This window comes from Georgenia ruanii (genome assembly GCF_009193175.1).
GTDB lineage: Bacteria > Actinomycetota > Actinomycetes > Actinomycetales > Actinomycetaceae > Georgenia > Georgenia ruanii.
Map to the genome: position 1 here is coordinate 170,999 of NZ_VUKE01000001.1, position 452,450 is coordinate 623,448.

Annotated in this window: 427 protein-coding genes, 11 tRNA genes, 1 other RNA gene, 1 pseudogene and 4 riboswitches (2 of these 444 running past the window's edge); of the genes and pseudogenes, 150 read left to right on the forward strand and 290 right to left on the reverse strand. The window is 74.1% G+C overall.

All coding sequences use genetic code 11. From position 1 onward, the window contains the following. The 11 genes from GD880_RS00770 to GD880_RS00820 all read left to right on the forward strand — a co-directional run. Positions 1 to 113 carry the 3' portion of a hypothetical protein gene (locus GD880_RS00770; protein WP_152229726.1) on the forward strand. The gene continues 91 nt to the left of window position 1, outside the view, so only the last 113 of its 204 coding nucleotides appear in the window; its start codon lies beyond the left edge, outside the window; its stop codon occupies positions 111 to 113. A gap of 48 nt (positions 114 to 161) precedes the next feature. Next, the gene (locus GD880_RS00775; protein WP_152229727.1) at positions 162 to 359 is read left to right on the forward strand and encodes a hypothetical protein; all 198 of its coding nucleotides are present in this window, start codon (positions 162 to 164) and stop codon (positions 357 to 359) included. Between the two features lie 60 nt (positions 360 to 419). Continuing rightward, positions 420 to 677: a HypC/HybG/HupF family hydrogenase formation chaperone gene (locus tag GD880_RS00780; RefSeq protein ID WP_152229728.1), complete on the forward strand. Its 258-nt coding sequence runs from the start codon at positions 420 to 422 to the stop codon at positions 675 to 677. Next, positions 674 to 1,459: a DUF6390 family protein gene (locus GD880_RS00785; protein ID WP_152229729.1), complete on the forward strand. Its 786-nt coding sequence runs from the start codon at positions 674 to 676 to the stop codon at positions 1,457 to 1,459. The genes GD880_RS00780 and GD880_RS00785 overlap by 4 nt, the downstream gene beginning before the upstream one ends. Continuing rightward, positions 1,456 to 2,607 carry an ABC transporter substrate-binding protein gene (locus tag GD880_RS00790; protein ID WP_152229730.1) on the forward strand — a complete coding sequence of 384 codons (1,152 nt, stop codon included), beginning with the start codon at positions 1,456 to 1,458 and terminating at the stop codon, positions 2,605 to 2,607. The genes GD880_RS00785 and GD880_RS00790 overlap by 4 nt, the downstream gene beginning before the upstream one ends. Beyond that, positions 2,600 to 3,667, forward strand: coding sequence for a FecCD family ABC transporter permease (locus GD880_RS00795; RefSeq protein WP_152229731.1), 1,068 nt, complete (start codon positions 2,600 to 2,602; stop codon positions 3,665 to 3,667). The genes GD880_RS00790 and GD880_RS00795 overlap by 8 nt, the downstream gene beginning before the upstream one ends. Then, positions 3,660 to 4,469 carry an ABC transporter ATP-binding protein gene (locus GD880_RS00800; protein WP_152229732.1) on the forward strand — a complete coding sequence of 270 codons (810 nt, stop codon included), beginning with the start codon at positions 3,660 to 3,662 and terminating at the stop codon, positions 4,467 to 4,469. Before GD880_RS00795 ends, GD880_RS00800 begins: the two co-directional genes overlap by 8 nt. Before the next feature lie 94 nt (positions 4,470 to 4,563). Next, positions 4,564 to 5,691: a putative F420-0 ABC transporter substrate-binding protein gene (locus GD880_RS00805; protein ID WP_226909278.1), complete on the forward strand. Its 1,128-nt coding sequence runs from the start codon at positions 4,564 to 4,566 to the stop codon at positions 5,689 to 5,691. Continuing rightward, positions 5,688 to 6,776 (forward strand): iron chelate uptake ABC transporter family permease subunit, encoded by a 1,089-nt coding sequence (locus tag GD880_RS00810; protein ID WP_152229733.1) that lies wholly within the window; start codon positions 5,688 to 5,690, stop codon positions 6,774 to 6,776. The genes GD880_RS00805 and GD880_RS00810 overlap by 4 nt, the downstream gene beginning before the upstream one ends. Continuing rightward, on the forward strand, positions 6,773 to 7,585 hold the full coding sequence (locus GD880_RS00815) for an ABC transporter ATP-binding protein (protein ID WP_152229734.1): 813 nt from the start codon (positions 6,773 to 6,775) through the stop codon (positions 7,583 to 7,585). The genes GD880_RS00810 and GD880_RS00815 overlap by 4 nt, the downstream gene beginning before the upstream one ends. Before the next feature lie 124 nt (positions 7,586 to 7,709). Continuing rightward, complete coding sequence (locus GD880_RS00820) at positions 7,710 to 7,976, forward strand: hypothetical protein (RefSeq protein WP_226909279.1); 267 nt, start codon at positions 7,710 to 7,712, stop codon at positions 7,974 to 7,976. A gap of 2 nt (positions 7,977 to 7,978) precedes the next feature. Here GD880_RS00820 and cofE read toward each other — a convergent pair whose 3' ends face one another. The 4 genes from cofE to GD880_RS00840 form a co-directional block, all read right to left on the reverse strand. After that, complete coding sequence (gene cofE / locus GD880_RS00825) at positions 7,979 to 8,833, reverse strand: coenzyme F420-0:L-glutamate ligase (protein ID WP_152229735.1); 855 nt, start codon at positions 8,831 to 8,833, stop codon at positions 7,979 to 7,981. Further along, positions 8,830 to 9,834 (reverse strand): TIGR03557 family F420-dependent LLM class oxidoreductase, encoded by a 1,005-nt coding sequence (locus tag GD880_RS00830; RefSeq protein WP_152229736.1) that lies wholly within the window; start codon positions 9,832 to 9,834, stop codon positions 8,830 to 8,832. The genes cofE and GD880_RS00830 overlap by 4 nt, the downstream gene beginning before the upstream one ends. Positions 9,835 to 9,912: 78 nt before the next feature. Next, entirely contained in the window at positions 9,913 to 10,311 is a 399-nt protein-coding gene (locus GD880_RS00835) for a cupin domain-containing protein (RefSeq protein ID WP_152229737.1), read from the reverse strand. A gap of 114 nt (positions 10,312 to 10,425) precedes the next feature. Beyond that, complete coding sequence (locus GD880_RS00840) at positions 10,426 to 11,772, reverse strand: family 4 glycosyl hydrolase (protein WP_152229738.1); 1,347 nt, start codon at positions 11,770 to 11,772, stop codon at positions 10,426 to 10,428. 33 nt (positions 11,773 to 11,805) lie between these two features. Between GD880_RS00840 and GD880_RS00845 the strand changes: the two genes are divergently transcribed. The 4 genes from GD880_RS00845 (at position 11,806) to GD880_RS00860 (ending at position 18,979) form a co-directional block, all read left to right on the forward strand. Next, positions 11,806 to 12,909, forward strand: coding sequence for a carbohydrate kinase family protein (locus GD880_RS00845; RefSeq protein ID WP_152229739.1), 1,104 nt, complete (start codon positions 11,806 to 11,808; stop codon positions 12,907 to 12,909). 89 nt (positions 12,910 to 12,998) lie between these two features. Beyond that, the gene (locus tag GD880_RS00850) at positions 12,999 to 14,291 is read left to right on the forward strand and encodes an alpha/beta fold hydrolase (RefSeq protein WP_152229740.1); all 1,293 of its coding nucleotides are present in this window, start codon (positions 12,999 to 13,001) and stop codon (positions 14,289 to 14,291) included. Between the two features lie 83 nt (positions 14,292 to 14,374). Continuing rightward, positions 14,375 to 17,059, forward strand: coding sequence for a valine--tRNA ligase (gene valS, locus GD880_RS00855; RefSeq protein WP_152229741.1), 2,685 nt, complete (start codon positions 14,375 to 14,377; stop codon positions 17,057 to 17,059). An 81-nt stretch (positions 17,060 to 17,140) separates the two neighbouring features. After that, positions 17,141 to 18,979, forward strand: coding sequence for an AMP-dependent synthetase/ligase (locus GD880_RS00860; protein ID WP_152229742.1), 1,839 nt, complete (start codon positions 17,141 to 17,143; stop codon positions 18,977 to 18,979). A 108-nt stretch (positions 18,980 to 19,087) separates the two neighbouring features. Here the strand turns inward: GD880_RS00860 and GD880_RS00865 are convergent, their stop codons facing one another. The 8 genes from GD880_RS00865 to GD880_RS00895 all read right to left on the reverse strand — a co-directional run bounded on the left by GD880_RS00865 (position 19,088) and on the right by GD880_RS00895 (position 27,634). After that, entirely contained in the window at positions 19,088 to 19,441 is a 354-nt protein-coding gene (locus tag GD880_RS00865; RefSeq protein WP_152229743.1) for a chorismate mutase, read from the reverse strand. A 9-nt stretch (positions 19,442 to 19,450) separates the two neighbouring features. Further along, entirely contained in the window at positions 19,451 to 20,905 is a 1,455-nt protein-coding gene (locus tag GD880_RS00870; RefSeq protein ID WP_226909280.1) for an MFS transporter, read from the reverse strand. Positions 20,906 to 20,984: 79 nt separating this feature from the next. Further along, entirely contained in the window at positions 20,985 to 22,211 is a 1,227-nt protein-coding gene (locus tag GD880_RS20550) for a baeRF2 domain-containing protein (protein WP_226909281.1), read from the reverse strand. Between the two features lie 258 nt (positions 22,212 to 22,469). Further along, positions 22,470 to 23,744, reverse strand: a complete 1,275-nt coding sequence (clpX, locus tag GD880_RS00875) for an ATP-dependent Clp protease ATP-binding subunit ClpX (RefSeq protein WP_152229745.1) — start codon at positions 23,742 to 23,744, stop codon at positions 22,470 to 22,472. Positions 23,745 to 23,867: 123 nt separating this feature from the next. Continuing rightward, positions 23,868 to 24,491: an ATP-dependent Clp protease proteolytic subunit gene (locus GD880_RS00880; protein ID WP_152230127.1), complete on the reverse strand. Its 624-nt coding sequence runs from the start codon at positions 24,489 to 24,491 to the stop codon at positions 23,868 to 23,870. A gap of 95 nt (positions 24,492 to 24,586) precedes the next feature. Next, complete coding sequence (locus GD880_RS00885) at positions 24,587 to 25,228, reverse strand: ATP-dependent Clp protease proteolytic subunit (RefSeq protein ID WP_152229746.1); 642 nt, start codon at positions 25,226 to 25,228, stop codon at positions 24,587 to 24,589. 183 nt (positions 25,229 to 25,411) lie between these two features. Continuing rightward, positions 25,412 to 27,049 (reverse strand): trigger factor, encoded by a 1,638-nt coding sequence (gene tig, locus GD880_RS00890; protein ID WP_152230128.1) that lies wholly within the window; start codon positions 27,047 to 27,049, stop codon positions 25,412 to 25,414. A gap of 237 nt (positions 27,050 to 27,286) precedes the next feature. Beyond that, positions 27,287 to 27,634, reverse strand: coding sequence for a hypothetical protein (locus GD880_RS00895; protein WP_152229747.1), 348 nt, complete (start codon positions 27,632 to 27,634; stop codon positions 27,287 to 27,289). A 119-nt stretch (positions 27,635 to 27,753) separates the two neighbouring features. Between GD880_RS00895 and GD880_RS00900 the strand changes: the two genes are divergently transcribed. The 5 genes from GD880_RS00900 (at position 27,754) to GD880_RS00920 (ending at position 30,494) form a co-directional block, all read left to right on the forward strand. After that, the gene (locus GD880_RS00900) at positions 27,754 to 28,221 is read left to right on the forward strand and encodes a hypothetical protein (protein WP_152229748.1); all 468 of its coding nucleotides are present in this window, start codon (positions 27,754 to 27,756) and stop codon (positions 28,219 to 28,221) included. A gap of 308 nt (positions 28,222 to 28,529) precedes the next feature. After that, the gene (locus tag GD880_RS00905) at positions 28,530 to 28,856 is read left to right on the forward strand and encodes a WhiB family transcriptional regulator (RefSeq protein ID WP_152229749.1); all 327 of its coding nucleotides are present in this window, start codon (positions 28,530 to 28,532) and stop codon (positions 28,854 to 28,856) included. A gap of 89 nt (positions 28,857 to 28,945) precedes the next feature. Then, on the forward strand, positions 28,946 to 29,518 hold the full coding sequence (locus GD880_RS00910; RefSeq protein WP_152229750.1) for a hypothetical protein: 573 nt from the start codon (positions 28,946 to 28,948) through the stop codon (positions 29,516 to 29,518). Positions 29,519 to 29,596: 78 nt separating this feature from the next. Continuing rightward, positions 29,597 to 29,788: a hypothetical protein gene (locus tag GD880_RS00915; RefSeq protein WP_152229751.1), complete on the forward strand. Its 192-nt coding sequence runs from the start codon at positions 29,597 to 29,599 to the stop codon at positions 29,786 to 29,788. Positions 29,789 to 30,116: 328 nt separating this feature from the next. Next, the gene (locus tag GD880_RS00920; RefSeq protein WP_152229752.1) at positions 30,117 to 30,494 is read left to right on the forward strand and encodes a DUF4190 domain-containing protein; all 378 of its coding nucleotides are present in this window, start codon (positions 30,117 to 30,119) and stop codon (positions 30,492 to 30,494) included. Positions 30,495 to 30,587: 93 nt separating this feature from the next. On the opposite strand, the gene GD880_RS00925 is transcribed toward GD880_RS00920, so the two are convergent. Continuing rightward, positions 30,588 to 30,664: transfer RNA gene (locus GD880_RS00925), tRNA-Pro, on the reverse strand. Positions 30,665 to 30,793: 129 nt separating this feature from the next. Between GD880_RS00925 and GD880_RS00930 the strand changes: the two genes are divergently transcribed. Continuing rightward, positions 30,794 to 30,867: transfer RNA gene (locus GD880_RS00930), tRNA-Gly, on the forward strand. Between the two features lie 133 nt (positions 30,868 to 31,000). Here the strand turns inward: GD880_RS00930 and rpmF are convergent. The 3 genes from rpmF to rpmG (GD880_RS00945) all read right to left on the reverse strand — a co-directional run bounded on the left by rpmF (position 31,001) and on the right by rpmG (GD880_RS00945) (position 31,767). Beyond that, positions 31,001 to 31,168: a 50S ribosomal protein L32 gene (rpmF, locus tag GD880_RS00935; RefSeq protein ID WP_152202439.1), complete on the reverse strand. Its 168-nt coding sequence runs from the start codon at positions 31,166 to 31,168 to the stop codon at positions 31,001 to 31,003. A gap of 135 nt (positions 31,169 to 31,303) precedes the next feature. After that, positions 31,304 to 31,558 carry a type B 50S ribosomal protein L31 gene (locus GD880_RS00940; protein WP_152229753.1) on the reverse strand — a complete coding sequence of 85 codons (255 nt, stop codon included), beginning with the start codon at positions 31,556 to 31,558 and terminating at the stop codon, positions 31,304 to 31,306. Between the two features lie 41 nt (positions 31,559 to 31,599). After that, positions 31,600 to 31,767, reverse strand: a complete 168-nt coding sequence (gene rpmG / locus GD880_RS00945; RefSeq protein ID WP_226909282.1) for a 50S ribosomal protein L33 — start codon at positions 31,765 to 31,767, stop codon at positions 31,600 to 31,602. Between the two features lie 125 nt (positions 31,768 to 31,892). Here rpmG (GD880_RS00945) and GD880_RS00950 point away from each other — a divergent pair, with 125 nt between their 5' ends. The 3 genes from GD880_RS00950 to epsC all read left to right on the forward strand — a co-directional run bounded on the left by GD880_RS00950 (position 31,893) and on the right by epsC (position 34,359). Next, complete coding sequence (locus tag GD880_RS00950) at positions 31,893 to 32,528, forward strand: IMPACT family protein (RefSeq protein ID WP_152229755.1); 636 nt, start codon at positions 31,893 to 31,895, stop codon at positions 32,526 to 32,528. Between the two features lie 303 nt (positions 32,529 to 32,831). After that, positions 32,832 to 33,767, forward strand: a complete 936-nt coding sequence (cysK, locus tag GD880_RS00955) for a cysteine synthase A (protein WP_152229756.1) — start codon at positions 32,832 to 32,834, stop codon at positions 33,765 to 33,767. A 1-nt stretch (position 33,768) separates the two neighbouring features. Further along, complete coding sequence (epsC, locus tag GD880_RS00960) at positions 33,769 to 34,359, forward strand: serine O-acetyltransferase EpsC (RefSeq protein WP_152229757.1); 591 nt, start codon at positions 33,769 to 33,771, stop codon at positions 34,357 to 34,359. A gap of 30 nt (positions 34,360 to 34,389) precedes the next feature. On the opposite strand, the gene GD880_RS00965 is transcribed toward epsC, so the two are convergent. Next, entirely contained in the window at positions 34,390 to 35,430 is a 1,041-nt protein-coding gene (locus GD880_RS00965) for an Fpg/Nei family DNA glycosylase (RefSeq protein ID WP_152229758.1), read from the reverse strand. After that, positions 35,423 to 35,791 (reverse strand): MGMT family protein, encoded by a 369-nt coding sequence (locus GD880_RS00970; protein ID WP_226909283.1) that lies wholly within the window; start codon positions 35,789 to 35,791, stop codon positions 35,423 to 35,425. Before GD880_RS00970 ends, GD880_RS00965 begins: the two co-directional genes overlap by 8 nt. Positions 35,792 to 35,812: 21 nt before the next feature. On the opposite strand from GD880_RS00970, the gene GD880_RS00975 reads away from it, so the two are divergent. Then, complete coding sequence (locus GD880_RS00975; RefSeq protein WP_152229760.1) at positions 35,813 to 36,517, forward strand: hypothetical protein; 705 nt, start codon at positions 35,813 to 35,815, stop codon at positions 36,515 to 36,517. A 117-nt stretch (positions 36,518 to 36,634) separates the two neighbouring features. Then, complete coding sequence (locus tag GD880_RS00980; RefSeq protein WP_226909284.1) at positions 36,635 to 37,930, forward strand: GNAT family N-acetyltransferase; 1,296 nt, start codon at positions 36,635 to 36,637, stop codon at positions 37,928 to 37,930. Positions 37,931 to 37,963: 33 nt separating this feature from the next. Here GD880_RS00980 and GD880_RS00985 read toward each other — a convergent pair whose 3' ends face one another. After that, positions 37,964 to 38,419 (reverse strand): ribose-5-phosphate isomerase, encoded by a 456-nt coding sequence (locus GD880_RS00985; RefSeq protein WP_152229762.1) that lies wholly within the window; start codon positions 38,417 to 38,419, stop codon positions 37,964 to 37,966. A 153-nt stretch (positions 38,420 to 38,572) separates the two neighbouring features. Here GD880_RS00985 and GD880_RS00990 point away from each other — a divergent pair, with 153 nt between their 5' ends. Then, on the forward strand, positions 38,573 to 40,651 hold the full coding sequence (locus GD880_RS00990; protein WP_152229763.1) for a M13 family metallopeptidase: 2,079 nt from the start codon (positions 38,573 to 38,575) through the stop codon (positions 40,649 to 40,651). A gap of 113 nt (positions 40,652 to 40,764) precedes the next feature. On the opposite strand, the gene GD880_RS00995 is transcribed toward GD880_RS00990, so the two are convergent. The 3 genes from GD880_RS00995 to GD880_RS01005 all read right to left on the reverse strand — a co-directional run bounded on the left by GD880_RS00995 (position 40,765) and on the right by GD880_RS01005 (position 43,361). Next, entirely contained in the window at positions 40,765 to 41,991 is a 1,227-nt protein-coding gene (locus GD880_RS00995; RefSeq protein WP_152229764.1) for an MFS transporter, read from the reverse strand. After that, on the reverse strand, positions 41,991 to 42,554 hold the full coding sequence (locus GD880_RS01000; RefSeq protein ID WP_152229765.1) for a coiled-coil domain-containing protein: 564 nt from the start codon (positions 42,552 to 42,554) through the stop codon (positions 41,991 to 41,993). Before GD880_RS01000 ends, GD880_RS00995 begins: the two co-directional genes overlap by 1 nt. Before the next feature lie 183 nt (positions 42,555 to 42,737). Then, a complete protein-coding gene (locus GD880_RS01005) occupies positions 42,738 to 43,361 on the reverse strand; it encodes a mycothiol-dependent nitroreductase Rv2466c family protein (RefSeq protein WP_152229766.1) in 624 nt (207 codons plus the stop codon). A gap of 179 nt (positions 43,362 to 43,540) precedes the next feature. Here GD880_RS01005 and pepN point away from each other — a divergent pair, with 179 nt between their 5' ends. After that, positions 43,541 to 46,117, forward strand: a complete 2,577-nt coding sequence (gene pepN / locus GD880_RS01010; RefSeq protein ID WP_152229767.1) for an aminopeptidase N — start codon at positions 43,541 to 43,543, stop codon at positions 46,115 to 46,117. Positions 46,118 to 46,213: 96 nt separating this feature from the next. On the opposite strand, the gene GD880_RS01015 is transcribed toward pepN, so the two are convergent. The 4 genes from GD880_RS01015 to thiM form a co-directional block, all read right to left on the reverse strand. After that, entirely contained in the window at positions 46,214 to 46,927 is a 714-nt protein-coding gene (locus tag GD880_RS01015; protein WP_152229768.1) for a TenA family protein, read from the reverse strand. After that, positions 46,924 to 47,733 carry a bifunctional hydroxymethylpyrimidine kinase/phosphomethylpyrimidine kinase gene (gene thiD / locus GD880_RS01020; RefSeq protein ID WP_152229769.1) on the reverse strand — a complete coding sequence of 270 codons (810 nt, stop codon included), beginning with the start codon at positions 47,731 to 47,733 and terminating at the stop codon, positions 46,924 to 46,926. Before thiD ends, GD880_RS01015 begins: the two co-directional genes overlap by 4 nt. Beyond that, positions 47,730 to 48,410: a thiamine phosphate synthase gene (thiE, locus tag GD880_RS01025; RefSeq protein WP_152229770.1), complete on the reverse strand. Its 681-nt coding sequence runs from the start codon at positions 48,408 to 48,410 to the stop codon at positions 47,730 to 47,732. The genes thiD and thiE overlap by 4 nt, the downstream gene beginning before the upstream one ends. Before the next feature lie 16 nt (positions 48,411 to 48,426). Then, positions 48,427 to 49,251 (reverse strand): hydroxyethylthiazole kinase, encoded by an 825-nt coding sequence (gene thiM / locus GD880_RS01030; RefSeq protein ID WP_226909285.1) that lies wholly within the window; start codon positions 49,249 to 49,251, stop codon positions 48,427 to 48,429. Next, a riboswitch (TPP riboswitch) is annotated at positions 49,241 to 49,337 on the reverse strand. Its footprint overlaps the gene before it by 11 nt. 79 nt (positions 49,338 to 49,416) lie before the next feature. Further along, positions 49,417 to 49,530: riboswitch (TPP riboswitch) on the forward strand. 49 nt (positions 49,531 to 49,579) lie between these two features. Here thiM and GD880_RS01035 point away from each other — a divergent pair. From GD880_RS01035 to GD880_RS01045, 3 genes are read left to right on the forward strand one after another with little or no spacing between them, the layout of a single operon-like run. Further along, the gene (locus tag GD880_RS01035) at positions 49,580 to 50,188 is read left to right on the forward strand and encodes an ECF transporter S component (RefSeq protein WP_152229771.1); all 609 of its coding nucleotides are present in this window, start codon (positions 49,580 to 49,582) and stop codon (positions 50,186 to 50,188) included. After that, on the forward strand, positions 50,189 to 51,766 hold the full coding sequence (locus GD880_RS01040; RefSeq protein WP_152229772.1) for an ABC transporter ATP-binding protein: 1,578 nt from the start codon (positions 50,189 to 50,191) through the stop codon (positions 51,764 to 51,766). Next, positions 51,763 to 52,593, forward strand: a complete 831-nt coding sequence (locus GD880_RS01045; RefSeq protein ID WP_152229773.1) for an energy-coupling factor transporter transmembrane component T family protein — start codon at positions 51,763 to 51,765, stop codon at positions 52,591 to 52,593. Before GD880_RS01040 ends, GD880_RS01045 begins: the two co-directional genes overlap by 4 nt. Before the next feature lie 59 nt (positions 52,594 to 52,652). Here GD880_RS01045 and GD880_RS01050 read toward each other — a convergent pair whose 3' ends face one another. Further along, a complete protein-coding gene (locus GD880_RS01050) occupies positions 52,653 to 53,381 on the reverse strand; it encodes a helix-turn-helix transcriptional regulator (RefSeq protein ID WP_152229774.1) in 729 nt (242 codons plus the stop codon). Positions 53,382 to 53,493: 112 nt separating this feature from the next. Between GD880_RS01050 and folE the strand changes: the two genes are divergently transcribed. From folE to GD880_RS01070, 4 genes are all read left to right on the forward strand, one after another. Beyond that, positions 53,494 to 54,186, forward strand: a complete 693-nt coding sequence (gene folE, locus GD880_RS01055) for a GTP cyclohydrolase I FolE (protein ID WP_152229775.1) — start codon at positions 53,494 to 53,496, stop codon at positions 54,184 to 54,186. An 88-nt stretch (positions 54,187 to 54,274) separates the two neighbouring features. After that, complete coding sequence (locus GD880_RS01060; RefSeq protein ID WP_152229776.1) at positions 54,275 to 55,522, forward strand: NAD(P)/FAD-dependent oxidoreductase; 1,248 nt, start codon at positions 54,275 to 54,277, stop codon at positions 55,520 to 55,522. 123 nt (positions 55,523 to 55,645) lie between these two features. Then, a complete protein-coding gene (gene folP, locus GD880_RS01065) occupies positions 55,646 to 56,452 on the forward strand; it encodes a dihydropteroate synthase (RefSeq protein WP_152230130.1) in 807 nt (268 codons plus the stop codon). Between the two features lie 11 nt (positions 56,453 to 56,463). Continuing rightward, positions 56,464 to 57,180 (forward strand): pyrimidine reductase family protein, encoded by a 717-nt coding sequence (locus GD880_RS01070; RefSeq protein WP_226909286.1) that lies wholly within the window; start codon positions 56,464 to 56,466, stop codon positions 57,178 to 57,180. Positions 57,181 to 57,217: 37 nt separating this feature from the next. Here the strand turns inward: GD880_RS01070 and GD880_RS01075 are convergent, their stop codons facing one another. Genes GD880_RS01075 through GD880_RS01085 form a run of 3 tightly spaced genes read right to left on the reverse strand, consistent with a single transcriptional unit; the run spans position 57,218 to position 58,441 of the window. Then, positions 57,218 to 57,739, reverse strand: a complete 522-nt coding sequence (locus GD880_RS01075; RefSeq protein ID WP_152229778.1) for an HAD family hydrolase — start codon at positions 57,737 to 57,739, stop codon at positions 57,218 to 57,220. 1 nt (position 57,740) lies between these two features. Beyond that, positions 57,741 to 58,199 (reverse strand): PTS sugar transporter subunit IIA, encoded by a 459-nt coding sequence (locus GD880_RS01080; RefSeq protein WP_152229779.1) that lies wholly within the window; start codon positions 58,197 to 58,199, stop codon positions 57,741 to 57,743. Further along, positions 58,196 to 58,441 (reverse strand): glucose PTS transporter subunit EIIB, encoded by a 246-nt coding sequence (locus GD880_RS01085; protein ID WP_226909287.1) that lies wholly within the window; start codon positions 58,439 to 58,441, stop codon positions 58,196 to 58,198. The genes GD880_RS01080 and GD880_RS01085 overlap by 4 nt, the downstream gene beginning before the upstream one ends. 326 nt (positions 58,442 to 58,767) lie before the next feature. Here GD880_RS01085 and GD880_RS01090 point away from each other — a divergent pair, with 326 nt between their 5' ends. Further along, positions 58,768 to 60,189, forward strand: a complete 1,422-nt coding sequence (locus GD880_RS01090; protein ID WP_152229780.1) for a PTS transporter subunit EIIC — start codon at positions 58,768 to 58,770, stop codon at positions 60,187 to 60,189. A gap of 45 nt (positions 60,190 to 60,234) precedes the next feature. Here the strand turns inward: GD880_RS01090 and malQ are convergent, their stop codons facing one another. Both malQ and GD880_RS01100 read right to left on the reverse strand, forming a co-directional pair. Further along, positions 60,235 to 62,391 carry a 4-alpha-glucanotransferase gene (malQ, locus tag GD880_RS01095; RefSeq protein WP_152229781.1) on the reverse strand — a complete coding sequence of 719 codons (2,157 nt, stop codon included), beginning with the start codon at positions 62,389 to 62,391 and terminating at the stop codon, positions 60,235 to 60,237. 337 nt (positions 62,392 to 62,728) lie between these two features. After that, the gene (locus GD880_RS01100) at positions 62,729 to 62,959 is read right to left on the reverse strand and encodes a glucose PTS transporter subunit EIIB (protein ID WP_152229782.1); all 231 of its coding nucleotides are present in this window, start codon (positions 62,957 to 62,959) and stop codon (positions 62,729 to 62,731) included. A 201-nt stretch (positions 62,960 to 63,160) separates the two neighbouring features. On the opposite strand from GD880_RS01100, the gene ptsP reads away from it, so the two are divergent. The 4 genes from ptsP to GD880_RS01120 are packed head-to-tail and all read left to right on the forward strand — an operon-like array spanning position 63,161 to position 67,474. After that, a complete protein-coding gene (gene ptsP / locus GD880_RS01105) occupies positions 63,161 to 64,897 on the forward strand; it encodes a phosphoenolpyruvate--protein phosphotransferase (RefSeq protein ID WP_152229783.1) in 1,737 nt (578 codons plus the stop codon). Positions 64,898 to 64,916: 19 nt separating this feature from the next. Next, positions 64,917 to 65,333: a globin gene (locus GD880_RS01110; protein WP_152229784.1), complete on the forward strand. Its 417-nt coding sequence runs from the start codon at positions 64,917 to 64,919 to the stop codon at positions 65,331 to 65,333. A 38-nt stretch (positions 65,334 to 65,371) separates the two neighbouring features. Next, on the forward strand, positions 65,372 to 66,385 hold the full coding sequence (locus GD880_RS01115; protein WP_226909288.1) for an acyl-CoA thioesterase: 1,014 nt from the start codon (positions 65,372 to 65,374) through the stop codon (positions 66,383 to 66,385). A 54-nt stretch (positions 66,386 to 66,439) separates the two neighbouring features. After that, positions 66,440 to 67,474, forward strand: coding sequence for a DNA topoisomerase IB (locus GD880_RS01120; protein ID WP_193314303.1), 1,035 nt, complete (start codon positions 66,440 to 66,442; stop codon positions 67,472 to 67,474). Positions 67,475 to 67,481: 7 nt separating this feature from the next. Here the strand turns inward: GD880_RS01120 and GD880_RS01125 are convergent, their stop codons facing one another. The 6 genes from GD880_RS01125 to GD880_RS01150 all read right to left on the reverse strand — a co-directional run bounded on the left by GD880_RS01125 (position 67,482) and on the right by GD880_RS01150 (position 74,331). After that, complete coding sequence (locus tag GD880_RS01125; RefSeq protein WP_152229785.1) at positions 67,482 to 68,159, reverse strand: maleylpyruvate isomerase N-terminal domain-containing protein; 678 nt, start codon at positions 68,157 to 68,159, stop codon at positions 67,482 to 67,484. Between the two features lie 35 nt (positions 68,160 to 68,194). After that, entirely contained in the window at positions 68,195 to 68,653 is a 459-nt protein-coding gene (locus GD880_RS01130) for an acyl-CoA thioesterase (RefSeq protein WP_152229786.1), read from the reverse strand. 129 nt (positions 68,654 to 68,782) lie between these two features. Beyond that, positions 68,783 to 70,465, reverse strand: a complete 1,683-nt coding sequence (gene ettA, locus GD880_RS01135) for an energy-dependent translational throttle protein EttA (protein WP_152229787.1) — start codon at positions 70,463 to 70,465, stop codon at positions 68,783 to 68,785. A 211-nt stretch (positions 70,466 to 70,676) separates the two neighbouring features. Beyond that, positions 70,677 to 71,183, reverse strand: a complete 507-nt coding sequence (locus tag GD880_RS01140) for a single-stranded DNA-binding protein (protein ID WP_152229788.1) — start codon at positions 71,181 to 71,183, stop codon at positions 70,677 to 70,679. Between the two features lie 110 nt (positions 71,184 to 71,293). Continuing rightward, positions 71,294 to 72,748: a GTPase gene (locus GD880_RS01145; protein ID WP_226909289.1), complete on the reverse strand. Its 1,455-nt coding sequence runs from the start codon at positions 72,746 to 72,748 to the stop codon at positions 71,294 to 71,296. Beyond that, positions 72,745 to 74,331, reverse strand: coding sequence for a GTPase family protein (locus tag GD880_RS01150; protein WP_193314304.1), 1,587 nt, complete (start codon positions 74,329 to 74,331; stop codon positions 72,745 to 72,747). The genes GD880_RS01145 and GD880_RS01150 overlap by 4 nt, the downstream gene beginning before the upstream one ends. Before the next feature lie 137 nt (positions 74,332 to 74,468). On the opposite strand from GD880_RS01150, the gene GD880_RS01155 reads away from it, so the two are divergent. Next, positions 74,469 to 74,541: transfer RNA gene (locus tag GD880_RS01155), tRNA-Arg, on the forward strand. On the opposite strand, the gene GD880_RS01160 is transcribed toward GD880_RS01155, so the two are convergent. Next, positions 74,503 to 75,285, reverse strand: coding sequence for an ERCC4 domain-containing protein (locus GD880_RS01160; protein ID WP_226909329.1), 783 nt, complete (start codon positions 75,283 to 75,285; stop codon positions 74,503 to 74,505). The two genes, GD880_RS01155 and GD880_RS01160, sit on opposite strands and share 39 nt — an antisense overlap. Positions 75,286 to 75,653: 368 nt before the next feature. Further along, positions 75,654 to 75,992, reverse strand: a complete 339-nt coding sequence (locus tag GD880_RS01165; RefSeq protein ID WP_152229790.1) for a DUF6221 family protein — start codon at positions 75,990 to 75,992, stop codon at positions 75,654 to 75,656. 112 nt (positions 75,993 to 76,104) lie between these two features. Here GD880_RS01165 and orn point away from each other — a divergent pair, with 112 nt between their 5' ends. Together orn and GD880_RS01175 are read left to right on the forward strand one after the other, a co-directional pair. Then, the gene (orn, locus tag GD880_RS01170; protein ID WP_226909290.1) at positions 76,105 to 76,776 is read left to right on the forward strand and encodes an oligoribonuclease; all 672 of its coding nucleotides are present in this window, start codon (positions 76,105 to 76,107) and stop codon (positions 76,774 to 76,776) included. A gap of 99 nt (positions 76,777 to 76,875) precedes the next feature. Then, positions 76,876 to 76,951: transfer RNA gene (locus GD880_RS01175), tRNA-His, on the forward strand. A gap of 118 nt (positions 76,952 to 77,069) precedes the next feature. On the opposite strand, the gene GD880_RS01180 is transcribed toward GD880_RS01175, so the two are convergent. After that, on the reverse strand, positions 77,070 to 77,981 hold the full coding sequence (locus GD880_RS01180; protein WP_152229792.1) for an ATP-grasp domain-containing protein: 912 nt from the start codon (positions 77,979 to 77,981) through the stop codon (positions 77,070 to 77,072). Positions 77,982 to 78,298: 317 nt separating this feature from the next. Between GD880_RS01180 and GD880_RS01185 the strand changes: the two genes are divergently transcribed. From GD880_RS01185 to GD880_RS01195, 3 genes are all read left to right on the forward strand, one after another. Next, on the forward strand, positions 78,299 to 79,189 hold the full coding sequence (locus tag GD880_RS01185; RefSeq protein ID WP_152229793.1) for a MetQ/NlpA family ABC transporter substrate-binding protein: 891 nt from the start codon (positions 78,299 to 78,301) through the stop codon (positions 79,187 to 79,189). Positions 79,190 to 79,309: 120 nt separating this feature from the next. Further along, positions 79,310 to 80,353 (forward strand): methionine ABC transporter ATP-binding protein, encoded by a 1,044-nt coding sequence (locus GD880_RS01190; protein WP_152229794.1) that lies wholly within the window; start codon positions 79,310 to 79,312, stop codon positions 80,351 to 80,353. Further along, positions 80,350 to 81,012 (forward strand): methionine ABC transporter permease, encoded by a 663-nt coding sequence (locus tag GD880_RS01195; protein ID WP_152229795.1) that lies wholly within the window; start codon positions 80,350 to 80,352, stop codon positions 81,010 to 81,012. Before GD880_RS01190 ends, GD880_RS01195 begins: the two co-directional genes overlap by 4 nt. A 60-nt stretch (positions 81,013 to 81,072) precedes the next feature. Here GD880_RS01195 and GD880_RS01200 read toward each other — a convergent pair whose 3' ends face one another. Continuing rightward, a complete protein-coding gene (locus GD880_RS01200) occupies positions 81,073 to 81,261 on the reverse strand; it encodes a hypothetical protein (RefSeq protein WP_152229796.1) in 189 nt (62 codons plus the stop codon). A gap of 250 nt (positions 81,262 to 81,511) precedes the next feature. Here GD880_RS01200 and exaC point away from each other — a divergent pair, with 250 nt between their 5' ends. From exaC to GD880_RS01215, 3 genes are all read left to right on the forward strand, one after another. After that, entirely contained in the window at positions 81,512 to 83,074 is a 1,563-nt protein-coding gene (gene exaC, locus GD880_RS01205; protein WP_152229797.1) for an acetaldehyde dehydrogenase ExaC, read from the forward strand. A gap of 93 nt (positions 83,075 to 83,167) precedes the next feature. Then, complete coding sequence (locus tag GD880_RS01210) at positions 83,168 to 83,734, forward strand: DUF779 domain-containing protein (protein WP_193314305.1); 567 nt, start codon at positions 83,168 to 83,170, stop codon at positions 83,732 to 83,734. A 180-nt stretch (positions 83,735 to 83,914) separates the two neighbouring features. Next, positions 83,915 to 83,987 (forward strand) — tRNA-Lys (locus GD880_RS01215). 102 nt (positions 83,988 to 84,089) lie between these two features. Here GD880_RS01215 and GD880_RS01220 read toward each other — a convergent pair. Then, positions 84,090 to 84,590 (reverse strand): hypothetical protein, encoded by a 501-nt coding sequence (locus tag GD880_RS01220; RefSeq protein WP_152229798.1) that lies wholly within the window; start codon positions 84,588 to 84,590, stop codon positions 84,090 to 84,092. A 229-nt stretch (positions 84,591 to 84,819) separates the two neighbouring features. Between GD880_RS01220 and GD880_RS01225 the strand changes: the two genes are divergently transcribed. The 3 genes from GD880_RS01225 to GD880_RS01235 all read left to right on the forward strand — a co-directional run bounded on the left by GD880_RS01225 (position 84,820) and on the right by GD880_RS01235 (position 86,727). Further along, complete coding sequence (locus tag GD880_RS01225; protein WP_226909291.1) at positions 84,820 to 85,647, forward strand: ABC transporter permease; 828 nt, start codon at positions 84,820 to 84,822, stop codon at positions 85,645 to 85,647. A gap of 93 nt (positions 85,648 to 85,740) precedes the next feature. Then, a complete protein-coding gene (locus tag GD880_RS01230; protein ID WP_152229800.1) occupies positions 85,741 to 86,238 on the forward strand; it encodes a peroxiredoxin in 498 nt (165 codons plus the stop codon). 12 nt (positions 86,239 to 86,250) lie between these two features. Next, positions 86,251 to 86,727 carry a peroxiredoxin gene (locus GD880_RS01235; RefSeq protein WP_152229801.1) on the forward strand — a complete coding sequence of 159 codons (477 nt, stop codon included), beginning with the start codon at positions 86,251 to 86,253 and terminating at the stop codon, positions 86,725 to 86,727. 6 nt (positions 86,728 to 86,733) lie between these two features. On the opposite strand, the gene GD880_RS01240 is transcribed toward GD880_RS01235, so the two are convergent. The 4 genes from GD880_RS01240 to GD880_RS01255 form a co-directional block, all read right to left on the reverse strand. Beyond that, a complete protein-coding gene (locus GD880_RS01240) occupies positions 86,734 to 88,239 on the reverse strand; it encodes a hypothetical protein (protein WP_152229802.1) in 1,506 nt (501 codons plus the stop codon). Positions 88,240 to 88,285: 46 nt separating this feature from the next. After that, complete coding sequence (locus GD880_RS01245; protein WP_152229803.1) at positions 88,286 to 88,612, reverse strand: SHOCT domain-containing protein; 327 nt, start codon at positions 88,610 to 88,612, stop codon at positions 88,286 to 88,288. 38 nt (positions 88,613 to 88,650) lie between these two features. Beyond that, on the reverse strand, positions 88,651 to 89,115 hold the full coding sequence (locus tag GD880_RS01250; protein ID WP_152229804.1) for a DUF6325 family protein: 465 nt from the start codon (positions 89,113 to 89,115) through the stop codon (positions 88,651 to 88,653). Positions 89,116 to 89,233: 118 nt separating this feature from the next. Then, entirely contained in the window at positions 89,234 to 89,476 is a 243-nt protein-coding gene (locus tag GD880_RS01255) for a hypothetical protein (RefSeq protein WP_152229805.1), read from the reverse strand. 334 nt (positions 89,477 to 89,810) lie between these two features. Between GD880_RS01255 and GD880_RS01260 the strand changes: the two genes are divergently transcribed. Beyond that, on the forward strand, positions 89,811 to 92,486 hold the full coding sequence (locus GD880_RS01260; RefSeq protein ID WP_152229806.1) for a LuxR C-terminal-related transcriptional regulator: 2,676 nt from the start codon (positions 89,811 to 89,813) through the stop codon (positions 92,484 to 92,486). Here GD880_RS01260 and GD880_RS01265 read toward each other — a convergent pair. Beyond that, positions 92,473 to 93,108 (reverse strand): hypothetical protein, encoded by a 636-nt coding sequence (locus tag GD880_RS01265; protein WP_152229807.1) that lies wholly within the window; start codon positions 93,106 to 93,108, stop codon positions 92,473 to 92,475. The two genes, GD880_RS01260 and GD880_RS01265, sit on opposite strands and share 14 nt — an antisense overlap. Positions 93,109 to 93,420: 312 nt before the next feature. On the opposite strand from GD880_RS01265, the gene GD880_RS01270 reads away from it, so the two are divergent. Next, the gene (locus tag GD880_RS01270; protein ID WP_152229808.1) at positions 93,421 to 93,858 is read left to right on the forward strand and encodes a DUF7144 family membrane protein; all 438 of its coding nucleotides are present in this window, start codon (positions 93,421 to 93,423) and stop codon (positions 93,856 to 93,858) included. Between the two features lie 112 nt (positions 93,859 to 93,970). Continuing rightward, a tRNA-Leu gene (locus tag GD880_RS01275) sits at positions 93,971 to 94,055 on the forward strand. A 40-nt stretch (positions 94,056 to 94,095) separates the two neighbouring features. On the opposite strand, the gene GD880_RS01280 is transcribed toward GD880_RS01275, so the two are convergent. Further along, positions 94,096 to 94,740, reverse strand: coding sequence for a TetR/AcrR family transcriptional regulator (locus GD880_RS01280; RefSeq protein ID WP_193314306.1), 645 nt, complete (start codon positions 94,738 to 94,740; stop codon positions 94,096 to 94,098). A gap of 283 nt (positions 94,741 to 95,023) precedes the next feature. Here GD880_RS01280 and GD880_RS01285 point away from each other — a divergent pair, with 283 nt between their 5' ends. The 4 genes from GD880_RS01285 (at position 95,024) to GD880_RS01300 (ending at position 99,374) form a co-directional block, all read left to right on the forward strand. After that, positions 95,024 to 95,788, forward strand: coding sequence for an ABC transporter ATP-binding protein (locus tag GD880_RS01285; RefSeq protein WP_152229810.1), 765 nt, complete (start codon positions 95,024 to 95,026; stop codon positions 95,786 to 95,788). Positions 95,789 to 95,790: 2 nt separating this feature from the next. Continuing rightward, positions 95,791 to 98,304 carry an ABC transporter permease gene (locus GD880_RS01290; RefSeq protein ID WP_152229811.1) on the forward strand — a complete coding sequence of 838 codons (2,514 nt, stop codon included), beginning with the start codon at positions 95,791 to 95,793 and terminating at the stop codon, positions 98,302 to 98,304. A 129-nt stretch (positions 98,305 to 98,433) separates the two neighbouring features. Next, positions 98,434 to 98,970 carry an NUDIX hydrolase family protein gene (locus GD880_RS01295; protein ID WP_152229812.1) on the forward strand — a complete coding sequence of 179 codons (537 nt, stop codon included), beginning with the start codon at positions 98,434 to 98,436 and terminating at the stop codon, positions 98,968 to 98,970. After that, the gene (locus GD880_RS01300; protein ID WP_152229813.1) at positions 98,970 to 99,374 is read left to right on the forward strand and encodes a DUF3054 domain-containing protein; all 405 of its coding nucleotides are present in this window, start codon (positions 98,970 to 98,972) and stop codon (positions 99,372 to 99,374) included. Before GD880_RS01295 ends, GD880_RS01300 begins: the two co-directional genes overlap by 1 nt. 53 nt (positions 99,375 to 99,427) lie before the next feature. Here the strand turns inward: GD880_RS01300 and rdgB are convergent, their stop codons facing one another. Continuing rightward, on the reverse strand, positions 99,428 to 100,054 hold the full coding sequence (gene rdgB, locus GD880_RS01305) for an RdgB/HAM1 family non-canonical purine NTP pyrophosphatase (RefSeq protein ID WP_152229814.1): 627 nt from the start codon (positions 100,052 to 100,054) through the stop codon (positions 99,428 to 99,430). Then, positions 100,051 to 100,830 (reverse strand): ribonuclease PH, encoded by a 780-nt coding sequence (rph, locus tag GD880_RS01310; RefSeq protein WP_152229815.1) that lies wholly within the window; start codon positions 100,828 to 100,830, stop codon positions 100,051 to 100,053. The genes rdgB and rph overlap by 4 nt, the downstream gene beginning before the upstream one ends. A gap of 81 nt (positions 100,831 to 100,911) precedes the next feature. Between rph and GD880_RS01315 the strand changes: the two genes are divergently transcribed. Together GD880_RS01315 and GD880_RS01320 are read left to right on the forward strand one after the other, a co-directional pair. Then, positions 100,912 to 101,412 (forward strand): MarR family winged helix-turn-helix transcriptional regulator, encoded by a 501-nt coding sequence (locus tag GD880_RS01315; protein ID WP_152229816.1) that lies wholly within the window; start codon positions 100,912 to 100,914, stop codon positions 101,410 to 101,412. Between the two features lie 119 nt (positions 101,413 to 101,531). Further along, positions 101,532 to 102,719, forward strand: coding sequence for an MFS transporter (locus tag GD880_RS01320; RefSeq protein WP_405002719.1), 1,188 nt, complete (start codon positions 101,532 to 101,534; stop codon positions 102,717 to 102,719). 107 nt (positions 102,720 to 102,826) lie between these two features. On the opposite strand, the gene GD880_RS01325 is transcribed toward GD880_RS01320, so the two are convergent. From GD880_RS01325 to clpS, 5 genes are all read right to left on the reverse strand, one after another. Further along, the gene (locus GD880_RS01325) at positions 102,827 to 105,535 is read right to left on the reverse strand and encodes a phosphoenolpyruvate carboxylase (RefSeq protein ID WP_152229818.1); all 2,709 of its coding nucleotides are present in this window, start codon (positions 105,533 to 105,535) and stop codon (positions 102,827 to 102,829) included. 350 nt (positions 105,536 to 105,885) lie between these two features. Continuing rightward, a complete protein-coding gene (locus GD880_RS01330; RefSeq protein WP_152229819.1) occupies positions 105,886 to 106,680 on the reverse strand; it encodes an MBL fold metallo-hydrolase in 795 nt (264 codons plus the stop codon). Beyond that, positions 106,677 to 107,501 carry a glutamate racemase gene (murI, locus tag GD880_RS01335; RefSeq protein ID WP_152229820.1) on the reverse strand — a complete coding sequence of 275 codons (825 nt, stop codon included), beginning with the start codon at positions 107,499 to 107,501 and terminating at the stop codon, positions 106,677 to 106,679. Before murI ends, GD880_RS01330 begins: the two co-directional genes overlap by 4 nt. Before the next feature lie 11 nt (positions 107,502 to 107,512). Further along, positions 107,513 to 108,202, reverse strand: coding sequence for a DUF2017 family protein (locus GD880_RS01340; RefSeq protein WP_152229821.1), 690 nt, complete (start codon positions 108,200 to 108,202; stop codon positions 107,513 to 107,515). Then, positions 108,203 to 108,532 (reverse strand): ATP-dependent Clp protease adapter ClpS, encoded by a 330-nt coding sequence (gene clpS, locus GD880_RS01345; protein ID WP_152229822.1) that lies wholly within the window; start codon positions 108,530 to 108,532, stop codon positions 108,203 to 108,205. Between the two features lie 135 nt (positions 108,533 to 108,667). On the opposite strand from clpS, the gene GD880_RS01350 reads away from it, so the two are divergent. Next, entirely contained in the window at positions 108,668 to 110,035 is a 1,368-nt protein-coding gene (locus GD880_RS01350; RefSeq protein ID WP_152229823.1) for a nicotinate phosphoribosyltransferase, read from the forward strand. Between the two features lie 189 nt (positions 110,036 to 110,224). On the opposite strand, the gene GD880_RS20175 is transcribed toward GD880_RS01350, so the two are convergent. The 5 genes from GD880_RS20175 to GD880_RS01370 all read right to left on the reverse strand — a co-directional run bounded on the left by GD880_RS20175 (position 110,225) and on the right by GD880_RS01370 (position 114,161). Beyond that, entirely contained in the window at positions 110,225 to 110,380 is a 156-nt protein-coding gene (locus tag GD880_RS20175; protein WP_193314307.1) for a hypothetical protein, read from the reverse strand. 222 nt (positions 110,381 to 110,602) lie between these two features. Next, entirely contained in the window at positions 110,603 to 112,435 is a 1,833-nt protein-coding gene (locus GD880_RS01355; RefSeq protein WP_152229824.1) for a DEAD/DEAH box helicase, read from the reverse strand. Further along, a complete protein-coding gene (locus GD880_RS01360) occupies positions 112,432 to 112,806 on the reverse strand; it encodes a DUF3039 domain-containing protein (RefSeq protein WP_152229825.1) in 375 nt (124 codons plus the stop codon). The genes GD880_RS01355 and GD880_RS01360 overlap by 4 nt, the downstream gene beginning before the upstream one ends. A gap of 104 nt (positions 112,807 to 112,910) precedes the next feature. Next, positions 112,911 to 113,693, reverse strand: a complete 783-nt coding sequence (gene nagB, locus GD880_RS01365) for a glucosamine-6-phosphate deaminase (protein WP_152229826.1) — start codon at positions 113,691 to 113,693, stop codon at positions 112,911 to 112,913. Positions 113,694 to 113,879: 186 nt separating this feature from the next. Beyond that, positions 113,880 to 114,161, reverse strand: coding sequence for an HU family DNA-binding protein (locus GD880_RS01370; protein ID WP_152202168.1), 282 nt, complete (start codon positions 114,159 to 114,161; stop codon positions 113,880 to 113,882). Positions 114,162 to 114,445: 284 nt separating this feature from the next. Here GD880_RS01370 and GD880_RS01375 point away from each other — a divergent pair, with 284 nt between their 5' ends. Then, on the forward strand, positions 114,446 to 115,441 hold the full coding sequence (locus tag GD880_RS01375) for an aldo/keto reductase (RefSeq protein WP_152229827.1): 996 nt from the start codon (positions 114,446 to 114,448) through the stop codon (positions 115,439 to 115,441). Between the two features lies 1 nt (position 115,442). Here the strand turns inward: GD880_RS01375 and GD880_RS01380 are convergent, their stop codons facing one another. Together GD880_RS01380 and GD880_RS01385 are read right to left on the reverse strand one after the other, a co-directional pair. Continuing rightward, positions 115,443 to 116,918 (reverse strand): CoA transferase, encoded by a 1,476-nt coding sequence (locus GD880_RS01380; RefSeq protein WP_152229828.1) that lies wholly within the window; start codon positions 116,916 to 116,918, stop codon positions 115,443 to 115,445. A gap of 10 nt (positions 116,919 to 116,928) precedes the next feature. Beyond that, positions 116,929 to 117,192: a hypothetical protein gene (locus tag GD880_RS01385; protein WP_152229829.1), complete on the reverse strand. Its 264-nt coding sequence runs from the start codon at positions 117,190 to 117,192 to the stop codon at positions 116,929 to 116,931. Between the two features lie 8 nt (positions 117,193 to 117,200). Here GD880_RS01385 and GD880_RS01390 point away from each other — a divergent pair, with 8 nt between their 5' ends. Continuing rightward, positions 117,201 to 117,698 carry a VOC family protein gene (locus GD880_RS01390; RefSeq protein ID WP_226909293.1) on the forward strand — a complete coding sequence of 166 codons (498 nt, stop codon included), beginning with the start codon at positions 117,201 to 117,203 and terminating at the stop codon, positions 117,696 to 117,698. A 105-nt stretch (positions 117,699 to 117,803) separates the two neighbouring features. Here the strand turns inward: GD880_RS01390 and GD880_RS01395 are convergent, their stop codons facing one another. Beyond that, positions 117,804 to 118,721 (reverse strand): GNAT family N-acetyltransferase, encoded by a 918-nt coding sequence (locus GD880_RS01395; protein ID WP_405002709.1) that lies wholly within the window; start codon positions 118,719 to 118,721, stop codon positions 117,804 to 117,806. Positions 118,722 to 118,894: 173 nt separating this feature from the next. Between GD880_RS01395 and GD880_RS01400 the strand changes: the two genes are divergently transcribed. Then, entirely contained in the window at positions 118,895 to 119,305 is a 411-nt protein-coding gene (locus GD880_RS01400; protein WP_152229830.1) for a VOC family protein, read from the forward strand. A gap of 85 nt (positions 119,306 to 119,390) precedes the next feature. On the opposite strand, the gene GD880_RS01405 is transcribed toward GD880_RS01400, so the two are convergent. Further along, positions 119,391 to 120,416, reverse strand: a complete 1,026-nt coding sequence (locus GD880_RS01405) for a threonine aldolase family protein (protein WP_152229831.1) — start codon at positions 120,414 to 120,416, stop codon at positions 119,391 to 119,393. A 253-nt stretch (positions 120,417 to 120,669) separates the two neighbouring features. On the opposite strand from GD880_RS01405, the gene GD880_RS01410 reads away from it, so the two are divergent. The 3 genes from GD880_RS01410 to GD880_RS01420 all read left to right on the forward strand — a co-directional run bounded on the left by GD880_RS01410 (position 120,670) and on the right by GD880_RS01420 (position 125,464). Continuing rightward, on the forward strand, positions 120,670 to 122,901 hold the full coding sequence (locus GD880_RS01410) for a glycoside hydrolase domain-containing protein (RefSeq protein WP_152229832.1): 2,232 nt from the start codon (positions 120,670 to 120,672) through the stop codon (positions 122,899 to 122,901). Continuing rightward, positions 122,898 to 124,184, forward strand: coding sequence for a glycosyltransferase (locus GD880_RS01415; protein ID WP_152229833.1), 1,287 nt, complete (start codon positions 122,898 to 122,900; stop codon positions 124,182 to 124,184). Before GD880_RS01410 ends, GD880_RS01415 begins: the two co-directional genes overlap by 4 nt. A gap of 245 nt (positions 124,185 to 124,429) precedes the next feature. Next, positions 124,430 to 125,464: a TerC family protein gene (locus GD880_RS01420; protein ID WP_152229834.1), complete on the forward strand. Its 1,035-nt coding sequence runs from the start codon at positions 124,430 to 124,432 to the stop codon at positions 125,462 to 125,464. Between the two features lie 90 nt (positions 125,465 to 125,554). On the opposite strand, the gene GD880_RS01425 is transcribed toward GD880_RS01420, so the two are convergent. Continuing rightward, complete coding sequence (locus GD880_RS01425) at positions 125,555 to 127,054, reverse strand: purine-cytosine permease family protein (RefSeq protein WP_152229835.1); 1,500 nt, start codon at positions 127,052 to 127,054, stop codon at positions 125,555 to 125,557. 136 nt (positions 127,055 to 127,190) lie between these two features. On the opposite strand from GD880_RS01425, the gene GD880_RS01430 reads away from it, so the two are divergent. Together GD880_RS01430 and GD880_RS20180 are read left to right on the forward strand one after the other, a co-directional pair. Then, on the forward strand, positions 127,191 to 128,708 hold the full coding sequence (locus tag GD880_RS01430; RefSeq protein WP_152229836.1) for a PucR family transcriptional regulator: 1,518 nt from the start codon (positions 127,191 to 127,193) through the stop codon (positions 128,706 to 128,708). Positions 128,709 to 128,771: 63 nt separating this feature from the next. Beyond that, positions 128,772 to 128,939: a hypothetical protein gene (locus GD880_RS20180; RefSeq protein ID WP_193314308.1), complete on the forward strand. Its 168-nt coding sequence runs from the start codon at positions 128,772 to 128,774 to the stop codon at positions 128,937 to 128,939. Positions 128,940 to 129,267: 328 nt separating this feature from the next. Here the strand turns inward: GD880_RS20180 and GD880_RS01435 are convergent, their stop codons facing one another. Next, positions 129,268 to 131,214 carry an AAA family ATPase gene (locus tag GD880_RS01435; RefSeq protein WP_152229837.1) on the reverse strand — a complete coding sequence of 649 codons (1,947 nt, stop codon included), beginning with the start codon at positions 131,212 to 131,214 and terminating at the stop codon, positions 129,268 to 129,270. Between the two features lie 258 nt (positions 131,215 to 131,472). On the opposite strand from GD880_RS01435, the gene GD880_RS01440 reads away from it, so the two are divergent. Continuing rightward, entirely contained in the window at positions 131,473 to 131,877 is a 405-nt protein-coding gene (locus GD880_RS01440) for a hypothetical protein (RefSeq protein ID WP_152229838.1), read from the forward strand. A 65-nt stretch (positions 131,878 to 131,942) separates the two neighbouring features. Further along, complete coding sequence (locus GD880_RS01445) at positions 131,943 to 132,479, forward strand: hypothetical protein (protein WP_152229839.1); 537 nt, start codon at positions 131,943 to 131,945, stop codon at positions 132,477 to 132,479. 493 nt (positions 132,480 to 132,972) lie between these two features. On the opposite strand, the gene GD880_RS01450 is transcribed toward GD880_RS01445, so the two are convergent. After that, entirely contained in the window at positions 132,973 to 133,176 is a 204-nt protein-coding gene (locus GD880_RS01450; protein WP_152229840.1) for a hypothetical protein, read from the reverse strand. Positions 133,177 to 133,702: 526 nt separating this feature from the next. On the opposite strand from GD880_RS01450, the gene GD880_RS01455 reads away from it, so the two are divergent. Next, positions 133,703 to 133,894 carry a hypothetical protein gene (locus GD880_RS01455; protein WP_152229841.1) on the forward strand — a complete coding sequence of 64 codons (192 nt, stop codon included), beginning with the start codon at positions 133,703 to 133,705 and terminating at the stop codon, positions 133,892 to 133,894. Positions 133,895 to 134,627: 733 nt separating this feature from the next. Continuing rightward, entirely contained in the window at positions 134,628 to 136,409 is a 1,782-nt protein-coding gene (locus GD880_RS01460) for an SIR2 family protein (protein WP_152229842.1), read from the forward strand. A 240-nt stretch (positions 136,410 to 136,649) separates the two neighbouring features. Here the strand turns inward: GD880_RS01460 and GD880_RS01465 are convergent, their stop codons facing one another. Further along, positions 136,650 to 137,264, reverse strand: a complete 615-nt coding sequence (locus GD880_RS01465) for a hypothetical protein (protein WP_152229843.1) — start codon at positions 137,262 to 137,264, stop codon at positions 136,650 to 136,652. A 642-nt stretch (positions 137,265 to 137,906) separates the two neighbouring features. On the opposite strand from GD880_RS01465, the gene GD880_RS01470 reads away from it, so the two are divergent. Next, positions 137,907 to 138,224, forward strand: a complete 318-nt coding sequence (locus tag GD880_RS01470) for a hypothetical protein (RefSeq protein WP_152229844.1) — start codon at positions 137,907 to 137,909, stop codon at positions 138,222 to 138,224. Between the two features lie 336 nt (positions 138,225 to 138,560). On the opposite strand, the gene GD880_RS01475 is transcribed toward GD880_RS01470, so the two are convergent. Next, entirely contained in the window at positions 138,561 to 138,953 is a 393-nt protein-coding gene (locus GD880_RS01475; protein WP_152229845.1) for a hypothetical protein, read from the reverse strand. 565 nt (positions 138,954 to 139,518) lie between these two features. After that, positions 139,519 to 140,499, reverse strand: a complete 981-nt coding sequence (locus GD880_RS01480; RefSeq protein WP_152229846.1) for a S41 family peptidase — start codon at positions 140,497 to 140,499, stop codon at positions 139,519 to 139,521. Positions 140,500 to 140,767: 268 nt separating this feature from the next. On the opposite strand from GD880_RS01480, the gene GD880_RS01485 reads away from it, so the two are divergent. Genes GD880_RS01485 through GD880_RS01490 form a run of 3 tightly spaced genes read left to right on the forward strand, consistent with a single transcriptional unit; the run spans position 140,768 to position 142,093 of the window. Then, positions 140,768 to 141,202 carry a hypothetical protein gene (locus GD880_RS01485; protein WP_152229847.1) on the forward strand — a complete coding sequence of 145 codons (435 nt, stop codon included), beginning with the start codon at positions 140,768 to 140,770 and terminating at the stop codon, positions 141,200 to 141,202. A gap of 6 nt (positions 141,203 to 141,208) precedes the next feature. After that, complete coding sequence (locus GD880_RS20555) at positions 141,209 to 141,589, forward strand: DUF6226 family protein (RefSeq protein WP_226909294.1); 381 nt, start codon at positions 141,209 to 141,211, stop codon at positions 141,587 to 141,589. A gap of 18 nt (positions 141,590 to 141,607) precedes the next feature. Continuing rightward, on the forward strand, positions 141,608 to 142,093 hold the full coding sequence (locus tag GD880_RS01490) for a hypothetical protein (RefSeq protein WP_152229848.1): 486 nt from the start codon (positions 141,608 to 141,610) through the stop codon (positions 142,091 to 142,093). Between the two features lie 1,055 nt (positions 142,094 to 143,148). On the opposite strand, the gene GD880_RS01495 is transcribed toward GD880_RS01490, so the two are convergent. The 10 genes from GD880_RS01495 to GD880_RS01540 all read right to left on the reverse strand — a co-directional run bounded on the left by GD880_RS01495 (position 143,149) and on the right by GD880_RS01540 (position 157,884). Further along, on the reverse strand, positions 143,149 to 143,781 hold the full coding sequence (locus GD880_RS01495; protein ID WP_193314309.1) for a hypothetical protein: 633 nt from the start codon (positions 143,779 to 143,781) through the stop codon (positions 143,149 to 143,151). Positions 143,782 to 144,368: 587 nt separating this feature from the next. Beyond that, positions 144,369 to 144,806: a hypothetical protein gene (locus GD880_RS01500; RefSeq protein WP_152229850.1), complete on the reverse strand. Its 438-nt coding sequence runs from the start codon at positions 144,804 to 144,806 to the stop codon at positions 144,369 to 144,371. A gap of 2 nt (positions 144,807 to 144,808) precedes the next feature. Continuing rightward, a complete protein-coding gene (locus tag GD880_RS01505; RefSeq protein WP_152229851.1) occupies positions 144,809 to 146,860 on the reverse strand; it encodes a hypothetical protein in 2,052 nt (683 codons plus the stop codon). Then, the gene (locus tag GD880_RS01510; RefSeq protein WP_152229852.1) at positions 146,857 to 148,344 is read right to left on the reverse strand and encodes a hypothetical protein; all 1,488 of its coding nucleotides are present in this window, start codon (positions 148,342 to 148,344) and stop codon (positions 146,857 to 146,859) included. Before GD880_RS01510 ends, GD880_RS01505 begins: the two co-directional genes overlap by 4 nt. Positions 148,345 to 148,553: 209 nt before the next feature. Next, positions 148,554 to 150,020 (reverse strand): tyrosine-type recombinase/integrase, encoded by a 1,467-nt coding sequence (locus GD880_RS01515; RefSeq protein ID WP_152229853.1) that lies wholly within the window; start codon positions 150,018 to 150,020, stop codon positions 148,554 to 148,556. A gap of 117 nt (positions 150,021 to 150,137) precedes the next feature. Continuing rightward, positions 150,138 to 150,505, reverse strand: a transfer-messenger RNA (tmRNA) gene (gene ssrA, locus GD880_RS01520). A gap of 196 nt (positions 150,506 to 150,701) precedes the next feature. Continuing rightward, positions 150,702 to 151,757 carry an LLM class flavin-dependent oxidoreductase gene (locus GD880_RS01525; RefSeq protein WP_152229854.1) on the reverse strand — a complete coding sequence of 352 codons (1,056 nt, stop codon included), beginning with the start codon at positions 151,755 to 151,757 and terminating at the stop codon, positions 150,702 to 150,704. 115 nt (positions 151,758 to 151,872) lie between these two features. Beyond that, positions 151,873 to 152,382: a type III secretion system chaperone family protein gene (locus GD880_RS01530; RefSeq protein ID WP_152229855.1), complete on the reverse strand. Its 510-nt coding sequence runs from the start codon at positions 152,380 to 152,382 to the stop codon at positions 151,873 to 151,875. Continuing rightward, positions 152,369 to 155,734: an eCIS core domain-containing protein gene (locus GD880_RS01535; RefSeq protein WP_152229856.1), complete on the reverse strand. Its 3,366-nt coding sequence runs from the start codon at positions 155,732 to 155,734 to the stop codon at positions 152,369 to 152,371. The genes GD880_RS01530 and GD880_RS01535 overlap by 14 nt, the downstream gene beginning before the upstream one ends. 101 nt (positions 155,735 to 155,835) lie before the next feature. After that, entirely contained in the window at positions 155,836 to 157,884 is a 2,049-nt protein-coding gene (locus tag GD880_RS01540) for an ATP-binding protein (RefSeq protein WP_152229857.1), read from the reverse strand. Between the two features lie 250 nt (positions 157,885 to 158,134). Between GD880_RS01540 and GD880_RS01545 the strand changes: the two genes are divergently transcribed. The 6 genes from GD880_RS01545 to GD880_RS01570 all read left to right on the forward strand — a co-directional run bounded on the left by GD880_RS01545 (position 158,135) and on the right by GD880_RS01570 (position 171,054). Beyond that, positions 158,135 to 158,644, forward strand: coding sequence for a septum formation family protein (locus GD880_RS01545; RefSeq protein ID WP_193314310.1), 510 nt, complete (start codon positions 158,135 to 158,137; stop codon positions 158,642 to 158,644). A gap of 61 nt (positions 158,645 to 158,705) precedes the next feature. Then, positions 158,706 to 159,098 (forward strand): DUF4280 domain-containing protein, encoded by a 393-nt coding sequence (locus GD880_RS01550; protein ID WP_152229859.1) that lies wholly within the window; start codon positions 158,706 to 158,708, stop codon positions 159,096 to 159,098. 104 nt (positions 159,099 to 159,202) lie between these two features. Then, positions 159,203 to 159,898 carry a DUF4255 domain-containing protein gene (locus GD880_RS01555; RefSeq protein WP_152229860.1) on the forward strand — a complete coding sequence of 232 codons (696 nt, stop codon included), beginning with the start codon at positions 159,203 to 159,205 and terminating at the stop codon, positions 159,896 to 159,898. Between the two features lie 5 nt (positions 159,899 to 159,903). Next, positions 159,904 to 162,114: a carboxypeptidase-like regulatory domain-containing protein gene (locus GD880_RS01560; RefSeq protein WP_193314311.1), complete on the forward strand. Its 2,211-nt coding sequence runs from the start codon at positions 159,904 to 159,906 to the stop codon at positions 162,112 to 162,114. Position 162,115: 1 nt separating this feature from the next. Further along, positions 162,116 to 164,809: a carboxypeptidase-like regulatory domain-containing protein gene (locus GD880_RS01565; RefSeq protein ID WP_152229862.1), complete on the forward strand. Its 2,694-nt coding sequence runs from the start codon at positions 162,116 to 162,118 to the stop codon at positions 164,807 to 164,809. 11 nt (positions 164,810 to 164,820) lie between these two features. Beyond that, complete coding sequence (locus GD880_RS01570) at positions 164,821 to 171,054, forward strand: carboxypeptidase regulatory-like domain-containing protein (RefSeq protein WP_152229863.1); 6,234 nt, start codon at positions 164,821 to 164,823, stop codon at positions 171,052 to 171,054. A gap of 534 nt (positions 171,055 to 171,588) precedes the next feature. Here GD880_RS01570 and GD880_RS01575 read toward each other — a convergent pair. From GD880_RS01575 to GD880_RS01605, 7 genes are read right to left on the reverse strand one after another with little or no spacing between them, the layout of a single operon-like run. Continuing rightward, positions 171,589 to 172,263, reverse strand: coding sequence for a hypothetical protein (locus GD880_RS01575; RefSeq protein WP_152229864.1), 675 nt, complete (start codon positions 172,261 to 172,263; stop codon positions 171,589 to 171,591). Further along, on the reverse strand, positions 172,260 to 172,853 hold the full coding sequence (locus GD880_RS01580) for a phage tail protein (protein ID WP_226909295.1): 594 nt from the start codon (positions 172,851 to 172,853) through the stop codon (positions 172,260 to 172,262). Before GD880_RS01580 ends, GD880_RS01575 begins: the two co-directional genes overlap by 4 nt. Continuing rightward, the gene (locus tag GD880_RS01585; RefSeq protein WP_152229865.1) at positions 172,850 to 174,790 is read right to left on the reverse strand and encodes a putative baseplate assembly protein; all 1,941 of its coding nucleotides are present in this window, start codon (positions 174,788 to 174,790) and stop codon (positions 172,850 to 172,852) included. The genes GD880_RS01580 and GD880_RS01585 overlap by 4 nt, the downstream gene beginning before the upstream one ends. Next, positions 174,790 to 175,221, reverse strand: a complete 432-nt coding sequence (locus tag GD880_RS01590) for a GPW/gp25 family protein (protein WP_152229866.1) — start codon at positions 175,219 to 175,221, stop codon at positions 174,790 to 174,792. Before GD880_RS01590 ends, GD880_RS01585 begins: the two co-directional genes overlap by 1 nt. Next, a complete protein-coding gene (locus GD880_RS01595) occupies positions 175,221 to 177,011 on the reverse strand; it encodes a phage baseplate assembly protein V (RefSeq protein WP_193314312.1) in 1,791 nt (596 codons plus the stop codon). The genes GD880_RS01590 and GD880_RS01595 overlap by 1 nt, the downstream gene beginning before the upstream one ends. Further along, positions 177,008 to 177,664: a CIS tube protein gene (locus GD880_RS01600; protein ID WP_152229868.1), complete on the reverse strand. Its 657-nt coding sequence runs from the start codon at positions 177,662 to 177,664 to the stop codon at positions 177,008 to 177,010. Before GD880_RS01600 ends, GD880_RS01595 begins: the two co-directional genes overlap by 4 nt. Continuing rightward, positions 177,664 to 178,317 carry a hypothetical protein gene (locus GD880_RS01605; RefSeq protein WP_152229869.1) on the reverse strand — a complete coding sequence of 218 codons (654 nt, stop codon included), beginning with the start codon at positions 178,315 to 178,317 and terminating at the stop codon, positions 177,664 to 177,666. The genes GD880_RS01600 and GD880_RS01605 overlap by 1 nt, the downstream gene beginning before the upstream one ends. A 2,341-nt stretch (positions 178,318 to 180,658) precedes the next feature. Here GD880_RS01605 and GD880_RS01610 point away from each other — a divergent pair. Further along, positions 180,659 to 180,838, forward strand: coding sequence for a hypothetical protein (locus GD880_RS01610; RefSeq protein WP_152229870.1), 180 nt, complete (start codon positions 180,659 to 180,661; stop codon positions 180,836 to 180,838). 337 nt (positions 180,839 to 181,175) lie between these two features. Here GD880_RS01610 and GD880_RS01615 read toward each other — a convergent pair whose 3' ends face one another. From GD880_RS01615 to GD880_RS01635, 5 genes are read right to left on the reverse strand one after another with little or no spacing between them, the layout of a single operon-like run. Continuing rightward, entirely contained in the window at positions 181,176 to 181,652 is a 477-nt protein-coding gene (locus tag GD880_RS01615; protein WP_152229871.1) for a phage tail protein, read from the reverse strand. Beyond that, positions 181,633 to 181,818, reverse strand: a complete 186-nt coding sequence (locus GD880_RS01620; protein WP_152229872.1) for a DUF6760 family protein — start codon at positions 181,816 to 181,818, stop codon at positions 181,633 to 181,635. The genes GD880_RS01615 and GD880_RS01620 overlap by 20 nt, the downstream gene beginning before the upstream one ends. 3 nt (positions 181,819 to 181,821) lie before the next feature. Continuing rightward, a complete protein-coding gene (locus GD880_RS01625; RefSeq protein WP_152229873.1) occupies positions 181,822 to 182,358 on the reverse strand; it encodes a hypothetical protein in 537 nt (178 codons plus the stop codon). Then, positions 182,355 to 182,834: a phage tail protein gene (locus tag GD880_RS01630; protein ID WP_152229874.1), complete on the reverse strand. Its 480-nt coding sequence runs from the start codon at positions 182,832 to 182,834 to the stop codon at positions 182,355 to 182,357. Before GD880_RS01630 ends, GD880_RS01625 begins: the two co-directional genes overlap by 4 nt. Positions 182,835 to 182,892: 58 nt before the next feature. Beyond that, on the reverse strand, positions 182,893 to 184,461 hold the full coding sequence (locus tag GD880_RS01635; RefSeq protein WP_152229875.1) for a phage tail sheath family protein: 1,569 nt from the start codon (positions 184,459 to 184,461) through the stop codon (positions 182,893 to 182,895). Positions 184,462 to 184,707: 246 nt separating this feature from the next. On the opposite strand from GD880_RS01635, the gene GD880_RS01640 reads away from it, so the two are divergent. Further along, the gene (locus tag GD880_RS01640; protein WP_152229876.1) at positions 184,708 to 187,320 is read left to right on the forward strand and encodes a helix-turn-helix transcriptional regulator; all 2,613 of its coding nucleotides are present in this window, start codon (positions 184,708 to 184,710) and stop codon (positions 187,318 to 187,320) included. A 10-nt stretch (positions 187,321 to 187,330) separates the two neighbouring features. Here GD880_RS01640 and GD880_RS01645 read toward each other — a convergent pair whose 3' ends face one another. After that, positions 187,331 to 187,759 (reverse strand): hypothetical protein, encoded by a 429-nt coding sequence (locus GD880_RS01645; RefSeq protein WP_152229877.1) that lies wholly within the window; start codon positions 187,757 to 187,759, stop codon positions 187,331 to 187,333. Between the two features lie 197 nt (positions 187,760 to 187,956). On the opposite strand from GD880_RS01645, the gene GD880_RS01650 reads away from it, so the two are divergent. Beyond that, entirely contained in the window at positions 187,957 to 188,646 is a 690-nt protein-coding gene (locus GD880_RS01650) for a DUF981 family protein (RefSeq protein ID WP_152229878.1), read from the forward strand. 129 nt (positions 188,647 to 188,775) lie between these two features. Here the strand turns inward: GD880_RS01650 and smpB are convergent, their stop codons facing one another. After that, positions 188,776 to 189,297 carry an SsrA-binding protein SmpB gene (gene smpB / locus GD880_RS01655; protein WP_452176724.1) on the reverse strand — a complete coding sequence of 174 codons (522 nt, stop codon included), beginning with the start codon at positions 189,295 to 189,297 and terminating at the stop codon, positions 188,776 to 188,778. Between the two features lie 276 nt (positions 189,298 to 189,573). Here smpB and GD880_RS01660 point away from each other — a divergent pair, with 276 nt between their 5' ends. Continuing rightward, the gene (locus GD880_RS01660) at positions 189,574 to 190,890 is read left to right on the forward strand and encodes a lactate racemase domain-containing protein (RefSeq protein ID WP_152229879.1); all 1,317 of its coding nucleotides are present in this window, start codon (positions 189,574 to 189,576) and stop codon (positions 190,888 to 190,890) included. A 214-nt stretch (positions 190,891 to 191,104) separates the two neighbouring features. On the opposite strand, the gene GD880_RS01665 is transcribed toward GD880_RS01660, so the two are convergent. The 6 genes from GD880_RS01665 to GD880_RS01690 form a co-directional block, all read right to left on the reverse strand. Further along, positions 191,105 to 192,484, reverse strand: a complete 1,380-nt coding sequence (locus tag GD880_RS01665; RefSeq protein WP_226909296.1) for a M23 family metallopeptidase — start codon at positions 192,482 to 192,484, stop codon at positions 191,105 to 191,107. Positions 192,485 to 192,492: 8 nt separating this feature from the next. Continuing rightward, positions 192,493 to 193,407: a permease-like cell division protein FtsX gene (gene ftsX, locus GD880_RS01670; RefSeq protein WP_152229880.1), complete on the reverse strand. Its 915-nt coding sequence runs from the start codon at positions 193,405 to 193,407 to the stop codon at positions 192,493 to 192,495. An 8-nt stretch (positions 193,408 to 193,415) separates the two neighbouring features. Continuing rightward, a complete protein-coding gene (ftsE, locus tag GD880_RS01675; protein WP_152229881.1) occupies positions 193,416 to 194,105 on the reverse strand; it encodes a cell division ATP-binding protein FtsE in 690 nt (229 codons plus the stop codon). Positions 194,106 to 194,331: 226 nt separating this feature from the next. Next, the gene (gene prfB / locus GD880_RS01680) at positions 194,332 to 195,459 is read right to left on the reverse strand and encodes a peptide chain release factor 2 (protein ID WP_152229882.1); all 1,128 of its coding nucleotides are present in this window, start codon (positions 195,457 to 195,459) and stop codon (positions 194,332 to 194,334) included. Positions 195,460 to 195,601: 142 nt separating this feature from the next. Further along, the gene (locus GD880_RS01685; RefSeq protein ID WP_152229883.1) at positions 195,602 to 196,987 is read right to left on the reverse strand and encodes a phosphoribosyltransferase family protein; all 1,386 of its coding nucleotides are present in this window, start codon (positions 196,985 to 196,987) and stop codon (positions 195,602 to 195,604) included. A gap of 75 nt (positions 196,988 to 197,062) precedes the next feature. Further along, positions 197,063 to 197,968: a LysR family transcriptional regulator gene (locus GD880_RS01690; protein ID WP_152229884.1), complete on the reverse strand. Its 906-nt coding sequence runs from the start codon at positions 197,966 to 197,968 to the stop codon at positions 197,063 to 197,065. A gap of 72 nt (positions 197,969 to 198,040) precedes the next feature. Between GD880_RS01690 and GD880_RS01695 the strand changes: the two genes are divergently transcribed. Beyond that, on the forward strand, positions 198,041 to 198,529 hold the full coding sequence (locus GD880_RS01695) for a CBU_0592 family membrane protein (protein WP_152229885.1): 489 nt from the start codon (positions 198,041 to 198,043) through the stop codon (positions 198,527 to 198,529). 137 nt (positions 198,530 to 198,666) lie between these two features. Then, positions 198,667 to 199,269 carry a DUF1684 domain-containing protein gene (locus GD880_RS01700; protein WP_152229886.1) on the forward strand — a complete coding sequence of 201 codons (603 nt, stop codon included), beginning with the start codon at positions 198,667 to 198,669 and terminating at the stop codon, positions 199,267 to 199,269. A 285-nt stretch (positions 199,270 to 199,554) separates the two neighbouring features. Here the strand turns inward: GD880_RS01700 and GD880_RS01705 are convergent, their stop codons facing one another. From GD880_RS01705 to GD880_RS01740, 8 genes are all read right to left on the reverse strand, one after another. Further along, complete coding sequence (locus GD880_RS01705) at positions 199,555 to 200,115, reverse strand: dihydrofolate reductase family protein (protein WP_152229887.1); 561 nt, start codon at positions 200,113 to 200,115, stop codon at positions 199,555 to 199,557. A gap of 135 nt (positions 200,116 to 200,250) precedes the next feature. After that, positions 200,251 to 201,216, reverse strand: coding sequence for an EamA family transporter RarD (gene rarD / locus GD880_RS01710; protein WP_152229888.1), 966 nt, complete (start codon positions 201,214 to 201,216; stop codon positions 200,251 to 200,253). Positions 201,217 to 201,239: 23 nt separating this feature from the next. Beyond that, a complete protein-coding gene (locus GD880_RS01715) occupies positions 201,240 to 202,778 on the reverse strand; it encodes an FAD-dependent oxidoreductase (protein WP_152229889.1) in 1,539 nt (512 codons plus the stop codon). A 31-nt stretch (positions 202,779 to 202,809) separates the two neighbouring features. Next, positions 202,810 to 204,240: an FAD-dependent oxidoreductase gene (locus GD880_RS01720; protein WP_152229890.1), complete on the reverse strand. Its 1,431-nt coding sequence runs from the start codon at positions 204,238 to 204,240 to the stop codon at positions 202,810 to 202,812. A 73-nt stretch (positions 204,241 to 204,313) separates the two neighbouring features. Then, positions 204,314 to 205,705, reverse strand: a complete 1,392-nt coding sequence (locus GD880_RS01725; protein WP_226909297.1) for an FAD-dependent oxidoreductase — start codon at positions 205,703 to 205,705, stop codon at positions 204,314 to 204,316. A gap of 57 nt (positions 205,706 to 205,762) precedes the next feature. Beyond that, positions 205,763 to 206,596 (reverse strand): SDR family NAD(P)-dependent oxidoreductase, encoded by an 834-nt coding sequence (locus GD880_RS01730; protein WP_152229891.1) that lies wholly within the window; start codon positions 206,594 to 206,596, stop codon positions 205,763 to 205,765. Next, positions 206,593 to 206,973, reverse strand: a complete 381-nt coding sequence (locus tag GD880_RS01735; RefSeq protein ID WP_152229892.1) for an NIPSNAP family protein — start codon at positions 206,971 to 206,973, stop codon at positions 206,593 to 206,595. The genes GD880_RS01730 and GD880_RS01735 overlap by 4 nt, the downstream gene beginning before the upstream one ends. After that, a complete protein-coding gene (locus GD880_RS01740) occupies positions 206,970 to 208,394 on the reverse strand; it encodes an MFS transporter (RefSeq protein WP_193314313.1) in 1,425 nt (474 codons plus the stop codon). The genes GD880_RS01735 and GD880_RS01740 overlap by 4 nt, the downstream gene beginning before the upstream one ends. 202 nt (positions 208,395 to 208,596) lie before the next feature. Here GD880_RS01740 and GD880_RS01745 point away from each other — a divergent pair, with 202 nt between their 5' ends. After that, positions 208,597 to 209,361 carry an IclR family transcriptional regulator gene (locus GD880_RS01745; protein ID WP_152229894.1) on the forward strand — a complete coding sequence of 255 codons (765 nt, stop codon included), beginning with the start codon at positions 208,597 to 208,599 and terminating at the stop codon, positions 209,359 to 209,361. Between the two features lie 113 nt (positions 209,362 to 209,474). Here GD880_RS01745 and GD880_RS01750 read toward each other — a convergent pair whose 3' ends face one another. The 9 genes and pseudogenes from GD880_RS01750 to GD880_RS01790 all read right to left on the reverse strand — a co-directional run. After that, complete coding sequence (locus tag GD880_RS01750; RefSeq protein ID WP_152229895.1) at positions 209,475 to 210,812, reverse strand: MFS transporter; 1,338 nt, start codon at positions 210,810 to 210,812, stop codon at positions 209,475 to 209,477. Positions 210,813 to 210,867: 55 nt separating this feature from the next. Further along, positions 210,868 to 211,665, reverse strand: a complete 798-nt coding sequence (locus tag GD880_RS01755) for an SDR family NAD(P)-dependent oxidoreductase (protein WP_226909298.1) — start codon at positions 211,663 to 211,665, stop codon at positions 210,868 to 210,870. 252 nt (positions 211,666 to 211,917) lie between these two features. Further along, positions 211,918 to 212,409, reverse strand: coding sequence for a hypothetical protein (locus tag GD880_RS01760; RefSeq protein ID WP_152229896.1), 492 nt, complete (start codon positions 212,407 to 212,409; stop codon positions 211,918 to 211,920). Further along, the gene (locus GD880_RS01765) at positions 212,406 to 212,795 is read right to left on the reverse strand and encodes a pilus assembly protein (RefSeq protein WP_226909299.1); all 390 of its coding nucleotides are present in this window, start codon (positions 212,793 to 212,795) and stop codon (positions 212,406 to 212,408) included. The genes GD880_RS01760 and GD880_RS01765 overlap by 4 nt, the downstream gene beginning before the upstream one ends. A 206-nt stretch (positions 212,796 to 213,001) precedes the next feature. Continuing rightward, on the reverse strand, positions 213,002 to 213,367 hold the full coding sequence (locus tag GD880_RS01770) for a TadE/TadG family type IV pilus assembly protein (RefSeq protein ID WP_152229898.1): 366 nt from the start codon (positions 213,365 to 213,367) through the stop codon (positions 213,002 to 213,004). A 74-nt stretch (positions 213,368 to 213,441) separates the two neighbouring features. Then, entirely contained in the window at positions 213,442 to 213,639 is a 198-nt protein-coding gene (locus GD880_RS01775) for a hypothetical protein (RefSeq protein ID WP_152229899.1), read from the reverse strand. A 60-nt stretch (positions 213,640 to 213,699) separates the two neighbouring features. Further along, complete coding sequence (locus tag GD880_RS01780; RefSeq protein ID WP_152229900.1) at positions 213,700 to 214,632, reverse strand: type II secretion system F family protein; 933 nt, start codon at positions 214,630 to 214,632, stop codon at positions 213,700 to 213,702. After that, positions 214,629 to 215,489 (reverse strand): type II secretion system F family protein, encoded by an 861-nt coding sequence (locus GD880_RS01785; protein ID WP_152229901.1) that lies wholly within the window; start codon positions 215,487 to 215,489, stop codon positions 214,629 to 214,631. Before GD880_RS01785 ends, GD880_RS01780 begins: the two co-directional genes overlap by 4 nt. A 221-nt stretch (positions 215,490 to 215,710) precedes the next feature. Beyond that, positions 215,711 to 216,661: pseudogene (locus tag GD880_RS01790) on the reverse strand (CpaF family protein); the annotation flags it as partial. 356 nt (positions 216,662 to 217,017) lie between these two features. On the opposite strand from GD880_RS01790, the gene GD880_RS20185 reads away from it, so the two are divergent. After that, entirely contained in the window at positions 217,018 to 217,389 is a 372-nt protein-coding gene (locus GD880_RS20185; protein WP_193314314.1) for a hypothetical protein, read from the forward strand. A gap of 99 nt (positions 217,390 to 217,488) precedes the next feature. Here GD880_RS20185 and GD880_RS01800 read toward each other — a convergent pair whose 3' ends face one another. Continuing rightward, on the reverse strand, positions 217,489 to 218,931 hold the full coding sequence (locus GD880_RS01800) for an amino acid permease (RefSeq protein ID WP_152229902.1): 1,443 nt from the start codon (positions 218,929 to 218,931) through the stop codon (positions 217,489 to 217,491). A gap of 276 nt (positions 218,932 to 219,207) precedes the next feature. Here GD880_RS01800 and GD880_RS01805 point away from each other — a divergent pair, with 276 nt between their 5' ends. After that, the gene (locus GD880_RS01805) at positions 219,208 to 220,539 is read left to right on the forward strand and encodes a phosphotransferase (RefSeq protein WP_264372260.1); all 1,332 of its coding nucleotides are present in this window, start codon (positions 219,208 to 219,210) and stop codon (positions 220,537 to 220,539) included. A 100-nt stretch (positions 220,540 to 220,639) separates the two neighbouring features. On the opposite strand, the gene GD880_RS01810 is transcribed toward GD880_RS01805, so the two are convergent. Genes GD880_RS01810 through GD880_RS01820 form a run of 3 tightly spaced genes read right to left on the reverse strand, consistent with a single transcriptional unit; the run spans position 220,640 to position 228,187 of the window. After that, a complete protein-coding gene (locus GD880_RS01810) occupies positions 220,640 to 224,062 on the reverse strand; it encodes an ATP-dependent helicase (protein ID WP_152229903.1) in 3,423 nt (1,140 codons plus the stop codon). Between the two features lie 50 nt (positions 224,063 to 224,112). Further along, positions 224,113 to 227,379: a UrvD/REP family ATP-dependent DNA helicase gene (locus tag GD880_RS20995; protein WP_152229904.1), complete on the reverse strand. Its 3,267-nt coding sequence runs from the start codon at positions 227,377 to 227,379 to the stop codon at positions 224,113 to 224,115. A 28-nt stretch (positions 227,380 to 227,407) separates the two neighbouring features. Continuing rightward, entirely contained in the window at positions 227,408 to 228,187 is a 780-nt protein-coding gene (locus GD880_RS01820; protein WP_152229905.1) for a DUF3152 domain-containing protein, read from the reverse strand. Between the two features lie 132 nt (positions 228,188 to 228,319). Here GD880_RS01820 and GD880_RS01825 point away from each other — a divergent pair, with 132 nt between their 5' ends. Further along, positions 228,320 to 228,544, forward strand: coding sequence for a DUF3107 domain-containing protein (locus GD880_RS01825; protein ID WP_152229906.1), 225 nt, complete (start codon positions 228,320 to 228,322; stop codon positions 228,542 to 228,544). A gap of 47 nt (positions 228,545 to 228,591) precedes the next feature. Here GD880_RS01825 and GD880_RS01830 read toward each other — a convergent pair whose 3' ends face one another. Continuing rightward, complete coding sequence (locus tag GD880_RS01830) at positions 228,592 to 229,245, reverse strand: ferritin-like fold-containing protein (protein ID WP_152229907.1); 654 nt, start codon at positions 229,243 to 229,245, stop codon at positions 228,592 to 228,594. 29 nt (positions 229,246 to 229,274) lie between these two features. Further along, positions 229,275 to 229,820, reverse strand: a complete 546-nt coding sequence (locus GD880_RS01835; RefSeq protein WP_152229908.1) for a DUF1697 domain-containing protein — start codon at positions 229,818 to 229,820, stop codon at positions 229,275 to 229,277. Between the two features lie 306 nt (positions 229,821 to 230,126). On the opposite strand from GD880_RS01835, the gene GD880_RS01840 reads away from it, so the two are divergent. Further along, positions 230,127 to 231,701 (forward strand): DEAD/DEAH box helicase, encoded by a 1,575-nt coding sequence (locus GD880_RS01840; RefSeq protein ID WP_152229909.1) that lies wholly within the window; start codon positions 230,127 to 230,129, stop codon positions 231,699 to 231,701. Positions 231,702 to 231,762: 61 nt separating this feature from the next. Here the strand turns inward: GD880_RS01840 and GD880_RS01845 are convergent, their stop codons facing one another. From GD880_RS01845 to GD880_RS01855, 3 genes are all read right to left on the reverse strand, one after another. After that, on the reverse strand, positions 231,763 to 232,209 hold the full coding sequence (locus GD880_RS01845) for an ester cyclase (protein ID WP_226909301.1): 447 nt from the start codon (positions 232,207 to 232,209) through the stop codon (positions 231,763 to 231,765). A gap of 180 nt (positions 232,210 to 232,389) precedes the next feature. Continuing rightward, on the reverse strand, positions 232,390 to 233,013 hold the full coding sequence (locus GD880_RS01850) for a MarC family protein (RefSeq protein WP_152229910.1): 624 nt from the start codon (positions 233,011 to 233,013) through the stop codon (positions 232,390 to 232,392). Further along, on the reverse strand, positions 233,010 to 233,852 hold the full coding sequence (locus GD880_RS01855) for a PHP domain-containing protein (RefSeq protein WP_152230145.1): 843 nt from the start codon (positions 233,850 to 233,852) through the stop codon (positions 233,010 to 233,012). The genes GD880_RS01850 and GD880_RS01855 overlap by 4 nt, the downstream gene beginning before the upstream one ends. Before the next feature lie 111 nt (positions 233,853 to 233,963). Between GD880_RS01855 and GD880_RS01860 the strand changes: the two genes are divergently transcribed. Next, positions 233,964 to 235,487: an aminopeptidase P family protein gene (locus tag GD880_RS01860; RefSeq protein ID WP_152229911.1), complete on the forward strand. Its 1,524-nt coding sequence runs from the start codon at positions 233,964 to 233,966 to the stop codon at positions 235,485 to 235,487. A 60-nt stretch (positions 235,488 to 235,547) separates the two neighbouring features. On the opposite strand, the gene GD880_RS01865 is transcribed toward GD880_RS01860, so the two are convergent. Beyond that, the gene (locus GD880_RS01865; protein WP_152229912.1) at positions 235,548 to 236,393 is read right to left on the reverse strand and encodes a sugar phosphate isomerase/epimerase family protein; all 846 of its coding nucleotides are present in this window, start codon (positions 236,391 to 236,393) and stop codon (positions 235,548 to 235,550) included. Continuing rightward, on the reverse strand, positions 236,390 to 237,352 hold the full coding sequence (locus tag GD880_RS01870; protein ID WP_193314315.1) for a general stress protein: 963 nt from the start codon (positions 237,350 to 237,352) through the stop codon (positions 236,390 to 236,392). The genes GD880_RS01865 and GD880_RS01870 overlap by 4 nt, the downstream gene beginning before the upstream one ends. Positions 237,353 to 237,454: 102 nt before the next feature. Between GD880_RS01870 and GD880_RS01875 the strand changes: the two genes are divergently transcribed. Genes GD880_RS01875 through GD880_RS01885 form a run of 3 tightly spaced genes read left to right on the forward strand, consistent with a single transcriptional unit; the run spans position 237,455 to position 240,448 of the window. After that, positions 237,455 to 238,732 carry a magnesium transporter MgtE N-terminal domain-containing protein gene (locus tag GD880_RS01875; RefSeq protein WP_152230146.1) on the forward strand — a complete coding sequence of 426 codons (1,278 nt, stop codon included), beginning with the start codon at positions 237,455 to 237,457 and terminating at the stop codon, positions 238,730 to 238,732. Beyond that, positions 238,725 to 239,318: a DUF1003 domain-containing protein gene (locus tag GD880_RS01880; RefSeq protein WP_152229913.1), complete on the forward strand. Its 594-nt coding sequence runs from the start codon at positions 238,725 to 238,727 to the stop codon at positions 239,316 to 239,318. Before GD880_RS01875 ends, GD880_RS01880 begins: the two co-directional genes overlap by 8 nt. Further along, positions 239,315 to 240,448 carry an Mrp/NBP35 family ATP-binding protein gene (locus GD880_RS01885; RefSeq protein WP_152229914.1) on the forward strand — a complete coding sequence of 378 codons (1,134 nt, stop codon included), beginning with the start codon at positions 239,315 to 239,317 and terminating at the stop codon, positions 240,446 to 240,448. Before GD880_RS01880 ends, GD880_RS01885 begins: the two co-directional genes overlap by 4 nt. Before the next feature lie 122 nt (positions 240,449 to 240,570). Here the strand turns inward: GD880_RS01885 and GD880_RS01890 are convergent, their stop codons facing one another. The 5 genes from GD880_RS01890 to sigE form a co-directional block, all read right to left on the reverse strand. After that, entirely contained in the window at positions 240,571 to 240,783 is a 213-nt protein-coding gene (locus tag GD880_RS01890; RefSeq protein ID WP_152229915.1) for a DUF3072 domain-containing protein, read from the reverse strand. Between the two features lie 40 nt (positions 240,784 to 240,823). Then, the gene (locus tag GD880_RS01895; protein ID WP_152229916.1) at positions 240,824 to 241,441 is read right to left on the reverse strand and encodes a twin-arginine translocase TatA/TatE family subunit; all 618 of its coding nucleotides are present in this window, start codon (positions 241,439 to 241,441) and stop codon (positions 240,824 to 240,826) included. Between the two features lie 57 nt (positions 241,442 to 241,498). Further along, positions 241,499 to 242,749: a S1C family serine protease gene (locus tag GD880_RS20570; RefSeq protein WP_226909302.1), complete on the reverse strand. Its 1,251-nt coding sequence runs from the start codon at positions 242,747 to 242,749 to the stop codon at positions 241,499 to 241,501. A gap of 731 nt (positions 242,750 to 243,480) precedes the next feature. Continuing rightward, positions 243,481 to 244,413, reverse strand: coding sequence for an anti-sigma factor family protein (locus GD880_RS01905; RefSeq protein ID WP_152229918.1), 933 nt, complete (start codon positions 244,411 to 244,413; stop codon positions 243,481 to 243,483). Continuing rightward, positions 244,410 to 245,051: an RNA polymerase sigma factor SigE gene (sigE, locus tag GD880_RS01910; protein WP_152229919.1), complete on the reverse strand. Its 642-nt coding sequence runs from the start codon at positions 245,049 to 245,051 to the stop codon at positions 244,410 to 244,412. Before sigE ends, GD880_RS01905 begins: the two co-directional genes overlap by 4 nt. A gap of 160 nt (positions 245,052 to 245,211) precedes the next feature. Between sigE and GD880_RS01915 the strand changes: the two genes are divergently transcribed. Further along, the gene (locus GD880_RS01915; RefSeq protein ID WP_152229920.1) at positions 245,212 to 245,844 is read left to right on the forward strand and encodes a class I SAM-dependent methyltransferase; all 633 of its coding nucleotides are present in this window, start codon (positions 245,212 to 245,214) and stop codon (positions 245,842 to 245,844) included. A 67-nt stretch (positions 245,845 to 245,911) separates the two neighbouring features. Here GD880_RS01915 and GD880_RS01920 read toward each other — a convergent pair whose 3' ends face one another. From GD880_RS01920 to dapE, 3 genes are all read right to left on the reverse strand, one after another. Then, a complete protein-coding gene (locus tag GD880_RS01920; protein WP_193314316.1) occupies positions 245,912 to 246,079 on the reverse strand; it encodes a DUF3117 domain-containing protein in 168 nt (55 codons plus the stop codon). A 90-nt stretch (positions 246,080 to 246,169) separates the two neighbouring features. Then, the gene (locus tag GD880_RS01925) at positions 246,170 to 247,003 is read right to left on the reverse strand and encodes an LOG family protein (RefSeq protein ID WP_152229921.1); all 834 of its coding nucleotides are present in this window, start codon (positions 247,001 to 247,003) and stop codon (positions 246,170 to 246,172) included. A 28-nt stretch (positions 247,004 to 247,031) separates the two neighbouring features. Continuing rightward, the gene (dapE, locus tag GD880_RS01930; RefSeq protein ID WP_152229922.1) at positions 247,032 to 248,147 is read right to left on the reverse strand and encodes a succinyl-diaminopimelate desuccinylase; all 1,116 of its coding nucleotides are present in this window, start codon (positions 248,145 to 248,147) and stop codon (positions 247,032 to 247,034) included. A gap of 243 nt (positions 248,148 to 248,390) precedes the next feature. Between dapE and GD880_RS01935 the strand changes: the two genes are divergently transcribed. From GD880_RS01935 to GD880_RS21000, 3 genes are read left to right on the forward strand one after another with little or no spacing between them, the layout of a single operon-like run. Beyond that, positions 248,391 to 248,681 (forward strand): FeoA family protein, encoded by a 291-nt coding sequence (locus tag GD880_RS01935; RefSeq protein ID WP_152229923.1) that lies wholly within the window; start codon positions 248,391 to 248,393, stop codon positions 248,679 to 248,681. Beyond that, on the forward strand, positions 248,678 to 250,615 hold the full coding sequence (feoB, locus tag GD880_RS01940; RefSeq protein WP_152229924.1) for a ferrous iron transporter B: 1,938 nt from the start codon (positions 248,678 to 248,680) through the stop codon (positions 250,613 to 250,615). Before GD880_RS01935 ends, feoB begins: the two co-directional genes overlap by 4 nt. Continuing rightward, a complete protein-coding gene (locus tag GD880_RS21000) occupies positions 250,612 to 251,295 on the forward strand; it encodes a NifU family protein (RefSeq protein ID WP_264372263.1) in 684 nt (227 codons plus the stop codon). The genes feoB and GD880_RS21000 overlap by 4 nt, the downstream gene beginning before the upstream one ends. Before the next feature lie 86 nt (positions 251,296 to 251,381). Here GD880_RS21000 and GD880_RS01950 read toward each other — a convergent pair whose 3' ends face one another. Then, the gene (locus GD880_RS01950) at positions 251,382 to 252,800 is read right to left on the reverse strand and encodes an NAD(P)H-quinone dehydrogenase (RefSeq protein WP_226909334.1); all 1,419 of its coding nucleotides are present in this window, start codon (positions 252,798 to 252,800) and stop codon (positions 251,382 to 251,384) included. A 223-nt stretch (positions 252,801 to 253,023) separates the two neighbouring features. Between GD880_RS01950 and GD880_RS01955 the strand changes: the two genes are divergently transcribed. Together GD880_RS01955 and GD880_RS01960 are read left to right on the forward strand one after the other, a co-directional pair. Beyond that, positions 253,024 to 253,869: a purine-nucleoside phosphorylase gene (locus GD880_RS01955; RefSeq protein WP_152229926.1), complete on the forward strand. Its 846-nt coding sequence runs from the start codon at positions 253,024 to 253,026 to the stop codon at positions 253,867 to 253,869. Between the two features lie 97 nt (positions 253,870 to 253,966). Then, positions 253,967 to 255,667, forward strand: a complete 1,701-nt coding sequence (locus GD880_RS01960) for a phospho-sugar mutase (RefSeq protein WP_152229927.1) — start codon at positions 253,967 to 253,969, stop codon at positions 255,665 to 255,667. A gap of 30 nt (positions 255,668 to 255,697) precedes the next feature. On the opposite strand, the gene deoC is transcribed toward GD880_RS01960, so the two are convergent. The 12 genes from deoC to GD880_RS02020 all read right to left on the reverse strand — a co-directional run bounded on the left by deoC (position 255,698) and on the right by GD880_RS02020 (position 268,457). Continuing rightward, positions 255,698 to 256,381 carry a deoxyribose-phosphate aldolase gene (deoC, locus tag GD880_RS01965; protein ID WP_152229928.1) on the reverse strand — a complete coding sequence of 228 codons (684 nt, stop codon included), beginning with the start codon at positions 256,379 to 256,381 and terminating at the stop codon, positions 255,698 to 255,700. Positions 256,382 to 256,522: 141 nt separating this feature from the next. After that, positions 256,523 to 256,759 (reverse strand): hypothetical protein, encoded by a 237-nt coding sequence (locus GD880_RS01970; protein ID WP_152229929.1) that lies wholly within the window; start codon positions 256,757 to 256,759, stop codon positions 256,523 to 256,525. A 65-nt stretch (positions 256,760 to 256,824) separates the two neighbouring features. Further along, complete coding sequence (locus GD880_RS01975) at positions 256,825 to 257,751, reverse strand: hypothetical protein (RefSeq protein ID WP_152229930.1); 927 nt, start codon at positions 257,749 to 257,751, stop codon at positions 256,825 to 256,827. 89 nt (positions 257,752 to 257,840) lie between these two features. Then, positions 257,841 to 259,145 (reverse strand): thymidine phosphorylase, encoded by a 1,305-nt coding sequence (locus GD880_RS01980; RefSeq protein ID WP_152229931.1) that lies wholly within the window; start codon positions 259,143 to 259,145, stop codon positions 257,841 to 257,843. After that, positions 259,142 to 259,555 carry a cytidine deaminase gene (locus tag GD880_RS01985; protein WP_152229932.1) on the reverse strand — a complete coding sequence of 138 codons (414 nt, stop codon included), beginning with the start codon at positions 259,553 to 259,555 and terminating at the stop codon, positions 259,142 to 259,144. Before GD880_RS01985 ends, GD880_RS01980 begins: the two co-directional genes overlap by 4 nt. Positions 259,556 to 259,569: 14 nt before the next feature. After that, positions 259,570 to 260,862: an ABC transporter permease gene (locus GD880_RS01990; RefSeq protein WP_152229933.1), complete on the reverse strand. Its 1,293-nt coding sequence runs from the start codon at positions 260,860 to 260,862 to the stop codon at positions 259,570 to 259,572. Beyond that, a complete protein-coding gene (locus GD880_RS01995; protein WP_152229934.1) occupies positions 260,859 to 262,175 on the reverse strand; it encodes an ABC transporter permease in 1,317 nt (438 codons plus the stop codon). Before GD880_RS01995 ends, GD880_RS01990 begins: the two co-directional genes overlap by 4 nt. Beyond that, positions 262,172 to 263,755, reverse strand: coding sequence for an ABC transporter ATP-binding protein (locus GD880_RS02000; protein WP_152229935.1), 1,584 nt, complete (start codon positions 263,753 to 263,755; stop codon positions 262,172 to 262,174). Before GD880_RS02000 ends, GD880_RS01995 begins: the two co-directional genes overlap by 4 nt. A gap of 139 nt (positions 263,756 to 263,894) precedes the next feature. Then, a complete protein-coding gene (locus GD880_RS02005; protein WP_226909304.1) occupies positions 263,895 to 265,010 on the reverse strand; it encodes a BMP family lipoprotein in 1,116 nt (371 codons plus the stop codon). 303 nt (positions 265,011 to 265,313) lie between these two features. Beyond that, the gene (locus GD880_RS02010) at positions 265,314 to 266,606 is read right to left on the reverse strand and encodes an amidohydrolase (protein ID WP_152229936.1); all 1,293 of its coding nucleotides are present in this window, start codon (positions 266,604 to 266,606) and stop codon (positions 265,314 to 265,316) included. A gap of 116 nt (positions 266,607 to 266,722) precedes the next feature. Then, positions 266,723 to 267,826 carry a mannose-1-phosphate guanylyltransferase gene (locus GD880_RS02015; protein WP_152229937.1) on the reverse strand — a complete coding sequence of 368 codons (1,104 nt, stop codon included), beginning with the start codon at positions 267,824 to 267,826 and terminating at the stop codon, positions 266,723 to 266,725. Positions 267,827 to 267,893: 67 nt separating this feature from the next. Then, positions 267,894 to 268,457, reverse strand: a complete 564-nt coding sequence (locus GD880_RS02020; RefSeq protein WP_152229938.1) for a 2'-5' RNA ligase family protein — start codon at positions 268,455 to 268,457, stop codon at positions 267,894 to 267,896. A gap of 201 nt (positions 268,458 to 268,658) precedes the next feature. Here GD880_RS02020 and GD880_RS02025 point away from each other — a divergent pair, with 201 nt between their 5' ends. From GD880_RS02025 to GD880_RS02055, 7 genes are all read left to right on the forward strand, one after another. After that, the gene (locus tag GD880_RS02025) at positions 268,659 to 269,531 is read left to right on the forward strand and encodes a DeoR/GlpR family DNA-binding transcription regulator (RefSeq protein WP_152229939.1); all 873 of its coding nucleotides are present in this window, start codon (positions 268,659 to 268,661) and stop codon (positions 269,529 to 269,531) included. Continuing rightward, on the forward strand, positions 269,528 to 270,781 hold the full coding sequence (gene galT, locus GD880_RS02030; protein ID WP_152229940.1) for a galactose-1-phosphate uridylyltransferase: 1,254 nt from the start codon (positions 269,528 to 269,530) through the stop codon (positions 270,779 to 270,781). The genes GD880_RS02025 and galT overlap by 4 nt, the downstream gene beginning before the upstream one ends. A gap of 35 nt (positions 270,782 to 270,816) precedes the next feature. After that, on the forward strand, positions 270,817 to 272,115 hold the full coding sequence (gene galK, locus GD880_RS02035; protein ID WP_152230149.1) for a galactokinase: 1,299 nt from the start codon (positions 270,817 to 270,819) through the stop codon (positions 272,113 to 272,115). Further along, positions 272,112 to 272,513 (forward strand): TraR/DksA family transcriptional regulator, encoded by a 402-nt coding sequence (locus tag GD880_RS02040; RefSeq protein ID WP_152229941.1) that lies wholly within the window; start codon positions 272,112 to 272,114, stop codon positions 272,511 to 272,513. The genes galK and GD880_RS02040 overlap by 4 nt, the downstream gene beginning before the upstream one ends. Before the next feature lie 110 nt (positions 272,514 to 272,623). Beyond that, positions 272,624 to 273,658: an efflux RND transporter periplasmic adaptor subunit gene (locus GD880_RS02045; RefSeq protein WP_152229942.1), complete on the forward strand. Its 1,035-nt coding sequence runs from the start codon at positions 272,624 to 272,626 to the stop codon at positions 273,656 to 273,658. After that, on the forward strand, positions 273,658 to 274,446 hold the full coding sequence (locus GD880_RS02050) for an ABC transporter ATP-binding protein (protein WP_193314317.1): 789 nt from the start codon (positions 273,658 to 273,660) through the stop codon (positions 274,444 to 274,446). Before GD880_RS02045 ends, GD880_RS02050 begins: the two co-directional genes overlap by 1 nt. Beyond that, positions 274,443 to 275,645, forward strand: a complete 1,203-nt coding sequence (locus tag GD880_RS02055) for an ABC transporter permease (RefSeq protein ID WP_152229944.1) — start codon at positions 274,443 to 274,445, stop codon at positions 275,643 to 275,645. The genes GD880_RS02050 and GD880_RS02055 overlap by 4 nt, the downstream gene beginning before the upstream one ends. Before the next feature lie 51 nt (positions 275,646 to 275,696). Here GD880_RS02055 and GD880_RS02060 read toward each other — a convergent pair whose 3' ends face one another. The 5 genes from GD880_RS02060 to GD880_RS02080 form a co-directional block, all read right to left on the reverse strand. Continuing rightward, positions 275,697 to 276,509, reverse strand: a complete 813-nt coding sequence (locus GD880_RS02060) for an exodeoxyribonuclease III (protein ID WP_152229945.1) — start codon at positions 276,507 to 276,509, stop codon at positions 275,697 to 275,699. Positions 276,510 to 276,640: 131 nt separating this feature from the next. After that, entirely contained in the window at positions 276,641 to 278,020 is a 1,380-nt protein-coding gene (locus tag GD880_RS02065; protein ID WP_226909306.1) for an HNH endonuclease, read from the reverse strand. Between the two features lie 327 nt (positions 278,021 to 278,347). Continuing rightward, on the reverse strand, positions 278,348 to 279,229 hold the full coding sequence (locus GD880_RS02070; protein ID WP_152229947.1) for a bifunctional methylenetetrahydrofolate dehydrogenase/methenyltetrahydrofolate cyclohydrolase: 882 nt from the start codon (positions 279,227 to 279,229) through the stop codon (positions 278,348 to 278,350). Continuing rightward, the gene (gene glyA, locus GD880_RS02075; RefSeq protein ID WP_152229948.1) at positions 279,226 to 280,530 is read right to left on the reverse strand and encodes a serine hydroxymethyltransferase; all 1,305 of its coding nucleotides are present in this window, start codon (positions 280,528 to 280,530) and stop codon (positions 279,226 to 279,228) included. The genes GD880_RS02070 and glyA overlap by 4 nt, the downstream gene beginning before the upstream one ends. Positions 280,531 to 280,585: 55 nt before the next feature. Then, positions 280,586 to 280,674, reverse strand: a riboswitch (ZMP/ZTP riboswitch). Positions 280,675 to 280,723: 49 nt separating this feature from the next. Next, positions 280,724 to 281,233 carry a GNAT family N-acetyltransferase gene (locus GD880_RS02080; protein ID WP_152229949.1) on the reverse strand — a complete coding sequence of 170 codons (510 nt, stop codon included), beginning with the start codon at positions 281,231 to 281,233 and terminating at the stop codon, positions 280,724 to 280,726. 97 nt (positions 281,234 to 281,330) lie between these two features. Between GD880_RS02080 and purU the strand changes: the two genes are divergently transcribed. Next, entirely contained in the window at positions 281,331 to 282,188 is an 858-nt protein-coding gene (purU, locus tag GD880_RS02085) for a formyltetrahydrofolate deformylase (RefSeq protein ID WP_226909307.1), read from the forward strand. A gap of 37 nt (positions 282,189 to 282,225) precedes the next feature. Here purU and GD880_RS02090 read toward each other — a convergent pair whose 3' ends face one another. Continuing rightward, positions 282,226 to 282,522 (reverse strand): UBP-type zinc finger domain-containing protein, encoded by a 297-nt coding sequence (locus tag GD880_RS02090; protein WP_152229951.1) that lies wholly within the window; start codon positions 282,520 to 282,522, stop codon positions 282,226 to 282,228. A gap of 391 nt (positions 282,523 to 282,913) precedes the next feature. On the opposite strand from GD880_RS02090, the gene GD880_RS02095 reads away from it, so the two are divergent. The 6 genes from GD880_RS02095 to GD880_RS02120 all read left to right on the forward strand — a co-directional run bounded on the left by GD880_RS02095 (position 282,914) and on the right by GD880_RS02120 (position 289,322). Continuing rightward, positions 282,914 to 284,128, forward strand: coding sequence for an ROK family transcriptional regulator (locus GD880_RS02095; RefSeq protein WP_193314318.1), 1,215 nt, complete (start codon positions 282,914 to 282,916; stop codon positions 284,126 to 284,128). 211 nt (positions 284,129 to 284,339) lie between these two features. After that, positions 284,340 to 285,623, forward strand: a complete 1,284-nt coding sequence (locus tag GD880_RS02100) for an ABC transporter substrate-binding protein (protein WP_152229953.1) — start codon at positions 284,340 to 284,342, stop codon at positions 285,621 to 285,623. Between the two features lie 141 nt (positions 285,624 to 285,764). Beyond that, positions 285,765 to 286,667 (forward strand): carbohydrate ABC transporter permease, encoded by a 903-nt coding sequence (locus GD880_RS02105; protein WP_152229954.1) that lies wholly within the window; start codon positions 285,765 to 285,767, stop codon positions 286,665 to 286,667. Then, positions 286,664 to 287,566, forward strand: coding sequence for a carbohydrate ABC transporter permease (locus tag GD880_RS02110; RefSeq protein ID WP_152229955.1), 903 nt, complete (start codon positions 286,664 to 286,666; stop codon positions 287,564 to 287,566). The genes GD880_RS02105 and GD880_RS02110 overlap by 4 nt, the downstream gene beginning before the upstream one ends. A 53-nt stretch (positions 287,567 to 287,619) precedes the next feature. Next, the gene (locus GD880_RS02115; RefSeq protein ID WP_152229956.1) at positions 287,620 to 288,480 is read left to right on the forward strand and encodes an alpha/beta fold hydrolase; all 861 of its coding nucleotides are present in this window, start codon (positions 287,620 to 287,622) and stop codon (positions 288,478 to 288,480) included. 155 nt (positions 288,481 to 288,635) lie between these two features. Continuing rightward, positions 288,636 to 289,322, forward strand: coding sequence for a DUF4190 domain-containing protein (locus tag GD880_RS02120; RefSeq protein ID WP_152229957.1), 687 nt, complete (start codon positions 288,636 to 288,638; stop codon positions 289,320 to 289,322). Between the two features lie 79 nt (positions 289,323 to 289,401). On the opposite strand, the gene GD880_RS02125 is transcribed toward GD880_RS02120, so the two are convergent. From GD880_RS02125 to GD880_RS02140, 4 genes are all read right to left on the reverse strand, one after another. Continuing rightward, entirely contained in the window at positions 289,402 to 290,385 is a 984-nt protein-coding gene (locus tag GD880_RS02125) for a malate dehydrogenase (protein ID WP_152229958.1), read from the reverse strand. A gap of 26 nt (positions 290,386 to 290,411) precedes the next feature. After that, positions 290,412 to 291,629 (reverse strand): NADP-dependent isocitrate dehydrogenase, encoded by a 1,218-nt coding sequence (locus tag GD880_RS02130; protein WP_152229959.1) that lies wholly within the window; start codon positions 291,627 to 291,629, stop codon positions 290,412 to 290,414. 174 nt (positions 291,630 to 291,803) lie between these two features. After that, positions 291,804 to 293,087, reverse strand: coding sequence for a hemolysin family protein (locus tag GD880_RS02135; protein WP_152229960.1), 1,284 nt, complete (start codon positions 293,085 to 293,087; stop codon positions 291,804 to 291,806). A 78-nt stretch (positions 293,088 to 293,165) separates the two neighbouring features. Next, positions 293,166 to 293,444, reverse strand: coding sequence for a hypothetical protein (locus tag GD880_RS02140; RefSeq protein WP_152229961.1), 279 nt, complete (start codon positions 293,442 to 293,444; stop codon positions 293,166 to 293,168). 25 nt (positions 293,445 to 293,469) lie between these two features. On the opposite strand from GD880_RS02140, the gene GD880_RS02145 reads away from it, so the two are divergent. Then, the gene (locus tag GD880_RS02145; protein ID WP_226909308.1) at positions 293,470 to 294,789 is read left to right on the forward strand and encodes an NAD(P)/FAD-dependent oxidoreductase; all 1,320 of its coding nucleotides are present in this window, start codon (positions 293,470 to 293,472) and stop codon (positions 294,787 to 294,789) included. Positions 294,790 to 294,839: 50 nt separating this feature from the next. Continuing rightward, entirely contained in the window at positions 294,840 to 295,409 is a 570-nt protein-coding gene (locus GD880_RS02150) for a dienelactone hydrolase family protein (protein ID WP_152229962.1), read from the forward strand. 87 nt (positions 295,410 to 295,496) lie between these two features. On the opposite strand, the gene purH is transcribed toward GD880_RS02150, so the two are convergent. Continuing rightward, complete coding sequence (gene purH / locus GD880_RS02155) at positions 295,497 to 297,173, reverse strand: bifunctional phosphoribosylaminoimidazolecarboxamide formyltransferase/IMP cyclohydrolase (RefSeq protein WP_152229963.1); 1,677 nt, start codon at positions 297,171 to 297,173, stop codon at positions 295,497 to 295,499. Between the two features lie 52 nt (positions 297,174 to 297,225). After that, positions 297,226 to 297,318, reverse strand: a riboswitch (ZMP/ZTP riboswitch). Between the two features lie 4 nt (positions 297,319 to 297,322). After that, complete coding sequence (gene purN / locus GD880_RS02160; protein WP_152229964.1) at positions 297,323 to 297,955, reverse strand: phosphoribosylglycinamide formyltransferase; 633 nt, start codon at positions 297,953 to 297,955, stop codon at positions 297,323 to 297,325. A 39-nt stretch (positions 297,956 to 297,994) separates the two neighbouring features. Here purN and GD880_RS02165 point away from each other — a divergent pair, with 39 nt between their 5' ends. Continuing rightward, on the forward strand, positions 297,995 to 298,462 hold the full coding sequence (locus GD880_RS02165) for a hypothetical protein (protein WP_152229965.1): 468 nt from the start codon (positions 297,995 to 297,997) through the stop codon (positions 298,460 to 298,462). On the opposite strand, the gene GD880_RS02170 is transcribed toward GD880_RS02165, so the two are convergent. The 7 genes from GD880_RS02170 to GD880_RS02200 all read right to left on the reverse strand — a co-directional run bounded on the left by GD880_RS02170 (position 298,450) and on the right by GD880_RS02200 (position 307,337). Then, positions 298,450 to 299,958, reverse strand: a complete 1,509-nt coding sequence (locus GD880_RS02170; protein WP_152229966.1) for a cell division protein PerM — start codon at positions 299,956 to 299,958, stop codon at positions 298,450 to 298,452. The two genes, GD880_RS02165 and GD880_RS02170, sit on opposite strands and share 13 nt — an antisense overlap. A 96-nt stretch (positions 299,959 to 300,054) precedes the next feature. Further along, entirely contained in the window at positions 300,055 to 300,462 is a 408-nt protein-coding gene (locus GD880_RS02175) for a DUF1801 domain-containing protein (RefSeq protein ID WP_152229967.1), read from the reverse strand. A gap of 145 nt (positions 300,463 to 300,607) precedes the next feature. Next, complete coding sequence (sucD, locus tag GD880_RS02180; protein WP_152229968.1) at positions 300,608 to 301,540, reverse strand: succinate--CoA ligase subunit alpha; 933 nt, start codon at positions 301,538 to 301,540, stop codon at positions 300,608 to 300,610. 11 nt (positions 301,541 to 301,551) lie between these two features. After that, the gene (sucC, locus tag GD880_RS02185; RefSeq protein ID WP_152229969.1) at positions 301,552 to 302,718 is read right to left on the reverse strand and encodes an ADP-forming succinate--CoA ligase subunit beta; all 1,167 of its coding nucleotides are present in this window, start codon (positions 302,716 to 302,718) and stop codon (positions 301,552 to 301,554) included. A gap of 191 nt (positions 302,719 to 302,909) precedes the next feature. After that, complete coding sequence (locus GD880_RS02190; protein ID WP_152229970.1) at positions 302,910 to 304,925, reverse strand: acyltransferase family protein; 2,016 nt, start codon at positions 304,923 to 304,925, stop codon at positions 302,910 to 302,912. 37 nt (positions 304,926 to 304,962) lie between these two features. Continuing rightward, positions 304,963 to 305,664, reverse strand: coding sequence for a response regulator (locus tag GD880_RS02195; RefSeq protein WP_152229971.1), 702 nt, complete (start codon positions 305,662 to 305,664; stop codon positions 304,963 to 304,965). Further along, complete coding sequence (locus GD880_RS02200) at positions 305,661 to 307,337, reverse strand: sensor histidine kinase (protein ID WP_152229972.1); 1,677 nt, start codon at positions 307,335 to 307,337, stop codon at positions 305,661 to 305,663. The genes GD880_RS02195 and GD880_RS02200 overlap by 4 nt, the downstream gene beginning before the upstream one ends. Before the next feature lie 205 nt (positions 307,338 to 307,542). Here GD880_RS02200 and GD880_RS02205 point away from each other — a divergent pair, with 205 nt between their 5' ends. Beyond that, positions 307,543 to 308,157, forward strand: coding sequence for a hypothetical protein (locus GD880_RS02205; protein ID WP_152229973.1), 615 nt, complete (start codon positions 307,543 to 307,545; stop codon positions 308,155 to 308,157). On the opposite strand, the gene pcrA is transcribed toward GD880_RS02205, so the two are convergent. The 5 genes from pcrA to GD880_RS02230 form a co-directional block, all read right to left on the reverse strand. Beyond that, entirely contained in the window at positions 308,133 to 310,769 is a 2,637-nt protein-coding gene (gene pcrA / locus GD880_RS02210; RefSeq protein ID WP_152229974.1) for a DNA helicase PcrA, read from the reverse strand. The two genes, GD880_RS02205 and pcrA, sit on opposite strands and share 25 nt — an antisense overlap. Positions 310,770 to 310,863: 94 nt before the next feature. After that, a complete protein-coding gene (locus GD880_RS02215) occupies positions 310,864 to 311,349 on the reverse strand; it encodes a DUF456 domain-containing protein (protein WP_152229975.1) in 486 nt (161 codons plus the stop codon). Between the two features lie 48 nt (positions 311,350 to 311,397). Continuing rightward, on the reverse strand, positions 311,398 to 311,739 hold the full coding sequence (locus tag GD880_RS02220; protein WP_152229976.1) for a hypothetical protein: 342 nt from the start codon (positions 311,737 to 311,739) through the stop codon (positions 311,398 to 311,400). A 107-nt stretch (positions 311,740 to 311,846) separates the two neighbouring features. Then, a complete protein-coding gene (locus GD880_RS02225; RefSeq protein ID WP_152229977.1) occupies positions 311,847 to 312,530 on the reverse strand; it encodes a LuxR C-terminal-related transcriptional regulator in 684 nt (227 codons plus the stop codon). Continuing rightward, the gene (locus GD880_RS02230; RefSeq protein WP_152229978.1) at positions 312,527 to 313,747 is read right to left on the reverse strand and encodes an ATP-binding protein; all 1,221 of its coding nucleotides are present in this window, start codon (positions 313,745 to 313,747) and stop codon (positions 312,527 to 312,529) included. Before GD880_RS02230 ends, GD880_RS02225 begins: the two co-directional genes overlap by 4 nt. Positions 313,748 to 313,884: 137 nt before the next feature. Here GD880_RS02230 and GD880_RS20580 point away from each other — a divergent pair, with 137 nt between their 5' ends. Next, on the forward strand, positions 313,885 to 315,840 hold the full coding sequence (locus tag GD880_RS20580; protein WP_226909309.1) for a PspC domain-containing protein: 1,956 nt from the start codon (positions 313,885 to 313,887) through the stop codon (positions 315,838 to 315,840). Continuing rightward, entirely contained in the window at positions 315,837 to 316,490 is a 654-nt protein-coding gene (locus GD880_RS02240; RefSeq protein ID WP_152229979.1) for a hypothetical protein, read from the forward strand. Before GD880_RS20580 ends, GD880_RS02240 begins: the two co-directional genes overlap by 4 nt. 82 nt (positions 316,491 to 316,572) lie before the next feature. On the opposite strand, the gene GD880_RS02245 is transcribed toward GD880_RS02240, so the two are convergent. The 20 genes from GD880_RS02245 to GD880_RS02340 all read right to left on the reverse strand — a co-directional run bounded on the left by GD880_RS02245 (position 316,573) and on the right by GD880_RS02340 (position 335,196). Then, the gene (locus GD880_RS02245) at positions 316,573 to 317,067 is read right to left on the reverse strand and encodes an aromatic ring-opening dioxygenase LigA (protein ID WP_152229980.1); all 495 of its coding nucleotides are present in this window, start codon (positions 317,065 to 317,067) and stop codon (positions 316,573 to 316,575) included. Between the two features lie 207 nt (positions 317,068 to 317,274). Further along, positions 317,275 to 317,772 (reverse strand): aromatic ring-opening dioxygenase LigA, encoded by a 498-nt coding sequence (locus GD880_RS02250; protein ID WP_152229981.1) that lies wholly within the window; start codon positions 317,770 to 317,772, stop codon positions 317,275 to 317,277. Between the two features lie 266 nt (positions 317,773 to 318,038). Beyond that, positions 318,039 to 318,557, reverse strand: coding sequence for a hypothetical protein (locus GD880_RS02255; RefSeq protein WP_152229982.1), 519 nt, complete (start codon positions 318,555 to 318,557; stop codon positions 318,039 to 318,041). 17 nt (positions 318,558 to 318,574) lie between these two features. Further along, positions 318,575 to 319,006 (reverse strand): hypothetical protein, encoded by a 432-nt coding sequence (locus tag GD880_RS02260; protein WP_152229983.1) that lies wholly within the window; start codon positions 319,004 to 319,006, stop codon positions 318,575 to 318,577. A gap of 11 nt (positions 319,007 to 319,017) precedes the next feature. Continuing rightward, positions 319,018 to 320,454 (reverse strand): hypothetical protein, encoded by a 1,437-nt coding sequence (locus GD880_RS02265; RefSeq protein ID WP_152229984.1) that lies wholly within the window; start codon positions 320,452 to 320,454, stop codon positions 319,018 to 319,020. 211 nt (positions 320,455 to 320,665) lie between these two features. Next, positions 320,666 to 321,937: a glycosyltransferase family 4 protein gene (locus GD880_RS02270; protein ID WP_152229985.1), complete on the reverse strand. Its 1,272-nt coding sequence runs from the start codon at positions 321,935 to 321,937 to the stop codon at positions 320,666 to 320,668. Next, a complete protein-coding gene (guaA, locus tag GD880_RS02275; protein ID WP_405002711.1) occupies positions 321,934 to 323,550 on the reverse strand; it encodes a glutamine-hydrolyzing GMP synthase in 1,617 nt (538 codons plus the stop codon). Before guaA ends, GD880_RS02270 begins: the two co-directional genes overlap by 4 nt. Positions 323,551 to 323,606: 56 nt before the next feature. Next, positions 323,607 to 324,233: a hypothetical protein gene (locus tag GD880_RS02280; protein ID WP_193314319.1), complete on the reverse strand. Its 627-nt coding sequence runs from the start codon at positions 324,231 to 324,233 to the stop codon at positions 323,607 to 323,609. After that, the gene (locus GD880_RS02285) at positions 324,230 to 325,309 is read right to left on the reverse strand and encodes an OmpA family protein (protein ID WP_152229987.1); all 1,080 of its coding nucleotides are present in this window, start codon (positions 325,307 to 325,309) and stop codon (positions 324,230 to 324,232) included. Before GD880_RS02285 ends, GD880_RS02280 begins: the two co-directional genes overlap by 4 nt. Positions 325,310 to 325,383: 74 nt before the next feature. Next, the gene (locus GD880_RS02290; protein ID WP_152229988.1) at positions 325,384 to 326,052 is read right to left on the reverse strand and encodes a hypothetical protein; all 669 of its coding nucleotides are present in this window, start codon (positions 326,050 to 326,052) and stop codon (positions 325,384 to 325,386) included. 121 nt (positions 326,053 to 326,173) lie between these two features. Further along, positions 326,174 to 326,377, reverse strand: coding sequence for a hypothetical protein (locus GD880_RS02295; protein WP_152229989.1), 204 nt, complete (start codon positions 326,375 to 326,377; stop codon positions 326,174 to 326,176). A 192-nt stretch (positions 326,378 to 326,569) separates the two neighbouring features. Then, positions 326,570 to 327,259 carry a response regulator gene (locus GD880_RS02300; RefSeq protein ID WP_152229990.1) on the reverse strand — a complete coding sequence of 230 codons (690 nt, stop codon included), beginning with the start codon at positions 327,257 to 327,259 and terminating at the stop codon, positions 326,570 to 326,572. Beyond that, positions 327,252 to 328,415, reverse strand: coding sequence for a sensor histidine kinase (locus GD880_RS02305; RefSeq protein WP_152229991.1), 1,164 nt, complete (start codon positions 328,413 to 328,415; stop codon positions 327,252 to 327,254). The genes GD880_RS02300 and GD880_RS02305 overlap by 8 nt, the downstream gene beginning before the upstream one ends. A 5-nt stretch (positions 328,416 to 328,420) precedes the next feature. Beyond that, positions 328,421 to 329,326 (reverse strand): type II secretion system F family protein, encoded by a 906-nt coding sequence (locus GD880_RS02310; RefSeq protein ID WP_152229992.1) that lies wholly within the window; start codon positions 329,324 to 329,326, stop codon positions 328,421 to 328,423. Then, a complete protein-coding gene (locus tag GD880_RS02315; RefSeq protein WP_152229993.1) occupies positions 329,323 to 330,252 on the reverse strand; it encodes a type II secretion system F family protein in 930 nt (309 codons plus the stop codon). Before GD880_RS02315 ends, GD880_RS02310 begins: the two co-directional genes overlap by 4 nt. Further along, positions 330,249 to 331,676 carry a CpaF family protein gene (locus GD880_RS02320; RefSeq protein ID WP_152229994.1) on the reverse strand — a complete coding sequence of 476 codons (1,428 nt, stop codon included), beginning with the start codon at positions 331,674 to 331,676 and terminating at the stop codon, positions 330,249 to 330,251. The genes GD880_RS02315 and GD880_RS02320 overlap by 4 nt, the downstream gene beginning before the upstream one ends. After that, positions 331,673 to 332,062 carry a TadE/TadG family type IV pilus assembly protein gene (locus GD880_RS02325; protein WP_152229995.1) on the reverse strand — a complete coding sequence of 130 codons (390 nt, stop codon included), beginning with the start codon at positions 332,060 to 332,062 and terminating at the stop codon, positions 331,673 to 331,675. The genes GD880_RS02320 and GD880_RS02325 overlap by 4 nt, the downstream gene beginning before the upstream one ends. After that, positions 332,059 to 333,675, reverse strand: a complete 1,617-nt coding sequence (locus GD880_RS02330; RefSeq protein WP_152229996.1) for an AAA family ATPase — start codon at positions 333,673 to 333,675, stop codon at positions 332,059 to 332,061. The genes GD880_RS02325 and GD880_RS02330 overlap by 4 nt, the downstream gene beginning before the upstream one ends. A 1-nt stretch (position 333,676) precedes the next feature. Further along, positions 333,677 to 334,405, reverse strand: coding sequence for a Flp pilus assembly protein CpaB (cpaB, locus tag GD880_RS02335; protein ID WP_152229997.1), 729 nt, complete (start codon positions 334,403 to 334,405; stop codon positions 333,677 to 333,679). Beyond that, complete coding sequence (locus tag GD880_RS02340) at positions 334,402 to 335,196, reverse strand: zinc ribbon domain-containing protein (protein ID WP_152229998.1); 795 nt, start codon at positions 335,194 to 335,196, stop codon at positions 334,402 to 334,404. The genes cpaB and GD880_RS02340 overlap by 4 nt, the downstream gene beginning before the upstream one ends. Before the next feature lie 189 nt (positions 335,197 to 335,385). Here GD880_RS02340 and GD880_RS02345 point away from each other — a divergent pair, with 189 nt between their 5' ends. Continuing rightward, a complete protein-coding gene (locus GD880_RS02345; protein WP_226909310.1) occupies positions 335,386 to 335,736 on the forward strand; it encodes a DUF192 domain-containing protein in 351 nt (116 codons plus the stop codon). A gap of 55 nt (positions 335,737 to 335,791) precedes the next feature. On the opposite strand, the gene GD880_RS02350 is transcribed toward GD880_RS02345, so the two are convergent. Together GD880_RS02350 and GD880_RS02355 are read right to left on the reverse strand one after the other, a co-directional pair. Further along, positions 335,792 to 336,217 carry a DUF3817 domain-containing protein gene (locus GD880_RS02350; protein ID WP_226909311.1) on the reverse strand — a complete coding sequence of 142 codons (426 nt, stop codon included), beginning with the start codon at positions 336,215 to 336,217 and terminating at the stop codon, positions 335,792 to 335,794. Positions 336,218 to 336,305: 88 nt separating this feature from the next. Then, a complete protein-coding gene (locus GD880_RS02355; protein ID WP_152229999.1) occupies positions 336,306 to 337,325 on the reverse strand; it encodes an SURF1 family protein in 1,020 nt (339 codons plus the stop codon). A 214-nt stretch (positions 337,326 to 337,539) separates the two neighbouring features. Here GD880_RS02355 and GD880_RS02360 point away from each other — a divergent pair, with 214 nt between their 5' ends. The 3 genes from GD880_RS02360 to GD880_RS02370 all read left to right on the forward strand — a co-directional run bounded on the left by GD880_RS02360 (position 337,540) and on the right by GD880_RS02370 (position 343,469). Beyond that, positions 337,540 to 340,047, forward strand: a complete 2,508-nt coding sequence (locus tag GD880_RS02360; protein WP_152230000.1) for a phosphoketolase family protein — start codon at positions 337,540 to 337,542, stop codon at positions 340,045 to 340,047. 141 nt (positions 340,048 to 340,188) lie between these two features. Continuing rightward, a complete protein-coding gene (pta, locus tag GD880_RS02365) occupies positions 340,189 to 342,285 on the forward strand; it encodes a phosphate acetyltransferase (protein WP_152230001.1) in 2,097 nt (698 codons plus the stop codon). Further along, complete coding sequence (locus tag GD880_RS02370) at positions 342,282 to 343,469, forward strand: acetate/propionate family kinase (protein WP_152230002.1); 1,188 nt, start codon at positions 342,282 to 342,284, stop codon at positions 343,467 to 343,469. The genes pta and GD880_RS02370 overlap by 4 nt, the downstream gene beginning before the upstream one ends. 119 nt (positions 343,470 to 343,588) lie before the next feature. On the opposite strand, the gene GD880_RS02375 is transcribed toward GD880_RS02370, so the two are convergent. Then, positions 343,589 to 345,010 (reverse strand): class II fumarate hydratase, encoded by a 1,422-nt coding sequence (locus GD880_RS02375; RefSeq protein ID WP_226909312.1) that lies wholly within the window; start codon positions 345,008 to 345,010, stop codon positions 343,589 to 343,591. Positions 345,011 to 345,225: 215 nt separating this feature from the next. Beyond that, positions 345,226 to 345,492 (reverse strand): HPr family phosphocarrier protein, encoded by a 267-nt coding sequence (locus tag GD880_RS02380; protein ID WP_152230004.1) that lies wholly within the window; start codon positions 345,490 to 345,492, stop codon positions 345,226 to 345,228. Positions 345,493 to 345,837: 345 nt separating this feature from the next. Here GD880_RS02380 and GD880_RS02385 point away from each other — a divergent pair, with 345 nt between their 5' ends. Further along, positions 345,838 to 346,023: a hypothetical protein gene (locus tag GD880_RS02385; RefSeq protein WP_152230005.1), complete on the forward strand. Its 186-nt coding sequence runs from the start codon at positions 345,838 to 345,840 to the stop codon at positions 346,021 to 346,023. 36 nt (positions 346,024 to 346,059) lie between these two features. Here the strand turns inward: GD880_RS02385 and GD880_RS02390 are convergent, their stop codons facing one another. The 3 genes from GD880_RS02390 to GD880_RS02400 all read right to left on the reverse strand — a co-directional run bounded on the left by GD880_RS02390 (position 346,060) and on the right by GD880_RS02400 (position 348,528). Then, the gene (locus tag GD880_RS02390) at positions 346,060 to 346,581 is read right to left on the reverse strand and encodes a GNAT family acetyltransferase (RefSeq protein WP_152230006.1); all 522 of its coding nucleotides are present in this window, start codon (positions 346,579 to 346,581) and stop codon (positions 346,060 to 346,062) included. Then, the gene (locus GD880_RS02395) at positions 346,581 to 347,705 is read right to left on the reverse strand and encodes a GuaB3 family IMP dehydrogenase-related protein (protein ID WP_152230007.1); all 1,125 of its coding nucleotides are present in this window, start codon (positions 347,703 to 347,705) and stop codon (positions 346,581 to 346,583) included. The genes GD880_RS02390 and GD880_RS02395 overlap by 1 nt, the downstream gene beginning before the upstream one ends. A 100-nt stretch (positions 347,706 to 347,805) precedes the next feature. Beyond that, positions 347,806 to 348,528, reverse strand: a complete 723-nt coding sequence (locus GD880_RS02400; protein ID WP_226909313.1) for an NUDIX hydrolase — start codon at positions 348,526 to 348,528, stop codon at positions 347,806 to 347,808. A 119-nt stretch (positions 348,529 to 348,647) separates the two neighbouring features. On the opposite strand from GD880_RS02400, the gene GD880_RS02405 reads away from it, so the two are divergent. Next, the gene (locus GD880_RS02405; protein WP_152230008.1) at positions 348,648 to 349,385 is read left to right on the forward strand and encodes an exonuclease domain-containing protein; all 738 of its coding nucleotides are present in this window, start codon (positions 348,648 to 348,650) and stop codon (positions 349,383 to 349,385) included. 101 nt (positions 349,386 to 349,486) lie between these two features. Here GD880_RS02405 and guaB read toward each other — a convergent pair whose 3' ends face one another. Next, positions 349,487 to 350,998: an IMP dehydrogenase gene (gene guaB / locus GD880_RS02410; RefSeq protein WP_152230009.1), complete on the reverse strand. Its 1,512-nt coding sequence runs from the start codon at positions 350,996 to 350,998 to the stop codon at positions 349,487 to 349,489. Between the two features lie 100 nt (positions 350,999 to 351,098). After that, positions 351,099 to 352,133 carry a MerR family transcriptional regulator gene (locus tag GD880_RS02415; RefSeq protein WP_193314320.1) on the reverse strand — a complete coding sequence of 345 codons (1,035 nt, stop codon included), beginning with the start codon at positions 352,131 to 352,133 and terminating at the stop codon, positions 351,099 to 351,101. Positions 352,134 to 352,343: 210 nt separating this feature from the next. Here GD880_RS02415 and GD880_RS02420 point away from each other — a divergent pair, with 210 nt between their 5' ends. Next, complete coding sequence (locus tag GD880_RS02420) at positions 352,344 to 352,634, forward strand: WhiB family transcriptional regulator (protein ID WP_152230011.1); 291 nt, start codon at positions 352,344 to 352,346, stop codon at positions 352,632 to 352,634. 200 nt (positions 352,635 to 352,834) lie between these two features. Here GD880_RS02420 and groES read toward each other — a convergent pair whose 3' ends face one another. From groES to GD880_RS02450, 6 genes are all read right to left on the reverse strand, one after another. Then, positions 352,835 to 353,152 carry a co-chaperone GroES gene (gene groES, locus GD880_RS02425; protein WP_152201156.1) on the reverse strand — a complete coding sequence of 106 codons (318 nt, stop codon included), beginning with the start codon at positions 353,150 to 353,152 and terminating at the stop codon, positions 352,835 to 352,837. A gap of 243 nt (positions 353,153 to 353,395) precedes the next feature. Further along, a complete protein-coding gene (locus GD880_RS02430; protein ID WP_152230012.1) occupies positions 353,396 to 354,163 on the reverse strand; it encodes an ABC transporter ATP-binding protein in 768 nt (255 codons plus the stop codon). Continuing rightward, positions 354,160 to 354,993, reverse strand: a complete 834-nt coding sequence (locus GD880_RS02435; protein WP_152230013.1) for an ABC transporter ATP-binding protein — start codon at positions 354,991 to 354,993, stop codon at positions 354,160 to 354,162. Before GD880_RS02435 ends, GD880_RS02430 begins: the two co-directional genes overlap by 4 nt. Then, complete coding sequence (locus tag GD880_RS02440; RefSeq protein ID WP_152230014.1) at positions 354,990 to 355,850, reverse strand: ABC transporter permease; 861 nt, start codon at positions 355,848 to 355,850, stop codon at positions 354,990 to 354,992. Before GD880_RS02440 ends, GD880_RS02435 begins: the two co-directional genes overlap by 4 nt. Then, the gene (locus GD880_RS02445) at positions 355,847 to 356,812 is read right to left on the reverse strand and encodes an ABC transporter permease (protein WP_152230015.1); all 966 of its coding nucleotides are present in this window, start codon (positions 356,810 to 356,812) and stop codon (positions 355,847 to 355,849) included. The genes GD880_RS02440 and GD880_RS02445 overlap by 4 nt, the downstream gene beginning before the upstream one ends. Positions 356,813 to 356,894: 82 nt before the next feature. Beyond that, complete coding sequence (locus GD880_RS02450; RefSeq protein WP_152230016.1) at positions 356,895 to 358,400, reverse strand: ABC transporter substrate-binding protein; 1,506 nt, start codon at positions 358,398 to 358,400, stop codon at positions 356,895 to 356,897. A 180-nt stretch (positions 358,401 to 358,580) separates the two neighbouring features. On the opposite strand from GD880_RS02450, the gene GD880_RS02455 reads away from it, so the two are divergent. The 5 genes from GD880_RS02455 (at position 358,581) to GD880_RS02475 (ending at position 363,811) form a co-directional block, all read left to right on the forward strand. Further along, positions 358,581 to 359,792 (forward strand): THUMP-like domain-containing protein, encoded by a 1,212-nt coding sequence (locus GD880_RS02455; protein ID WP_152230017.1) that lies wholly within the window; start codon positions 358,581 to 358,583, stop codon positions 359,790 to 359,792. A 115-nt stretch (positions 359,793 to 359,907) separates the two neighbouring features. Continuing rightward, positions 359,908 to 361,548 (forward strand): alpha/beta hydrolase, encoded by a 1,641-nt coding sequence (locus GD880_RS02460; protein ID WP_152230018.1) that lies wholly within the window; start codon positions 359,908 to 359,910, stop codon positions 361,546 to 361,548. 119 nt (positions 361,549 to 361,667) lie between these two features. Continuing rightward, a complete protein-coding gene (locus tag GD880_RS02465; protein ID WP_152230019.1) occupies positions 361,668 to 362,798 on the forward strand; it encodes a glutamate--cysteine ligase in 1,131 nt (376 codons plus the stop codon). A 105-nt stretch (positions 362,799 to 362,903) separates the two neighbouring features. Next, positions 362,904 to 363,272 carry a PadR family transcriptional regulator gene (locus tag GD880_RS02470; RefSeq protein WP_226909314.1) on the forward strand — a complete coding sequence of 123 codons (369 nt, stop codon included), beginning with the start codon at positions 362,904 to 362,906 and terminating at the stop codon, positions 363,270 to 363,272. Then, positions 363,269 to 363,811, forward strand: coding sequence for an HAAS signaling domain-containing protein (locus tag GD880_RS02475; RefSeq protein WP_152230020.1), 543 nt, complete (start codon positions 363,269 to 363,271; stop codon positions 363,809 to 363,811). Before GD880_RS02470 ends, GD880_RS02475 begins: the two co-directional genes overlap by 4 nt. Positions 363,812 to 363,861: 50 nt before the next feature. Here the strand turns inward: GD880_RS02475 and GD880_RS02480 are convergent, their stop codons facing one another. The 14 genes from GD880_RS02480 to glmS form a co-directional block, all read right to left on the reverse strand. Continuing rightward, the gene (locus GD880_RS02480) at positions 363,862 to 365,628 is read right to left on the reverse strand and encodes an MFS transporter (protein ID WP_152230021.1); all 1,767 of its coding nucleotides are present in this window, start codon (positions 365,626 to 365,628) and stop codon (positions 363,862 to 363,864) included. A 62-nt stretch (positions 365,629 to 365,690) separates the two neighbouring features. Beyond that, positions 365,691 to 366,734, reverse strand: coding sequence for a tRNA (adenosine(37)-N6)-threonylcarbamoyltransferase complex transferase subunit TsaD (gene tsaD, locus GD880_RS02485; RefSeq protein WP_152230022.1), 1,044 nt, complete (start codon positions 366,732 to 366,734; stop codon positions 365,691 to 365,693). Between the two features lie 171 nt (positions 366,735 to 366,905). Beyond that, positions 366,906 to 367,649 (reverse strand): succinate dehydrogenase/fumarate reductase iron-sulfur subunit, encoded by a 744-nt coding sequence (locus tag GD880_RS02490; protein ID WP_152230023.1) that lies wholly within the window; start codon positions 367,647 to 367,649, stop codon positions 366,906 to 366,908. Beyond that, positions 367,646 to 369,631: a fumarate reductase/succinate dehydrogenase flavoprotein subunit gene (locus GD880_RS02495; RefSeq protein ID WP_152230024.1), complete on the reverse strand. Its 1,986-nt coding sequence runs from the start codon at positions 369,629 to 369,631 to the stop codon at positions 367,646 to 367,648. Before GD880_RS02495 ends, GD880_RS02490 begins: the two co-directional genes overlap by 4 nt. A 13-nt stretch (positions 369,632 to 369,644) precedes the next feature. Continuing rightward, positions 369,645 to 370,340 carry a succinate dehydrogenase cytochrome b subunit gene (locus tag GD880_RS02500; protein ID WP_152230025.1) on the reverse strand — a complete coding sequence of 232 codons (696 nt, stop codon included), beginning with the start codon at positions 370,338 to 370,340 and terminating at the stop codon, positions 369,645 to 369,647. A 335-nt stretch (positions 370,341 to 370,675) separates the two neighbouring features. After that, positions 370,676 to 371,533, reverse strand: a complete 858-nt coding sequence (locus GD880_RS02505; protein ID WP_152230026.1) for a sulfurtransferase — start codon at positions 371,531 to 371,533, stop codon at positions 370,676 to 370,678. Continuing rightward, a complete protein-coding gene (gene rimI / locus GD880_RS02510; protein WP_152230027.1) occupies positions 371,530 to 372,033 on the reverse strand; it encodes a ribosomal protein S18-alanine N-acetyltransferase in 504 nt (167 codons plus the stop codon). Before rimI ends, GD880_RS02505 begins: the two co-directional genes overlap by 4 nt. Beyond that, positions 372,030 to 372,716: a tRNA (adenosine(37)-N6)-threonylcarbamoyltransferase complex dimerization subunit type 1 TsaB gene (gene tsaB, locus GD880_RS02515; protein ID WP_152230028.1), complete on the reverse strand. Its 687-nt coding sequence runs from the start codon at positions 372,714 to 372,716 to the stop codon at positions 372,030 to 372,032. The genes rimI and tsaB overlap by 4 nt, the downstream gene beginning before the upstream one ends. Before the next feature lie 42 nt (positions 372,717 to 372,758). Beyond that, positions 372,759 to 373,589 (reverse strand): hypothetical protein, encoded by an 831-nt coding sequence (locus GD880_RS02520; RefSeq protein ID WP_152230029.1) that lies wholly within the window; start codon positions 373,587 to 373,589, stop codon positions 372,759 to 372,761. Then, on the reverse strand, positions 373,586 to 374,104 hold the full coding sequence (gene tsaE, locus GD880_RS02525) for a tRNA (adenosine(37)-N6)-threonylcarbamoyltransferase complex ATPase subunit type 1 TsaE (RefSeq protein WP_152230030.1): 519 nt from the start codon (positions 374,102 to 374,104) through the stop codon (positions 373,586 to 373,588). The genes GD880_RS02520 and tsaE overlap by 4 nt, the downstream gene beginning before the upstream one ends. After that, on the reverse strand, positions 374,101 to 375,315 hold the full coding sequence (gene alr, locus GD880_RS02530) for an alanine racemase (protein ID WP_405002712.1): 1,215 nt from the start codon (positions 375,313 to 375,315) through the stop codon (positions 374,101 to 374,103). Before alr ends, tsaE begins: the two co-directional genes overlap by 4 nt. A gap of 31 nt (positions 375,316 to 375,346) precedes the next feature. After that, positions 375,347 to 376,915: a bifunctional ADP-dependent NAD(P)H-hydrate dehydratase/NAD(P)H-hydrate epimerase gene (locus GD880_RS02535; protein ID WP_152230031.1), complete on the reverse strand. Its 1,569-nt coding sequence runs from the start codon at positions 376,913 to 376,915 to the stop codon at positions 375,347 to 375,349. A 46-nt stretch (positions 376,916 to 376,961) separates the two neighbouring features. After that, a complete protein-coding gene (locus tag GD880_RS02540; protein ID WP_152230032.1) occupies positions 376,962 to 377,330 on the reverse strand; it encodes a holo-ACP synthase in 369 nt (122 codons plus the stop codon). A 28-nt stretch (positions 377,331 to 377,358) separates the two neighbouring features. After that, positions 377,359 to 379,215, reverse strand: a complete 1,857-nt coding sequence (gene glmS / locus GD880_RS02545; RefSeq protein WP_152230033.1) for a glutamine--fructose-6-phosphate transaminase (isomerizing) — start codon at positions 379,213 to 379,215, stop codon at positions 377,359 to 377,361. Positions 379,216 to 379,296: 81 nt separating this feature from the next. On the opposite strand from glmS, the gene coaA reads away from it, so the two are divergent. Further along, complete coding sequence (gene coaA, locus GD880_RS02550) at positions 379,297 to 380,304, forward strand: type I pantothenate kinase (RefSeq protein WP_152230034.1); 1,008 nt, start codon at positions 379,297 to 379,299, stop codon at positions 380,302 to 380,304. Between the two features lie 6 nt (positions 380,305 to 380,310). Here coaA and GD880_RS02555 read toward each other — a convergent pair whose 3' ends face one another. The 5 genes from GD880_RS02555 to GD880_RS02575 all read right to left on the reverse strand — a co-directional run bounded on the left by GD880_RS02555 (position 380,311) and on the right by GD880_RS02575 (position 385,984). Next, positions 380,311 to 381,183, reverse strand: coding sequence for a DedA family protein (locus GD880_RS02555; RefSeq protein WP_152230035.1), 873 nt, complete (start codon positions 381,181 to 381,183; stop codon positions 380,311 to 380,313). A gap of 165 nt (positions 381,184 to 381,348) precedes the next feature. After that, positions 381,349 to 382,698 (reverse strand): phosphoglucosamine mutase, encoded by a 1,350-nt coding sequence (gene glmM, locus GD880_RS02560; protein ID WP_152230036.1) that lies wholly within the window; start codon positions 382,696 to 382,698, stop codon positions 381,349 to 381,351. A 281-nt stretch (positions 382,699 to 382,979) separates the two neighbouring features. Beyond that, positions 382,980 to 383,471 (reverse strand): 30S ribosomal protein S9, encoded by a 492-nt coding sequence (rpsI, locus tag GD880_RS02565; protein ID WP_152230037.1) that lies wholly within the window; start codon positions 383,469 to 383,471, stop codon positions 382,980 to 382,982. A 42-nt stretch (positions 383,472 to 383,513) separates the two neighbouring features. Continuing rightward, positions 383,514 to 383,957, reverse strand: coding sequence for a 50S ribosomal protein L13 (rplM, locus tag GD880_RS02570; protein WP_152230038.1), 444 nt, complete (start codon positions 383,955 to 383,957; stop codon positions 383,514 to 383,516). A 347-nt stretch (positions 383,958 to 384,304) separates the two neighbouring features. Beyond that, a complete protein-coding gene (locus GD880_RS02575) occupies positions 384,305 to 385,984 on the reverse strand; it encodes an ATP-binding cassette domain-containing protein (RefSeq protein WP_152230039.1) in 1,680 nt (559 codons plus the stop codon). 154 nt (positions 385,985 to 386,138) lie between these two features. On the opposite strand from GD880_RS02575, the gene GD880_RS02580 reads away from it, so the two are divergent. Then, a complete protein-coding gene (locus GD880_RS02580; protein WP_152230040.1) occupies positions 386,139 to 386,738 on the forward strand; it encodes a DUF5709 domain-containing protein in 600 nt (199 codons plus the stop codon). A 68-nt stretch (positions 386,739 to 386,806) separates the two neighbouring features. Next, a complete protein-coding gene (gene fdhD, locus GD880_RS02585; RefSeq protein ID WP_152230041.1) occupies positions 386,807 to 387,643 on the forward strand; it encodes a formate dehydrogenase accessory sulfurtransferase FdhD in 837 nt (278 codons plus the stop codon). A 40-nt stretch (positions 387,644 to 387,683) separates the two neighbouring features. Here the strand turns inward: fdhD and truA are convergent, their stop codons facing one another. Further along, entirely contained in the window at positions 387,684 to 388,589 is a 906-nt protein-coding gene (gene truA / locus GD880_RS02590) for a tRNA pseudouridine(38-40) synthase TruA (protein WP_152230042.1), read from the reverse strand. 173 nt (positions 388,590 to 388,762) lie between these two features. Between truA and fdhA the strand changes: the two genes are divergently transcribed. Next, positions 388,763 to 389,983, forward strand: coding sequence for a formaldehyde dehydrogenase, glutathione-independent (gene fdhA / locus GD880_RS02595; RefSeq protein WP_152230043.1), 1,221 nt, complete (start codon positions 388,763 to 388,765; stop codon positions 389,981 to 389,983). 101 nt (positions 389,984 to 390,084) lie between these two features. On the opposite strand, the gene nrfD is transcribed toward fdhA, so the two are convergent. The 4 genes from nrfD to selD form a co-directional block, all read right to left on the reverse strand. Next, positions 390,085 to 391,029: an NrfD/PsrC family molybdoenzyme membrane anchor subunit gene (gene nrfD, locus GD880_RS02600; protein ID WP_152230157.1), complete on the reverse strand. Its 945-nt coding sequence runs from the start codon at positions 391,027 to 391,029 to the stop codon at positions 390,085 to 390,087. A 104-nt stretch (positions 391,030 to 391,133) separates the two neighbouring features. Next, entirely contained in the window at positions 391,134 to 392,141 is a 1,008-nt protein-coding gene (locus tag GD880_RS02605) for a 4Fe-4S dicluster domain-containing protein (RefSeq protein ID WP_193314321.1), read from the reverse strand. Next, on the reverse strand, positions 392,134 to 395,412 hold the full coding sequence (gene fdh, locus GD880_RS02610; protein WP_193314322.1) for a formate dehydrogenase: 3,279 nt from the start codon (positions 395,410 to 395,412) through the stop codon (positions 392,134 to 392,136). The genes GD880_RS02605 and fdh overlap by 8 nt, the downstream gene beginning before the upstream one ends. A 55-nt stretch (positions 395,413 to 395,467) precedes the next feature. Then, positions 395,468 to 396,460, reverse strand: a complete 993-nt coding sequence (gene selD, locus GD880_RS02620; protein WP_226909317.1) for a selenide, water dikinase SelD — start codon at positions 396,458 to 396,460, stop codon at positions 395,468 to 395,470. A 173-nt stretch (positions 396,461 to 396,633) separates the two neighbouring features. On the opposite strand from selD, the gene GD880_RS02625 reads away from it, so the two are divergent. The 5 genes from GD880_RS02625 (at position 396,634) to GD880_RS02645 (ending at position 401,223) form a co-directional block, all read left to right on the forward strand. Next, positions 396,634 to 396,728 (forward strand) — tRNA-Sec (locus tag GD880_RS02625). A gap of 19 nt (positions 396,729 to 396,747) precedes the next feature. Continuing rightward, on the forward strand, positions 396,748 to 398,109 hold the full coding sequence (gene selA / locus GD880_RS02630; RefSeq protein ID WP_152230047.1) for an L-seryl-tRNA(Sec) selenium transferase: 1,362 nt from the start codon (positions 396,748 to 396,750) through the stop codon (positions 398,107 to 398,109). Beyond that, a complete protein-coding gene (gene selB / locus GD880_RS02635; RefSeq protein ID WP_152230048.1) occupies positions 398,109 to 399,869 on the forward strand; it encodes a selenocysteine-specific translation elongation factor in 1,761 nt (586 codons plus the stop codon). Before selA ends, selB begins: the two co-directional genes overlap by 1 nt. Positions 399,870 to 399,879: 10 nt before the next feature. Next, positions 399,880 to 400,659 (forward strand): ROK family protein, encoded by a 780-nt coding sequence (locus GD880_RS02640; protein ID WP_226909318.1) that lies wholly within the window; start codon positions 399,880 to 399,882, stop codon positions 400,657 to 400,659. A gap of 72 nt (positions 400,660 to 400,731) precedes the next feature. Continuing rightward, a complete protein-coding gene (locus GD880_RS02645; protein ID WP_152230049.1) occupies positions 400,732 to 401,223 on the forward strand; it encodes a hypothetical protein in 492 nt (163 codons plus the stop codon). On the opposite strand, the gene GD880_RS02650 is transcribed toward GD880_RS02645, so the two are convergent. The 47 genes from GD880_RS02650 to GD880_RS02880 all read right to left on the reverse strand — a co-directional run bounded on the left by GD880_RS02650 (position 401,156) and on the right by GD880_RS02880 (position 442,385). Next, positions 401,156 to 402,001 carry an alpha/beta fold hydrolase gene (locus GD880_RS02650; protein ID WP_152230050.1) on the reverse strand — a complete coding sequence of 282 codons (846 nt, stop codon included), beginning with the start codon at positions 401,999 to 402,001 and terminating at the stop codon, positions 401,156 to 401,158. The genes GD880_RS02645 and GD880_RS02650 overlap by 68 nt on opposite strands. Positions 402,002 to 402,092: 91 nt before the next feature. Further along, a complete protein-coding gene (gene rplQ, locus GD880_RS02655; RefSeq protein ID WP_152230051.1) occupies positions 402,093 to 402,725 on the reverse strand; it encodes a 50S ribosomal protein L17 in 633 nt (210 codons plus the stop codon). A 33-nt stretch (positions 402,726 to 402,758) separates the two neighbouring features. Beyond that, positions 402,759 to 403,781, reverse strand: coding sequence for a DNA-directed RNA polymerase subunit alpha (locus tag GD880_RS02660; protein ID WP_152230052.1), 1,023 nt, complete (start codon positions 403,779 to 403,781; stop codon positions 402,759 to 402,761). Positions 403,782 to 403,950: 169 nt separating this feature from the next. Continuing rightward, complete coding sequence (rpsK, locus tag GD880_RS02665; protein ID WP_123917129.1) at positions 403,951 to 404,358, reverse strand: 30S ribosomal protein S11; 408 nt, start codon at positions 404,356 to 404,358, stop codon at positions 403,951 to 403,953. Positions 404,359 to 404,421: 63 nt separating this feature from the next. Next, positions 404,422 to 404,802, reverse strand: coding sequence for a 30S ribosomal protein S13 (gene rpsM, locus GD880_RS02670; protein ID WP_152204781.1), 381 nt, complete (start codon positions 404,800 to 404,802; stop codon positions 404,422 to 404,424). 135 nt (positions 404,803 to 404,937) lie between these two features. After that, positions 404,938 to 405,051: a 50S ribosomal protein L36 gene (rpmJ, locus tag GD880_RS02675; RefSeq protein ID WP_139073186.1), complete on the reverse strand. Its 114-nt coding sequence runs from the start codon at positions 405,049 to 405,051 to the stop codon at positions 404,938 to 404,940. Positions 405,052 to 405,117: 66 nt separating this feature from the next. Beyond that, complete coding sequence (infA, locus tag GD880_RS02680) at positions 405,118 to 405,339, reverse strand: translation initiation factor IF-1 (RefSeq protein ID WP_043501486.1); 222 nt, start codon at positions 405,337 to 405,339, stop codon at positions 405,118 to 405,120. Between the two features lie 155 nt (positions 405,340 to 405,494). Then, positions 405,495 to 407,894, reverse strand: a complete 2,400-nt coding sequence (locus tag GD880_RS02685) for a LuxR C-terminal-related transcriptional regulator (protein ID WP_152230053.1) — start codon at positions 407,892 to 407,894, stop codon at positions 405,495 to 405,497. A gap of 5 nt (positions 407,895 to 407,899) precedes the next feature. Then, on the reverse strand, positions 407,900 to 410,395 hold the full coding sequence (locus tag GD880_RS02690; protein ID WP_152230054.1) for a LuxR C-terminal-related transcriptional regulator: 2,496 nt from the start codon (positions 410,393 to 410,395) through the stop codon (positions 407,900 to 407,902). 188 nt (positions 410,396 to 410,583) lie between these two features. Further along, positions 410,584 to 412,029, reverse strand: a complete 1,446-nt coding sequence (locus tag GD880_RS02695) for a sugar transferase (RefSeq protein WP_193314323.1) — start codon at positions 412,027 to 412,029, stop codon at positions 410,584 to 410,586. 390 nt (positions 412,030 to 412,419) lie between these two features. Then, positions 412,420 to 413,253 carry a type I methionyl aminopeptidase gene (gene map / locus GD880_RS02700; protein WP_152230056.1) on the reverse strand — a complete coding sequence of 278 codons (834 nt, stop codon included), beginning with the start codon at positions 413,251 to 413,253 and terminating at the stop codon, positions 412,420 to 412,422. A gap of 89 nt (positions 413,254 to 413,342) precedes the next feature. After that, on the reverse strand, positions 413,343 to 413,921 hold the full coding sequence (locus GD880_RS02705) for an adenylate kinase (RefSeq protein WP_152230057.1): 579 nt from the start codon (positions 413,919 to 413,921) through the stop codon (positions 413,343 to 413,345). Continuing rightward, a complete protein-coding gene (gene secY, locus GD880_RS02710; RefSeq protein ID WP_152230058.1) occupies positions 413,918 to 415,207 on the reverse strand; it encodes a preprotein translocase subunit SecY in 1,290 nt (429 codons plus the stop codon). Before secY ends, GD880_RS02705 begins: the two co-directional genes overlap by 4 nt. Positions 415,208 to 415,400: 193 nt before the next feature. Continuing rightward, the gene (rplO, locus tag GD880_RS02715) at positions 415,401 to 415,865 is read right to left on the reverse strand and encodes a 50S ribosomal protein L15 (RefSeq protein WP_152230059.1); all 465 of its coding nucleotides are present in this window, start codon (positions 415,863 to 415,865) and stop codon (positions 415,401 to 415,403) included. Next, positions 415,865 to 416,047, reverse strand: a complete 183-nt coding sequence (rpmD, locus tag GD880_RS02720) for a 50S ribosomal protein L30 (protein WP_152203489.1) — start codon at positions 416,045 to 416,047, stop codon at positions 415,865 to 415,867. The genes rplO and rpmD overlap by 1 nt, the downstream gene beginning before the upstream one ends. Further along, positions 416,047 to 416,739 (reverse strand): 30S ribosomal protein S5, encoded by a 693-nt coding sequence (gene rpsE, locus GD880_RS02725; protein ID WP_152230060.1) that lies wholly within the window; start codon positions 416,737 to 416,739, stop codon positions 416,047 to 416,049. The genes rpmD and rpsE overlap by 1 nt, the downstream gene beginning before the upstream one ends. A 34-nt stretch (positions 416,740 to 416,773) precedes the next feature. Continuing rightward, positions 416,774 to 417,145: a 50S ribosomal protein L18 gene (rplR, locus tag GD880_RS02730; RefSeq protein WP_152230061.1), complete on the reverse strand. Its 372-nt coding sequence runs from the start codon at positions 417,143 to 417,145 to the stop codon at positions 416,774 to 416,776. Between the two features lie 3 nt (positions 417,146 to 417,148). Continuing rightward, the gene (rplF, locus tag GD880_RS02735) at positions 417,149 to 417,688 is read right to left on the reverse strand and encodes a 50S ribosomal protein L6 (protein WP_152230062.1); all 540 of its coding nucleotides are present in this window, start codon (positions 417,686 to 417,688) and stop codon (positions 417,149 to 417,151) included. Between the two features lie 18 nt (positions 417,689 to 417,706). Further along, entirely contained in the window at positions 417,707 to 418,105 is a 399-nt protein-coding gene (gene rpsH, locus GD880_RS02740) for a 30S ribosomal protein S8 (protein ID WP_152230063.1), read from the reverse strand. A gap of 54 nt (positions 418,106 to 418,159) precedes the next feature. Beyond that, complete coding sequence (locus GD880_RS02745; protein WP_152203494.1) at positions 418,160 to 418,345, reverse strand: type Z 30S ribosomal protein S14; 186 nt, start codon at positions 418,343 to 418,345, stop codon at positions 418,160 to 418,162. Position 418,346: 1 nt separating this feature from the next. Then, on the reverse strand, positions 418,347 to 418,907 hold the full coding sequence (rplE, locus tag GD880_RS02750) for a 50S ribosomal protein L5 (protein WP_152230064.1): 561 nt from the start codon (positions 418,905 to 418,907) through the stop codon (positions 418,347 to 418,349). Positions 418,908 to 418,909: 2 nt separating this feature from the next. Then, positions 418,910 to 419,251, reverse strand: a complete 342-nt coding sequence (gene rplX / locus GD880_RS02755; RefSeq protein ID WP_152230065.1) for a 50S ribosomal protein L24 — start codon at positions 419,249 to 419,251, stop codon at positions 418,910 to 418,912. Continuing rightward, a complete protein-coding gene (gene rplN, locus GD880_RS02760) occupies positions 419,251 to 419,619 on the reverse strand; it encodes a 50S ribosomal protein L14 (RefSeq protein WP_152203497.1) in 369 nt (122 codons plus the stop codon). Before rplN ends, rplX begins: the two co-directional genes overlap by 1 nt. Before the next feature lie 78 nt (positions 419,620 to 419,697). Further along, entirely contained in the window at positions 419,698 to 419,988 is a 291-nt protein-coding gene (gene rpsQ, locus GD880_RS02765) for a 30S ribosomal protein S17 (RefSeq protein WP_152203498.1), read from the reverse strand. An 11-nt stretch (positions 419,989 to 419,999) separates the two neighbouring features. Next, positions 420,000 to 420,239, reverse strand: a complete 240-nt coding sequence (gene rpmC / locus GD880_RS02770) for a 50S ribosomal protein L29 (RefSeq protein ID WP_152203532.1) — start codon at positions 420,237 to 420,239, stop codon at positions 420,000 to 420,002. Continuing rightward, positions 420,239 to 420,655 carry a 50S ribosomal protein L16 gene (gene rplP / locus GD880_RS02775; protein WP_152230066.1) on the reverse strand — a complete coding sequence of 139 codons (417 nt, stop codon included), beginning with the start codon at positions 420,653 to 420,655 and terminating at the stop codon, positions 420,239 to 420,241. Before rplP ends, rpmC begins: the two co-directional genes overlap by 1 nt. A 3-nt stretch (positions 420,656 to 420,658) precedes the next feature. Continuing rightward, positions 420,659 to 421,477, reverse strand: coding sequence for a 30S ribosomal protein S3 (gene rpsC, locus GD880_RS02780; protein ID WP_152230067.1), 819 nt, complete (start codon positions 421,475 to 421,477; stop codon positions 420,659 to 420,661). Beyond that, positions 421,477 to 421,875, reverse strand: coding sequence for a 50S ribosomal protein L22 (rplV, locus tag GD880_RS02785; protein WP_152203501.1), 399 nt, complete (start codon positions 421,873 to 421,875; stop codon positions 421,477 to 421,479). The genes rpsC and rplV overlap by 1 nt, the downstream gene beginning before the upstream one ends. A 44-nt stretch (positions 421,876 to 421,919) precedes the next feature. Continuing rightward, positions 421,920 to 422,201 carry a 30S ribosomal protein S19 gene (gene rpsS, locus GD880_RS02790; RefSeq protein WP_152203502.1) on the reverse strand — a complete coding sequence of 94 codons (282 nt, stop codon included), beginning with the start codon at positions 422,199 to 422,201 and terminating at the stop codon, positions 421,920 to 421,922. A gap of 18 nt (positions 422,202 to 422,219) precedes the next feature. Beyond that, positions 422,220 to 423,056 carry a 50S ribosomal protein L2 gene (gene rplB / locus GD880_RS02795; protein WP_152230068.1) on the reverse strand — a complete coding sequence of 279 codons (837 nt, stop codon included), beginning with the start codon at positions 423,054 to 423,056 and terminating at the stop codon, positions 422,220 to 422,222. A 36-nt stretch (positions 423,057 to 423,092) separates the two neighbouring features. Beyond that, on the reverse strand, positions 423,093 to 423,392 hold the full coding sequence (rplW, locus tag GD880_RS02800; protein WP_152203533.1) for a 50S ribosomal protein L23: 300 nt from the start codon (positions 423,390 to 423,392) through the stop codon (positions 423,093 to 423,095). 2 nt (positions 423,393 to 423,394) lie between these two features. Then, the gene (rplD, locus tag GD880_RS02805) at positions 423,395 to 424,057 is read right to left on the reverse strand and encodes a 50S ribosomal protein L4 (RefSeq protein WP_193314325.1); all 663 of its coding nucleotides are present in this window, start codon (positions 424,055 to 424,057) and stop codon (positions 423,395 to 423,397) included. 5 nt (positions 424,058 to 424,062) lie between these two features. Continuing rightward, positions 424,063 to 424,731: a 50S ribosomal protein L3 gene (gene rplC / locus GD880_RS02810; protein WP_152230069.1), complete on the reverse strand. Its 669-nt coding sequence runs from the start codon at positions 424,729 to 424,731 to the stop codon at positions 424,063 to 424,065. An 11-nt stretch (positions 424,732 to 424,742) separates the two neighbouring features. Further along, complete coding sequence (gene rpsJ, locus GD880_RS02815; RefSeq protein ID WP_006502853.1) at positions 424,743 to 425,051, reverse strand: 30S ribosomal protein S10; 309 nt, start codon at positions 425,049 to 425,051, stop codon at positions 424,743 to 424,745. A 555-nt stretch (positions 425,052 to 425,606) separates the two neighbouring features. Next, on the reverse strand, positions 425,607 to 426,800 hold the full coding sequence (gene tuf, locus GD880_RS02820) for an elongation factor Tu (RefSeq protein ID WP_152230070.1): 1,194 nt from the start codon (positions 426,798 to 426,800) through the stop codon (positions 425,607 to 425,609). 122 nt (positions 426,801 to 426,922) lie between these two features. Further along, positions 426,923 to 429,025, reverse strand: a complete 2,103-nt coding sequence (gene fusA / locus GD880_RS02825; protein WP_152230071.1) for an elongation factor G — start codon at positions 429,023 to 429,025, stop codon at positions 426,923 to 426,925. A gap of 79 nt (positions 429,026 to 429,104) precedes the next feature. Continuing rightward, on the reverse strand, positions 429,105 to 429,575 hold the full coding sequence (rpsG, locus tag GD880_RS02830) for a 30S ribosomal protein S7 (RefSeq protein ID WP_152230072.1): 471 nt from the start codon (positions 429,573 to 429,575) through the stop codon (positions 429,105 to 429,107). Beyond that, complete coding sequence (gene rpsL, locus GD880_RS02835) at positions 429,575 to 429,949, reverse strand: 30S ribosomal protein S12 (RefSeq protein WP_139930145.1); 375 nt, start codon at positions 429,947 to 429,949, stop codon at positions 429,575 to 429,577. The genes rpsG and rpsL overlap by 1 nt, the downstream gene beginning before the upstream one ends. Before the next feature lie 472 nt (positions 429,950 to 430,421). Beyond that, the gene (locus tag GD880_RS02840) at positions 430,422 to 434,309 is read right to left on the reverse strand and encodes a DNA-directed RNA polymerase subunit beta' (RefSeq protein WP_152230073.1); all 3,888 of its coding nucleotides are present in this window, start codon (positions 434,307 to 434,309) and stop codon (positions 430,422 to 430,424) included. Between the two features lie 130 nt (positions 434,310 to 434,439). Beyond that, positions 434,440 to 437,949: a DNA-directed RNA polymerase subunit beta gene (rpoB, locus tag GD880_RS02845; RefSeq protein WP_152230074.1), complete on the reverse strand. Its 3,510-nt coding sequence runs from the start codon at positions 437,947 to 437,949 to the stop codon at positions 434,440 to 434,442. 289 nt (positions 437,950 to 438,238) lie between these two features. Next, on the reverse strand, positions 438,239 to 438,631 hold the full coding sequence (gene rplL, locus GD880_RS02850) for a 50S ribosomal protein L7/L12 (protein ID WP_152203511.1): 393 nt from the start codon (positions 438,629 to 438,631) through the stop codon (positions 438,239 to 438,241). A 72-nt stretch (positions 438,632 to 438,703) separates the two neighbouring features. After that, positions 438,704 to 439,225 carry a 50S ribosomal protein L10 gene (gene rplJ, locus GD880_RS02855; protein WP_152230075.1) on the reverse strand — a complete coding sequence of 174 codons (522 nt, stop codon included), beginning with the start codon at positions 439,223 to 439,225 and terminating at the stop codon, positions 438,704 to 438,706. A gap of 472 nt (positions 439,226 to 439,697) precedes the next feature. Continuing rightward, positions 439,698 to 440,414 (reverse strand): 50S ribosomal protein L1, encoded by a 717-nt coding sequence (rplA, locus tag GD880_RS02860; RefSeq protein ID WP_152230076.1) that lies wholly within the window; start codon positions 440,412 to 440,414, stop codon positions 439,698 to 439,700. Between the two features lie 82 nt (positions 440,415 to 440,496). Continuing rightward, positions 440,497 to 440,928, reverse strand: a complete 432-nt coding sequence (gene rplK, locus GD880_RS02865; RefSeq protein WP_152203514.1) for a 50S ribosomal protein L11 — start codon at positions 440,926 to 440,928, stop codon at positions 440,497 to 440,499. Between the two features lie 67 nt (positions 440,929 to 440,995). Next, positions 440,996 to 441,847 carry a transcription termination/antitermination protein NusG gene (gene nusG / locus GD880_RS02870; RefSeq protein WP_226909319.1) on the reverse strand — a complete coding sequence of 284 codons (852 nt, stop codon included), beginning with the start codon at positions 441,845 to 441,847 and terminating at the stop codon, positions 440,996 to 440,998. 78 nt (positions 441,848 to 441,925) lie between these two features. Further along, positions 441,926 to 442,192, reverse strand: a complete 267-nt coding sequence (gene secE / locus GD880_RS02875; protein ID WP_152203515.1) for a preprotein translocase subunit SecE — start codon at positions 442,190 to 442,192, stop codon at positions 441,926 to 441,928. A 117-nt stretch (positions 442,193 to 442,309) separates the two neighbouring features. After that, positions 442,310 to 442,385 (reverse strand) — tRNA-Trp (locus tag GD880_RS02880). A gap of 319 nt (positions 442,386 to 442,704) precedes the next feature. Here GD880_RS02880 and GD880_RS02885 point away from each other — a divergent pair. Beyond that, complete coding sequence (locus GD880_RS02885; protein WP_405002720.1) at positions 442,705 to 443,931, forward strand: pyridoxal phosphate-dependent aminotransferase; 1,227 nt, start codon at positions 442,705 to 442,707, stop codon at positions 443,929 to 443,931. A gap of 363 nt (positions 443,932 to 444,294) precedes the next feature. Here the strand turns inward: GD880_RS02885 and GD880_RS02890 are convergent, their stop codons facing one another. Then, positions 444,295 to 445,152, reverse strand: coding sequence for a ketopantoate reductase family protein (locus GD880_RS02890; RefSeq protein ID WP_152230077.1), 858 nt, complete (start codon positions 445,150 to 445,152; stop codon positions 444,295 to 444,297). Positions 445,153 to 445,319: 167 nt separating this feature from the next. After that, positions 445,320 to 446,594 carry a phosphotransferase family protein gene (locus GD880_RS02895; protein WP_152230078.1) on the reverse strand — a complete coding sequence of 425 codons (1,275 nt, stop codon included), beginning with the start codon at positions 446,592 to 446,594 and terminating at the stop codon, positions 445,320 to 445,322. Positions 446,595 to 446,746: 152 nt separating this feature from the next. Here GD880_RS02895 and GD880_RS02900 point away from each other — a divergent pair, with 152 nt between their 5' ends. Next, complete coding sequence (locus tag GD880_RS02900; protein ID WP_152230079.1) at positions 446,747 to 447,781, forward strand: adenosine deaminase; 1,035 nt, start codon at positions 446,747 to 446,749, stop codon at positions 447,779 to 447,781. Continuing rightward, positions 447,778 to 448,542, forward strand: a complete 765-nt coding sequence (locus tag GD880_RS02905; RefSeq protein ID WP_226909321.1) for an esterase/lipase family protein — start codon at positions 447,778 to 447,780, stop codon at positions 448,540 to 448,542. Before GD880_RS02900 ends, GD880_RS02905 begins: the two co-directional genes overlap by 4 nt. Before the next feature lie 4 nt (positions 448,543 to 448,546). Here the strand turns inward: GD880_RS02905 and GD880_RS02910 are convergent, their stop codons facing one another. The 7 genes from GD880_RS02910 to GD880_RS02940 form a co-directional block, all read right to left on the reverse strand. Next, a complete protein-coding gene (locus GD880_RS02910; protein WP_405002713.1) occupies positions 448,547 to 449,725 on the reverse strand; it encodes a UDP-N-acetylmuramate dehydrogenase in 1,179 nt (392 codons plus the stop codon). A 62-nt stretch (positions 449,726 to 449,787) separates the two neighbouring features. Further along, positions 449,788 to 450,240 (reverse strand): MaoC/PaaZ C-terminal domain-containing protein, encoded by a 453-nt coding sequence (locus GD880_RS02915; RefSeq protein ID WP_152230080.1) that lies wholly within the window; start codon positions 450,238 to 450,240, stop codon positions 449,788 to 449,790. Beyond that, positions 450,237 to 450,710 carry an FAS1-like dehydratase domain-containing protein gene (locus GD880_RS02920; RefSeq protein ID WP_152230081.1) on the reverse strand — a complete coding sequence of 158 codons (474 nt, stop codon included), beginning with the start codon at positions 450,708 to 450,710 and terminating at the stop codon, positions 450,237 to 450,239. Before GD880_RS02920 ends, GD880_RS02915 begins: the two co-directional genes overlap by 4 nt. A 35-nt stretch (positions 450,711 to 450,745) precedes the next feature. After that, positions 450,746 to 450,916, reverse strand: a complete 171-nt coding sequence (gene rpmG / locus GD880_RS02925) for a 50S ribosomal protein L33 (RefSeq protein ID WP_143419433.1) — start codon at positions 450,914 to 450,916, stop codon at positions 450,746 to 450,748. Positions 450,917 to 450,978: 62 nt separating this feature from the next. Next, a tRNA-Met gene (locus GD880_RS02930) sits at positions 450,979 to 451,055 on the reverse strand. Between the two features lie 64 nt (positions 451,056 to 451,119). Beyond that, positions 451,120 to 451,192: transfer RNA gene (locus GD880_RS02935), tRNA-Thr, on the reverse strand. 385 nt (positions 451,193 to 451,577) lie between these two features. Then, positions 451,578 to 451,659 (reverse strand) — tRNA-Tyr (locus GD880_RS02940). A 153-nt stretch (positions 451,660 to 451,812) separates the two neighbouring features. On the opposite strand from GD880_RS02940, the gene GD880_RS02945 reads away from it, so the two are divergent. After that, on the forward strand, positions 451,813 to 452,310 hold the full coding sequence (locus GD880_RS02945; RefSeq protein ID WP_152230082.1) for a YajQ family cyclic di-GMP-binding protein: 498 nt from the start codon (positions 451,813 to 451,815) through the stop codon (positions 452,308 to 452,310). A 99-nt stretch (positions 452,311 to 452,409) separates the two neighbouring features. Here GD880_RS02945 and GD880_RS02950 read toward each other — a convergent pair whose 3' ends face one another. Next, a protein-coding gene (locus GD880_RS02950) for a PDDEXK family nuclease (protein WP_152230083.1) crosses the window boundary here: on the reverse strand, positions 452,410 to 452,450 show its final stretch. 172 nt of this gene lie beyond the right edge of the window; the window shows 41 of its 213 coding nt (coding positions 173-213); the start codon falls outside the window, past its right edge; its stop codon occupies positions 452,410 to 452,412.

Here is a 452,450-nt window from a genome sequence, read left to right on the forward strand (position 1 = left end):
AGCAGCGCGGCCACCACGCCGACGACACCGTCGACGCGCGGCGCTCCACGGGGATCAACGCGCGCCGGCGCGACCCGATCTCCCCGGCCATGCCGAACCTGCCGCCGGGCTGAGCCGGCGGCCCGAAGCGCGCCGGCCCGGCGCAGCAGGAGGTGAGGACCGTGTTCATCGCGTGGAACCGGCCGCCGTCCCGGGCATCGTCCCGGGCGGCGACGGCGGCGCCCGTCCCGGCGACGACCGGCGGCGCCGGGACGGTGGTCAAGGTGGCACTGGTCGCCGCGGGCGCCGTCGGCCTGGTGTACCTGACCCGCAAGGAGCTGCCGGCGCTCAAGCGCGAGTACCGGCTGCTGCGGATGTGAGCCCCCCGCGGCCGGACCCGTGACGGCCGGCCCCCCCGCCGACGAGGACGGAGACAGCACATGTGCCTAGGGATTCCCGGCAGGATCGTCGCGGCCGTGGAGGGCCACGGCGGCCTGCTCGCGCTCGCCGACGTGCGCGGGGTGCGGGACACCATCAACCTCGGCATGCTCGACGGCCCGCCGCCGGGCCCGGGCGCCTGGGTGCTCATCCACATGGGCTTCGCCATGGAGGTCATCGACGAGGACCGGGCCGCCCGGGCGATGGAGGGCCTGGAGCTCATGGGGCCCGGCCGGGACGCGGGCCAGGGGGCGCGATGACCGCCACGACGACGCGGACGGCGGTGCCCGGGCCGGTGCTCTTCGCCCGGTACGCCTTCCCGCCCAACCGCCACGGCTACTGCGGCCCGGCGGACCACCTGGCGTTCTTCGAGAGCGGCACCGCCGGGGACGACCGCGGGCTGCGCGCGATGGCCCGCGAGTTCGCCGGCGCCTGGCCCTACCTCGAGCTCATCGCCGGGGCCACCGGGCTGCCCGACCCGCTCGACCACCGCGCGGTGGAGGCCTACTGGGTGGGCAGCCGGCTGCTCGACCGCGTCGGGGTCACCCACGTCGCCGGGTCCATGGAGGAGCGCTTCCGGTACCGGGCCGGCCCACGCTTCGGCCGCCTCACCGCCGAGGTGCTCGCCGGCGGCGTGCCGCACCACAGCTTCGCCGTGTTCTGCGTCTACCCCTGGACCGGCCTGCTGGGCGACGACCGGCGGGCGGCCCAGGCGCTGACCGTGCTGGACATGTGCCGGATCCGCTGGGGCCGGGTCGTCCACGTCCACGGCGACCGGGTCGAGGTCGCCTCCCGGCATCTGGGCTGGGACGGACGCCGCCTCGACCTCGGCTCCCCCCGGCCCGAGACGGTCGAGCGCGCCGTCGACGGGCTCGGTCCCGGCGCCGAGCTCCGGCCCGGCGACTGGGTCGCCATGCACTGGGAGTGGGTCTGCGACCGGCTCACCGACGCGCAGGTCCGGGCGCTGAGCCACTACACGGCGCGCCACCTGCGGATCCTCAACGACGCCGCGGACGCCGGACCGCTGGGGCTGCTGGCATGAGCGGGGCGGGCGAGCCGCCGGCGATCTCCCGGCGCGACGTCCTGCGGGGCGCCGCGCTGCTCGGGGGCCTGGGCCTCCTCGCCGCCTGCGCGGACCAGCCGACCCCGTCCGGCGCCGGGACCGCCACCGCCGCGGGGGGGATCACCGTGACGGACCAGCGCGGCACCACCCTGACCTTCGACCGCCCGGTCACCCGCATCGTCACGCTGCCGATGCCGGCCGCCTCGCTGGCAATCGCCGTCGACGCCTCGGCCGAGCACGTGGTGGGGATGCACGAGTCGTCGTGGACGGCGATCCGCGACGGGATCCTCGGCAAGATCTTCCCGGCGGCCACCGGCGTCGCCCACGACGTCGCCGGCCAGGACTTCACGCCGAACGTCGAGAGCATCCTCGCGCTGCGGCCCGACGTCGTCGTGCAGTGGGCCGACCAGGGCACCGGCATCATCGCCCCGCTGGAGAACGCCGGGCTGAAGGTCCTCGGCGTGACCTACGGGACCCAGGAGGACCTCGACACCTGGACGACCACGTTCGCCGCGCTGCTCGGCAAGCCCGCCCGCGCCCGGGAGATGATCGCCCGCAGCGACGCCGCGCTGGCGGACGTCAAGGCGCGCACCGCCAAGGTGGCCGGCGGGTCCCCGAAGGTCCTGTACTTCAACCGGTTCGCGGCCGGGCTGAAGGTGGCCGGCCCGAAGACCTACAACGACTTCTACATCCGCCTCGTCGGCGCGGAGAACCCGGCGACCGGGCCGGCCGGGGTGCAGGGCACCGGCATGGTGGGCGTGGACGTCGAGCAGGTGCTGCGCTGGGACCCCGACGTCGTGCTGCTGGGCAACTTCGACGGCGCGATGCCGGACGACCTCTACCGCGACCCCGTGTGGGCCCCGCTCGCGGCGGTGCGGACCCGGCGCGTGTACAAGGTGCCGCTCGGCGGGTACCGCTGGGACCCGCCGGGGCAGGAGTCGGCGCTGATGTGGCACTGGCTCTCCCACGTGGTCTTCCCCGCCGACGACGGCGCCACCCTGCGCGACCGGGTGCGGGAGACGTACGCCTTCCTCTACGACTACCGGCCCACGGACGACGACCTCGCCCAGATCCTGTGGTCGGCGCCCAACCACGGCTCGGCCGGCTACGGGCAGTTCGATGCGTGACGCGACCCGCACCGCGCGGCGCACCCCGCGCACGCCCCGGACCCGGGACGGCCTGACCGCCGCGGCGGTGCCGGTGCTCGTCATGGCGGTGGGCGTCGTCGGCGTCGGGCTGGTGGCGCTGTCGGTGGGCCGGTTCCCGGTGCCCGTGGGCGACGTCGTGCAGATCCTCGCCGGGCGGGTGCGCGGCGGGGAGGCGGCGAGCGCGGAGAACGTCGTCCTCCTCGTGCGCCTGCCGCGGATCTTGCTGGCCCTGCTCGTCGGGGGCGGCCTGGGCATCGCCGGCGCCGCGCTGCAGGCGACCTTCCGCAACCCCCTGGTCAGCCCGGAGATCATCGGCGTCTCCGCGGGCGCGTCGTTCGGCGGGGCGCTGGCCCTGCTGCTGGGGCTGGGCACGGTCTACCTCGTCGCCGGGGCGTTCGTGTGCGGCCTGGGCGCCCTGGCCGTGCTGTTCGTGCTCACCCTCGCCCGCGGCGGCGCCTCGATGCTCATGGTGGTCCTCGGCGGGGTGGTCACCGGCTCGTTCTTCTCCGCCCTCGTCTCGCTCGTGACCTACCTCGCGGACCCGTACACCACGCTGCCGGCCATCGTGTTCTGGCTGCTGGGCAGCGTCGCCACGGCCACCTTCGCCAAGGTCGGCGTGGCCCTGGTGCCGATCCTGGCCGGCGCGGCGACGCTGGTCCTGCTGCGCTGGCGCCTCAACGTCCTGTCGCTGGGCGACGAGGAGGCCGCCGCGCTCGGGCTGCGGCCGGCCCCGCTGCGGTGGGTCGTGCTCGGGGCCGCCGCGCTCGTGGTCGCCGGCGGCGTGGCGGTGTGCGGCGTCATCGCCTGGGTGGGGCTGGTGGTCCCGCACCTGGCCCGGATGTGGGTGGGACCGGACCACCGGGTGCTGCTGCCGGTGTCCTTCCTCCTGGGCGGGGCCTACCTGATCGCCGTCGACACCCTGGCCCGCACGGCGACGGCCGCCGAGATCCCGCTGGGGGTGATCACGGCGCTGGTCGGGGCGCCGGTGTTCTTCGTGCTGCTGCGTCGCAACCGGGACAGGATCTGGGACAGTGCTTGAGCTCGAGCGTCTGGGCTTCGGCTACCCGGGCCGCGGCTGGCTCTTCCGGGACGTGAGCCTGCGGGTGGCGGCCGGGACCGCCACCGCCGTGCTGGGGCCGAACGGGCGCGGGAAGACCACCCTGGTGCGCTGCGCCGCCGGGCTGCTCGCCCCGCGCGAGGGCGTCGTGCGCAGCGACGGCGCCGTGGGGTACGTGCCGCAGGCGCGCGGCGGCGCGTTCGCCTACCGGGCCGTGGACATGGTGGTCATGGGCCGCACCCGCCTCCTCGGGGTGTTCGCGACCCCGGGCCGGGCGGACCGGACCGCGGCCCTGGAGGCGATGGGCCGTGTCGGCATCGGGCACCTGGCCGAGCGCCGGTTCCCCACCCTCAGCGGCGGGGAGCAGCAGCTCGTGCTCATCGCGCGGGCGATCGCCGCGGAGTGCCCGACCCTCGTGCTCGACGAGCCCTGCGCCGCGCTGGACCTGCAGAACCAGGCCCGCGTGCTGCGGCTGCTGCGCCGCCTCGTGGGCGAGGGCCTGGCGGTGCTGCTGACCACCCACCACCCCGACCACGCGCTGGCCCTGGCCGACGCCGTCGTGCTCATGGTGGCCCCGCGCGACGTGCGCGCCGGGCCCGCCCGGGACCTGCTCACCGACGGCGCCCTTTCCGAGCTCTACGGCGTCGAGGTCCGCACGATCACCTACCGCGAGGGGGACGCGGAGCGGCGCGCGGTGGTCACGCCCTTCGCCGCCGAGCCGGGTGCGGTTTCGGCCGGTCCGCTACGCTTCCGAACGGATCCCGGGCCGGACGTGGCCCGGTAGCGCGGGCCCGGGCTGGGCCCGGTCGATCCCCGGGCCTGGCGCGCAGCGCGGTGACTGCGCGTGCCGGCTCCGGCCCGCTCCCGTGAGGAGTCCCGTGCGCGCCCGCCGTCATCCCCGCCTGCACCCCGCCCGACGACCAACCCGCCCCCCTGGTCGCAACCACGATGCCTGCCTGGCCCCGGCGGCGGGCCGCCGGGTGCTGGCCGCGCTGGGCGCGGCCGCCGCCGCGCTCGCCCTCGCCGCCTGCGGCGCCGCGCCGGCCGCCACGCCCTCGGGGTCCGGATCCGGCGCGGCGGCCGGTCCCGCCGCGGCCGGGCCGGACGCCGCCGGCTTCCCGCTCACCGTGGCCAGCTGCGGCGTCGAGGCCGCCCTCGCCGCCCCGCCGCGGCGCATCGTCACCATCAAGTCCTCCGCGACGGAGATGGTCCTCGCCCTCGGGGCCGGCGACCGGCTGGTCGGCACGGCCTTCGCCGACGGCGAGCCGCCCGCGGACCTGGCCGACGCCGCCGCGCAGGCGCCGGTCCTGGCCGAGAAGAACCCGGCCCCCGAGGCGGTGCTGCAGCTCGAGCCGGACCTCGTCTACGCCGGCTGGGAGTCCAACCTCTCGGCCGACGGCGCCGGGGAGCGCGGCATGTACGCCGACCTGGGCATCGCCACCTACGTCTCGCCCGCGGCGTGCAAGGCGCCGACCTACCAGCCCGGCACGCTCACCTTCGACCTCGTCTTCGACGAGATCACCGAGGTGGGCCGGCTCCTGGGCGCGGAGGGCGCCGCCGCCCGCCTGGTGGCCGACCAGCGCGCCGAGCTGGCCGCGGTGAGCCCGTCGGACGCCGGGCTCAGCGCGCTGTGGTACTCCTCCGGCGAGGACGCCCCGTACGTCGGGGCGGGCATCGGCGCCCCGCAGATGATTCTCGAGGCGGTGGGGCTGGAGAACGTCGCCGCCGACGTCGCCGACACCTGGACGTCGCTGTCCTGGGAGGCGGTGGCCGAGCGCGCGCCGGACGTCATCGTGCTCGTGGACTCCTCCTGGAACACCGCCGCGCACAAGATCGACCTGCTCGAGGCGAACCCGGTCACCGCGGCGCTGCCCGCGGTGCGCGAGCACCGCTACCTCACCGTCCCGTTCCCGGCCACCGAGGCCGGGGTGCGCAACGTCGCGGCCGTGACCGACCTCGCGCGCCAGCTGGCCGGCCTCGACGCCGGCCTCCAGGGGGCCGGATGAGGGGCGGGCCCGCGACGGGCCCGACGCCCCCGACGAGGGGCGGCCGACGGCGCCAGCCGCCCCTCGCCGTCGTCCTCCTCGCCCTCACCGCGGCGCTGCTCGCCGTGGCCGGCTGGGCGGTGACGCGGGGGCAGGCGGACATCACCGTCGCCCAGGTGGGCGCCTCGGCCGGGCACCGGCTGTGCACGGCGGTGCTGGCCGCGGCCGGGTGCCCGGCGGACCCGCTCACCCCGGTCCAGGACGCCATCGTGTGGCAGGGCCGGGCCCCGCGGGTGGTGGCGGCCGCCGCCGTCGGCGCGGGCCTGGCGGTGGTCGGCGCCGTCATGCAAGCCCTCACCCGCAACCCGCTCGCCGACCCCTACCTGCTCGGGGTCTCCTCCGGGGCGTCGGTGGGGGCGGTGGCGGTGCTCGTGCTCGGCCTGACGGCGGCGCTGCCGGTGGCGGCGTTCGTCGGGGCGCTGGCCGCGCTGGCGGTCACGCTGGCGCTGGCCACCGGCCGCGGCGGCGGGCTCTCGCCCGTGCGCACGGTGCTCGCCGGCGTGGCCGTCGCCCAGGCGGGCTCCGCCGTCGTGAGCTTCGTGATCATCTGGTCCGCCACCGGCGACTCCTACCGCGAGGTGCTGTCCTGGCTCATGGGCTCGCTCGGCGGGACCACCTGGTCCGAGGCGCTGCTGGCGCTGGGGGCGACGGCGGTGGTGGGCACCGTGCTCGTGGCGCAGGGGCGCCCCCTGGACGCCTTCACCTTCGGCGACGTCTCCGCCGCCTCCCTGGGGGTCGCGGTCACCCGGGCCCGGTGGCTGCTGCTGGGCGCCGGGGCGCTGCTGACCGCGCTGCTGGTCTCGGTGGCCGGGGCGATCGGGTTCGTCGGGCTGGTCGTGCCGCACGCGGTGCGGCTGGTCGCCGGCACACGCCACTACCGCCTGCTGCCCGTGGCCGGGCTGGCCGGCGCGAGCTTCCTCCTGGTGGCCGACACCGCCGCGCGCAGCTTGTTCGAGCCGCGCGAGCTGCCGGTGGGCGTGCTCACCGCCGTCATCGGCGCGCCGGTGTTCGCCGTCCTCCTGCGCCGAAAGGCCCACACCGCATGAGCCACCCCCGAGACGTCGACGTCGCCGCTCCCCCGGCCGCCCCCGCCCTGGACCTCGCCGGGCTGCGGGTGAGCGCCGGGCGCACCGTGCTGCTCGACGGCGTGGACTGCGCCGTCCCGGCCGGGGCGGTGACCGCCGTCGTCGGTCCCAACGGCGCCGGGAAGTCGACCCTGCTGCGGGCGATCGTCGGTGCGCTGGCCCCGGACGCCGGGGTGGTCCGGCTCGCCGGCCGCGACCCGGCCTCGCTGACCCGCCGCGAGCGCGCCCGCCGGCTCGCGCTGGTCGAGCAGGACGCCCCCGCCGACGTCTCCCGGGAGGTGCGCGACGTCGTCCTGCTCGGCCGCACCCCGCACCGGGCCCGCTGGGGCGCCGACAGCGCCGCCGACCTCGCCGTCGCCCGCGCGGCGATGGCCCGCACCGGCGCCGAGGCGCTGGCCGGCCGGGACTTCGCCACCCTGTCCGGCGGGGAGCGCCAGCGGGTGCACCTGGCGCGCGCGCTCGCGCAGGAGCCGTCGCTGCTGCTGCTGGACGAGCCGACCAACCACCTCGACGTCGGCGCCCAGCTCGCGGTGCTGCGCCTGGCGCGGGACCTGGCCGCGGACGGGGTCACCGTGCTCGCCGCGCTGCACGACCTCAACCACGCCCTGCGCTTCTGCGACCACGTGCTCGTCCTGGCTGGCGGGACCGTGGTGGCCGCCGGCGACCCCCGCGAGGTGCTCACCGCCGACCTGGTCAGCGACGTCTACGGGGTGCCCGCGCACCGCCTCGCGGTGGACGGGCACGACCTCCTGGTCTTCGACCCGGCCTGACGCCGTGGGCGGGCGGGATGGGGGACACTGCCCGCATGCCCCAGGTGTACGCCCACGAGGCGCTGCTGACCGTGGCACCCGGCGCCGACCCCCGCGCGCCCGGCGGCGCGATCACGGTCGAGCTGTGCGGGTCCTGGCCCACGACGGGCCGTGCCCGCTGGCCCCGCACCACACCGCCGTCGCCGGCACGGGCCCCGAGCTGCGCCTGAGGGTCGTGTTCGTCGCCGAGCGGGCGCACGAGGCCGAGGTGCGCCGCCGCGTCGACCTGGCGCTGCGCCGCGGGCGGCTGACCGGACCCGACGGCGCGACGACGACCTGGCGGCTGCGCTCCAGCGCCGCCGCGGAACCCTCCCCCGCCGAGCGGTCGCTCGGCCGACGGCTGGGGGCGTGAGGTCAGTCGCTCACGCCCCGGCGGAACATGTCCTCCGCGGGCGGGCGGATCAGGGTCGCCGCGCCGTCGCCGTCCTCCAGGCTCACGGCGTGGCCCATGCCGCGCACGACGGCGACGGGGCGGCCGGCCGCCTTGCCCTTGACCAGCTCGGCCGCCGCGGCGATCTCGTCGGCCAGGCTCATGACGGTGACGTTGAGCTCGCGGCCGTAGGCGTCGCGGCGGCCGCGGTGGTCGGCGAGCACCCGCACGCCGGCCGCGCCGATCGCCATGTCGACCAGCCCGCGGCGCCAGGGCCGCCCGGCGGTGTCGGTGACGAGCACGCCCGGGCGCACGCCCAGCCGGGCGTGCAGCCCGCGGCGCAGCCGGCGGGCGGAGGCGTCGGGGTCTTCCGGCAGCAGCAGCGCCGTGCCGGCCGGCACGTCCGAGGCGTCCACGCCGGCGGCAGCCATGACCAGCCCCTGCCTGTTCTCCACGATGCGCAGCACCCCGCCGTCGGGCCGCTGCCGGGTGGCCACCACCCGCACGGTCTCGCCGGCGATGACGGCGTCGCGGGCGGCGGCGTCCCGGGCGGCGACGAGCCGGCCCTCCGCCTTGGCGACGATCTTCGAGGCGACGACGACGACGTCGCCCTCGGCCACGCCGGTGGTGCCGTCCGGCCAGCGCAGGGCCGCGAGCGCCGGGGTGAGCCGGGCGGCGAGGTCGTCCCCGCGGGTGATGACCGGCACGCCGTCGGGGGCCTGGGCCATGACGAGGACCGCCGGGGCGGTCACGTCGGCGGGCGCGGTGGCGCCGCCGCCGGCCGGCGCGGCGGCGTCGCCCGGGGGCGCGGCGTCCGGGCCGGTGGGGGCGGCGCTCATCGGGCGAGCTTCGGCAGGACGTCGCGGCCGAAGACCTCGAGCCACTCGGCCTGGTTGCGCCCGACGTTGTGCAGGTAGATCCGGTCGAAGCCGAGGTCGACGTACTTCTGGATCTCCGCCCGGTGGGCGTCGGGGTCGGCGGAGATGACCATGCGACCGGCGAAGTCCTCCGCGCGCACCAGCTTGGCCATGGCCGCGAAGTCGTACGGGGAACGGATGTCGGCCTTGGGGAACTTCATCCCGCCGTTGGGCCACTGCTCCATCGCGTTCGCCAGCGCCTCCTCGTCGGTGGGCGCCCAGGACAGGTGCAGCTGGAGCACCTTGGGCATGGCGTCGGGGTCCTTGCCCGCCTCGCGCGCCCCGGCGGCGAACTTCTCGAACAGCCCGCCGATCTTCTCCAGCGGGGCGCCGACGGTGATCAGCCCGTCGGCGTGCTTGCCGGCCCGCTTGGCCGTCACCGGGCCGCCGGTGGCCACGAGGATCGGCGGGGCCTCCTCGGGCATCGTCCACAGCCGGGTGGACTCGAGCTTGTAGAACGTCCCGGCGTGCTTGGTGTCCTTGCCCGCCAGGGAGTTGGTGAACAGCTTGCGGATGATCTCGATGGCCTCGAACATCCGGTTGATCCGCTCGGCGGCCTCGGGCCAGTACCCGCCGATGATGTGCTCGTTGAGCGCCTCGCCCGAGCCCAGCCCCAGCCAGTGCCGGCCGGGGTACATCGCGGCCAGCGTCGCCGACGCCTGGGCGACCATCGCCGGGTGGTACCGGAACGTCGGGGCGGTCACGCCGGGGCCGAAGTCCCCGCGCGTGCGCTCGCCGACGGCGGTGAGCACGTTCCACACGAAGGACGCCTGGCCCTGGGTCGGCGTCCACGGCTGGAAGTGGTCCGCCGCCATGACGCCGGAGAACCCGTGCTCCTCCGCCCGCGCGGAATAGTCCACCGCCTCGGTGGGGTGGAACTGCTCGAGCGCCGCCGCGTAACCGATGGTCAGGCCGTCTGCCACGATGTGTCCGCCTCTCGTTCGGGGGTCCGGCCCCTCATCGTAGGCGTGATGGCACGACGGCCCCGCGGCGGCGGGGCCTCACCCCTGCGGCGGCTCGTCCCGCCCGGCCTCCTCGGCGGCGTCGGCCTCGTTCTTGGTCGGGTACACCGCGCCGTCGGCGTGCTCGGGCGGGCTGTAGATCGTGTACAGCACGAGCGGGTTGGGGCCGACGTTGAGGAAGTTGTGCCGGGCACCCGCCGGCACGACGACGATGTCACCGGGGGCGACGAACTTCTCGTCGCCGTCGATGACCGCCTTGCCCGCCCCCGCCACGAAGCTGAGGATCTGGTCGGTGCCCTCGTGCGTCTCCTCGCCGATCTCATCCCCCGGCGGGACGGTCATGATCACGAGCTGGCTCTGCTCCCCGGTCCACAGCACGCGCCGGAACTCCGCGCCGTGCTCCGGCTCGCCCTCGCGCGACCACAGTCGGACGGTCATCGACTCCCCCTTCCCTCCGGCGCGCTCGTGCGCCGGTGCGTGCGCCCCAGGTTGCCCCAGACCGGCCGGGGCCGCAGGCGGAACGGCCCCCGGCGCGAAGGTCCGGCGGGCAGGTCAGGCGGGCAGGTAGGCGTCGACGAGCCGGCGCGCCACGGCCACCGAGTCGACCAGCGGGTGGCGGGCGAACGCCAGCCAGGCCGCCTCTCGCGAGCCGGTGCGGGCGGCGTCGATGATGAGCCGCTCGCAGGCCTTGACCGCCGCCACCCGGGCGAGCATCGCCGGCGCCAGCTCGGTGCGCAGCTCCAGCGGGTGCACGCCGGCGCCGTCGACCCGCACCGGCACCTCGACGACGGCGTCGGCGGGCAGGCCCGGCAGCAGCGGGGCGCCGTCGGGCCCGGTGTTGGCGACGTCGAGGATCATCCGGTGCTCCTCGGCGCCGAGCAGCGCGGCCATGAGGTCCACGGCGACCTCGTGGTAGCCGCCGCCGAGGTCCTCGGCGTGCCGCTCCCCCGCGGCCGTGCTCTCGCGCTCGGTGGCCATGTAGGTGGCCTCCCGCTCGGCCAGCGCCCCGCGCCACAGCGCCAGCGCCAGCGCGGGCTCGGCGGCGGCCGCGGCGTAGAAGGCGCTCTGCTGCCCGGCGAGGAACTCCCCGCGGGTGCGCGGCTCGGCCGCGAGCGCCGCGACGGCCTCGCGGGTGTAGTCGTAGTAGTACAGGTACTCGTTGGGCAGGGCGCGCTGGGCCCGCACCCACTCGGCGCCCATGAGCCGGACCTCCTCCAGCCCGCGCAGCGCGGCGTCGTCGGCCAGCAGGCCCGGCAGCAGGTCCCGGCCGCGGGCGCGCACCGCCCGCAGCCAGCCCAGGTGGTTGAGCCCGGCGTAGTCGACCTCCGCCTCGCCGCGGTCGAAGGCCATCGGGTCCAGGCCGACGGCGCGCAGGGTGCGGCGCACGAGCGCGATGGGCGTGTCGCAGATGCCGACGACCCGGTCGCCCAGGTGTGCGCGCATGGCCTCGGTGACGATCGAGGCGGGGTTGGTGAAGTTGATGGTCCAGGCCTGCGGCGCGAGCGCGGCGATGCGCGCGGCCAGGGCGTCGGCCACGGGCACGGTGCGCAGCGCGTACGCCAGCCCGCCCGGGCCGACCGTCTCCTGGCCGAGGACGCCGAGTCCCAGCGCGGCGCGCTCGTCGCGCGTGCGCCCGCCGGTCCCGCCGACCCGGATGGCGGAGAAGACGACGTCGGCCCCGCGCACCGCCTCGTCGACGTCGGTGGTCGCCCGCACGGCCGGCCCCGCCCCCGCCTCGGCGGCGAGCTGGGCGAGGACGTCGGTGACGACGCCGAGCCGGGCGGCGTCGTCGTCGAGGAGGACCACGCGGTCGACGCCGACTCGCCCGGAGGCGGCCATCACGGCCTGGTAGACGAGCGGGACCCGGAAGCCCCCGCCGCCGAGGATCGTCAGCTGCACGGGGCCACGGTATCGGGATGGGAGGATCCCCATATGACCACCGCCCCCGCCGAGCCCTTGGACGTCCTCGTCGCCGGACCCGTCTTCTTCGACGTCGTGTTCACCGGGCTGCCCACCGCCCCGCGCCCGGGCACCGAGGTGTGGGCGCAGGGCATGGGTACCGCGCCCGGGGGCATCGCGAACCTCGCCGTGCCCGCCGCCCGGCTGGGCCTGCGCACCGGGATGGCCGCCGGGTTCGGCGACGACGCCTACGCCGACTGGCTGTGGACGGTGCTCGCCGAGCAGGAGGGCGTGGACCTGTCCGCCTCCCGCCGGTACCGGCACTGGCACACCTCGGTGACGGTGTCCATGGCCTCGGGCCGGGACCGGGCGATGGTCACGCACGGGCACCCCGACCCCGAGCCGACCGGGCTGCTGCTCGCCGAGGCGCCCGCCGCCCGCGCCGTCGTCACCGAGCTCGTCCCGGCCGGCGAGGCGGGCGGGTGGTGGCGGCCCATGGCCCAGGCGGGCACCCTCGTGTTCGCCGACGCCGCCTGGGACCCCTCCGGGGCGTGGGACGCCGACCTGCACGAGCGGCTCGACGGCTGCTACGCCTTCACGCCCAACGCGGCGGAGGCGCTGGCGTACACCCGCATGGCGGACCCGGCCGAGGCGGCGCAGGAGCTGGCGGAGCACGTGCCGCTCGTCGTGGTCACGCTCGGCGGGGACGGGGCGCTGGCCGTCGAGGGCGGGCGGGAGGTGCGGGTGGAGCCGCTGGACGTCGACGCCATCGACGCCACCGGCGCCGGCGACGTCTTCGCCGCGGCCCTGGTCACCGGCACCCTGCACGGCTGGCCGCTCGAGCAGCGGCTGCGCTTCGCCACCTTGTGCTCGGGGCTGGCGGTCCAGCACTTCGGCGGGTCGCTGGCGGCGCCGGGCTGGGGCGACATCGCCGACTGGTGGGACGCCACGGTGGCGGCCGCCCGCACCGGCGAGCCCGCCGCGCGGGCGACGGCGGACCGCTACGAGTTCCTCACCGACGTCCTGCCCGGCCGGGCGCTGGCCCGCGTCCGCCGCGCGGAGGCAACCATCGCCCGCCTGTCCGACGCCCAGCAGGGGACGACGGCGCCCGCCGCGCCGACCCTGCGCACGCGCTGAGGCCCGCGCCGCCGCCCCCGCACACGCGCCGACTCTTCGCGCCGCCGCCCCCGCGCACGCGCCGAGCCGGTCGCGCGAGAATGCCCGCCATGGACACCACCAGCTACCGCCTCGACGGCCACGACGTCTTCGAGCACCGCCTCACCGTCCCGCTCGACCACGCCGACCCGGCCGGGGAGACCCTCACGGTCTTCGCCCGGGAGATCGTGCGCGACGGCGGCGGGGACCGGCCCCACCTCGTGTGGTTCCAGGGCGGGCCCGGCGGGCGCGCCGACCGGCCGGCCCGGATCGGCGGCTGGCTGGACCGGGCCCTGCGCGACTACCGGGTGGTCCTGCTCGACCAGCGCGGCACCGGCGCCTCCACCCCGGCCGACGCCGTCACGCTCACCGCGCGCGGGGACGCCGCCGCGCAGGCGGCCTACCTCGCGCACTTCCGCGCCGACGCCATCGTGGCCGACGCCGAGGCCCTGCGCCGCGAGCTCACCGGGGGCCGGCCCTGGGCGGCGCTGGGGCAGTCCTTCGGCGGGTTCGTCATCACGGCCTACCTCAGCGCCGCGCCGGAGGGGCTCAGCGCCGCCTACATCACCGGCGGGCTGCCCGCGCTGACGGCCAGCGCGGAGGACGTCTACCGGCTCACCTACGCCAAGACCGCCCGCCGCAACGTGCAGTACTTCGCCCGCTACCCCGCCGACCAGACCCGGCTGCGCGAGCTCGCCCGGCACCTGGCCGGCACCGACGAGCGGCTGCCCACCGGGGAGCGGCTCACCGCGCGGCGGCTGCGCCAGGTGGGCACACGGCTGGGGGCGGATCTCGGCTTCGACGCGCTGCACTACCTCTTCGAGGACCCGTTCGTCACCGTCGGCGGCACCCGCCGGCTCAGCCGGGGGTTCCTCGCCGACGTCGGCGCCCTGGTGAGCTACGCCGGCCGGGAGCTGTACGCGGTGCTCCACGAGGCGATCTACGCCCAGGATGCCGCCACCCACTGGGCCGCCCAGCGGGTGCGCGGGGAGTTCCCCACCATGGCCGAGGACGCCGACCCGGCCTGGCCGGGCACCCCGTACCACCTCACCGGCGAGCACATCTACCCCTGGCAGCTGCGCGAGGACCCCGCCCTCGCCCCGCTCGCCGACGCCGCGGACCTGCTCGCCGCCAAGGACGACTTCCCGCGGCTCTACGACCGCGAGGTGCTCGCCCGGAACACGGTGCCGGTGGCGGCGGCGATCTACGTCGACGACATGTTCGTCCCGGTCGAGCTGTCCCTGGAGACCGCCCGGACCATCCGGTCGCTGCGGCCGTGGGTGACCAACGAGTACCAGCACGACGGCATCCGGGTCGACGGCGAGCGCATCCTCGACCGGCTCTTCCGCCTGGCGCGGGGCTGAGCCGCGCGGGCTTCCGCCCAGGGCCCGGCACCGTGACGGGCGTGACGGCGCGCACCGCCGCCGTCATGAAAGAATCGGCCACCATGAGCGAAGCACCCCTGACCGCCGCCGTGCCCGAAGCCGAGTCCCTCCCGGCCCCGCAGGTACCGGACAAGGTCAGCCTCGACGGCCTCGAGGAGCGGTGGAACGCCGCCTGGACGCAAGAAGGCACCTACGCCTTCGACCGCACCGCCACCCGCGAGCAGGTGTACTCGGTCGACACCCCGCCGCCCACCGTCTCCGGCTCGCTGCACGTCGGGCACGTGTTCAGCTACACCCACACCGACATCGTCGCCCGCTACCAGCGCATGCGCGGCAAGTCCGTCTTCTACCCGATGGGCTGGGACGACAACGGCCTGCCCACCGAGCGGCGCGTGCAGAACTACTTCGGCGTGCGCTGCGACCCGTCGCTGCCCTACGACCCCGACTTCACCCCGCCGCACGTGGGCGGCGAGGGCAAGTCGATCAAGGCCGCGGACCAGGTGCCGATCAGCCGCAAGAACTTCGTCGAGCTGTGCGAGCGCCTCACCGCCGAGGACGAGCAGCAGTTCGAGGCCCTGTGGCGCCACCTGGGCCTGAGCGTGGACTGGAAGCACCACTACCAGACCATCGGCCGCGACGCCCAGCTGGTGGCGCAGGCGGCGTTCCTGCGCAACCTCGCCCGCGGCGAGGCCTACCAGGCGCAGGCGCCGGGGCTGTGGGACGTCACCTTCCAGACCGCCGTCGCCCAGGCCGAGCTCGAGGCCCGCGACTACCCGGGCTTCTACCACAAGGTCGCCTTCCACAAGAGCGGTGCCCCCGGCGATGTCGTGCATATCGAGACGACCCGGCCCGAGCTGCTCCCGGCGTGCGTGGCGCTCATCGCCCACCCCGACGACGAGCGCTACCAGCCGCTGTTCGGCACCACGGTGACCTCCCCGGTCTTCGGCGTCGAGCTCCCGGTCCTGGCCCACCCGGCCGCCGAGATGGAGAAGGGCGCCGGCATCGCCATGTGCTGCACCTTCGGCGACCTCACGGACGTGCAGTGGTGGCGCGAGCTGCACCTGCCCACCCGCTCGGTGCTCGGCCGCGACGGGCGCATCCTGCGCGACACCCCGGACTGGCTCGCCACCGACCAGGCCCGCGAGACCTACGCCGAGATGGCCGGCAAGACGACCTTCTCCGCCCGCAAGGTCGTCGTCGACGCGCTGCGCGCCGGCGGCGACCTCGACGGCGAGCCCACCCCCACCCAGCGCAAGACGAACTTCTTCGAGAAGGGCGACAAGCCGCTGGAGATCGTCACCTCCCGGCAGTGGTACATCCGCAACGGCGGGCGGCCCCACACCGAGGCCAACGGCCGGGAGCTGCGCGAGAACCTCATCGCCCGCGGCCAGGAGCTCGACTTCCACCCCGACTTCATGCGGGTGCGCTACGAGAACTGGGTCAACGGCCTCAACAGCGACTGGCTGGTCTCCCGCCAGCGCTTCTTCGGGGTGCCCATCCCGGTGTGGTACGCCGTCCGCGAGGACGGCGAGGTCGACCACGACCGGGTCCTCACCCCCGACGAGGCCGCCCTGCCGGTGGACCCGAGCACCGACGTGCCCGGGGGCTACACCGAGGACCAGCGCGGCGTGGCCGGCGGGTTCGTCGGCGAGGTGGACATCATGGACACCTGGGCGACGTCGTCGCTCACCCCGCAGATCGCCGGCGGCTGGCTGCGCGACCCGGACCTGTTCGAGCGGGTCTACCCCATGGACCTGCGCCCGCAGGGTCAGGACATCATCCGCACCTGGCTGTTCTCCACCGTGGTGCGCGCGCACCTGGAGTTCGGCGGGCTGCCGTGGAAGCACGCGGCCATCAGCGGCTGGATCCTGGACCCGGACCGCAAGAAGATGTCGAAGTCCAAGGGCAACGTCGTCACCCCGATGGGGCTGCTCGAGGAGCACGGCTCCGACGCGGTGCGGTACTGGGCGGCCTCCGCCCGGCTGGGCACCGACGCGGCGTTCGAGGTCGGGCAGATGAAGATCGGCCGCCGCCTGGCCATCAAGATCCTCAACGCCTCGAAGTTCGCCCTGACCATGGGCGGGGACGAGCCGCTCGCGCTCGATCCCGCGGCGGTCACCGCCCCCATCGACCGGGCGATGCTCGCCGGGCTGGCCGACGTCGTCGAGACCGCCACGGCGGCGCTCGAGGCCTACGACCACACCAAGGCCCTCGAGGTCTCCGAGACCTACTTCTGGACGTTCTGCGACGACTACCTCGAGCTCGTCAAGGACCGCGCCTACAACCGCGACGGCGCCCAGCCGGCCTCCGAGGCGGCCTCGGCCCGGGCGGCGCTGGCCATCGCGGTGGACACCTTCCTGCGGCTGTTCGCCCCCGTGCTGCCGTTCGCCACCGAGGAGGTGTGGCACTGGTACCGCACCGGGTCGGTGCACCAGGCCGCCTGGCCGGCCGCCGCCCCGCTGCGCGCCGCCGCCGCCGACGGCGACCCCGCGCTCATCGGCGCCACCGGGCAGGCCCTGGCCGCGCTGCGGAAGGTGAAGTCGGAGGCCAAGGTCTCCCAGCGCACCACCTTCGCGCGGGCGCGCCTGCAGCTGCCGGTCGAGAGCGTCGCGCTCGTCCAGCAGGCGCTGGGCGACCTGCGCGCCGCGGGCCGGGTGCGCGGGGACCTGGAGATCCTGGGCCTCAGCGCCGCCGAGCACGCCGAGGTGGTCGAGCACCAGCTCGACGAGCCCGAGCCGCGCCGCTGAGAGGCCACCGCCGCCGCCGGTAACCCGGCGGCGGCGCCATGACGGGCCGCCCGCGGCGGCCGGAAGAGCGAAGGGACCACGATGGCGGAGACCGTCAGCGAGCAGGCGGGCGTGGCGCGCGAGGCATCCACCCCCGGCGTCGGGAAGTTCGAGCCGGGCATGTCGATCCCGGGCATCCTGCGCGAGCGGGTCGCCCGGGACCCGGAGGGCACCATCTTCGAGCGGCAGACCGCCCTCGGGTCGGGCTTCGTGCCCGTCACCAGCCGGGTCTTCGCTGAGGAGGTGCTCGCCGCGGCCAAGGGGCTGGTCGCCCTGGGCGTCCGGCCGGGTGAGCGGGTGGCGATCATGAGCCACACCAGCTACGAGTGGACCCTGCTCGACTTCGCCGCCTGGTCCGTCGGCGCCGTGCCGGTGTCCATCTACGAGACCTCCTCCGCCTCCCAGGTGGAGTGGATCGTCTCGGACGCCGAAGTCAAGGTCGTCTTCACCGAGAACCGGGCCCAGGCCGCGCTGGCGGAGCCGTTGATCGGCCAGGTGCCCACGCTCGAGCACGTCTTCGTCATCGCCGAGGACGCGGTGAGCCGGCTGCGCGAGCTCGGCGCCGCGGTGCCGGACGCGGACGTGACCACCCGCACCGCCGCGCTCGGCCTGGACGCCCTCGCGACGATCATCTACACCTCGGGCACCACCGGGCGGCCCAAGGGCGTCGAGCTGACCCACGGCAACTTCGTCTCCCTGGTGGTCAACGGCTCCGACGACCCCAACTTCTCCATGGTCGTGCGCGGCGCGGGCAAGCGGACGCTGCTCTTCATGCCGCTGGCGCACGTCTTCGCCCGGTTCGTCGAGGTGCTGTGCGTGTACTCGGGCGCCGTCATGGCGCACGTGCCGGACGCGAAGAACCTCGTGGCGGACCTCGCCGCGTTCCGGCCCACCTTCCTCCTCGCCGTCCCCCGCGTCTTCGAGAAGGTCTACAACGCCGCCGACGCCAAGGCCGGCTCGGGCGCGCAGAAGCGCATCTTCCGGTGGGCCGCGAAGGTGGCCATCGCCTACTCCCGCGCCCTGGACACCCCCGCCGGTCCCTCGCGCGCGCTCCAGGCCCAGCGGGCGCTGGCCAGCCGGCTGGTCTACCGCAAGATCCTCGCCGCGATGGGCGGGACGCTGGACTACGCCGTCTCCGGCGGCGGCCCGCTCGGCGCGCGGCTCGGGCACTTCTTCCGCGGCATCGGCGTGGTGGTGCTGGAGGGCTACGGGCTCACCGAGGTGGGCGCCCCGACCACCGTCAACCGTCCCGGCCTGGTCAAGATCGGCACCGTCGGGCCGCCCTACCCGGGCACCGCGGTGCGCATCGCCGACGACGGCCAGGTCATGGTCAAGGGCCCGCACGTCTTCCGCGGCTACCACGGCAACCCGGAGGCGACCGCCGCCGCGTTCGACGCCGACGGCTGGTTCATCACCGGCGACCTGGGCACCCTCGACGAGGACGGCTATCTGCGCATCACGGGGCGCAAGAAGGAGATTATCGTGACCGCGGGCGGCAAGAACGTCGCCCCGGCGGTGCTCGAGGACCGGCTGCGCGGGCACCCCCTGGTCTCCCAGGTGGTGGTCGTCGGCGACGGCAAGCCGTTCATCGGGGCCCTCGTCACCCTGGACGCCGAGATGCTGCCGCAGTGGCTGGCCAACCACAAGCTGCCCGCGATGACCGTGGAGCAGGCGGCCACGGACGAGCGCGTCCTCGCCGCCCTGGACCGGGCGGTCACCCGCGCCAACGAGGCGGTCTCGCGGGCCGAGTCGATCCGCAAGATCACGGTGCTCACCACGGACTTCACCGAGGCGAACGGCTACCTGACGCCGTCGCTGAAGGTCAAGCGCGCCCTGGTGCTCAAGGACTTCGCCGCCGAGGTGGAGTCGATCTACTCCTGACCCCGCCGGCGGGCCGACGACAGCGACCGCTGCGGGACACTGCGAGCGCCACAGCTGCAGCTGTGGCGCTCGCCCTGCAGCGATCGGGGCAGCGGCCGGGCCCCCGAGCTAGGCGCCGGTCGGCGCGCCCTCTCCCGCGAGCGAGTCGGCGATGTCCTCGTGGTGGCGGATGACCTCCTCGACGATGAACTTGAGGAACTTCTCCGCGAAGACCGGGTCCAGCCCGGCGTCCTCCGCCAGCGCGCGCAGCCGCTCGACCTGACGGTCCTCGCGCCCCGGGTCCGACGGCGGCAGGTCCAGGCGCGCCTTGAGGACGCCGACCTTCTTGGTGCAGCGGAACCGCTCGGCGAGCAGGTGGACGAGGGCGGCGTCGATGTTGTCGATCGTCGCCCGGGCCTCCCGGAGCTCCTCGGGGACCTCGGCGGGCTCGTTGCTGCGGTGGATGCCGGGGCTCGTCGTCATGCGGCGATCCTACGTTCCGCGCCCGCCGGGCCGCGGGGGCGTCCGGGGAGCCCCACCGTCGGGGCGCGGGGGCGTCCGGGGCGCCCCGCCGCCCGCGGCGCGGCGCGACGGCAGCAACGCCCCCGCCACGACGGCCCCGGCGAGCAGCAGTGCGGCGCACCACCACATCGCGGCCCGGTACCCGCCGTCGAAGACGGCCGGGTCGGCGTAGTCCGCCCCGGACAGGCCCACGACGGCCGGCAGCGCCGCGACGGCGAGCAGGCTCCCCGCCCGGGCCACCGCGTTGTTGACGCCGCTGGCGATGCCGGCCTGCGCGTCGGGAAGGGCCGCCAGCACCGTGGCCGTCAGCGGCGTGACCATGAGGGTGATGCCGACGCCGAACACCACGACCCCGGGCAGCACGTCGGCCGCGTAGGACACCCCGCCGGAGACCCCGGTGAGCAGCGCCGCCCCGGCGGCCGCCAGCGCCGGGCCGCCCGCGAGCAGCGGCCGCGGGCCGGTGCGGGCCATGAGCGCCCCCACCCGGGGCGAGAAGGCCAGCATGAGCACCGTGAACGGCAGCGTCGCGAGCCCGGCCTGGAGCGGCGTGAAGCCACCGACCACCTGGAGCTGGAGCACCAGGAAGAACATCACCGCGCCCAGCGCGCCGTACACCACGAACGTCATGAGGTTGACGACGCTGAAGGTCCGGTCGGCGAACAGGTGCAGGGGCAGCATGGGGTTGCGGCCGCGGTGCTCGACGGCGAGGAACGCGGCCAGCGCGGCGCCGCCGACGCCGGCCGGCACCCAGCCCCCCTGGATGAGGGCATAGGTGATGCCGCCGAGGGCCACCACGGCGAGCGCGGCGCCGCCGACGTCGAACGGTGGCCGGGCCGCGCGCGGCAGCCCCCCGGACTCCGGCACGTGCCGCAGCCCCAGGACGACCACCACGGCGGCCACCGGGACGTTGATGAGGAACACCCAGCGCCAGGTGATCGTGTCCACGATCCACCCGCCGAGCAGGGGCCCGACCGCGGCCGCCACCCCGGACCAGGCGGACCACACGCCGATCGCCCGGGCGCGGTCGTGGACGGCGATGGTGCCCTGGATCATCGCCAGGCTGCCCGGCGTCAGCAGCGCACCGCCGACGCCCTGCACCCCGCGGGCGACGATGAGCTGCCCGGTCGACTGGGCGAGCCCGCACGCCAAGGACGCGGCCGCGAACCAGGCCACACCGACGAGGAAGACCCGCCGTCGCCCCAGCCGGTCCCCCAGCGAGCCGCCGACGAGGATGAGCGAGGCGAGCGTCAGCATGTAGGCGTTGACCACCCACTGCAGGTCCGCCAGCGCGGCGCCGAGATCCTCGCCCAGCGGCCGCAGGGCGACGTTGACCACGGTGCCGTCGAGCAGCGCCATGGCCGAGCCGAGGGTGGCGGCCAGGACCACCCAGCGTCCTTGGGCGGAGCGCAGGGCGATGTCGGGCACGCCCTCATGCTCCCACGGCGGCGGTCGCCCCCGCGGGCGCGGGCCTCGTGCGCGCGGGTCCGGTAGCCGGCCCGGCCGGCTACCGGGCCTCGGCGGCGGCCCGGCGCCGGTTGTGCCCCTCCCCGCGGTGCGGGTCGGCGCTCTGGGTGAACACCCGGTCGTTCGGGGTGGCCGCGTCGTCCCAGCGCAGCAGCGCCCCGACGCCGTCGGCCAGCCCGATGCTGGCGTCATCCGCCACGGTGATGCCGGCCCCCTGGGCCAGGGCCGCCCGGCCCACCGCGAGGTCGGCCCGGACCTGGTGCGGCGCCGTCGCCCCCAGGTCGATGACGTCCTGCTCGGTGAGCCCGATCTCGAGGGGCCCGTCGCCCACCCACAGCTTCTTGCGGGCCAGGGAGGACGGCGGCCCGGCCACCGTCTCGGTGATGACGAGCTCGCCGACCTGGCCGCGGCGCAGCACCGCGAGCACGTCGTCGCGGCCGCTGACCGCGGGGCCGTCCTGGCCCTGCAGCTGACGCAGCTTGTCGAGGACGTCCTCGCGGCGGCGCAGCCGGTACTGCTCGAGCGCCGCGGCCACCCGGGCGTTGAAGGTCTCCGGCTTGGCGCCCTCGGAGCGCGAGCCCCCCTCGAGCACGACGGCGATCTCGCGGGCCTCGCGTCCGAGCGCGTCGACCACGAGGGTCCGGGCGCGGATGTCGCCGGTGACGATGAGCAGCTCGGGCCGGCGCTCGGCCACCACCCGGGACAGCTCGGCCGCGACGGCCTCGGCGTTGCGCTCCCAGGAGTCCTCCACCCGGGACTCGTACCGGCGCTGGGACCGGCCGCCGACGTTGGCCTTCCGCAGCTCGTCGTGGCCGCCCTCGACGCTGACCTCGCCGTCGCGAGCCGTGAGCGCGGTGGCGGACTCGTGGAGGGTCAGGTCCGCCCCCGAGCGGTCCACGGACGCCAGCAGGTAGCGCACCCGCTCGTCGGCGACCCGGGCCAGGGCGAAGGCGTGGGGACCCTTGTCGTAGATGGCCTCGTCGGCGGCCGGCGGCTGGCTGAGCGTGCAGTCCAGGAGCACCTCGCCCCGCGCCGCGACCAGGACGCGACCGAACTTGCCCGCCGCCTTGCTGATGGTCCGGATGCGCTCGCCCAGGGCCTCGAGCGTGGCGTCGTCGGCCCCCTGCCCCTCGAGGCCGCGCCGCAGGTCTTTCCACCGCGTCAGCACCGCCTGGTCGCCGGTCTCGCTCTCCCGCGTCGCGTCCAGCACGACCGTGGCGAGCGGGATGTCCGTAGGAAGGTCGGCGGTGATCCGGTCAAGTCGCATCGAGCACCTCGGGGTGTGGGATCCGTTCTCGGGTCTCCCCACTGTGCATGACGCGGGCGCCCGCTGCCACCCCTGTTGTGGACCTACTCCGTCCGGTCCGCGGGCGTCACGCCACGCGCGGGTCGGGCCGCCGGGATCGCGCGCCCGGCGGGTGCCCTCCGCGCGCCCGGCGTCTGCCCCCTGCGCGCCGACAGGCGCCTGACGCGCGCCGGGCCGGCACCGCGGAAGCGGTGCCGGCCCGGCGCGGGGTGTCTGGGGTCAGGCGCTCTTCTCCCGCGGGGTGCGCCGCTTGGCGGGCGACTCCCGGGGCACGAGCGTGGGGTTGACGTTCTCGAGGACCACCTCGCGGTTGACCACCACCCGGGCGACGTCGTCGCGGGAGGGCACCTCGAACATCACCTCGCGCAGGACCTCCTCCATGATCGCGCGCAGGCCGCGGGCGCCGGTGCCGCGCAGCAGCGCCTGGTCGGCGATGGCCTCGAGGGCGTCGTCGGTGAACTCCAGCTCCACGCCGTCGATCTCGAACATGCGCTGGTACTGCTTGACCAGGGCGTTGCGCGGCTCGGTGAGGATGCGCACCAGGGCGGCCTGGTCGAGCTTGCTCACGGTGGCCACGATCGGCAGCCGGCCGACGAACTCGGGGATGAGCCCGAACTTGTGCAGGTCCTCGGGGCGGACCTCGCCGAACAGGTCGACGTCGGTGTCGGCCGAGCGCAGCGGCGCGCCGAAGCCGATCCCCCGGCGCCCCACCCGCGCGGAGATGATCTCCTCCAGCCCGGCGAAGGCCCCGGCCACGATGAACAGCACGTTCGTGGTGTCGATCTGCAGGAACTCCTGGTGCGGGTGCTTGCGCCCGCCCTGCGGCGGCACCGAGGCCTGGGTGCCCTCGATGATCTTCAGCAGCGCCTGCTGCACGCCCTCGCCGGAGACGTCCCGGGTGATCGACGGGTTCTCGCTCTTGCGGGCGATCTTGTCGATCTCGTCGATGTAGATGATGCCCTTCTCGGCCTTCTTGACGTCGAAGTCGGCGGCCTGGATGAGCTTGAGGAGGATGTTCTCGACGTCCTCGCCCACGTAGCCGGCCTCGGTCAGCGCCGTGGCGTCGGCGATGGCGAAGGGGACGTTGAGCATCTTCGCGAGGGTCTGCGCGAGGTAGGTCTTGCCGGTGCCGGTGGGGCCGACGAGCAGGATGTTGGACTTGGCGATCTCGACGCCCGAGTCGTCCTGGCCGGTCTCCTTGGCCTGGACCCGCTTGTAGTGGTTGTACACCGCCACGGCGAGGGACCGCTTCGCGGTGTCCTGCCCGATGATGTACTCCTCGAGGAAGTCGTAGATCTCGCGCGGCTTGGGCAGGTCGACCAGCCCGAGCTCGCTGGACTCGGCCAGCTCCTCGTCGATGATCTCGTTGCACAGGTCGATGCACTCGTCGCAGATGTACACGCCCGGACCCGCGATGAGCTTCTTGACCTGCTTCTGGCTCTTCCCGCAGAACGAGCACTTGAGCAGGTCCGCTCCCTCACCCGTGCGAACCACCGGGCTCCACCACCCTCTCGTCTCGTCCCTGCGCTACGACGCTACCGGCCGTACCCGTCCATTCCACACCACGACGCACCGCCTTGTCCTGCCCGCCGCGACGCTGCGCCCGTGACGTCAGGGTCAGGCCTTGGTCAGCGCCGGGGTCTTGCGGGACTCGAGGACCTGGTCCACCAGCCCGTACTCCTTGGCCTGCTCGGCCGTGAGCATCTTGTCGCGCTCGATGTCCTGGCGGACCTGCTCCACCGGGGTGCCGGAGTGCTCGGCGATGGTCTCCTCGAGCCAGGTGCGCATGCGCAGCACCTCGTTGGCGTGGATCTCGATGTCCGAGGCCTGCAGGTAGCCGCCGCCCTCGAGGGAGGGCTGGTGGATCATCACGCGGGCGTTGGGCAGCGCGAGCCGCTTGCCGGGCGAGCCGGCGGCGAGCAGGACGGCGGCGGCCGAGGCGGCCTGGCCCAGGCACACCGTCTGGATCTGGGGCTTGATGTACATCATCGTGTCGTAGATGGCGGTCATGGCGGTGAACGAGCCGCCCGGCGAGTTGATGTACATCGTGATGAGCCCGTCGGGGTCCTGGCTCTCGAGCACCAGCAGCTGGGCCATGATGTCGTCCGCCGAGGCGTCGTCGACCTGCACGCCCATGAAGATGATGCGGTCCTCGAACAGCTTGGTGTACGGGTCCTGCCGCTTGTAGCCGTACGCGGTGCGCTCCTCGAACTGGGGCAGCACGTAGCGCGAGGTCGGCATGGCCGGTGCGGTGGCGGCCGGCAGCTGGCCCGCCTGGGCGAAGAAGTTGGTGTTCACAGGTGCTCCTTGGGTGGGATCGTCGGCCGGGTACCGCGTCACTTGGTCTCGCCGTCGCCGACGGCGCCGCTCGTGCCGCCCCCGCCGGGCACGCCGGCGGACGTCTCGACCACGTGGTCGACGAAGCCGTACTCCAGCGCCTCCGCGGCCGTGAACCAGCGGTCGCGGTCGGCGTCCTTGTTGATCTGCTCGACGGTCTTGCCCGTCTGGGCGGCCGTGAGCTCGGCGAGCGTGCGCTTCATGTGCAGGATGAGCTCGGCGTTGATCCGGATGTCGGTCGCCGTGCCGCCGATGCCGCCGGAGGGCTGGTGCATGAGCACGCGGGCGTGCGGGGTGATGTAGCGCTTGCCCTTGGTGCCCGAGGAGAGCAGGAACTGGCCCATCGAGGCGGCCATGCCCATCGCCACGGTGACCACGTCGGGCTGGATGTACTGCATCGTGTCGTAGATCGCCATGCCGGCGGTGATCGAGCCGCCGGGAGAGTTGATGTAGAGGTAGATGTCCTTCTCGGGGTCCTCCGCGGCGAGGAGCATCATCTGCCCGCAGATCGTGTTGGCGTTGTCGTCGCGCACCTCCGAGCCCAGCCAGATGATGCGCTCCTTGAGCAGCCGGTTGTAGATGTTGTCGGTCAGGCCCATCGTGGCCGTCTCGGTCCTCGCCTGCGGCATCTGCTCGCTCACTGCACGCTCCTTCTGGCCCGGGCGACGCCCGGCCGTCTCGGCCTGTCTGGTCGGTCCTTGGACACTAACGCCGCCCGGCGACAGATCCTTATCCGGAGGGCACCCTTTTCGCTCACGGCGCACGATCCCCCGGATACGCCGCGGGCCCGGCACCGATGGTGCCGGGCCCGCGGTCGCGACGGGTCACTCCGCGTCGTCGGCCTTGGCCTTGGTGGCGGCCTTCTTGGCGGGCGCCTTCTTCGCCGTGGCCTTCTTGGCCGGCGCCTCGGACGCGGTCTGCTCCTCGGCGGCGGTCTCCTTGGCGGAGGCCTTCTTCGCGGCGGTCTTCTTGGCCGGCGCCTCGGACTCCTCGGCGGCGTCGTCCTTCGCGGGCTTCTTCGCCGCGGCCTTCTTGGCCGGCGCCTTCTTCGGGGCGGCGGCCTCGTCGGCGGAGTCCGCCGACTCCGCGGAGTCGGCGGACTCCGGCGACTCTGCGGACTCCGGCGACCCGGCCTCGGCGGCCTCCGCCGCCGCGGCACCCTCGGGGCCGGCCGCGTCGAGCTCGTCGGAGCCGATGTACTCGCTGAGGTCGACGGCGTTGCCCTCGTTGTCCTTCACGCTCACCTGGCGCAGCGCCACCGCCAGGGCCTTGTTCCGGGCGATCTCGCCGGTGAAGGCGCCGATCTGGCCGGTCTGCGCGGCGGCCTGGATGAACTGGTTCGGCTCCATGCCGTACTGCTGGGCGTTGCGGACGAGGAACTCGAGCAGCTCGTTCTGGGTCACGCCCACTTCCAGCTGCTCGGCCAGGGTGTCGAGGAGGAGCTGCTCGCGCAGCAGGTCGGTGACCTCCTCGCGCACCTCCTCGCCGTGCGGGTCGTCCTCGGCCTTGCCCTCCGCCTCGAGGTGGCGCTTGATCTCGGCGTCGACGACGCCGGCCGGCACCGGGAAGTCGGTGGCCTCGCGCAGCTTCTCGAGGAGCACGTCGCGGGCCTGGACGGCGCGGTTGGCGGCCTTGTCGTTGCTGACCTGGGTGCGCAGGTCCGCGCGCAGCTCGTCGATGGTGTCGAACTCGGAGGCGAGCTGGGCGAACTCGTCGTCGGCGGCGGGCAGGTCCCGCTCCTTGACGGCGGTGGCGGTGACGGTGACGTCCGCGTCCTCGCCGGCGTGCTCGCCGCCGGCCAGCGCGGCCGTGAAGGTCTTCGTCTCGTCGGCGGAGGCGCCGATGAGCGCCTCGTCGAGGCCGTCGAGCATGTTGCCGGCGCCGATCTGGTAGGAGACGCCGGAGACGGAGTCCACCTCCTCGTCGCCGACCTTGGCGGACAGGTCGATGACGACGAAGTCGCCGTCCTGGATGGGCCGCTCGACGCCCACGAGCGAGCCGAAACGCTCGCGCAGGGCCGTCAGGCGCTCCTCGACGTCCTCGTCGGCGACCTCGACGTCGTCGACGGTCACCTCCAGGCCGTCGAGCGCGGGAAGGGTGATCTCCGGGCGCACGTCCACCTCGGCCTCGAAGACCAGCTGGCCGCCGGGCTTGCCGGTGACCGCGGGGATCTCGGTGACGTTGATGCTGGGCTGGCCCAGGGGCTTGATGTCGGACTCGGCCACCGCCTGGCTGTAGAAGCCGGAGAGGGAGTCGTTGACGGCGTGCTCGATGACGGCGCCGCGCCCCACGCGCTGGTCCAGGATGCGGGGCGGGACCTTGCCCTTGCGGAAGCCAGGCACGTTGACCTGCTCCCCGATGTGGGAGTAGGCGTGGTCGAGGCTCGGCTTGAGCTCGTCGTACGACACCTCCACGGTCAGCTTGACCCGGGTGGGCTCAAGGTTCTCGACGGCGCTCTTCACTGCGGTGCACTCCACTCATCGGACGATCGGTCTGGGCCCGCCGGTGGCGGCGGGGACGTTCGGGGCCTGTCCGTTCGGCGGCAGACGTCGCGGTGGACAGACCGACCAATGGTAGGGCACGCGGCGGGCACGGGGCATCCTCGCCCCGCTCCCGCATCGGGTCCGCGCGACCCAGGCCGCGGCGGGGTCCAGCTCGCCGGCGGCTCAGGCCGCGGCAGGGTCCAGCTCGCCGGCGGCTCAGGCCGCGGCAGGGTCCAGCTCGCCGACGGGCACCGCGGCGGGGTCGAGCTTCTCGGCGTCCAGCTCGCCGACGGCACGGACGGCGTCCAGCTCGCCGACGGCACGGACGGCGTCCAGCACCTCGGCGGCGGCCGCATCCGCGCGATCGCGCGCCACGAGGTCGGCGACGAACGGCAGCAGCTCCATGAGCTGCTCGGCGCGCGACGCCGCCGGCACGACGTCGAGGCTGGCCCGGGCGCCGACGTACTCGGCCCATTGGGCGGGGCTGATGCCCCGGAAGTAGTAGGTCCCCGCCACCAGGCGGTCGACCTCCTCGGCGTCATATCGGTCATCGGTCGTCAGCACGTGCCGGAGCCTACGAAGGAGCCGGCACGTCCGCGACCGGAACGACGCCGCGACCGAGCCCCGGCCGACGGCCGCGCCGTTCGGGTGGCGGACCCGCCAACAATGGGGAGGATGTCTATATGGACCTAGATCGTCAAATACGGCCGCTCGACATGGAGGTCGGCGACCTGGTGGAGCAGGTCCGCACGACGCCACCCCCGTCCGACCCCCGCGAGGCCGACGAGCTCAGCCTCTTCCTCGACCGCCATCAGGACGAGCCCATCGCCCTGACCGGGTTCGACGGCGAGCAGCTTCCCGTCTCGCCGGAGGTGCGCCAGGTGCTGGCCCAGGCGGCCCTGGCGCTGCGCGAGGGGCGCGCGGTGTCGGTGCTGTCGATCGCGCAGCGCTTCACGCTGCGCCAGGCCGGGGCCCTGCTGGGCCTGGACCGCACGGCCCTGCTCGACCTCGTCGCCGACGGCGAGATCCCGGTCGGCCCCGACGGCAGGATCGCGCTGTCGGACCTCGCCGCCCACCACGAACGTCGCCGGGTCGCCTACCTCGCGCACCTCGAAGAGGTGGCCCGCCAGGCCCTCAAGAACGCCTCCTGACACCGGCGCCGCCCGACGAGGCTCGGGGTCGGCGCGCCGGAGCCAGGGCGGAGACCGGCGGGCGGCGCCACGGCGGCGACCGGCCCGGGTCGCGGAGAGGTGCGCCACGGCGCCGTGCGCCCGGCGGGCAGCGCCGCCTGCGCAGGCCGCGAAGCGCCTTCGCTGACGCGGTTGGGGACGCTTGGCGACGCTTGTTGCTCATTTTCGATTCAAGTATTCCGTGAACTCGATCACCCCGGTTACCGTCACTTGTAGCCAAGGCGCACGCCGCACCCCGCGGCGCGCCGCACGTGCTGCAGGAGGACGTCATGAGGGACCAGTCGTGGGCCGCGCACGCGGCATGCGCGCAGGGTGAGCCGGACACGCTCTTCGTGCGGGGCGCGGCGCAGCGCTCCGCACGCGAGGTCTGCTTCGGCTGCCCGGTGCGCCGCGAGTGCCTGGCCGACGCGCTCGACTCGGAGACCGAGTTCGGAGTCTGGGGCGGTATGACCGAGCGCGAGCGGCGCGCCCTGCTCCGCAGACATCCGGAGGTCACCGACTGGGCGGCCTGGCTGGACGAGCAGGGCGAGGAGATCATCGCCACGCCGCTGCGCCGCGCGCGCCGGGCGAGCAGCGTCGCCTACGCCAGGGTCTGACGGCGGCCCCGGGACGGGACGGAGGGCCTACACGGGGGTCCGATTCCTGCAGTTTCATCGGCTGCAGGAGGTTTGCCATGGTCCATACGATGAGGCCCCCGTTCGCGGCGCCGTTCGGCGCCATCGTGAAGCACACCGAGGCCCGCACCGCGATCGCCGTGGTCCCCCCGGCCATCGGCGACGCCGCCCTGCGCCGGGTCCAGGCCCGGCTCCTGTGGGACGAGTCCCTCACCCGGGTGCTGGTCGAGGTCGCCGTCGTCGGCACGGTGCTCATCGGCGCCACGCTCGTGGGAACCGTCAGCGGTGCCACCTGGCTCTCGTTGCTGGTGATGGCCGGCGTCGGGGTGTGGATATTCGCCACGGGCTTCGGAACCGACGCCCCGGGCCCGATCGGCCGGGCCCTCGCCCCCCACCTCTCGGGGGAGGCAGCGGCGGCGTACGGGCAGGTCGTCCGCGTGACCCTGTCCCACAGGTCGCCCGCGGGCCGGGAGCTGGCCGAGGCGCTCGTCGCCGTCGCCACCACGCCGCTGCCGGACACCGCCGAGGAGCTGGTCCGCTTCGAGACCGCGGCCGCCGTGCGGCAGCTCGCCGAGGACACCGGCGCCGCGGCGGCGGCCGCGCACCACCTGCGGCACCTGGCCGGGCACGCCCAGCTGGTCTGACGGGCCCCTCGCTGCCACGGAAACTGGCGGCGGGCGTCCCGACGTGCGCGATCGCCGTGCGTCGCTACGTTGACGACCATGACGACGCCACCCCAGGAAGCACTGCCGACGCCGTCTCCCGCCGGCCTCGACGGCGCCGCCGTGGTCACCATGCAGGACTTCACGCTGTCGCTCCTGCTGTGGACCGGGGCGCTGGTCACCCTGGCCGCCCTGATGGTGGTCGGGGGCTGGTGGCTCGTCCGCCGCCGCCGGAGCGTTGAGGAGCCGTGACGGCGCGAAAGCACGTCAGCTGCTGAGTGCCGCTCCGGGCGCCCACGCCGCCCGCGCCGCCACGCGGATCAGTGCGGTCCTCGCCGGCGGGGTCATGATCCGCGGTTCGGCACCGCTAGCCTGGGGAGGCTCCGCCTCGGGCCCTCACCGTCGGCGGCGGCATCGCACCGCTGGTCATCGACGCGCCCAGATGGTCGGCGCCGGGTGGTCGCTGCACAGCCGTGACACACGCCGCGCCAGCCGGCACGAGGCGCCGGCGCAGGCGCCACCGTTGTTACGCATCACTCGCAGGTGAAGGGCCGACCGGCCCACGAGCAGAGAGGGACCCATGTCCGAGATCCACCAGGACCCGTCGACCACGCCGGGGCACGGCTACCAGCCGCCGGCGCCGTACGGGCAGCAGGCTCCCCAGTGGGGCCACGGCGCGCCGGTCGCCCCGCCGGCCTACGGGTACTCCGCTCAGGCGGAACAGGCTCGGAAGGCCGAGCAGCTGTCCCTCATCTTCGGCATCCTCGCCCTCCTCGTCTTCGGGCTGGTGTTCGGCCCGCTGGCGCTGCGGCAGGCGAGGAAGGCGGAGGCGGCGGGAGGCAGCGCCACCGCCGGGAAGGTGCTCGGGTGGATCGGGCTCGCCTGCTCGATCGTCGGCCTGGTCGTCTTCGGCATCCTCGCCGGCGGCATCGTCATCGCCGGCAGCGGCGGCTACTGACCGGCCCGAGAAGCCGACCCGTCAGCGTTCGCGCTGAGCGTTCAGCCCTCGGGTGGCGAGGGGCCGCCACCCAGCATGGTCTGCGGCCCCTCGTGGTCGGGATGGACGGATTCGAACCGACGACCTTCCGCTCCCAAAGCGGACGCGCTACCAAGCTGCGCCACATCCCGTTGCGCCACGTCGGGCGCCGCCGTGATTCTACGGTGCCCGGGGCGCTGCCTGGACCGGCTCCCCCGACGCCCGATTGCGGGCCGGGGCCCCGGCTGTGGTTACAATCCGTGTGCGGCTCGTTCGTCCGCGCGGGTGTAGCTCAATGGTAGAGCCTCTGCCTTCCAAGCAGATGGTGCCAGTTCGATTCTGGTCACCCGCTCCATCGCCCCGGCCACATGGCCGGGGCTTTGTTGTGTCGGTGGGCCATGCGCCGCCGGAGCCCTGCCGCCGGCAGGTACGCACGAGCCCCCTCACCTGTTCGGTGAGGGGGCTCGTGCGCGGGTTGCGTGTCGGGGTCAGCCCTCGACCAGCATGCCCTTCTGGTAAGCCTTGGCGAGCCGCCGCGGCACCTTCACCTCGCGGCCCTGAACGCGGACGGCGACGAGCTCGGTCAGCTCCGCCTTCCACTGGGACCGGCGAGAGCGGGTGTTGCTGCGGGACATCTTGCGCTTCGGAACTGCCATGCCCTTGCCGCTCCTTCCGTCAGTAGGGGTTAATTGCCGACGCCTAGCCTCCCATGAGAAGGGGACGCGCGGCCAACCTGAGCATCCTACAGCAGGTGTGACGTTGGCCGCCGCGCCCCCGGGGCGTCGCCTGCGTCACTTCCGCTCGCGGGTGCCGTAGCGCTGGCGGAACTTCTCCACGCGGCCGGCGGTGTCCACCACGCGCGACCGGCCGGTGTAGAAGGGGTGCGAGGCGGAGGAGATGTCGACGTCGACCACCGGGTAGGTGTTGCCGTCCTCCCACTCGATCGTCTTGTCCGAGCGCAGCGTGGACCTGGTGAGGAAGGTGAAGTCTGCGGCGGCGTCACGGAAGACGACCGGGCCGTAGGCCGGGTGGATGTTCTGCTTCATGGCTACTCCTCTGTCCTTGACGACGGCGGCGACCGCCCCGCTCAGCGCTCCTCGCGGAACGCCACGTGCCGGCGCGCGACGGGGTCGAACTTGCGCAGCACGAGGCGGTCGGGGTTGTTCCGCCGGCTCTTGCGGGTGACGTAGGTGTGCCCGGTCCCGGCGGTGGACCGCAGCTTGATCACGGGCCGAAGCTCGGTACGACTGGCCAACGCGCGCCTCACCTTCTTGTCTGCCCGCGGTCGAGAACCATTCTCGGCGGGCCTGTGGGTAGAACGCAGCCCGGCCGGGAACATTCCCCGGGCCGGGGCGCGGGACCGGGCGGGATACTGGCCCGGTGAGCGACCTCCGGCTGGCGCGCGGCGCCGACGTCATCGTCGAGACGGAGGTGCGCCGCTCGCGCTTCATCACCCTCCTGCGCCGGATCGACGACGAGCCGGCGGCGCGGGCGCTGGTCGCCGACGCCCGCGGTCGGTACCCTGACGCGCGGCACCACTGCTCCGCCTTCATCGTCGAGGTCGAGGGCGCCAACCCCGTCGAGCGTTCTTCGGACGACGGCGAGCCGGCCGGCACCGCCGGGATGCCCATGCTCGAGGTGCTGCGGGGGTCCGGCCTCACGGACGTCGCCGCCGTCGTCGTGCGCTACTTCGGCGGGATCAAGCTCGGCACCGGCGGCCTCGTCCGCGCCTACTCCGAGGCGGTGCGCGCGGCGCTGGCCGCCGCCCCCACCGTGCGCCTGGAGCGGCTGGGGCTGTGGGAGGTGGACCTGCCCCACGCCGACGCCGGCCGGGTGGAGGCCGAGCTGCACGGGCGCGGCGTGCCCGTGCAGGACGTGGCGTACGCCCCGGCGGCCGTCCGGCTCACCCTGGCGAGCGACGACGGCCCGGGCCTCGGCGCGCTGCTCGCCGCCCTCACCGCCGGGTCCGCGTCCCCGCGCCCGGCCGGGAGCACGGTGGTGGAGCACCCGCGCTGAGAGGCGGGGCCGCCCGCCGTCCGGCATATGCGCATGACCTTCGTCACGCGATAGGGTGATTGAGGCTTCAAGGTCGGCGCCCCGCGCCGGCCCAGCCCACCGCCCGACCGAGAGGACGCCGCCGTGAGCTTCGCGCTCGTCGCCCGCCCCGCCGTCGTGGCCCCCTGCCGCTGCCGTTCCTGTCTGTAGAGCGCCCGGCTCTCGCGCGTTCAGCCGCACCCCGGGCGCTCCAGACCCCGCAGCCCAGCCCCCGCACGTTCCGAGGCCGGACCGGCCGGCCGGACGCACCGACGAAGGAGAACCATGGCCCAGATCTACAAGGACGTCACCGAGCTCATCGGCCGCACCCCGCTGGTCCGGCTGAACAAGATCACCGACGGCGCGCAGGCGGCGGTCCTCGCCAAGCTCGAGTTCTACAACCCCGCCAACTCCGTCAAGGACCGCATCGGCGTCTCCATCGTCGACGCGGCCGAGGCGTCCGGCGAGCTCAAGCCCGGCGGCACCATCGTCGAGGCCACCTCCGGCAACACGGGCATCGCGCTGGCCATGGTCGGCGCCGCCCGCGGCTACGACGTCGTGCTGACCATGCCGTCGTCGATGAGCAGCGAGCGCAAGGCGCTGCTGCGCGCCTTCGGCGCCGAGCTGGTGCTCACCGAGCCCGCCGACGGCATGCGCGGCGCGGTGGAGAGGGCCGAGGCGCTCGCCAACGAGCGCCCGGGCGCCGTCCTCGCCCGCCAGTTCGCCAACGAGGCCAACCCGAAGATCCACCGCGAGACCACCGCGGAGGAGATCTGGGCGGACACCGACGGCGCCGTGGACGCCGTCGTGGCGGGCATCGGCACCGGCGGCACCATCACCGGCGTGGGCCAGGTCCTCAAGGCGCGCAAGCCCGGGGTGAAGCTGTTCGCGGTGGAGCCGGCCGAGTCCCCCATCCTCAACGGCGGCCAGCCCGGCCCGCACAAGATCCAGGGCATCGGCGCGAACTTCGTCCCCGAGATCCTCGACACGACCATCTACGACGAGGTCCTCGACGTCGACGCCGAGACCTCCGTGCGCTGGGCCCGCCGCGCCGCCACCGAGGAGGGCCTGCTCGTCGGCCTGTCCTCCGGCGCCGCGCTCGCCGCCGCCATGAACGTCGCGCACCGCCCGGACATGGCCGGCAAGACGATCGTCGTGATCATCCCGTCCTTCGGCGAGCGTTACCTGTCCACGATCCTCTTCGAGGGGCTGGTCGACTGACGTGCACGACTCCCCGGTGCCGTTCCGGCAGCTGCTGCTGGAGGACCTCCACACCGCGCGCCGCCGTGACCCGGCGGCGCGCAGCCTGGTGGAGGTCGCGCTCGCCTACCCGGGCGTGCACGCGCTGTGGGGTCACCGGCTCGCGCACCGCATGTGGCACGCGAGCCCGCTGCTCAAGCTGCCGGCCCGGCTGCTCTCGCAGGTGATGCGGGCCGCGACGGGCATCGAGATCCATCCCGGCGCGGTGCTGGGCCGGCGGCTCTTCATCGACCACGGCATGGGCGTGGTCATCGGCGAGACGGCCGAGGTGGGCGAGGACGTCGTGATGTTCCACGGCACCACGCTGGGCGGGACGTCGATGAGCCGGGGCAAGCGGCACCCGACGGTCGGCGACCGGGTCCTCATCGGCGCCGGCGCCAAGGTGCTCGGCCCGGTGACGATCGGCCCCGACGCCAAGGTGGGCGCCAACGCCGTCGTGGTCCGGGACGTCCCGGCGGGCGCGGTGGCCGTCGGGGTCCCGGCCAAGCCGCGGGCGGTCCCGGCGGCCGTGCGGGTCCTGGACCCGTGGGCGGACCCGGCCGTGTACATCTGAGCCGCGCCCGAGGCGCCGCGCACGGCCCCCTCAGGGCCGCCGGCGCGGGGCGCGCTGGCAGCGCGGGCACCAAAAGAGCCGCCGCCCGGCCATGGGCGCCTCCGCGACCTTGGTGCCGCACACCAGGCAGGGCCGCCCGGAGCGGTGGTAGACGTACCAGCGGTCCTCGGGGTCGTGGCGGTCCTCCGGCCGGGTGGTGACGATCCGGCCGGTCGCCACCCCGTCGGCCATGAGCTCGGCCAGGTCGGCCCACATCGCGCGCAGCCGGGTCGCCGGGACGTCGCGGCCGAGTCGCAGCGGATGCACCCGGGCCCGGTAGAGCGCCTCGGCCCGGTAGATGTTGCCGACGCCGGCCACCACGGACTGGTCCATGAGCAGCTCCCCCACGGCCCGGCGGCGGGCGCGCACGGCCGCGACGAACGCCTCGCCGTCGCCGTCCGGTCGCAGCGGGTCCGGCCCCAGGCGGCGCTGGACGGCGGCCTTCTCCTCGGCGGTGACCACCTCGCAGGCCGTCGGGCCGGTGAGGTCGGCGACCCCGTGCGCGCCGAGCAGGCGCACCCGCACGGCGCCGCGCGGGGCGTGCGGGTGCCAGGCGGTCGCCCCCGGCGAAGCGTCGGCCTCCGGCGCTGCGTCGGTCGCCCCCGGGGTTGCGTCGGTCGCCGGCGCGGCCTCCTCGATCGCGACGACGACGTCGTCCGCCTCGTCCGGGCTCTCGGGGCTCGCAGGCTCGTCCGGGCTCGCGAGCGCGACCTCCTCCTCCCCTACCCGTCGGCGCGGGGCCCCGATGGCGTGCGGGGCGCGGAAGGTCTCGTCCCCGGCGAAGGTCCACGACCCGTACAGGCCCAGGTGCACCCGCAGCCAGCGCACACCGTCGGCGCCGGCGTCGGGCGCGGGCGAGAAGGCGAGGAAGAGCTGCTTGCCGTGCGCCTCGGTGCCCACCAGGGCGTGGCCGTCGAGGAGGGCCGCGCCGTCGGCGAAGCGGCCCTGCGGCGAGCTGACCGCCAGCCGCTGGCCGCCGAAGAGCTCGGCGAAGGCGTGGGCGAGGCGGTGGACGGTGTGCCCCTCAGGCATCGACGTCCCTCCCGTCCAGCTCGGCCGGCGCCCGCCACTCCTCCGGGGCGTCCCACAGCGCCCGGCGCAGCTCGACCCGCCCCGCGACGAACGCGCTGACCGGGGTGCCCTCCGCGCGGTAGTGCGCCAGCGCCCGCTCGCGCAGCTGGCGCGGCAGGCTGCCGTCGGCGCGTACGACCCGCCACCACGGCACCTCGGCGCCGTAGGTGGCCATGATCGTGCCCACATGGCGGGCGTGGCCGTGGCCGGTCCGGGCGCGCACCGCCTCGGCCACCAGGCCGTAGGTGGTGACGCGCCCGGGCGGGATCTGGTCGACGACGTCGAGCACGAGCTCGGTCAGCTCGGTCCGGTCTGGGTGCACCCCCTTATGATCGCAAGCACGATGAGTGACCACGCCACCGCCCCCTCCGCGGCGACCACGACCTACCGCTGCGAGCACTGCGACGACTCGGTGCCCCACGAGCACCTCGACGTCACCGCGATCGTCACCGCCGCCGGCCGCGCGGCCGTCGTGCACGCCGGGTGGATGCTCGCGCTCGCCCTCGTGCTCGCCGTCGCCGCCGTGGCGGTGGCCGTCGCCGATGCCGGGCTGGGCGCGGCGCTGGGCGCGCTGGTCCCGGTGGTCGTCGGCTGGCTCGTGGTGACGGCGGCCGGCCTGGGGGTCGTGGGGGCCGTGCGCGCCCGTTCCTCCGACGCCCGCGCCCTGGTCGCCGGCGGGCTGACCGGCGCCGCCCTGACGCCGCTGGCGGCGCTGGCCGTGGCGCTGCTCGCCGGGCCCGGCTGGCCGGCGGCGCTCGTCGCGGGCGGCGGCTGGCTGCTGTGCGGGGCCGTGGCCGCCCTCGTCCGCGCCCGCGCGGTTCGCCTGCTGCTGGTCGCGCCCGGGGCGGCCGGCGAGCGCGAACGGGTCCGCGCCATCGCCAGCCGTGGCCGAGACGACTGGGGCCAGCAGGCCCGCTGGCTGCTCCAGGGCGTGGCGCTGGCCGTCGCCACCTGGCTGCTGGGCCTGGTGCCCGCCGCGGTCGCGGTCCTCGTGCCGCTCAGCGTCGTGGCCGCGGTGGCGGCCGCCCGCCGGGGGCTGCGGGACTGACCGAGCGGCTGCCCGCTCCGGCTTCGCCGGGCCGCCCGGGCGGCCCGCCCACCGAGCGGCTGCGTCGCCTCGGAAATGTGCTCGCGCCGTCCGCCAGGGCGCTGCCATGCTGACCCGGTGACCACCTTCGTGCCCGACCTCGCCGCGCTCGGCGCCGCCCTGCCCGCCGGCTACCGCCTCGCCCAGCTGGACGACACCACCGACCGCGCGGCCCTGCTCGACGTCGACACCTGGGCCTTCGCCCAGGAGAACGCCCCCGAGGACCGCGCAGTGCTGCCCTGGCCGCTCGAGCCGGGGCGCAGCGTCGGCGTGTGGGACGAGCGCGGCGCCGAGCCGCGGCTGGCCGCGGGGCACTCTTCCTTTGCCTTCACGCTGCCGGTTCCCGGTGGCGCGCGGCTGCCCACGGCCGGCCTGACGTGGGTGAGCGTGCACCCGGGGCACCGCCGCCGCGGCCTGGCCCGCGCGATGGTCACCGCCCACCTGCACCGGTCGGTGGCGCGCGGCGAGGCGGTCTCCGCGCTCTACGCCGCGGAGATGGGCATCTACGGCCGCTACGGCTACGGCGTGGCCACCCGGCACCTGACGATGACGCTGGGCCGCGGCGCGGCGCTGCGTGCGGTGCCCGGCAGCGCCGACCTCGTCGTCGAGCTCGAGCAGGCCTCGGTCGACCGGCACGCCGGCCTCGTCCAGCAGGTGCACGCCGCCGTCGACCGGCCCGGGTGGATCACCCGGGACACCGAGGCCCTGCGCGGCGGCGAGCTGGTCGACCGGCCCTCGAAGCGGCGCGGCACCGAGCCGCTGCGCATCGCCGTCGTCCGTGACCTGACGGGCAAGCCGCGCGGCTACGCCGTCTTCCGCCGGCATGCCGCCTGGTCGGCCGCGGACCTCCCCGAGGGCACCGTCAAGGTGCGCGAGGCGGTGGCCCTGGATCCCGCGGCGGCCCGCGCGCTGTGGGGCACCCTCACCGACCTCGACCTCATGACCTCCGTCGAGACGGGCCCGCTGGCGCCCGACGACGCCGTCCACGGCCTGCTGCTCGACACCCGGGCGGCGCGGCCCACCCTGCACGACGCGATGTGGCTGCGCCTGCTCGACGTGCCGGCCGCGCTGGCCGCCCGGCGCTACCAGGCGCCGGTCGACGTCGTCCTCGAGGTCCGCGACGCGCTGCTGCCGGCCAACGCCGGCCGCTGGCACCTGCGCGGCGGACCCGACGGCGCCGAGGTGGGCCCGGCGGCCGGCGCCGCCGGCCTCGCCCTCGACGTCGCCGATCTCGCCGAGGCCTATCTCGGCGGGACGTCGCTGGGGGCGCTGGCGCTGGCCGGGCGGGTCACCGAGCTGGTGCCCGGGACGCTCGCGCCGGCCTCGGCAGCGTTCGGCTGGCCGGTGGCGCCGGCCATCAGCTGGGCGTTCTGACCGCCCGGCCGGTGGCCGGGCGGCGCCGGCCCGTCAGCAGCGGTGGTCGCGCTCGTAGGCGCTCATGAGCCCGATCCGTCGGGCGTGCCGCTCGTCGCCGGAGAAGGGCTCGGCCACGAAGGCGTCCACGATCGCCGTCGCCTCGTCCACCGAGTGCTGGCGGGCGCCGACGGCCACGATGTTGGCGTCGTTGTGCGCGCGGGCCAGCGTGGCGGTGTCGAGGTTCCAGGCGAGCGCCGCGCGCACGCCGGCCACCCGGTTGGCGGCCATCTGCTCCCCGTTGCCCGAGCCGCCGATGACGATGCCCAACGAGCCGGGCTCGGCGACGACCGCCTCGGCGGCGGCGATGCACATCGGCGGGTAGTCGTCGAGGGCGTCGTAGCTGGCGGCGCCGTGGTCGACGACGTCGTGGCCGGCCGCCTCCAGGTGCTCGACGAGCGCGGACTTGAGCTCGAAGCCGGCGTGGTCGGCGGCAATATGGATACGCATGGGGTCATTGTGCCAAGCGCGCGCGGGTACCCGGTGCCACCCGCACCGGCCGCCGGGCTCGCCGCCCACGGCCCACCGGGGCGTCCGACGCCGTGCCGAAGGGCGAGCGGCGGACGCGGGCACACGCGCACGGCCCTGCCGTAGGGTCGGGGAATGACCACGACGAACGTGTCCATGAGCGACACCGCGGCGATGGACCCGACGGTGCGCCCGCAGGACGACCTCTTCCGCCACGTCAACGGCACGTGGCTGCGTGAGCACGTGATCCCCGCCGACCGGGCCCGGGACGGATCCTTCCTGGTGCTGCGCGACCTGTCCGAGGAGCGCGTCCGCGCCATCATCGAGGACGCCGCCCGGCGCACCGCCGGTGAGGACGCGGCGCCGGAGAGCGGCCCGGAGCCGGCGCCGCAGGGCGGCGCGGAGCCGGCGCCGGGGGGCGACGGACTGCCCGGCAACCCGGACAACGCCCGCAAGGTCGGCGACCTGTACGCCTCCTTCATGGCCACCGAGCGCATCGAGGCGCTGGGGACGAACCCGCTGCGCGCGGACCTCGACCTGCTCACCGCCGCCCTGGACAAGGCGGCGCTGACCCGGGCGATGGGCGCGCTGCAGCCCACGGGCGTGACCGGCGGGGTGGGCTACGGCGTCGACACCGACCTCAACGACCCCGACCGGTACGTGGTCTTCTTCTGGCAGTCCGGGCTGGGGCTGCCGGACGAGTCGTACTACCGCGAGGACCAGTTCGCGCCGATCCGCACGGCCTACGTGGCCCACGTCGCGACCATGCTCGCGCTGTCCGGCCTGGTCAGCGAGGACGAGGCGATGGGCGCCGCCGAGCGGGTCATGGCGGTGGAGACCCAGCTCGCGGGCGGGCACTGGGACCGGGTCAAGGCGCGCGAGGCGGACCTCATCAACAACCCGATGTCCTGGGAGGAGGTCGTGGCCAGCGCGCCGGGTTTCGACTGGGAGCTGTGGCGCGCGGCGCTCGGCGTGCCGGCGGACGCGTTCGACCGACTCATCGTCGCCATGCCCTCCTACGTCACCGCCTTCGCCGGGGCGTGGCAGGAGCTGGACGCCGACTCCCTGCGCCTGTGGCTGACGTGGCAGGTGGTCCACGCCCGGGCGCCGTTCCTGCCGCAGTCCTTCGTCGACGAGAACTTCGACTTCTACGGCCGTACCCTCACCGGCGCCGAGGAGCTGCGCGAGCGGTGGAAGCGTGGGGTCGCCCTGGTCGAGGGCGCGATGGGCGAGGCCGTCGGGGAGATCTACGTCGCCCGGCACTTCCCGCCCGAGCACAAGGCCGCCATGGAGCGGCTGGTGGACAATCTCGTCGCCGCCTACCGCGAGTCCATCACCGCCCTGGACTGGATGGGCGAGGAGACCAAGGCGCGCGCCCTGGCCAAGCTCGAGGCGTTCCGGCCCAAGATCGGCTACCCGGACAAGTGGCGGGACTACTCCAAGCTCGAGATCGACGCCACCGACCTGCTCGGCAACGTGCGGGCGGCGAACCTCTTCGAGGAGCGCCGCGACCTCGACAAGCTCGGGAAGCCGATGGACCGGGACGAGTGGTTCATGCCGCCGCAGATGGTCAACGCCTACTACAACCCGACGATGAACGAGATCGTCTTCCCCGCGGCGATCCTCCAGCCGCCGTTCTTCGACCCGGCCGCCGACGACGCCTGGAACTACGGCGGGATCGGGGCGGTGATCGGGCACGAGATCGGCCACGGGTTCGACGACCAGGGCTCGAAGTACGACGGCACCGGCCGGCTCACCGACTGGTGGACCGAGGCGGACCGTCAGGAGTTCGAGGAGCGCACCAAGGCGCTGATCGCCCAGTACGGCGCCTTCACCCCGGCCCAGCTCGACGAGTCGCACCACGTCAACGGCGCGCTGACCATCGGCGAGAACATCGGCGACCTGGGCGGGCTGTCGATCGCCCTCAAGGCCTACGCCATCGCGCTGCGCGCCGAGGGCACGGAGCTCGCGGACGCCCCCGTCCTCGACGGGCTGACCGGGCTGCAGCGGGTGTTCATCTCCTGGGGCCGGATCTGGCGCGAGAAGGCGCGCGACGCGGAGATCGTCCGCCTGCTGACGATCGACCCGCACTCCCCCGCCGAGTTCCGCTGCAACGGCGTGGTGCGCAACATGGACGCCTTCGCCGAGGCGTTCGGCCTCACCCCCGACGACGCGCTCTACCTCCCGCCCGAGGAGCGCGTGCGCATCTGGTGACGGCGCGGCGGTGGGACGTCCCGTGGCACGTGGGACGTCCCACCCGGTGGTGGCACGTCACGCGCGCCGTCGCACCGCGGGCGCGGGCGAGCTGTCGTCTCGTCGCGGGCGGGTCAGCGCGTGCGGGCGCTGCGCCGCTCCAGGACGTACGACACCACGGCGATGGCGAGGCCGGCGACGGCGAGCAGGGCGCCGGCCCACGCTGGCGCCCGGTAGCCGTACCCGGCGGCGATGACCGCGCCGCCCACCCAGGCGCCGAGGGCGTTGCCGATGTTCATGGCGCTGTGGTGCAGCGCCGCGCCGAGCGAGGGGCCCTCGCGCGAGACGTCGAGCAGGCGCGTCTGCAGGGCGGGACCGATGAACTGGCTCGCGACCGCCACGAGCACGACCAGCACCACGGCGCTGACCGGTCCGCGCGCGCCCACCGAGAACAGGAGGAGGGTGGCCGCCATGGTGCCCATGCCGGTGAAGATCGCGCCGAACATCGTGCGGTCGGTGAGCCGGCCGCTGAGCACGGTGCCGAGCGTCATCGCGGCCCCGAACGCCGCGAGCACCCAGGGCACGTGCCGCTCGGAGATCCCGGCCGCCACCATCGTCGGGGTGATGTAGCTGTAGACGGCGAACATCCCGCCGAAGCCGATGGCACCGATGCCGATGGCGAGCCACAGCTGTCCGGACCGCAGCGCGGACAGCTCGCGCCGCGCCGTCGCCCCGGCGGCGACCGCCACGGGCGGCACCCACCGCCAGATCGCCACCACGGCGACCAGGGCCGTGGCGGTGACCAGCCAGTACAACGAGCGCCAGCCCCACAGCTGCCCCAGCGCCGTCGAGACCGGCACGCCGAGCGTGGTCGCCACGGTGAGCCCGACCATGACCAGGGAGACCGAGCGGCCGCGGCGCTGCGGCGGGGAGATGGTGGCCGCCACGACGGCGGCGATCCCGAAGTAGGCCCCGTGCGGCAGGCCGGCGAGGAAGCGGGCGCCCAGCGCGGTGGTCAGGGTGGGGGCCAGCGCGGAGAGCGCGTTGCCGACGCCGAGCGCCGCGGCGAGCCCGATGAGCATGGCGGTGCGGGGCATCCTGGCCGCCGCGAGGACGATCAGCGGGGCGCCGACCACCACCCCGACGGCGTAGGCGGAGACGAGGTGGCCGGCCTGCGGGATGGTGGCGCCCAGGTCCGCGGCGATCCGTGGCAGCAGGCCCATGGTCGCGAACTCGGTGGTGCCGATCGCGAAGCTGCCGATGGCCATGGCGAGGATGGCCCGCGCCAGCCGGCGCGGTTGCAGGGGGCCGGCGAGCCCGGCGCCCGTGGCGGTGCTGCGGTCGGAGGAGATCGTCGCCATCAGGAGAGCGCGTACTTCACGCGCCGGACGGAGAAGGAGTAGCCCGAGTCGTCGTGGGCGCACGTCATGCCTGACTCGCTGGAGGCGCAGGTGAAGCCGTCGTCGCTGCGCTTCTGCCCGTAGCCGAGGGTGGGCACGCCGGAGACGTCGATGGTCAGCGCCTTGCCGGAGGTGTCGCACACCAGGGCGGCGCCCTTGGCGGTGACCTCGAAGAAATGGCCGACGGTGCCGTCGCAGGCGGCCTTCTCGGCGGCGGGGATCTCGTCGGCATAGGCGAAGTCGGCGATCCCGCAGAGCGCGCGCTCGTCGTCGACCGTGCAGGCGATGTTGCCGCTGGGCGCGGCGAAGTCCCACGTCACGTGGGAGAGGTCCTCGCCGGCGGGCGGGGCGGTGGTGGCCGCCGCCGACGGCGCCGTCGTGTGGGCGTCGGCCGCCGGCGAGCCGGCGCTCGGGCCGCTCAGCCGGACCGCCAGCATCACGGCGAACACGAGCACGAGCGCCGCGGTGACCGCCACCAGGGCCTTCTCACCGCCGCTCAGCCTGCCGCTGCCTTGCTCCGCCATCCCCGCTCCTCGCATCTCCCCCTGGGCCGGCCGCCGTCCGCGTCACGGGCGGCGCACGCCGGCCCTGCCGACGGCGCCGGGCGGGATCGACCCGCCCCGCGGACCTGCCGCGCGCCGCTTCGCCCCCGGGCGCAGGCACGCGTCGGCCCGCGCCCCTGGTGGGCGCGGGCCACGCTACTTCATTCAGGAGAAGATCGGTCCGGACGTTCGTGTGCGCTTGATCTCGTAGAAGCCGGGGATGGAGGCGACGGCGACCGCGCCGTCCCACAGCTTCCCGGCGTCCTCGCCGGTGGGGGCGGGGGTGACCACCGGGCCGAAGAAGGCCACGCCGTTGACGGCCACCACCGGGGTGCCGACCTCGTCGCCGACCAGGTCGATGGCTCGCTGGTGGGAGGCGCGCAGGGACTCGTCGAGCTCGTCGGACCCGGCGTAGCGGGCCAGCTCGGCGGGCAGGCCGACCTCGGCCAGCGCCTCGTCGATGACGGCGGGCAGGTCCTCGCCCCGGCCCTGGAGGTGGATGCGGGTGCCGAGCGCGTCGTACAGCGGCTTGACGACGTCCTGCCCGTGCAGCTCGCGGGCGGCGTTGACCACGCGCACCGGGCCCCAGGCGCGCTCCATGAGGGCGGCGTAGCCCTCGGGGAGCTCGCGGCCCTCGTTGAGGACGGACAGGCTCATGACGTGCCAGCGGGCGTGGACGTCGCGGATCTTCTCGACCTCTCCCATCCAGCGGGAGGTCATCCACGCCCAGGGGCACATGGGGTCGAACCAGAAGTCGGCGGTGTCGGTGGCGGTGACGGTGTCGCTCATGCCCCCATCGTGCGCCAGCCGGCCGGAGGGTCGCTAACCGGCCCGGCGGGCGGACCCTCCCCCGCTCCCCCGGGACGGGAGCCGGCGTGGGAGGATCGGGACGCGTGTGCCGCCGCCCACGGCGGCCGCGCCCCACCCGGACGGCGCCCCTGACGCCGTCGACCAGTCGAAGGAGATCCATGCCCGGAGAGAACCTCACTCGCGCCGAGGCCCAGGAGCGTGCCAGGACCCTCGCCACCTCGAGCTACGACGTCGTGCTCGACCTGACCCGTGGCGAGCGCGTGTTCGGCTCGACGACGACGGTGCGCTTCACCGCCACGCCGGGGGCGAGCACGTTCGTCGACCTCATCGCCGAGTCGGTGGAGGAGATCACCCTCAACGGCCGGGCGGTGGACACCGGCGCGTTCGCGGACTCGCGCATCGCGGTGGACGGCCTGGCCGCGGAGAACGAGCTGCGCGTGGTGGCCACCTGCCGGTACATGAACACCGGCGAGGGGCTGCACCGCTTCGTCGACCCGGTCGACGGCGAGACGTACCTCTACACCCAGTTCGAGGTGGCCGACTCGCGCCGCATGTTCGCCGTCTTCGAGCAGCCCGACCTCAAGGCCACCTTCGCCTTCACCGTCACGGCGCCGTCGCACTGGACCGTGGTCGCCAACACCGCCACCCCCGAGCCCGAGCCGGCCGGCGACGGCGTCGCCACCTGGCGGTTCGCGCCCACGCAGGTGATCTCCTCCTACCTCACGGCCCTGGTGGCCGGGCCGTACCACGGCGTCACGGGCGAGCTGACCTCCCGCGACGGGCGCACCATCCCCCTGGGCGTGTACTGCCGGGCCTCCCTGGCCGAGCACCTCGACGCCGAAGAGATCATGGACATCACCCGCGCCGGGTTCGCCTTCTACGAGGAGGCCTTCGACCGGCCCTACCCGTTCACGAAGTACGACCAGCTCTTCGTGCCGGAGTTCAACGCCGGGGCGATGGAGAACGCCGGCGCGGTGACCTTCCTGGAGAACTACGTCTTCCGCTCCAAGGTCCCCGAGGCGACGGTCGAGCGCCGGGCGGTGACGATCCTGCACGAGCTGGCGCACATGTGGTTCGGCGACCTGGTGACCATGCGCTGGTGGAACGACCTGTGGCTCAACGAGTCCTTCGCGGAGTTCGCCTCCCACCTGGCCACCGCCGAGGCGACCCGCTGGTCCAGCGCGTGGACGACCTTCTCCTCGCTGGAGAAGACCTGGGCGTACAACCAGGACCAGCTGCCCTCCACCCACCCGATCGTCGCGCCGATCAACGACCTGGAGGACGTCGAGGTCAACTTCGACGGCATCACCTACGCCAAGGGTGCCTCGGTGCTCAAGCAGCTGGTCGCGTGGGTGGGCCGGGACGCCTTCCTCGAGGGGCTGCGCCGCTACTTCGCCAAGCACGCCTTCGCCAACACCGAGCTGCGCGACCTGCTGGTCGAGCTCGAGGCCGCCTCGGGCCGCGACCTCGCCGCCTGGTCGCAGGTCTGGCTCGAGGAGGCGGGCGTGACGCTGCTGCGCCCGGAGATCGAGACGGACGCGGAGGGGACCGTCACCGCCTTCGCCCTGCTGCAGGAGGCGCCCGCCGAGCACCCGACGCTGCGTCCGCACCGGCTGGTCATCGGCGGGTACGACATCGCCGAGGACGGCGCCCTGCGGCGCACCGAGCGGGTCGAGCTCGACGTCGACGGCGCCCGCACCGAGGTGCCGGCGCTGGTCGGCAAGCGTCGCCCGGACCTCGTGCTCGTCAACGACGAGGACCTCGCCTACGCCAAGGTGCGCCTGGACGAGCGGTCCCTGGCCACCGCCGTGGCGCACCTGGACGGCTTCGCCGAGTCCCTGCCCCGCGCGCTCGTGCTCGCCTCCGCGTGGGACATGACCCGCGACGGGGAGTGGGCCGCGCGCGACTACGTCGACCTGGTCCTCACCGCCGTGGCCACCGAGACCGACTCCAGCGTGGTCCAGGTGCTGCTGCGCCAGCTCGGCACCGCCCTGAGCGCCTACAGCGCCCCGGAGGCCCGCGCGGACCTCGAGGCCCGCGCGGCCGACCGGCTGCTCGAGCTGGCCCGGGCCGCGGCTCCCGGCTCGGACACCCAGCTCCAGCTGGTCCGGGCGCTGGCGGCGCACGCCGTCACCGACGCCCAGCTCGGCGTCGTGGCCGGCCTGCTCGCCGGCACCGGAACGCTCGAGGGCCTCACCGTGGACACCGACCTGCGCTGGGTGCTGCTCCAGGGCCTGGTGGCCGGGGGCCGCGCCGGGGCGGCGGAGATCGACGCCGAGCTCGCGCGCGACGCCACCGCCACCGGGCAGCAGCAGGCGGCCCGGGCCCGCGCGGCCGTCCCCTCCATGGCCAACAAGGCGCGGGCGTGGGCGGACGTCGTCGACTCCGACACGCTGCCCAACGCGGTGCAGTCCAACGTCATCGGCGGCTTCTCCCAGGTGCACGACCGGGCGCTGCTGGTGCCCTTCGCCGGGGCCTACTTCGACGCCCTGGAGAAGGTGTGGGCGGAGCGGACCAACGAGATGGCGCAGAACATCGTCGTCGGGCTCTACCCGTACAAGCTCGCCGGGCTGGCCGACACCCTGGGGGTCGACCTCGTCGCGCTGACCCAGGGCTGGCTCGACGCCCACGAGGGCGCCGCCCCGGCGCTGCGGCGTCTGGTGGTGGAGAACCTCGACGCCGCCCGCCGCGCCGTGCGCGCGCAGGCGGCCGACCGGCTGGCCCACCAGGGCTGAGCCGCCTCTCGCGGAGCCCCGTCCCGGCCTCGGGACGGGGCTCCGACGCTCTCGGCACCCGGCCGGCGGGCGCTCGCGGCTCGCGGCTCGGGAGAGCTACACCGGCCAGGTCTCCCGGCGCCCGGCGGCGTCCCAGAACATCCACTCGTACTGCGCGGCGCGCCCGAACGCCGCGTGCATGCGGGCGAGGATCCCGTCCGCCGCGTCGGCCGCGAGCCGGTCGACGATCTGCCGCGCCGTTCGGGTCGACTCGGCGAACGCCGGGTCGCCGTAGGTGCCGATCCAGTCCCCGTAGGGGTGGGCGGCCAGGTCCCCGACGCGGTCCTGCAGCCGCGTGCCCACGTCCTCGTAGATCCAGAAGCACGGCAGCAGCGCGGCGGCGAGCTCGGGGTAGCAGCCGGCGGAGGACAGCGCCAGCAGGTAGGAGGTGTAGGCGGTGCACGTCGGGGACTTCTCCCCGGCGGTGAGGTCGGCGACGTAGGCGCCGTGCAGCTGGCGCTCCACGGCGACGACGGCGGTGGCGCTGGAAGCCCAGAAGAGCAGCTCGTCGGCGGCGGTGCTCTGGCTCGCGCACGCCGCCAGCGCCCGGCCGAAGTCCGCCAGGTAGTGGGCGTCCTGCGCCATGTAGTACACGAAGGTCTCCCGCGGCAGCGAGCCGTCCTCGAGGGCACGGAGGAAGGGCAGCTCGTCGATCGCCGCCCGCAGGGGGGCGATGCGCGCCCACGCCGCGTCGCTGAACGGCCGCGCCGCCGCGGCCGCAACCTGCTCCGCCTCCGCCTCGGTGGTCGTCCGGGGACGTGGGGCGGTCATCGGGTGCTCCAGAGCTCGTAGAAGTGATGGACGGGCCCGGGGCCGGCGCCGATGTCCAGGGAGTCGCCCGCGGCGAGGGCGCCGGTCAGCCACGACTTCGCCCCCGCGGCCGCGTCCGGCCAGGAGCCCAGCCGGGCGGCCAGGACGGCGAGCGCCGAGGACAGCGAGCAGCCGGTGCCGTGGGTGTTGCGGGTGGGCACCCGGGCGGCGCGCAGCACCCGCTCGCCCGCCGCGTCGACCCACAGGTCGATGGCGTCCGGGCCGGTGAGGTGACCGCCCTTGAGCAGCACCCGCTGGGCACCGAGGTCGGCCAGGGCGCACGCCTGGGCCCTCATCGTGTCCAGGTCCCGTGCCTCGTCCCGGCCGAGCAGGACCGCGGCCTCCGGCAGGTTGGGGGTGATGACAGAGGCGTGGGGCAGCAGGCGGCGCATCGCGCTCACCGCGCCGTCGTCCAGGAGCCGGTCACCGCTCGTGGACACCATGACGGGGTCGAGCACGACGACCGGCGGGGCCGCCTCGGCCAGGAACTCCCGGACGGCCTCGACGGTGGGCGCACCGGCCAGCATGCCGATCTTCATCGCGTCGACCGGCACGTCCACCAGCAAGGTGTCGAGCTGCTCGCGGACGAACCCCGGCGGCACGGTGTGGACGCCGGTGACGCCCCGGGTGCTCTGGGCGGTGAGCGCGGTGAGCACGGCGGTGCCGTAGGCGCCCAGCGCCGAGAAGGTCTTGAGGTCGGCCTGGATGCCCGCGCCGCCGGAGGGGTCGCTGCCCGCGATCGTCAGCGCCACCAGGGGCCGGCTCATGCCCCCTCCTCCCAGGCCCGGCGGATCGCCGCGGTGGCGGCGGCGACGTCCTGCTGCCCGCAGATCGCGCTCACCACGGCGATCCCGGCGGCGCCGCTGCGGCGCAGCAGCCCGGCGCGCTCGGCGGTGATGCCGCCGATGGCCACGCAGGGCCACGGGCTGGCGGCGCTGATGCGGCGCAGCTCCCCCACGCCGCCGGGCGGGGCGTGGTCCGGCTTGGTCGCCGTCGCCCAGACCGGACCGACGCCGAGGTAGTCCAGGACCCCGGCGCCGTGGGCGGCGGCGACGCGGACGTGCGCCGGCTCCTGCACGGACAGCCCGAGGTAACGCTCCTCGCCCAGGAGCGCGCGGGCCTCGCGGATGTCCATGTCGCCCTGGCCGACGTGGGCGCCGTCGGCCCCGACCGCCTCGACCAGGTCGGGCCGGTCGTTGACGAGCAGGGGCACACCGGTGCCCGCCAGGACCGCCCGCACCTCCCGGCCGAGCGCCACCAGCTCGGCGTCGGTGGCCCCGGGGTCGCGCACCTGGACGGCGGTGACCCCTGCGGCGACGGCGACCGCGACCGTGGCGGGCACGCCGGCGTCGGCGCACAGGGCGGTGTCGGTGACGAGATAGAGGGACAGGTCGAGCCGGGGGCGGCGTGCCCTCGCACGCCCACCCGCGCCGGTGGTCGCCATCGTGGGCTCCGAGGGATCAGGACAGGCGGGTGCGCTCGGCCAGCACCGCGGGGGTGATCAGGGCCAGCTCGTCGAGCAGCGCGACGGCGAAGCCGCCCGGGCCGCGGCTGCGCCCCGCGGCCTCCTCGGCGGCGACGGTGAGGGTGGCCGTGGCGGCCGTGGCGGCCAGCAGCGGGTCCTCCACCACCGCGCAGAAGCCGGCCATGAGCGCGCCCAGCGCGCACCCGGTGCCGGTGACCCGGGTGAGCAGCTCGGTGCCGTTGGCCACGCGCACCACCCGCCGGCCGTCGGTGAGGTGGTCGACGGCGCCGCTGACCGCCACGACGGAGCCGTGCTCGCGGGCCAGCTCCGCGGCGGCGCCCAGCGCTGCCTCCGCGGTGTGCTCGCTGTCGACCCCCTTGCCGCCCTCGCCGCCGGACAGGCCGAGGATCTCCGAGGCGTTGCCGCGGATGATGGCGGGCGCCGAGCGGGACAGCAGATCGAGGGCGACCCGGGTGCGCCAGGGCAGCCCACCGGCACCGACCGGGTCGAGCACCCACGGGGTGCCCGCGGCGGCCGCACCGGTGGCCGCCTGCGCCATGGCGGCGGCCGTGTCGTGCTGGGGTGTGCCGAGGTTGATCAGCACGCCGCCGGCCACGGCGGCGAAGCCGCCGGCCTCGTCGGGGTTGTCCACCATGGCCGGGCTGGCGCCCACGGCGAGCAGGATGTTGGCCGTCCACTGCGCGGCGACGACGTTGGTCAGGCACTGCACGAGGGGCGGGTGCGCGTGCAGCCCGGCCAGGGCGTCGCCCAGGAGCTCCGGGGCGACGTGGTGACGAGACAGCATGGACGAAACGGACATCAGACGTCCCTTCGCTAGTGCGAACTAGATCAGGTTCAACGGGTGTGTTCTCAGCCGTGCCAGGCACGGCACCCCGCGTCGCTGGTCACACTACGCCGCGCGGCCCGGGCGGTCGACGACCGACCTCGGCGCGGGGATCGCCGCGGTGTAGCATCCGGCTCACAAGAGATGCGACAGGGGAGCGCCGCCGCCACCGGTGGGCGCTGAGAGTGCGGACCACCGCAGACCCTCGAACCTGATCCGGCTAATACCGGCGAAGGGAGTCGAGTTCTCAGGGTGCCGGCACGTCCCGGGACCTTCCCCTCCTGAGGAGCAGGAGGACCTTTCGATGGGCGTTTCCACCCCGTCGACTGCGCGCCGCGCCCCGTGGCGCGTCGTCGACATCGTCGTGGCCTCCGTGGTGGCGGTCGCCGTCGGCGTCGTCTTCTGGGCCTGGTCCGCCGGGTACGCCGCCGTCGCCGCGGCCACCGTGGCCTTCCCCCCGCTCGCCGGCCTCTACGGCGGCGGCTGGCTCATCGCCGGCGTGATCGGCGGGCTGATCATCCGCAAGCCCGGCGCGGCGCTGTACTGCGAGCTGCTGGCCGCCGTCGTCGAAGGCTTCCTCGGCACGCACTTCGGCTGGGCCGTGGTCATCTCGGGCCTCGTCCAGGGCGCCGCCGCCGAGGCGGTGTTCGCGGCCTTCCGCTACCGGCGCTGGAACCTGCCCGTGGCGCTGCTGGCCGGCGCCGCCGCCGGCATCGCCATGGGGACGAGCGAGAACATCCTGTACAACGTCGCCTGGGCGTCGCAGTGGAAGGTCGTCTACGTGATCCTCGCGACCGTCTCCGGGACGGTCCTGGCCGGCCTGCTGTCCTGGCTGGCCGTCCGCGCGCTGGCCCGCACCGGCGTGCTCGCCGGTCTCGCCTCGCGCGACGCCGCGGTCGAGCGGGCGGTCTGAGTGCCCCACTCCGCGGCGGCCGGCGTGCGGCCCGCGGCGATCACCGCCGCCGGGTGGGGGTGGCGGCACGCCGGCCGTGCCCGCCCGGCGCTGCGGAACCTCGACCTCGAGATCCGGCCCGGCGAGCGGGTGCTCCTCCTCGGCGCCTCCGGGGCCGGGAAGTCGACGCTCCTGCACGCCATGGCCGGGGTCCTCGGGGAGGACGACGGGCACGCCGAGTCGGGCCGGCTGCTCCTGGACGGCCGGCCCGCGGCCGACCAGCGCGGGCGGGCCGGGCTGGTGCAGCAGGACCCGGACAGCCAGGTCGTCCTCTCCCGCGTCGGCGACGACGTCGCCTTCGGGGCCGAGAACCTCGCGGTGCCCCGCGCGGAGATCTGGGCGCGCGTGACGGAGAGCCTGGCAGCGGTGGGCCTCCGCTTGCCGCTGCGCCAGCCCACCGCCGCCCTGTCCGGCGGCCAGAAGCAGCGCCTGGCCCTGGCCGGGGTCCTGGCCATGCGCCCCGGCGCCCTGCTGCTGGACGAGCCGACCGCGAACCTCGACCCCGGCGGGGTGCTGCAGGTGCGCGACGCCGTCACCGCGGCGCTCGAACGGACCGGTGCGACGCTGGTCGTCGTCGAGCACCGCGTCGCCGTGTGGGCCGACGTCGTGGACCGGGTGGTCGTGCTCACGCCCGACGGGGTGCTCGCCGACGGCGCCCCCCGGCAGGTGCTGGACCGTGCCCGCTCGGCGCTCATCGACGCCGGGATCTGGGTGCCCGGCTACGTCCCGCCCGTCCGGCCGCGTGCCGTCGCCGCGGAGGACCCGCCGGTGCTGCTCTCCGCCCGCGACCTCGCGGTCTCCCCGGAGCCGGGGCGCCGGCGCCACCCGGCCCCGCCGGTGGCCGCGGGCATCGAGGTGCGCGTGCGCGAGGGCCGGGCCCTGAGCGTGACCGGCCCGAACGGCGTGGGGAAGTCCACCCTGGCCCTGACCCTGGCCGGGCTGCTGCCGGCGCACGGCGGAGCGGTCGTCGCCGGGCCGCGGCTGCGCGAGCACGGCGCCGCGGGCCGCCCGGCCGCCGGGCCCACGCCGTCCGCCTGGAGCTCGGGCGAGCTGATCACCCGCATCGGGACGGTCTTCCAGAACCCCGAGCACCAGTTCGTGACCGGCCGGGTGCGCGACGAGCTGACCTTCGGCCCCCGCCAGCTCGCCCGGACCACGCCCCGCCGGCACCGCCGCGACGTCCCGCGCGAGGCCGCCGCGCTCGCGCCCCGGACCGACGAGCTGATGGAACGGCTTCGGCTCACGCACCTCGGCGAGGCCAACCCGTTCACCCTCTCCGGCGGGGAGAAGCGCCGGCTCTCGGTCGCCACCGTGCTCGCCGCCAGCCCGGCCGTGCTGGTCCTGGACGAGCCGACGTTCGGCCAGGACGCCACCACCTGGCGCGAGCTCGCGTCCCTGCTCACCGAGCTCCTCGACGCGGGCACCGCGGCCGTGTGCGTCACGCACGACGTCGAGTTCACCGCGGCGCTCGGCGGGGACCGGCTGCACCTCGGGCGCCCGGACACGGCGGCCCCGGTGCCGGCGCCGGGGGTGGCATGAGCGCCATGACCGCGGCCTCGCCCACCGCCGCCCGGGCTGGCGACCAGCCACGTCGTGGCGCGGCGCCCCTGCTGGCGCGGGCCAATCCTCTGGCCAAGCTCGGCGCCGCATTCGCCCTCACCGCCGCCATGGTGCTCACGGTGGACTGGGTCTCGGCCACGACCGCCCTCGTCCTCGAGCTCGCCGTCCTGCCCCTGACGGGCCTGACCTACGCCTCGCTGATTCGGCGCGGGTGGCCCATCCTCGCCGCCGCCGTGCTGGGGGGGTGGAGCACGGCGCTGCTGGCCGAGCACTCCGGCCCGACCGTGCTGGACCTCGGAGTCGTCCGCCTCAGCGAGGGTTCCGTCGCTGCCGGCACGGCGATCCTGCTGCGCGGCCTGGCCATCGCCCTGCCGGGCGTCCTGGTGCTCGCCTGCACCGACCCCACGGACCTGGCCGACGGCCTTGCCCAGCGCCTCAAGGTGCCGCACCGCTTCGTCCTCGGGGCGCTGGCCGCCATGCGGCTGGTGGGCCTGCTCGCGGCCGAGTGGCGGACGCTCGGGATGGCGCGGCGGGCGCGCGGTGTCGGCACCCACCGGGGATGGTGGGGGCGGGTGGGCGCCCAGCTGGGACAGGGACTGGCGCTGCTGGTCCAGGCCATCCGCCGGGCCACCCGGCTGGCGGTGACGATGGAGGCGCGCGGGTTCGGCACCGGGCCGCGCACCTGGGCCCGTCCCAGCACGTTCTCCGGCCTCGATCTGTGGGTGGGGACCGCCGGCGTCGTGCTGGCCGCCGCCGCGGTCGGCGCGGCGGTGGCCGCCGGGACCTGGAACCCGATCTGGGGCTGACGCCCGTGGGCCAGGCGCGGTCCCCGGCCGGCGTGGGCGCGCCAGGCGTGGCGCCCTGGTCAGCTGGGCCCGGCGTCCCCGGCCGGCTGTTCACCGGCGGCGGGCAGCACCCGCACGCAGCACCCCCCGGCGCCGGGGTCGGTGCGCACCGTGCACGCCGCCTCGGTCCCCTCGGCCAGCCCCTCGACCAGCTCGCGGTTGAGCTCGCACACCAGCGCCGTGTGCCGCCGGGCGAGCCGGTGGAACGGGCAGTTGCCCATGACGGTGCCGCCCCCCTCCTCGTCGGCCCGGGGCTCGTACCCGGCGGCGGCGAGCGCGGCGTCGAGCGAGCCGGCGCCCGCGCCGCCGGCACGGCCGGTCTCCCGCGCGACCCGGCGCAACGCGGCGCGCACGGGCGCGGCGGCCGGCCCGGCCTCCTCCACCGCGAGCGCCAGCAGCTCCCCGGCCAGCTCGTAGCGGCGCTCCGGCACGGAGACGCTCACCTCCCGGGGCGCGCGGCGGTAGAGCTTGGCGGGCCGGCCGGACCCGGGGCCCGTGCGCTCGCCGAGCCGGCGGAACTCCACGGCCAGGAGCCCCTCCCGCGCCAGCCGGTCGAGGTGGAACGCGGCGGTGCTGCGGCTGAGCCCGAGCGCCGCGGCGGCGTCGTCGCGGCTCGTGGAGCCCGGGCGGGCCGAGACGAGCTCGTACAGCGCCCGGCGCGTGGGGTCCTCCAGCGCGGCGAGCGCGGCCAGGTCTCCGGCCCGCTCCCCCGGCTCTCGCGCTGGCCCGTGCGGCTCGTCGTCGGCCATGCCCCCCAGGCTACCACTCTAAAAACAAGAACTCTTGACGAAAGAATGCAGGCGTCCTACGGTCGTCTGCACAGGTGCGGCGACGCCGCCCACGCACCCCCAGGGGGCGGAGATGACCATCACCGCGACGCCCGCGCCGGTACGGGCCAGCCTGGCCGGACGCGAGGATCCGGGCACAACGGGCAGGACCGCGGCCGCGTCGGCGGCGGGGCCTGGCGCCGGTGCGGCGGGAGGCCGGTCCGGCGCCGCGGGCATCGACCGGCTCGGCGCGGCCCGCGCCGTCGCCGACCTCCTCGCCGCGCTGGGCCACGACGCCGCCGGCCCGCACCTGGCCGAGACCCCGCGCCGGGTGGCCGACGCCCTGGCCGAGCTGCTCACCCCGCCCGAGCTGACGCTGACCACCTTCCCCAACGACGAGGGCTACGACGAGCTCGTCCTCGTGCGCGACATCCCCTTCCACTCCCTGTGCGAGCACCACCTGCTGCCCTTCCACGGCGTGGGGCACATCGCCTACCTGCCCGGCGAGCGCATCGTCGGGCTGTCCAAGCTCGCCCGGGTCCTCGAGCACTTCGCCCGCGACCTGCAGGTCCAGGAGCGCCTCACCCAGCAGGTCGCCGACCTGCTCCAGGCCGAGCTCGCCCCGCGCGGCGTCGCCGTCGTGCTCGAGGCCGAGCACCTGTGCATGGCGCTGCGCGGCATCCGGGTCAGCGGGGCGCGCACCGTCACCAGCGCGCTGCACGGGCAGCTGCGCGAGGACGCCCGCACCCGCGAGGAGTTCTTCGCCCTCGCCAGGCAGCGGCCCTGAACACCCACCGGTCCGGACCGCACCCACAGGTCCTGCCCCCACCCCACAGCACACAGGTCCTGCCCCACCCCACACCAGGAGGCTCGAGATGGACGGGCGCATCGTCATCGTCGGCGGCGGGCTCGCGGCCGCCAAGGCCGCTCAGCGGCTGCGCAAGGAGGGCTTCGCCGGGGAGGTGGTCCTCGTCGGGGAGGAGGGCGAGCGGCCCTACATCCGCCCGCCGCTGTCGAAGGACTACCTGCTCGGCAAGGAAGACCGCGAGCAGGGCTTCGTGCACCCGGCCGGGTGGTACCCCGACCACGACGTCGAGCTGCGCCTGGGCCGGCGGGCCGTGGGGCTCGACGTCGCCGGCCACGAGGTCGCCCTCGACGACGGCGCCCGACTGCCGTACGCCGCCGTCCTGCTCGCCACCGGTTCCGCGCCCCGGCGCCTCAGCGACCCCGGATCCGGGGCGGGCCTGACGGGGGTGCACTACCTGCGCACCCGACCCGACTCCGACGCCCTGCGCGCGGCCCTGGCCGACGGCGGGCGCCGGGTGGTGATCGTGGGGGCCGGCTGGATCGGGCTCGAGGTCGCCGCCGCCGCCCGCACCTACGGCAACGCCGTCACCGTGGTGGGCCGCGAGGCGGTCCCCCTGGAGGGCCCGCTCGGGCCCGAGCTCGGCGCCCTGTTCGCCGACCTGCACCGCGAGCACGGCGTGGACCTGCGGATGTCCACCGCGACGCGGGGCATCGTCGCCGACGGCGGGAGCGTCACCGGGGTGGAGCTCGGCGACGGCGAGGTGGTGCCGGCCGACGTCGTCGTGGTCGGCATCGGCGCGGTGCCACGCACCGAGCTCGCCGAGGCCGCCGGGCTGGCGGTGGACCGCGGCGTCGTGGTCGACGCCGCCCTGCGCGCCTCGGCGCCGGACGTGTGGGCCGCCGGGGACGTCGCCAGCGCGTTCCACCCGCTGCTGGGTCACCACCTGCGGGTGGAGCACTGGGCCAACGCCCTGCGGATGGGGCCGGCGGCGGCCCGGTCGATGCTGGGGCTGCCGGTCAGCTACGACCAGGTGCCGTACTTCTACACCGACCAGTACGACCTCGGCATGGAGTACACCGGCTTCTCGGACCTGGCGGCCGGGGCGCGGGTGGTCTACCGCGGGGACCGGGCGGCGCGCCGCTTCGTCGCGTTCTGGGTTCGCGGCGAGACGGTGGTGGCCGGGATGAACGTCAACGTCTGGGACGTCAGCGACCAGATCGCGGCGCTGGTCCGGGCGCAGGCGCCGGTCGACGACGCCCGCCTCGCCGACGAGTCGGTGCCGCTGGCCGACCTGGCCCCGGCGGCGGCGGGCTGAGGGGCCGACGCCGTGCCCGCCGTCGCCGGTCGCCCGGCCCCGCCCGTGCCCGCCGCCTGGGCGGCGGACCGCGTCCGCCGCATCGGCGCCCACACCTTCGACTTCTCCCGGCAGGTGGCGGTCATGGCCGTCGTCAACCGGACCCCGGACTCCTTCCACGACCGGGGCGCCACCTTCGCCCTGGACCGGGCCGTGGACCGGGCCCTGGCCGCCGCGGACGAGGGCGCGGACTGGGTCGACGTCGGCGGCGTGCCCTTCTCCGCCGACGCCGCGCCGGTGGACGAGGCCGCCGAGCTGGACCGGGTGCTGCCGGTCGTGGAGGCCGTGCGGGCCCGCAGCGACGTCGTCATCTCGGTCGACACCGCCCGGCCCGAGGTCGCCCGGCGGTGCCTGGCTGCGGGGGCCGACGTCGTCAACGACACCTCGGGCCTGCGCGACCCGGCCATGGCCGACGTCGTGGCGGCGGCCGGCGCCACCGTGGTCATCGCCCACAGCCTCGGCGGGCCGCAAGCCGTGCTCCGGCGCCCGCGCTACGGCGACGTCGTCGCCGAGGTCGCGGCGTTCCTGCGCCGCCGGGTCGCCGAGGCGGTCCGCCGCGGCGTGGCGCCGTCGCAGATCGTCGTCGACCCGGGTCACGACCTCAACAAGACCACCGCGCACTCGCTCGAGCTCACCCGGCGGCTGGGCGAGATCACCGCCCTCGGGCCACCCACGCTCGTCGCCGTGTCCCACAAGGACTTCGTGGGCGAGACGCTCGCCCGCCCGCCCGGCGGCCGGCTGCCCGGGTCGCTCGCCGCCGCGGTGTGGTGCGTGGCGCAGGGCGCGCGGATCGTGCGGGCGCACGACGTCGCGGCCACGGTCGACGCGGTGCGCATGACCGAGGCCGTCCTCGGACTGCGGGCCCCCGCGCTGGCCCGGCACAACACGTGAGGAGGTCGAGCGTGCTCGACACCGAGGAGCTGGTGCTGCGCTACGCGGTGCCCGACCGGGAGGTGCCCCACCTGCGGGTGAACGTCATCTCCAGCCTGGACGGTGCGGCCACGCACGACGGGGTGTCCGGCGGGCTGAACAACGCCGACGACAAGCAGGTCTTCGACACCCTGCGGATGCTCAGCGACGCCGTCCTGGTCGGCGCGGGCACCCTGCGCCAGGAGGGCTACGGCGCGATGGTGCTGGACCCGCCGGCGGTCGCCTGGCGCACCGCCCGTCGGCTGCCGGCCCACCCCACGCTCGCCGTCGTCTCGGGCCGGCTCGACCTGGACCCGCAGTCTCCGATGTTCACCGAGGCCCCGGCCCGCCCGCTCGTGCTCACGCACGCCGGCGCCCCGGCCGACCGGCGCCGCGCCCTGGCCGCGGTCGCCGAGGTCGTGGTGTGCGGCGGGAACGCCGTCGACCCGGCCCGGGTCGTCCGCGCGCTGGCCGGGCGCGGCCTGGCGCAGGTGCTGTGCGAGGGCGGGCCGCACCTGCTGGGCACGCTGATCGCGGCCGACCTGGTCGACGAGCTGTGCCTGACGCTCAGCCCGGTGCTCGAGGGTGGGGACGCGGGCCGGATCACGGCCGGCGGCGCCCAGGTCACCCGGACGATGCGGCTGGCGCACGTGCTCACCGCCGACGACATGCTCCTGCTGCGCTACCTGCGTGCCCACCGCCGCTCCTGACGCGTCGAGTCCACCCTCGCAGGCGGCCCCGGCCGCGCTACGCCGGCGCCCGCTGCGGCACCAGGGCCGTGAGGTCGGGCACGGCGTGGTGCGCGCCCGCGGCGCGCAGCTCGGCCGCCGGGTGGGAGGTGGTGACGCCGAGGACGAGCCCCACCCCGGCGCCAAGGGCCGCCGCGAGCCCGGCCGGGGTGTCCTCGGCGGCCACGCACGCCGGCGGCTCGGCGCCGACGAGCGCCGCGCCGTAGCGGTAGGGGGCAGGGTCCGGCTTGCCCGCGGCGGTGACCTCCGCCGTCGCCAGGGCCACGCCGAGCTCGGCGACCCCGAGCCGGTCGAGGACCGCGCACGCCCACGCGCGGTGGGCGGAGGTGACGACGGCGACCGGGGCGAACGCCCGGACCGTGCCCTCGTCCACCCGCCAGCCACGGCGGGCGAAGTAGCGCCGGTACGCGGCGCGGTGGGTGGGCTCGGAGTCGACCAGGGTGCCGTCGAGGTCGAGCAGCAGCGCGGCGCCGGGCGCCGCGAGCGCCGCCGCGACGGCGGCACCGGGCGCCCCGGACACGTCAGCCCCAGGCGAAGAGCTCGTCGCCGGCGCTGACGCGCTGGCCGGCGCTGACGGCGATCCGCAGCTGGTCGGCCTTGCCCTCCAGCGCGATCACCGGGGTGACCGGCGAGCGGCCGCCGGCGCGCACGGCCTCCGGCGACCAGGTGACCAGCCGCTGCCCCTGGGCGACGACGTCCTTCTCGGCGGCGTGCAGGGTGAAGCCCTCCCCGCCCAGCTGCACGGTGTCCAGCCCGAGGTGCACGAGCACGCCGCTGCCGCCCTCGGCGACGATGACGAAGGCGTGCGGGTGGAACTTCATGATGGTGCCCGCGACCGGGGCGACGACGTCGGAGGTGACGTCGCCGTCGGGGTCGACGGCGAGGCCCGGGCCGACGATGGCGCCGGAGAAGACGGGGTCGGGGACGTCCTCGAGGGCGACGACGGTGCCGGAGACCGGCGCGACGACGCGCACCGTCACCGCAGGTCCTCGATGTCCTCGGCGATGGTGTCGGCCTGGGGGCCGACGACGACCTGGACGGCGGAGCCCTGCTGGACGACGCCGAAGGCGCCCGCGGCCTTGAGGCCCGCCTCGTCGACCTTGGCCGGGTCCTCGACCTCCACACGCAGGCGGGTGATGCACGCCTCCAGGTCGAGGACGTTCGCGTCCCCACCCAACGCCGCGAGAATCTGCTCCGCCTGGCTCATCGCTTCCTCCTCCACGGCCGTGGCCGTGCCTCCCGGCGGGTGCGTCCCGCCGCGCGCCTCGGGGCGCTCGCCCCTGGTCCTTCTGGCCCAGGTTACGTGATGACACTCTCCCAGCGAGGCGGAGTCAAGGCGCCGCGCGCGGCATTCGTGCAGGTGCCGGGGGGTCCCGACAGCGGACGGCGGCGGCGCGGTTCCTTGACACTCCTGGGGCCCCGCGATTCGCTGTGCGCCATCGGCACACGTCGGGGCGCGGTGCCCCTGGCCCGCCGACGCAACGGGGCGTCTGCCGGCGCACTGCCCGTGCGCCGTCGTCCAGGCGTTCCTCGACCTTGGGAGCACGGATGACGACAACCACCGCAGGTGCCGCGACCCGGCAGAAGCGGCAGATCCCCGGCTTCGCGCAGGCCCAGCGGGTGGGCCGCTCGCTCATGCTGCCGATCGCCACGCTGCCGGCCGCCGGGCTCATGCTGCGCTTCGGCCAGCCGGACATGCTGGGCGCGCAGGGGGTGTCCAGCTGGAGCGGGTTCGGCTGGATGCAGCCCGTGGCCGACGTGCTCGCGGCCGCCGGCAGCGCGATCATCGGGAACCTGCCGATCATCTTCGCCGTCGGCGTCGCGATCGGGTTCGCCCGCAAGTCCGACGGCTCGACGGCGCTGGCCGCGCTCATCGGCTACCTCACCTTCGCCGCCGTGCTCGAGGCGTTGGCGCCCTACTTCGGCTCGGGGGCCGAGGGCGAGGAGACGATCAACTACGGCGTGCTCGGCGGCATCACCATCGGCATCATCGCGGCGCTGCTCTGGCAGCGGTTCTACCGCACCAAGCTCCCGCCCTACCTGGCCTTCTTCGGCGGCCGGCGGCTCGTGCCGATCATCACCGCGCTGGTCGCCGTCGTCGTCGCCGTCCTCTTCGCGCTGGTCTACCCCGCCTTCGACTACGTCATCGGCGGGTTCGGTCAGTGGGTCACCCACCCGGGCAACGCCGTCGTGGGCGGGTTCGTCTTCGGCACCGTCAACCGGCTGCTCATCCCCTTCGGGCTGCACCACCTGCTCAACAGCCTGCCGTGGTTCCAGTTCGGGCAGTACACCAACCCCGAGACCGGCGCGGTGGTCCAGGGCGACATCGCCCGCTTCCTCGCGGGCGACCCCACCGCCGGCACCTTCATGACCGGCTTCTTCCCCATCATGATGTTCGCGCTGCCCGCCGCGGCCCTGGCCATCTGGCGCAACGCCCGCCCGGAGCGACGCAAGGTCACCGGCGGCATCATGGTCTCGGTCGCCCTGACCGCGTTCCTCACCGGCATCACCGAGCCGCTGGAGTACGCCTTCGCCTACGTGGCGTTCCCGCTGTACCTCGTGCACGCGGTGCTCACCGGCACCGCCCTGGCGCTGGTCAACGCCCTGGGCATCCACGACGGCTTCACCTTCTCCGCCGGTGCCATCGACTACCTGCTCAACTTCGGCATCGCCACCCGGCCGCTGTGGATCATCGTCATCGGCCTCGGGTACGCGGTGATCTACTACCTCATCTTCAGCTTCGCGATCCGCCGGTGGAACCTGCGCACCCCGGGCCGGGAGGAGGACGGCGCCGAGGGCAGCGGGGCGCCGTCGGTGTTCGACGAGGCGCAGGAGGCGGCTGCGGTGTCCACGGGCAAGCGCGCGGCGGAGCGGGGGCTGCCAGCCGACCGGGCCATGGCCGAGGACGCCGGCACCGCGGCGCCCGAGAAGGCCCGCGACGACGACGGCCGCGACACCTCCCTGGCCTGACCGCCGGCCGGGTGTCCGCGGACGTGTGCTCGGACGCCGGTGCGGTCAGTGCTGGAGGCGGTCGTCGTCGCCGAGCGCGGCGCGCACGGCGGCGACCAGCGAGAGCAGCCGCGCGTTGCCCGGCAGGTCCTCGACGAGGACCACCTGCTCGGCGCCGTCGGCCAGGGGCAGCTTCCAGTTCGGGTACTCGGTGTCCGTGCCGGGCTGGTTCTGCGCGCGCCGCTCCCCCACGGCGTCGGTGAGGGAGACGCCGGCGAGCAGCGCGGGCGTGCGCACGACGTAGGCGTGCAGGGCCTCGACGAGCTCACGCTCGGTGGGGTCGGCGCCCACCAGGCCGTGCTCGCGCAGCCGGGCGACCATCCGCTCGCGCTCGGTGCGCGCGGCCAGGCGCACCTTGGCGACCGGCTCGGTGAGCAGGCCGAGCCGGTCGCGCAGGTCGACGTGCTCCTCGGCGAGGTAGCCGGCCACCGGCGGCAGGTCGTGGGTGTCCACGGTGGCCAGCACGAGGCGGCGGTAGGCCTCGGGCTGCAGCGGCTGGCCGCGGTCGTCCTTCTCGAACCACAGCACCGAGGTGCCCAGCACGCCCCGCTCGCCCAGGTAGTCGCGCACCCACGGCTCCACCGTGCCGAGGTCCTCGCCGATGACCACGGCGCCGGCGCGGGCCGCCTCGAGGAGCATGACGCCGACCATCGCCTCGTGGTCGTAGCGCACGTAGGTGCCGTCCTCGGCGCCCATGCCGGCGGGGATCCACCACAGCCGGAACAGGCCGAGGATGTGGTCCACCCGCACCGCGCCCGCGTGGCGCAGCACGGTGCGGACCATGTCGCGCAGCGGCGCGTAGGCGGTGCGGGCCAGCGCGTCGGGCCGCCAGGGCGGCTGGTGCCAGTTCTGGCCCTGCTGGTTGTACATGTCCGGCGGGGCCCCGACCCCGATGCCGTGGGCGAAGACCTCCCGCAGCGACCACGCGTCGGAGCCGTCGGGGTGCACGCCCACGGCGAGGTCGTGCATGACGCCCAGGCCCATGCCGGACCGCTTGGCCACCTTCTGGGCTCGGGCCAGCTGCTCGTCGGCCACCCACTGCAGCCAGACGTAGAAGTCCACCCGGTCGGCGAGCTCCCGGCGGGCACGGGCCACGAACGGGGAGCGGGCGTCGGTCAGCTCCGCCGGCCACTCCTCGCCGTCGTACCTCTCCCGCAGGGCGCACCACAGGGCGAAGTCCTCCAGGCCCTGCCCCTCCTCGGCACGGAAGCGCTCGAGGAAGTGCTGCCGCGAGCGGCTGCGCCCGGCGGCGTAGACGACCTCGAGGGCGCGGCGCTTGGCCTCCCAGGAGGCGTCGCGGTCGATGGGGTCGTTGGTGGCGTTCGCCGGCCGAACCTCTTCCGCGGCCCACTCCACCAGCGCCCGCTGGGGGCCGGGCAGGTAGGCGACCTCCGGGATGTCCTCGGGGCGGATGTACAGCGGGTTGACGAACCGGCGGGACACCGGCAGGTACGGCGAGGGCGTCATGTGCCCGGTGGGCTCGGCGGCGTGCAGCGGGTTGACGAGGAGGAAGTCCGCCCCCAGCTCGCCGAAGAACCCGGTGAGCTCGGCGAGGTCGCCCAGGTCGCCCACGCCCCACGAGCGCGCGGAGCGCACGGAGTAGAGCTGGGCCATCAGGCCCCAGCCGCGCCCGGTCGCCAGCCGTGGTTCCCCGAGGCGGTCGGGGGTGACGGCGAGCGGCGCGCGGACGGCGCCCACGCCGTCGATCTCGGCGACCAGCTCGTGCCAGCCCAGCGGCAGGTCGGCCGGCAGCACGAACTCGGCGCGCTCGGTGCGCACCGCGTCGACGTCGCGCGGCTCGAGGTCGTGGTCCCGCCGCGTCAGCGGCCGGGTGTCGCCGTCCTCGAGCTCGACGACGAGGGTCACCGCGGCGCCGTCGGGTACGTGGACGGGCACCTCGTGCTCGCGCCCGGCGCGCACGACCAGCGACGGTGGCAGCGGCGAGCGCCAGGGGGTGAGCTCGGCGTCGGCGAGCGAGGCGGCCACCTGCGCGTCCGTCGCCGCCGGGACGCCGAGGGCGGCGAGCACGGCGCGGATGGTGGCGGCGGTGACGAGACGGTGGTTCCCGGTGAAGTCCCAGAACTCGGTGGACACGCCGTGGACCTCGGCCAGCCGCCGCAGGTCCTCGCTGGGGGCGTCCGGGGACGCCGGGATCTCTGTCATCTCGCTCCTGCTTCGCCGGTCGCGACGGCCCCCCGTGGGCAACGTCCACCAACCGTCCCGATCCTGCCAGGTGACGGCAGGGCCGCGCGGCGGGGGCACGCCGCCGCGCGGTCGTGTCACCGCCGGCTGGGCCCGGACCTGGCGCGCAGTCCGCCGCTCCGACGAGGGCACTGCCTGGCGGCAGAGGGTCTCGTCACACCACGTGGCGCTGCCAAGCCGGGGCGGCGCGGTCACCGCGCGCGCCGTGTCGGCTCACACGCGCGCCGTGTCGGCGCACACGCGGGCCGGCCCTGCCACCATGCGGCCGGGCCGGCCCGCCACGGCCGGGCTCAGCGCCTCAGAGCAGCGTCTCGATCTGCTCGGCGAGCCCGTCGGCCTCGGGGCCGACGACGATCTGCACCACGCGCCCGGAGCGCACCACCCCGAACGCCCCGGTGGACTTCAGCTGGGTCTCGCCCACAGCGGCGGGGTCACGCACCTCCACCCGCAGCCGGGTGATGCACGGCTCGACGTCCACCACGTTCGGGGCGCCGCCCAGTGCCGCCAGGATGTCCTCAGCCTTGCTCATCGTGACTCCTCCAAGTCCCCGGCATCACGGTGCGGGGGCGCCGTGGCGCCCCCGCCCCTCCTGACCCTCAGCGTACCCGTGACCAAGTTCTCACCCCAGCAGGGCGAGAGGTGCGTCACGAGCGGGACCCTTGCCCCGCACCACCGTCGGCCGGGGCGGGGCATGATGACCCCAGAGCCGTCGTCGTCGACTGGAGCGCACATGAGCAAGGAGCAGCCCGATCTCGCCTCCCGGGGCGCCGGGACGAGCGAGGCCGCGGCCGGGGGCAGCAATCCGTTGCGAGGCGTGGGGGTGAGCCCGGGGCTCGCCGTGGGGCCCGTCGCCCGGCTCGCCCCGCCCGCCGGCGAACCGGCCGCGGCGACGCTCGCGCCGGGCGCCGACGCCGAGGCCGAGGCTGGACGGATCGCGTCCGCCGCCCAGGAGGTCGCCGCGGGACTGACCGCCTCGGCGCAGGCGGTCGAGGGCGAACGCCGCGAGCTGCTCGAGACGACGGCGGCGATGGCCAGCGACCCCACGCTGGTGAAGTCCGCGCAGAAGCGGGTCCGGGACCGGCACACGACCCCCGGCCGGGCGGTGTGGGAGGCGGCCGGCGAGGTCGCCGAGCAGCTGCGCGGCCTCGGCGGCTACATGGCCGAGCGGGCCCGGGACGTCCTGGACGTGCGCGACCGGATCATCGCCGCGCTCACCGGCTCCCCGATGCCCGGGGTGCCCCAGCGCGAGGAACCCTTCGTGCTCGTCGCGCGCGACCTCGCGCCCGCGGACACGGCCCTGCTCGACCCCACCCGGGTGCGCGCCATCGTCACCGCCGAGGGCGGGCCCACCTCCCACACGGCGATCCTCGCCCGCGCCCTGGGCATCCCCGCGGTGGTCGGCGCCCCCGGCGCCCCGGACCTGGCCGAGGACAGCCTCGTGCTCGTCGACGGCGGGGCCGGCACCGTCACCCTCGACCCCGACGAGGCCGCCGTGAAGCGCGCCGAGCGGCGGCCCACCGCCGCCCGCGCGTTCACCGGGCCGGGCCGGACCGCCGACGGGCACCCCGTGCAGCTGCTCGCCAACGTGGGCGACCCGGCCGGCGCGCAGGCGGCGGCCGCGGCCGGTGCGGAGGGCGTGGGCCTGTTCCGCACCGAGTTCTGCTTCCTCGACCGCGCCGAGGAGCCGGGCCTGGAGGAGCAGGTGGGCGCCTACCGGCAGGTCCTCGCCGCCTTCCCCGGCCGCAAGGTGGTGGTGCGCACCCTGGACGCGGGCGCCGACAAGCCGCTGCCCTTCGTCACCGCCGCCGAGGAGGCCAACCCCGCGCTCGGCGTGCGCGGCCTGCGCACCGCCCGGCGCGCCCCTGAGGTGCTCGACCACCAGCTCCGGGCCATCGCCGCCGCCGCGGAGGCGGAGCGCGCCGAGGTATGGGTCATGGCCCCGATGGTGGCCACCGTCGCCGAGGCGGAGGACTTCGTCGCCGCCTGCGCCCGCCACGGCCTCGACACGGCCGGGGTGATGGTCGAGGTGCCCAGCGCCGCCCTGCTGGCCGGGCCGATCCTCGCCCGGGCCCACTTCGCCTCCATCGGCACCAACGACCTCACTCAGTACGCCATGGCGGCGGACCGGCTGCTCGGCTCGCTCGCCGAGCTCTCCGACTCCTGGCAGCCGGCCGTGCTGCGCCTGGTGGAGGCGACCTGCCGGGGCGGCGCCCAGCAGGACCGCCCGGTGGGCGTGTGCGGGGAGGCGGCCGCCGACCCCGCGCTCGCCGTCGTGCTGGTGGGGCTGGGCGTGAGCAGCCTGTCGATGACCCCGCGGGCGCTGGGCGACGTCGCGGCCGTGCTCGAGGCCACCGACCTGGCCCGCTGCCAGGAGCTGGCCCGGGCGGCCGTCGACGCGGAGTCCGCCCAGGACGCCCGGGCCGTCGTGCGCGCCGGGCTGCCCGTCCTCGCGGAGCTGGGCCTGTAGCGGGTGCGATGATGGCCCGGTGAGCACGCAACCCACCGAGGCGGAGTCCGCCTTCGCGGCGCTGGGCGGTCACGAGACGTTCAGGCGCCTCGTCGCCCGCTTCTACGAGGGCGTCCGCACCGACGAGGTGCTGGCACCGATGTACCCCCACGACGACTGGGACGGCGCCGAGGAGCGGCTGCGCCTGTTCCTCGAGCAGTACTGGGGCGGGCCGACCACCTACTCCGACACCCGCGGCCACCCCCGGCTGCGCATGCGCCACGTCCGCTTCGAGGTCACCCCCGACGCCCGCGACCGCTGGCTCACGCACATGCGCGTCGCCGTCGACGAGCTGGACCTGGCGCCGGAGGCCGAGCACGTGCTGTGGGACTATCTCGTCCGCGCCGCCCACGCGATGGTCAACACCCCCGAGCCCGGCCGCACGCCGCTCATCTGACGCCCGCCACCGTCCCGTCCACCCCCAAGGAGCCGCGAGTGCCCGCCTCGCCTCGGCCGCTGACCCTGACCCCCGCCGTGCCGGCCGCCACGGACGTCCTCGCCGTCCCGGGCGCGGGCGCCGAGCCGCTCGACTCCGTGCTGCGCACCCTCCGGCTGGAGCGGCTGGGCGAGGACGAGTACCGGGGCGTGTCGCTGCCCCAGATGAACGGGCGGATCTACGGCGGGCAGGTGCTCGCGCAGTCCATCGTCGCGGCCGCCGACACCCTCGTCGACGGCGGCGACGGGCCCCGCGCGCTGCACTCGGTGCACGGGTACTTCCTGCGGCCGGGCAAGCTCGACCTGCCGATCACCTTCGCCGTCGAGCGGCTGCACGACGGCCGGTCGTTCAGCACCCGCCGCACCCACGCCCTCCAGCAGGGCCGGCCGATCCTGTCCCTCATCAGCTCCTACCAGGAGGACCAGCCGGGCCGCGACCACGCCGACGCCGCCCCCGAGGTGCCGGACCCCGAGAGCCTGACCTCCGCCATCGAGCTGTTCAACGCGGTGGACCACCCGGTCGCGAAGTTCATGTCCTCCATCGCCGCCTTCGACATCCGGCACGTGGGCGAGCCGGTCTACCTCCAGCCCCCGGGCGAGGCGGCGGACACCCAGATGCTGTGGATGCGGGCCCGCACGCCGCTGCCCGCGGAGGTCACCGACCTCCAGCACCGAGCGCTGCTTGCCTACGCCTGCGACCAGGTCATGCTCGAGCCGGTGCTGCGCCGGCACGGGCTGAGCTGGCGCACCCGCGGCATGAGCGTGGCCAGCCTGGACCACTCGATGTGGTGGCACCGGCCGCTGCGCGTGGACGAGTGGCTGCTCTTCGTCCAGCACTCCCCCAGCGCCCAGGGCGGCCGCGGGCTCGGCACCGCCAAGGTGTTCGACCGGACCGGGGCGCACGTGGCCACCATCGCCCAGGAGGGCATGGTCCGCGTGCCGGAGGACGCCGAGCCCGCCGCGACGGGCGAGGTCCGGCCGGAGGAGGAGTGGCAGCGGCCCTCGCTGCGCTGACCACGCATCGCCGACGGCGTGCGTCCGCCGGGTGGGGGTGGCCAGACTGGCCCCATGAGGACGGTCGTGGGGGTGAGGCTGCGGCGCGCGTACCCGGACAGGCCCGGCTACGGGCGCCGCCGGTCCGGCAAGGGCTTCACCTATCTGGACCGCGACGGCAACCGGCTGACCGACCCCGAGGCGATCGCCCGGTGCCGCTCCCTCGTCATCCCGCCCGCCTGGCGCGACGTGTGGATCTGCCCCTTTCCCAACGGCCACATCCAGGCGGTCGGCACCGACGACGCCGGCCGGCGCCAGTACCTGTACCACCCGGCCTGGCGCGCCACCCGGGACGTCGCCAAGCACGATCGCGTGCTGGACCTCGCCGAGCGCCTGCCCGCCGCGCGGCGCCTGGTGACGATGGACCTGCGCAAGCCCGGCATGCCCCGGGAGCGGGCGCTGGCCGTGGCGTTCCGCCTGCTCGACATCGGCTTCTTCCGGGTGGGCGGGGAGAGCTACGCCGACGAGAACGGTAGCTACGGGCTCGCCACGCTGCTCAAGCGGCACGTGCACATCGGCCGCGACGGTCGCCTGACGTTCGCCTACCGGGCCAAGTCGGGCCAGGCGCGCCGCCTGGAGCTGCGCGACGACGAGCTGGCCGAGCCGCTGACGAGGATGCGGCGGCGCCGGGGCGGTGGCGAGGACCTCCTGGCCTACAAGGACGACCGGGGCTGGCAGGACGTCACCAGCGCGGACATCAACGAGTACATCAAGCGCCGGCTGGGCCCGGAGGCGTCCGCCAAGGACTTCCGCACCTGGCACGGCACGGTGCTCGCCGCCCTCGAGCTCGCCAGGCGCACCCCCGAGGCCACCACGCCCACCGCCCGCAAGCGCGCCGAACGGGCCGCCGTGAAGTCGGTGGCGGCCTACCTGGGCAACACCCCGGCGGTGGCGCGCGCGTCCTACGTCAACCCGCGCGTCCTCACGCTCGCCGAGGACGGGGAGACCATCGACCCCGAGCTCGCGAGGAAGGCGGACCCCCCGGACGAGGAGGGGCCGCCGGACACCCGCGGCGCCGTCGAGAAGGCCGTGCGCGGCCTGCTGCGCTGAGCCGCGCTCAGCCCAGCGCCAGCGAGCGCACCCCGGCGGCCTCCAGGGCCACCGCCTCGGCGGGCTCGAGCCCGGCGCGCCCCGTGACCTTGCGCAGCATCTGGGCGCCGTCCCAGCCCAGCGCCGCCGGCACCGTGGGGTCGTCGAGCCAGAGCGGGCGCAGGTGGCTCGCGGCGGCGGCGGTGAGCCACGGCTGGGCGGCGAGCGCGTCGGCGAGGTCGAGGCCGTGGACGGCGACCTCCAGCACCCGCGTGGTGAGGAAGTCGGCGAGCAGCATGGCGTCCCCGTGCCGGGTGCGCACCACCCGGTCCGGGGGCTCGCGCAGGCAGCGCGCCACGACGGCCACCACGTGCGCGTCGAAGGCGGCGAGCTGCTGGGCCGGGGAGCGGTGCTCGCCCGCCTGGTCGCGGCCCAGGGCCACGCGCCGCGCGTTGGTGGACGGGTCGAAGCGGCCGTCCGGGCGGTAGTAGCCGGCCGCGGTGACGGCCGGCGACGGCGGCGCGGCGTCGTCCAGCATCGGCGGGAGCCAGCCGAGCACCACGTGCACGTGGCCGAGGAGACCGCGCACGTCCCAGGGGGCGCACCGCGTGGGGCGGCTCCACTCGGCGTCCGGCACCCGGCGCAGGGCGGCGACCATCGCCGCGGCCTCCGCGCGCAGCACGCGGGCGGTGGTCTCGAGCGTCATCGCCCCAGGTTACGGGGGTGATCCGGCGGGACCGGTCAGCCGCGGCGGCGCCGGAAGCGCACCGGCTCGTCGAGGAACGGCTGGCAGGCCGCCCGCTCCCCGGCGGTCAGGCGGCGCGGGCGGCCGGTGACCTCGTCGACGAGGACCATGGTGCTCATCGCGCGCACCGCGGGGCCGTCGGCGCCGTCGATCTCGTAGCAGACGTCCAGGCTCGCGCCGCCGAGGTGGCAGATCCACAGCTGCACCGCCAGCGGTCCGGGGGTGTACGGCAGCGGCTCGAGGTACTCGATCTCCTGGCGGGCGATGTACGTGTTGGTCCCCGAGCCCGGACCGGTGGTGAAGACCTTGCGCCCCGCGCCGCCGGCGGCCGGGCCGTCCCAGAAGGCCGCGATGCGGGTCTCTTCGAGGATGGTGAAGATCTTGGCGTTGTTGACGTGCTGGTAGGCGTCGATGTCGCTCCAGCGCAGGTGCACCGGGATGGTCAGCCGGGTCATGGCGGTCCTTCCTGTCCTCCCCCGGGGCCCGGCGGGGCAGCGCACGGCGCCGCCCGGCGGGCGGCGTCCCGCGGGGCACGCCCGGCGGGCGGCGTCACCTGGGGCGCCGCCCGCCGGGCGGGGGCGTGGTCAGTCGCGCGTGAGCTTGCGGTAGGTCACGGCGTGCGGCCGGGCCGCGTCGGCGCCGAGGCGCTGGACCTTGTTCGCCTCGTAAGCCTCGAAGTTACCCTCGAACCAGTACCACTTCGCCGGGTTCTCCTCGTCGCCCTCCCAGGCGAGGATGTGCGTGGCGACCCGGTCGAGGAACCACCGGTCGTGGCTGACGACGACGGCGCAGCCGGGGAACTCCAGCAGGGCGTTCTCCAGCGAGCCGAGGGTCTCGACGTCCAGGTCGTTGGTCGGCTCGTCCAGCAGCAGCACGTTGCCGCCCTGCTTGAGCGTGAGCGCGAGGTTGAGCCGGTTGCGCTCGCCGCCGGAGAGCACGCCGGCCGGCTTCTGCTGGTCCGGGCCCTTGAAGCCGAAGGCGGAGACGTAGGCACGCGAGGGCATCTCGACGTTGCCGACCTGGATGAAGTCCAGCCCGTCGGAGACGACCTCCCACAGCGACTTGGTCGGGTCGATGCCCGCGCGGCTCTGGTCGACGTAGGACAGCTTGACCGTCTCGCCGACCCTGAGGTCGCCGCCGTCGAGCGGCTCGAGGCCCACGATCGTCTTGAACAGGGTCGTCTTGCCGACGCCGTTCGGGCCGATGACGCCGACGATGCCGTTCGGGGGCAGGGAGAACGACAGCCCGTCGATGAGCACCCGGTCGTCGAAGCCCTTGCGCAGGTCGTTGGCCTCGATGACCACCGAGCCCAGGCGCGGCCCCGGCGGGATCTGGATCTCCTCGAAGTCGAGCTTCCTGGTGCGCTCGGCCTCGGCGGCCATCTCCTCGTAGCGGGCCAGGCGCGCCTTGGACTTGGCCTGGCGCCCCTTGGCGTTGGAGCGCACCCACTCCAGCTCTTCCTTGAGGCGCTTGGCGAGCTTGGCGTCCTTCTTGCCCTGGACCTGGAGGCGCTCGCCCTTCTTCTCCAGGTAGGTGGAGTAGTTGCCCTCGTAGGGGTAGAGGCGCCCGCGGTCGACCTCGGCGATCCACTCGGCCACGTGGTCGAGGAAGTACCGGTCGTGGGTGACGGCGATGACGGCGCCGGGGTACTTGGACAGGTGCTGCTCGAGCCACAGCACCGACTCGGCGTCGAGGTGGTTGGTGGGCTCGTCGAGGAGGAGCAGGTCCGGCTGCTCGAGGAGGAGCTTGCACAGCGCGACGCGGCGGCGCTCACCGCCGGAGAGGACGGTGACGTCGGCGTCCGGCGGCGGGCAGCGCAGCGCGTCCATGGCCTGGGCGAGCTGGGCGTCGAGGTCCCACGCGTTCGCCGCGTCGATCTCGGTCTGGAGCTTGCCCATCTCCTCCATGAGGGAGTCGAAGTCGGCGTCGGGCTCGGCCATGAGGTTGCCGATCTCGTTGAACCGCTCGACCTTGGCGAGGATGTCCGCCACGCCCTCCTGGACGTTGCCCAGGACGGTCTTCTCCTCGTTCAGCGGCGGCTCCTGCTGGAGGATGCCCACGGTGTAGCCGGGCGAGAGCCGGGCCTCGCCGTTGGAGGGGGTGTCCAGGCCCGCCATGATCTTGAGGATGGTCGACTTCCCGGCGCCGTTGGGGCCGACCATGCCGATCTTGGCGCCGGGCAGGAATGCCATGGTGACGTCATCGAGGATGACCTTGTCTCCGTGCGCCTTGCGCGCGCGGACCATGGAGTAGATGTACTCAGCCACTGCTCTCCGCATCACTTCACGTGGGGCCGGCCTGCCTGAGGGCAGACCTTGTCGCATCCCAGGGTAGGACACGCGGCCCTGGCTGCTCCCCTCCGGTAGGCAACGCCACAGCGCCGCGTTCCGCACCGCCGTCCGCCGCGGCGCGACGGGACACCCGCCGCGCCCCGTCGGCACCCGCGCCGGCGCCGGCGGCAGGGTGCTCCGCGGCGCCTCAGGTCCCCGCGGCGAGCGTGGCGAGCTCTGCCTCGTCCACCTCCTCGCGGGCCTCCTCGTCGGCCGGCTCCTCGGGCGCCTCGGTCGTCTCCCACCGGCTGCCGTCCGGGCCCGTCAGCGCGGCCGGCGGCGCCGCGGCCTCCCGCACCGTCCGGACGAAGCGCGCCGTTCCCCCGGCGAGGTCCACCGCGACGGCGTCGGCGTTGATGACGTGGTCCCAGCGCTCCCCGGACTCCGCGGTCCAGGTGTCGACGTAGACCTTGCCCCGGACGATGACCGGCGTGCCCTTGTGCACGGACTCGGCCACGTTCTCGGCCAGCTGCCGCCAGACCTTGACCGTGAACCACCCGGTCCGGTCGTCGCGGTACTCCCCCGTCGCCCGGTCGGGGATGCGCGGGGTCGACCCGAGCCGGAAGGTCACCCAGCTGGCCCCGTTCGCCGTCACGCGCCGGGTGGGCTCGCTGCCCACCCGGCCCTGCACCGTGATCTCGATCCTGTCGGTCATGCTCGCTCCTCGCTCCCGGCGGGCCCGGCGCCCGCCCGAGCACCACGCTGCCGGGCGCCGCCCACCCGGCGCCGGGGACGGCGGCCGGCCTGTGGACGAGGTGGCAGGAGCTACCGCCCCAGCGCCTCGCGCAGGCGCCGGTGGCGCGCGAGCACCTCCGCGGCGGGGCGGGCGAGCAGCTCCTCCACGAGGCCGGCCGTGCGGGCGGCGACCTGGGCCGTGTAGGCGGCGGCCGCGGCCGCCGCCTCCTCGCGGGCGGCCGACGTGGCGAGGCCGAGCAGCACCCCGGCGGCGGCGAGGCCGGCGAGGCCCGGGACCACCGCACCGGCCGGACCGACGCCCTGGAGCAGGGCCAGGACCAGGTAGGCCGCGGCCGCCGCGCCCAGTGCCGCCGCAGCGAGCCGCAGCCGGGTCGCCCGGTGGCCCCGGGCCGGCGGGGTCACCTCGGCCACCGCGGCCGCGAGGGCGGCGCGCAGCCCCGCGGCGGGGGCCACGGCGGTGTCGACGGCGTCCGCCCAGCGCGGCGGGAGACCCGCGGTCGCGCCGGCGAGCCAGTTCTCCCGCTCGGCGGCGACGGTCTCGGCCGCGGGCTCCTCGGGCCGGGGCAGCGCGGCGCCGGCCCGCACGGCCGCCGCGAGGGCGTCGGTGCCGGCGAGGCGCGCGAGCGCGGCGCCGGTCGCGGCGAGGTCCGGCGGTGCCGGCTCGGCGGCGGCGGCGGCGCCGGCGAGGCGGTCGCCCACGGCCTCGACCTCCGCGGCGGCGGTGAGCAGCGTCGTGGACGGGCGGGCCACCGCGCGGGCGAGCCGCTCGCGGACCTCGCCGATACCCGCACCCGTCACGGCGGAGGTGGCCAGCACCTCGACGTCGAGCCCGTCGGCGGCGAGCAGCTCGCGCACGTCGGCCAGCACCGTGTCCGTGGCGCCCGTGGGCAGGGTGTCCGCCTGGTTGACCAGGACGAGCATGTTGTCCTGGCGCCCGCGCAGCGCCTGCAGGTAGCGCTCGTGCAGGGCGTTGTCGGCGTACTTCTGCGGGTCGACGACCCACACGAGCAGGTCGATCATCGGCAGCAGCCGGTCCACCTGCTCGGCGTGGTCGCGGGCGACGGAGTCGTGGTCGGGCAGGTCGAGCAGGACCATCCCGTGCAGCGCCCGCTCGTGGTCGCCGTCGAGCACCGACTCGCGCTGGATGCGCCGGGCGTGGGCCACCTGGAGGAAGTCGAGCAGCGCCTCGGCGTCACCGCCCCACACGCAGGCGGCGGCCTCGTCGGTGGTCGGCCGCAGCGCGCCGACGTCGGCGAAGAGCAGCCCGGAGATGGCGTTGAAGAGGGAGGACTTGCCCGACCCGGTCCCCCCGACCAGGGCCACCACGGTGTGGTCCCCGCCCAGCTCGAGCCGCCGGCGCACGGCGGCGAGGTCCTCGTGGGCCTGGGCGGCCAGGAACGGGTCGACCTGCCCGCCGGCCGCGGTCAGGGCGGCGGCGAGGGCGTCGGCGCGGCCCTCCAGGCCCTGCCGGGTGAGCGGGGCGCCGGCGGGCGCGGGCAACGGTGTGGTCAGGGTCGTGGTCATGCCAGCTCCCTCAGCTCGGCGGTACGCACCCGCAGGTCGGTGCCGGGCGCGGCCTCCACCCCGGCGAGCGTCTCGAGATACGGCCCGGCGGCGGCGCGCACCGCCTCCTCGGCGCGGGCCAGCAGCTCCCCGCGCGCGGTGTCGACCAGGCCGCCGTCCGGGCCCAGCACGGCGGCGACGGCGTCGCCCGCCCCGCTCACCCCGGTGGCGGCCGCCGCCACCAGGGCGGCCAGGCCGGGCCCGTCCAGGGCGGCGCCGGCGCGGGTCGCCACCGCGGCGGTCACGGCCTCGCGCCACTCCCGCACGGCCGCCGCGGCGAGGGCGGCGGCGTCGACCGGGCTGGGCCGGGGATGCACCGGGGCGGGCCGGTCCGCGGGGTCCCACGCGGCGGCCACGGCCTCGGCGGCCGAGCGCACCCCGTCGCGCAGGATGACCTCCACCGCCGCCGTGACCTCCTCGCCGAGGCCCGCCGCGGCGGCGCTGCGGTCCGCAGTCGCCCGCCGCCGCCACCCGGCGCGCAGCCGGCCGGTGCCCGTGGCCAGCGGCGCGAGCGGGCCGCCGGTGGAGGCGACGGCGAGCCAGCGGGTGGTGGGCGCGCCGAGGGCGGCGCGCCCCTCGCGCAGGGCGCGCAGGACCGCCGTGACGGCGGCGTCCGGGGCCCGTTCGGTGCCGGAGCGCAGGGCCGCGAGCGCCTCGACCTGGTCGTCCGCGCCGGTGGCGAGGGCGAAGAGCTCCTCGCGCAGGGAGGCCCAGCCGCGCCGGGTGGTGCGCCGCACGACGCCCACGGACTGCTGGCGCCGGGCGACCAACCGCAGCCAGGCGCCGAGCTCGGCCACCCGGTCGGCGGCGAGCAGGCCCTCGTGCGGGCCGACGTCGGGGATGAGGAAGAGCGGGGCGGACCCGAGGCCGAGCCCGTCCATCCGGGTCAGCAGGTCGGCCCGCACCGGCGCGAGCACCCCGGCCGGCACCCGGTTGAGGACGACGGCGGTGGTGATCCCGCGGGACTCGGCCTCGGTGAGGGTCCGCCACGGGATGGCGTCGCCGTAGCGGGACGCGGTGGTGACGAACACCCACAGGTCCGCGGCCTCGAGCAGCCGGGCCCCGAGGGTGCGGTTGGGCGCGTGCACCGAGTCCAGGTCGGGGGCATCGAGGATGGCCAACCCCTCCGGCACCCCGTCATGCACGACCACGTCGGCGAGCTCCGTCAGCGGCTGGCCTTCCAGCGCGGGGGCGTCGGCGGGGTGGACGGCGACGACGGGGCGGCGGGTGGTGGGGCGCAGCACGCCCGCCGCGCTCACCTCGGCGCCGACGACCGAGTTGAGCAGCGTGGACTTGCCCGCGCCGCTGGACCCGCCCAGGACGACGACCGCGGGGGCCGTCGGCTGCGCCAGGCGCGGTCGCAGCCGCGTGCCGAGCTGGGTGAGGACCTGCTCGCGGAGCGCGCGCAGGTCGCCCGCGCCCGGCAGGTCCAGCGGGAAGCGGGCGCGGGCGACCTCGGCCTCGAGGTCGGCCAGGACCTCGGCGCGCGGGGCCGGCGCCTCCGCCGGGTCCACCTCGTCGGTCACATCAGGCTGGGCGGTCACGACGCCCATTGTCGGATACGCCAGCACCTGGTGCGGCCAAGCGCGCCCGGCGCGGCCCGCGCCGGGCGGACGTCCGGGGGCTCCGCACGGCTGCCGAGGCCGGAGGGGACTCTGGTGTTCGCTAATCTGAGGTGTCTGCCCTCGTAGCTCAATGGATAGAGCAACGGCCTTCTAATCCGTAGGTTGCAGGTTCGAGTCCTGCCGGGGGCACTCCAGGTACGCCCGCACCACCGCGGCGGCGATGCGGCCGCGGTCGGCGACCACGACGCCGTTGGCCCGCGCCCAGGCCCGCACCGCGGCGGGGTTGACGTCCTCCCGGCGCGCGGAGGTCCCCTCCACATCAGCCGGCCGGGCCCGCGCCGCGGGCCCGGCCGCCGGTGCCCCGGCCCGCCCGGCCGCGCCGTCCTCGCCGTCCGCCGCCTCGTGGGGCCGCAACGCGTCGGCTTCGCCCGCCCGCAGCGCCAGCTCCCGGAGCCCGGCGCCGAGGAAGCGGTAGGTCCACTCCTGGGCGAGCGGCCGCGTCTCGGCGAAGACGATCGGGACGGCCGGGAAGCGCGCCTGCGCCTCGGCCAGGGCGTCGGCGACGACGCCGCCGGCGACGTGCTCGAGCTTGAAGATCGCGCTGTAGCGGTCCTCGACCACCACGGCCGCCCGCGGGAGGGCGGCCAGCTCGGCGAGGGCGTAGGTGAGCCGGCCGGTGGTGAGCGCCCCGGCCAGGTCGGCCAGCGACTTGCGCTCCACCGCGGCGACGACCTCGCCGTCGAGCTCGACGGCGTAGTCGCCGGCGGGCAGGGAGCGCCGGGTCGTGCTCGCCTGCTGGTGGGAGAAGCGGTAGGGATACTTCTCGCGCGAGTCCACGACGATGTCGAGGACCTGGCCCGCCGCGCGCCGCCGGGGCAGCGTCACCGCCGGACGCGCCTGCTTGGCGGTCCGTGGCGACTGCCAGAAGATCATCTCCCGCCCGCGCGCCCGGGTGAGCACGATCTGCGAGCGGTTCTCCCGCCCCCGGTCCAGGACCAGGTCGATGGCCGCGCCGCGCCGGGCGCAGGACCGCACGGGCAGGACCTCGAGCACCTCGGCGTCGGACGGCCAACCCTCCGCCCGATGGCAGTACAGCTTGGACTCGCGCGGCCAGGTGTCCCGGGTCTTGAGGACCAGCCCGCGCTCGCCGAGCGGGATGCGGATCAGGTAGGGCAGGGACGACGACGGGTCGGGGTTGCGCGCGACGAGCAGGGTGAGGGACACGGTTCCTCCTGTTCTCCTGACCAAGCGTGCCCTACCGCGGCGGCCCCTTGGGCGAGGCGGGGCGGTCTCCTCGCCGGTCAGTCGGCGTGCCGCCCGCCGTGCCCCGGCGCCCACTCGGCCCGGTAGGCGGGGTGCTCGGCCCAGACGGTCGCCAGCACCCGGACGGTGGGGCACGGATATCCCCGGGTGGTGTCGGCGACGTTGCCGCACACCAGGCACCCGTCGAAGCCCCAGATGTCATCGGCGCGCTGGTGCATCTCGAGGATCGCCCGCATCGCGGCGCACTCGGCACGCACCCGCGCCGGGTCGTGCCAGCCGCCGCGCGGCCGGGCGGTGAGGTCGCCGCCCCCGCCGTCCGCGCCGGCGGCCGCCTCCTCCTCGGCGAGCCGGGCCAGGAGGAACTCGGTGATGCCCACGCGTCCATGCTGCCCCGGGGCGACCCACCAGGACGCCGCCGGCGGCCGCGCGCCACGCAGGCACGGGCCCCGGCTCGCGGCCGCGTCGACGCGGCGCGACTACCCTGGCCGGGTGAGCCGTAACAGTGCACCCCAGGACGCGATCGTCTGGATCGACTGCGAGATGACCGGGCTGGACCTCGCGAGGGACGCCCTCATCGAGGTCGCCGTCATCGTGACGGACTCCGAGCTGCGCCCGCTGGACGCCGGCCTCGACGTGATCATCGCCCCGACGCCGGGGTCGGTCGAGAACATGGCCGAGGTGGTGCGCACGATGCACACCACCTCCGGCCTGCTCGAGGAGCTGCCCCACGGGCTCACGATGGACGAGGCGCAGCGGCGCGTCGTGGACTACGTCAAGCGGTGGGTCCCCGAGCCGCGCAAGGCGCCGCTGGCCGGCAACTCGGTCGGCACGGACCGGACCTTCCTCGCCCGGGACATGCCCGAGCTCGTCGACCACCTGCACTACCGGATCGTCGACGTCTCCTCGGTCAAGGAGCTCGCGCGCCGCTGGTACCCGCGCGCCTACTTCCAGTCCCCCGCAAAGAACGGCGGCCACCGGGCGCTGGCGGACATCCTCGAGTCCATCGACGAGCTGCGCTACTACCGCGCCGTCCTCTTCCCCGCCGGCGAGGGACCGGACACCGCCACGGCGCGGGCCGCCGCGGCGGAGGTGACCGCGACGTCGTCGGCGCTGGCCATCGCCAAGCTCAGCCAGGCGGAGGGCGACGCCGCCCGGGCCTGATCCCGGACGTGAGCCAGACCACGGCGGATCGGTTCCGGGGCCCGCCGGGCATCCGGTATGCTTGACGACTGCTGCGGCCGATAGCCGCGGCGGCTCTTGGTGGGTATAGCTCAGCCGGTAGAGCGCCTGGTTGTGGTCCAGGAGGTCGCGGGTTCAAGCCCCGTTACTCACCCCACACAGGAAGGGGCGGGTCCGTCACGGACCCGCCCCTTTCGTCACATCCGGCGGCGGCCCGGCGTGGTCGCCGGTGCCGTGCCCACCGCCGTCGCCCCGAAGGACGACGGCGGCGCCCGTCACCAGAACGCGCGCACGGCGATGGCGTCGGCGAAGTTGTCCACGGCGCCCGGCGTGGTCGCGAGGTACAGCGAGGCGTCCACGAGGGAGACCTCCATCACGCTCATCGTCCCGTTGGGGCCCTCGACGACGTCGATGCGGCAGAACGTCAGCTGCTCGTCGCGGCCCAGGCGGCTCTTGATGTAGGAGTGGATCGCGTTCCGGACCTCCTCGCCCAGGCGCCACTCGGCGTCGGTGGCCTGCCGGGCGCGGGCCTTCTCGTGGGGCACCTCGCCGCGGTGGTACGGGCCGTGGAGCATGGCCTCCTTCTCGACGGCGTGGGAGACCAGACCGTTCATGTAGATCAGCGCCGTCTCGCCGCGCTGGTCCACCGACTCCATGTAGCGCTGCACCATGACGCTGCGGCCCGTCGCGAGCAGCTCCGCCGCGTGGTTGATGGCGGACATGCGCGAGTACCCGTCCACGGCGGTGTACCGGCCGGCGTCCTGCGCGCCGGAGGAGATGGCCGGCTTGACCACGAAGTCCCCGCCGGCGGGGAAGCGGGTGTGCAGCTGGTGCTTGGTCAGCTTCTGCTCGGGCTCGAGCCACAGGGTGGGGATCATCGGCATGCCGCGGTTGGCCAGCTCGACCATGTAGTGCTTGTCGGTGTTCCACCGCAGCACGTCCGGGTGGTTGACGATCTTCGGCACCGACTCGGCCCACCGGAGGAAGTCCTCCCGCCGGCTGGCGTAGTCGTGCACGGAGCGCAGGACGACGAGTCCGGCGGCGGACCAGTCGACGTCCGGGTCGTCCCAGACGGCGATGCGGGGCTCGATGCCGCGCGCGGCGAGGGCATCGGGCAGGGCGGCGTCGTCCTCGTCGAGGTTCGGCAGCGCTGCGCAGGTGGCGAGGGTCACGATGGGCTTGGACACCGGGCAAACTTATCGCGCGCCGTCGTCGCCCCGCCGCACTCCGCCCGGGCCGCGCGGCCCGGACGCGCCCGGTCCGCACCCCTCGCCCCCGTCCACGCAGGACCTGGCTCACAGCGCGACCCGGCCGTCTCACCGGTCGCGTGAGATCCCTCTCAGGGCCGGGACGACCGGTCCAGATCCTGAGAAACTGGGTGTCCGAAGTCGCTCGCGCCGACACACCGGACGACGCTGGACGTCAACGACGCCCGCTGGGGCGTCCCCTCCCCCACACCGCCGGACCGGCCTGCGCGGGCCCGGACACGAACGAAGGACCACGGATGAAGAACCCCCTGCGTCGGGCCGCCGCTCTGGCGGCGTCGGCCGTCCTTGCCCTCACGCTGGCCGCCTGCGGCGGCGGCGCCAACGCCGACGCCGCGAAGGGCAGCGAGGACAACCCGGTCAAGATCGGCGTCGTCGGCTCCTCCGATCCCCAGTGGCCGGTCTTCAAGGACCTGGCCGAGAAGGAGGGGATCTACGTCGACATCCAGAACTTCTCGGACTACAACCAGCCCAACCCCGCCCTCGCCGACGGCGACCTGGACCTCAACCAGTTCCAGCACATCCTCTACCTCGCCCAGTACAACGAGGCCGACAAGCAGGACCTCACCCCGATCGGGGCGACGGCCGTGTACCCGCTGGGCCTGTACTCCCAGAAGCACAAGTCCGTCGAGGAGATCCCCCAGGGCGGCGAGATCGCCATCCCCAACGACGTGACCAACCAGGCCCGCGCGCTCTTCGTGCTCCAGGAGGCCGGCCTCATCACGCTCAAGGACGGCGCCGGCGTCGTGCCGCAGCCGGCCGACATCGACGCGGCGGCCTCCAAGGTCAAGGTCACCCCGGTGGACGCCAACCAGACCGTGGTCGCCCTGGACTCGGTGGACGCCTCCATCGTCAACAACGACTTCCTCAAGGACGCCGGACTGGACGCCAACGACGCCCTGTTCGCCGACAGCGCCGAGTCCGAGGGCGCCCGCCCGTACATCAACGTCTGGGTCGCCCGCGCCGCGGACGCCGACAACCCCACCTACACCAAGCTGGTCGAGCTCTTCCACGACCCGGCCGTCACCGAGGCGGTCAAGGACGCCTCGGGCGGCACGGCGTCCATCGCGGACCAGCCGGCCAGCGAGCTGCAGGACATCCTCACGGAGGTCCAGGGCAGCCTGAAGTGACGCCGGTGTCAGGGCCGACGGCGGGCGAGCCCCGCCGTCGGCCCTGACCCATCGGACGGACGCCACCGACCACCACGACGAGCCGCCACCGACCACCACGACCACCGGGACTAACACCGCATGAGCGAGATCATCCGCCTCGAGGGCGTGCACAAGAGCTTTGGCGAGGGGCCGGGGGCCGTGCACGCCGTCGAGGACGTCACCCTGACGATCGACCGGGGCGAGATCTTCGGCGTCATCGGCTACTCCGGCGCCGGCAAGTCGACGCTGGTGCGGCTGATCAACGGCCTGGAGACCGTCACCTCCGGGCGCCTGGTGGTCGACGGCGCCGAGATCTCCGCGATGCGCGAGAAGCAGCTGCGGGGGGTGCGCCCCGAGATCGGGATGATCTTCCAGCAGTTCAACCTCTTCCCCTCCAAGACGGTGGCGGAGAACGTGGCCTACCCGTTGCGCGTGGCCGGCTGGGACAAGGCCCGGCGCGAGGCCCGGGTGGCCGAGCTGCTGTCCTTCGTGGGCCTGGCCGACAAGGCCCGGGCGCGCCCCACCCAGCTCTCCGGCGGGCAGAAGCAGCGGGTGGGCATCGCCCGGGCGCTGGCCAGCGAGCCGAAGATCCTCCTCGCCGACGAGGCCACCTCCGCCCTCGACCCCGAGACCACCCGCGACATCCTCGGGCTGCTGCGCTGCGTCAACGCCGAGCTGGGCATCACGATCGTCGTTATCACCCACGAGATGGACGTCGTCAAGTACCTGTGCCGCCGGGTGGCCGTCATGGAGCGTGGCCGCGTGGTCGAGCTGGGCGAGGTCTACGACGTCTTCTCCCGCCCCCGGCAGGAGGTCACGCGCCGCTTCGTCGGCACCTCCCTGCGCGACCGTCCCAGCCCGGAGGTCCTCACCCGCCTGGCCGACACCCACCCCGGGACGCTGGTCACCGTCGGCATCCAGGAGGAGACCGGCTCCTCGGCCCGGCTCATGCGCACGCTCGGTGAGCACCAGGTCGACGGTGCCATCGTCTACGGCGGCATCACCGAGATCGGCGAGCGGCCCTTCGGGTCCCTCACCCTGGCGCTGACCGGGGAGGACGGCGCCATCCGGCAGGCGCTGGCCGACCTGAGCACGTACACGACCGTGCAGGAGTACCCCGAGCTCAAGGAGCTGCAGCGATGAAGTTCGACTGGGCGGCGAACTGGCCCCAGTTCGCCGAGGCCTTCGGGCAGACGATCTACATCGTCGCCATCGCCATGGGCGTGGGCGGCCTGGTCGGGCTGGTGCTCGGGCTGGCGCTGTACACCACCCGCCGGGGCGGGCTGCTGGAGAACACCGTCGTGTTCACGGTGCTCAACGTGCTCGTGAACTTCATCCGGCCGATCCCGTTCGTCATCTTCCTCACGGCGGTGGGCCCGGTGACGATCGCGATCACCGGCTCGCGCATCGGCACCGAGGCGTTCATCGTGCCGGCGGCGATCATGGCCTCCTTCGCCACCTCCCGGATCGTCGAGCAGAACCTCGTCGCCCTCGACCGCGGCATGATCGAGGCCGCGCGCTCCATGGGCGCCTCGCCGCTGCGGATCATCTTCACGGTGGTCATCCCCGAGGCGCTCGCCCCGCTGATCCTCGGCTACACCTTCATCTTCGTCGCGGTGGTCGACATGTCCGCACTGGCCGGACTCGTCGGCGGCGGCGGGCTCGGTGACTTCGCGCTGACCCAGGGCTACCAGCGCTTCGACTGGGCGGTCACCTGGATCACCGTGCTGGTGATCGTCGCGCTCGTGCAGGTGGTGCAGTTCCTGGGCAACTCCCTCGCCCGGCGGGTGCTGGGCCGGTAGTGCAACGGCGCGGGACGGCGGACCGCCAAGCGCCGCCGCGGCATCAGAAGAGCCGCGGCATCAGAAGAAGTGGTGGGAGGCGCCGCGCCCGCGGTCGATGTCCCGGGTGGCCTCACGCAGCGCCTGGGCGATCTCCGGGTCGGCGTCACCGCCGCCGTGCGAGGCCTTGTCGAGCCGGTGACGCAGGCCGACGCGGGCGCCGATCAGCGCCAGCACCACGAGAACGCCGGCGACGATCCAGTACCCCACGGCTGATCCTCCCTCTCCGGCGACCGGCCCGACCATGCGCGGGCGGATGTCATGCCGCACTGTCCCACACCCGCCGCGGGCCCGCCCCCGGCCGCGCCGGCCACGCCCCTCGCGCATACCACTATTCGGACGGCGCAAACTCACCTAGGGTCGACAGGGCCGGCTCGACGAGGAGCCGACGCCTGGCTCACCGCCGAGCCGGGGTTGAGCTGGCTCAGCGACGAGCCAGGGACGACAGGGAGAGCACGGCATGACCCTTCAGGCCGAGAGCAGCACCACGACCGAGACCTCCGGCACCACCTACGCGGCCCCCGGCACCGAGGGCGCCGTCATGCGCTACGAGAAGCGCTACGACAACTACATCGGCGGCGAGTGGGTCCCGCCGGTCAAGGGCCAGTACTTCGCCAACCCCAGCCCGGTCACCGGCGAGGTGTTCTGCGAGGTGGCCCGCGGCACCGCCGAGGACATCGAGCTCGCCCTGGACGCCGCGCACAAGGCCGCGCCCGCGTGGGGCAAGACCTCCGCCGCCGAGCGGGCGCGGATCCTCAACCTCATCGCCGACCGGATCGAGGAGAACCGCGAGAAGCTCGCCGTCGCCGAGACCTGGGACAACGGCAAGCCCGTGCGCGAGACCCTCGCGGCCGACATCCCGCTCGCCGTCGACCACTTCCGCTACTTCGCCGGGGCGATCCGCGCCCAGGAGGGGTCGATCTCCCAGCTCGACGACGACACCGTCGCCTACCACTTCCACGAGCCGCTCGGCGTCGTCGGCCAGATCATCCCGTGGAACTTCCCCATCCTCATGGCCACGTGGAAGCTCGCGCCCGCGCTGGCCGCCGGCAACGCCGTCGTGCTCAAGCCCGCCGAGCAGACCCCGGCGTCGATCCTCTACCTCATGACCCTCATCGGGGACCTGCTGCCCGCCGGGGTGCTCAACGTGGTCAACGGCTTCGGCACCGAGGCCGGCCGGCCGCTGGCCTCCTCCCCGCGCATCCGCAAGATCGCGTTCACCGGGGAGACCACCACGGGCCGGCTGATCATGCAGTACGCCTCCCAGAACCTCATCCCGGTGACGCTCGAGCTGGGCGGGAAGTCCCCGAACATCTTCTTCGACGACGTCATGCGCGCCGACGACGGCTTCCGGGACAAGGCGCTCGAGGGCTTCACGATGTTCGCGTTCAACCAGGGCGAGGTGTGCACCTGCCCCTCGCGCGCGCTCATCCAGGAGTCGATCTACGAGGAGTTCATCGACCTGGCGATCGCCCGCACCCGGGCGGTCAAGCGGGGCAACCCGCTCAACACCGAGACGATGATCGGCGCCCAGGCGTCCTCGGACCAGTTCGAGAAGATCCGCAGCTACCTCGACATCGGCAAGCAGGAGGGCGCCGAGGTGCTCATCGGCGGCGAGGTGGACTCCGTGGAGGGCATCGCCGGCGGGTTCTACATCCAGCCCACGGTGTTCAAGGGCGAGAACTCCATGCGGATCTTCCAGGAGGAGATCTTCGGGCCGGTGCTCGCGGTGACCACGTTCAAGGACTACGACGACGCCATCCGCCTCGCCAACGACACCCTGTACGGGCTGGGCGCCGGGGTGTGGTCGCGCGACGGCGACGTCGCCTACCGGGCCGGCCGGGACATCCAGGCCGGTCGGGTGTGGACGAACACCTTCCACCAGTACCCGGCCCACGCCGCGTTCGGCGGGTACAAGAACTCGGGCGTGGGGCGCGAGAACCACCTCATGATGCTCGAGCACTACCAGCAGACGAAGAACCTGCTGGTCTCCTACGCCGCCGGCGCGCAGGGCTTCTTCTAAACCGCCGGCGCGCGGTGTGCCGGGCGCCCGGGGGCTTCGTCCACGCCTCGGGCGCCCGGGCTCCGTCCCGGCCCCCGATCGGAGGGGACGACGATGTCCACCACGCAACGCCCGGCCGGGACGCCCGCCCCGGCCGCCACCGCACCGCCCGAGCCGCGCGTGGTCGCCCTGCCGGCGGCGATGGAGCTGCTGCGCACGCTGCGCCTGCGCCACGGGCCGTTGATGATGCACCAGTCCGGTGGCTGCTGCGACGGCTCCTCCCCGATGTGCTACCCCCAAGGCGAGTTCATCGTGGGCGACCGGGACGTGCTGCTCGGCGTGCTCGACCTGCGCCTGGACGTCGCCGAGGTGGGCCGCGACGCGCCCGGCGACGCCGACGGCGTGCCGGTGTGGATCTCCGGCCCGCAGTTCGACCTGTGGCAGCACACCCAGCTCGTCCTCGACGTCGTCCCCGGCCGCGGGGCGGGCTTCAGCCTCGAGAGCCCGGAGGGGGTGCGCTTCCTCACGCGCTCCCGCGTGTTCACCGCCGCCGAGGCGGCGGCGCTGGCGGCCGCGGGCGCCCTGACCGGCGCCGACTGGGAGGACGGCGCCCGGCCCCCGGCGCCCGGCCGGCCTCAGGTGGTGGCGACCGTGGCGGAGGCCTGCGCGTTCCCGCGCTGACCGCGGCCGCCTTCGGGCGGGCGGCGACGGGTTTCCGGGCGGCGGCGCCCGCCCCAGGTCAGGCGTCTGTGCGCGCTGTGCCCGATGTCACGCCGCGACGGCGGCCCCCGGCTTGGAGGGCCCCCGACCCGTGCGCTAAAGTCATATCTCGCGCCGGGATGCCACGCGGCACGGCGCCGAGCACCGCTAGCTCAATTGGCAGAGCAACTGACTCTTAATCAGTGGGTTCTGGGTTCGAGTCCCAGGCGGTGTACAGACGGTCCCCGTCCTGCTCGCAGGGCGGGGATTTTTCGTGCGGCGGCTTTCGCGCCAGGACCTTGGCCTCCCCCGCTCAGCACTCGTGACCCGTCCTCGTTCACCACAGCGCGGCGGCGAGGGTGGCCCATGCCGCCGCGTCGACCTCCCCGCGGGCCCGGGCCACCACCGTTCCGCCCGGATCGACGACCACGGCGTGCACCTCCTCGGTCGACGGGATCTGCAACCGGCGGCGGAACGCGCTGACGTCGGTGTAGACGGGGATCGTGCGCGCGAGGATGTCGGGGTCCCGGCTGGCCGCGACCATCCCGCTCTCGATGAAGCGGCGCGCCGGCTTCCACCCGGTCGACAGCACGGGGAGCTCGACGACGGCGACGGGCATGGGTTTCGCCGCCCCCCGCGGGGTGGGCGGCACGCCGGCCGCGACCGCCCGGGTGATCCAGCCGTCGACCACCGGCTGCTGCCAGCGCTGGAAGGCCACCAGCACCAGCGTGCGCTCGGCCGGCAGCTCGGCGGGAAGGGCGATGCGCTCGCCCAGCAGCGAGCGGCCCTCGAGCGCGGGGAAGGTCGGGATCCGTGCCGCGGCCTGCTGGGTGCTCATCGCGCCTCCGTCGGTGCTCGTCCCCCGGGTCTCTGCGCCCTGCGCCCAGGGTGCCGCCTCCGCGCCCGACGCGCCACGCTTGTCGCCGCCTCGGCGCCCAACCGTCAGGCGCGTCGCCGCCTCGGCGCCGGAGGCGCCAGCGGTGCGCCGGCCCGCGCGGCGACGTACGGTATCTGCGCGCTCCTCGGCACCGGCGTGGTGTGAGTCGCCGCAGACCGGAGGAGGCCCCGTGAGTCCCGAGGACATCGCCCTGCTCGTGCGCACCGCGGTCGGCCTGGCCGTCCTCGTTGCCCTGACCATCGGGCTGCAGCACTGGCGGCGCCTGCCGCTCGGGGTCCGCCCGCTCACCGCCGTGCTGCGCGCGACGCTGCAGCTCGGCGTGATCGCCCTCGTGCTGCGCGGCGTGCTGACCTTCCCCGCCCTGGTCGTCGCGTTCGTCGCCCTCATGCTCACGACGGCGTCCCTCACCTCCGGCGCCCGCCTGCGCGAGCTGTGGGCCGGGCGCCGGGCAGCCCTGGCCGGCGTGCTCGCCGGGGGCATCGCCGCGACCGGGCTCGTCCTGGCGCTCGGCCTGGTGCCGTTCGACGCGCGCAACATCGTCGCCGTCGGCGGGATCCTCATCGGCAACTCCATGTCCGCCGCCACCCTGTCCGGACGCAACTTCCGCACCATGGCCCTCGCGCGCGCCGGCGAGGTGGAGGGCTGGCTCGCCCTGGGCGCCCCGCCGCGCACCGCCTACGCCGACATCGCCCGCCGCGCCGTCCACGAGGCGCTGCTGCCCACCATCGACCAGACCCGTTCCACCGGGCTGGTCACCCTCCCCGGCGCGTTCGTCGGCGCGCTGTTCGGCGGCGCGAACCCCGTCGAGGCCGCCCGGTTCCAGCTCGTCGTGCTGGCGGGGATCATGCTCACCCAGACGATCACGGGGCTGACCGTCGCCCGGATCCTCTCCGCCTCCCCCGTCCTGCCCGTCGCGGCCGCCACGCCCGCCGCCGTGCCCCCGCCCGGGCCGCGCTCGCCGCGCGAGCCGCACCGCCCGCGGGCCCACGGCGGCTGACCGCGTCGCCACCCCGAGCCGCACATAACCGTCCAATCACGTCCGGTGGTGCGAAGATGGGGACCGAAACCGCCCGACGACCTGGAGCCGAAGATGACGCGCCTGCAGCCGGCCAACCTCGCCCCCGACTTCACCCTGCCGGTCGCCGGCGGCGGCCAGATCGGGCTCGCCGACCTCCGGGCCCGTGGCGAGCGCGGCGTGATCGTCTACTTCTACCCCAAGGCCGCCACGCCCGGCTGCACCACCGAGGCGTGCGACTTCCGCGACAGCCTCGCCGCCCTGGGCGGCGCCGGCTACGCCGTCGTCGGCATCTCGGCCGACCCGCTCCAGGACCTCGAGGCCTTCGCCGCCGACCAGCGCCTGACCTTCCCCCTCGCCTCCGACCGCGACCACGCCGTCGCCGAGGCCTACGGCACGTGGGGGCCGGTGACCTTCGGTGGTCGCACCTTCGACGGCGTGCACCGCTCGACGTTCGTCGTCAACCCGGACGGCACCCTGCGCAGCGCCCAGTACGACGTCGACCCCGTCGGGCACGTCGCCGCGCTGCGCCGCGACCTCGGGATCGACCAGCCCGCCCCCACCCAAGCCTGATCGGAGACCCTCGTGCCGCGTCTCGCCCCGGGCGACCCCGCCCCGGCCTTCACCCTGCCCGCCGCCGACGGCGGCGAGGTCTCCCTCGCCGCGCTGCGCCAGTCCGCCGACCGCGGCGTCGTCGTGTACTTCTACCCCGCCGCCGCCACCCCCGGCTGCACCAAGGAGGCGTGCGACTTCCGCGACAGCCTGGCCTCCCTCCAGGGCGCCGGGTACGCCGTCGTCGGCATCTCCCCCGACGGCGTGCAGAAGCTGGCGACGTTCGCCGCCGACGAGGGCCTGACCTTCCCGCTGGCCTCGGACACCGAGCACCAGGTGCTCGAGGCCTACGGCGCGTGGGGCGAGAAGAAGAACTACGGGCGCACCTACACCGGGGTCATCCGCTCCACCGTCGTCGTGGACCCGGACGGCGCGGTGTCCCTCGCCCAGTACAACGTCCGCGCCACCGGCCACGTCGCCCGGCTGCGCAAGCTGCTCGGCGTGGACTGACCGGGGTCAGTCCGACGGCGCCGGGCGCGTGGGCGTCGTCGAGGCCGGTTCCGGCCCGGTCGTGGGGGGCCCGTCGGTCCCTCCGGGCGGGCCGGTCGGCTCGGCCGACCCCGCCCCTCCGGCCGAGCCCGTCCCACCGGCGTCCGCCCCGGCCGGCGCCTCCGCCGCCGTCTCGGGCGGCACCGGCGGGTTGCTGAGCACCTCCGCGACCACGAGCACGAGCCCGGCGATCACGACGACGAGGAGCACTTCCCCCGGTGTCGGCCGGTTGAGGAGGAGGACGACCAGGGCGGCGAGGGCGATCACCACGACGCGGATGACCTGCCGGTACGTGGCGAGCGCACCGCCCACGCGTTCGCCGGCCAGTCCGCCGGGCGTGCCGCGCAACCGGCGGATGCGGTCCGTGCCGGAGCCGAGCGCCCGGCGCAGGCCGACCGCCGCCGCGGAGGGGCCGGTCAGGTAGGCCAGCGCCGCGACGATCACCGCGACGACGAAGACGGTGCGCAGCCCGGTGCGCAAGAAACGCACCAGCGTGTCGAACACCGCCGCCGCGGCCCCGCGCGGGAGCACGTTCGGGTTCACGGCACCGAGATAGACGGCGCGGGCGAACATGATCGCGAGAGCCAGCAGGAGCATCGCTGCCGCGACCCCGAGCCCGACGCCGACCAGGGCGCGCCGGTGCCGCGGCGCGAGGAGCACCCCCGCCGCGAGCACGACGAGCGTGACGATGGGCAGCGCCGTCCCGAGGGTGCTCAGCACCGAGAAGGCCGTCTGCGCCGCCGCGACGTTGTGGGCGAGGGTGTCGGACTGGTAGATGACGAACGACTTGTGGATCTCGGGAATCTGCGCGGCGATCGCCACGCCGCGGTCGACGAGGCGGGTCTTGACGAGGTCGATGAACGGGGCGAGGTCGATGCTGACGGCACCGTTGCTCACCTGCACGGCGCCGCCCTGCTTGCCGGTCATGACATTGACCAGCGCCTGGTGCACCTGGCGATTGGCCTCGGCCCAGAGCTGCGCGAACTGGGGCGAGGCGACGACGGTGTTGACCTGATCGGTGAGGAAGCCCTGGACACCGCTGGTGATCGGCGCCGCCAGCCCCTCCACCTTCGCCTGGACGGGCGGGGGCAGGTTGGTCTGGCCGGCCACGGTCGAGAGCATCTGCGAGGTCACGCCCTGGACGTCGAGCTCGGTGAAGACCGCGGCCGTGATCTGGTCCGCCATCGCCTTCTGCAGCCGCGGGTCGTCGATGACCGGGGCGACCGTCTCGACGTAGGCGTTCGTGTTGGTCACCTGGGTGGCCAGCCACGTCGAGACCACGGACAGCGCCGCGAGCACGCACCCCAGCAGGACGACGAGCGTGGCGCCGACGTTGCGCAGGCGGCCCGGATGGCGGCGCCGCGCGGGCTCCGCCGTCTCGGTCCGGCGTTCGGCACGGAGCGCGGCCACCTCCGCGCGCAGGCGCTCGAGCTCACCGCGCTCGTCGGCGCCAAGCTGGGGCGTGACGCTCATCGCGCCGTCCTTCCTGGGCGTCAGCGGGCCGGGCCGGGCCCGTCCGTCAGGGGCCGAGGATCGCCCGTTTCTGGGTCTCGAACTCGTAGCTGTTGATCACGCCCTGGTCCCGGAGGGCGGCGAGCTCCTTGAGCTGGGCGATCTTGGCGTCCATGTCGCCGCCGGACGGCTCCGCCGGCTGCGCGGGCATCGGCTGCTGCACCTGCTGCGGCGCGTACTGCTGCTGCGGTGGTGGCGCGTACTGCTGCTGGGGCTCGTACTGCTGTTCCTGCGCGGCCCAGCGCCCCACCTGCCGGCGCGAGACCCGGTTGGACACGGCGGTCGCGGTGCCGGCCACCACGGCGGTCCTCGCGACACCTCGGATCAGTCCCATGGCGCGTTCCCTTCCCTCAGGCCCTGGCCGGTTCGGCCTCAGGCCGCCTTCTCGGTCGCGTCGAGCGCCGCAAGCACGGCCTGGACCGGGATCCGCCCGCTCGCCACGAGCTGGCCGCCCGACCGGCGGACCGCCGAGGCGAACGGCGCTGCCCAGACGTTCTCGTAGACGAGGATCCCGGCCGAGCTCCCGGGCTCGATGATCTTCGCGACCTCCTCGAGGTCGTCCTGGCCGACCAGCCCCGAGGACGCCCCCTCGAACACGCGGAGGTCCAACCGCCCGTCCCGGTCGACGTCGCTCAGGCTCATGCCGATCACCGAGCCGTCCTGCTCCTTGCGGACGAAGACGAAGTCGAAGATGCGGATGAGGCCGCGGTCGACCAGGTCGACCAGCAGCGGGAAGGCCTCCCCCGTCATGCGGTTACCGGGAAACTCCACCACGATGTAGTCGATCGGACCGGTCTGGTCGAGCTGTTCACGCTCGACCTGTTCCCGTTCGTCCATGGTCCGTCCCTCCTGCCCTGGGTCGTGCCGTCGGTGCCGGCACGAGCGCCCCACCGCGCTGGCGCCACGATCCCTCCGCAGACCGACGCTCCGCGTCGTCTGTCATGGATGAATGGCCTCACACCGGCGAGCCGGGCACCGGCAGGTGCACCCGCCGCACCTCGACGACGTCGAGGCACAGCGCGCGCAGCCGCGCCAGGAGCCCGAACAGCTCCGCCTGGTCGGCGACCGCCCCGACGAGCACCGTCGCAGCCGGCGCCGGCGTCACCGTGACGGCCCCCAGCTCCTCCAACGCCTCGTCGGGAACCGTGCCGAGCAGGCGGATCTCGTAGACGGTGGAGGCCGAAGGGTCGTGGTGCATGCCCATCGGTCCCTCCCGCCCGGACGTCTCCCCGCACCGTGGGCCGGGCAGGTCGTCCCTCCTACCTTGAGACCTCACCCGCCGTGACACGTCACCCGCGCGGGACGATGGGGGCACGTCGTCACGGCACCCTCCCCAGTCCTCGACATCTGTCGCATAATGGGGTCGAACTGCCAGTTCCCACACGGTGCGTCCCCCTGCCGCTCCAAGAGGTTCGCCGGTCCACGTGAGTTCGGTGCGTCCCGGCAGGGGGCCGCGGAGGTGCCGCAGGATGGGTGCACGAGACACGGCATCCCCTGCCCCCGGTCCCGGAGGCGCGACCGGACGGCGCGGGGTGACTGACCCGCGACTCACCATCCCGGCGCTGCCGCACGACGCGGTCGACCGGCCTCGGCTGCGCAAGCTGCTCGACGAGGGCGTCGAGGTGCCTCTGACGCTCGTGAGCGCACCGGCCGGGACGGGCAAGACCGTCCTCGCCGCCTCGTGGGCGGCCCGACGGCCGGCGCCCACGGCCTGGGTGACGATCGACGACAACGACGTGCGGGACGGCGCCCTGTGGCTCCTCGTCCGCGCGGCGCTGCACCAGCACGGCGTCGACGCTGCCGGCGAGCCGCCGGGGACCGGAGAGCCGGAGAGCACCCGCCTCTTCCTCACCTCCTTGGCCACCGCGGTCGCCTCCCGCCCCACACCGGTCACGCTCGCGCTCGACTGCGAGACCGCGCTCCCGCCCGACGCCGCCGCCGGCCTCGAGCTCCTCCTCCGGCGAGCCGCGGGCCGGCTGCGCCTCCTCCTGCTGACCCGGGCGGACCCGCTGCTTCCGCTCCACCGCTACCGGCTCGAGGGCTCGATCGACGAGGTCCGGATGGCCGACCTCGCCTTCACGACCGGCGAGGCCCGCGTCCTGCTCGGCCGTGCCGGCGTCAACCTCTCCGCGGCCGCGATGGAGTCCGTCATGGCGCGGACGCGAGGCTGGGCCGCCGGGCTGCGGTTCGCCGCCCTCACCCTGTCCCGGAGCACCGACCAGGACGCCGCCGCCAGAGCGCTGACGGGCGAGCGCGGGACGGTGGCCGACTACCTGCTCGCGGAGGTCCTCGACACCCAGCCGCCGCAGGTCCGCGCGACGCTGCTCAGCACGAGCATCGTCGACCTGCTGCGGCCCGGTCTGGTCGAGGTGCTCGCCGGGCCGCGCGCCCAGCACGACCTCGACCGGCTGGCCAGCGACAACGTCTTCCTCGACGAGATCCCCGAGCACCCGGGGACCTACCGGCTGCACCCGCTCTTCCGCGAGCTCCTGCGGGCCCAGCTGGCCTACGAGGCCCCCGAGCGAGTGACGGCCCTCGACCGGGTCGCCGCCCGTTGGCTGGCCATCAACGACCTGCCCGTCGAGGCGGTCCGGCACGCGATGGCGGGCGGCGCCTGGGAGGACGGGTGCCGGTACGCGGTGGATAACCTCGCCGTGGCCCGGCTCCTGACCGAGCGGCCACCGGGCCAGCTGCGCGCCCTGCTCGCCGACCTGCCCGACGAGGCCGACGGCCCGCACGTGTCGCTCGTGCGAGCGGCGCAGACCATCCTTGCCCACGACCCCTCCGGCGCCGCATGTCACCTGGAGCGGGCGCGCGAGGTCCTCGCCGGCGCGCCGGCGCCGCCGTCGGCGCAGCTCACCCTCGCCCTGGTCGACGGGTTCCGGGCCCGTCTCGCTGGCGACGCGAGAGCAGCACTGTCGGCGCTCCGGGGCGCGGAGGGCCTGGTCGAGCAGGTCCCCGACCACACCCAGTCGCGGGACGCGGTCGCCCTCCTCACCTGGGGCAAGGGCTCGGCGCTGCTGCTCGCCGGCCGGATCGACGCCGCGGTCGAGTCGTTCACGGCCTGCGTCGACCGTGCGGGCCGGGGCGGCCCCGAGACGGGGTGGCCGGTGATCGACAGCCTGGGCCAGCTCGCCCTGATCGCCGCCATGCGCGGGCGGCTCCAGCGCGCCACCAACCTGGCCGACCGGTCGCTGGCGCTGCGGCACCGCGCAGCGATCCCGGCCCGGTACGGGCCCTGCGCAGCGGAGATCGCCCTGGCCTGGGCGTCCACCGAGGCCTACGACCTCAGGGCCGCGCGACGCCACCTGGACCGGGCGGCCGAGGCGGTCACCGCCGGCGACGACCCCCTGCCGTGGGCGATGTTCGCCGTCGTCACCGCCCGTGCCCGGCGCGCCCGCGGCGACATGGAGGGTGCCCGGCGGGTCCTGGACGAGGCCATCACGACGGCGCCGCTGCCCGAGTGGATGCGTGACCGCCTCCGCCTCGAGCTCGCGATCCTCGACATCGTCAGCGGGGAGCCGGCGCGGGCCCTGCGCGTCGTGGCCGACGTGGCCGACGCGGACCTCGTCCCGGAGGCAACGCTCGTGGCGAGCCGGGCCCGGCTGGCGAGCGGTGCCGAGGTCACCGACCTCGTCGCGATCGACGAAGGCGCCACGCTCGCCACCCGTGTCGACCTCTGGCTCGTCGAGGCCTCTCGCCGACTCGTCCAGGGGGACGAGCGGGCGGCTCACCGCGCGCTCGGGCGCTCGCTCCGGCTGGCGGCGCCGGAGACGCTCAGGCGCCCGTTCTACGAGGCTCCCGCCGACGTGCGTCGCCTGCTGCGGGCGAGCGGCGACCTCGCCGGAGAGCACGGGTGGCTCAGCCCGGGCGCGGCCCGACCGTCGGACGGCAAGCGGGGCGAGCGGGCGCGGCAGGGGCGCGACGCCCGCGCGGTGCCGGGCGCGACACGGCCGGGCAGCCGGGCGCCGGCGGCGCCCTCCCTCGACGGCGGCGGTGACGGCCCGGTCGAGCCCCTCACGCCGAAGGAGCTGGAGGTGCTCGGGCACCTCGCCGGGCTGCTGACGACCGAGGAGATCGCCGGGGCGATGTTCGTCTCGGTGAACACCGTCCGGACACACGTGCGCAACATCCTTCGCAAGCTCACGGTGTCCCGGCGCAACGAGGCGGTGCGCCGGGCCCGGGCGCTGCACCTCATTGCCGCGTGACTTCCGCGGGCCCCGACCTCGCTTCCCCCGGGCGCCGCCACACGTCCGGCGACGCCCGGCTGGGCGCCGGTGTCGCCCGCACGCTCTCGACCTCGGCGCCGGGGACGGCGATCGCCCTGAGGACGTCGGAGAGGCTGCCCGCCTCCGCCTCCACCACCACGACGAGGTGCCCTGACACCGTGGTCGCGCGCTGGTGGAGGGCGGCCAGCACGGCCGGGCTCGGCGCGCCCCCGACGTGGATCTCGTAGGCCACCTGCCCGGAGGGGGGCGCCGCACCGGCGCCGCCGGCCACGCTGACCTCGTCGAGACCGCGGGCCACGGTCACCTCGCCCAGACCGCCGGCCACGGTCACCTCAGGCAGACCGTCGGCTCCGGCACGCGTGGCCAGAGCCGTCGTCTCGGGTGGCGCCGCGCCGGCCCCCGCCGCGGGGCCCAGCTCGAGGAGCTCGATGCCGAAGTCCGTGAGCCGCGCCAGCAGCTCGTGCAGGCCGGCCTGGTCGACCGGGGCGGTCGTGAGGATCGTCTGCGGCGGGAGCTCCACGACCGTCATGCCCGGGCGGCACGCATGCCGGACCGCGTCTGCCGCACCGGTGAGGTGGATCTCGAACGTCTCCCGGGTCATGCCCACGCGCCTTCTGTTCAAAGATGGTCGCCGGCTCGCGTCGCGGCGCGCGCCGCGGAGCCTTCTTCCCCAGGCTGCGCGCCACCACGGCACGCCGGATCCCCCGGGCGGGGTGAGTCCGAGGCGTCGGGGGCCGGCGCGTCCGCGCCCCGGGGTGGTCTCACCCGCGTGGGGTGATGCCGCCCGGTCAGGGCCTCCCGACGATGGTCGTGGCGACAGGCCCGACGATGGTCGTGGCGACGGTCGCGGCACCGGGCCGGGCCGGTCGGGCGAGCGCCGGGCCGACCGGGCCACCCGAGGGAGGGACCGACCATGGGCGAGCAGACCACCTCGCAGTACCAGGCCCCCACGGAGCCCCAGCGGGCGCGCGCGTGGGCGGCCGGCCTCATCACCTTCGCCGGCGTCATGATGATCATGATCGGCGCCTTCCACATCTTCACGGGGCTGGTCGCGCTCTTCGAGCGCACGTTCTACCTGACCACCCCGAACTACCTCATCACCGTCAACACCACGACGTGGGGGTGGATCCACATCGCCCTCGGCGTCGTCGTGCTCCTCGCCGGCATCGCCCTGCTCACCGGGCAGGAGTGGGCGCGCGTGGTCGCCGTGGTGCTCGCCGTGCTCAGCGCGATCGCCAACTTCACGTTCATCCCGTACTACCCCATCTGGTCGCTGACGATCATCGCGCTCGACACCTTCGTCATCTGGGCGCTGGTCTCGCACGGCGACGAGTACACGAGCACCGACTGACCCCCGCGCTCGCCGGCCACCGCCCCACGCGTCCAGGGCGGCGGCTGCCCCCGCGCCCGCCGCGTGGCCGGTCGCCGGTCGTCCGGCGCCGTCCCGATAGGCTGAGGACCGAGCGCGAGTGGCGTAACTGGCAGCCGCGCCAGGTTTAGGTCCTGGTGCCTTCGGGCGTAGGGGTTCGAGTCCCCTCTCGCGCACCACCCCGGCGCGCCGGCCGCGCCCTCCCGCGGCCGCGCACCGTCACGTCGCGTGCCGGCCCATGAAGCCGTCGAGCGTGAGGTCGAGCCCGTAGTCGAACTCGCCGGCGTCGTCGAGCTCGCCGAGCAGCGGCCCCACCTCCGCGAGGTACGGCAGGATCCTCCCCACCTCCACGGACGACTCCTCCGACTCCGGCCGGCCTGCGGCCGGACCCTCCCCCGCCCGGAAGTAGCCGTTGATCTCCACCTGGGCCGTGCCGAGGGAGTACGCCGCGAGCGCCCGGTAGGCGCGGGCCGTGTCCCGCGGACCCACGCCGGCGCGCCGCAGCGCCCGAAAGCCCGCGTTGATGAACGCCAGCGCCGCGAGGGTGCGGGGCGGGTACTCGGCGATGAGCGGGAGCGCATGGGGATGCGCGAGGAGCACCCGGCGCACCCCCCGCATCAGCACGCGCAGCGTCTCGCGGGGCCCGCCGGCGTCCTCCGGCGCGTCGATCTGGGCGTAGATCGCCTGCGCCACCCCGTCCAGCAGCGCGGCCCGATCGGGGAAGTACGAGTACAGCGTCATCGTCGAGACACCCAGCTCCGCGGCGAGCTTGCGCATGCTCAGCCCCTCGATCCCGTCGGCGTCGATGAGCGCAAGCGCCCGCTGCGCGACGGCGTCCTCGCTCAGCCCGGTCCTCTTCGCCACGTCCCCTCCTCGAACCACTTGACGTCAATGTACAGCGTACGGTTCACTTCGGACACTGTACAGAACGGTCTGGCGGGGGGCGACCGGTGCCCTGCGTCACACCGCTCGTCCCGGCGGCGGAGCCGCCTCTACGCCTCACGGCGGAGACGCCGCGGGGAAGATCCGCCTCGCTGCCGAGCCGCCCCACCCCTGCCCGGCCCTAGTTTTGCGACGGCGCCCGCCCCTCCTGACGGGCGCCCCCCAGACCTCCGGACATCACCCCCTGCGAAGAAAGAAGCCCTCCATGACCGAGACCCTGCTCACCGAGACGCCGGCGACGTCGCACGACGTCGCCGCCCGCGTCGTCCACGCCCGCAAGGAGTACGGCACCGGTGACTCCAGCGTCGTCGCGCTCGACGGCGTCAGCGTCACCTTCGCCGCCGGCGCCTTCACCGCCATCATGGGCCCCTCCGGCTCGGGCAAGTCCACCCTCATGCACTGCCTCGCCGGCCTGGACACCCTCAGCTCCGGCCAGGCCTTCATCGGCGGCACCGACCTGGCCACCCTCTCCGACGCCGAGCGCACCGTGCTGCGCCGGGACCGCCTGGGCTTCGTCTTCCAGGCCTTCAACCTGCTGCCCACCCTGACCGCCGCGGAGAACATCACCCTCCCGGCCGACCTCGCCGGCCGCAAGCTCGACAAGGCCTGGGTGGACACCGTCGTGTCCACCCTCAAGCTCGGCGACCGGCTGGGCCACCGCCCCTCGCAGCTCTCCGGCGGTCAGCAGCAGCGCGTCGCCGTCGCCCGCGCCCTCGTCTCCCGGCCCGAGGTGGTCTTCGGCGACGAGCCGACCGGCGCCCTGGACTCCAAGACCGGCACCGAGCTGCTGAAGTTCCTGCGAAGCGCCGTCGACGAGCTGCGCCAGACGGTCGTCATGGTCACCCACGACCCGGTCGCCGCCTCCTACGCCGACCGCGTGATCTTCCTGGTCGACGGCGCCGTCGTCGAGGAGCTTGCCGCCCCCACCCGCGACGACGTGCTCGAGACCATGAAGCGGCTGGGTGACTGACGATGTTCAAGGTCTCCCTGCGCAGCCTCCTCGCGCACAAGCTGCGCCTGCTCCTCACCGTCCTGAGCGTGACGGTCGGCGTCGCCTTCGTCTCGGGCACCTTCGTGCTCTCCGACACGATGAGCAAGGCGTTCGACGAGCTCTACACCGGCCTGACCAAGGGCACCGACGTCGCGGTGCGCGCCAAGGCCGCCTACACCGACATCACCACCCAGGGGCAGCTCCGCCCCCTCGACGACGACCTCCTCGACACCGTCGCCGACGTGCCCGGTGTGGCCGCGGTCGAGGGCAGCCTCACCGGCTTCGCCCTCGTCCTCGACAAGGACGGCGAGCCGATCCAGCCCGGCGGCGCCCCCACCCTCGGCGCCAACGCCCCGGCGAACCCGCTGCTCATGGGCAGCTTCTCCTACCGCTCCGGCGCGGCGCCCACCACCGCGGACGAGGTGGCGCTCGACGCCGCGACGGCCGAGAAGGCGGGCTTCGCCGTCGGCGACGACGTCACGATCATCCTCGAGGGCGGCCCGAGGACCTTCACCCTCGCGGGCATCACCGGGTTCGGCGAGACCGACAGCCTGGCCGGGGCGACGATGGCCTCCTTCGAGATGGCCACCGCCCAGGAGCTGCTCGGCAAGACCGGCAAGGTCGACCAGATCAACATCGCCGCCGCCGACGGCGTCGATCCCGACGACCTGCGCGCCGACGTCGCGGCCGTCCTGCCCGCCGGGACCGAGGCGCTGACCGGCGAGAAGCTCGCCGAGGAAGGCTCCGCCGCCGTCCGCGAGGGCCTGGGCGTGTTCACGAAGGTGCTCCTCGCCTTCGCCGGGGTCTCCCTCCTCGTCGGCTCGTTCGTCATCTGGAACACCTTCAACGTCATCGTCGCCCAGCGCCGCCGCGAGGTCGCGCTGCTGCGGGCCGTCGGCGCCAAGCGGAGCCAGGTGCTCGGCGGGCTGATCGTCGAGGCCGGCGTCATCGGCCTCGTCTCCTCCGGGCTGGGCCTGGCGGCCGGCGTCGGCCTCGCCGTCGGCATCCGCGAGCTGCTCGCCTTCGTGGGCATCGAGGTGCCGACCACCTCGGCGGCCGTCGAGCCGCGCACCATCATCGCCTCGCTCCTTGTCGGCGTCGTCGTCACCGTGATCGCCGCGGTGGTCCCGTCCCTGTCGGCCACCCGCGTCGCCCCGGTGGAGGCGCTGCGCGAGGCCCTGCCCACGGCCAGCAGCATCGGCACGGTGCGCCGCGTGGTCGGCGTCGTGCTGCTCCTCGCCGGGTTCGGCGGCCTCGTCGCCGCCGCGGCCGTGCGCGACCAGCCGATGCTCACCGCCGTCGCCGCCCTGGCCGCGTTCGCCGGCCTGGTCGCCGCCGGGCCGCTGCTCGCCCGCGGCATGGCGGGCCTGGCGGGCCACGGCCGGCAGGGCGGCGGGTGGCGCCTGGCCGCCCGCAACATCGCCCGCGCCCCGCAGCGGGCGGCGGCCACCGCCCTGGCGCTGACCATCGGGCTGACCGTGGTCTCCGCCGTCGCCGTGACGGCGGAGTCGGCCAAGGACTCCATCGAGGGCATGGTCGGGGGCGGCATGCGCTCGGACCTCATCCTCCAGCCGCTCGGCCAGGGCAGCGGCATCAGCCCCGAGGTGGTCGACGTGCTGCGCGAGCAGGACGACGTCGAGACCGTGGTGGAGCTGCGCTACTCCGGCGCCCGGGTGGAGGACGCCAACACCTTCGTGGCGGGCGTGCCCGCCGCGGGCGTCGAGGAGGTCGCCGACCTGGGCATCGCCGATGGCTCGCTCGCCGACTTCCGCCCCGGGACCATGCTGCTCGGCGTCGACCAGGCCAAGGCCTTCGGCCTCGCGCCCGGCGATCCCATCACGGTGACATTCCCCGAGACCGGCGCCGTCGATCTCACCGTGGCCGCCACCTTCGAGGCCGACGACCTCGTGGGGTCCGCCTACGTGCTCGAGCTCAGCGACTACGCCGCGAACGTCACCTCGCGGCTCGCCGCCTCGATCCTCGTCGCCACCACCGGCGACGGGAAGGAGTCGGTCGAGGACGCACTGAGCGGGTACCCGAACGTGGTGGTCAAGGACGCGGCCGACCTCACCGCGGACGCCCGCGCCCAGATCGACCAGATGCTCGGGATCATCACCGCGCTGCTCCTGCTCGCGGTCATCGTCGCCGTGCTCGGCATCGTGAACACGCTCATCCTCTCGGTGGTCGAGCGGACCCGGGAGCTGGGCCTCATGCGGGCGGTGGGTGCCACCAAGCGCCAGGTGCGTGCGGTGGTGCGCCGCGAGTCCGTGCTCATGGCCCTGCTCGGCGCCGTCACCGGCGTCGCCCTGGGCACTGCCGCCGGCGTCGCCCTGGCCCGGTCGCTGAGCGACTCGGGGATCACCTCGCTGAGCGTGCCCGTCCCCACGCTGGCGGTGTACCTCGTCGTGGCGGCCATCGTGGGCGTGCTCGCCGCGGTGGGTCCGGCGCGCCGGGCCAGCAAGGTCGACGTGCTGCGCGCGATCACCGTCGAGTAGCACCCCGCACGGCGACGACGGCGGGCCCGCACACGGGTGCCGCCGTCGTCGTCGTGCAGGACGACGACGGCCGCCCTCGGCCCGCGAGGCGACGTCGCGCCGGCCGCCGCGGCGCGATAGAAACAGGGGGTGAGCGAAATCGCGAGCGGCGACCTCGGCCCCTGGCTGTCGCCCGACGACCTGGCCATGGTGCGCCGCAAGGTGCCCATCCTCTATATCGACGCGCTGCCGGTGCGGGTGGACTCCCACGGCGACCTCGAGGAGATCGGGCTGCTGCTGCGCGCGACCGCGGCCGGCACGATCTCCCGCGCCCTGGTCTCCGGGCGGGTGCTGTTCCACGAGACGATCCGCGAGGCGCTGGCGCGCCACTTGGAGAAGGACCTCGGCCCGATGGCGCTGCCCCGGCTGCCGGTCTCACCGGTGCCCTACGCCGTCGGGGAGTACTTCCCCACGCCAGGCAGCCCGTTCTACGACCCGCGCCAGCACGCCGTCTCGCTCGCCTACGTCGTCCCGGTGGTCGGGGACTGCCGGCCCAGCCACGACACCCTCGAGCTGACCTGGCTGACGCCCGCCGAGGCGCTCACGCCCGAGGTCATCGGGGACCTGAGCGAAGGACACGCGAGCCTGCTGCGGCAGGCCCTGGCCCACCTGGGGAGGTTGCGCTGATGGAGACCGATCCGGAGCCCGTGGCCGACAGCGCCACCAACCCGTGGCGGTGGTTCGCGATCGACGTGGTGTGCGTGCTCGTCTTCGCGCTCGTCGGGATGCTCTCGCACGGCTCGCCGCTGTCCGGCTACCCCGGCACGGCGTGGCCCTTCGTCGTCGGGCTGGTGGTGGCGTGGATCATCCCCGGCACCCGGGACGTCCCGACCATCCTGTGGCCCACCGGGGTCGTGGTCTGGGCCGTGACCACGGTGGTGGGCCTGGCCCTGCGGTGGGCCACCGGCGGCGGGGTGTCCGGCGCCTTCCCGGTGGTCACCGCCGTCGTGCTGGCCATCCTCCTCATCGGCTGGCGGGTGGTGCCCACGGTCCTCCAGCGCCGGCACGAGCGGCGCGCGCACTACCTCTGAGCCGCCCGGGCGACGGGCCCGCGGACCACCCGGTCCGCGGGCCCGCCTCGCCTTCAGGCCAGCGCGGCGACGACGTGCGGGGCCAGCGCCCGGAACGCCTGGCCGCGGTGGCTGATGGCGTTCTTCTCCTCGGCGCTGAGCTCGGCCGCGGAGCGCGTCTCCCCGGCGGGCTGCAGGATCGGGTCGTACCCGAAGCCGCCGGAGCCGCGCGGCGCGGTCAGCAGCACCCCGGGCATGAGCCCCTCTTCGACGACCTCGAGGCCCGCCGGCGTCACGAGCGCCGCCGCGCAGGCGAAGTGGGCGCCGCGGTGGCGGGCGGGCACGTCGGCGAGCTGAGCGAGGAGCAGCTCGAGGTTGCCCCGGTCGTCGCCGTGCCGGCCGGACCACCGGGCGGAGAACACCCCCGGGGCCCCGCCGAGGACGTCCACGCACAGCCCCGAGTCGTCGGCGACCGCGGGCAGCCCGGTCGCGGCGGCCAGCGCCCGGGCCTTGATGAGCGCGTTCTCGGCGAAGGTCACCCCGTCCTCGACCGGCTCGGCGGCCCCGAGGTCCTTCGCCCCGACGACCGCGTCGGGGTCGAGCCCGGGCAGCTGCGGGGCGAGGATGTCGCGCAGCTCGCGCACCTTGTGGAGGTTGTGGGTGGCCAGCACCAGCCGGGTGCCCGCGGGGGCCGGCGTCACGGGAGGCGCTCCAGCGGCCGGGCGAGGGCGTCGGCCTGGACCTGGCGCAGCTGGGCGGTGCCGGCGACGGCGAGGTCCAGCAGCGCATCGAGCTCGCCACGGTCGAAGGGCGCGCCCTCCGCGGTGCCCTGCACCTCGACGAAGTGCCCCGAGCCGGTGACGACGACGTTCATGTCCGTCTCGGCGCGCACGTCCTCCTCGTAGGGCAGGTCCAGCACCGGCCGGCCGTCGATGATGCCGACGGACACCGCCGCGACCGAGTCGGTGAGCACCGGCGCGGACGCCTTGCGGGTGATGAGGCCCTTGGCGGTGCCCCAGGCGACGGCGTCGGCGAGCGCGACGTAGGCCCCGGTGATGGCGGCGGTGCGGGTGCCGCCGTCGGCCTGGAGCACGTCGCAGTCCAGGACGATGGTGTTCTCCCCCAGGGCCGAGACGTCGATGATGGCGCGCAGCGAGCGCCCGATGAGCCGGGAGATCTCGTGCGTGCGCCCTCCCACGCGGCCCTTGACCGACTCGCGCTGGCTGCGGGTGGAGGTGGCGCGCGGCAGCATCGCGTACTCGGCGGTGACCCAGCCCTGGCCCGAGCCCTGCCGCCAGCGCGGCACGCCCTCGGTGAAGGAGGCCGCGCACAGCACGCGGGTGCGCCCGAACTCCACGAGCACGCTGCCCTCGGCGGCGTCCAGCCAGCCGCGGGTGATACGGACCTCGCGCAGCTGGTCGGGCCGGCGCCCGTCGGCGCGCAGCGTGGTGGCGGTCGGTGGGGTCTGAGAGCTCATGGCACCGAGGCTACCCGGACCCTCCGACACCCCCGGCGGCGCGTTGTTCTTTAGGGCCCCTATCTATTAGGCTCCCTAACGATGTCTGAGCCCCAACCTGACGAGCTGCTGCGCCTCGCGGACCAGTTCCGCGCCGTGCTGCGCGACGCCGCCTTCCTCATGCGCTCGCTCGACGTCGACAGCGGCGTGTCATCCTCGCACCTGACGATGCTCAACCTGCTCGCCGCGGGCCCCCAGCGGGTCAACGTCGTGGCGCGCCACCTCGGGATCAAGGTGCCCAGCGCGACGGAGCAGATCATCCGTCTCGAGAAGGCGGGCCACGTCCACCGCTCCCCCGACCCCTCGGACGCGCGGGCGGTGCTGGTGCGCCTGAGCGCCGCCGGCGACGAGGTACGGGCGCGGGAGAACCGCCGGCGCAACGAGGCGCTGGCCGTCGAGCTCGGCCGGCTTCCGGCGGCCGACCGGGACGCCATCGCGGCGGCCCTGCGGGCGCTCGAGCGGTTCGACGTCTCCCTGGGACAGAGCCTGCGGGCAGGACCCGGTCGCGAGCGGACGACAGAGGCAGGAACGACCGAGAGATGAAGGACGGCACGGTGGGAACCCTGAACGGCACGGAGGTCGACGACCAGGCGGCGAGGTCGGTCGTCGAGACGCGGACCGCGGCCGGCGCGAACGCGACCGGCACGAACGCGACCGGCACGATCGGCGAGCAGGAGAAGGCCTCGCTGCGCAGGCAGCCCAAGGCGGTGTGGGCGACGGCGCTGGCCGCCGCCTTCGCCTTCATGGGGATCGGCCTGGTCGACCCGATCCTGCCGGCGATCGCGGCGAACCTCGACGCCAGCCCCAGCCAGGTGTCCCTGCTGTTCACGAGCTACTTCACGGTGAACGCCTTCGCGATGCTCCTCACCGGGTTCGTCTCCACCCGCATCGGCGGCAAGCGGACGCTGCTGGTCGGGCTGGCCGTCATCGTGGTCTTCGCGACCCTGGCCGGGACGTCCGACCACGTCAACGCCCTCGTCGGCTTCCGCGCCGGCTGGGGACTGGGCAACGCGCTGTTCGTCGCCACCGCGCTGGCCGTGATCGTCGGGGTGGCCAGCGGCGGCGCCTCGACGGCGATCATCCTCTACGAGGCCGCGATCGGCGTGGGCATGGCGCTCGGCCCGCTGCTCGGCGCCCTGCTGGGCGGGTGGCAGTGGCGCGCCCCGTTCTTCGGCACCGCCACGCTCATGGCCGCGGCATTCATTGCCCTCCTCGCCCTGCTCCCCACGATGCCGGCGCCGGCGAGGCGGACCCGGTTGCGCGACCCGCTGCTGGCTCTCGGGCACAGGGGGCTGCGCACCGTCGCGGGCAGCGCGATCTTCTACAACTACGGCTTCTTCACGATCCTCGCCTTCACCCCGTTCGTGCTCGGCATGGACGCCTACGGCATCGGCGCGGTGTTCGTGGGCTGGGGCGTCATGGTGGCGATCTTCTCGGTGATCGTCGCCCCGCGGCTCCAGTCACGCCTCGGCACGGTGCGCACCCTCGCCGCGGTCCTCGTGCTCCTCGCGCTGGTCATGGTCGGGTACGCGGCCGCGGCCGGCCGGTCGGTCGGGGTCGTCGTCGCCCTGACCATCTTCTCCGGGGCGCTGCTCGGCGTGAACAACACGCTGTACACCGAGCTCGCCATGTCCGTCTCCGACGCCCCGCGGCCCGTGGCGTCGGCCGGGTACAACTTCATGCGGTGGCTCGGCGGCGCCGTCGCGCCCTTCGCCGCCACCAAGATCGGCGAGGTGTTCGGCGCGCCGGTCACCTACCTGGTCACCGCGGTCCTCGTGCTGGTGGGGACGGCGATCGTGCTCGGCGGCCGGCGCTACCTCAGCGCGCACGCGCCCGCGCCGCTGAGCTAGTCGCTCGGCTCGATCTCGACGGGCGTTCACGACGACGGCGCCACCTCCGCGACCGGAGGTGGCGCCGTCGGGCACGTCGCGTCAGGCACGTGGCGCGCCCCCGGGGCTCACCCGGTGTTCTGCAGGCCGGCGGCGACGCCCTTGAGGGTGAGCAGCAGCAGCCGCTGCTGGTCCTCGACCTCGGTCTCGCTCAGCTCGCGCGAGGAGTCGCGCAGCACCCGCAGGGCGCGCAGCTGCAGCAGGGACAGCGCGTCGACGTAGGGGTTGCGCAGCTGGACGGCGCGGCCGAGCACCCGGTGCCCCTCGAGCAGCCGGACGTGGTCGGTGATGGCCAGCACCCACTTCGTCGTCAGGTCGAGCTCGGCGAGGACCTGCTCGGCCAGGTCGGGCCGGTCCCCCAGCTCGAGGTAGCTGCGGGCGATGCGCGGGTCGGTCTTGGCCAGCGACATCTCGACGTTGTCGATCATCGTGCCGAAGAGGGGCCATTCGGCGTAGGCGGTGCGCAGCAGGTCGAGGTCGTCGACCTCCTCCAGCGCCGAGCCGAGCCCGTACCAGCCGGTGAGGTTGATCCGGGCCTGGGTCCAGGCGAAGTTCCACGGGATGGCCCGCAGGTCCTCCAGCGACTCCACGCTCAGCCCGCGGCGGGACGGGCGCGAGCCGATGGCGAGCAGCCCGATCTCCTCCTGCGGGGTGACCTCGGCGAACCACGGGGCGAAGCCGTCGGCGTGGATGAGCGAGAAGAACCGCTCGCGGGAGGTGGCGTCGAGGTGCTCGGCCAGCCCGGCGTAGCGGCGGGCCGCCTCGGCGTTGCGCCGCTCGGTCGACGGCGCCGAGGCCATGAGGGTCGCCGCCGCGACCTGCTCGATGTGCCGGACGGCGATGTCGGGGTTGCCGTAGCGGGCGTTGATGACCTCGCCCTGCTCGGTGACCTTGAACCGCAGGTCCACCGAGTGCGGCGGCTGGGCGAGGATCGCGCGGTTGGCCGGGCCGCCGCCGCGGCCCAGCGCCCCGCCGCGTCCGTGGAACTGGGTGAGGCGGATGTCGTTGGCCTCGGCCCACTCCGCGATGCGCTGCTGCGCCTCGTACAGGGCCAGGGTCGCGGAGACCGGGCCGACGTCCTTGGCGGAGTCGGAGTAGCCGAGCATGATCTCGACCTTCCGGCCGGTCTGCTCCAGCCGGCGCTGCACCCAGGGCAGGCCGAGCATCTCGTCGAGGATGCGCGGGGCGGCCTGGAGGTCCTCGAAGGTCTCGAACAGCGGGATGACGTCGAGCACGGGTGCCTGCCCGGGGCCGAGCGCCCGCTCGGCGAGGGTGTAGACGTCGGCGAGGTGCTGCGCGGACTTGGTGAAGGAGACGATGTACCGCCGGCACGCCTCGACGCCGTGGCGGGCCTGGACGGCCGCGATGGCCCGGAAGGTCTCGAGGACCTCCTCGGGCGGGACCGCCGGGGCGGTCACCGAGGCCGGGTCGTCCAGCCACGCCAGGGTCTGCGCGTGCACCTTGGAGTGCTGGCGTACCTCCAGCTCGGACAGGTTGAAGCCGAAGGTCTCCACCCGCCAGATGAGCTCCTGGAGGTTGCCGTAGGCGGCCCGGGTGGCCCCGGCGGCCGCCAGCGAGTCCTGGACGACGCCGAGGTCGGCGCGCAGGTCGTCGGCGCCGGCGTAGGCGAGGTCGGCGTCGCGGCGGCGGGTGGCGGCGACGCGCTCGGCGACGACGAGGAGCACCTGGCGGTGGGTCTCGCCCGGTGAGTGCGCGGCGGCCTGGGCGGCGAGCTCCGGGGAGAGCTGGCGCTGGCGGGCCCACAAGGCGGTGAGATCGGCGCTGGGCGGGGTGAACCGGTCGTCCAGGGTCAGCTCGAGCGCCACCTCGCGGGCCACCCGCTCGAGTGCAGTGAGGATCCGGTCGGAGGCCTGCGCGGCGGCCTGGCGGGTGATGGTGGCGGTGACGTTGGGGTTGCCGTCCCGGTCCCCGCCGATCCAGGTGCCCAGGCGCGCGAACGCCGGGGCCAGGGGCGCGCGGCGGCCGCGGTCCTCCCCCAGCAGCCAGTCGTCCAGGCGGCGGTAGACCCGGGTGAACACGTCGAAGAGCGAGGTGTCGAAGACCGCCAGCGAGGTGCGCACCTCGTCCAGCGGGGACGGGTTGGACGGGCGCAGCTGGGCGGTGCGCCACAGGTTGTCGATCTCGGCCAGCAGCTGACGACGGTTCTCCTCCAGCGCGCCCGGCCCCCAGCGCGGGTCGTCGCGCTCGGACATCAGCTCGGTGATGCGCCGGATGCTGCTCGCCACGGCGTTGCGCCGCGCCTCCGTCGGGTGGGCGGTGAGGACGGGGTGGAACCGCAGGCCCGCCAGGCGGCGCCGGGCCTCCTCCTCGCCGACCTCGGCGGCCAGGTGGGTCAGCGCGGCGGCCACCGAGTCCGACGGGCGCTGCTCGGTCAGCGACACCTCGCCCTCGCGGGCCCGCAGCGTGCGCACCCGGTGCAGCTCCTCGGCGAGGTTGGTCAGGTGGAAGTAGCACGTGAAGGCGCGGGCGACCTCCTCGGCCCGCTCGGTGGTGAAGGACTCCACGACCTCCGCGGCCGCGGCGAGCTGCTCGCCGCCGGGCTCCTCGAGGGCCGCGATGGCCAGCGCCCGGAGCCTCTCGACGTCCTCGTACAGCCCGGGGCGGCCGTACTCCCGCAGCACCTCGCCCAGCAGACCCCCGAGCAGGCGCACGTCCCGGCGCATCGCCTCGGGTATCTCGTGCCGGGCGGCCCCACGGGAGCTCTCGGCGGCCGGCGCGGAGGGCGCGGGTGCGGACGTGGGGTCAACCTCGCTCATGCCCGCCAGGCTACCCACGCCCGGCCGGCCCCGGTCGGCCGGGCCGGCGGCTGGACCGGGGCGGCGGTCCGCGTCGGCGCCGCCCCACGGCCGTCCCGGCGACCGGCCGGGGAGGCGTCGCGGCGTCGTCGACCAGGACGCCCGCGCTCCGCGCCCGACCCGGGCAGGACCGCGGTTTCCCCCGGATCGCCGGGGCGCCGTGCCCTGGACGGCCCGAGGATCCCCGGGCCGAGGAGGCCGCCCTGGTCCGGGCCGCGCCGGGCGTCGGCCACGACACGTCGCGGTCGCGCGTGCGGGGTGGAGTGTGATGCGTCCCTCGTCGACGCCCGGGGTGTGAGCCCGGGCAGGGCCTACAGGGTCCAGGTGGCGCCGGGCGCGGCGAGGTCGACCGGCCCGGCGTAGACCTCGTGCGCCTCGGCGCGCACGACGTCGGGGTCGGTCCAGGGCTGCAGGTGGGTGAGGACCAGGCGCCGGACCCCCGCCGCGGCGGCGACCTCACCGGCGCGCCGGCCGGTGAGGTGGATGCCGCGCACGGTGTCGCGCCCCTCCTGGAACGCGGCCTCGCTGAGCAGCAGGTCGGCGCCGCGGGCCAGGTCGACGACGCCCTCGCAGGAGTCGGTGTCGCCGGTGTAGGCGAGGGCCACCTCGCCCGGGCCGCGGTCGCTCGGCCCGGTGACCCGGATGCCGTAGGCGGGCACGGGGTGGCGTACGGGGAAGACCTGCAGGCGCATCGGCCCGACCTGGACCGCCCGGCCCGGGTCGTGCTCGAGGAAGGTGAACTCGCCGGCGTAGTCCTCGGCGGCGTCGTCCCCGCCCACGGCACGCACCCGCTCGAGCGCGCCGGCGGGGGCGTGCACGGCCAGCGGGGCGAGGGCGCCGTCGGGGTGCCAGCGGCGGTAGACCTGCATGCCGATGATGTCGACCATGTGGTCGGCGTGCAGGTGCGACAGCGCGAGCACGTCGACGTCGGCGGGGTCGATGTGGTTCATCAGGGCGCCCATGGCGCCGGGGCCGAGGTCGAGCACCACGGACCAGGTGCGGGTGCGGCCGTCGGCGCCGCGGCCGTCGGCCTGCACGAGGTAGCACGACGCCGCGGACGCGGGCCCGGACATCGAGCCCGAGCAGCCGACGACCGTGAGCCTCACCGCACGCCCTCCAACTGGTCGGCCGGCTGGACGGCGGCGACCTCCGGGCCGAGGAAGCGGCGCGCCAGCCGGGCGAAGGAGCCGGGGTCCCCGGTGGCGAGGAAGCGGTGCTCGGGCGGGCCGGCGTCGACGTCGCGGGCCAGGTCGTGGGCCACCAGGGTGCGGTAGACGTCCTTGGCGGTCTCCTCCGCGGAGGAGACGAGCGTGACGTCCTCGCCCATGACGTAGCTGATGACGCCGGTCAGCAGCGGGTAGTGGGTGCAGCCGAGGACGAGGGTGTCCACGCCGGCGTCGCGCACCGGCGCGAGGTACTCCTCGGCGGCGCGCAGCACCTCGGGGCCGGAGGTGACCCCGCGCTCGACGAACTCCACGAACTTCGGCGCCGCGGCCATGGTCAGCTGCAGCTGCGGGGCGGCGGCGAAGGCGTCGCGGTAGGCGCCGGAGTCGATGGTGGCGCGGGTGCCGATGACACCGACCTTGTTGGTGCGGGTGGCGGCGACGGCGCGGCGCACGGCCGGCCGGATGACCTCGACGACCGGCACGCCCGCGTCGATGGCGTACCGCTCGCGGGCGTCGGCCAGCACCGCGGCGGAGGCGGAGTTGCAGGCGATGACGAGCATCTTCACGCCGGAGAGGACGAGGCGGTCCATGACCTCCAGCGCCAGCGCCCGCACCTGGGCGATGGGCTTGGGCCCGTACGGGGTGTTGGCCGTGTCGCCGATGTAGAGGATCGACTCACCGGGCAGCTGGTCGATCACCGCGCGGGCGACGGTCAGGCCGCCCACTCCGGAGTCGAATATCCCGATAGGTGAATCGTCCACAGCGCCCGAGCCTAGTGCGGGCGCCGACGCCGCCGCATCGAGTCCAGGAGTGACTCCTGCCACCATGTCAAGGCGGCGTACATGGTCGCCAGGGCGTCGGTGACCTCTTCGTCGTCGGTGCGCTCGCGCCGGCGCAGCCGCCCGGGTCGGCGGGCGCGGGTGTAGACCTCCTCGGCGTCGTCCTCGTCCTCGATGCCGAGGCGGGAGGCGAGCACGAGCCGCACGTCGGTCAGGGCCGCGAGCCAGGCGCCCTCCTGCCCGGTGCGCACGACGACGGCGTCCTGCGGGCCGGTCGGCACGCACAGCTCGCGCCACACCGTCTCCAGCCGCGAGACCTTCCCGGTGCGCAGCGCGTCCTCGGTCAGCGACCGCAGCTCGGCGGACAGGGCGGGGTCGTCGTGGCTCATCGGCGGCAGCAGCCGGGCCAGGGCGGGGTCCTTCGGGGCGTCGGGGGCGTCGTCGCCGGCGGGGTCGAAGTCGAGCGCGGCGAGCACGGCGTCGTCCCCGGTGAGGCGGCTGCCCTGGGCGTAGAGCAGGTCGGGCAGCGGCGAGCCGGGCCGGGCCGGGGCGCCCGAGCCGGCCTCCGTCAGGCGGGTGCCGAGCAGCTCGGCGGTGTCGGCGACCAGCCGCGCGACGACGGTGCGCTCGGCGGGCTCGAGCCGGGCGGCGTGGCCGCCGGGGACCGGGACGAAGGCGTGCACCTACTGCCCCTCCTGGTCGAGGGTGGCCCACAGGCCGTAGGAGTGCATCGCCTGCACGTCCACCTCCATCTGCTCGCGGGCGCCGTGGGAGACCACCGCCCGGCCCTGGGTGTGCACCTGCATCATCAGCCGGGTCGCGGTGGGCTCGTCGTAGCCGAAGTAGGTCTGGAAGACGAACGTCACGTAGCTCATGAGGTTCACCGGGTCGTCCCAGACGATCGTGCGCCAGGCCCGGTCCGGCACCGCCGCCGGGGACGACGACGTCGCCTCCTGCTCGGCCGGGGCGGAGACGGTGCCGGGTCGGGGCAGCACGGCGGGGGCGGGACTCACGTCCTCCACTGTAGGGAGTCGGCTCGGCCGGGCGTACCACCGCGCCGCGCGCCGGCGCCGGCCGCGTCCGTGCACGGGGCGTTCGCGCCGCGGCCGCGTCTGCGCGCCGCCCGCGCGCGCCACTACCGTGGGCCCATGCCACCTGCCAGCACCGCGCTGCTCACCGACATGTACGAGCTGACCATGATCGAGGGCGCCATGCGCTCGGGCACCGCCCAGCGGCGCAGCGTGTTCGAGGTGTTCACCCGCCGCCTGCCCGGCGGGCGCCGCTACGGCGTGGTCGCCGGCACCGCCCGGGTGCTCGACGCGGTCGAGGCGTTCCGGTTCGGGCCCGCCGAGCTCGACTACCTCGCCGGGGCGCGCATCGTCGGCGACGAGACGCTGGACTTCCTGCGCGAGTACCGCTTCCGCGGCTCGATCCTCGGCTACGGCGAGGGCGAGTGCTACTTCCCGGGCTCGCCGATCCTCACGGTCCAGGGCACCTTCGCCGACGCCGTCATCCTCGAGACCGTCATCCTGTCCATCCTCAACCACGACAGCGCCGTCGCCGCCGCGGCCTCCCGGATGACGACCGCCGCGCACGGCCGGCCATGCCTGGAGATGGGCGCACGCCGCACCCACGAGTGGGCGGCGGTGGGCGCGGCCCGGGCCGCCGTCGTCGGCGGGTTCGTCGGCACGTCCGTGCTCGAGGGCGGCCGGTCCTACGGGATCCGCGCCATCGGCACCGCGGCGCACTCCTTCACCCTCGTGCACGACGACGAGGAGGCGGCCTTCGCCGCCCAGGTCGCCACCATGGGGCCGGGCACCACGCTGCTGGTGGACACCTACGACGTGCCCCGCGGCGTCGAGCGGGCGGTGGCCGCGGCCCGCGCCGCCGGCGGCGAGCTCGGCGCGGTGCGCCTGGACTCCGGCGACCTCGTCGCGCAGGCGTTCACCGTGCGCCAGCAGCTCGACGACCTCGGCGCGCCGAGCACCAGGATCACCGTCACCTCCGACCTCGACGAGTTCGCCATCGCGGCGCTGGGCGCCGCCCCCGTCGACTCCTACGGGGTGGGCACCAGGCTCGTCACCGGCTCGGGCCACCCCACCGCGGAGCTGGTCTACAAGCTCGTCGCCCGCGAGGACGCCACGGGCCGGATGGAGGAGGTCGCCAAGGCCTCGGCGGCCAAGGCCTCCGTCGGCGGCCTCAAGATGGCCGGTCGGATGCGCGACGGTGAGGGCCGCGCCGTCGAGGAGCTCGTCGTCGCCTGCGGGAGCGTCGAGCAGGGGCTCGCCGAGCTCGAGCGCGTCGGCGCCCGGCCGCTGCAGGTGCCGCTGGTGCGCGACGGGCAGATCGTCGAGGAGCACCGAGGCCCGGACGCGCTGGCCGCGGCGCAGCGCCGCCACCTCGCCTCGCGCGCCGAGCTGCCCTACGACGCCTGGCGGCTGAGCGAGGGCGAGCCGGGCATCCCGACCCGGATGATCGACCTCGAGAAGGCGGACGAGCCGGAGTTCATGGTCTGACTCCCACCGCCCGGCTGCCGCTGGCGCCGACCGCCCCGCGGCCCCTGGCCGACCGCCCCGCGGCCCCTGGCCGACGGCCCGGCCGCCCGGCGGCCCGGCGCCGATCGCCCCGCGGCGTCGCCTGGGCGGACCGCGCAACGACGACGGCGCGGCCTCCCACGTGGGAGGCCGCGCCGTCGTCCGCTCGGGTCAGACCCGTGTCTTGCCGCGGTTGACCAGGGTCATGATCAGCGAGATCACCACGAGGGCGATACCGATCCAGATGAGCACCTTCGCCGCCGAGACCGCGACGCCGAGGATGAGCATGACGACGCCGACGATGATGAGGATGAGCCAGAGGGACATGTGGTCCTCCTTCGCTGAGCAGACCGGCACCGTGCCGGCCAGGACGTGTTTCGCCTGCTCAGAGGGTGGCAGCGCTCGGGCCGGTGCGCATCCGGAAGGGTCTTGACCGTCGTTCGAGGTCCGTGCTAGCGGTACCGTCCGCTCACCGGTTTCCTGCCGACTCGGACGCGGGTGGCCCCGGTCAGGGCCGGCGAGGTGAGGGTCGGCGAGGGCGTCGGCGGCTCAGCTGCGGCCGACGAACCACTTGCGCAACAGGCTGATGCGCGCCTCGATCTCCTCGGTGCGCGCCAGCGCCACCTCCGGCCCGCCGCATCGGCTGCGCAGCTCGGTGTGCACCACCCCGTGCGGCTTGCCCGAGCGTCGCGACCACGCCGAGACCAGGGAGTTGAGCTCCTTGCGCGCGGCGGCGCGGCGACGGTGGTCGTCCACCCCGGCGTTCTGGTGCCGGGCGGCCTGCGCCTTGGCCTGCCGCTTCTGCGCCTTGACCTGCTCGGCCTGGCGGGCGCGCAGCAGCGCGGTCACCTGTTCGGGGTCGAGCAGCCCGGGCAGGCCCAGGTACTCCTGCTCCTCGACGGAGCCCACCTCCGCGCCGGTGCCGAACTCGCCGCCGTCGAAGAGGACCTTGTCGAAGGTCGCCTGGGCCTCGAGCGCCTCGAAGCCGGGCAGGGTGAGCTCGCCGGAGGCCTTCTCCTCCCGGTTGGCCGCGGCGACCAGGGCGTCCTCGGGCATGAAGAACGTGCCCTTCTCCTCGGCGGTCTTCACCCGGTCGAGGGCGTGGTCGCGCTCCACCTCGAGCTCGTTGGCCAGGCCGAGCAGGTGGGCGACGGAGGGCAGGAACACCGAGGCCGTCTCGCCCCGGCGGCGGGCCCGCACGAACCGGCCCACGGCCTGGGCGAAGAACAGCGGGGTGGCCGTCGCGGTGGCGTAGACGCCGACGGCGAGGCGTGGGACGTCGACGCCCTCGGAGACCATGCGCACCGCCACCATCCACCGCTGCTCCCCGGCGGCGAAGTCCTCGATGCGCTGGTTGGCGCCCTCGTCGTCGGACAGGACGACGACGGCGGGCTCGCCGGTGATGGAGCGCAGCGTCTTGGCGTAGGCGCGCGCGGCGTTCTGGTCGGTGGCGATGACCAGCCCGCCGGCGTCGGGCACGGAGCGGCGCACCTCGCTCAGGCGCTGGTCGGCGGCGGAGAGGACGGCGGGGATCCACTCGCCCTTGGGGTCCAGCGCGGTGCGCCAGGCCTGGTTCATCATGTCCTTGGTCAGCGGCTCGCCGAGCTGGGCGGCGACCTCGTCGCCGGCGCGGGTGCGCCAGCGCATCTGGCCGGAGTAGCTGAGGAAGATGACCGGGCGCACGACGCCGTCGCGCAGGGCGTCGCCGTAGCCATAGGAGTAGTCGGCCTTGGAGCGGCGGATGCCGTCGCCGTCGCGCTCGTACTCGACGAACGGGATGGCGGCGGTGTCCGAGCGGAACGGGGTGCCCGTCAGCGACAGCCGGCGCCGGGCCGGCTCGAACGCCTCCCGCACGGCGTCGCCCCAGCTCAGGGCGTCCCCGCCGTGGTGGACCTCGTCGAGGATGACGAGCGTGGGCTCGGCGGTGGTGCGGTTGTGGTGCAGGGCGGGGTTGGCGGCCACCTGGGCGTAGGTGAGCGCGACGCCGTCGAAGCTGGCGCCGTGCCGGCCCTGGGCGTTCTTGAAGTTCGGGTCGATCTGGATCCCGACCCGGGCGGCGGCGTCGGCCCACTGGGTCTTGAGGTGCTCGGTGGGGCACACCACCGTCACGCGCCGCACGATCCCCCGGGCCAAGAGCTCGGTGGCGATGCGCAGCGCGAAGGTCGTCTTGCCGGCGCCGGGGGTGGCGACGGCGAGGAAGTCCCGGGGCTCGTTGTCCAGGTAGAGCTGGAGGGCCTCGGCCTGCCAGGCGCGCAGGCGCGACGCCGTCCCCCAGGCCGCGCGCGCCGGGAAGGCGGGCGAGAGCTGCTCGGCCGCGGCCGTGGAGACGACCGTGGGACCGGTGGGGGGCGTCGACGTCCTGCGCTGGTGCGGGGCGCTCACTCCCCGCTTCCCGAGGAGGCGTTGTCACGGCCACGGCCGCGACCGAAGGGCCAGCCGCGGCCCTTGCCTCCCTCGCCCCCGCCGGGGTTCATGCCCTCGTAGATGGCCTTGCACGTGGGGCAGACCGGGTACTTCTTGGGGTCGCGCCCCGGCGTCCAGACCTTCCCGCACAGCGCGACGACGGGCTGCCCGGTCACGGCCGACGCGGTGATCTTGTCCTTGCGCACATAGTGGGCGTAGCGCTCCTCGTCCCCCGGGGAGACCTGCTCGCGCAGCTCCTCGCGCTCGAGCACACCGGTCCCGGCGGCCGGCTGCGTGGACGGCGAGGCGGGCTGGGGGCCGGTGGGCTGGTCGGGGGTCGTCGAACTCATGGCAGTCAGTCTAAGCACGCCCGCCCTGCTGACGTCCGTGTGTCGTGGGGCGTGTGGCGCGCCCCTCGGCCGGCGCGCGTCGGACCCTCCGCCGGCCGGCCGGCTCACAGCCCCTGCCAGGCGGGCTTGCCCGCGAAGACCTCGCGGTAGTAGGCGCCCAGCTGCAGGCGGGAGGCGGCGGCGTCGTCGACGAGGACGGTGGCGTGCGGGTGGTGCTGCATGATCGTCGCCGGCCACATGGCGCTGACCGGGCCCTCGACGAGGTGGTGCACGGCCTCGGCCTTGCCGGCGCCGGTGGCGACGAGGACGAGGTGGCGCGCGGACATGATCGTCGCCAGGCCCTGGGTGAGGCAGTGGCGCGGCACCCGGCCGACGTCGCCACCAAAGAAGCGGGCGTTGTCCGCGCGGGTCTGGGTGGTCAGGGTCTTGAGGCGGGTGCGCGAGGCCAGCGAGGAGCCCGGCTCGTTGAACCCGATGTGCCCGTCGGTGCCGATGCCCAGCAGCTGCAGGTCGACCCCGCCGGCGGCGGCGATGGTGGCCTCGTAGGCAGCGCATGCGGCGGGCAGGTCGTCGGCGGTGCCGTCCGGGCCGTGGACGGCGCCGGGGGCGATGTCGACCCGCGCGGCGAAGTCGCGGTCGATGACGTTGCGGTAGCGCTCGGGGTGGTCGGCGGGCAGGCCCACGTACTCGTCGAGCATGAACGCCCGGGCCCGGGCGAAGGAGAGGCGTCCGGCGGCGCAGCGGCGGGCGAGCTCGTCGTAGACCGCCTGGGGGCTGGACCCCGTGGCCAGGCCGAGGACGGCTTCCGGCTTGGCGGCCAGCAGCCCCTCGACGGCGTCGGCGACCAGCGCCGCGATGACCCCGGGGGGCTCGATGACGACCTCCACGCCTGCCTCCTCCTCGTCCGTTGATCCCTGTCCCGCTCGACGGCCCGGTCCCGCGGTCCCCCGCCCCGCTCGCACGCCTGGTCGTCCCGTCCCCCTCCCGGCACGGGCCGCGGCACGGGCCGCGCCGGGGATACGGGGACGGGCAGGGCCCGCGGCCCTGCCCGTCCCCGGCGCGTCAGCGCGACGTCACTTGGCGACGGCCTTCTTCAGGGCCGAGCCGGCGGAGATCTTGACGCCGTAGCCCGCGGGGATCTGGATCTCCTCGCCGGTACGGGGGTTGCGGCCGGTACGGGCGGCGCGCTCGACACGCTCGACGCTCAGCAGACCGGTCACCTTGACGGGCTCACCCTTGCTCAGGGAGTCGACCAGGACCTCCTGCAGCGCCGACAGAGCGGCGTCGGCCTGCGACTTGGTGAGCGAGGAGCGCTCGGCGACGGCGGCGACGAGCTCGGTGCGGTTGACGGACATGGAAACCCTCTCGTTCGGTTCGGGCGCTGCGTTTCGGCGCCGCTGCGCCCAGACATTACGCACCGGTCGGCGAAGTTGTCGCTTTCACGCGCCGATTTTCCGGCGTGTCCACGCGGTTTGCGAGCCTTCGCGGCCCCGTCGGAGGCTTCCGGGCGCCACTTCGGCAGCACCTGCCGCCAAACCGGCGCGCCGCGCCCGGCCGCGGCGCGTCGCGCCGAGCGGGGCAGGATGGTGCCTCGCTCGGAAAGTGACGGCGCGGCGTTGGTCGCGCGAGAGGAGACGACATGGAGCAGCGCACGCTCGGCCGCACCGGCCGGCAGGTCTCGGTGGTGGGGCTCGGAACGTGGCAGCTCGGGGCCGACTGGGGCGAGGTGGACGAGGCCACCGCCCGGGGCGTGCTGGCCGCGGCGGCGGAGGCCGGCGTGACCTTCTTCGACACCGCGGACGTCTACGGCGACGGGCGCAGCGAGCTGATCATCGGCGGGTTCCTGCGGGACAACCCCGGCCTGGGCGTCACAGTGGCCACGAAGATGGGGCGGCGGGTGGCGCAGGTGCCGGCGGCCTACCACCTCGAGGCGTTCCGGGCGTGGACGGACCGCTCCCGTCGCAACCTGGGCGTCGACCGGCTCGACCTGGTCCAGCTGCACTGCCCGCCCTCCGCCGTGCACGCCAGCGACGCCGTCTTCGAGGCGCTGGAGGCCCTGGTGACGGAGGGGCGCATCGCCGCCTACGGCGTGAGCGTGGAGACCAGCGCCGAGGCGCTTGCGGCCATGGCCCACCCGAACCTCGCGACGGTCCAGATCATCCTCAACGTCTTCCGGCGCAAGCCGCTCGAGGAGGTGCTACCGACGGCCTCCGCGCGCGGGGTCGGCATCATCGCGCGCGTGCCGCTCGCCTCCGGGCTGCTCACCGGCCGGTACCGCCACGACACCCGGTTCGCCGCCTCCGACCACCGCAGCTTCAACCGCGACGGCAGCGCCTTCGACGTCGGGGAGACCTTCGCGGGGGTGGACTACGACACCGGCGTCGACGCCGCGCAGGAGTTCGCCCGGCTCGTCGCCGACCTCGGCCCGGCGGGCGCCACCCCGGCGCAGGTCGCCCTGCGCTGGGTGGTCCAGCAGGCCGGGGTCAGCACGGTGATCCCGGGGGCCCGCACGCCCGAGCAGGCGCGGCGCAACGCCGCGGCCGCCGCGCTGCCGGCGCTGTCGCCCGAGCTCCTCGCCGCCGTCGAGGAGCTTTACGACGCGCGCATCCGCGAGCAGGTGCACGCCCGCTGGTGAGCTACCACTCCAGGGCGGCCGAGCCGTACGGCGCCGGCGGGGCGGGGTAGTCCAGCGGCGCACCGTCGACGGCGAGGGGCGGGGGCACGTACTCGAGGTCGCCGAAGGCCGAGGCGCACCGGCGCAGCGGCGGGGGCGCCGCATCGGCCCCCGGCGTCGCCCCGGGCTCGGCTGGCGGTTCCTCCCCCGCCGGCGCGCCCAGGCCCAGCAGCTCCGCGGCGACGCGGGCGAGGGCGACCCGGGCGACACCGCCGCCGCGGTCGGCCCGCCCGGCGAGCAGCCGCATGACGGCGGCGGCCACGAGGTAGCCGGTGGCGAAGTCGAGGGCCTGCACCGGCAGCGCGCCCGGCCGCCACGCCGGGCCCTCCTGCGCCGCCCGGTCCTGTCTCCCCGCCGGGCCCCCTACCCTCGTCCCGTAGACGTGGGCGATGCCGGTGGCGACCTGCACGATGCTGTCGAAGCCCCGCTCCCGACCCCATGGACCGGTCGGCCCCCACGCGGACAGCTCCGCGACGACGAGGCCGGGCCGGCGGGCGAGGACCGCCTCGGCGTCCAGGCCGAGCCCGGCGAGCGCACCGGGTCGGTAGCCGGTGACGAGGACGTCCGCGGCGGCGAGCAGATCGTCCAGCCGGCGCCGGGCCGTCGGGTCGGTCAGGTCGGCCACGGCCGAGCGCTTGGCGAACCCGGTGTCGAGGTGCTGGTCGGGCAGCTCGGGGTTGTCCGGCGGGTCGATGCGCAGCACGTCGGCCCCCAGGGCGCCGAGGAGCCGGGTGGCGGTCGGGCCGGCGAGGACCCGGGTGAGGTCGAGGACGCGCAGCCCGGCGAGCGGCGGCCCGTCGGTGCTCGCCAGCGCCGGTCCCGGCGCCTCGGTGCGCGCGACGTCGACCAGCGGCTGATCGGGAACGAGGCGGCCGTGCTCGTGGGCGCGCCACTGCGCGGGGGTGCGCAGCGCCGCGGCGACGCCGCCGGCGGCGCGCACCCGGGTCTCCACGGTGTGGGCGGGCAGGGCCGCCACGGCGGCGGCCACCGCGGCGCGGGCGGCGCCGTCGTCGGCCTGGTCGGCCGGCACGCCCAGGGCGGCGAGCAGCGCCCGACGGTGGTGGGGGTAGTTGGCGTGCACGCGCACCCAGCCGTCGGCCGCGGGGTAGAACGTCGACAGCGGTGCCCACGCCTCCGGGGCGCGGCCGGCGACCCGGAGGTGGCGGAAGTCGTCGAACGCGGCGGCGACGTGCCGGCTGTCGAGGGACAACCGGTGGGGGACGCCGCGACGGTCCGCGAGCGCGGCGGTGGCCCGGGCGGCCTCGCGGACACTGCCCACCGCGAGGGCCTCGACGTCGAGCGGGCCGCCCCAGATGCGGCGCGGACCGGTGACCGTGACGACTGCGGCGGCGTCGTCGGACCGGAGGGCCGGGGCGCTCGACAGCTCCGGCCACTGCGCCGTCGGCTCCGGGCGGCCCGGCGTGTCGTAGGTGGTCATGGCGCCTTGCTTACACCACGTCCCGCCGCCGGAACACCACCGCCGCGAGCGCGCCGAGGGCCGCCAACCAAAGGGCCGCGCCGGCGGCGGCGGCCGGCGCGATCCCGAGGCCGGGGGCGAGCACCTTCGAGCCGTACACCCGCAGGCGCCGGGGCTCGAAGGTCAGCCACGCGGAGCGCTCATTGAAGGGGCGGTATCGATGCGCTACGCCATGCCGGCGGAACTCGATACCCGCTGCATTCCACGGGGCAAGAATGGTCTGCACGTCGGCCACGGAAGCACGTGCGTGACAGCAGCGAACCCTTGGGCTCTAAAATCTGCTGGCACGGCGCACTGCGTGATTGGAAAGCCGATACGGAGGATTCCATGCAGGTGACACACATTGGCGCGGCATTCGCGGTGACGAACCCGACCGCGGCGGGCGCCTGGCTCACTCAGAACCTTGGCTTCCGGGTGCTGGTGGACCTCGGCTGGTACGTGAGTACCCAGCACCCAGACCGCGAAGACTTGCGCGTTGACTTCGTCCAGCAGGACCACGAAACGTGGCCGCGGCCGGCCGAACCAGTCCGCGGGGCGATGCTCGCCTTCCTGGTCGCGGATGTCGACAGCCAGCACGCGCAGATGGTGGCCGGAGGCGTCACCGTCCTCAAGCCGCTCGTGACAGAGCCCTGGGGCCAGCGCCGGTTCCAGGTGGCCGGGCCCGAAGGACTTGTTGTGGAAGTCGTGCAGCCCGTCGACCCGGATCCTGAATGGATGGCGGCGCAGAGCCTGACCATCTGAGCCATTCTCCGCAAGGAAGCAGGGAACCTACTCAGCCGTTGACCTGGCTGCGTTGACCTGGGACGTGGCGGCCGGCAGACGCCAGCCCCACGACGTCGGATCCGCTCAGCGACGCCAGAGGTACGGCGTCGTCGTGGACACCTTCAGAAGGCCAGATCTTTCCAGGATGGGTCGCGAGTACTCCGTGGAGTCGCTGTTGATGAGGGTCTTGCCCATGCGGAGCGCCGAACGGGCCCGGGCCGCGGTCAGGGCGCGATAGATCCCGCGACCCCGCCACTCCCTGAGCGTCACGCCTCCCCAGATGCCCGCAAAGTCCGTCCCGGGGACCGGCTCGAGGCGCCCGGCGGAGACGATGTGCCCGGCTGCCTCGGCGACCCAGAGCTCCATGCCGTCATCACGGGCGAGCCGGACGAGCAAGGCGGTGGCCATCGCCTCTGCCTCGACGGCAGAGTCACCAAAAGCCTGCGCGCTCATCGCGCTCATAGCGCGAACGTCACTCTCCTCGGCGGCCCGCCGCAGCCTGACGCCGTCCGGCAGAGGAACGTCGACCGCAAGTCGCTGCGCGGGGCCGATCATGATCGATTCCTGCTCCTCTGGGACGAACCCGTGCCGAAGGAGGCTCTGGTGCAGTCCCGGCGCGTCGTCGTGCGCCCGCGTCTTCCATTCCACCCGCCCGATTTCGGGGTCCGCTCGGTAGTGCGCGAGCGCTGCGCGCACCAGCCGATCGATCGCGCCGGCATCGGCTCCGCCGAGGTCTTGGTAGGTAACGAAGCCGCGGCCACCTGCGAACGTCACGAGCCGCACCGGACCAAGAGCGGTCACCTTGACCGCGCTCGGTGTCTCCGCTTCGGTCCGCAACTGTTCGTCGTACGACGCGAGTAGGCGACTGCGTTCATCCACACGCGCATAGTGGCTGAGTTCGTGTCCGGGCTGCCAGCCGATTTCGGTGGACCACGGCAGGGCGCGACAACTGAAAAATGACCGCCCTCCCGCCTCGCAGGCGCGCCAATGAGAAACACCCATGGGGTTTCCGGGAGGAGCGGGTGCCGAGATGTGCACCGTAGCCCACATTCGCAACAATTCCATGGAGCTGGCGGTGATATCACGTCGGCCCAGTGGATGGGGCGCCGGGTGGGCGTCCGTCGGCGGCGCGTGGGTAGTTGCCGGCCGCGGCCCGTCGGACCAGGCTGACCCGCGTGACCTCCTTCGTCTCGCACACCACCATCGACTGTGCCAACGCCTACGACCTGAGCGAGTGGTGGAAAGGGCTCCTGGGCTACGTCGACCTCGCGGACGACCCGAACAACCCGGGCGACGAGGAGTGCATGATCGTCGACCCGGACGGCGGGCACCGGCTCTTGTTCATCGAGGTTCCGGAGGACAAGGTCGTCAAGAATCGCATCCACCTCGACCTCCGGCCCCGGGCCGGCACCCGGGACGAGGAGGTCGACCGGGTTCGCCGGCTGGGTGCGCGAGAGCTGGCGGACCGTCGTGGGCAGTACGGTCCCGGAACGGGATGGGTCGTCTTCGCGGACCCGGAGGGCAACGAGTTCTGCGTCCTGATGTCCCCGGAGGAGCGGGCCGCCGCCCTGGCGGGCTCGGAGTAGCGCGACGCAGCACGGCGAAGTCCCGCCATCGTGAGGGCCGGGACGCTCGTGACCTCGGCGACGAGACACCGACGCCCCGGGCGACCTACCCCAGGTGCCGCGCGAGCACGGCGACGAGCGCGTCGACGTCCTGCTCGGTGGTGTCGAAGGAGGCGACGGCGCGCACCACCGCGGCGCGGGCGTCCCAGGCCAGCACCGGCGCCTCGGCCACGACGGCGGGAAGCTCCGCCGGCGGGACGGGGATGAAGACGGCGTTGGCCTCGACCGGGTACACCGGTGCGACGCCCAGCTCCCGCAGCCGCGCGGCGAGCAGGTCCGCGGCGGCGTTGGCGTGGGCGGCGTTGCGCCGCCACAGGTCGTCGGTGAGCAGGGCGAGCAGCTGGGCCGAGACGAAGCGCATCTTCGAGGCCAGCTGGGTGGCGGCCTTGCGCAGCCGGTTGACCGGCTCGGCCAGGTCGGGCGCGAGGACGATGACGGCGTCGCCGAGCAGCGCCCCGTTCTTCGTCGCGCCGAAGGAGACGACGTCGACGCCGGCGTCGGTGGTCAGGGCCCGCAGGCTCGTCCCGAGGCGGGCGGCGGCGTTGGCGAGGCGGGCGCCGTCGACGTGGACCCGGGCCTGGCGCGCCCGCGCGAAGGCGGTGAGCTCGCCGAGCTCGGCGACCGTGTAGGTGGTGCCCAGCTCGGTGCTCTGGGCGACGGTGAGCGCGGCGGGCCGGGCGTGGTGGACGGTGCCGTCGTCGGCGTCGAAGGCCGGGGCGAGCAACGCGGGGGTGGCCTTGCCGGCCACGGCGGGGACGGTGACCAGGCGCATGCCGCCGACCAGCTGCGGCGCGGTGGACTCATCGGTGACCATGTGCGACTCGGCCGTCGCGACGGCCGCCTCCCATGGCCGCAGCAGCGCCTTGAGCGCGAGGACGTTGGCGCCGGTGCCGTTGAAGACGGGGAAGACCTGCGCGTGCGGGCCGAACAGGTCCCGGACCCGCTCCTCCAGCGCCGCGGTGATCGGGTCGGCGCCGTAGGAGGGCGCGTGGCCCTCGTTCGCGGCGGCCAGGGCGGCGAGCACGGCGGGGTGCGCGCCGGAGGAGTTGTCGGAGAGGAATCCACGCGTCATGGACGTATTCTCTCCGTCGGCGCGGCGGCCTCGAACCGGGGGCGGCGACGGATGTCCGGCCGGCGGCTCCGAGCCCCGGGCACGGCGGCTCCGGGCCCCGGGCACGGCGGCTCCGGGCCCCGGGCACGGCGGCTCCGAGCCCTGGGCCAGCGACAGCACCGTCCGGTGTTGGCATTTCCGTCACGACACGGACAGGTTCCGGCCATAGTGTGCCGCCAAGTGACATGCGGGACACCGCGAAAAGGGGGCGCTCATGACTGGTGCGGTCGACCCGTTCATCGGGACCGAGCCGACCGACCTGCCCACGCCCGTCGGGCTGGCCGCGACGTGGTGGTCGCCCAAGCCGCAGATCGGCAACACCCATCCCGGGGCGACCTTCCCCCTCGGCATGGTCTCCGCCTGCGCCTACTCCGGCGCCTACCCCACCGGCTACGGCCGCTACGAGCTGAGCACCGAGGGGGTGCCCGCGCCGATCCACGACCGCCAGCTCGCCTCCGGCCTCACCCACTTCCAGCAGTCCGGCACCGGGGCGATCCGCAAGTACTACAACTACTTCCGCGTCTCGCCGATGCTCGAGCCGCTCGACGCCCTCGGCACCTCCTGGGCGCTGCACGAGGAGGAGGCCGCGCCGGGCTGGTACGCCGCCACGCTGGACACGGGCATCCGGTGCGAGGTGACGGTCGGCCCCAAGAGCGCCGTCCACCGCTACACCTTCCCCCGCCACCGCGACGCCCGGCTCGTCGTCGACTTCTCCCACGGCGGCCTGCAGATCCCCTTCGGCAGCACCGTCCCGCTGCGCGCGTACCTGCAGTCCGTCGGGCCGGGGGCGGCCCAGGGCGAGACCGTCGTCGAGGGCGCGCCGCTCGCCGTCCACGTCGAGTGCGACGCCGACCAGTGGCGCCAGCTGCTGTGGTACGACCGGCGCCTCATGCCCGGCGGCACCCGGCTGGACTTCGACTCCATCCGGCCCACCACCCTGCGCCCGTTCGGCCTCATGTGGGCCGGCCCCACCCGGGCCGGGCAGAGCGTGGAGCTGCGCTTCGGTTTCTCCCTGCGCGGGGCCGAGCAGGCCCGCGACAACCTCTACCGTGACTGCGGGCCCGGGCCCACCAGCTTCGCCGACCGCCGGGAGGCGACGACGCGGGCGTGGCGCGAGCACCTCGACCTCGTGCGGGTGGACGCCCCCAACCCCGAGCGCAAGACCGTGTTCTCCACCGCCCTGTACCACTCCCTCGTCAAGCCGTGCCTGGCCCCGGCGGAGAGCCCCTTCTGGCCCGGGCCGGGCCCGTTCGCCTTCGACGTCAGCACCATGTGGGACATCTACCGCACCCAGCTGCCGCTGCTGACCGCGCTGGTGCCCGAGCGCGCCGTCGAGCTGGCCCGCGCGCTGCTGACCGTCTGCGAGGAGGAGGGCAACCTGCCCATCGGCTACCGGATGGCCAAGGGCGCCGACCGGTTCAGCCGGCAGGGCAGCGCCCTCGCGCACACCCTGCTCGCGGACCTCTGCGAGCTCGGGCTGCCCGGCATCGACTGGGACTGGGCGCTGGCGCTGATGCACATCGACCTGCGCCGCGACTACGGCGAGGACTTCCTCCTGCGCGGCCTGGCCCACCCGATCAGCCACACCCTCGACCTGGCCATGGGGTACTGGTGCACCGCGAAGGTGGCGCGCCACGTGGGCGACCGCACCCTGGCGGAGGAGCTCGAGCGGCTCGCCGGCCACTGGGTCAACGCCTTCGACCCCGGCACGGGACTGCTGCACGACTCGACCTTCTACGAGGGCGGGCGGTGGAACTACTCCTTCCGGCTCGTGCACGACATGGCCGCCCGGATCGGCCTGGCCGGCGGCGACGCGGCGTTCGTCGCCCTCCTCGACCGGTTCTTCGGGTTCGGGGCGGCGCCGGTGCCCCTGCCCGGCGTGCACCCCGGCGCCGAGGAGCTGGCCCGCGGCTACGCGCTCGACCGGTTCGAGGGGCTCAACAACGAGCCGGACATGGAGGCCCCGTGGGCCTACCAGTACGCCGGTCGCCCGGACCGGACGGCGGAGGTGGTCCACGCCGTCGTCCACCAACGCTTCGGCACCGGCCGCGGCGGCCTGCCCGGCAACGACGACTCCGGCGGGCTGAGCTCGTGGTACGTGTGGGCCTCGCTGGGGCTGTTCCCCGTGGCCGGCCAGAACCTCGTGCTGGTCAACGCGCCGGCGCACGAGCACGCCGAGATCACCATCGGCCCGGAGGTGCTCAGCATCGACACGACCGGGTTCGTCCCGCCCGAGCCGGACGGGCCGGCGCAGTACGTGCGCGACGTGCGCCTGAACGGCGCCCCGCTCGAGCGGGGCTGGCTCACCGGGGCCGAGCTGCGCCGCGGCGGCCGGCTCGAGATCGCGCTGGGGCCGACCCCGACCGGCTGGGGATCGACGCCGCGCCCGCCGTCGCACCCCGGCAGAATCACCCCGACCACCCCCGCATCGGAGGTACCCGCATGACCCAGCCCGACCGCCGCCTGGTCATCGTCGTGCGCGCCGACCCCGTCATCTGCGGCCACTCCGGCGAGGCCCGCAACCTCGCCGAGGCCGCCCTGGACCGCGGGTTCGACGAGGTGCGCATCGTCACCTGGCCGATCGACCGGCTCGAGGCGGCCGGGCTGCCGCTCAAGCCGCTGGATCGGGTGCTGCCCTACCGGGAGGGGATCGTCGTCGAGCGGCCCGCGCCGGTCGGGGACTACAAGGTGCCGGACGGGCGCTACCTCGCCGGCCTCACCGGCCGGCTCGTCGAGCTCTTCACCGACGGCGTGCCCACGGTGTGCCTCTCGCTGTACCTCAGCCCGCACACGGTCGCCGTCGCCGACGCCGTGCGCGTCGCCCGCGACACCGGGCTGCCGGTCGACGTCACGACGATCGCCGAGGCGGTCGGCTCGGACGTGACCAACGTGGTCCGCGCGTGCGTGGAGGAGGACCGCTTCGGTGCCGCGGCGCACGTGCTCTCGAGCTACCTGAGCCAGGACGTGTGCCTGGCCGTCTCGGAGTACACCCGCGACCTCATCGTGGCCGAGGCCGCCCACATCGACGCCCGGCACGGCACCGACTTCGCCCGGCGCTGCCGCGAGCGCATCGGCATCTCCTACCCCGCCATCGACACCGGCGCCTACCTCGACCTCGACCCGGGCGCGGTCGAGGCGCACCTGGCCCGCCGCGGCCTGGAGGCGGGCGGCTACGTGCTGTTCCTCTCCCGGCTGGCGCGCGCCAAGGGGGTCGACGACCTCATCGCCGGTTTCGCGCGCAGCCGCGCCCGCGACCACGTGCGGCTGGTCGTCGCCGGCCGCGGGCCCGAGGCGGCCGAGCTGCGCGCGGCGGCGGCGGCCTCCGGGGCGGCCGAGCGCATCACCTTCCTCGACGACGTCTCGGACGAGGAGAAGCCCTACCTCATGGCCGGCAGCGCCGCCTACGTGCTGCCGAGCAAGCCGCGGCCGGAGTTCGTCGAGACGTTCGGCATCGCGCTGGTGGAGAAGATGCTCGCCGGCGGCGGCCCGGTCATCACCACGGACACCGGCGGGATCGGCGAGGCCGTCGCGGACTGCGCGCTCATCGTGCCGGTGGAGGACCCCGGCGCCCTCGCCGCGGCCCTGGACCGCGCCGTGCTCGACCTCTCCCCCGCCGAGCGCGTGGCCTGGGAGCGGCGGGCCCGGGCCCACGCGCTGCAGTTCGACCGGGCCGAGGTCTTCGACCGGATGTTCGCCCGGCTGCCCCAGGAGGTGGCCGAGGTCGGCTGACCGTGGCGTGTCCTCACGGGCTGAGAGCAGCATCTCCGCACCGAGTGACGCGCAGGTGTGGCGGGCGACGGGAACGTCCCGATACCCTCGACGGCGGAGGGGAGTACTCCCACTCGGTGGCAGCCGTCAGCACAGCGGTTGACGACGTCCGCTCGGCGCCACCAGTCCCACGGCCGCACGCCACGCGGCCGCGCGGGGCGGAAGAGACCTCCGGTACCTGATCGACCCGACGTACCGGAGGACCTGTGGACGTTTCCGCGCTCGCCTGGATCGTGCTCGGCGGCATCATCGTCGCGATGATCGCCGTCGACCTCATGGGGCACGTGCGCAAGCCGCACGCGCCCAGCCTCAAGGAGGCGACCTGGTGGTCGCTCGCCTACATCGCCATGGCCGTCGTGTTCGGCTTCATCGTCTGGGCCGCCTGGGGCTCGGGCTACGCCGGCGAGTACTTCGCCGGCTACGTCACCGAGAAGAGCCTCTCGGTGGACAACCTGTTCGTCTTCGTCATCATCATCGCGGCGTTCAAGGTGCCGCGGGAGTACCAGCAGAAGGTGCTCATGTGGGGCATCGTCATGGCCCTGGTCATGCGCGCCCTCTTCATCGCCGTCGGCGCGGCGGTGATCAGCGAGTTCGCCTGGGTGTTCTACCTGTTCGGCGCCTTCCTCATCTACACCGCCTACGCCCAGGCCAAGCAGGGCGTGGAGAAGCCCGAGCACCACGACGCCGACGAGTACCACGAGAACGCCCTGGTCCGCGGCGTGCGCCGCGTCTTCCCGGTCACCGACGGCTTCGAGGGCGGCAAGCTGTTCCACCGCGAGGGCGGCACGCGGTACCTCACCCCGCTGCTGATCACCATCCTCGCCATCGGCACCGCCGACCTGATGTTCGCCGTCGACTCGATCCCGGCGATCTTCGGCCTCACCCAGGAGCCGTACCTGGTGTTCGCGGCGAACGCGTTCTCCCTGCTGGGCCTGCGCCAGCTGTACTTCCTCATCGACGGCCTGCTCGACCGGCTCGTCTATCTGCACTACGGCCTGGCCGCGATCCTCGGCTTCATCGGCGTCAAGCTCGTCATCCACGCCCTGCACGAGAACGCGGTGCCGTTCATCAACGGCGGCCAGCCCTGGCACGGGCTGCCCGAGCCGACCATCGCCGTCTCGCTGGGCTGGATCGTCGGCGTCCTGGCCGTCACGGTCGTGGCGAGCCTCTGGAAGAACAAGAAGGACGCCCGGCTCGCCGCCACGGCGGGGGCGCCGGAGGCCGAGCGCGGCGGCCACTGATCCCGTCGCACTGGCCGCACGGCGCTGCCCGCCCCGACGGCGAGGGCCGCCTCCCTCGCGGAGGCGGCCCTCGCCGTCGTGCGGTGCGGGTCAGGCCATCGTCTCCGTGCCGCCGGCGGTGTCCGCGACCGGCGTGGCCGCCGGGGCGGCCGCGAGGGCGCCCTCGGTGTACTTCGCCGCGGCGATCGGACCAAGCGCGGCGTACACGGCCGCAGCGGCGACCCCGCCGGCGAGCCAGCTCAGGTCGACGCCGCCCATCGCCGTCGCGATCGGCCCCTGGAAGGCCGGCAGCAGGCCGTACATGAACAGCCAGGTGCAGAACACCCCCACGAAGAACGCCACGTAGGCCGCCCAGTTCAGGTCCGGGAGACGGCGGGTGCCGGGCGCGTCGAACAACCGGTCCACCCGCACGGCCTGGCGCTCGATGCGGTAGTAGTGCACCAGCATGATGCCGCCCCAGGTCGCCACCCAGGCGACCAGCCCGATCAGCCAGGTGTCGAGCACCTCGGCGAAGTTCTCCTGGAAGATGAAGAAGATCACCACGAGCATGGCCAGCACGCCGACCAGGACGCTGAGCGTGCGGCGAGGGATCTTGACGTCCAGGGCCTGGGTGGCCACGGAGAAGGTATAGATGTTGAGGATGTTCGTGGCGATCGGTCCGTGCAGGACCAGCAGCAGCACCGGGATCGCCAGCGCCCCGTAGTTCTCCACGATCAGCTGCCCCGGGTCGACGGTGCCGTTCTTCGTGGCCAGCGTGGCCCCGAGCACGCCGAGCCACACCACGGGGAGGAACTGGCCCAACGTGCTGGCCAGGTAGAGCTTGTGCCGGGGCATGGTGCGGCTGACGAAGCGGGAGTAGTCCGCCGCGTAGGTGAACCAGGTGATCCCCCAGCCGATGCCGATGGCCGTCATGATGGCGGTCATCGCGGCCAGCCGGGACCCGCCGGTGAGGATGGCGCCGTCGGGCCCGGCGTAGGACCAGTCGATGTCGAGGAAGAACCACGCCACCACGGACATCAGGATCAGGATCGCGATGGTCGGCGGGACGGTCCACCGCTCGAAGGCCGCGATCGCCCGGTATCCCTTCCAGGAGATCGCCACCTGGACGGTCATGAGGAACGCCGCGACGAGGATCTTGGCGGCGTAGTTGTGCGCGGCCGGGTCGACGAGGCCGATCTTGCCGAGCAGCGCCATGACGAGGTCGAGGATGATCCACGTGTTGACCGCGCTCCACCCGATGGAGAGCGCGGCCTGGATGCACGCCGGCAGGTAGTTGCCGCGCCGCCCGAACGCCGCCCGGGAGAGCACCATCCCGGTCACCCCGGTCTTCTGGCCCATGAGGACGAAGAGGCCGAAGAGCGCCATCCCGATGAGGTTGCCCAGGATCAGCACGATGAGCGTGTCGGCCAGCCCGAGCCCGAGGCCGACGCCGAGGGCACCGAGCACCCAGTTGATCGGCGCGATGTTGGCGCCGCACCAGATCCAGAACTGCCCCGAGACCCTGGTCGTGCGGGCGCTCTCGGGGATGGGTTGGAGCTGTTGCTCAAGATCGTGGATAGATGCCGAGTCATGCGAAGACGTCGTCGTCATGGCGCAGGCCCTTCAGGAGTGAGATCGACACGTGAACAGAATCCTGGACACGTGCGCAGAATCTTCCGGGTTGTGAAGCACGCCACACAAGACCCACACTGTCCCCCATGAATCGCCACATGGCTGACATTTCGTCATGCCCCTGACGCTGGAGGCCGTGCTACGCCACCCGAGCCTCGCGCGCGGCGAGCCCCGGGTGCTGGCCGGCGCCGGCGGCCTGCAGCGCCGGGTCCGGTGGATCCACTCCAGCGAGGTCCTGGAGATCGCCGCCCTGCTGCGCGGCGGCGAGCTGCTGCTGACCGGCGGGGGGATGCTCGGGGCGGCGTCGGAGGAGGACCAGCGGCGATACGTGCGCGAGCTGGCCGAGCGGCGGGTCGCGGGCGTGGGCATCGAGACGGACCGCGGGCTGCCGGAGGTTCCGCCGCCGCTGCTGGCCGAGGCCGAGCGGCTGGGCTTCCCGGTGGTCGAGCTCCGACGGCGCATCCCGTTCGTCGACGTGGCCGAGGCGGTCAACGCCGAGCTGGTCAACGCCTCGGTGGTCCGGCTGCGCTTCGGCGGCGAGCTCGCGCACGCGCTCTCCGCGCTGCTCGCGCAGGGCCGCGACGCCCACGCGCTGCTGGACCTGGTGGTCCGGCGCACCGGCGCCGGGGCCGCCCTCTACGACAGCCGCGGCGGCCTCATGATCCAGCTGCCCGCCACGGCGGACGAGCAGCCGGACGAGCAGGACGAGCCGCCGCCGGCCGTCGCCGGGCTGACCTCGCGGATCACCGTGCGCGGGGCGCACGCGGCCACCCTCGTGCTCACGCCCGGCCCGGACAGCGACCTCGACCTCCTGGGCGTCGCCGGCGAGCGCGCCAGCGAGGCGCTCGGGCTGGCGCTGCTGCGCACCCGCCCGCCCTCCACCCGAGAGCTCGCCGGCAGCGAGCTCGCGCGGTTGGCGTCCGGGGGGCCGCAGGAGCGCCGCCGCCTGACGCAGCTCGCGCAGATCGTGGGGATCGACCCGGCCGACCCGGTCGTGGCCCTCGCGCTGATCACCCCCGCCACGAGCACCGGGCTGCCGGGGCTCGACGGGCTCCTCCAGCGCCACGGGCGCGTCGCGATGGACGCCTCCGAGACACAGGTGCGCATCGTGATGTCGCTGCCCGACCGGCACGGCGCGGCCCGCAGCCGGCACGCCCTCGCCGCCCGCCTCACGGCGTGGGTGCAGGAGCTCGAGGCGGTGGGCGTCGGGGTGGGCCCGATCGTCCCGGACCTGGCCGCGGTGGCGACCTCCATGGAGGCGGCCGAGGCCGCCGTGCGGGACCGACCCACCTACGGCCCCGGCTGGGCGGTCGACGCGACCACCGCCGCCGTCGAGCACCTGCTGGACGCGCCGGGCCTGGACGCCCGCCGGGAGCTGTTCGTCCGCGGCCAGCTGGCGATGCTCCTCGCGCTGCGCCCGGTCGAGGGCGAGACGCTCATGCACACGCTCGAGACCTATTTCGACTGCGGGTGCAACAAGACCCGGACCGCGGAGCTGCTGCACCTGCAGCGCCAGTCGCTCTACGGGCGGCTGGACCGCGCCTTCGGGCTCCTGGGCGGCGACCCCACCGGGACGGACCGCGCCCTGCCGCTGCACCTGGCCCTGCGGCTGCGTCAGCGCCGCGGCGCGTGACCAGGCGCAGGAGACACCGAGGGCCACCGCTGGGCAACGGTGGCCCGCAGAGGAGGAGGAATCATGGGCCGATCAGCAACCACCGTGCTCTACGTGCTCGCGATGGTCGTCGTCGTGGTCGGCGCGGACGTCCTGTTCTTCAGGAACCATTTCTGGGCGCGGCTGATGGCGAACGTCGGCATCGTGCTGGTCTTCGGGGCCTTCTACGTCAGGTTCCTGGCGCGTCCGTGAGCGCAGCCCCCTCGGCTCCGCTGCGTGCGGCTCACCGTCGCGGCGGCGGTCCACGGCACAGAAACGCAACCGTGCTCGCCCGGGGCCTCCCCGGAGCGGGCGGTCGGCTCTCCTGGAGGACAGGAGCGACGGAGCAGCGACAGGTGAGTGTCAGGACGACACTCACCTGTCTGGCTGGTGGAGGCTTATAGGAATCTCGACGTGTCTTCGCTGCGCCGATGTCGTTCGCCAGCGCGCAGCGGTACGCGCGCCGCTGTGGGCTAAGTGTCTTCCGGCCAGCCGGCCATCGGCGGCTCGCGTCTGTGAGGGGGTGTGAGCCCCTTCGGACTTATTCGAGGACGCGGTTCATGCGTTGGATGAGCGCTTCGAAGTTGTCCAGAGTGGTCTCGCTGAGCCCGTCGATCCTCTTGGGGTCGCGGAGGAGCACCTCGGCTGGCTTGTAGTGGTCGAACTTGCCGTGAAGTTGCTGCAGGCGGTGAACGATGCGGTCTCCGCCGCCCAGGTTCTCCTCCTTGACGCGACGCCCGAACGCCGTGTTGTAGAGGGGAAGATAGTCCTCGACTGTGAACAGGTCCTCGATGTCGGCATGCTTGGCGTCGATGATGTCCCCGACCCGGATAAGGCGGTTCTGTTGGATTCGGCCGGCTTCCATCGCTGCCTCGAGACGGTTTGTGCCCTCGGTGCCGGAGTCGACGAGGACGGTGACTTCGAGTTCCCGGCCGATGAGCGCGACGAACGCCGGGATGTTCGAGGAACTGCCTGCGGGAAGGATGCGCAACCGCTCGTCGAGCCTGCTCCGTCCTTGGTTGCCGAGGTGACGGCTGATGAGGTCGAGGTAGAGAAAGTCGCTAGGACCCTCGACGAGGAGGTTGTGGCTTCCGATGAAGAGGTGCTGTGCGACGTCGTAGCCGAGGGCGGCCTGGAGTGGGAAGAGGCTGTCTGCGTCGACCGTCAGTGCTTCTTGGCTCACGACGGAGCCCACCTTGGGTCCCTGGTCTTCGACGATGCGGATGCGGCGGAGGTTGCCCGTCTCGACCATGAAGGGTGAGTGCGTCGTGTAGATGACGGGGGCGACGGCGGCGAGGCGTTCGTTGATGAAGCGCAAGAGGTCCGCCTGTGCTCGGCCGTGCAGGGTGAGGCCGGGTTCGTCGAGGAGGATCACGAGGTTGTCGTTGCGTGATTCGAACTCGGTGAAGGCGGCGAGGAATGAGAAGAACCAGCGGAAGCCGCTCGACCGTTGCGAGAAGTTGTTCGTGAAGTGGTGCCGGGTGTCTTCGACGCGGATGTCGAGGATGTTCTTGGTGACGCGCGCGTGCCCCTGGGGGTCGTTCTCGATCGTCCGGTCGATGTCGAACCGCACGCGCAGGCTCGGATTCTGCTTCCAGTACTCGAACACCTGCTCGGTGAGGTCGTTGCTGACGGCTTCGAGTTCCGCTCGCCGGTCTTCATAGTTGTCTGAGGACAGCGCTTGCGGTGTGGTCTCTGCGAGAGCGAGCAGCGAGCGTGCCGTCTGGTCCGATGTCGACCCTGTTTCCTGCGGCTGCTCTTGCGCCAGTCTGAGCAGGTCGATCCTGCCGTCAAGGACGCTGTACTCGCCGAAATAGAAGAAGTGTGGCAGGTAGGCGCTGAGCATATTGCTGATGGCCTTGTCCAGCGTCGCATCGCCCACAAGGTCGGCAACAGCGTTCGTCACCCGCGCCAACGCCTCCTTCCGATCTTGGGCGCCCTCGCGAACCTCGCCCTCGTCCGGATCACCCGCGTCCGCGTCGCCCTCGTCGGCGAGGTCTCGAACGCGCGCCTGGAGGTCGTCAAAGGTGCGTGCTTCCCCGACTGCCACAGCGATGTCCTCTGGCAAGTCCAGCCTTTGGACGAGCGCCTCCACTGCGTTCGGTTCTGAGGCTGGGACGTCCCACCATTGCGTGACGTCGTCGTACTTGCGGTAGACGGCGACCTCATCATGCGTCAGGACGCCCTCACCGAACTCTTGGGCAATCATTTCCTTCTCGGCGTCATCAAGGGTAAACACCGCCTCGATCGGCCGGACGTCGCCGATGATGTCCGCACGCCGGTCCTTTGCCAGCATCCATCGGGGGTAGTCGTGCTGGGTCACAAACGTTGATCCGTCGACCGGCTTGAGTCGGTGGAGCGCAGTAAGGACGGCCGTCTTGCCCGCCTCGTTCATGCCCACGAGGCACGTGACATCTGTCTCCACATTGATGGAGCCGGTGTCAATGATGTTACGGAAGTGCCGCACTCGGAACCGAGCGAGTCGCATTTCTACCCCTTTGTGTGGCTGCCACGATCGAGCAGGAGATTCTGACCGTCAGTGTACGTATTGGCGCCGACAACCCTTGGGGCTCAATAGGCGGCCCAGCACTCCCCTCACCCCATGCAACCGGATTGCACCAGGGCCGAATGGGGTCGGATACGCGGCCCTACCGACCCGCGAGGGCGACGATGCCCACGTCCTGACTCAGAGGGGAGCAGAGGGGAACCAACGATGAGATGCTCGCAGTCCAGAGAGGAGTGTTCGATGACGATGCCGCCACGACCTGAAGTTCCAGACGCCCACGGCGCGCCGTTACAGGAGGCACGCCAGGCGGTCCTTGATGCCGTCGACCTTATGGATAACGCTGAGGTCGCTGCCCTCCTGGGCGTTGGTGATCTCGGTGGCGTGGTTGGGCTTCTCGGCCTGCCCCTTGGTGAGGTGGTCCGGTATCCGACGTTCCAGTTCGACGTCACCGCCAAGACTCTTCGACCGGTCGTGCGCGCCGTGAACGAACTGCTCGATCCGAAGGGCACCGACGGCTGGGCCGTGGCGTCCTGGTGGGTCAGGTCGGATGCGCGCCTCTACGGGGCGTCCCCGGTATCGCTACTGGGGACCGAAGAGGAGCCGCACCTGTTCGTCATGGCGCAGGGCGACATCGAAGGATTCTGATTGACGACGGCGAATGAGCCTGCGGTTCCGGTTGCCCCGGGCCGACTGTCGGAATGGAGTGCAGCGTGATCCTGGATTCGTGGGTCGAGGCGCCTGGGCAGGAACGCACGGACGTCAACAGTGTGGTCCGCGCGCTGCATCGCGGGATGCCGGGTTGCCGGGTCATCGAGGTCGAGGAGAGCAGCGCCCAGACGTGCGTCTGGGCGGCCGTCGTGTACTCGGGTCCGGGGCCTCTTCCGCTGTGCCTGGGCCTGTTCGTCGAGCGCACGTTCGTTCCCGCCGACGGCGACTCGTCGCTGCTGCCCGCCGACAGCGGCCAGGGGCTCAACATCGTCGTGTTCGCCAGCGAGAACCCATGGGACCCAGAAAGCGCCTACCCGGTGAGACCTGGCGGCGCGCCCCGTGTCGCGGCCGCATGGCTTCGCGAGGTTGGCCTGGCCGACCTTCCCACCGATAGCGAGCAGCGCCGGGTCGCCGCAGCGCTCCTGCCCGGCGTCGTTAAGCCCCAACTGGCACTGCTGTGGGCCGAGGCGACCACGACGGACCTCGCAGCGCTGCCCGAGGAGTGGATCCAAAGCCTCCACGAACGCACCGGCGGATAGGCGCCCCGCTCAGGGAACGGCTGGCAGCGAGATGACGGCCTACTCCCTCGACGCGGCGATCTCGGCGTTCAACTGCTCGAGCAGTTCCTCGAACCCACGGCGCACCTCCGGCGACATGCGACGCGTGGTCGGCTTGGCAGGCCGTGGGGCCTGGACGACCACGACGACCGTGCCGGCGGATCGCCTGCCGCTCGCCCGTAGTCCGTTCGGAGCGTGCCCGTGCTCGGGCCCGAGCAGTCCGGCTCGCCCTCTCGTTCATGCCTGCCTGCCTTTCGTACCGGTAACCCGCGCGTCAACGAAGTGGCCGAACGACGGCACGTTTTAGGTAATCACTGTGCCGCATCGCCGTTTTTCCGGGCGCTCGGCGCCTCAGGTTGCTCAGATGAAGACCTGGGCGCCCGGCTCCTCCAGCGCCGCGAGCGACCGCCGAACAGACACCTTATGGGGATATCAGGTGGAGCCGCCGGTGGACCCGTCTTATCCCCCTCGACAGTCAGCGAATGGTGTCGAGTTCCGGCACCAAGGGCTCAGGGACGAGGCGTCCGATGAGCCTCGGCATCTCTTGCTCAAGGGCAATCCGAGTGAGCAGGCCCTCCCGGATCGTCCCGAGGTCGTCGCGCTGCGCCACAGCCCGGTAGAGGACGCGGAGGAAGGCCTCGCGGGACTGGCCCTGTTGGGGGTACCACGTGAGTGCCATCGCGACCTTCCTCTTCTGCGGTTACAGCATAGGAAATCAGGAGACAGCGACAGGGAAGGTACGTGTGTGCGTCAGTGAGCCGTGTGAACGCCGCGGGAGCGCTTAGGCACGAGGCCCCTACTCACGACCATGGCGCTCTCCTCCTTGAGAACGTGTACCGGTTGACTTCCTCGGTGAGCCTGCCACGACCAGCCCACATCGAGGGACGTTAGGCTGCCAGATTGGGTTCACCGAAGACACTTAACCACCTCCGAACCACAAGATGTAGTGGCCACCACCGCGACACGCCACGACATGTTGTGTGCGGGTGAAGGACAGATGTCAGGGGTATAGGGCATTCTTGGAATGCACAACGACCCCGGCTGGCAAGTTGCCAACCGTAAAGGTCGACGGCCAACCGGGGTCGGGATGGTTCTTGGGGAAGAACTTCCGTTCACCCTACTGCGGACGGTCGCGGTGCGCGGCATAAGGAGCCGGGCAGCGCGTCTGATCAGCAGCGGCCGGGTGCAGGACAGGAGGCAACACCATGGTGGAGCCGATCAAGCCGGGCACGCCGGCGCCGGGTTCGGGGCAGTGGGAGATCGTGGGGCCGCGCGGCGGCCGCACGGGCGAGGAGCGCACGGCCGTCCTCGGCAAGCCGCTGCCGCCCACCCCGAAGCCCGGCCAGGGGTACATCTTCGTCGACCCCAGCCGTAACGGCGCGGGCCGGGGCAAGTAGCCCCTCGGTGCTCACCTGAGGAACAGCCCCGGCCGCTCTTGCTGCTGGGGCTGTTCCCGTTCCCAGGCTTGACGACCATCAGGTCCCACGACGGGCCAACTACATCGCGGCGATCAACGCCTTCCTTGACCACCTGGCTGCCCGCCAGATCTTGCGCATCGATCGCTCCCGACCCGGACGCGCTGAGCCGCTCATCACCATCCGGGCGCACATCATCGCCAAGCCGACTGGGCCCCGACAGGTGAACCCTTCCCGGCCAGCCTCGTCCGCCCAAGACGAAGCCCACCGGAAGGCGCGGGCCGCCCGGTGGGCCGCTCGCAAGGCCGGGCTGCTGCCACCGGTGCAGCCTGCCCCACGACCGCCCGTCTACCGCAAGCCCGTCGCGACAGACACCCGGTCCCTCCCGTTGCGGGGCCGCGCTGCATCGTCTGTGGTGGCGCGCTCAGTGAAACGCTCGCCAACCATGGCCGGCACGTCGGCTGCTGAGCAGCGTCGCAGTCGCGACATGGCGACCTCCCCCTCACCTCCGCGCGTGTCCATACCCGCGCACCGAGGCCGGAGACCTCACCTGCCGGAGCCGACTGGCGTCCGGGCTCCGCAAGTCCGCCCAAGGCCCGCATCGTCGGGCGCCCGACGGGAAGACGGGATGCGGGCCATCCGATAACGGGGAGGCGGCCTCCTCGACTAGACGTCGGAACCTGTCCGTAGGCTCGGTTCGAGAGAGAGGAACTCCATGCCCAACCACGCCCTTTCCCCGTCAGTCATGCTCGCCACCTCCATGCACGCGCAACCGGGCGTATACGCCGTCCTGCTCGGCTCTGGTGTGTCGACCGGCGCTGGTGTCCCCACGGGCTGGGGCGTCGTACAGGACCTCGTGAGACGCGCTGCGGCAGCAGCCGCACCGGGCGACTCTGGTTCACTCCAACAGGCCCAAGAGGACCCAGAGGCCTGGTGGGCCGACCACGGAGAAGGCGACCTGGGGTATGCCTCGCTGCTACAGACCCTTGCTCCTACCGCCGCTGCCCGGCAGGGCCTCCTCGCTCGCTTCTTCGAACCCTCCAATGAGGACCGAGACGCAGGGATCAAGGTGCCCAGTCGGGCCCACCACGCCATCGCTCAACTCGTGAAACGAGGTCTCGTTCGCGTCATCTTGACCACCAACTTCGACCGACTCATGGAGCAGGCACTCGACGCGGCAGGGATCGCCCCGCAGGTCATAACTCGCCCGGAAGCCGTGAACGGCATGGCCCCATTCGCTCACGCCGAAGCCACTGTCATCAAACTCCACGGCGACTACAAAGACCTCGGCACGCGCAACACGCCCGAGGAACTCGACGACTACCCCGACGAGTGGAACACGCTCCTACGGCAAGTCTTCGACGAGTACGGCCTCATCATCTCCGGCTGGTCAGCCGACTGGGACACCGCCCTCGTCAACGCCCTCGAGACATCCCCGAACAGGCGATACCCGCTGTACTGGGACAGCCGCAGCAGCAAGAGCGGAACAGCCCAACGCGTCCTCGGATACCGCAAGGGATTGGTGATACGGGGGGCAGGAGCCGACGAACTCTTCGATGATCTCGTCGCGAGCGTCGACGCGCTCGAGCGGCTGTCCCAGCCGCCGCTCACCACTGCCATGGCAGTGGCACGGGTGAAGCGATACCTCCCTGACCCCGTCCACCGCATTGACCTACACGACCTGGTTATGAACGCGGCCAACGAGGTCGCCGACCACATTGCCGCCCAGCCTTTGAACGGCCTCGACGCCGCCCAGGCCCAGGGGATCTACGAGGGTTACCGAGAGGCTGTTGCACCGCTCATCCACATGCTCACGACCGGTGTGTGGCATGACCAAGACGGCATCCACGACAGCCTCTGGATAGACGTGCTCCAACGGCTCGTCGACGCCGGCACAACGCCGATCTCCTCGGCTATCCGCTGGCTGGACCACGCCCGACTCTGGCCTGGGCTCCTGGCCATGACCGCGATGGGTGTCGCCAGCGTCCGGCGCGATCGAGAACCGCTCATCATCCGCCTCGCCACCGAAGTGCGAGGACGTGGACGGATGGGCACCGCTGACCCAACGGAGGCTGCACAACTCATGCACCCAAACCGGGTGCTGGCGGCCGACTTGGTTAACAACATGCCACGATGGGAAGGGCAACGCTGGCTCTACCCAGCCAGCCACCTGCTCAAGGCTGACATCCGCAGGTTCTTCGAACCCTTCATCCCGCTCGACGCGGACTACGTGGAGGCCTTCCACGGATACGAGTACCGCCTCGGGCTGATCCAAGAGCACTCGAAGGGCCTCGGCAGATATCGCGCGTTGAGCGGCGAGTACGCACACGAAGACAGGTGGTCCCACGAGGGCGTGCCGTTCGCGGAAGTCGCGTTCCGTCAGGCCGGCGAACGAAGCCGCGACTGGCCATGGCCGGCCCTGCTCCAGACCGAAGACCTGGACATCGTCCTGACTCAGCACCGAGAGGTGCTCGCACACTACCGGGACCGCTTCTGACAGAACGACCACCCCGCGCTAGAGAGTGACGGGCGGGGATCACGTCACTCTCTAGCGCGGTGGGGTCCGAGGACGACAGCCCGACAGCAGGCAAGCAGGGCAGGAGCGGCCGCATGGCAGCCAAGGAGAGCGCAGTAGGGAAGTTCGGCGACCCAATTGCGATGCGCCTGGAAGGCTCAGAAGTACGGTGTCGAACCGAGGCAGGGCCTTTCGCCCATGAACTCGTCTGGAGCGGGTCCCTTAGTGCTCCTCGAGAACGATCTCAGCAAGATTCTCTCGGTCCGGTCCGGTCGGGTAGCGCAGCAGCAACCTTCCGTCTTCCCTCATGACTTGGTAGTCGCCGGGGGAGAACGGGTCCCACTCGGCACGACTGTGCCCCATAGGACGACTGAACCGATAACGGATGCCGTCAGGGGATACATAGAGATCGTAACTGACGTCCCCGAGTGCTGGACCTCTCTCGACCAGCCAGTGGCGATCGCTCATTGACGTTTCGAGACGGTAGTAGTTGCCGAAGTTCGTGATGAAGAGCGCCAAGACGCCGGCCACAGCACCAGCACCCCACAGGATGACGACAAGCACCGTGAAAACGACCTTGTCCGTGCGACCGGTCGGAGACGCACCAGTGGCGGCGAGACGGCCGGCGGTAAGAAGCAGCCCGGAGATGGCCACGACAAGGACGGCCCAAGCGGCAAGATCGACGACATAGTCGTGACCGTCGACGATGATCTTCCACCCATCGGAGCGAGACTTGATGAGGAGCCCGACGACGACCGAGCCGACTGCAGTGAAGGACGCCCACACCCTGAGGTGAAAGCGCATCCGTCGCTGTGGCGGGGTCGTTCCAGAAGCCATGGCTTCCTCAATTCGTGGCCGGGTGTCCAACGTATTGGGCGCGGCGCCATGTCTATCGGAAGGGAATGTGAGATTTTCGTGAGGGTAGAGCACGCATGCTCGGGATGACGGCGTGCCCGCGCTGGACGGTCGGTTGTACCGGGCTCGTTTGCGGGTTGAGAGGCATTCGGCTGGACGGGCCAGGCATCACCCGATGACGACGGGCGCGTACCGAAGCAGTGGAGGGCATTCGGGCCATTCCGAACCGGGCGTGCGGACGCGCCCAACTTCAACACAGTGGCGAGGCGTCGTCACCATTGGATCGGAACGGACGGTGACGCCACCCACACTCTTGAAAGATCAGTTAGTTTTATGGCTATTCCGTTTGGCGCAACGACGCGGGCAGGAGATGACATGGGTCGAAGGACGACGTTCATTTCGTTGGCGTGCGCCGTCGCGTTCATCTCTCCGGCCTGCACCGCGGCGCCGGACACCAGCGCGGCGAGCGCTCCCGACCCGACCCCTGTCGTGAACCAGCCCGCCCCCTCCTCTCCGGCGCCCGCTCCGAGTGCCTCCTCGCCAGCGCCGACTCCGAGAGCCCCAGCGGCTGAGGGCGGCGATTGCCCCGACTTGGAGTTCGCGGAACCCGGGGATCCCGAACAGGTGAGCGGCTGGAAGCAACAGATTCCCGTTGATGGTGGCCCACGCCAGTACGCAAACGGCACGGTCACCCTGGACGATGAAGGAACGCCAGTTGCCTACACCGTGGCTCCCGGCGATATAGGCGCATTCATCGCCGCACGGCTGTGCGTCAACCTCGCCTACCTGAATGCGATCAACGGGGTGCGCCGAACTACGACACTCAACCTGCATCCCGGTGACACGCTCAACCTCGACGCGCACACGATCCTCTCGGTGGGGGACGAGCGGGGCCTAGTCCTTCAGAACCCAGTCCCGTCGCCCATCCCGCCGCAACGGTAAGCAAGACGCCGACCTGTCCCCATGAGCGCCCTTGAGGGGCACGACGGGGTACGGTCCTCACCCCGCCGAACGGGCGGCAGCGGGCCCTCATCTACTCTTCTACCAACTTTCATAAGCAGGACGAGTTCGATCAGACGTGCACAGTGAGAACTTCTCCACCGCCTGAGCGGTCCTGCTTACCCGCGTACCCGCGTGATGCGGTCCGGGGAACCGCGCAAGAACCGCACCCTGTCGCGAGTCCGCCCGATCCGCTTGCCGGTGTCCGGCAACACCCAGTGAGACCGCACGATCGTGCCATCCCGCAACCAGTCCGGGCGTTCCACCGGGGCGCAGCAGTTAGCGTTCGAGCCACTTCGCGGCCAGCATCCTGTAGGTCTCCGGCTCCTCGATAAGCCCGAAGACCGTCAACCCGTCGCTGCTGAACTCATGACTGTCGAGCAGATGGTCGTCTCCCCATTCACCCTGTAGTGCCCGGCATCCCCGGTCGTCGTCCCAGTAGCCGATCTGCAACGTGCATTGCCCGGGCGGGACAGCCACCCCGGGAACGTCGGTCATGACCACCAACGGACGAATGGCCGTGATCACCTGGAAAGAGTCCGGAGCCACATCGTGGACAGCCCAGCGGGAGAAGTAGGCGGTGAGGGCGAGGAGGAAGTTCCGCTCCGCCTCTGTGCGCGCAGCGTCCCCCGTGAGCGCTCGCACGTTCCCCATCTCGCCAACGTAGAGCACAGCGCCACCACATGATCCGTGACAACCAACGACTCGGGATATCGGGCCGTACCGGTGAGCCATTCTCAAGAGAGAGTGGTGCATCGCTGGCTGCCAGGACCGCGCCACCACCGACTCACCCCGTGGCGACGGCTCAGGGCCCCTCGCCTCGGGCAAGGTAACGACGGCTTACCCCCGCGCCGGGAGTTCGCCCACAGCACGAGAGCCCGCCGCGGCGCGACCCGCGTCCGCGCTCTCCGACCCGGCGAAGAGGGCCTGACGACCGGCCGTGCTCGTCGGCGTTGCGATCCGGCAAGCAGCCGGAAATCAACCACCTCGAGGATGGGGCCGAAGCGCAACGCTCTCTCGGCGGATTTCGCCAAAGCCCACTCGCGTAGTGCGGCGATCTGGGATCGGAGCGCCGCCCGGGAGGCCAGAAGTACTCTCAAGTGCGCTGCCGCAGCGACTGCCGGGTCTGCTCACAACTCGGCTGACAGAACGGCAGGGGTGGGGACATTCCACTCTTGTCTCCACCGTCACCCGACAGTTCTTCTCGCTTTGGTTATATTTGCCTCGATGGAAAGCATCATCTGGCTCCCTTGTGTTGGAGCCACTCCGCGGCTTCGCGCACCTCGTCGCCTCTTACGGTGGTCACGTCTGGGGTGATCGGTGCGTCGTGGGCGATGCTGTGTGGCGCGCGCATGTATCCGGTGGAGATGACGATGAAGGCGCCGTCTGGAAGTGGCACGGTGTCGTTGGCCGTGGTGAATCCGCCGGTGGGCTGGCCGAAGGAGCGTGTGTTGGGCTGAGCCATCAGTGCGAACAGGGTCCCTTCCGCTGCACTGGCTGTGAACCCTGACTGCAGGACAGCGATCGGTAGCGCGTGATCGACGTGGAGGTCGACAAGGCCCGACGTGTAGGGGTCGCCATTCCAAACCAAGTATTCCCGGAGGCTGCGCTTGGTCACCCGATCGACCTCCCCGTCCGGGTAGGCCACCTCAAGCAGGTCTGCGTTGTTCAGCAGAGGTGACAGCGCGAGGAGCATGGGGGCAAACCCTCCGCCCGTATTCGCGGTGAGGTCGATGATCCAGCCGCGCGTCACTTCGTCCTGGTGAGTCATGATCCCGGCGACCGCGTCGTGAACGTAGGTAGCGAAAAGCCGTTGATCCAGGGCGGTGATGGCGGGGACGGTGACGATTCCGATGCCGTCTTCCACGCGCACCGTCGGTGCGACGAACTCGGACGCGCTGGTACCAAAGGCCGCGATGAAGCCGCCCGCTGTGGGCGGCTCGAAGTGGCTGTGGTGACCGCCGGCCGTTCTCGTCAGGATGGCGAGGATCCGGTACACGTCCCGCGGTTCGACCGCATCGGTGGCTTCCCGCGACGCGGCACGGAGAACGTCGTGCCACTGCTCGCCTTCGGCGTAGATGCCTTGCTCGAGTACCGGCAGAACTGCCGCCAGATATTCTCGGGCGTCCTGCCGCGGCGTGCTGGTGGTCGCGAGGAGCCCTGCCGACACGGCGCACGCGGCGGCAGCGAAAACCTTGCGTCCTTTGCTGCCGCTCATCGACAGACAATTCTACAGGATCGCTATTGTGTGCGCGGCCTTCCGAGCCATGTAGCGGCCGCGGAGGGTTGCGTCGATCGCGCCGGGAGTGCCTCGACCGGTCATCATGACGATGCGGTGCTCATCTCCGCTGTCACCGGAAATGCGTCTTCCCTGTGCCCTGATATCACCGGCTCAGTGCCATCCTCGCGGGGCCATTCCTCTGGGGAACGTCAGTGGGAGCCGATAGGCTCGGACTTCTTTTTAGTGCCGGGAAGGGGCAAGCCGAATGGTAGGAAAGGTTGCTTTGCAACTGGCTCGCGTTCTCGTGCTGTTGGCCCTGTTGCGCGCCACGGAGTGGTATGTCACCAGCCGGCCCCAACCGCCCGGCGAGATGGGGGACCTGTGGCGGCCGTGGGTGGTGGCCTCCGTGATCAGCGCCCTGTTTGTGGCGGTGATGCTGGCGGGGCGCCGATACCGGCACTCCTGGGTCGTGTTGGTTGTAGAGACCGTTCTCGCGGCCGGGCTTGCGTTCATTTTGCCGGTGCAGTGGATGGTCTGGTTCGGGGTGGGCGGCTGGCGCAACGCCATGGCCAGCGGCTTTGTGCAGCCATTGGCGATGGCGTGGCTCGGTGTCGCCATCGCGGTGGGGGTCCGCCAATTCCGAGCGGCAAGAGCGGTAGCCACCGGCCCTTCCCAGACGGACGCGGCCGCGTCGGCATGAACCCCTATGGGCCGCGATAGTGCCCATCCGCGGGATGTAAGGCTCTTCGCTGTCGCCCCGACACCTACCCCGGCGTCGTGGTCCACGCCGGGGTCCTTGCACAACTCCCCTTACCTGGCCTGCGGGTGCGACGCGTGCGACGACACCGCGGCGTCGCAGGCCGACGAGATCAGGTCTTCGCTGTCGCGGCGGGCGGGTACCGCGAGGGAGTGCGAGGGCGGCACCATGGGTCGATATGGCGCTGCGGGCGCCCCCGACGGGTCACGTTACGGAAGCAGCAGCACGCGGTTGTGCGCTGCCGCCCTGGTCGCGGGATGGCGCCGCCTGAGGTCCTTGCGGCACGGCTGGGGCCCCTGGCCCATGCGCGGAGACTCCCAAAGACAGTGACCCCCGTACGGTGGGTCGATGGCGACGATCGTTTCCGCACCGGCCGACCTGCTCGTCGCGACGAGCGACGGCATTGACGTGCGTTTCGCCGGCATCGTTCTGCGCGCCAGGTTCCCCTCCCGACCTGGATACCCGCGGGGCGGCACAGGCCTGGGGGTCAGGTTGGCGGGGGTGCGGGGACCTGAGACCCAGCGTCGCGACAATCTGTTCCTGGACGCCCGCGAGATGTGGGCTGAGCGCCTCAAGACCGAAGGACCAGACGCCGCCGCCGGCCCGCCGACGATGCCCGGCGTTCCCGTGCTGGAGCGGGTGCAAGCCACCGTCAGTGACGACATCGACACCGCGTACCGGCTGATCGCCGGCCGAGTGGCCGGGGACGGTACCGAGTGGGACGCGGCATGGATCTATGCCCCCGCACCGCCCGACACCGCCGGCAGGCTGACGCTCCAGTTCACGTTGGACGGGGCGCCGACGGGCAAGGAATGCGAGATCCGGCTCCACTGAGGCTGGACCTCCCAGGTCGCTATCGTCACCGCATGAGGCTGGGCGGGACGTCGAGGCACGGTGGCCGCTGGATCGTCAGCGCCACTGTTGTCCTGATCGTGATTCCGCTCGTGGCGTTCGGGGTGCAGCGCGTCCGTTGCTTTGACTACGCCCCAGTGATCCAGGCGGAGAGTTTCTGCACGACTGGCCCAGCCCTCAGCATGGTTGGCGCGTGGGGGCTCACCGCCGCGGCGGTATTGTTCGCCACCTTCGCCTTCTGCCGTGCGTTTCGTCCGCCCCCAAAAGGATCGCTGAGACGCGGAGGCAGGAGGAGCGATGCGGTTCGGTAGCGGGCCCAGTTGGGCGGTGAGCATCAGCGATCCCATTGATCTCTTCTTCGCGCTCTAGGTGCGCGACGCTCTCCGACTCGCCGCAGCGCAGGAGTACCCGCCGCTCGAACCCGCAGTTGCCTCTTGGACGCCCGACGGATGGTCCAGCCCTCAGGCCTCAGCCACCACGGAGCAGTGGCGAGCGTGGTGGGCGACACTGATCTCGAACCGGCCAGAGCGAACGACGCCACCAATCGATGGCCCCGACTTCACTTCCACCCTCGGCGCGGAGTTGCGAACCGCGCAGCAGGCGCTCTTCCGTCCAGCACTTTCGTGGCGGAAGGACCACCGATCACCGCCGCGTGCCACCAGCGCACGGGTCCCCAGGACCCGCTGTCGGAGACCTCGTCAGGGACATCGAACAATCCCTCGGCCGCAAAGCGGCCCCGTTCGATTACGCCATCGAGTCCATCCCCACCCAAGGCAAGCGGTACTGGGACCTCTCTCCCACCACGCTCCTGGTGAGCGAGGCACTCCTGGCGGCGGCCGCTGACCTCCGCGACGTGCTTCGTCCCCGCCTCTCGGCGCTGGCATAGGGCAGGACCTCCCCCCGCGCCGACCTTCCCCACTGCCGTGCTGCTGCGAAGACCAAGACCGGCGCCTGGCGGCGGCTGGCGGTGGACGGCTGCTGCAAGCGGCCGCTGATGGGGCGGGGTGCCACGTCGCCCCCTCAGAGCATCGGCTCCCTCACCTGGAACGCAGGCGGTCAAGTTCGGCACGCAATGCGCCGAGGCTCTCATGGACCGCAGACGCGGCTGCCTCGGCACGCTCTGCCCGCCCGACGGCTTCATCGCACTTGGCCTGGGCGACTCCGAGGGCGACGGCGGCGTCCTGCGCAGTAGAAGCGGCTGCGGCGGCGCCTTCCTCAGCGCGCTCAGCGCGGCGACCCTCCTGCGCAGCACGCTCCTCGGCGATCTTCGCCGCCTGGAGGGCTTCGCGCTGGTCCGCCTCAGCGACCGTCCGCTGTTCTTCGGCTTCGTCGACCCGCTGCTCCGCTGCCTCGACTCGCGCTCTCGCCTCCTGGCGAGTCTCCACTTCCCGCTCCTCGGCGGCGGTCGCTCGCTCCTCAGCCGCCGCGGCTTCTTCCGCTGCTCGCTCAGCGTCTGCCCGGGCCGTCCGGGCGTCGTGCTCTGCGCGTTCCTGAGCCGCCACGGCCTTCTGGACCTGCGCGGCGGCCTCGTGGAGGGCTGCTTCAACCATGGCCGGGTCTTCCCACTCACGCAGCGCGGTCTCCGCGTCGGCCAGCAGGTCAGCCTGCGCCTGCGCGGCTGCGGCGGACTCGGCGGTGACCTTGGCCCATCGGGCTACCAGCGTCCGCACTCGCCCCTCTGGAGGAAGATCGCTCGCCAGGGCCGCGGCGCCACCGCCAGCGGCCTCCTGGGCCCGCTTGGCAACCGCTCGTCGCTGGGATCGGGCTCCGGCGGCGTCGTGGCCGGGAGTGGTGCAGTAGCGCGGCGATGGGCCGGTGGGCGCCTCGCGTGCCCGGCGGGGAAGGGTGCAGCCGGGATAGGCACACAGAGTTGTGGTCAACGGTGCTCCTCGTTGAATCGATGAATGTCGGCAATGTGCATGCATTCATCTCACGAGGCATCGGGCCGCGTCCCGCGTTTGGGCTGGCTTCGCCGTCGGAGGGGTCGCAGGGGAGACCGTCCCTCGGCGACCGAAGCCGCCACGGCCCAGGTGCTCGACACCCGCGCTTCCCGAGTGGCTGGCCTCGGGGTCGCTAACTGGGGCGCGGGGGGCCACGCACGGCCTGGCCGACGGCCAACGCACGGCCTGGCCAGATGAATGAATGGATGTCGCCGCCATCCAATCATTCCGGGGTCATTCCCGGCCGCTCTGCCTTTCGATGAGGGGCTCTCCGCCGCCGCGCTTGCCACAACGGCCGGAGCCTACGCATCAGGTGGTCAGCGGCGGCGGGGCCGGTTGGTGCCGATGGGAATGGGATCTTGGCTCTGCCGCACGGTGCGGTTGCGTTCCTGCTCCGCATTGACGGTGTGCGCAAAGAGGGCGATGGCGTACGCGTCGAGCGCGTCGTTGAGCCGCCGGATCTCTTGGTTCTTCTCGTTCAACTGCCGCTGGAGGGCGTGGCTCTCTGCCTCCTGGGGGCTGCGCCTAGCGGAGGTGCCGGCGCTCAGCCGTGCGTATCGTTCGTTGAGGCCCCATGGCTTGCCGTCGTTGGTTGCGTCCTGGCGGAAGGCGCGGGCGACGGCGTCGTGCGAGACGCCGGCGATCTGCTCGATCTGGCGCTTCGTGCGCCGCAGTTCGGGATCGGCCTCGATGCGGCGCATGGCGGCGAGGATCTTTTCGAAGATCTGGTCCGAGACGGGCTTCGGGATGGCCATAGTCAGTCTTTCGCCGGCGCGGTGGAGGTGTCGTCGAGGTTGCGAAGGAGCGCGGCGAGTTCGGCCCGTCTGTCGCGATACTGCTCGACGAGGGCCGGGTGTCCAATCCCGCGGGCGAGCCAGGCATCGATCTGGTCGATCTGGGCCTGCAGCGTGGGTCGGTGGCGCTCGAAGAACATGGCGTTGGCGCAGGCGGTGGTCGCGCAGTGGTGGGATGCAAGATGGGGTCCTTCTGGCCCGCAGCCGGCCCGGTCTGCCGCGAACATGCAGTCGTTGAAGGTGCCCAGGTGGTAGTTCTCGCCGAGTGCGTCGGCAATGCTGTCCGCTCGGGACGGGTCAAGTACCACCTGGGCGCGCAGGGTGAGGATCTCGCCGGCACGCTTCCCGCTGACACCGCCCGTTCCGGTGACGACGGCGCGCGCCTCTGTCCGCGCGAGGGTTTTCCGTTCCTCGTCGAACAGTTGGGTGACGACCTGCTGGGAGTCGTTCATGTACGGGCTGGTCATCCGTAGGGCGGCGTGGCCGAGTTGGATGCCGAGGCCGATCTCTGCACCGGGGTACTGAGCGGCGAGGATGGCGAAGGAGCGGCGCAGAGTTTGTTGGTTGATGGGCGTGCGCGAGGAGGTGTCGACCCGCTGAAGGCCCAGGCCGGCGCCGCGGCCGATGCGGTAAGAGGGGTCGGCGTTGATGAAGTCGAGGAGACGGGCCACGTCGCGGTCGTAGACGTACGTCCCGGCGTTGTCGGCCGCGCGGGCGAACAGATGCGTGGGATGCGGGGAAAGCCGCTCAAGGACCTCGATGGTGCGGATTACGGGGTTGGGCGCCCACCAGACCCGGTCGACGCCGATCTCCGAGGCGACGCCCTTTATCTGCGTGCTTTTGATCGCCGGCAGGCCGTCGCTCTCGGTGATGGCGCCTCGCCGAAGTTCATGGATCTCACTGTCCCGCATGCCGGTGAGGGCGGCGAGGACGACATAGCACGCGCCACGCAGCATCCCGTAGAAGTAGGTCGCCTCGCCGCTGCCGATCTCGTCCACCCAAAGGGTGGTCGTACCGTCCGGCTGCGTGACCGGGGCGGTCGGCCGGTAGAGGCCGCCGAAGGCGGACCGCTCCGGGTCAGTCGCGCAGTCGTCGACATAGTCGACGGCGGCCTGCCGGAATGACGGGTGTGCCTGCCGAATGATGAGCGAGGCGCTTAGTCCCGCCATCTTGCAGAGCAACGACCTGTTCGCTCCGCCGCGGTCGTGACCGTCGCGTCCGTAGCCGGTGTGCAGCGGGACCTTGTTGCCGGCTTCGGCCCACCGGCGCAATACGGCGAGGCCCTTGTCACCGGCGGCCCCGGTGGCAACGGGGGCCAATGCCTGAAACGCCGCCCACGCGGCGATGATGTCGTCGGAGAACTCGTTGACCACCTTCCAGGCGCCGGCGACCAAGGGGGCCCACATCGCCCAGGGCATCGGCGGGGTCTCGTTGGCAACTCCCGCGCGGTATCGCGCGACGCGGGCGGCCGGGACCGGGCCCCACGGGAGGAATCCGAGGCCGCCGCCGCTAAAGATCGCGGCGTACTCGCGTAGCCACTTGAGGAGCGTGACGTACTGGCGGACCGTGCCCGCGGCGAGCGGCTGGCCTGTCTTGGTGGCCTGGCCGGTCTCGAGGGCCCGCAGGAAGGCGTGTGCGTCCTCCTGGGTCCAGTCGGACAGGGCGTCGAGGTGGCGGGAGTGTGCCCACTGGCTGAGGACGGCCATGTGGCTCGTGATATCAATCAGTTTCGTTGAGGCGGCCGGTCGCGCCCGGCGGACGATGCCGGCCGCCACGACCGCCGGATGGGTCGGCTGAGCCAGCACCATCAGGAGTTCGCGCGCGACCTGCTGGTAGGAGCCGACGATGCGCTCGAGCGTGAGCGTCTTTTCGGCCTGGCTGGCGCGGACGATCACGGGCCGCAGGTCCCAGACGAGGTCGCCGAATCTCGGGCCGTCGTCGGTGCCGGCGAAGACCGGTTCGGTGTCGTCGAAGGGGCAACGGGCCGGTTCGCGCCGAGAGATGGGTGCCGTCATGGGACTTCTCCCAGGTCGTTGTGCAGGGTGGGATCCAGGACGACGTCCGCGGCGGCGGCACGGGCGGCGGCCACGTCCTCGGGAGGGAACGCAGGGAGGATGACCTGGGTGATCGACTCGTGGACGGCGCGCCACCTGGCCTTCCAGACCTCGATGTTGGCGGCGCGCTCGGGTGCGGTCAGTTCGGCGAGCCGGACCGCGGCGGGCAGGTGCCGTTTGAGCACCAGGGCGTTGGGGCAGGCGAAGCAGTCGCCGGTGCTGGAGACCGGGCAGGCGTGTCCGTGCGGGATGTGCGGAGAGGCCAGCGGGTCGCGGCATGCGGCCACGGTGGTTTCGAGGGTGCCCTGCTCCAGGTCGGCGAAGGTGGCGTCGTCGACCTGGTCGACGTGGGCACCGTGCTGAAGCAGGTTCTCGGCCTCGGGGGTGATGACGGTCAGGCGCACGGCGTTGTCGAACTGCTCGTTGATGGCGTCGACGAGGATGCGCCCGGCGCTGGCCCGCAGGATCTCGGAGGTGGTGTAGTGGGAGAAGAAGACCCCGGGAGTGTGTCGCCGCCCGTCGCGCAGGTACCGGGTGGGGGCGGCGAGGGCCTCCCGGGTGGTCGCCGTCTTGCGGAAGCGTCGGTAGACATGCGGCAGCGAGATGGGCCGGCGGTGCACGTGCCGCGCGATCCAGACCTCCAGGGGCAGGTCGCGCCAGTCGGCCCGCTCCGCCAGCGGAGGGGGACCTGGGTCGGCGCTCGTGAGCCACACGGCGCCGGTATCGCCACGGGAGGCGGCCGGGCCGGTCAGCCGGACCGTCGCGGTGATGGCGTGGTGGGCGGCGCGATTGGCGCGCCGGTAGATGCGTTCGTAGCGCTGGCCGGCCCGGGCCTTGACGAAGGTCACCGCGTACTGGTCGACGGCGTCACGCTCGGCGAGGTGGATCAGCCGCTCCAGGTGCCCCATGCCGGCGGCGGCGGCATCGTGCGTGGGGTCGGTGGTCGCGACGATATCCTCGAAGGTCACCGCGCGGATCACCTCAGGCGGCTCACCCGTTGACAGGCTCCACAACACATGTAGCGCCACCGCGACGTCCGGGTTCGGTGCTCGGCGTGTCGACGTAGCGGCCGGAGCGCGCAGGGCGCTAAACACCAGCCGGTGTGCAGCGCCACGCATGGCGCGGATTTCGTCGGTGGTGAACTCGGGTTCACCCGGTCGGCGGATGTGACTCAGGCGTGTGCCACTCTCGAGGCGCCGTACGACCGTCGGGTGCAGCGTTCCCGGCGCGTCCTCCTCCATGCGGCGCAGCAGCGCGAAGAGATGCACAACATGCCGATACCGCGTGTCCGTGCGCTCCTGCTTCTGGAACGCCATCTGTGCCATCTCCCAGGCATCCAAATGCCGTGCTCGGAGGTCGACAACAGCAAGCGTGTGCCCCGCAGCGGTTGGCTGGGCGCAAACGAACGACAAGAACGATCTAATAGCGGCCAGGAGTGTATTCACACTCCCAGGAACCTCTACGAACACCCCCGCGAACGCGTCAGCAACCGCTTCGGCAAGCCTGACATGTTGGTAATCGCTCGGCTGAAGGCGCATCGTCGCCCTGATGCCGTTGGTCTCTGTCTGAACGCATCGGGCCCCACTCGAGTCAATCCAGGTGCGAGCCCGCCCTGCGGTATCGCGGGGTTGCGGGGTGTGGGTGGCGCCTCGGCTCATGGCTTCTCGTCCTTCGTGGGCGCGACGGTGTGTCCCATGGTGGCGGCGGAGATGTGGCGCAGGGCCTCGGGTAGTTCGTCGGTGTAGCGGTCGGCGGCGTAGAGGTACTTCTGGGTGGTCTCGACGTCGGCGTGGCCGAGCAGTTCCATCACGGTAAGGACGGGGTTGGCGAGGAGGAGGTAGGGGTCTTCGGCGGTGCGGCGACCCAGGCGCATGAGGGCGGACAGCATCCGGACGGCGTAGGTGTGGCGGAAGACGTGTGGGGTGACGGTCAGGTGCTGGGGCGGGCGGTCGGGGTTGTTGAGATGGTGGACGCGCCGGCGGGACTCATCGAAGACGGCGTTCCAGCGGCGTAGGTCGACCGGGGTGCCGAGCCGGCTGGTGAAGAGGGCGAGAGGTTCGATGGTGCCGCGGTCGGTGATGAGGGCGGCGGTCTTGCGTTGGGCGTCGGAGAGGAGTTCGGCGCGGATGCGCCGGGTGCCGATCTTGATGACGGGTTTGCCGTCCGCGTCGTGTTCGATCGCGTCGCACAGGAGCAGCCGGCGCTCTTCGCGCAGGCGGCGTAGCCGGGGTTGGGCGGCGGCCACCGCCTTGTCGCGCTCGACGCGGCGGTAGAGGTCGGTGGCGTCGGCGAGGGTGTCGGTGACGAAGACGGTCCGGGGCCGACTGCCCTTGCCGACCAGGGTGAAGGGCCAGACGCCGGCGGTGGGCATGTCCGGCGTGCGAGGGATTTCGCAGTCCAGGAGCAGGGCGGCCTCTTCGCGGCGCAGGCCCATGGTGGCCAGGGTCAGGCCGTAGGTGTAGTCGCGTTCGCGGTTGGCGGTGGGGGTGGGGTCGCCGTCGCAGCGCAGGCCGCGTTCGAGGAAGAGGCGCAACTGGGTCTCGGTGAGGAAGCGCGGTTCGCGGACCAGCCGTTCGCGGGCGGCGAGGGTGTTGCGCCGGCGCTGTCCCCAACGGGGGATGGGGCTGCGCTCGATGAGGTGGGCGGCGAGGGCCCAGTCGTAGAAGCCGGAGACGGACGCCAGTTCGGTGTTCCAACTGGAGGCGCGCACCTCGGCGCGCCGGGCGTCGCGGTAGGCGACGAGGTCCTCGGCGGTGGCGTCGGTCAGGTCGACGCGGGGCTCGGGGTGGGTGGCCAGCCACTCCTCCACTGGGAGTGCGGCCTCGCGGGCGCGTTGGTGGGCGCGGCGGGCGCGCAGAAAGCGGAGCAGGCGCCACAGGTGGTAGGAGTGGAAGCGGGCGAGGGACTTGAGGGTGTAGGCGCCCTGGGACCAGGCGGCGAGCAGGTACTGGTTGGTTGCCCAGACGGTGGCCAACTGGCCGTCGTCCTCGATGAGGAAGGGGAAGCCGTCGGGCAACTCCAGCCGGTCGAGAAGGTGGTTGACGGCCTGGGGGTCCCAGGGGAGGTCCCCGCGGGGCGGGGCCGCCGCGACGACGGCGCGGTCGATGACGACCCGCCTCATGCGACCACCGCCCTTCTGTGGGCGGCGTCACGTTTGCAGCCCCTCGAGGGTGAAACTACCCGAGGGGCTGCATGTACGTCCTGAACTTGAAGTAGTAAGACACTTTTTCAAGTTCTTCTGTGGAGATGGCGGGAATCGAACCCGCGTCCGACGGCGTGGTACCAGGGCTTCTCCGGGTGCAGTCTGCTGACGATTTTCTCGGCCCCAGCGATCACGCAGACAAGTCGCTGACGGGCCCAGTCACCTAAAAGTCCCCGTAACCCCGATGACGAAGGCTACGAGCAGTGGCTCTCTAGATGACGCCAGGAACCGGGGCGAGAGCTACCTCGGGCTGACGGAGTTCGGAACTCGCTCAGGCGGCGAGGGCGAACTCGGTGCGCTTGGAATTGGCACCTATTGGTTTGCAGAGAGCGTTGACGAGATGACTCTGCATCCTCGACCCGCTTCTCCTGGAACGACGACCATCGTCGAAACCGATCATCCCCCTGTGCAGTTATCCCCCGGCCTCACCCACTGGGGGATCCGCCGGTGTCTCTATGCTACGCGGTCAACCAGGCCGGTGGCACGTTCATTCCCCACCGCCGCGCTGTGACGGACCTCTCGGGCGCCTCCGGCCCTCGCGGTCACGCCGCCCCGGCGGCGCTCTGCGAGCCCGCCGCCCCTGCCGGCCCGCCGCCGGCCTCAGGCCGAGGCCGGCGCGTCGAGCTCGGCGTCGATGAGCTCCTTGACCCGGCCGAGCAGCTCGATGGCGCGCAAGGACTCGTGCTGCGGGACCCCGGAGACGTCCATCTGGAAGTTCTGCCGGTCGTGCTCGAGGTAGCCGTGCAGCGCGACGATCCGCTCCGCCACCGTCTCGGGCGAGCCGACGACGAACGCCCCGTGCCGCCCGGCCTGCATCTCGTAGGACATCCTGGTCGGCGCGGCGAACCCGCGCTCGCGCGCCAGCTTGGTGCCGGCGTCGAGCTGGTAGGGGTAGAACGCCTCCAGGGCGGTGGCGTCGTCGTCCGCCACGAACCCGTGCACGGAGACCGAGACGTGCCGCCGGGCCGCAGGGTGCCCCGCCCGGGCGAACGCCTCGCGGTAGAGCTCGACGAGCGGGGCGAACCGGCGCGGCTCGCCCCCGATGATCGCGTAGTTGACGGGCAGGCCCACGGTGCCGGCGCGCACCGACGACGCCGGCGAGCCCCCGGTGGCGATGCCGATGCGCAGGTGCTCGCCCAGGTCGGGCTTGTCGGTGGGCCGGGGCCAGAGGTGGGCGTCGACGAGGGGCGGGCGGAAGCGGCCCGACCAGGTCACCGGGTTGCCGGCATCGAGGGCGAGGAGCAGGTCGAGCTTCTCCTCGTACAGCTCGTCGTAGTCCTCCAAGCTGGCGCCGAACAGCGGGAAGGACTCGATGAACGACCCACGCCCGGCGAGCAGCTCCACCCGGCCACCCGAGAGCTGGTCCATGGTGGCGAACTGCTGGTAGACCCGCACGGGGTCCTCGGTGGACAGCACGGTGACGGCCGAGCCGACGTGGATGCGCTCGGTGCGCGCCAGCGCCGCCGCGATGACCGTGGCGGGCGAGGAGATGGCGTAGTCGGGCCGGTGGTGCTCCCCCACGCCCGCGTAGTCCAGCCCGACCTCCTCGGCGAGGCGCACCCGCTCCACGATCTCCCGCAGGCGCTGGCCCGGGGAGACGCGGTCGGCGCCGGGCCGGGTGTCGAGGTCACCGAAGGTGTAGATGCCGAGCTGCATGCTCGTGCGAACCGTCAGCGGACCGGTTCTGTTCCGGACGCGGCGGTGCCTTCACTGCCACCGCGGCGAGAATGCCCCTCTGGTTGCGCCGAGAATGCCACTCTGGCTGCGGGGGTCAGACCTGACGCCAGCGCGCCTCAGCCTCGGCCGGGGTGGTCCGTCCCGCGATGACGTCCTCCAGGCCGGGTACGAAGGCCTGGTAGGCCCGCTCGACCTCGTCCAGCGCATTGACGAGCAGTCCGCGGAACGCCGGCGCGGGCAGCTCGACGTCGCCGACCTCGAGGCCGGCTCGCACCGAGAGGTTGCCGGTGCTCAGGTCGAGCTCGAACGTCGACGTGGTGAGGACCGTGTTGGCGCGCGTGACGGCGTCGGCGAGGACTGGACGAATGCCGGACGGGACGTAGTCGGGCCGGACGGCGTAGAAGACCACCGCGCGGGAGACGGACAGCACCACGCCCATCACCAGATCCTGCGGGCCGCTGACCGCGTCGACGTCGAACGTCTCCAGGTCCCAGTCGACCTGCAGGTTCCGGCCCTCGGCGAGCAGCGCGACCAGGGTGCGGCGCAGCAGGTCGGAGGCGCCCTCGGCCTGCGGCGGGAGCGTGACCTCGTCAGACGCCTGCACCGGCCAGCTCCTCCTCCTTCATCCGTTCGCTCCACACGTTCAGCAGAAACTCCTTGGCCGCCTCGCTGTTGGCGGGGTTGGCCGTCTGCTTGAGGATCTCCTCGGTGGACATCCCCTCGAGCGCCTGCAGGAACGTGGAGAGCTGGGCGTCGGTGGGGTCGTGGGGCAGCACATGCTTACCACAGACGATGGCCGCTCCCGCGGTCTCCACCCCGCCGGTCGCGTCCTCCCAGTTCACCGCCGTCTTCCGTTGTGACCGGGTGAACGTGTCCCCGCCCTTGAGCATCATCTTCAGCTTCCAACCGAGCCCGCGCCGCCCCTTGGCGCCGCCGGTGGCCGCCTGGTCCATCCGGTTGCGCTTGTCGGCCATGTCGCCGACGGCGCCCCACTTCTTGCCGACCCCGCCGAGCGCCCCGATGACGCCGGAGGCCTTGGCCTGCCACTTCTCGTAGAACTGCTGGGGGTCGGCGTCCTCCCCGAGCTCCTCCAGCACGGCGTTGCGCAGCTTGACGAGCATGTCCTCCTTGCCCACGCTCGTCGGGTCGGGGTTGCTGCGGTCGGTGACGTTGAGCCCCTTGAGCATCGCGGGGACGATCCGCTTGCCGTCGATGTCGTAGTTGCTCAGGAACGCCATGGCCACCTTGTCCCCGCGGGCGGCGCGCATGATGATGCCGTCCACCGCCATTGCCGGGTGCCGCTTGAGCTCGTTCTCCGCGCCGCCCTCCAGGTGCTGGACCGCGGACTCCTGCTCGGCCACCTTCGCCATCCGCACGAGCACCTCGTCGGCGATGACGTGGCCGAACTTGTGCAGCAGGTCCACGACGGTGAACCCGGCGTCGACGGCGGCGGGGATGCCGTAGCCGCCGCCGCTGGCCACGGTCGCGATGGAGGTGGCGAGCTTCCTGATCGCGTTGACGGTCGACCAGGTGGAGTTCTCCAGCTTCTTGGCGTAGCGCTGGGCGAACTTCAGCATGGGGTAGACCAGCACGTCCACCGTCGTTGCGCCCGCGGTGCGCGAGCGGGCACCGAAGAGCGCCTGGTTGGTCTCGTGCACGCGCACCGCGTCACCGGCCAGGTCGACCGCGCTGCTGACGATGGTCAGGGCCGCGGTGGCGATGTTCAGCCCCGGGACGACCTGGCCGACGGCGCCGGAGACCGCCGGGGAGATCGTGGCGGCCAGCTGCGCGGTGGACCTCGCCCCGGCGACGAGGGCGTTGAGCCCGTCGGCGCCGGCCTTGGCCGCGGCCAAGGCGGGGCGGGGGCGGGGGTCCTCGTAGCTGCGCTGGACCGACACGGCGAACTTCATCGCCTGCTGCACCGCCGTCTTCAGCGAGCCGAAGATGTCCAGGACCGAGCCGATGCCCTCCTTCACGCTCGTGGTGATCCGCGGGTCCTTCGGCAGCTCGTCGGGGTCGATGGCCTTGCCGGTCAGCTTGTCCAGGAAGCTCGTCCCGCCCCTCTTGGCGGCCTCGGCCTCCTCGGCCTTGAACTTCTCCGACTTCGGGTCGACCTTGTCGGCGATGGCCCCGAACGCGCTGTTGCCGACCTTGCCGGCGGCGAGCCCGATCCCGACCTTGCTCGCCACCGACTCGGCGCCGGCCTGTGCCTTCTCCGCACCGTCGAGCCGCCGCGGCGGCGCCATCCTGGCCTGCAGGGGCACCCGCGCGCGGGCCTCCCGGATCGCTGCCTTGTCCAGGGCGGAGCCGCGCGCCGGGCGGGCCTTGCGGACCTTGGCCGGGGCCGTGGCCCACACGAGGGCCTCGGCGCGGGCCTCGGCCGTCTCCAGGTCGACGTTGCGGATGTCCCGCATGGCCTCGTCGACGGCGAGGACGTACTCCTCGTACTTCGCCTCCACGTCCTCGGGCAGGAGCGTCCCGCGCTTGGCGGATTCGTTCATCGAGACGCGGACCCTCGCGGCGTTGCGCGCCTGGCGGACATCGATGACGAGGCGCTCGGCCGCCGTCTCCCGCGCCGGGCGGACCGGCTTGAGCGTCTGGGCGAAGCGGCCCTCGAGCCAGGTGCGCCGGTAGGCCTCGTCGGCGATGCGGGCATCGGTCCACTTCGGGTCCCCGGCGTGCTCGCCGGCGAGCTCCTCGACGAGGACGCGCTCGTGGTCGAGCGCTTCCGCGAAGAGCCGTTGGAGGTTCTGGAACTTCGCCCCGGAGTCGGGACCGGCCCCGATGTCCGCCTTGAGCGCCTTGCGGCCGGCGATGCCCTCCTTGCGCGACGCCTCCAGCTGCTTCTTCTCGGAGGCCTCGAGCTTCTTGCTGGCCTTGTTGTTCGCCCTGGCCTGCTCGTGCTGCGCCGCGATCGCGGCCGCGGTCCCCCGCGGCGGGCGGACCGCCTCGAGCGTCTCGGCGAAGCGACCCTCGAGCCAGGTGCGCCGGTAGGCCTCGTCGGCGATGCGGGCGTCCGTCCACTCCAGGTCCCCGGCGTGCTCGCCGGCGAGCTCCTCGAGGAGGACGCGCTCGTGGTCGAGCGCCTCCTCGAACAGCGCGTGGAGGTCCCGCACCTTTGCCCCGGAGTCGGGACCGGCGTAGATGTCCTCGGTCAGGGCCTTCCGTCCGGCAGCGTCGGCCTTGGCCTGCTTCTTCTGTGCCGCGCGCTCGGCCGCCCTCCGGTCCTCCTCCTGCTTGGCCCGTGCCTTCTCCTGCTTCTTGCGCTCCTGCTCTGCCTCCTCCTCGGGCGTGGGCTTCTTCTTCTTGAACAGGCCGAACAGCCGGTGCACCCTCGCACCGGGCTCGGTGACCACGTGGGCCAGCTCGTGCGCGAGGACCCGGTCGCCCTCGGCGGTGCCCGGCGCGAACTGCCCGGCGCCGAAGAAGACGTCGCTGCCGGTGGTGAAGGCGCGGGCGGAGACGCGCCGGTTGAGGTCGGCGGCGACGGCATCGTCGTGGATGCGGACGTGCCCCAGCCCGGTGCCGAACGCGCCCTCCATCTGCCGGCGCACCGCGCCGGGCAGCGCGCGGCCGGCGCCCCGTCGGGTCTCGATGCGGGACGCGGTCGCCGAGTCGAGCAAACCGCCGGCGGCCCCGATCGCCCCGGGCGCCGGGGTGGGGGCGCTGGCCCGGCGCAGGTGCCCGCAGGACGGGTCGTGCCGGTGCGGCTCGGGCTCGTCCCCGCTCGTCCCCGGCCGGGCGTCGCCGGCGGACAGGCGGCGCAGCGCCCGGTCCGCGAGCGCGTCGGCGTCGTGCTCGGCACTGTCCTCCGCCGCCCCGACCACCAGGGTGGGGGCGAGCAGGCCCGCGACCGGCGTCGGCCTGACCGGCGCCGCGGCCTGCTCGGTACGCTCCGGGACCGGCCCCGGCTGCGCCGTCGTCGCGGTGCGCTGGTGGGTCTGCGTCACGCTCATGCCCGCCTCCTCTCGCCGGGCACGCCCGGCCGCCGCCCGTCCATCGGGGCAGGATCCAGGGGCATCCTGCCGGGGTAGCCGCACCCGGACTACGGCAATTGCTACTGAGTTGCCCGGGCCGCGGCCGCCAGCGCGCCGCCGGCGGCGACCGGTGGGGCGAGGACGGCGGCGGGTGCCCGCCGTCCGAGCTTGGCGTACTCCCGCGCCGCGGCGCCGTGCAGGTCGCCCATCCCCACCGCCCGGCCGGCCCGGACGGCCTCGAACGTCGCGGAGAGGACCACGTTGCGGATGTCCCCGCCGGCGAGCTCGAGGTGGGCGGCCAGGGCGGGGACGTCGACGCGGTCGGCCGCGTCGAGCTCGAGCGGGGCGAGGTGGTGTTCCCACAGCCGGCGCCGGGTGGCCTCGTCGGGGTCGGGGAAGTGGATCATGAAGTGCAGGCGCCGGGCGAAGGCCTGGTCGAGGTTGCCGCGCAGGTTCGTGGCCAGGACCGTGATGCCGTCGAAGGACTCCATGCGCTGGAGCAGGTAGGCGACCTCCTGGTTCGCGTAGCGGTCCCGGGCGTCGTTGACGGACGAGCGGGAGCCGAAGAGCGAGTCGGCCTCGTCGAAGAACAGGACGCAGTTGAGCGACTCCGCCTCGGCGAAGACGCGTTCGAGGTTCTTCTCGGTCTCGCCGATGTACTTGTCGACGATGGTCGTCAGGTCGACCTGGTACAGCTCCATGCCGAGGGCGTCGGCGACGACGTGCGCCGCGAGGGTCTTGCCGGTGCCCGGGCTGCCGGAGAACAGCGCCGCGATCCCGCCGGCCTTGCCGCCCTTGCCCTGCAGCGGCCCCAGGGCGAGGACGTCGTCGCGGTGGCGCCCCCAGCCGATCAGCCGCTCCACCTCCGCCCGGGTGTGGTCCGGGAGCACGAGGTCCTCGAGGGTGAGGGGAAGGCCGCGTCCCGTGGTCGGGGCGGCCCGGCCCAGGCGCCGGGCGGCGGCGGTGACCGCCGCGGCGGCGCCGGGCACCGGGCCGTCCGCGCCGTGCAAGGGCCTGGCCGCGCCATCGACCGGGACGGGTCCGGCCATGCCGGCGCGGACGGCGCGCCCGACGACCCGGATCTCCTCCGGGGTCAGTCGCAGCGCCGTGACCTCCCGCGCGGGCTCGGCCAGCCCGAGCGCGGCGCGCCACTCGTCGCGGCGCTGCCCCAGGCTCAGCCGGGGCGCGGTCACCTCGGGCGGCAGGTCCCGGGCCCAGCGGGCGTCCCAGCGCGTGGCCCCGACGGCGATGACGGGCACCGGCGCGTCGGTGAGCAGGTCCATCGCCGGTCCGGCCGCCTCGGCGCCGGCCAGGACGAGGACGCTGCCGGTCAGCGCGGCCTCGAGGAGCAGGGTCCGCACCAGGTCGTGCACCGCGGCGGCGGACGGCGTCCCCGCGGCACCGGTGCCCCCGGGCCGGGCGCCGCCGGTCGCCTCGGGCGCACCGGGGTCGCTCACCGCTCGCGCGAGATTCGCGACCAGGCACACGACGTCGAGCTCACGACAGGCGGCCACGGCGAGGGCCGTCCCGGCGGCGCCCGGCACCGAGGCGACCCACACGAGCGGGGCACCGTCCGCGAGCGCCCCGGCCACGGTGTCGGTGCCTTCGACGGCGACCGGCACCGCCGGGGCGATCACGGCGGCGAGGGCCGCGGGCGGGGTGTCGTCACCGACGAGGTGGGCGACCACCCGGTCGCCGACGCGCAGGCGCCGGGCAAGGAACACGTCGTCGCCGACGAGGGAGAGCACGCCGAACCGGCGCAGCGGCGCCAGCTCGCCGAGGCGGGCGCGGGCCGTCCCCGAGACGAGCGAGACGCCCGCCAGCTCGTAGCCCAGGGCCACCGGGGGGCGCCCGGCGCGCTCGTCCCCGCCCAGCACGCCGAGCAGCAGATGGCCCGCGGGGTGCAGCTCGGGCAGGAGCGCGACGGCGAGGAGGCGGGCGTCGAGGTCGGTCAGGGCCAGCCGGTGGGCGAGCACGTCCAGACGAGACCCGACCTCCTCGAGGCCCGCGGCGTCGCGCTCGAGCACCGCCCACGCCTCCCGGGCGACGGCGAGGGCGGGGTCGTCACCGCGCCGCTCGAGGGCGGCGTCGAGCGCACCGAGCAGGTCCCCGAACACCGCCGCACCCACCGCTGCCTCCAGCCCGCTCGCGCTTCCCGGCCGCGGGATGCCGCCCCCGCCGCCCCCGGCATCCTCGCCAGCCCGCCCCCGCCGCGCTACGGCAATCGCTACGCAATCGTCGCCGGGCTGAATTGCGCATCAACTACGGAAGACCCTCCCGGCGTCCCCGGACTAGCGTCCCGTGCGGTGCGCGGTCAGCCGACCGCACGGGAACGTGCTCGGCCGTCCGCATCGGCAGCGGGAAGCGAAGGAGGCCTCGGTGAGGGCAGGCGGCACTCGGAGGCCACGGAACGGGCAGGCCACACGAGCCAAGCGGGCCGCCCTCCTCGGTGCCGTCCTGGCGGCCGCGCTCGTGCTCACCGGCTGCGCCCTCTTCGACCGCGAGGAGCGGTCGGTGTCGGTCTTCGACGCCGAGCCCGGGGACTGCTTCCTGGTCCCGGAGGAGATCACCGCCGAGCTGACCGAGCTGCGGCAGGTGGACTGTGGCCGGCCGCATCAGCAGGAGGCCTACGCGGTGGTCGACTACACCCCCACCGAGGGAGCGCAGGGGTATCCCGGCGACGCGGTGCTCAAGGACTTCGCCGACGGCTCCTGCGCCGCCGAGTTCGCCCCGTACGTGGGGGCCGACTACCGCGACTCCACCTTGTTCTTCACCTACCTCCTGCCCTCTGCCCGCAGCTGGGAGCAGGGCGACGACCGCGCGGTGACCTGCTTCATCACCACCACCGGAGCGCCGCTGGCCGAGTCCGTGCGCGACAGCCAGCTCTGAGCACCCGCCCGCGGCGGCCCGATCCGCACGGCCGCCCGCACGACCCGAAGGAACCACCGACATGGGCAAGCCCGCCGCCGTCGCGACCGCGATGCTGCAGTGCAGCTTCGGGGTGGCCCCCACCGTGCTGAACGTGCTGCCGCTGAGCCGGGTGATGATCGAGGGCCGCCCGGCCGCGACCATCACCGACTCCGCCCCGCTCGTCAACATCCCCACGTTCGGCATGTGCCAGACGCCGTCTAACCCCACCGTCGCGGCCGCCACCGCGGCCGCCTTCGGCGCGCTCACACCCATGCCGTGCGTGCCGGTGACGGGGACGCCGTGGGTGGGCGGGGCGACGACGACGCTGGTGGGCGGCAAGCCGGCCCTCACCGCAGGCGCGACCTGCACCTGCGCGTACGGCGGCGTCATCCAGATCCTCTTCCCCGGTGCGGTGCGCACCACCGAGGGCTGAGGCAGGTTCGGTAGCGATTACCGATGCCACCCGTCCGGGCCGGTTCCTAGGCTCGGTCCATCCTGTGCCCTGCCGACCCGTCGAACGGGTCGACGGCCTGACGCATGCCCCAGGGAGGGAAGACGTTGCTCATCCCGACGGTCGAGGACGGCCTCGAAGCGCTGCTGCGCGAGAGCCTGCCCCTGCCCGCCGAGGTCGGTGACGTCTCCTTCGACCCGCCGTCCGGGACCTGGTCCGCCCAGGTCAACCGGATCACGGTCAACCTCTTCCTCTACGCCGTCTCCCGCAGCCCCCAGCCACCCCTGCCGCCGGCCTCCCGCGCGGGCGCCGCCGGCATCGAGCGGCGCCCCTCGATGCCGCTGGTCCAGCTGTCCTACCTCGTCAGCGCGTGGGCCGGCACCACCCGCGACGAGCACCAGCTCCTCGGCGACGTGCTCACCCAGCTGCTGACCCACCAGGTGCTGCCGGTGCGGCACCTGCCCGCGACGCCGACGTCCTCCGTCCAGCTCGCGCTGGCCGCCGACGAGGTCAACCGGCCCCGGGAGCTGTGGGCGGCGCTCGGCGGCAACCTCAAGGCCTCCTTCACCCTGGTCGTCACGACGGCGAGCGACGCCTTCGGGTGGGAGCCGGCCGCCCGCGGCGTGGAGACGATCGAGGGCCTGGCCGCCCCCGTGCCCGCGCGCCCCGCCCCGGCCGGGTCGCGCTCCGCCCGGGCCGCCGCGGGCGGAGCCGCCCGGACTCGCCGCGCCGGCGGCGTGGTGACCTCCGCCGTCGCCGAGGGCCGGTCGTCACCGTCATGAGGGTCTTGAGCACCACCGACGTGCTGGACGTCGCGCCCGGCGGGTCGGGTGAGATCCCCATCGACGTCGTCAACACCGGCGCGGTGATCGACAGCGTCTCCGCGCGCGTCATCGGGCTGCCCGCCGAGCACGTGACCCACCACCCGGCCGTGCTGCCGCTCTTCCCCGATGCCTCCGGGCGGCTGGTGGTGCGCCTGGACCTGCCTGGGTCCTTCCCGGCCGGGACGCACCAGCTCACGGTGGAGGTCGCCGGGCAGGCACCCGGCTCGGTCCTCGCCCACCACGACCTCGACCTGGTGGTGGCGTCCCGACCCGCGCTGTCGGTGACGGCCGTGCCCAGCACGGTCCGAGGCCGCCGGCACGTCCTGTCCGACGTGGTCGTGCGCAACACCGGCAACCTGCCGTTGGACGTGGTGCTGCGCGCCACCGACTCCGACCGCTCCGTCCAGTGCGCCCTGACCCCCTCGGCGCTGCGCGTCGAGCCGGGCGCCGTGGGGCACTGCGTCGCCGAGATCCGCGGACCCCGCCACCTCGTCGGCGCCGAGATCGACCGGCCGCTGCGGGTGACCGGGACCGCCGGGGAGCTCGAGGAGTCCGTCCCGCTGGTGTACCGGCAGCGACCGACGTTCACCCGGGGCCTGCTCACCGCGCTCGTGCTCCTCGCGATCGTCGGGACCTGGGCGGCGATCTTCCTCTTCGGCCTCTTCCGGGTGCTCGGCGCGGACCCGCTGACCAAGACCGCGCCCGCCTCGTTCTTCGCCGCCGCCGACGCGGCAGCGGGGGCCGGCGGCGCGGCCCCGGCCGGCACCCTCGCGCGCGACGGAGTGCTGCCCGCCGGCGTCGGCGGATCCCTCACCGGCACCGTCGTCGGCGCGACCGACGGCGAGGGGGTCGGCCGCATCACCGTCGACGCCCTGCGCCGGGGCCGGGACGGCCTGGTGCTGGTGGGCTCGGCGGCCACCCAGGCCGACGGCGTCTACGAGGTCGCCGGCCTGTTCCCCGGCACCTACCTGCTCCGGTTCAGCGCCGAGGGCTTCGACACCCTCTGGTACCCCGCCGCGCCGGACGAGGCCGGCGCGCGGGCGGTGACCGCCGAGGCGCAGGGGAGGACCGAGGCCCTGGACGCGGCGCTGACCGGGCACCCGGGCCAGATCGCGGGCACGGTCGACGTCGGCGACGTCACCGCCCCGGTGACGACCACCGTGGTCGCGCGCGCCGTCTGGCCGCCCGAGGGCGAGGAGATCACCGCGGAGACGGTCGCCGCCGCGGACGGCACCTACACCCTGGCGGACCTGCCGGCCCCCGGCTCCTACGAGCTGACGTTCACCGCCGAGGGCTACGCCCCCACCACGATCACCGAACGGATCACCGGCGGGCAACAGCGCTTCGCCCCCCACGTCCGGCTCGGAGCGGGCGCCGGGCAGATCAGCGGCACCGTCACCGACGGCTCCACCCCGATCGGCGGCGTCACCGTGACCACCACGGTGGGCGAGGCCGAGGTGACGGTCGGCACCCCCACCGTGGGCCAGGTGGGTGCGTTCCTCATCCCGGGCCTGCCCACCCCCGGCACGTACGTGCTGGCCTTCGAGATGGACGGCTACACGCCCGCCACGGTCGTGGTCGACCTCGCCGCCGGCGAGTCCCGCACGGACCTGGCGGTGAACCTCCGCGGCGGGGCCGGCACGGTCACCGGCAAGGTCACCGGCGCCGGGGCCGACGGCGGCGGGCTGGGCGGCGTCACCGTCACCGCCGGCGGGGCGCAGACCAGCGTCGAGGCGACCACGCTGACCAGCGGCGACGTCGGGGCGTTCACCCTCGCCGGCCTGCCGCCCGGCCCCTACACCCTGACCTTCTCCCTCCCCGGCTACCAGAGCGTCAGCGTGCCGGTGGACCTGACACACGGATCGCCCGCGCCCGTGCGGGTCACGCTGCGCCCGGCCCTGGGCCGCATCGACGGGGTCGTCACATCCGGGAGGACGGGGCTGGTGGGCGTCGAGGTCCAGGCCACGAACGGCCGCCAGGTATGGACCACCACCACGACCACCCGGCCGGCCACGGGCGGGCAGCCGGCCAGGCCGGGCTACTACCTCTTCGCCGACCTGCCGCCGGGCACGTACACCGTCTCGGTCGCCCAGGGCGGCCGGGTGGTCGCCACCGCCCTGGTGCCGGTCAGCGCGGGCAAGACGGTCCCGCAGGACCTGGGCCTGGGGGGCTGAGATGCGCATCGAGGTCGAACCGCGCCGCCTGACCGTCGCGCCGGGCGAGCCCACCGCCGTGACGGTGCTCATCACCAACACCGAGGACGTCATCGGCGGCTATGCGCTGCGCTTCCTCGGCGCCGATCCCGCCTGGGTCCGGCTGGACGAGCCCGCGCCGCGGCTGTTCCCCGGCGAGTCCACCGTGGTCACCGCCACCTTGACCCTGCCCGCGGGCGTGCCCGCCGGCGCGCGTCGGATGGCCGTGCAGGTCCGCGAGCTGACCGGGTCCGAGGACATCGCGATCGACGAGATCGTGCTCGACGTCCCGGGCGCGCGGGCGGTCGACGTCCGGCTCGACCCGGCCACCGTCACCGGCGGGCGCCGCGCCGGGTTCGACGTCATCGTCCGCAACACCGGCAACACCATGGTCGACGCGGCCCTGGTGGGCTCGGACGACGAGCACGCCCTGTCCTATCGGTTCACCCCGGCCCGGCTGCTGCTCGGCCCCGGCGAGCACGTGGGCACCGAGCTGCGGGTCAGCGCCAAGCGGCGCCTGTTCGGCTCGCCCGTGCCCCGGGCCTTCGAGCTGCGCGTGGATGAGCGGCCCGCCCGCGTGCCCGAGGGGCCGCTGCGTGACGCCGCCGCCCCCGCCCCGCCCGGCCCGCCGCGCCGGCGCCGCAAGCCCAGCGCCACCGAGCGGGCCGCCGCCGCGGCCGCCGCGGCCGCGGCGGTGCCCGACACACCCCCTGCGACGATGGGCGTCTTCCTGCAACGGCCCGTGTTCTCCCGCAGCCTGGTCTCGCTGGCCGGGCTGGTCGCCGCGATCACCGTGTTCGCCCTCGTCATCACGATGGCGCTGAACAGCATCGTCGCCCGCTCGGCCGCCGACCGGGACCTGGCCCTGCAGGTGGCCCAGGCCCGCGCGGGCGCCGCGACGTCGGGCACGTCGGGCCTGTCCGGCCAGGTGCTGCTCATCTCCACCGGCGAGCCGCTGGTGGGGGTGTCGGTGGACGTCTTCGACGAGGCGGAGACCTCCGCCCCGCGCGCCACGACCGCCTCGGACGAGGCCGGCGCCTGGGCGTTCACCGACCTGCCGGCGGGCACCTTCAAGCTGCGCCTGCGCGGCGCCGGGTTTGCGGAGGTCTGGTACCCGGCCGCCGCCACCGACGCCGAGGCCGCGCCCATCGAGGTGGCCGCCGGCGGCGTCGTCGACGGCCTGACCGTCCTGCTGGGCGGGGTGCCGGCCACCGTGTCGGGCACCGTCGTGGGCGCCGACGTCGCCGGCGCCACCGCCCGGCTCGAGCTGCCGCTGGACTCCCCCGCGCTGGCCGGGCAGGTCCCGGCCGCCGACCTCGCCGCGGGTGGCGGGACGTCGGGCCCGGCGGACGCCGGTGCGGCCGGCGGACCCCGGATCCCCGGCGCCGTGGTCCGCACCGTCCCCGTGGGCGGCGACGGCGAGTTCGCGCTCGAACAGATCCCCTCCCCTGCCGTGTACGACCTCGTCGTGACCAAGCCCGGCTTCAGCGAGCAGGTCCAGCGCATCGACCTCGCCGCCGGGGAGACGCGCGCCGACCTGGAGATCCAGATTCTCGACGGCGACGGGTCCATCGCCGGGCACGTCACCGGTGTCGGGGGGCCGATCGGTGGCGCGACCGTGACCGCCACCTTCGGCGAGACCACGGCGCGCACGGTGTCGCTGACCCAGGACGACGTCGGCGCCTTCACCCTGCGGGGCCTGCCCACCCCGGGCACCTTCACCGTCGTCGTCAGCGCCGAGGGGCACGCTCCCGCCACGCTGAGCCTCACCCTCAGCCCCGGCCAGCAGCTCACCGGGGTCGCCGCGACCCTCGGCGCCGCGTCCGGGTCGCTCGGCGGCACCGTCACCGCGCCCGGCGGGGGCGGCGGGGTGAGCGTGACCGTGACCGACGGGTCCGACGCCCGCCAGACCGTCACCCAGTCGATGGACCCGGTGGGCGCCTGGCGCCTCGCCGGGCTGCGCATCCCGAACACCTACACCGTGACCTTCACCCGGGCGGACCTGGAGTCCCAGGTGGTCTCGGTCAGCATCGACGGCTACGGCAACGTCACCGCCGGGGCGGCCGGCCCGGACCGGGTGGACGCGGCCATGCGCTCGGCCACCGCCACGCTGCGCGGGACCGTCGCGCAGTACAAGGACGCGAAGCAGACGTCGAAGGCGCCGGCCCCCAACGTCCAGGTCACCGCGAGCTCCGGGACGGCCCAGTACGCCGTGACCACGGCCTCCCTCGGCGGCGACGTCGGCGTGTTCGTGCTGGAGAACCTGCCGCCGGGCACCTACACGGTGACGTTCACGCGTCGCGGCACCTCGCCGATCTCCGAGATCGTCACGCTCGAGGCGGCCCAGGTCCGCACGATGAACCCGGTCCTGGTCGCGCCCGCCTCGATCACCGGCAAGGTCACCGCCCGGGACGGGGCCGGCGGGCTGACCGTGCGCCTGTACCCGGCCGCGCAGTACGGCACCGGCGCCCCGCCGGCAGCCACGACCACCACCGCGGCCGACGGCACCTTCACCTTCGCGGACGTCGACGCGCCCGCGCACTACATCGTCGAGGTCCTGCGCGCCGGGGTCCCGGCCGCGACCTCGGCGCCCCTGACCGTCGAACCCAGCGGCACGGCCCAGGCCAGCCTCACCATCGACCCCCGCAAGCCCGAGCCCACGCCGTCCCCCACCTGAGGCGCCCTCCCATGACCACCTACCTTCCCGCGCCCGGCCACGCCCCGAGCGTGATGCTCGAGCCCGGTGCCCACGCCCCCGCCGGGCACGACGCGGTGGTGCGCGTGCACCTGCGCAACCTCGCCAACGCCCCCCGGGACCTGGTCCTCACCCTGCTCGGGCTCGACGCCGAGTGGCTCCCCGGACCGGTGCGCAGCGGCGCCGTCGCCCCGGACGAGACGGTCACGGTGGAGCTGGGCGTGCGGGTGGGGGCCGGCGCGGTGCCGGGCAGCTACCCGTTCGCGCTGGCGATCGAGGCCCACGAGGTGGGCGCCGCCCGCCCGATGGCCCGCACCCTGGTGGACGGTGCGCTCGAGGTCGACCGCCCCAGCGAGGTGGTGCTCACCGTCGAGCCCGCGGAGTCCCGCGCCGTGCTGAGCCGCACGGTCAACGTGGTCCTGTCCAACTCCGGTGAGGAGCCCGTCCCGCTCGAGGTGAAGACCACCACCGAGCGGGGCCTGCGGATGAGCGTGCCGGACGCGCTCACCGTGCCCGCGCGGGGGTCCGTCACGGTGGCCGCGAAGCTGTCGGTGCTGCGGCCCCAGATCCTCGGGCACAACAACCGGATGGCGTACACGCTCACCGCCCGCGGCCGGCAGGCGCCGGCGAGCTTCCGCGGCACCCTCACCGCCCGCCCGCTGCTGGGGTCCACCGGGCTAAAGATCGTCGCCGTCGTCGCCACGTTGGCGCTGTGGGTGGCCGGCCTGGGCCTGGGTGTGCCGTGGCTCTCGACCCAGTTCTCGGGTGACCAGGGCGAGGTGCTCGCTGAGGCGGGCCACGATCCGGCCGGCGGTGACGCCGCGGCAGAATCAGACGGCGGCGAGGACGACGGCGCTGGCGCGACGGGCACGGCGGCCGACGGGGTGCGCATCGGCGGCGTCGTCGCCGGGACCGACCCGGCGGGGGTGCGCGTGGACATCGCCCCGGCGAGCGTCCTGGACCTGCAGACCGTACCGACGGCGCAGGAGGCCGGCGCCGCGCAGGCAGGGGCGGCGGAGGGCACCACCCGTGCGGCCGGCACGGCGGGCGGGACCTCCGGGGCCGATATCACCCTCGCAAGCGGCGCAGGCGCCGAGGGCCCGCCCAGCACCGGCCGGGGCGCCGGCATGCTCGGCATGAGCGTGCCCCTCCCGATCGCCGCGACGGTGGACCGGAAGGACCCGGCCGGCAGGGGCCCGACGGGCAAGACCCCTGCGGGTGCGCTGCCGATCACCCGCACCGAGGCGCTCGACGCCGCCCGGAGCACCTCGACCCTGGAGGACGGCACCTGGGCCTTCGCGGGGATGTCGGCCACCACGAACTACCTCATCACGCTGTCCAAGCCGGGGTACCAGACGCAGCGGTTCCTGGTTTCTGGAGCCGAGGCGGCCGCCGCGGCCCTGGAGACCGAGCTCGTCGCCGGCGCGGGGCGGCTCGCCGGCACGGTCACCGGCCCGGCCGGTCCCGCCGGAGGGGTGGACATCACCATCACCGACGGCACCACCACGGTGACGACGTCGAGCAACACCACCGGCAACGTCGGTGCTTGGGCGGTGGACGGCCTCTCCACCCCGGCCACCTATCTCATCACCGCCTCGGGGGCTGGCCTCGGCGCCCAGGCCGCGCTCGTCACGCTCGGCGCGGGCGGGCAGGAGCGCGTGGACCTCACGTTGAGCTCGTCGGTCACCACCCTGACCGGCAAGGTCACCGGCCCCGACTCCCTCGGCGCCGTCGGTGGCCTGGGCGGCGTCACCGTGACGGCCACCGACGGCACCACGACCCGCACGGCGTCGACGGCCACCGGTGCGCTCGCCGGCACGTTCGTGCTCGCCGACCTGCCCGTCCCGGCGGCCTACACGATCACGGTCAGCGCCGACGGGTACGCCTCGCAGAGCCGCGCGATGGAGCTGACGGCCGGCGCCGCCGCGACGGCTGACTTCCGGCTCGGGGTGTCCAGCGGCGTCGTCCAGGGCACGGTGCGCACACCCAACGGCACCGGGCTGGGTGGAGTCGGCCTCACGCTCAGCAACGGCGAGAACACCTACAAGACGATGAACGCCTCGGACAAGGTGGGCTCCTTCCGGCTCAACGGCGTGGCGCCCGGGGAGTACGTGCTGCAGGCGGAGCTGTTCGGCCACGTCACCGGCTTCGCCCCGGTGAAGGTAGAGGCCGGCGCGGCGGCGACGGCGGACCTCGTCCTCACCCCCATCCCCAACGACGGTCTCGAGCAGACGGGCCGGATCCAGGGACGGGTGTCCGACGCGACCACGAACGGGCAGATCACCTGCCCCTCGGACGTCGCCAACGAGGACTGCGTCATCACCGTCTCCCTCTCCGCGCAGGATGGCGAGGACGGCACACGTCGGGACATCACCGTCACGACCGCCCCGGACCTGGAGTACACGATTCCAGCGGCGGACGACACCGGCCTGCTGCCCGGCCTCTACACCTTGACGATCTCAGCGCCCGGGTACGAGAGCGGCACCGTAAACGTCCAGGTACCGATGGGTGAGACTGTTCAGGCCAACTCAGTGGCGCTGTACCGCTCGCCGTCGATCACTGGAACGATTTCCGCGCGGCTGGGAAGTGTGCCGACGAAGCCGGGCGAGGGGACCTGCGTCCTCGCGGTACCCGTTGCCGATACTTCGGGTGCAGCAGACTGTGTCACGGGCCAGGACGCACCGGGAAACCTCATCTGCACCGTCCAGACAACGGCGGGCACCCCTATCGCGCCAAGCGACACAGTTGCACGGTGCGCTCCGGTACAGACTGACGGCTCATATACCATCGAGCACCTCTCCGCCGGGGTGTACCAGGTCAGCGTGGAGACACCTGAGCCAGGACCGGAGCCCGGAGCCAGCAAGTACCTCAGGGTGTCCCCCGTCCAACTCACCCTCGAAGCGGGCGAAGTGCGCCGATACGACGCCACGCTCGACCGGCTGGGGCACCTCAATCTCACAGTCCTGCGCGACAGCGGCAACTCGGTCTTGGAACCGGCCAACGGAGCCCTCGTCACGGCCAAGGGGACAACGGAGAAGTCCGAAGCCACCGTCGTGGATGGCTTAGCGTCGTTTACGCAACTCGTCGCCGGAGAGTACACGATAACCGCCGACCTCGGCGGCCCCAAAAACTCCCTCACGGTTCACATCAGCAACAATCAGGAGATTTCCAGGCAGCTCGTCCTCACCTCTGGTGTCGCGGATTTCGAGGGGCAACTGTTCGCTGACCTCGGCGATTCCTCGCCGAACCCCCTCAAAGAGATGACGATCAAGCTCACCGGAATCGTCAGCTACTCCGGGCTTGTGCCCATCCGGAGAGAGGTGACTGCAATCACCGATAAGTCCGGCCGGTTCTTCATCGACACCAATGGCGACGGCCGCTACCTGACCGAGGCCGAGAACGACCCGCCGGTCACGGCGTTCGCCCTGATTAGTGATCAGATCAGCATCCACGTGCCGGCACAAGATGGCTACAAGGCCTATACCCAGACCGGGATATCCATCTCAAACCTGGGCGCAATCGAGATCGAGCCCGCTGGCCAACAGTTCACCGGCAACATCACTGCCGAACCCGCAGATCCCCACCTCGATTACAGCACGGTGGACTTTGTGGTCCAACACGCTCCAGTGGCCGCGGCCAACGCGCGGCTGGAGGCTACGAAAAATGGACGGTTGGTGTGGCGCGACCCTTTACGTCAGGCCGCCGATGACACGGCCCCCGCGTCCGGCACCCTGATTCGTCCCGGGCACTACACGGTCGTTGCGACCCTATCCGGGTACTCCCCAATCACCTTCCCCATCGTGGTTGACGTTGGCGTGAAACCGCCGAGCGTAAACATCGCCCTGCCGAAGATCGCAAGCATCTCCGTCGCGGTGTTTGAGGTCGCCACGGATGAGAATCCGGGTGTGGTCATCGGTAGTATCGACGGGCGGACGAAGGTCAAGAACCCCGTCGTCACACTGACACCGCCCGCCGGAATCGCAATCTCACCACCCGCCGAACTGGGCTCGAACACCGTACACTTCGGCCGGCTCGCGCCCGGCGAAGGGTACCGTTTGCGGATCCAGGCGGCTGGGTACGCCTTTTACACAGAACCTTCTTTCGCGATCGAGCCGGGGGACAGCCATACGATCAATGTTGCCGTCACCAAGCTCGGCTGGATCCAGGGCACGGTCAAAGCAAGCAGCGGATCGAGCACCGCGCAGTCTGCGATTCCCGGCATCGAGGTGAGTGCCACCTCCGATCGCGGAAATTTCAGCGCCATCACCGACTCCAACGGTGGGTTTACGATCGCAGGCTCCGCCTCGGAGCAGGGACTACTCGCGGGCGAATGGGCGGTATACGTCACCATTCCAGACGGCTATACCACCTCGTGGGTGAATGGGAGGACGGTGAGCGTTGGCAATGGAAATAAAACACCACTCACGATCATCCTCGACCCTAAGGCGGTAAACATCCGGATTGAGGCCTGGGATTCGACCATTGCCAGCACAGTTGCCGGACTTACTGTGAAACTTCAACCCACTAGTGGCACGCCCCGCGAGCACCTTACGGAGGGTGTGGAGGGCGGCCGACACTTCTACGAGTTCCTCGATGTCCCACCTGGGTTCTACACGGTCCAGATCCTCGGGGAGAACTACAACCCGATCACCCAGGGCGTCACTGTGCGAGTCAACGAATCGCCGCAGTATTTCACTGTACCGATCGCTGGTAGAGCAAACACCGTGTCCGGAACAGTCCTCGGGCAACAAGGAGGCGGTGTCCCGACGGCCGTTGTTGGAGCGAGCATTAAGCTCAGCACAGTCGGCCGAGCGGAGACCGTCGGCGGGGAGGTCTCAAGTGGCACAACTGACCAGGCAGGCGCATTCGAACTGACGAACGTCCCAGACGGCTCGTACGTCCTTGAGATCGCCAACACCGCGGTGTACGCCGGAACGACGCGATACTTCTCCGTCTCCGGCGGTCAGATCCTCGCGCTCGAGATCGTGCTCTTCACGGTCACTCACCAGGTCGTGGTCGACATTAACTCCGTCAACAAGTTCAACCTCACCGGTTCCGTGGTCACCCTAAGCTCGGGAAATAAGAAGCTGGCAGCCCAGCCCGCGGTGTGGACCGGGTCCGGGTCGACGATCTACCGCGCCACGTTTACCCAGGTCGAGCCGGGAGACTGGACCGCGAAGGTTTCACTGCCGCCGGATCGGCTTGGCTTCGCTGAAAGTGCGCTCACCAGGACAATCCAAGTGGATGGCGAGCGAACTGCGGATTCAGGCGAGGTTGGCGACGACCATGTGCAGATAGACATCGAAGAGGTTGGCCTTGCGCTCGCCGCCGTGGCGACCGATGGCGCCCCGACCGTCACGGTTACTGCCACCCAGGGTTCTACGACCACGGCCGCTCTTGAGTTAATTGCTGGTGCGGGTGCGCGGACCGCATATCTGCCTCAGGATACCTACACCCTCACAGCGACGACGGAGAACGGATGGACGGTCAGCCCAGCGACCGAGCGGGTGGAAGCCACGGAAAAAAGCCATTCAGCGACGCTTTTCGTAAGCAAAGCAGCTGGAACGGCACCCTCGACATCGACATCCACCACAATCGACGTGGCGCCCAGTACGAAGATCACCATCGGTGAGACGACCAACGTCACCCTCACCGCGCGAGTACGCGAGGACACCACCACCGCCGTCGTGACCACCGGCACGGTCACATTCCACCTGGGCGGCACTTGGCTCGGCACCAAGAACCTCGGCACCGACGGCCGGGCGACGCTCAGCCTCGACGCGACTGCACTAGCCCTGTGGCCGACCGGAACGTCAACGATCACCGCCACCTTCAACGGACACGGCACCTACTACAGCTCTGACGTGACCACCACGGTGAAGGTGATCCGCACCGACGCGGTCCCGATCATCACAAGAACCACTATCAACGTGGCACCCAGTACGAAGATCACCCGCGGTGCGACAACCAACGTCACCCTCACCGCGCGAGTACGCGAGGACACCACCAACGCCGTCGTGACCACCGGCACGGTCACATTCCACCTGGGCGGCACTTGGCTCGGCACCAAGAACCTCGGCACCGACGGCCGGGCAACGCTCAGCCTCGACGCGACTGCACTAGCCCTGTGGCCGACCGGAACCTCAACGATCACCGCCACCTTCAACGGACACGCCAACTACTACAGCTCTGACGTGACGGTAGAAGTCACCAATGAATCTCCCTAATCCTGAGCCGGATCGCTTTAGCCCTGTTAGCCACAGTTCTGGGTGCCAGATTGATTGGCCTGGTTTTGCCTCGTTGGACGAACTCTTGCCCACAAGGTCACGCACGCAGTGCTTGTTCGCGTTGCCGGCGCCGATGAGGCGGGGACGCTGCATTTCACCCGTTCACGTGCTGCCATGCCGACGTCAAGGTCGTCAATATCCCCGCGCTCCGTCAGGTTGAACTCGGCGGTGCCCGATCACCTGAAGACATACGCGCGCCCGCAGCTCGGGCTCAGATCCTCCCTGACGGACCGCCATATGAACGAGGGTTACGCATGGAGGCGCATGCTGGGGCGATCTGTCGCGCGAGAGTATTGCGTGCCGTATTGAGACGCGTACCGGGCGTGGCGTACACCTGATGCATGGCAGATCGCGTGGGCGGTGACGTCCACGCGAGATGCCGACGCCGATTTCGATGCCTCCTCCTTCGCGACTGCGGCCTGGACGCAGGCTCGTTCCGGGCAAGTCGACAGACTCGCGCACGGGATAGGTGCTTCAAAGCACGCTCGACAATCCCACCATCGCGGCGGCGATTGCCGCCGTCGCCACCAGCCACCACCACGGAAACAGCCGCTCCGGCGCGGGCAGCGGCGGCGGAGGCACTACCACGACCACCGGCTCGGGCATCGGCATCGGCATCGGCGCCGGCGGCACCGGGGGCTCCATGCTCGAGCCGCACCGCACGCACACCTCGGCGGCGGGCAGGTTGAGCTCGGCGCACACCGGGCACGGCGCGGTGGCGAGCACGGTGGTCCCGTAGGCGCCGGGCAGCCGGCGCCGTGCGTCCTCTCCCGCTGGGGTCGCCTCCCCCACCGGGTGCTCGGGCCGGGCCCAGAAGAGCGGGTAGTCGCAGCCCGGGCAGAAGTCCGTCGCGCTGCGCCGGGCGAGGTTCACGGTGGTCACCGTGCCGCACTCCGGGCACGCGAGCGTCGCCTCGGAAGCGCCGGCCACCCCCGGCACAGCGCCGCCGAGCGGCAGGGCCCGGGCGTCGGCCGGGGCGTCCGAGGGCAGCGGACCGGCCGCGCCCGCCATGAGGGCGGCGACGTCGGCCTCGGTCAGCACCTGGGTGTCCGCGGTGTCGGGGGAAACGACGGGCGGCGGCATAACCGGCACCAGCGGCGGCGCCGTCGGGGTCACGCCCGGCTCGGCGCCGGAGACGTCGGTGGTCATCGCTGCTCCTCCCCGTACGGCCGCAGCTCCTCGCTCGGCGCGGCCACGGCCACGGCCACGGCCACCGGACGGTCGCCGTCCCCCGGCCACACCCTACGGCTCCCGACCCACAGCTCGGCGCGCACGTGCGCGGGCACCTCGTCCTGGACGAGGGCGACGAAGTCGGCCTCCTCGAGCACGCCGGTGGAGGTCACCTTCATCACCACCCAGGCGGTGTCCGCGGGCGCCTCGCCCTCGGCCCAGACCCCTCCCCCGTCGGTCACTGTGGCCGGGCCGCCGCTGAACAGCTCGAGGAACTCCTGCAGGCCCGCCGCGGTGCCCCGGCGGGCGAGGATGCGGGCCGCCCCCGCCACCAGCCGCCGCTGCACCTGCTCGGGCATGGCCGCGTCCACGCCGTCGAGCCCGATCCACTCCCCCAGCCAGCGCAGCATGGCCGGCGGGGTGATGGTCGGGTCGGCCAGGTGCGGCAGGTTCTCCGCGTGCGCCAGCAGGGTGTCGGCCTGGGCCTGGAAGATGGCGACGAACCGGGTGAAGAAGTCGTCGGTCAGCATCCCCGGCGGCAGCTGGCTGACCAGCCACTGCGGCCTCACCGCACCACCACCCGGTGCTCGGCGGAGAGGAAGAGGGCGTGCGGGTCCAGCCGCAGGGTGTCCCGGCCCGACCCCAGCCGCCGCCCGGTGCGCAGGTCGTACTCGAACAGCACGACCTCCTCGACCCGCTCCACGCCCTCCACCGCCTCGGCGAGCTGGGCGACGGCGGCCGCCGTCAGGTCCGTGTCGAAGGGCCACCCGGTGCCGTCCGGCCCGCCGGTGAGCGGGTTGACGTAGCGCACCAGCACGTCCAGCACCCGCTGGCGCACCAGCGCCGCCGGCCGGCCGGGCAGCGCCCGCACGAGGGCCGCGACGCTGACCCCCTGGTAGAACGGGGTGCCGAGCTCGACGGCGACCCCCACCGGGCGGCGCGCGTCCAGCGCCCGGGTGATCGCGCGGCGCAGCGGCCCGGACAGGGCGAAGTCGTCGATGCGGTGCGTCGCGGGGCTGGTGCGCACCTGCGGCACGACGAGCACCCGCACCGCCCCGGTGCCGGCGCCGGGCAGGCAGCGGGCCCGCGCGACCTCAACGGAGGTCTGGCGGGTGATGCGCTCGAAGTCCCCGGCGGTCACGGCCCGCTCCCCGGTGCGCAGGCTCAGCGGGCCGCGCACCTTCGCCTCCTCCACGGTCTCGGCGTCCACCCCGCCCGCCGCGGGGGCGAGATTCTCCACGCCGGTCACGAACGGCACGGTCGAGCGCAGCTCGGTCAAGGTGCCCGCCCCGACGTTGCCGGCGGCGCCGCCGCCGTGGCGGTAGCCGGTCACCACGATCTCCGCACCGTCGGGCGGGATCGCGCCGTGCTGGCGCAGCGTCCCGTCCGGGTGGCGCACCTGGGGGCCGAACCGCACCTCGCCGGTGACCGAGTCCCACATGACGTGCCGGTCGTGCGGGCCGGAGGCGGCGAAGTTCTCCACCTCGGCCCAGTCCTCGACGCCGTGGAGGTGGACCACGCGCACGCACTCGCCGTCCCGGCGGGCCGCCACCGGCACGGCGGAGACCCGGAAGGTCTGCCCGGGCACGCCGGCGGAGCGGCCCAGGGACTCGCGCCCGGCGCCGCTGGCGTGCTCGGCGGGCACGGTGATGCCCAGGGCGTGGGCGGACAGGGACCGGATCCGCGGGGAGGCCTGGTAGGTGGGCTGGCCCGGCGCGGGGTGGAGCAGGCGCACCCGCAGCCAGTGCGCGGGGGTGCCGGCCAGGGTGAGCGGGGCGTGGGCGGGCGGGACGATGAGGACGACGTCGCCGTCACGGTTGAGTCCGCCGGTGGTGTCGGCGTGCACGCGCACCGGCAGCCACGCCTCCCCGCCCCACACCTCCCACGCCAGGGGCGGGTTGGCCGGGTCGACGCCGATCCCCTCGGCGGTGGCTTCTACGGCCAGCCGCACCACGAGGCCAGCCAACGGCTCCGCGAAGCCGAGGTAGGCGCAGTCGCCGGGGGTGATCGGGTCGGAGTCGAAGCACACCATCGCCGAGCCCGGGTAGGTCAGGTCCTCCAGGGCGTCGACCGTCTGCTCCTCGCGGGCCCGGGCGGTGTGCGCGGCGGTGAGCACCGGCGGGACGACCACGGCGTCCCGCGTCGTGGAGAAGACCACCCCGCCGCGGCCGGCGTCGGCGGTGGCCACCTGGGTGCCGGCGGGGACGGGGACCGGCTGCTCGGCGGGGGCGGAGAGCCAGAACGTCAGGTCGGCGCGGGCCACCGCCGGCGGGAACGGCTCGATGCCGACCAGGTTCAGGAAGTGCACGAACAGCTTGTCGGGGACCTGGTTGACCCGGAACAGGACCATCTCGCTCATCCAGGCGAACAGCTCGATGAGGGCCACACCCGGGTCGGAGACGTTGTGGTTCGTCCACTCCGGGGTGAACCGGGGGATGAGGCGCTTGGTCTCGTCGACGATGTCCTGGAAGGAACGGTCGTCGAGGTTGGGCGGCGGCAGCGGCATCAGATGTCCTCGCGCGGGATGACGTAGAAGGGGTAGACGAGGTTGCGGCGGTCGTTGGTGGCCTTGACGCGGTACGTGATCGCGATGCGCACCAGGGCGGCGTCGTCGTCGTCCTGGACCGGCGAGACGTCCTCGACCTCGATGCGCGGCTCCCACTGGGCCAGCGCGTCGCGCACCGCCTCGGCGATCAGGCCGATGAGATTGGCGTTGACCGGCTCGAAGACGAGGTCCCAGATGCGGCAGCCGAACTTCGGACGCATGAGCCGCTCGCCCGGCGCGGTCAGGAGCACCATGCGGATGGACCGGTCGAGGTCCTCCGGGCCCTGGGTGAGCCGGATGGCCCCGGTGTGGTCGACCTCGAGGGGCCAGCTGAAGCCGCGCCCGATGAAGGAGTGCTGCTCCTCCCCCGGCCGGGGGTACGTGGTCTCCATCAGTTGATCTGCACCATCCCGCCCTTGATCGTGGTGGTCGCCCCGCCCTGCACCGCCGCCGTCGCCGAGCCCTGGACCTCGGCCTGCGCGCCGGAGATGGCCGCCTTGGCGACCGCCTTGGCGTTGACGTTCAGCCCGGAGAGCTCGAGGTCCTGGGTGGCCTTGATGCTGATCTTCAGCCCGGAGATCTCGATGGCGCCCTTGCCGTCGAGGACGATCTCGGCGTTGCCGGCGGCCAGGCGCAGCGGCACGCCGGCGGGCACCTCGATGTCCGCCCGGTCCTTGCCGAGCCGGACCTTGTGCCCCTCACCGGCCAGGGCGAGGAGCACGTGCTGATCCCCCGGTGCGGTGCCGTCGCCGAGCTCGACGACGTGGCCCAGGCGCGAGGTGAAGCGCCGGTTGACCACCTTGCCGGAGGCGATGGCGCCGGCGGGGACCTTGTTCTTGGTGCCGAACAGCCCGCCCAGGACCACCGGCCGGCGGGCGTCGGCGTCCTCGAACCCGACCAGCACCTCGTCGCCGACCTCGGGCGGGGCCACCAGGCCGCGGCTCGCCCCGCCGCCGATGGCGGCCACCCGCGCCCAGCCGGAGGTGACGGTGTCCGACAGCGCCGAGTACTTCACCTTGACCCGGCCCCCACCGCCCTCGTCGTTGATGTCCGTGACGGTGCCGATCACCAGGCCGTGGTGGGCAAAGCTCGACGGCGTCGCGCCGGTGCCCCCGGTGAGCCGCGCGGGCTCGCGGTCCCCGGCCACGAACCGGGTGTGGAACCCGCCGGGCCGGTAGACGTGCTCGACCTCCTGCACGAAGTACTTCCCCGCGGCCGGGCCGACGCCGGCGACGTCGACCAGCACCCCGGGGCGCAGCCCGGGGGTGATCGTGCAGCGGCCCTTGGCGGTGACGGTGCCAGTGGCGCGGGCCCGGGCCTGGGCGAGCTGCCCCGCCTCCGCGGCGTCGGCCGGGCCGACGGCGGCCGTGAGCTGCTCGGCGGCCTTGGCCCGGTTCGGGGCGACCACGCGGGCGAGCCCGGCCGGCACGGCCCCCCGGTCGATCGTCTTGGTGGTCGTCATCGCCTGCTGCTTGACCGGGTCCCAGCCCCGGACGGTGACCGACGAGGGGGCGTCGGCGGCGATGGTGACGGCGAAGTCGCGCAGCGCGTCGCCGGCCGTCACCTCCACGTCGGGGCCGATGGTGCTGGTGCGCCCCCCGCCGCCCCAGGAGGACCAGAAGTGGAACGTGTCGCCGTCGACCACCCAGTCGTAGCCGACCCGGCGGGCGATCTCGTCCACGAACCCCAGGTCGGTGTCCGTCTGGAGGAGGTACTCGTGCTGGCCGGTGAGCCCGTCGACCTTCGCCGTCACCCCGGCGCCGCCCACCACCTTCTTGACGACGTCGGCGTAGCCGGACTTCAGGAACGTCTGGGCGCGGCTGCTGCGGGTCAGCTCGTACGCCGCGTCCTCGACGACGGCGACCAGCTCCACCGTGCCGGCCTCGCGCTGCTCCAGGGCGACGGAGGTGACGGCGCCGCGGAAGACCTCCGTCAACGGGCTGCGCTCCCGGACCGCCCGGGCCGAGACGGCGACGGCGGTGCCGACGGTCAGCCTGGCCTCGGAGGTGAGGGCGTAGCCGGGGTCGGCGAACCGCATCGTGCAGCGCCCGACGGTGCGCAGCGCCCGCTCCACGCGCAGCTCGACCAGGGCGTCGGTCCAGCGCGCCGCCAGCTCCGTCCCGCCGACCTTCACCACCGGGCTGAGGGACATCCCGTCGGAGGGCGACACGGTGACGCTCATTGGTCCAGCCTCGGGATGGTCAGGACCGAGCCCGGCCGCAGCGCCAGCGGATCCTGCACGGCGTTGGCGGTCGCGAGCGCGCGCCATCGGGTGGCGTCGCCGTAGTACCGGGCCGCGATCCGGTCGAGGGTCTCCCCGGACTGCACCCGGTGGACCCGGTGCGGGTTGGGCGTGCCGGACGTCGGGTTCTGCGGCCCGAAGGCCTTCGACGGCTCGTACTGGTGCAGCACCAGCGCCATCGTGGCCCGCAGCGGGGTGCCGTTGGAGGCGAAGTAGGTGAAGGTCAGATCGAGGTCGGCGATGACCGCCTTGAAGGAGTGCGGGTCGCCCCAGTGGAAGGTGACGTAGGGGGGCCGGACGTTGCTGGTCGCCGGGTCCGCCCCCGGCAGCGCCGGGTCGACGTCCATGAGGGCGAGGATCTTCCCGGTGTATCGGGTCACCGCCGTGCCGTCGCTGGTGGTGTCGAAGAACAGCTCGAGCGCCATCTGGCCCGGCCGCGCGCCGGCATAGCGCAGCCGCGGCACCCCCCGGCCCGGCATGGCGTCCCCGGCCCAGAGGTTGGACCGGCTGATCGCCAGCTGGGCCGGGTTGAACAGGCAGGGCAGCCGCTCTCCTCCCTCGAGCTCGAGGAACGCCTTCTCCGGGCCGGACATCAGAACACCCCCATGCCGCCGCGGCGGCCGCGGCGCTCGAGCTCGGCGACCACCCGTTCCTCGACCCGCTCGACCACCAGGTCGACGATCTCATCCAGGTCGAGGCCGAGCTGACCCGGCACGTCCAGCTCCCGACGGCGGAACGCCAGGGCCGTCGCGGGCGCTGCCAGCCCAGCGCTCGGCACGGCGGGATGACGCACGCTCATCGTGGGTCCTTCCTGTCGGGGATGGCTGAGGCCGCTCGGGGTGAGGTCCCCCGCGGGCGCTCCCACGCCGCCCGCGCCCGACCCGTCCAGCGCCTGCAGGGCCGCGAGGGTGCGCGGCAGGCCCTTGGCCGCCGGGGGGCCGGCGAGACGCGCGTCGGCGTGGCCGCGCCCGGGGGCCGCGGCGAGGGCGGACGCGCCGGGGCCCGCCAGGAGGCGGCGGAGCAGCTGCGGCGTCGCGGAGGTCGGGGGCAGCACGGCACGGCCGGCGACCGCCGAGGTGCCGGGCCGGAGGGCGGCTCGGGCCGCCCACGCGCCGCCGCGGGCGCTCGCCCGCTGGCCGGCGCGGTACGCCGAGGCCCGGAGCGCGCCGTCGGGCCCGACCTGCGCCGAGCGGGCGCCGTCGTGGCCGGCTCGAAACGAGCCGGCTCCGTCACGCTGTGCCCGCACCAAGCCCATGCTGTCGCGGGCTGCCGTGGCTGCGCCGTGAACGATGCGCTGCCCCGGCGACGCGGCACGGGCAGGGCGCTGTCCCCTGGTCGAGCCGTGGTCGTCACCTGCCCCCGGCTTCACCGCCGCGCGCCGGTTCCACCCATGGGCCGACGCCGCGCTGGCGAAGAGCTCGGTCGAGGGGGCGAACATGCTCGGGTGGGCGCCCGGCTCGGTGGCGGCGTAGCGCTGGTGTGCACGGCCTCGCCCGGACCCATGGGAGCCCGCGGGGAAGGGCGGCGCGGCGAACTGCCCCGTGCGCCTCGGTTGCAGCAACCGCACGGTGGCTGGGCGGGATGCGGGCGCGATACCCAGCGTGCTGCGGGCGGCCGTGCGCGCGGCGCCCGCGCGGAGCCGACGGATGGGGGGCACGCTGGACGCCGCGCGGCCGGCGAGCCGGCTGACGATGCGCCGGGTTCGCCCCTCGTCGGCCGACACCATGCGCCCCGCGCCGCCGCCGAACCCGCCCTCAAAGCTGTTGGCGTTCCCTGCCATGACCGACGGGATGCCGAGCACACGCGCGTGCGCCGAGGTGGCGGTACTGGTCACCCATCTCGTCCCGCTCCCGGCGCTGGGTCGCCCAGACCGGGCGGCCGCCGGTGCCGCCGACCGGGTGTGGGGCCACGCCGCCGCCCGGTGCACCGACCAGGAGGAGGCGTGGCCCCGGCGCGCCGGGGCCGCCATGGTGGCGGCCGCCGAGATGGCGGCGATCGCGTCGCCGGCGGTGCCGCCACCCAGCGCAGCGTCGCCGGCGGATGCGCGGGCGGCTCGGGGCGCCGTCGGCGCGACGCCGGTCCGGCGGGCGGGCGGGGCGTCCGGAGCCGCCGGGGCTCCCGCCGTTCCGGGGTCTACCGCGTGGCCGGCGGACCCCGTGACGAATCGGCGCCCGAGGAAGGCGGTCGTGCCGGTCGCCGCCACCCGGGCGAAGGCCGAGGTCGCGCGCGTCACGACCGCTCCCCCGGCGCCCGCCGCCGCCGAGGGCAGAGCGGCCCGGGCACCCCGGGCGGATCGGGCCGACAGCGGCGGCGCAGCGGGAAGGGGCGCGGCCGCCATGGGGAAGCGGCGCAGCGACGTCGACGACCGTGCGACCACGGCGCGGGGCGTGCCGGGCGCGGACGGGACGGACACGGGCGCTCCCGCCGTGGCTGTTACCAGGTCCTGCGGCGCGGTGGTGGTCTGTCCGGCGTTCACGGCCGTACCCGCGCCGGGCTCGCTGCGCGGCTGCTGCTCATCGGGCGCCGGAGGATCCGCCCGGCGTGCCTGAGCCGTGCCGGCCGGCCCGGGGCGCGCGACCGCGCCCGCGCGGGCGACGACGTCCGGCTGGGACGTCGGCCGAGAGTCCGACAGCGCGCGCAGCCGGCCCGCGGGTAGCTGCCCGGCGTGCCCGGTGCTGGAGCGCGCCGGGGACGCCGCCGGTGCGGTCGCCCCGGCTGTTCCGAGTGCCGCGGGTTCTGCGACTGCCCGGACCATGCTGGGTGGGGTCTGCGGGCCGGTGGAGGCCGGCGAGGGGGCGACCGTCGACGCGCGCTCGCGGGTCACCGGGAGCACCGCGTGTCGCACGGCGGCATGCCTGGCACCGGGGGACGAGACGTGGGCTGGCCTGGCGACGGCCCGGCGCAGCGGGGCTACGCCGGGCGGCACGATCACCGAAGACGCCGCAGTGGCGGCACGGAAACCCGTGGCCTGTGCCGGTGCATCGCTCCGGGCGCCGGGGGCGCCCCGCGAGGGTGCGGCGCGGAACCGACCGGTGCGGACGAGGGATTCTTCGGCCACGCTGACCGGGCCGAAGGGGCCGCTGCGGCGTGGCACCGGTGAGAGAGCAGGTGGCCGGCCGGCTGCCCGACGCGCCCCCGTCGGGGGCTGCACTCCCAGCCCCCGAGGCGCCCGCGCAGGGGGCTGCACTCCCACCCGGCCGGACGACAGGGCGGCCCTGAAGCCCGCCGCGGCCACCGCCGCTGAGGCCAGCGCGCGCCGTCGCAGGTACTGGGCAGTCTGGGCCGGGCGGTGCCCGATCCTCCCCGCGGCCGCGGACCGCTCGCCCAGGGCCACCGAACGCTCGAGCGGCGACGACGTGCGCCGGGCGACCGGGGCGGATCGCTTCGGAGCCGTCTGCGCGTCGTGGGGGCTGCCCGCCGTGCTAGGGGAGCCGGTCCGGGCACCGGCGGCCGGTGCCTGCGGCGCGGGACCGGTCCCCACGGCGTTCCCCGGGTCGTGCCCCGGGGGTGGTGGGGGCGCCGACCGGCGACGGGTGTCCTGCGAGACGAGCATCGGTCCGGCCGCACGCACCTCGGCCGGAAGGCGCATGGGCACCGTGTGCGGCGTCGTCTTGGCGGAGAAGCCGCCCGGCCGCCACGTCTTCTCGTCGGGGATGGTGGTGATCGCCCGGCGCAGGCCGCGGTCGGGCAGGTCGGAACCGGGTCGCCCCACCGGGGGACGTGCCGCCCTCGCCGCCACCGAGGGCATGTTCCTCGTCGGCGTCTGAGCGCCGCCGCTCAGCGTCAGATCCGCCTCCGGCTCGGTGGGACGCCACCAGCGCGGGGGACGCACCGCGGCACCACCGAGCCGCCCGGCCGGCACCGCGGCCGGGCCGGCGAGCATGCGCCGTACGCGCACCGGGCGTCCCGTGGCCGCGGCGAAGCGTGTGGCGGCTGAGGCCAGGGAGCCGAGCGTCGCCGGCCGGGCGCGGCGGCCCGGCGGCCCCGGCCGGCGGAACCGGCCCGCGATGGCCTGGCCGAGGGGCTGGCGAGGCGCCGGGGACAGCGCGGCGGCTGGCGTGCTCGCCGCGCCGTCGTCCTGCACCGTCACGGGAGGAACGGCGGTCATGACGTCTTCGCTCGGAAGCCGTTGTGGGCGATCTCGAGCTGCTCGACGAGCTGGGCGTCGGAGTCCACGCTGAACTCCGGGCCGGTCCAGCGCACCGCGAACACGTTGTCGAACTCCCAGGCCCGCAGCCGCTCACCCGTGAAGCTGATCGCGGTGACCGCGCCCGTGCACCGGGTGAGCTTGTTGCCGTTCGCGGCGAAGTTCTCCCCGGCCGAGTTCGCCACCCAGGTGAACAGGGCGTCGGAGGCGACCATGCCGCGGGTGAAGACCAGGTTGGGCCAGTGGAGGGTGCCGGGGAACTTGTGGACGTAGCCGTTCTGTCCACCCTCGCGGTAAGTCTCGACGTCCACGGTGAGCTCGAGCCCCCGGACCTCCCGGAAGGTGCCGATCTCGACACCGTCAACCTCGAACAGGAACCACCCGCTCGTGGTCGGCTCCCCGCCCAGGACCTCTCTATCGGCCGGCCGTGCCACTCTCGCTCACCGCCTCCCAGGCTCGTTCGTTCAGTGCGGAGACCGCGCGGATCATGCGGACGCGGTCCAGGTGCTCGAGGTCGAGCAGGTCATCCATCGGCCAGTGCAGGTGGTAGGCGAGATAGGCGATCTCCTGCCACAGGGCCTCGGGCGGGTAGCGGAGCATGCCTCACCGCCCGTCGCTGGGGATCTCCTCGATCGCCGCCCGCGACAGCCGCGGTCCCGCACCCGCCATCGCGGCCGGCGGCGCCGCCGGGGACATCGTCGGCGCCTGGGGCATCGGTGCGGATGGCGCCGACTCCGGCACCACCGGTGCCGGCGGCGCGGCGGGGCCGGCCGGCGCGGGGACCGCCGTGGTGACCGGTGCGGCAGCGTCTCGTTGCGCGGCGAGCAGCTCCTCGTACTCGGCCTGGCTGCCGAAGTTGATCACCCCGTAGAAGTCCTGCAGAAAGGCCAGGTCCGCGGCGAAGAGCGACTCGATCTCCCGGGTGGTGACCAGCTCGAGGCTGCCCAGGCGCTCCACCACCCGGGCGAGCACCACGATCGTCAGTCGCGGGTCGTCCGGGCCGTCGATCGTCGGGTCGCGCAGCGGCTCGAGCTCGTCCCGCGCGGTCGCCAGGCGCATCGTGCCCTCGCGATGGACGGCGCCCTGGGCGTCGACGTATCCGCGCGGGAGGGTGAAGTCGTAGCGGGTCTGCAGGCTCACTTGACCCGCTCGAGGCGCTCGATCACGAGGGTGACGTTCTCCTTGACCGCCTCGGTGCTGTCGACGCTGAGCTGGTCGGTGGAGATCTTGCTCGGCCAGGCCTTGAAGAAGTTGAACCGAGCGACCTCGTTACGGGCGGCGTCGTACAGCACGATGGAGCCGTTCTTGCGCTGGCCGGTGCGGTCGGTCGCCGTCAGGCCGGTGCCGCGGATCTCGTTGAACCAGGTCCACAGCTTGTCGGCGCTCGAGTCCAGCGGCGCGATCCGGCTGAGCTGGAGGTCCGGGGAGGACACGGTGTTGCCCAGGCCCTTGACCTCCTCGATCTGGCCGCCGGCGCCGGAGGCCTTGGAGGTGGAGACGGAGACCTCGATGTCGAGGCCGGAGACGGAGGTCAGCGTGCTGATGACCTCCCCGTCGATCTCCAGGAAGAAGTTCTGCGCGATGATCGGGTCATTGGTGAACAGTCCGTCGACCACTGGTGCTCCTCAGTTGGGTTTCGCTGGGCCCTGGGCCCGGGATGGTGCCGCGGCCGGGTCAGGCGGCGGACTGCTTGTTCTGGGCGATGCGGAAGACGACGAACTCGGCAGGCTTGACCGGGGCGAGGCCCACCTCGACGATCAGCTTGCCGGCGTCGATCGACTCCGGGGTGTTCGTGGTCTCGTCGCACTTGACGTAGTACGCCTGGCCGGCGGAGGACCCGAACAGGGCCCCGGCCTGCCACAGCCCATGCAGGTAGCCGGTGAGCGTCCGGGTCACGCCCTCCCACAGGGTGACGTCGTTGGGCTCGAACACCGCCCACTGGGTGCCCTCCATGATGGTCGACTCCACCATGTTGAAGAGGCGGCGGACGTTGATGTACTGCCAGTCGGTGTCGGACGAGAGCGTGCGCCCGCCCCAGATCCGGATGCCCCGGGTGCCGAACGGACGGATGCAGTTGATGCCGATCGGGTTGAGCAGGCCCTGCTCGTTCTGCGTGATGGGACGCTCGACGTCGAGCACCCCGCGGATGGTGTCGTTGGCGGGCGCCTTCCACACCCCGCGGGTGTCGTCGGTACGCGCCCACACCCCCGCCACGTGGCCCGAGGGCGGGATCAGCACCTCGGCGGCGCCGCTCGTGGCCGTCGGGTTCTCCACCTTGATCCACGGGTAGTACAGCGCCGCGAACTGCGAGTCGTACATCGCCGTGTCGCTGCGCCACTCCTTGATCTGCTGCGGGGTCATCCCGGGAGGCGCGTCGAGGATGGCCATGCGGTTGGCGTGCTGCTCGCAGTGGGAGATCAGCGTCGTCTGGACCGCCTGCCACAGCCCGAGGTCCACCGTGCCGTCCTCGCGGCGTGCCGCGGTGACGAGGTCGGGGACGATCACCATCGTGACGTCGTCGGCGATGGCCAGCCCGTTGATGCCCGAGCGGCTCGACTCCGAGCCGGCGAACTTGCGGCCGGTGACCGGCACCGGCTTGGGCGCGGACTTCTCGAGGGCGAAGGTGCCGGCCTTGAGCAGCTCGAGCTGGGTGGACAGGTCCACGCCCTCGGCGAGGTTGACCTCGACCTTGACCCGGGTGGAGGTGGCGTTGATGACCGTGGCGGCGTCACGCTCGCCGCCGAAGCCCAGGTTCGGGAAGGTCTCGACCGTCTCTCCGGCCTCCACGATGGTGATCGTGAACGTGGCCGGGCCCTCGGCGTCGGGCGCCGGGTCGTCGGTCTGGACGACGACGTCGATGTCGGCGTCGGGCTCTACGCTCTCGACGCTCAGGGGCAGCCCCAGGGCACGGTCCGTGGCGGGCAGGGCGCGCCGGGCCGGCTCGCCGGCGGGCTCGGAGTTGGGCACCCGGACGATGTAGGCCAGCGTGCCGCCGTTGGCGAAGAACCCATACACCGACAGCGGCAGCACCGCGCCCTCGACGAAGCCGCCGTAGAGCTCCTCGTACTGCGTCCAGCTCGTGACGAGCCGCGGCGCCAGCCCCTGGGGGTCGTTGGGGTCGTCGATCGGGGCGCGCTCGGTGAATCCGACGAAGGCGGCGACGGCGGTGGGGGCCGAGGCGAGCACCTTCTGCGACGAAGGCACCTCCTCGATATACACGCCGGGTGCGGTGTACGTGGGCACGGGGCACTCCTGAAGGCTCTGCGCGGCCTCGTCCGAGGCACGGTCGTGGTGGGGTCGCCCCGACGCTAGGGACACCACCTAGCGCGCAACATCGGTAATCGCTACCGAACTTCCCACGAGCTCGTGCCGACGCAAACCGTCGGTAAACGCTCGTCCGGAACTGCCTATACTCGGCCGCGAAGCCGGCGTGGGTGGGATCACATCCCGTGGGGGGCGGCGACGGCAGCGCGACCGAGGAGGCTCTCAATGTCCGTCCCCACCGCGGCCCCGCCGTGGCCGATCCTGCCCCGGGGCGAGAGCGAGGTGGTCGCCTCCCTGCTCGAGCGAGGGGTCAGCGTGCTCCTCGTCGGGGAGGCCGGGGTGGGGAAGAGCCAGCTCGCCACGACCGCCGTCGAGAGCCGGAAGGGCCTCGGTCGGGGGGGCCGGCAGGCCGCCGCACGCGGGCCCCGCCAGCGCGTCGTCAGGCTCTCGGGCGCGTCCCTCACCCCCGATCTGCCCCTCGAAGAGGTCAGCCCGGTGCTGCGGGGGCTGCTGCGGGACGAGGACGACGTCGCGACAGATACTGGGACGCTGGGCGTCCCGCTGCTGCGGGTCGAGGACGCGCACCTCCTCGACCACCGCCACGCGCACACACTCGCCGGCCTCGCCCGGCAGGGGCAGGCACAGCTGCTCATCACGCTGCACAGCACGGGCGCGAGCCAGTCGCCCTGGTTACAGCTGTGGAAGGACGAGATCGCCGAGCGCGTCGACATCGCCCCGCTGGATGCCGCTTCGGTCGAGGAGCTGCTCACCGTCGCGTTGGGCGGCCCGCTCACCACAGCCACGTGCGTACGGATCATGGACCGCAGCCAGGGCAATCCGTTCTACCTGCGCGAGCTGGTGCGCGCAGAGCTGGAGGCCGGGACGCTGGTCGAGCGTCGTGGCATCTGGGTGGGGCTGGCGGACGCCCCGCCCGGGCCCCGCGTGATCGACATGGTGCGCCACGAGCTGGACCGGCTCGACCCGCCCGTCCGTGAGGCGCTCGACCTGGTCGCGCTCGCCGGCGAGCTGCCGGTCAGCCGCCTGTCGGGTCTCGTCCACGAGGGGGCGGTCGACGAGCTCGTCCGCCTGGGCCTGGTCGTGACCGGTCAGTCGCGGCCCGAGCGAGGCCTCGTGCCGGTGGTCGAGGTCCGCCACCCGATGTACGGCGAGGCGGTCCGCGAGCTGGTGCCCCCGGATCGCTGCCGTCGCCTGTACGGCGCCGTGCGGGGCACGTTGTCGTTGCCCTCGGGGCCTCACCCCGGTGGACCGGCCGCCCTGCTGCGCATGGTGCTGTGGGCGCTCGAGTGCGGCGTGCGCGAGAGCCCCGACCGGCTGCTCGCGGCGATACGCGCCGGTCTGGAGACCGCCAGGTGGGACATGGCGATCCAGGTGGCCGTGGCCGCCCTGGACGTGGTGGGGCCGGCGGACCCCCGGCGGGCCGACGCCCTGCTCCTGCGCGCCGCGGCCTGGTACGAGCTCCAACGCTCCGGTGAGGCCGCCCGGGATCTGGCCGAGGCGACCGCCACGCTCGCCCGCTGCGGCGCGCCCATCGACCCCGGGCTCCAGGTCCGCCTCGTGGACCAGCTGGCCGACCTGGACCAGTTCCAGGACGACGACCCAGACCGGGCGCTCGAACGCATCGCGAGCGCCCAGGACGACGTGACGTGCAGCGGTCCCGAGCACGCCCGTGCCCTGGAGATCTCCCGGCTCGCGCGGCTGGGCCACGCCGGACGCTTCGCCGAGAGCCTCGGACCGTCCTTGGTCATGCTCGCGGCAGCGGCGCCCGACGCCTCTGACGTGGGGCGGCTGGTCGCACCGACCGTCTATGGCCTCGGGCAGGCCGGGCAGCTGGACGAGGCGGACATGATCGCCACGCGCTACGTACGGCGGGCGATGGCTCATCGGGACCCGCTCCAGCCGTCGGTCGTCGAGGACATCACCGTCGCCGAGGCCCTCGTGATGCTCTGGGCGGGCGACCTCGACGGCGTCGCAGAGCTGCTCGGCGAGTCCCCGGAGCATCCCCTGCGCTACTCCACCCACGAGGTCTTCGCCCAGGTCGGTCGGGGTATGCTCGCCGCCGCCCGGGGCCTGTGGAGCGAGGCGCGGCACCACCTCGAGAGCGCCAGCGCCCGGTACTCCGTGCGGGACATCAACGGCGTGGGGAAGTGGGTGGCCGCGGGCGAGGCGCTCGCCGTCGCTGCCACCGGCGACGCCCCGGCCGCCCGGTCCGCGTTGGAACGCATGCGCGAGATGCCGATGGGCATCTCCGCCACGCTCGAGTCGGACCTCAAGCTGCTGCAGCTCGACGCCGAGGCGTGGCTCGGGGAACCCACCCGGCGTTCGGAGGCACTTGCCCTGGCCCGCTGGAGCGCCGAGCGGGGGCTGCACCGCACCGAGCTCGAGGCCCTGCACCGCGCGGTCGTGGCCGACCGGGCAGAGCCAGCGGATCCGACGGACGCGCAGCGCGAGGCAGAACCGACGGCGGGCGAGGTGCTGGCCCGCATCCTCGCACTCGGTGAGCAAGTCCGCGGCCCGCGCCCGGACGCCCTGGTCCACCACGCGCGCGCGGTGCTGGCCGAGGACGACGAGCTGACGCAGATCGGGCTGCGCGAGCTCGGCCGGGCAGGGCTCTGGCTGCCGCCCCAGGGCTCCCCCCGGGTGCCGCTGACCCGCCGGGAGCGCGAGATCGCCAGCCTGGCCGCCGGCGGGCTGAGCAGCAAGGCGATCGCCGAGCGGTTCACCCTGTCGGTGCGCACGGTCGACAGCCACCTCTCCCGGGTCTTCACCAAGCTCGGGGTGCGCAGCCGCCGCGAACTGGCTGCCGCGCTACGGGGCTGACGGCGGTCCCTCAGCCCCTCCTGCGCGCGGTGACCTCGTCGACGAGCAACGACCACGCGATGCCTGCCATCCAGACGTCCTTGGCGATCACGGTCCCGTCCTGGGTCGGCCGGAGGCTGCCCTCCTGCGTCAGGCCGGGAACCTTCGTGTACACGCGCAGCAGCGCGCCGGAGAAGCCGGCGAGACCGAGCGCGGCGAGCCAGGTGGGCACGATGGGCAGCAGGAGGGCCGAGCCGAGCGCGATCTCGGCCGTGGAGAGCAGCTTGCCGAAGTCTTTCGCCGACAGCTGCCCGAACTGAGGGAACGCCTGGACGGCCATCTGCTGCAGCCCGGTCGCCGCCTCCTCGGTGAGGCCGCGCTTGGTGATCCCCGAGTTGAGGATGAACGCGCCGGTGGCGAGGCGGGCGGGGACGTGACGCAGCCTGAGGGGAAGACCCACGGGAACCTCCACGGTCGTGTGGCCGGTCTCCGCCACACGCTAACCCCGGCCCATCGCGCGTGCACGACGGCGGAGCGCGGCCGTCACGATTCCGCCTGGCGCCGGAATAGTCCGATGAATGCGGACGCTAGGTCTATACTTGAAAATTCAATGAGCCTGGCGCCCCTGGCGCCGGGGAAGGAAAGGAAGAGCAAGACGTGATCGTCTACAACGAGCTCGTTGCCATCACGGCGGGAGCGGGACTCCTGGGCTTTGCCAAGTTCCTCCGGGACCTGATCCGCAAGGAGCGGATCGAGAGCGAGGGCTGGGCGGCGTTCTTCGGCGTCACCGGCCTGCTGCTGTTCGTCCTGGGGCTGCACACCACGGTGACCTGGCCGTTCGGGGGCGACGGCTTCGAGTACGCCAACGTCGCGTTCGGTCAGCCGGCTGCGGGCTTCGGCGCGCTCCTGCTGCTGGCCGCGATCTACCTGTGGCGCCACCGCGCGCTCTACGCCGGCGAGGTCGAGGCCGCGAGGACCAAGACGCTGGAGGCGCTCAAGCCGGCCGGCATCTTCGTCGGTGTCCTCGGCCTGGGGATGGCCGTCATCGCGATCTCGTTCGTCCGCTACCAGCTCGGTGCGGCACCCCCGGAGGAGCCCATCTCGGGCCGCTTCGGCCACCTGCCGATCCTCGAGGCGCTCTTCCTCGGTGGCCTGTGGGGCGTCGTCGCCGTCGGCGCCCTGCTCTTCGCGATCGCGCTGTGGACCGGGCGCACGCAGCTGCTGCGCTGGGCCGTGTGGGCCTGGGTCATCGGCGGCATCGTGTTCGCCCTGTTCGGCGCGCTGAACTTCTACACGCACCTGGGCATGTACTACAACATCGCGCACGGCACGATGATCACGTGGTGACCTGCTGAGCGATGCCAGAGAAGGGGCCGGGAGGATTCACCCCCCGGCCCCTTCCCCATCCGCCGCCCGAACGCCGGGGCCGCGCGGCGGTCGGCCGTGGGCGGTCCCGCCGTCCCGCGACGGTGCCGATCAGAGGTGGCGGCGCAGGCTCATCGCCCGCTGCGCCTCGCGCTCGTCCTGCTTCTCACGCAGGGTCTGGCGCTTGTCCCACTCCTTCTTGCCGCGGGCGAGGGCGATCTCCACCTTGGCCCGGCCGCCCGTGAAGTACAGCTCGAGCGGCACGATGGTGTGCCCCTTCTCGCGGGTCTTGACGGCGAGCTTCTCGATCTCCTGCTTGTGCAGGAGGAGCTTGCGCTTGCGGCGCGGGCCGTGGTTGGTCCACGAGCCCTGCGCGTACTCGGGGATGTGCACCCCGTGCAGCCACGCCTCACCCCGGTCGATCTCCACCCAGCCGTCCACCAGGGAGGCCCGCCCCATACGCAAGGCCTTGACCTCCGTGCCCATCAGCGAGATGCCGGCCTCGAACGTCTCGTCGATGTGGTAGTCGTGCCGCGCCTTCTTGTTGCGCGCCACCACCTTGCGGGCGTCCGCCGCCGCCTTGGCCTTCTGGGCCGGCGTCAGCTTCGTCGTCGCGGCCTTCGTGCCAGCCACCGTCCTGCCTCCCTCAACCGTCGCACCCTGGGGCACCTCGTCGCCGTGCCCTCCTCGCGCGGCCGGCCCCCGCCGGGGGCCGACCTCCAAGACTAAGCCAGGCGGGGCGAACGGCTCGACCTCATTACCGCCGCGTTCGCCGACGGCGCCGCCCGGCGCCCCGGCCGGCCCGATCCCCTAGGTGCCGGCGGGCCGTTCCGCACCTCCCGGGACAACCGCTGGCAACTGCGCGGCGGCGGTATCGCCGGGCGCGAGCGCGCGGCTATGTTGGCGTGCATGACGTGGTTCAAGCGCGAGGCCGAGGTCATCTCCCGCCCCGAGATCGAGCAGATGGTGCAGCAGACGATCGACGAGGCGAAGCAGCGGCTCGGGCTGACCGAGCTCAAGCGGGTCCTGCTGCTCCCGCCCGACCTCACGCGTGCCCACTCCGGCGCCGGCTGGATCACCGAGCGGTTCTACCAGCTGCTCGACGCCGAGGGCGCGGAGGTCCACCTCATCCCAACGCTGGGCCAGCACGTCCCGCACACGCCGGAGCAGAACCAGTGGATGTTCGGGTCCATCCCCGAGGAGCGCATCCACAAGCACGACTGGAAGAACGGCGTCGTCAACGTCGGCACCGTCCCGGCCGAGTTCGTCCGCGAGAAGACCGGCGGCGCCGTCGACTGGGAGATGCCGGTCGACCTCAACTCCATGCTCATCGAGGAGCAGTGGGACATCGTCATCAACATCGGGCACGTGGTCCCCCACGAGGTGCTCGGCTTCGCCAACCACAACAAGAACTACTTCATCGGCCTGGGCGGCAAGCGGCTGCTGGGCGCCTCCCACATGGCGTCGGCCGTGTACGGCATCGAGAACAACCTCGGCAACCTGCTCACCCCGGTGCGCGCCTGCTTCAACTACGCCGAGGAGCACTTCCTCGGCGACCTCAAGGACGTGTACTTCCAGGTCGTCATGGACTACGACGACGCCGGCAAGCTGGTCCACACCGGCGTGTACGTCGGCGACGACCTCGAGACCTACTTCGACGCCGCCCGCGCCTCGCGCGACCAGAACATCACCCAGTTCGACGAGCCGGTGCAGAAGATCGTCGCCGTCATGCAGGCCGACGAGTTCCACGCCACCTGGGTCGCGAACAAGGCGGTGTACCGCACCCGGATGGCCATCGCCGACGGCGGCGACCTGCTCGTCATCGCCCCCGGCGTCGAGCGCTTCGGTGAGCAGCCCGAGGTGGACGCCCTCATCCGCAAGTACGGCTACCTGCCCAAGGACGAGGTGCTCGAGCTGTACAAGACCGAGGCGGACATGCAGGACATCCCCCACGGCACCGCGCACCTCGTGCACGGCTCCTCCGAGGGCCGCTTCACCATCACCTACGCGCCCGGCCACCTGAGCAAGGAGGACATCGAGGGCGTGGGCTACCAGTACATGGACGTCGAGGAGGCGCAGAAGCGCTACGACCCGGCGGTGATGAAGGACGGCTTCAACACCATGCCCGACGGCGAGGTCGTGTTCTACATCTCCACCCCCTCCGCCGGGCTGTGGTCGACCAAGGCGAAGCTGGCGCAGCGGGCCACGCACGAGCAGCACGTCTGAGCCGGTCCACGACCGAGGAGCCCCCGGAGCGCACTGCGCGCCCGGGGGCTCTTCCGTCCCCACGTCGACCGTCGTGGGCGCGAGCAGGCGCTGCCGTTCCCGGCGTGTGTCCCTGCGTCACGCGCGCGTGGTCTACCGCCTGCCCTCGTCGCGAAGGGCGGCCAGCGGCGAGAGCGACCGCCGGCGCCTGACCCGACCGGGCGGCGAGCCCGGGTTAGAAGCCCGGCAGGCCCATCGGGTCGATGGTCGAGCCGTTCTTCCACACCTCGAAGTGCACGTGGCAGCCGGTGACGTTGCCGGTGGCGCCGGTGTAGCCGATGACCTGCCCCTGCGAGACCTGCTGGCCCGCGCGCACCGCGAAGCGGGAGAGGTGGTTGTACACCGTCACGTACGAGCTGCCGCCGAGGTAGCCGTGGTTGACGATCACCTGGTTGCCGTGGGTGCCGTTGGGGTGCGGCTTGACGGCGGTGACCGTCCCGCCGGCGGCGGCGACCTGCTGGTTGCCGCAGGCCGAGCGGAGGTCGGTGCCCAGGTGCATCCAGTAGCCGCCGGTGATCGGGTACCACCGCATGCCGTACCCGGAGGTGACGTACAACGGCGCGGGCACCGGCGGGATGAGCAGCTGCCCGCCGCTGGCCTGGGCGCGGGGCGCCGGCGCGGGCTGGTTGTTGGCCCGGGCGCGCGCCGCCTCCTCGGCCGCCTTGCGCTTGCGCTCCTCCTCGGCCCGGCGGTTCTCCTCGTCGATCTTGGCGATCTCGTCGCTCAGGGCCTTGTTCTCGGCCTGCAGGCCCTCGATCTGCCCGCTCACGTCGCCCTTCTGCCCCTCGAGCGAGGCGGCCAGGGCGGACATGTCGGCCTGGATCTGCTTGATCTCGGCGGTGCGCTGCTCGGCGTCGGCCCGGGCGGCGTCGGCCGCGGCGACGGCGGCGTCCGCCTCCTCCTTGAGCTCGCCGATCCGCTCGGTCACCGCGGTCTGCCGGGCCCGCTGGTTCTCCGCGACGGCCGCGGCGGTCTCGAGCTCGTCGAGCACCTGGGTCTGGGCGCGCACCGCCGTCGAGCGCACCGCGTAGCCCTGGAGGAAGTCCTCGGTGGAGGAGGAGTCCAGGACCACCTCGACGGTGCTGACCGTGTGGTCCCCGCGGTAGGTGCTGCGGGCCAGCTCGCCCATCGCCGAGCGGGTGGCGGCGATCTTCTCGCCGCTGTCGGCGATGGCCGCCTCGAGGTCCTTGGCCTCCTGCTCGGCCACCGCGAGGCGCCCGGTCACCTGCTCCTGCTTGCGCTCGGCACCCGCGAGGTTCTCCTGCGCCGTCGCCAGCGCCGCCTCGGCCTCGGGCAACCGGGCCTCGGCGTCGGAGAGCTTGAGGTGGGTCTCGACGAGGCTCTCGTCGAGACCTTCGAGGTCGGACTGGAGCCTCTCGCGCCGGGCCTCGTTCGCGTGCTGCTGGCGCACGAGGTCGTCGCGGTCGCCGGCCTGGGCGATCCCGGCGGGCCCGAGGAGGCTCAGGGCGAGGACGAGGACGAGGCCCGCGCGCCCGACCGCCCGCCGACGAGCGACGGGCGGGGCCACGGCAGCATCGGGACGAGGTCTTCTCACGGTTCTCCTTACACCCTCGTGTAGCGGCCCAGGCTGACGACCGAGCTGAGACCGGCGAGCAAGATGGCGGCGAGCACGAGGAACGGGGCGAGGGTGAGCACGTCCCCGGTCCCCACGAACTGCACCCACGGCGTGGTCCCGGCCAGCCAGTCCTGGATGAGGTAGGTGACGGCCAACCACAGGCCCCCGACGGCGAGCACCGCACCGACAAGGGCGGCCACCGCCCCCTCGAGCATGAACGGCAGCTGGATGAACAGGTTCGACGCCCCGACCAGCCGCATGATGCCGGTCTCCCGGCGCCGGGACATCGCCGAGAGCCGGATGGTGGTGGTGATGAGGAGCACCGCGGTGAAGATCATGACCGCGGCCAGCCCGAGGGAGAGCAGCGTGGCGCTGTTGAGGATGTTGAACAGCGGCTCGAGCTGCTCGCGCTGGTCGACGACGATCTCCACCCCCGGCCGGCCCTCCAGCTCGTCCGCCACGATGCGGTACTGCTCGGGGTCGACGAGCTTGACCCGGTAGGAGACCTGCATCTGGTCGACGGTGAGCGACTGGGCCCACACGGTGTCGGCCATCTGCTCCTGGAAGGCCTCGAAGGCCTCCTCCTTGGTCTCGAAGTAGACCCGGTCGACGTAAGGCGCCAGCGCGTCGGACTTCAGCAGCTCCCCGACGGCGTCGATCTGCTCCTGGCCGGCCTCCCCCGCCGCGCAGTTGGGCTGCGCGGAAGACTCCGGGCACATGAAGGCCGAGACCTCGACCTTGTCGTACCAGTCGTTCTTGAGGTTGCCGATCTGCATCTGCAGCAGCGCGGCGGCGCCGACGAAGGTCAGCGAGACGAACGTGACCAGGGCGACGGAGACGGTCATCGCGAGGTTGCGCGACAGCCCCTGGCCGACCTGGGAGAGGACGAAACGAAGACGCACGAGACCCCCTACCGCGCCGCGCCGTAGACGCCGCGGGACTGGTCGCGCACCATCACGCCGTCGGCGAGCTCGACGACGCGCTTGCGCATCTGGTCGACGATCTCGTCGTCGTGGGTGGCCATGACGATGGTGGTGCCGGTGCGGTTGATGCGATCGAGGAGGCGCATGATGCCGATCGAGGTGGTGGGGTCGAGGTTGCCGGTGGGCTCGTCCGCGAGCAGCAGCTGCGGGCGGTTGACCATGGCCCGGGCGATGGCCACGCGCTGCTGCTCGCCGCCGGAGAGCTCGTGCGGCAGGCGCTTCTCCTTGCCCTCCAGGCCCACGAGCTCGAGGGTCTCCGGCACGGTGGTGAGGATGTGGTGGCGCGGCTTGCCGATCACCTGCAGCGCGATGGCGACGTTCTCGAAGACGGTCTTGTTCGGCAGCAGCCGGAAGTCCTGGAAGACGGCGCCGATCTGGCGGCGCAGGTGCGGCACCTTCCAGCGGGAGACCTGGGAGAGGTCCCGGCCCAGCGCGTAGACCTTGCCGGAGGTGGGCCGCTCCTCACGCAGCACGAGGCGCAGGAACGTCGACTTGCCGGAGCCGGAGGCACCGACGAGGAAGACGAACTCGCCGCGCTCGACCTCCATGTCGATCTGGTCCAGGGCGGGGCGGGCGCCGCGCGCGTAGACCTTGGAGACCTTCTCGAATCTGATCATTGGGGGCGGCCAGTCTCGACAGTGGGGGAAGGGGTGCTCTGGCCTGCCCTGAGGCTAAGCACGGCCCCGGGCGCGCCCGCCGCAGACACGCCGTACCCCCCGGATCCGTCCGGATCCTCAGTCCATCAGCGGGTGCTCCGCGGCCACGCGGTTTCCGGCGCTGGCACGCGAACGCCGGCCCCGCGCGGGGCCGGCGTCGGCGTGGGCGCAGACCGCGCTGCCGGGCTCAGACCGTGGCGGCCTGCTGCTGCTGGCTCTTGCGCCAGCGGATGCCGGCGTCGATGAAGTCGTCGATCTCGCCGTCGAACACCGCCGAGGGGTTGCCGGACTCGTGCTCGGTGCGCAGGTCCTTGACCATCTGGTACGGCTGGAGGACGTAGGAACGCATCTGGTCGCCCCACGAGGCCTTGACGTCGCCGGCGAGCGCCTTCTTCGCGGCGTTCTCCTCCTGCTGGCGCACCAGCAGCAGGCGCGACTGCAGCACGCGCAGCGCGGCGGCGCGGTTCTGGATCTGGGACTTCTCGTTCTGCATCGACACGACGATCCCGGTCGGGATGTGCGTCATGCGCACGGCGGAGTCGGTGGTGTTCACGGACTGCCCACCGGGGCCGGAGGAGCGGAAGACGTCGACCTTGATCTCGTTCTCGGGGATGTCGATGTGGTCGGTCTGCTCGATGAGCGGGATGACCTCGACGGCGGCGAAGGACGTCTGGCGCCGGCCCTGGTTGTCGAACGGGGAGATGCGCACGAGCCGGTGCGTGCCGGCCTCGACGGACAGGGTGCCGTAGGCGTAGGGCGCCTTGACCTCGAAGGTGACCGACTTCAGGCCCGCCTCTTCGGCGTAGGAGGTGTCGAGCACCTGCGTCGGGTAGCCATGACGCTCGGCCCAGCGCAGGTACATGCGCAGGAGCATCTCGGCGAAGTCGGCGGCGTCCACGCCGCCTGCGCCGGCGCGGATGCTGACGACGGCCTCGCGCTGGTCGTACTCGCCCGCGAGCAGGGTCCGGACCTCGAGCTCGCCGAGGTCCTTGCGGATGGCGGCGAGCTCCTCCTCGGCGTCGGCCATGACGGCGGCGGCGTCGGCGCCCTCCTCCTCCTGGCCGAGCTCGACGAGGGCCTCGAGGTCGTCGATCCGCTCGCCCATCTTCTCCACGCGCTCGAGCTCGGACTGTGCGTGGGACAGCTTCGAGGTCACCGCCTGGGCGGCGTCGGGGTCGTCCCACAGGTCCGGGGCGGCCGCCTGCTCGGAGAGCTCGGCGATGGTGGCGCGCAGGGCCTCCGGGTCCGTCACGGCCCGGATGGACTCGAACGTGCTGCGGAGGTGCTGGATCTCGAGCGAGAAGTCGGTGGCCACGGAGGTCAAGGTTACGGGATCGGGCGTGTCGCAGCGTCGTGCGCTTGCGCACGGCCCGTCGCACGTCGCGCGCAGCCCGGTCGACACGGCCCCGTCGATGCGGCCCCGCCCCGGCCGGACCACCTGACGCGGTGGTGGCCAGTCAGGCGGCGGCGCGCGAGGAGCGGAGGTGCTCGCAGAACCAGGCGGCGGCGAGCCGCCCAGCCTGCTCGAGGGTGCCCGGCTCCTCGAACAGGTGGGTCGCCCCGGGCACGATGCTCAGCTCGCTGACGCACGTCAGGTGGGCACGGGCCCGGCGGTTGAGGTCGAGGACCTGGCTGTCGCGGCCGCCCACGATGAGCAGGGTGGGCACCCGGACGGCGGGCAGGCGCGGTCCGGCGAGGTCCGGGCGTCCGCCGCGGGAGACGACGGCGCGCAGCCGCGGCGGGCGGGCGGCCGCCGCCCACAGCGCCGCGCCGGCCCCGGTGCTCGCGCCGAAGTAGCCCAGCGGCAGCCCGGCGAGGTCGGCTCGCTCCCCCGCCCACCGGGTGGCGTCGAGCAGGCGCTCGGCGAGCAGCTCGACGTCGAAGACCCGCGCACGGTCGCGGGCCTCGGCCAGGGAGAGCAGGTCGAGCAGGGCGGTGGCCAGGCCGGCCCGCTGCAGCATGCGGGCGACCTGGGCGTTGCGCGGGCTGAACCGGCTGCTGCCCGACCCGTGCGCGAAGAGGACCAGCCCGCCGGCTCCCGGCGGCACGGCGAGGAACGCGGGCAGCGGCCCGGCGGAGGTGGGCACCGCCACCTCGGCCGGTGCGCCCGGGGCGCCGCCCGGCTCGTCGCGGCCCACCTCTCCCCTCGCGTGCGGCTCGGCCGCGGCGCCTGGTTCGGCCCCGCCGCCCCGGTCCTGGCGCCCGCGGGCCTCCTCGAGCAGCCGGCGCACGACGTCGTCGCCGACCTGGCGGAAGTCGTCGTACCAGGCGCCCACGGCGTAGAGCTCCTCGGGCACGAGCAGGCACACGACGTCGTCGACCAGCGGGGCGAGCATCTCCAGGGCGTCGCCGGCGGCGACCGGGACGGCGAGGACCACCCGCCGGGCGCCGCGGGCGCGCAGCACGGCCACCGCCGCGCGCGCCGTCGCGCCGGTGGCGACGCCGTCGTCGACGAGCACCGCCGTGCGATCGCGCACGTCCGTGCCGGCCTCGCCGCGCCAGGCGGCGACGCGGCGCTCGACCTCCGCGCGCTCGCGGGCCGTCACGGCCTCCAGCGCCTCGCGCCGCACCCGGGCCTCGATGTGCGGGTTGAGGACGATCGCGCCGCCCTCCCCCACGGCCCCCATGGCCACCTCCGGCTGCCACGGCACGCCCAGCTTGCGCACGACGACGACGTCGAGCGGGGCGCCGAGGGCCGCGGCCACCTCGGCCGCCACCGGGACGCCGCCGCGGGGCAACGCGGTCACGACCACGTCACCGAGCCCGGCGGCCGCGAGCTCCTGGGCCAGCTGCCGCCCGGCTGCGACGCGGTTGGCGAACCTGGTGGTGTCCTCCCGCCGCATGACGCCTCCAGCATGCGCCCGGGTGGGGCCGGGCCGCCACCGGTCCGGGCCGGTCTGTCGGTCGCCTCCCGCCGGTCACAACGGCTCGAGGTTCGCCGCCACGTGGATCATCTGCTCGAGCACGGCGGTGGTCGCCGCCCGCGGCTCGGTCCGGGTGGCCCGGTGCCGGATGAACAGGTGCCGGTTGCCCAGCCCGGGCAGGCTCACCCACTGGACGTTCTCGGGCAGCTGGCGCCGCAGCGCCAGCTGCGGGACCAGCGCCACGCCCAGGCCGGAGGCCACCATCGCGAGCGCCACGTCGAAGTCCAGGTAGCGGTGCGCGGTGCGCGGGGTGAAGGACAGCTCGGTGGCGAGCCGGGTGAGCGCCCGGTCGGCCGCGCCGCCGGGGTCCGGCGCCAGCCAGGTGGCGCCGGCGAGGTCCAGCAGAGAGGCGGGGGCGGGGTCGCTGGCCGGCAGCGCGATCAGCCACGGCTCGTCCAGGAAGGGGACGTCGCGGGTGCCCTGCGGCGCCGCGGTGGGGGCCGAGAGGTCGTGCTCGATGACCAGCAGGTCGAGCTCGCCGCGGCGCAGGGCGCGGCGGCCGTGCTCCTCGGCCACCTCGTGGACGACGAGCTCCACGCCCGGCAGCGTCTCGTTCAGCTCCGCGAGCAGCGGCACGAGCACCGCCCGGATCGCCGTCTGGAAGGCGCCGACGACCACCACGCCGGAGATGTCGCCCTCGAGCGCCGCGAGCGCCCGGCGCGTCTCCCCCATCTCGCTCTCGATCCGCTCCCCGGCCTCGGCCAGCAGCCGCCCGGCGGGGGTCAGGGTGGCGCCGGTGGGCTGCCGGTCGAGCACCCGCACCCCGGTCTCGGCCTCCAGACGCGCTATTTGCTGAGAGACGGCAGAAGGGCTCACGTGCAGCGCGTCAGCCGCCGCCAGCACTCCTCCGGACCTGCTCACGGCCAAGAGAAATCCAAGCCTGCGTGGGTCGATGTCCATGAAGCAGAACTATATGCCTCATGCGGAACCATTCGATTGATCTTTATGGAGGAGAGCCCCAGAATTGTGTCCGTGAGCGAGCTGACCGCAGTGGTGATCACCGTCCTGGGCTGGGGCGGGGCGACCGTGTCCCTGGTGACGTACATCATGGTGACCCGCCAGCGGCTGGCGACGAACTCCGTGCGCTACCAGGCGCTCAACGTCGTGGGCGCCGGCGCGCTCGGCGTCAGCGCGCTGGCCAACGGCGCCCTGCCCTCCGCCGTCGTCAACATCATCTGGATCGGCATCGGCGTGGTGGCCGTCCTCTCCATGAAGCGCGGGGTCATCGCGGCCCGGCTGGCCGCCGAGGCGCGCCGGCGGCGGCGCCTGGCCGAGGAGGCCCGCGCCCGCCTCACCGCCGGCCGGGACCGGCTGGTCCACCGCGTCCGCGAGGACGGCTCCGCGCCGCTCGCCCGCCGCACCGGGGCGCTGCGGGACCGCCCGCTCCAGCCGGGCTCCAGCCGGCCCGCCGGCCGCAACGAGTCCCGCCGGCGCACCCGGACGACGTCGCACCTCGCCTGAGCCCGCCGGCCCGCCGGCGGGAGCGAGGTGCGCGCCCGGCGGCGCAGCGGGCGAGGTGCGCGCCCGGCGGCGCAGCGGGCGAGGTCCGTGACCGACGGCGCCTCGCCCCGCGGCGCGAGACCCGGCAGGATCGGGTGATGACCAGCCTGCGTGACGCCGTCGACGTCCTGTCCTGGCGGCGCGAGGTGCACGACCTCTACGCCGCGGTCCGGGCCGCGCCCTCCCCCGCCGCCGGGCATGAGGTGTGGGTGGAGCGGCGCACCGCGCTCTTCGAGGCCCATCCCGCCTCGGCCCGCCAGGACGGGCAGCGGCTGCGGCACGCCCCGTACGACCCGGCGTACCGCTTCGAGGTGCCGCTGGCCGCCGCCGAGCCGCGGGAGTGGTCGGTGCCCACCGGCACCGACGGCGTCGTCCCGTTCGTGCGGATCGGCCGGGTCGGGCTGCCCGGTCTCGGCACGCTGGACGTGTGGTGGCTGGCGTCGTACGGCGGTGGGCTGTTCCTGCCGCTGCGCGACGCCACCGCCGGGGACGCGACCTACGGGGCCGGGCGGTACCTGCTCGACACGGTCAAGGGCGCCGACCTGGGCCGGACCCCGGACGGCGCCTGGGTCGTCGACCTCAACTTCGCCTACAACCCCTCCTGCGCCTACGACCCCGCCTGGGCCTGCCCGCTGGCGCCCGCCGGCAACCGCCTGGAAGCGCCGGTCCCGGTCGGCGAGCTCACCCCGGCGGAGGGGTAGCCGCGGCGCCCCGGCCAGGCCGCGGACTCGCGCTCCGGCCACACGCCCTGCCGGGCGGAGAGCTTGATGCCGAAGGTCGGCCCTCGGCGGGCCCGAGGACGGGCATGGCACGCTCCCGCCGACCGACGACGAGACGCCCGCCCGACCTGCCCGCGGGCGGCGCACCCGGCACTGTGCGGGCCGCTCACACGTCCGGCCGCGATAGCGGCACGGTAGGCCGAACCTGTCAGGTGCGGGTGGGGAACGACGTCGTGTCCTGGCCCCGTGCGGCGAGCCCCCGGGCGCTCAGGCGCGGCGCGGCACGAGGTGCAGCGCGGTGATGCCGCACTCGAACGGCCGGGAGGCGACCAGCCGCATGCGGTGGTAGGCGTCGTGGGCCGGGAAGACGGGCATCCCGGCGCCGATCGCCGTGGGGTTGACGAACAGGTGCAGCTCGTCGAGCATCCCCTGGGCGAGGAGGTCCGCCACCAGGCTGCCGCCGCCGTAGGCGATGAGGTCGCCGCCGGGCTGGGCCTTGAGGGCGTTGACGGTCTCGGCGAGGTCCGCGGCCACGACGACGTTCTCCCACGGCGACTCGGCGAGGGTGCGGGAGAAGACCACCTTGGGCGTGCGGTTCATCCAGTCGACGGACGCCTGGTCCTCCCCCTCCGGTCCGGCGGCCCAGGCCGGGATGAAGCCCTCGGCCAGCCGCCGGCCCAGCACGATGGTGTCGACCGGCTCGGTGAGGGCGTCGACGTAGGCGTTGAGGTCGTCGCTCCACGGGCACGTCAACCAGTCCATCTCGCCGTTCGGGCCAGCCATGTAGCCGTCGATGCTGGTCTGGACCTGGAGCTTGAAGGTGCGCACGGGCGGTTCCTCTCGGGTTCGGCAGGCGGGTCACCAACCGGTGCCCACCCCTGCGTCGAACGGTGACGGTCGGGATCGACACGACGGAGGGCCACAGCGAACGACTCCTCGGGCGGGCGGCCAGAGGCCCGGCTGCTAGCTGACCGGCCCGCCCACCGTGCCGCTCGGAGCCGTGGCTTCGGCCACGGCGGCCGCAGCCACGGACCGCCGCCGCTCGCGTGCGGCGTCGACCACGAGGATGCCCAGCGCGAGCCACACCAGCGCGAAGCCGATCCACCGCGCCACCGGCATGTCCTCCCGGAGCACCAGCACCGCCGAGACCAGCTGCAGCGCGGGGTTGAGGTACTGCAGGTTGCCCAACAGGGACAACGGCAGCCGGTTGGCGGCCGCCGCGAACAGCAGCAACGGGAACATGGTCATCGGGCCGGACACCACGAGATACAGGTCCGTGACGTCCAGCCCGCCGACGGCGAAGGTCGCCGTGCCCGCCAGGGACATCGCGACGATGGTGATCGCGGCGAGCGGCACGAGCAGCGCCGACTCCACGGTCAGCCCCACGGTGGGACTCACCCCGCGCCCGAGCCGGTTCTTCACCAGGCTGTAGAGCCCGAACGCGACCGCCACCACGCCGGAGATCCACGGGAACGTCCCGTACCCGACGGTCACCACCACGACCGCCACGAGGCCGACGGCGGCGGAGACCCACTGCGCCGGCCGCAGCCGCTCGCGGTTGACGGTCACCGCGAGCAGGACCGTCACGAGCGGGCAGATGAAGTACCCCAGCGCCACGTCCACCGCCCGGTGGGTCAGCGCGCCGTAGGCGTAGAAGAACCACACGACGCCGATGAGCAACGACGCCAGGCCGAGCAGGTTGCGGGCGTCGCGATCGCCGAGCACCCGCAGCAGCGCCGTCCACTGGCGGGTCACTGCGACGATCACGATCATCACGACGGCGGCCCACACCACGCGGTGCGCGACGATCTCGAGCGCGTGGACGTCCCAGAGCAGGATCAGGTAGAGCGGGAAGAAGCCCCACGTCACATAGCTGACCAGCGCTGCCGCCAGCCCGTCGCGGCGGTCCCTGGTTTCGATCGCGTCCATGGCCGGTGCGATTCTCCCCGTCCTCAGCGTGTCGTGACCGCCTCGGCCACCTTGAGGTCCACGCGGTTCTGGGCCTGGGCGACGTGCCGACCGGCGAGGCGGCCCGAGATCATGGCCCAGCCGATGTGCAGGCCGTGGTTGAGCAGCTGCAGCCCGCCCTGGCCGGTCGAGCCGGCCGCCCACAGCCCGGGGATCGGCTCGCCGTCGGCCGTGGTCACCCGCAGCCGGGTGTCGACGGCGAGGCCGCCGTCGGCGAGGGTGACGTAGGCGTTCATCGGGCCGAGGGCGTAGAAGGGCCCCTCCGTGACGCCGTCGCCGAGGTGCTCGCGCCCGAACTCCGGGTCCGCCCCGGCGGCCACGTGCCCGTTCCACCCCTGCACGGTGGCGCGCAGGGCGGCCGGGTCCATGCCGAGGTCCGCGGCGAGGTCCTCGAGCGTGGCGGCGCGGTGGTAGACGTCGGGGCGGAAGCGCTTGTAGTCCTGCACGTAGGCGTACGCGACCCCCGGGAAGGTGGAGACCGGGTTGGGCCAGGCGGAGAACTGCTTCGCGACCTTCGCGTCGAAGATCATGTACCCGGTGTTCGCCTCGGTGGCCGCCACGGCCCGGGCCATCACCTTGTCGGAGTCCTCGTTGGCCAACCGCCGCCCGTCGGGACCGACCAGGATCGCGCCGGCCGCGTACATCGTGTTGTTCGGGCCGATCCACGACGTGAGCGCCCCGCGGATGACATAGGCCAGGAGGTTCTTCGGCAGCCGCTCGACGACCACCCGCATGAGCCTGGTCAGCCCCGGCACCGAGGGCAGCATCTTGATCGGGTCGGGCCGGGTCGACGGCGCGAAGCGCAGGCCCTCGTAGAGGCGGTCCATCTGCATCATGACCCCGCCGGCCTCGGTGCCCAGGTAGTACCCGTCACCGGTGTTGTTCGGGTTCACCGGCGGCACCTTGGCGGCGTCCTCGCCGACGAACTGCGACTTCAGCTCGGTCGAGGCCGAGTAGTCGCCGGTGGCCAGGATGACGCCGCGGCGGCCGAAGTAGTTCTGCCCGTTCGCCGCGGCGCCGATGATCTCGCCAGCTGCGTTGCGCAGCAGCTGGTCCACCCGCATCGAGGTGTAGATGGTCACGCCACGCTTCTTGCACTCGCGCAGCAGCGCCTCGCGGTAGGCCTTGGAGTTCGGCAGCACGTTGTGCATGCGCGGCTTCTCGTACGGCGGCTCCGGCGTCGGGCCCAGGAACTGCACGCCGATGCTCGAGAGCCACTCCACCGTCGGCCCGGCGTTCTCGGCCAGCACCCGGCGCAGCTCGGTGTTCTCGCGCGCCTCGAACGGACCGTTGGCGACCTTCATGTCCTCGATGAACAGGTCGATGCTGTCGTTGACGCCGGCCCGGTACTGGTAGGACGTGTTGGCCGCGGTGAAGGAGCCCACGGACATCGCCGTGCTGCCTCCGACCTGCGGGCACTTCTCCAGGACGATGACCGAGGCCCCCGACGTCGCGGCGGAGATCGCGGCGCTCATGCCCGACCCGCCCCCGCCGATGACCAGCACGTCCGCGGTGTAGATCATGTGACTTCCTCGTCTCTCTCGTGGTGGTGCGTCAGTGCGCCGCGGCCAGGGCGTCGGGCGCGACGGCCGAGCTCGCCGCCGCGGCCAGGGCGTCGGGCGCGACGGCCGAGCTCGCCGCCGCCGCGCCCGCCCAGCGGCCGGTGATGTACCCGGGGGCGAGGCCGCCGGCGTAGCCGTAGTTCGACAGCCCGCCGATGTCGGCGCCGGCGGCGTACAGCCCGGGGACCGGACGGCCGTCGGGGTCCAGGGCCGCGCCGTCGGTGCTGGTGCGGATCCCGCCGAAGGTGAAGGTGATGGACGGCTGGACCATGAGGGCGTAGAAGGGCCCGGTCCGTGGCGGCCGGGCGTCCGCCGCGACGGGCACGCCGTCGGCGACGCCGCCGCCCGCCGCGGCGACCTCGACGTAGCGCGCGAGGGTGCGCGTCAACCGCTCGCCGTCGACGCCCCAGGCAGCCACGGCGGCGACCAGGTCCTCGAGGGTGTCCGCCTCCGCGTGCCGCGCCCCCGCCTCCACCGCGACGGCGTAGCGGTCGATGACGCCCAGGCCCGGGAAGGGCTCCTCGGTGCCCTCGGTGCGCCGGACGTGGTCGTCGAAGAGGAGGACGCCGCGGGCCTGGGGCTGGAAGGTGACGGCCTGGTTGAGGAGCTCGTCCCCCTCGGTCTCGTCGACGAACCGCTCGCCGCGCAGGTTCACGAAGACCGTGGAGCCGGAGTAGTACTGCGAGGCCGGCAGGTAGTCCTGCGGCTCGAACCGGGTGATCGGGTAGCCGATGAGGTGGCCGTAGAAGGTGCTCATCGCCGTCGTGCCGCCGGCGCCGGCGGCCCGCGCCATCCGCAGCCCGTCGCCGACGCTGCCGGGGTTGGACCGCAGCAGCAGCCGGTCGGCGTTCGGGCCGATGTGGCGGGTCAGCTCGTCGCGCGCGCCCTGGAAGCCTCCGGTGGTGAGGACGACGGCGGCAGCGTCGTAGCGGACCAGGCGGCCTTCGGCGTCGCGGGCCAGGACTCCGGTGACGCGGCGGCCGTCGTCGAGCAGCCGGACCACCGTGGTGCCGGTGCGGGTCTCGCCGCCGGCGGCGCGGACCTCCTCGCGGCACCAGGCCAGGATCGCCGTGATGTCGGTGGAGTAGCCGATGCCGAAGGTCATGATGTCGCGCTTGGGCTCGTCGGCGACGCGGACCCCGGAGGCGCGCAGCTCCGCCAGCGCCTCCTCGTAGTCGGCGACGAGGCGTGCCCCGAGCGCTACGTCGCCGAGCGGGATGCGCGCGCGGTAGGCCTCCACGGTGGGGGCGGTCCAGAACATGCCGGCGGACAGGGCGGCCGAGCCGCCGAAGTCGTCCAGCTTCTCGAGCAGGGCCACCCGGGCCCCGCGGCGGGCGGCCGTCATCGCCGCCGCCGAGCCGGACACCCCGGACCCGACCACCACGACGTCGGCGCGGCGCACCTCGTCGACCTGCTGCGTCATCTCTCGATCTCCTTCGACCAGTTGCGTGCGTGCGAGTTGGCGGGCGGCCGGACCGAGGGGCCGGCCGCCGGGATCAGGCGCGGACGGCGGCGCCGAGCCGCGCGGCGGCGCGGGCGGCGACGATGCGGCCGAACACCGCGCCCTTGCCCAGCGAGGTGCCGGTCATGTAGGCGGCGCCGTGGAAGCCGCCGGTGACCTCGCCGATGGCGTACAGGCCCTCGATGACGTCGCCGTCGACGTCGACCACCTCGCCCGCGGGGGTGATGGTGACCCCGCAGTAGGTCGTCGTCATGAGCGACTTGGCCGGGTAGGCGTAGTACGGGGCGGTGTCGATCGGGAGCAGGTCACCCACGCCGTTGCACAGGCTGGTGCGGCCGACCTCGTCCGCCGCCTCGCCGGCGGCCGCGGCGTTGTACCGCCGGACGGTCTCGGCCAGGGCGGCCGGGTCGATCCCGGCGGCCGCGGCGAGCTCCTCGATCGTGTCGGCCTTGTACACGTGGCCGATGTCCTCGAGGGTGTCGATGTCCTTCAGCGGGATCCCCCGGTGGGACTTCGCCCGCACCTTGGCGTCGAAGACCTCGAAGCCCAGGCCGCCGGGCTGGTCGAGGACCACCCGGCCCAGGGTCTTGTAGTCCTGGGACTCGTCGACGAACCGGCGCCCCTCCGTGTTCACGATGATGGCGCCCATGTAGTACGCGGTTAGCAGCTCGTGGAATTCCTCCCCCGTCTCGGGGTGGGAGCCGTAGGTGCCCGAGACGAAGGACATGTCCGCCATCCCGGCGCCGAGCTTCCACGCCATCGTCAGCCCGTCGCCGGTGTTGCCCTTCCCGCCGTACGGGATGGCGGCGAGCTGCTCGGGGGCGAAGACCTTCAGCAGGTCCGTCCCCCGGGAGAACCCGCCGGTGGCCAGCACCACTCCGCCGCGGCCGGTGAACAGCGCCTCGCCGTCGGCCGTGGCGGCGACGACGCCGGTGACCCGGCCGTCCTCGCGCACCAGCCGGACCGCCCGGTGCTCCAGGCGGGTCTGACCGCCGGCGGCGGTGAAGTCGCGGTGCAGACGGGCCAGCACGTCCGTGATCACCGAGTTGTGGCCGCGACGGGCCGACATCCCCGAGCTGATCTCCACCTCACGGAAGACCACGCCGTGGTCCTTCAGCCACCGGTAGGTCTGCTCCTGGTTGGCCAGGTAGGCCTCCAGCAGGGCCGGGTCGTTGAGGTGCTCACCGAGTTCGAGCATGTCGCGCCGGAACAGCTCGGCGGAGTCCTCGATGCCCTGCTCGGCCTGCTCGGGGGTGCCGGAGAAGGCGAACCAGCCGCCGCTCATCGCCGAGGAGCCGCCCAGCTTCTCGGTCTTCTCCAGCAGGACGACCCGCAGGCCGGCCTCGGCGGCGGACGTCGCCGCCGTCTGCCCGGCGATGCCGGACCCGACGACGACCAGGTCGAAGGTGTGCTCAGGCAGGGACATGGGTGCAGCTCGCTCTCGGTGTGGTGATCGGGAAGGGTGGGTGGCGAGGGGCGGGGCTCAGCAGGTCAGCCAGCCGCCGTTGACGTCCAGGCTGGTGCCGTTGACGTAGGAGGCCTGGTCGCTGACGAGGAAGGCGACGGCGTCGGCGATCTCCTCGGGCCGGGCGAAGCGCCGCATGGGGACCTGGTCGAGCAGCGGGCCCTCGGGCGGCACCTGACCCATCATCGGGGTCTGGACGAACCCGGGGGCCACGCCGTTGACGCGGATGCGGTGGTCGGCCAGCTCGCGGGAGAGGCTGGCGGTGAGGTTCTGCAGCGCCGCCTTGCTGGCGGCGTAGGCGACCGTGGAGGGCAGGTAGGGCGGGAAGGCGGCGCCCTCGAGCCCGCCGGTGCCCAGCTTGGCGGTGATGGACAGCAGGTTCACGATGCTCGCGCTGCCGTCGGTGGGCATGTGCCGGAAGGCCTCGCGGACGAGGAAGAACGGGGCGCTGACGTTGACGGCCAGGACCTGGTTCCACTCCGCGTCGGTGAGCTCGAAGAACGGGATCTTCCGGCCGTGCCGCTTCGGGGAGATGCCCACCGCGTTGACGAGCACCCCGATCGGGGCGTCCTGCGCGGCCAGCTCCGCGAGGTCGCGGTTGACGGCCGAGTCGGTGAGGTCGCCGGCGAACCCGCGGTGCTCGGCGCCGTCGACCTCGGGCAGGCTTGCCGCCGCGGCGTCCGCGGCGGCGGCGTCGATGTCGGCGACCACGACGCCGTAGCCGGCCCGGGCGAGGCGGTGGCTGATGGCGGAGCCGATGCCGCCGGCGCCGCCGGTGACGATCGCCGTGCGGGTCAGCGCCGGGGCGGGGCGCCCCGAGCGGTCGGCGGTCACGGTCAGGATGGTGGTCATCGGTCTGCTCCCTGGGTAGGGGCGAACGCCGTGTCGGCGTCCGCGACGGTCACGGGCAGGGAGCGGATGGGCGAGAACGAGGTCGGGTACATGATCTTGTTCGCCATCGTCATGATCATCGGGCGGATGATCGCGAGGCACTCCTGCCACTGCTGGTTCGCGGCGAGCTGGGCGCGGCGGGCCCGGCGGTCCTCCAGGTCGGTGTAGGCCCAGAAGTGGTTGAGCTCGTTCTGGGTGCCGAACTCGGTGACGAAGTAGCCGAGGAACCCGCCCAGGATCGGCTTCTGCGCCGGCAGCCCGATGGTCTCGTAGGCGTCGAGGTACTCCGCCAGGCTGGCGCCGGTGTGCAGGACGTAGGTCCGCTGCTCGACGATCACCGCGCCACCTCGCTCGCCGCGGGGACGGGGGGGACGACGCCGGCGGCCGGGACCCGGCCCGCGGCCTGCCCGCCGGGGACGTACCGGCCGAACCGGTGCTCGCCGCCCTCGAGGGTCTTGCCGTCGCCCATGAGCAGCATGTTGACGATCGCGGCGACGATGGTGACCACCCAGAAGACCGTGATCGCGATGGTGCTGCCGCCGCTGAGGCTGGTCAGCCAGGAGGCCAGGAACGGCGCGGGGGCGGCGAAGATGAGGTTGGCGCCGGTCAGGGCGAGGGCCGAGCCGGTGTAGCGCATGTGGGTGGGGAACGCCTCGGCGTAGAGGGCGCCCTGGCCGGCGTTGCCGAACTGCGCGGTCACGAGCGCGAAGGCGACGATCGCGAGGGTGAGCGGGAAGCTGCCCAGGTCCACCACGCGGAAGAAGACGACGGCCGCGAGGAGGGTGCCGACGGACCCGGTCATGAGGATCCTGCGCCGGCCGTAGACGTCGGCGAGGCGGCCGCCCCACCAGATCGCGATCACCGACAGGAAGTTGGAGATCATGATGATCGTGAACGTCTGGTTCTTCGTGAAGCCGTGCTGGGTGAGGTAGCTGATGCCGAAGACCGAGACGATGTAGAAGGTGATGACGATCGGCGCGAAGGCGAGGATCAGCCGGGCGATCGTCCAGCCGTGGGTGCGCAGCACCGCCGCGGGGCTGGCCGTCTCCTGGGCGGCCTCCTTCACCCCCTCCTGGAAGACCGGGGTCTCCTCGACCTTGACGCGGATGTAGATGCCGACCGCCACGAGCAGGATGCTCAGCAGGAACGGCACCCGCCACCCCCACGACATGAACGCGGCGTCGGTCAGCACGCCGGAGAGCACCGCGAGCAGGAGGTTGGCGGCCACCTGGGAGACCGGGGACCCCATGGCCATGAGGGCGCCGTAGAAGGCCCGGCGGTCCTGGGGCGCGTGCTCCATGGTCATCAGCTGGGCGCCGGTCGCCTCCCCGCCCAGGGCGAAGCCCTGCACGAAGCGCATGAGCACCAGGATCAGTGGCGCGAGGACGCCGATCGAGGAGTAGGGCGGCAGCAGGCCGATCACCATCGAGGCCACGCCCATGGAGATGAACGTGGTGAGCAGGATCCGGCGCCGGCCGAACTTGTCGCCGAGGTGCCCGAACACCATCCCGCCGAGCGGCCGGGCGAAGAAGCCGACGCCGAAGGTGGCGAACGAGGCCAGCAGGCCCGCGGTCGCGTCCATCTGGTGGAAGAAGAGGGCGGGGAACACAGTGGCCGACATGGCGCCGTAGACGGCGAAGTCGAACCACTCCAGGGCGGAGCCGAAGGTGCCGCTGACGACGGCCTTCTTGGCCTGGGGCGGGGCGGGCGTCGTCGGCCGTAGAGGACGCTTCACCAGCTGCGTCGGGGACTGACTCATCGGGGACTCCTTCGTCGACCTGAGTGGGGCAGGGAGAGGGTGCGGGGTGCCGGGCTCTTCGCGCGCCATGGGTAGCGGCGGCGGTGCTCGGGCGTCCGCCCGACGTCGGGCGGTGCGGGCCGCGGGAAGACGTGGTCCCGCGGGGTGACTCCGACGGTAGGAGGGTGCTTGCGCTGCGCGCAAGTCCCTGTAGAGTTTTTGCGTGCACCGCAATGAAGCCTCTGCCGGCCGCGTCGAGGCCGTCCACCGCGCCCTCGTCCTCCTCAAGCTCATGGCGGAGGAGGGCTCGCTCAGCGTCACCGAGGCCGGCCACGCCCTCGACGTCAACCCGTCGACGGCGCAGCGCCTCCTGGCGACCCTCGTCGGCGACGGCTTCGCCACGCAGGGCGAGCGCAAGCGCTACGAGCCCGGCCCCGAGCTGCTCCGCCCGGGCGCCTCGCGCCCGATCCCGCCGCTGCGCACCCGCCTCCGGCCCTACCTCGAGCGGCTCTTCGAGCGCGTCGGCGAGACCGTGCACGTCGCCACGCTCGTCGGGACCGAGATCCACCACCTCGACGGCGTCGAGGCGACGACGCATGCGCTGCGCTTCGGCCTGCGCGTCGGCGTGCGGCTTCCCGCGCACCAGACCTCCGCGGGCAAGGCGATGCTCGCCGCGCTCGCCCGCGAGGACGTCGACGCCCGGTACCAGGTGGCGATGCACGGCACCCGGGGCGCCGACATGAACGTCGACCTCGAGCGCCTGCACCAGCAGCTGGCCAAGGTCCGCCGCCAGCGCGTGGCGACCAACTTCGAGGAGAGCGAGGCGGGGGTCGCGGCCTTCGCCGTCTCCATCGGCGTCATCGACGGCGAGCGCGCCGCCTTCAGCATCGCCATGCCCATCGCCCGCTTCTCGAAGGCGGACCTGCCGAGGTTTGGTGGCGCGCTCGTACGCACCGCCGACGAGACGGCCGAGGCGCTCCGGCTCTGAGGTGGCGCGGGGTCGTCGCGCCGGCGGGCGCCGGCCGACCGGCCAACGCCGCCGGCCGGCCAACGTCACCGGCCGCACCGACCGGCCAACGTCACCGGCCGGCCGGCCGGGTCTCAGACGTGGCGCGCGCCGAGCTGGTCGAGCGGGACCTTGTAGGTCTCGCGCGCCGTCGCGACGGCGATCGCCGAGATCACGCACGCGACGGTCGTCAGCGCCGCCGCGGGCCACCAGGCGTCGTCGTTCGCGCTGGAGACCGCCTGGATGATCGACGGCGAGAAGCCCGTGAGGACGATGCCGAGCTGCAGGCCGATGGCCATCCCGCTGACCCGGAACTTGACGTTGAACATCTCGCTGAAGAACACGGGGTAGACGGCGTTCGTGGCACCGAAGGCGATGGTGATGCACAGGAACATGCCGAGGTAGATCATCGGCACGTTCGCCTGGCCGACGGCCCAGAAGAACTCCCAGACCGCGACGGCACCGACGAGGTTGCCGGCGATCAGCACGGGCTTGCGGCCGATGTTGTCGCTGAGCTTGGCGAAGAGCGGTTGGGTCACCAGGGCCGTCGCGTACCCGAAGATGGCGGTCCACAGCATGACGCTCGCCTCGATGCCGACGATGTGGGTGGCGTAGGTGAGGCCGTAGACCGGCACGACGGAGCTGATGACGATGAGGAACGCGGCGAAGATGACGCGGACGACGTCGAGGGGCTGGTGCCGCAGCAGCTCGCCGACCGGCACGCGGGAGACCGTCTCCTTCTCCTTGGTCTCGACGAAGACCTCGGGGTCCTCGATCGTCCGGCGGAGGACGAGGCCGAAGACGACGATGACGGCGCTGAACCAGAAGGGGACGCGCCAGCCCCAGGAGAGCAGCTGCTCGTCGGGCATCGCGGCCACGGCGAGGAACGCGAGGGTCGCGAGGATGTACCCGACCCAGATGCCGTTGATCATCCAGGAGGTGTACAGGCCACGCCTGCCCTCGGGGGCGTGCTCGAGCGTGAGCGAGGTGGAGCCGGCGGCCTCGCCGCCGACCGAGAGCCCCTGGAGCAGCCGGAGGGCCACGAGGAGGATCGGCGCGAGGATCCCGACGCTGTCGTACGCGGGCAGGCAGCCGATCAGGAACGTGGCGACGCCCATGACGAGCAGCGTCGCGATCATGACGTTGCGCCGGCCCAGCCGGTCACCGAAGTGCCCGGCGAGGAAGCCGCCGAGGGGACGGGCCAGGTAGGCCACGCCGTACGTGGCCAGGGAGAGCAGGAGGCCGGTGGCTCCGGCGTCGGGGAAGAACACCTGGCTGAAGACGAGGGCCGAGGCCGACGCGTAGATGTACATGTCGTAGTACTCGAGCGCCCCGCCGAAGAAGCCGGCGAGGGACGAACGCTTCCCCTGGTTCGTGCCGCGCGTCCTGCGACGGGACGGCGAGACTGGGGGCTTGACGCTGGTCGTCGTCATTGACTGGACCCTTTCTGGGAAGTGGTGGGGTGGGAATGGGCAGACGGACGCACGCTCAGTAGTCGGCCCGTCCGCCCGACAGGTCGTAGACGAACCCGGTGGTGAAGGAGGCGTCCCGGGAGGTGATGTAGGCGACGAGCGCGGCCACCTCACCGACGGTGCCGAAACGACCCATCGGGATGAGGGAGCGCTGCACCGCCTGGCGCTCCTCGGTCATCCCGGCGATCAGGGGCGTCTCGATGGTGGCGGGGGCGATCGCGTTGATGGTGACGCCGCTGGCCGCGTGCTCCTTGCCGACCGCCTTGACCATCCCGATCACCCCGGCCTTCGAGGCCGAGTAGGCCGCCATCTGGGGGTTGCCCTCCTTGCCGGCGATGGAGGCGATGTGCACGATGCGGCCGTACCGGGCCGGCACCATCCGGGCGAGGGCCGCGCGGGTGACGGCGAACGCCCCGCCCAGGTTGAGCGTGACGATGCGCTCGAACGTCGCCTGCGTGGTCTCGAGGGTCGGCTCGACGGGCCCGAGGATGCCGGCGCAGTTCACGACGACGTCCAGGCCGCCGAGCGCCGCTGTCGCGCCGGCGATCGCCTGCTCGACCGAATCTGGGTCCGTGACGTCAACGGCTCCGAGATGCGCGACGTCGAGCCCCTCCCGCCAGGTCGCGTCCGGCAGGTCGAGGGCCGCCACGGCGTGCCCTTCGTCCACCAGTCGCGCCACGATCGCGGCGCCCATCCCGCTGGAGGCGCCGACGACGACGGCGCGCTGCGCCGTGCGTCGCCGGTCGGGGCGCGCGCCGTCGACGGCCGGCACGCGCGGGGAGGGCTCGTGCCGGGTGCTGGGCGTCTGTCTCACGGGGACTCCTTCGTCGAACGAGAGGTGGAGGTGCGGGCCGAGCGGGCACACGGACACGCGCCGGGGGTGACGGGCGAGCCGTGGAGGCCGTGATGCGCTGCGGCGGCGATAAGGCGCAGCGCTGACGGCACTGTGGTGGACGGGGAACGGACTGTGGTCCCGTGCTGCCCCGGGGCACGAACGTAGGCGACGGTTTGTTCCTAGCGCAAGCCACTCAGAGGGCTTTGCGTATGACGCAACCGTGGCTGACTCTCAGCCTGCCCGGGCGGTCGAGGTCGCATGCACGGCGATGCCGTCGCGCCACGGGAGCAGCACCCAGGGCACCAGCGGGGGCCGGACCCGGGCGACGAGCGTGACCTGCGCGGTGACGCCGTCGGGGGTGCCGGTGGGCTCGCCGACCCGCAGCCCCTCGAACTCCCCCACGACCGCCGCCGGGGCCGCCGCGAGGTAGTGCCCCACCGCCTCCTCGACCGACGCCTCGCTCAGCGGCACCCGGGTGGGGCCGGGGCCCCCGGTGCCGGCACCCCCGTAGTACCGCGCCTCGTCCAGGGCGTCGGCCGCGTCGGCGGCCACGGCGTCCGCGAGCGCGAGCAGCCGCTTGCGCTCGATGTGCACCGCCGAGGCGCTGGAGACGACGAGGACGAGCGCCAGCACGAGCGTGGCGAAGGCGAGCGTGAGCAGCAGGATCTGGCCCTCCTCGCGGGCGGGCGCGCCGCCGCGCGCGCCGGGGTGGCGGGCGCTCACCGGGCCTCCCGGAACGTGCCGACCACCACCAGGTGCGCGGCCGAGACGGGCACCCGGGCGGGGACCTCGGCGCGGATCGCGTCGGGCACGAGGGGCAGGTCGACGGCCATGTCGACCCGGACGAGCACCTGCGCACCCGGGGCGAGGCACGGGTCCTGGGCGCAGGTGACGGCGAGGGCGGCGCCGCCCTCGACGTCGAAGCCCTGGTCGGAGAAGGCGAGTGCGACGGCCCGCTCGGCGCGGGCGACCCCGGCGTCGAGGGACTCGGCCTGAGCGAGGATGCGCCCGGCCTCCCGCGCCGCCCCCTCGGCGGCGAACGCGGCCGCCTGCACCCGGGCGAGGGTGAGCACCAGGTAGACGATCGGCACGAGCAGCAGGAGGCTCACCCCGAGGAACTCCACGACCGCGCTGCCGGCGTCGTGCGCCCGGCGGAGACGCCGCCGGAGCCGGCCCCCTGCGGCCCCGCCGTGTCGCCGCCGCGCACCCCGGGTGCCACCGCGCCGGCCCGTCCCCGGGTCCCGCCGTCGGGCGCCGCCGCGTCGCCGGCCCGGCCCCCGGCCCCGCCGTCGGGTGGCGTCCGCCTCCGGCGCGTTCACGGCGCGAGGGCGAGGTCCGGCTCGACGACGGCGTGCCCGCGCACCGTCACCACCCCCGCCGGTCCCAGCAGCCCCAGGACCGGCAACGGCGCGCGCACCGTCACCTGCACCAGCCGGCCGTCACCGTCGGGCACGAACGCGGCCGTGACGTCCTGGGCGTAGGTGGCCGAGAGCGTCATGCCGATGAGCTCGCGGGTGCGGGCGACGCCGTCGGCCGGGCCGGAGCCGTGGAGGGCGGCGTGCCGGGCGCCCTCGGAGGCGGAGTCGATGAGGGTGTTGCGCACGTGCAGGGCCAGGGTGAGCTGGATGAGGGCGAGGACGAGCGCAAGGACGAGGACGGCGACGAGGACGAACTCGACCATCGCGGAGCCGTCCGCAGCGCCGGCACCGCCGCGGCCCCTGCCCGCCCGCCGCGGCCACCGGCCGTCGCGGGCGGTCAGAAGTTCAGCACACGGTTGATCGCGGTCTCGAACACGCTGGACAGCGCCGGGCCGGCGACGGCCCAGATCGCGATGACCAGGCCCGCGGTCATCAGGGTGACCAGCACCCAGCCAGGGACGTCGCCGCGGTCGCGCTCCCGCGGACCGGGCCAGGCGAGGTGGGCGCGGACGCGGTGCGTCAGGGTGGGCCGCATGGGTCGTGCCTCCTAGGTCGAGACGGTGACGGGCGGCCGCGCGCGCTCCGGCGGGCGACCTCATAGGCCCACCTGCAGGACGGCGAGGCCGGGGAAGATCGCGAAGAGCACGGTGACGGGCAGCACGAGGAAGACGACCGGCACCATCATGGCCAGCTCTTTCTTCCCGCCGGTCTCCATCAGCTCGCGGCGCGCGCTCTCGCGCGCGTCCTGCGCCTGCGCGCGGAGGACGTCGCCGAGCGGTGTGCCCCGCTCCAGGGCCACGGCGACCCCCTCGGCGAAGCGGCCCACGGCGGGGGCGTCGGAGCGGCTGGCCATCCGCTCGAGCGCGACGGCCAGCGGCACGCCCGAGCGCGCCTCCGCCAGCGTCCGTCGCACCTCCTCGGCCAGCGCCCCGCGCGTCGTGCCCGCCACCCGCTCCAGGGCTCCCACGGGCCCCTCCCCCGCGCCGACGGCGAGCGCGAGGAGCTCGGCGACGTCGGGCAGCTCCGCCCGCATGCGCTCCTGGCGCCGGCGCACCGCCCGGGTCAGCGCCTGGTCGCGGGCCGCCGCGCCGCCGACCGCGCAGAGCGCCACGCCCAGAAGGAGGGGGGCCAGCGGGGCGCCGCGGACCATCCCCAGCGTCACCGCGAGGAAGAGCCCGCCCGCCAGGCCGATCGCCGCCCACAGCAGCTGCTCCATCCGGAACTGGTCGAGGGTCATGGCGCCTCCGGCCAGCTGCAGGCGCCGGCGGATGCTCGTCGAGGTCGATCCCAGCCGTTCGAGGAACCGTTCGGCGTCGCGCAGCCCCGGCGCGAGCAGCCGCTCGAGCGTCGGGAACGGGGTGCTGGTCGGCCGGTCGGCGAGCAGGCGCGAGGTGCGGGGCCGCTCGCGCAGGTACGGCGCGACGCGGTCGAGGAGCGTGACGCGCCGGGCGCCGAGGCGCCACAGCACCAGGCACAGCCCGAGCCCGCCGACCAGGCCGATCCCGGCCCCGGTCACCGCGGGGCTCACCGCAGCACCCGCTCTTCCTCGGGCAACCGCCCGATGCGGACCATCAGCCAGTACGCCAGGACGGAGCAGCCCGCGCCCGCGCCGAGCACGACGACGCCGGCGGCGGAGTTGTACGCGGCCGCCGTCTCGGCGCGGGTCGAGAGCAGGAGGAGCACGACCCACGGGGCGGCGACGGCCATCCGCGCGCCGTTGACCGTCCAGGACTGTCGCGCCTCGAGCTCGCCGCGGGTGCGCAGGTCCTCCCGCAGCATCAGGGCGAGGGTGCGCAGCAGCCGGCCGAGGTCGGTGCCGCCCACCTCGCGGGTGAGCCGGAGGGCCTCGACGATGCGGTCGGCGACCGGGTCGGCCAGCCGCGCCTTGAGGGCGGCGAGGGCGTCGTCGAAGCGACCCGTGGCGCGGTAGTCCCTTGCGAAGCCGCGGAACTCCGCGCGCACCTCCTCCGGGCCACGCTCGCCGAGCGCGCCGAGCGCCTCGGGCAGCGACAGGCCGGCGCGCACGGCGGAGACGAGGTGGTCGATCACCTCCGGCCACACCGCCCGCAGCGCGGCGCGCCGGCGGCGGGCGCGCGAGCGGACGAGCAGCGTCGGCGCGGCGGCGACCATGACCGCGAAGCACAGCGCGATCGGGGGCGAGGCGGTGACCGCGACGGCGGTGAACAGGGTCGCCAGGGCGAGGCCCGCGGAGGTGAGGACCAGGGAGACGGGGCGCACGGCGGGGGCGCCCGCCTGGACGAGCAGGTCCTGGGTGCGCTGGGACCAGGTGGGGCGCGCCGGGACGCGCGGGGCGGCCCGCTCGAAGAAGGAGAACCACACCGACAGCAGCCCGGCGCCGAGCAGCAGCCCCGCGACGGCGCCCACGGCTACCGCCCGTCCTCGGCCAGCAGCGCCGCGACGTCGTAGCCCGCGCGTGCGAAGCGCTCGTCGGCGAGGTGACCGGCGCCGCGGACGAGCCGGCCCGCGCGGCGCACGAAGAGCTCGGCCGCCTCCACCACGGCGTCCTCCACCCGCCCGGTCACCGCGACGATCTCACGGACGCCGCGCCGTCCGTGGCGGTCGAGGTCGAGATGGACGACGAGGTCGACGGCGGAGGCGACCGTGGGGATGACGAACGCGGCGGTAACGTTCTCGCCGGCCAGCAGCGGCAGGGTGCACAGTTTCGTGACCGCCTCCCGGGCGGAGTTGGCGTGCAGGGTGCACATGCCCGGGATGCCGGAGTTCAGCGCGATGAGCATGTCGAACGCCTCGGCCTCGCGGACCTCGCCGATGACGATCCGGTCGGGCCGCATGCGCAACGCCTCCTTGACCAGGCGGCGCAGGGGCACCTCGCCGACCCCCTCGAGGTTGGGCTGCCGGGTCTGCAGGGCCACCGCGTCCCGGTTGCTCAGCCGCAGCTCGAAGACCTCCTCGCAGCTGATCACGCGCTGGGCGGCCGGGATGGCGCCGGCGAGAGCGCCGAGCATGGTGGTCTTGCCGGCCTGGGTGGCCCCGGAGACGAGCACGTTGAGGCCGGCGACGACGGCGCCGTCGAGAAACCCGGCCGCCTGCGGCGTGAGGGAGCCGAGCGCGACGAGGTCGCTCAGCCGGCGCGCGCGGGCCACGTACTTGCGGATGTTCACCGCCCAGGCCGAGCGGGTGATGTCCGGGATCACCACGTGCAGGCGCTCGCCGCCGGCGAGCGCGGCATCCACGAACGGGGTGGACAGGTCCAGGCGCCGGCCGGAGGCCCGCAGCATCCGCTCGACGAGGTCGCGCACCTGCCCCTCGTCGAGGATGGTCGTGGTCAGCTCGGGGCGCCCGCCGCGGGCGACGAACACCTTGCCCGGCTCGTTGATCCAGACCTCCTCCACCTCGGGGTCGTCGAGGTAGGGCTGCAGCGGCCCGAGGCCGGCGACGGCGTCGAGGACCTGCTTGGCGACCGCCCCGGGGTCCGGCAGCGGCGGCACCAGGCCGGCCAGGGAGCGATCGTCGTAGTCCGCGAGCGCGGCCGCGACCAGGGTGCGCACGCCGTCTGCGTCCCGCGCGGGGTCCATGCCCTTGCGGCGCACCAGTTCCCGCACCTCGGACTCGAGCAGCGCGACGCCGTCGTCCACCGGCCATCACCCCCGCGAATGGAGCCCGGTCCTGCCCGATACGTAGAGCAGAACTTAGGGGACCGGCCCGTGCCGGGGGTGGGGTTTCGGTCCGGGTTGTGGACGGCGCCGGCGACATCCCCGCCGCCTGGGGGCTCCAGTGCTGCGGGGCCCGCCGGCCGCGCGCGGCGCCACGGAACGCGCCTCCGAGCGTCATACCTTTGGCCCGATGGTCCCGTCGGCACCCTGCAACGCCTCACTCCCCCGGGCGCCAGGCCGATAGGGACGAATAGCCCCCACGTGTGACGAGGAGAGAGATGTCCGAGAGTCCGTACCAGTCCTCCCAGCCCCCGCACGGCTACAACGAGCCGTACCAGCAGGCGCCCTACGCCGGCGGCTACCCGCCGGCGGCGCCGCCCGCCTACGGCAACGGCTACGGCTACAACCAGGCGGCGGCCGACGCCAACAGCGCCGCCACCTTGTCCCTGGTCTTCGGGATCCTCGGCGTGATCGTGCTGCCGATCCTCGCCCCGCTGGCCCTGTGGCAGGCGAGCAAGGCGGAGAAGCTCGGCAAGTCCGCGACCGCCGGCAAGGTGCTCGGCTGGATCGGGGTCGTCTTCCTCGCCCTGGGCGTGCTGGCCTTCGTCTTCTTCGTCATCGTGGCCGCCGTCGGCGCCGGCGGGTACTGACGCACCGCGCGGCGCGGGCTGACGCCGCGCCGCGCCATGCACCACGAGAGCACCCCTGGGCGATCGCCGCCCAGGGGTGCTTCGTCTCGTGGCGTGCCGTCAGGACGCGGCGGGCTCCAGCGCAGTCGCCGGCTCCTTTGATGGCGACGCTTCCGCCGCCGCGTGGTGCCCGCGTCGCTGGCGCACCGCGCCGATCGCGACGACGACGACGGCGAGCCCGGCCGACAGCAGCAGCGACTCCCGCGTCTCGCCGATGACCACCATGCCGACGACCATGGCGACGATCACGACGATGGTGGCCCACGTGAGGTACGGGAAGGCCCACATCCTCACGGTGAGCTCGGCCCCGGCCGCCTCCTGGCGGCGGCGCAGGATCAGCTGGGAGACCGCGATGACCAGCCAGACGAACAGCGCGATGGCTCCGGAGGTGTTGACGAGGAAGAGGAACACCTCCCCGGGGGCGAGGTAGTTCAGGCCCACGGTGATGAACCCGACGACGGTCGAGGCCAGGACGGCGTTGCGGGGCACCCCGCGGCGGGAGACCTTCGTCCACGAGCGCGGCGCCTCCCCGCGGGTGGCCATCGAGAAGATCATGCGGCTGGCGGTGTACAGGCCGGAGTTGAGGCACGACAGCACCGACGTCAGCACGATGACGTCCATGATCACGCCCGCGCCCGGGATGCCGTAGTGCTCGATGACCGCCACGTACGGGCTCTTGGCCACCGAGGCGTCGTCCCAGGGCAGCAGCGTGACGACGATCGCGACGGACCCGATGTAGAACAGCAGGATCCGCCACACCGTGGAGTTCACGGCCTTCTTGACCGCGCCCACCGGGTCGGTGGACTCCCCCGCGGCGATGGTGGCGATCTCCGCACCGAAGAACGCGAACACGACGACGAGGATGCCCGCCATGACGGCGGCACCACCGTTGGGGAAGAAGCCGCCGTGGCCGGTGAGGTTGGCCAGGCCCGGCGCCTCGACGCCCGGCAGGAGCCCGGCGATGGCGGCGACGCCGAGGAGCAGGAAGACGACGATGGCCGCGACCTTGACGGAGGCGAACCAGAACTCGAACTCGCCGTAGGACTTCACCGACACGATGTTGGTCAGCGTCAGGGCCACCATGAGGACGAGGGCCCAGACCCACTGGTCGACGCCGGGCACCCAGCGGTGCACGATCGCGGCGCCGGCGGTGGCCTCGATGCCGAGGGTGATGATCCAGAACCACGCGTAGAGCCAGCCGATGCTGAAGCCCGCCCACGGGCCCAGCGCCTTGTCCGCGTAGGCGGAGAAGGAGCCGGTCTCGGGGTTGGCCGCCGCCATCTCGCCCAGCATGCGCATGACGAGGATGACGACGAGGCCGGCGGCCGCGTAGGCGACGAGGATGCCCGGGCCGGCCTGCCGGATGGCGGCTCCCGAGCCGACGAAGAGGCCGGCGCCGATGACCCCCGCGATGGCGATCATCGACAGGTGGCGGGGCTTGAGCGACCGGGCGAGGCCGGGCTGCTCGGCATCGGCGACGGGTTGCGACGCTCCAGAGCGCATGACAAGTACTCCTGAGACAGGTGGTGGGGATGGCGCGCGGCGGGGCTCTGGACCGGGTCACGCGGGGGAAGACCGTACCTCCGCGCCCGCGGGCGACCGGTGTCGGGGGTCACTTCCTGAGACGCCCGTCCACAACCACGCACCCGGGCCGGACACCGGATCCCGGCCGGCGCGCCCCGCCATTCCGCTCCCTGCGGCGCCTCGCCCGCGTCCGGGAGCGGGACCTTTCGGCGCGTGTGCCACGCTCCGCCCGGTGCCGCCGCCTACCGTGGCCGTGTGGTCCGCTCAGCACTCGCCCTCGCCGCCCTCGCCACCACGGCCGTGCCCGGCCTCGACGTGGTGGCCACGCGCCCGCCCCAGCGCGCGACGACGGACTTCCAGACCACCGGTCTGCTCGACGGCGGCGGGCGCCACTGGGTGATCCGGGCGCCGCTGCACCCCGCCGCCGGCGCCTCCCTGGAGGGCGAGGTGGAGCTGCTCGCCAACCTCGCCCCCGCCGTCGACGCCGGCCGGCTGCCGTTCGCCGTCCCGCGCCCGGCCGGGTTCGCCGCCCTGCCCGAGGGCGGGCGCGCGATGGTCTACCGCGAGCTCGTCGGCCGCCCCCTGGACCTCGACCGGCTCAGGGGCGGGCCCGGCCTGTCGGCCGAGCTGGGCCGGGCCCTCGCCGCCTTCCACGAGCTCGACACCGCCGTGATCGCCGACGCCGGGCTGCCCGTCTACGACGCCGAGGCCTACCGCCGGCGCTGCCTGGCGGAGGTGGACGAGGCCGCCCGCACCGGGCACGTGCCCTCGGTGCTGCTCAACCGCTGGGAGCACGCCCTGGAGGACGTGGCGCTGTGGCGCTTCCGCGCCACCCCCGTGCACGGGGATCTCGCCCCCGAGCACGTGCTCGTCCACGACGGGCAGATCACCGCCCTGCTCAGCCTCGCCGACGCCCACGTCGGCGACCCGGCCGAGGACCTCGGCTGGCTCATGGCGGCCGCGCCGGAGGACGCCCTCGACGCCATCGAGGAGGCCTACGCCCTGGCGCGGACCGAGGGCCCGGACGGCCACCTGCTGGACCGGGCGCTGCTCGTCTCCGAGCTGGCGCTGGCGCGCTGGCTGCTGCACGGCGTGCGCACGGACGAGCAGGCGGTGGTCGACGACGCCGCCGCGATGCTGCGCCAGCTGGCCGCCGACGTCGAGGACGCCCCGGGCATCGGCGCGCACGAGCCGGTCGTCGTGCCGGACTACACCTGGCCCGGCGAGGACGCGTGGGCGGACGTCGCGGGCGACGCCGAGGCGCCCGCCGCCGGAGCCGACGAGGTTGCCACGGCCGAGACCGGCGCGGCCGAGGCGGCAACCGGTGCGGACAGCGAGCGGGCCGGGGCCGGCGCGACGGAGCCGACCGGCGCGGCGGGGACCGACCCGGGACCGGGCGGGGCTGCCTCGTCCGCCGCGGCGGAGGCCAAGTCCGGGGGCCGCGACGCCGCGGCGTCCGCCGACGCCCGCCGGCACCCCGACCCGGCGGCCGACACCGAGCCGCTCGACCTGGCCGACCTGCCCGACTTCCTCGCGGCGCGCGAGACAGCCGAGGACGTGCCCGCCGGCGACGACCGGCGCGGCTGACCTCAGCCGCGGCTGACCGCCCGACGGACCGCAGGCCCGGCGGGTCCGGCGAGGCACCGGGCCTGCCGCTCCCGGCCGAGCCGCCGGGGAGGTGGAGTCGTCAGGCCGGCGCATGCCCGGCCGCGAGCGCCGCGGTGATGCGCCCGACGATCTCCTCCTCGCTCAGCGCCCCGGCACGCACGGTCTCGTCCGCCCCGACGTAGTAGAACGCCGCGCCGACGCGCTCCAGAGCCGTCCCGGCCGCCCGCGCCCAGGCGAGCCGGTAGAGCGCCAGCTGCATCTCCCGCTGGGCGAGCTCCTCGGGGCCGCGGGGCGGGCGGCCGGTCTTCCAGTCGACCACCTCCACCCCGTCGGGCCCGTCGAAGACGGCGTCGATGCGGCAGCGCACGATGGTGCCGGCGACGGGGGTCTCGAGGTCGACCTCCACCGCCACCGGCACCCGCTGGGCCCACTCCGAGGCGGCGAAGGTGCGCTGCAGGGCGGCGAGCTCGGCGTCGGTGAGGTGCGGCGCCTCGGCGCGGTCCTCCCCGCTGCCTTCGACGTCGTCGATGTCGAGCAGCGCGCTCTGGCCGTAGAAGTGCTCGACCCACTGGTGGAAGCGGGTGCCGCGGCGCGAGACCACGGTGGGCTCGGTGGGCACGGGGCGGCGGCGGTTGCGGGCGAACGCGCGCGGGTCGGCCACGAGCCCGACCACCGCGGAGGCCGAGAGGTGGCCGGCGAGGGGGACCTCCTGCTCGCGGGTGCCGGCGGCGTCCCGCTCGGCGAGCAGCAGCCGCGCGTCGGTCAGCCAGCGGGCGGCGGCGTCGTCGGGCATGGGCTCGTCCAGCCGCAGGGGGTGGGTGCGCTGCCGCTCGGCGGCGGCGCGGACGGCCGCGGCCGCCGCCTCCAGCCGGGGGCGGCGGGGGCCGAGCGGGTCCACCGGCCACAGCGCGGTGACCTCCTCCTCCAGCGCCGGGTTGGTGACGTCGTCGCCCGGCCGGGGCGCCCACGCCGACCGGGTCGACCCGCCGTCGGCGTCGCCGTCGTCCGCGCTCGCCGGGGGCAGCGGCATGTCGGCGACCTGGCCCACGCTGTAGGGCTCGGTGAGGAACCGCGAGGGCGGCAGGGCGCTCTTGCCGTCGCGGAACCACGAGCCGGTGAGCAGCAGGGTGCTGCGGGCGCGGGTGACGGCCACATAGGCCAGGCGCCGCTCCTCGGCCACCTGGTGGGCGCCGGCGTCGGCGCGGAACTGCTTGCGGGCCTCCTCGACGTCCTTGTGGGTGACGGCGCCGAGCAGGTCGAGCTCGGGCAGGGACTCGGCGTCCCCGCGCAGCGGGTAGGGCAGCTCGCGCACGTCGGTGAGCCAGCCCGAGCCCGACACGGCGCCGTCGGCCGACGGCTTGCCGTCGTAACCGGGGAACTGGGTCTCCACCAGGCCGGGGACCGCGACGATGTCCCACTCCAGGCCCTTGGCGGCGTGGACGGTGAGCACCTGCACCACCGAGGACTCGGGCTCCTCGCCGGCCGGCTCGGCGGCGTCGAGGCCGCGCTCGCGCTCCTCGGCGGCGTCCAGCCAGGCGAGGAAGGCGCCGAGGGTGGGCTGCTCGGCGTCGACGGCGAAGCCGGCCGCCACCTCGGCGAAGGCGTCCAGGCTGGCGCGGGCGCTACCCCCGCCGCGGCCGGCCCGGGCGGCGACCTCGATGTCCAGGCCGAGCAGCTGCTCGGCGGCGACGACCAGCTCGGGCAGCGGCAGGTAGGTCAGGGCCCGGACCTGGCGCAGCACGGCGCCCAGGCGCTGGACCCGGCCGGCGCCGACGGCGGTCAGGGTGTGCCCGCGGCGGCTGGTCCACCCGGCGGCCGGGGGGTGGTCGACGGCCTCGGCGAGGCTGGACTCCTCGCGCGGGTCGAGCCGGCGGGCGTCGTCGTCGGTGAGGCTCGCGGCGGCCGCACGGGCCAGCTCGCGGGCCCAGTCCTGCAGCGCGTGCAGGTCGGCGACACCGAGACGCAGGTTGGTCAGCAGCCGCATGAGGGCGTCGCCGCGGCCGGCGTCGTGCGCGGCCTGCAGGGCGGCGCGCAGGTCGACGATCTCGGGGGTGGCCAGCAGCCCGCCCAGGCCGAGCACGCGGGCGGGCAGCCCCGCCTCGCGCAGCGCCTGGACGACGCCGGCGAACTGCGAGCGCTTGCGGCACAGCACCGCCGCGGTCTCGGCGGTGGCCGGGTCCCACCGGGCGGCGAGGAACGCGGCCACCTGCCGGGCCTCGTCGGCCTGTCCGAGCAGGTACCCGCCGAGCACCTGGCCCGCTCCCGCGCCCGGGCGGGCCCGCAGCACCGGCACGGTGATGTCCGGGCCGCCGACGCGTCCGGTGCGCAGCGGCGCGGCGATGGTGTTAGCCGCGTCGAGGATCGCCCGGTCGTTGCGCCAGGAGGTGCTCAGCGCGAGGGTGGCGGCCGGGTCGCCGGCGGCGGTGGGGAAGGTGTCGGGGAAGGTGGCGAGGGCGGCGGCAGAGGCCCCGCGCCAGCCGTAGATGGCCTGGTTGGGGTCGCCGACGGCGGTGACGGGGTGCCCGGCGCCGAACAACGAGCTGAGCAGCCGCAGCTGGGCGACGGAGGTGTCCTGGTACTCGTCGAGGAGCACCACCCGGTACTGGGCCCGCAGCTGGGCGCCGACGTCGGGAACCTCGGCGGCGATGCGGGCGGCGAGGGCCACCTGGTCGCCGAAGTCGATCAGGCCGCGCTCGCGCTTGAGCCGGGTGTAGGCGGCGACGAGGTCCAGCAGGGCGATCCGCTCACGCACCGCGCGGGCGGCCTTGGCGACCTCGGCGTAGGGGTCCTTCTTCTTCCCCTCGGGCTCCTTCTCCACCAGGTCGCGGTGGAGGTCCTCGAGCAGCTCGCGGGCCTCGGCCGGGGAGAGAAGGTGCTCGCCGAGCGCGCCGGCGAGGGCCAGCACGGCGTTGGTGACGGTGGCCGGGGACCGGTCGGTGGGCAGCTCCTCGGCCCAGCGTTGCACGAGGTCGTCGGCCAGCTGCCAGGCGGCCGCCTCGGTGACGAGCCGGGCGTCGGGGTCGGCGCCTACGCGCAGGGCGTGGTCGCGGGCGATGCTGCCGGCGAAGGAGTTGTAGGTGGCGATGTGCGGTCGGTCGGCGTCGAGGGTGGCCGCGGCGGCGTCGTCGTCCTCGGTCTCCGGCCGAGCCACGAGGCCGACCGCGCGGAGCCGGCGCAGCCGCTGGCGCACCCGGTGGGCCAGCTCGGCCGCGGCCTTGCGGGTGAAGGTCAGGCCGAGCACCTGCTCGGCGTCGACCAGGCCGTTGGCGACGAGGTAGACCACCCGGGCGGACATCGTCTCGGTCTTGCCCGAGCCGGCGCCGGCGACCACGAGGAGCGGCGCGAGCGGGGCCTCGATCATGGCGCGCTGCTCGTCGGTGGGCGTGTGCTGGCCCAGCGCCTGGGCGATGTCGGTGGCGCTGTACCGCACGGCGGGCGCGGCGTCGCCGGTGGGGGCGACCGGTCCGGCGTCCGCGGCCGGGTGCTGGGTGGGTGTCGGCATCGGGGTCCTCGCTGCGGTGACGGGCTGAGAGGGGCTGGGGCTGGGTCGGCTCATCCGGTGACCCTCCCGCCGGTGTCCTGCAGCGGGCAGGAGGTGCGCACCGGGCAGTGCCGGCACTGGTCGGTGAGGCGGGCCACGAAGGTGGACCCGGCCATGGCCTCGGCGGCCTCGGTGACCAGCCGGGTGGCCCACGCGGGGTCCTCCGCGTCGGCCAGGGCCGGCTGGGCCCGCACGGCCGCCCCCTTTCCGGTGCCGAGGTAGACGAGCCGGCCGCCGGCCGCGTGCGCCTCCCCGAACGCGCCGGCGTCCACGGCCGCCTGGTAGGCGCCGAGCTGGGCGTGCTCGGCGGCCTTGTCGGCGCTGACCGGGCTGGCGGAGGTCTTGAGGTCGACCACCCGCACCCGCCCCTCGCCCAGGTGCTCGACGCGGTCCATCCGGCCGGTCAGGTGTGCCCGGCCGACGTCGGCGGTGAACTCCCGCTCGACGTCGACCTCCCCCGGCACCCCGGCGAGGTAGGCGGCGAGCCGGTCGATCATGGCGTCGGCGAGCACGCGCTGGCGCCGGCCGACCCAGCCCTCGCCCAGGCCCAGCCCGGCCCAGCGCGCCTCGAGGGCCGCGTGCATCTCCGCGGCGGTGCCGTGCGGGTGCTCCGCGGCGATCTCGTGCACCAGCGAGCCCACGGACTGGTCCATGCTGCGCTCCCCCCGCCCGCCGGCCTGCTCCAGCGCCCACCGCAGCGAGCAGCTGGTGGCCTGCTCCACGCTGGACGGGCTCACCGGCACCGGCGCGCCGGCCGGGCGCAGCGGCACCTCACTGCTCGGCGCGGCCAGCCCGGCCCACTCCTCCGGGGCGGCCCCGGTCACCCCCTGGTCCGTCAGGTGCGCGAGCAGCGCCGCGGCGGCGTCCCGGCGGCGGGCGGCGGCGTCGTCCTCGGCGGGCGACTCGACGGCGCAGCGCAGCTCGCTGACCAGGCCGCGCAGGTCCAGCGGCGCGGGTGCGCTGGCGAGCAGGTCGGCCGGCTCGGCGCCATCGGGGGCGAGGAGGTCGAAGAACGACGAGGGGCGCTGGTCCTCGTCGAGGACCGCGGTGACGAGCAGGCGGCGGGTGGGCCGGGTGACCGCGACGGCCAGCATGCGCAGCTCGTCGTCGAGGACCTGGCGGCGGGCCGGGCCGACGGCGCGGCGCCCGTCCGCGGACCGGCCGGCCTCGACGTCGGCGAGGGCCCCGGCGCCGAGCAGGGAGTCGCGCAGGCGCAGGTCCGGCCAGACGTCCTCCTGCAGGCCCGCGACGACCACGAGCTGCCACTCCTCGCCGGCCGCGGCGGCCGGGGTGAGCACCTGGACCGCCTCGGCACGCACGCCCCGCGCGGCGACGGAGTCCGCGGGCAGGTCCTGGGCGGTGACGTGGTCGACGAACCCGGCCGGGCCGCCGCCGACGGTGCGGTCGGTGTACACCTCCGCGGCCTTGAACAGGGCCATCACGGCGTCGAGGTCGGCGTCGGCCCGGTCGGCCCCGGCGCCGCCGGCCACGGCGCGCTCCCGCCACGGCTCGGCGAGCCCGGCGGCGTCCCACAGGGCCCACAGCGCCGTCTCGGCGGTGACGCCGTCGGCCTCCAGGGCGGTGCGGCCGGCGGCCAGCACGCCCGCCACGCGCAGCGGGGCACGGCGCACGTGCGGGGGCAGCGAGCGCGCCGCCTCGGGGTCGGCGACGACCTCGACGAGGAGCTCGTCGACCGGCCGGGCGCCGTCGGCGGCGCGCTCCCGGCCGCGCAGCACCCGGCGCAGCGCGCGGAGCGAGACGGCGTCCATCCCGCCGATGGCGGAGGTGAGCAGCTCGACGACCTGCTCGGCCTCGATCCGGCCCGCCAGCGCGGCGCGCAGCGCGGTCAGCAGGGGCCGCACGGCCGGTTCCTCGCGCAGCACCCCGGGCGTCGCGGTGCCCCCGGCCGGCACGCCCCAGCTGCGCAGCATGCGCTGGAAGCTGGTCAGGTCGCCGGAGGAGCGGACCACCACGGCCATCTGCGACCAGGGCGTGCCGTGGTAGATCCGCTCCTCGCGCAGCCGGCGGGCGACGAAGGCGCCCTCCTGCGCCCGCGAGCGCAGCAGGGACACCTCCACGCCGCGCGGCGCGGCGGGCCGGCCGCCGGCCTGGGCGGGCCCGTCCGGGGCGGCGGCGGGCCCCTCGTTGCCCGGGGGGCCGGCGGGCGCCGCGGCGACCCCGGCGCGCCGGTGCTCGGCGGTACCGAGAGTGGCGATCGCCCGGGTGACGGCCACGGCGGTGCAGCGCAGCACGCCGTCCCCGCGGTGCACGGTGGGCAGCACGAGCCGCGTCGCGCCGAACCCGCCGAGCGGCTCGCGGGTCTCGGCCAGCCCGACCAGCGCCGGGCTGCCGCCGCGGAAGCCCTGCACGCCGGCGTCAGGGTCGCCGTGCAGCAGCAGCTGCGCGCCGTCCTGCTCCAGGACGTGCAGCAGCCGGGCGGTGGCGAGCGTGGAGTCCTGGTGGTCGTCCACCACGACGGCGGACCACCGCGGCCGCGGGTGGCCGGGCACCTCCCGTTCCCAGGCGCGCAGCGCGGCGGTGGCCTCGTCGACGATCCGGGCGGCGTCGAGCCGGGCCCCGCGGTCCGGCGTCATCTCCCCCAGCGCCGTGACGTCCTGGTACTCGGCCAGCAGCACCGCGGCGGCCAGCCACTCGGGGCGGTCGTACCGCTCGCCGCGGGCCGCGAGGTCCTCGGGCCCCAGGCCGAGCTCGGCGGCGCGCATGAACAGGTCGCGCAGCTCGTCGCGGAAGGCGCCCAGCGCCAGGGTCTCCGGTCCGATGCTGTCCGGCCAGCGCACCGGCGCGCCCAACCCGGCCCGGTGGCCGGCGAGCAGCTCGCCGAGCACCTGGTCCTGCTCGGGGCCGGTGATGAGGGTGGGCGCCGGCTCGCCGAGCAGCGTCGCGCGCAGGCGCAGCACCGAGTAGGCGAACGACGCGGGCGTGCGCACCAGCACCTGGGTGGTGGTGCGGCCCAGCCGGGCGGCGACCGCGTCGCGCACCCGGGCGGCCCCGCGGCGGGTGGGCACGAGCATGAGCACGCCCTGGTCCCCGCCGCCGGGCCGGCCGGGGCGCCCGGCCTCGGCGCGGGCGCGGGCGAGGAAGGCCGCGAGCGCCGTCGTCGTCTTGCCGCTGCCGGGGGCGCCGACGACGAGCACGTGCCCGCCGTCGCCGGGCCACGCCGCCGCCCGCGCCTGCACGGGGTCGAGCGCGGGCGGCGGCGGGGGCGGCACCGGCAGGCTCAGCCGCAACGCGGCGGTCGGGGCAGCGGGATGTGGCATGCCCCGATGTCATCACGACGCACCGACATCACGGCGCCGGCCAGCCGTTCGGGCGGCATCCTTGCAGGTCGAGCGTCTGCTGGACCATCACCGGGGCGAGCTCCCCGGTCCCGGGGCAGCGCGCGTGGCCGTGCCCGAGCACGTGGCCCACCTCGTGGTTGACGAGGTAGCGGCGGTACTCGCTGACCGTGCCGCCGGCGGCGGTGAACGGTGCCGCGCCGTCGGACCACCGCCGGACGTTGAGGACCGCGGCGCCCCCGGTGGCGCAGGAGACCTGGCCCAGCGTGCGCAGCGGGTAGCAGAGCCGGTCGGTGAGGTCCGGCGAGGCGAGCAGCACCCGCACGTCCGCCGCGCCGTCGGTGCGGGCGAAGGCGAGGGTGCCGTCCGCGCCCCAGCTTCTCGGGTCGTTGAGGACCTCCATGACGTAGCCGGCGAACGCTGCGCCGTCCACCGGCAGGCCGTCCTCCACCTCGACCCGGACCGTGCGGACGTCGGCGGCCTCCCGCGGCGCCGGGACGGTGCCGGGCACCACCACCACGCGCCCCGCGCCCGCCGGGGGCACCTCGTCGGCGGTGAGGCCGGCGCGGGCCCGCTCCGCCTGGAGCACGGACACGACGCTGGCGCGCAGCCAGGCGAGGTTGAACGGCGGCGGCGCCGCGGGGTCCGCCGGCGGGGTGGGGTGTGCCGCGGCGGAGGCGGCCGAGCGGGCCGGCTCGTCCGTCGCCGCGGCGGCCGGCGCGCCCGCCGCCAGCGCGGCGAGGACGCCGAGCACGGCGAGGAGGGCACGGATTACGGGCACATCCGTCATCTTTTCATGTGGCCGTGCCGGCCCGCCGGACGGCGGCCCGTCACCGGCACGACCTACGATGGGCCGCAGTACTGCGAGCGCCGCCCGGCACCGCGTCCGGGCGACGCTCGCCACCGTCAAGGAGGAGACACTGTGGAGATCACCATCGGCGTCCGGAACGTCGCGCGCGAGATCACGCTCGAGTCCACGCAGAGCCCGGACGAGGTCCTCGCGGCGGTGGACAAGGCGCTGTCGGACAACACCAACCTCGTGCTGCAGGACGAGAAGGGTCGTCACGTCGTGGTCCCCGCGGGTGCCCTGGGGTTCGTCGAGCTGGGCCCGGCCGAGCAGCGCCGGGTGGGCTTCGGCCTGGTGTGACCGGCGCCTGAGCGCCCGCCCCGCCGGCGCGCCGGCGGGGCGGGCGCTCAGGCGGTCAGGCCCAGCCGGGCCATCCGCCGCGCGTGACCGCCGGACAGCTGGTGGCGCACCCGGTCGGCCCCGTCGGCGGCGGCGCCTTCGGCGGGCAGGAGCGTGAGCAGCCGGGGCCGGACCTCCAGCGCGCGCTGGGCGATGCCGAGCGCCTCCCCGACCACCCGCCGGCCCCACAGCGCCAGCCGGGCGCCGAGCTGCGGCTCGGCGGCGATGACCGGGCCGAGGACGGCGACGACGTAGTCGGCGTAGCCGTTGTCGGCGAGGATGTCCGACACCACGGCGCCGAGCGGTTCGCCGAGGTCGGCCGACAGCGCGCGCTGCAGGTCGGCGAGCACCCCGAACGCCACGTAGGTCTTGACCAGCCGCTCCGACCAGTCCCCCGGGGCGGTGCGCCGGTCGAGGTCGCCCATGAGGTGTCCCCACGCCCCGGTGGCGGTGTAGAAGTCCGCGCCGAGCTCGGACGCCAGCCGCTCGAGCTGGTCGAGGTGCGCCAGCTCCCCGGCGGCGATCCGCGAGATCGTCACCTGCCCGGGCAGGTCGGGGGCGTGCTGGGCGTCCTTGGCGAACCGGGTGAAGGCGGCGAGCTGGATGGCCGAGTGCAGACCCAGGAGGTCGACGACGGCGGCGGGGTCACGGGGCGCGGGCATGGTGCCAGGCTAGGGGGTCGCCCGGGCGGTCAGCTCTCGAGCTTCTTGACGATGCGCTGGACCGTGAGCCACGTGCGCGTGGTGATGTCCGCGCCGTAGGACCGCTCCAGCCACGACATGAAGTCCGGCGTCGTGCCGGGTTCGCTGTTGTCGATGACGGCGAGGAAGACGCGGGCCGCGCCGTCGTAGCCGACGACCCGGGTGAGGGGGTCGGGCTGCTCCGGCAGCCGCTCGGGGGGCCCGGCGCCGTCCTTGAGGAAGGTCGCGGTGAGGTACGTGCCGCGCCCGTGCGTGAGCCCGGGGAACGGGTCGCTGTCGAGCAGCGCGCGCAGCTCGGCGTGCTCCCGGATGATGGTGCCGCCGGCGATGCCGAGCTCGTCGTTGAGGGCCCGCTGGATCCGCCGCTCCAGCGCCGGGACGTCGTCCTCGGCGCTGCGGAACACGATGTTGCCGCTGGCCAGCACCGATCCCACGGTCTCGAACCCGAGCCCGGTGAATACCCCGCGCAGCTTGTCGTTGGTCATGTTCGGGTTGCTCGGCGCGATCCCCCGCAGCAGCGCGGCATACCTGTGCATGGCCCGAACGTACCGGCCGCCGCGCCTCCGGTGGCCACGCTCGAGCGGTCCGGCCCCACGTGCCCGCCACCGTGACGCGGCCCACGTTGCCCCCAACGGACGCCGCCGCCCCGCAGGCGCTACCCTTGAGGGGTACACGGTTGCCCGGTCGTCTCGTAGAAGCCTGAGCCTGAGCCGCCCCCAGCGGCACGACATGATCACGATCGGCTGCCACGAGCAGGTGGTACGACCCCTGCGCCCCGGCACGATCGAGGCCGGACGCGTGTGTGCGGCGTGCCGCCACGGACGACAAGGCACACCCCTTTCATGACTGACGTGAACACCGGGGTGCTCGAGGACGTCGAGCACCTGACCGCCCCCGTCGTTGACGAGGCCACCCCCGACATCACCGACGAGGGCGCCGCGGCCGACCTGGAGGAGAAGTCCTTCGCCGACTACGGCGTGCGCGCCGAGATCGTCGACGCGCTGCGCGACGTCGGCATCCGGCACCCCTTCGCCATCCAGGCGCTGACCCTGCCGGTGGCCCTGCGCCGCCAGGACATCATCGGCCAGGCGAAGACCGGCACGGGCAAGACCCTCGGCTTCGGCATCCCCCTCCTCCAGCACCTGCTCGCCCCGGGCGAGGAGGGCTACGACGCCCTGGACGCGCCCGGCAGGCCGCAGGCGCTCGTCATCGTGCCGACGCGCGAGCTGGCCAAGCAGGTCGCGGAGGACCTCGCCGCGGCGTCCCGCCGCCGCACCGTCCGCGTCGTGCAGGTCTACGGCGGGCGCGCCTACGAGCCGCAGATCGAGGCGCTCGGGCGCGGGGCCGACGTCGTGGTGGGCACGCCGGGCCGGATGATCGACCTGCTCAAGCAGCAGATCCTCGACCTGTCCCACGTGCGCACCGTGGTCCTCGACGAGGCCGACGAGATGCTCGACCTGGGCTTCCTGCCCGACGTCGAGACCCTGCTCTCGCGCACCCCGGCCAGCCGGCACACCATGCTCTTCTCGGCGACGATGCCCGGCGCGGTGGTGGCGATGGCCCGCCGGTACATGACCCGGCCCACCCACATCCGCGCCCAGGACCCCGAGGACTCCGGCGCCACGGTCAAGAACATCCGCCAGGTGGTCTACCGCGCGCACGCCCTGAACAAGGTCGAGATGCTCGCGCGCATCCTCCAGGCCGAGGGCCGGGGGCTGACGATCGTCTTCACCCGCACCAAGCGCACCGCCGCCCGGGTGGCCGAGGACCTCGCCGAGCGCGGGTTCGCCTCCGGCGCCATCCACGGCGACCTCGGGCAGGGCGCCCGCGAGCAGGCGCTGCGCGCCTTCCGGGCCGGCAAGATCGACGTCCTGGTCGCCACCGACGTCGCGGCCCGCGGCATCGACGTCGACGACGTCACGCACGTGGTCAACTACCAGTGCCCCGAGGACGAGAAGATCTACCTGCACCGCATCGGCCGCACGGGCCGCGCGGGCAACACCGGCACCGCCGTGACGTTCGTCGACTGGGACGACGTGCCGCGCTGGGCGCTGATCAACAAGGCGCTGGGCCTGGGCGCCCCGGAGCCGGTGGAGACATACCACACCTCCCCGCACCTGTACGCCGACCTCGACATCCCCGAGGGCACCACCGGCCGCCTGCCTCGCGGGGCGCGCACCCGCGCCGGGCTGGACGCCGAGGAGATCGAGGACCTGGGCGAGACCGGCAAGCACCACAGCGGCCGCCGCGGCGGCCGCGCCCGCGGGCACGACGGCGGGCACGACGGCGCCCGCGAGGGCGGGCGGGCCCGCGCCCCGCGCGAGGGCCACGAGCACGCCGACGAGGAGCGGCCGCGCCGCACCCGGCGTCGCCGCCGGACCCGGGGCGGCAAGCCCGCCGAGGGCTCGCAGGCCTGACAGGCACCACACACGGGACGGGCCCGGCAGCACCACGCTGCCGGGCCCGGCCCGTCCCCGCTCAGGCGGGCATCTCGTGCCCCGTCCCCATGCGCTCGGGCAGCAGCCCGACCTGCTGGAGCGTGCCGAGCATGTCGTAGACCGTCCACTGCTCGACGATGCGGTCCCCCTCCCACTTGCTCATGTCCATGCCGTTCATGACGTAGGTCTTGCCCGTCCCGGCCAGGCCGCGGAACTCGTTCCGGGCGGTGGCGGCGCAGGTGAACCGCGTCGCGGTCATGTCCTCGGCGCAGACGACGTCGTGGACGTCCATGTGGAAGTCCGGCTGCGCCGCGCGAAGCTCCTGCACGAAGGACTTCATCCCGGCCACGCCCTCCATCGGGAAGGTCGGGTCGTGGAACATGCAGTGCTCGGCGAAGATCTCGTCGCAGACGTCGACGTCGCCCTTGTTCCAGAGCTCGTCCAGACACCGCCGCAGCATCGCGGTGCGCTCGTCGGTGGTCATCATCGTGGGTCGTCCCTGTCGGTCACGCGGGCTGCTGCGCCCGCACGGGTCGGGGCACCGCGGCCCCGCTGACGGTAAGTCCCTGCCGGCCGTCTGCCGATGAGCCACCTCCGGGGTCGGACCTCCCCGGTTCCGCCCAGCATTCTCCCACCGTCGCCCGGCGGCAGACAGCCCCGCGGGCCCTCAGAACTTCTCGTTGATGAAGACGAAGACGGCGTCGACCATGAGCTGCACCGCGATCGCGGCGAGCAGCAGGCCCGCGATGCGGGTGACCAGCGTCGTCCCGCCGTCGCCCAGGACGCGGTGGATCAGGCCCGCGAAGCGCATGAAGGCCCAGATCGCCAGGTGGACGGCGAGGAGGGCGACGGCGATCGCGGTCCACCCGGCCAGGTGCCCGCCGGCGTCCCGGACGGCGAGCATGACGGCGACGATGGCGCCGGGCCCGGCCAGCAGCGGCGTGCCGAGCGGCACCAGCGCGACGTTGACGTTCCCGGCCGACGGCGTGGGCTCGTCCGCCTTGCCGGTGAGCAGCTCCAACGCCACGAGCAGCAGCAGCAGGCCGCCGGAGAGCTGCAGCGCCGGGACCGAGATGTGCAGGAAGTCGAGGATGTACGGGCCGAACAGGGCGAAGGCGAGGATGACGCCGAGGGAGACGAGGGTGGCCTGGCGGGCGGCGGTGCGGCGCTGCCGGGCCGTCATCGTCGAGGTCAGGGCGAGGAAGACCGGGACGGTACCCGGGGGGTCCATGATGACGAAGAGCGTGAGGAACGTGGTCGACATCAGCGTCACGTTGAGGATGTCGCTCACGGGCGCACCACGGGCAGGAACCCCTCGCTCTCGATGCGCTCCAGGACGGCCGGGGCGGTGGTGTGCTCACCGAGGCGGTTGGGCTTGCCGGCGCCGTGGTAGTCGCTCGAGCCGGTGCGGGCGAGCCCCAAGCGGGCCGCGAGCGCGGCGAGCTCCTCGACGGCCCCGGCGGTGTGGTCGCGGTGGTCGATCTCCAGGCCGGCCAGGCCCGCCTCGGCCATCTGCGCGACGACGGCGTCGGGCACCACCCGGCCGCGCACGCTGGCCCGCGGGTGCGCCATGACCGGCACCCCGCCGGCGGCGCGGACCATGGCCACCGCCTCCACGGCGTCCGGGGCGTGGTAGGGGATGTAGTAAGGCCCGCGCACCGACAGCACCGTGTCGAAGGCGGTGCTGCGGTCCGGCATCACCCCGGCGGCGACCAAGGCGTCGGCGATGTGCGGGCGGCCCACGGTGGCGCCGGCGCCCACCTGCGCCTGGACCGAGGCCCAGGTGATCGGGTAGTCCCGGGAGATGCGGTCCACCATGGTGCGCGCGCGGTCCAGCCGGGAGCGGCGCGCCGCCTCCATCTCCCCCGACAGGGTGAGGTCGGCGGGGTCGTGCAGGTAGCTGAGCAGGTGGACCGTGACGCCGCGCCACTGGCAGGACAGCTCGGCCCCGCGCAGCAGCGCCACGCCGGCCTGCCGCGCCGCCGCCTCGGCCTCGGCCCAGCCGCGCACGGTGTCGTGGTCGGTGAGCCCGACGACGTCGAGGCCGGCCGCGGCGGCCGCGTGCACCAGCCCGGCGGGGCTGTCGGTGCCGTCGGAGGCAGCGGAGTGCGTGTGCGGGTCGATGCGCACCGTCTCGGCTGCTGACACAGGGAGCAGCGTACGACCTGGTCAGGGCCCCGGCCGAACCGGGACGCCGGCCGGGGCCGGGGCCGTGTCGGGGGCCGGTGAGAGCATGGGGGCATGACTGACGCGCAGACCTCCTCCGAGCAGGCCCTCACCGACCGGGGCAGCAACCGTTCCCAGCGCCCCACCAGCCAGGCGTTCCGCGCCTTCATCGCCGACGGCTGGGGCCCGCGGCCGGACGGGCTGCCCGACCGCTCCCCCGCCGCCGACTTCGCCGCCGCCCGCCGGGACGCCGTGGGCCGCCTGTTCCCCGGCGAGCGCCTGGTGGTCCCGGCCGGTCAGCTGGTCACGCGCAACAACGACAACGACTACCGCTTCCGCCCGCACTCGGCCTTCGCCCACCTCACCGGGCTGGGCACCGACCAGGAGCCCGACGCCGTCCTCGTGCTCCACCCGGTGCCCGACACCGGCGAGGAGGGCCCGACCCACGAGGCGGTGCTGTACTTCCGGCCCCGCGCCGGCCGCGACAGCGAGGAGTTCTACGCCGACTCCCGCTACGGCGAGCTGTGGGTGGGCGTGCGCCCCTCCCTCCAGGAGGTCGCGGCGCAGACGGGGCTGCGCACCGAGCACATCGACGCCCTGACCGACGCCCTGGCCAAGGACGCCGGGCAGGTCCAGCTGCGGGTGGTGCCGTCCGCCGACGCCGCCGTCGAGGCCCAGGTGGCCGCCGTGCGCGAGCAGGCCGGCGTGGCGGCGAGCGCCGCGGAGGCCGACGCCGCCCTCGCCGAGGCGCTCTCGGAGCTGCGGCTGCGCAAGGACGACTACGAGATCGGCCAGGTGCGCGAGGCGGTGGCGGCCACCGCCCGCGGCTTCGAGGACATCGTGCGCCAGCTGCCCCGGGCGGTGGCCCACCCGCGCGGCGAGCGGGTCATCGAGGGCGCGTTCGGCGCCCGGGCCCGCGAGGAGGGCAACGGCCTGGGCTACGAGACCATCGCGGCCGCCGGCAACCACGCCAACACGCTGCACTGGATCACCAACGACGGGCAGGTCCGGCCCGGCCAGCTCGTCCTCGTCGACGCCGGCGTGGAGGTCGACTCGCTCTACACCGCCGACGTCACCCGCACCCTGCCGGTCGACGGCGTCTTCACCGAGCCCCAGCGCCGCGTCTACCTCGCCGTGCTGGAGGCCGCTGACGCCGCGTTCGCCCGCGCCGGACAGCCGGGGACAAAGTTCCGGGACCTGCACGCCGCCGCGATGGAGGTGCTCGCCGCCCGGCTGGCCGAGTGGGGCATGCTGCCCGGCACCGCCGAGGAGTCCCTGGCCCCCGAGGGGCAGTACCACCGCCGGTGGATGGTCCACGGCACCAGCCACCACCTGGGCCTGGACGTCCACGACTGCGCCCTGGCGCGCCGGGAGATGTACCTCGACGCCGACCTGGAGCCGGGCATGGTCTTCACGATCGAGCCGGGCCTGTACTTTCGCGAGGACGACCTCAAGGTCCCCGCGGAGCTGCGCGGCATCGCGGTGCGCATCGAGGACGACATCCTCGTCCGCGAGGACGGCTCGGTGGAGAACCTCTCCGCCGCCCTCCCGCGCACGCCGGAGCAGATCGAGTCCTGGATGGCGCGCCTGCGCGGCTGACGGCGGCCCGAGGAGGGCCGGGCGCGGCCCGCGCGGCCCTCGGGCGGCGTGGCGACCCGCTCACCCCTCCTCGGGCACCTCCGCCGCCCGCGTCACGGCCCGGGCGGCGCCGTCGGCCAGGTGCCGGCGGGCGAAGTCGAGGGACTCGGCCAGCGCGGACCGGCGCCCCACCCCGGACATCTTGCGAGTGTTGACCTCGACGACGACGGACCCGGCGAAGCGCTGCCCGGCGAGCATCTGGAGCACCTCGGCGCATGGCTGGTCACCGCGCCCGGGGACGAGGTGGTCGTCCATGAACGTGTTGGTCCCGTCCGCCAGGTGCAGGTGCGCCAGTCGGGGGTAGAGCTCGTCCGCCATGGCCAGGGCACCGTCGCGGTCGAGCCCGGCGGTGGCGGTGTGCGACAGGTCCAGGGTGACCGACCGGTAGTCGTGCTCCAGCGGGTCCCAGCCGGGCAGGTACGCCTGCATGGTGCGCTCGCGCTTCTGGGTCTTGGCCCGCCAGGGGAACATGTTCTCCACGGCCAGGCGCATCCCGTCGAGCCGCTCGCGCTCGGCGATGGCGCCGACGAAGTGCTCGGCGTAGCTGCGCTGCCAGCGGAAGGGCGGGTGGACGACGACGACGTCCGCCCCCACCGCGTGCGCCAGCTCGGTCGAGCGGTCGATCTTGTCCCAGGGGTCCTTGCCCCACACCCCCTGGGTCAGCAGGAGCGTCGGCGCGTGGATGGCGAGCACGGGCAGGCCGTACTCCTCGCTCAGGTGCCGCAGCCGCGCGGCGTCCTGGCTGTCGGGGTCGCGCAGCACCATGACCTCGACGCCGTCGTAGCCCAGCGACTTCGCGAGGTCATAGGTCTCTTCGACGCCGCCGGGGTACACCGAGGAGGTCGACAGGCCGACCGGGATCGTCACCGGGAGCGGCCCCCGTCGTCGTGCTCGCTGCCCGCCGGGGCCTCCTCGGAGCCGCCGCCCGGCTCGGGCCCGGCACCCCGGTCGGGCCCGGCACCCTGGTCGGGCCCGGCACCCTGGTCAGGCCCCGCAGCCTCGCCGGGCCCGGCGCCGTGGCCGGGGCCCTGGTCGGGCCCGGCGGGCCGCCGCCAGTGCCGCGGCGCGCTCTCGGCGGTCGGGGACGCCGCCGGCACCTCGGGCTGGGCGGAGGGCTCGAGGTCCTCCAGGCGCAGGCCGTAGCGCGGGCGCTCGCTGGTCCGGGCGCCCGCCGGCGGGGCGGCGGGGGGCATGCCGGGCGTGGCGGGCGTGGCGCCGGGGCCGCCCGCCCCGGGCGAGCCCGGCCCGGGGGCGGTGGCGCCGTACCGCGGCGGGGCGTAGGGGTTGCCGGAGGTGGGGGGCGGCGCGGGCGCGGCGGCCTGCGGCGCGGGGCGGGCGTGCCCGGCGCGCCCGACGGCGGCCAGCATCTGGCGCGCCTCCCCGGCGTTCTCGGCCGCGCACAGGATCGCGTAGCGGCCGGCGACCACCTGGCTGGCAGAGGTGAAGTCGCGCTTGCCGCCGGTCAGGGCGTAGGAGACCACGGCGAAGAGGATGCCGAACGCGGCGCCGATGAGCACGCCGGCGAGCAGCGGGAAGCCACCACCCCTCGGCGTGAACAGCCAGTAGACCAGGGCGATCATCAGGCCGAACCAGGCCCCGCTCATCGCGCCGGCGCCGGCCACCCGGGCGTAGGTGAGGCGGCCGGTGATGCGCTCGACCAGCCGCAGGTCGGTGCCCACGATGGAGACGTGCCGGACGGGGAAGGCCTCGTCCGCCAGGTGGTCGACGGCCTGCTGCGCCTCGAGGTACGTCGTGAAGGAGGCGATCTCGACACCGGTGGGCATCGTCGGGAGCGCGGCGTCGCTCGGTCTGCGCATCATGGCCATGTCCCGATCTTCCTCTGTCGCACCGTCCGGTGCCAGGCCGCCGGGCGTGGGCGAGCCGCGCGCGGGGACGGCCGTAGGCTTGCCGCCGTGAGCACCTCGACCATGCGGAGCAGCGCGCCACCGAGCCGGGTGTACGTGGCGCGCCTGGCCGGCACCCCCGTCTTCGACCCCCTGGGCGACCAGGTGGGCCGCGTCCACGACGTGGTCGTGCTCGTCCGCGCGAAGGGCAGTCCCCGGGCCGTGGGTCTCGTGGTGGAGGTTTCCGGCAAGCGGCGCGTGTTCGTCCCGCTGACCCGCGTGACCAGCGTCGACGCCGGGGCGGTGATCACCACCGGGCTGGTGAACATCCGCCGCTTCTCCCGCCGCGCCACCGAGACCCTCGTCGTCGCCGAGCTGCTCGACCGCCCGGTGACCTTCCGGGACGGCTCGGGCACCGCCGTCATCGAGGACGTCGCGATGGAGCAGCAGCGCAACGGCGACTGGCTGGTCACCAAGCTGTTCGTGCGCCGTTCCGGGCGGGGGCTGCGCCGCGGCGAGGCGTTCGTCGTCGACGTCGAGGAGGTGACGGGCGTGGCCACCAGCCCGGCCCAGCAGGGCGCGACCGCGCTGCTGGCCACCCTCGAGGACCTCAAGCCCGCCGACATCGCCGACGTGCTGCGCGACCTCCCCGACGCCCGCCGCCTCGAGGTGGCCGCCGAGCTCGACGACGAGCGGCTCGCCGACGTCCTCGAGGAGCTGGGCGAGGAGGACCGGGTCTCCATCGTCTCGGGCCTGGATCTCGAGCGGGCCGCCGACGTCCTCGACGTCATGCAGCCCGACGACGCCGCCGACCTCGTCTCCGAGCTGCCCACGGAGACGGCCAGCGAGCTGCTCGAGCGCATGGAGCCCGACGAGGCCGAGGACGTCCGCCGCCTGCTCGCCTACGACGAGCACACCGCCGGCGGCCTCATGACCACCGAGCCGATCATCCTGCCCCCGGAGGCCACCATCGCCGCCGCGCTGGCGCACGCCCGGCGCCGTGACGTCACCCCGGCGCTGGCCGCGATGGTGTTCGTGGTGCGCCCGCCGCTGGAGACCCCCACGGGCAAGCTGCTCGGCGTCGTCCACCTGCAGGAGGCGCTGCGCGAACCGCCGCACCAGCTCCTGGGCTCTATCCTCGACAAGGACGTCGACGCCCTCGCCCCCGAGGACGGCATCGGCAAGGTCACCCGGCTGCTGGCCACCTACAACCTCACCGCGCTGCCGGTCGTCGACGCCGGGCGGCGGCTCGTCGGCGCCGTGTCCGTCGACGACGTGCTCGACCACCTGTTGCCCGACGACTGGCGCGACGCCGACGAGGACGTCACCGACGAGGCGATGACGAGGAGCGCGCATGGCTGAGCGCCTGGACACCCCCCTGGAGGCGCGGCGGCGCTGGCGCTGGTACCGCCAGCGCACGAAGGACCCCGACCGCGTGGGCCGGGTGTCGGAGGGCGTGGCCCGCTTCCTCGGCACCCCCCGGTTCGTCATCTACCTGACGATCTTCTGCGTCGCGTGGCTCGGGTGGAACACCTTGGCGCCGACCCACCTCCAGTTCGACAAGGCGGCGCTGGGGTTCACCGCCCTGACCCTGATGCTCTCGCTCCAGGCGTCCTACGCCGCGCCGCTGATCCTGCTCGCCCAGAATCGGCAGACCGACCGCGACCGCGTGGCCGCCGAGCAGGACCGCCAGCGCGCCGAGCGCAACCTCGCCGACACCGAGTACCTCGCCCGCGAGCTGGCGGCGCTGCGCATGGCCATGAACGACCTCGCCACCCGCGACTACGTCCGCTCCGAGCTGCGCGGCCTGCTCGAGGACATCGTCGAGGAGCGCGACGCCCGCATCCGCGAGCTCGAGCTCGAGCTCGCGGCGATGGCCGAGCGGCGCCGGGTCGAACGGGACCACGGTGACGGGTCCCTCGAGGCGCCGCCTACGATGGGCGCATGAGTGCTCCCACCGTCGAGGCAGTCCGGGCCGAGCTCGGCAACGTCATCGACCCCGAGATCCGCCGTCCGATCACCGAGCTCAACATGGTCCGCTCGGTCGAGGTCGGCGACGGCGGCGAGGTGGTCGTCGGCGTCGACCTCACCACCGCCGGCTGCCCCCTGAAGGACACCATCACCCGCGACGTCACCACCGTCGTCGGCAAGATGCCCGGCGTCTCCGGCGTGCGGGTGGACATGGGCGTGATGACCGACGAGCAGCGCAAGGACCTGCGCACGATGCTCCGCGGCGGCGTCGCCGAGCCGGTCATCCCCTTCGCCCAGCCCGGCTCCCTCACCCGCGTCTACGCGGTGACCTCCGGCAAGGGCGGCGTGGGCAAGTCGTCGGTGACGGCGAACCTCGCCGCCGCCATGGCCGCCGACGGGCTCAAGGTCGGCGTCGTCGACGCCGACATCTACGGCTTCTCCATCCCCCGCATGCTGGGCGTCGAGCATCCGCCGACCAAGGTCGACGACATGATCCTGCCGCCGGTGGCGAAGGACGTGAAGGTCATCTCGATCGGCATGTTCACGCAGAACGGCCGGCCGGTGGTCTGGCGCGGGCCGATGCTGCACCGCGCGCTGCAGCAGTTCCTCGCCGACGTCTTCTGGGGCGACCTGGACGTGCTCCTGCTCGACCTGCCGCCCGGGACCGGCGACGTCGCGATCTCCGTGGCGCAGATGCTGCCCACCTCCGAGATCCTCGTGGTGACCACCCCGCAGGTGGCGGCCGCCGAGGTGGCCCAGCGCGCCGGTGTCATCGCCGAGCAGACCCACCAGCACGTCGTCGGCGTCGTGGAGAACATGTCCTGGCTCGAGCAGCCGGACGGCTCGCGGCTGGAGCTCTTCGGCACCGGCGGGGGCGAGCGGGTGAGCACCGAGCTCGGCCGCACGCTCGGCTACCAGGTGCCGCTGCTGGCCCAGGTCCCGCTCGAGCAGTCGCTGCGCGAGGCGGGCGACACCGGCGTGCCGCTGGTGCTGCGCGACACCGACAGCCCCGCGGCGCAGGCGCTGCGCGGCGTGGCCCGCTCCCTCTCGCACCGCGCCCGCGGGCTCGCCGGCCGGTCGCTGGGGATCAGCCCGGTCGGTCGCTGAGCGGCCGAGCCGTCACCCCGGCCGCAGCAGCCAGACTGGCGTGGTGGCTGCGTCCCGGATGCCAGTCCGGCCGCGACCGCGGCTGGCCCGGGGCCGCTCGTGGGCGCCCGGCCCCGTCGCCCTCAGCGCTCGCCCGAGAGGCGCCCGCTCTGGTCCTGGAGCTCGTCGATGAGGCTCGACGCCTGCGCCTTGGTGAGGTTCTCGGGCACCTCCCGGCCAGCCTCGTGCGCCAGGGTGCCGAGGTAGCTCAGCTGCGCCCCGGTGGCGGGCTCGTCGCCGGTGGTCCACTCCTCGGGGTCCTTGATCGTGTCCGACCCGTCGTGCTGATCGCTCATCCCCTCACGCTAGGACGGGCCGCGGAGCGGCGCAGGTCGCTCAGGTCGCCTCGTCGTCGAACGGCACGACGTACGGCTCGGCCTCCGCGCCGACGGCCTGGGCCGGCTCGGCGGGCACGCCGGCCTCGGTGACGGCGCCGGCGACCGAGGCCCCGGCCGGCCACACGACGCCGGGGGCGGCGGACGCCGGGGCGTGTGCCTGCGCGACGACGTCGGCCGGGTTCGCCACCGCGGGCACCGCCCCGGCCGCGCCTTCCGCGCCGGCCGCCGGTGGCACGACGGCGGCGCCGGCCGCGGCCCCGGCTGCGGCGCCGGCCGCGCCCGCGGCGACGGACGGGCGGGTCGGGTTCCCCGAGGGACGACGGCGCGCGGCTGGCGGGCGGCTGACCGGCTTCACCGGCTTCACCGGCTCGTCGTCGAGGAGCGCCTCCCGGACGATGCGCCGCGGGTCGTACTGCCGGGGGTCGAACTTCGCGAGGTCGTCGAACTCGGGCCCGAGCTCCTCGCGGACCTTCTCCTTGGCCCCGGTGGCGAGCTTCTTGAGCTCCCGGGTGAGCCGTCCGAGCTGCTGGGCGAGGGCGGGCAGGCGCTCGGGGCCGATGAGCAGGAAGGCGAGCACGAGCAGGACGACGAGCTCGCCGCCGGAGATACCTGGCACGCCCTCAGGATAGTTCGCCCCGGCACCCCTGAGCGCCCCTGCTCACCGCCGCGCGATTCAGTCGGACTCCTCCTCGCCGAGGACCACGGAGACGGTCCGCTCCTGGCCGCCGCGCCGCACCTTCAGCTCGACGGTGTCCCCCGGGGCGCGGGAGCGGATCGCGACGATCAGCTCGTCGGGGTCGGTGACCGGGCGGCCGTCGATGCTGAGGATGACGTCGCCGGGCTTGATCCCGGCCGCGTCGCCCGGGCCGCCCGGCGTGACGGCCGGCTGTCCGCCCTGGTTGTCGGTGAGGACCTGGACGCCCTCGCCGGTGTACCGGGTGTCGAGGGCGACCCCGATGACCGGGTAGGTGGCCCGCCCGTCGGCGATGAGCTGCTCGGCGGTGCGGCGCACCTGGTTGGCGGGGATCGCGAAGCCGAGCCCGATGCTCCCGGTGGCCTGCGAGGAGCCCGACGCCTGCGCGATGGCGGTGTTGATGCCCACCACCTGGCCCGCGGCGTCCACCAGCGGTCCGCCGGAGTTGCCGGGGTTGATCGCGGCGTCGGTCTGGATGGCGTTGATGAAGGTGGAGGCGCCCGGCCCGCCCGCGCGCACCGGCCGGTTGAGGGCGCTGATGATGCCGGTGGTGACGGTGCCCTGCAGGCCCAGCGGGGCGCCGACGGCGACCACCGGGTCGCCCACGGCGACGGTGTCGGAGTCGGCGAGGACGAGCGGGGCGAGCCCGGCCCGGTCGACCTTGAGGACCGCGACGTCGTACTCGGCGGTGCGCCCGACGATGTCGGCCTCGGCCTGGGTGCCGTCCGCGAAGACGACGACGACGCGGCCGCCGCCGTCCGCCGCCGCCTGCACGACGTGGTTGTTCGTGACGACGTAGCCGTCCTCGCGCAGGATCATCCCGGTGCCCGAGGCGCGCTGCCCGCCCGCCGTCGTCTCGATGTAGACGGTCGAGGGCAGCACGGTCTTGGCGATGCCCGCCACCGAGTCCGGCGCGCGGTCGACGTCGCCGCCGGAGGACGCCGGCAGCGCGCCGGCGCGGGCCTCGCCGACGCCGAACACGGCCCGCGCGCCCAGCCCGCCGAGCAGCAGCCCGGTGAGCAGGGCGACGAGCACGAGGAGGACGACGACGCCGCGGCCCACCCCGGGACGGGCCGCCGGGGCCGCGTACGGGACCGGGACGACGCCGCCCGGCCCGGCGCCGGCCGGGTGAGCGGGTGCGGCGGCCACGGGTTCGGCGGGCTCGCCCGCCCCGGCGTGCTGCGCCGCGCCCGGATGCGGCGCGCCGGTGCGCGGCGTGCCGGCGGCCACGCCCGCCGGCGGGGCGCCCGGCGCACGCCACGTCGAGGGGGGCGCGAAGACCGGCTGCGGCCGGGCCCCGTGCGCCGGCGCCGCGGCGTCACCCGGCGCCGGCGGCGCGGGCGGGGCGGGCGGCAGCGGCCGCGTGTCCCCGGCGGGCGCGGTGAGCCCCGCCGTCCCGGGGCCGCCGGGCGGGGCCGGGAGCGGCCCCGAGGCCGGCGCAGAGAACTGGCCGGGAGCCGGTGCTGCGAGCTGCCCGGGAGCCGGGGCGGCGAACGGCCCCGCAGCCGGGGCGGCAGACGACCCGGGAGCCGGACCCGCCAGCGGCCCGGGAGGCGGGCTCGCCGGCGGCGCGGCGGGCGGGGCGAACGGCCACCTCCCCGGTGCCGGGTCGGCCGGCGCGGAGGCCCCTTGCCACCTGGCACCCGCCTCGCCGGCGCCGGGCCCGGGCGCTCCGGGCCCGGGCGCGGCGCGGCGGGCGCGCCGCGCGGACCGGAACGACCGGCGCCAGCGCGAGGACCCGGCCTCCGCCTCGGGGGTCGCCCCGGGGTTGCCGTCCGCACCCGGCAGCGCGCCGGGCCGGTGGTAGGGCGCCGCGCCGGGGGCGGGCGTGGGGGCGTAGTCGTACGGGTCGGCCGCGGCCGGGCGGGGCTCGCCGGGCGGAGGCGAGTCGCCGGCGTGAGGGGGCTCGGCGGGAAGGGTGCCGTGCTCGTGCGTCATGTCGGGCCCTCTCCCGTCCGTGCTCACCTCGCGATCAGGTCGGTCCACCCGACCAGTGTCTGCCATCCGCGGCCCAGCCGGTCGGTCATCCCGGATCCCGGCTCGGTGACCGGAAACGCGCCGGCGACGGCGCGCACGGCGTCGTCCTCGCCGCCGGGGCCGGCGACCAGGACCGTGATGTCGCCGCACTGCAGCACCAGCGCGATGCCCGACACCGGCAGCTCGTAGGCCGCGTGAGAGCCCAGGTCGACCGCGGGCAGCTCGGCCAGCGAGGCGCCGTCGAGCACCCCCCGCTGCTCGAGCACGACCACCTGGTGCCCGTCGCCGACCAGCTCGATCTCCAGCAGCTCCTCGCCGGCCGGACCCTCGACCGTGCCCACGTGGCTCACCCGCAGGTCCGCGGGCAGCCGGCTCGGCGCGCTCCACCCGTTGGCCGCCAGCCAGCCCAGCGCCGCGTGCGTGGTGTCGACGGTCGGCCCGCCGACCGCGGCCGTGCGCGGCGTGTCGGCCGAGACGACGAACCGCGACTCCCCCGTCCCGGCGCCGGTGAGCTGGGCCACCATGAGGGCGGGGTCGCCGGTGCGCTCGGTGAGCATGCCGACGACCGTCAGCATCCCGGCCACGCCGGCCGCGCCGGCGAGGACCAGGACGCTGCGCACCGCGAGGCGCCGCCGGGCCCGGCCGGAGGTCAGGGGCTGCAGGGCGACGTCGACGAGGGTGCGGGTGCGGTGCGCCGCGGGCGGCGGCTCGTGCGCCATCCGCATGAGCCTGCTGGTGAGCTCGGCGCTGGGGGCGATGTCCCGCGCCTGTGCCAGGCGCCGGCGGGAGGCACGCTCGTGGGCCACCTCCCGGGCGCACGGCTCGCAGCCGACCAGGTGGGCGAGCGCCTCCTCGGCGCGCTCCGGCGGCAGCTGGCCGTCGACCAGTGCGCTGACGTCGTCGCCCAGGTGGCTCATCCGGCGCCCCCGTGCAGCGCCGGCGTGGGCGGCTGGGCCGCGGAGCGGGACGCCGCCGACCCCGGACGGCGGTGCTCGAGCTGCTCGCGCAGCATGGCCCGGGCGCGGTGGATCCGCGAGCGGACGGTGCCCATCTTGATGTCGAGGGTCGCGGCGATCTCCTCGTAGGACAGGCCCTCGATGTCGCACAGCACGACGGCGGCGCGGTAGCGCGGCGGGAGGGCGTCCAGGGCGGCCTGGACGTCGAGGTCGAGGTGGGCGTGCTCGAAGCCGCGCTCGGGCTCCTCGGAGTCGTGCGCGTTCGGAAGCCGGTCGGTGGCCTCGCCGATGGGATCCATCCGCACCCGGGAGCGCCGGCGGGCCTGGTCGAGGAAGAGGTTGGTGGTGATGCGGTGCAGCCAGCCGTCGAAGTTGCCCGGCTGGTAGGCGTGCAGCGAGCGGAAGACGCGCACGAAGGTCTCCTGCGTGAGGTCCTCCGCGTCGGCGCGGTTACCGGTGAGACGGTACGCCAGGCGGTACACCCGCGGGGAGTGCTCGGCGACGATCTGCTCCCACGACGGCGCCGACCACTCGGCGGCCCCGTCGGCTGCGGCGGCGCTCGGGGCCTGGGGGGCGGAGCTATGGTCCGCGTCGGGCATGGTCACGTCCTTCGGGGCAGGCGATTGGCCACCATGGTACGGAGAGTTGCTGGACGTCGCCTGGGAGCGGGCGGCGCCCCGGTAGCATCAGACGTCGGTCCGCATCGCGGATCACGCACCACCACGGCGCCCGCCGCCCCGTCCTGCCGGAGGCCTCACCATCGTTGCCGACAAGGCCCTGTCCTGGGCCTACACCGAAGAGTTCGTTCCCGAGGACGACGCCATCGCCGGCGCGCGGCTGCGGGCGGCCGAGCTGGGCGTCACGCCGGTCTCGGCGGGGACCGGCGCCGCGCTGCGCGTGCTCGCCGCGGCCGGCCGGGCGCACGCGGTGGCCGAGGTGGGGACCGGCACCGGCGTGAGCGCGCTGTGGCTGCTCGGCGGGATGACCCCCGACGGCGTGCTCACCACCATCGACGTCGAGTCCGAGCACCAGCGCGCCGCCCGTCAGGCCTTCGCCGCCGCCGGCATCCGCCCGGCCCGCACCCGGCTCATCGCCGGCCGCGCCCTCGACGTCCTGCCCCGCCTCGCCGACGGCGCCTACGACCTCGTCCACGTCGACGGCGACCCCACCGAGGCCGGCGACGACGTCGCCCAGGCGGTGCGCCTGCTGCGTCCCGGCGGGATCCTCGCCGTCAACGCCGCGCTGTGGCACGACCGCGTGGCCGACCCCGCCCGGCGCGACGACACCACGGTGGCGGTGCGGGAGCTGGGCCGGCAGGTGCGCGAGGACGCCCGCCTCGTCAGCGCGCTGCTGCCCAGCGGCGACGGCCTGCTGGTGGCCGTGCGCCGCTGAACGCCCCTCAAACGGCCGACGGCCGGCCAGCAAGGCCGGCCGGCCGTCGGGTGCGTGTGGTGGGTGCTCAGCTGGCCACGGCGCTGAGCGCCTCGCTCAGCTCGCCGGCCTCCGCCGGCGTGAGCTCGACGACCAGCCGGCCACCACCCTCGAGCGGGACGCGCATGACGATGCCCCGTCCCTCCTTGGTCACCTCGAGCGGTCCGTCTCCGGTCCTCGGCTTCATCGCGGCCATGTGGTGCACCCCTTTTCTCCATGGATGTCGGACCGTCCGCCCGGGCCGCAAAGAGGTTCCGTTCGGACTGCCACTGGAGTTAAGTCTAGATCACTCAGGGGCGCCGCCGGCCTCGACCGACGCGGCTTCCTGCGCCTGACGCTCCTTCGCCAGCACCCGCACACGCTCCAGCACCGCCTCCACGGCGTCCGCCGCCGTGTCCACGACGGGCAGCAGCTCGAGGTCGGCCGGACTGATGGTGCCGCGGGCGACCATGGTGTCCCGCAGCCAGGCCACCAGCCCGCCCCAGTACTCGCTGCCGACGAGGACGATCGGGAAGGAGGAGACCTTCTGCGTCTGCACCAGGGTGAGGGCCTCGAAGAGCTCGTCCATGGTGCCGAAGCCGCCGGGCAGGACGATGAACCCCTGGGAGTACTTGACGAACATCGTCTTGCGGGCGAAGAAGTAGCGGAAGTTCACCCCGAGGTCGACCCACTGGTTCATGCCCTGCTCGAACGGCAGCTCGATGCCCAGCCCGACCGAGAGCCCGTCGGCCTCGCAGGCGCCCTTGTTCGCGGCCTCCATGATCCCCGGCCCGCCGCCGGTGACGACGGCGAAGCCGGCCTCGACGAGCCGGTGCCCGATCTCCTCGGCGAGGACGTACTCCGGCTCCTCGGGCTTGACGCGGGCGGAACCGAACACCGAGATCGCCGGGCCGATCTCGGCGAGCGCGCCGAAGCCCTCGATGAACTCCGCCTGGATGCGCAGCACCCGCCAGGGGTCCTGGTGCAGCCAGCTGGTGTCCTGCTCCGGCTTGAGCAGGCGGGCGTCCGTCGTCTCGTCCGGGACCAGCGCCCCCCGCAGGAGCACCGGGCCCTTGCGGTAGCCGTTGCTCTCGGGGCGGCCGTCGGGGTCGCGGCGGTTGGGATGGACCGTGCGTGTCATGGGACCAGTGTCCTCGGTGTCGACGGGGTCAGGCGAGCCAGCCGCGCAGCGCGTCGGCGCAGACCCGGATCTGGTCCACGGGTACGCGCTCGTCGTCGGCGTGGGCGAGCATGGGATCGCCGGGGCCGAAGTTCACCGCCGGCACGCCGAGCTCGGCGAACCGGGCGACGTCCGTCCATCCGTACTTCGGGCCCGGCGCCCCGCCGGTGACCGCGGTGACGGCCGAGACGAACCCGGCCACGAGCGGGTGGTCGAGCCCGGGCCGGGCCCCGCCGGCCAGGTCGGTGACGGTCACCTCGTAGCCGTCGAAGACCTCCCGCACGTGCCTCTCCGCCTCATGCGGCGAGCGGGACGGGGCGAAACGGTAGTTGACGGTCACGACGCACTCGTCGGGGATCATGTTGCTCGCGATGCCGCCGCGGATGCCGACGGCGTTGAGCCCCTCGCGGTAGACCAGCCCGTCGACCTCCACCTCCCGCGGCTGGTACGTGCTGAGCCGGGCGAGCACCTCCCCGGCGCGGTGCACGGCGTTCTCGCCGCGCCACCCGCGCGCCGAGTGCGCGGTGCGCCCGGTCAGCCGCACGTCGGCCCGCAGGGTGCCGTTGCACCCGCCCTCGATCCCCGCGGCGGTGGGCTCGCCGAGGATGGCCAGGTCGCCGGTGACCCACTCGGGGTGCACCCGCACCAGCCGGCCCAGGCCGTTGAGGTCCGCGTGGACCTCCTCGTGGTCGTAGAAGACCCAGGTGACGTCCCAGCGGGGCGCGGTCAGCGCGGCCGCCAGGTGCAGGGCGACGGCGACGCCGCCCTTCATGTCGGTGGCGCCCCGCCCCCACAGCTCCTCCGTGCCGTCGGCGGTGGTCCGGCGCCAGGTGGGCAGGTTGTCCTTGACCGGCACGGTGTCGATGTGGCCGGCGACGACGACGCGCTGGTCGCGGCCCAGGTTCGTGCGGGCGACGACGGCGTCGCCGTCGCGCAGCACCTCGAGGTGGTCGTAGGGCGCCAGCGCCGCCGCGATGGCGTCCGCGAGCGCGCCCTCCTCGCCGGAGACGGACGGGATGTCGCACACGGCCGCGGTGAGGTCGGCGACGTCGGCGACGGCGGGGTCCGGCAGCGCGACGGCGGCGCGCGGGAAGGGCTCACTCATGGTCCGACCCTACGAGGTCGGCCGGGCAGGCAGGGCCACGGCCGGAAGCCGTCGCCGCCGGAGCCGCCCGCGACGCGTCGCCGCCGGCCGGGGACTGCTGCCGACAGCTGGGGACGGCTGCCGCCGGCCCGGGACCAAGGTCAGACCCCTTGCCTAGCGGCTAAGGCTAGCCTTACCTTCTATCCGCCGGACGGTGCCGCCGCCCGAGGCCGGGACACCGGCGCACCCGAGCGAGGAGGGGTCATGGCAGCTCCGGACACCGCTGCTCCCGCCGCGTCCGCTCACCCCCTACCAGAGCCCGCCGGGACGCTCGCGGACCTGGCGCCGGGCTGCCGCGCCTGCGTCAGCGACGTCGTCTCCGCCAGCCCCGCCGTGGCCCGGCGGCTGCGCGACCTGGGCTTCCTGCCCGGTGCGGTGATCGAGGCGGTGCGCCGCGCCCCGCTCGGGGACCCGTGCGTGTACCGGGTCTGCGGCTACTCGCTGTGCCTGCGCCGCGAGCAGGCCCGGGACGTCCAGGTGGTTGCCGCGCCGTGACCTGCCACGTCCCCGAGGACGCCGGCGTGGCGACGGCGGCGCGCCGCGTCGCCCTCGTCGGCAGCCCGAACGCGGGCAAGACGAGCATCTTCAACGCGCTCACCGGCCTCCACGCCAAGACGGGCAACTACCCGGGCGTCACCGTCGCGCGCTCGGTGGGCACCTGCCAGGTCGACGGCGCGGACGTCGTCGTCGAGGACCTGCCCGGGGCCTACGGCCTGCACCCGGTCAGCCCGGACGAGCAGGTCGTCGCGGACCTGCTGGCCGGCCGGCTCGCCGGCGTGCCCGCCCCGGACGCCCTCGTCGTCGTCGCCGATGCGACCACGCTGCGCCGGTCGCTGACGCTGGTCGCCGAGGTGCTCGCGCTGGGGCGGCCGACCTGCGTCGTCGTGACGATGTCCGACGAGCTCGCCCGCCGCGGCGGGCAGCTGTCCGTGCCCGGGCTGCAGGCGGCGCTGGGGGTGCCCGTCCACCGCGTGCTCGGCCACCGCCGGGCGGGCATCGATGCGCTGCGGGCGACGCTTCCCGGTGCCGCGGCGTGGCCGCGCTCCCCGCTCGCGCCGCCGACCGAGCCGGCGGAAACGGCCGCGTGGATCGACTCGGTGCTCGCCGCCGCGGACTACCGCGCCCCGCACCTGGACGCGACCACCGAACGCCTGGACCGGGCGCTCCTGCACCCGGTGTGGGGCACGATCACGTTCTTCGCGGTGATGTTCGCGTTCTTCCAGACGATCTTCGTGGTGGCGGCGCCGCTGCAGGGGGCCATCGAGACCTTCTTCGGCTGGCTCGCCGGCCTGGTCCGCGCCCAGGTCCCCAGCCCGACGCTGGCCGGTCTGCTCGCCGACGGCATCATCGGCGGGGTGGGCGCGGTGCTCGTGTTCGTCCCGCAGATCATGCTGCTCTTCCTGCTGCTGTCGCTGCTGGAGGGGGTGGGCTACCTCTCCCGCGCGGCCTTCCTCATGGACCGCGTGATGGCCCGGGCCGGCCTGGAGGGGCGGGCCTTCGTCGCGCTGCTCTCCGCCGTGGCCTGCGCCATCCCCGGGATCATGGCCACCCGGTCGCTGCCGTCGGCGCGCGACCGCATCGCCACGATGATGGCCGCCCCGCTCATGACCTGCTCGGCGCGGCTGACCGTGTACGTGCTCCTCATCTCCCTGCTCGTCGAGCCCGGCGCCCGGGTGGGCCCGTTCGGCGCGCAGGGGGTGCTGATGTTCGCCCTGTACCTGCTCGGGGCGGTCTCGGCCATGGCCGCGGCGTGGGTGTTCAGCAAGGTCACCGGGCGTCGCGGCACGGTCATGCCCTTCTACATGGAGATGCCGCCCTACCGGGTGCCCACCGGCCGCAGCGTGCTGGTGGCCATGTGGACCGCCTCGAAGGCGTTCGTCCGCAAGGCGGGCACGATCATCCTCGCGGTGACGCTCGCCCTGTGGCTCATGCTCAACCTGCCCGCACGCTCCGCCGAGGAGCTCACGGCCGCGGGGGTGGACACCACCGACGGCGCCGCCGTGACGAGCTACGTCATGGAGCACAGCGTGGCCGCCGGCGTGGGGCACGCGATCGAGCCCGTCTTCGCCCCGCTCGGCTTCGACTGGCACGTCGACATCGGCATCATCTCCTCCCTCGCCGCCCGGGAGGTGTTCGTCAGCACCCTGGGCCAGGTGGCCGCCGCACAGGACCCCGACAACCCCCGCGCCGCCCTCGCGGGAATGACCTTCACCGACGGCCCGCACGCCGGGGAGCCGGTGCTCACCACCCCGACGACGGTCGCGGTGCTGGTGTTCTTCGTCTACGCCATGCAGTGCATGAGCACGCTGGCGGTGATGCGACGCGAGAGCGGCGGCTGGCGGTGGCCGCTGACCGCCTTCGCGTACATGTCCGTCCTCGCCTGGGTCATGGCCTTCCTGGCCCGGCACCTGACGATGGCGCTGCTGTGAGCGCGCCCGCGCTGGTCCCGATGCACCCGGTCACGGGGGCGGACCCGGCCGAGCTGCGGTGGGTGGTCCCGGCCGGGGCGGTGCCCGTCGCCGGCCCCGTCGCCGCCGCGCCCGGCGCCCTGGGCGGCCTGCTCGGCGACGGCACGCTCGCCCGGGTCGTCGCCGAGCCGCGCGCCGTCGTCACCCGGCTCGGGGCGGGGCACAGCTGGCCCGCCGACGGCGCCCGGGTGCGCACCGCGCTGCACGAGGCGCTGGCGACGCCGGCGGGCTGGACGGTGCGCGCCACGGCCGACCGCGCGACAGCCGACCGCGCGACGCCGACCCGCGTGGGCGACGCCGAGGCCGGTCCGGGAACCCGGACCGGCCTCGCCGACGGATCCGGCCGCGACGCGACGCTGCGGGCCGCGGCGGAGGACGTCCTCGCCGGCCCGGTGGGCGACCTGGCCCGCTCCCACGGCGGCCACATCGAGCTGGCGGACGTGCGCGACGGCGTGGTGGAGGTGCGCATGTCGGGCGCCTGCCACGGCTGCCCCGCAGCGGCGGTGACCATGCACGCCCGCCTCGAGCGCCTGGTGCGCGAGCGCTGCGACGGGCTGGTCGAGGTGCGCGAGGTCGGCGCTCCTACCCGCGCCCGGTTCTGGCTGTCCCTCGCCCGCCGGGGTGCGCCACCCACCTCGTGAGCACAGCCCGCCGACCAACGTCATGCTGGCTGCCGCCCACCGGCCGCTGCGGCTGCGACCGCACCGCCACGGTGGTCGCGCGGGTGTCAGGCCCGGTGCAGCGTCCGGGCGGCCTCGGCGATGGAGCCGGTGAGCGAGGGGTAGATGGTGAAGACGTTGGCCAGCTGGTCCACGGTCAGCCGCTGGGCGACCGCGATGGTGATCGGGTAGATCAGCTCGCTCGCCCGCGGCGCGACGACCACGCCGCCCAGCACCGTGCCGGTGGGCCGGTCGGAGAAGAGCTTGATGAAGCCCTCCTTGATGCCGAGCATCTTCGCCCGCGGGTTGCGCGCCAGCGGCAGGCGGGTGATGGCGCCGTCGACCTCGCCGGCCTCGATGGCCTTCTGCGTCACCCCGATGGTGGCGATCTCCGGCGCGGTGAAGATGTTCGCGGCGACGGAGGCGAGGTCGAGCGGGGCGACGGCGTCGCCGAGGGCGTGCCACATGGCGATGCGGCCCTGCATGGCGGCCACGGACGCCAGCGGCAGCACCCCGGTGCAGTCGCCGGCGGCGTAGACGCGCGGGGCCCGGGTGCGCGAGACCCGGTCGACCTCGATGTGCCCGGACGGCTTGAGGTGCACCCCGGCCTCCTCCAGGCCCAGCCCGGCGGTGTTCGGCACGCCGCCGACCGCGACGAGGCAGTGCGAGCCGGCGACTACGCGCCCGTCGGTCAGCTCGACCTCCACCCCGTCGCCCACCCGCCGCACGCCGGCGGCGCGCGAGCGCGACAGCACGTGCATGCCGCGGCGGGTGAAGACGCCCTCGATGAGCTCGGCGGCGTTCTCGTCCTCCCCCGGCAGCACCCGGTCGCGGCTGGAGATGAGGGTGACCTCGGCGCCGAGGGCGTTGTAGGCACCGGCGAACTCGGCCCCGGTCACGCCCGAGCCGACCACCACGAGGTGCTCGGGGATGTCGGTGAGGTTGTACATCTGCGCCCAGGTGAGGATCCGCTCGCCGTCGGGCTCGGCGGTGGGCAGCATCCGCGGCGTCGCGCCGGTGGCGACGAGGACGATCTGCGCGGCGAGCTCCTCCCGGCCGCCGTCGGCGGTCTCGACGAAGACCCGGCGGTTGGCGTCGGCGTCCATGTGGGCGCCGATGCGCCCGGAGCCGGCGATGATCTCGATGCCCTCACGCTCGAGGCGGTTGCGGATGTCTCGCGACTGCTTCTCGGCGAGCCGCATGACCCGCTGGTCGACCACGTCCATGTCGGCGCGCAGCGCGCCGGCCTCGCCCTCGCCCTCGCCCTCCGCGCCGATGCCCAGCTCGCCGGCCTGCTCGGTCAGCGTCATCCACTCGGCGGTGGCGATGAGCGTCTTGGAGGGCACGACGTCGGTCAGCACGGCGGAGCCGCCCATCCCCTGCCGCTCGACCACCTGGACCTGCGCGCCGAGCTGGCGGGCCACCAGCGCGGCCTCGTACCCACCGGGGCCGCCGCCGATGATGACGACGCGGGAGCCCTCGCGCACCGGCGAGGCGCCGGCTCCGGTCTCGGCCGCGCGACGCTGGTCGCGGCGCCCGGATGGGGCAGCCGGGGCGGCGCCGGCGGTCTCGGTCGCGGGCGGGGGGACGGGGCCGGAAGGAGTGCTCACGTCAGGCCATTGTGCCGAACCGGACGGTCCGGTGCCGCCCGGCGCGCCCCGCGGCGCCGGCCACGGCCGGTCTGGGGCCGTTAGCGGTAGCGTCGTGCCCATGACCGTGCACGACGACGCCAGGCTCGCCGACCTGGACGATCCCGCCCCCGACCCGTTCGCCGTCGCCCGGGCGGCGGCCGAGCTCATCGCCGCGCGCACCGGGGTCGAGCGCCACGCTGTCGCGCTGGTGCTCGGGTCCGGCTGGGGCGGCGCCGCCGACCTCGTCGGCGAGACCGTCGCGGAGATCCCGGCCACCGAGGTGCCGGGCTTCTCCGCCTCCGCGGTCGTCGGGCACGTGGGCACGCTGCGCTCGGTCCGCCTGGCCGGCACGGACAAGCACGCGCTGGTCATCGGCGCCCGCACGCACTACTACGAGCAGCGCAACGTGCGGCGGGTGGCGCACGGGGTGCGGGTGGCCGCGGCGGCCGGCGCACGGACGGTGGTGCTGACCAACGGCTGCGGCGGGCTGGAGGAGGAGTGGCCCCCTGGGACCCCGGTGCTCATCAGCGACCACATCAACCTCACCGGCGCCTCGCCGCTGGAGGGGGCGACCTTCGTCGACCTCACCGACCTGTACTCCACGCGGCTGCGCACCCTGGCCCGCGAGGTCGACCCCGCGCTGCCCGAGGGCGTCTACGTCCAGTTCCCCGGCCCCCACTACGAGACCCCGGCCGAGGTGCAGATGGCCCGCCGCATCGGCGGGCACCTCGTGGGCATGTCGACGGCGCTGGAGGCCATCGCCGCCCGGCACGTGGGCCTGGAGGTGCTGGGGCTGTCGCTGGTGACCAACCCCGCCGCCGGCATCTCCCCCGTGCCGCTCTCCCACGAGGAGGTGCTGGAGGCCGGGCGGGCGGCCGGACCGCGCATCTCCCGGCTGCTCGCCGAGATCGTCCGGCTGCTCTGACGAGCCCGCGGCCCGCCGCGCCCCCACTCCCCCACCGTCGCCCCCGGCCCCGCGCCGTCCCACCCGCCCGACCGCCGGGCCACCGAGGAGCCCACCGATGAAGACCACCGCCGCGGAGGTCCGCGCCTGGATCGACGCCGACCCCGACCCCGCCACCCGCGCCGAGCTGACCGTGCTGCTCCAGCGCACCGAGGCCGGGGACGACGGCGTCACCGCGGCCGGCGCCGAGCTCGACTCCCGCTTCGCCGGCCTGCTGCAGTTCGGCACCGCCGGGCTGCGCGGGGCGCTGGGCGGGGGGCCCAGCCGGATGAACCGGGCCGTGGTCATCAAGGCGGCGGCCGGGCTGTCGGCCTTCCTCACCGCGCGCGTGGGCGCCGGGTTCACCGTGGTGATCGGCTACGACGCACGACACGGCTCGGCCCAGTTCGCCACCGACACCGCCGCGGTGGTCACCGCCGCCGGCGGCCGCGCGCTGCTGCTGCCCGCCGCGCTGCCCACCCCGGTGCTCGCCTTCGCCGTGCGCCACCTGGGCACCGACGCCGGCGTCATGGTCACCGCCTCGCACAACCCGCCCCAGGACAACGGCTACAAGGTCTACCTGGGCGGCCGGGTGGTCACCGGCGCCGGCCAGGGCGCACAGATCGTCCCGCCCTTCGACGGCGAGATCGCCGCCCAGATCGCCGCGGCGGGACCGGCCAACGCCGTGCCGCGCGCGGAGGGCGGCTGGGAGGTGCTCGGCGACGACGTGCGCGAGGCCTACCTGCGCCGCGCCGCCTCGCTCATCCCCGCCCGCCACACCCGGGGCCTGCGCCTCGTGTACACGCCCATGCACGGGGTGGGCGGGGCGACCGCGGTGGAGGCGCTGCGCCGGGTGGGCTTCACCGACGTCCACGTCGTGGCCAAGCAGGCCGACCCCGACCCCGACTTCCCCACCGTGGCCTTCCCCAACCCCGAGGAGCCCGGGGCGCTGGACCTCGCCCTCGAGCTGGCCCGCGCCGTCGACGCCGACCTCGTGCTGGCCAACGACCCCGACGCCGACCGGTGCACCGTCGCGGCGCCCGACCCGACGGTGGCCGGCGGCTGGCGCCAGCTCACCGGTGACGAGATCGGCGCGCTGCTCGGCGCGCAGACCGGGGTGGCGGCGGCGATGACGGGCCGCGGAGTCATGGCGAGCTCGGTGGTCTCCTCCCGGCTGCTGGACCGGATCGCCCGCTCGCACGGCCTCGACCACCGCACCACGCTCACCGGCTTCAAGTGGATCGCGCGCACCGAGGGCCTGGTCTTCGGTTACGAGGAGGCCATCGGCTACTGCGTGGACCCGCAGGCGGTGCGCGACAAGGACGGCATCACCGCCGCCCTGCGACTGGCGTACCTGGCCGCACAGCTGCGCGACGCCGGTTCGAGCGTCCCGGAGATGCTCGACGACCTCGCCCGGCGCCACGGCCTGCACGGCACCAGCCAGCTGGCCATCCGGGTGGCAGACGTCGGGCTCATCGCCGACGCCATGGCCCGCCTGCGCGCCGCCGCCCCGGCCATGCTCGCCGGCGCCCCGGTGGTGACCGTCACCGACCTGTCCGCGGGCTCCGCGGACCTGCCGCCCACCGACGGGCTGTCGTACCTGACGGCGCAGAACGACCGGGTGATCATCCGGCCCTCGGGCACCGAGCCGAAGCTCAAGTGCTACCTGGAGGTCGTCGTCCCGGTGGCCGACCCGGCCGACGTCGCGGCCACCCGCCGGGTGGCGGCGGCCCGGATCGAGCGGCTGCGCGCGGACGTGTCCGCCGCCGTCGGTCTCTGACGGTCCCGGGGCGCCGCCACGAGCGGCCGCTCAGTCGCTCAGACCTTCGAGCACGGCGCGGGTGCCGGACAGGCCCAGCCGGGTGGCGCCGGCGTCGATCATGGCGAGCGCCGCCTCGGTGGTGCGGATGCCGCCGGAGGCCTTGACGCCGAGGCGGCCGCCGACGGTCCGCGCCATCAGCTCGACGGCGTGCACGCTCGCGCCGCCGGCGGGGTGGAAGCCGGTGGAGGTCTTGACGAAGTCCGCGCCCGCCGCCTCGGCGGCTCGGCACACACCGACGATCTGGTCGTCGGTGAGCGCGGCGGACTCGATGATGACCTTGAGCACCACCTGCGGAGCCGCGGCGCGCACGGCCGCGATCTCCTCCTGCACGGCGTCGTACCGGCCGGTGGTGGCCAGGCCGAGGTTGATGACCATGTCCACCTCGTCGGCACCGTCGGCGGCCGAGCGGGCCGCCTCCGCGGCCTTGACCTCGGCGTGGTGGGCGCCGGAGGGGAACCCGCACACGGTGGCGACCTTGACGTCACCGGTAGCGGTCAGGGGCAGCTGGCTCGGCGAGACGCACACGGAGTAGGCGCCGAGCTCTCGGGCCTCCGCGACGAGGGCCGCGACGTCCTCGGCGGTGGCCTCGGGCTTGAGCAGGGTGTGGTCGACCAGGCCGGCGACCTCGGCGCGGGTGCGGCTGACCGATCCCTCGGTGCGGATGTGGCTCATCGATCCTCTTCTCTCCGATGGCGCCGACGGCGTCGGCACGGCCGGTGCCCGGACGGGTGCGGTCCAGGACTCACGGTAGTCGCCCGGGCACGCGGCGGCCCCCGGCACCGGAGCACCGGGGGCCGCCGCGACCCGGGACGGTCAGTACTCCTCGTCCTCGGCGACCACCTCGTCCTCGTCCCCGGGAACCTCGGCGACCTGCTCCGCGACGTCCTCCGGGCTCGCCTCGCGCGTGGGCTCCTGCAGCTCGACCTCCGGGGCGTACTCCTCGGGCTCGGCCACGAGGTCGTCCTCGGGCGTGTGCTCCTCGCCCAGCACGTCAGGGTCCAGCTCGACGGAGGCGGGGGTGGCGACGGGCTCGGGTCGCGGCATGCTCATGACTCCTCCTCGGTGGGGTGGTGGATCTTGCCAGCGTGCCCCGCGGTGCGGGGCGGCGCAAGAGGTCACCGCACCGGCTCGGGGAGCACCACCCAGACCACGTGCGTCCAGCCCCCAAGGGCGGGATGGGGCTCGGTCCGGCCGAGCAGGGCGGCCACCGGCACCTCGTGGACCAGGCCGGCGGCGGGCTCGTACAGGTGCAGCACCGGGCGGCCGGCGTCGTCGTGCCCGCGGTGGGCCGCGGCGGCGGGCGGGGGCACCGCGAGGACGACGTGGCGCGGGACGGCGCTGGCCAGGCCGCGGCGCAGGTCCCCGCCGGTGTAGAGCGGGACGGGCACCCCGGCGAGGGTGGCCTTGTGGGCGCTGGCCAGCAGCGCGGTGGCGCGGGGCGAGGCGTCGTCGAGCGGGACGGACCGGTAGCGCACCCCGGGGAAGCGCGCCTCGCGGGCGGCCGTCCACGGCGGGGTGCCGAGGCGGCCGGGCCAGGGCACCGGGCCGAGCGCCCGCGCGCTGGTGCGCCGCTTGAGGTGCTGCTGGGCGGCGGCGAGCCGGGTCGCCGCGGTGGGGTGGGCGGTGGCGGCCACCGGCGGCAGCGCGCCCATGCCGGTCGCCGCCGGCGGGATCTCCGGCGGGACCTGGTCGGCGGGCAGGTCGGGCGCCAGGGTGCCGCGCTCGAGCCAGTCGGCGAGGATGGGGTCGCCGGTGGCCGCGAGCATGAGCAGCACCATGGACCCGCAGGTGGTCTCGTCGGTCTGCCGGGCGGGCGCCCCGCCGAGGGTGACCGGCGACGCGGCTGCGGTCCCCGCCGGGCCGGCGGGCCCAGGCCCGGCCCTCGGACCGGCCGCCGGCCCCGACGCCGGGCGGGCCCGGCCGGCCCGCGGCGTCGGGGGACGCCGCTCCACCGGGCCGGGGGCGCCGTGCCGCGGCGCGCGCAGCGGGCGGGCGAGGGGGCCGAGCACGGTGCTCAGCGAGACCGGGGGCAGGGCACGCATGAGGGCCAGCGTGCCTCGCCGGCGGGCGGGCGGCGACCCGGAGCGGGCCGCGGGCCGGCGCGGGCGGCCGGCGAGAGCGTCGCGCCCCCTCAGCCGCCCACCCGGTCCAGCACGACGGCCCGCTCCCGCGCGGCGAAGCCGTCGAGCTCGGCCGGCGGGGTGACGACGACACCACCGGCCAGCGCCTCCCGGGCCCGGCCGAACCGTTCGGGGGTGTCGGTGTGCAGGGTGAGCAGCGGCTGGCCCGCCCGGACCCGGTCGCCGGGCTTGGCGTGCAGCTCGACGCCCGCGACGGCCTGCACCGGGTCCTCCTTGCGGGCCCGGCCCGCGCCCAGACGCCACGAGGCCACCCCGACGGCGTAGGCGTCCAGGGTGGTGAGCACGCCGTCGGCCTGGGCGAGGACGTCCTCGGTGTGCCGGGCCGCCGGCAGGGCGGCGTCGGGGTCCCCGCCCTGGGCGGCGATCATCCGGCGCCACACGTCCATGGCCCGCCCGTCGCGCAGCGCCGCGGCCGGGTCGGCGTCGGGCCGGCCGGCGGCGTCGAGCATCTCCCGGGCCAGGGCGACGGTCAGGTCGACGACGTCGGCGGGCCCGCCGCCGGCGAGGACCTCCACCGACTCGCGCACCTCGAGGGCGTTGCCCACGGTGCGCCCGAGCGGGGTGGACATGTCCGTGAGCAGCGCGACCGTCCGCACACCCGCGTCGGTGCCCAGCTCGACCATGGTGCGGGCGAGCTCGCCGGCGCGGTCGCGGTCCTTCATGAACGCGCCGGAGCCGACCTTGACGTCGAGGACGAGGCTGTCGGTGCCCTCGGCGATCTTCTTGCTCATGATCGAGCTGGCGATGAGCGGGATCGCCTCCACGGTCGCCGTCGTGTCGCGCAGGGCGTAGAGCTTCTTGTCCGCCGGCGCCAGCCCGGACCCGGCGGCGCAGATCACGGCGCCGACACCGTCGAGCTGGGCGAGGATCTCCTCGTTGCTCAGCGCCGCCCGCCAGCCCGGGATGGCCTCGAGCTTGTCGAGGGTGCCGCCGGTGTGGCCGAGCCCGCGGCCGGACAGCTGCGGGACCGCCACATCGAAGACCGCCACGAGCGGGGCGAGGGGCAAGGTGATCTTGTCCCCCACGCCGCCGGTGGAGTGCTTGTCGGCGGTGGGCCGGGACAGGGCGGAGAAGTCCATCCGCTCGCCGGAGGCGATCATCGCCTGGGTCCAGCGGGCGATCTCGGTCCGGTCCATGCCGTTGAGGAAGATCGCCATGGCGAGGGCGCTCATCTGCTCCTCGGCGACGGCGCCGCGGGTGTAGGCGTCGATGACCCAGTCGATCTGCGCGCGGCCGAGCGCGCCGCCGTCGCGCTTGGTGCGGAGGACGTCGACGGCGTCGAAGGGCTCGGTCATGCGGTCGCCTCCCGGGCGAGGTACTCGGGCCCGAACGCCTCGGGAAGCACGTCGGTCATGGGGTGGATGCCGCTGGGCATCTCGACGAGCAGGGCCGGCCCGCCGTGCTCCCACAGCAGCTGCCGGCACCGCCCGCACGGCACGAGTACCTGCCCGTGCCCGCCCACGCAGGTGAAGGCCACCAGGCGCCCGCCGCCGGAGCGGATCAGCTCGGAGACCAGGCCGCACTCGGCGCACAGGGTCACGCCGTAGCCGGCGTTCTCGACGTTGCAGCCCGAGACGGTGCGGCCGTCGTCGACCAGCGCGGCCGCGCCGACGGGGAACTTCGAGTACGGCACGTAGGCCCGCTCCATGGCCTCGTAGGCCAGCGCGCGCAGGGACGCCCAGGCGTCCTCGGTGATGACGGTCATCGCGCTCCTCGACGTCACTTGATGTACGGGATGTTCTCGGCGGCGGGCGCCCGCACCTTCCCGACCAGCCCGGCCACGGCGAAGATCGTCACGATGTAGGGCAGCATGAGGAGGAACTCCGAGGGCACCGGGGCGCCGATGGTGGACAGGACGGTGCCGAGGTTCGTCGTGAAGCCGAACAGCAGCGCCGCGGCGACGGCCCCGTAGGGGTTCCACTTGCCGAGGATCATCGCCGCGAGGGCGATGTAGCCCTGCCCGGCGGACATCTCCTTGCCGAACGCCAGGCCGGAGCCGACGGTGAAGAAGGCGCCGCCCAGGCCGGCCACCGCCCCGCCGAGGAGGGTGTTGCGCACACGGGTGGGGTTGACCTTGATGCCCACGGTGTCGGCGGCCTTGGGGTGCTCGCCGACGGCGCGCACCCGCAGGCCCCAGCGGCTGCGGAAGAGGAAGACCTGCAGGACGATCACGCCGGCGTACATGAGGTAGACGAGCAGGGTCTGGTTGAACAGCACCGGGCCGAGGACGGGGATCTCGGACAGCCCCGGGATCGGCAGCCGGGGCAGGCTCTGGCGGGCGTTGAAGACCTGCGCGTTGTCGGTCAGCACCGTGGAGAACAGGAAGCTCGTCAGGCCCACCACCAGCACGTTGAGCACCACGCCGACGATGATCTGGTCCACCCAGTAGCGCACCGCGAAGAAGGCCAGCAGCACCCCGACCAGGGCGCCGGCGACGGGCGCCGCGACGAGGCCCAGGTAGGCGCTGGAGGTGAGCGAGCCGACGACGGCGGCGAGGAAGGCCCCGCCCAGCAGCTGGCCCTCGATGGCGATGTTGACGATGCCGGACCGCTCGCACAGGATGCCGCTCATCGCGCCGAACACCAGCGGCACGGACAGCGCCAGGGCGCCCTGGAGCAGGGTGGTCACCGGGATGACGGTCGAGCGGCCCGCGCCCACCCAGGTGAGGAAGGCCAGCACGAACGCCACGCCGAGGACGACGTGCGCCCAGGCCGGCACCGGGCGCCGGTCCACCGCCGCCTTGGCGACGTACCCGGTGAGCGCCACGAGGACGAGGCTGAGGACCCAGTTGGTGGCGGTGGCCGGCAGGGCGAAGTTCGGGATGGCCAGCAGGTCGGTGGCGCGCGAGAGCTGGAAGGTGGTGTGCTGGCCGGGCTCGAGCAGCAGGGTGAACACGACCAGGCTCAGCAGGGTGAGCACGCCGTAGACGACCGGCCAGCGCCAGCTGATCGGCGCCAGGACGGCGGGCGCCGCCTCGCGCGGGCGGGCGGGTGTCGCGATCGCGGTGCTCATGCCGCTGCCTCCTTGACGGCCGGGGCGCCGGCACGGCGGGGGCGGGCCCCCGGCGCCGGCAGCCGGAAGATGGCGCGGACCAGCGGGGGCGCGGCGATGAGCAGCACGATGATCGACTGGACCACGAGGATGATCTCGATCGGGGTGTTGGTGGTGGACTGCATGAGGAAGCCGCCGGCCTTGAGCGCCCCGAACAGCAGGCCCGCCACGAACGTGCCCACCGGGCGCGATCGGCCCAGGAGGGCCACGGTGATCGCGTCGAAGCCGTAGCTGGCGGCCACGCCGCCGGTGAGCACCTTCTCGGTGCCCAGCACCTGGGCGGAGCCGGCCAGCCCGCACAGCCCCCCGGCGACGAGCATGACGAGCACGGTGACCCGGTCCACCGACACCCCCGCGGTGCGCGCCGCGCGCGGGTTGGCCCCGGTCGAGCGGAACTCGAACCCCAGGGTAGAGCGCTCGAGCAGCCACCACACGAGCACCGTGGCCGCGATGGCGAGCAGGAACCCGGCGTGCAGCCGGAACTGCTCGCCGAACAGCAGCGGGTAGGTCGCGGAGTCGGTGGGGATGGGCGGGGACTTCGGGAACGGCGACCCGGGCAGCTTGAACGCCTGCGTCTGCAGCAGGTACGCGATGAGGTACACCGCGATGTTGTTGAGCATGATCGTCACGATGACCTCGTTGGCCCCGGTGCGGGCCTTGAGGACGCCGGCGATGCCCGCCCAGATGGCGCCGCCGAGCGCCGCGCCGACGGCGGCGAGGAGCACGTGGAGCACCGGCGGCAGGTTGAACGTGAAGCCGATGAAGCCGGCGAAGATGCCGCCGAGGATGATCTGCCCCTGCCCGCCGATGTTGAACAGGCCGGCGCGGAAGCCGACGGCGACGCCCAGCCCGGCGAGGATCAGCGGGACGGAGAAGGTCAGCGTCTCGGTCAGGGGCCGGATCGCGCGGGCGAAGGAGGCCGCCTGGAAGTCGAAGACGGCGCCGCGGAACAGCGCGCCGTACGAGCTCGTGACCGTGTTCCAGGCCGCGGAGAAGAAGTCGGCCGGCCGGGCGAAGAAGTAGGCCAGCGTCCCCTGGACGTCGGGATCGGCCAGCGCGATGAGGACACCGCCGATGACGAGGGCGACGAGCACGGCGAGCACCGAGACCAGCCAGCTGCCGGTGAGTAGGTCGCGGAAGAACTGCTGGGTGCGGGTCTCGCGCCGGGGGGCGGCCCGGCGGCGCCCGTTCGACGGCGCCGGCTGCTCGGCCTGGGCGAGGAGGTCGCCGGGCTGGGCGGCCGGCTGGGGGGTGTCGTTGACGGGGTCGCTCACAGCGTTCCCTCCTGGTGACCGGCGGCGACGTCCGCCGCCGCGAGCGTCGTCTTGTGCTCGGCGGCCTGCTGCTGCGCCTCGTCCAGCGGCACGCCGGCCATCATCAGGCCGAGGACGTCGCGGTCGGTGTCGCCGTCGACGATGCCGACGATCCGCCCGCGGTACATCACCGCGATCCGGTCGGCCAGCGCCATGACCTCGTCGAGCTCGGTGGAGACGATGACCACCGGGGTGCCGTGGTCGCGCTCGGCGACGATGCGCTTGTGGATGAACTCGATGGAGCCGACGTCGACGCCGCGGGTCGGCTGGGAGGCCACGAGCAGGCGCAGCGGCCGGGACATCTCCCGGGCGATGACGACCTTCTGCTGGTTGCCCCCGGAAAGGGTGGAGAGGGGGTCATCGATGGAGGACAGGCGGATGTCGAACTCCGCCGCCCGGGCGGCGGCGTTCTCGCGCACGACGGCCGGCCGCATGGACACGCCCGAGGCGAACGGCTCGCTGTCGTAGAGGTCGAGGACGAGATTCTCGGCCACGGAGAAGCTGGCGATGATGCCGTCGGTGGAGCGGTCCTCGGGCACGAAGCCCACGCCGGCGCGCAGCCGCTGCTTGACGCCCCTGCCGAGCAGATCCTCGCCGTCGAGCCGGACGGCGCCCGAGGCCGGCTTGGTCAGGCCGAGGATCGTCTCGGTCAGCTCGGTCTGGCCGTTGCCCTGCACCCCGGCGACGGCGAGGATCTCCCCGCGCCGCACCGAGAAGCTCAGGTGGTCCACCACCGCCGCGCCGCCCGCGTCGAGGACGACGAGATCCTCGACCTCGAGGGCCTCCTCCCCCGGGGTCGCGGGGGCCTTCTCGACGGCCATGCCCACCGAGCGCCCGACCATCATGGACGCCAGCTCGGTCTCGGTGGAGCTGGGGCTCGCCTCGCCGACCACCGTGCCGCGGCGGATGACGGTGATCTTGTCGGCGACGGCGCGGACCTCGCGCAGCTTGTGCGTGATGAAGACGATGGAGGTCCCGTTGTCCCTGAGCTGGCGCATGATCGCGATGAGCTCGTCGGTCTCCTGCGGGGTGAGCACGGCGGTGGGCTCGTCGAGGATGAGGACCTTGGCGTCGCGGGAGAGGGCCTTGATGATCTCCACCCGCTGCTGGGCGCCGACGGGTAGGTCCTCGATGCGGGCGTCGGGGTCGACGTCGAACCCGAACCGGTCGGAGATCTCCCGGACCCGCTTGCGCGCCTCGGCGAGGTTGATGAGGCCGGCCGCGCCGGTGGGCTCGTAGCCCAGCACAACCGACTCGGCGACGGTGAACACGGGCACGAGCATGAAGTGCTGGTGCACCATGCCGATACCGGCGGCGACGGCGTCGCCCGGGCCGGCGAAGGTGACCGGCTTCCCGTCGAGCTCGATGTGCCCGTCGTCGGGCTGGTAGAGCCCGTAGAGCACGTTCATGAGGGTGCTCTTGCCCGCGCCGTTCTCCCCGAGGAGGGCGTGGATCTCGCCGGGCTCGACGACGAGGTCGATGTGGTCGTTCGCCACGAGCGACCCGAAGACCTTGGTGATCCCCCTCAGTTCCAGCTTCACGGCGTGCCCTCTCCTGTCGGTCGCGCTGGCCGCGCAAAGGGGTGACTGTCGTCCGGATCGACCCTACTGCAGCCGAGAACCCGACGGCCCGGCCAGGTGGGCCGGGCCGCCGGGGTGGTGCGGTGGGTCAGCTGGCGCCTTAGGCGGGCGCGTTCTGCGTCTCGACCGTGATCTCGCCGGAGATGATCTGGTCCTGGAGCTTGGTGACCGCGTCCTTGAGCTCCTGGGGCACCTGGGCGTCGAAGTCGTGGAACGGGGCCAGGCCCACGCCCTTGTTCTCCAGGGTGCCGACGTACGGGTCGGCGGCGAACTTGCCCTCGGCGGCCTGGGCCACGGTGTCCTGGACCGCCTGGCCGATCTGCTTGACGACGGAGGTCAGCACGATCGAGCCGTACTCGGTGGACTCGAACCAGTCGGAGTCCACGCCGATGATGTGGACGTCGCCGGCGGCCTCGGCCGCCGCGGCGGCGCCCAGCCCGACCGGGCCGGCCACCGGCATGATGATGTCGGCGCCCTGGGCGATGAACTGCTCGGCCTGGTTCTGGCCCTTGGTCTGGTTGTCGAAGTCGCCGGTGAAGGCGCCCTTCTGGGACGCCTTGTCCCAGCCGAGGAGCTTGACGTCCTTGCCGTTGTCCTCGTTGTACTTCGCGACGCCGTCGGCGAAGCCGTCCATGAAGATCGACACCGACGGGATCTGCATGCCGCCGAAGGTGGCGACGGTGCCGGTCTTGGTCATGCCGGCGGCGACGTACCCGGCCAGGAAGGAGGCCTCGGCCGTGTTGAAGAGGATCGGCTTGGCGTTCTCCAGCGTCACCGGCTTGAAGTCGGCGTCGCTGAAGGCGGAGTCGATGAGCGCGAACTGGCTGTCCGGGTTCTTCTCGGCGGCGGCCTGGATGGCGTCCTCGAGGAGGAAGCCCACGCCGATGGTGAGGTTGCAACCGGCCTGGATCATCGAGTCGACGTTCGGGGAGAAGTCGGCGTCGGACTGCGACTCGGCGGTCTTCTCCTTGATGCCGAGCGCGTCCACGGCGGCGGTGAGGCCCTCGTAGCCGGACTGGTTGAAGGACTTGTCGTCGAAGCCGCCGGCGTCCGAGACCATGCAGGCCAGGAAGTCCGCGTTGGCCGCGGTGCCGCTGGTCTGCTCCTGCCCGGCGGAGGTCTGCGAGCCCGAGTTGCTCTCGGGCGCCGCCCCACAGGCGGCGAGCGTCAGCGCGGCCGATGCCGCGAGCGCCGTCGCGTAGATGCTCTTCTTCACGCGTGTCTCCTGCAGTGTGTGGGCCGAGGGCCGGCCGGGGCGGGTGGCGCGCTCTGCAGGGAGAGCCCCGCCTGATCGGTCGGGTTCGGCGGATATCACCCCTGACCCTAGTGGTCGGAAACCGGCGTGCCTGTCACATCGTGAGACCAGCCGGGAAAGCGTTACCGAAATGTTTCCCCCCCGGCCGGGCGCCGGACACCCGTGGGGTCCATCGTCCGGTTGGCCCGGACTGGCCTACGCGTCCGGCCGGTTTCGGGCGCCATAGGTCGGATGGTCCGCCTCGGCGGGTTCGCGCCTCGCGGCCTACTCGACCCGGGAATGCTCGGCGGCCTCGACCCGGGAATGCTCGGCGGCCTCGACCCGGGGATGCTCGGCGGCGCCGTCGCCGGCCAGCACCGCCGTGCGGGCGAGCAGCCGGGCGCCGATGCCGATGGCCCGCTCGTCGAAGATGATGTCCCCGCGGTGCAGGTCGTACGAGGGCCCGCCGGGGGTGCGGGTGCCCAGGCGCACCATCGCGCCGGGGATCCGGGTGAGGTACCAGGCGAAGTCCTCGCCCCCGAGCGACTGCTCGGTGAGGACGACCGCCTCGGGCCCGATGACGTCCTTGGCGGCGGCGTCGATGGTGCGCACCGCCCGCTCCTCGTTGACCACCGGGGGGATGCCGCGGACGTAGCTCAGCTCGACCTCCACCCCGAGCGGGGCGAGCACCTGGGTCGCGGACTCCTGGACGAGCTTGGCGGCGCGTTGCCAGGCCCGGGCGTCCAGGCAGCGCAGCGTGCCGGTGAGCGTGCCGCTGGCGGGGATGGCGTTGGGGGCGCGCCCGGCGTGCACGGCGCCCCACGTGAGGTTGACCCCGGCGCGCGGGTCGAGCCGGCGGCCGAGCACGGCGGGCAGCTGGGTGATGAGCTGGCCGAGCGCGAAGACGACGTCGCCGGTCAGGTGCGGGCGCGAGGTGTGGCCGCCCTCGGAGGTCACGGTGATGGTCACCGAGTCCGAGGCGGCGGTGATGGCGCCGATGCGCGAGCCGACCCGGCCGACGTCGACCTTGGGGTCGCAGTGCAGCGCGTAGATCTGCTCCACGCCGTCCAGGACGCCCTGGTTGATCGCCGACTCGGCGCCGCCGGGCTGGACCTCCTCGGCGGGCTGGAACACGCAGCGCACCCCGACCGGCAGCTCGCCGGCGTCGTCGAGCGCCTTGAGGGTCAGCGCCGCGCCGTACAGGGCGGCGGTGTGGATGTCGTGGCCGCAGGCGTGAGCGAAGCCGTCGCGCTCGGAGGCGAAGGGCAGCTCGGACGTCTCCGTCACCGGCAGTGCGTCGAGGTCGGCGCGCAGGCCGATCCGGCGCCGGCCCCGCTCGCGCGGGTCCGCGCCGATGTTGACCACGAGCCCGGTGCCCTCGAGCAGCCGCGGGTCCAGCCCGGCGGCGCGCAGGCGCTGGGCGAGGAAGGTGGTGGTGCCGTGCTCCATCCGCGCCGGCTCGGGGTGGGCGTGGATGTGGCGGCGGACCTCGAGGAGCTCGGGCTCGAGCGAGTCGACCACCGCGGTGATCCGCCGCGCGACCGTGGAGTCGGTGGTGGCGGGGATGGTGGTGTGCACGTCCCTGACACTATCGCCGCCGCCTGTCCGCTGCCCGGCGCGGGGCGGTCGCCCGGCCGCGGCGGCGGTGGCGCGGGCCGGTCGGGCCGCGGCGGCCCCGGCAGGGGCGCCGCGGCTCACAGCAGCCGGTCGCGCCCGTCCCGGAGCTGATCGACGACCTGCTTGACCTGTTGGGCGTGCGCGCGGGTGGTGACGAGGACGGCGTCGGGGGTGTCGACGACGACGGCGTCGGGGATGCCGAGCACGGTCACCGTGCGCCCCGAGCCGGGCACCACCAGCGCGCCGGCGGCGTCGACGGTCAGCACGTCGGCGACGGCGCCGAGCACGCGCACGTCGCCGTCGCCGGCCGGCGGGACGAGGGGAGCCAGGCTGGCGAAGTCGCCGACGTCGTCCCAGCCCATCGCGGCCGGGACGACGGCGACCCCGCCCCGGGCGGCCACGGGCTCGGCGATGGCGTGGTCGATGGCGACCTTCTCCAGGTCGGGCCATACCCGGGCGAGCACGTCCGGGCGGGCGTCGGTGTCCCAGGCGTCGGCGATCTCGCTGAGGCCGGCGTGCAGGGCGGGGCGCTCGGCGGCGAGGTGGTCGAGCAGGACCGCGGCGCGCACGACGAACATCCCCGCGTTCCACCGGTACTCGCCGGTGGCGAGGTAGGCGGCGGCGGTGGCGGCGTCGGGCTTCTCGGTGAAGCCCACTACCCGGCGGGCGGTGGGTGTGCCGGCGCCGCCGAGGGGCTCGCCGGCCCGGATGTAACCGAAGGCGGTGGAGGGGTGGTCGGCCTCGATGCCGATGGTGACCACGTAGCCGGCGCGGGCCACGGCGACGGCCTCGCGCACGGCCCGTTCGAACGCGGCCGTGTCCCGCACGACGTGGTCGGCGGCGAAGGACCCGACGACGACGTCGCCGTGACGGCGGGCGAGCACGGCCGCGGCCAGGCCGATGGCGGCCATGGAGTCGCGCGGGCTGGGCTCGGCGAGCAGGTCGGCCTCGCCCAGCTCGGGCAGCTGGGCACGCACCGCCGCGGCGTGCGCCGTCCCGGTCACCACGGTCACGCCGTCGCCGGTGAGCGGCCGGAGCCGGTCGACGGTCTGCTGCAGCAGCGTCCGGCCCGCGCCGGTGAGGTCGAGCAGGAACTTGGGGGCCGCGCGGCGCGAGAGCGGCCACAGCCGGGTGCCGGCACCCCCGGCCGGGACGATGGCGTGCAGCAGCGTGTCGGGCATGGGCCCACCCTACGGGCGGCCGCGGCCGTGCCCGGGCGATCCGGCGCAGGACCGCCGGGCGTCCGGGTCAGCCCGCGCGGTGATTGACCGAGCTGCCGGTCAGCGGCACCCGGGCGATCATCCGCCACACGCCGTCGTCGCCGTGCTCGTACAGGCGCATGCTGCCCGCGGCGTAGGTGGCCTCGAAGTCCGCGAGCGCCCGGGCGGCACGGTCGAGGGCGTCCTCGTCCAGCTCGTGGGCGACGGTGACGTGCGGGTGGTAGGGAAAGCGCAGCTCCTGGGCCAGCACGCCGGTGCGGAGCCCGGACTGGAGGGTGGCGCACTGCTCGGCGCCCTGGGCGACGCGGACGAAGACCACCGGGCTGACGGGCCGGAAGGTGCCCGTGCCCTGCAGCCGGACGACGAACGGCGCCTCGGCGGCGGCGACCTCGCCGAGCAGGTCGACGACCTCGGGCAGCTGCTCGGGCTCGACGACGGTGGGCGGCACGAGCGTGATGTGCGGCGGGATCGCGCGGGCGAGCGGGTCCCCCACGCGGGCCCGCGTGGACTGGATGACCGTGGCGTACGGCTCGGGCACCTGGAGGGAGACCCCGATGCGCACCTGGTCCCCGACGCGCTCGGGCAGGTGCATCAGGGCCGCCTCCTCTCGGAGCGGCGTGCGGCGAAGGGTCGCAGGGTCACGGTTGCCATCCTGGCAGGTCCGCAAGCCCCTCGATACGCCCCCCGCCCAGGGGGCCGTGGCAGGAAGCGGTCACCTGTCGGGGAAGCACGGCGTCCAACCGCCATTCTGTGAGGTCTTGGTCGATTTTGTTGGGCCTGGCAGGATGGCGGCATGGCCCCACCGCAGGACACGACGACGCCGCTCCTGGCCCGCCAGCGCCAGGACTACATCCTCGCCCGGGTGACCGAGCACGGCGGGGTGCGCGTCGCGGAGGTGGTCGAGGCCCTCGGGGTCTCGGAGATGACGGTGCGCCGCGACATCACCGAGCTCGTCGCCCGCGGGCTGGTGGACCGGGTGCACGGCGGCGCCGTCGCCGCGGCGGGCGCCGCGCACGAGCCGCTGTTCCAGACCAAGGCCGGCCAGCGCACCCGGGAGAAGGAGCGCATCGGGGCCCTCGCCGCCGCGCGGGTGCGCCCGGGCGACTCCGTGGCGCTGACCGCCGGTTCCACCACGCTGGCCGTCGCGCGGGCGTTGGCCGCCGTGCCGCACCTGGCGACGCTGACGGTCATCACCAACTCCCTGCCCGCGGCCCAGGTGCTGGAGGAGGCCGCCGAGCAGGCGCGGGGCGAGGGACGGCCGGCGCCGACGATCATCCTCACCGGCGGCGAGCGCACCCGTTCCGACGCGCTCGTCGGCCCGATCGCCGTCGACGCCCTGCGCACGCTGCGGGTGGAGTGGGCCTTCCTCGGCGCACACGGCTTCGACCCGGAGATCGGCCTCATGACGCCCAACCTCGCCGAGGCGGCCACGAACGCGGCCATGGTCGCCGCCGCCCGGACCCCGGTGGCGGTGCTCGACGCCGCCAAGTGGGGGGTGCTCGGGCTGCGCACGTTCTGCCCGGTGGACCAGCTCGCGGTGCTCGTCACCGACACCGAGCCCGACGCCGCCACGCGAGCGGCGGCCGAACGGCACGGGATCGTCGTGGAGGTCGCCGTCGAGGCGGCCGGGACGAGCACGGACAGCGCCGAAGGAGGGCAGCGATGAGCGAGGACCCGGCGACGGCGGTGCGCCTCCTGGCGCCCACCGTCCGCAAGACCACCACCCGCCTGGCCGACGGTCGGGAGCTGACCTACTACGACGACTCCGAGCCGTACCTGTCCGGCGCGGCGACGCGCCGGCTGGACGACCCGCGGCCGTTGCCGTACCGCTTCGCCGACGTCGTCGGGGATGACGGCGTCGCGCGGCCGGTCACGGCGCCGCAGATGCGCTACGACGTGCTCACCGGCGAGTGGATCCCGATGGCCACCCACCGGATGAACCGCACGTTCCTGCCCCCGGCGGACGCCAACCCGTTCGCCCCGGCCCGGCCGGGCGCGGCCTACCAGGACGGGGAGATCCCGGACACCGACTACGACGTCGTGGTGTTCGAGAACCGCTTCCCCTCGCTGGTGGCGGTCCCGGGCGTGCCCGACGAGGTCGCCTCGCTGGACGGGGAGGCGCTGTGGCCGACCCGGCCGGCGGCCGGGCGCACGGAGGTGATCTGCTTCGACCCCAACCCCACCGGGTCCCTGGCGCAGGTGACGCCGCGGCGGATGCGCACGGTGATCGAGGCGTGGGCGGACCGCACCCTCGCGCTGTCCGCCGTGCCCGGGGTCGAGCAGGTCTTCTGCTTCGAGAACCGGGGCAAGGAGATCGGGGTGACGCTGCACCACCCGCACGGGCAGATCTACGCCTACCCCTACCTGACCCCGCGGACGACGCAGATGCTGCGCCAGGCGGTCGCCCACCGCCACCGCACCGGGGGCAACCTGCTGCGTGACGTGCTCGAGGCCGAGCTGCGCTCGGGGCGGCGGGTGGTCGCCGAGTCCGACCACTGGGTGGCCTACGTGCCCGCGGCGGCGCGCTGGCCCGTCGAGGTCCACCTCGCCCCACGCCGGGACGTGCCGGACCTGCCCGCCCTGGACGAGGCCGAGCGGGCCGACCTGGTGGGCATCTACCTGCGGCTGCTGCGCGCCGGGGACCGGTTCTTCGCCTGGCCCGCGGGCAGCGAGCACGAGGGCGAGCCGATCACGCTGCCGTACATCAGCGCCTGGCACCAGGCCCCGGTGCGCGAGGGCCGGGAGGACCTGCGCCTGCACCTGCAGCTGTTCTCCATCCTGCGGGCCCCGGGGAAGCTGAAGTACCTTGCCGGGTCGGAGTCCGGGATGGGCGCGTGGGTCTCGGACACCACGCCGGAGAGGATCGCCGACCGGTACCGGCAGGTGCTGCCGGCCGGCGTGGAGGAGCGGTCATGAGCGAGCTGCGGGACACGGCCCCCGGGGGGTGCGGCATGAGCGGGACGCTCCCAGCCACGGGCGGGGCGACCAGCGACGTGCTGACCGCCTGGTCCGACGCCGAGGGCGCCGCCCGCGCCCGCGACCTGTTCACCGCCACCTTCGGCGCGCCGCCGGCCGGTGTGTGGGCCGCGCCCGGGCGGGTGAACATCGTCGGCGAGCACACCGACTACAACGGCGGGCTGTGCCTGCCCATCGCCCTGCCGCACCGCACCTTCGTCGCCCTGCGGCCCCGGGCCGACCGCACCGCGCGGTTCGTCAGCGCCCAGGAGCCGGGGGTGCGAGAGGTCGAGCTCGACGCCGTCGCCCCGGCCGGCGCCCCCGGCGCCGTCGAGGGCTGGCCCGCCTACGCCGCCGGGGTCGCCTGGGCGCTCGAGCGGGAGGGGCTCGCCCCGGCCGGTCGGGTCCCGGGCTTCGACCTGGCGGTGGACTCCTGCGTGCCCTACGGCGCCGGGCTGAGCTCCTCGGCGGCGCTGGAGTGCGCCGTCGCCGTGGCGCTCGACGACGTCGCCGGGCTCGGCCTGAGCGCCGACGACGCCGGTCGCGCCCGTCTGGCCGCCGCCTGCGTGCGGGCCGAGAACGACATCGCCGGCGCCCCCACCGGCGGGATGGACCAGGCGGCCTCGCTGCGCGCCCGCGCCGGGCACGCCCTGCTGCTCGACTGCCGCGACGGCGCCGTCGAGCATGTCCCGCTCGACCTGGCCGCCGCCGGCCTGGCGCTGCTGGTCATGGACACCCGCGCCCCGCACCGCCTGGTCGACGGGCAGTACGCCCGCCGCCGGCAGGTGTGCGAGGACGCCGCCGCCGTGCTCGGCGTCCCCTCGCTGCGGGAGGTCGCCGACGCCTCCATGGCCGGCGAGACCACCTGGGACGAGGTGCTCGCCGGGCTCGACGACCCCGAGCAGCGCATGCGCGTGCGCCACGTGATCAGCGAGATCGAGCGGGTGCGCTTCCTCGTCGCCCGCCTCACCCACGCCCCCGGCGCCCAGCTGCGCGGGTGGGCCCTGGACAAGGTCGCCTGGGCGCTCGACGCCTCGCACACCTCCCTGCGCGAGGACTACGAGGTCTCCTCCCCCGAGCTCGACCTCGCCGCCGACACCGCCCGGCGCCTGGGCGCCCACGGCGCCCGCATGACCGGCGGCGGATTCGGCGGCTCGGCCATCGCGCTGGTCGACGCCGACCGGGCCGGGGCCGTCGCCGCCGGTGTGGCGGACGCCTTCGCCGTCGCCGGGTACGGACCTCCCGCGTTCCTCCTCGCCTCCGCCGCCGCCCCCGCCGGACCGGTGACGGCATGAGCCCCGCCGACCGGGACGCCCGCCTGCCCGGGCCCACGCCCGAGGACGAGGCCGCCGCCCGCGACCGGCTCGAGACGTTGCGGAGCACCACCGTCGCCCGCCTCGCGGCGCTGGACCGCAGCTTCGAGGAGGTCGTCGCGGCGGCGACGGACGCCAACGTCGACGACGAGCACGACCCCGAGGGCGCGACCATCGGCTTCGAGCGCGCCCAGGTCGCGGCGCTGCGCGAGCACGGCGAGCAGACCCTGCGCGAGATCGACGCCGCCCTTGAGCGCCTCGAGGAGGGCACCTACTGGACGTGCACGGTGTGCGGCGGCCCGATCGCGCCGGGCCGGCTCGCCGTGCGGCCCACGACGACGATGTGCGTGGGCTGCGCCGCCGCGGCCGCGCGCGGGTGACCCCGCCGCCATCTGCTTCGGTCAAACCGGACACCACTACGGACGGATGCAGATAGATTTTCGGGCATCCGGGCGGTCGTGGACGATCGCCCCCGAACCCTGGGGGTCCCATGACTGTCGCCCGCCACGTCGTCTTCCCGGCCCTGCGCCTGCTCGTGTGGGCGGTGATCGCCGCGGCGCTGGTCAAGCTGGCGTTCTTCGGCGGCGCCGCGGCCGCTCCCGCCGGTCCGGTCGACGTGCCCGGTGCGGTGTTCACCGACCCGGTCGCCACGGTGACCACCGGCACGGTGTCCAACACCATCACGGTGGATGCCACCGTGCGGGCCGACCCGGCCGTGGAGGCCAAGGCGACGATGGAGGGCACCGTGGGCTACCTCGCCGTGGCCGACGGCGCGCACGTCGAGGCCGGCGCGGCCGTGCTGGAGATCCGGCAGGAGGTGCCCGTCGACCCGGTGGAACGGGTGGATGCCGACGGCAACGTCACCGTGGTGGAGCACAAGCCGCGCATCAAGCGGTCGACGGTCACCGCGCCAGTGGCCGGCACGGTCTCGCTGCGGGTCCTGCGCGACCAGCAGGTGGGCATCGGCGACGTCGTCGCCGCCGTCACCCCGGGCACGTTCTCGGTGACCGGGCCGCTGACGGCCGAGCAGCAGTACCGCCTGCTGGACGCCCCGAGCGAGGCGAGCGTCGAGGTCCGCGGCGGGCCCGCCCCCTTCACCTGCACCGGCCTGACCACCGGCACCGAGGTCACCCCGGGCGCCGGCGCGCCCACCGTCCCCGGCGACCCGTTCGCCCCGCCGGCTGAGCCGAGCGCGACCGTCGAGGTGCGCTGCGCCGTCCCCGCCGACGTCACGGTGTTCCCCGGCCTGGCCGGGACGATGACGGTCACCGCCGGTCAGGCCAGCGACGTGCTGGTCGTGCCCGTCACCGCCGTCCAGGGACTGTTCGCCACCGGGAACGTCTGGGTCGTGGTGGCCGAGGGCGCCGAGCCGACCAAGACGTCGGTCGGCCTGGGCATGACCGACGGTCAGGTCGTGCAGATCACCGAGGGCCTCGCCGAGGGCGACACGATCCTCGAGTTCATCCCGGTCGGGGACGTCCCGCCCGTCGGTGGGCAGGAGATGATGGTCGGGCGGGGCTTCTGATGCCGCTCCTCGAGCTGCGCGCCGTCACCCGGAGCGTCCGGCTCCCCGACCTCAGCGAGCTGCACATCCTGCGCGGGGTGGACCTCGCCGTCGAGGCCGGCGAGCACGTCTCCGTCGTCGGCAGGTCCGGCACCGGCAAGTCGACCCTGCTGAACATCCTCGGCCTGCTGGACTCCCCCACGTCCGGTGAGTACCTGCTCGACGGCGCCGACGTCGGCCGCCTCGGTGGGCGGCGGCGGGCGCGGCGGCGCGGGGAGGACTTCGGCTTCGTCTTCCAGCAGTTCAACCTGCTGCCGGGGCGCACCGCGCTGGAGAACGTCGTCGCGCCGCTGCTCTACGCCCGCGGCCGCGCCTTCTGGCGCCGCAAGCGCACCGCCCAGGAGATGCTCGACCGGGTGGGGCTGGCGGGGCGGATGGACTCGCTGCCCGCCCAGCTCTCCGGCGGCGAGCAGCAGCGGGTGGCCATCGCCCGCGCGCTGGTGCGCGCGCCCCGGGTCATCCTCGCCGACGAACCCACCGGCGCCCTCGACGTCGACACCGGCCGGGAGGTCATCGACCTGCTCGACGGCATCGCCTCGGACACGGGCGCGGCGCTCATCGCCATCACCCATGACCTGGCCGTCGCCTCCCGGGCGCGGCGCCACCTGCGCCTCGGCGACGGCGTGCTCACGCCCATCGAGATCGCCCCACGCAGCGGCGGCACGCTGGAGTCGCTCGTCGGCTCCGACGTCGTGGTCCCCGCGATCGACGGCGCCGGGCGCGCGGCAAGTGCGGAGGTCACCTCGTGACCGGCGTCGTCGGGGCGCTCGTGGAGGCCTGGGACGAGCTGCGGCTGCACAAGCTGCGGGTGCTGCTCTCGCTCATCGGCGTGGCGGTGTCGGTGGCGGCGATGACCGCCGTGCTCGCCGTCGGGCAGATGACCGCCCAGGCCCAGACCGAGATGATGGACCGCGACATGGGCCGCCAAGTCACCTTGTTCGTCAACGCGTCCGGGCCTTCGCCCGGCGCGACGGCGGAGGCGGTGCCGGCCATGCGGGCGCTCGTCGAGCGCTACCAGATCGAGCACGCCTCGGTGATGATGTGGGCTCCGGGGCGCTTTCGCGCCGGCGGGGCCACGTTCGACACCGACCTGCGCCTGGTCGACCAGCCCTACGGGCTCATGCACCGCGTCCAGGTGGTCGACGGCGCCTGGTTCGCCGAGGGCGACGCCGACCGGCTGGCGCCGCTGCTCGTGGTCAACGAGGCCTTCCTCGCGGCCGTCGGCTCGCCCGGCCTGGCGACGCACCCGACGGTGACCCTGCCGGGGGCGAACCCCGTCACCTTCGTCGTCGGCGGCGTCGTCGCGAACCGCTGGCCGGAGGAGATGCCGACCGCGTTCGCGCTGTACGACTCCTACACCCGCGTCGCCGGCCACACGATCGATCCGGCCATGGGGATGGTCCCGCAGATGGAGCTCTGGGTGCCGCCCGAGACGGCCGACCTCGGCATGGAGACCGTGCGCCGCGACCTGTCCGCGGCCCTCGGCGAGGGGGCGATGGTCGACGTCGGCAGCAACGTGCTGCCCGACCAGGCCGCGTTCAACCGCACCTTCCAGCTCGTCGTGCTCGGCATCGGCACCCTCGTGCTCCTGCTCGGGGCGCTGAGCCTGGTGAACATCTCGCTGGTCACCGTCCGGCAGCGCATCCGCGAGATCGGCATCCGGCGGTCCTTCGGGGCCACGTCGGGCCGGGTGTTCTTCTCGATCATGCTCGAGTCGGTCGTGGCGACGGCGGTGGCCGGCGTGGTCGGCGTCGGACTCGCGGTGGTCGTGGTGCGAAACCTCCCGCTGGAGACCGTGCTCGGCTTCGGGCTGCAGGACACCCCGCCGTTCCCGCTCACGGCGGCCCTTACCGGGCTCGCGGCCGCGGCCGGGGTGGGGACGTTGGCGGGGCTGCTGCCCGCCGCCGTCGCCGTGCGGGTGCGGCCGATCGACGCCATCCGGTACTGACGGCCGCCGACGCGGCCGCCCAGCGGCTCGACGGCGCAGCGACCTAGGGGGTCAGACGTCGTAGGTGACCACGACGGGGGCGTGGTCGGAGAAGCGCTGGTCGTAGGCGTCGGCCCGGTCCACGACGGCGGTGGTGGCCCGCTCGGCGGCGCCCGGGGTGGCGAGCTGGTAGTCGATGCGCCAGCCGGAGTCGTTGTCGAACGCCTTGCCGCGCCAGGACCACCAGGTGTAGGGCCCGGGGCCGTCCCCGCCCAGCCGGCGGCCCAGGTCGACCCAGTCGTCGGCGAACCACTTCTCGAGGTAGGCGATCTCCTCGTCGAGGACGCCGGAGGTCTTGTTGTGGTTGCCCTTCCAGTTCTTGATGTCCACGTCGCGGTGGACGATGTTGATGTCGCCGCCGACGACGACGTCGCGCTCCCCTGCGCGAGCCTGCTCGGCGAGCGCGCTCATGCGGGCGGTGACCTTCTCGAGGTGCGCGTACTTGGCGTCCATCTTGTCCGTGCCCACCGTGCCCGAGTGGACGTAGACGGAGACGACCGTCAGGGGCCGGTCGGTGCCGGGCAGATCGAGGTCCATCTCGACCCACCGGCCGGTGTCCACCGCGGGCTCGTCGTCGCCCAGGCCGACCCGGACGGCGGATGCGGGCAGCCGGGACGCGACCGCGACACCGGCGCGGCCCTTGAGGTCACAGGCCTGGTGGGCGATGTGCCAGCCGTCGCCGAGGTGGTCGGCGAGGATCTCGTCGTTGGCGCGCACCTCCTGCAGCAGGAGAACCTCGGGGCGGCGGTGGGAGATCCAGGCGTCCATGCCGCGCTTGAAGGCGGCCCGGATGCCGTTGACGTTGACGGTGGCGATGCTCAGCACCCGGCCAGTATCGCCGAGCCCACCGACACGCTGGCCCGCGGGTCCAGGCAGCACACCCGCTCAGGGCCTCCCGGTGGCACGACTCACACCGCGCGGCTCGGCTGCAGTGGCCCCGGCCGTCGCGTGAAGGCTCAGGCGGTCCGGTCGAAGTCGACGAGGTGGCGTTCGAGGAGTCGCTTGAGGCGGCTGTCGGTGGCGTGTCGGCCTGGTGGTGCGGTCGCTCGCGCGGGTGGGTGGCCGGGCAGGGGTGGGGCGTGGGAGGTGTAGCGGTGTCCGGTGGGGGTGGTGAGCTCGACGACGTGCCCGCCGGGCCCGGCCCGCTGACACGCGGTGTTGCCGCCGGCGTTGTCGTCGCCCGGGGCGGCGGTGTGGAGGGTGCGGGCGGTCCAGCCGGGGGCCTGCCTGGCGTAGTTGCAGCCCTCGCAGGCCCCGCGCAGGTTGTGCGCGGTGGTGGGCCCGCCCTCGGCGGCGGGGACGACGTGGTCGCGGTGGCGGATCGGCGCGTCGCACCAGTTCGTCCGGCACGCCTGGTCCCGCACGGCGATGAACCGGGCCAGGCCGGGCGGGGCGATGCGGCGGCGGGAGTCCAGCGCGACCAGCTCGCCGGTGCCCGGGGCGGTGAACAACCGCCGCAACCACGCCAGCACCTTCCCCGCGTCGGCGTTCGTCTCGCCGCCGGTGCCGGCTGAGGCGTCGAGGCGGTCGGTGATCAGGTCGCGGGCGAACTGCGCGGGCACGGTCCCGTAGCCGGGGATGACGGCGGGCTCGGCATCGCCGGCGAGCAGGGCCTTGTCGGTCATGACCAGCTGGACCTCGATCGGCACCCGCTCCGCGCACGCCTGGCCGGTGACGCGTTCGACCAGGGTGTCGGCCATGATCTGCCCCCGGCTCCTGCCGTCGCCCTGGGCGCGCAGCGCGTCCGCCGTCCTCGTCAGGGCCGCCCACACCCCCACGCCCTGGGCGACCGGCAGCAGCCCGGTCAGGTAGGTCATGGTGTCCGGGGCCGGGCGCAGGCTCACCCCGCGCTCGTGCTCGGCCCTTCGGGCCCGGGCCACCACACCGGCGGCGTCCAGGCGGTAGGCGATCTGCCTGGCCCGGGCCACCAGCGCCCTGGTGCCCAGCCGCTCGACCGCGACCGGGTCGGCCCACAGCTGGGCGTCGAAGGCGGCCCGGGCGGGGGCGTCCAGGCAGATCGACTCGCGCACCAGCAGCGTGGCCCGCCACTCGCTCAACGCCCCGGACTCCAGCGCGGCGTACGTGTGGGGCATCTCCAGCACCAGCGCCTTCGCCAGGCCCAGCAGCCGCCCGCCCTGGTGCGGAGACTCCCGGCGGGCCAGCGCCACCTGCGCCCCCACCCCCCGCCCCCGCCGGACCGCGGGCACCCCGGCCGCCTCCTGTTCGCGGCGCTGGGAGAGGTCCAGGTCCACCGCGATCCGCGCCTGCGCCGCCGCCGCGGCCGCCTTCAGCTCCTCCAACACCCGCAGCTGGTCGACCCGCTCGACATCCGACACGTCGCGGTCCAGTTCGGCGAGGGTCTCGCGGAATCGGGCCACATCGCCCGACGTCGCCCGGGCCGGAGCCGCCACAACCGACGGGACCGAGGGCGCCGCCGGGGCAGGGTCCGGACCGGGCTGCCCCGCACCCCGGTCCCGGCCACCCCGCCTATCGAACACGTGTAGGACACTACCCGCGGGGTGCGACATCCGCCCCGGGCCTGGGGATAGACCATGCGGAATCGCGAGAGGGGGTCGGCATGCACAGAATCGCCGCCCCCGGCTCGAATACGACAGGGCGGGCCGCTCACGCGACCCGCCCTCGCTCGTGCGCCGTCTCGACCGTCAGGCGGCCATCCGCTCCGCGGTGTCCACGACGTTCGCCAGCAGCATCGCCCGGGTCATCGGCCCGACGCCGCCGGGGTTGGGCGAGAGCCAGCCCGCCACCTCGTCGACCCCGGGCGCGACGTCGCCGCGCAGCTTCGTCTTGCCGGTCGCGGGGTCGACGGCCCGCGACACCCCCACGTCCAGCACGACCGCGCCCGGCTTGACCATGTCCGCCGTGATGATGCCCGGCTGCCCGGCGGCCGCCACGACCACGTCCGCCGCGCGCACGTGGGTGGCGAGATCCGCCGTCCCCGTATGGGTCAGCGTCACGGTGGCGTTGACGTCCTTGCGGGTGAGCAGCAGCCCGATGCTGCGTCCGACGGTCGTCCCGCGGCCGACGACGCACACGTCCTTGCCCCCCAGGGACACCCCGTGCCGGGCGACGAGCTCGAGCACCGCGCGCGGCGTGCACGGCAGCGGCGAGGTGATCTCGTCCTTGACGCGCAGCACGAGCCGGCCGAGGTTCGTCGGGTGCAGCCCGTCGGCGTCCTTGGCCGGGTCGATCATCTCGAGGATGGCGTTGGCGTCGATCCCGCGCGGCAGCGGCAGCTGGACGATGTAGCCGGTGCAGGCGGGGTCGGCGTTGAGCCGAGCCACCGCGGCGGCGACGTCGTCCTGCGTGGCCGTGGCGGGCAGGTCCTCGCGGATGGAGGCGATGCCGACCTCGGCGCAGTCGCGGTGCTTGCCGGCGACGTACGCCTTCGAGCCCGGGTCCTCGCCGACCAGCACCGTGCCCAGGCCAGGCGTGACGCCGCGGGCACGCAGGGCGGCCACGCGGGTGGTCAGCTCCGCCTTGATCGCTGCGGCGGTGGCGCGCCCGTCCAGGACGCGCGCGGTCACTGCTGCAGGCCCGGGTAGAGCGGGAAGGCCTCGGTCAGGGCCCGCACCCGGGCCCGCTGCGCCTCGACGTCCGTGCCGGCGCCACCGACCAGCGTGGTGGCGATGATGTCCGCGACCTCGGTGAACTCCGCGGCGCCGAATCCGCGCGTCGCGAGCGCGGGCGTGCCGATGCGCAGGCCGGACGTCACGCGCGGCGGGCGGGGGTCGAAGGGGACGGCGTTGCGGTTGACCGTGATGCCGGCGGCGTGGAGGAGGTCCTCGGCCTGCTGGCCGTCCAGGGCGGCGTTGCGCAGGTCCACGAGCACCAGGTGCACGTCGGTGCCGCCGGTGACCAGCGAGATACCGGCGTCGGCGACGTCCTTCTCACTGAGCCGCTCGGCGATGATCCGGGCACCCTCGAGGGTGCGGCGCTGGCGGTCCTGGAACTCCTCGCCCGCGGCGATCTTGAACGCCACGGCCTTGGCCGCGACCACGTGCATGAGCGGGCCGCCCTGCTGCCCGGGGAACACGGCGGAGTTGATCTTCTTGCCGAAGGTCTCGGCGTCGCGCGAGAGCACGAAGCCCGAGCGCGGGCCGCCGATGGTCTTGTGCACGGTGGAGGAGACGACGTCCGAGTGCGGCACCGGCGACGGGTGCAGGCCCGCGGCGACCAGCCCGGCGAAGTGCGCCATGTCCGTCCACAGGTACGCGCCGACCTCGTCGGCGATCTCGCGGAACGCGGCGAAGTCGAGCTGGCGCGGGTAGGCCGACCATCCGGCGATGATCACGCGGGGCCGCTGCTCCAGCGCGGTCTTGCGCACCGTCTCCATCTCGATGCGGTGGCTGTGCTCGTCCACCCCGTAGGAGGCGACGTCGTAGAGCTTGCCGGAGAAGTTGATCTTCATGCCGTGCGTGAGGTGCCCGCCGTGCGCCAGGCTCAGCCCAAGGATCTTGTCGCCGGGGTTGGCCAGCGCCATGAGGACGGCGGCGTTGGCCTGGGCGCCCGAGTGGGGCTGGACGTTGGCGTACTCGGCGCCGAAGAGAGCCTTGGCGCGCTCGATGGCCAGGTTCTCGGCGATGTCGACCTGCTCGCAGCCGCCGTAGTACCGCCGGCCCGGGTAGCCCTCGGCGTACTTGTTCGTCAGCACGGAGCCCTGCGCCTGCAGGACGGCGCGCGGCACGAAGTTCTCGCTGGCGATCATCTCGAGCGTCTCGCGCTGGCGGGCGAGCTCGCCGTCGAGCACCGCGGCGATCTCGGGGTCGAGCTCCTGCAGGGACTGGTTGGCCACGGACGTGGCGCTGCCGGAAGTGGTCGGGCTCATGCTTCCTCCGCTGGTGGTCTCACGCACACGGTGTGCGTGCGCACTCGGTGTGGTGACTCTCGGCCCAGGCGGACGACCTCGAATCTGGTGCTGGTGTCGCTCCCCGGTGGTTCCCCACCTCAGGCGCCAGTCGCGACGGCGACGAGACTACCAAGTGCGCGCGGCCCCCGGCGGCGCCGTCCCGCGCCGGACGTCAGGGCTCGAGGCCGGCGAGGCTCTCCCCAGGCTCGTCCTCGCCCAGGATGCGGCGCAGGTAGGCGTAGGTGAGGTCGCCGGTATGCTGGTCGTACTGGTACTCGTAGCCCTGCTTGGCGTACATCGCGAGGTTCTGCTTGGAGTCCTGCCCGGTGAACACCCAGACCTCCTTGGTCTGCTCGGGCAGGTACTGCAGCACGGCCATGAGCAGCTGGGTGCCGATCCCGCGCCCCTGGAGGTCCGGGACGACGGCGAGGCGGCCGAGGTTGGCCTTCTCCGCCTCGAGCTCGACCCGGATCGAGCCCACCAGGCGGTGGCCCAGCCAGGCGCCGAGGGTGACGACGTCGGGCTGCTTGATGTCCGCGACCAGCTCGGTGAGCGACTGCGTCAGCGCCGGGAGGTTGGGGTCCCCGTACAGCTGCGCCTCGGTCACGAACGCCGCCCGGCGCACCGTGAGCAGCTCCCCCGCTTCGTCCTCGGTGATGAGGTCGATCCTGACGTCGTCCATGCCCCCAGTGTGGCATCCACCCGGACGGGCCTGCGTCGTTACCCGCCCAGCGGACGCCCACCACCTGGGGCGACGCCCGGGCGCTACCCTCCGGCGGGTGAACGCCGCACCTGCCGAGCACCTTGTCCTCGCCCTCTCCTGCCCCGACCGGCCGGGGATCGTCCACGCCGTGTCGGGGGCCCTCGCCGAGCACGGCGGGAACATCACCGAGTCCCAGCAGTTCGGCGACCCCTCCACCGGCCTGTTCTTCATGCGGGTGCAGGTCGAGACCCGGGCCCCGCGCCACGAGGTCGAGGGGGCGCTGGCGGCGGTGGGCCACGAGTTCGACATGACGTGGAAGCTCGACGAGGTCGGCCGGCCGGTCCGGACGCTGATCATGGCGTCCAAGGAGGCGCACTGCCTCGTGGACCTGCTGTTCCGGCAGCGCTTCCAGGGCCTGCCCATCGACGTCGTCGGCGTCGTCGCCAACCACCCGGACCTCGAGCCCATCGCCTCCTTCTACGGCGCGCCGTTCCACCACATCCCGGTGACCAAGGAGACCAAGCAGGACGCCGAGCGGGCACTGCTCAGCCTCGTGCGCGAGCACGACGTCGAGCTGGTGGTGCTGGCCCGGTACATGCAGATCCTCTCGGACAGCGTGTGCACCGAGCTGGCGGGCAACGTCATCAACATCCACCACTCCTTCCTGCCGAGCTTCAAGGGCGCCCGCCCCTACGCCCAGGCGCACACCCGCGGCGTGAAGCTCATCGGCGCCACGGCGCACTACGTCACCGCGGACCTGGACGAGGGCCCGATCATCGAGCAGGACGTCGAGCGGGTCACCCACGCCGACGACGTCGCGGAGATGGTGGCGCGCGGCCAGGACGTCGAGCGGCGGGTGCTGGCCCGCGCCGTGCGCTGGCACGCCGAGCACCGCGTGCTGCTCGACGGGCAACGCACCGTCGTCTTCCCCTGACCGCGTCGAGGAGCGCGGCCGCCGTCCCGCGGCCGGGCTAAGGGTGCGACGGAGCCGGTGGAGCCCCGTCCACCGCGAAGAGCAGCTGGTCCGGGAAGCACCACCACCAGTCCTCGCCCGGCTCGTAGGAGCGGACGAGGGGGTGGTCGGGGTGCTCGCGCCAGTGGGCGCTGGCGTGACGGTTCGGGGAGCTGTCGCAGCACCCCACGTGCCCGCAGCGCATGCACATCCGAAGGTGGACCCACCCAGCACCGATCCGCAGGCAGTCCTCGCACCCGGTGCTGGAGGGCTGGACGTCGGCAACCGTGTCGAGATGGGTGCAGGTGTCGGCCATGATCAGTCCTCTCCCCTGAGCCGGTCGCTCGGACGGGTCGGCGCCGGCGGGCTCCCGGACGCCCCGCCCACACCCTGCAGCGCGCCCCTCCCGAGACGCCGCCAGAGCCCCGAGCGGCCGGTGAAGTTGTACGGACAGGACAACCTTCTCTCCGACACCGACGGCGCCGCACACCTCGCGCCAGCAGCCACCCTGATCGGCAGCCCACCGCCGCACGCTCGATCGTGCCCCGCCCGGAAGCAGAGGCACTCAGGCCGGGGCCTTTTGCCCGTCAGCCGGACCTTCTCGCCACGTCGGGCGCCGAAGCGTCGTGAATAGTCCCGGAGCCGGTGAATAATACCGGCACCGGGACAACGTTATTGTCCAAAACTGACGTAAATTGGAGGGTCAGGTGGCCCGCACAGAAGCGACCACCGCGGCGCCGTCCGTCACGGGCCCCCGCGGCCGCAACCAGCGGGCCGTGGTGCGCCTGCTCGGCGCGCGCGGCGCCCTGTCACGGGCGACGATCGCCCGCGCGCTGGAGCTCTCCCCCACCACCGTGGGCGGGATCGTCGCGGACCTCGTCGCCGACGGCACGATCGTGGAGAACCCGGCGGACCCCGCCGCGCGCGGACGCGGCCGTCCCGCCCGGACCTTCGGGCTGGCGCCGCGGGGCGGGGTCGTCGGGGGCGTGGACGTCGGGCGCAGCCACGTCCGCGCGGCCCTGGCGACCGCGGACGGCCAGGTCGTGGTCGAGCGCGAGGTGCCGCTCCCCCTCGGCCACTCCGGGCCGGAGACCACCCCCGTCGTGCTCGACCTGCTCGCGCAGCTCATCGCGGGGTCCGGGCGCGCGCCCGGCGACCTGCGCGCCGTCGGCCTGGGCCTGCCCGGGCCGGTGGAGCGCAGCACCCAGACAGTGGGACCGGGCACCATCCTCAGCGGCTGGGTCGGCTACGACATGGCCGGCGAGGTGGGCGCCCGGCTGGGCGTCCCGGCGGCCACGGACAACGACGCCAACCTGGCCATCCTGGCCGAGGCGCGCTGGGGGGCGGCCCGGGGCGTGCGCGACGCGGTCTATGTCAAGGTCTCCACCGGCATCGGGGCGGGGATGGTGCTCGACGGCCACCTGCACCGCGGCTTCGGCGGCACCGCCGGCGAGCTGGGCCACTCTCCCGTCGAGCCGGCTGGCGTGGTGTGCCGGTGCGGCAACCGCGGGTGCCTGGAGACGGTCGCGTCCGTCCCGTCCGCCCTCGAGATGCTCCGTCCCACGCTCGGGCCGGACCTGACGATCGACCGGGTCATCGACGCCTCCGACGCCGGCGACCCCGCCTGCCGTCGGGTGATCGAGGACGTCGGGCGCCACGTCGGCCGCGGCGTCGCGCTGCTGGCCAACCTGGTCGACCCCGAGCTGATCCTGCTCGGCGGGCCGTTCGTCCGGGCCGGGGACGCGTTCCTCGGCGCCGTGCGCACCGGCCTGCGGCGCGACGCCATCCCGTCCGTGGCCGCCAGGGCCCGCGTCGAGCGCGGCCTGCTGGGCGAGCGGGCGGCGGTGCTCGGCGCCCTCGCCCTCGCCCTCGAGGCGGCGCCGCTGCCGGGCGGCGCGGTCCCGGACAGCTCCGCCCGTTGAGCGGTACTGTGCGGTTCTGCTCGGGTTCGCGCTGGGCGTACCGCTCGCGCTACGCTCGGTGCATCACAAATCGACGACGATTTCTCGTAAATCGGTGACAAAGCCCGGGACTGGCCCGACGATGAAGAACGGCCAGCTCGGCGACGACAGGCTGCGGCACGGCACCCCCGCCGTGCCGACGGGACGACGAAGTTTCGAAGGAGAGTGTCAGATGCGACGGATCGCAGCGGTGGCCGGGATCGCGGCCGCCAGCCTCGTCCTCGCCGCGTGCAGTGGCGGGTCGGACAAGGCTGCCGGCGGCGACGCCAGCGGCAGCGGCGGCGGCGACGAGGTCGAGGTCTTCACCTGGTGGGCCCAGGGCTCGGAGAAGGCCGGCCTCGACGCGCTGGTGGACGTGTTCGGCCAGCAGCACGGCGACGTCAAGTTCGTCAACGGCGCGGTGGCCGGCGGCGCCGGCTCCGCCGCCAAGGACCTGCTGCAGTCGCGGCTGCAGGCCGGCGACCCGCCGGACACGTTCCAGGCCCACGCCGGCAAGGAGCTGACCGACTACATCAACGCCGCGCAGCTGGAGGACATCTCCAGCCTGTACGACGAGTTCAAGCTGCGCGACGCGTTCCCGCAGGACCTCGTCGACCTGCTCACCGTGGACGGCAAGATCTACTCGATCCCCTCCAACATCCACCGGTCGAACGTGGTGTGGGCCAACCCCGCGGTGCTCGAGGAGGCGGGGGTCGACCCGGCCGCCGTGCCCGCCGACATCGACGCGTGGCTCGCCGACCTGGAGAAGGTCAAGGCGACCGGCAAGACGCCGCTGTCCGTGGCCACCACGTGGACCCAGGTGAACCTGCTCGAGACGGTCCTCATGGCCGACCTGGGCGCCGAGGCCTACAACGGCCTGTGGGACGGGTCGACGGACTGGAAGGGCGCCGAGGTCACCGCGGCCCTGGAGGACTTCCAGAAGCTCATGAGCTACACCAACGCCGACCGCGACGGGCTGGACTGGCCCGAGGCCACCCAGATGGTCATCGACGGCAACGCCGCCTACAACGTCATGGGCGACTGGGCCGTCGCGGCGTTCGAGGAGCAGGACAAGGCCCGCGGCACCGACTTCGTCGACTTCCCCGTGCCCGGCAGCGACTCGATGTTCGGCTTCCTCGCCGACTCCTTCACCCTCCCCGTCGGCGCCCCGCACCCGGACGGCGCCAAGGCGTGGCTGGAGACGGTGGGCTCCCTCGAGGGCCAGACGGCGTTCAACAAGGCCAAGGGTTCCATCCCGGCCCGCACCGACGCCAAGCCCTCGGACTTCTCCGAGTACCAGCAGAGCGCCATCGAGGCCTACGGCAAGGACAGCATCGTCCCGTCGCTCGCCCACGGCGCGGCCACGCCGGTCGCCGTGCTCAACGCGATCTCCGACGCCACGAGCAAGTTCACCACCGGCGCCTCGGACCTGGCCGCCTACCAGCAGGACCTGGCCAAGGCCGTCGCCGGTTCCTGACCCAGCTGCGCGCCCCGGCGCGCACCCCGACGGCGGGCGCTCCCCTACCGCGCCCGCCGTCGGCCTCCCCGGACGCCGCGCGTCCCCACCCGGGCCCGGGCTCACCCGTGGCCGCCGCACCACCACCGCACAGGAGCGACTGTGAAGACCGTCAAGCGCTGGGGCCCCCCGCTGCTGCTGCTGGCCCCGTCCCTCCTCCTCGTCGGCGTGTTCGTCTACGGGTTGATCGTCGTCAACCTCCAGACCTCCCTCACGGACAGCCACACCGCCCAGCAGGCCACCGGGCAGGCGCCGACGGCGTTCGTCGCCGCCCAGAACTACCTCGACCTCCTGGGCTCGCCGGACTTCCAGCACTCGCTGAAGAACCTGCTGCTCTACACCGCGGTGTTCCTCGTCGGCACGATGGTCATCGGCTTCGTCTGGGCCTGGCTGCTGGAGCGCCCGGCGCGGGGCGAGGGCTTCTTCCGGTCCGTCTACCTCTTCCCGATGGCGGTCTCCTTCATCGCCTCCGGCGTGGTGTGGCGGTGGCTGCTGAACTCCAACGAGGGCGAGAGCGCCCTGGGCCTCAACCGCCTCTTCCAGATGGTCGGGCTCGACTTCCTCCAGAACCCCTGGTGGAACAACATCTCCGTCGGCATCGCCGCCATCGCCATCCCCGCGATCTGGCAGCTGTCCGGCTACGTCATGGCCCTGTTCCTGGCCGGCTTCCGGGGCATCCCGGAGGAGCTGCGCGAGGCGGCACGGATGGACGGCGCGAGCGAGTGGCAGCTGTACCGCCACGTCCTCTTCCCCCAGCTCTCCCCGGTGGCGCTGTCGGCGCTGATCATCATCGGCCACATGTCCCTCAAGGCGTTCGACCTGATCATGTCGATCTCCAAGCCGTCGAACTACCAGACCAAGGTGCCGGCGGTGGACATGTACGTCTTCAAGTCCAGCTACGACTACGCCAACGCGGCCGCGGTGGGCTCGATCCTGCTCATCATCGTCGCGGTGCTCGTGGTGCCCTACCTCATCCACACCTCACGGAAGGACGGCGGGCGATGACCACCACCTCCACCACCGCCGCGCCGCTGGGCGACGTCGCCCGCGCGCCGCGCCCGAGCACCCGGCGCCCGGCGCCCGGTCGGTTCTCCGTGGCCCGGACCGTCCGCTACGCCCTGCTGCTCCTGTCCGTGGTCGTCGTGCTCATCCCCGTCTACGTCCTGCTGGTGACCAGCTTCAAGGGCACCGGCGACGCCTCGCCCGCCCGCGCGTGGGCCCTGCCGACGCTGTGGACGCTGGACAACTGGCGGGCCGCGTGGGAGGCGCTGTCGCCGTCGATCTGGCGTTCGCTCCAGATGGTCGTCCCCGCCGCCGTCATCTCGGCCTTCCTCGGGTCGATGAACGGCTTCGTGCTCTCCCGGTGGAGCTTCAAGGGCGCGAACGTCGTCTTCACGCTGATCCTGTTCGGGATGTTCATCCCCTACCAGGCGGTGATGATCCCGCTGAACCAGATCGTGCTGGCCGTGGGCCTGCCCAGCGGCATCCCCACGCTGATCCTCCTGCACGTCATCTACGGCATCCCGATCACCACCCTGATCTTCCGCAACTACTACGCGTCGGTGCCCAAGGAGCTCATCGAGGCCGCCCGGGTCGACGGCGCCGGGATGCTGCGCACCTACGCCTCGGTGGTGCTGCCGATCTCGATCCCGAGCTTCGTGGTGGTGCTGATCTGGCAGTTCACCTCGGCGTGGAACGACTACCTCTTCGCCGTCTTCTTCTCCTCGAGCCAGAACGGTCCGGTCACCCTGGCCCTGAACAACCTGGCCAACGGCGCGCTGCTGCAGAACTACGGCGTGTCCATGGCCGGCGCGCTGTTCGCCTCGCTGCCCACGCTGGTGGTGTACGTCATCCTGGGCAAGTACTTCGTGGGCGGGCTGATGTCGGGCTCCGTCAAGGGCTGACGAACCCGCGTCCTGGGGCGGCCGCCCCCGGGCGCCACGCACGAGGAGGAGCGATGACGACCACGCCGACCCGCGCCCGGGAGGCCGCCCGGCTCACTGCCCTGCGGGCGGCGTTCGGCGCGGGCGACCGCCTGGCCCCCGACCTCGCCGCCCGCTGGGCCCTGCGGGTCTGGTGCACCCTGCCCCGCAACGGCGGACGACGGCGGGACGAGCGCACCCAGCCGGGGACGACCTCCGCGGTGCGGCTGCCGGACGGGCGCCGGGTCGTCGTCGAGTGCTGGGGCGCGGGCGAGCCGGTCTACCTGGCGCACGGCTGGGGCGGGTGGCGCGGCCAGCTGGGCGCGTTCGTCGCCCCGCTCGTGGCCGCCGGACGGCGCGTGGTGGCCTTCGACGCCCCCAGCCACGGCGAGTCCCCGGCCGGACGCCTCGGGCCCCGGCGCAGCACCGCGGTGGAGATCGCCGAGGCGTTCGCGGCGGTGGCCGGCGTGCACGGCCCGCCGTCCGCCGTCGTCGCCCATTCCCTCGGGTGCACGACGACGGCCCTGGCCGTGCGCGACGGGCTGCCGGTCGGCCGGCTGGCACTGATCGCCCCCAGCGTGGGCGTCGACTCGATGACCGCCGGGCTCGCCCGCGCGCTGGGCTACGGCGAGCGGACCCGAACACGGTTCGAGCGCCGGCTCGAGGAGCTCGCCGGACGGCCGGTGCACGACTTCGACCTCACCACGATGGCGCCGCCCACCCCCGCGCTCGTGATCCACGACCGCCACGACAAGGAGGTGCCCTACGCCGACGGCGAGCGCGTGGCCGGCGCCTGGCCGGCGGCGCGCCTGCACACCACCGAGACCCTCGGCCACCAGCGGATCCTGCGCGACCCGGGTGTCGTCGCGGAGGTCACCCGGTTCGTCGTTTCCTGATCCGCCGGGAGCTGCCGCCCGGCGCCGACGCCCCGCCCCGCCGCACACCCTCTGTGCGACGCCCCGCCGCCCCGCACGCAGGGGACACCCCGCCCCACCACGGCACCGTCGGTGCCACGATGAGACCACGCGTCCTACGACGAGAGTGGGTCATCATGAGCGCATCACCGCCCCCGGACCGCCCGGACGATCGCCCCGCCGACGGCGGGCCCCGCGACGACACCCCTCCGGCCGGTGCGCCTGGCCCCTACGCCCAGCCCACCGGCCCCGCCGGCCAGCCCGGACAGCAAGGGCCCGGCGCCCCGCCCGCCTACGGCCCGCCGGGCGAGCACGGCCAGCCCGGCTACGGCCAGCCCGGCTACGGCCAGCCCCAGTACGGCGCACCCCAGTACGGCCAACCGGGCCCCTACGGCCAGTCCCAGTACGGCGCTCCGCAGTACGGCCAGCCCGGCGAGCCGTACGCCGGCACCCCGTACGGCGCCACCGCGCACGGCGGGCCGCGCAACGGGCTGGGCGTCGCCGCGCTGGTCATCGGCATCATCGCCGTGCTCCTCGCCTGGGTGCCGTTCGTCGGGCTGCTGGGCCTGGTCGGTGGCGTCGTCGCGATCATCCTCGGCGCCGTGGCGCTGAGCCGGGTGGGCCGTGGCGAGGCGACCAACCGTTCGCAGTCCATCGCGGGCATCGTGCTCGGGGCCCTCGCCGTGCTGCTCGGCATCGGCTCGGCGATCTTCGGGTCGTTCCTCGTCTCGCAGGTGGTCGGCCCGGACTTCCAGCACTGCGTCGAGACGTACGGCAACAATCCCCAGGCGTTCCAGGACTGCATGCAACGATCAGGCTACTGAGCCCGACGACGACGGCGCCCCGGTCCCCACGAGCGGGGACCGGGGCGCCCTCGGGCGACAGCCGGCGGGCTGCCGGGCGTCAGATCAGGCCGAGGCCCTTCACGGCGTCGCGCTCCTCGACGAGCTCGGCGACCGAGGCGTCGATCTTGGCGCGGGAGAAGTCGTTGACCTCCAGGCCCTGGACGATCTCCCACCTCCCGCCCTTCGCCCGCACGGGGAAGGAGGAGATGAGGCCCTCGGGCACGCCGTAGGAGCCGTCGGAGACGATCGCCGCCGAGGTCCACGAGCCGTCGGCGGTGCCGTTGACCCAGTCGTGCACGTGGTCGATCGCGGCGTTGGCGGCCGAGGCGGCCGACGACGCCCCGCGCGCCTCGATGATCGCCGCGCCGCGCTTGGCGACGGTGGGGATGAAGTCGCTCTCCAGCCAGGACCGGTCCACCAGCTCGCTGGCGGGCTTGCCGGCGACCGTGGCGTGGAAGACGTCGGGGTACTGGGTGGCGGAGTGGTTGCCCCAGATGGTGAGGTCCGCGATGTCGGCGACGGCCGCACCGGTCTTGGCCGCGAGCTGGCTCAGCGCGCGGTTGTGGTCGAGGCGGGTCATCGCGGTGAAGCGCTCGGCCGGCACGTCCGGGGCGTGCTGCTGGGCGATGAGGGCGTTGGTGTTGGCCGGGTTGCCGACGACGAGCACGCGGATGTCGTCCGCGGCGCCGGCGTTGATGGCCTCGCCCTGGGGTCCGAAGATCCCGCCGTTGGCCTCGAGCAGGTCGCCCCGCTCCATGCCCTTGGTGCGCGGGCGGGCGCCGACGAGCAGCGCGACGTTGGCACCCTCGAAACCGGTCTTGGGGTCGTCGAAGATGTCGATGCCGGCGAGCAGCGGGAAGGCGCAGTCCTCGAGCTCCATCGCGGTGCCCTCGGCGGCCTTGACGCCCTGCGGGATCTCCAGCAGGCGCAGCTTGACCGGGGTGTCGGCCCCGAGCAGCTGGCCCGAGGCGATGCGGAACAGCAGGGCGTAGCCGATCTGGCCGGCGGCGCCGGTGACGGTCACGTTCACGGGCGTGGTCATATGCACAACTCCTTCGTCGTCGGTTCTCAGGCCAGGCGGGCCGAGAGGTTCTCGTCGAGGGTCGCGAGGAACTCCTCGGTGGTCTGCCACCCCTGGTCCGGACCGACCAGCAGGGCGAGGTCCTTGGTCATCTTCCCGGACTCGACGGACTTGACGACCACGTCCTCGAGGGTCTCGGCGAAGCCGATGACCTCGGGGGTGCCGTCGAGCTTGCCGCGATGCTTGAGGCCGCCGGTCCAGGCGAAGATCGAGGCGATGGGGTTCGTCGAGGTGGGCTTGCCCTGCTGGTGCATGCGGTAGTGGCGGGTCACGGTGCCGTGCGCCGCCTCCGCCTCGACGGTCTGGCCGTCGGGGGTCATGAGCACCGAGGTCATCAGGCCGAGGGAGCCGAAGCCCTGCGCGACCGTGTCGGACTGGACGTCGCCGTCGTAGTTCTTGCAGGCCCAGACGTAGCCGCCCTCCCACTTCATGGCGGAGGCGACCATGTCGTCGATGAGGCGGTGCTCGTAGGTGAGGCCGGCCGCGGCGAACTGGTCCTTGTACTCGGTGTCGAAGATCTCCTGGAAGATGTCCTTGAAGGCGCCGTCGTAGGCCTTGAGGATCGTGTTCTTCGTGGACAGGTAGACCGGGTAGTTGCGCTGCAGGCCGTAGTTGAACGAGGCGCGCGCGAAGTCGGCGATGGACTTGTTGAAGTTGTACATGCCCATCGCCACGCCGCCGTCCTCGCCGTAGTTGGCGACGACGTGCTGGACCGGCTCCGAGCCGTCCTCGGGGGTGAAGGTGATGGTCAGCTGGCCGGCGCCGGGCACCTTGAAGTTGGTGGCCTTGTACTGGTCGCCGTGGGCGTGACGGCCGATGACGATCGGCTTGGTCCAGCCGGGCACGAGGCGGGGGACGTTGGAGATGATGATCGGCTCGCGGAAGACGACGCCGCCGAGGATGTTGCGGATCGTGCCGTTGGGCGAGACCCACATCTTCTTGAGGCCGAACTCCTCCACCCGCGCCTCGTCGGGCGTGATGGTGGCGCACTTGACGCCGACGTGGTGCTCCTTGATCGCGTGCGCGGCGTCGATGGTGACCTGGTCGTCCGTCGCATCGCGGTTCTGGATCGACAGATCGTAGTACCGCAGGTCGACGTCGAGGTACGGATGAACCAGGCGGTCCTTGATGAACTGCCAGATGATCCGGGTCATCTCGTCGCCGTCGATCTCGACGACCGGGCCCGCCACCTTGATCTTCGCCATGTCCTGCCACACTCCTGACCACCCCCGTGGAGGGGGCGCCTCGACTTCGCGGGGCGCCGGGGCACCGACGCCGCCGACCAGATTACTCGACATCGAGATATTTCGGTGACCGGGCTCACCGCCCGGCCCCGGTGCCGGCGCCCGCGCCGGGGTCAGGCCACGACGGCGCCGAAGTCAGGCCACCACGGCGTCGGCCGCCTTGCGGATCTCCACCCGGTCCACCCGGCGCCCGTCCAGCGCCGTGACGGTAAGGACGAGGTCATCCCAGGTGACCGCGTCCCCCACGCGGGGCAGCCGGCCCAGGCGGGCCATGATGAAGCCACCGAGGGTGTCGAAGGGGCCCACGGGCAGCTCGCGGTCGAGCATCTTGGCCACCTCCGCTCGGCCGAGCAGACCGGCGACGTCCTCGGTGACGCCGTTGGCCACGAACTCCGGCGGCTCGCGGTCGTACTCGTCCTGGATCTGCCCGACGAACTCCTCCACGCAGTCCTCCAGCGTGATGATCCCGTCGGTGCCGCCGTACTCGTCGACCACGACGGCGAGGTGGGCGTGGTTCTGCCGCATGACCGTCAGGGCGCTGAGCACGCGGGTGCCCGTGGGGAAGAAGGTGATGTCGCGGACCAGGTCACCGACCGTGCGCACTGCGGGGTCGGGGTGGATGAGGTCGCGGATGTGGATGAAACCGACGACGTCGTCGTCGTTCTCCCCGCGCACCGGGTAGCGGGAGTGCTCGAGGTCGCGCACGAGCGGCTGGGCCTCGGCGATCGGCATCCCGGCGTCGAGGAACTCCACCTCGGTGCGCGGGGTCATGATCTCCTGGACGGTGCGCTCGCCCACCGCGAGGAGGTCGACGACCATGTCGCGCTCCTGGACGCCGAGGGACTCGTGCTGGGCCACGAGCGAGCGCAGCTCCTCGGTGCCCATCGCCTCCTTCTGGGCGTTGGGGTCGCGTCCCAGCAGCCGCATGACCACGTTGACCGACGCGCCGAGCAGCCAGATGACCGGCCGCAGCACGGTGGCGATCCAGTCCAGGGGGGTGGCGACGGCGAGGGAGAACTTCTCGGCGCTCTGCATCGCCAGGCGCTTGGGCACCAGCTCACCGAAGACCAGCGAGAGGTAGGAGATCACCACCGTGGTGCCGACGAACGCGACGCCGTACGCCAGTCCGGACGGCACGCCCAGGCTCTGCAGGGGCGGGGCGACCGCCGGCGCGATCTGCGCGGCGCCGAAGGACGCGGAGAAGAACCCGGCGAGGGTCACACCCACCTGGACGGCGGAGAGGAACCGGTTGGAGTCGGCCGTGAGCTTGGCGACCCGCGCCCCGGCGCCGCCGCGGCCGGCGAGCGTGCGCACCTGGCTCTCGCGGAGGGACACCAGCGCCATCTCCGAGGCCGAGAAGACCCCGCCCAGCAGCACGAAGAAGAGGACCAGGACGATGTTGAGGGCGAGCTCGCTCACGCCGTCATCATCACACGCGGGGTCGCCCCGCCCCCGGTGAGGTGACCGCCCGGTCAGGGCGCCGGGGCCTCGCCTGCGCTAGCGGGTTGCGGTCGGCAGCGCGTCGCCCCACGGCGCCAGGTAGAGCAGGGCGAGCGCGGCGAGCGCGAGCAGGACGACGTCGAACCGGCGCGAGCGGGCGGCCGGCACCGCGGTGACCGGGCCGAGCGCGCGCAGCACCGCGCAGGCGCCGAGGACCACCGCCAGCCCGGTCGCCGCCGCCCGGGCGCTGACCGCGACGGCGAGGCCGCACACCGCGGCGACGGCCAGCAGCAGGACCACCATGACGGTGACGCGGACGGCTCTCGTGCTCGACATGATGGGGCGAGACTACCGTGGCAGCGTGCCCGCCTCCGCCGCCCCCTCCCCCGCCCCCCGCTCCGTCGTCGTCGTCGGGGCCGGCCTGGCGGGCCTGCGCAGCGTCGCCGAGCTGCGTGCGCAGGGCTTCGACGGCGAGGTGACTGTGGTGGGCGCCGAGCCGGTCCCGCCCTACGACCGTCCGCCGCTGTCGAAGGAGCTGTTCAGCCGGGTCGAGCCGGTCTGGCTGTCGGGCGAGGGCTACGGCGACCTGGCCGACCTCGCCGACCGCGTGCTGCGGGGCCGCCGCGCCACCGCCGTGCGGGCCGGCGACGACGGCGTCGTCCTCACCGTCGCGCCCGTCGACGCCGCGGACGCCGGGGCGCTCACGCTGCGCGCCGACGTCGCCGTCCTCGCCACCGGGGCCCAGCCGGTGCGCCCGGCCGGGTGGGCCGGGGCGGCGGAGCTGCACACCGTTGCGGACGCGGCCGCCCTGCGCGGGCGGCTGACTCCCGGCACCCGGCTGGTCGTGGTGGGGGCCGGCTGGATCGGCGCCGAGCTCGCCGGTCAGGCCGCGGCGCGGGGCTGCGCCGTCACCGTCGTCGAGGCGGCCTCCACGCCGCTGTACCGCCAGCTGGGGGCCGACCTGGGCGCGCGCACCGCCCCCTGGTACGCCGCCGCGGGCGTCGAGCTGCGCTGCGGCGCCCCGGTGACCGCGGTCGAGCCGGGCGCCGTCACGCTGGCCGGTCCCGACGGCGCGCCGGGCGAGCGGCTCGCCGCCGACGTCGTCGTCACCGCGGTCGGGGTGCGCCCGGCGACCGGGTGGCTGGCCGGGGCCCTGCCGCTGACCGGTCGCGGCGCGCTGCGCGTCGACCCCGCCGGGCGCGTCGCCGGCGCCCCGGCGTCGCTGCGGGCCGTGGGCGACTGCGCGGACATGGAGGTCCCCGGGCTCGGGCTGGTCCCGGGCGGGCACTGGGACGCGGCGCTGACCCACCCCGCCGGGGTGGTCGCGGGCCTGCTCGGCCACGACGTGCCCGCGCCCGGCGCGCCCTACGTCTTCTCCACCCAGCTCGGCCACGACCTCGCGTTCGTCGGGGCGCCCACCGAGGCCGCGACGGTCCTGCTGCGCGGCGACCCGGACGGGGCGTGGTCGGCGCTGCTCGTCGAGCAGGGCCCGGCCGGCACCGGCCGGCTGACCGCCGGGTTCACCGTGGACCGGCCCCGCGACGTCGTCCCGCTGCGCAAGCTGCTCGCCGCCGGCGCGCGGCCGCTGCTCGACCTCGCCCGGGCCGCCGACGCCGCCGTCCCGCTGCGCAAGGCGGTCCTGGCCGCGGACCTGGCGGGCCCGGCGTCGGCGCCGGCCTAGCCGCCCTGAAGCGTCGCCCTGTGTCGGTGCTTCCCCCTAGGCTCGCCGGCATGGCCACCGTCGTGCTCTTCCACTCCGCCCTGGGCCTGCGGCCCGCCGTCCACGACTTCGCCGACGCGTTGCGCGCGGCCGGGCACGAGGTCCACACCCCCGACTACTACGACGGGGAGACCTTCGAGACCGTCGAGGAGGGCGTGGTCAAGCGCGACGCGCTCGGCGTCGAGGAGATGACCCGCCGCGCCGGCGCGGCCGTCGAGGGCCTGCCCGCGGACCTGGTCTACGCCGGCTTCTCCCTCGGGGCGGCGTGCGCTCAGGTGCTGGCCCAGACCCGGCCCGGCGCACGCGGGGTGGTGCTCATGCACGGCTGCCTGCCCCCGGCGGCGGTCGGGGCGCCGTGGCCCGCCGGCCTGCCGGTGGAGATCCACACGCACGAGGCCGACCCGTGGTGCGACGCGGCGGAGGCGCGCGAGGTGGCGGCCGAGACCGGCGGCGCCGCTCACCTCTACCCCGGCGAGACCCACCTGTTCGCCGACGCCGACCTGCCCGACCACGACCCGGAGGCGGCGGCGCTCATGCTCGCCCGGGTCACCGCGTTACTCGACCGCGTCGGGCGGGCCTGACCGCCAGGCCACGACGCCGGCGGCCTGTCCGGAGCCGGGCACGTCGCGGCCCCGGCAGGCCCAACCGGCCGGGGCCGCGGCGACGGCTCAGTGCGCGAAGTGGCGCACGCCGGTGTGGTACATGGTGATCCCGGCCGCCTCGGCGGCCGCGATGACCTCCGCGTCGCGGATCGACCCGCCGGGGTGCACGACGGCGCGCACGCCGGCGTCGATCAGCACCTGCAGGCCGTCGGCGAAGGGGAAGAAGGCGTCCGAGGCGGCGACGGCGCCGCGGGCCCGCTCGGGGGCCGCGGCCCGCGCGGCGGCGTCGGCGTTCTCCGCCCCGCCGGCCGCGTCGACGGCGGACTCCACCGGCGCGCCCAGCGTGTTGGCGCGCTCGACCGCCAGGCGGCAGGAGTCCACCCGGTTGACCTGGCCCATGCCCACGCCCACGCTGGCGCCGTCGGCGGCGAGCAGGATGGCGTTGGAGCGCACCGCCCGCACCGCCCGCCAGGCGAAGGCGAGGTCGGCGAGGGTCGCCTCGTCCGCCGCGGGCCCGGCCACCAGCGTCCACCCGTCGGGGGTGTCGCCCGCCGCGTCGACGGCGTCGCGGTCCTGGGCGAGCACGCCGCCGCTGATCGGGCGCAGGTCCGTGCCCGCGCGCTCCCCGGGGTCGACGACGAGCAGGCGCACGTTCTTCTTGCGCTCGAGGATCTCGCGCGCCGCGGGCTCGAACGCCGGCGCCGCGACGACCTCGGTGAACACCGGGGCGAGCTGTTCGGCCATGGCGGCGGTGACCGGCCGGTTGGCGGCGACCACGCCGCCGTAGGCGGAGACCGGGTCGCAGGCGTGCGCCTTGCGGTGCGCCTCGGCCACGTCCGCGCCGGTGGCGATCCCGCACGGGTTGGCGTGCTTGATGATGGCGACGGCGGGGCCGGCGTGGTCGTAGGCGGCGCGCACGGCGGCGTCGGCGTCGACGTAGTTGTTGTAGCTCATCGCCTTGCCGTGCAGCTGCTCGGCGTTGGCGATGCCGGTGCTCGCCCCCTCGGCCGTGTACAGCGCGGCGCGCTGGTGCGGGTTCTCCCCGTAGCGCAGGGTGGCGCGGCGCTGCCAGGCCCCGCCGGTGAAGGCCGGGAGCGCGTCCGCGCCGGCGTCGGCGTCGAAGACCCCACTCATCCAGGACGCGACGGCGACGTCGTAGGCCGCGGTGTGCTCGAAGGCGGCCACGGCCAGCTCGCGGCGCTGGGCGAGGGTGAACCCGCCGCCGGCCGCGGCGGCCGCGACGTCGTCGTAGCGGGCGGGGTCGACGACCACGGCGACCGACGGGTGGTTCTTCGCCGCCGCCCGGACCATGCTCGGCCCGCCGATGTCGATCTGCTCGACGCACTCGTCGACGCCGGCCCCGGAGGCCACCGTCTGCGTGAAGGGGTAGAGGTTGACGACGACGAGGTCGAACGGGGCGACGCCGAGCTCGACGAGCTCGCTGCGGTGGGTCTCCTTGCGGCGGTCGGCCAGGATGCCGGCGTGCACGCGCGGGTGGAGGGTCTTCACGCGCCCGTCGAGGCACTCGGGAAAGCCCGTGATCTCCTCGACCGGGGTCACCGGCACGCCGGCGGCGGCGATCCGGGCGGCGGTGGAGCCGGTGGAGACGAGCTGCACGCCGGCCGCGTGCAGGGCCTGGGCCAGCGGCTCCAGCCCGGTCTTGTCGTAGACGGAGAGCAGGGCCCGGCGCAGGGGGACGCGGTCCCCGACGGGCTCGACGGCGGGCTGGGACGTCTGGCTCATGAAGCACTCCTGGTTCGATGCGGTCGTGGCGGCGGTGCCCGCGGGCACCCGACCCAGGCACCCAGGCGTGCGGTGCTCTCTCAGGGGACTTCCGGCCGCTCCCCGGTGGTGGACGCCACCTTCCTCGCCAGTTACGGCCGGGACCGATCTTACCGCGCGGGCCCGACCATGACCCGGCGGCCCTCGATGCGCCAGCCCTCCCGGGCGAGGCGGCCGACCTGCTCGACGAGCTGGGCGCGCTCGGCGACCTTGATCCGCTCGGTGAGCGTCGCGACGTCGTCGTCGTCGAGGACGGGCACCGCGACCTGGGCGACGATCGCGCCGGTGTCCACGCCGGCGTCGACGAAGAAGAGGGTGGCGCCGGCGAGCCTGACGCCGTACGCCAGGGCGTCGCGTGGGCCGTGGATGCCGGGGAAGGCGGGCAGCAGCGCGTTGTGGGTGTTGATGTAGCGCCCGCCGAACCGCTCGAGGAACCGCGGCCCGCAGAGCTTGAGGAAGCCGGCGGAGACGACGAGGTCGGGCTCGTGCGCGGCGACCTGGGCGGTCAGCGCGGCGTCCCACTCCTCGCGGCTGGCGTGGTCGCCGAGCCGTTCGACGAAGGTCGCCAGCCCCGCCGCCTTGGCGAGGTCCACCCCGCCGGTGCCCTCCCGGTCGGCGCCGACGGCGATCACCTGGGCGCCGTACCCCGGGTCCCGCGTCGCCTCGAGCAGCGCCGCGAGGTTCGACCCGCCCCCGGAGACGAGGACGACGAGCCGGGCCGGGCGGGGGGTGGGGACGCTCACGTGCGCGAGCGTAGCCGCGCGGTGCGCGATGATGCTCCCATGCCCACGCCTCAGCCCCGGCCCGATCGCGCCCGGCCACCCGGAGCGCCGCCCGAGACCGCCGGGGAGAGCCGCACGGTCGCCCTGAGGTGGGTCCGGCGTTTCGGTCTGCTCCTGCTCGCCGGGCTGGCCGTCGGGGCGTTCACGCTGCCGTGGCCGTGGCCGCTGCTCTCCGGGGTGCTGTGCGTGACCGCGCTCGCCGTGGGCGTCGTCGCCCTCGTCAAGGTCCGCGGCGCGCGGATCCGCGGGGCGCTGACCGGGGTCGTGGCGCTGGGGCTGGTGGTCGCGGGGATGCTGGGCTTCGCCTCGCTGGGGCAGGCGCTGCTCTGGCGCGACTACGACGCGTACTCCTCCTGCCAGCGCTCGGCGCTGACCGGGCAGGCCCGTGACGCGTGCGGCGCCCAGCTCCAGCACTCCCTCAACGAACGGGTGCGGCAGATGGAGCAGCTGATGCGTCAGGCGTCCTGAGAGGGCGGCCACTCCGACAGCCGGGGACCGCCCCACCCGCCCGGCGCCGGGCGGGTGGGGGACGCGTCCGCGTCGTGCTCGCCCAGCCGCGGGAACCGAGGGGCTTGCGTCCGCGGCTCGGCGGACCGTCCACCCGCATCGGTCGGTGCGTGCGCCGCCGCCGGGCTCGCTGCCGGCTCGCGCTCCGCCGTGGCCGGGGCGGCGGCCGACCCGCGCGCCGTCGCCGGGGTCGCGGCCGATGTCGTGCCCGGTGTCGCTGCCGGACCGCCGGTCGCCGTCCGCTGCCGGCCGGCACGCCCCCGCGCGACCGCGGCCCGCAGCCCCGCGCGCGTGCGCGGGTGCGGCAGGAGCACGCCGACCAGCGCGCCGGCCCCCACCTCGACGAGGAGCAGGCCGGCCACCGCCGCGGGCGCCGGGCCGACCTCCGCCATCCGGCCGGGCCCGATGCCGCCGGACGCGGCGGCGCCGAGCACGAGCGCCCCGAGCGCGACGGCGCCGGCCACGGTGAGCGCGGCGCCGGCGGCACCCGCGAGGGACTCCTGGGGCCGGCGTCGGTGCAGCCAGATCCCCACGGCCAGGCCGACGAGGCCGGGCAGCAGCACCACCCAGGGCAGCGCCGGGGTGCCCGGGGAGGGCAGCGCGCCCAGCAGCGGCACCGCCGGCAGCGGCGCGGCGGTGACGTCGGTGGCGCTGAAGACGGTGCCCTGCCCGACGGCGAAGCCGGGCCCCGCCAGCCACGCGAGCGCCCACACCACCGCGGTGGGCACGTAGATCAGCTGGGCCAGGGTCATGACGACGGCGCTGACGACGTCGGGGGCGAAGGAGTGCTGGACGAGCAGCACGCGGTCCCAGCCGACGACGGCGGCGGCGACGGCGCCCGCCGTCGCGAGCGCGAGAAGCCCGCCGAGCGCCCAGCCGCCACCGGCCAGACCGGCGGTGACCGCTGCCGGCACCCGCCACCGGGTCAGGGCCGCGGGCGCGGGCGCGCCGGCGCGCCACAACGCGAGCGCCGTGCCCGCGGCGGCGACGAGGACCGCCCCGCCCAGGGCGGCCAGCCGGGAGCCGGGGAGGGCCGCGAACGCGCCGAGGACGAGCGTGGCGAGGGCGAAGCCGGCCGGGACGAAGCCGCCCGCCCCCACCGTGGCCAGCCGCATGCGGCGCGTGGCGCCGTAGACGAGGGCCAGGCTGAGCAGGGTGACGCCGAGCGGGACGAGGGAGACCGCCGCCCCCGCCGCGTGCATGGATCCGCCGTGGCCGAGCAGCCACACCGAGGTGCCCAACCCCGCCGCGGCCTGCCAGGACGCCTCGCCCAGCGCCGGCGCCGCCGCGGTGGCGACGTACGTGGCGACGGCGGGCACCACCACGGTGAGCCAGCTGAGCATGGCCGCCTCGACCCCGGCGACGAGGCCGCGGAGCCAGCCCGCGGGCATGCTGACGCGCGCACGCGTCGCGGAGGCGTCGATGACGTGCGGGGCGGTGGGGCCGGTGGTGGGCATCGTCCCCATCGTCCGGCCTGTGCGGGCCGTGGCCCGGCTGGTGCGACGGCGTGTCGCCGGCCGTGGCCCGGCTGGTGCGACGGCGTGTCGCCGCGGCTAGGCCTGGCCGCCGCGCGCCCAGGCCTGGGCGACCAGCCGCTCGAGCACGGCCAGGTCGACGCCCCGCAACCGGCCCAGGTAGAGGCAGCCCACGCCGCGCCGGTGCGGGCCGAGCGCGGCAAGGAGGTCCTCGGCCTCCGGGTGCAGGAGCCCGTAGACCGACATCGACGTCTTGCGCGGCGAGAAGCCGACGACGAAGGTGTCGCCCTCGTGGCCGCTGGCGTAGCGGTAGTGGTACTCGCCGAACCCGATCATGCTCGTGCCCCACACGACCGGGTCCGTGCCGGTCACCCGGGTCATGAGGTCGAGCAGCACGCGGGCGTCCTCGCGCCGTCCGGCGGGCTCGGCGCGCTCGACGAGATCGGTGACCGAGGCGTCCGTCGGCCGGGTGAGGTTCTCTGCCATGGCGTCGATCCTGCCGTGCCCGGGCGCGGGGCGGGCGCGCCTCGCCGGGTCGCTCCGGCCGGTGTCGTCCGCAGAGACGCGACAGGCCCTGGCGGGCAGGGACGTCCTGCCCGCCAGGGCCTGCCTGGCGCTCGGGTGCGGCGGCTCAGCGCGCGACGGCGGCGCCGAGGATCTCGCGGGCCAGCCGGGCGGTCTCGGAGGGGGTCTTGCCCACCTTGACGCCGGCGGCCTCGAGGGCGACCTTCTTCGCCTCCGCGGTGCCCGAGGAGCCGGACACGATGGCGCCGGCGTGGCCCATGGTCTTGCCCTCGGGGGCGGTGAAGCCGGCGACGTAGCCCACGACCGGCTTGGTGACGTTCGCCTTGATGAACTCCGCGGCGCGCTCCTCGGCGTCGCCGCCGATCTCGCCGATCATGACGATGAGGTCCGTCTCGGGGTCGTCCTGGAAGGCCTGCAGGGCGTCGATGTGCGTGGTGCCGATGATCGGGTCGCCGCCGATGCCGATGCAGGTGGAGAAGCCGATGTCGGACAGCTCGTACATCATCTGGTAGGTCAGGGTGCCGGACTTCGACACCAGGCCGATGCGGCCCGGGCCGGTGATGTTCGCCGGGGTGATGCCCACGTTGGACTGGCCGGGGGTGATGACGCCGGGGCAGTTCGGGCCGACCAGGCGCACGCCCTTGGACTGGGCGTAGGTGAAGAACTCGGCGGTGTCGGCCACCGGCACGCCCTCGGTGATGATGACGACGAGCGGGATGCCGGCGTCGACGGCCTCCACGACGGCGGCCTTGGTGCCGGCCGGCGGCACAAAGATGACCGAGACGTTGGCGCCGGTGGCCTCCTTGGCCTCCGCGACGGAGCCGAACACCGGCACCGAGACCTGTCCGGCCTGACGCGACTCGGCGCCGGGGCCCAGCGGCTGGACGTCGAACTCGACGGTGGTGCCAGCCTTCTTGGGGTTGGTGCCGCCGACGATCTGGGTGCCCGCGTTGAGCATGCGGCTGGTGTGGATCTGGCCCATCGCGCCCGTCATGCCCTGGACGATGACGCGGGAGTCGGAGTTGAGGAAGATCGACATTCTTGGGGTCCTTACTTCGCAGCCGCGAGCTCGGCGGCCTTGGCGGCCGCGCCGTCCATCGTGTCGGCCATGGTGACCAGGGGGTGGTTCGCCTCGCGGAGGATCCGGCGGCCCTCCTCGACGTTGTTGCCGTCCAGGCGCACCACGAGCGGCTTGGTGCCCTTGCCGCCGAGGATCTCCAGCGCCTTGACGATGCCGTTGGCGACCTCGTCGCAGGCCGTGATGCCACCGAAGACGTTGACGAACACCGACTTCACCTGCGGGTCGCCGAGGATGACGTCGAGCCCGTTCGCCATGATCTCGGCGTTGGCGCCGCCGCCGATGTCGAGGAAGTTCGCCGGCCGCACGCCGTGCTCCTCGCCGGCGTAGGCGACGACGTCGAGGGTGGACATGACCAGCCCCGCGCCGTTGCCGATGATGCCGACCTCGCCGTCGAGCTTGACGTAGTTGAGGCCCAGGTCCTTGGCCTTGGCCTCGAGCGGGTCGGCGGCCGCCTTGTCCTCGAGCTCGGCGCGCTCGGCGTGGCGGAAGTCCGCGTTGGCGTCGAGGGAGACCTTGGCGTCCAGGGCGACGATGGCCCCGCCCTCGGTGCGCACGAGCGGGTTGACCTCGACGAGCGTCGCGTCCTCGGCGTCGTAGACCGTCCAGAGCTTGGTGATCACCGCGGCGACCTCGTCGGCGACCTCCGGGGCGAAGCCGGCCTGGCCGACGATCTCGGCGGCCTTCGCCTCGTCGATGCCGGTGAGCGGGTCGACGGCCACCCGGGCGAGGGCCTCGGGCCGCTCGACGGCCAGCTGCTCGATCTCCATGCCGCCCTCGACCGACGCCATCGCGAGGTAGCTGCGGTTGGCCCGGTCGAGCAGGACGGAGAAGTAGTACTCCTCGGCGATCTGGGCGCCCTCGGCGATCATCACGCGGTGCACCGTGTGGCCCTTGATGTCCATGCCGAGGATCTCGGCGGCGCGCGCCTCGGTCTCCTCGGGATTGTGGGCGAGCTTGACCCCGCCCGCCTTGCCGCGTCCGCCGGTCTTCACCTGCGCCTTGACGACCACCGTGCCGCCGCCGAGCTGCTCGGCCGCCGCCCTCGCCTCCGCCGGTGTCGTCGCGACGATCCCACGAAGCACGGGCACCCCGTGCTTCTCGAGCATGTCACGAGCCTGGTACTCGAAGAGGTCCACCCCGCTGCGTCCTTCCGTTGACATCACAAGATGCCTCGACATCAAGACATCTCGGGGGAGCCTACCGCGCGGTGGCGTGCGTCTCACACCGGGTCCCGCCGCCGACGGCGGTGCGCACCGGTCCCCGCTGGCCCGTCGCCGGGCTCGCGTGCCGCGCCGGGCGGCCGGTTCCGGGGCGCCGCGGGGGTGGCTCAGACCGCGCGGTCCGGGGACGGCATCGTCGTCGCGGCCGGGGACGGTTCGGCCAGGCCCCGCGTCGGCTTCCGGGAGGGCGAGGCGGCCGGGTCCGCCGCCGGCTCGCCGGGGGCGGGGGCGTCGAGGTCGACCGGCACCCCGGTGAGGTGCTCGGAGAGCTGGGCGAAGGCGCGCGCGACCACATCGGCGTACAGGTGCGCGCCCTGGATGCCCGGGTGGATGCCGTCCGCCTGCAGCAGGCGGGGTTGCTGGGAGATCGCCGCGTGCCAGTCGGCGACGACGGCGTTGGGGTAGCTCGCGACGATCCGCTCCAGCGTGGCGTTGGCCTCCGGGACCCAGTAGCTGCCGCCGTAGAGGTTGACCACCACGATGAGGCGGTCCCCCAGGGAGTCGAGCACGCGGCGTACGAGCGCCTCGTCGCGCACCCCGGCGTTGGTGCCGAAGTCGAGGAAGACCGCCCGGCGCACCGTGCCCTCCGCCAGCCGGGCCTGCACCGCCTGCTCGCCGTCGCGCCACTGCCGGTTCGACCGGGCATCGAGCATGATCCCGGGGAAGCGTGCCTCCAGGCCGTCGACGCTGGTGACCACGATGGAGTCGCCGAAGCCGGTGATCTCCGCCCCCGTGGGCATGGAGCGGTCCGGCGCCTGCGGGCCCGTGGGCGAGGGTTGATCCGGCGTGACCGGCGCGACCACCTCGGCGCGGTCGGCGGAGGCGTCCACGGCGCGCTGCCCGGCGAGGAGCCGGTCGTGCGTGCGCGTGCGCTCCGGGGCGACGGCGATGGCCGCGAGGGAGGCGACGACCGCGAGCGCGCCGGCCCCGGCCACGGCGCGGGCGAGCGCACGGCGGGCCGGCACCCGGCTGACGAGCGAGGCGGCGACCCGGCGGGCGCAGGCGCGGAAGCCGAGCCGGCGCACCGGCTCCTCCACGAGGCGGAACGACAGCGCCGCCGCGGCGAGCGTCACGCCGACCGCCGCGGCCCGCAGTGCCCAGTGCGCGGCGGAGTCGTAGGCCGTGGGCACGAGGGCGTCGGCGAGGATGAGGACGGGCCAGTGCCAGAGGTAGGCGGCGTAGGAGCGCCGACCCAGCCACTCCAGCGGCCGCAGCCGCATGAGCCGCTGGAACCGGCTCGGCGGTCCGAGGAGCGCGGCGACCAGCGCCGCGCTGAGCACCGACCCCAGCAGGATGCCACCGCGGAAGGTCACGGGGCTGGCCTGCCGCAGCGTGAGCATGAGGACCAGCAGGGCGGCGAGCGCGGCCGCGGCCACCGGCCCGCGCCGCCGCTGCCAGCCGGACACCGCCAGCGGACCGCCGCCCGGGGCGGCCCAGGCGAACGCGAGCGCCGCGCCGAGCATGAGGCCGAACAGGTGCGTGTCGGTGCCGTAGTACACCCGCGTGGCGTCCTCGCCGGGTACGTAGAGGACGGCCATGAGCGTGGCCGACACGACGGCGACGGCGAGCGCGGCCAGGACCCGCCGGCTCGCGCTCGTCGTCGCCGCCACCACGGCGACGAGGACCAGCGGCCAGAACAGGTAGAACTGCTCCTCCACCGCCAGGGACCAGAAGTTCACGAACAGCTGCGGCGCCGTCGCCGTGAAGTAGCTGGTGCCGGCGGCCACCTCGAGCCAGTTGGTGGAGAAGGTCAGCGCGCCCAGCGTCTGCCGCCCGAGCCCGACGAGCAGGTCGGTGTCGGTCAGCCAGGCGAACGGGATCGTCACGAGGACGACGGCGGCCAGGGCCGGCACGAGCCGGCGGACGCGCCGCACCCAGAACCGCGGCAGGTCCAGCCGGCCCTTGGCATTCAGCTCACGCAGCAGAAGGGTGGTGATGAGGAACCCGGAGACGACGAAGAAAACGTCCACCCCGAGGAACCCCCCGGGCAGCGAGGCGGGCCGCACGTGGTAGACGAGCACGGCGGTCACCGCCAGGGCCCGCAGGCCGTCGAGGCCCTCGATGCGCCCCGCGCCCGCCGCGGCCCGAAGGTCCGCCTGCCACTCCCGCACCTGGGTGCTCATCGCCTCACCTCCCCGGCCCGACCTCTGCTTGCCGAGGTTAGGGGCGCCCACCCACACCACCGGGCGCGGCGCGCGGAGCGTGAGGAATGTCAGCCCGGCGGCCCAGTCCGCTGCGGTGCGCCACGACGACGGCCTGGACCCGGTCGCGCACGCCGAGCTTCGCCAGCACCCGGGTGACGTGCGTCTTCACCGTGGTCTCCGCCATGTACAGGGCCTGCCCGATCTCGGCGTTGGACAGCCCCTGCGCCATGGCGAGGAGCACCTCCCGCTCCCGGGCGGTCAAGGTGTCCAGGCCAGGGAACGCGGCGGGCTCGGTCTGCTGCACGTAGCTCGCCACGAGCCGGTCCAGCACGGTGGGCCCCAGCATCAGCTCCCCGGCAGCGCACGCCCTGACGGCGGCGACGATCTTCGCCGGCGGCATCGTCTTGACCAGGTACCCGCTGGCGCCGGCGCGCAGCGCGGCGAGGACGTACTCGTCCAAGTCGAAGGTGGTCAGCATCATCACCCGCACCGCCGGCTGAGCGGCAAGGATCTGGGCGGTTGCCGCGAGGCCGTTCCCGCCGGGCATCTCGATGTCCATGAGCACCACGTCCGGCTCGAGCGCCCGGGTGCGGCGCACGGCGCTCGGCCCGTCCGCGCACTCCCCCACCACCTCCAAGTCCGGGTCGGTCCCGAGGATCGCGGCGAGGCCCTGCCGAAGCAGGTCGTGGTCGTCCGCCAGCAGCACACGAACGGTCACGGCGCCCCCGTCCCTGCGGCCGGACGGCCGGCACCGGCCGCGGTGCGGGGGGCCCAGGTTGGTGCCGGCGAGATCGGCAGCCGGGTGTCGGCCGGCAGGGGCAGCGTGGCATCCACTCGGAACCCGGTCCCCTCGGGGCCCGTCCCGGTGCTGAGCGTGCCGCCGTCGGACTGGACCCGCTCGGCGAGGCCGACGAGGCCGAACCCGCGGGAGGCGTCGGCGCCGGGTCCCGGCCCGTCGTCGACGACGACGACCCGTACCCGGCCGCCAGCGGCGGCGACCTCGACGGCGGCCCGCGCGCCCGGCGCGTGCCGCAGAGTGTTGAGCAACGCCTCCTGCACCACCCGGTACACCGTGGGCATCGCGGCGGCGGCGTCGCCGACCATCGTGAGGTCGACGGCGAGCCCGGCCAGCCGCATCCGGTCCACCAGGCCGCGCAGGTCCGCCAGGTCGTGGCCGGCGCTGCCGGGCGCGCCGTCCTTCGCGGCGAGGAACCGGTCCAGTTCCTCCAGGGTGTGGGCGCACGTGGTCAGGACCACGTCGAGTGCCCGGCGCCCACCGGCCCGGTCGGTGGCGAGCAGCACCTCGGCCGCCCCGGCCTGCATGACCACGACACCGACCGCACCGGAGACGAGATCGTGGAGCTCCCGGGCCACCGTCAGCCGCTCGGCCAGCACGGCCGCGGCGGACGCGGCCCCCAGCTCGGCCTCACGCGCGCCGACGGCACGCCGGGCGCGCCTCGCCCGTGACCGCATCACCCGGACCAGGAGCCCGGTGAACAGCCCCACTCCCAGGATGACGAGCGCGATGAAGAGGTTCTCGGGACGGGCCTGGGCGTGCTTGTGGACCAGGGCGAGCGCCAGCATCCCCGGTCCCGCCAGCGCCCAGGTCAGGCGACGCTCCCACGCCCCGCACGCCCACCCGAGCGCACCGACGGTGACGAGCATCCACACCCCTTCGACCACGGAGTGCCCGACCAGGGTCCCGGTGGTGACGAGGGCCGCGAGCAGGAGCGTCGAGGCGCCGGACGCGAGCCTGCGGCCGAGGACGGTGAGGGCGGCGAGGACGGTCAGGCCGACGGCCACGGGCGTCATGTACGCCGCCTCGGGCCAGCCCGTCCGGTGCGCGATCACCGCCTCCACGAGCACGTCGGCCGCCGCGAGGGCCGCCAGCACGACCTCGGCCCGGCGGATGCGCGCACCGTCCGCGTCCGCGGCCGCCGCGGGTGCCGGCTCGACGGGCTCACGCAGGAGCCCGAGCATGCGGCGCAGCTCGCTGGTGGCGGCCGTGCCCGCGCGCTGGATCCCGCGAAGCTCGGCGACCGGCTCCGCGTCCCACGCCCCGGCCGCCCTTCGGGCGCCGTCCTGCATGTCCACCACGGCCGCGCGGACCACGGCCTGGACATCCGCAGTCAGGCGGGCCCGTTCCTCCCGGACGGCGGCGCGGGCGACGGCTCCCGGCCGCAACGCGGCCACCTCAGCGGCTCGGGCGCGGGCCGCCCGCCACCGCAGGGTCGCACCCGCGACATGCCGCAGGGCGAGAAGAAGACCGAGCGCGAGGCAGGAGACGAACAGGGCGTCGGCGACGGTGCCGCCCACGAGGGCGCCCGTGAGGGCACCGAGAAGCAAGGCACCCGCGAGGATGCCGAGGTTCTCCCGCCGCAGCGCCTGCACGGCGCGAGCATAGGGCCAGCCCCGCGGGGCGGACGTCCTCCTCACGGAGGACCCCGGTCCTGCGTGCGGCACCGGGCCCCGCCCGCCGGGGAGGACACCGGCGGCCAGCGCCGTGCGCGCCGCGCAGGACGCCTCCTGCCGGGCCCGGTTCCTACCGTCCAGGGGTCGGCGCACACCGGTGCGCCCCAGACCCGAAGGACCCACCATGACCCGCCTGACCCGGGCCGCCCTCGCGGCGGCCACCGCTGTCGCCCTCATCGCCCTGACCGACGCCGTCACCCACGGCCTGACCGGGGAGTTCTCGGTCTTCGCCGACGGCGGCCCCGCCTGGGCGTACTACGTCTCCACCGTCGCGCACGGGCTGCTCTACGCGCTGCTCACCGCCGTCCTGGTGGTGAACGGGCACCGGATCGACGACGGCCGCGGCGCCGTCCGGTGGGTGCGACGCGTGCTGGTCGCGCTGCTGGTGATGCTGGCCGTCCCGTTCCTGCTCGGCGTGGTGGTCACCACCGAGGACGCACCCGCCTGGCTGCTGGGTCTCACGACCGCCGGGTTCGTGGCCAGCTTCCCGGTCAGCACCGTGCTCGGCATCCTGCTGCTGCGCCGGCCCGGGAGGCGGCTGCCCGCGGTCCTGCTCGCGGCGGTCGGCGGCGGCCTCGTGCTGACCCTCCTGCTCGGCGCGCTGGGCTCGGACTTCGCCCACCCGGCCTACGCCGAGGTGCTGCAGTTCTTCGGCGTGGCCCTGCTGGGGCGCGCCGTCTCCCCGGCGCGAGAGGCTTCGCCGTCGTCGGGGCGCTACAGCTTCGTCACCGGGGAGTAGCGCAGGAGCAGGCGCTTGGTCTGCCCGCCGCCGAAGTCGATCTTCGCGACGGCGGAGGACCCGGCGCCCTCCAGGCCGATCACGGTGCCGACGCCGTAGCTGTCGTGGGTGACCTTGTCGCCCACGTCCAGGCCGGGCACGTCCGCCTCGGGCCGTGGCGTGGCGGAGCCGAACTTCGCGCCGGTCGAGGTCGTCCTCGCGCCGAGCTTGCCGGTGCGCACGGGGCCGCTGCGGGCGCCCGACCCGCCGCCGAAGCCGCCGCGCCCCGGGCTGCCGTTCCAGCCGCCGCCCCGCCCGCCGTACCCGCCGCCGAAGCCGCCGGCGGGCCGTTCGCGCAGGGCCTCCATCGAGGACTCGGCACGACGCCAGTCGACCAGCTCCTCGGGGATGTCCTGGAGGAACCGCGAGGCGGGCAGCTGCTGGGGCATGCCCCAGGCGGTGCGCACCGCGGCGCGGGAGAGGTAGAGCCGCTCACGCGCCCGGGTCAGCGCCACGTACGCCAGGCGCCGCTCCTCGGCGAGCTCGTCCTCCTCGGTGAGCGAGCGCTGGTGCGGGAAGGTGCCGTCCTCCAGGCCGGTGACGAACACGACGGGGAACTCCAGGCCCTTGGCGGTGTGCACCGTCATGAGGGTGACCTGGCCCTGCTCCTGGGCGTGCGCGTCGGGGATCTGGTCGGAGTCCGCGACCAGGGCCACCCGCTCGAGGAAGTCGCCGAGGTCTCCGTCGGGGTCCTGCTCGGAGAACTCCGCCGCCACGGCGTGCAGCTCGGCGAGGTTCTCCACCCGGGTGGCGTCCTGCGGGTCCTCGCTCGCGCGCAGCTCGGCGAGGTAGCCCGAGCGGTCCAGGGCGGCGTCGAGGACCTCGGCGGGGGTGGCCCCGGCGTCGTTCATCTCCCGCAGCCCGCTCATGAGCTCGTGGAAGCCGCGCACCTGGGTGCGGGACCGGGTGGCCAGCCCGATGACCTCGGGCACCGGCGCGCCGTCGCGGGTCTGCCCGGGCTCGGCGGCGGCGTCGGCGATGGCCTGGCCGAAGGAGACCCGCTCGCGCTCGGCGTGGGCGGCCAGCATGGCCTCGGCCTTGTCCCCCAGCCCGCGCTTGGGCACGTTGAGGATGCGGCGCAGGTTGACGGCGTCGTCGGGGTTGGCGACGGCGCGCAGGTACGCGATGGCGTCCTTGATCTCCTTGCGCTCGTAGAAGCGGGTGCCGCCGACCACCTTGTAGGGGATGCCGGTGCGCACCAGCACCTCCTCCAGCGCGCGGGACTGGGCGTTGGTGCGGTAGAAGACCGCCACGTCGCCGGGCCGGGTGCCGTTCTCGTCGCCCAGCCGGTCGATCTCCTCGGCGATGAACCGGGCCTCCTCGTGCTCGGAGTCGGCCACGTAGCCGACGATGAGCGGACCCGCGCCGGAGTCGGTCCACAGGTTCTTCGGCCGCCGCCCGGGGTTGCGGGCGATGACGGCGTTGGCCGCGGTGAGGATGTTCTGCGTGGAGCGGTAGTTCTGCTCGAGCAGGATGGTCCGGGCGTCGGGGTAGTCCTCCTCGAACTCGAGGATGTTGCGGATGGTGGCGCCGCGGAAGGCGTAGATCGACTGGTCGGAGTCACCGACCACGGTGAGCTCGGCCGGCGGCAGCCCGTCGCGCTCGCCCTCGCCGTCGGCGTCCCGGCCCACCCCGGCCAGCTCGCGCACCAGCATGTACTGGGCGTGGTTGGTGTCCTGGTACTCGTCCACCAGGACGTGGCGGAACCGGCGCCGGTAGTGCTCCGCCACCGCCGGGAAGGCCTGCAGCAGGTTGACCGTGGTCATGATGAGGTCGTCGAAGTCGAGGGCGTGCGCCTGCCGCAGCCGCTCGTTGTACTGCGCGTACGCCTGCGCGAGGGCCTTGTCGAAGGCGTTCGACTCCGAGACGCTCCGGGCGTACTCCTCGGGGTCGACGAGCTCGTTCTTGAGGTCGGAGACCTTCCGGGAGAACGTCTTGGGCGGGTACCGCTTGGGGTCGAGGTCCAGCTGGCGGCACACCAGCGTCATGAGCCGCTGGGAGTCCGCGGCGTCGTAGATGGAGAAGCTCGAGCGCAGGCCGAGGGCGGCGTGCTCGCGGCGCAGGATCCGCACGCAGGCCGAGTGGAAGGTCGAGACCCACATCCGGCTCGCGGAGGGGCCCACGAGGCCCTCGACCCGCTCGCGCATCTCGGCGGCGGCCTTGTTGGTGAAGGTGATCGCGAGGATCTCCCCCGGGCGGGCCCGCCCGGTGGCCAACAGGTAGGCGATGCGGTGGGTCAGCACGCGGGTCTTGCCCGAGCCGGCGCCGGCGACGATGAGCAGCGGGGAGCCGGAGTGCACGACGGCCTCGCGCTGCTGGGGGTTGAGGTCGGCCACCAGCTTGGCGGGGTCGAGGCGCGGCCGGCCCGGCGGGGTGGCGCCGTCGAGCCCGGCGCGGCGGCGCGCCCGGGCGACCGGGTCGTCGGCGAGGGCCGCCTCGGGCACGTCCCGCGCCGGCGGCTCCACCGCCCAGCCGGGGGCGGGCTCGTCGCGCGGGGGCACGGCGGCGGGCAGCGGCGGCAGGTCCTGGGCGGAGAGGCCGGCAAGGGGCAGGTTGTCGAACAGTGAGGTCATCGCACGGCAAGCCTATGCGGCCCCACCGACACCCGGCGCCACCGGCGGCGCCATGTGAGCAACAGCCCGCTCGTGGGGTGGAGAACAACCCCGATCACCGGGTGAGGAGCAGCCCGATCCCCCACGCCCCGGTGGCCACCATCGCCCCGGCCAGCTCGATGAGGATGGTCAGCCCGGTGGCCTTCATGGCCACGACCGTGGCCCGCCAGGCGGCGCCCTGCTCGTGGCGGCGGGCCAGCTCGGCGAGGTAGACGCCGAGCACGAAGCCGAGCGCGAGGCCCACCACCGGGACGACGAAGAACCCGACGACGCCGAGCACGCCCCCGGCCAGCAGGGAGCGACCGGGCACGCCGGCGCGGGTGAGGTAGCGCCCGGCCAGCAGGTACTTGGCCACGCCCGCGCCGAGCACCGCCAGCGCGGCGACGGTCAGGACCGTCCAGCCCACCGGCCCGCCGGTGACCACGCCCCACACCGCCACCGCGCCCAGCACGATGAGCCCGCCGGGGTAGACCTGGACGACTGCGCCGACCAGGCCCACGACGATGACGAGCCCGACGACCACCTCAGCGAGCGGGGCCACGATGCCTCCTCAGGTTCGGGACGGCGCCGTGCGGCACCGGCGCGGCGGTCAGCGCCAGAGGACGGCCACCGCGATGTTGAGCATGGTCAGCCCGGCGATGCCGCCGACCAGACCGGTGGTGACCTTCTCCTCGCGGCGGGCGCCGAAGATCGCCAGGGCCGTGACGACCAGCCCCACCACCAGCTTGACCGCGACCCAGGCGTAGTCGAGGTCGCGGCCGCCCATCTCCGCCACGCCGACCATGAGGATGCCCGCCACCAGCGCGGTCAGCGCGCCGTGCGTGACCCCCGTGGCGATGCGCGGCGGGCGCAGGTGGGTCAGCGTGCCGCCGAGCACGATCGCCCAGCCGATCATGTGGATGACGAGGAGGATGCCCAGGAGGATGCTCATACCGGACACCCTAGGGAACACGGGGCGCGGGCCCGGCCCCGGGCCGCGCGGCAGGTCCAGAGACCCTGCTCACAGCCTGGGGGGCGGAGCGGCGTCGGGCCGGTCGGCTAGAGCAGCCGCCGCGCGGCCGCCCACCGGGTGAGCTCGTGGCGCGAGGAGAGCTGGAGCTTGCGCAGCACCGCCGAGACGTGCGTCTCGACGGTCTTGATCGAGATGAACAGCTCGGCGGCCACCTCCTTGTAGGCGTAGCCGCGGGCGATCAGCCGCATCACCTCCTGCTCGCGGGCCGTGAGCCGGTCGAGCTCGTCGTCGCGCACGGCGACGTCCGCGGCGCCGGTCCCGAAGGCGTCGAGGACGAAACCGGCCAGGCGCGGGGAGAAGGCGGCGTCGCCGGCGGCCACGCGGCGGACCGCGGCGGCGAGCTCGTCGGCGCTGATGGCCTTGGTGACGTAGCCGCGGGCGCCGGCCCGGATGACGGCGACGACGTCCTCGCTGGCGTCGGAGACCGACAGGGCCAGGAAGCGGGTCTGGCCCAGCACGTCGGCGCAGCTGGCGACCACCTCGGCGCCCCCGCCGCCGCGGCCGCCGGGGAGGTGGACGTCGAGGAGGACGACGTCGGGCAGGAGGGCGTGCACCGCGGCGACGGCGCCCTCGACGTCGTCGGCCTCGCCCACCACGTCCAGGTCCGGGGCGTGCCCGGCGAGCTCGGCGCGCACCCCGGCGCGCACGAGGGCGTGGTCGTCGACGATGAGCACGCGGATCGGTGCCGCCCCCGCGGTGGTCTCGCTCATGGTTGCCCCTTCCGTGGCATGGTCAGGTGCACCTCGGTGCCGGTGGCCCGGGTGCGGATCTCGGCGTCGCCGCCGTGGCGGCGCATCCGCCCGATGATGGACTCGCGCACGCCGTGCCGGTCGTCCGGCACGGCGGCGAGGTCGAACCCGTCGCCGCGGTCGCGCACGAAGACCTCCACCCGCTCGGGTCCCACCTCCACGTACAGGCTGACCGGCGGGCGGCCGTGCACGACGGCGTTGGCCAGCGCCTCCCGCGTCGCGGCGGTGAGCGCCGGGGTCCCGGCGTCCGGCACCGCGTCGCCGGCCGTGACGACCTCGACGGGGACGCCGTGGCGGTCCTCGACCTCGGCGGCCACCCGGCGCACGTCGTCGGCGGTGGAGGTGCCGGGCGCGGGGCGGTCGGTGTAGAGCCACTCGCGCAGCTCGCGCTCCTGGGCGCGGGCCAGCCGGGCGACGTCCTCGTTGCCGGCCGCCCGGGACCGGATCATCGACAGGGTCTGCAGGACCGAGTCGTGCAGGTGGGCGGCGATGTCGGCGCGCTCGGCCTCCCGCGCCCGGGCCTCGCGCTCGGCGCCGAGCTCGCGCACCAGGCGCAGCAGCAGCGGTGCCAGCACGACGGCGACGCCGGCGACGATCGCCAGCCCGGCCGCGGCGCCGCGCAGCAGGACCACCAGGCTCTCCCCGCGGCCGACGAGCAGCAGCGCCCCGAGCACGGCGAGGCCGACGCCCGCCGCGACCCGCAGGACCACGGCGCCGCGGCGGCGGGCGCTGACGCCGGTGCGGGCCACCTCGGCCAGCTGCCCCCAGGCGAGGGCCGCGCCGGCGGCGACGATGAGGAGCGGGACCAGCCAGGTGGCCGGCTGGGCCCGGTCGGTGCGCCACAGGAGCAGCAGGGCGGCGGTGGCCAGCAGCACGACGGCGACGGTGACGTCCCGGGCCGCGGGCGTGAGCTGCCCGACGCGCAGCCGGGGCGCCAGCCGGGTGCGCCCGACCGGCGCGGCGTCGTGCGGGTCGCCGGCCGGGACGGTGGCCCACAGCCACACGTACATGGCGATGCCGGCGCCCGCCACGAGCGAGGTGAGGGCGAAGGCCCAACGCACCGCGGTGACCGGCCAGCCCAGGTGCGCCGCGACGCCGGCGGCCACGCCGCCGAGCACGCGCCCGGAGGTCGGGCGGCGCAGCGGCAGGCGGGCGCGCGGGGCGGCGGAGGCGGTCACGGCCCCATCGTCACACGTCCCGAGCCCGTCACCCCAGGTCCGGAGCCCTGTTCCGGGGTCGCGCCGGGCGAAGATCAGGGTCGGCCCAGGGGGGTCCCCGATGGTCGGGGCCCACCCGCGGACGGTTGGCTGGGAGCATGAACACCACTGACATGCCTTCCGGCGGCGAGCGCCCCGACGGCGCGGCCGGCCCGCAGGGTGCCGGCCCGTCCGGTCCACAGGGCGCGGGTGCGTCCGGCACCGGGCCCTCGGCCGGCGGTCCCGTCCCACCGGGCGCCGGGCCTTTCGGCGGCCCCGGCCCGTCCGGCCCGCCGCCCCGCTTCCGGTCGTCGAGCACCGCAAGCTTCTTCGACTCCCTCCGCCGCACCGGGATCTGGCGCGGCGAGGACCGCTGGATCGGCGGCGTCGCCGCCGGCATCGCCCGGCGCCTCGACGTCGACCCCCTGCTGGTGCGCGGCGTCCTCGTCGTCATGACGCTCTTCGGCGGGCTGGGCCTGCTGCTGTACGGCCTCGGCTGGGCCCTCCTGCCCGAGGAGTCGGACGGGCGCATCCACCTGCAGGAGGCGCTGCACGGCAACGTCGACGCCGCCCTCGCGGGGGCCGCCGCCTTCGTCGTCGTCGGCCTGTCTCGGCCCGGCACCTGGTGGGGCGACTGGTGGTGGTGGGGCGACGGGTTCTTCTGGTCCCTCGTCTCGCTCGCCACCGTCGCGCTCGTCGTCGTCGTCATCGTGGCCCTCGCCCGGCGCGGCAGCCACCGCCCGCCGCGCCCCACGCCGGACTGGTCCGGGCCGGCCGGCTTCGCCGGTCCGTCCCCTGCCGGCACCGGCCGCCCGGCGGGCGCGCCGCAGCCGGGTTGGGCGGGCACGCCGCCCCAGCCGGGCTGGGTGGGCAACACTCCGCCCGAGGGAGCGGGGCCGAGCGTCTCTGCGGCCGCCCCCGACACCGCGCGCCCACGGACCGCGGCCCAGCCGACCACGCCGCCTCCCGCCGCACCCCGGCCAGGCGAGCAGCCGGCCGACTGGCGCAGCACGGGCGGACCGGTGTGGTCCGGCGGCGCCGGCGCGGCGCCCGCCGCCCCCGGCGCGCCCCGTGGGCCACGCGGGCCGGTCTCGGGCGGCCAGGGCCCCTTCGGCCCGGGCGGGCCCTACCCCGTCGCCCAGCCGCCGGTCCCCCCGCGCCCGGTGACGCCGGGCCCGGGCCAGGCGGTGGTCGCCGTCGCCCAGCCGCCGGTCCCCCCGCGCCCGGTGACGCCGGGCCCGGGCCAGGCGGTGGTCGCCGTCGTCCTCGCGCTGTGCCTCATCGCCGTCGCGGCCCTGCTGCTCCTGGACCGGGTCAACGGGATCGGCTGGCAGCTCCCGCTGCTCATCGGCGGGGTGGTGCTCGGCCTGCTCGGCCTCGGGGTACTCCTCTCGGGCGCGCGGGGGCGCCGCGGCGGGGCGCTGTCCGTCCTCGGGATCCTGCTTGCCCTGCTCGTGGTGCCCGCCACCGCCGCCACCACGGCGCTGCCGGTCAACCTCCACTTCGGTCCGGGCGCGCGGGTGGGGACCATGGCCGTCGCGCCCCATACCGTGGAAGAGGCCGCCGGCGGCTACGACCTCGCGGCCGGCAACCTGGAGCTGGACCTGCGCCAGCTGCCCGCCGGCAGCGCCCTGACCGTCCCGGTCGACGTCGGGGCGGGCGACATCACCATCCGCGTGCCCGCCGGCTCGGCCGTCCGTGTCGAGGCCCAGGTGGGGGCGGGGAGCGTGGAGTCGCGCACCGGGCCGGGCTGGTCCTCCGACACCACCGGGTCCGTCTTCACCGAGGACAACGGCAGCCGGGTGCACAAGACCTGGGCCAACGGCCTCGGCCTCGACACCGCCCTGTCCTCGCCAGAGGCGCAGACCGGCAGCCCGGACATCGTCGTCAAGGTCGACGCCGGCGCGGGCCGCGTCTACGTGATCGAGGACGTCCCCGCCGCCACGACCCCACAGCCGACCGAGGCGCCGAGCGGCGCCGGCACGGGCGAGCCGACCGGCTCGGCCACCACCGGGGCCGCCGCGCTGGTCGGCCCGGGCGCGACCACCGTGCAGAACAAGGAGGAGCAGCGATGAGCACGCACGACACCCCCGGGCCCGACGACGTCGTCCGCCGGGAGCCGGCGGGGGAACCCACCGAGCGGACCGGCGAGAGCCCCGACGCGGCCACCCGCCGGGAGCCGGCGGGGGAACCCACCGAGCGCCTCACCGGGGTTACCGAGCGCCTAACCGGGGGTCCTGGCGCGCCGTCCGCCACTCAGGGCGACGCGACCCAGCCGCTGCCGCACGCAGGGGACGCAACCCAGCCGCTGGCACACGCAGGGGACGCGACCCAGCCGCTGCCACCCGGAGCGGACGCGCCCCGCCCGCTGCCGCCGGCCGAAGATGCGGCACACGCGCTGCCGGCCGAGGACCCCGCGCGCATGTCGGCCTCCCCGGCAGACGCCCCGTCCCTGTGGGCCACGGCGCGGGCCGACGCCGGAGCACCGCCGGTCTGGTCGGCGCGCACCGCCCCGGTCGAGCGCCCCCGCGGCCCCCGGTCGGGGACGCTCATCCTGGGCCTGGTGCTGGCGGTGTGCGGCGCGGCGGCCGTCGTCGTCGCCCTGGGCTACCGCATCGACCTGCAGCTCACGCTCATCGGCCTGCTGCTGCTCGCGGCGGTGACGCTGCTCTTGACGCCGCTGCTGCGGCGCGGCCGCGAGCGGGCTCCCGGCTCCCGGACCTGACGCGCAGCTCGGCCCCTTACCCCGGCAGGCCCCGTGGCTCGATCCGCGGGGCCTGCCGCATGCCCGCCGCCGGGCGGGGCGGTCAGACCGTGCCGGACGCAGCTGCGGCGGACGCGGGGGCGACCCTCGCGAGGTTGCCGAGCGCCCAGCCGATGAGGATCAACAGGATGCCCAGCCCGACCACGAGGGCCGCCATGCCGTAGGCGACGACCGAGGTGAACAGCGAGGCGCGCAGGAAGGAGGCGGTCATCACCGTGGTGCGCTGGGCCTGCAGCTGCTCGGCCTTGGCGGTGTCGCCGGCCTGCTGGGCGGCCGTCACCTCGTCGCCCAGCTGGGCGTAGGTCTTCCCGCCCGTGGCGTGCTCGGCGTGGGTGTTGATGATCTGTGCCTGGGCGAAGGCGGAGAACGGGCCGTTGACCCCGTCCCCGGCGAGCACCGGGGAGTCCTGCGCGACGACGATCTTCTGCTCGGACAGGTTCGAGGTGATCATCGCCCACGTCACCGCGCCGGCGACGATGAACAGGATGCCGGCAACGATCGCGATGATGCCGATCACCCGGGCGGGTCTGGTGCTCATGGCGGGTCCCTCCCCGGCACTGTGCACCGTGCCCGGCGCCCCGGTCGGCGCCGGGCACGGCTCCCTGCAGGAGGCAGTACACCGGAGCGGCCACGACGCCGCACGGCAGGAGCCCGGGCATCGGGCCGTCCGCGGCGCTCCAGGCGCCTCGATGACGAGCGAGGACCCCGCGGCGTGCCCGCGGGGTCCTCGGTGTGGTGTGTCAGGTCAGACCAACGCGGCCTCGCGCCGCTCCACGGCCACCGTCACCGGGGCGGCGACGCTGGTGAAGGCCCAGCCGACCAGGGTGAGGATCACGCCCAGGCCCATCACCAGGGCGGCCACCCCGTAGGCGATCACCGAGGTGAACAGCGAGGCCCGCAGGAACGACGCGTTCATCACCGTGGTGCGCTGGCCCTGCAGCTCCTCCGCCCTGGCCGTGTCCCCGGCCGCCTCGGCGGCCTTGACCTCCGCGCCCAGCTCGGCGTACGTCTTGCCCTCCGTGGCGTGCTTCGCGTGCTCGTTGATGATCTGCGCCTCCACGAAGGCCGAGAACGGGCCGTTGACCTCGTCCCCGGGCAGCATGCGCGAGTCCTCCGCCACGGTGATCTTCTGCTCGACCAGGTTCGAGGTGATCAACCCCCACGTCACGCCCCCGGCGAGAATGAAGACGATCCCGGCGACGATCGCGACGATCCCGGTGACCTTGGCGGGCTTGCTGTTCATGGCGGGTCCTTTCAGGACGCTGCGGCGGGCTCACCGCGAGCCCGGCTCCTCCGGCCTCGGACCCGGCACCGGTTGCGCCCGTCCGATTTCCACACCATGAACGTAGGTCCGCCGCGTCCGCGCCTTTTGCGACGTTGGTCCCGGGGCCCAAGGTCCCAGGCACGGCGGGGGGTTCCCGGGAGCCCGCCGTCGGGCGGCGGTCCTTGGCCCCGCCGTCGTGCGGCGGTCCTTGGCCCCGCCGTCAGGCGTTGGCCGGCGGGCCGCCATCAGGCGTCCGCGGGGCGCACCTCGATGCTGTCCTCGACGGCCTGCACCGTCGCGTCGTCCAGCTCGACCGCGCTGAGCGCGACGACGACCGTGCGCGCGGCGTCGGGGTCGTGCGCCACCCACGTGACGCCGTGGTAGCCGCCGTCGTCGTAGGTGAAGTCCCACCGCCACAGCTCCTGGCCGTCGCGGCCCTCGACCTCGGAGAACTTGTCGCCATCGTCGACGGGCCCGAAGGGCTGCTCGGCCCGCACCACGCTGAGGGTGCCCCGGGCGGGGTTGGTCCCGTACTCCGTGGCTGCGGCGAGCTGGAGCTGGGGGTCCTCCGCGGCGTCCTGGAGCACGACGTCGTAGGCGCCGGACTCGGCCTCGGGCACCGCGACGAGGCCCTTGGGCACGTCCACGGCGAGCCAGCCCTGCTCCAGCCGGGTGAAGCCGTCCGGCGTCCCGGACGTGCACCCGGCGAGCAGCGCCGCAGCCCCTACCGCCGCGGCCACCGCCCGTGCCACCTTGCCTGCCATCCGCCGGTTCTCCTCCGTCATCGTGCCTCGTAGCCCGTGCGGGCCGCCCGCGCGGACCGCCGCGGCGTGCCCGCGAGCCGCACCCGCCACCATCCCACGCCGAGCGAGGCGCCCGCTGCGAGGGCCACCACCACCGCGAGCGCTCCGACGCCCGGCGCCGTGGGCGCGTCCACGGTCAGCGCGGAGACCGCCAGCGCCGCCACGGTCACCGGCACGCCCGCGAGCAGCCAGGCCGCCGGGCGCCGCACGGTCGGGGCGGGGAGCAGCAGCACGGCGACGGCGGCGCTGAGGACCGGGAGCGCCACGATCGTCGCGAACCCCATGAGCAGGAGCGGTCCCAGGTCGCCGCCACCGAGCAGGGCACGGTAGGTCAGCTTGCTCAGCAGCACGACGACCAGCCAAGTCAGGGCTCCGGCGATCCAGGGCCGCACGTAGTTGCGCAGCGTCATCGGGTGCTCCTTCAGTCGATGGTGCAGGCGGACTCGGGAACCATCGGGCGGACGCCGTCCTGCGCGGGTGCGCCCAGGAAGCTGGCGTCCTGGATGGTCGCGGTCTTCTCCTCGTTGCCGAAGCTGGCACCGAGCTTGATGCCCAGGGCGAACTCCGCCCCGAAGGACCAGCCGTCCTCGACGTTGTCGTACACCCGCTCGCTGGTCCGGCCCTCCTGGTAGAGGAGGTTGGCGAACGGGTGGTCCGCGACGGGGCTGTCGGGCCGTTGGGCGTTGGCGGGCACGGCGACCGGCAGCCCGAAGGAGGCGTTCGAGTCCGCGGCCGTGACCCACTCCTCGACGATGTGGCGGTTGGCGTCGGTGACCTCGATCGTCGTGGTGACGACCGTGCGGGTGTTCGAGGCGTCGGTCATCCCGGCGCTGCCGCCCTGGTCGGTGACGGGCTGGACGCCCAGGGCGGCCTTGCTGCCACCGGCGCGCTCGGCCATGAACTCGATGGAAATCACCTCGCCGTCCTTGTTCTCGGTGATCTTGTAGGCGCCCTTCTGCTCGCCCCAGGCGGAGGCGTTCCCGACGACGAGATTTCCTCCGGCCTCGCCCGAGGCGGTGAAGGCGTACGTCCGCGACGTCTCCCCGGTCTTGTGGTTCTCCGTGACGACGTACTCGTCGGCGAGCTTGCCGTCGACGTACACCCCCAGGTTGGGGTCGATCTCCTGCGGCTCGGCGCCGTCCTTGCCCGGGATCGTGTCGCGCAGGCCGATCTTCCCGTTCCCGGAGATCTCGATGGTCTGGGTCCAGGAGGTCTGCTCCGGCTCCTGCGGCTTGTCGAGGTAGCCGTCGGTGAGCGAGAGGTACAGGTACATGCCACCGGACGTGTCGTTCTTGAGCGACATCTGCTGCGCCAGGTACGCGTTGAGGTCGGCCTCCATGGCCGTCCAGTCGTCCATGCTGTCGAAGTTCCACTGGGAGCCGTTCTTGAAGCTCAGCCCCGCGCCGAACGACACGTCACCGCCGATCCCGGAGTCCTTCCCGCCGAGGCTGGCCCCGAAGCCGCCCGACGCCCCCAGGCTTGCGCCGTCCGTCACCGTCACCTGCACGGTGCCGTCGGCGTTCTCCTGGACGATGAAGCCGGCGTCGTTGCCCAGCTCGAGGAAGGCGATCGTGATCTTGGCGTTGGTCTGGGTGGCCGTCTCCCGGATCGTGCAGACGGCCGGCAGGAAGTCGGCGTCGGTGGGGCCGCTCTCCTGGGGCTGGGCGACCGGCGTCCCCTCGCAGGGGCCCGACATGCCTACCGCGGTCGCGAGCACGCACAGCTGCTGCTGCAGCCGCGGCCCGTAGGTGGCGAAGCCGAGGACGGCCCCGCCGAACAGGAGCACGACGATGACCACGGTGCCGAGGTGCTCCAGCGTCGCAGCACCCCGCTCGCGCTCCCGCAGCAGCGCCCTCATGCTTCTCCCCCACGTCGGCCTGATGGTCTGCCACGACGCTAGGGGCGGTTACGGACGGGTCTTGGGGCCCGTGGGCCCAAGGAGGGCCCACCGGGGACCCGGGTCGGCGACTCGGCGGGGACGATCCGGCGCCGGGGAGCCGTCCGGGTGGTGCGGGGCGGCGGGGAGCCGGACGGCGGGTGGTGCCAGGCGGCGCGGGGCCGCCTGCGGCTCAGCGGCGCGCGCGGGCGCGGGCGCGGGCGTAGAGGGCGTCCGCGGCGGCGAGGACGTCGGCCCAGTCCGCCGCGGGGGCGACCCGCCGGTTGTGCGCGAGCAGCCCGGCGAGCAGCCCGTCCTCGCGGGCCAGTCGCACCAGCGCGGCCGCGAGCGCGGCGTCGGCGGCGCCGTCGTCCAACCCGTCCGCCCGGTCGGGGGTGAGGAGCCCGTCGACGCCGTCGCGGACGAACTCGCTGACCCCGGTCCCGCGTCCGGCGACGACGGCGAGCCCGGCGGCGCGCGCCTCGAGGGCGGCGATGCCGAAGGCCTCCAGGCGCGCCGGGGCGAGGAAGACGTGCTCGCCGCGGTACCGGCCGGCCAGCGCGGCCCGGGGCAGGCGGCCGGCGACCTCGACGACGTCGCCGAGGCCGCGGCGGGCGACCTCGGCGCGCACGGCCCGCTCGGCGGGCCCGGACCCGACGAGGGTGAGGTGGAGGCGGGGGCGGCCGGCGGCGTCGCGCCCGAGGCGCTCGTGCGCCGCCGCGATGACCCGCACCAGCGGCACGGGCCGCTTGCGCGGGGCCAGCCGCTGCGTGGCCACCACCCGCAGCGGGCCGGCGGGCGGCAGCGAGACGCCGGGCACCGAGGACCCACCGGCCGGCTGCGCGGCCGGGCCGGCCCCGTCGTCGTCCGGCCCGGCCGGCGGCGCCCAGGCGGCGACGTCCAGCCCGTTGGGCACGACGAGCACGTCGGCCGGGTCCACGGCGAGCACGCGCGCCACCCGCTCCCCCGCCACGGCGGAGACCGCGGAGAGGGCGACGGCGGCGCGGCGCCACCCCGCCAGCGCGGCGCCGGCCCGGTACAGCGGCACGACGCCATCGAGCATGCAGTGCCAGGTGACCGCCAGGGGCAGGCCGAGGCGGCGGGCCGCCCGGGCGCCGGCGTGGGCGAACGGGGAGACCACCCCGGCGTGCACGTGCACGATGTCGGGCCGCAGCTCGCGCAGGGCCCGCCGCAGCAGCAGCCCCTCGAGCGGGTGCACCGGGACCCCGAAGGTCAGCGGCGTGGCCAGCCGGTGGACCGTGGGACCGCCCGGCTCGGCGGCCGCGCCGTGACCGCTCCCGCCGGGGTGCCCGACGCCGGCCGCCGCCGCGCCGGTGGCGGTGAGCACGTGCACGTCGTGGCCGGCGCGGGCCTGGCGCACCGCGAGGTCGTGCACCTGGGTCTCGATCCCGCCCACCCGTGGCGGGTAGCAGTCGGAGACGTGGACGACGCGGAGCCGGCTCACTCCCACTCGATGGTCGCGGGCGGCTTGGAGGTCACGTCGAGGACGACCCGGTTGATCTCCGGCACGGCGTTGGTGATCCGCGTGGAGATCGTCGCCAGGACGTCGTACGGCACCCGGGACCAGTCCGCGGTCATGGCGTCCTCGGAGGAGACCGGGCGCAGCACCACCGGGTGGCCGTAGGTGCGCCCGTCGCCCTGCACGCCGACGGAGCGAACGTCGGCGAGCAGGACCACCGGGCACTGCCAGATGTCGCGGTCGAGCCCGGCCTTGCTCAGCTCCTCGCGGGCGATGGCGTCCGCCGCCCGCAGGATCTCCAGCCGCCCGGCGGTGACCTCGCCGATGATGCGGATGCCCAGGCCGGGGCCGGGGAAGGGCTGGCGCCACACGATCTGCTCGGGCACGCCGAGCTCGAGGCCGACGGCCCGGACCTCGTCCTTGAACAGCGTGCGCAGCGGCTCCACCAGCTCGAACTGCAGGTCCTCGGGCAGGCCACCGACGTTGTGGTGGGACTTGATGTTCGCCGCGCCCTCGCCGCCGCCGGACTCGACGACGTCGGGGTACAGCGTGCCCTGGACGAGGTACTTCACGTCGCCCGCGCCGTCGCCGGCCTCGGCGACGATCTCGCGCGCGGCGTGCTCGAAGGCGCGGATGAACTCCCGGCCGATGATCTTGCGCTTGGTCTCGGGGTCGGTCACACCCTTGAGCGCGTCGAGGAAGGTCTGCGAGGCGTCGACCACCTTGAGGTTGACGCCCGTGGCGGCCACGAAGTCCTTCTCCACCTGCTCGGCCTCGCCGGCGCGCAGCAGCCCGTGGTCGACGAAGACGCAGGTGAGCTGGTCCCCCACGGCCCGGTGGACGAGCGCGGCGGCCACGGAGGAGTCCACGCCGCCGGACAGCCCGCAGATCACGCGGTCCTGGCCGACCTGGGCGCGGATGGCCTCGACCTGCTCGGCGATGACGTTGCCGGGCGTCCACGTCGGCTCCAGGCGGGCGCCGTCGTAGAGGAAGCGCTCGAGGGCCTCCTGGCCGAGCACCGAGTGCTTGACCTCGGGGTGCCACTGCATGCCGTACAGGCGCCGGTCGGGGTCCTCGAACGCCGCGACCGGGGAGCCCTCGGAGGTGGCCAGCACCTGGAAGCCCTCGGGGGCGGCCTGGACGGCGTCGCCGTGGGACATCCACACCGTCTGCTGGGTGGGCGAGCCGGCGAGGAGCTCGCCGGCGGCCTGGAGCTGGACCACCGTGGAGCCGTACTCGCGGGAGCCGGTCTGGGCCACCCGGCCGCCGAGCGCGCGGGCCATCGACTGGAAGCCGTAGCAGATGCCGAGCACCGGCACCCCGGCCTCGAACAGCGCCGGGTCCGTGCTCGGGGCGTCGTCGGCGTACACCGACGCCGGGCCGCCGGAGAGGATGATCGCCGCCGGGTCCTTGGCGAGCATCGCGTCCACGCTCATCGTGTGCGGGACGATCTCGGAGTACACGTGCGCCTCGCGCACGCGCCGGGCGATCAGCTGGGCGTACTGGGCGCCGTAGTCGACGACGAGCACGGGGCGCTCGGTGCCGGCGGGCGCCTCGGGCTCGGTCGTCGTGGGCCGGGGCAGGTCTGAGGTGCTCACCGGCCCAGGATAGGCGGCGGACGAACGCCCGGCGCCGGGCGTCCGTGCGCCGGGCGTCACTTTCCGCCCTGCTCCGCGGTGCGGGTGACCGGGACGTCGCTCAGCTCGGGGAAGCCCGGCACGTAGACGGTCGCGGTCTGCGCCGCAGGGTCGAGCGGCGGGTACGTGGCGTACAGGTGCACGCCGTCGGTGTCGATCGTCTTCGGGTGCGCGGAGCACAGGCAGAACGAGGCCTCGTCGCTCTCCGCGCCGTCCTCGTACCCCAGGTAGGGCGCGTACGTCGTGCCGGACGCCGGGTCGCCGATCTTGACGTCCCGGACGTCCGCCGTGAGCGGGGTGAGGGCGTTGAAGGCCTGCAGCGACACCGACTCCTCCCCGCTGGTGGCGTAGAGGGTGAAGCGCAGGAGCGTGCTCTCCGGGCCGGCGGTGACGGCCTCGACCGTGATGCGCGCCGGCGTGCGACCCGAGCCGTTGTCGACGATCTCCCCGTCGGCCTCCGCGATCGGCTCCGCGGCGTCGGCGGCGCCGAAGATCGCGCCGGTGACCTCCTCGACCGTGCGCTCGGGGGTCTGGGCGGCCGTCGGGCTCGCCGTGCCGGCGCCGCCGTCCGCCTCGGCGGACCCGGTGCACCCGGCCAGCAGCAGCACCGCGGCCACGCCCGTGACGACCCGTCGCATCCTCATCGCTCCTCGCTCACCTGGTAGACCACCGTCACCCGCCGGTTGGCCGCGCGGCCCTCCTCGGTGGAGTTGTCGGCCACGGGCTCGGACGGTCCCCGGCCCGCGACGGCGAGGGTGACGCCGGCGTCCTGGACGACCGGGGCGAGCAGGTCGGCGACGGCCTGGGCCCGCTGCTCCGAGAGTGCCTGGTTGTCCACCGCGCCCCGCACGGAGTCGGTGTGCCCGGTCACGGCGACCTCGCCCACGCCGCGGGCGGCGATGTCGCGGGCGATCTCCTCCACCCGGGCCCTAGCCTCGGCCGAGACCTCCGCGGAGTCGACGGCGAAGAGGACGTCGGCGTCGAAGGTCACCTCGACCTGGTCGGGGCTCTCCGCTACGGCGGCCGTCCCGGCCTGGTCCTCGCTGCGGGCCACCAGGTCGAAGGTGACGGCGGCGGGGTCGGCGGCGGCGATCTGGCCGGCCGAGGGCAGCTTCGGCCAGCCCTCGCCGAGGACCGTGAACGACTCGCCCACCGCCGGCTCCAGCGGCCCGTTCTCGACCGGCACGCTGGAGGCGGTGACGCCCCACTCGAACTGCAGGTCGACGGAGGTGGTGCCCGCCGGCAGCTCGGGGAACACCGCGAAGAACGTGACGAGCTGACCGGGCTCGGCCTCCATGCCGATGGTGCTCGAGGTGAGGGCGACGTCGCCGTGCAGCGGCCGGTAGGCCGTCAGCGTGCTCGTGTCGACGAGGGCGAGGTTGGCGACGTCGTTGAGGCGGTAGGGCGAGGGTGCCGGCTCGAACGCGGTCGTGCCGGCGAAGTGGTCGGCCTGTCCCTCGGCCACCCCGACCGAGAAGTAGACGGCCGTGCCGCCGTCGACGCGCCGGACGCCGTGCACGGCGCCGGTCACCTCGGGGTTCGCGGCGAGGAAGAACGACGGGTAGCTGAACGTCGCACGCACCGGGATCTCCGGGGAGCCGAGCTCGTCGGCCGGCGCCGGGGTCTGCGCGGTCGCGGGCAGGCCCGCGGCCAGCACGGCGAGGCCGACGCCAAGACCCGCCGCGCGCACGGCGCGGCGGCGGTGGGGCCCGATCTCCATGGACGATCCCTTCGAGTGGTTCTGTCCGGACAAGTCCGATTAAAGCCGGTGCGCGGCGGACGTGCCCCGGCCGCTCACGCGACGAGGCGCGGCAGGAGAGGTTCGCGGAGCGCGTCGCGGAGGGCGCCGGCGAGGTCCGTGAGGTCCTCGCCCTGCCAGCTCAGGACGCCGGCGCAGGTGAACGCGTAGAGCGTGGGCGCGGGCGACGGCTCCGGCGTCGCCTCCTCCCCCTCCGGGGTCGGCGACGGCGTCGGAGGGGGCTCGGGGGCCTCCTCGCCGAGCCGGCAGGCGCCCAGGTCGAGCCCGTTGCCGAGCTGGGCGACCGCCCGGGCCTCGACGGGGCTGGTGCCGGCGGCGCCCGGCTCGTTCAGGCGCACCCGGACCTCTACCCGGCGGCCGGACCGGTCGTACTCGCGGAGCGAGGCGCCGTTGCGGCCCGCCATGGTCGCGGCCGCCGTCGCGTCGCCCGTGGTGCCCGGCAGGAGGTCGAGCAGGCTGTCGCCCGGTCGCAGCGAGACCACGCCCCGCAGGAGGTGGTCACGCAGGTGCTCGGCGCCGCCCAGGGCGGCGGCGTCGGCGGCCGTCTGCGCCCGCGAGCTCTGCTCGGTGCCGCTGAGCAGGGGCAGGACGGCGAGGAAGACGAGCGCCAGCGCGCCGAACGCGCCCAGCAGGATCAGGCCCGCCGTCGCGGCGCCGCGGTCGGCGACCCGGCCGCCGAGGCGGCGCCGGACGACGTCGAGCACTGTGCTTCCCTCCTGCCGGGCGTAGCCCGGCCGTGCCCGCCGCGCGGTGCGCGCCGAAGGCGGCGCCCCCCTGCGGCGCCTCCTTGCGTCCATGGCGCGGCGGCCGGGGCCGCCGAGGGTCTCAGCCGGCGTTGCCGATCTTGTCGAGCTGGGTCGTGATCTTCTCGCCGAGGTTGAAGCTGTTGAACGCGGTCACGGCCGCGACAACGAGAATGGCGACGATGACGACGACGCCGAGGTACTCGAGGGTGCCCTGACCGGCGTCGCGGCGGTCGAGCAGCTCCTGCAGGCGGACCTTGGCGCGCACGTAGAGTCGGGTGGACATGTCTGCTCCTTCATCTGCTGCCTGGGTGGTCGAGCCGGACGGCTCGCCCCGACAGCCCTCACGCTAGGAAGCGCGGCGGCGAAACCGTGGGGCCCACGGGCCCAACGCCGGGCCCAACCCCGCCCGGCCCCCGCCGTGCGGGGCCCAGGCCCGTCCCGCCGCGCCGGCCCGGGCCCGCCCCACCGCCGGACGTCACGCCCCGGACAGCCACCACGCGATCGCCTCCGCCCGGGTGCGCACCCCCAGGCCGGCGAAGATCCGGTTGACATGGTTCTTGACGGTCTTCTCCGACAGGAACAGCTGCCGGGCGATCTCCCCGTTCGTCTTGCCCTCCGCGATGGCGTCCATGACCTCCCGCTGCCGCTCGCTCAGGCAGTTCTCCGGCCGCCGCGGCGCGGCGGGCTCGCGCTCCCGGGCCCGGGCGGTCCGCAGCGCCTGGGCGGCCGGTGGAGAGAGCAGGAACGCGCCGCGCGCGACCGCCAGGATGCTGGCCTCGAGCTCGCCGCTGTCGAACTGGCCGTGCACCAGGTACCCGCCGGCGCCCGCCTCGACGGCGGCCTCGACCACGTCGGGGGCCTCGGAGTAGGTGAGCATGAGCACCTTGGTCCACTGCGACACCTCGCGGGCGACGGCCACCCCGTCCCGGCGCGGCATGCGCACGTCGAGGAGCACCACGTCCGGCAGGGTGGCCCGCACCAGGTCCACCGCGGCCTCGCCGTCGCCGGCCTCGCCGACGAAGCGCAGCGTGTCGGAGGCCTCGACCAGCGCCCTCAGCCCCATGCGGATCACCGCGTTGTCGTCGACGATCGCCACGCCCACCTGGGCGCGCCACAGCGCCGCCGGGTCGGACTCCGGCGGGACCAGCTCGCTCACCTCAGTCATCGTGCCCTTCCTCTCGGCAGACCACCCGCACCCGCGTGCCCTCGCCGGCCGCGGAGACGATCGTCAGCTCGGCGCCGACCAGGCGCGCCCGCTCATGCATGCCCGTCAGCCCGTAGTGCCCGCGCGGGCTCGTCCCGTCGGGCCGGGGGCAGAACCCGCGGCCGTCGTCGGCCACGAGCACCTCGATGGCGCCGTCGTCCCGGCGCGCCAGCTCCACCTGCACCCGGGACGCCGCCGCGTGCCGCGCCACGTTCTCCAGCGCCTCCCCGACGATCGCGACCACCTCGTACCGCGCGTCGGTGCTCAGGTCGACGACGCAGCGGTGCGTGAACGAGCAGGGCACCTCCTGGGCGGCCTCCCAGCGGGCGCACATCTCGTGCAGCACCTCGGCCAGGGGCCGGTCGGGCTGGTCCATGCGGGCCATGGTCACGATCTGGCGGGTCTCGGCGGCGGCCTGCCGGGCGCCGTCGGCGAGGGCGGCGGCGTACTGCCGCGCCCTGTCGACGTCCTTGTCGATCCACTGCGGCAGCCCGTCGGCGAGCAGGGAGATCCCGTGGAGGGACTTGCCCAGGGAGTCGTGCAGCTCGCGGGCCAGCCGGGCCCGCTCCTCGGCGGCCGCGCGGGCGGTGCTCTCGGCCGCGGCCGCCGCGGCCAGCCGGGCCTGCCGGGCGTAGGACCCGCGGGCGGCCATGCCGAGCGCGAGCATGGACAGGAACAGGGTGGGGACGCCGAGCACCCCCATGAAGGACGGCTCCGGGTCCAGGGTCGCCTCCGAGGCCAGCACGTAGAGCGCGACCAGCATGACCCCGAGGAGCGCGGCGAGGCGCCGCTCGAACAGCACGCCGTACATCAGCGCGGTCGACAGCGTGGCGAGCACCACCGGCGAGGTGGTCCCCACCATCGCCAGCACCGCGAAGACCATGACCGAGTCGGCGACGACGGCGAGGGGGTGCCGGGCGACGAGGTCACGCACCCCCGGGACGGCCAGGGCCACGAAGGTCTCCAGGCTGAGCACGACCACGGCGACCAGCGCGGCCGGCCCGGCGCCGTCGACGACCAGCCACACGAGCGCGGCGCCCAGGCTGGCCAGGCGGGCCAGCAGGGCGGCGCGCACCATCGTCCCGGCGTGGCGGTGCAGTGGCTCGCTGGTGCTCACCGGTCTCACCCGCCCAGGAAGGCGCCGAAGTCGACGTCGGAGCCCACGATGAAGCCGACGATGATGAAGATCAGGGCGCCGGGCAGGAGGACGACGGAGGTCACCAGGCTCACCCGCGGCGCGGTCTGGGCGGCCTTGCGGCGCTGGCGCTGGGCGCTGTCGCGGCGCATGTCCGCGGCGATCTGGTTGAGGGACTCCGCCAGCGGGGCGCCGAGCTCCTGGGACTGCAGCAGGGCGGAGACGAAGTGGCCCACGCTCTCCGAGCCGCTGCGCCCGCGCATGGCCTGGAAGGCGTCGCGCAGCGGCAGGCCGTTGGCGATCTGGGAGATGGTGAGGTTGACCTCGTCGGCCAGGGGGCCCTTGAACCGCTCGGCGACGCGCACCAGCGCGGCACGGAAGCTCACCCCGGCGCTGACGGTGACGGCGAGGATGTCAAGGAAGTCCGGCAGGTCCCGGTCGATCCGCTCGCGGCGGCGGCGCTGGGCCCCGGCCAGGCTCCCCAGCGGCATGAGGACCGGGACGGTCAGCGACAGCAGCGCGATGGGCACGTTGCCCATCGCCAGGAGCAGCAGCGCGAGGGGGGTGACGAGGATGACCCACAGCGCCGTCCGCTCGAGGAACCCGTCGACCGTGAGCCCGCCGGGCCGGCCCGCCTCCTCGATCCGCGTGCTCAGCGCCTCGACCTGGCGGCGGGTGAGCAGGCGCCGCAGCCGCGGCGCGAGGGCGGCCGCCAGGCGCCGCAGCGGCGAGACGCCCTCGGCCCGCCGGCGCTGCTCACGGCGCAGGAGCACGAGGTCCTCGGCGTCCAGGTGGCTGGCGGGGTCGGTGCGCAGGAGGCGGTAGCCGACCAGGAACAGCAGCGCCGCCGCCGCGCCGGCGCCGGCGAGGGCAAGGGCGAGGGCGGCGCTCATCCGTCGAACCGCGTCATGCGGCGGATCGCGACGAACCCGCCCACGAACAGCGCCCCGCCGACGACGAGGGCGGCCTGGCCCACGAGCTCGCGGGTCATGGCCTGGACCGTGCCGGGCTGGAGCAGGTTGAGCAGGAACAGCAGCCCGACGCCCAGGACGATCACGAGGTATCCCGTCGCGGTCGACTGGGCCAGGGTGGTGCGCACCTCTCGGCGCACCTCCTTGCGCTCGTCGAGGGTGTCGGCGATGTCGCGGAGGGAGGACACGAGCGACCCGCCGCTGCGGGCGCTGACCACCAGCGTGGAGACGAGGACGGAGACCTCCCGGGAGGGCAGCCGCTCCTCCAGCTCGGCGACGGCGGTCTGCAGGCTCGCCCCGAAGTGCATGCGGGAGGCCACCCGGGCCAGCTCCGGCCCCGCGGGCGCGGCCAGCTCGCGGGAGGCCCGCTCCAGCGCCGTGGCGATGGAGAGCCCGGCGTTCGTCGCGTTCGACAGCACCCGGGCGAGCTCGGGCATCTGGGCGACGAACTGCTCCCGGCGGCGCTCCCGCGCCCGGCCGATGTAGGCGCGGATGCCCAGCACGAACGCCCCCACGCCGCCGAGGCCGAAGATCGGGGCCAGCCCGGCGCCGAGCACCCAGCCCACCGCGCCGGCGGCGCCCAGCGCCACGGCGACGACGACGATGACCGGCCGGTCCTGCATGCCGGCGAGCATGAGCTGGCGCTCGAGCCAGCGCCCGGGCCGGGTGGCGCGCACGGCGCGGTCGAGCCGGGCGACCAGCGTGCGGCCGGCGCGGCCGTCCGCGGTCGCGACGGCCTCGGCGAGGGCGCGGCGCCGGTTCGAGGCGAGGGCGAGGTCGCGCAGGCCCGCCAGCAGGAGCACCGTGGCGGCGAGCACCCCGAGGAGGACGAGCAGCACCGTCGTCATGGCCGCGCTCCGGCGGGCTCGGTCAGCGGCGGCGGGGGCGGCGGTCCGGCGTCGACGACAGGACGGGCGCCGACGTCGACCACGGGACGGGGCCGGCCGTCGTCGTCGAGCTCGCCGGCCACCCGGAGGCGGTCGAGGAGCTGCTCGGGCACCGGCAGCTGGACGAAGGCGCCGATCCGGCCGTCCGCGCCCACCCGCTCGGGGTCCCAGTACATGACCGGCGCGATGGCGAAGTCCTCGCGGTTGCGGGAGGTGACACAGCCGACCTCGGTGACCCGGCGGGTGCCGTCGGAGCCGCGGGTGAGCTGGAGGACCACGTCGATGGCGTTGTTGACCTGGTCGCGCAGCGCGTGGAAGGGGATCTCGATGTCGCTCATCGAGGCCAGCGTCTCGAGGCGGTTGAGCGCGTCGTAGCTGGTGTTGGCGTGCACGGTGGCCAGGGAGCCCTCGTGGCCGGTGTTCATCGCCTGGAGCATGTCGAGCGCCTCGCCGCCGCGGACCTCGCCGACGATGATGCGGTCCGGGCGCATGCGCAGGGCGTTGCGCACCAGGTCGCGGATGGTGACCTGGCCGTGGCCCTCGACGTTGGCCGGCCGGGTCTCCAGGCGCACCACGTGCTCCTGGGACAGGGACAGCTCGGCGGCGTCCTCGATGGTGATGATGCGCTGCTTGGGCTGGATGAACGCCGACAGCGCGTTGAGCATCGTGGTCTTGCCCGAGGCGGTCCCGCCCGAGACGATGACGTTGAGCCGGGCCCGCACGCACGCCGCCAGCAGGTTGGCCGTGGCGACGTCGAGGCTCTGGCGGGCGAGGAGCTCGTCGAGGCCGTAGGCCTTGGGGAAGAGCCGGATGGTCATCGTCGGCCCGTCCAGCGCCAGGGGCGGGAGGACCACGTGGACGCGGGCGCCGCGCGGCATGCGCTCGTCCGGGGGCAGGCGGGCGTCGACCATGGGGCTGGACTCGTCCACGCGCCGGTTGACGGTGGACACGATCCGGTCGATGGTCTGGCGCAGCTGCGCCTCGGAGGCGAACGCGTTCGCGGTGCGCTCGAGCTGGCCGAACCGCTCGACGTAGATGGTGCCGTGGCCGTTGACCATGATCTCGCTGACGGTCTCGTCGGCGATCAGCGGCTCGAGGACGCCCAGGCCGATGGACTCGTCCACGACCCGCCGGATGAGGGCGTTGCGCTCCCGGGTGGTGAGGATGACGCCCTCGGTGGAGACCAGGTGCGCGACGACCCGCTCGAGGCGGATGCGCCGCTGGGCCAGCTCGAGGCGGCCGAGCTCGTACAGGTCGACCTCGTCGAGCAGCTTGCGCTTGAAGCTCTCGACGAGCCCGTCGTCGAGCTCCTGCTTGGCCAGGGAGAGGTCGGCGCGGGTGCGGCCACCGGCGCCGGCCCCCGCCCAGTCGCTGAAGCCCCTCATGGCATGACCGCCGTGCGGGTGACCCGCAGCTCCGGGATGAACGGCGCCATGCGCGGGACGTCGAGGACGAGCCGGACCTTCCCGCCCGTGCCGGAGAGCTCGCGGGGCGTGAGGGTGCCGGGCAGCGAGCGGTCCACGGCCGCGGCCACCGACCCGCCCAGGCTCGCGGCTCGGGCGCCGTCGCGCACGGCCTGGTTGGCGGCGTGCACCGTGTAGACGCCCGCGAGGACCTGCAGCGTGGCGAGGGCCACGAGCACGACGACCGGGAGGACGCCGAGCATCTCGAGGGCGGCCGAGCCGCGCTCGGACCCGGCGCCGCGCAGCCGTCGACGCCGGGGCGCCGCGACGGCCGGCCGGTGCACGGCGGTGACGCGGGGGCCGCTCACGGCCGGGGCTCCTTCACGACGTTGCGGCTGACCTCGACCTCCCAGGGCAGTCGCGCCAGGCCCGGGGCGGCGAGGGGCACGTCGACCCGGACGGTGACCTTCTCCGAGGCGGGGGCGTAGGAGACGGCGGCCGCGTCGGCGACGCCCGCGGGCAGCTCGGCCACCGCCGCGCGCTCGATGACTCCGCCGTCGCGCTCGCCCAGGGCCACGGTGCGCGCGGCCGCCGCGGCGGCGTGCCCGGTCCACACGTAGGTCAGGCCCGCCATGCCGAGCTGCCACAGCACGGCGAGGACGAGCAGCGCGACGGGCAGGACGCCGAGCAGCTCGACGCTCGCCGAGCCCTCCTCGCGCCGGCGCCGCAGCCCGGCCCCCTGCCGGCGGCGGCCGCGCCGGGTCGACGGCGCCCCGCCGTCGGCCTCCGCGGGCGGCGACGGCTCCTCGCGGCGCCGCTCGAGCGCGGCCAGGACGCCGAGGGCGGAGCCGACCTCGCGCAGCCGCTCCCACCACTTCTTGTCGTCGACGAGCTCGGGTGCGCGGGAGTTCACCGCCTTCTCCAGGCTCCGGGTGATCTCCGGCAGGACCGCGGGCAGCAGGGGCGCGGGCGAGAGCTGGCGCAGCGTCTCCGGCTGCACCTCCTGCGCGCGGCTGTGCTTGTTGACCAGGACCCGCACGTCGGCGGGCTTGCGGGCGGCCAGGGACTCCCAGAAGGCGACGTTGCGGCGCAGCGCCCGCACGCTGATGAGGTCGGGGGTGACGACGGCGACCACCTCGTCGGCCAGCTCCACCACCGCGGCCTGCACCGGGGTGACGTGGGCGCCGGCGTCGATGACGACGAGGTCGAACTGCTGGCGCAGCAGGGCCATGATCAGCCGCACCGCGGCGGGGGTGACCCACTCGACGTCGCGGATGTCCTCCGGCGGCAGCAGCAGGGACAGCCCGGACTCGTGCTCGAAGACGGCGTCCAGGACCGTGTGCGCGGACAGGTCGTCGGCGACCTTGGCCAGGTCGGCGACCGAGGTGCGGTACTTCGCCTCGATGAGGCTGGTGACGTCGCCCTTCTCCAGGTCGAGGTCGACCAGCAGGACCTTGAGGCCCGGGGTCTGCCGGCGCACGTCCCAGGCCAGGTGGGTGGCGATCGTCGTCGTGCCGACCCCGCCCTTGGTGCCGGTGACGGCGACCACCCGGCCGCGCGAGCCGTCCGTGGCCGCGTCCTCCCCCGCGGTGGTCAGCATGCGCCGCAGGTGGCGGGACCACTCGATGGCCCCCATGACCCGCTGCTGGACCTCGGTGAAGGAGAACGGGTGGGTGAGCACGCCGCGGGCGCCGGCGTTCATGGCGTCGGAGATGGACTCGGCGCTGCCGTCGACCACCATGAGCACGACCGAGGCGGGCCGGCGCAGGGACAGGTCGCGCACCGCCTGGTGGACGGGCTCGGGGCCGAGGGCGTCGTGGACGACGACGAGCTGGGGGTCGCGCTCGATCACCGTGCGCACGAGCTCGCTGGTGCTCTCGGCGACGGCGAGCAGCTCGACGTCGGCCGCCTCGCCGAGCTGGGCGCGGATCGCGGCGGCCATGGTCTGGTCGGCGCAGCCGATCACCACCTGGGTGGCCATGTCAGTTCACCCCTTCCGGGATCGGCTGGCCGCCGAGCTGCCCGGCGTCGTAGCGGTCCTGCTCGCCGGTGCGGTCCTCGGCGGTGCCGGCGGGCAGGCCCACGAGGCGGACCTCGGCGGCGAAGGCGTCGGCGTAGGTGACGGCGAGGGCGTCGTTGGGCTCCAGGGCGAGCGTGACGGGGATGACCTGCTGCTCCCCCAGCGCGGCGCCGTCCTCCTGGACGACGGTCCGCTCGCCGGCGACGGTGACCACCCGCACGCTGCGCACGAGGACCCGCACCTGCTGGGGCAGGCCGGGCACGTCGGCGAAGACGGCGTAGATGTCGACGAAGTCGCCCGGCTCCACCCGCCCGGCGATGCCGGTGACGGCGTCGACCTCGATGGCGATCTCGCGCTCGGTGGGGCTGAGGTCGGACGGCGGGACGAGCATGTCGGCGGTGACCATCGTGCCCTCGGCGAGGGCGACGCCGACCCGGCGGTCGACCAGGTCCTCGAGGGGTACCTGGGCCGAGTCGGAGAGCCACCGGGTGGGCACCTCGTCCTCGACGAGGGCGTCCGGGGTGAGGGTGGCGTAGGCCGGCAGCGGCCCGGAGGCGCGATAGACGGTGGTGGTGGGGCCGACGGCGCTCGCCACGCTCGAGAGGTACTGCAAGACGACGAGGAACACCCCGCCGGCCACGAGCACCGCCAGGAGCATGAAGAGGACGCCGCGGCGCTGACGGGGGTTCATGCCTCAGCTCCTGCGTGTGCGGTCTCGGCCCGGCGGACCCGGCAGTAGGGGCAGAACCCCGCGGGGACCTCTGCGCCGCACGCCGGGCACGCGACGTGCGGGCCGGGCGCCGGCGGGCCGACGGTCTCGGGAAGGGCGACCAGCTCGACGGCGCCGGGGCCGAACCGCGCCGCGGCCGGCCGGTCGAACCCGGCCACGGCGGTGACGTCCGCCGCGCCGGAGCGGTCCTGGGCGAGGTCGCGCGCCGCGGCCGGCAGGGCGCCCTCGGAGTGGAGCAGGTGCCCGCGCCGGCCGGCCGCCGCGGCACGCGCCGACGTCACCCGCTCCACCCGGGGCTCGCCGGTGAGGGTGACGAGGTAGCCGCCCGGCACGGGCAGCCAGGAGCGCAGGTGCTGGGCGAGGCTCGGGGCGGGGTGGTCCAGCCGGGCGACCTTCGGCACCCAGGCGCCGTTCCACAGGGCGGCCACGGCGGCGTCCAACACGGCCGGGGCGAGGCCGACGCTCGCGGCGTTCTGGGCGGTGTACCGCGCGGCGGCGACCAGGGCGAGCGGGCCGAGCAGCGTGGCGCGCCAGGCGACGGCCAGGCCCAGGTCCGCGGCGAGGGCCGCGTGGTGGCGCACGGCGAGCTCGTGGCGGCGCTCGCCTAATACGACGGCGTGGGTCGCTCCGGTGGCGAGGTCGGCCCAGGGGGTGGCATCGTCGGGATCGAGGCGCACGACCGCGACGTCGGTGCGGGTCAGGTCCTGCTGGGGAGCGTCGGCACAGAGCACCCCCAGAACCAGTCGCCCCATCCGACCCCTCCCCCTGTGCAGCGGCGCGCGTGGGCCGCGGCCCCACTGCCCCCGTGGCGCCGGACGAACAATGTCCCAAATGACGCGGTTTCGCAAATCTGCGACGGTTTTCAACCAATCGGGGCAGTACTTGTCCGCTACCGTGGCGGCGTCCGGTCACCCGGATCACCGACCGGGAGGGGGAGCGCCGTGCCGCAGCTGGAGGACCTGGTCGTGGACGGGCGCTCGGTGGCCCGGATCGAGGTCGCGGCCACCTTCACGAGCCGGCTGCGCGGGCTCATGCTGCGCCGTCGGCTGCCGGAGGGTCTGCTGCTGGCGCCGGAGCGGTCGGTGCACGGGGCGGGGATGCGCGAGCCGCTCGACGTCGCGCTGCTCGGCGCGGACGGGACGGTGCTGCGCACCGTGGTGCTGCACCCGTGGCGCGCCACCGGCCCCGCCCCCGGCGCCCGCGCGGTGCTGGAGGCGCCGGTGGGCGCGTTCGCCCGCTGGGGCGTGCGCGCGGGCGCGCAGGTCCGGGTGGGAGCGTGGCCGGGCCCGTGACGGTCTCGGGGTGGGCGGGCGTCGGCCGGCGCGGGGCGTCAGCCGGCGCGGGGCCTCAGCCGGCGCGGGTCGCGGCGCGCGCCGCCGCGCGGGCACGCAGGGCGGGCAGGTCCGCCGCGAACCACCGCTTGGCGCGGGTCTCCATGATGAAGGACAGCGCGGGCACCACCCCACCCGCGACCATCGCGACGATGCGGCCGAAGCCCCAGCGCATGGTCGACCAGAGGTTGAACACCGTGACGATGTAGATCACGTAGATCCAGCCGTGCACGATCGCCACCCAGGTGCCGAGCACCGGCTGCCCGCCGTTGAAGCCGTACTTGAGCACCATCTCCAGGCACAGCACGAGGAGCATCGTGCCGGTGACGAAGGCCATGACGCGGTAGGCGTTGAAGGCGCTGCGGCTCCTGCGCTCGAGGGCGGCGGCCGCGGCGTCGGCGGGGCTCTGCTGGGTGGTCTGCGGCACGTCCGGGCTCGTCACGTCTGGTCCTCTCGGTCGGTCGGTTCTCAGTCTCTCACCGTCCGCGGGCGGTGAGCGGGCGGGCCCGCCCGGCGGGCCGGCGGGCCGCTCAGGCCAGCCCGGCGTCCTCGCGGCGGTAGGTGACCTCGTCGCGGACCATGCGCCACCACAGGAACAGGGCGAAGCCGCCGAAGATCACCCACTCGACGGCGTAGGCGAGGTTCTGGATGTTCAGCCCGGTCTCCTGGGCCATGGCCGGCGGCGGGGCATGCCGCAGCCCGCTCGGCGCCACGGCGGCCCGGGTGCCGTCGGGGTTCTCGGTGAACTCCACCAGGTAGCCGCTGAAGGTGGGCCCGCCCCAGAGGTTCGCGAGCTGGGCCGAGCTGATGGCGCCGACCATGCCTTGCGGGTAGGCGGTCGACACGGCGGCCTCGGAGGCGCCCAGGTGACCGGTGACCCGCTGCTCGCCGTCGGGCACGGCCAGCAGCGCGGCGGTGGCGGCGTCGGCGGGCGCCGCCCGCCCGTCGGTGCCGACGGTGTCCGCCGGGACCCAGCCGCGCACCACGGGGAGCATGGCGCCGGCGTCCGGGCCCTTGGTCACCCACAGCGCGGTGACGACCAGGGTGGCGGGGTGACCGTCCACCTCCCGGCCCGGGACGAGGACCTGCTGGTCGGGCCGGTAGGTGCCGGTCACCTCGACCGTCCGGGCCAGCTCATCGGCGGTGAAGGTCGTCTGGGGGTGCAGGACGTCGGCCAGCGGCACCGGGTCGGCGGCGAGGGTCGCGGCGTGGGCGGCCTCGGCCTTCGCCGCGCCGCGGATCGCCGCGCGGTCCAGCTGCCACGCGCCCAGCCGCACGCACACCACCGCGGCGGCGAGCAGGAGGACGAAGAGGCCGATGAGGCGGGGGGTCAGGGCCGCCCGCAGGTAGTCCGACCGCTCCCCTGTCATGCGCCCGCGCCGCGGCGAACCGTGGGGGCCGGGCACGGGCGCGTCCTCGGTCACGGCGCCGTCGGGCACGGGCGCGTCATCGGTCACGGCACCGTCGGGCACGGGCGCGTCCTCGGTCACGGCACCGTCGGGCACGGGCGCGGCGGGGCCGGGACGGCCGGCGACGGGGCGTGGGTCCACGGGCCCAGAGTACGTGGCCGCCCGGGTGCCTCGCGGTTGTGGGTGTTCCCACAGATCCCCGAACTTCCGCGGAAATCCGCCCTCCAGGGGGCGCAGGAACGGAACAGATGGGAGACACTGGCGAGGTCGGAATGAGGCCTCGACAGGCCCGGGGGCGCGGTCACGCACGGGCTCCGGGTCGTGTCAGGTGAGACCTATCGAGGAGATCCGAGACATGAGCACCACGACCACCGCCGGCGCCGCCACCAGTGCCTGGCGTCACCGCGCGGAGAGCACCACGGCCCCGCTGGACGACGAGACGCTGGAGCGTGTCGACGCCTGGTGGCGAGCGGCCAACTACCTCTCGGTCGGCCAGATCTATCTGCTGAACAACCCGCTGCTGCGCACCCCGCTGAGCCGCGACGACGTCAAGCCGCGCCTGCTGGGCCACTGGGGCACCACGCCCGGGCTGAACTTCCTCTACGCCCACATGAACCGCGCCATCTCCGAGCGCGAGCTCAGCGCCATGTACATCACCGGTCCCGGCCACGGCGGCCCGGGCCTCGTGGCCAACACCTACCTCGAGGGCACCTACACCGAGACCTACCCCGACATCACCCAGGACGAGGAGGGCATGCGCCGGCTGTTCAAGCAGTTCTCCTTCCCCGGCGGCATCCCCTCCCACGTGGCCCCGGAGACCCCCGGCTCCATCCACGAGGGCGGCGAGCTCGGCTACGCCCTCTCCCACGCCTACGGCGCCGCGTTCGACAACCCCGACCTGCTCGTCTTCGCCGTCGTCGGCGACGGCGAGGCGGAGACCGGCCCGCTCGCCACGTCCTGGCACTCCAACAAGTTCGTCGACCCGGCGAAGGACGGCGTGGTCCTGCCGATCCTGCACCTCAACGGGTACAAGATCGCCAACCCCACCGTCCTGGCCCGCATCCCCGAGGAGGAGCTGGCCGACCTCATGCGCGGCTACGGCCACAAGCCGCACTTCTTCGAGGGCGGCTTCGAGGGCGACACCCCCGCCGCCTTCCACCGCCGCTTCGCCGAGCTGCTCGACGTCGTCCTGGACGAGATCGCCGACATCAAGGCCAAGGCCGCGACCACGCCCGAGGACCAGCTCGAGCGCCCGCAGTGGCCGATGATCGTCTTCAAGAGCCCCAAGGGCTGGACCGGCCCGAAGGAGATCGACGGCAAGCGCACCGAGAACTCCTGGCGCTCGCACCAGGTGCCGCTGGCCAACGCCCGCGACACCGCCGAGCACCTCAAGGACCTCGAGACGTGGCTGAAGAGCTACCGCGCCGAGGAGCTGTTCGACGAGTCGGGCAAGCTCAAGCCGGAGATCGCCGCGCTGGCCCCCACCGGGTTCCTGCGCATGAGCGCCAACCCCGTGACCAACGGCGGGCTGGTCCTCAAGGACCTGCGCATGCCCGACTGGCGCGACTTCGCCGTCGACGTCCAGACCCCGGGCGCGCCGATGGCCGAGGCCACCCGCGTGCTGGGCAAGTTCCTCACCGAGGTGATCCGCCTCAACCCCGACAACTTCCGCATCTTCGGTCCCGACGAGACCGCCTCGAACCGCCTGCAGGCCGTCTACGAGGTCACCAACAAGCAGTGGAACGCCGAGTACCTGCCCACCGACGACGACGACCACCTCGCCCGGGCCGGCCGCGTCATGGAGATGCTCTCCGAGCACCAGTGCCAGGGCTGGCTGGAGGGCTACCTGCTCACCGGCCGGCACGGCCTGATGAACTCGTACGAGGCGTTCATCCACATCGTCGACTCGATGTTCAACCAGCACGCCAAGTGGCTGAAGGTCACCGACCACATCCCGTGGCGCCGGCCCATCGCGTCCCTCAACTACCTGCTGTCCTCGCACGTGTGGCGTCAGGACCACAACGGCTTCTCCCACCAGGACCCCGGCTTCATCGACCACGTGGTCAACAAGAAGGCCGACATCATCCGGGTGTACCTGCCGCCGGACACCAACACCCTGCTCGCCACCTACGACCACGTGCTGCGCTCGAAGCAGTACGTCAACGTGGTCGTCGCCGGCAAGCAGCCCGCGCCGAGCTTCCTCAGCATGGACGAGGCGATCAAGCACTGCGCCCGCGGCCTGGGCATCTGGGACTGGGCGGGCACCGAGGTCGAGGGCGAGGCGCCCGACGTCGTCCTCGGCTGCGCCGGTGACGTGCCCACGCTGGAGATTCTCGCCGCCGCCGACCTGCTGCGCCGGTTCATCCCCGAGCTGAAGGTCCGCGTGGTCAACGTCGTCGACCTCATGCGGCTGCAGGACGAGAAGGAGCACCCGCACGGCCTGAGCGACCGCGCCTTCGACACGATCTTCACCACGGACAAGCCCGTCGTGTTCGCCTACCACGGCTACCCGTGGCTCATCCACCGCCTCACCTACCGCCGGCACGGCCACTCGAACATCCACGTGCGCGGCTACAAGGAGGAGGGCACCACCACCACGCCGTTCGACATGGTCATGCTCAACGACCTCGACCGCTACCACCTGGTCATGGACGTCATCGACCGGGTGCCGGGCCTGGGCGAGAAGTACGGCCCGCTGCGCCAGAAGATGATGGACGCCCGGCTCGAGGCCCGGATGTACACCCGCGAGCACGGCGAGGACATCCCGCGCGTCGCCGACTGGGTCTGGCCCGACGTCGGCGAGACCGCCACCGCCGAGGGCGGCCCGGCCGCCAGCATCGACACCGGCGGGGACAACGAGTAACGCCCACCGCGGGCACCGCGCGGGGGCGGGTGGGCCTTCGGTCCCACCGGCCCCCGCGCGACGTCGGAGACCATCCGACACGGCCGCCTGACCGCCCCGCGCGGGCCGGGCGGCCTCCGATCGACAGGGAGGACCAGCGCAATGGCGCGGAGCATCTACATCGCCTCGCCGGAGGGCTACACCGGCAAGTCCACGGTGGCGCTGGGCCTCGTGGACCTGTTCGTGCGCCGGGTGGAGAAGGTCGGGGTCTTCCGTCCGGTGACCCGCAAGGACGAGCGGGACACCGTCGTCGACCTGCTCCTCGGCCACGGCGGCGTCAACGTCAGCTACGAGGACGCCCTGGGCGTGACCTACGAGGACGTCCACGCCGACCCCGACGCCGCGCTGAGCCGGATCATCGAGCGGTTCCGCACGGTGGAGCGGGACAACGAGGTCGTCATCGTCGTCGGCTCGGACTACACCGACGTGGCCGGGCCGGCCGAGCTCGCCTTCAACGCCCGGGTGGCCGCCAACCTCGGCGCCCCGGTCCTCCTCGTCGTCAGCGCCCTCGACCGCACGCCCGCCGAGGTTGCCGCCGTCGCCGAGCTCGCCATCGACGAGATCGCGCACGACCACGCCAGCACGGTGGCCGTGCTCGCCAACCGGTGCGCCCCCGACCAGCTCGGGGCCGTGCGCGAGGCGCTGGGCGGGCGGGGCCTGCCCGCGTGGGCGCTGCCGGAGGTGCCGCTGCTGTCCGCGCCGGTGGTGCGCGACCTCATGCGGGCCCTGGACGGCGAGCTCATCCTCGGCGACGAGGCGCTGCTCGACCGGGAGGCCGAGCACATGCTCGTCTCGGGCATGAACACCGAGCACATCCTCGAGCGGCTCAAGGAGGGCATGCTGGCCGTCGCCGCCGGCGACCGGCCCGAGGTGCTCATCACCCTCGTCATGGCGCACGCCTCGGGGACCTTCCCCTCCCTCTCCGGCATCGTGCTCAACGGCGGCTACCGGCCCTCCCCGCAGGTGGCGAAGATGGTCGCCGGCCTGGGCCAGCGCCTGCCGGTCATCTCCACCCCGCACGACACCTACGAGTCCGCCCGCATCGTCGCCTCCACCCGCGGGGTGGTCTCGCGCGGCACCCAGCGCAAGCGCGACCTCGCGCTGGGCAACTTCGAGCAGCACGTCGACACCGAGGCGCTCGTCCACACCCTCGACGTCCCGCGCAGCGAGGTCGTCACCCCGCTGATGTTCGAGTCCGCCCTGCTCGAGCGGGCGCGGGCGGACCGCAAGCGCATCGTCCTGCCCGAGGGCGACGACGACCGCATCCTGCGCGCCGCCTCCACCCTGCTCTCCCGCCAGGTGGCGGACCTGACCATCCTCGGCGACCCGACCCGCGTCCGGTCCCGGGCGGCCGAGCTCGGCCTCGACCTCGAGGCGGCGCAGATCCTCGACCCGGCCAGCTCCGAGCTGCTCGAGTCCTTCGCCGAGTCGTACCAGCGGCTGCGCGCGCACAAGGGCATGACCCTCGACCGCGCCCGCGAGATCGTGCGCGACGTGTCCTACTTCGGCACCCTCATGGTCCAGTCCGGCTACGCCGACGGGATGGTCTCCGGCGCGGCGCACACCACCGCGCACACCATCAAGCCGTCCTTCGAGATCATCCGGACCAAGCCGGGCACGTCGATCGTGTCCTCGGTGTTCCTCATGTGCCTGGCCGACCGGGTGCTCGTCTACGGCGACTGCGCCGTGAACCCCGACCCCAGCGCGGAGCAGCTGGCGGACATCGCGATCGAGTCCGCCGCCACCGCCGCCCAGTTCGACGTCGAGCCGCGGGTCGCCATGCTGTCCTACTCCACCGGCGAGTCCGGCGCGGGGGCCGACGTCGAGAAGGTCCGCACCGCCACCCAGCTGGTCCGCGAGCGCCGCCCCGACCTCTTCGTCGAGGGCCCGATCCAGTACGACGCCGCCGTGGACGCCTCGGTGGCCAAGACCAAGCTGCCCGACTCCGACGTCGCCGGGCGGGCCACGGTCTTCGTCTTCCCCGACCTCAACACCGGCAACAACACCTACAAGGCGGTCCAGCGCTCTGCGGGCGCCGTGGCCATCGGGCCCGTGCTCCAGGGCCTGAACAAGCCCGTGAACGACCTCTCCCGTGGTGCGCTGGTGCAGGACATCGTCAACACGGTCGCCATCACGGCGGTCCAGGCCCAGGCGGCCGCGGCCGAGCCCGTCGCCGTCAGCAAGGAGATCCACGCATGAGCGCCAGCCGCACCGTCCTCGTCATCAACTCCGGGTCCTCCTCGATCAAGTACCAGCTCGTCGATCCCGATGCCGGCACCGCGCGGGCCTCCGGGCTCGTCGAGCGCATCGGGGAGAGCGCGGGGCACATCGAGCACCGTAACGACGGCGAGGTGACCGAGCGGCACGACCGGGTGACCGACCACGGCGACGGCCTGCGGCAGGTGCTCGAGCTGTTCCAGGAGGTCGGCCCGGACCTGGCCGAGGCGGGCATCGTCGCCGTCGGCCACCGCGTGGTCCAGGGCGGCCGGCAGTTCGCCGGTCCCGCGCTGGTCGACGACGACGTCGTCGCCACCATCGAGCGGCTCTCGCCCCTGGCGCCGCTGCACAACCCCGCGAACCTGCGCGGCATCCAGGTGGGGCGGACGCTGCTGCCGGACGTGCCGCACGTCGTCGTCTTCGACACCGCCTTCTTCCAGGGCCTGCCCGAGGACGCCGCGACCTACGCCCTCGACCGGGAGGTGGCCGAGAAGTACTCGGTGCGCCGCTACGGCGCCCACGGCACCTCCCACCAGTACGTCTCGGCCCAGGTGAGCGAGATGCTCGGCCGCGACGACCTGCGCCAGATCGTCCTGCACCTCGGCAACGGCGCCTCCGCGTCCGCCGTGGTCGGCGGGCGGGCGGTGGACACCTCGATGGGCCTGACCCCGCTCGAGGGGCTCGTCATGGGCACCCGCACCGGCGACATCGACCCGGCCACCGTGTTCCACCTCGCCCGCAACGCGGGGATGAGCATCGACGAGGTGGACGACCTGTTCAACAAGCGCTCCGGGCTCAAGGGCCTGACGGGCGAGAACGACCTGCGCCAGGTGCACCGCCTCATCGAGGAGGGCGACGCCGCCGCCAAGCTCGGCCTGGGCGTCTACACCCACCGGCTGCGCAAGTACGTCGGGGCCTACGCCGCGGTCATGGGCGGCCTGGACGCGCTGACCTTCACCGCCGGGGTCGGGGAGAACGACGCCGTCGTGCGCGCCGGGGCGGTGGCCGGGCTCGGCTTCCTCGGCATCGAGCTCGACCCGGAGAAGAACGCCGCGCGCTCGAAGGAGCCGCGGGTCATCTCCACCGACGGCTCGCGGGTGACGGTCCTGGTGGTGCCGACCAACGAGGAGCTGGCGATCGCCCGCCAGGCGATGTCGCTGCTCTGACCCTCCCGCGGCCGGCGGTCATCTCCTCGCCGAGCTGGCATCTCCTCGGCCGAGCCCCGCACGAGAGCGGCGCCCCCTCCTGCACGGGAGGGGGCGCCGTCGTCCGTCCGGGCGGGCGGTCAGGCCTGCTTCGGCCCGGTCATGCTGCGCACGTCGAGGGCGGCGTCGAGCTGCTCGGGGGTGATCTCCCCGCGCTCGACGTAGCCGAGGTCCTCCACGGCCGCGCGCACGGTGATGCCCTGCTTGACCGAGTGCTTGGCGATCTTCGCCGCCGCCTCGTACCCGATGATCCGGTTGAGCGGGGTGACGATCGACGGGGAGGACTCGGCCAGCTCCAGGCACCGCTCCACGTTCGCCACGAGCCCGTCCACGGTCTTGGTGGCCAGCACCCGGGAGACGTTGCCGACCAGGGTGATGGACTCCAGCAGGTTGCGGGCCATGACCGGCAGCATGACCAGCAGGTCGAAGTTGCCCTGGGCGCCGGCGAACGCGATGGCGGCGTCGTTGCCGATCACCTGGGCCGCGACCATGACGGTCGCCTCGGGCACCACCGGGTTGACCTTGCCCGGCATGATCGAGGAGCCGGGCTGCAGGTCGGGCAGCGCCAGCTCGCCCAGGCCGGTGCGCGGGCCGGAGCCCATCCACCGCAGGTCGTTGGCGATCTTCGTCAGCGACACCGCGATGGTGCGCAGCGCCCCGGAGGTCTCCACCAGGGAGTCCTGCGCGGCCTGGGCCTCGAAGTGGTTCTTCGCCTCCACCAGCGGCAGCCCGGTGTTCTCGGCGATCAGCTCGATGACCCGCTGGGAGAAGCCCTGCGGCGTGTTGATCCCGGTCCCGACGGCGGTGCCGCCCAGCGGCAGCTCGGCCAGGCGCGGCAGGGTCGCGGTGACCCGGTCGATGCCGTAGCGGATCTGCGTGGCGTACCCGGAGAACTCCTGGCCCAGGGTGATCGGGGTGGCGTCCATGAGGTGGGTGCGGCCGGACTTGACCACGTCCGCGAACTCCTCGGCCTTGCGCTCGAGCGAGGAAGCGAGCACCTCCAGGCCGGGCACCAGCTCCTCCACCACGGCCTGGGTCGCCGCGATGTGGATCGAGGAGGGGAAGACGTCGTTGGAGGACTGGGAGGCGTTGACGTGGTCGTTGGGGTGCACGGGCCGGCCCAGCCGGGTGCTGGCCAGGTTGGCCACGACCTCGTTGGTGTTCATGTTCGAGGAGGTGCCCGAGCCGGTCTGGAAGACGTCGATCGGGAAGTGGTCGTCGTGCCTGCCGGCGATGACCTCCTCGGCGGCGGCGACGATCGCCTGCGCCACGTCCTCCGGCAGCACCCCGAGCTCGGCGTTGGCCAGCGCGGCGGCACGCTTGACCTGGCCGAGGGCCGAGATGTGGTGCGACGACAGGCCACGGCCGGAGATCGGGAAGTTCTCGACGGCCCGCTGGGTCTGGGCCGAGTAGAGGGCGTCCTTGGGCACCCGGACCTCGCCCATGGTGTCGTGCTCGATCCGGTACTCCTGCGCGACTTCGCCCGTCTGCTGCTGCGTCACTGCTGCTCCATGTCTCGAGGTCGACGACGCACCGCGGCGCCGCTGTCTGTGCCCGCCCATCCTCGCACCACCGCGGTGAGCGCCGTCACGCCAGCCCGCCCGGCGGACGCCCCGGGGAGGGCACGGCCGCTCCCCCACGGTCGACGGGGGCGACGACGGCGAGCGGTCGCCCCTCCCGGCCGCCGGCGGGGCGACGACGCCGAGCCAGGGCCCCGTCAGGCGTCCAGGTCGGTCCCGAGCAGCTCGACGAGGCGGTCGAGCACGGCCTCGGCGCCCTCGCCCTCGGCGCTGAGGGTGACCTCGTCGCCGTGGTCGGCGCCCAGCGTCATGACGCCGAGGATGCTCGCCGCGTCGACCGGGTCACCTTCGCCCTTGGCGATGGTCACCGGCACGCCGGAGTCGGTGACGGCCTTGACGAAGACGGCGGCGGGACGGGCGTGGAGCCCCACCTTGGAGGCGACGACGGCGCTGCGCTGAGCCATGACGGTCCTTCCTGAGTTGCGGACGTGTACGCGAGGATACGCCTCGGTCGCTCGGCTGTGGGGTCGGCGGGCCGGCCCGCCCTCGGCGCCCGGCCCCCAGGCCGGCCTCGCCGAGATCGCCCGTGCGGTCGAGATCTCACCGGCCGTCCGCCGGGTGGCGCAAGCGGTGCCGGCGGCCCCTTTTTCAAGGGGCGCGTCGGCAGGGGGCGCGCTACCGTGGGTCGACACTGCGCTGCTCTCTAGCGCCCCAGCTGCGTTCTTCTCCGGCGGCCGCCCGCCCGGCGGGGCCATCGCCGACATCCCTCCCAGGTCGGCTCGCGTATCTCTCCGTGAAGGAGCCGACCCGTGCAAGACGACGACCGCAACCTGGACATCCTTCGCCGCCTCATCCATGAGCGCCCGGCGGAGCCGCGAAGCGTGTGCTCCGCCAACCGCCGGGACAAGTGGGGACGCCGGGTCGCCGAGTGCTCCTTCCAGCCGGGACACGAGAACGACCACCGGGACGTCCACGTCGGCCGGACCTGGAAGTAGCGCTCAGGCCGGCGCCTGCCGCTCCGCCGGCCTCGCTCACCGGGCCGCCGGCTCGAGCCAACGGCCGAGCACCACGCAGTCCTGCACCTCGTAGCCGTGCCCGGCGTAGAACCCCGCGGCCGGGTTGCCGGTGCGGACCATGAGCTGAACCTTCCGCGCGCCGCTCGCACCCAGCCAGGTCTCGGCCGCGCTCAGCAGGGCCGAGCCGAGCCCCCGGCCCTGCTCGGCTGGGTCGACGCCGAGGTAGTACACCCACCCTCGGTGCCCGTCGACGCCGGCCATCACCGTCCCGACGACGGCGCCGGCACGCCGGGCGACCAGGATCGTCGACGTCGTCCCCGCGCGGGCCTGGTCGAGGTCGGCGCGGGGGTCGTTCCACGGGCGGGTGAGCCCGCAGGCGTGCCACAGGCGCACGACCGCCGGCGCCTCGTCGTCGCGCATCTCACCGATCTCGACGCCCTCGCCGGCCTGTGCGGCACCACGCGTCCGGTCGATGGCGACGTCGTCGCCCGCCTCGGCCGCCCGGGGCGCGCCGTCCGCCGTCGTGCCGGCCGCCATCAGTACGGCGCGTAGGGCGAGACGACGACCTCCACCCGCTGGAACTCCTTGACGTCGGAGTACCCGGTGGTGGCCATGGTGCGCCGCAGCGCGCCGATGAGGTTGAGCGTGCCGTCGGCGGTGCGAGACGGGCCGTGGAGGATCTCTGCCAGCGTGCCGACCGTGCCGACCCGGACGCGCTCGCCGCGCGGCAGCTCGGGGTGGTGGGCCTCGGAGCCCCAGTGCCAGCCGCGGCCGGGGGCCTCGCTCGCGCGGGCCAGGGCGGCGCCGAGCATGACGGCGTCGGCGCCGCACGCGACCGCCTTGACCAGGTCGCCCGAGCGGCCGACGCCGCCGTCGGCGATGACGTGGACGTAGCGGCCGCCGGACTCGTCCATGTAGTCGCGGCGGGCGGCGGCGACGTCGGCGACGGCGGTGGCCATGGGGGCGTGGATGCCCAGCGAGCGGCGGGTGGTGTGCGCGGCGCCGCCGCCGAAGCCGACCAGCACGCCGGCGGCACCGGTGCGCATGAGGTGCAGCGCCGCGGTGTAGGTGGCGGCGCCGCCGACGATCACGGGCACGTCGAGCTCGTAGATGAACCGCTTGAGGTTCAGCGGCTCGGCGCGCGAGGAGACGTGCTCGGCGGAGACGGTGGTGCCGCGGATGATGAACAGGTCGACGCCCGCCTCGACCACGGTGCGCCAGTGCTCCTGGGTGCGTTGCGGGGACAGGCTGCCGGCCACGGTCACCCCGGCGGCGCGGATCTCCCCGAGGCGGTCGCGCACCAGCTCGGGCTTGACCGGCTCGGAGTAGATCTCCTGCATGCGGGCGGTGGCCCGCTCCGCGGGCAGCTCCACGATCTCGTCGTAGAGGGGCGCGGGGTCGTCGTAGCGGGTCCACAGGCCCTCGAGGTCGAGCACGCCGATACCGCCGAGGCGGCCGAGCTCGATGGCCGTGGCCGGGCTCATCACCGAGTCCATCGGGGCGGCGAGGACGGGCATGTCGACGTGGAAGGCGTCGATCTGCCAGCTCACCGAGACGTCCTCGGGGTCACGGGTGCGACGCGACGGGACGACGGCGACGTCGTCGAAGCTGTAGGCGCGGCGCGCGCGCTTTCCCCGGCCGATCTCGATCTCGTTGGGCACCCGACGAGACTACCTTCCTCGGCCGGAACCCCGCGGTGGGGCCCAGGGGGCGGTCCTCAGGTCGGCGACGGCGCGCGGTGCCGTGCCGGTGCGGCCCCGCTCAGTCGTCCTGGGCGGTGACCAGGCCGCGGGCGTCGTAGCGCACCGGCACCTCCCGGGCGGTGTCCCAGGGCCGGGTCCACCCCAGCTCGGTGAAGACGTGGTCGAGCAGGTTGCCGGTGAACCCCCAGATCCAGCCGGCGGGGCTGCGAAAGCCCGCGCTGCGGAAGGTCACGCCGGTGCGCCCGGGCACCGTCACGGCGGCGCGGGCCGCGGGGTCGAGCAGGGCGTCGACGGAGGCGCGGATGGTGTGCAGCACCTCACCCGGGGCGACCTTGGTGGCCAGGTGGGGCCGGGTGGTCCAGCCCAGCACCGGGGTGACGACGTAGCGGCTGATCGGGACGAGCACGGGGGGCAGCTGGCCGAGGACCTCGACGTGCTCGGGGGCCAGGCCGATCTCCTCGTGCGTCTCGCGCAGCGCCCCGGCGACGACGTCGGCGTCGTCCGCCTCGACGCGGCCCCCGGGCAGGGCGATCTGCCCGGGGTGGTGGCGCAGCCGCGGCGAGCGCTGGACGAGGAAGACGTCGGCGCCCACCGGGCCCGGCCGGGCGGCCGGTGCGAGCAGGAGCAGCACGGCGGCGGGGCGGTAGGTCCGGGCGACCGCGGGGTCGTACGCGTGGGCCCCGCCGAGCGGGCGGAACGCCCCGGCCGCGACGCGGGCGCCCAGCGCGGCGAGGGCGGTGCGCGCGGGGTCCGCGGCGAGGGCAGGGTCGGCGGCGTCCACGTCCCTCAGGGTAGGCGGGCGCCCGGGCGGGTGGTCGCCGCCACGTCGGGGCGCGCCGGGCGCCTCCCGGGCGATGTGGGTGGCGGCTGGCACAGTGCGGGGCAGAGAAGGAGGCCGCCATGAGCAGCTGGTCGGCAGGACCGTTCCTCGGGTTCGACACCGAGACCACCGGCGTGGACGTCACCACGGACCGCATCGTCACCGCGGCCCTCGTGCACCGCGACGCGTACGCCACGACGGTGCGGACGTGGATCATCGACCCCGGCGTGGAGATCCCGGCGCCGGCCACCGCCATCCACGGCATCACCACGGAGCGGGCCCGCGCGGCCGGTTCGCCGCCGGCCCAGGCGCTGGAGGAGATCGCCGCGCTCGTCGTCGAGGCCCAGCTCGAGGGGGTGCCGGTGGTGGCGTTCAACGCCGCGTTCGACCTGGCGATCCTCGACCACGAGCTCGCCCGGCACGGCCTGGCTCCCCTCGGCGCACGGCTGGGCGGGGAGTGCGCGCCGGTGCTCGACCCCCTCGTGCTCGACCGGGCGCTGGACCGGGAGCGGCGCGGTGCCCGCAAGCTCGTGGACCTGTGCGCCCTGTACGGCGTGGCCGAGCGCGGGCACCTGCACACGGCCGAGGTCGACGTCGTCGCCACGCTCGACCTGCTGGCCCAGATGGCCGCCCGCTACCCCGACCTCGCCGCCGCCCCGCTGACCGAGGTGCACGCATGGCAGGTGGCCCAGCACCGCCGGTGGGCGGAGGACTTCAACGCCTGGCGCCACGAGCAGGGCCACGCCGGTCCCGGGATGGGGCTGGGCTGGCCCATGCCGCTGGCCGAGGACCTCGCGGCGCTGCAGGCACCGGCCTGAGCCCCGCGCCGGCCTAGAACCCGCACCGGCCGTGGCCGCCGGGCGCCCCGGCCGCCGCCCGAGGGCCGGCGGGCGGCGCGTGGCGCCGCCCGCTCCCCCGCTCAGCCGCGACCGGCGTAGTTGGGCGCCTCGACGGTCATCATGATGTCGTGCGGGTGGGACTCCTTGAGGCCCGCGGGGGTGATGCGCACGAACCGACCGCGCTCCTGCAGCTCGGGGACGGTGCGCGCACCGACGTAGAACATCGACTGGTGCAACCCGCCGACGAGCTGGTAGGCGACGGCGGACAGCGGGCCGCGGTAGGGCACCTGCCCCTCGATGCCCTCGGGCACGATCTTGTCGTCGGTGTCGACGTCGGCCTGGAAGTAGCGGTCCTTGGAGTAGGAGATCCGCCCGCGCGAGGCCATGGCGCCGAGCGAACCCATGCCCCGGTAGTGCTTGAACTGCTTGCCGTTGACGAAGACCAGCTCGCCCGGGGACTCCTCGCAGCCGGCCAGCAGGGAGCCGAGCATGACCGTGTCCGCCCCGGCGACCAGGGCCTTGGCGATGTCGCCGGAGTACTGCAGGCCGCCGTCGGCGATGACCGGGACGCCGGCGGGCTTGCAGGCCTGGGCGGCGAGGTGGACGGCGGTGACCTGCGGCACGCCCACGCCGGCGACCACGCGGGTGGTGCAGATCGAGCCGGGACCGACGCCGACCTTGACCGCGTCGACGCCGGCGTCGACGAGCGCCTGGGCGCCCTCGCGGGTGGCGACGTTGCCGCCGATGATCTGCACGTGCGCGAAGGCCGGGTCGCGCTTCATCTTGGCGATCATGTCGAGCAGGAGCCGGGCCTCGCCGTTGGCGGTGTCGGCGACGAGGACGTCCGCGCCGGCCTCGGCCAGCGCCGTCGCCCGCTCCCAGGCGTCGCCCCAGTAGCCGATGGCCGCGCCGACCATGAGCCGGCCCTCGGCGTCCTTGGTCGCGTCCGGGTACTGCTCGGACTTGACGAAGTCCTTGACGGTGATGAGGCCGCGGAGCTTGCCGGCCTCGTCGACCAGCGGCAGCTTCTCGACCTTGTGCTTGGCGAGCAGCGCGGCGGCGTCCTCGGAGCTGATGCCCACCGGGCCGGTGACCAGCGGCATGGGGGTCATGGAGTCGCGCACCGTGCGGCTGTCGAACTCCGCCGGGGAGATGAACCGCAGGTCGCGGTTGGTGATGATGCCGAGCAGCACGCCCGCGTCGTCCACGACCGGCAGGCCGGAGACCCGGTAGCGCGCGCACAGCGCGTCGAGCTCGGCGAGGGTGGCGTCCGGACCGACCGTGACCGGGTCGGACACCATGCCGGACTCCGACCGCTTGACCACGGTGACCTGCTGGGCCTGGTCGGCGATGGAGAGGTTGCGGTGGAGGATGCCGATACCGCCCTGACGGGCCATGGCGATCGCCATGCGCGCCTCGGTGACGGTGTCCATCGCCGCCGAGACCAGCGGCACCCGCAGGCTGATCCCGCGGGTGAGTCGGGAGGCGGTGCTCACCTCGGACGGGATGACGTCCGTGGCGCCCGGCAGGAGCAGGACGTCATCGTAGGTGAGGCCGACGAGGGCGAACGGGTCATGAGGCGTCTCGGTCATTTTCCGATAGTACGTGCGCCCCCCGGGCTGGCGTCAGTGGCGTCCGACACCCCCGGGGCCGCCGCCGGGCACCCGGGCTGCTGCCGGGCACCCCGGGCGGCTAGCGGTTCTCCTCGACGAGGTTGGCGATCTCCTCGACGGCGGCGGGGGCGGTGCGCACGCGGCGCACGCGCGGGAGCCAGAGGTCCGGGGCGTCGGCGCCCAGGAGGAACACCTCGATGCCGCCGTCGTCGGAGGCGACCCGCACGAGCGCCTCGGTGCCGGAGGGGTTGCCGACCATGGCCAGCACCCGCGCCCCCCGCTCCTTGAGCAGGCGCAGTGCCTGGTCGGGGTCCTCGAGGTTCTCGGCGCGGATGACACGGGCCCGCACTCCCCGCTCGGCGAGCCCGCCGCCGATGACGTGGGCCTGGAGGCGGAGCTCCCCGGCAGCGCACAGCAGCACGGAGGCGCCGGCGGGGGCCAGGGCGCCGGGGCGCAGCGGCCGCACGGCCCCTTCCCGGGCGCGCTCGGCGGCCGCGGCGGCGTCGCGGACCTGCGCGAGCACGGCGGCGGAGATGACGCCCTCGGGGTCCACGCCGGGCCGGTCGGTGCGCTCGCGCTGGGCGAGCATGCCGAGCGCCGGGCGGGCCAGCCCGGTCCAGGCCTTGACGATGCCGGCGTCGCGGACCTCCTGGCCGAGCATCCGGTGCACGCGCGGCTCGTCGGGCTCCATGGCCGCCGCGGCGAGCGAGAGCGGGTCGACGAGCAGGCGCTCGTGGTGGACGCGCTCGCCCGACCCGGCCGTCGCGAGCGACGGCGCCCACCCCTGCCCGCCGGCCTGCCCCGCCTCGTCGGCGCTCAGCGCGGCGCGGGCGGCGTCCGAGGGCGCGACGCCCTGCAGGGTGAGGTGACGCATCCGCTCGAGGCGGGCCACGTCGGCCGGGGTGTACCGCCGGTGGCTGCCGGCCTCGTGCGAGGACGGGCCCAGGCCGTAGCGCCGGTCCCAGGTGCGCAGGGTCGAGGCCGCCACGCCCAGCCGGGCGGCGACGGCGGCCACGGTCAGCGGCGCCCCGGTCTCACGGCGGGCCGCCGCGCGCCGTGGTGCCGAGTCGCGGCCTGGAGAGCCGGAAGCGGACTCACGCGCGGAGGCTGCCATGCCGGTCACCGCACTCCCCTCGTCGCCATGCATCGATCTTGGCGCGGTTGCCGCAGCGTTGCCACTTCACCACGCCGAGTGCGGACGCGAAATGCCCGAATGACCAACTTGCGCGGGGGTCTTGAACAAGTTGTGCATCGGTTGCTAGGTTGCTTACAGCAGCGGCGGTCATCGCCGTGCGGGACACCGAAACGGATGGAAGGAACAGCGATGGCAGAGCTCTCCAGGCTTCCCGGACCGGTGATGGATCTGTGGGAATGGCAGTACCAGGGGGCGTGCCGCGAGGCCGACCCCAACCTCTTCTTCCACCCGGAGGGGGAGCGTGGCGGCACGCGTCGCCGCCGTGACGAGGCGGCCAAGGCCATCTGCTCCGCGTGCCCGGTCATCCAGCAGTGCCGCGAGCACGCGCTGAAGGTGCGCGAGCCCTACGGCGTGTGGGGCGGCCTGAGCGAGGACGACCGGCAGGCCATCCTGTCCCGCCCGCTGCGCCGCGCTTCCTGAGCCTGGCGAGCCAGCCACCCTCCCGCGGCCCCGGACGACACGTCCGGGGCCGCGGTGCGCCCGGCCGGGCCGCCGGTGGTGGCGAGCACGCACCCGCACCGCCGCCTCCAAGCGCCGGCGCCCATCAAGGCCGGCGCCCACACACGACGAAGCCCCGGACCTCGAGAGGTCCGGGGCTTCGCGCGTCAGCTAGACGAGGGTCACTTCTCGACGACCGCGAGGATGTCGCGCGCGGAGAGGATGAGGTACTCCTCGCCCGCGTACTTCACCTCGGTGCCGCCGTACTTGCTGTAGATGACGACGTCGCCCACGGCGACGTCGACCGGGACGCGGTTGCCGTTGTCGTCAACACGACCCGGGCCCACCGCGATCACAGTGCCCTCCTGGGGCTTCTCCTTGGCGGTGTCCGGGATGACCAGACCGGACGCCGTGGTCTGCTCGGCCTCGAGGGTCTGCACGACGATACGGTCCTCGAGCGGCTTGATGGAGACCGACACTGGCGGACCTCCCCTTCGCATGAGTGATGGGACAGTTCAAGGGTTTGCGCCCCGTCTTCTCCACGCCCGCCGTCGCGGGGGTCGAGCGCCGAGGATCCGGTGCGCCGCCGCGGCCCCGGAAGGCCGCGTCTGGATTCAATCTAGGGCCGGGATTAGCACTCGGTCAAGGCGAGTGCCAACGAGTGTCGCGCCTGGTCGCGGCCGGCCCGGCACGGGCGCGGCGGGCGGCCCGGCACGGAGCCCGGCACGAGGCTCGGCGCCGGCTCACCGCGGGGTCGGCAGCCGCGGGACGGCCGCGACCAGCCGCCGGGTGTAGGGCGCGGCCGGCTCCGCGAGCACCCGGCGGGTGGGCCCCTCCTCGACCACCCGCCCGTCCTTGAGCACGACGACGCGCTCGCACAGCGCCGCGACCGCGCTGAGGTCGTGCGAGACCATGACGACGGTGAGGCCTCGCTCGCGCTGGAGCCGGTCGAACAGCGCCATGATGCCCAGGCGGGTGCCCACGTCCAGGGCGCTGACGGGCTCGTCGGCGAGCAGCACCGCCGGCTCGGTGACGAGCGCGCGGGCGATGGCGATGCGCTGGCGCTGCCCGCCGGAGAACTCGTGGGGGTAGCGGCGCGCCGCGTCCGCGTCCAGGTCCACCGCGGCCAGGGCGTCGACCACCGCGGCGGGGCGGTCGCCCCGGCGCAGGCCCAGCGAGACCAGCGGCTCGGCGACGATGCGGTCCACCCGCTGGCGCGGGTCGAGGGAGGAGTAGGGGTCCTGGAAGACCACCTGCACCTGGCGGCGGAAGGCCCGCATCTGCCGGCGGTCCCGGGGGTCGAGGGCAGCACCGTCGACGCTCACCCGCCCGGCGGCAGGGCGGGCCAGGCCGAGCAGGAGCGACAGCGCCGTGGACTTGCCCGAGCCGGACTCCCCGACCAGGCCCAGGCTCTGGTGGCGCTCGACGGCGAGCGAGACGTCGTCGAGGGCGTCGGCGGCGGCGCCGCGGTAGCGGAAGCGCACGGACTCCAGGGCGAGCAGCGCGCTCATCGGCCCGCCCCCGCCCGGACCGCGGCGCCCGCGCCCGCGGCGCCGAGCGCGGCGTCGAGCCGTCGGGCGCCGTCGAGCAGCGTCCGGGTGTAGGGGTGCCGCGGGGCGGCGACGACGTCGGCGAGGGCCCCCTCCTCGACGATCCTGCCCGCGCGCATTACCGCCACCCGCTCGGCGACCTCGGCGACGACGGCGAGGTCGTGGGTGACGAAGACGAGGGCCATCCCCCGCTCCTGCACGACCCGGCGCAGCAGCTGCAGGATCTCCGCCTGCACGGTGACGTCGAGGGCGGTGGTCGGCTCGTCGGCGACGAGCACGGCCGGGTCGCACGCCAGCGCCATGGCCAGGGCCACCCGCTGGCGCTGCCCGCCGGAGAGCTGGTGGGGAAAGGACCGGGCCAGCCGGTCGGGCTCGGGCAGGGCCACCTCGCGCATGAGCGCGTGCACACCGGCCCGCAGCGCGGCCCCGCGCAGGCCCCGGTGGCGCCGCAGCGGCTCGGCGATCTGCCGGCCGACCCGCATGAGCGGGTCCAGCGCGCTCAGCGGCTCCTGGAAGACGAGGGCCACGGCCGAGCCGCGCAGGCGGTTGAGCGCCGCCTCGGGGGCCCCGACCACCTGCGTGCCGCCCAGCAGCACCGAGCCCTCCACGCGCAGCCCGGGCGGCAGCAGGCCCGCGACGGCGAGCGCGGTGAGGGTCTTCCCGGACCCGGACTCGCCGATCAGGCCCAGCCGCTCCCCGGGGGCGACGGCGAAGGAGACGCCGTCGACGAGCGGGCGGGCCGCGCCGCCGGCCAGGACGCGCAGCCCGCTCACGGTCAGGACGTCGCTCATCGGCTCCTCCGGGTGGGGTCGAACCGCTCGCGCAACCCGTCCGCGAGGAAGTTCGCGCCGAGCACGATGACCATGACGACCAGGCCCGGCGCGAGCGCCCCCCACGGCGCGGTCGCCACCGTACCCTGGGCCTCCTGGAGCAGGCGCCCGAGCGAGGCGTTCGGCGGCGGCACGCCGAGCCCGAGATAGGACAGGCTGGCCTCGGCCAGCACGGCGACACCGAAGAGCACCGCCACGTTGACCACGAGGCTGGGCCAGATGTTGGGCAGCACGTGGCGCACGACGATGCCCGCGGTGCCCGTGCCTGACGTCCGGGCGGCCACCACGTACTGCTGGGCCAGCACCCGCGTGGTGAGGATGCGGCCGTAGCGCGCCGCGATCGCCGAGGCCCCCAGGCCGATGGCCAGCACGACGCTCCAGGTGCTCGCGCCCTGCGCCGCGACCACCAGCATGGCCAGCAGCAGCGTGGGGAAGGCGATGAGGACGTCGAGGGCGGAGGAGACGACGTCGTCGAGCCATGCCGGGGTGAACGCGGCCGCGACGCCCACGCTCACGCCGACGACGAGCGCGACGGCGGTGGCGCCGAGCCCCACCCCCAGCGCGATCCGGGTGCCCACGATCGTCTGGCTGAGCAGGTCCCGGCCGAGCTTGTCCGTGCCCAGCCAGTGCGCCGCGCTGGGGCCCTCGAGCCGCCCGCCGGAGGTGTCGGCGAGGTCGTAGGGCAGCCAGACCAGCGAGAGCAAGGCCACCGCGGCGACGGCGGCCAGCAGCGCCACGCCGACGACGAGCGTCGCGGGCCGCCGGCGGGGCGCCCGACGTCGCGCGGGCGCCGGCTCCTGCACCTCCGCGGCGCTCATGCGGCCCTCCCGGCGGTCCGGGCGCGCAGCCGGGGGTCGAGGAGGCGCTGGACGACGTCGGCCGCGAACCCGATGGCGAGCACGAGCAGCGTGGTCACCAGGAGCACGCCCTGGATGCTGGGGTAGTCGTGCTGGGCGATGGCCCGCACGAGCATGTTCCCGAGCCCGGGCAGGGAGAAGACGCTCTCGACGACGACGGCGCCCAGGAGGGTCGAGGCCAGCTCGACCCCGAGGATCGAGACCACCGGCACCGCGGCGTTGCGCAGCCCGTGGCGCACGAAGGCGCCGGGCAGGCTGCTGCCCAGCGAGCGGGCCGTGCGCAGGTAGTCGCTGCCCAGGACGTCCAGCGCGGCCGAGCGCACGTAGCGGGCCAGCGACGCGGTCATGACGAGGACGACCGTGGCCACCGGCAGGGCCAGGGCGCGCAGTGCCTCCCCCGGCCGGGCCCAGTCGTCGCGGGGGAACCCGCCGGAGGGCAGCAGCCCGAGGGACAGCGCGAAGACCCACACCAGCACCATGCCCAGCCAGAACACCGGGACGGCGATGCCGAGCTGGGCGAAGCCGGACAGCGCGACGCCGTACCAGCGGTCCGCGCCGTGGGCGGCGAGGAAGCCGACGACGCACGCGAGCAGCGCGGCGAGCACGAACGCGATCACGGTCAGCGGCACGGTGACGGCGAGCCGGGACAGGATCTCGGGCAGGACGGGGGCGCCGCTGACGAAGGAGGTGCCGAGGTCGCCGGCGAGGACCTGGCCGAGCCAGGCGACCAGCTGGGCGGGCACCGGCTCGCCGGCGCCGACCTGGGCGCGGGCGGCTGCCACCTGCTCGGCGGTGGCGTTGACGGAGAGCAGCGCGTTGGCCGGGTCGCCGGGCAGCAGTCGCAGCAGCACGAAGATGACGACCGTCGCGACCACGAGGGACAGCAGCAGGAACGCCACGCGCCGCGCGAGGTACCGCGCCATGAGCCCCCTTCCGAGACGGCGGTGAACGACGGCGAGCGCCGGCCGGCCGGGCGCCCGCGGGCCCGGCCGACCGGCACCGTCGTCAGCCCTTGGTGATGTCGAAGGCGAAGAACTGCGAGTTCAGCCCGTTGACCGGGTACCCGGAGACCTCGCTCGAGGCGACGACGATCTGCGGGTACAGGTACAGCCAGGCGCTGGCGGCGTCCTTGGCGATCTGCTGGTTGACCAGCTTGAGCGTGGCGGCCTGCTCCTCGACGGTGCCGGCCTGCTCGGCCTCCTCGACCCACGCGGTGACGTCGGGGTTGTCGTAGCCCCAGTAGAAGTCGGGGTTGCCGTACCAGACGACGTCGCGGTCGTTGACGTGCTCCTGGAGCGTGGCCTGGAAGTCGCGCTCCTGGAAGACCTTCGAGTACCACTCGTCCGCGGAGATCGGGTTGATCTCCACCGTGATGCCGACCTTGGCCAGCTCGCCGGCGACGAACTCGGCGACGGCCGGGTGCGGGTCGTAGGTGGGGGTGTCGAGGGTGAAGGTGAACCCGTCCGGGTGCCCGGCCTGGGCGAGGAGGGTCTTGGCCAGCTCGGGGTCGTAGGGGTTCTCGCCCGTGACGTCCTCGTACCACGGGTCCGTGGGCGGGACCATGGAGCCGATCAGGGTGCCGTACTCGCCCCAGATGGCGCCGAGCAGCTTCTCCCGGTCGATGGCCGAGTACACGGCCTTGCGCACCTCGACGCTGTCGAACGGCGCGACCCGGTCGTTGAAGGCCAGCAGCTCCTTGGTGGTCGAGGTGCCCTCGGAGATCGTGTAGTCCGGGTTGCCCTCGAACTGGGCCAGGGCGTCTGGGCTCTGGACGGAGGTGAGCAGGTCCACCTCGCCGGTGAGCAGGGCGTTGCTCTGCGCGCTGGCGTCGGTGAAGTAGTGGAAGACCACCTCCGCGTTCGCGGCCGGCTCGCCCCAGTACCCGTCCCAGCGGGTCAGCGTCAGGGTGCTGCCCCGCTTCCAGTCGCCGAGGGTGTACGGCCCGGTGCCGTCCTCGGCGTTCTTGAGGTCGGTCGCCTCGGCGCTGACGATCCAGACGTAGGAGAGGTTGTACGGGAAGGAGATCGACGGCGCGTCGAGGGTGAACACGACGGTGCGCTCGTCCGGGGTCTCGATGCCGGCGATGGTGGCGAGGGAGGACTTGCGGGCGGACTGGGAGGTCTCGGCGGTGACCCGCTCGACGCTGCTCTTGACGTCCGCCGAGGTCAGCGCCTTGCCCGAGTGGAACGTCACGCCGTCGCGCAGGGTGACGGTGTAGGTGAGGCCGTCCTCGCTGACCGAGTAGTCGCTGGCGAGGAGGTTCTCCACCTCGCCGTCGTCGGTGAGGCGGAACAGGCCCTCGTACACGTTGCCGGTCAGGGCCTCGTTGCCGCCCTGGCCGCCGCCGTCGACGTTGCTGAGGTTCTGCGGCTCGTAGAGCGAGCCGACCTCGATGACGGCGCCTGCCGGGTCCGGTGCCGCCTCCGGCGCGCCGCCCCCGCCGCCACAGGCGGCGAGCAGGGTGGCCGAGGCCACCAGGGCGATGCTCGCGAGGGCGTGACGTCTTCTCATGGGGTTTCTCCTCGTGCTGCAGGGGCGCGGGTGCCCACCGCACCGGCTCACCGAACCTAACCCGGGCCTCCGGGCGCACCGGTCAGTGGCCGCCCGAAAATCCCGGCAGGTGAGACGCCGCCCGTCGGCGCGGCAGGGGCCCGGCGCGGTCCGCCGCGCCGCCGGTGGCAGGATCGAGCGGTGGACCCCGCCTCCCTCACCAAGCTGCTCAGCCCCGCGGGCCAGGAGCTGCTCGGCCAGCTCCCGCCGTACTCCGAGCGCTCGGTGCTGCACGTCTCGGAGCAGCTGCGCGCGCGCGGCGTCGACGCCGACCTCGTCGCCGCCGCGCTCACCCAGTCGCGGCTGCGAGCCCGCGCGCGGGCGAAGTTCGGCGAGCGCGCCGACGCCATGGTCTTCACCCCCGACGGCCTCGAGCAGGCGACCCGGCACGTCGTCGCCCTCCAGCACGCCCGCCGCTACGCCGATGCCGGCTGCCGGCTGGTGGCGGACCTGGGCTGCGGGCTCGGCGGGGACGCGCTGGCGCTGTCGGAGCTCGGGGTGCCCGTCCTCGCCGTCGAGGCGGACGCGACGACGGCGGCCCTCGCCGCGGCGAACCTGCGCCCCTACCCCACCGCCACGGTCCGCCCGGGCGACGCGCTGGCCCTCGACCTCGCCGCCGCGGGGGTCGACGCCGTCTTCGCCGACCCCGCCCGGCGCGCGGGCGGGCGGCGGGTGTTCGACCCGGCCGCCTACTCCCCGCCGCTGGACGCGGTGCTCGCGCTGCGCGCGCGGGTGGCGGCCCTGGGCGTCAAGGTCGCGCCCGGGGTGCCCTACGCCGCGCTCCCGGCGGACGCGCACGCCCGGTGGGTCAGCGTGGACGGCGACGTCGTCGAGGCCGGGCTGTGGTTCGGCGCCGTGGCGCCCGAGGGCCCGGGCCGCTCCGCCGTCCTCCTGACCGGCGGGCGCGCCGACGTCCTCGCCGAGCGGGAGGACGCCGCCGGGGCGCACGCGCCGGACGCCCCCGCCCGCACCGGCGAGGTCCGCGCGCCCGGCGGGGTGCTCTACGAGCCCGACGGCGCCGTCATCCGCGCCGGCCTGGTCGCCCGGGTGGGCGAGCTGCTGGGTGCCGGCCTGCTCAGCGAGGGAATCGCCTACCTCACCGGCGACCGCCTGGTGGCCACCCCGTTCGCCACCGCCTATCGCGTCCTGGACCACTTCCCCTTCGCGCTCAAGCCGCTGCGGGCGTACCTGCGGGCCCGGGACGTCGGCGCGCTGACGATCAAGAAGCGGGGCACCGCCGTCGAGCCCGAGCAGCTGCGCCGCCAGCTCGCCCTCAAGGGCAGCCGTCCCGCCACCATCGTGCTCACCCGCCTCGGCGGCCGGCACAGCGTCCTGGTCGTCGAGCCCGCCTGAGGCCGGGCCCGGCCACGCGACCACCGGCGTCCCGTTGCCGCCGCCGCGAGCGCGGGTGTGGGATGGGGGCCGCCGTGGGGTCCGCGCAGCGCCCCCACGATCCGGGGAGGCCGCCATGTCGTGGACCATGCGCCGCCGCGCCGCCCTGGCGGGCGTGCTGCTCGCGCTCCTGCCCGGCGTCGCGGCGGCCGCGGCGGGCGCCCCGCCCGGCTCCCCCGATCGTGGACCCGCCCCGCGGCTGACCTGGTCCGCGTGCGGCACCACCCCCGCCGCCAGGGCCGCGAAGGTCCAGTGCGCCACCGCCACGCTGCCCATGGACTACGACGCCCCCGACGGCGCGCAGGTCCGCCTCGCCGTCGCCAAGGTGCCGGCCACGAACCCCGGGCACCGGATCGGCTCGCTGTTCTTCAACCTCGGCGGCCCGGGTGGGCCCGCGGTGGACTACCTGCAGTCCCGCGGGGCGGGCCTGTTCGCCGGCCTCAACGACCGGTTCGACATCGTCGGCTTCGACCCGCGCGGCGTCGGCCAGTCGGTGCCGGCCATCGACTGCCACGTCGACCAGGAGACCGAGGGCATCTACTCCCTGCCCGTGCCCACGCCGCTGGACATCGACGTCGACGCCTATCTCGCCAAGGCCCGCTCCTACGTCGCGGCCTGCCAGGCGCACGACGGCGCGATCCTCGCCCACGTCTCGACCGCGAACGTCGCCCGGGACCTCGACGCCCTGCGCGCGGCCGTGGGCGACCAGCGGCTGACCTACCTGGGCTACTCCTACGGCACCGTCCTCGGCGCCACCTACGCGAGCATGTTCCCGGACCGCTACCGCGCCGTCGTGCTGGACTCCGCCGTCGACGCGCCGAGCTACCTGCACGCGCCCATGCAGAACATCGCCGATCAGACGGCGGGCTTCGAGGACGCGCTCGACCGCTTCCTCACGGCCTGCGCGGCCGACCGGGCGGCCTGCTCGGGATTCGGCGGGAGCGAGCCGGCCGTGGCCTACGACGACCTCCTCGCCGCGGCCGAGCGGGCCCCGATCCCCGCCGCGGGCTACGCCGCGGACCCCCGCCCCGTGACCGCCGACGACATCCGCACCGCCACGATGTCGCTGCTGTACGCCAAGCAGCTGTGGGGGTACCTCGCTCTCGCGCTGGCCCACGCCGGGGGCGGGGACGGCGCTCTGGTCCGGGCCTTCGTCGACCGGTTCTACGACCGGCGGCCGGACGGGACCTACGCCCCCACGCTCGACCGGTACTTCACCATCACCGCGGCCGAGCAGGACTACCCTCGCGACCACCTGGGCCGCTACCTCGGCCGCGGGGCGCGCTCGTGGGCCGACTACCCGCACTTCTGGGGCAACAGCGGCTACGCGGAGATCAGCTACTCGCTGTGGCCCACCCACGACCCGGACGCCTACCGCGGCCCGTTCCGGGTGCCCGACGGCGCGCCCACCGCGCTCGTCGTCAACCTCACCCACGACCCGGCCACGCCCTACCCCGGGGCCCGGCACCTGGTCCGCGTGCTCGGCAACGCCCGGCTGCTGACGGTCGACGGCGACGGGCACGGCGCCTACGGGATGAGCTCGGCCTGCGTCAACGGCGCCGCGGAGGCGTACCTGGTGAGCGGGACGCTGCCCGCCGCCGGGACGGTGTGCGCCCAGGACGTGGCCTTCCGCGCGCCCCAGCCGGTGCCGGCGGCCGCCTCGGACGGTGCGCTCGCGGACGCGGTCGCGGCCCTCGTGCCGGTCGGGGCGGGCTGAGGCCGTCGCGGCGCGGAGCCGGCCGGGGCCGCCGGGCCGGGCCCGCCGGGCCGGGCCCACCCGCCGCGTCGGCGGGGCCGGGCGGGCGCCGCGGTCCGGGCAGGCGGCACACTGACCCCGTGAGCCTGCCCTTCGCCTCCTCCCCGCGCTCGTCCGTCGGCATCGAGTGGGAGCTCCAGCTCGTCGACGCCGACTCCGGCGACCTGCGCCAGGCGGCGCCGTCGGTCCTGGACGGTGTCGCCGGCCCGGACGGGCGCCCGCACCCGCACGTCCACCCCGAGCTGCTGCTCAACACCGTGGAGGTGGTCTCCGGCGTCAACCGCACCGTCGGCGGCGCGGGCGCGGACCTGGCCGGGGCGATCGAGGACCTGCGGCCGGTGACCGAGGCGCTGCGCATCGAGCTGGCCAGCGCCGGAACGCACCCCTTCGCCCGGCCCGCCTACCAGCGGGTGACCGACAAGGAGCGCTACGCCACCCTCATCGACCGCACCCGCTGGTGGGGCCGGCAGATGCTGCTGTACGGGGTGCACGTGCACGTCGGCGTCGAGGACCGGGCGAAGGTGCTGCCCCTCATCGGTGCCCTGCTCACCCGCTTCGCGCACCTGCAGTCCCTCGCCGCCTCCTCCCCGTTCTGGGGCGGGGAGGACACCGGGTACGCGTCCAACCGGGCGATGATGTTCCAGCAGCTGCCCACCGCCGGGGTGCCCTACCAGTTCTCCCGGTGGGGCGACCTCGAGGCCTACGTCGAGGACATGACCCGCACCGGCGTCATCGACACCTTCAGCGAGCTGCGCTGGGACATCCGGCCCTCCCCCGCGCTGGGCACCATCGAGGTCCGCGTGTGCGACGCCGCGACCAACCTCCAGGAGGTCCTCGCCGTCTCGGCGCTCACCCACTGCCTGGTGGAGCACTACTCCGCGCGGCTCGACGCCGGCGAGACCCTGCCGACGGTCCCGCCGTGGTTCGTCGCGGAGAACAAGTGGCGCTCGGCCCGCTACGGCATGGACGCCATCCTCATCCTCGACGACGCCGGGGAGGAGGAGCTGGTCACCGACACGGTCACCCGCATGCTCGACGAGCTCGCCCCTGTGGCCGAGCGGCTGGGGTGCGTCGCCGAGCTCGGCGACGTCCGGCGCATCCTCGACGACGGCGCCTCCTACCAGCGCCAGCTGCGGGTGGCCGAGCGCAGCGGCCTGGACGGCGTCGTCGCGTCGATGGTGGCGGAGATGCGCGCCGGCCACCCCCTCTGACCCGACGCGGCGCGACGCCCGCCCCGGGCACCGCATCGCCCGCCTCCCATCTCCAACGTCGCCCACTACTTGTCAATACCAAGTACCTGGCGATACATTCCCGTCGTGCCTCCCCGACGCCCGGCGCCGCCGCGCGACCCCCAGCTGCTCAAGGGCGTGCTGCCCATGCTCGTGCTCGCCCTGCTCCGCGAGAGCGACTCCTACGGCTACGAGCTGGTCACGCGCCTGCAGGACGTGGGGCTCGAGGACATCGCCGCCGGTTCCGTCTACCCGGTCCTCACGCGGCTGGAGCGCGACGGGGACGTGGAGTCCTACCTCGTGCAGTCCTCCGCCGGCCCGGCCCGCAAGTACTACCGGCCCACCGCCGCCGGGCTCCAGCGCCTCGTCGCCCAGCGGCGCGCCTGGCAGGCGCTGAGCGACGTCGTCACGCTCGCCCTCACCCCTCCCCCGCACCCCAAGGAGCACCGGTCATGACCACCCCGCCGGCCGTCCCCGTTCCCGTCGCGCGGCCCGGGCTGCGCGACCGCGTCCGCCGCGAGGCCTACCTGCTGCGCCTCCAGCTCTGGCTGGACACCTACCCGGGCAAGCCGCGCCGCGCCCTGGTGGCGCAGCTGCGCGCCGACCTCGACGCCGCCGCGGCCGACACCTCGATGGCGCGGGCGATCGCCGGGCTCGGCAACCCGCGCGCCCTCGCCGCCGAGTACCTCGCCCTGCTCCCCCGCGACCGCCCGCGCTGGCTCGTGGGTGCCACCTGGGCGGCGGCCTGGCTGGTGGCCTGGCTGCTGGCGGTGACGACGTTCGCCGCCGCCCTCGTCCAGGTCGCCGACGGCGCGGGGCCTGCCGGCGTGGCGGCGCGGCTGCTCTGGCTCGAGCTCACGGTCGTCGCGACGGACGCCACGTTCTCGGTCAGCAGCGAGGGCTTCCCCTGGGGCCTCGTCCTTGCCCTCGTCCTGCTCGTCCTCGGCGCCCGGGGCTGGCGGGTGGTCCCGGCGCTGCGGCCCGACCACCCCTGACCCGCGGCGGGGCGCCGTCGGCCGCGGGGCGCCGTCAGCCGCGCCGACGGTCAGCCGGTCCGCCGGGCCGGCGCCGGGGCCGGGGCCGGTTCCTCGTGGTGCACGTACCGGCGCCCCCGCAGCGCCGACGCGGCGGCGGCCACGAGGCACGCCACGGCGGCGAAGGTGAACGCCGCCGTGAGCCCGTGCGCGAAGGGGTCGGAGATCAGCGCCGGGAAGAAGCTGCGCCCGGTGAGGTAGGCGGCGTGCTCGGCGGGCAGGTGCCCGAGCACGCCCGGGCCGAGCAGGCTCTGGATCGGGTTGTACCCGAGCAGGGAGGCGAAGAGCACCGCGACGGGCGGCAGCGCGGCGACCCGCGCCGCGTCCGCGCCCGGCACGCCCTGGGCTGTCAGCCCGGCGACGAGGGCGTGCGGCAGGGACCGGGCCAGGCCGGAGATCATGAGGCTGAAGAAGATCCCGATGGAGAGCACCATCGCCGCGTTCTGAAAGGTCGTGCTCATCCCGGCGCCCACCCCGCGCTGGTACGGCGGCAGGCTGTTCATGATCGCCGCCCGGTTGGGCGCGGCGAACAGGCCCATCCCGATGCCGCTGAGCAGCAGCACCGCGGCGAACTCCCCGTAGCGGAAGTCCACCGGCAGCACCATCAGGCCCACGAAGCTCAGGGCGGCCAGCACCATGCCGCCGGTGGCGAAGAGCCGCGGTCCGAACCGGTCCGACAGCCACCCGGAGACGGGCCCGGCCACGATGAACCCCACCGTCAGCGGCAGCATGTAGATCCCCGCCCACAACGGGGTGCTGGCGAAGGTGTAGCCGTGGCGCGGCAGCCAGATGCCCTGCAGCCAGATGATGAGGATGAACATCAGCCCGCCCCGGCCGAGCGAGGACAGCAGCCCGGCGAGGTTGCCGGCCGTGAAGGCCCGGATGCGGAACAGGTCGAGGTGGAACATCGGCTCGGCCACCCGCCGCTCCACGAGGCAGAAGACCGCCAGCACCGCCGCGCCGCCGACGAGGGCGACCAGCACGGCGGGCTTGGTCCAGCCCATGGCGTGCCCGCCGTAGGGCTGGATGCCGTAGGTGATCCCCACGAGGACGGCGACGAGGCCGACGGCGAAGGTGAGGTTGCCCCACCAGTCCATCCGGGCGGGCCGGCGCAGCCCGGTGTCGTGGAGGCTGAGGTACGCCCAGACGGTCCCGGCGACGCCGACGGGCACCGAGACGAGGAAGACCAGGCGCCAGTCGATCGGCGCGAGCACCCCGCCGATGATCAGCCCCAGGAACGACCCGGCGATCCCGGCCACCTGGTTCAGTCCCAGGGCCAGGCCCCGCTGCTCGACCGGGAAGGCGTCGGTGATGATGGCGCTCGAGTTCGCCATGAGCATCGCCCCGCCCACGCCCTGCAGGATCCGCATGGCGATGAGCCACAGCGCCCCGCCGGTGCCGTGCAGCCAGGTCACCGAGAGCAGGATCGAGAACACCGCGAACACCGCGAAGCCGGCGTTGTACATCCGGACCCGACCGAACATGTCCCCGAGCCGGCCGAAGCTCACCACCAGCACGGCGGTGACGACCATGTAACCCATGATCAGCCACAGCAGGTAGCTGGTGTTGCCCGGCGTGAGCGGGTTGATGCCGATGCCGCGGAAGATGTCCGGCAGGGCGATGAGCAGGATGGAGGCGTTGATGGTCGCCATGAGCACACCGAGGGTGGTGTTGGACAGGACGACCCAGCGGTAGCCGGGACTGGCGGTCGCCGCGCTCGCGCGGAGGCGGCGCCGGGCGGCGCGGGAGACGACCGGCCGGCTCACCGTTGTGCTCATCAGCGCGCTCCGGGGGTGGGCTTCCCAACATAACCCCACTCGGCGACACCCGTCGTCCGGGGCTACACGCGGACGGTCTCCAGCGGCATGCCCGAGTCGGTGGGCAGGTCCAGGGACGACGGCGCCGTCCCCTCGCGCACCAGGGCGGAGCCGAGGGCCGCGATCATCGCGCCGTTGTCGGTGCAGTACCGGATGGGCGGGATGCGCACGGTGATGCCGTGCTGCTCCGCCCGCTCCGCGGCGAGCGACCGCAGCCGGGAGTTGGCCGAGAACCCGCCGCCGACGACGAGGGTGTCGCAGCCGTGGTACTGGCAGGCGGCCAGCGCCTTGGCGGTGAGGACGTCGGCGACGGACTCCGAGAAGCCGGCGGCGACGTCGGCCGCCGGGACGGGCTCGCCGCGGTCCTCGCAGCCCTCGACGTACCGCGCGACCGCCGTCTTCAGGCCCGAGAAGGAGAAGTCGTAGGGGTGGCGGACCTTGTCCTTGCCGGTCGACAGGCCGCGGGGGAACCGGATGGCGTCGGGGTCGCCCTGCTGGGAGAGCCGGTCGACGTGCGGGCCGCCGGGGTAGGGCAGCCCCAGCAGCCGCCCGACCTTGTCGAACGCCTCGCCCGCGGCGTCGTCGAGGGTCTGCCCGAGCTCGGTGACGCCGGTGGCGATGTTGTCCACCAGCAGCAGCGAGGTGTGGCCGCCGGAGACGACCAGGGCGATGAACCGGTCGGGGAAGGCGCCGTGGACCAGCTCGTCGACGGCGGCGTGCCCGATGACGTGGTTGACCCCGTACAGCGGCTTGCCGGTGGCCAGCGCCAGGGCCTTGGCGCCGGACACGCCCACGGTGAGGGAGCCGACCAGGCCGGGCCCGGCGGTGACGGCGATGGCGTCGACGTCGGCCAGGTCCACCTCGGCGGCCGCGAGGGCGGCGTCGATCGTGGGCACGAAGGCCTCGAGGTGGGCCCGGGAGGCCACCTCGGGGACGATGCCGCCGTAGCGGGCGTGCTCGTCCATGGAGGAGGCGGTGACGTCCGCGAGCAGCTCGCGGCCGCGCACGACCGCCGCGCCGGTCTCGTCGCAGGAGGTCTCGATGCCGAGGATGAGGGGTTCGCTCACCGCACCAGGGTACGCGCGCGACGGCGGCGGCCGGCGGGGCGCCGTCGAGGGGGCGTCACGCCGGGCGTGACCTCTGGCCGCCGGGCGGAGCGGGAACGGCCGCGGCCCCGGGGCGGGAACGGCCGCGGCCCCCGGGCGAGAACCCGGGGGCCGCGGCAGGGGCGGGACGGCTCAGCGGCCGTGCACCATCGCGCGCTCGAGATCGGCGTTGAGCGTGGAGATGACGTCGAGCGGGATCTCCTTGGGGCACACCGCGGCGCACTCGCCGATGTTGGTGCACCCGCCGAAGCCCTCGGCGTCGTGCTGGGCGAGCATGTTGACCACGCGGGCGTCCCGCTCGGGCTGGCCCTGGGGCAGCAGGCCGAGATGGGTCACCTTGGCGGCGGTGAACAGCATCGCCGAGGCGTTCGGGCAGGCCGCCACGCACGCGCCGCAGCCGATGCACGCCGCCGCCTCGAAGGCGCGGTCGGCGTCCGGCTTGGGCACCGGCATCGCGTGGGCGTCCGGCGCGGCGCCGGTGTTGACCGAGATGTACCCACCGGCGTCGATGATGCGGTCGAACGAGGAGCGGTCGACCACGAGGTCCTTGATGACTGGGAACGCGCTGGAGCGCCACGGCTCGAGGGTGATGGTGTCGCCGTCCTTGAAGGACCGCATGTGCAGCTGGCAGGTGGTGGTGCGCTCCGGGCCGTGCGCGACGCCGTTGATGACGATGCCGCACATGCCGCAGATGCCCTCGCGGCAGTCGGAGTCGAACGCCACCGGGTCCTCGCCGCGCGCGGTGAGCCGCTCGTTGAGCACGTCGAGCATCTCGAGGAAGGACATCTCCTCGGAGACCCCGGGCACCTCGTAGTTGACCAGGCGGGGCTCGGCGTGCGGACCGGCCTGGCGCATGACCCTGATGTTGATCTTCACTTGTAGCTCCGCTGCTTCATCTCGATGTTCTCGTAGACCAGGGGTTCCTTGTGCAGGACCGGCGCCTGGTCGCCCCCCGCCCACTCCCACGCCGCGACGTAGGCGAACTCGTCGTCGTGGCGCAGGGCCTCGCCGTCCTCCGTCTGGGACTCCGCCCGGAAGTGGCCGCCGCAGGACTCGCGGCGGTGCAGGGCGTCGATGCACATGAGCTCGCCCAGCTCGAGGAAGTCGGCCACCCGGCCGGCGCGCTCCAGCGCCTGGTTGAGCTCCTCGTTGGTGCCGAGCACCTTGACGTCGCGCCAGAACTCCTCGCGCAGCGCGCGGATGAGCTCGATCGCCTTCTTGAGCCCCTCCTCGGTGCGCTCCATGCCGCAGTACTCCCACATGATGTGGCCCAGCTCCTTGTGGAAGCTGTCCACCGAGCGCGAGCCGTTGTTGGTGAGGAAGTACTTGATGCGCTCGCGCACCGACGTCACCGCCTCGACCACCGCCGGGTGGTCCGAGGAGACCTTCTCGAACGGCCCGTCCGCGAGGTAGTCGTTGATGGTGTTGGGCAGCACGAAGTAGCCGTCGGACAGGCCCTGCATGAGCGCCGAGGCGCCCAGCCGGTTGGCGCCGTGGTCGGAGAAGTTCGCCTCGCCGGCCACGAACAGGCCCGGGATGGAGGACTGCAGGTCGTAGTCCACCCACAGCCCGCCCATCGTGTAGTGCACGGCCGGGTAGATGCGCATCGGCACCTCGTAGGGGTTGTCCCCGGTGATGCGCGCGTACATGTCGAACAGGTTGCCGTACTTGGCGGACACCGCCGCCCGGCCCATCCGCTGGATGGCCTCGGCGAAGTCGAGGTAGACGCCGCGCGAGACGCCGTCGACCTTGGGGCCCACGCCGTAGCCCTCGTCGCACACCTGCTTGGCGGCACGGGAGGCGATGTCGCGGGGCACGAGGTTGCCGAACGCGGGGTACTTGCGCTCGAGGTAGTAGTCGCGCTCGTCCTCGGGGATCTGCCGCGGGTCGCGGTCGTCGCCCTTCTGCTTCGGCACCCAGATGCGCCCGTCGTTGCGCAGCGACTCGCTCATCAGGGTGAGCTTGGACTGGTAGTCGCCGGAGACCGGGATGCAGGTGGGGTGGATCTGCGTGTAGCAGGGGTTGCCGAAGAAGGCGCCCTTGCGGTGGGCCCGCCACGTGGCGGTGACGTTGGACCCCATGGCGTTGGTCGACAGGTAGAACACGTTGCCGTAGCCGCCGGTGGCGAGGACGACGACGTCGGCCAGGTGTGTCTCGATCGCGCCGGTGACCATGTCCCGGGCGATGATGCCGCGGGCGCGCCCGTCCACGACGACGACCTCGAGCATCTCGTGGCGCCGGTGGGTGGTCACGGTGCCCGCGGCGACCTGCCGCTCGAGCGCCTGGTAGGCGCCCAGCAGCAGCTGCTGACCCGTCTGGCCGCGGGCGTAGAAGGTGCGCGAGACCTGCACGCCGCCGAAGGAGCGGTTGTCGAGCAGGCCGCCGTACTCGCGGGCGAACGGCACGCCCTGGGCCACGGCCTGGTCGATGATGTTCGCGCTGACCTCGGCCAGCCGGTAGACGTTGGACTCGCGCGAGCGGTAGTCCCCGCCCTTGACGGTGTCGTAGAACAGCCGGTGCACCGAGTCGTTGTCGTTCTTGTAGTTCTTCGCGGCGTTGATGCCGCCCTGCGCGGCGATGGAGTGCGCCCGGCGCGGGGAGTCCTGGTAGAAGAAGGCCGACACGTTGTAGCCCGCCTCGCCGAGCGTGGCGGCGGCGGAGGCGCCCGCCAGGCCGGTGCCGACCACGATGATGTGCAGCTTGCGGCGGTTGGCCGGGTTGACCAGCCGGGCCCGGAACTTGCGCTCCTCCCAGCGGTCGCGCAGCGGCACGTGCGGCGCCTTGGTGTCGCCGATGTTCGCGCCCTCGCGGTACAGCCCGTTGATGAGGTCGCTCTGGGTCTCGATGGTTTGCGTCATGGTGGTGTCGTCCTCAGTTCAGGAAGCCGAGCAGGATGGCCGTCGGGGGCGCCATGAACCCGACCAGGAGCAGGCCGGCCACCACGTAGGCGGCGAGGTTGAGGCCGCGCTGGCGGCGCCGGTTGTTCTGGCCCAGGGTCTGCGCGGCGCTCCACACCCCGTGCCGCACGTGCATGGAGAGCATGACGATGGCCACGAGGTATGCCAGCCAGACGTACCAGACCCCGAACGCGGCGACGAGGCGCTGGTAGGGGCTGTCGAACGTGCCGCCGACGTTGATGGTCAGCGTCGTGAACTGCAGCAGGTGGAAGATGACGAACGCCAGGATGATGAGCCCGCCCCAGCGCATGGTCCGCGAGGAGTAGGTCTGCACCTGCCGCTTGTGCATGACGTACCGCGTGTGGCGGGCCGCCCGGGCCCGGGCCCACAGCGTCACCGCGGCGGCGAAGTGGACGACCAGCGCGACGACGAGGACGACGCGCTGGATCCACAGGAAGCCCTCGTGGGGCAGGTACGGGTACAGCAGCGTGCGCAGGCTGGCCGCGTAGCCGTCGAAGGCCTCCTGACCGGCGAAGGCCTTGAGGTTGCCGTACATGTGCAGGAGAACGAAGAGGACGAAGATGACGCCGGTGACGGCCATCGACGCCTTGAGGGCGACGGTGGTGTAGCGGGCGCGGCGCGGCCTCGTCGGCGCGGTGGTCGTGACCATGGTCCTGATCGTACCGAGTTCTAGGTCACAGCTGCGCCACCGTCCGGGCGCCTGTGCGGCAATTCGTTCGCATACCGGCCACGACGTGGGCCGGATCACACCCGTTACCGGGATCCGACCGCGCCGCTCGTCCGTTACTCCCCGCCGCGGTGCGCACCGACCGGCGGTGGCGCGGCGCCGCCCGCCCCGCCCCGCCCGCCGGGCCCTGGCGGGCGCGACGCGGGCATCGTCCGATGTGTTCGCTCATTAGACGAGTGTTCGCTGGGCTGGCACCAGGGGGCTCGAGGGGCGCTCGTGGCGACCACGTTCCGACCGGGTGCGCGTTTCCCGGACGGTCACCCGCCGCCGGTGGCCGCCGGGCGGGCGGGGTCGGCGGACCACTGCGACCAGGAGCCGGGGTAGAGCGCGGCCGGCACCCCGAGGCTGGCCAGGGCGGCCACCTGGTGGGCGGCGGTGACGCCCGAGCCGCAGTAGACCGCGACGGGGGCGTCGCCGCCGACGCCCAGGGCCGCGAAGCGCGCGCGGAGCTCCGCCGCCGGGCGGAAGGTGCCCGCGGGCGTGAGGTTCTCGGTGGTCGGGGCGCTGCGGGCGCCGGGCACGTGGCCGGCCCGCGGGTCCACCGGCTCCACCTCGCCGCGGAACCGCTCCCCCGCCCGGGCGTCGAGCAGCACGCCGGTGGCCGGCCAGGCGGCGGCGCCGTCGGCGTCGACCGTGGGCATCGCCGCGGCGCCGGACGCCACCAGCGGCAGGACCACGTCGCCCTCGGCGGGGCGGACCTCGCCGGTCTCCACCGCCAGTCCGGCGTCCTGCCAGGCGGCCAGGCCGCCGTCGAGGAGCCGGACGTCGGCGAGGCCGGCCCAGCGCAGCAGCCACCAGGCGCGGGCCGCGGAGGTGCCGCCGACGGCGTCGTAGGCGACCACCCGGTCGCCGTCGCGGACACCCCAGCGGCGCGCGGCGGCCTGGAGGTCGGCCGGGGCGGGCAGCGGGTGCCGGCCCGCGGCGGGCGAGGGCGCGGCGGCGAGCTCGGCCTCGAGGTCGACGAACACCGCGCCGGGCAGGTGGCCGGTGCGGTAGGCGGCCCGCCCGTGCGGGGCGCCCAGCGCCCAGCGCACGTCGAGCAGCACGGGCGGGCGGGGGCCGGCGAGCTCGGCGGCCAGCTCCCCGGGCGTGACGAGCACGTCCTGGCGGGTCATCGTCCGCCCGCCTGCTCGCTGCCGACCGGGCCGGGGCCGCGGCGCAGCTCGGCGCGCATGACGATGGCGTCCTCCCCCTCGGCGACGTAGTAGTGGCGCCGCCGGCCGATGGGGACGAAGCCGGCGCGGGCGTAGAGCGCCTGGGCGCCGTCGTCGGAGGCGCGCACCTCCAGCAGCACGCTGCGCGCGCCCTGCCCGCGGGCGAGGTCGAGGAGGGCGCCGAGCAGCTGGGTGGCGATGCCGCGGCGGCGGTAGCCGGGCGCGACGCCGATGGTCATCACCTGCGCCTCCTCCCCCGCGGCCAGGCCCGCCCAGCCCACCAGCAGCTCGCCGGGGCCGTCGTCGACGACCGCGGCGAGGTAGGTGCGGCCCGCGGTGACCAGCTCCTCGTCGTAGACCCGCCGGCTCCACGCGCCGCGGCCGAAGAGCTGGGGCTCGAGGGCGAGCACCCGGTCCAGGTCGGCGGCCGTGAGCGGGCGCAGCCGGGCCGGGGCGCTCATGCGGTGGCGCGCTTGGGCGCCGCCGCCACGTGCACGTCGGGGCGGCGCAGGTAGCGCGGCTCGGTGCCGAGCTCGACCTCCGCGCCGTGCTCCCGGCGCGCCAGGCGGGCGCGCACCAGCCGCGCGAGGACGGCGGGGTCGAGCACGGCGGGCAGGCCGGCGGTGGCGGGCAGGTCGGCGGGGTACAGGGCGGCGCCCGCGCCGGCGACGAGCGCGCCGGCGGCCGCCTCGGCGGCGACCGCCGCGCGGGCCACCTCGGGCCCGGCCAGCCGCTCGACGTCGTCGGCGCCCAGCGCCCGATAGCGGGCCCAGTAGACCTCCCGGCGGCGGGCGTCGGTGGCCACGAGCACCTCGGCGTCCGGCCGCGCGTCGAGCGCCTGGCGGGCGAGGACGTCGAGGGAGCTGACGCCGTGCACGGGGACGGCGCGGGCCCGGCCCAGCGCGGCGGCGGTGACCAGGCCCACCCGCAGCCCGGTGAACGGCGCCGGGCCGGTGCCGACGGCGATCGCGTCGGCGTGCGAGCCGGCGGTCATGACGTCCTGGACGAGCGGGCCGAGGGTCTCGGCGTGCCGGCGGGGGTCGGCGCTGTGCGCCGCCCGCAGGAGGGTCGTCGGCCCGGTGGCCGGGGCGTCGACGAGGGCCACGGCGCTGCCGCTGGAGGTATCGATGCACAAGATCCGCACCCCGCCAGGGTAGTGCGGTGCCGTGCGGGGCCGCCGGTCCGGTCAGCGCCGCGTCGCGCGCCGGGGGTGCCGCTCGCGCGCCCGGACGCCGCGCCCGGCGTCCTCGGGCCGGCGCAGCCACACGATCACGCCGGCCCACACCAGCAGCACCACGACGACACCGGCCACCCACACGACCGCGCCGCTGCCGCCCGCCCGGGCCTGCTCGGCGGCCGAGCCGGGCTCGGCGCTGGCCGCCTGGTGGTAGCGCTCGTAGCGCTGGGCCACCAGCGGCTGGTAGACCTCCACCGGCACGGCGCCGGCGAGGGCGTCGCGGGCGGCGGCGTCGAGCGGGCGGACCTCGCCGTCGCCGACGGCGAACCACCCGTCGAGCGGCTCGTCGTGCACCAGCGGGGTGGCCAGGTCGAGGCCGCGGACCGCCTCCCCCAGGGCGGCGTCGCCGCGGACCTCGGCGTGCAGCTGCCGGCCCGCCCCCTCCCGGCCGGCGAGGAGGACGCCCACGGCCGCCTCGCCCAGCTCGAGCGGGGCCGCCCACTGCTCGGGGCTGGCGGGCTGGACGGCGGGGGTGAGGTCGGTGCCCGCCAGCAGCCCCTCGGACCACGTCATCACGGTGCGCACCGGGCCGACGCGCACCTCGCCGCGCTGCTGCGGCGTCAGCTCGGGCAGCTGGGCGGCGCCGGCGATGACGGCGTTGGGCCCCTCGGCCCGGAACCACTCGGCCACCTCGGCCGGGACGCCGGGCCCGACGGCCGGCGCGGGGGTGCTGGTCGCGGCGTCGTCGTCGCGCGCGGCCTGGGCGGGACCGGCGGGGCCGAGCACCAGCCCCGCCGCGACGGCGAGGGCCGCCACGGCCGCGGAGGCGGCAGCCCTCACCGCGGATCCAGGGCGCCGGGCAGGTCGACGTCGGCCCACCGCGGCCCCACGCCGCGCACGAGCACCTCGCGCGGGCTCGACCCGGCGAGCGCGGCGACCGGGGCCTCGGCCGCCGCCCCGCCGCGCGGGCGGCGCACCTCGACCTCGAGCCGGTCCTCGGCCAGGGCCTCGACCTTGCCCTCGCCCCACTCCACCACGGTCACCGACTCCTCCAGGGAGGTGTCGAGGTCGAGCGCGTCGACCTCCTCCAGGGAGCCGAGGCGGTAGGCGTCGACGTGCACGAGGTCGGGCCCGGCGCCGAGCGCGGGGTGGACGCGGGCGATGATGAAGGTCGGGGAGGCGACCTGGCCGCGCACGCCCAGCCCGGTGCCGATGCCCTGGGTCAGGGTGGTCTTGCCCGCCCCGAGCGGGCCGCTGAGCAGCACGAGGTCCCCCGCGCGCAGCAGCCCGGCCAGGCGGGTGCCCAGCGCCCGGGTGGCGTCGGCGTCGGCGACGGTGAGGGTCAGGTCGGTCATGCGTCCTCCCGCCCGGCCGGCACGTGCACCCGCGGCACGCGCGAGCCCAGCCGGGTGACGATCTCGTAGTTGATGGTGCCCACGACGGCGGCCCAGTCGTCCGCCGTCGGCGTGCCGTCCCGGCCGTCGCCGAAGAGCACGGCGGTGTCGCCCACCGCCACGTCGGTGCTCTCGGGTCCGAGGTCGAGGATGACCTGGTCCATGCACACCCGCCCGGCGATGTGGTAGCGCCGGCCGGCCACCGCGACGGGGCCGAGGCCGGAGGCGGCGCGGGGGATCCCGTCGCCGTAGCCGAGCGGCACGACGCCCAGGTGGGTGTCGGTCGTGGTCACCGCCGTGTGCCCGTAGGACAGCGGCGTGCCGGCGGGGGCCGCCTTGACGACCGTGAGGCGGGCCTCGAGGGTCATCGCCGGGCGCAGGCCCAGCGCCGCCGAGGAGGCGACGGCGGGGGCCGGGGACAGGCCGTAGACGGCGATGCCCGGGCGCACGAGGTCGAAGTGCGTGGCCGGGTGGAACAGGGTGCCGGCGGAGGCGGCGAGGTGGCGCACCCGCGGGCGCAGCCCGGCCCGCTCGGCCTGGTCCAGCATCTCGGTGAAGACCTCCACCTGCCGCCCGGTGGCGGGGTGCTCCGGCTCGTCGGCGCAGGCCAGGTGGGACCACACGCCCACGACGTCCATGCTGCCCTCGGCCTGCGCGGCGGCCGCGGCGGCCACCAGCGCGCCGAAGGCCTCCGGCCGCGCGCCGCCGCGCCCCATGCCGGTGTCCACCTCGAGGTGGACGCGGGCGGTGCGGCCGGTGGCCCGGGCGGCGGCGGCGATCTCCGCCACCGCCCACGGCGCGCCGGCGGAGAGGTCGATGTCGGCCTCGAGCGCGCGGGCGAGCGGGGCGCCGGGGGCGAAGATCCAGCTGAGGATGGGCGGGTGCGCGGCCGCGGCGTCCGCACCGTCGGCGTCCAGCCCGGCGCGCAGCTCCAGCGCCTCGGCGAGCTGGGCGACGCCGAGCCAGGTCGCCCCGCCGGCCAGCGCGGCGCGGGCCACCGGCAGCAGCCCGTGCCCGTACGCGTCGGCCTTGACCACGGCCATCACCGCGGCCTCGGGCGCCGCGGCGCGCAGCACGCCGACGTTGTCGGCGATGGCGCCCAGGTCGACGACGGCGCGCGCCGGGTGGACGTGCACCCCGGCGGGGCGCGTGGCGGTCTCGGGCAGGCTCACGCCCCTCAGTCTCCCACCTGGGCCCGGCCGCTCAGCGCAGCAGCGCCCCGACGGCGCCCGGCAGCGCGGCCGCGACGTCCTGGGCGGTGATCGGGGCGCCGGGCCCGGACCCGTCCGGGCCCTGCCCGGCGGCGCGGCGCGCCGCCCGGCCGTGCACGAGGGCGGCGGCGGCGGCCAGGCGCGCGGGCAGGGCGGTCAGCCGGCCCTCCTCGTCGGCGGCGATCGCGTCGCCGTAGCCGGCCAGCAGCGCGCCGAGGACGCCGGCGAGGACGTCCCCGGCGCCCGCCGTGGCCAGCCAGGGGGTGGCGTCGGCCTGGGCGTACAGCGGCCCGTCCGGGGCGGCCACGACCGTCGCCGCACCCTTGAGCAGCACGGTGGCGCCGGTGATCTCCGCGGCGAGGCGGGCGTGCCGGGCGGGGGCCGCCTCGACGTCCGCCCGGGTGACCTCCTCCCCGCGGGCGGTGAGCAGCGTGGCCAGCTCGCCGGCGTGCGGGGTGAGCACCACGGTGGCGGGCAGGTCGGGGTGGCCGTCGTCGTGCACGAGGCTGAGCCCGCCGGCGTCGAGCGCCACCGGCAGGCGGGCGGCCAGGGCGGCGGCCAGGCTCTCCTCCATGGCCTGGGTGCGGGCGGCGTCGTCGGGGTCGATGCCCGACCCGATGACCCAGGCCTGGACCCGGCCGGGGGCGGCGACCACCTCGGGGTGGCGGGCGTGCACCAGCCCGGTGGGCACCTCCGGGCCGCGGTAGCGCACCATGCCGAGCCCGGCGCCCACGGCGCCGGCGACGGCGAGGACCGCGGCGCCGGGGAAGGCCTGCGAGCCGGCGACCACCCCCAGCACGCCGCGGGTGTACTTCTGGTCGGCGGGCCCGGGCACCGGCCACAGGTCGGCGACGTCGGCCGGGGCGAGCCGGCACACGGCGGGCGCCGCGGCGGCGAGGTCGCCGTCGAGGCCGAGGTCGACCACCTCGACCCGGCCGGCCACCGCGGCGGCCGGGGGCAGCAGCAGGCCCGGCTTGGCGGTCCCCATGGTCACCGTGACGTCGGCGGGCAGCACCGGGCCCGGCAGGGCGCCGTCGTCGACGCCGATGCCGCTGGGCACGTCCACGGCCACCACCACCGGCTCGTCCGGGGAGGCGGCCTTCTCGGCCGCGAGCGCGCCGACCACCGCGGTCAGCGGCGCGCGCAGCGGGCCGCGGGCCCCGATCCCGGTCAGCCCGTCCACCCAGACCCCGGCGGCCCGGGCGAGGGCGACGACGGCGCCGGGCACGTCCGGCGCGGCGAGCACCTCGTGCACGCGCACCCCCGCGGCCCGGGCGGCGGCCAGGCCCGCCGCGGGCGGGCGCTCGCCGAGCAGCGCCGCGTGCACCTGGCACCCGCGGCGGGCCAGGTGGGTGCCGGCGAACAGGGCGTCGCCGCCGTTGTTGCCCCCGCCGACCAGGAGCAGCACCACCGAGCCGCTGACGCGGTGGCCGCGCTCGCGCAGCTCGGCGGCGACCCGGGTGGCGAGGGCGAAGGCGGCCCGGGCCATCAGCGGCTCCCCGGCGGTCAGGCGGGGAGCCTCGGCCTCGCGGACGGCGGCGACGGTGTGCGCGCGGATCATGGCCCCATCGTGCCCCGCCGCGCCCGATCCGGCCGTCCGATGGGCGTTATTCGCGGGGAACGTCCGGACCTTCGGCCACCACCATGGCCGAGGCGATGCCGCCGTCGTGGGTGATGGACAGGTGCCAGCGGGTGATGCCGAGCGCCGCCGCGCGGGCGGCCACCGTGCCGCGGATCTCCACCACCGGCGCCGACCCGGCGATGCGGTGGACGGTGCAGTCGTGCCACCGCATCCCCGGCGGGGCGCCGAGGGCCTTGGCGATGGCCTCCTTGGCGGCGAACCGCGCCGCCAGGGAGGCGTCGGGCAGGTCGCGCTCCTCGGGGGTGAAGATCCGCTCGCGCAGCCGCGGGACGCGCGCGAGCTCGGCGACGAACCGGGCCACGTCGCACACGTCGACGCCGACCGCGACGATCATCGCCGCCCCCGCCCGGCGTCGTGGGCGCTCACTCGACCGTGACGGACTTGGCGAGGTTGCGCGGCTGGTCGACGTCGTAGCCCTTCGCGCCGGCGAGCGCGCAGGCGAAGATCTGCAGCGGCACCACGGTGACCAGCGGCATCATCAGCGTCGGGGTGCGCGGGACGCGGAAGACGACGTCGGCGAACTCGTTGACCGCCTCGTCGCCCTCCTCCGCGATGACCAGGGTGCGCGCGCCGCGGGCGCGGACCTCCTGGATGTTGGAGACGACCTTGTTGTGCAGCACGGGGCGCCGCGGGGTCGGGACGATGAAGAAGACCGGCTGGCCCTCCTCGATCAGCGCGATCGGGCCGTGCTTGAGCTCGCCCGCGGCGAAGCCCTCGGCGTGGATGTAGGCGAGCTCCTTGAGCTTCAGCGCCCCCTCGAGGGCCACGGGGTAGCCCACGTGCCGGCCGAGGAAGAGCACGGAGGAGGCGTCCTTCATCGCCTCGGCGACCGCGCGGACCTCGTCGGCGTGGTCGATGACGTGCTGGATCTTCTCGGGCAGCTTGCCCAGCTCCTCGAGGTAGCCGGCCACCTCGTCGGGGAACTTGTTCCCGCGCAGCTGGGCGAGGTAGAGCCCGAGCAGGTAGCAGGCGGTGATCTGGGCGAGGAAGGCCTTGGTGGAGGCGACGGCGACCTCGGGCCCGGCGTGGGTGTACAGCACCGCGTCGGACTCGCGCGGGATGGTCGAGCCGTGGGTGTTGACGACGGCGAGCACCTTCGCGCCCTGCTCGCGGGCGTGGCGCACGGCCATGATCGTGTCCATGGTCTCCCCGGACTGGGAGATGGCCACGACGAGGGTCTTCTCGCTCACCACCGGGTCGCGGTAGCGGAACTCGTGCGCGAGCTCGACCTCGACCGGGATGCGGCACCAGTGCTCGACGGCGTACTTGGCCACGTGCCCGGCGTAGGCGGCGGTGCCGCAGGCGATGACGATGATCTTGTCGACGCTGCGCAGCACGGCCTCGTCGATGCGCAGCTCGTCGAGGACGAGGTTGCCCTGCCCGTCGGTGCGCCCGAGGAGGGTGTCGGCCACCGCCTTGGGCTGGTCGTGGATCTCCTTCTCCATGAAGGTCCCGAAGCCGCCCTTGACCGCGGCGTTGGCGTCCCAGTCCACGGTGAAGCGGCGCCCCTCGGCGGGGTTGCCGTCGGCGTCGACCACGCGCACGTCGTCGGCGGTGATGGTGACCACCTGGTCCTGGCCCATCTCCAGCGCCTCGCGGGTGTGGGAGATGAAGGCGGCGACGTCGGAGCCGAGGAAGTTCTCGCCGTCGCCCAGGCCGATGACCAGCGGGGAGTTGCGGCGGGCGCCGACGACGGTGCCCGGCTCGGCGGCGTGCACGGCCAGCAGGGTGTAGGCGCCCTCGAGCCGGCGGGTGACGGCGAGCATCGCCGCGGTGAGGTCCTCGCTCTCGGCGTACGCGCGGGCGAGCAGGTGCGCGACGACCTCGGTGTCGGTCTCGGACTGGAAGCTCACCCCGGCGTCGAGCAGCTCGACCTTGAGGGTCTGGAAGTTCTCGATGATGCCGTTGTGGATGACGGCGAGGCGGCCGTCCTCGCTCAGGTGCGGGTGGGCGTTGAGGTCGGTGGGCGCGCCGTGGGTGGCCCAGCGGGTGTGCCCGATGGCCACGGTGCCGGCGGGCAGCGGGGCGGTCTCGAGCGCCTCGCGCAGGTTGCTCAGCTTGCCGGCGCGCTTGGCACTGGCGAGGCCGTCGGGGGTGACGACGGCGACGCCCGCCGAGTCGTACCCGCGGTACTCCAGGCGGGCCAGGCCCTCCATGGCCACCTCGAGCGGACGGTTGCTGGGGGCGGCGGAGCCCACGTACCCGACGATTCCACACATGCGCGTCAGGATAACTGGCGGGCGGCGGGGCGCCGCCATGATCGGGCTCACGCCCGTGGGCCCGGGATTCCGGACGGGCCGATGGACGGCCGTCGTCGCCCGCACGCCTGCGGGTACGCCACACTAAGGGCCGTGCCCGCCCCATCCCGCGCCGTCGCCACCTCCCCGTTCGTCGAGTTCGACCGGGACGCCTGGAGCCGGCTGGCCGCCACCACGCCGCTGCCGCTGACCGACGCCGACGTCGTCAACCTCCGCGGGCTGGGCGACCCGCTGGACCTGGCCGAGGTGGACGTCGTCTACCGGCCGCTGTCGGGCCTGCTCCAGCTGTACGCGGCCGCCACCCGGGCGCTGCACCAGGCGACCTCGACGTTCCTCGGCGAGCGGGCCACCCGCACCCCCTACGTCATCGGGGTGGCCGGGTCGGTGGCCGTGGGGAAGTCCTCCACGGCCCGGCTGCTGCGCGAGCTGCTGCGCCGCTGGCCGCAGACCCCGCGCGTGGAGCTCGTCACCACCGACGGGTTCCTCTACCCCAACGCCGAGCTGGAGCGGCGGGGCCTGCTCGAGCGCAAGGGCTTCCCGGAGTCCTACGACCGGCGGGCGCTGCTGCGCTTCGTGGCCGCGGTCAAGGGCGGCGCCGCGGAGGTCGCGGCGCCGCTGTACGACCACGTGGGCTACGACATCGTCCCGGGCCAGCACCAGGTGGTGCACCGGCCCGACGTCCTCATCGTCGAGGGCCTCAACGTCCTGCAGCCGGCGCGGGCCCGGGCGGACGGCACGTCCTCCCTGGCGGTGAGCGACTTCTTCGACTTCTCCATCTACGTCGACGCCCGCACGGCCGACGTCAAGCGGTGGTACGTCGACCGGTTCCTCAAGCTGCGCCGCACCGCGTTCTCGCAGCCGAGCTCCTACTTCCGCAAGTACGCCGACCTCGACGACGCCGCCGCGGTGGCCAGGGCCGAGTCCATCTGGGACGCCATCAACGCCCCCAACCTCGCCCAGAACATCCTGCCGACGCGCGGGCGGGCCACGCTGGTGCTGACCAAGTCGGCCGACCACAGCATGCACCGGATGCGGCTGCGCAAGCTGTAGGGCCCCTCAGGCGTCGGCCGCCGCCGGGCCCGTGCCGCGCAGCTCCCAGCCGTCGTCGCCGGCGCGCGGAGCCTCGGTGGGGCGGGGCTCCCGGTGGCGGGTCTCCCGGGGGCGGGCCTGCCGGGGGCCGGCCTCCGGCCCCCGGGCCGCCTCGTCCGCCGACGTCGCCTGGGCCGGCGACGGCACCGGGACCGCCGGGGCAGGGGCCGGCTCGGTGCCGGGCGCGGGCAGGTCCTGCTCCAGGATCTCCTCGGGGGTGGGCACCGTCGGGAACCACCGGCGCTGGACCACCCCGAGCAGCTTGTCCACGCCCAGCCCCACGAACACGCCGCCGACCACCCCGACGGCGACGCCCACCAGCGGGTGGTCGTGGAGGAAGACCCCGGCGCTCATCCCCAGCACCGTGGAGTAGCTGCCCCACATCAGGGCGGCGACGGCGACGATGACCACGAACCGGCGCCGCGGGTAGCCCACCGCCCCGGCCGTCATGTTCACCGCCACCCGCCCGATGGGCACGAACCGGGCCGAGAGGATGAAGACGGTGCCGCGCCGGGCGAGGGCGTGCTTGGCCCACCGCAGGGTCGCCTGGCCGCGGCGCGAGGAGAACAGCCGGAGTCTGTCGATCGGGAGCTTCGTGCCGATCGTGTAGGCGATGACGTCGCCGCAGAACGCGCCCACCGCGCCGGCGAGGATCAGCAGCCAGAGGCTCGGCCCGTCACCGGCGACGGCCAGCACGGCGACGGCGATGATGACCGACTCGCTCGGCACCGGCGGGAAGAACCCGTCGATGGTGGCCAGGATCACGACGGCCAGAAGGATCCACGGCGACCCCGCCAGCCCGAGGACGGCGTCCTGGATCACGGTCATGGCCTCGTGCAAGTCGGCTCCTCGGGTCCGACGCCCGGCGGCGCCAGCGCCGCGATGGCGCCTGCCACCAACGGTACGTCACGGCACCGAGCCGCGGGATGGGGGTCGTCCCCGAGCCGTCCCTGGTCCGGCCGGGGGGGGTTCGTCAGGGGTGCGAGGGGGCCGGCCGGCCGGGCGTCACAGGGCCAGCCGGTCGCGCACCACCCCGGCGAGCCGGTGCGCGGCGGAGTCGGCCTCCTCCTGCGTGCCGGCCTCGACCATCACGCGCACGAGCGGCTCGGTGCCGGAGGGGCGCAGCAGCACCCGGCCCGTCTCGCCCAGCTCGGCCTCGACGGCGGCGACGGCGTCGGCCAGCCCCTCGTCGCTGGCGGCGCGGTTCTTGTCCACCCCGGCGACGTTGACGAGGACCTGCGGCAGCCGGGTGACGACGGCGGCGAGGTCGGCGAGCGTGCGGCCGGTGCGCACCACCTGCGCGGCGAGGAGCAGGGAGGTGAGGACGCCGTCGCCGGTGGTGGCGTGCTGGGCGTTGATGATGTGGCCGGACTGCTCCCCGCCGAGGGTGTACCCGCCGGCGCGCATCGCCTCGAGGACGTACCGGTCCCCCACGCCGGTCTGCACCGTGGCGATGCCGGCCTCCTTCATGGCCAGCAGCAGCCCGAGGTTGCTCATCACCGTCACGACCAGGGTGTCGCCGGCGAGCGTCCCGTCGGCCTGCATGGCCGTGGCGAGCAGCCCCAGGATCTGGTCGCCGTCGACGAGGGCGCCGGTGTGGTCGACGGCGAGGCACCGGTCGGCGTCGCCGTCGTAGGCCACGCCGAACGCCGCGCCGGAGGCGACGGTGACGGCCTGGAGCTGCTCGGGGTGGGTCGAGCCGCAGTCGCGGTTGATGTTGCGCCCGTCCGGGGAGGCGTTGATGACGACGACGTCGGCGCCCGCCTCGCGCAGGGCCAGCGGCGCGATGTCGCTGGCGGCGCCGTTGGCGCAGTCCACGGCGATGCGCACCCCGCGCAGGTCGGTGCCGGCGGCCGCGACGAGGTGGTCGATGTAGTTGCGGTCGGCCAGCGCCGACTCGACGGTGATCCGGCCGACGTCCCCGCCCACCGGGCGCTCCCAGTCCGCGGCGAGGCCGGCCTCGATCTGGTCCTCGATGGCGTCGTCGAGCTTGAACCCGCCGCGGGCGAAGAACTTGATGCCGTTGTCCGGCATGGGGTTGTGCGAGGCGGAGATGACGACGCCGAGGTCGACGTCGGTGCTGGCGGTCAGGTGCGCCACCCCGGGGGTGGGCAGCACCCCGACCTGGGTGACGTCCACGCCCGCGCTGGCCAGGCCCGCGGCGACGGCGGAGGAGAGGAACTCCCCGGAGATGCGGGTGTCCCGGCCGATGACGGCCCGCGGCCGGCGCTCGGCGAAGTCGCCCGACGCGGTCAGCACCCGCGCGGCCGACGCGCCCAGGGCGAGCGCGAGCTCGGCGGTGACGTCGCGGTTGGCGAGTCCTCGCACGCCGTCGGTGCCGAAGAGCCGTGCCATGTGGTGTCCTCCTGTGCTGCGGGTGCGTGCCGTGGTGGGCGACGGGGCGGGGCCTCGCCGGGGCCGGGCCCGGCGGGCGGCGCGCCGGTCACGCCGGTCGCGTCTGCTCGGGGCGCTGGCCCGGCTCGGGTGCTGGGCCGGCCCGCGCGAGCCGGATCCATGGTGCCACCTCTGGCGCACCATCTTGGTCCGGAACGTGGGTCGGGACGCCCGCGGGGCGCCCGGACGCACCACGGCCCCGTCCGCACGAGGCGGGACGGGGCCGTCGGTGGGAGCGCCGGTCAGCGCTTGGAGTACTGCGGGGCCTTGCGGGCCTTCTTCAGACCGGCCTTCTTGCGCTCGATGGCGCGGGCGTCGCGGGTGAGGAACCCGGCCTTCTTCAGCGCCGGGCGGTTCGACTCACGGTCGATCTCGTTGAGCGCGCGGGCGATGCCCAGGCGCAGCGCGCCGGCCTGGCCGGAGATGCCGCCGCCGCTGATGCGGGCGATGACGTCGAAGCGGCCGTCGATGTCCAGGAGGGTGAACGGCGAGCGCACCAGCTGCTGGTGCAGCTTGTTCGGGAAGTAGTCCTCGAGCGTGCGCCCGTTGATCGTCCACTGCCCGGTGCCGGGCACGAGGCGCACGCGGGCGACGGCCTCCTTGCGGCGGCCGAGGGCCTGGCCGGGGGCGGTCAGGGACTGACCCTGGCCGCCGGCGGGAGCGGCGCTCTCGCTCGTGTAGCTGCTGGGGACGTTCTCGTCGTCCAGCTCGATGTCGGAAGTGGTCTCAGCCACAGTTCTCCTTCAGTCCTTGTCCTGCGGTGCCGGCAGCCGGAGCTACTGGGCGACCTGGGTGATCTCGAAGGTCTGCGGCTTCTGCGCGCTGTGCGGGTGCTCCGCACCGCGGTAGACCTTCAGCTTGCTGAGCTGGGCGCGGCCGAGGGAGTTCTTCGGGAGCATGCCGCGAATCGCCTTCTCCACGGCGCGCTCCGGCTTCTTCTCCAGGAGCTCGGCGTAGTTGGTGGCCTTCAGCCCGCCCGGGTAGCCGGAGTGGCGGTACGCAAGCTTCTTCTCGAGCTTGTTACCGGTGAGGGCGACCTTGTCAGCGTTGATGACGATGACGAAGTCGCCGTTGTCCACGTGCGGGGCGAAGGTCGGCTTGTGCTTCCCACGGAGCAGGGCGGCGACCTGGGTCGCCAGTCGGCCGAGGACGACGTCGGTAGCGTCGATGACGTACCAGTTCTTCGTGACGTCGCCGGGCTTCGGTGTGTACGTGCGCACGGGCGTAGCCTTCGTTTCTTCAGCGTTCTTGTCGTCGGGTACAGCTATGGCGGCGCTGGAACCCATGGTCAATGTGGTGCTCGCTGCGCGCATCCGCGCCGCTGCGCCGGCGAGTGGGAGCACCGGGAGCGCATGGGGATGCACAACGACGTCCCAGGGTACTGTGCGGCGAGCGACGGGGTCAAAACTTTGCGGACCGAACTCGCGCGTGAGACCCGCCACGTCCGGCGCACCGCTCCACGGTCCCGGGTGCCGTCGCCCTCCCACGCGGGCTCAGCGGCCCCGGGCGCCGTCGTCCGACCGCTCCGACTCAGCGGACCCGGGCGCCGTCGTCCGACCGCTCCGGCTCAGCGGACCCGGGCGCCGTCGTCCTCCCACACCGGCTCGGCGGTCTCCACGACCGAGCCGTCGGCGCCGACATGGAGGAACCGGTCGAAGCCGCGGGTGAACCAGCGGTCGTGGGTCACGGCCAGCACGGTGCCCTCGTACGCCGCCAGGCCGGCCTCGAGCGCCTCCGCGGAGTGCAGGTCGAGGTTGTCCGTCGGCTCGTCGAGCAGGAGCAGCGTGGCACCGGAGAGCTCGAGCAGCAGGATCTGGAACCGGGCCTGCTGCCCGCCGGAGAGGGTCTCGACCCGCTGATCCGCCGCGTGGGCGAGGTCGTAGCGGTCCAGCACCCGGCCGGCGTGCTCGCGGCCCATCCCGCCCCGGCCGCCCTCCCCGCGGTGCAGCACGTCGAGCAGCGTGCGCCCGGTGAGGTCGCGGCGCTGGTGGCTCTGGGCGAACCAGCCGGGCCGGACCCGCGCCCCCAGGCGGGCGACGCCGGTGTGGCCGACGGGCGGCACGGGCTGGCCGTCGGCGGGCAGGTGCTCGGGGCCGGGATCGGTGCCGCCGGCGGCGAGCAGGCGCAGCAGGTGGGACTTGCCCGTGCCGTTGGCGCCGAGGACGGCGACCCGCTCGCCGAACCACACCTCCAGGTCGAACGGCCGGGTGAGCCCGCTCAGCGCGAGGGCCTCGCAGACGACGGCGCGCCGGCCGGTGCGCCCGCCCCGCAGCCGCATGGTCACCTGCTGCTCGGTCGCCACCGCCTCGGGCGGGCCGGCCTCCTCGAACCGGGCCAGCCGGGTGCGAGCGGCCTGGAGCCGGGAGGCCATGTCGGCGTTGTAGGCGGCCTTCTGCTTGTACATGACGACGAGCTGGCGCAGCTTGGCGTGCTCCTCGTCCCACCGCCTACGCAGCTCCTCCAGCCGGCTCATCCGCTCGGCCCGGGCGGCGGGGAAGGTGGCGAAGGAGCCGCCGTGCACCCACGCCGTCGCGCCGGCGGGGCCGGGCTCGAGCGCGGCGACGTGCGTGGCGGTGCGGGAGAGCAGCTCGCGGTCGTGGCTGACGAACAGCACCCCCTTGGCGGTGGCGCGCAGCTGGTCCTCGAGCCAGCGCTTGGTCGGCACGTCGAGGGAGTTGTCCGGCTCGTCGAGGACGAGCAGCTCGGCCGGGCCGCGCAGCAGCGCGGTGAGCACGAGGCGCTTGGCCTCCCCGCCCGACAGCGACGTCACCGCGCGCCACTGCGCCCGCTCGAACGGCTGCGCGAGCACCTCCTGGGTGATCTCGTCCCAGCCCGCCTCGGCGGCGTACCCGCCCACGTCCGCCCAGTCCGCGAGCGCCTGGGCGTAGGCCAGCTGGGCGGGCTCGTCGTCGTCGGTCATCATCGCGAGCTCGGCGGCGGCCAGGCGCGAGGCCACCTCCCGCAACCGGTCCGGCGCGTGCTCCACGAGCAGGTCGCGCACGGTGCGCTCGTCCGCCGTCCGCCCGACCAGCTGGCCCATGACGGCCAGGGACCCGCCGCGGCCGACGGCGCCGCGGTGCGGGGCCAGCTCCCCGGTGGCGATGCGCACCAGCGTCGTCTTCCCCGCGCCGTTGGGGCCGACCAGCGCGACGCGCTCGCCCGGCCCCACCCGCAGCGACACGTCGGCGAGCAGCCCGCGGCCGTCGGGAAGGTCGTAGCCGATGCCGGCGAGGTCGAGGTGGGCCACGGGCCCCAGCATCGCCCGCCGCGACCGGGCCGGTCCACGCAATTTCGGCAGGCGGGCGCGGCCATGCCGGCCCCGGGTGCGCACCCGCGCGGCCGCCCGGCGGGCGGCCCGGCCTCCCGGTGCGGGCCCCCGGGGCCGGTGGCACGCTGGCAGCATGAGCACCGACGGCAACACCGAGATCCCCAGCACCGAAGGCTCCCCCGGCGGCGACCAGTTCCTGCCCGACGAGTCGTGGCAGCCCGGCGAAGAGGACATGCTCCTCGACACCCCCGCGGACGACGTCCTGGACGAGGGGCTCAACCCGCCGGACGAGGACCCGCTGGCCGGCGAGCCCCTCACCCAGGAGGACCTCGTGGCGGGCGACACGCTGGACGAGCGGGTCGCCCGCGAGGAGCCCGAGGTGTGGGAGGAGCAGCGGCCGGACGCGGAGGCCTCGCCCTACGCCGGGCCGGGGCCCACGGGCGAGCCGGCCCCCGACAACGTCGCCGACGCCGGCGTCGGCCGCCTCGTCGCCGAGCCCGACGACGACGACCCCTCCGACCAGGTCGGCGAGGAGCAGGACGTCCTGGCCGAGGACGTCGGGGTGGACGGGGCCCGGTTCCTGCCCGAGGAGGCCGCCATGCACGTCACCGATGGCGACGACCTCGCCGTCGACGAGGGCAGCAGCGTCGAGCCGGAGGACGAGGACCTCACCGCCGCGCAGCGGGACTTCACGGGCGAGGCCGACGCGACCGACGAAGAGGGGCGGGCCTGACCGGCGCCTGCCCGCCGCGCCACCGGCCGCGCGCCTAGACTGCACCGCACCACGAGGGAGGTGCGGCGGTGCGAGCGACGAAGCGACGCCCGGTGGTGCGGCTGACCGCCGACGGCGCCCGCCGCGCCCGCGCGGACACCCTCGCCGGCGAGGAGCCGCTGGAGATCCGGGTGGCCGGCGCCCCGTACAGCGTCACCATGCGCACCCCGGGCGCCGACTTCGACCTCGTGGCCGGCTTCCTCGTCTCCGAGGGGGTGATCTGGGACGCCGGCCAGGTCGCGTCCGTCGGCTACGGGGCGGGGGTCAACCCCGACGGCACCCGCAGCTACAACGTCGTCGAGGTCCGCCTGGCCCCGGGGGTGGCCCCGCCGGCGCCCACGCTGACCCGGCACGTCTACACCTCCAGCTCGTGCGGCATCTGCGGCACCGCCTCCATCGAGGCGGTGACCCGCGCCTCGCGGTTCCCGCCCGCCGGGGACGACCTGCGCATCCGGCTCGAGGAGCTCCTCGCCCTCGGCGAGCGGCTGCGCCGCGGCCAGCAGGTCTTCGACACCACCGGCGGGGTGCACGCGGCCGGCCTGTTCGCCGTCGACGACGACGGGACGGCCCGCCTGGAGTGTCTGCGCGAGGACGTCGGCCGGCACAACGCCGTCGACAAGACCGTCGGCTGGGCGCTGCGGGAGGGGCGCCTGCCGCTGCGCCGCGCCGTCCTGCAGGTCTCCGGCCGGGCGTCCTTCGAGCTGGTGCAGAAGGCGCACATGGCCGGGGTGCCCGCGCTGGCGGCGGTCAGCGCCCCCTCCGCGCTCGCCGTCGAGCTCGCCGAGGAGTGCGGCCTCACCCTCGTCGGGTTCAGCCGGGGCGAGAGCGTCAACGTCTACGCCGGCGAGCACCGCATCCTCGCCTGAGGGGTGGCTGCCGACCTCGAGGCGGGCGGGGGACCCGCGCCTAGGGCAGCACCCGGCGCGCCCGGGCCTGCCGCGCCCGGGCGGCGAGCTCGTGGTCGGCCGGGTAGGCGACCTCCTCGAGCGTCAGGCCGTGGGCCGGGGCCACCGTCACGGCGGCGTCGCGAACCCCGGCGGCGAGCACCCGCGCGGGCCAGCCCACCGGCCGGCGCCCCTCCCCCACGGCCAGGCACGCCCCCACCAGGGCGCGGACCATGGAGTGGCAGAACGCGTCCGCCCGGACCTCGGCGACGACCAGCCCCGGGTCCGCGGCGCCCGCGGGCAGCCGCCGCCAGCGCAGGTCGAGCAGGGTGCGGATGGTGGTCGCCCCCTCGCGCGGTTTGCAGTAGGCCGCGAAGTCGTGCTCGCCGAGCAGCCGCTGCGCCGCGGCGTCCATCGCGGCGACGTCGAGCGGGCGGCCGTGCCAGAGCACGTCCTGGCGGCGCAGCGGGTCGCGGCGGGCGACGTCGTCGGCGATCCGGTAGGCGTAGCGGCGCCACACGGCGGCGAAGCGGGCGTCGAACCCCGCCGGGGCGGCGGCGGCGCGGTGGACGACGACGTCGCTCGCCCCGCGCGGGGCGCCGCCCCGGCCGAGCACCCCGGCGAGGCGGGCCACCAGCGCCTCCCCCGGGCTGCGGTCGCTGCGCCCGGGCACGGCGGCCCAGGCCGCGGCCGGGACGTCGACATGGGCCACCTGCCCGCGGGCGTGCACGCCGGCGTCGGTGCGGCCCGCCACCGTCAGGCGGGCCGGCCCGGGCAGGCGCAGCACCGTGGTGAGCGCCTGCTCGAGCACCCCCTGGACGGTGCGCAGCCCGGGCTGGGTCGCCCAGCCGGCGAAGGCCGACCCGTCGTAGGCCAGGTCCAGGCGTACCCGGACGGCGGGCGCCTCGGCGGGGTCGGTGCTGGTCACGAGGGCAGGCTAACGCCCCCGCCGGACCTCCCCCGCGAACGGAGGGATACCGTCCGCCCCGTCCCCCTTCCGCCCCACAGGGGCGCGTGGCAGGGTGGAATTCCGGCCACGACCCGCGGGCCGCGGCCGGGCTCCAGGTTCGTACAACGACGTCCGACGAAAAGGAGGCCGCTGTGGGCGGCAACAAGGCAGTCAGCTACGCAGGACCCGGCAAGGTGGAGGTCATCGACACCGACTACCCGACGTTCGAGCTCAAGGACGGCCCCGGGGTCAACCCGGCGAATGTGGGCCGCAAGGTCAACCACGGCGTCATCCTCAAGGTGGTGGCCACGAACATCTGCGGCTCCGACCAGCACATGGTGCGCGGCCGGACGACGGCGCCCGAAGGCCTCGTCCTCGGCCACGAGATCACCGGCGAGGTGGTGGAGACCGGGCCGGACGTGGAGTTCATCAAGGAGGGCGACCTCTGCTCGGTCCCGTTCAACATCGCCTGCGGGCGGTGTCAGAACTGCAAGGAGGGCAAGACCGGCATCTGCCTCAACGTCAACCCCGACCGGCCGGGCTCGGCCTACGGGTACGTCGACATGGGCGGTTGGGTCGGCGGCCAGGCGCAGTACGTGCTCGTGCCCTACGCCGACTGGAACCTGCTGAAGTTCCCGGACAAGGACCAGGCCATGGAGAAGATCATGGACCTGACCATGCTCTCGGACATCTTCCCCACCGGCTACCACGGCGTGTTCACCGCCGGGGTGCGCACCGGCTCGACGGTCTACATCGCCGGCGCCGGCCCGGTGGGCCTGGCCGCCGCGACCGCGGCGCAGCTGCTCGGTGCCTCGGTGGTCATCGTCGGCGACCTCAACAAGGAGCGCCTGGCCCAGGCCCGCAGCTTCGGCTGCGAGACGGTCGACGTCTCCGAGGGCGACCCGAAGGACCAGATCGAGCAGATCCTCGGGGTGCCCGAGGTGGACTGCGGCGTCGACGCGGTCGGCTTCGAGGCGCACGGCCAGGGCAAGGAGGCCGCCGAGGAGAAGCCGGCGACCGTGCTCAACACCGTCATGGACATCACCAAGGCGGGCGGGGCGCTGGGCATCCCGGGCCTGTACGTCACCGGTGACCCTGGCGCGAAGGACGAGGCCGCCAAGGTCGGGTCCCTCTCGATCCGTATCGGGCTCGGCTGGGCGAAGTCCCACTCCTTCACCACCGGCCAGTGCCCGGTCATGCGGTACCACCGGCAGCTGATGAACGCGATCCTGCACGACAAGACGCAGATCGCGAAGAACGTCAACGCCACGGCCATCTCGATCGACCAGGCGCCGCAGGGGTACAAGGACTTCGACTCCGGCGTCGCCAAGAAGTTCGTGCTCAACCCGAACGAGATGATCAAGGTCGGCTGACACCCGGCCGGCGCCCAGGGCCCCGGCGCGGCGGTGACCCGCCGGCCGGGGCCCTTCCTCGCGTCACGCCTCGGGAGTACCTCGGCGCGCAGCGGCTCGTGTCACGCCTCGGCGCGCACCGGCTCGCCGCGGTCCACCCGCTCGCGCTGGGGGACCACGGTGTAGCGGGGGTCGCGCGCCGACTGCTGGCCGGCCTCGAAGACTCCCAGCCGGGTGCACAACGACCCGGCGAGCAGCGCGACGCCGGAGGCCACCGCCGCCACGCGGCTGCGGCCGGCGAGCAGTGAGCCCGCCGCCCCGCCGAGGGTGAGCACCCGTGCCGCGCGCATGAGCCGGCCCGCCTTGCCCTGGTGCAGCGGCTCGGCGGTGATCCCCATCGACCGCTCCATCTGCCGCTCGGCGAGCTGCTCGACGAGCGCCCCGCCGAGCGCGAGGCGCCGGGCCGGCCCGGCCTGGGCGACCGGCGCGCTGACCATGCCGAGGCCGCCGGCCGCCGCGGCGGCCGAGGCGGTGAAGACGAACGGCAGCTCCCGGTAGGCCTCGTGCCACGACGGCGTGGCCGTGTCGGCCAGCAGCACCGCCGTGTACGCGGCCACGGGCGGCGCCGTCACGGCCGCGACGAGCCCGGCCGGGCGCCCGAGGGCGGCGAGCAGGCGCACCGGCCCCCGGCGCCAGCGGGCGGGGAGCAGGGCGGTGGCCTCGGCGGCGGCGGCGGTGCCGGCGAAGGGCCCGTAGGCCATGAGGATCCACGTGCCCACGGACATCGGCGAGGTCAGCTTCGCGGTGCGCAGCATGTTGAGGAACCGGGCCGGCCGGCCCAGGTCGTGCACGAGGGCCGCGAAGCTGAACCCCAGGGCGCCGAGGGCGCCGAGGCGGGCCGACCGGCGCAGGGCGGGCCGCCCGGTCAGGTCCGCCCCGGCAGCCAGCAGCGAGGAGCCGGCCGCGAGCCCGCCGGCGAACATGTACGCCGGGATGTCGATCTCCCACGGCGACGGCTTGACCACCGGCCGGCCGTAGTAGGAGGTGAACTCCGCCGGCGGCACCATCGCCCGCTCGCCGCCCGGGCCCGCGCCGCCGCGCCCGCGCCGCTGCCCCGCGCCGGCCCACCCGCCCTGCCGGAGGCCGTCGGGCCCCGGCGCGGCGCCCGCGCTCACCGCTTCCCCAGGAACGCGGCGGCCGCGCCGACCAGGAGCGCGGCGGCGGCCGCGGTGGCGCGGTTGAACATGTGCGGCAGGTCGCGGGTGGTCACCACCGGGTCCGGGGGCAGGCCGTAGACCTCGGGCTCGTCGAGCAGCAGGAAGAACGCCCCCGCCCCGCCCACGCCGTCGTGCGGGTCCTCCCCGTACAGCCGCGCCTCGGCCACGCCGGCCTCGTGGAGCCTCTCGACCCGGGCCTGGGCCCGCTCACGCAGCTCGTCGAGGTCGCCGAACTGGATGGAGTCCGTGGGGCAGGCCTTGGCGCAGGCCGGCTCCATCCCGGCGCCGAGGCGGTCGTAGCACAGCGTGCACTTCTGGGCGATGCCGACGTTCCGGGCGCCGGCGGGGCCCTTGCGCCGCTCGATGACGCCGTAGGGGCAGGCCGGCACGCAGTAGCCGCAGCCGTTGCAGATGTCGGGCTGGACGACGACGGTGCCGAACTCGGTGCGCAGCAGGGAGCCGGTCGGGCACACGTCCAGGCAGGCGGCGTGCGTGCAGTGCTTGCACACGTCGGAGGACATCAGCCACCGGAAGTCGGGCCGCTCGTCGTCGCCGACGCCCGCCTCCTCACCGCCGCCCTCCGCACCGGCCGCCCCGCCCTCGACGCCGGCAACGCCCGCCCCGGCGCTTCCCGCGCCCGCGCCCGCCTCGGCGGCCGCCCCGCCGGGCGGGCCGACCGTCGGCATGCCCAGGTCCACCCGGGCGCGCCCGCCGGCCGGCTGCTCGACGAAGGCGACGTGCCGCCAGGTGTTCGCGCCCAGCGCGCCGGTGTTGTCGTAGGACATGCCGAGCAGGTCGAAGCCCTCGTCGGGCACGAGGTTCCACTCCTTGCAGGCCACCTCGCAGGCCTTGCAGCCGATGCACACGCTGGTGTCGGTGAAGAAGCCCTTGCGCGGGGGCGGGTCGACGTATCCGGCCTCCGTGGCGGGGTCGATCGGCCCGAACAGGCTGTGCCTAGCCATCAGCGTCCTCCTGCGCCTCGGCGCCCCGGGCGGTGACGAAGGGGGCGTAGTGCTCCCCCGTCACCCCGGCGCGCCGGCGGTAGTCCTGCACGTAGGCCAGCAGCGCCGGGCCGGTGGGCCGCCGCCCGGGGCGCACGTCGCAGGTGCCGGCCTTGGTCTCCTGGATGAGCACGTTGGGGTCCAGGGTGATGCCGAACAGGTCGTTGGCCGAGTCGCCGCGGACGAGGCCGCTGCCGCCGAAGTGGTAGGGCAGCCAGACCTGGTGCACGGTGCGCCCCTCCACGCGCAGCGGCCGAAGCCGGTCGGTGACGAGCACCCGGCCCTCCACGGCGGCGCGGGCGGTGACGACGTGGCACCAGCCCAGGTGCTCGAGCCCGCGCTCGGCGGCCAGCTCCGGGGAGACCTCGACGAACATCTCCGGCTGCAGCTCGGACAGGTAGGGCAGGAACCGGCTCATCCCGCCGGCGGTGTGGTGCTCGGTCAGCCGGCTGGTGGTGAACACGAACGGGAAGACCTCGCTGCGCGCCAGCGGCGGGCTGGGGTTGAGCGGGTTGACCTCCCGGCGGTACTCGACGCGGGTCGGGTTGGCCTGCTGGCCGTACAGCGGGTTGGCGAAGGGGGACTCCACCGGCTCGTAGTGGGTGGGCAGCGGCCCGTCGACCAGGCCCTGCGGCACGAACAGCGAGCCCTTGCCGTCGCCCTGCATGATGAAGGCGTCGTCGCCGGCGAGGCCCTCGACCCCGGCGGCGTCCTCCGGCGGCCGGTAGGACGGCGCCTTCGTCGGCTCGAAGTCCGGCACGTCGTGCCCGGTCCACCGCCCGGCCCGCTCGTCCCACCACACGTAGGCCTTGCGCTCGCTCCACGGTCGCCCGTCGGGATCGGCCGAGGCGCGGTTGTACAGGATGCGGCGGTTGGCCGGCCACACCCAGCCCCACTCGGGGGCCACCCAGGACTGCTCCGCGCCGGGCTTGCGCCGGGCGGCCTGGTTGACGCCGTCGGCGAAGACGCCCGTGTAGATCCAGCAGCCCCCCACGGTGGACCCGTCGGCCCGCAGCTCGGTGTAGGACGACAACGGCCGGCGCGTGGCCGTCTCGTAGCCGTTGATCTCCATGAGCACGGCCTCGGCGCTGGGCTCCGCCGTCGGGCCGTGCGTGGGGTAGTCCCAGGCCAGGTCGAGGACGGGCCGGTCCTTGGATTCGGTGGACCCGGCGAGCCTCTCCCGCACGAGGCGGCCGAGGTGGAAGAAGAACCACAGCTCCGAGCGGCGGTCCCCGGTCGGCTCGACGGCCTTCTCGCGCCACTGCAGCATCCGCTGGGTCTGGGTGAACGTGCCCTCCTTCTCCACGTGGGAGGCGGCCGGCATGAGGAAGACCTCGGTGGCGCACTCCTCGGGGACGATCTCACCGGTGGCCACCTCCGGGGAGTCCTTCCAGAAGGTCGCGCTCTCGATCTCGTAGAGGTCGCGGACCACGAGCCAGTCGAGCTGCGCCATGCCCAGGCGCTGGGCCCGCCCGTGCGCCGACCCCACCGCGGGGTTCTGGCCGAGCAGGAAGTACCCCTTGACCTTGCCGTCGATCATGTCCATGACGGTCCGGTAGGTGCCGTGGTCGCCGGTCATGCGGGGCATGTAGTCGTAGCAGAAGTCGTTCTCCGGCGTCGCCGCCGCCCCCCAGTAGGCCTTGAGGAGGCTGACGGCGTAGCTGTCGGCATGGCTCCAGTACCCCTTGGCGCCGGGGTGCCGCACGCTGTCCACCCATGCCTGGAAGTCGGGGTGGTCCACGGCCTGAGGCATGGGCAGGTAGCCCGGCAGGAGGTTGAACAGCGTGGGGATGTCGGTGGAGCCCTGGATGCTCGCGTGCCCGCGCAGGGCCATGATCCCGCCGCCGGGCCGGCCCATGTTCCCCAGCAGCAGCTGGAGGATGGCGCCGGTGCGGATGTACTGCGCGCCCACGCTGTGCTGGGTCCATCCGACGCTGTAGACCAGCGCCGTCGTCCGCTCGCGCCCGGAGTTCTGCGCCCAGGCGCGGGCCACCTCGAGGAACTGCTCGCGCGGGACGCCGCAGGTCTCCTCGACGAGCTCCGCGGTGTAGCGGGCGAAGTGCCGCTTGAGGACCTGGTAGACGCACCGCGGGTGCTGGAGCGTCTCGTCGCGCGGCGGGTGGCCCTGCACCTGCACCCCGTGGGTCTCGTGCTGCATCGCGCTGGCCGTGGCGCGCTGGCGGGTGCTGCCCATCTCGTCCGGGGCGGCGTCCTCGTCCCCGGCGTACTGCCAGCTGCGCGTGTGGTAGGTGCGGGTGTCGGGGTCGAAGCCTGAGAAGAGCCCGTCGAGGTCCTCGGGGTCGGCGTACTCCTCGCTGAGGATGGTGGAGGCGTTGGTGTAGGCGAGGACGTACTCGCGGAAGTCCAGCTCGTTGCTCAGGACGTAGTTGATGATCGCCCCGAGGAACACGATGTCGGTGCCCACCCGCAGCGGCACGTAGGTGTCCGCCAGCGCGCTGGTCCGGGTGAAGCGCGGGTCGACGTGGATGACCTTCGCGCCCCGGGCCTTGGCCTCCATCACCCACTGGAAGCCCACGGGGTGGGCCTCGGCCATGTTCGAGCCCTGGATGACGATGCAGTCCGCGTTGGCGAGGTCCTGCTGGAAGCCGGTGGCGCCGCCGCGACCGAAGCTGGTCCCCAGACCGGGGACCGTGGCGGAGTGTCAAATACGCGCCTGGTTCTCGATCTGCAACGCGCCGAGCGCCGTGAAGAGCTTCTTGATGAGGTAGTTCTCCTCGTTGTCCAGCGTCGCCCCGCCCAGGCTGGCGAGGCCCAGGGTGCGGGCGACCCGCCGGCCCTGCTCGTCGTGCTCCTGCCAGGTCTCCTCCCGTGCCCGGACGACCCGCTCGGCGATCATGTCCATGGCGACGTCGAGGTCGAGGTCCTCCCACTCGGTGGCGTACGGGCGCCGGTAGCGCACCGTGCTCAGCCGGTTGGGGCCGGTGACGAGGCTCTTGCTCGCCGAGCCCTTGGGGCACAGCCGGCCGCGGGAGATCGGGCTGTCGGGGTCGCCCTCGATCTGGACGACCTGCTCGTCCTTGACGTAGACCTTCTGGCCGCAGCCGACGGCGCAGTACGGGCACACGCTGCGCGCGACGCGGTCGGCCGTGACCGTGCGGGCGGTGAGCTTCTCGGTGGCGCGGGAGCGGGCGGCGGGCCCGCGGCCGAGCGCGTCGGGGCCGGTCAGCTGGCGCACCACCGGCCAGCTGAGGAACACCTTCCGACCGTCCATGACCGATCTCCCTTCCTGCCGCGACCCTAGCGACCACCGCGGCGCCGCGCGCGCCTTAGCGCACCTCGATGGCGTGCTCGCGGGCGGGCACCAGCTCCCCGACCACCGGGTAGCCGGGGATCTCGCCGACGACGAGCAGCCCGCCCGAGGTCTGGGCGTCGGCGAGCAGGACCAGCTCGTCCTCGCTCACCGCCGAGCGCAGGTGCGGGCGGACCCAGTCGAGGTTGCGCCGGCTGCCACCGGGGACGAACCCGTCGGCGAGCGCCTGCCGGGCGCCGTCGACGTACGGGACGGCGGCGGCGTCGACGACGGCGCTCAGGCCGCTGGCGCGCACGAGCTTGTAGAGGTGGCCGAGCAGGCCGAAGCCGGTGACGTCGGTGGCGCAGCGGACGCCGAGGTCGAGCGCGGCGCGGGCGGCGTCGCGGTTGAGCGTGGTCATCTGGGCCACGGCCTCCTCGAAACGCTCGCCGGTGGCCTTGTGCCGGTTGTTGAGCACGCCCAGGCCCAGCGGCTTGGTCAGGGTGAGCGGGAGCCCGGCCTCGCCGGCGTCGTTGCGCAGCAGCCGGTCGGCGTCGGCCAGGCCGGTGACCGCCTGGCCGTACTTGGGCTCGGGGTCGTCGATGCTGTGCCCGCCGCCGAGGAAGGCGCCCGCGGCGGCGCACACGTCGGCGCCGCCGCGCAGCACCTCGCCGGCGACGTCGAAGGGGATCTTCTGGCGCGGCCAGGACAGCAGGTTCACGGCGACCAGCGGGGTGCCGCCCATGGCGTAGACGTCCGAGAGGGCGTTGGTGGCGGCGATGCGGCCCCAGTCGTAGGGGTCGTCGACGACCGGGGTGAAGAAGTCCGCGGTGGCGATCACGGCCCGGCCGCCGTCGATGCGCACGGCCGCGGCGTCGTCGCCGTTCTCCAGGCCCACGAGGAGGTCGGCGCCGGCCGGGACGGCGAGCCCGCCGAGCACCCGCTCGAGCTCGCCGGGCGGGACCTTGCAGGCACAGCCGCCCCCGGCGGCGTACTGCGTCAGGCGGAGGGGCCGTGTCAGCGTCGTCACCCGCGTCAGCCTAGGGACCCGCGCCGACGCCGGCCAGAGGGGCGGGCTTCCCGTCCCCCGGCGAGCACAGCTGCGCCCCGCGGGAACGCCAGCGCCCGGAGAGAAGACCAGCGCCCGGGAGAAGGAGCGCCCGGCGGGTCCTCCTCCGGCCGGAGGGCGGCTAGGGTGACGGCGGAGGCGTACCTCGTCTGGTGACGGGCGCGGTCCTCAAAACCGTTGTGGCCGAGCAGCTCGGCCAGGCGGGTTCGATTCCCGTCCGCCTCCGCCACTCTCGAGGAGGAGCGCGCGTGCCCGACCGTCCCGACCGCCGCCGCACCACGCCGCGCACCGACCGCGTGCTCGCCGACCCGCGGCTGCGCGCGGCCGCCGGCCGCCTGGGCGACCGGCTGGTCAAGGCCGCGGTCGCCGGCGCGCTGGCCCGGTGCCGGGCCGGCGAGGTGGACCCGGCCCGGGTGGCCGACGCCGCCGTCGCGGCGCTGCCGGCGGCGGCCACCTCGCTGCGCCGGGTGGTCAACGCCACCGGCGTCATCGTCCACACCAACCTCGGCCGGGCGCCCCTCTCCCCCGCCGCGGTGACGGCGCTGGAGGTCGCGGCCGGGGCCACCGACGTCGAGCTGGACCTGGCCACCGGCCGCCGCGGCCCGCGCGGGGCCGGGGCGCTGGCCGCGCTGCGGGCCGCCGTCCCGGCGGCCGGGGACGTCCACGTGGTCAACAACGGCGCCGCCGCCCTCGCCCTGGTCAGCCTCGCCCTCGCGGCGGGGCGCACCGTGCTGGTCGCCCGCGGGGAGATGGTCGAGATCGGCGACGGGTTCCGCATCCCCGAGCTGCTCGAGTCCGTGGGCGCGACGCTGCGCGAGGTCGGCACCACCAACCGGGTCCGCCTGGCGGACTACGCCGCGGCGATGGACGACTCGGTGGCCTTCGTGCTCAAGGTGCACCCGTCCAACTTCGTCGTCGAGGGGTTCACGGCGTCGGTGCCGGTCGACGAGCTGGCCACGTTGCCGGTGCCGGTGGTCGCCGACATCGGCTCGGGCCTGCTCGCCCCGCACCCTCGGCTGCCCGCCGAGCCCGACGCCGCCAGCACGCTGCGCGCCGGCGCCGCCCTCGTCACCGCCTCGGGCGACAAGCTGCTCGGCGGTCCGCAGTGCGGGCTGCTGCTGGGCCGGGCGGACCTCGTCCGCGACCTCCGCCGCCACCCGTTCGCCCGGGCGCTGCGGGTGGACAAGCTCACCCTGGCCGCGCTGGAGGCGACGCTGACCGGGCCGGTGCCGCCGGTCCGCGCGGCGTTGACGGCGGACCCGGCCGCGCTGCTCGGCCGCGCCGAGGCCCTGGCCGCCCGGCTGCGGCCGGTCGTGCCGGCCGCCGCGGTGCCCTCGACGGCGGCGGTGGGCGGCGGCGGGGCGCCCGGGGTGCCCCTCCCGAGCGCCGCCCTCGCCCTGCCGGCCGCGCTCGCCGCCCCGCTGCGCGCCGGCCCGGTGCCGGTGGTGGGGCACGTCGAGCGCGGCCGGCTGCTGCTCGACCTGGTGATGGTGGCGCCCGCCGACGACGCCGTCGTCGAGGCCGCCGTGCGGGCCGCGGCGGCGACAGCGCCCGAAGTCGCCGCGGCGGGCGCCGCGGCGGCGCCGGTCCCCGCGACCGAGCGGTCCTGATGCACGTCGTCGCCACCGCCGGGCACGTCGACCACGGCAAGTCCACCCTCGTGCGCGCCCTGACCGGCACCGACCCCGACCGGCTGGCTGAGGAGCGCCGCCGGGGCCTGACCATCGAGCTCGGCTTCGCCTGGACCGCCCTGCCCGGCGTCGGCGACGTCGCGTTCGTCGACGTGCCGGGACACGAGCGGTTCGTGCCCACCATGCTCGCCGGCATCGGGCCGGTGCCCGCGGTGCTGCTCGTCGTGGCCGCCGACGACCCGTGGATGCCGCAGGCCGCCGAGCACCTGGCCGCGCTCGACGCGCTCGGGGTGGCCCACGGCGTCGTCGCCGTCACCCGCGCGGACCTCGCCGACCCCGCCCCGGCCGTCGCCCGCGCCCGGGCCGAGCTGGAACCGACCTCCCTGGGCGGGGCCGCCGTCGTCCCGGTCAGCGCCGTGACCGGGCGGGGGCTCGAGGCGCTGCGCGCCGCGCTGCGCGAGATGCTGCTGGCCCTGCCGGCCCCGGACGCCGCCGGGGACGTGCGGCTGTGGGTGGATCGCCGCTTCAGCGTGCGCGGCGCCGGGACGGTGGTGACCGGGACCCTCGCGGCGGGCCGGGTGGCCGCCGGCGACCGGCTCGAGCACGCGGGCCGGCGGCTGCGGGTGCGCGCGGTGCAGTCCCTCGGCCGGGAGGTCGACGCCGCCGCGGCGGTGGCCCGGGTGGCGCTCAACCTCACCGGCGACGGCGTGGAGGAGGTCGGGCGCGGCAGCGTGCTGCTCACGCCCGGGGCCTGGCACCTGGGCGAGACGGTGGACGTGCGCCTGAGCGGCGCCGGCACGCCGCCCGAGCGGCCGCTGCTGCACGTGGGCGCGACGGCGGTGGGCGCCCACCACCGCCCGCTCGGCGACGGCCTGGCCCGGCTGCGCCTGGAGCGACCGCTGCCGCTGCGGGTGGGCGACCGGGCGATCCTGCGTGATTCCGGTTCCCGCGCGCTGTGGGGCGTGACCGTCCTCGACCCCGCGCCCCCGCCGCTGGGCCGGCGCGGTGACGCCGCCCGCCGCCGCGCGGCGCTGGCCGACGCCACCGGCGTCCCCGACCTCGCCGCCGAGCTGCGCCGGCGGCCGGTGGCCGACCTGGACCTGCTGGCCCGCCTGGGGGTGCCCGTCGCCGGGGCGGACCAGGTGGCGGTGCGGGCGGGGCGGTGGGCGTTGTCCCCGGAGCGGGCCGAGGCCGCCGCCGCCGCGGCCGCGCGCCTGGTGCGCGTCCACGACGCCGCCGAGCCGCTCAGCCCCGGCGTGCCGCCGGCCGCCCTGGCCGAGCGGCTCGGCCTGCCCGAGCCGCTGCTGCGGGCGGTGCTGCGCCCCCCGCTCGCCGTCGTCGCCGGGCGGGTCACCGCCCGCACCGCCCCGGCGCTGCCCGAGCCGCTGGAGCGGGCGCTCGCGGCCCTGACCGCCGACCTGGCGGCGGCCCCCTTCCTCGCCCCCACCGCCGACCGGCTGCGCGAGCTCGGCCTGGACGAGCCGGCCCTGGCGGCCGCCGCGCGGGCCGGGCGGGTGCTGCGCCCGGCGCCGGGCATCGTCCTGCCGCCCGGCGCGGCCGAGACGGCGGCCGCCTGGCTCGCCGAGCTCGCCCAGCCGTTCACCACCAGCGAGGCCCGGGTGCGCCTGGGCACCTCCCGGCGGGTGGTGCTGCCGCTGCTCGAGCACCTCGACCGCCGGGGCCTGACCCGGCGCCTGCCGGACGACCGGCGCACCGTCACGCCCCCGGCCGCCCGGTAGTCTCGCCGTCGTGGAGCCCGATGTCACGACCCTCGCCGTGGACTGCGGGGGCGGCGGCATCAAGGCCTCCGTCCTCGACGCCCAGGGCACGGTGCACGCCGCGCCGGTGCGCACCGCCACGCCCTACCCGCTGCCACCGACCCGGCTCGTGCGCACCATCGCCTCCCTGGCCGAGCAGCTGCCGCCGGCCGGCCGCGCCACCGTGGGCATGCCGGGCATGCTGCGCCACGGCGTCGTCGTCGCGACCCCGCACTACATCACCCGCTCCGGGCCCCGCACCCGGGTGCTGCCGGAGCTGGTGCTGCACTGGTCCGGCTTCGACATGCGCCGGGCCCTCCAGGACGCCCTCGGCGTGCCGGTCCTCGTCCTCAACGACGCGGAGGTGCACGGCGCCGGCGTCATCGCCGGCGCGGGCCTGGAGATGATCGTCACCCTCGGCACCGGGCTGGGCAACGCGGTCTTCGACGGCGGCGTGCTGGCCCCGCACGTCGAGCTCAGCCAGGGGCCGGTGCGCTGGGGCCTGACGTACGACGACTACATCGGCGAGCACGAGCGGCTGCGGCTCGGCGACGCGCACTGGTCCCGCCGCGTGCGCAAGGTCGTCGAGGCGCTGCGGCCGATGTACCTGTGGGACCGGCTCTACCTCGGCGGCGGGAACTCCCGGCGGATCGTCGCCCCCGTGGTCGAGCGCTTGGGCGACGACGTCGTCATCGTGCCCAACAGCGCCGGGATCGTCGGCGGGGTGCGGGCGTGGGACCTGCGCGGGCGCGGCCCCGTTTCGGAGGGCTGACGGCCGCCACGGACAGGTCGCGTCCCCGGCCCGGCGACACCACGATGGGCATCGGACCCCGAGGGAGGGGCGATGACCGAGCCGGTGCGGGTGGGGGACTGGGTGCGCGTCGAGCGGACCCTGTACACCGACGAGCAGCGTCTGCACGGCCAGGAGGGCCGGATCGTGCGCGTCGTCGCGGGCGACTACCCCTTCACCGTGGAGCTGCCGGACGGGCGGCACGTGGCGCTGCGGGCCTCCGAGGCCGTGCTGGTGCGCCGCGGCGGCGGGACCGAGCCGGGCCGCGCCCGGCCCGTCCGGCGGCGCGGCGTGCCGCCGGACGCGGGGCTGCAGCCCCTCGCGGACGCCGCCACCGCCTACGTCGTCGTGCAGCAGGCGCTCGACGCGGCCGAGCGCACCTGGCGCAGCCTCGTCAAGGAGGCCGCCGGCCGGGGCTACCCGGCCGAGGACATCGCCGCCGCGGCGGGGGTCACCCCCGCCCGGGTGGAGCGGATCCTCAACGACCAGGCGGCCGCGGCGCCGCGGCGCCGCGGGCCGCGCCCGGCCGGCGGCGCGCCGGGCTGACCGGTCGGACCGGCCCGGGAGCGCGGGCGGGCGCGGGCAGGGCCGCCCCCGGCCCGGCGGTGGGGGTCGGCCGGGCGCCGACGGTGTCCACCAGCTCCAGCAGCACCCGGTTGAACGCCACCGGCCGCACCAGGGAGACGAGGTGGCTCGCGCCCGGGACGACGACGAGCCGGCCGGCGGCGCACTGGCGCAGGAAGCGCCGCTCCTGGGTGCGGAAGTGGTCCCAGCGGCCGTTGACGAGCCAGACCGGCACCGCGACGGCGCGCAGGTCCGCGAGCGGGTCGATGTGCGCCAGCCCCGCGAGCACGGCGTCCATGACCCCCACGCTCATCCCGCCGGCGTTGACGTCGGCGAGGGCCTGGGCGGGCAGCGCCCGGCGCGCCAGCACCTCGCCGAGCCGGGCGCCGCCGTCGGGCAGCCGGGCGATGGCGCCGGCCAGGCGCCGGTAGGCCCACAGCGGCGGCCCGGCCGGCCGGGTGCAGCACGAGGCCGCCAGCACCGCGGCGGGACGACCGGTCCGGGCCGCCCAGTGCAGGGCGAGGTAGCCGCCCATCGACAGGCCCACGACGACGACGGGGCCTCCCACGGCGCCGGCCGCGTCGTCGAGGGTGGCCAGCGCCCGCTCCACCGTGAAGGCCTCCCCCGCCCGCGCGCCGTGGCCCGGCAGGTCGGGCGCCAGCGCCGGGACGCCCGCGGCGCGCAGCGCCCGCAGCTGGGCGCGCCACATCGTGGCCGAGGCCCGGACTCCGTGGACGAGCAGCACCGTTGGGGTCGTCACGGCGTCAGGGTCGCACGCGCGGCCGGCCGCGCAGACGCGAACGAGGCCTGGTCCAGACGGTGTCTGGGCCAGGCCTCGTCGGTGGGGGCCGTCAGGCGCGGCGGTCCTCCGGGCCCTCGGACGAGCCGGCCTGGGCGTCCGTGGCCTGGGCGTCCTCGGCGGCCGCGGACTGCTCCGCGGCGGCCTGCTCGGCCTGCTCCGTCTCGGTGCCCTCGGCGGCCGGGGCCTCGACGGTCGCGGCCTCGACGGCCTCGGCGACCTCGGGGGCCTCGGTGACCTCCGCCGGCTCCGCGGCGGGGGCGGCCTGGGCGGCGGCGCGCTCGGCCGCCTTCTCGGCCTCGCGCACGGTGGCCTGCTTGGGGCTCACCGCCTCGAGCACGAGCTCGATGACCGCCATGGGGGCGTTGTCGCCCTTGCGGGGGCCGATCTTGGTGATGCGGGTGTAGCCGCCGTTGCGCTCGGCGAACTGGGGCGCGGTCTGCTCGAAGAGCTCGGCGACGACGTCCTTGCGGCGCACGGTGGTCAGCACCTTGCGGCGCGAGGCCAGGTCACCGCGCTTGGCCAGCGTGATGAGCTTCTCGGCCACCGGGCGCAGCCGCTTGGCGCGGTGCTCGGTGGTGGTGATCTTCTTGTGCTCGAAGAGCGCGGTGGCCAGGTTGGCCAGCATGAGCCGCTCGTGCGCAGCGCTGCCACCCAGACGGGGTCCCTTGGACGGGGTAGGCATGGTGTCTCCTAGTAGATGTGTCGGGTGAGCAGGTCAGCTGGACTGCTCGTCGCTGAACTGGATGTCGCCGTAGGCGTCCTCGTCCTCGTCCCCGGCGTGCGCCGCGAGGTCGAAGTCGGCGGGGCTGTCCTTGAGGCTGAGCCCCAGGCCGGCCAGCTTCTCCTTGATCTCCCCGATCGACTTGGCACCGAAGTTACGGATGTCGAGGAGGTCGGCCTCGCTGCGGGCGACGAGCTCGCCCACCGTGTGGATGCCCTCGCGCTTGAGGCAGTTGTACGAGCGCGACAGCAGCCCGAGGTCCTCGATCGGCAACGCGAGGTCCTGGGCGAGGGCGGCGTCCGTCGGCGAGGGGCCGATCTCGATGCCCTCGGCCTCGATGTTGAGCTCGCGGGCCAGGCCGAAGAGCTCGACGAGGGTCTTGCCGGCCGACGCCAGCGCGTCGCGCGGGCTGATGGCGTTCTTCGTCTCGACGTCGACGATGAGCTTGTCGAAGTCGGTGCGCTGCTCGACGCGGGTGGCCTCGACCTTGTAGGTGACCTTGAGCACCGGGGAGTAGATCGAGTCGACCGGGATGCGGCCGATCTCGGCGTCGGCGCTCTTGTTCTGCACGGCCGAGACGTACCCGCGGCCACGCTCGACGGTCAGCTCGATCTCGAGCTTGCCCTTGGCGTTGATCGTGGCGATGTGCAGGTCGGGGTTGTGCACCTCGACGCCGGCCGGCGGGGTGATGTCACCGGCGGTGACGACGCCCGGGCCCTGCTTGCGCAGGTACATCACGACGGGCTCGTCGTTCTCCGAGGAGACGACGATGTTCTTGATGTTGAGGATGATCTCGGTGACGTCTTCCTTGACACCGGGCACGGTGGAGAACTCGTGGAGGACGCCGTCGATGCGGATGGACGTGACCGCTGCTCCGGGGATCGAGGAGAGCAGGGTCCGGCGCAGGGAGTTGCCGAGGGTGTAGCCGAAGCCGGGCTCGAGCGGCTCGATGACGAACCGGGAGCGGTAGTCGGTGACGACCTCTTCGGTGAGCGCGGGGCGCTGTGCGATGAGCACTGGGGTTCCTTTCAGCCGGCGTCCGCCATATGACGCCGTGCGAGGACCTGCCGGTCATCGGTCCGTCCGGCAGGGGCGGTGCGGGGGCACCTGCGTCGCGCGGCATGAGCCGCGCGACGCCCGGCCGGGGCGTGCGGCGGGCGCACGCCCCGGCCGGGCGCTGGAGAACTCAGACGCGGCGGCGCTTCGGCGGGCGGCAGCCGTTGTGCGCCTGGGGCGTCACGTCCTGGATGGAGCCGACCTCGAGGCCGGTGGCCTGGAGGGAGCGGATCGCGGTCTCGCGGCCCGAGCCCGGGCCCTTGACGAAGACGTCGACCTTCTTCATGCCGTGCTCCTGGGCGCGGCGCGCCGCGGCCTCGGCCGCGAGCTGGGCGGCGAAGGGCGTCGACTTGCGCGAGCCCTTGAAGCCGACCTGGCCGGAGGACGCCCAGGCGATGACGGCGCCGGTCGGGTCCGTGATGGACACGATGGTGTTGTTGAAGGTGCTCTTGATGTAGGCGTGGCCGTGGGAGACGTTCTTCCGCTCCTTGCGGCGCGGCTTGCGGGCCGCGGTCGCCGTACGAGTCTTGGGAGGCATAAGGGGTTTCTTCTCCTGATGAGGTCGTCGGACCGGTCCTGCGCCGGAGCGCGGGACGGGCTACTACTTCTTGCCGGCCTTCTTCTTGCCGGCCACGGTGCGCTTGGGGCCCTTGCGGGTACGCGCGTTGGTCTTGGTGCGCTGGCCGTGCACGGGCAGGCCACGGCGGTGGCGCAGGCCCTGGTAGCAGCCGATCTCCACCTTGCGGCGGATGTCCGCGGCGACCTCGCGGCGGAGGTCGCCCTCGACCTTGAAGTTGCCCTCGATGTAGTCGCGCAGCGCGACGAGGTCCGCGTCGGTCATGTCCTTGACGCGCAGGTCCGGGCTGATGCCGGTCGCCTTGAGCGTCTCGGCGGCGCGGGTGCGCCCGACGCCGTAGATGTAGGTGAGCGCAACCTCGAGCCGCTTCTCGCGGGGGAGGTCGACGCCAGAAAGACGTGCCAACTTTCACTCCTGTTGTGGGTCGGAGGTCTGTGCCCCACCCTCCCGCTGCTGCGGGCCCCGGCCTCCGAACCGAGGGTCGCACCCCTGGGGGCGCTGGTGGTGCGTGGTGCCGGAGTGACCGGCGGTGCGGGCCTCTCAGCCCTGGCGCTGCTTGTGGCGCACGTTGGTGCAGATCACCATGACGCGGCCGTGGCGACGAATGACCTTGCAGTTGTCGCAGATCCGCTTGACGCTCGGCTTGACCTTCATGTGGTTCCTCCGCCGCCGCGCATGGTGGACCCGTGGTCCGTCACGACGGCGATGTGCTCGTGGTGGTTACTTGTAGCGGTAGACGATGCGACCCCTGGTGAGGTCGTACGGGCTCAGCTCGACGACCACCCGGTCCTCGGGGAGGATCCGGATGTAGTGCTGGCGCATCTTGCCCGAGATGTGGGCGAGGACCTTGTGCCCGTTGCTCAGCTCCACGCGGAACATCGCATTGGGAAGTGCCTCGACGACACTGCCCTCGATCTCGATGACGCCGTCCTTCTTCGCCATGACCCCCGCTAACGTCGGTTGCTGTGATGGTGGTGCCGGCCCGCCCGCGTGCGGACGCACGAAGGTAGAGCCATACCCAGCGGTCCATCCTACGGCATCGCGACGACCCGGGAAACCGCCGCGGCGGTGACCGCGCTCACCGGCGGCGCTGCCCGTCACGCCGGGGGCAGGATCCCCAGGGCGCGGGCCCGGCCGAGCGCCTCGGCCCGAGAGTGTACGTCGAGCTTGCGGTAGATGCTGCGCACCTGTGTCTTCACGGTGCTCTCGGAGACGAACAGCCGCCGGGCCACGTGCGTGACCGGCCGCCCGGAGGACAGCTCGACCAGCACCCGCAGCTCGCTGCGGGAGAGGTTCACCGGCCGGTTGGGCGTCGGCATCGTCTCGCCCCGCACCGTCAGCTCGGGCCGGGCGAGCAGGGCGCGGGCTCGCGGCAGCGTCGTCGCGAGCTGGTCGAGGTCGGCCCGGGGCACGAGGAGGAACGGGCGCAGGATGCCGGTGCTCTCGGCGAGCGAGGTGGCCAGGTCCAACGCCTCCCCGGCCACGTGCGGCCGGCCGGTGCGGTGCGCGGCGACGGCCCGGACGAGGCTGAGCTCGACGGCGGGCCGCGGGCACACGGCGGCCAGCTCCGGCGCGCGGGCGCTGAGCCGCAGCGCCAGCTCGTGCTCGCCGGCGTAGAGGGCCACCCGGGCCCGCGCCGCCCCGACGAAGGGCCGGTCGGGCGGCGTCGCCGCGCCGGTGAACAGCGCTCGGGCCCGGTCCCCGCGGCCGTGGGCCAGGTGCAGGTCGGCCAGCGCGGCGAGCGCGAGCCCGGCGGCGAGGGGGGCCTGGCCCGCGGGACCGTGTCGGAACCGCTCGAGCTCGCCCACCAGGCCGGCGCCCTCGCCCGCGGGCACCGCCGCGGTGGCCCGGACGTACAGCGCGAGGCCCTCCAGGGCGGCGAGGGGCGCGGGCAGGTCGACGTTCGGGTCGGGCGGCGCGGGGGCGACGAGCGCGTCCAGGGCCAGCAGCGCCGGCCCCACCCGCGTGGCGAGCGCGGTCAGGGCATCGCCGGGTGCATCGCCCCCCTCCCCCGGCAGGAAGCGACGGGCGGCGTCGGTGTGCCCGAGCAGCACCAGTCCGAGCGCGGCGCCGGCCCGGGCCGGTGCGGCGGTCGCCCCGTCGGCCCCGGCCCGCACCGCCGCGTCGGCGAAGGCGTGGGTGGCGCGCAGCACGTCGGCGTCGAGGAGCAGGCGCGTGCCGAGCTGGACGAGCAGCTCGGGCACCTCGCCGACGTCGGCCGGGGCCGGCGCACCGACGGGGTCGTCCTGCCACGGCACGCCCGGCCGGAGCCCGCTGACCAGGGCCAGGAGAAAGGCCGGCGGCACCTGGGCGGGGCGCAGGTGCTCGAGCGCCACCAGGCCCTTGGCGGAGCGGGCGAGCAGGTCCACCGGCACCTCGGCCAGCGCAGCGCGTACCTCCGTGGGGTGGGCGACGAGCGCGGCCCAGCCGTCCTCGACGACGCCGAGCACCGCGTCGGGCTCCTGGGTGCGCACCGCGTGGCGGAGCGCGGCGAGCGCGTCGCCCGCGCGCCCGCGGTGCTCCATCATCGTCCGGTTCAGCTCGCGGTAGCGCGCGGGGCAGTCCTCCCGCAGGATCCGGCGCAGCAGGTCCCGCACCACGGTCGGGAAGGCCAGCGGCCCCTCCCCCGCGACGAGCCCGGCGGCCTGCGCCCGGGCCAGGGCGCCGGGCAGGACGTGCCGGCCCACGAGATGGGCGGCGACCTCGGCGGTGATCCGCTCGGGAACGGCGAGCGCGGTGAGGTCCTCCGCGACCGCCGCGAGCTCGTCGTCCTGGAGCACCAGGCGCACGTAGTCGGCCAGGCTGGCGGTGTCGAGCACGAGCTCGTCCTCCGGCCCGCGCCCGGCGGTGAGCAGGGCGGCGCGCAGCAGCCCGGGCCACCCGCCCAGCTCCGCGGCCAGCCACCGGGCCTCCTCCGGGCGGACCGCCCGGCCGGTGCGCCGGGCGAGGTCGGCGACGGCGGGCGCGTCGAGCGCGAGGTGCTCGCGGGTGAGCACGACGGTGTCGGCCGCGACCCGGGCCAGCGCCTCCACCGGGCGCTGGGCACGCATGAGGAGCACGAGGTGCAGCTCCGCGTGCGCCTGCACGAGGGCGACGAGCTCGTCGTCGACCCGGCGGTCCTCCACCCGGTCCAGGCCGTCGACGACGAGGACCAGCCGGCGCCGGCGCTCGCGCGCCCGCATCGCCAGGCCGTCCCACCCGACCGCGGCGGCGCTCTCCAGGCCGGCCCGCTCCAGGGCGAGGTCGACGGCGTGCCAGAACGCCGGGCCGGCGAGGCCGCGCGGCGGGAGGGAGACCCACACGACGTCGCGGTCGGGCAGGTCGGGCCGGCGCAGCCACTGCGCGGCGGTGCTGGACTTGCCGAACCCGCGCGGCGCGCGCAGCACGGCGACGGTGGGCAGCGCGGCGAGGGCCTCGCGGGCGCGGGCGGTCGGGGCGAAGGTGGCCGGCACCCGCGGCAGCCCGCTGCTCACCCCGCGGCGGCCCGTGCCCGTCACCGCCGTCATCCCTTGGCCCACAGCGGGCTCGGCACCGCCTGGCCGCGGGAGACCGCGGCTACGAGGGCCTCCTCCCGGCTCCCGACCCCGAGCTTGCGGTACACCGCGCGCAGGTGGGTCTTGACCGTGTTGACCGAGAGTCCCAGCTCCTGGGCCACGCCCACGGCGCCGGAGTGGCGAGCGAGCGCGTCGAGCACCTGGCGCTCGCGCCGGCTGAGCGGCTCGGCGGGCCGGGTGGTGGTGGTGACCAGGGCCTCGGCGCTGGTGGGCCGGAAACGCTCGGGCCACAGCGCGAGCACGTCGGCGTCGTTGCCGGCCAGCTGCAGAAAGGTCGCGTAGCGCATGCCGAGCAGCGGGCGGCGCTGCCCGGAGCCGACCGCCGCCTCCACGGCCTGCTCGAACGCCCGGCGCGCCGCCATCCGCTCGCCCAGGGCGTGCTGCGCCGAGGCGATGGCGAGGTGGCAGTCGAGGGCGGCGCGCTGGGAGAGACGCGGGTGGGCCAGGCCGGTGCGGGCGTGGGCCACGGCGCGCGGGTAGTCGCCGTCGGCCAGGCTGAGCCGGGCGAGGGTGGCCAGGCTGACGACGGAGACAGGCAGGTCCTGCGCCGCCTGCCGCGCGGCCACGGCCATGCCGCCGTCGAGGAGGACGTCGACCAGCGCCACCCGCACGAGGGTCTCGGCCAGTCCCGCCCGGGGCAGGTAGTGGCCGGCCGCCCGCAGGTGCGCGGCCCATCGCGACACCTCGCCGCCCTGCCCGGACAGCCCCGCCCGGGCGGCGCGCACGAACACCGTCAGCGCCCACAGCTCGTCGCGGCGGTGCCGCTCGCCCATGGCGTCCACCACGTCCTCGAGGTCCTCGTCGAGGGCGTCGACGGCGACGAGGGCGCGGGCGATCCGCGCGGCGGTGGCGGCGAGGTCCTCCGGCGCGGAGCGCCCGTCCACACCGGCCCGCAGGCCGCTCAGCGCGGGGTCGGCGAGCCAGGCGCGGGCGATCTCGACGTCGCCGAGGAGGGCGTGGGTCAGGGCCAGCCCGGCGGTGGCCGGCGCCACCGCACCGGCCAGCGCGGCCCGCTCGTGGCCGCGCTCGCGGCACCGGCCGAAGGCGTACAGCCCGGTGGCGAGGTCCCCGGCCATGACGGCCGCGACCCCCCACTGCAGCAGGGCCAGGGCCGTGCCGTCCCGGCCCGGGCCGGCCACCTGGGCGCGCAGCTCGGCGGTGATGCCCTGCAGGTCGCCGGTCGGCCACGGCGGCACCGGCAGCGCGGTCTCGTCCTGGGCAGGCAGCGCCGGCCCCACCTCGTCCCGGGCCACCTGCAGCCGCGGGTGGGTCGCCGCCACCTCCGGCGGGATGAGCTGGGCCGCGGCCACCATCGCCCACGGTTCCTGGGTGATCAGCCGCGGCCAGTGCTCCTCCATGAGCCGCTCGACCGCGTCCCAGCTGCCCGCGTGGACGGCGTGGACGATCGCCCGCACCGGGTCCCCGGCCTGCAGGTGCCAGTCCATGAGCGTGGCGTGGACGTCGCGGAGCTCCTCGGGCCGGCTCTCGGTGAGCACCCGCACCAGCGCCTGCCGCACCAGCGGCGCGTAGGAGTACACCCGCCGCTCGTCGCGGACCTCCTCGCCCAGCAGGCCGGCCGAGCGGACGTTGCGCAGGATGGCCAGCACCCGCTCGTCGGGGGCGATCCGGCCGGCGAGCTCGGCGTCGAACTCGTCGGGCACGGCGGTGCGGAGCATGAAGCTGCGCACCGCCTCGTGGCGCAGGTCGCGGACCATCGTGGCGATGTACTGGTCGGCCAGGGCGAGGTTGAGGCGGCCGCCGTCGCCGCGCGAGCGGACCAGCACGTCGCGGATCGCGGCGGGCCACCCGCCGAAGCCGACGGCGAGACGGCCCGCCTGGGCCTCGCCGACCGTCACGCCGGCGCGGGCCGCGAGCGCCGCGACGGCCGCGGGGGTCAGTCGCAGCTCGCGCGGGGAGATCACGGTGACGTCGATGGACAGCGAGCCGGTGGTCTCCAGCACCCGGCTCGTGCGGGTGGCCACGACGAGGAACAGGTGGTCGTTCTGCCGGACGAGCTCGACGAGCTCGTCGTCGATGTCCGCCGCGTCGGCCTGCCGGCCGGCGTGGTGGTAGTCGTCGAGGATGACCGTCAGCGGGCGGGTGCGGGTGGTGAGCAGCCGCACGACCTCGCCGCGGTGGTCCGCACCCGCGACCGGGTCGACGGCGCCGGCGGCCTGCAGGCCCTCGGCGAGCCCCTGCCAGAACACGGCCGGGTCGTTGCACGCGCGGGTCAGGCGCAGGTACACGACCTCCTCCTCGGCGGGCAGCGCGTCCAGCCACGCCCCGACCAGGGTGGTCTTGCCGAACCCGCGCGGCCCGCGCACCACCGTCAGGGGGCTGTGGGAGCCGAGGAGCCGGAGCAGCTCCGGGTCCACCACGATGTCCCTGGGCGTGCGGGGACGCTTGATGACCACCGGCGGCGCCGTGTCGATCACACCTCTCACCCCACCTGCTCTGCGGATCACCCCCGACGTCGCCCCGTGCGACATCTGCCCCGCTGCTGAAGGTTAGGTGACGGGCGACACGTGTCGGCGCGGAACGGCATCCCCATGTTCGTGGGGGCCGCGCCGGTGCACATGGAGGGCGGTGTCCGCCGTGGGGCCTCCTGGGGGTGGGTGAGGGAGGGTGAGGTTCAGTAGGCGCCCCGGGCGCCGAGCACGGCGCCGGCGGTGCGGCCCAGGATCGCCAGGTCCATGGGGACGGACCAGTTGTCCACGTAGCGCAGGTCGAGCCGGACCGACTGCTCCCAGTCCAGGTCGGAGCGGCCGGAGACCTGCCACAGGCCCGTCAGGCCCGGCTTGACCAGCAGCCGGCGGCGCACGACGTCGTCGTAGGTGGCCGTCTCCGCGGGCAACGGCGGGCGGGGACCGACGAGGGACATCTCGCCGCGCACGACGTTGAGGAGCTGGGGCAGCTCGTCGATGGAGTACCGGCGCAGGACCCGGCCCACCGGCGTCACGCGCGGGTCCTGGCGCATCTTGAACAGCGTGCCGTTGCCGTCCGAGCGCTCGGCGAGCTCGGCCCGACGCCGGTCGGCGTCCGTCGTCATCGAGCGCAGCTTGTACATGGTGAACGGCCGGCCGCCCAGGCCGATGCGGGTCTGGCGGTAGAACACCGGGCCGGGCGAGGTCAGCCGCACGGCGAGCGCGGCGGGCACCAGCACGACCGCCGACGCGGCGAGGAGCAGGGCGCCGACCACCCGGTCCGCCGCGGCCTTGACCAGGTGGTGCGCGCGGGGGACGTCCACGCGCACCGCCAGCAAGGCGGTCGCGCCCACCGGGCGGACCTCGACCCGGGCGGCGCCGACCTCGAGGAGGTGCGGGGCGACGAGAAGCTCGACGCCGCGGCCGGCCAGCGCCCAGGACAGGCGGCGCAGCTGGTCGGCGCCCAGGGCGGCGGAGGCGACGACGGCCTCCGCGCCGACGGCGCCGGCCACCGCGGCGGCGGCGTCGGGGGGCCCGAGCACGGGAAGCCCGCCCGCCGCGCCGGGCCCGGCGGTCGTGCAGGCGCCGATCGCGTCCAGGCCGTCCTCGGCGGATCCCAGCGCGGCCAGCAGGTCCGGCAGGTGCTCGGGCGGGCCGACCACGAGCGCCGGCCGCGTCAGGCGACCCTGGCGGCGCCGCCGGCGCAGGACCGCCCGGTCGACGACCCGGACGGCGAGGAGTCCCCCCACCGTGGCGGCCAGCGCCGCCGGCAGGGTCGGCCCCGGCGTGCCGGCGCCGGTCGCGACCACGAGGGCGAGCACGGCCGCGGCCCACGCCGTGCCGCCGCGGACGACGGCGCGGTAGTCGCCGGCACCGTGCCCGGCGGCGCGGCGGGCGTAGCCGTGGTGCGCGGCGACCAGCGCGACCAGGGCGCCACCCGCGGCGGCCGCCAGGGCCGCCTCGACGGCCGGTGCCACGCCGCGGGTCGCGAGGACGACCGCCACGGCGGCGAGGATCAGGTCGGCGCCGGCGACGACGCCGCGGGAGGTGCCCGCCCGGCGCGCCGGGGGCGGGGCGGCGCGCCTGCCCGCCGTCGCGCCGTCGGCGCTGCGGGTGGGCAGGCCGATCGGCGTGCCCGCGACGGTCACCGCCATGGGGCCACCCCCGCCCGCAGAAGGACCCCGGCCGCGCTCCTCGCCGTGTTGCCCACGCATCCCCCTCTGCCGCCGCCCCAGCGGTCACGACCGAGGTCGGCCGGCGTCTGGGGAGTGGACAGCAGGCAACCAGCGGGGGCCGTCGCGAGGGTCTGGTGCCGTGGATGATGCTGGCCTGAAACGGCCGGGATGAGGCGGGTGACGGATGACGGCGAGCGGGCGGGGGCGTGGCCGGGCGCGGCCGGACGGGGGTGAGGCGGTCTCACCCCGCCGCCGCGACGCCGCAGGCCGGAGGCCCGGGGGTCAGGCCGCCCCGGTCAACCGGGGGCGTGCGTCGGGCTGCCGGTGCGGACCCTCGGCGCGGGTCTGCCCTGGCGAGCCCGGGGCGGGTCAGGCGAGCGCGGCGACCTCGACGCCGTGCGCGGCGAGCGCGGCGGCGCCGCCGTCGGGGGCGGTGAGCACCCAGATGCCGCCGTCGAGCACGGCCACGGTGTGCTCGAAGTGCGCCGCACGGGAGCCGTCGAGCGTGACCACGGTCCACTCGTCGTCGAGGACGGTGTTCTCCGGCGAGCCGACGGTGATCATCGGCTCCACGCACAGGCACATGCCCGGGCGCAGCCGCGGGCCCTTCTCGCGGGTGCGGTAGTTGAGCACCTCGGGCGGCTGGTGCATCGCGGTGCCGATGCCGTGGCCGACGTACTCCTCGACGATCCCGAGCCGGAGGCCGCGCTCGGCGTTGGCCCGCTCGACGGCGTCCTCGACGGCCGAACCGACGTCGCCGAGCCGGCTGCCGGAGGCCAGCGCGGCGATGCCGGCCCACATGGCCGCCTCCGTGGTCTCCACGAGGGCGAGGTCGTCGGCGGCGGCGTGCCCGACCACCATGGAGAACGCGGCGTCGCCGTGCCAGCCGTCGACCACGGCGCCGCAGTCGAACGACACGACGTCGCCGTCCTGGATGACCCGGTCGCCCGGGATGCCGTGGACGATCTCCTCGTTGACGGAGATGCACGCGGTGGCGGGGAAGCCCTGGTAGCCGAGGAAGTTCGACCGCGCGCCGGCCCGCTCCAGGACCTCGGCGGAGACGGCGTCGAGGTCGGCGGTCGTCATGCCGGGGGCCACCGCGGCGCGCAGCGCGGCGTGGATGTCCGCCACCACGAGCCCGGCCCGGCGCATCGTGCGGACCTGCTCGGGCGTCTTGTACTCGATCTTCTCGCGGCCGAACATGGCCATCTCCTCTGCGGCGCCCCCGGGGCGCCTGTTCGAACGACGCGGCGCCGTCCGGGTCGGACGGCGCCGCGTGAGTGGGGCGGGGGTCAGCCCAGCTTGGGGGTCAGGGCCGCCAGGATCCGGTCGGTGACCTCGTCGATCTCGCCGATGCCGTCCACCTGGACGAGCAGGCCCCGGTCGGCGTAGAGCCGGGCCAGCGGCGCCGTCTGCTCCGCGTAGACCTCCAGCCGGCGGCGGATGACCGGCTCGGTGTCGTCGGCGCGGCCCTGCTCGGAGGCCCGCTTGAGCAGCCGGGTGACCACCTCGTCGGTGTCGGCGGTCAGCTCGACGACGGCGTCGAGGCGCTGGCCGTCGTCGGAGAGCATGCCGTCGAGCTCGGCGACCTGGTCGGAGGTGCGCGGGTAGCCGTCGAGCAGGAAGCCGGGAACGGCGTCGGGCTGGGCGAGCCGGTCGCGCACCATCGCGTTGGTCACCTCGTCGGGGACGTACTCCCCCGCGTCCATGTAGCGCTGGGCCCGCTTGCCGAGCTCGGTCTGCTCGGCGACGTTGGCGCGGAAGATGTCGCCGGTCGAGATGGCCGGCACCTCGAGGCGGCCGGAGATCCGGACGGCCTGGGTGCCCTTGCCGGCACCGGGCGGACCGAGGAGGACGAGGCGTGCGCTCATCGCAGGAACCCTTCGTAGTGGCGCTGCTGGAGCTGGGAGTCGATCTCCTTGACCGTCTGCAGGCCCACGCCCACCACGATGAGGATCGAGGTCCCGCCCAGGGTCAGCTGGGTGATGTTCATCTGGCCCATGACGATGGTGGGCAGCAGGGCCACCAGGGTCAGGTAGATGGCGCCCGCGGTGGTGATGCGGGAGATGACGTACTGGAGGTACTCCGCGGTGGGCCGGCCGGCGCGGATGCCGGGGATGAAGCCGCCGTAGCGCTTCATGTTGTCGGCGACCTCTTCGGGGTTGAACGTGATCGAGGTGTAGAAGTACGCGAAGAACAGGATCATCACCGCGTAGATGACGATGTACAACGGCGCGGTCGGGTTGGCCACGTTGGCCACGATCCACTGCACCCACGGCTCGTTCTGGTTGCCGAACTGGGCCACCAGCGTGGGCAGCGCGAGCAGCGAGGACGCGAAGATCACCGGGATGACGCCGGACATGTTGATCTTGATCGGGATGTAGGTCGACGAGCCGCCGTACATGCGCCGGCCGACCATCCGCTTGGCGTACTGCACCGGGATGCGGCGGGTGGACTGCTCGACGAACACGACGAGCAGGGTCACCACGAGCAGCAGGCCCACGATGACCAGCACGTGGAGGATGCCGTCGGTGCCGCCGGCGATGGAGCCGAGCCGCGAGGGGAACGACGCCACGATCGAGGTGAAGATCAGCAGGGACATGCCGTTGCCCACGCCGCGCTCGGTGATGAGCTCGCCGAGCCACATGACCAGGCCGGTGCCCGCCGTCATCGCGACGATGGTGATGAGCAGGTTGACCGGGGAGTCGTTCGGGATCGGGTTGACCGGGCAGCCGGCGAACAGGCCGGTGTTGGCGACCGTGACGATGACCGCGGACTGCAGGATCGCGAGGAAGATCGTCAGGTACCGGGTGTACTGGGTGAGCTTCGCCTGGCCGGCCTGGCCCTCCTTGTGGAGGTCCTCGAACCGCGGGATGACCACGCGCATGAGCTGGATGATGATGCTCGCGGTGATGTACGGCATGATGCCCAGCGCGAAGATCGACAGCTGGAGCAGCGCGCCGCCGCTGAAGAGGTTGACCATCCCCAGCAGGTCCCCGGTGCCCGCGGCCGCGATGCACTGCTGGACGTTGCCGTAGCTGACGCCCGGGGCCGGGATGAACGTCCCGAGCCGGAAGACCGCCATGATCCCCAGCGTGAACAGCAGCTTGCGCCGCAGGTCAGGCGTGCGGAACGCCTGGGCGAATGCGCTGAGCAAAACTTCCTCCTGCGTGTGTGGCCCGAGAGGGCCTGACGGCCGCCGGACGCGGCACGGGCCGCGGGTCAGACTATCGCGGATGGGGCCGGCGCCGGGCGGTCCACCGGACCGCGGGCGGCCCGGGTCCCGACGGGCCCGGCCGCAGACAGCAGCGCGGGCGGCCCGGCTGTGCCGGGCCGCCCGCGCGGATGGCTCACTTGGCGGAGATGGTCCCGCCGGCGGCCTCGATCTTCTCCTTCGCCGACGCGGACCACGCGTCCACGGCGATCTCGAGCTTGACGCCCAGCTCACCGGTGCCGAGGACCTTCACCGGCCGGCCCGAGCGCACCGCGCCCTTGGCGACCAGGTCCTCGACGGTGACGGCGCCACCCTCGGGGTACAGCGCGCCGAGCTTGTCCAGGTTGACCACCTGGTACTCGGTGCGGAAGGGGTTCTTGAAGCCGCGGAGCTTGGGCAGCCGCATGTGCAGCGGCATCTGCCCGCCCTCGAAGCTCTCCGGCACCTGGTACCGGGCCTTGGTGCCCTTGGTACCGCGGCCCGCCGTCTTGCCCTTCGAGCCCTCACCGCGACCCACGCGGGTCTTGGCGGTCTTGGCGCCGGGGGCCGGACGCAGGTGGTGCACCCGCAGGGGCGTGCCGTTGTTCGTGCTGTCGGACATCAGTCGACCTCCTCCACGGTGACGAGGTGCGCCACCGTCGTGATCATGCCGCGCACCTCGGGCCGGTCCTCGCGGACGACCGACTGGCCGATCTTCCGCAGGCCGAGCGTGCGCAGCGTGTCACGCTGGTTCTGCTTGCCGCCGATGACGGACTTGGTCTGGGTCACCTTCAGCTGTGCCATCACGCACCTGCCCCGACGGTCTGCTCGGTCGCGGCCTTCGCCTCGCGGTCCTTCGCCTCGCCCTCGGCGCGCTCGCGCAGCAGCGCGGCCGGGGCCACGTGCTCCAGCGGCAGGCCACGGCGGGCGGCGACGGCCTCCGGCTGCTCCAGCATCTTCAGCGCCGCCACGGTGGCGTGGACGATGTTGATCGCGTTGGACGAGCCGAGCGACTTGCTGAGGATGTCGTGCACGCCGGCGCAGTCGAGGACGGCGCGCACCGGGCCGCCGGCGATGACGCCGGTACCCGGGGAGGCCGGGCGGAGGAAGACCACGCCCGCGGCGGCCTCGCCCTGGACGGCGTGCGGGATCGTCCGCTTGACGCGCGGGATGCGGAAGAAGTTCTTCTTCGCCTCCTCCACGCCCTTGGCGATCGCCGCGGGCACCTCCTTGGCCTTGCCGTAGCCCACGCCGACGGTGCCGTCGCCGTCACCGACCACGACCAGGGCGGTGAAGCTGAAGCGGCGCCCGCCCTTGACGACCTTCGCGACGCGGTTGATCGTCACCACGCGCTCGATGTAGTTGCTCTTCTCCTCGGCCCCGCGGCGGTTGTCGCGGCGGTCGCCCCGGCGACCCTCGCGGCGGTTGCCGCCCTCGCGGTTCTCGCCCGAGGTGGCGGGACCGGAGCCGGTCCTGCTTCGCTGCGGTGCAGCCATCAGATGTTCCTCTGCTCTCGTACGGTCGGCATGGTCACAGGGTCAGACCGCTCTCGCGGGCGCCGTCGGCCACCGCCGCGACCCGGCCGTGGTACTTGTTGCCGCCGCGGTCGAACACCGCGGCCTCGACGCCGGCGGCCTTGGCCCGCTCGGCGACGAGCTCGCCGACCCGGCGGGCCTTGGCGGTCTTGTCGCCCTCGGCGGCGCGCAGGTCCGCCTCCAGCGTGGAGGCCGAGGCCACCGTGCGGCCCGTGGTGTCGTCCACGAGCTGGGCGACCATGTGGCGGCTCGAGCGGGTGACGACCAGGCGGGGACGGGCGGCGGTGCCGCTGATGCGCTTGCGCAGCCGGATGTGGCGGCGCGTGCGGGCGACAGCCTTGCCCTTGCCCTTGACGGAGATAGCCATCGCTTACTTACCAGCCTTTCCGACCTTGCGGCGGACCTGCTCGCCGGCGTAGCGCACGCCCTTGCCCTTGTACGGCTCGGGCTTGCGGATCTTGCGGATGTTCGCAGCGACCTCGCCGACCTGCTGCTTGTCGATCCCGGAGACCGAGAACTTCGTCGCGCCGTTGACCGCGAAGGTGATGCCCTCCGGCGCCCGGACGATGACGGGGTGCGAGAAGCCCAGGGCGAACTCGAGGTCCGCGCCCTTGGCCAGCACGCGGTAGCCGGTGCCGACGATCTCGAGGTCCTTGGTGTAGCCCTGGGTCACGCCGGTGACGAGGTTCGACAGCAGCGTGCGGGTCAGGCCGTGCAGCGAGCGGGACTCGCGCTCGTCGTTGGGGCGGGCGACGACGATCGCGCCGTCCTCGTCGCGCGAGACCGTGATCGGCTCGGCGACGGTGTGGGTCAGGGTGCCCTTGGGGCCCGTGACCGTCACGGCGCGGCCGTCGATGGTGACGTCGACGCCAGCGGGGACCGGGACGGGGAGCCTACCGATTCGGGACATGCTCGTCTTCCTTCCTGGTCACCAGACGTAGGCGAGGACTTCCCCGCCCACGCCCTTGTTCTGTGCCTCGCGGTCGGTCAGCAGGCCGGAGGAGGTGGACAGGATCGCCACCCCCAGGCCGCCGAGGACCTTGGGCAGGTTCGTCGACTTCGCGTAGACGCGCAGGCCGGGCTTGGACACCCGGCGCACGCCGGCGAGGGAACGCTCGCGGTTGGGGCCGAACTTCAGCTCCAGGGTCAGCTTCTTGCCGACCTCCGCGTCCTCCACCTGCCAGCCGGCGATGTAACCCTCGGACTTGAGGATCTCCGCGATGTTCGCCTTGAGCTTCGAGTACGGCATGGACACCGACTCGTGGTACGCCGAGTTGGCGTTACGCAGACGCGTGAGCATGTCTGCGATGGGGTCAGTCATAGTCATCGGGCCTCGGCCCTTCCTCGTCGCGGTTTCCTCACGGGACCTGCGACGTCAGTGTTACCAGCTGGACTTGGTGATGCCGGGCAGCTGCCCGGCGAGGGCCATCTCGCGCAGGCAGATGCGGCACAGCCCGAACTTGCGGTACACCGAGTGCGGGCGCCCGCAGCGCTGGCACCGGGTGTAGGCGCGCACGCCGAACTTCGGCTTGCGGTTGGCCTTCTGGATCAGAGCGGTCTTCGCCATCTCAGTCCTCCTTGAACGGGAAGCCCAGGCGGCGCAGCAGCGACCGCCCCTCTTCGTCGGTAGTGGCCGAGGTGACGACCGTGATGTCCATGCCACGCACGCGGTCGATCTTGTCCTGGTCGATCTCGTGGAACATCGACTGCTCGGTCAGGCCGAAGGTGTAGTTGCCGTGCCCGTCGAACTGCTTGGGGCTCAGCCCGCGGAAGTCGCGGATGCGGGGCAGGGCGAGGGAGAGCAGCCGGTCGAGGAACTCCCACATCCGGTCGCCGCGCAGCGTGACGTGCGCGCCGATCGGCTGACCCTCGCGCAGCTTGAACTGCGCGATGGACTTGCGGGCCTTGGTGACCTGCGGCTTCTGGCCGGTGATGAGGCTCAGGTCGCGGATGGCGCCCTCGATGAGCTTCGAGTCGCGCGCCGCGTCGCCCACGCCCATGTTGACCACGATCTTGGTCAGGCCGGCGACCTGGTTGACGTTGGCGTGCTGGAACTCCTCGCGCAGCCCGGCGACGATCTCGTCGCGGTAGCGCTGCTTGAGGCGCGGCAGGGTGGTGGTCTCGGTCATGCTCAGATGTCCTTACCGGAGCGCTTGGCCACGCGGACCCGCACGGTGCGGGTGCGCCCGTCGCGCTCGACAGTCTCGGTGCGGTAGCCCACCCGGGTGCCCTTCTTGGTCTCCGGGTCGACCAGCATCACGTTGCTGACGTGGATGGGGGCCTCGACGGTCTCGATGCCGCCCGTGCGCGCGCCGCGGCTGGACTGGCCAACCTTGGTGTGCTTCTTCACGCGCTGCACGCCCTCGACGACGACGCGCTGGTCGTCCTTCTGGACCTCGAGCACCCGTCCCTGCTTGCCCTTGTCCCGGCCCGCGATGACGACGACGAGGTCGCCCTTCTTGATCTTCGCCATCAGAGCACCTCCGGCGCCAGAGAAATGATGCGCATGAACTTTTTGTCGCGCAGCTCCCGGCCCACGGGGCCGAAGATGCGCGTGCCACGAGGCTCGCCGTCGCCCTTGAGGATCACGGCCGCGTTCTCGTCGAAGCGGATGTACGAGCCGTCCGGGCGACGACGCTCCTTGGTGGTGCGGACGACGACGGCCTTGACCACGTCGCCCTTCTTGACGTTGCCGCCGGGGATGGCGTCCTTGACGGTGGCGACGATGGTGTCGCCGATGCCGGCATAGTGCCGGCCGGAGCCGCCGAGCACACGGATGCAAAGGATCTCCTTGGCACCGGTGTTGTCGGCGACCTTCAGCCGCGACTCCTGCTGGATCATTCGTTGTACTCCTGTCGTCGTGCCGGTTCTCGGCTCTGCCGAGCCTGGCCGAACGGATGGTGGGCTGGGAAGGCCGGGTTACTTGGCCTTCTCGAGGATCTCGACCACGCGGTACCGCTTGGTCGCAGACAGCGGACGGGTCTCCATGATGAGGACCAGGTCCCCGACGCGGACCTCGTTCTGCTCGTCGTGCGCCTTCACCCGCTCGGTGCGGCGGATGACCTTGCCGTACAGGGCGTGCTTGACGCGGTCCTCGACCTCGACCACCACGGTCTTGTCCATCTTGTCGCTGACGACGTAGCCGCGGCGGGTCTTGCGGAAGTTCCGCTCGCCGGCGGCCGTCGGCTCGACGGTCTGGTTCTCGCTCACTGGGACCTCGTTCACTTCTCGGTGCTGGGCGCGGTACGGATGCCGAGCTCGCGCTCGCGCACGATCGTGTAGATGCGGGCGATGTCCCGGCGCACGGCCTTGAGCCGGCCGTGGTCCTCGAGCTGCCCGGTCGCGGCGGAGAACCGCAGGTTGAACAGCTCGGCCTTGGCCTTGTCCAGCTCCTCGGCCAGGCGGTCGTTGTCCATCCCGTCCAGGTCGGCCGGGGTCAGGTTCTTGGATCCGATGGCCATCATTCACCACCCTCACGACGCACGAAGCGCGTCTTCATCGGGAGCTTGTGCTGCGCGCGGCTCATGGCCTCGCGCGCGAGCCCCTCATCGACGCCGGCGAGCTCGAACATGATGCGGCCGGGCTTGACGTTGGCGACCCACCACTCCGGGGAGCCCTTGCCGGAGCCCATGCGGGTCTCGGCCGGCTTCTTGGTGAGCGGACGGTCGGGGAAGATGTTGATCCACACCTTGCCGCCACGCTTGATGTGGCGGGTCATGGCGATACGGGCCGCCTCGATCTGCCGGTTGGTGACGTAGGCGGGCTCGAGGGCCTGGATGCCGTAGTCGCCGAACGCGATCGTGGTGCCACCCTTCGCCACGCCGCGACGCGTGGGGTGGTGCTGCTTGCGGTGCTTGGTCCGCCGAGGGATGAGCACGGCTCAGGCCTCCGTTCCGGTCGTAGCCGAGGTGTCGCCGGCCGGCGCAGCCGCCGCCTGGGGAGCGCCCTGCGCGCGGGACTCGCCGCCGCGCCCGCCCTCGCGGCGCGCGCCGCCACGGCGCTCGCCACGACCACGCGGGGCCCGGCCGGCGGAGTCGGCCTGCTCGCGGGCGTACTCCTTCTCGGTCACGTCACCCTTGTAGATCCACACCTTCACGCCGATGCGGCCGAAGGTGGTCCGGGCCTCGAAGAACCCGAAGTCGATGTTCGCGCGGAGGGTGTGCAGCGGCACGCGCCCCTCGCGGTAGAACTCCGAGCGCGACATCTCCGCGCCGCCGAGGCGGCCGGAGCACTGCACCCGGATGCCCTTGGCGCCGGCCCGCTGGGCGGACTGCATGCCCTTGCGCATGGCGCGACGGAAGGAGACGCGGCTCGCGAGCTGCTCGGCGATGCCCTGGGCGACCAGCTGGGCGTCGACCTCGGGGTTCTTGACCTCGAGGATGTTCAGCTGGACCTGCTTGCCGGTGAGCTTCTCCAGCTCGCCGCGCAGGCGGTCGGCCTCCGCGCCGCGGCGCCCGATGACGATGCCCGGGCGGGCGGTGTGCAGGTCGACGCGGACCCGGTCGCGGGTGCGCTCGATGTCGACCTTGGAGATGCCGGCGCGCTCGAGGCCCGCGGACATCAGGCGGCGGATCGCGACGTCCTCGCGGACGTAGTCGCGGTACCGCTGGCCGGCCTTGGTGCTGTCGGCGAACCAGCGCGAGCGGTGATCGGTGGTGATGCCGAGCCGGAACCCGGTCGGGTTGACCTTCTGACCCACTAGCGGGTCCTCCCCTTCGTGCCGGCGGCCAGCGTGGCCGCGCCCTTGGTCTCAGCCTCACCCACGACGACCGTGATGTGGCTGGTGCGCTTGAGGATGCGCGCCGCCCGGCCCTGAGCCCGCGGACGGAACCGCTTCAGGGTGGGGCCCTCGTCGACGTACGCCTCGAGGACGACGAGCTTGCTCTCGTCGAAGGCCTCGCTGGCCTGGTCGGCCTTGACGCGCGCGTTGGCGATCGCGCTCTCGACGACCTTGCGCACGGTCTCGGCCGCCGCCTGCGGGGCGAACCGCAGCACTGCCACAGCCTCCTCGGCGCGCTTGCCGCGGACGACGTCCACGACACGGCGTGCCTTCTGGGGCGTGACGCGGACGAATCGCGCCTGCGCCTTGGCTTCCATGTTCCTGCCTTACTTGTCGGTTCGGTTGCTCGGGGACCCGCGCGTCAGCGGCGGCGGGCCTTGCGGTCGTCCTTGTCGTGCCCGCGGTACGTGCGGGTCGGGGCGAACTCCCCGAGCTTGTGGCCGACCATCGCCTCGGTGACGAAGACCGGGACGTGCTTGCGCCCGTCGTGCACCGCGAAGGTGTGCCCGAGGAAGTCCGGGGTGATCACGGAACGGCGGGACCAGGTCTTGATGACGTTCTTCGAGCCCGTCTCGTTGGCGACGTCCACCTTCTTCTGCAGGTGGTCGTCGACGAAGGGACCCTTCTTCAGACTGCGCGGCATGTCGTCGCCCTCTCCCTATCAGCGCTTCTTGCCGGTGCGGCGACGGCGCACGATGAGCTTGTCGCTCGGCTTGTTCGGACGGCGGGTACGGCCCTCGGGCTTGCCCCACGGGCTGACCGGGTGACGACCACCGGAGGTCCTGCCCTCACCACCACCGTGCGGGTGGTCAACGGGGTTCATCACGACACCGCGGACGGTCGGGCGCTTGCCCTTCCACCGCATGCGGCCGGCCTTGCCCCAGTTGATGTTGGACTGCTCGGCGTTGCCGACCTCACCGATGCTGGCGCGGCAGCGGACGTCGACGTTGCGGATCTCGCCGGAGGGCATCCGCAGCTGGGCGAACATGCCCTCCTTGGCGACGAGCTGCACCGAGGCGCCGGCCGAGCGGGCGATCTTCGCGCCGCCGCCGGGCCGCAGCTCGATGGCGTGGATGACCGTACCGACCGGGATGTTCCGCAGCGGCAGGTTGTTGCCGGGCTTGATGTCCGCGCCCGGGCCGGCCTCGATGCGGTCGCCCTGCTTGAGCTTGTTCGGGGCGATGATGTAGCGCTTCTCGCCGTCGGCGTAGTGCAGCAGCGCGATGCGAGCGGTGCGGTTGGGGTCGTACTCGATGTGCGCGACCTTGGCCGGGACGCCGTCCTTGTCGTGGCGACGGAAGTCGATGACGCGGTAGGCGCGCTTGTGGCCGCCGCCCTTGTGGCGGGTGGTGATCCGGCCGGTGGAGTTGCGGCCGCCGGACTTGCTCAGCGGACGGACCAGCGACTTCTCCGGCTCGGACCGGGTGATCTCGACGAAGTCGGCCACGCTCGAACCGCGGCGGCCCGGCGTCGTCGGCTTGTACTTACGGATTCCCATGGGTGTCGATCCTCAATCCCTCTGGTGGAGCCGGCCTCAGCCGGCCACCTCGCCAAAGATGTCGATGGAGCCCTCGCGCAGCGTGACGATCGCGCGCTTGGTGTCCTTGCGCTTGCCGAGGCCGAACTTCGTCCGGCGGGTCTTGCCCTGCCGGTTCGCCGTGTTCACCGAGGCGACCTTGACGTCGAAGATCTTCTCGATGGCGTTCTTGATCTCGGTCTTGTTCGAGCGGGGGTCCACCTCGAAGGTGTACTTGCCCTCGTCGATCAGGCCGTAGCTCTTCTCCGAGACGATCGGCTTGATGATGATGTCCCGGGGGTTCTTGCTCGCCTCGATGCTCACTTGGTCTCCTCCTCGGCGCCGCCGACGAAGGCGGACAGCGCGCCGGCGGTGAACACGACGTCGTCGTTGACGAGGACGTCGTAGGTGTTCAGCTGGTCGACCCAGAGCAGGTGCACGCTGGGCACGTTGCGCAGGCTCAGCACCGTCAGCTCGTCCGTGCGCTCGACGACGACCAGCGCGGAGCGCTCGGCGACGATGTTGCGCAGCGCGGTGAGCGCGGCCTTGGTCTTCGGGGCCTCGCCCTCGACCAGGGCGCTGACCACGTGGACGCGGCCGGCGCGGGCGCGGTCGGAGAGGGCGCCACGCAGCGCGGCGGCCTTCATCTTCTTGGGGGTCCGCTGGGAGTAGTCGCGCGGCTGCGGGCCGTGGACGGTGCCACCGCCGGCGAACTGCGGGGCGCGCACCGAGCCCTGGCGGGCGCGGCCGGTGCCCTTCTGCTTGTAGGGCTTCTTCCCGCCGCCGCGGACCATGCCGCGGGTCTTGGTGGCGTGGGTGCCCTGGCGCGCGGCGGCGAGCTGCGCGACGACGACCTGGTGGATCAGCGGAACGTTCGTCTGGACGTCGAAGACGTCGGCGGGAAGGTCGGCCGAGCCGGCCTTGGATCCCGAGGCGTCCAGCACATCGACAGAACGGACGGTCTGCACGGTCTGGTCAGTCATCCGGTTCACGCCCCCTTCGCGGCGGTACGAACCACGACGATCCCGCCCTTGGGGCCGGGCACGGCGCCGGTGACGAGGAGGAGGCCCTTCTCGGCGTCGACGGCGTGGATCGTCAGGTTCTGGGTGGTGTGGCGGGCGTTGCCCATCCGGCCGGCCATGCGCAGGCCGCGGAACACGCGCGAGGGCGTGGACGCGCCGCCGATGGAGCCCGGCTTGCGGTGGTTGCGGTGCGCACCGTGCGAGGCCGAGACGCCGGCGAAGCCGTGGCGCTTCATGACACCCGCGGTGCCCTTGCCCTTGGTGGTGCCGACGACGTCGACGGTGGTCCCCGCCTCGAACGCCGCCGCCGTCAGCTCCTGGCCGAGGCTGTACTCGGTGGCGTCGGCGGTGCGGATCTCGGCGACGTGGCGGCGCGGGGTGACCCCGGCCTTGCCGAAGTGGCCCTTGAGCGGCTGGGTGACCTTGCGCGGGTCGATCTGGCCGAAGGCGAGCTGGACGGCGCTGTAGCCGTCCGTCTCCGGGGTGCGCACCTGCGTCACCACGTTCGTGCCCACCTGGACGACCGTGACCGGGACGAGGCGTCCGGCCTCGTCCCAGACCTGGGTCATGCCGAGCTTCGTGCCGAGCAGCGCCTTGACGGCGCGGTCGGCAGCCTGCTGGGAAGTCGTAGTCATTGCAGGTGTCCTCAGAGCTTGATCTCGATGTTGACGTCCGCGGGCAGGTCGAGCCGCATGAGCGAGTCGACCGCCTTCGGCGTCGGGTCGACGATGTCGATGAGCCGCTTGTGCGTGCGCATCTCGAAGTGCTCGCGGCTGTCCTTGTACTTGTGGGGCGAACGGATGACGACGAAGACGTTCTTCTCCGTCGGCAGCGGCACCGGGCCCACGACCGTCGCACCAGCGCGGGTCACCGTGTCGACGATCTTGCGCGCCGAGCTGTCGATGACCTCGTGGTCGTAGGACTTGAGCCGGATGCGGATCTTCTGTCCCGCCATGGCGTCGTCTAACCTCTCTCGTACCGCTACCTGTACCGACCCCCGCACTCGGGCGTGTCGCGAATCGCGGCGCGCTCCGACCGGGCACCCCGGCACGGGGCAGGTCGTTGTGATGCTTGTGGGGGCGGGTGGTGGCACCCGCTCCGGGCAGTCATTCCGCCTGGGGTGCAGCCCCAGGCAACCGGTCTAGTCTGCCAGACGGATCGGCGCCTTGGCCAATCCGACCGGGTCCTACGCGGTGAGGCCCCGGTCACGTCCGGCAGGCGCGCAGTCGCGCGCCCGGCTCCGCAACGTTACCAGGGTGGGCGCCTCGCCCGCGAGCCTCCTTGACGAAGCGGTCCTGTGAGCCTGCCCACCGGGCCGGCTCCCGCGCCCGTGGACGGACATGCACCGGGATGGGCTGCTCTCCGCCGGGCTCGGCCGGGACGCGCCCGGATGCCCGGATACGCCGAGGGCCCGGCAGCTCGCGGAGCTGCCGGGCCCTCTGGGTCCTGCGTGCCGGCCTGGGCCGGCGGCCGGCGGGTGCCGGCGGTGCCGGGTCGCCCCGGCGTCAGATCACTCGATGATCTTGGTGACCCGGCCCGAGCCGACGGTGCGGCCACCCTCGCGGATGGCGAAGCCGAGGCCCTCCTCCATGGCGATCGGCTGGATGAGCTCGACCGTCATGTCGGTGTTGTCGCCGGGCATGACCATCTCGGTGCCCTCGGGCAGCGTGATGACGCCGGTGACGTCCGTGGTCCGGAAGTAGAACTGCGGACGGTAGTTCGAGTAGAAGGGGTTGTGACGGCCACCCTCGTCCTTGGCGAGGATGTAGACCGCGCCCTCGAACTTGGTGTGCGGGGTGATCGAGCCCGGCTTGCAGACGACCTGCCCGCGCTCGACGTCCTCGCGCTTGGTGCCGCGCAGCAGCAGACCGACGTTCTCGCCCGCGTCAGCCGTGTCGAGCAGCTTGCGGAACATCTCGATGCCGGTGACCGTGGTCTTCTGCTTCTCGGGGTGGATGCCGACGATCTCGACCTCCTCGTTCACCTTGAGCTGACCGCGCTCGACGCGGCCGGTGACCACGGTGCCGCGGCCGGTGATGGTGAAGACGTCCTCGATCGGCATGAGGAAGGGCTTGTCGATGTCGCGCACCGGGTCCGGCACGTTCTCGTCGACGGCCTCCATGAGGTCCTCGACCGACTTGACCCACTGCGGGTCGCCCTCGAGGGCCTTGAGCGCGGAGACGCGGACCACGGGGACGTCGTCGCCGGGGAAGCCCTGGGACGACAGCAGCTCGCGGACCTCCATCTCGACGAGCTCGAGGATCTCCTCGTCGTCGACCATGTCCGACTTGTTCAGCGCGACCAGCAGGTACGGCACGCCGACCTGGCGGGCGAGCAGCACGTGCTCGCGGGTCTGGGCCATCGGGCCGTCGGTCGCGGCGACCACCAGGATCGCGCCGTCCATCTGGGCGGCACCGGTGATCATGTTCTTGATGTAGTCGGCGTGACCAGGGGCGTCGACGTGCGCGTAGTGGCGCTTCTCGGTCTGGTACTCGACGTGCGAGACGTTGATCGTGATGCCGCGCTGACGCTCCTCAGGAGCGTTGTCGACCTGGTCGAACGGGGTGAACGAGTTCAGGTCCGGGTACTTGTCCGCCAGCACCTTGGTGATGGCAGCCGTCAGCGTCGTCTTGCCGTGGTCGACGTGACCGATGGTGCCGATGTTGACGTGCGGCTTGGTCCGCTCGAACTTGGCCTTCGCCACTGGGGTCCTCCTGGGACTTGGGTAGTTGTCTCACAGCTCTGACAGGTGCGGGGTGCTCCCGCCGAGGCCGGTGGGGTCCTACGGGTCGGTTATGGATTACTTGCAGGGTCGACCTGTGGGACTCACTCGCCCCGGGTCTTCTTGATGATCTCCTCGGCGACGTTCCGAGGAACCTCCGCGTAGCTGTCGAACTGCATCGAGTACACCGCGCGACCCTGGGTCTTGGACCGCAGGTCGCCGACGTAGCCGAACATCTCGGACAGCGGCACAAGAGCGCGGACGACCTTGACGCCGCTCGCGTCCTCCATCGACTGGATCATGCCACGGCGGGAGTTGAGGTCGCCAATGACGTCGCCCATGTACTCCTCGGGCGTACGCACCTCGACATCCATCATCGGCTCGAGCAGGACCGGGTCCGCCTTGCGGACGCCCTCCTTGAGGACCATCGAGCCGGCGATCTTGAACGCCATCTCGGAGGAGTCGACCTCGTGGTAGGCGCCGTCGAGCAGGGTGGCCTTGATGCCCACCAGCGGGTAGCCCGCCAGCACACCGTTCTGCATGGCGTCCTGGATGCCGGCGTCGACGCTGGGGATGTACTCGCGCGGGACGCGGCCACCGGTGACCTTGTTCTCGAACTCGTACAGCTCGCCGTCCGCGGTGTCCAGCGGCTCGAAGCTGACCTGGACCTTGGCGAACTGGCCCGACCCACCGGTCTGCTTCTTGTGCGTGTAGTCGATCTTCTCCACCTTGCGGCGGATGGTCTCGCGGTAGGCGACCATCGGCTTGCCGACGTTGGCCTCGACCTTGAACTCGCGGCGCATGCGGTCGACGAGGATGTCGAGGTGGAGCTCGCCCATGCCGCCGATGACGGTCTGGCCGGTCTCCTCGTCCAGCTCGACGGAGAACGTCGGGTCCTCCTCGGCCAGCTTCTGGATGGCCGTGGACAGCTTCTCCTGGTCGCCCTTGGTCTTGGGCTCGATGGCGACGTGGATGACCGGCTCGGGGAAGGTCATCGACTCGAGCACGATCGGCGCGTCGATGGCGCACAGGGTGTCACCCGTGGTGACGTCCTTGAGGCCGATGAACGCGTAGATGTGCCCGGCGTGCGCCTCCTCGATCGGGTTCTCCTTGTTGGAGTGCATCTGGAACATCTTCCCGATGCGCTCCTTCTTGCCCTTCGTGGAGTTGAGCACCTGCACGCCCTGCGCCACCTTGCCCGAGTACACCCGGACGTAGGTGAGCTTGCCGAAGAACGGGTGGGCGGCGACCTTGAAGGCCAGCGCGGAGAACGGGTCGTTCTCGTTCGGGTGACGCTCGAGGACCTTCTCCTCGTCGCCGACGGCGTGGCCCTGGACGGCCGGGACGTCGAGCGGGGTCGGGAGGTAGGCGATGACGGCGTCGAGCATGGGCTGGATGCCCTTGTTCTTGAACGCCGAGCCGCAGAAGACCGGGTAGGCCTCGCCGGCGACCGTGAGGGCCCGGACACCCTTGTTGATGTCCTCGACCGTGAGCTCGTCGCCGCCGAGGTACTTCTCGAGCAGCTCCTCGTCGGCCTCCGCGACCTGCTCGATGAGCTTGGCGCGGTACTCCTCGGCCTTGTCCTGGAGGTCGGCGGGGATCTCCTCGACCTCGTAGTCCTCGCCGATCTTGACGTCGCCGCGCCAGGTCAGCGCGCGCATGTTGACGAGGTCGACGACGCCCTGGAAGTCCGACTCCGAGCCGATCGGGATCTGCATCACGAGCGGGGTCGCCTTGAGGCGGTCCTCGATGGTCTTGATGGTGAAGAAGAAGTCCGCACCGAGCTTGTCCATCTTGTTGACGAAGCAGATGCGCGGGACGTTGTACTTGTCCGCCTGGCGCCACACCGTCTCGGACTGGGGCTCGACGCCCTCCTTGCCGTCGAAGACGGCCACCGCGCCGTCGAGCACGCGCAGGGAGCGCTCGACCTCGACCGTGAAGTCCACGTGGCCCGGGGTGTCGATGATGTTGATCTGGTGGTTCTTCCAGAAGCAGGTGGTGGCGGCGGAGGTGATGGTGATGCCGCGCTCCTGCTCCTGCTCCATCCAGTCCATCGTCGAGGCGCCGTCGTGCGTCTCGCCGATCTTGTAGTTGATGCCGGTGTAGAACAGGATCCGCTCGGTCGTCGTCGTCTTGCCGGCGTCGATGTGCGCCATGATGCCGATGTTGCGGACCTTGGTCAGGTCGGTCAGCACGTCAAGTGCCACGTGAGGCTCTCTTCGGTCGTGTCGGTGGGTGTGAGGACGGAGCGCGGCCGCCGCGGGTGGGGCGGCCGCGCGACCGGCACTACCAGCGGTAGTGCGCGAAGGCCTTGTTGGACTCGGCCATCTTGTGCGTGTCCTCGCGGCGCTTCACCGCGGCGCCGAGGCCGTTGGAGGCGTCGAGGATCTCGTTCATGAGCCGCTCGGTCATGGTCTTCTCGCGGCGCGCGCGGGAGTAGCTGACCAGCCAGCGCAGCGCCAGCTGGGTCTGCCGAGAGCTGCGAACCTCGATCGGGACCTGGTAGGTGGCACCGCCGACGCGGCGGGAACGGACCTCGAGGGACGGCTTGACGTTGTCCAGCGCGCGCTTGAGGACGACGGCCGGGTCGCCCTGCGTCTTCTCGCGCACGCCCTCGAGCGCGCCGTAGACGATGCGCTCGGCGGTGGACTTCTTGCCGTCCATGAGCACGCGGTTGACGAGCTGCGTGACGACCTGCGAGCCGTAGACCGGGTCGACGACGAGCGGGCGAGCGGGTGCGGGGCCCTTACGAGGCATTACTTCTTCTCCTTCTTCGCGCCGTACCGGCTGCGAGCCTGCTGGCGGCCACGCACACCCTGGGTGTCGAGGGCGCCGCGGACGATCTTGTAACGCACACCAGGCAGGTCCTTCACACGGCCGCCGCGCACGAGCACGATCGAGTGCTCCTGCAGGTTGTGGCCGACGCCCGGGATGTACGCGGTGACCTCGATGCCGCTGGACAGGCGCACGCGGGCGACCTTGCGAAGCGCCGAGTTCGGCTTCTTCGGGGTGGTCGTGTACACGCGGGTGCACACACCGCGCCGCTGCGGGCTGCCCTTGAGGGCCGGCGTCTTGGAGGTCCCGACCTTGCGGCTGCGGCCCTTGCGGACCAGCTGCTGAATCGTAGGCACTACGTCTCCGTCTCGAAGTTCTTGCTGTGTCGATGTTGCTGCTCGCCCGACCATGGGGTCGACCGGCTCGGGCGCTGGGACTTTCCGCCCGTCCTGGCTCGCTCCCCTGCCCCCGTTGTCGGGCGTGTCGACCAGCAACGGGCGCTCCAGGTCTGCCACCCTGAAGGGGACGGACGCTGGCTGCCCAGCTGGCGAGGACGCCTGCGGACCCCGCTCCAGCCACGGCCGCCGGTACTTCCGGCCGCGGGAGAGGCGCACGCACGAGAGCCCGATGTCGCGGGCACCGCCGACCAGAGTACTCTGCGGCGGATTACGGCGTCAAAGTGTAGGAAGGGCCGCCGGGCGTGGCGTCCACCACCAGGTTGGGGCGTCCCGCCCCGCGGCTCCGGCCCGCGTTCTGCCGGGGCCGCGGTGATGCGGACGCACGCATGCGGTGGGACGGGACGGACCCGCCCCACCGCACGTCAGTGTGTCAGCGGAACTCCAGCCCGTAGGTGTCCGGACCGAAGTCCAGCTCCTCGAGCAGGATGGAGTCGTTGCTCGCGGCGGGCGCGAAGTCGATGTCGCTGTAGCCCAGGCGGCTGAACGCGGCCGCCTTGGCCTCCTCGGTCGGCTCCACGACGACCTCGTGGTAGCGCGGCAGGCCCGTCCCGGCCGGGATGAGCTTACCGAGGATGACGTTCTCCTTCAGGCCCAGCAGCGGGTCGCGCCGGCCGCTCATGGCCGCCTCGGTGAGCACCTTCGTCGTCTCCTGGAAGGAGGCGGCGGAGAGCCACGAGTCGGTGGCCAGCGAGGCCTTGGTGATGCCCATGAGCTCGGGCCGGCCGGCCGCCGGCGCCCCGCCCTCGGACACGACGCGGCGGTTCTCGTCCTCGAACCGGGTGCGCTCCATGAGCTCACCGGGCAGCAGGCGGGTCTCGCCGGAGTCGAGCACCGTCACCCGGCGCAGCATCTGCCGGACGATGACCTCGATGTGCTTGTCGTGGATGTCCACGCCCTGCGAGCGGTAGACCTCCTGGACCTGCTCCACCAGGTGCTTCTGCGCGGCGCGCGGGCCGAGGATGCGCAGGACCTTCTTCGGGTCCACCGCACCGGCGATGAGCTGCTTGCCCACCGCCACGTGCTCGCCGTCCTCCACCAGCAGGCGGGCGCGCTTGGTCACCGGGTAGACGGCGTCCTCCTGCCCGTCGTCGCGGGTGATGACGATCTTGCGGGTGCGCTCGGTGTCGTCGATCTTGACCCGGCCGGCGGCCTCGGCGATCGGGGCCTCGCCCTTGGGGGTGCGGGCCTCGAACAGCTCCTGGACGCGCGGCAGACCCTGGGTGATGTCCTCCGCGGAGGCGGCACCACCGGTGTGGAAGGTCCGCATCGTCAGCTGCGTGCCGGGCTCGCCGATGGACTGCGCGGCGATGATGCCGACGGCCTCGCCGATGTCCACCAGCTTGCCGGTGGCCAGGGAGCGGCCGTAGCACTTGGCGCAGGTGCCCACGCGCGACTCGCAGGTGAGCACGGAGCGGACCTTGACCTCGGTGACCCCGGCCTCGACCAGGCGCGCGATGAGCACGTCGCCGGCGTCGTCCCCGGCCTCGGCCAGCACGTTGCCCTCGGCGTCCTTGACGTCGGTGGCCAGCGTGCGGGCGTAGACGCTCGTCTCCACCGTGTCGGCGCGCACCAGGCTGCCGTCGCCGAGGCGATCGGCGATGGGCATGGTCAGGCCCATGCGGGTGCCGCAGTCGTCCTCGCGGACGATCACGTCCTGGGAGACGTCGACCAGACGACGGGTGAGGTACCCGGAGTCGGCGGTCCGCAGCGCGGTGTCGGCCAGGCCCTTGCGGGCGCCGTGCGTGGCGATGAAGTACTCCAGCACCGACAGGCCCTCGCGGTAGTTGGACTTGATCGGGCGCGGGATGATCTCGCCCTTCGGGTCCGCCACGAGACCGCGCATACCGGCGATCTGACGCACCTGCATCCAGTTACCACGCGCACCGGAGGAGACCATCCGGAAGACGGTGTTGCGCTGCGGGAAGTTCTCCCGCATCGCCTCGTCGACCTCGTTGGTGGCCTGCGTCCAGATGTCGATGAGCTCCTGACGACGCTCGTCGTCGGTGATCAGGCCCATGTCGTACTGGTCCTGGATCTTCTCGGCCTCCCCCTCGTACTTCTCGAGGATGCCGGCCTTGGCCTCCGGGGCCACGACGTCGGAGATCGCGATGGTCACGCCCGAGCGCGAGGCCCACCGGAAGCCGGCCTCCTTGAGCGCGTCCAGGCTCGCCCCGACCTCGACCTTGGGGTACCGCTCGGCCAGGTCGTTGACGATCGAGCCGAGCACCTTCTTGTCGACCACGCCGTTGATGTACGGGTAGTCCACCGGGAGGAGCTCGTTGAACAGCGTCCGGCCCAAGGTGGTCTCGAGGGTGACCGGGTCGCCCTCCTCCCAGCCCTCCGGGGCGGTCCAGCCGGTCGGCGGGACCAGCTCGGGCATGCGCACCTTGATGACGGCGTTGAGGTCCAGCTCGCCGGCGTCGAAGGCCATGATCGCCTCGGCCGCCGAGGAGAAGGAGCGCCCGGCACCCTTGGCGTCCTCGCGGTCCGACGTCAGGTGGAACAGGCCGATGATCATGTCCTGCGAGGGCATGGTCACGGGCCGGCCGTCGGACGGCTTGAGGATGTTGTTGCTCGAGAGCATGAGGATGCGGGCCTCGGCCTGCGCCTCGGCGCTCAGCGGCAGGTGCACGGCCATCTGGTCGCCGTCGAAGTCGGCGTTGAACGCGCCGCAGACGAGCGGGTGGAGCTTGATGGCCTTGCCCTCGACCAGCAGCGGCTCGAAGGCCTGGATGCCCAGGCGGTGCAGCGTCGGCGCGCGGTTGAGCAGCACCGGGTGCTCGCGGATGACCTCGGAGAGGACGTCCCACACCTGCGGGCGCGAGCGCTCGACCATGCGCTTGGCGGCCTTGATGTTCTGGGCGTGGTTGAGGTCCACGAGCCGCTTCATCACGAACGGCTTGAACAGCTCCAGCGCCATCTGCTTGGGCAGGCCGCACTGGTGCAGCTTGAGCGTGGGACCGACGACGATGACCGAGCGGCCGGAGTAGTCCACGCGCTTGCCGAGCAGGTTCTGGCGGAACCGGCCCTGCTTGCCCTTGAGCATGTCGGAGATCGACTTCAGGGCGCGGTTGCCCGGGCCCGTCACCGGACGCCCGCGGCGGCCGTTGTCGAACAGCGCGTCCACGGACTCCTGGAGCATGCGCTTCTCGTTGTTGACGATGATCTCCGGCGCGCCCAGGTCGAGCAGCCGCTTGAGGCGGTTGTTGCGGTTGATGACCCGGCGGTAGAGGTCGTTGAGGTCCGAGGTGGCGAAGCGGCCGCCGTCGAGCTGGACCATCGGGCGCAGGTCCGGCGGGATGACCGGGACGCAGTCCAGCACCATGCCCAGCGGGGAGTTGCCGGTGGTGAGGAAGGCGTTGACGACCTTGAGGCGCTTGAGCGCGCGGGTCTTGCGCTGGCCGGTGCCGGTGGCGATGGTCTCGCGCAGCGACTCGGCCTCGGCCTGCAGGTCGAAGGTCTCCAGGCGCTTCTTGATCGCCTCGGCGCCCATGGCGCCCTTGAAGTAGATGCCGTAGCGGGCCTGGAGCTCGCGGTAGAGCACCTCGTCGCCCTCGAGGTCGCCGACCTTGAGGTTCTTGAACCGGTCCCACACCCGCTCGAGGCGGTCGAGGTCCTGCTCGGAACGCTTGCGGAGCTGGGCCATCTCGCGCTCGGCGGACTTGCGCACCTTCTCGCGGGCGTCGGCCTTGGCGCCGGACGCCTCGAGCTCGGCGAGGTCGGCCTCGAGGCGCTGGGCGCGGGCCTCGATGTCGGCGTCGCGCTTGGTCTCGACCTGCTTCTTCTCCAGATCCATCTCGTTCTGGAGCATGGTGAGGTCCTCGTGGCGACCGTCGTCGTCGACCTCGGTGATCATGTAGGCCGCGAAGTAGATGACCTTCTCGAGGTCCTTCGGGGCCAGGTTGAGCAGGTACCCCAGGCGCGAGGGCACGCCCTTGAAGTACCAGATGTGGGTGACGGGCGCGGCGAGCTCGATGTGGCCCATCCGCTCGCGGCGGACCTTCGAGCGGGTGACCTCCACGCCGCAGCGCTCGCAGATGATGCCCTTGTAGCGCACGCGCTTGTACTTCCCGCACGCGCACTCCCAGTCCCGGGTGGGACCGAAGATCTGCTCGCCGAACAGGCCGTCCTTCTCCGGCTTGAGCGTCCGGTAGTTGATCGTCTCGGGCTTCTTGACCTCGCCGTGCGACCATTCGCGCACGTCGGCACCCGTGGCCAGGCTGATGTGCAGCTGGTCGAAGACATTGACGTCGAGCAAGGGTTCCTACTTCCTCCGGTAGAACACCGTGTACAGCATTAGTGGAGCTGGCCGGGCCATGGGGGCCGGCGGGCGCCGGGGCAGCGTGTTCCGAACGCTCCCCCGGCGCACCGCGGCCGGCCCGCCAGGCTCAGAGTTCCTCGACGCTGCTCGCGTCCGGGCGGCGGGACAGGTCGATGCCGAGCTCCTCGGCCGCGCGGTACACCTCGTCGTCGGCGTCCCGCAGCTCGATGGCGTTGCCCTCGGCGTCGAGCGCCTCGACGTTCAGGCAGAGCGACCGCATCTCCTTGATCAGCACCTTGAAGGACTCGGGAATGCCCGGCTCGGGGATGTTCTCCCCCTTGACGATGGCCTCGTAGACCTTCACGCGGCCGGTGACGTCGTCGGACTTGATGGTGAGCAGCTCCTGCAGGGCGTAGGCGGCGCCGTAGGCCTCGAGGGCCCACACCTCCATCTCGCCGAAGCGCTGGCCACCGAACTGGGCCTTACCACCCAGTGGCTGCTGGGTGATCATCGAGTACGGGCCCGTGGAGCGCGCGTGGATCTTGTCGTCCACCAGGTGGTGCAGCTTCAGGATGTACATGTAGCCGACCGAGATCGGCTCCGGGAACGGCTCGCCGGAACGGCCGTCGAAGAGCTGCGCCTTGCCGTTGGTGCCCACCATGCGCTCGCCGTCGCGGTTCGGCCGGGTGTGCGCGAGCAGCCCGGTGAGCTCCTCGTGCTGGACGCCGTCGAACACCGGCGTGGCCACCGGGGTGCGCGGCTCGGCCGTGAGGGCCGCGTCCGACATGTGCCGGGTCCACTCCTCGGCGGCCTTGCGGGCCTCGGTGACGTCCCAGCCCTGCGCGGCGATCCAGCCCAGGTGCAGCTCGAGGACCTGGCCGACGTTCATGCGGCCCGGCACGCCGAGCGGGTTGAGGATGACGTCGACCGGGGTGCCGTCGGGCAGGAAGGGCATGTCCTCGACGGGGAGGATGTTGGAGATGACGCCCTTGTTGCCGTGGCGGCCGGCGAGCTTGTCGCCCTCGGTGATCTTGCGGCGCTGGGCGATGTAGACGCGGACCATCTGGTTCACGCCCGGGGGCAGCTCGTCGTCGTTGTCCGCGGAGAACTCGCGGATGCCGATGACGATGCCGGACTCGCCGTGCGGGACCTTCAGGGAGGTGTCGCGCACCTCACGGGCCTTCTCGCCGAAGATGGCGCGCAGCAGCCGCTCCTCGGAGGTCAGCTCGGTCTCGCCCTTCGGGGTGACCTTGCCGACGAGGATGTCGCCGGAGCTGACCTCGGCGCCGATGCGGATGATGCCGCGCTCGTCGAGGTTGGCCAGCACGTCCTCGGAGACGTTCGGGATGTCCCGGGTGATCTCCTCGGCGCCCAGCTTCGTCTCGCGGGCGTCGACCTCGTGCTCCTCGATGTGGATCGAGGTGAGCACGTCGTCGGCGACGAGGCGCTGGGACAGGATGATCGCGTCCTCGTAGTTGTAGCCCTCCCACGACATGAACGCCACGAGGAGGTTCTTGCCCAGGGCGAGCTCCCCCTCGTCGGTGGCGGGGCCGTCGGCGAGCACCGAGCCGACCTCGACCCGGGCGCCCTCCTCGACCAGCACGCGCTGGTTGTAGGAGTTGCCCTGGTTGGACCGGCGGAACTTCGCGACCCGGTAGAGCTGGTTCGAGCCGTCGTCGGCGGCGACGTGGATGGCGTCGGCCGAGACCTCGGTGACGACGCCGGGCTTGGTCGCGACGATGACGTCGCCGGCGTCGACCGCGGCGCGCCGCTCCATGCCGGTGCCGACCAGCGGGGCCTCGCTGCGCAGCAGCGGCACGGCCTGGCGCTGCATGTTCGCGCCCATGAGGGCGCGGTTGGCGTCGTCGTGCTCGAGGAACGGGATCATCGCGGTGGCGACGGAGACCATCTGGCGCGCCGAGACGTCCATGTAGTCGATCTCGTCGACCGGCACCAGGGCCGGCTCCCCGCCGCTCATGCGGCACAGGGCGCGGTCCTCGACGAACTTGCCGTTGTCGTCGATCGGGGCCGAGGCCTGGGCGATGACGTGGCGGTCCTCGTCGTCGGCGGTGAGGTAGACGACCTCATCGGTGACGTGGCCGCCCGTGACCTTGCGGTACGGGGTCTCGACGAACCCGAAGGGGTTGATGCGCGCGTAGGTGGCCAGCGAGCCGATGAGGCCGATGTTCGGGCCCTCAGGGGTCTCGATCGGGCACATGCGGCCGTAGTGCGACGGGTGGACGTCGCGGACCTCCATGCCGGCGCGGTCGCGGGACAGACCACCCGGGCCCAGCGCGGACAGGCGCCGCTTGTGCGTCAGGCCGGCCAGCGGGTTGTTCTGGTCCATGAACTGCGACAGCTGCGAGGTGCCGAAGAACTCCTTGATCGACGCCACGACCGGGCGGATGTTGATCAGGGTCTGCGGGGTGATCGCCTCGACGTCCTGCGTGGTCATGCGCTCGCGCACGACGCGCTCCATCCGGGACAGGCCGGTGCGGACCTGGTTCTGGATGAGCTCGCCGACGGCGCGGATGCGGCGGTTGCCGAAGTGGTCGATGTCGTCGGTCTCGACGCGGACCTTGACCGGCTCGCCGTTGCGGGTGCCGTCGAGCTCCTCGACGCCCTTGTGCAGGGCGAGGAGGTACTTGATCGCCGCGGTGACGTCCTCGATGCGCAGGACCGACTCGCCGAGGTCGGCGGTCAGCCCGAGCTTCTTGTTGATCTTGTAACGTCCGACCTTGGCGAGGTCGTACCGCTTGGCGTTGAAGTAGTAGTTCTCCAGCAGGGTCCGGCCGGCCTCGACCGTGGGCGGCTCGCCGGGGCGGATCTTGCGGTAGATGTCGAGCAGGGCCTCGTCCTGGGTGTGGACGTTGTCCTTCTCGAGGGTCTCGATGAGGACCGGGTAGTCCGCGAACTCCTCGCGGATCTCCGACTCGGTCATGCCCAGCGCGCGCAGGAAGACGGTGACCGACTGCTTGCGCTTGCGGTCGATGCGCACGCCGACGGCGTCGCGCTTGTCGATCTCGAACTCGAGCCAGGCGCCGCGGCTCGGGATGACCTTGGTGGTGAAGACGTCCTTGTCGGAGGTCTTGTCCGGCACGCGCTCGAAGTACACGCCCGGCGAGCGCACCAGCTGGGAGACGACGACGCGCTCGGTGCCGTTGATGATGAAGGTGCCGCGCTCGGTCATGAGCGGGAAGTCGCCCATGAACACCGTCTGCGACTTGATCTCGCCCGTGGTGTAGTTGACGAACTCCGCGGTGACGAACAGCGGCGCCGCGTAGGTGAAGTCCTTCTCCTTGCACTCCTCCGCCGTGTACTTCGGCGGCTCGAAGCGGTGGTCCCGGAAGCTCAGGGACATGGACTGCCCGAAGTCCTCGATCGGGGAGATCTCGGCGAAGATCTCCTCCAGGCCCGAGGTGGTCGGCACATTGGTGTCGCCGCTCTCGGCGGCGGCCTGGACGCGGGCACGCCAGGCGTCGTTGCCGAGCAGCCAGTCAAAGCTCTCAGTCTGCAGACCGAGCAGGTTGGGAGCCTGGAGCGGCTCATGAATCTTGGCGAACGAGATGCGACGCGACGCCGTGCGGGTCGCGATAGCGTCAGCAGTAGGTGCGGAAGAGGTGCGCGAGGCAGCCAAAGGGGGTCCTTCCCTGCGAATGGGTTGCAACCAGCGCCGACCACCGGGGCGGGTGGGGTGCCTGGCGTCCAGGCATGAGTCAGCGCAAAGCGACAGCATAGCCGCTGTGGTAGTGCGTGTCCAGAGTCGTCCGGCGCGGCGACCTGTGGTAGGTGAGGCGGCTGGTGGGTGGTCCCCGGGGTCGTCGCCCACGCGGGACGAGGCCCGCACCGTCTCCGGTGCGGGCCTCGTCCTTGAGCCGGCGTCCCTCAGGCGACGCTGCGCGCGCCGCCGCGGGGGCCGGTCGGGGTCACTTGAGGGTGACGGTGGCGCCGGCGCCCTCGAGCTGCTCCTTGGCCTTGTCCGCGGCGTCCTTGGCAACGCCCTCGAGGACGGGCTTCGGGGCGCCGTCGACGAGGTCCTTGGCCTCCTTCAGGCCGAGGGAGGTCAGGGCGCGCACCTCCTTGATGACCTGGATCTTCTTGTCGCCGACCGACTCGAGGATGACGTCGAACTCGGACTTCTCCTCGGCGGCCTCCTCGCCACCGGCGGCACCACCGGCGGCCGGCGCGGCGGCGACGGCGACGGGGGCGGCGGCGGTGACCTCGAAGGTCTCCTCGAACTGCTTCACGAACTCGGAGAGCTCGATGAGGGTGAGCTCCTTGAAAGCCTCGATGAGCTCTTCGGTGCTGAGCTTCGCCATGGTTGGCGTTCCTTCCTGGTTGTCCTGCTACGCGAGCAGAGGTGGGGGTGGTGCGTGCCGGTGCCTGAAGGCTCAGGCCTCGGCGGCCTGCTTCTCGCGCAGGGCCTCGATGGTGCGGGCGGCCTTGGTGGCCGGCGCGGTGAAGAGGTAGGCAGCCTGGAACAGGGCCGCCTTGAACGCGCCGGCTGCCTTGCCCAGCAGCACGTCGCGGGACTCGAGCTCGGCGAGCTTGGAGACGTCCTCGGCGGAGAGCTTGCGACCCTCCAGGACCCCACCCTTGATCACGAGCTGAGGGTTCGCCTTGGCGAAGTCACGCAGCGACTTGGCCGCCTCGACCGGCTCACCGGTCACGAAGGCGATCGCCGTCGGGCCCGTGAGGTCGCCGTCGAGCACGTCGACGCCGGCCTCCTTCGCCGCGATGGCCGTCAGCGTGTTCTTCACCACGGCGTAGCTTGCGTTACCGGCGAGCGAGCGGCGCAGCTGCTTGAGCTGGGCGACGCTGAGCCCGCGGTACTCGGTCAGCATGACGGCGCTCGACGCACGGAACTGCTCCGTGAGCTCGGCAACCGCTGCCGCCTTGTCAGGCCTCGCCATGGCCCTCCTTCCGATAGTGCCGCGCGGTCGAGGGTCCAGACATCAGAAAAGCCCCGTGCGCAGACGGCACGGGGCTCGGCCCGCCTCTGGGGCGGGAAGCTGTACACACCTGCGCTGGCTCCGCTGCTGCGGACTTGGCCCCGTTGTCACGGGCGACCGGCGGTCTTTGGCAGAAAGAACAGTACCGGGCGCGGGCGGCTGGGGGCAAACGTCCGGGGCGCGCCGGGGTCCCCCGGGGCGGTGACGTTGGCCACGCGGGTGCGAGTCGACCCAGCGGGGTCGGTCGCGCTGTCTCCCCGCACAGGCACTACCTAGAGGCACACTTTCGCTACCTCGCGGCGGAACGGGCGCGGCCCGGCGACGGCGGTACCGGCTCGTCCGTGGACAAGGCGGCTTCGCCGCGCGCGCCCCAGCGCGAACGGCCCGGCACCCTCGCGGGTGCCGGGCCGTCGTGCGTGCGTGCGGGCCTGTGTCAGGCGGCGTCCTCGGTCTTGAGGTTGCGCGTCTTCGTGGCGTCCAGCGGGATGCCGGGGCCCATGGTGGTGCTGATGGTGGCCTTCGTGATGTAGCGGCCCTTGGAGCTGGCCGGCTTCAGACGCAGGACCTCCTCCTGCGCCGCGGCGTAGTTGTCCACCAGCTGCTCGTCCGTGAAGGACGCCTTGCCGATGATGAAGTGCAGGTTCGAGTGCTTGTCCACGCGGAACTCGATGCGGCCGCCCTTGATGTCGGACACGGCCTTGGCCACGTCCATCGTCACGGTGCCGGTCTTCGGGTTCGGCATGAGACCACGCGGGCCGAGCACGCGGCCGAGGCGGCCGACCTTGCCCATGAGGTCGGGGGTCGCCACGGCGGCGTCGAAGTCGGTGTACCCGGCCGCGACCTTCTCGATCAGCTCGTCGCCGCCGACCTCGTCCGCCCCGGCCTCGATGGCCTGGTTGGCCCGCTCACCGACGGCGAAGACCAGGACCCGAGCGGTCTTGCCGGTGCCGTGCGGCAGGTTGACGGTGCCGCGAACCATCTGGTCTGCCTTGCGGGGGTCGACGCCGAGGCGGAAGACGACCTCGACGGTGGCGTCGAACTTGGTGGTGGACGTCTCCTTCGCCAGGCGCACGGCCTGGAGGGGGGCGTACACCTCGCCGTCGTGGATCTTCTCCACGGCCTGGCGGTACTTCTTGCTGCGCGTTGCCATCTGCTTCTCCTTGAGCAGTCGTGGTACGGGTCGGCGCGGACCCTGCCACTGCGCGCCCGGGGGCGCGGATTCGGATGTTCGGTCAGCCCTCGACGGTGATGCCCATGGAACGGGCGGTGCCGGCGATGATCTTCTCGGCGGCCTCAAGGTCGTTGGCGTTGAGGTCTTCCTGCTTGGTGCGGGCGATCTCCTGCACCTGCTCACGGGTGATCTTGGCGACCTTCACCGTGTGCGGGGTGGCAGAGCCCTTCGCCACACCGGCGGCCTTCTTGATCATCTCCGCGGCCGGCGGGGTCTTGGTGATGAACGTGAAGGAGCGGTCCTCGTAGACCGTGATCTCCACCGGGATCACGTTGCCGCGCTGCGACTCGGTGGCCGCGTTGTAGGCCTTGCAGAACTCCATGATGTTCACGCCGTGCTGACCCAGCGCGGGGCCGATCGGCGGCGCGGGGGTCGCGGCGCCGGCCTGGATCTGGAGCTTGATCAGGCCTGCAACCTTCTTCTTGGGGGGCATGTTCGGGTCCTTACGGTTCTTCCTCGGGTGTGGCCGGACCGGACGTCCGGCGCGGTGCTGCCGCGCGTCAGATCTTGGCGACCTGCGAGAACGACAGCTCGACCGGCGTCTCCCGGCCGAAGATCGTGACGAGCACCTTGAGCTTCTGGCTCTCGGGGCTGATCTCGGAGATGGTGGCGGGCAGCGTCTCGAACGGCCCGTCGGTGACGGTGACCGACTCGCCCACCTCGAAGTCCACCTGGATCGGCGCGGCGGCCTGACCACCGGCCGCCGCCTTCGCGGGCGCGGCGGCGGTCTTCGCCTGAATGTTGGCGGCCAGCATCGAGAAGACCTCGTCCTCGGTCAGCGGCACCGGCTGGTGGGTGTTGCCCACGAAGCCCGTGACGCCGGGCGTGTGGCGCACGGCGCCCCAGGACTCGTCGGTCATGTCCATGCGCACGAGGGTGTAGCCCGGCACGCGGACGCGGTTGACCAGCTTGCGCTGGGAGTTCTTGATCTCCACGACCTCTTCCATGGGGACCTCCACCTGGTAGATGTAGTCCTCCATGTTCAGGCTCTGGATGCGGTTCTCCAGGTTGGCCTTCACGCGCTTCTCGTACCCGGCGTAGGTGTGCACGACGTACCACTGGCCGGGCAGCGTGCGCAGCTCGCGGCGGAACGCCTCGGCGGGGTCGAGCTCCTCGGCCTCGGCCTCGGCGGTCTCACCCTCGGCGGCCTCGGCCTCCTCGCCCTCGGCGGGAGCCTCGGCCTCCTCCGTGGCCTCGTCGGCGGCCGGCTCGACGTCGTCGTCGGCCTCGGTGGTCAGCTCGTCCTCGGCGGCAGCGGGCGCGTCGACGTCGGCGCCCAGGGCACCGACCTCCGGCTGTGCGGACTCGGCCGACGCCTCGTCGAGGTTCGTAGGCTCGAGGTTCTCAGACACAGGCGACCTGCTTTCTGCTCAGTTGGGACTTCGCTGGCGGGTCAGCCAGCTGGGGGCGGGCGGACGACGTCATGTGGCTCAGCCGAAGACCCACAGCACGAGCTGGCCGAAGCCCAGGTCGAGCAGGCCCACGTAGACGCCGATCGCCGCCACGAAGACGAGCACGACGACGAAGTAGGTCATCAGCTCGCTGCGCGTGGGGCGCACGACCTTCTTGAGCTCGGCGATGACCTGACGGAAGAACAGGACGATCCGGCCGAAGAACCCGCGCTTCTTGACGTCTCGTTCGGACGTGCTGCGGGCGCGCTCGGGCCGCCCCGAGGTCGCGCTTGCAGACTCGCTCACAGGTCCATCCCTCACGGTTTCCGGCCAGGTCCTCTCGCCGCCCCGTGGGGCGGGTCAGGCTCGCCGGGTGGCGGAGCCTTCAGGACGCCTCGGCCCCTGCTGGTCAGGAGCCAGTCCTGGCAGGGCAGGAGGGACTCGAACCCACAACCGCCGGTTTTGGAGACCGGTGCGCTACCAATTGCGCCACTGCCCTATCAGCGATCGGCGTCCGCGGGAGCCGGAGAGCACCTCGTGGGCGTGCTCCAGTCTGGTGGACGTCAACCACCGCCGTCGAGTGTACGGCCTCATCAGCACTTTGGTCGAACCCGCTCCGCAGGGAGCCTGGTCACACCCGTCCCGCGGGCCTCGCCGACGGCGGGACACCAGCCTACCCGCAGCGGCGCGGGGTGGGTCGCCCCGACGGCGCGGGCCAGGTCCTCCCGACGGCGCGGGCCGGTCCTCCCGACGGGCGTGGCCCGCGCCCGGTCCAGGACCCGACCGGCCCGTGTGCCGTCCACGTGGCGCGTGCCACGATAGGGCGCGTGAGCGCACCCATCTCCCCCGTGACCAAGCCCCGCGTGTCCGCACGCCTGGCGGCGATCGCCGAGTCGGCCACCCTGGCCGTGGACGCGAAGGCCAAGGCCCTCAAGGCCGCCGGTCGTCCCGTCATCGGCTTCGGCGCCGGCGAGCCGGACTTCCCGACGCCCGACTACATCGTCGAGGCCGCCGTCGCCGCCGCGAAGGACCCGGCCAACCACCGGTACACCCCCGCCAAGGGCATGCCCGCCCTGCGCGAGGCCATCGCGGCCAAGACGCTGCGCGACTCCGGCTACGAGGTCTCCCCGGACAACATCCTCGTCACCAACGGCGGCAAGCAGGCCGTCTACGAGGCCTTCGCCGCGGTGCTCGACCCGGGCGACGAGGTGCTGCTGCCGGCGCCGTACTGGACCACCTACCCCGAGGCCATCAAGCTCGCCGGCGGCGTGCCCGTGGAGGTCTTCGCCGGGGTGGACCAGGAGTACCTGGTCACCGTCGACCAGCTCGAGGCGGCGCGCACCCCGGCGACGAAGGCGCTGCTGTTCTGCTCGCCGTCCAACCCCACCGGGGCGGTGTACTCCCCGGCGCAGACCGAGGCGATCGGCCGCTGGGCGGTCGAGCACGGCATCTGGGTCATCACCGACGAGATCTACGAGCACCTCGTCTACGACGACGCGGTGTTCACCCCGATCCAGAAGGTCGTGCCCGACCTGGTCGACACCTCCATCGTGCTCAACGGCGTCGCGAAGACGTACGCCATGACCGGCTGGCGCGTGGGCTGGCTCATCGGCCCCAGCGACGTCGTCAAGGCGGCCACCAACCTGCAGTCGCACCTGACCTCCAACGTCGCGAACGTCTCCCAGCGCGCCGCCATCGCCGCCCTGAGCGGTGACCTCTCCGCCGTCGACCACATGCGCACGGCCTTCGACCGCCGCCGCCGGACCATGGTGGAGATGCTCCGGGCGATCGACGGCGTCCAGCTGCCCACCCCGCGCGGGGCCTTCTACGCCTACCCCTCCATCGAGGGGATCCTCGGGCGGACCATCCGCGGGCGCACGGTGACCACCTCCGCCGACCTGGCGAGCCTCATCCTCGACGAGGTCGAGGTCGCCGTCGTGCCCGGCGAGGCGTTCGGCCCGAGCGGGTTCCTCCGTCTGAGCTACGCGCTCGGCGACGACGACCTCGCCGAGGGCGTCGGGCGCATCCAGGAGCTGCTCGCCTGACCAGCCGCTCGACGGGCCGGGACCGGACGGTCCCGGCCCGTCGTCGTTCCTGGTGGACGCCGGGCGCCGCGCCGGCTCGCGCGCGCGGCTCACCGCACCCGCGCGTCCACCGGGCCGTCGAGCGTCGAGAACGCCGGCTCGTGGCGCAGGTCCGGGTCGTGGGCGGATCGTCGGGTACAGGCCGGTCCCCAGGAGCAGCGGGATGAGCACGAACGGCCCCCACACCGCAGCAATGCGGCCGCTGAGTGTCCCAAAAGTACCGGCCGCTGCGGCCGCACGTCGGGCGCGGGGGCGACGGCGGCGCCTCCTCGGGCGGGCCGCCGGTGCGGCGCAGCCGGAGCGGTCCGCCGCAGGCGGGGCGGGTCAGTCGTGCCGGCCCCGCAGGTCGCCGACCACCCGCTCGAGGCTCGGCGCCGGGATCGCGTGCTCGGCGGCCAGGGCGAGCAGGTTCCCGCCGAGCGCCTCCAGCTCGCTCGCCCCGCCGCGGCGCACGTCGTGCTGGAGCGAGGACTCCAGCGTGCCGGGCAGCTTGCGCAGCGCGGCCATGAGTCGCTCGGGCTCCAGCGTCAGCCCCTCGGCCGTGGCGACCGCGGCGACCTCCTCGACGACGCCGGCGGTCACCGCGGGGTCGCGCTCGAGCGCCGGCCCGATGGGCAGGTCCGTCCAGCTGGTGAGCAGCGCCGTGGGGGCCAGGAAGCTGTACTTGCGCCACAGCACCTCGTTCTCGCTGCCCCCGGTGCGCACGGTGACGCCCGCCCGGGCGAGCGCCTCGGGCACGGCCCCGCCGGCGGCCGCGTCCGGGACGGTGACGATGCAGTACCCCCCGCGGTGGACGATGGCCTCCTGCTCCCGCGCGGCCTCGACCTGGATGGACGCGCAGGCGACGTCCTCGAGGCCGGCCGCGTGCAGCGCCCGGGCATGGGCGGTGCCGTTGAGCAGCGCGAGCACCGCCCGCGGCCGGGCGGCGACGATGCCGGGCAGGACGTCGTCGAGGGCGTAGGCCTTGACCGCCAGGACGACGGCGGAGCCGGCGGGGACCGCGGTGGTCGCCGGGACGTGCGCCGTCCACGTGCCGAAGGCGTCCGAGCGCACCTGCAGCCCCTCGGCGGCGATGCGCTGGGCGGTCGCCGGACGCGCGACGGCGACGACGTCCTCCCCCGCGCGGTGCAGCAGCGCGGCGAGCAGGCCGCCCACGGCCCCGGGTCCGACGACGGTGATCATGTCCGGCTCCCTTTCCACGGCGACGCGGGGAGGCTATCGCGCGGCGTCCGCAGTGCCGAACGCGCGCGTGCACCGGGGACCGCGGTTGGGTACGCGCGCATGGCGCAACCGAGGACCGGGGCGGGCCGCGCCGGGCGGTCCGGCGCCCGGCCCGGACCGGCCGAGGGTCAGTGCGGGCCGCGCTGGGCGAGCAGCTCGCGCCCGCGCGCCAGCCAGGCCTCCGCGCGGGCCAGGCGCCCCTCGGCGTCCGCCAGCCACTCCCCGCCGTCCGAGCGCCGCGCCCCGGCCACGAGCGAGAGGACCACCCCCGCGCACCGCGCGTGCAGCGCCACGGGGTCGACGAGCTGCTCGCACGCGCGGGTCCAGCCCTCCAGCAGGTCGGGCACGTGCGGGTAGGTCGCGGGCGCCAGGTGCGGCAGCACGCTGACGTGCCCGAGGAGGCAGGCCAGGTCGTCCACCCGGTGCCCCGGCCCGACGGCATCGACGTCGAGCAGCGCCGTCACCGCCACGACCTCCTCGCGCGGGTCCATGAGCACGTTGGCCTCGTAGAAGTCCCCATGGGTGGGCACCACCGGCCCGGGGTCGGCGACGGCGAGCAGGTCGTCGATGCCGTCCGCGAGCGCCCGGGCCCGGTCGGCGTGCTCGGGCAGCACGGTCGCCGCGGCGTGGGCGTAGTGGTGGGCGCGTTCGGACCACGCGGGCCGGCGGGGCAGGTCGAGCGCGGCCGCGGGCAGGGCGTCGAGGGTGCGCAGCAGCGCGGCCAGCACGGCCGGTGCCGCCCGGCCCAGGCCCCGGGCCAGCAGGTTCGACAGCGCGATCCCGCGCCCCTCCCCCAGCAGCACGAGGCCGTCGTCGTCGGCGCGCAGCACCTGCGGGGCCGGCACCCCGGCGGCGGTGAGCATGCGGTGCCGGTCGGCGAACACGCGGGCGCCGGAGGGGCGGACCACCTTGAGGTACGCCGTCGCGTCGGGCTCCGAGCGCCGCACGCGCAGCACCGCCCGCCGGGTGGGCCGGTAGGCCAGCAGCTCGACGGTCACCGGCGTGCCGAGCCGGCGCGAGAGCGCGGTGGCGTCGCAGGCCACCGGCAGCGCGGGCAGCTCGGGATCGGCCGGGTGGCGCCACAGGTGGATCGCCGGGCCGTCCCCGGCCTGCTCGAGCCGCACGAGGCCCGGGCCGGCGCGGTGGCTGAGGCGCGCCGTCGTCGCGCACAGATACTCCTCGGTGCGCAACGGCGCGGGCGTGCCGGGCAGGTCCCGCTCGACGGTGACCGTGTACCCCACCGTGACCCCGGCGCCGGGGCGGTGGTGGACGGTGTGGACCTGCCACGCCACGAGGCGGCTGCCCTCGACGTCGAGGGCGCCCGCGAGCATGGTCCCGGCCTCCGGCCCGGTGAGCAGCGCGACGTCGGCCGGCTCGTGCTGCGCGGCGACGGGAACGGTCATGGCTCATAGTGCATCACGTCGTGGCGCCGGTTCACCCACGGACACGAGCCAGAAACGGGCCTGCGCCCGGCACCGGCCGCCGGCGCGGGCCGGCCGCGCGTCGGCCGGGCCGCCGTGGGTCGTCCGCCGGGCCCGGTGGCAGACTCGACCAGGTGCGTGACCTCCAGGCCCTCCCGAAGGCGCATCTCCACCTGCACTTCACCGGTTCCATGCGGCTCGCGACCCTGTCCGAGCTCGCCCGCGAGCAGGGCATCGTGCTGCCCGAGCACCTCCTCGACAACCAGGCGCTGCACGTGCCGGCGGACCAGCGCGGCTGGTTCCGCTTCCAGCGCTCCTACGACGCCGCGCGCGCCGTCGTCCGCTCCGAGGACGCGCTGCGCCGCATCGTGCGCGAGGCCGCGGAGGACGACGCCGCCGAGGGCTCGCGGCGCCTGGAGATCCAGGTGGACCCGACCTCCTACGCCCCGTTCGTCGGCGGCATCACCCCGGCGCTGGAGATCATCCTCGACGAGGCCGCGCTCGCCAGCGCCGCCACCGGCGTCGAGGTCGGCGTCATCGTCGCTGCCTCCCGCACCCGCCACCCGCTCGACGCCCGCACGCTGGCCCGGCTGGCCGCCGCGCACGCCGGGGACGGTCCCGGGCAGGTCATCGGCTTCGGGCTGAGCAACGACGAGCGGCGCGGGAACACCGCCGACTTCGCCCCGGCCTTCCGCATCGCCCGGCACGCCGGGCTGGCCGGGGTGCCCCACGGCGGGGAGCTGCTGGGGCCCGAGCACGTGCGCGACGTCGTCGCCCACCTCAAGCCGGCCCGCCTCGGCCACGGGGTGCGCTCGGCCGAGGACCCCGACCTGCTCGCCCGGCTCGTCGACGCGGGCATCGCCCTGGAGGTCTGCCCGACCTCCAACGTCTCCCTCGGTGTCTACCCCGACCCGGCCCACGTGCCGCTGCCCCAGCTGCTCGACGCGGGCGCCCAGGTGGCGCTGGGTGCGGACGACCCGCTCCTCTTCCGCTCCCGCCTCGCCGACCAGTACCGCATCGCCCGGGACGTCCACGGCCTCGACGACGACGCCCTGGCGGACCTGGCCCGCTCCTCGATCCGGGCGTCGCTGGCGTCCGAGCGGTCCAAGCAGGCCATGCTCACCGACGTCGACGCCTGGCTGGCCCGCGACCCCGTGCCGGCCGCATGAGGGGGCCCCGGGCGGTCGCGCTCGGGCACGGCGGGCAGCCGCCCGAGGGCGGGCAGCCGCCCGAGGGCGCAGGGCCGCCGCCGTGGCGCCAGGCGGGGGCGTGGGCGGCGGACTACGCCTTCGCCGCGCGCGGCCTGGCGCGGGCCGGGGCCGGGTGGCTGCGCCGCTCGCGGCCGGACGCGTTCCGGGTCGCGGAGGGTCCCGGCACCCCGGTGCTGCTCCTACCCGGCATCTACGAGTCGTGGCGCTTCCTCGAGCCGCTCGCCGCGCACCTGCACGCCGGCGGCCACCCGGTGCACGTGGTGAGCGCGCTCGGGCTCAACAGCGCCGAGGTCCTCGACGGCGCGGCGCGGGCGGCGCGGTACCTGCACGAGGCCGGGCCGGGCGACGTCGTCGTCGTGGCCCACTCCAAGGGCGGCCTGGTGGGCAAGGCGCTGATGCTGCGCGAGGAGCGCGTGCGCGGGATGGTCGCGGTGGCCACCCCATGGGCGGGGTCGAGCTACGCGGCGCTCTTCCCGCCGTGGTCGCCCGTGCGCCGCCTGGCCCCCCGCAGCGCCGGGCTGCTGGCGCTGGCGCGCGACCGCGCGGTGGACGACCGCATCATCGCCATCGTGCCCGCGTGGGACCCGCACATCCCGTCCGGCTCCCGCCTGCCCGGCGCGCGCCGCAACGTCGAGGTGGCCGCGAGCGGGCACTTCCGGGTGCTGGCCGACCCCGAGGTGCTGGCGGAGGTCGACCGCGCCGTCGCGGAGCTGGCCTGAGGCGTCAGAGGCCGACGCCCAGCAGCACCGGCTCGGGCACCAGCGTGATCCCGAAGGCCTCGCGCACCCCGTCCCGCACCGCGCGGGCCAGCCCGACGAGGTCCGCCGCCGTCGCCCCGCCGCGGTTGGTCAGCGCGAGGGCGTGCTTGGTCGACAGCGTGGCCGGCGCCCCCAGGCCGAAGCCCTTGTCGAAGCCGCCGTGGGAGATCAGCCACGCGGCGGAGGTCTTGACGAGCCCGTCCACCGTGGGCGCCGCGGCGCCGATCTGCCCGATGCGGGTGTGGTCGGTCACCGGGTAGCGCGGCGCCTCCGCCGGGAGCTGGGCGTCGGCCTCCGCCACGGTCAGGATCGGGTTGGTGAAGAACGAGCCCGCCGACCAGGTGTCGTGATCGGTGGCGTCGAGGACCATGCCCTTGCTCCGGCGCAGCGCGAGCACCGCCTCGCGCACCTCGGCCGCCGGCACCCGGGCGCCGACGTCGACGCCGAGCCGGCGGGCGAGCTCGGGGTAGCGCACCGGCGCCGAGAGCGTGGCCAGGCGCATCTGGAAGCTGACCTCGAGGACGACGAACCGCGGGGTGGGCCCCCAGGTGCGGCCGCCGCCGGCGGTCGCGTCGGTGAGGGAGCGCTTGAGGACCGAGGTGCGGTAGCCCAGGCCGAGCTCGCCGACGGCGAGCATCCGGGTGCGCCGCTCGAGGCGGTCGTACACCCGCACCGACGAGAGCGTCTCGGCCACCTCCTGGCCGTAGGCGCCGACGTTCTGCACCGGGGTGGCGCCGGTGGAGCCGGGGATGCCGGAGAGGGCCTCGACGCCCATCCACCCCTCGGCGACGGCGGTGGCCACCACCTCGTCCCACGGCTGGCCGGCGGGGACGGTGAGGTTGGCGCCGGCGCAGGAGGAGTCCGACTGGCCGGCGAGACCGCGGCGGGCGTCGCGCACGACGACGCCGTCGAACCCGGCGTCCGCGGCGAGCAGGTTCGACCCGCCGCCCAGGACGAGGACCGGGGTGCCGGCGTCGTCGGCGCCGCGCACGGCCTCGACGAGCTCGGCCTCGGTGCTCGCCTCGACGTAGCCGGCGACCGGGCCGCCCACCCGCAGCGTGGTCAGCTCGGCCAGCGTGGGGGTGCCGGCGGCGAAGGTGGCGCCGGCGGGGGCGGCGAGGGAGGTCACGGGGGCTGAGGTCACGCCTCCAGGGTACGAGGGGGCGCCGTCGGCCGGCCCTGTGACCCTCGCCGCCCGCCGGGGCGTCACCGCAGCTGGACCAGCGCCTGCGCCTTGGCGAGCACGCTCACCCCGCCGGTGGTGACGGTGAGGTCGACGCGCACGGAGCTGGCCGCGAGGTCCACCGCGCCGGCCTTGCCGACGACGACGACCTCCGCCGTGCCGGGGTCGGGCACCTCCACGGGGCGGGTGAAGCGCACGCCGTAGTCGACGACGGCGCCGGGGTCGCCGGCCCAGTCCTCCACCGCCGCGGCCGCGAGGCCCATGGTCGCCATGCCGTGGGCGATGACCCCGGGCAGCCCGACCTCGCGGGCGACGCGGTCGTTGTAGTGGATGGGGTTGAAGTCCCCGCTGGCGCCGGCGTAGCGCACGAGCAGCGCCCGGTCCACCGCGAAGGTGCGGCGGAAGAGCTCCTCGCCGATCTCGACCTCGGTGAGGACGGGCTGCTCGGGCACTGCGGGCTCCTGGTTGTCGCTCATCGGCCCTCCCCCCGCACGGCGAGCGTGGAGCGCACGGTGGCCACCGGGGCGTCGTCGGCGTCGGCGATCTCCGCGCGCGTGCTGACCAGGGTCAGCCCGGCCCGCTCGAGGATCTTGTCGACATGGACCGTGGTGCGCAGCCGGTCACCGGCCACGATCGGCCGGTGGTGGGTGAAGCGCTCCTCGGCGTGGACGACCCGGGAGAAGTCGATCCCGGCCTCCTCGCTGCCCACGTAGGCCTGCTCGGCGCGCTGGGCGACGACGACGGCGAAGGTCGGGGTGGCGACGACGTCGGCGTACCCCAGGGCCCAGGCGGCGTCCGGGTCGTAGTGGGCCGGGTGGGTGGCACCGGTGGCCCGGGCCATCTCGGCGATCTTCACCCGGGAGACCTCGTAGGTCTCGGTGGGGGCATAAGAACGCCCCACGAGCGTCGCATTGACGCCGGTGGGGCGGGTGCTGCTCTCGGTCATCGCCCCAGACTAGGGCAGGGCGGTGACCGAGCGGGTCAGCGGGTCTCGCGGTGCGTGGTCTTGGCGTTGCAGCGCGGGCAGTACTTCGCCAGCTCGAGCCGGTCGGGGTTGTTCCGACGGTTCTTCTTGGTGATGTAGTTGCGCTCCTTGCACACCTCGCAGGCGAGGGTGATCTTGGGGCGAACGTCGGTGGACTTGCTGGCCACGGCGGTTCCTCACGTATCGGTCGTGCGAGCGGCCATTCCCGGCTGCTTCGTCTGTTCCATGCTGGTAGCGGGGGCGGGGCTCGAACCCGCGACCTCACGATTATGAGTCGTGCGCTCTCACCAACTGAGCTACCCCGCCGCGTCCTGCGGACCGCACCACTTTACCTGCCGCGCGCCGCGGGCGGTAGCGGTCCGTAGACCAGAGCCCCGAAAGGGAATCGAACCCTTGACCTTCTCCTTACCATGGAGACGCTCTGCCGACTGAGCTATCGGGGCAGCGGTGAAGACACTACACACCCGGGGGCCCGGAGGTGAAATCCGGATGGCCCCTTCGGGCCGTGAGTCCGCTCACAGGCCGGCGGTGGGGCCTCGGGCGCCGGCCCGGGGGGCCGTGATGCCTGGCCGTCGGCGTGCCCTCCGGGGCGCGTGCCGGCTGGTGCGGGCGCCGGCTGGTGCGGGTGCCGGCCGCCGCGGCATGCGCGGCCGTTCTCGCCGCAGGCTGTCCGCCGCGCCGACCGCGGGTGGCACGCCGGGCGCGCTCGACGCGAACGGCCGCTCGGCGCGCGAGCGGCCGCCGGGGCGATCGGCCCCGGACCCCGTGGACAGGCCCCAGACATGACAACGGCCCACCACCGCTGCGCGCAGGTGATGGGCCGGTCCGTGGCGAGTGCAGGATTCGAACCTGCGAAGCATTCCGCGGCTGATTTACAGTCAGCTCCCTTTGGCCGCTCGGGCAACTCGCCTCGCACCCCGTAAGGTGCACACGGAACGATAGCAACAACTCGCGGGTGGTCGTTAACCGGCTCGGGGGCGAGGAAGGTCACACCGGCGCGCCCCGCGGCGTGGACCGCGCCCCGCCCGGAGACCCCCGCCGCACCATCCAGGAGGAGAGCGTCATGGCCGATTCGTCGTTCGACGTCGTCAGCAAGGTCGACCACCAGGAGGTCGACAACGCGGTCAATCAGGCCGCCAAGGAGATCGCCCAGCGCTACGACTTCAAGAACGTCGGCGCCTCGGTCACGCTCGCGGGCGAGACCATCACGATGACCGCGAACTCCCCCGAGCGGGTCAAGGCGGTCCTCGACGTCCTGGAGTCCAAGCTCATCAAGCGTGGCGTCTCGCTCAAGTCCCTGGACACCGGCGACGGCGAGCCGAAGGCGTCGGGCAAGGAGTACCGGCTCGTCGGCTCCCTCAAGGAGGGGCTGGGTCAGGACGTGGCGAAGAAGATCACCAAGCTCGTCCGCGACGAGGGCCCCAAGGGCGTCAAGGCGCAGATCACCGGCGACGAGGTGCGGGTGACCTCGAAGAGCCGCGACGACCTCCAGCAGGTCATCGCCCTGCTCAAGGGCGCCGATGACATCGACGCGGCGCTGCAGTTCACCAACTACCGCTGACGGCCCCGCGGGCGGGGACCCAGCAGCACCGCGAGGTCGAGGTTCCGGTCATGCCTGTGACCAACACCTCGACCTCGTGGGCCTCGGACGAGCGAACGCTCAGCGACTCGCCAGGCGCAGGGCCGCTTCGCTCGGGTCGC

Coding starts and splice junctions, on each gene's coding strand:
- GD880_RS01000 (WP_152229765.1), bottom strand. CDS start 42,554: ATGGCGGAGCAAGGCAGCGGCAGGCTGAGCGGCGGTGAGAAGGCCCTG.
- GD880_RS01770 (WP_152229898.1), bottom strand. CDS start 213,367: ATGGTCGAGTTCGTCCTCGTCGCCGTCCTCGTCCTTGCGCTCGTCCTC.
- GD880_RS00995 (WP_152229764.1), bottom strand. CDS start 41,991: ATGGCGACGATCTCCTCCGACCGCAGCACCGCCACGGGCGCCGGGCTC.
- GD880_RS02190 (WP_152229970.1), bottom strand. CDS start 304,925: ATGAGCACCCAGGTGCGGGAGTGGCAGGCGGACCTTCGGGCCGCGGCG.
- rplA (WP_152230076.1), bottom strand. CDS start 440,414: ATGGCAACGCGCAGCAAGAAGTACCGCCAGGCCGTGGAGAAGATCCAC.
- thiM (WP_226909285.1), bottom strand. CDS start 49,251: ATGTCCGTTTCGTCCATGCTGTCTCGTCACCACGTCGCCCCGGAGCTC.
- GD880_RS20580 (WP_226909309.1), top strand. CDS start 313,885: ATGAACACCACTGACATGCCTTCCGGCGGCGAGCGCCCCGACGGCGCG.
- GD880_RS01370 (WP_152202168.1), bottom strand. CDS start 114,161: ATGTCCGTCAACCGCACCGAGCTCGTCGCCGCCGTCGCCGAGCGCTCC.
- GD880_RS02360 (WP_152230000.1), top strand. CDS start 337,540: ATGAGCACCACGACCACCGCCGGCGCCGCCACCAGTGCCTGGCGTCAC.
- GD880_RS00810 (WP_152229733.1), top strand. CDS start 5,688: ATGAGGGGCGGGCCCGCGACGGGCCCGACGCCCCCGACGAGGGGCGGC.
- rplB (WP_152230068.1), bottom strand. CDS start 423,056: ATGGGAATCCGTAAGTACAAGCCGACGACGCCGGGCCGCCGCGGTTCG.
- GD880_RS02445 (WP_152230015.1), bottom strand. CDS start 356,812: ATGGCGCGGTACCTCGCGCGGCGCGTGGCGTTCCTGCTGCTGTCCCTC.
- GD880_RS01660 (WP_152229879.1), top strand. CDS start 189,574: ATGACGTGGTTCAAGCGCGAGGCCGAGGTCATCTCCCGCCCCGAGATC.
- GD880_RS02015 (WP_152229937.1), bottom strand. CDS start 267,826: ATGCCCGACACGCTGCTGCACGCCATCGTCCCGGCCGGGGGTGCCGGC.
- GD880_RS01450 (WP_152229840.1), bottom strand. CDS start 133,176: ATGGCACTCACGTGGTACCCCCAACAGGGCCAGTCCCGCGAGGCCTTC.
- GD880_RS01130 (WP_152229786.1), bottom strand. CDS start 68,653: ATGACCCGGCTGACCATCCCGGTGCACCTGCGCTGGAGCGACATCGAC.
- GD880_RS01350 (WP_152229823.1), top strand. CDS start 108,668: ATGCCACCTGCCAGCACCGCGCTGCTCACCGACATGTACGAGCTGACC.
- GD880_RS02320 (WP_152229994.1), bottom strand. CDS start 331,676: ATGAGGGGCTTCAGCGACTGGGCGGGGGCCGGCGCCGGTGGCCGCACC.
- GD880_RS01240 (WP_152229802.1), bottom strand. CDS start 88,239: ATGAGCGTCACGCCCCAGCTTGGCGCCGACGAGCGCGGTGAGCTCGAG.
- GD880_RS02295 (WP_152229989.1), bottom strand. CDS start 326,377: ATGTCCACCCGACTCTACGTGCGCGCCAAGGTCCGCCTGCAGGAGCTG.
- rpsK (WP_123917129.1), bottom strand. CDS start 404,358: ATGCCTCCCAAGACTCGTACGGCGACCGCGGCCCGCAAGCCGCGCCGC.
- coaA (WP_152230034.1), top strand. CDS start 379,297: ATGGACGGCCGTCGTCGCCCGCACGCCTGCGGGTACGCCACACTAAGG.
- rplO (WP_152230059.1), bottom strand. CDS start 415,865: ATGTCCGACAGCACGAACAACGGCACGCCCCTGCGGGTGCACCACCTG.
- GD880_RS02460 (WP_152230018.1), top strand. CDS start 359,908: ATGTCGTGGACCATGCGCCGCCGCGCCGCCCTGGCGGGCGTGCTGCTC.
- sucD (WP_152229968.1), bottom strand. CDS start 301,540: ATGTCGATCTTCCTCAACTCCGACTCCCGCGTCATCGTCCAGGGCATG.
- GD880_RS20180 (WP_193314308.1), top strand. CDS start 128,772: ATGGGCCGATCAGCAACCACCGTGCTCTACGTGCTCGCGATGGTCGTC.
- GD880_RS01750 (WP_152229895.1), bottom strand. CDS start 210,812: ATGACGACGACCAGCGTCAAGCCCCCAGTCTCGCCGTCCCGTCGCAGG.
- GD880_RS01160 (WP_226909329.1), bottom strand. CDS start 75,285: ATGATCTTCTGGCAGTCGCCACGGACCGCCAAGCAGGCGCGTCCGGCG.
- GD880_RS02165 (WP_152229965.1), top strand. CDS start 297,995: ATGCCCACGCCTCAGCCCCGGCCCGATCGCGCCCGGCCACCCGGAGCG.
- GD880_RS02920 (WP_152230081.1), bottom strand. CDS start 450,710: ATGACCGAGAGCAGCACCCGCCCCACCGGCGTCAATGCGACGCTCGTG.
- GD880_RS01720 (WP_152229890.1), bottom strand. CDS start 204,240: ATGACGCAGCAGGTCGACGAGGTGCGCCGCGCCGACGTCGTGGTGGTC.
- cpaB (WP_152229997.1), bottom strand. CDS start 334,405: ATGAACCCCCGTCAGCGCCGCGGCGTCCTCTTCATGCTCCTGGCGGTG.
- GD880_RS01870 (WP_193314315.1), bottom strand. CDS start 237,352: ATGGCCATGATGCGCAGACCGAGCGACGCCGCGCTCCCGACGATGCCC.
- GD880_RS00815 (WP_152229734.1), top strand. CDS start 6,773: ATGAGCCACCCCCGAGACGTCGACGTCGCCGCTCCCCCGGCCGCCCCC.
- rpsH (WP_152230063.1), bottom strand. CDS start 418,105: ATGACTATGACTGACCCCATCGCAGACATGCTCACGCGTCTGCGTAAC.
- selB (WP_152230048.1), top strand. CDS start 398,109: ATGCACGTCGTCGCCACCGCCGGGCACGTCGACCACGGCAAGTCCACC.
- GD880_RS01425 (WP_152229835.1), bottom strand. CDS start 127,054: ATGACGACGACGTCTTCGCATGACTCGGCATCTATCCACGATCTTGAG.
- GD880_RS02170 (WP_152229966.1), bottom strand. CDS start 299,958: ATGCCCACCACCGGCCCCACCGCCCCGCACGTCATCGACGCCTCCGCG.
- GD880_RS01315 (WP_152229816.1), top strand. CDS start 100,912: ATGTCTGAGCCCCAACCTGACGAGCTGCTGCGCCTCGCGGACCAGTTC.
- GD880_RS02390 (WP_152230006.1), bottom strand. CDS start 346,581: ATGGCGGCCGGCACGACGGCGGACGGCGCGCCCCGGGCGGCCGAGGCG.
- rplR (WP_152230061.1), bottom strand. CDS start 417,145: ATGGCTATCTCCGTCAAGGGCAAGGGCAAGGCTGTCGCCCGCACGCGC.
- GD880_RS01840 (WP_152229909.1), top strand. CDS start 230,127: ATGACTGACGTGAACACCGGGGTGCTCGAGGACGTCGAGCACCTGACC.
- GD880_RS01375 (WP_152229827.1), top strand. CDS start 114,446: ATGGAGCAGCGCACGCTCGGCCGCACCGGCCGGCAGGTCTCGGTGGTG.
- GD880_RS20550 (WP_226909281.1), bottom strand. CDS start 22,211: ATGCGACTTGACCGGATCACCGCCGACCTTCCTACGGACATCCCGCTC.
- rplK (WP_152203514.1), bottom strand. CDS start 440,928: ATGCCCCCCAAGAAGAAGGTTGCAGGCCTGATCAAGCTCCAGATCCAG.
- GD880_RS02040 (WP_152229941.1), top strand. CDS start 272,112: ATGAGCCCCGCCGACCGGGACGCCCGCCTGCCCGGGCCCACGCCCGAG.
- GD880_RS02250 (WP_152229981.1), bottom strand. CDS start 317,772: ATGAACAGCAAGCCCGCCAAGGTCACCGGGATCGTCGCGATCGTCGCC.
- GD880_RS00920 (WP_152229752.1), top strand. CDS start 30,117: ATGTCCGAGATCCACCAGGACCCGTCGACCACGCCGGGGCACGGCTAC.
- GD880_RS20995 (WP_152229904.1), bottom strand. CDS start 227,379: ATGCCACATCCCGCTGCCCCGACCGCCGCGTTGCGGCTGAGCCTGCCG.
- GD880_RS01800 (WP_152229902.1), bottom strand. CDS start 218,931: ATGCGCTCTGGAGCGTCGCAACCCGTCGCCGATGCCGAGCAGCCCGGC.
- folP (WP_152230130.1), top strand. CDS start 55,646: ATGGCCGTCGTCAACCGGACCCCGGACTCCTTCCACGACCGGGGCGCC.
- infA (WP_043501486.1), bottom strand. CDS start 405,339: ATGGCGAAGAAGGACGGCGTCATCGAGATCGAGGGCAGTGTCGTCGAG.
- GD880_RS01875 (WP_152230146.1), top strand. CDS start 237,455: ATGCGGAGCAGCGCGCCACCGAGCCGGGTGTACGTGGCGCGCCTGGCC.
- GD880_RS01515 (WP_152229853.1), bottom strand. CDS start 150,020: ATGAGGCGGGTCGTCATCGACCGCGCCGTCGTCGCGGCGGCCCCGCCC.
- GD880_RS01550 (WP_152229859.1), top strand. CDS start 158,706: ATGGGCAAGCCCGCCGCCGTCGCGACCGCGATGCTGCAGTGCAGCTTC.
- tsaE (WP_152230030.1), bottom strand. CDS start 374,104: ATGACCGACCTGACCCTCACCGTCGCCGACGCCGACGCCACCCGGGCG.
- ftsE (WP_152229881.1), bottom strand. CDS start 194,105: ATGATCAGATTCGAGAAGGTCTCCAAGGTCTACGCGCGCGGCGCCCGC.
- GD880_RS02175 (WP_152229967.1), bottom strand. CDS start 300,462: ATGGCAGAGAACCTCACCCGGCCGACGGACGCCTCGGTCACCGATCTC.
- GD880_RS00940 (WP_152229753.1), bottom strand. CDS start 31,558: ATGAAGCAGAACATCCACCCGGCCTACGGCCCGGTCGTCTTCCGTGAC.
- dapE (WP_152229922.1), bottom strand. CDS start 248,147: ATGAGTGAGCCCTTCCCGCGCGCCGCCGTCGCGCTGCCGGACCCCGCC.
- GD880_RS00880 (WP_152230127.1), bottom strand. CDS start 24,491: ATGCCGACCTCGCGCTACGTGCTGCCCCAGTTCGAGGAGCGCACCGCG.
- GD880_RS01230 (WP_152229800.1), top strand. CDS start 85,741: ATGACGCGCCTGCAGCCGGCCAACCTCGCCCCCGACTTCACCCTGCCG.
- GD880_RS01835 (WP_152229908.1), bottom strand. CDS start 229,820: ATGCACAGGTATGCCGCGCTGCTGCGGGGGATCGCGCCGAGCAACCCG.
- GD880_RS02605 (WP_193314321.1), bottom strand. CDS start 392,141: ATGGCTAGGCACAGCCTGTTCGGGCCGATCGACCCCGCCACGGAGGCC.
- GD880_RS00910 (WP_152229750.1), top strand. CDS start 28,946: ATGAGGCCCCCGTTCGCGGCGCCGTTCGGCGCCATCGTGAAGCACACC.
- GD880_RS01220 (WP_152229798.1), bottom strand. CDS start 84,590: ATGAGCACCCAGCAGGCCGCGGCACGGATCCCGACCTTCCCCGCGCTC.
- GD880_RS01435 (WP_152229837.1), bottom strand. CDS start 131,214: ATGCGACTCGCTCGGTTCCGAGTGCGGCACTTCCGTAACATCATTGAC.
- GD880_RS02495 (WP_152230024.1), bottom strand. CDS start 369,631: ATGACGCAAACCATCGAGACCCAGAGCGACCTCATCAACGGGCTGTAC.
- GD880_RS02225 (WP_152229977.1), bottom strand. CDS start 312,530: ATGAGCGAGACCACCGCGGGGGCGGCACCGATCCGCGTGCTCATCGTC.
- cysK (WP_152229756.1), top strand. CDS start 32,832: ATGGCCCAGATCTACAAGGACGTCACCGAGCTCATCGGCCGCACCCCG.
- GD880_RS01535 (WP_152229856.1), bottom strand. CDS start 155,734: ATGAGCGTGACGCAGACCCACCAGCGCACCGCGACGACGGCGCAGCCG.
- pta (WP_152230001.1), top strand. CDS start 340,189: ATGGCGCGGAGCATCTACATCGCCTCGCCGGAGGGCTACACCGGCAAG.
- ptsP (WP_152229783.1), top strand. CDS start 63,161: ATGAGCAAGGAGCAGCCCGATCTCGCCTCCCGGGGCGCCGGGACGAGC.
- deoC (WP_152229928.1), bottom strand. CDS start 256,381: ATGAGCCACATCCGCACCGAGGGATCGGTCAGCCGCACCCGCGCCGAG.
- GD880_RS01015 (WP_152229768.1), bottom strand. CDS start 46,927: ATGACCGCCCCACGTCCCCGGACGACCACCGAGGCGGAGGCGGAGCAG.
- GD880_RS01415 (WP_152229833.1), top strand. CDS start 122,898: ATGACCCAGCCCGACCGCCGCCTGGTCATCGTCGTGCGCGCCGACCCC.
- GD880_RS02310 (WP_152229992.1), bottom strand. CDS start 329,326: ATGAGCGCCGCCCTCGCCCTTGCCCTCGCCGGCGCCGGCGCGGCGGCG.
- GD880_RS02475 (WP_152230020.1), top strand. CDS start 363,269: ATGACCACCCCGCCGGCCGTCCCCGTTCCCGTCGCGCGGCCCGGGCTG.
- GD880_RS00865 (WP_152229743.1), bottom strand. CDS start 19,441: ATGACGACGAGCCCCGGCATCCACCGCAGCAACGAGCCCGCCGAGGTC.
- GD880_RS01060 (WP_152229776.1), top strand. CDS start 54,275: ATGGACGGGCGCATCGTCATCGTCGGCGGCGGGCTCGCGGCCGCCAAG.
- GD880_RS02535 (WP_152230031.1), bottom strand. CDS start 376,915: ATGATCCGCGCGCACACCGTCGCCGCCGTCCGCGAGGCCGAGGCTCCC.
- GD880_RS01255 (WP_152229805.1), bottom strand. CDS start 89,476: ATGCACCACGACCCTTCGGCCTCCACCGTCTACGAGATCCGCCTGCTC.
- GD880_RS02315 (WP_152229993.1), bottom strand. CDS start 330,252: ATGACGACGGTGCTGCTCGTCCTCCTCGGGGTGCTCGCCGCCACGGTG.
- GD880_RS02450 (WP_152230016.1), bottom strand. CDS start 358,400: ATGAGAAGACGTCACGCCCTCGCGAGCATCGCCCTGGTGGCCTCGGCC.
- galK (WP_152230149.1), top strand. CDS start 270,817: ATGAGCGGGACGCTCCCAGCCACGGGCGGGGCGACCAGCGACGTGCTG.
- GD880_RS02945 (WP_152230082.1), top strand. CDS start 451,813: ATGGCCGATTCGTCGTTCGACGTCGTCAGCAAGGTCGACCACCAGGAG.
- GD880_RS02130 (WP_152229959.1), bottom strand. CDS start 291,629: ATGGCGAAGATCAAGGTGGCGGGCCCGGTCGTCGAGATCGACGGCGAC.
- GD880_RS01120 (WP_193314303.1), top strand. CDS start 66,440: ATGAGGACGGTCGTGGGGGTGAGGCTGCGGCGCGCGTACCCGGACAGG.
- rplX (WP_152230065.1), bottom strand. CDS start 419,251: ATGGCGAAGATCAAGAAGGGCGACCTCGTCGTCGTCATCGCGGGCCGG.
- galT (WP_152229940.1), top strand. CDS start 269,528: ATGAGCGAGGACCCGGCGACGGCGGTGCGCCTCCTGGCGCCCACCGTC.
- GD880_RS01590 (WP_152229866.1), bottom strand. CDS start 175,221: ATGGAGACCACGTACCCCCGGCCGGGGGAGGAGCAGCACTCCTTCATC.
- rplJ (WP_152230075.1), bottom strand. CDS start 439,225: ATGGCGAGGCCTGACAAGGCGGCAGCGGTTGCCGAGCTCACGGAGCAG.
- rph (WP_152229815.1), bottom strand. CDS start 100,830: ATGAGCTCTCAGACCCCACCGACCGCCACCACGCTGCGCGCCGACGGG.
- GD880_RS02245 (WP_152229980.1), bottom strand. CDS start 317,067: ATGAGCACCAGACCCGCCCGGGTGATCGGCATCATCGCGATCGTTGCC.
- GD880_RS02265 (WP_152229984.1), bottom strand. CDS start 320,454: ATGAGGGCGCTGCTGCGGGAGCGCGAGCGGGGTGCTGCGACGCTGGAG.
- GD880_RS01290 (WP_152229811.1), top strand. CDS start 95,791: ATGTTCAAGGTCTCCCTGCGCAGCCTCCTCGCGCACAAGCTGCGCCTG.
- glyA (WP_152229948.1), bottom strand. CDS start 280,530: ATGAGCCCGACCACTTCCGGCAGCGCCACGTCCGTGGCCAACCAGTCC.
- GD880_RS02330 (WP_152229996.1), bottom strand. CDS start 333,675: ATGGCCACCCAGGTGGTGATCGGCTGCGCCGACCAGACCATGGCCGCC.
- GD880_RS01125 (WP_152229785.1), bottom strand. CDS start 68,159: ATGACGCTCGAGACCACCGCCCGCGTGCTGCGCGCGGAGGCCGCGGCG.
- GD880_RS02240 (WP_152229979.1), top strand. CDS start 315,837: ATGAGCACGCACGACACCCCCGGGCCCGACGACGTCGTCCGCCGGGAG.
- GD880_RS01045 (WP_152229773.1), top strand. CDS start 51,763: ATGAGCGCCATGACCGCGGCCTCGCCCACCGCCGCCCGGGCTGGCGAC.
- GD880_RS01035 (WP_152229771.1), top strand. CDS start 49,580: ATGGGCGTTTCCACCCCGTCGACTGCGCGCCGCGCCCCGTGGCGCGTC.
- GD880_RS01465 (WP_152229843.1), bottom strand. CDS start 137,264: ATGGCTTCTGGAACGACCCCGCCACAGCGACGGATGCGCTTTCACCTC.
- GD880_RS01955 (WP_152229926.1), top strand. CDS start 253,024: ATGACCGTGCACGACGACGCCAGGCTCGCCGACCTGGACGATCCCGCC.
- GD880_RS00780 (WP_152229728.1), top strand. CDS start 420: ATGTGCCTAGGGATTCCCGGCAGGATCGTCGCGGCCGTGGAGGGCCAC.
- GD880_RS01195 (WP_152229795.1), top strand. CDS start 80,350: ATGAAGTTCGACTGGGCGGCGAACTGGCCCCAGTTCGCCGAGGCCTTC.
- rplN (WP_152203497.1), bottom strand. CDS start 419,619: ATGATCCAGCAGGAGTCGCGGCTGAAGGTCGCCGACAACACCGGTGCC.
- GD880_RS02695 (WP_193314323.1), bottom strand. CDS start 412,029: ATGGCGGTGACCGTCGCGGGCACGCCGATCGGCCTGCCCACCCGCAGC.
- GD880_RS01595 (WP_193314312.1), bottom strand. CDS start 177,011: ATGAGCGTCACCGTGTCGCCCTCCGACGGGATGTCCCTCAGCCCGGTG.
- GD880_RS01140 (WP_152229788.1), bottom strand. CDS start 71,183: ATGACCGACAGGATCGAGATCACGGTGCAGGGCCGGGTGGGCAGCGAG.
- rpmC (WP_152203532.1), bottom strand. CDS start 420,239: ATGGCCATCGGATCCAAGAACCTGACCCCGGCCGACCTGGACGGGATG.
- GD880_RS01490 (WP_152229848.1), top strand. CDS start 141,608: ATGGCGACGATCGTTTCCGCACCGGCCGACCTGCTCGTCGCGACGAGC.
- GD880_RS01620 (WP_152229872.1), bottom strand. CDS start 181,818: ATGCTCCGCTACCCGCCCGAGGCCCTGTGGCAGGAGATCGCCTATCTC.
- GD880_RS01885 (WP_152229914.1), top strand. CDS start 239,315: ATGAGTGCTCCCACCGTCGAGGCAGTCCGGGCCGAGCTCGGCAACGTC.
- GD880_RS01920 (WP_193314316.1), bottom strand. CDS start 246,079: ATGGCCGCGATGAAGCCGAGGACCGGAGACGGACCGCTCGAGGTGACC.
- GD880_RS02220 (WP_152229976.1), bottom strand. CDS start 311,739: ATGAGCATCCTCCTGGGCATCCTCCTCGTCATCCACATGATCGGCTGG.
- GD880_RS02890 (WP_152230077.1), bottom strand. CDS start 445,152: ATGATCACCGTCGTCGGACCCGGGGCCGTGGGCGGCCTGCTCGCCGCG.
- malQ (WP_152229781.1), bottom strand. CDS start 62,391: ATGACAGAGATCCCGGCGTCCCCGGACGCCCCCAGCGAGGACCTGCGG.
- GD880_RS01250 (WP_152229804.1), bottom strand. CDS start 89,115: ATGGACGAACGGGAACAGGTCGAGCGTGAACAGCTCGACCAGACCGGT.
- rplQ (WP_152230051.1), bottom strand. CDS start 402,725: ATGCCTACCCCGTCCAAGGGACCCCGTCTGGGTGGCAGCGCTGCGCAC.
- GD880_RS01485 (WP_152229847.1), top strand. CDS start 140,768: ATGGTAGGAAAGGTTGCTTTGCAACTGGCTCGCGTTCTCGTGCTGTTG.
- GD880_RS01690 (WP_152229884.1), bottom strand. CDS start 197,968: ATGGACATCGACCCACGCAGGCTTGGATTTCTCTTGGCCGTGAGCAGG.
- GD880_RS02255 (WP_152229982.1), bottom strand. CDS start 318,557: ATGGCAGGCAAGGTGGCACGGGCGGTGGCCGCGGCGGTAGGGGCTGCG.
- GD880_RS02100 (WP_152229953.1), top strand. CDS start 284,340: ATGCGACGGATCGCAGCGGTGGCCGGGATCGCGGCCGCCAGCCTCGTC.
- GD880_RS01300 (WP_152229813.1), top strand. CDS start 98,970: ATGGAGACCGATCCGGAGCCCGTGGCCGACAGCGCCACCAACCCGTGG.
- GD880_RS01190 (WP_152229794.1), top strand. CDS start 79,310: ATGAGCGAGATCATCCGCCTCGAGGGCGTGCACAAGAGCTTTGGCGAG.
- GD880_RS02340 (WP_152229998.1), bottom strand. CDS start 335,196: ATGGGGCGACTGGTTCTGGGGGTGCTCTGTGCCGACGCTCCCCAGCAG.
- GD880_RS02050 (WP_193314317.1), top strand. CDS start 273,658: ATGCCGCTCCTCGAGCTGCGCGCCGTCACCCGGAGCGTCCGGCTCCCC.
- GD880_RS00790 (WP_152229730.1), top strand. CDS start 1,456: ATGAGCGGGGCGGGCGAGCCGCCGGCGATCTCCCGGCGCGACGTCCTG.
- GD880_RS01325 (WP_152229818.1), bottom strand. CDS start 105,535: ATGAGCGAGGTTGACCCCACGTCCGCACCCGCGCCCTCCGCGCCGGCC.
- GD880_RS01360 (WP_152229825.1), bottom strand. CDS start 112,806: ATGAGTTCGACGACCCCCGACCAGCCCACCGGCCCCCAGCCCGCCTCG.
- thiD (WP_152229769.1), bottom strand. CDS start 47,733: ATGAGCCGGCCCCTGGTGGCGCTGACGATCGCGGGCAGCGACCCCTCC.
- GD880_RS01405 (WP_152229831.1), bottom strand. CDS start 120,416: ATGACGCGTGGATTCCTCTCCGACAACTCCTCCGGCGCGCACCCCGCC.
- GD880_RS02380 (WP_152230004.1), bottom strand. CDS start 345,492: ATGGCTCAGCGCAGCGCCGTCGTCGCCTCCAAGGTGGGGCTCCACGCC.
- GD880_RS02500 (WP_152230025.1), bottom strand. CDS start 370,340: ATGGTCACGACCACCGCGCCGACGAGGCCGCGCCGCGCCCGCTACACC.
- rpsG (WP_152230072.1), bottom strand. CDS start 429,575: ATGCCTCGTAAGGGCCCCGCACCCGCTCGCCCGCTCGTCGTCGACCCG.
- GD880_RS01715 (WP_152229889.1), bottom strand. CDS start 202,778: ATGATCTACACCGCGGACGTGCTGGTCATCGGCGGGGGCGGGTCGGGC.
- GD880_RS01610 (WP_152229870.1), top strand. CDS start 180,659: ATGGGCACCGTGTGCGGCGTCGTCTTGGCGGAGAAGCCGCCCGGCCGC.
- GD880_RS01455 (WP_152229841.1), top strand. CDS start 133,703: ATGGTGGAGCCGATCAAGCCGGGCACGCCGGCGCCGGGTTCGGGGCAG.
- GD880_RS02435 (WP_152230013.1), bottom strand. CDS start 354,993: ATGAGCGACGTCCTGACCGTGAGCGGGCTGCGCGTCCTGGCCGGCGGC.
- GD880_RS01845 (WP_226909301.1), bottom strand. CDS start 232,209: ATGATGACCACCGACGAGCGCACCGCGATGCTGCGGCGGTGTCTGGAC.
- GD880_RS01430 (WP_152229836.1), top strand. CDS start 127,191: ATGCCCCTGACGCTGGAGGCCGTGCTACGCCACCCGAGCCTCGCGCGC.
- GD880_RS02115 (WP_152229956.1), top strand. CDS start 287,620: ATGACGACCACGCCGACCCGCGCCCGGGAGGCCGCCCGGCTCACTGCC.
- GD880_RS02370 (WP_152230002.1), top strand. CDS start 342,282: ATGAGCGCCAGCCGCACCGTCCTCGTCATCAACTCCGGGTCCTCCTCG.
- GD880_RS02110 (WP_152229955.1), top strand. CDS start 286,664: ATGACCACCACCTCCACCACCGCCGCGCCGCTGGGCGACGTCGCCCGC.
- GD880_RS00915 (WP_152229751.1), top strand. CDS start 29,597: ATGACGACGCCACCCCAGGAAGCACTGCCGACGCCGTCTCCCGCCGGC.
- sigE (WP_152229919.1), bottom strand. CDS start 245,051: ATGCCCGACGCGGACCATAGCTCCGCCCCCCAGGCCCCGAGCGCCGCC.
- glmM (WP_152230036.1), bottom strand. CDS start 382,698: ATGGCACGGCTCTTCGGCACCGACGGCGTGCGAGGACTCGCCAACCGC.
- exaC (WP_152229797.1), top strand. CDS start 81,512: ATGACCCTTCAGGCCGAGAGCAGCACCACGACCGAGACCTCCGGCACC.
- GD880_RS01880 (WP_152229913.1), top strand. CDS start 238,725: ATGGCTGAGCGCCTGGACACCCCCCTGGAGGCGCGGCGGCGCTGGCGC.
- rimI (WP_152230027.1), bottom strand. CDS start 372,033: ATGAGCGCCCCGGCCCGGCTGCGCCCGCTCACGGCCGCCGACCTGGAC.
- GD880_RS01890 (WP_152229915.1), bottom strand. CDS start 240,783: ATGAGCGATCAGCACGACGGGTCGGACACGATCAAGGACCCCGAGGAG.
- GD880_RS02705 (WP_152230057.1), bottom strand. CDS start 413,921: ATGAGCGCACGCCTCGTCCTCCTCGGTCCGCCCGGTGCCGGCAAGGGC.
- GD880_RS02580 (WP_152230040.1), top strand. CDS start 386,139: ATGAGCACCGACGGCAACACCGAGATCCCCAGCACCGAAGGCTCCCCC.
- GD880_RS00990 (WP_152229763.1), top strand. CDS start 38,573: ATGACCACGACGAACGTGTCCATGAGCGACACCGCGGCGATGGACCCG.
- GD880_RS02080 (WP_152229949.1), bottom strand. CDS start 281,233: ATGGACGACGTCAGGATCGACCTCATCACCGAGGACGAAGCGGGGGAG.
- GD880_RS01975 (WP_152229930.1), bottom strand. CDS start 257,751: ATGCGTGCCCTGCCCCCGGTCTCGCTGAGCACCGTGCTCGGCCCCCTC.
- rplF (WP_152230062.1), bottom strand. CDS start 417,688: ATGTCCCGAATCGGTAGGCTCCCCGTCCCGGTCCCCGCTGGCGTCGAC.
- GD880_RS00785 (WP_152229729.1), top strand. CDS start 674: ATGACCGCCACGACGACGCGGACGGCGGTGCCCGGGCCGGTGCTCTTC.
- rpsE (WP_152230060.1), bottom strand. CDS start 416,739: ATGGCTGCACCGCAGCGAAGCAGGACCGGCTCCGGTCCCGCCACCTCG.
- GD880_RS02205 (WP_152229973.1), top strand. CDS start 307,543: ATGACCCGCCTGACCCGGGCCGCCCTCGCGGCGGCCACCGCTGTCGCC.
- pcrA (WP_152229974.1), bottom strand. CDS start 310,769: ATGACCTCACTGTTCGACAACCTGCCCCTTGCCGGCCTCTCCGCCCAG.
- GD880_RS00795 (WP_152229731.1), top strand. CDS start 2,600: ATGCGTGACGCGACCCGCACCGCGCGGCGCACCCCGCGCACGCCCCGG.
- glmS (WP_152230033.1), bottom strand. CDS start 379,215: ATGTGTGGAATCGTCGGGTACGTGGGCTCCGCCGCCCCCAGCAACCGT.
- GD880_RS20185 (WP_193314314.1), top strand. CDS start 217,018: ATGTCCGAGAGTCCGTACCAGTCCTCCCAGCCCCCGCACGGCTACAAC.
- GD880_RS02300 (WP_152229990.1), bottom strand. CDS start 327,259: ATGACTGAGGTGAGCGAGCTGGTCCCGCCGGAGTCCGACCCGGCGGCG.
- nrfD (WP_152230157.1), bottom strand. CDS start 391,029: ATGGTGCCGCCGGCGGAGTTCACCTCCTACTACGGCCGGCCGGTGGTC.
- GD880_RS01380 (WP_152229828.1), bottom strand. CDS start 116,918: ATGACCACCTACGACACGCCGGGCCGCCCGGAGCCGACGGCGCAGTGG.
- GD880_RS01460 (WP_152229842.1), top strand. CDS start 134,628: ATGCCCAACCACGCCCTTTCCCCGTCAGTCATGCTCGCCACCTCCATG.
- GD880_RS01575 (WP_152229864.1), bottom strand. CDS start 172,263: ATGACCACCGACGTCTCCGGCGCCGAGCCGGGCGTGACCCCGACGGCG.
- GD880_RS00850 (WP_152229740.1), top strand. CDS start 12,999: ATGGACACCACCAGCTACCGCCTCGACGGCCACGACGTCTTCGAGCAC.
- GD880_RS01090 (WP_152229780.1), top strand. CDS start 58,768: ATGACGACAACCACCGCAGGTGCCGCGACCCGGCAGAAGCGGCAGATC.
- GD880_RS01245 (WP_152229803.1), bottom strand. CDS start 88,612: ATGGGACTGATCCGAGGTGTCGCGAGGACCGCCGTGGTGGCCGGCACC.
- GD880_RS01100 (WP_152229782.1), bottom strand. CDS start 62,959: ATGAGCAAGGCTGAGGACATCCTGGCGGCACTGGGCGGCGCCCCGAAC.
- GD880_RS01440 (WP_152229838.1), top strand. CDS start 131,473: ATGACGATGCCGCCACGACCTGAAGTTCCAGACGCCCACGGCGCGCCG.
- GD880_RS02645 (WP_152230049.1), top strand. CDS start 400,732: ATGACCGAGCCGGTGCGGGTGGGGGACTGGGTGCGCGTCGAGCGGACC.
- GD880_RS01210 (WP_193314305.1), top strand. CDS start 83,168: ATGTCCACCACGCAACGCCCGGCCGGGACGCCCGCCCCGGCCGCCACC.
- GD880_RS01145 (WP_226909289.1), bottom strand. CDS start 72,748: ATGACCACGACCCTGACCACACCGTTGCCCGCGCCCGCCGGCGCCCCG.
- GD880_RS02895 (WP_152230078.1), bottom strand. CDS start 446,594: ATGACCGTTCCCGTCGCCGCGCAGCACGAGCCGGCCGACGTCGCGCTG.
- GD880_RS01730 (WP_152229891.1), bottom strand. CDS start 206,596: ATGACCACCATCCTGACCGTGACCGCCGACCGCTCGGGGCGCCCCGCC.
- GD880_RS01265 (WP_152229807.1), bottom strand. CDS start 93,108: ATGACCCGGGAGACGTTCGAGATCCACCTCACCGGTGCGGCAGACGCG.
- GD880_RS20555 (WP_226909294.1), top strand. CDS start 141,209: ATGGGCCGCGATAGTGCCCATCCGCGGGATGTAAGGCTCTTCGCTGTC.
- GD880_RS01480 (WP_152229846.1), bottom strand. CDS start 140,499: ATGAGCGGCAGCAAAGGACGCAAGGTTTTCGCTGCCGCCGCGTGCGCC.
- GD880_RS01285 (WP_152229810.1), top strand. CDS start 95,024: ATGACCGAGACCCTGCTCACCGAGACGCCGGCGACGTCGCACGACGTC.
- GD880_RS01775 (WP_152229899.1), bottom strand. CDS start 213,639: ATGCGGCCCACCCTGACGCACCGCGTCCGCGCCCACCTCGCCTGGCCC.
- GD880_RS02120 (WP_152229957.1), top strand. CDS start 288,636: ATGAGCGCATCACCGCCCCCGGACCGCCCGGACGATCGCCCCGCCGAC.
- GD880_RS02405 (WP_152230008.1), top strand. CDS start 348,648: ATGAGCAGCTGGTCGGCAGGACCGTTCCTCGGGTTCGACACCGAGACC.
- GD880_RS01570 (WP_152229863.1), top strand. CDS start 164,821: ATGACCACCTACCTTCCCGCGCCCGGCCACGCCCCGAGCGTGATGCTC.
- GD880_RS01505 (WP_152229851.1), bottom strand. CDS start 146,860: ATGACGGCACCCATCTCTCGGCGCGAACCGGCCCGTTGCCCCTTCGAC.
- GD880_RS01410 (WP_152229832.1), top strand. CDS start 120,670: ATGACTGGTGCGGTCGACCCGTTCATCGGGACCGAGCCGACCGACCTG.
- GD880_RS02150 (WP_152229962.1), top strand. CDS start 294,840: ATGGCCACCGTCGTGCTCTTCCACTCCGCCCTGGGCCTGCGGCCCGCC.
- cofE (WP_152229735.1), bottom strand. CDS start 8,833: ATGAGCGCCGCCCCCACCGGCCCGGACGCCGCGCCCCCGGGCGACGCC.
- GD880_RS01270 (WP_152229808.1), top strand. CDS start 93,421: ATGGGCGAGCAGACCACCTCGCAGTACCAGGCCCCCACGGAGCCCCAG.
- GD880_RS01740 (WP_193314313.1), bottom strand. CDS start 208,394: ATGAGTCAGTCCCCGACGCAGCTGGTGAAGCGTCCTCTACGGCCGACG.
- map (WP_152230056.1), bottom strand. CDS start 413,253: ATGTTCGGCCGCGAGAAGATCGAGTACAAGACGCCCGAGCAGGTCCGC.
- GD880_RS01860 (WP_152229911.1), top strand. CDS start 233,964: ATGACTGACGCGCAGACCTCCTCCGAGCAGGCCCTCACCGACCGGGGC.
- groES (WP_152201156.1), bottom strand. CDS start 353,152: ATGCGAAGGGGAGGTCCGCCAGTGTCGGTCTCCATCAAGCCGCTCGAG.
- GD880_RS01830 (WP_152229907.1), bottom strand. CDS start 229,245: ATGCCCGCGCCCCGTGACCCCGCCGCCGTCGTCGACCTCCTGGGTCTG.
- GD880_RS20175 (WP_193314307.1), bottom strand. CDS start 110,380: ATGTCCCTCTGGCTCATCCTCATCATCGTCGGCGTCGTCATGCTCATC.
- GD880_RS01685 (WP_152229883.1), bottom strand. CDS start 196,987: ATGCGGCGGGAGGACACCACCAGGTTCGCCAACCGCGTCGCAGCCGGG.
- GD880_RS02125 (WP_152229958.1), bottom strand. CDS start 290,385: ATGACCACGCCCGTGAACGTGACCGTCACCGGCGCCGCCGGCCAGATC.
- rplL (WP_152203511.1), bottom strand. CDS start 438,631: ATGGCGAAGCTCAGCACCGAAGAGCTCATCGAGGCTTTCAAGGAGCTC.
- GD880_RS01555 (WP_152229860.1), top strand. CDS start 159,203: ATGCCCCAGGGAGGGAAGACGTTGCTCATCCCGACGGTCGAGGACGGC.
- GD880_RS01500 (WP_152229850.1), bottom strand. CDS start 144,806: ATGGCCATCCCGAAGCCCGTCTCGGACCAGATCTTCGAAAAGATCCTC.
- GD880_RS02905 (WP_226909321.1), top strand. CDS start 447,778: ATGAGGGGGCCCCGGGCGGTCGCGCTCGGGCACGGCGGGCAGCCGCCC.
- GD880_RS00985 (WP_152229762.1), bottom strand. CDS start 38,419: ATGCGTATCCATATTGCCGCCGACCACGCCGGCTTCGAGCTCAAGTCC.
- GD880_RS00845 (WP_152229739.1), top strand. CDS start 11,806: ATGACCACCGCCCCCGCCGAGCCCTTGGACGTCCTCGTCGCCGGACCC.
- GD880_RS02540 (WP_152230032.1), bottom strand. CDS start 377,330: ATGATCGTCGCGGTCGGCGTCGACGTGTGCGACGTGGCCCGGTTCGTC.
- rpmD (WP_152203489.1), bottom strand. CDS start 416,047: ATGGCACAGCTGAAGGTGACCCAGACCAAGTCCGTCATCGGCGGCAAG.
- valS (WP_152229741.1), top strand. CDS start 14,375: ATGAGCGAAGCACCCCTGACCGCCGCCGTGCCCGAAGCCGAGTCCCTC.
- GD880_RS01990 (WP_152229933.1), bottom strand. CDS start 260,862: ATGAGCACCGCGATCGCGACACCCGCCCGCCCGCGCGAGGCGGCGCCC.
- GD880_RS01525 (WP_152229854.1), bottom strand. CDS start 151,757: ATGCAGCTCGGCATCTACACCTTCGGTGACCTCGACACCCGGCCCGGC.
- GD880_RS02440 (WP_152230014.1), bottom strand. CDS start 355,850: ATGAGCGCCGCGGAGGTGCAGGAGCCGGCGCCCGCGCGACGTCGGGCG.
- rplD (WP_193314325.1), bottom strand. CDS start 424,057: ATGACTGACCAGACCGTGCAGACCGTCCGTTCTGTCGATGTGCTGGAC.
- GD880_RS01905 (WP_152229918.1), bottom strand. CDS start 244,413: ATGAGCCACCTGGGCGACGACGTCAGCGCACTGGTCGACGGCCAGCTG.
- GD880_RS02915 (WP_152230080.1), bottom strand. CDS start 450,240: ATGAGCGACAACCAGGAGCCCGCAGTGCCCGAGCAGCCCGTCCTCACC.
- GD880_RS02020 (WP_152229938.1), bottom strand. CDS start 268,457: ATGCACCTGCCCGAGCGCGTCGGGGACCAGGTGCGCATCGGGGTCTCC.
- GD880_RS02430 (WP_152230012.1), bottom strand. CDS start 354,163: ATGAGCGCGCTGCTCGCCCTGGAGTCCGTGCGCTTCCGCTACCGCGGC.
- guaB (WP_152230009.1), bottom strand. CDS start 350,998: ATGACCGAGACGCCTCATGACCCGTTCGCCCTCGTCGGCCTCACCTAC.
- GD880_RS02745 (WP_152203494.1), bottom strand. CDS start 418,345: ATGGCGAAGACCGCTCTGATCCAGAAGGCCAACCGCAAGCCGAAGTTC.
- GD880_RS02505 (WP_152230026.1), bottom strand. CDS start 371,533: ATGACCCGCCAGGACGTGCTCGTCACGCCCGGGGAGCTGGCCGCCGAG.
- rpmJ (WP_139073186.1), bottom strand. CDS start 405,051: ATGAAGGTCAAGCCGAGCGTCAAGCGGATCTGCGACAACTGCAAGGTC.
- GD880_RS01925 (WP_152229921.1), bottom strand. CDS start 247,003: ATGACACGCACGGTCCATCCCAACCGCCGCGACCCCGACGGCCGCCCC.
- GD880_RS01600 (WP_152229868.1), bottom strand. CDS start 177,664: ATGTCCGGCCCGGAGAAGGCGTTCCTCGAGCTCGAGGGAGGAGAGCGG.
- GD880_RS02045 (WP_152229942.1), top strand. CDS start 272,624: ATGACTGTCGCCCGCCACGTCGTCTTCCCGGCCCTGCGCCTGCTCGTG.
- GD880_RS00900 (WP_152229748.1), top strand. CDS start 27,754: ATGGACCTAGATCGTCAAATACGGCCGCTCGACATGGAGGTCGGCGAC.
- GD880_RS02285 (WP_152229987.1), bottom strand. CDS start 325,309: ATGGAGATCGGGCCCCACCGCCGCCGCGCCGTGCGCGCGGCGGGTCTT.
- purH (WP_152229963.1), bottom strand. CDS start 297,173: ATGAGCCAGACGTCCCAGCCCGCCGTCGAGCCCGTCGGGGACCGCGTC.
- GD880_RS01985 (WP_152229932.1), bottom strand. CDS start 259,555: ATGACCGTCATCACCGAGGACGCCTGGGCGTCCCTGCGCGCGCTGGCC.
- rpsS (WP_152203502.1), bottom strand. CDS start 422,201: ATGCCGCGCAGTCTGAAGAAGGGTCCCTTCGTCGACGACCACCTGCAG.
- GD880_RS02090 (WP_152229951.1), bottom strand. CDS start 282,522: ATGGCCGACACCTGCACCCATCTCGACACGGTTGCCGACGTCCAGCCC.
- GD880_RS02140 (WP_152229961.1), bottom strand. CDS start 293,444: ATGTCGAGCACGAGAGCCGTCCGCGTCACCGTCATGGTGGTCCTGCTG.
- GD880_RS02480 (WP_152230021.1), bottom strand. CDS start 365,628: ATGAGCACAACGGTGAGCCGGCCGGTCGTCTCCCGCGCCGCCCGGCGC.
- GD880_RS00965 (WP_152229758.1), bottom strand. CDS start 35,430: ATGCCTGAGGGGCACACCGTCCACCGCCTCGCCCACGCCTTCGCCGAG.
- GD880_RS02280 (WP_193314319.1), bottom strand. CDS start 324,233: ATGAGGATGCGACGGGTCGTCACGGGCGTGGCCGCGGTGCTGCTGCTG.
- pepN (WP_152229767.1), top strand. CDS start 43,541: ATGCCCGGAGAGAACCTCACTCGCGCCGAGGCCCAGGAGCGTGCCAGG.
- GD880_RS00860 (WP_152229742.1), top strand. CDS start 17,141: ATGGCGGAGACCGTCAGCGAGCAGGCGGGCGTGGCGCGCGAGGCATCC.
- GD880_RS01960 (WP_152229927.1), top strand. CDS start 253,967: ATGAAGACCACCGCCGCGGAGGTCCGCGCCTGGATCGACGCCGACCCC.
- thiE (WP_152229770.1), bottom strand. CDS start 48,410: ATGGCGACCACCGGCGCGGGTGGGCGTGCGAGGGCACGCCGCCCCCGG.
- rplV (WP_152203501.1), bottom strand. CDS start 421,875: ATGGAAGCCAAGGCGCAGGCGCGATTCGTCCGCGTCACGCCCCAGAAG.
- rplE (WP_152230064.1), bottom strand. CDS start 418,907: ATGACCGAGACCACCACCCTGCCGCGCCTCAAGCAGCGCTACCGCGAC.
- GD880_RS00835 (WP_152229737.1), bottom strand. CDS start 10,311: ATGACCGTCCGACTGTGGTCGCGCGAGGGCGAGCCGGAGCACGGCGCG.
- GD880_RS01810 (WP_152229903.1), bottom strand. CDS start 224,062: ATGCCGACACCCACCCAGCACCCGGCCGCGGACGCCGGACCGGTCGCC.
- GD880_RS02415 (WP_193314320.1), bottom strand. CDS start 352,133: ATGGCAGCCTCCGCGCGTGAGTCCGCTTCCGGCTCTCCAGGCCGCGAC.
- GD880_RS02260 (WP_152229983.1), bottom strand. CDS start 319,006: ATGACGCTGCGCAACTACGTGCGGCCCTGGATCGCCGGAGCCCTGACT.
- GD880_RS01640 (WP_152229876.1), top strand. CDS start 184,708: ATGTCCGTCCCCACCGCGGCCCCGCCGTGGCCGATCCTGCCCCGGGGC.
- rplC (WP_152230069.1), bottom strand. CDS start 424,731: ATGACTACGACTTCCCAGCAGGCTGCCGACCGCGCCGTCAAGGCGCTG.
- GD880_RS00905 (WP_152229749.1), top strand. CDS start 28,530: ATGAGGGACCAGTCGTGGGCCGCGCACGCGGCATGCGCGCAGGGTGAG.
- GD880_RS01005 (WP_152229766.1), bottom strand. CDS start 43,361: ATGAGCGACACCGTCACCGCCACCGACACCGCCGACTTCTGGTTCGAC.
- GD880_RS01820 (WP_152229905.1), bottom strand. CDS start 228,187: ATGACGGATGTGCCCGTAATCCGTGCCCTCCTCGCCGTGCTCGGCGTC.
- GD880_RS01700 (WP_152229886.1), top strand. CDS start 198,667: ATGACCAGCCTGCGTGACGCCGTCGACGTCCTGTCCTGGCGGCGCGAG.
- GD880_RS01725 (WP_226909297.1), bottom strand. CDS start 205,705: ATGTCCCTGCCTGAGCACACCTTCGACCTGGTCGTCGTCGGGTCCGGC.
- GD880_RS01050 (WP_152229774.1), bottom strand. CDS start 53,381: ATGGCCGACGACGAGCCGCACGGGCCAGCGCGAGAGCCGGGGGAGCGG.
- GD880_RS01395 (WP_405002709.1), bottom strand. CDS start 118,721: ATGGGTGTTTCTCATTGGCGCGCCTGCGAGGCGGGAGGGCGGTCATTT.
- rpmF (WP_152202439.1), bottom strand. CDS start 31,168: ATGGCAGTTCCGAAGCGCAAGATGTCCCGCAGCAACACCCGCTCTCGC.
- GD880_RS00975 (WP_152229760.1), top strand. CDS start 35,813: ATGAGTGACCACGCCACCGCCCCCTCCGCGGCGACCACGACCTACCGC.
- GD880_RS01980 (WP_152229931.1), bottom strand. CDS start 259,145: ATGACCGAGCCCTTCGACGCCGTCGACGTCCTCCGCACCAAGCGCGAC.
- folE (WP_152229775.1), top strand. CDS start 53,494: ATGACCATCACCGCGACGCCCGCGCCGGTACGGGCCAGCCTGGCCGGA.
- GD880_RS01935 (WP_152229923.1), top strand. CDS start 248,391: ATGGCAGCTCCGGACACCGCTGCTCCCGCCGCGTCCGCTCACCCCCTA.
- GD880_RS01585 (WP_152229865.1), bottom strand. CDS start 174,790: ATGCCGCTGCCGCCGCCCAACCTCGACGACCGTTCCTTCCAGGACATC.
- rpsJ (WP_006502853.1), bottom strand. CDS start 425,051: ATGGCGGGACAGAAGATCCGCATCCGGCTCAAGTCCTACGACCACGAG.
- GD880_RS02420 (WP_152230011.1), top strand. CDS start 352,344: ATGGCAGAGCTCTCCAGGCTTCCCGGACCGGTGATGGATCTGTGGGAA.
- GD880_RS01185 (WP_152229793.1), top strand. CDS start 78,299: ATGAAGAACCCCCTGCGTCGGGCCGCCGCTCTGGCGGCGTCGGCCGTC.
- GD880_RS01970 (WP_152229929.1), bottom strand. CDS start 256,759: ATGAGCATGCCGCGACCCGAGCCCGTCGCCACCCCCGCCTCCGTCGAG.
- GD880_RS01565 (WP_152229862.1), top strand. CDS start 162,116: ATGCGCATCGAGGTCGAACCGCGCCGCCTGACCGTCGCGCCGGGCGAG.
- rarD (WP_152229888.1), bottom strand. CDS start 201,216: ATGGACGCGATCGAAACCAGGGACCGCCGCGACGGGCTGGCGGCAGCG.
- GD880_RS02025 (WP_152229939.1), top strand. CDS start 268,659: ATGGCCCCACCGCAGGACACGACGACGCCGCTCCTGGCCCGCCAGCGC.